Annotated in this window: 394 protein-coding genes, 5 pseudogenes and 1 riboswitch (1 of these 400 cut by a window edge); of the genes and pseudogenes, 168 read left to right on the top strand and 231 right to left on the bottom strand. The window is 72.2% G+C overall.

The window, feature by feature from the left end:
• Positions 1-2466 carry the 5' portion of a molybdopterin-dependent oxidoreductase gene (locus tag ACIP89_RS19425; RefSeq protein WP_402115880.1) on the bottom strand. Its footprint begins 1704 nt before the window's first position, so 2466 of the gene's 4170 nt are visible here — the first part of the coding sequence; its start codon is at positions 2464-2466; its stop codon lies off the left edge, out of view.
• Positions 2467-2682: 216 nt separating this feature from the next.
• Entirely contained in the window at positions 2683-4101 is a 1419-nt protein-coding gene (locus ACIP89_RS19420) for a phytoene desaturase family protein (protein ID WP_401929856.1), read from the bottom strand.
• 189 nt (positions 4102-4290) lie between these two features.
• Here ACIP89_RS19420 and ACIP89_RS19415 point away from each other — a divergent pair, with 189 nt between their 5' ends.
• Both ACIP89_RS19415 and ACIP89_RS19410 read left to right on the top strand, forming a co-directional pair.
• On the top strand, positions 4291-5097 hold the full coding sequence (locus tag ACIP89_RS19415) for a nucleotidyltransferase domain-containing protein (RefSeq protein WP_401934143.1): 807 nt from the start codon (positions 4291-4293) through the stop codon (positions 5095-5097).
• 254 nt (positions 5098-5351) lie between these two features.
• Entirely contained in the window at positions 5352-5528 is a 177-nt protein-coding gene (locus ACIP89_RS19410) for a hypothetical protein (RefSeq protein WP_401934097.1), read from the top strand.
• Positions 5529-5564: 36 nt separating this feature from the next.
• On the opposite strand, the gene ACIP89_RS19405 is transcribed toward ACIP89_RS19410, so the two are convergent.
• The 3 genes from ACIP89_RS19405 to ACIP89_RS19395 form a co-directional block, all read right to left on the bottom strand.
• Positions 5565-6392 carry an inositol monophosphatase family protein gene (locus tag ACIP89_RS19405; protein ID WP_402115853.1) on the bottom strand — a complete coding sequence of 276 codons (828 nt, stop codon included), beginning with the start codon at positions 6390-6392 and terminating at the stop codon, positions 5565-5567.
• 63 nt (positions 6393-6455) lie between these two features.
• On the bottom strand, positions 6456-8321 hold the full coding sequence (locus tag ACIP89_RS19400) for a gamma-glutamyltransferase family protein (protein WP_402115852.1): 1866 nt from the start codon (positions 8319-8321) through the stop codon (positions 6456-6458).
• Positions 8322-8480: 159 nt separating this feature from the next.
• The gene (locus ACIP89_RS19395) at positions 8481-10601 is read right to left on the bottom strand and encodes a phosphocholine-specific phospholipase C (RefSeq protein ID WP_402115850.1); all 2121 of its coding nucleotides are present in this window, start codon (positions 10599-10601) and stop codon (positions 8481-8483) included.
• Between the two features lie 260 nt (positions 10602-10861).
• Here ACIP89_RS19395 and ACIP89_RS19390 point away from each other — a divergent pair, with 260 nt between their 5' ends.
• Positions 10862-11365, top strand: coding sequence for a GNAT family N-acetyltransferase (locus ACIP89_RS19390; protein WP_401934085.1), 504 nt, complete (start codon positions 10862-10864; stop codon positions 11363-11365).
• Positions 11366-11467: 102 nt separating this feature from the next.
• Here the strand turns inward: ACIP89_RS19390 and ACIP89_RS19385 are convergent, their stop codons facing one another.
• The 4 genes from ACIP89_RS19385 to ACIP89_RS19370 form a co-directional block, all read right to left on the bottom strand.
• A complete protein-coding gene (locus ACIP89_RS19385; protein WP_401934082.1) occupies positions 11468-11842 on the bottom strand; it encodes a VOC family protein in 375 nt (124 codons plus the stop codon).
• Between the two features lie 119 nt (positions 11843-11961).
• Positions 11962-12459, bottom strand: a complete 498-nt coding sequence (locus tag ACIP89_RS19380; RefSeq protein WP_402115849.1) for a nucleoside deaminase — start codon at positions 12457-12459, stop codon at positions 11962-11964.
• Between the two features lie 48 nt (positions 12460-12507).
• Positions 12508-12978, bottom strand: a complete 471-nt coding sequence (gene cynS / locus ACIP89_RS19375) for a cyanase (RefSeq protein WP_401934076.1) — start codon at positions 12976-12978, stop codon at positions 12508-12510.
• Positions 12979-13150: 172 nt separating this feature from the next.
• Positions 13151-13744 (bottom strand): carbonic anhydrase, encoded by a 594-nt coding sequence (locus tag ACIP89_RS19370; protein ID WP_402115847.1) that lies wholly within the window; start codon positions 13742-13744, stop codon positions 13151-13153.
• Between the two features lie 123 nt (positions 13745-13867).
• Between ACIP89_RS19370 and cynR the strand changes: the two genes are divergently transcribed.
• Positions 13868-14782 (top strand): transcriptional regulator CynR, encoded by a 915-nt coding sequence (cynR, locus tag ACIP89_RS19365; protein WP_402115846.1) that lies wholly within the window; start codon positions 13868-13870, stop codon positions 14780-14782.
• Between the two features lie 38 nt (positions 14783-14820).
• On the opposite strand, the pseudogene ACIP89_RS19360 reads toward cynR, so the two are convergent.
• The 5 genes and pseudogenes from ACIP89_RS19360 to ACIP89_RS19340 all read right to left on the bottom strand — a co-directional run.
• A pseudogene (locus ACIP89_RS19360) lies at positions 14821-15681 on the bottom strand (ThuA domain-containing protein); the annotation flags it as partial.
• Positions 15682-15785: 104 nt separating this feature from the next.
• Positions 15786-18005: an RICIN domain-containing protein gene (locus tag ACIP89_RS19355; RefSeq protein WP_402115879.1), complete on the bottom strand. Its 2220-nt coding sequence runs from the start codon at positions 18003-18005 to the stop codon at positions 15786-15788.
• Between the two features lie 104 nt (positions 18006-18109).
• On the bottom strand, positions 18110-19510 hold the full coding sequence (locus ACIP89_RS19350) for a ricin-type beta-trefoil lectin domain protein (RefSeq protein ID WP_402115878.1): 1401 nt from the start codon (positions 19508-19510) through the stop codon (positions 18110-18112).
• Positions 19510-20784 carry a ricin-type beta-trefoil lectin domain protein gene (locus ACIP89_RS19345; RefSeq protein WP_402115844.1) on the bottom strand — a complete coding sequence of 425 codons (1275 nt, stop codon included), beginning with the start codon at positions 20782-20784 and terminating at the stop codon, positions 19510-19512. Before ACIP89_RS19345 ends, ACIP89_RS19350 begins: the two co-directional genes overlap by 1 nt.
• Before the next feature lie 459 nt (positions 20785-21243).
• Entirely contained in the window at positions 21244-21810 is a 567-nt protein-coding gene (locus tag ACIP89_RS19340; RefSeq protein WP_402115842.1) for a GNAT family N-acetyltransferase, read from the bottom strand.
• Positions 21811-22005: 195 nt separating this feature from the next.
• Here ACIP89_RS19340 and ACIP89_RS19335 point away from each other — a divergent pair, with 195 nt between their 5' ends.
• The 3 genes from ACIP89_RS19335 to argB all read left to right on the top strand — a co-directional run bounded on the left by ACIP89_RS19335 (position 22006) and on the right by argB (position 24429).
• Positions 22006-22722 carry a DUF2470 domain-containing protein gene (locus ACIP89_RS19335; RefSeq protein WP_401934062.1) on the top strand — a complete coding sequence of 239 codons (717 nt, stop codon included), beginning with the start codon at positions 22006-22008 and terminating at the stop codon, positions 22720-22722.
• Between the two features lie 98 nt (positions 22723-22820).
• Entirely contained in the window at positions 22821-23477 is a 657-nt protein-coding gene (locus ACIP89_RS19330) for an isochorismatase family protein (RefSeq protein WP_402115840.1), read from the top strand.
• Positions 23478-23658: 181 nt separating this feature from the next.
• Positions 23659-24429 carry an acetylglutamate kinase gene (argB, locus tag ACIP89_RS19325; protein ID WP_402115876.1) on the top strand — a complete coding sequence of 257 codons (771 nt, stop codon included), beginning with the start codon at positions 23659-23661 and terminating at the stop codon, positions 24427-24429.
• Between the two features lie 119 nt (positions 24430-24548).
• Here argB and ACIP89_RS19320 read toward each other — a convergent pair whose 3' ends face one another.
• The 4 genes from ACIP89_RS19320 to ACIP89_RS19305 all read right to left on the bottom strand — a co-directional run bounded on the left by ACIP89_RS19320 (position 24549) and on the right by ACIP89_RS19305 (position 28390).
• The gene (locus ACIP89_RS19320; RefSeq protein WP_401934059.1) at positions 24549-25085 is read right to left on the bottom strand and encodes a GNAT family N-acetyltransferase; all 537 of its coding nucleotides are present in this window, start codon (positions 25083-25085) and stop codon (positions 24549-24551) included.
• Positions 25086-25230: 145 nt separating this feature from the next.
• Positions 25231-26118: an ABC transporter ATP-binding protein gene (locus tag ACIP89_RS19315; protein ID WP_402115875.1), complete on the bottom strand. Its 888-nt coding sequence runs from the start codon at positions 26116-26118 to the stop codon at positions 25231-25233.
• A 107-nt stretch (positions 26119-26225) separates the two neighbouring features.
• Entirely contained in the window at positions 26226-27326 is a 1101-nt protein-coding gene (locus ACIP89_RS19310; protein WP_402115839.1) for a FecCD family ABC transporter permease, read from the bottom strand.
• Positions 27323-28390, bottom strand: a complete 1068-nt coding sequence (locus tag ACIP89_RS19305; RefSeq protein WP_401929887.1) for a FecCD family ABC transporter permease — start codon at positions 28388-28390, stop codon at positions 27323-27325. Before ACIP89_RS19305 ends, ACIP89_RS19310 begins: the two co-directional genes overlap by 4 nt.
• A 258-nt stretch (positions 28391-28648) precedes the next feature.
• On the opposite strand from ACIP89_RS19305, the gene ACIP89_RS19300 reads away from it, so the two are divergent.
• On the top strand, positions 28649-30346 hold the full coding sequence (locus ACIP89_RS19300; RefSeq protein ID WP_402115837.1) for an ABC transporter ATP-binding protein: 1698 nt from the start codon (positions 28649-28651) through the stop codon (positions 30344-30346).
• A gap of 92 nt (positions 30347-30438) precedes the next feature.
• Positions 30439-32223: an ABC transporter ATP-binding protein gene (locus tag ACIP89_RS19295; protein WP_401929891.1), complete on the top strand. Its 1785-nt coding sequence runs from the start codon at positions 30439-30441 to the stop codon at positions 32221-32223.
• 67 nt (positions 32224-32290) lie between these two features.
• On the opposite strand, the gene ACIP89_RS19290 is transcribed toward ACIP89_RS19295, so the two are convergent.
• The 5 genes from ACIP89_RS19290 to ACIP89_RS19270 form a co-directional block, all read right to left on the bottom strand.
• On the bottom strand, positions 32291-33523 hold the full coding sequence (locus ACIP89_RS19290) for an alpha/beta hydrolase family protein (protein WP_402115836.1): 1233 nt from the start codon (positions 33521-33523) through the stop codon (positions 32291-32293).
• Between the two features lie 224 nt (positions 33524-33747).
• On the bottom strand, positions 33748-33957 hold the full coding sequence (locus ACIP89_RS19285; RefSeq protein ID WP_401929895.1) for an MbtH family protein: 210 nt from the start codon (positions 33955-33957) through the stop codon (positions 33748-33750).
• On the bottom strand, positions 33954-48254 hold the full coding sequence (locus ACIP89_RS19280; RefSeq protein ID WP_402115834.1) for an amino acid adenylation domain-containing protein: 14301 nt from the start codon (positions 48252-48254) through the stop codon (positions 33954-33956). Before ACIP89_RS19280 ends, ACIP89_RS19285 begins: the two co-directional genes overlap by 4 nt.
• A 124-nt stretch (positions 48255-48378) precedes the next feature.
• A complete protein-coding gene (locus tag ACIP89_RS19275; RefSeq protein WP_401934045.1) occupies positions 48379-49422 on the bottom strand; it encodes an iron-siderophore ABC transporter substrate-binding protein in 1044 nt (347 codons plus the stop codon).
• Between the two features lie 119 nt (positions 49423-49541).
• Positions 49542-50891, bottom strand: coding sequence for a lysine N(6)-hydroxylase/L-ornithine N(5)-oxygenase family protein (locus ACIP89_RS19270; RefSeq protein WP_402115832.1), 1350 nt, complete (start codon positions 50889-50891; stop codon positions 49542-49544).
• Between the two features lie 249 nt (positions 50892-51140).
• On the opposite strand from ACIP89_RS19270, the gene ACIP89_RS19265 reads away from it, so the two are divergent.
• Positions 51141-52088, top strand: coding sequence for a methionyl-tRNA formyltransferase (locus tag ACIP89_RS19265; RefSeq protein WP_401934039.1), 948 nt, complete (start codon positions 51141-51143; stop codon positions 52086-52088).
• 617 nt (positions 52089-52705) lie between these two features.
• Here the strand turns inward: ACIP89_RS19265 and ACIP89_RS19260 are convergent.
• Positions 52706-53269 (bottom strand): GNAT family N-acetyltransferase, encoded by a 564-nt coding sequence (locus tag ACIP89_RS19260; RefSeq protein ID WP_402115873.1) that lies wholly within the window; start codon positions 53267-53269, stop codon positions 52706-52708.
• A gap of 123 nt (positions 53270-53392) precedes the next feature.
• A complete protein-coding gene (locus tag ACIP89_RS19255; protein ID WP_402115830.1) occupies positions 53393-54040 on the bottom strand; it encodes a TetR/AcrR family transcriptional regulator in 648 nt (215 codons plus the stop codon).
• Between the two features lie 151 nt (positions 54041-54191).
• Between ACIP89_RS19255 and ACIP89_RS19250 the strand changes: the two genes are divergently transcribed.
• Both ACIP89_RS19250 and ACIP89_RS19245 read left to right on the top strand, forming a co-directional pair.
• The gene (locus ACIP89_RS19250; RefSeq protein ID WP_402115829.1) at positions 54192-54950 is read left to right on the top strand and encodes an SDR family NAD(P)-dependent oxidoreductase; all 759 of its coding nucleotides are present in this window, start codon (positions 54192-54194) and stop codon (positions 54948-54950) included.
• A gap of 289 nt (positions 54951-55239) precedes the next feature.
• A complete protein-coding gene (locus ACIP89_RS19245; RefSeq protein ID WP_402115827.1) occupies positions 55240-56304 on the top strand; it encodes a biotin/lipoate A/B protein ligase family protein in 1065 nt (354 codons plus the stop codon).
• A 315-nt stretch (positions 56305-56619) separates the two neighbouring features.
• Here the strand turns inward: ACIP89_RS19245 and ACIP89_RS19240 are convergent, their stop codons facing one another.
• Positions 56620-58080 (bottom strand): amidase, encoded by a 1461-nt coding sequence (locus ACIP89_RS19240; RefSeq protein WP_402115826.1) that lies wholly within the window; start codon positions 58078-58080, stop codon positions 56620-56622.
• A 204-nt stretch (positions 58081-58284) separates the two neighbouring features.
• Positions 58285-58647: a hypothetical protein gene (locus ACIP89_RS19235; protein WP_401934027.1), complete on the bottom strand. Its 363-nt coding sequence runs from the start codon at positions 58645-58647 to the stop codon at positions 58285-58287.
• Positions 58648-58851: 204 nt separating this feature from the next.
• Between ACIP89_RS19235 and ACIP89_RS19230 the strand changes: the two genes are divergently transcribed.
• The 3 genes from ACIP89_RS19230 (at position 58852) to ACIP89_RS19220 (ending at position 61834) form a co-directional block, all read left to right on the top strand.
• Entirely contained in the window at positions 58852-59625 is a 774-nt protein-coding gene (locus ACIP89_RS19230; protein WP_401929915.1) for a hypothetical protein, read from the top strand.
• 273 nt (positions 59626-59898) lie between these two features.
• Positions 59899-60252: a PRC-barrel domain containing protein gene (locus tag ACIP89_RS19225; RefSeq protein ID WP_402115824.1), complete on the top strand. Its 354-nt coding sequence runs from the start codon at positions 59899-59901 to the stop codon at positions 60250-60252.
• 316 nt (positions 60253-60568) lie between these two features.
• The gene (locus tag ACIP89_RS19220) at positions 60569-61834 is read left to right on the top strand and encodes a cation:proton antiporter (RefSeq protein WP_402115871.1); all 1266 of its coding nucleotides are present in this window, start codon (positions 60569-60571) and stop codon (positions 61832-61834) included.
• A 93-nt stretch (positions 61835-61927) separates the two neighbouring features.
• Here ACIP89_RS19220 and ACIP89_RS19215 read toward each other — a convergent pair whose 3' ends face one another.
• The 4 genes from ACIP89_RS19215 to hydA form a co-directional block, all read right to left on the bottom strand.
• Complete coding sequence (locus tag ACIP89_RS19215) at positions 61928-63973, bottom strand: CocE/NonD family hydrolase (RefSeq protein ID WP_402115823.1); 2046 nt, start codon at positions 63971-63973, stop codon at positions 61928-61930.
• A 45-nt stretch (positions 63974-64018) separates the two neighbouring features.
• Positions 64019-65332 carry an acetyl-CoA carboxylase biotin carboxylase subunit family protein gene (locus ACIP89_RS19210; protein WP_402115822.1) on the bottom strand — a complete coding sequence of 438 codons (1314 nt, stop codon included), beginning with the start codon at positions 65330-65332 and terminating at the stop codon, positions 64019-64021.
• A gap of 74 nt (positions 65333-65406) precedes the next feature.
• Complete coding sequence (locus ACIP89_RS19205) at positions 65407-66408, bottom strand: TIGR03842 family LLM class F420-dependent oxidoreductase (RefSeq protein ID WP_402115821.1); 1002 nt, start codon at positions 66406-66408, stop codon at positions 65407-65409.
• Positions 66409-66420: 12 nt separating this feature from the next.
• The gene (gene hydA, locus ACIP89_RS19200; protein ID WP_401929925.1) at positions 66421-67821 is read right to left on the bottom strand and encodes a dihydropyrimidinase; all 1401 of its coding nucleotides are present in this window, start codon (positions 67819-67821) and stop codon (positions 66421-66423) included.
• Between the two features lie 269 nt (positions 67822-68090).
• Between hydA and ACIP89_RS19195 the strand changes: the two genes are divergently transcribed.
• Positions 68091-69038 (top strand): hypothetical protein, encoded by a 948-nt coding sequence (locus tag ACIP89_RS19195; protein ID WP_402115820.1) that lies wholly within the window; start codon positions 68091-68093, stop codon positions 69036-69038.
• Positions 69039-69096: 58 nt separating this feature from the next.
• Here ACIP89_RS19195 and ACIP89_RS19190 read toward each other — a convergent pair whose 3' ends face one another.
• From ACIP89_RS19190 to ACIP89_RS19170, 5 genes are all read right to left on the bottom strand, one after another.
• Complete coding sequence (locus ACIP89_RS19190) at positions 69097-70380, bottom strand: aspartate aminotransferase family protein (RefSeq protein WP_401929929.1); 1284 nt, start codon at positions 70378-70380, stop codon at positions 69097-69099.
• Positions 70377-71219: a nitrilase-related carbon-nitrogen hydrolase gene (locus ACIP89_RS19185; RefSeq protein WP_402115818.1), complete on the bottom strand. Its 843-nt coding sequence runs from the start codon at positions 71217-71219 to the stop codon at positions 70377-70379. The genes ACIP89_RS19190 and ACIP89_RS19185 overlap by 4 nt, the downstream gene beginning before the upstream one ends.
• Before the next feature lie 206 nt (positions 71220-71425).
• Entirely contained in the window at positions 71426-72811 is a 1386-nt protein-coding gene (locus tag ACIP89_RS19180) for a hypothetical protein (protein WP_402115816.1), read from the bottom strand.
• 171 nt (positions 72812-72982) lie between these two features.
• The gene (locus ACIP89_RS19175) at positions 72983-73363 is read right to left on the bottom strand and encodes a PPOX class F420-dependent oxidoreductase (RefSeq protein ID WP_401929935.1); all 381 of its coding nucleotides are present in this window, start codon (positions 73361-73363) and stop codon (positions 72983-72985) included.
• 80 nt (positions 73364-73443) lie between these two features.
• Positions 73444-73713 (bottom strand): helix-turn-helix domain-containing protein, encoded by a 270-nt coding sequence (locus ACIP89_RS19170; protein ID WP_401934005.1) that lies wholly within the window; start codon positions 73711-73713, stop codon positions 73444-73446.
• A 41-nt stretch (positions 73714-73754) separates the two neighbouring features.
• Between ACIP89_RS19170 and map the strand changes: the two genes are divergently transcribed.
• Positions 73755-74522: a type I methionyl aminopeptidase gene (gene map / locus ACIP89_RS19165; protein ID WP_401929939.1), complete on the top strand. Its 768-nt coding sequence runs from the start codon at positions 73755-73757 to the stop codon at positions 74520-74522.
• Between the two features lie 64 nt (positions 74523-74586).
• On the opposite strand, the gene ACIP89_RS19160 is transcribed toward map, so the two are convergent.
• Entirely contained in the window at positions 74587-75429 is an 843-nt protein-coding gene (locus tag ACIP89_RS19160) for a glycoside hydrolase family 75 protein (RefSeq protein ID WP_402115815.1), read from the bottom strand.
• Between the two features lie 151 nt (positions 75430-75580).
• Positions 75581-77389 carry a gamma-glutamyltransferase gene (gene ggt, locus ACIP89_RS19155; protein WP_401929943.1) on the bottom strand — a complete coding sequence of 603 codons (1809 nt, stop codon included), beginning with the start codon at positions 77387-77389 and terminating at the stop codon, positions 75581-75583.
• Between the two features lie 421 nt (positions 77390-77810).
• Between ggt and lanL the strand changes: the two genes are divergently transcribed.
• The 4 genes from lanL to ACIP89_RS19135 all read left to right on the top strand — a co-directional run bounded on the left by lanL (position 77811) and on the right by ACIP89_RS19135 (position 82795).
• Positions 77811-80495, top strand: coding sequence for a class IV lanthionine synthetase LanL (gene lanL / locus ACIP89_RS19150; protein WP_402115814.1), 2685 nt, complete (start codon positions 77811-77813; stop codon positions 80493-80495).
• 46 nt (positions 80496-80541) lie between these two features.
• Positions 80542-80697: a VenA family class IV lanthipeptide gene (locus ACIP89_RS19145; RefSeq protein WP_199884376.1), complete on the top strand. Its 156-nt coding sequence runs from the start codon at positions 80542-80544 to the stop codon at positions 80695-80697.
• 119 nt (positions 80698-80816) lie between these two features.
• Positions 80817-81941 (top strand): ATP-binding cassette domain-containing protein, encoded by a 1125-nt coding sequence (locus tag ACIP89_RS19140; RefSeq protein WP_402115812.1) that lies wholly within the window; start codon positions 80817-80819, stop codon positions 81939-81941.
• A complete protein-coding gene (locus ACIP89_RS19135; RefSeq protein ID WP_401929950.1) occupies positions 81938-82795 on the top strand; it encodes an ABC transporter permease in 858 nt (285 codons plus the stop codon). Before ACIP89_RS19140 ends, ACIP89_RS19135 begins: the two co-directional genes overlap by 4 nt.
• Before the next feature lie 67 nt (positions 82796-82862).
• Here ACIP89_RS19135 and murJ read toward each other — a convergent pair whose 3' ends face one another.
• The 6 genes from murJ to ACIP89_RS19105 all read right to left on the bottom strand — a co-directional run bounded on the left by murJ (position 82863) and on the right by ACIP89_RS19105 (position 88866).
• Positions 82863-84551: a murein biosynthesis integral membrane protein MurJ gene (gene murJ, locus ACIP89_RS19130; RefSeq protein ID WP_402115810.1), complete on the bottom strand. Its 1689-nt coding sequence runs from the start codon at positions 84549-84551 to the stop codon at positions 82863-82865.
• A 491-nt stretch (positions 84552-85042) separates the two neighbouring features.
• Positions 85043-85915, bottom strand: a complete 873-nt coding sequence (locus tag ACIP89_RS19125; RefSeq protein ID WP_401929954.1) for an amino acid ABC transporter permease — start codon at positions 85913-85915, stop codon at positions 85043-85045.
• Positions 85912-86556 (bottom strand): amino acid ABC transporter permease, encoded by a 645-nt coding sequence (locus ACIP89_RS19120; protein WP_401929955.1) that lies wholly within the window; start codon positions 86554-86556, stop codon positions 85912-85914. Before ACIP89_RS19120 ends, ACIP89_RS19125 begins: the two co-directional genes overlap by 4 nt.
• Before the next feature lie 16 nt (positions 86557-86572).
• Entirely contained in the window at positions 86573-87484 is a 912-nt protein-coding gene (locus tag ACIP89_RS19115; RefSeq protein ID WP_401930217.1) for a glutamate ABC transporter substrate-binding protein, read from the bottom strand.
• Positions 87485-87498: 14 nt separating this feature from the next.
• Positions 87499-88242 carry an amino acid ABC transporter ATP-binding protein gene (locus ACIP89_RS19110; RefSeq protein ID WP_401929957.1) on the bottom strand — a complete coding sequence of 248 codons (744 nt, stop codon included), beginning with the start codon at positions 88240-88242 and terminating at the stop codon, positions 87499-87501.
• Between the two features lie 183 nt (positions 88243-88425).
• The gene (locus ACIP89_RS19105) at positions 88426-88866 is read right to left on the bottom strand and encodes a DUF6278 family protein (RefSeq protein ID WP_024492443.1); all 441 of its coding nucleotides are present in this window, start codon (positions 88864-88866) and stop codon (positions 88426-88428) included.
• Between the two features lie 499 nt (positions 88867-89365).
• On the opposite strand from ACIP89_RS19105, the gene ACIP89_RS19100 reads away from it, so the two are divergent.
• Complete coding sequence (locus tag ACIP89_RS19100) at positions 89366-90553, top strand: Cmx/CmrA family chloramphenicol efflux MFS transporter (RefSeq protein WP_401933518.1); 1188 nt, start codon at positions 89366-89368, stop codon at positions 90551-90553.
• A 61-nt stretch (positions 90554-90614) separates the two neighbouring features.
• Here the strand turns inward: ACIP89_RS19100 and ACIP89_RS19095 are convergent, their stop codons facing one another.
• From ACIP89_RS19095 to ACIP89_RS19085, 3 genes are all read right to left on the bottom strand, one after another.
• Positions 90615-91394, bottom strand: a complete 780-nt coding sequence (locus tag ACIP89_RS19095; RefSeq protein ID WP_073735133.1) for an exodeoxyribonuclease III — start codon at positions 91392-91394, stop codon at positions 90615-90617.
• A 65-nt stretch (positions 91395-91459) separates the two neighbouring features.
• Positions 91460-92113 carry an MBL fold metallo-hydrolase gene (locus ACIP89_RS19090; RefSeq protein ID WP_401930219.1) on the bottom strand — a complete coding sequence of 218 codons (654 nt, stop codon included), beginning with the start codon at positions 92111-92113 and terminating at the stop codon, positions 91460-91462.
• Between the two features lie 22 nt (positions 92114-92135).
• Entirely contained in the window at positions 92136-93413 is a 1278-nt protein-coding gene (locus ACIP89_RS19085; protein ID WP_401929961.1) for an alpha/beta fold hydrolase, read from the bottom strand.
• Between the two features lie 178 nt (positions 93414-93591).
• On the opposite strand from ACIP89_RS19085, the gene ACIP89_RS19080 reads away from it, so the two are divergent.
• Positions 93592-93753, top strand: a complete 162-nt coding sequence (locus ACIP89_RS19080) for a universal stress protein (protein WP_401929963.1) — start codon at positions 93592-93594, stop codon at positions 93751-93753.
• Between the two features lie 283 nt (positions 93754-94036).
• Here ACIP89_RS19080 and ACIP89_RS19075 read toward each other — a convergent pair whose 3' ends face one another.
• From ACIP89_RS19075 to ACIP89_RS19055, 5 genes are all read right to left on the bottom strand, one after another.
• The gene (locus tag ACIP89_RS19075; protein WP_402115808.1) at positions 94037-94717 is read right to left on the bottom strand and encodes a helix-turn-helix domain-containing protein; all 681 of its coding nucleotides are present in this window, start codon (positions 94715-94717) and stop codon (positions 94037-94039) included.
• 261 nt (positions 94718-94978) lie between these two features.
• Entirely contained in the window at positions 94979-95209 is a 231-nt protein-coding gene (locus ACIP89_RS19070; protein WP_402115807.1) for a hypothetical protein, read from the bottom strand.
• Positions 95210-95331: 122 nt separating this feature from the next.
• Entirely contained in the window at positions 95332-95535 is a 204-nt protein-coding gene (locus ACIP89_RS19065; protein WP_402115806.1) for a hypothetical protein, read from the bottom strand.
• An 8-nt stretch (positions 95536-95543) separates the two neighbouring features.
• Positions 95544-96227 carry an ABC transporter ATP-binding protein gene (locus ACIP89_RS19060; RefSeq protein WP_402115804.1) on the bottom strand — a complete coding sequence of 228 codons (684 nt, stop codon included), beginning with the start codon at positions 96225-96227 and terminating at the stop codon, positions 95544-95546.
• Positions 96224-97345, bottom strand: coding sequence for an ABC transporter permease (locus tag ACIP89_RS19055; RefSeq protein WP_402115803.1), 1122 nt, complete (start codon positions 97343-97345; stop codon positions 96224-96226). Before ACIP89_RS19055 ends, ACIP89_RS19060 begins: the two co-directional genes overlap by 4 nt.
• Before the next feature lie 136 nt (positions 97346-97481).
• Here ACIP89_RS19055 and ACIP89_RS19050 point away from each other — a divergent pair, with 136 nt between their 5' ends.
• Positions 97482-98072 carry a TetR/AcrR family transcriptional regulator gene (locus ACIP89_RS19050; RefSeq protein WP_402115802.1) on the top strand — a complete coding sequence of 197 codons (591 nt, stop codon included), beginning with the start codon at positions 97482-97484 and terminating at the stop codon, positions 98070-98072.
• 173 nt (positions 98073-98245) lie between these two features.
• Here the strand turns inward: ACIP89_RS19050 and ACIP89_RS19045 are convergent.
• The 4 genes and pseudogenes from ACIP89_RS19045 to ACIP89_RS19030 all read right to left on the bottom strand — a co-directional run.
• Positions 98246-98344 (bottom strand): annotated as a pseudogene (locus ACIP89_RS19045) (3-oxoadipate enol-lactone hydrolase); the annotation flags it as partial.
• Between the two features lie 370 nt (positions 98345-98714).
• Positions 98715-99746: an ABC transporter substrate-binding protein gene (locus tag ACIP89_RS19040; RefSeq protein WP_401929975.1), complete on the bottom strand. Its 1032-nt coding sequence runs from the start codon at positions 99744-99746 to the stop codon at positions 98715-98717.
• A gap of 15 nt (positions 99747-99761) precedes the next feature.
• The gene (locus ACIP89_RS19035) at positions 99762-100544 is read right to left on the bottom strand and encodes an ABC transporter ATP-binding protein (RefSeq protein WP_401933492.1); all 783 of its coding nucleotides are present in this window, start codon (positions 100542-100544) and stop codon (positions 99762-99764) included.
• Positions 100544-101653 carry a FecCD family ABC transporter permease gene (locus tag ACIP89_RS19030; RefSeq protein WP_401929979.1) on the bottom strand — a complete coding sequence of 370 codons (1110 nt, stop codon included), beginning with the start codon at positions 101651-101653 and terminating at the stop codon, positions 100544-100546. Before ACIP89_RS19030 ends, ACIP89_RS19035 begins: the two co-directional genes overlap by 1 nt.
• Before the next feature lie 101 nt (positions 101654-101754).
• Positions 101755-101888, bottom strand: a riboswitch (cobalamin riboswitch).
• 300 nt (positions 101889-102188) lie between these two features.
• Here ACIP89_RS19030 and ACIP89_RS19025 point away from each other — a divergent pair.
• Both ACIP89_RS19025 and ACIP89_RS19020 read left to right on the top strand, forming a co-directional pair.
• Entirely contained in the window at positions 102189-103535 is a 1347-nt protein-coding gene (locus tag ACIP89_RS19025) for an MFS transporter (RefSeq protein ID WP_402115801.1), read from the top strand.
• Positions 103536-103591: 56 nt separating this feature from the next.
• The gene (locus ACIP89_RS19020) at positions 103592-104185 is read left to right on the top strand and encodes a TetR/AcrR family transcriptional regulator (RefSeq protein WP_402115799.1); all 594 of its coding nucleotides are present in this window, start codon (positions 103592-103594) and stop codon (positions 104183-104185) included.
• Positions 104186-104232: 47 nt separating this feature from the next.
• Here the strand turns inward: ACIP89_RS19020 and ACIP89_RS19015 are convergent, their stop codons facing one another.
• The 9 genes from ACIP89_RS19015 to ACIP89_RS18975 form a co-directional block, all read right to left on the bottom strand.
• Positions 104233-106143 carry a hypothetical protein gene (locus ACIP89_RS19015; RefSeq protein WP_402115798.1) on the bottom strand — a complete coding sequence of 637 codons (1911 nt, stop codon included), beginning with the start codon at positions 106141-106143 and terminating at the stop codon, positions 104233-104235.
• Complete coding sequence (locus ACIP89_RS19010; protein WP_402115796.1) at positions 106140-110048, bottom strand: DUF5682 family protein; 3909 nt, start codon at positions 110046-110048, stop codon at positions 106140-106142. The genes ACIP89_RS19015 and ACIP89_RS19010 overlap by 4 nt, the downstream gene beginning before the upstream one ends.
• Before the next feature lie 3 nt (positions 110049-110051).
• A complete protein-coding gene (locus tag ACIP89_RS19005) occupies positions 110052-111278 on the bottom strand; it encodes an AAA family ATPase (protein ID WP_401933474.1) in 1227 nt (408 codons plus the stop codon).
• Positions 111275-116479 (bottom strand): hypothetical protein, encoded by a 5205-nt coding sequence (locus ACIP89_RS19000; protein ID WP_402115794.1) that lies wholly within the window; start codon positions 116477-116479, stop codon positions 111275-111277. Before ACIP89_RS19000 ends, ACIP89_RS19005 begins: the two co-directional genes overlap by 4 nt.
• Complete coding sequence (locus ACIP89_RS18995; protein ID WP_402115793.1) at positions 116476-117336, bottom strand: DUF4132 domain-containing protein; 861 nt, start codon at positions 117334-117336, stop codon at positions 116476-116478. Before ACIP89_RS18995 ends, ACIP89_RS19000 begins: the two co-directional genes overlap by 4 nt.
• A gap of 137 nt (positions 117337-117473) precedes the next feature.
• Positions 117474-118106 (bottom strand): sugar O-acetyltransferase, encoded by a 633-nt coding sequence (locus tag ACIP89_RS18990; RefSeq protein WP_402115792.1) that lies wholly within the window; start codon positions 118104-118106, stop codon positions 117474-117476.
• Entirely contained in the window at positions 118103-119350 is a 1248-nt protein-coding gene (locus tag ACIP89_RS18985; protein WP_402115790.1) for an RNA polymerase sigma factor, read from the bottom strand. The genes ACIP89_RS18990 and ACIP89_RS18985 overlap by 4 nt, the downstream gene beginning before the upstream one ends.
• Positions 119347-120048 carry a YciI family protein gene (locus tag ACIP89_RS18980; protein WP_401933461.1) on the bottom strand — a complete coding sequence of 234 codons (702 nt, stop codon included), beginning with the start codon at positions 120046-120048 and terminating at the stop codon, positions 119347-119349. Before ACIP89_RS18980 ends, ACIP89_RS18985 begins: the two co-directional genes overlap by 4 nt.
• 83 nt (positions 120049-120131) lie before the next feature.
• A complete protein-coding gene (locus ACIP89_RS18975; protein ID WP_402115789.1) occupies positions 120132-120698 on the bottom strand; it encodes a TetR/AcrR family transcriptional regulator in 567 nt (188 codons plus the stop codon).
• Positions 120699-120825: 127 nt separating this feature from the next.
• Here ACIP89_RS18975 and ACIP89_RS18970 point away from each other — a divergent pair, with 127 nt between their 5' ends.
• A complete protein-coding gene (locus tag ACIP89_RS18970) occupies positions 120826-121785 on the top strand; it encodes an alpha/beta fold hydrolase (RefSeq protein ID WP_402115787.1) in 960 nt (319 codons plus the stop codon).
• A 30-nt stretch (positions 121786-121815) separates the two neighbouring features.
• Here ACIP89_RS18970 and ACIP89_RS18965 read toward each other — a convergent pair whose 3' ends face one another.
• Entirely contained in the window at positions 121816-122649 is an 834-nt protein-coding gene (locus ACIP89_RS18965; RefSeq protein WP_402115786.1) for a PIG-L family deacetylase, read from the bottom strand.
• 304 nt (positions 122650-122953) lie between these two features.
• On the opposite strand from ACIP89_RS18965, the gene ACIP89_RS18960 reads away from it, so the two are divergent.
• Positions 122954-123223 (top strand): GlsB/YeaQ/YmgE family stress response membrane protein, encoded by a 270-nt coding sequence (locus ACIP89_RS18960; protein ID WP_073735114.1) that lies wholly within the window; start codon positions 122954-122956, stop codon positions 123221-123223.
• A gap of 201 nt (positions 123224-123424) precedes the next feature.
• Here ACIP89_RS18960 and ACIP89_RS18955 read toward each other — a convergent pair whose 3' ends face one another.
• Entirely contained in the window at positions 123425-124639 is a 1215-nt protein-coding gene (locus ACIP89_RS18955; protein ID WP_402115785.1) for a beta-ketoacyl-[acyl-carrier-protein] synthase family protein, read from the bottom strand.
• 481 nt (positions 124640-125120) lie between these two features.
• On the opposite strand from ACIP89_RS18955, the gene ACIP89_RS18950 reads away from it, so the two are divergent.
• From ACIP89_RS18950 to ACIP89_RS18940, 3 genes are all read left to right on the top strand, one after another.
• A complete protein-coding gene (locus tag ACIP89_RS18950) occupies positions 125121-126533 on the top strand; it encodes a family 2B encapsulin nanocompartment shell protein (protein WP_401933452.1) in 1413 nt (470 codons plus the stop codon).
• Positions 126534-126644: 111 nt separating this feature from the next.
• Positions 126645-127976, top strand: coding sequence for a family 2 encapsulin nanocompartment cargo protein terpene cyclase (locus ACIP89_RS18945; protein ID WP_402115784.1), 1332 nt, complete (start codon positions 126645-126647; stop codon positions 127974-127976).
• 16 nt (positions 127977-127992) lie between these two features.
• Positions 127993-128892 (top strand): geranyl diphosphate 2-C-methyltransferase, encoded by a 900-nt coding sequence (locus tag ACIP89_RS18940; protein WP_402115782.1) that lies wholly within the window; start codon positions 127993-127995, stop codon positions 128890-128892.
• A gap of 93 nt (positions 128893-128985) precedes the next feature.
• Here the strand turns inward: ACIP89_RS18940 and ACIP89_RS18935 are convergent, their stop codons facing one another.
• The 5 genes from ACIP89_RS18935 to ACIP89_RS18915 all read right to left on the bottom strand — a co-directional run bounded on the left by ACIP89_RS18935 (position 128986) and on the right by ACIP89_RS18915 (position 133771).
• Positions 128986-129582 (bottom strand): hypothetical protein, encoded by a 597-nt coding sequence (locus tag ACIP89_RS18935; protein WP_073735105.1) that lies wholly within the window; start codon positions 129580-129582, stop codon positions 128986-128988.
• Positions 129583-129596: 14 nt separating this feature from the next.
• Positions 129597-130760, bottom strand: coding sequence for an ROK family glucokinase (locus ACIP89_RS18930; RefSeq protein ID WP_401930016.1), 1164 nt, complete (start codon positions 130758-130760; stop codon positions 129597-129599).
• 124 nt (positions 130761-130884) lie between these two features.
• On the bottom strand, positions 130885-131742 hold the full coding sequence (locus tag ACIP89_RS18925; protein WP_401930018.1) for an ATP-binding cassette domain-containing protein: 858 nt from the start codon (positions 131740-131742) through the stop codon (positions 130885-130887).
• Positions 131739-132791: an ABC transporter permease gene (locus ACIP89_RS18920; protein ID WP_402115780.1), complete on the bottom strand. Its 1053-nt coding sequence runs from the start codon at positions 132789-132791 to the stop codon at positions 131739-131741. The genes ACIP89_RS18925 and ACIP89_RS18920 overlap by 4 nt, the downstream gene beginning before the upstream one ends.
• The gene (locus ACIP89_RS18915; RefSeq protein WP_402115778.1) at positions 132788-133771 is read right to left on the bottom strand and encodes a sugar ABC transporter substrate-binding protein; all 984 of its coding nucleotides are present in this window, start codon (positions 133769-133771) and stop codon (positions 132788-132790) included. The genes ACIP89_RS18920 and ACIP89_RS18915 overlap by 4 nt, the downstream gene beginning before the upstream one ends.
• A gap of 388 nt (positions 133772-134159) precedes the next feature.
• Between ACIP89_RS18915 and ACIP89_RS18910 the strand changes: the two genes are divergently transcribed.
• A complete protein-coding gene (locus ACIP89_RS18910) occupies positions 134160-135164 on the top strand; it encodes a Gfo/Idh/MocA family oxidoreductase (RefSeq protein ID WP_402115777.1) in 1005 nt (334 codons plus the stop codon).
• Between the two features lie 148 nt (positions 135165-135312).
• On the opposite strand, the gene ACIP89_RS18905 is transcribed toward ACIP89_RS18910, so the two are convergent.
• The 5 genes from ACIP89_RS18905 to ACIP89_RS18885 form a co-directional block, all read right to left on the bottom strand.
• Positions 135313-136509, bottom strand: coding sequence for a cytochrome P450 (locus ACIP89_RS18905; RefSeq protein ID WP_402115775.1), 1197 nt, complete (start codon positions 136507-136509; stop codon positions 135313-135315).
• Positions 136510-136520: 11 nt separating this feature from the next.
• Complete coding sequence (locus tag ACIP89_RS18900; protein WP_402115773.1) at positions 136521-136940, bottom strand: PaaI family thioesterase; 420 nt, start codon at positions 136938-136940, stop codon at positions 136521-136523.
• Positions 136941-137058: 118 nt separating this feature from the next.
• Positions 137059-138237, bottom strand: a complete 1179-nt coding sequence (locus ACIP89_RS18895) for a cytochrome P450 (protein ID WP_401930028.1) — start codon at positions 138235-138237, stop codon at positions 137059-137061.
• Between the two features lie 86 nt (positions 138238-138323).
• The gene (locus ACIP89_RS18890; protein WP_401930030.1) at positions 138324-139043 is read right to left on the bottom strand and encodes a response regulator; all 720 of its coding nucleotides are present in this window, start codon (positions 139041-139043) and stop codon (positions 138324-138326) included.
• Entirely contained in the window at positions 139040-140257 is a 1218-nt protein-coding gene (locus ACIP89_RS18885) for a sensor histidine kinase (protein WP_402115772.1), read from the bottom strand. The genes ACIP89_RS18890 and ACIP89_RS18885 overlap by 4 nt, the downstream gene beginning before the upstream one ends.
• Positions 140258-140403: 146 nt before the next feature.
• Here ACIP89_RS18885 and ACIP89_RS18880 point away from each other — a divergent pair, with 146 nt between their 5' ends.
• Entirely contained in the window at positions 140404-140607 is a 204-nt protein-coding gene (locus ACIP89_RS18880) for a hypothetical protein (protein ID WP_401930034.1), read from the top strand.
• Here ACIP89_RS18880 and ACIP89_RS18875 read toward each other — a convergent pair.
• Positions 140597-141517: a DMT family transporter gene (locus tag ACIP89_RS18875; protein ID WP_401933530.1), complete on the bottom strand. Its 921-nt coding sequence runs from the start codon at positions 141515-141517 to the stop codon at positions 140597-140599. The genes ACIP89_RS18880 and ACIP89_RS18875 overlap by 11 nt on opposite strands.
• Positions 141518-141668: 151 nt before the next feature.
• Between ACIP89_RS18875 and ACIP89_RS18870 the strand changes: the two genes are divergently transcribed.
• The 3 genes and pseudogenes from ACIP89_RS18870 to ACIP89_RS18860 all read left to right on the top strand — a co-directional run.
• Complete coding sequence (locus ACIP89_RS18870) at positions 141669-142313, top strand: TetR/AcrR family transcriptional regulator (RefSeq protein ID WP_401933431.1); 645 nt, start codon at positions 141669-141671, stop codon at positions 142311-142313.
• 139 nt (positions 142314-142452) lie between these two features.
• Positions 142453-142887 (top strand): hypothetical protein, encoded by a 435-nt coding sequence (locus tag ACIP89_RS18865; RefSeq protein WP_402115770.1) that lies wholly within the window; start codon positions 142453-142455, stop codon positions 142885-142887.
• Between the two features lie 70 nt (positions 142888-142957).
• Positions 142958-143422 (top strand): annotated as a pseudogene (locus ACIP89_RS18860) (TIGR03086 family metal-binding protein); the annotation flags it as partial.
• A 210-nt stretch (positions 143423-143632) separates the two neighbouring features.
• Here the strand turns inward: ACIP89_RS18860 and ACIP89_RS18855 are convergent.
• Positions 143633-144256 carry a dihydrofolate reductase family protein gene (locus tag ACIP89_RS18855; protein WP_402115768.1) on the bottom strand — a complete coding sequence of 208 codons (624 nt, stop codon included), beginning with the start codon at positions 144254-144256 and terminating at the stop codon, positions 143633-143635.
• Between the two features lie 208 nt (positions 144257-144464).
• On the opposite strand from ACIP89_RS18855, the gene ACIP89_RS18850 reads away from it, so the two are divergent.
• The 3 genes from ACIP89_RS18850 (at position 144465) to ACIP89_RS18840 (ending at position 146424) form a co-directional block, all read left to right on the top strand.
• A complete protein-coding gene (locus ACIP89_RS18850; protein WP_402115767.1) occupies positions 144465-145223 on the top strand; it encodes an SDR family oxidoreductase in 759 nt (252 codons plus the stop codon).
• A gap of 63 nt (positions 145224-145286) precedes the next feature.
• The gene (locus ACIP89_RS18845; RefSeq protein ID WP_401930046.1) at positions 145287-145550 is read left to right on the top strand and encodes a hypothetical protein; all 264 of its coding nucleotides are present in this window, start codon (positions 145287-145289) and stop codon (positions 145548-145550) included.
• A gap of 43 nt (positions 145551-145593) precedes the next feature.
• The gene (locus ACIP89_RS18840; RefSeq protein WP_401933416.1) at positions 145594-146424 is read left to right on the top strand and encodes an aldo/keto reductase; all 831 of its coding nucleotides are present in this window, start codon (positions 145594-145596) and stop codon (positions 146422-146424) included.
• A 60-nt stretch (positions 146425-146484) separates the two neighbouring features.
• Here the strand turns inward: ACIP89_RS18840 and ACIP89_RS18835 are convergent, their stop codons facing one another.
• Both ACIP89_RS18835 and allB read right to left on the bottom strand, forming a co-directional pair.
• Positions 146485-146814: a putative quinol monooxygenase gene (locus ACIP89_RS18835; RefSeq protein WP_328695166.1), complete on the bottom strand. Its 330-nt coding sequence runs from the start codon at positions 146812-146814 to the stop codon at positions 146485-146487.
• A gap of 157 nt (positions 146815-146971) precedes the next feature.
• A complete protein-coding gene (gene allB / locus ACIP89_RS18830) occupies positions 146972-148315 on the bottom strand; it encodes an allantoinase AllB (RefSeq protein ID WP_402115765.1) in 1344 nt (447 codons plus the stop codon).
• 325 nt (positions 148316-148640) lie between these two features.
• Between allB and ACIP89_RS18825 the strand changes: the two genes are divergently transcribed.
• Complete coding sequence (locus ACIP89_RS18825) at positions 148641-149441, top strand: IclR family transcriptional regulator (RefSeq protein ID WP_402115763.1); 801 nt, start codon at positions 148641-148643, stop codon at positions 149439-149441.
• 48 nt (positions 149442-149489) lie between these two features.
• On the opposite strand, the gene ACIP89_RS18820 is transcribed toward ACIP89_RS18825, so the two are convergent.
• Together ACIP89_RS18820 and ACIP89_RS18815 are read right to left on the bottom strand one after the other, a co-directional pair.
• Positions 149490-150170, bottom strand: a complete 681-nt coding sequence (locus ACIP89_RS18820; protein ID WP_401933411.1) for an ABC transporter ATP-binding protein — start codon at positions 150168-150170, stop codon at positions 149490-149492.
• Positions 150167-151249, bottom strand: a complete 1083-nt coding sequence (locus ACIP89_RS18815; RefSeq protein WP_402115762.1) for an ABC transporter permease — start codon at positions 151247-151249, stop codon at positions 150167-150169. Before ACIP89_RS18815 ends, ACIP89_RS18820 begins: the two co-directional genes overlap by 4 nt.
• Before the next feature lie 110 nt (positions 151250-151359).
• Between ACIP89_RS18815 and ACIP89_RS18810 the strand changes: the two genes are divergently transcribed.
• Together ACIP89_RS18810 and ACIP89_RS18805 are read left to right on the top strand one after the other, a co-directional pair.
• The gene (locus ACIP89_RS18810) at positions 151360-152586 is read left to right on the top strand and encodes a sensor histidine kinase (RefSeq protein ID WP_401933405.1); all 1227 of its coding nucleotides are present in this window, start codon (positions 151360-151362) and stop codon (positions 152584-152586) included.
• Positions 152583-153215: a response regulator gene (locus tag ACIP89_RS18805; RefSeq protein WP_401930062.1), complete on the top strand. Its 633-nt coding sequence runs from the start codon at positions 152583-152585 to the stop codon at positions 153213-153215. Before ACIP89_RS18810 ends, ACIP89_RS18805 begins: the two co-directional genes overlap by 4 nt.
• A 156-nt stretch (positions 153216-153371) precedes the next feature.
• On the opposite strand, the gene ACIP89_RS18800 is transcribed toward ACIP89_RS18805, so the two are convergent.
• Positions 153372-153674 (bottom strand): DUF5955 family protein, encoded by a 303-nt coding sequence (locus ACIP89_RS18800; protein WP_306086253.1) that lies wholly within the window; start codon positions 153672-153674, stop codon positions 153372-153374.
• 218 nt (positions 153675-153892) lie between these two features.
• Between ACIP89_RS18800 and ACIP89_RS18795 the strand changes: the two genes are divergently transcribed.
• A complete protein-coding gene (locus ACIP89_RS18795; protein WP_402115761.1) occupies positions 153893-154516 on the top strand; it encodes an NTP transferase domain-containing protein in 624 nt (207 codons plus the stop codon).
• 234 nt (positions 154517-154750) lie between these two features.
• Positions 154751-156370 (top strand): malate synthase A, encoded by a 1620-nt coding sequence (gene aceB, locus ACIP89_RS18790; RefSeq protein ID WP_402115759.1) that lies wholly within the window; start codon positions 154751-154753, stop codon positions 156368-156370.
• Positions 156371-156460: 90 nt separating this feature from the next.
• Here the strand turns inward: aceB and ACIP89_RS18785 are convergent, their stop codons facing one another.
• From ACIP89_RS18785 to ACIP89_RS18755, 7 genes are all read right to left on the bottom strand, one after another.
• A complete protein-coding gene (locus tag ACIP89_RS18785; protein WP_402115757.1) occupies positions 156461-157375 on the bottom strand; it encodes a sucrase ferredoxin in 915 nt (304 codons plus the stop codon).
• Between the two features lie 18 nt (positions 157376-157393).
• Positions 157394-158602: a cupin domain-containing protein gene (locus tag ACIP89_RS18780; protein WP_401930070.1), complete on the bottom strand. Its 1209-nt coding sequence runs from the start codon at positions 158600-158602 to the stop codon at positions 157394-157396.
• Positions 158599-158898: a BatC protein gene (locus tag ACIP89_RS18775; protein ID WP_402115755.1), complete on the bottom strand. Its 300-nt coding sequence runs from the start codon at positions 158896-158898 to the stop codon at positions 158599-158601. The genes ACIP89_RS18780 and ACIP89_RS18775 overlap by 4 nt, the downstream gene beginning before the upstream one ends.
• A 205-nt stretch (positions 158899-159103) precedes the next feature.
• On the bottom strand, positions 159104-161392 hold the full coding sequence (locus ACIP89_RS18770; RefSeq protein ID WP_402115753.1) for a glycosyl hydrolase family 18 protein: 2289 nt from the start codon (positions 161390-161392) through the stop codon (positions 159104-159106).
• 235 nt (positions 161393-161627) lie between these two features.
• Complete coding sequence (locus ACIP89_RS18765; protein ID WP_402115752.1) at positions 161628-163157, bottom strand: YfcC family protein; 1530 nt, start codon at positions 163155-163157, stop codon at positions 161628-161630.
• Entirely contained in the window at positions 163154-164506 is a 1353-nt protein-coding gene (locus ACIP89_RS18760) for a M20/M25/M40 family metallo-hydrolase (RefSeq protein ID WP_402115750.1), read from the bottom strand. Before ACIP89_RS18760 ends, ACIP89_RS18765 begins: the two co-directional genes overlap by 4 nt.
• An 89-nt stretch (positions 164507-164595) precedes the next feature.
• Positions 164596-165573, bottom strand: a complete 978-nt coding sequence (locus ACIP89_RS18755) for a fibronectin type III domain-containing protein (RefSeq protein ID WP_402115748.1) — start codon at positions 165571-165573, stop codon at positions 164596-164598.
• Positions 165574-165745: 172 nt separating this feature from the next.
• On the opposite strand from ACIP89_RS18755, the gene ACIP89_RS18750 reads away from it, so the two are divergent.
• From ACIP89_RS18750 to ACIP89_RS18740, 3 genes are all read left to right on the top strand, one after another.
• Entirely contained in the window at positions 165746-166351 is a 606-nt protein-coding gene (locus tag ACIP89_RS18750; protein WP_402115747.1) for a TIGR03086 family metal-binding protein, read from the top strand.
• A gap of 103 nt (positions 166352-166454) precedes the next feature.
• On the top strand, positions 166455-167315 hold the full coding sequence (locus tag ACIP89_RS18745; protein ID WP_402115745.1) for a chitosanase: 861 nt from the start codon (positions 166455-166457) through the stop codon (positions 167313-167315).
• Positions 167316-167475: 160 nt separating this feature from the next.
• Complete coding sequence (locus ACIP89_RS18740) at positions 167476-168336, top strand: chitosanase (protein ID WP_401933376.1); 861 nt, start codon at positions 167476-167478, stop codon at positions 168334-168336.
• 79 nt (positions 168337-168415) lie between these two features.
• Here ACIP89_RS18740 and ACIP89_RS18735 read toward each other — a convergent pair whose 3' ends face one another.
• The 10 genes from ACIP89_RS18735 to ACIP89_RS18690 form a co-directional block, all read right to left on the bottom strand.
• Complete coding sequence (locus tag ACIP89_RS18735) at positions 168416-169807, bottom strand: nucleobase:cation symporter-2 family protein (RefSeq protein WP_401930223.1); 1392 nt, start codon at positions 169805-169807, stop codon at positions 168416-168418.
• 279 nt (positions 169808-170086) lie between these two features.
• The gene (locus tag ACIP89_RS18730; protein ID WP_401930087.1) at positions 170087-171484 is read right to left on the bottom strand and encodes an 8-oxoguanine deaminase; all 1398 of its coding nucleotides are present in this window, start codon (positions 171482-171484) and stop codon (positions 170087-170089) included.
• 42 nt (positions 171485-171526) lie between these two features.
• Positions 171527-172924, bottom strand: coding sequence for a nucleobase:cation symporter-2 family protein (locus tag ACIP89_RS18725; RefSeq protein WP_401930089.1), 1398 nt, complete (start codon positions 172922-172924; stop codon positions 171527-171529).
• Between the two features lie 67 nt (positions 172925-172991).
• Positions 172992-173915, bottom strand: a complete 924-nt coding sequence (gene pucL, locus ACIP89_RS18720) for a factor-independent urate hydroxylase (protein WP_371775376.1) — start codon at positions 173913-173915, stop codon at positions 172992-172994.
• 7 nt (positions 173916-173922) lie between these two features.
• Positions 173923-174315 carry a hydroxyisourate hydrolase gene (uraH, locus tag ACIP89_RS18715; protein WP_401933371.1) on the bottom strand — a complete coding sequence of 131 codons (393 nt, stop codon included), beginning with the start codon at positions 174313-174315 and terminating at the stop codon, positions 173923-173925.
• A gap of 28 nt (positions 174316-174343) precedes the next feature.
• Entirely contained in the window at positions 174344-174853 is a 510-nt protein-coding gene (gene uraD / locus ACIP89_RS18710; RefSeq protein ID WP_401930093.1) for a 2-oxo-4-hydroxy-4-carboxy-5-ureidoimidazoline decarboxylase, read from the bottom strand.
• 177 nt (positions 174854-175030) lie between these two features.
• Positions 175031-175408: a helix-turn-helix domain-containing protein gene (locus ACIP89_RS18705; protein WP_401930095.1), complete on the bottom strand. Its 378-nt coding sequence runs from the start codon at positions 175406-175408 to the stop codon at positions 175031-175033.
• Positions 175405-175656, bottom strand: a complete 252-nt coding sequence (locus ACIP89_RS18700; RefSeq protein ID WP_402115743.1) for a hypothetical protein — start codon at positions 175654-175656, stop codon at positions 175405-175407. The genes ACIP89_RS18705 and ACIP89_RS18700 overlap by 4 nt, the downstream gene beginning before the upstream one ends.
• A gap of 85 nt (positions 175657-175741) precedes the next feature.
• Positions 175742-176911, bottom strand: coding sequence for a lactonase family protein (locus ACIP89_RS18695; RefSeq protein WP_402115741.1), 1170 nt, complete (start codon positions 176909-176911; stop codon positions 175742-175744).
• Between the two features lie 123 nt (positions 176912-177034).
• Positions 177035-177874 (bottom strand): GntR family transcriptional regulator, encoded by an 840-nt coding sequence (locus tag ACIP89_RS18690; protein WP_401933363.1) that lies wholly within the window; start codon positions 177872-177874, stop codon positions 177035-177037.
• A 259-nt stretch (positions 177875-178133) separates the two neighbouring features.
• On the opposite strand from ACIP89_RS18690, the gene ACIP89_RS18685 reads away from it, so the two are divergent.
• From ACIP89_RS18685 to ACIP89_RS18650, 8 genes and pseudogenes are all read left to right on the top strand, one after another.
• Positions 178134-179402 (top strand): extracellular solute-binding protein, encoded by a 1269-nt coding sequence (locus ACIP89_RS18685; RefSeq protein WP_401930102.1) that lies wholly within the window; start codon positions 178134-178136, stop codon positions 179400-179402.
• 36 nt (positions 179403-179438) lie between these two features.
• Positions 179439-180410 (top strand): carbohydrate ABC transporter permease, encoded by a 972-nt coding sequence (locus tag ACIP89_RS18680; RefSeq protein ID WP_402115740.1) that lies wholly within the window; start codon positions 179439-179441, stop codon positions 180408-180410.
• Positions 180407-181246 carry a carbohydrate ABC transporter permease gene (locus ACIP89_RS18675; protein ID WP_402115738.1) on the top strand — a complete coding sequence of 280 codons (840 nt, stop codon included), beginning with the start codon at positions 180407-180409 and terminating at the stop codon, positions 181244-181246. The genes ACIP89_RS18680 and ACIP89_RS18675 overlap by 4 nt, the downstream gene beginning before the upstream one ends.
• A gap of 30 nt (positions 181247-181276) precedes the next feature.
• On the top strand, positions 181277-182866 hold the full coding sequence (locus ACIP89_RS18670) for a beta-N-acetylhexosaminidase (RefSeq protein ID WP_402115736.1): 1590 nt from the start codon (positions 181277-181279) through the stop codon (positions 182864-182866).
• A gap of 39 nt (positions 182867-182905) precedes the next feature.
• A pseudogene (locus ACIP89_RS18665) lies at positions 182906-184339 on the top strand (cellulose binding domain-containing protein).
• Between the two features lie 177 nt (positions 184340-184516).
• Positions 184517-185359 (top strand): TIM barrel protein, encoded by an 843-nt coding sequence (locus ACIP89_RS18660; RefSeq protein WP_401933350.1) that lies wholly within the window; start codon positions 184517-184519, stop codon positions 185357-185359.
• Between the two features lie 44 nt (positions 185360-185403).
• On the top strand, positions 185404-186303 hold the full coding sequence (locus ACIP89_RS18655; RefSeq protein WP_401930114.1) for a 2-hydroxy-3-oxopropionate reductase: 900 nt from the start codon (positions 185404-185406) through the stop codon (positions 186301-186303).
• 330 nt (positions 186304-186633) lie between these two features.
• Complete coding sequence (locus ACIP89_RS18650) at positions 186634-188091, top strand: catalase (RefSeq protein ID WP_401930116.1); 1458 nt, start codon at positions 186634-186636, stop codon at positions 188089-188091.
• A gap of 256 nt (positions 188092-188347) precedes the next feature.
• On the opposite strand, the gene ACIP89_RS18645 is transcribed toward ACIP89_RS18650, so the two are convergent.
• Positions 188348-188839 carry an arsenate reductase ArsC gene (locus tag ACIP89_RS18645; RefSeq protein ID WP_402115734.1) on the bottom strand — a complete coding sequence of 164 codons (492 nt, stop codon included), beginning with the start codon at positions 188837-188839 and terminating at the stop codon, positions 188348-188350.
• A 94-nt stretch (positions 188840-188933) separates the two neighbouring features.
• On the opposite strand from ACIP89_RS18645, the gene ACIP89_RS18640 reads away from it, so the two are divergent.
• The 3 genes from ACIP89_RS18640 to ACIP89_RS18630 all read left to right on the top strand — a co-directional run bounded on the left by ACIP89_RS18640 (position 188934) and on the right by ACIP89_RS18630 (position 191639).
• Entirely contained in the window at positions 188934-189242 is a 309-nt protein-coding gene (locus tag ACIP89_RS18640) for an ArsR/SmtB family transcription factor (protein ID WP_401930121.1), read from the top strand.
• Complete coding sequence (gene arsB, locus ACIP89_RS18635) at positions 189239-190360, top strand: ACR3 family arsenite efflux transporter (RefSeq protein WP_402115732.1); 1122 nt, start codon at positions 189239-189241, stop codon at positions 190358-190360. Before ACIP89_RS18640 ends, arsB begins: the two co-directional genes overlap by 4 nt.
• 214 nt (positions 190361-190574) lie before the next feature.
• On the top strand, positions 190575-191639 hold the full coding sequence (locus ACIP89_RS18630; RefSeq protein WP_402115731.1) for an ArsO family NAD(P)H-dependent flavin-containing monooxygenase: 1065 nt from the start codon (positions 190575-190577) through the stop codon (positions 191637-191639).
• A 198-nt stretch (positions 191640-191837) separates the two neighbouring features.
• Here the strand turns inward: ACIP89_RS18630 and ACIP89_RS18625 are convergent, their stop codons facing one another.
• On the bottom strand, positions 191838-192203 hold the full coding sequence (locus ACIP89_RS18625; protein WP_402115729.1) for an ArsR/SmtB family transcription factor: 366 nt from the start codon (positions 192201-192203) through the stop codon (positions 191838-191840).
• A 105-nt stretch (positions 192204-192308) separates the two neighbouring features.
• On the opposite strand from ACIP89_RS18625, the gene ACIP89_RS18620 reads away from it, so the two are divergent.
• Positions 192309-193700: an FAD-dependent oxidoreductase gene (locus tag ACIP89_RS18620; RefSeq protein ID WP_402115727.1), complete on the top strand. Its 1392-nt coding sequence runs from the start codon at positions 192309-192311 to the stop codon at positions 193698-193700.
• Positions 193701-193902: 202 nt separating this feature from the next.
• On the opposite strand, the gene gcl is transcribed toward ACIP89_RS18620, so the two are convergent.
• On the bottom strand, positions 193903-195678 hold the full coding sequence (gene gcl / locus ACIP89_RS18615; protein WP_402115726.1) for a glyoxylate carboligase: 1776 nt from the start codon (positions 195676-195678) through the stop codon (positions 193903-193905).
• Positions 195679-195966: 288 nt separating this feature from the next.
• Here gcl and ACIP89_RS18610 point away from each other — a divergent pair, with 288 nt between their 5' ends.
• The 3 genes from ACIP89_RS18610 to ACIP89_RS18600 all read left to right on the top strand — a co-directional run bounded on the left by ACIP89_RS18610 (position 195967) and on the right by ACIP89_RS18600 (position 197605).
• Complete coding sequence (locus ACIP89_RS18610) at positions 195967-196701, top strand: hypothetical protein (RefSeq protein ID WP_401933332.1); 735 nt, start codon at positions 195967-195969, stop codon at positions 196699-196701.
• Positions 196702-196749: 48 nt separating this feature from the next.
• A complete protein-coding gene (locus tag ACIP89_RS18605; protein ID WP_401930135.1) occupies positions 196750-197286 on the top strand; it encodes a GNAT family N-acetyltransferase in 537 nt (178 codons plus the stop codon).
• 76 nt (positions 197287-197362) lie between these two features.
• A complete protein-coding gene (locus tag ACIP89_RS18600) occupies positions 197363-197605 on the top strand; it encodes a hypothetical protein (RefSeq protein WP_402115723.1) in 243 nt (80 codons plus the stop codon).
• Positions 197606-197618: 13 nt separating this feature from the next.
• On the opposite strand, the gene ACIP89_RS18595 is transcribed toward ACIP89_RS18600, so the two are convergent.
• Positions 197619-199226, bottom strand: coding sequence for an AMP-binding protein (locus ACIP89_RS18595; protein WP_402115722.1), 1608 nt, complete (start codon positions 199224-199226; stop codon positions 197619-197621).
• A complete protein-coding gene (locus ACIP89_RS18590) occupies positions 199223-200899 on the bottom strand; it encodes an AMP-binding protein (RefSeq protein ID WP_401930141.1) in 1677 nt (558 codons plus the stop codon). The genes ACIP89_RS18595 and ACIP89_RS18590 overlap by 4 nt, the downstream gene beginning before the upstream one ends.
• Positions 200900-201038: 139 nt before the next feature.
• Between ACIP89_RS18590 and ACIP89_RS18585 the strand changes: the two genes are divergently transcribed.
• Positions 201039-201884 carry a response regulator transcription factor gene (locus tag ACIP89_RS18585; RefSeq protein WP_401930143.1) on the top strand — a complete coding sequence of 282 codons (846 nt, stop codon included), beginning with the start codon at positions 201039-201041 and terminating at the stop codon, positions 201882-201884.
• Positions 201885-202162: 278 nt separating this feature from the next.
• Here ACIP89_RS18585 and ACIP89_RS18580 read toward each other — a convergent pair whose 3' ends face one another.
• On the bottom strand, positions 202163-203317 hold the full coding sequence (locus ACIP89_RS18580) for a winged helix DNA-binding domain-containing protein (protein ID WP_401931099.1): 1155 nt from the start codon (positions 203315-203317) through the stop codon (positions 202163-202165).
• Between the two features lie 125 nt (positions 203318-203442).
• Between ACIP89_RS18580 and ACIP89_RS18575 the strand changes: the two genes are divergently transcribed.
• A complete protein-coding gene (locus ACIP89_RS18575; protein ID WP_401930147.1) occupies positions 203443-204324 on the top strand; it encodes a DMT family transporter in 882 nt (293 codons plus the stop codon).
• A gap of 63 nt (positions 204325-204387) precedes the next feature.
• On the opposite strand, the gene ACIP89_RS18570 is transcribed toward ACIP89_RS18575, so the two are convergent.
• Positions 204388-204972, bottom strand: a complete 585-nt coding sequence (locus ACIP89_RS18570) for a TerD family protein (RefSeq protein WP_371775396.1) — start codon at positions 204970-204972, stop codon at positions 204388-204390.
• A gap of 220 nt (positions 204973-205192) precedes the next feature.
• Positions 205193-205423, bottom strand: a complete 231-nt coding sequence (locus ACIP89_RS18565; RefSeq protein ID WP_401930149.1) for a DUF6296 family protein — start codon at positions 205421-205423, stop codon at positions 205193-205195.
• 272 nt (positions 205424-205695) lie between these two features.
• Here ACIP89_RS18565 and ACIP89_RS18560 point away from each other — a divergent pair, with 272 nt between their 5' ends.
• The 3 genes from ACIP89_RS18560 to ACIP89_RS18550 all read left to right on the top strand — a co-directional run bounded on the left by ACIP89_RS18560 (position 205696) and on the right by ACIP89_RS18550 (position 207116).
• Positions 205696-206148, top strand: a complete 453-nt coding sequence (locus tag ACIP89_RS18560) for a DUF5709 domain-containing protein (protein ID WP_401930151.1) — start codon at positions 205696-205698, stop codon at positions 206146-206148.
• Between the two features lie 261 nt (positions 206149-206409).
• Positions 206410-206622 carry an alpha/beta fold hydrolase gene (locus ACIP89_RS18555; protein ID WP_402115721.1) on the top strand — a complete coding sequence of 71 codons (213 nt, stop codon included), beginning with the start codon at positions 206410-206412 and terminating at the stop codon, positions 206620-206622.
• A gap of 128 nt (positions 206623-206750) precedes the next feature.
• Complete coding sequence (locus ACIP89_RS18550) at positions 206751-207116, top strand: nuclear transport factor 2 family protein (RefSeq protein ID WP_401930153.1); 366 nt, start codon at positions 206751-206753, stop codon at positions 207114-207116.
• Positions 207117-207195: 79 nt separating this feature from the next.
• Here the strand turns inward: ACIP89_RS18550 and ACIP89_RS18545 are convergent, their stop codons facing one another.
• The 6 genes from ACIP89_RS18545 to ACIP89_RS18520 all read right to left on the bottom strand — a co-directional run bounded on the left by ACIP89_RS18545 (position 207196) and on the right by ACIP89_RS18520 (position 213571).
• Positions 207196-208581, bottom strand: coding sequence for an LLM class flavin-dependent oxidoreductase (locus ACIP89_RS18545; protein ID WP_402115719.1), 1386 nt, complete (start codon positions 208579-208581; stop codon positions 207196-207198).
• Positions 208565-209359 (bottom strand): ABC transporter ATP-binding protein, encoded by a 795-nt coding sequence (locus ACIP89_RS18540; protein ID WP_402115718.1) that lies wholly within the window; start codon positions 209357-209359, stop codon positions 208565-208567. The genes ACIP89_RS18545 and ACIP89_RS18540 overlap by 17 nt, the downstream gene beginning before the upstream one ends.
• Positions 209335-210237, bottom strand: a complete 903-nt coding sequence (locus ACIP89_RS18535) for an ABC transporter permease (RefSeq protein WP_402115716.1) — start codon at positions 210235-210237, stop codon at positions 209335-209337. Before ACIP89_RS18535 ends, ACIP89_RS18540 begins: the two co-directional genes overlap by 25 nt.
• Complete coding sequence (locus ACIP89_RS18530) at positions 210234-211301, bottom strand: ABC transporter substrate-binding protein (RefSeq protein ID WP_402115714.1); 1068 nt, start codon at positions 211299-211301, stop codon at positions 210234-210236. The genes ACIP89_RS18535 and ACIP89_RS18530 overlap by 4 nt, the downstream gene beginning before the upstream one ends.
• A gap of 12 nt (positions 211302-211313) precedes the next feature.
• Positions 211314-211880, bottom strand: coding sequence for a flavin reductase family protein (locus ACIP89_RS18525; protein WP_401930163.1), 567 nt, complete (start codon positions 211878-211880; stop codon positions 211314-211316).
• Between the two features lie 416 nt (positions 211881-212296).
• The gene (locus ACIP89_RS18520) at positions 212297-213571 is read right to left on the bottom strand and encodes an ROK family protein (RefSeq protein WP_401930165.1); all 1275 of its coding nucleotides are present in this window, start codon (positions 213569-213571) and stop codon (positions 212297-212299) included.
• A 567-nt stretch (positions 213572-214138) separates the two neighbouring features.
• On the opposite strand from ACIP89_RS18520, the gene ACIP89_RS18515 reads away from it, so the two are divergent.
• A complete protein-coding gene (locus ACIP89_RS18515) occupies positions 214139-216589 on the top strand; it encodes an endonuclease/exonuclease/phosphatase family protein (protein ID WP_402115713.1) in 2451 nt (816 codons plus the stop codon).
• Positions 216590-216627: 38 nt separating this feature from the next.
• Here ACIP89_RS18515 and ACIP89_RS18510 read toward each other — a convergent pair whose 3' ends face one another.
• The 3 genes from ACIP89_RS18510 to ACIP89_RS18500 all read right to left on the bottom strand — a co-directional run bounded on the left by ACIP89_RS18510 (position 216628) and on the right by ACIP89_RS18500 (position 219285).
• A complete protein-coding gene (locus ACIP89_RS18510; protein ID WP_401930169.1) occupies positions 216628-217548 on the bottom strand; it encodes an alpha/beta fold hydrolase in 921 nt (306 codons plus the stop codon).
• A 259-nt stretch (positions 217549-217807) separates the two neighbouring features.
• The gene (locus tag ACIP89_RS18505) at positions 217808-219055 is read right to left on the bottom strand and encodes a beta-ketoacyl-[acyl-carrier-protein] synthase family protein (protein WP_402115712.1); all 1248 of its coding nucleotides are present in this window, start codon (positions 219053-219055) and stop codon (positions 217808-217810) included.
• Positions 219052-219285, bottom strand: a complete 234-nt coding sequence (locus ACIP89_RS18500) for an acyl carrier protein (RefSeq protein WP_401930173.1) — start codon at positions 219283-219285, stop codon at positions 219052-219054. Before ACIP89_RS18500 ends, ACIP89_RS18505 begins: the two co-directional genes overlap by 4 nt.
• 774 nt (positions 219286-220059) lie before the next feature.
• Here ACIP89_RS18500 and ACIP89_RS18495 point away from each other — a divergent pair.
• From ACIP89_RS18495 to ACIP89_RS18465, 7 genes are all read left to right on the top strand, one after another.
• Positions 220060-221499 carry an MFS transporter gene (locus tag ACIP89_RS18495; RefSeq protein WP_401930175.1) on the top strand — a complete coding sequence of 480 codons (1440 nt, stop codon included), beginning with the start codon at positions 220060-220062 and terminating at the stop codon, positions 221497-221499.
• Positions 221500-221579: 80 nt separating this feature from the next.
• Positions 221580-223133: an FGGY family carbohydrate kinase gene (locus ACIP89_RS18490; RefSeq protein ID WP_401930176.1), complete on the top strand. Its 1554-nt coding sequence runs from the start codon at positions 221580-221582 to the stop codon at positions 223131-223133.
• Between the two features lie 75 nt (positions 223134-223208).
• Positions 223209-224882 carry an FAD-dependent oxidoreductase gene (locus ACIP89_RS18485; protein ID WP_402115711.1) on the top strand — a complete coding sequence of 558 codons (1674 nt, stop codon included), beginning with the start codon at positions 223209-223211 and terminating at the stop codon, positions 224880-224882.
• Positions 224879-226432 carry an FAD-binding oxidoreductase gene (locus tag ACIP89_RS18480; RefSeq protein ID WP_401930180.1) on the top strand — a complete coding sequence of 518 codons (1554 nt, stop codon included), beginning with the start codon at positions 224879-224881 and terminating at the stop codon, positions 226430-226432. The genes ACIP89_RS18485 and ACIP89_RS18480 overlap by 4 nt, the downstream gene beginning before the upstream one ends.
• Positions 226433-226468: 36 nt before the next feature.
• The gene (locus ACIP89_RS18475) at positions 226469-227128 is read left to right on the top strand and encodes a glycerol-3-phosphate responsive antiterminator (RefSeq protein WP_401930182.1); all 660 of its coding nucleotides are present in this window, start codon (positions 226469-226471) and stop codon (positions 227126-227128) included.
• 5 nt (positions 227129-227133) lie between these two features.
• Positions 227134-227436 (top strand): putative quinol monooxygenase, encoded by a 303-nt coding sequence (locus ACIP89_RS18470; RefSeq protein ID WP_401930184.1) that lies wholly within the window; start codon positions 227134-227136, stop codon positions 227434-227436.
• On the top strand, positions 227433-228572 hold the full coding sequence (locus ACIP89_RS18465) for a zinc-binding dehydrogenase (protein ID WP_401931080.1): 1140 nt from the start codon (positions 227433-227435) through the stop codon (positions 228570-228572). Before ACIP89_RS18470 ends, ACIP89_RS18465 begins: the two co-directional genes overlap by 4 nt.
• A 141-nt stretch (positions 228573-228713) precedes the next feature.
• Here the strand turns inward: ACIP89_RS18465 and ACIP89_RS18460 are convergent, their stop codons facing one another.
• The gene (locus ACIP89_RS18460; RefSeq protein ID WP_402115869.1) at positions 228714-229292 is read right to left on the bottom strand and encodes a dihydrofolate reductase family protein; all 579 of its coding nucleotides are present in this window, start codon (positions 229290-229292) and stop codon (positions 228714-228716) included.
• Positions 229293-229499: 207 nt separating this feature from the next.
• Here ACIP89_RS18460 and ACIP89_RS18455 point away from each other — a divergent pair, with 207 nt between their 5' ends.
• Complete coding sequence (locus tag ACIP89_RS18455) at positions 229500-230537, top strand: hypothetical protein (protein ID WP_402115709.1); 1038 nt, start codon at positions 229500-229502, stop codon at positions 230535-230537.
• A gap of 178 nt (positions 230538-230715) precedes the next feature.
• Positions 230716-231984 carry an MFS transporter gene (locus ACIP89_RS18450; protein ID WP_402115707.1) on the top strand — a complete coding sequence of 423 codons (1269 nt, stop codon included), beginning with the start codon at positions 230716-230718 and terminating at the stop codon, positions 231982-231984.
• Here the strand turns inward: ACIP89_RS18450 and ACIP89_RS18445 are convergent.
• The 13 genes from ACIP89_RS18445 to ACIP89_RS18385 form a co-directional block, all read right to left on the bottom strand.
• Positions 231971-232714, bottom strand: a complete 744-nt coding sequence (locus ACIP89_RS18445; RefSeq protein ID WP_402115706.1) for an SDR family NAD(P)-dependent oxidoreductase — start codon at positions 232712-232714, stop codon at positions 231971-231973. The genes ACIP89_RS18450 and ACIP89_RS18445 overlap by 14 nt on opposite strands.
• A gap of 86 nt (positions 232715-232800) precedes the next feature.
• Complete coding sequence (locus tag ACIP89_RS18440; protein WP_401930194.1) at positions 232801-233517, bottom strand: urease accessory protein UreD; 717 nt, start codon at positions 233515-233517, stop codon at positions 232801-232803.
• The gene (gene ureG / locus ACIP89_RS18435) at positions 233514-234188 is read right to left on the bottom strand and encodes an urease accessory protein UreG (protein WP_401930227.1); all 675 of its coding nucleotides are present in this window, start codon (positions 234186-234188) and stop codon (positions 233514-233516) included. The genes ACIP89_RS18440 and ureG overlap by 4 nt, the downstream gene beginning before the upstream one ends.
• Positions 234189-234237: 49 nt before the next feature.
• Positions 234238-234903 (bottom strand): urease accessory protein UreF, encoded by a 666-nt coding sequence (locus ACIP89_RS18430; protein WP_401930195.1) that lies wholly within the window; start codon positions 234901-234903, stop codon positions 234238-234240.
• A 10-nt stretch (positions 234904-234913) separates the two neighbouring features.
• Positions 234914-236617, bottom strand: a complete 1704-nt coding sequence (locus ACIP89_RS18425; protein ID WP_402115704.1) for an urease subunit alpha — start codon at positions 236615-236617, stop codon at positions 234914-234916.
• Position 236618: 1 nt separating this feature from the next.
• On the bottom strand, positions 236619-236957 hold the full coding sequence (locus tag ACIP89_RS18420) for an urease subunit beta (RefSeq protein WP_401930198.1): 339 nt from the start codon (positions 236955-236957) through the stop codon (positions 236619-236621).
• On the bottom strand, positions 236954-237256 hold the full coding sequence (locus tag ACIP89_RS18415) for an urease subunit gamma (protein ID WP_401930200.1): 303 nt from the start codon (positions 237254-237256) through the stop codon (positions 236954-236956). The genes ACIP89_RS18420 and ACIP89_RS18415 overlap by 4 nt, the downstream gene beginning before the upstream one ends.
• Positions 237257-237498: 242 nt before the next feature.
• A complete protein-coding gene (locus ACIP89_RS18410; protein WP_402115703.1) occupies positions 237499-241254 on the bottom strand; it encodes a S8 family serine peptidase in 3756 nt (1251 codons plus the stop codon).
• Between the two features lie 106 nt (positions 241255-241360).
• Positions 241361-242512, bottom strand: coding sequence for an XdhC family protein (locus tag ACIP89_RS18405; protein ID WP_402115702.1), 1152 nt, complete (start codon positions 242510-242512; stop codon positions 241361-241363).
• Positions 242513-242547: 35 nt separating this feature from the next.
• Positions 242548-244005 carry an NCS2 family permease gene (locus tag ACIP89_RS18400; protein ID WP_401929046.1) on the bottom strand — a complete coding sequence of 486 codons (1458 nt, stop codon included), beginning with the start codon at positions 244003-244005 and terminating at the stop codon, positions 242548-242550.
• A gap of 268 nt (positions 244006-244273) precedes the next feature.
• Entirely contained in the window at positions 244274-246658 is a 2385-nt protein-coding gene (locus ACIP89_RS18395) for a xanthine dehydrogenase family protein molybdopterin-binding subunit (protein ID WP_402115700.1), read from the bottom strand.
• Positions 246659-246661: 3 nt separating this feature from the next.
• The gene (locus tag ACIP89_RS18390; protein ID WP_401929049.1) at positions 246662-247255 is read right to left on the bottom strand and encodes a (2Fe-2S)-binding protein; all 594 of its coding nucleotides are present in this window, start codon (positions 247253-247255) and stop codon (positions 246662-246664) included.
• Positions 247256-247257: 2 nt separating this feature from the next.
• Positions 247258-248148 (bottom strand): FAD binding domain-containing protein, encoded by an 891-nt coding sequence (locus ACIP89_RS18385; protein WP_401929051.1) that lies wholly within the window; start codon positions 248146-248148, stop codon positions 247258-247260.
• A gap of 256 nt (positions 248149-248404) precedes the next feature.
• Between ACIP89_RS18385 and ACIP89_RS18380 the strand changes: the two genes are divergently transcribed.
• Both ACIP89_RS18380 and ACIP89_RS18375 read left to right on the top strand, forming a co-directional pair.
• On the top strand, positions 248405-250156 hold the full coding sequence (locus ACIP89_RS18380) for a PucR family transcriptional regulator (protein WP_402115699.1): 1752 nt from the start codon (positions 248405-248407) through the stop codon (positions 250154-250156).
• Positions 250157-250384: 228 nt separating this feature from the next.
• Complete coding sequence (locus ACIP89_RS18375) at positions 250385-251170, top strand: hypothetical protein (protein ID WP_371775423.1); 786 nt, start codon at positions 250385-250387, stop codon at positions 251168-251170.
• Between the two features lie 35 nt (positions 251171-251205).
• Here the strand turns inward: ACIP89_RS18375 and ACIP89_RS18370 are convergent, their stop codons facing one another.
• Positions 251206-251958, bottom strand: a complete 753-nt coding sequence (locus ACIP89_RS18370; protein WP_401929054.1) for a GntR family transcriptional regulator — start codon at positions 251956-251958, stop codon at positions 251206-251208.
• 145 nt (positions 251959-252103) lie between these two features.
• On the opposite strand from ACIP89_RS18370, the gene ACIP89_RS18365 reads away from it, so the two are divergent.
• Positions 252104-252964 (top strand): (2Fe-2S)-binding protein, encoded by an 861-nt coding sequence (locus ACIP89_RS18365; RefSeq protein ID WP_402115698.1) that lies wholly within the window; start codon positions 252104-252106, stop codon positions 252962-252964.
• Between the two features lie 191 nt (positions 252965-253155).
• Positions 253156-254244, top strand: a complete 1089-nt coding sequence (locus ACIP89_RS18360; RefSeq protein ID WP_401929058.1) for a DUF2637 domain-containing protein — start codon at positions 253156-253158, stop codon at positions 254242-254244.
• Between the two features lie 93 nt (positions 254245-254337).
• Here ACIP89_RS18360 and ACIP89_RS18355 read toward each other — a convergent pair whose 3' ends face one another.
• On the bottom strand, positions 254338-254700 hold the full coding sequence (locus ACIP89_RS18355) for an ATP-binding protein (RefSeq protein WP_402115868.1): 363 nt from the start codon (positions 254698-254700) through the stop codon (positions 254338-254340).
• A gap of 268 nt (positions 254701-254968) precedes the next feature.
• Between ACIP89_RS18355 and ACIP89_RS18350 the strand changes: the two genes are divergently transcribed.
• Positions 254969-255361: a ribonuclease domain-containing protein gene (locus tag ACIP89_RS18350; RefSeq protein ID WP_401929062.1), complete on the top strand. Its 393-nt coding sequence runs from the start codon at positions 254969-254971 to the stop codon at positions 255359-255361.
• Positions 255362-255444: 83 nt separating this feature from the next.
• Here the strand turns inward: ACIP89_RS18350 and ACIP89_RS18345 are convergent, their stop codons facing one another.
• From ACIP89_RS18345 to ACIP89_RS18330, 4 genes are all read right to left on the bottom strand, one after another.
• Positions 255445-257832, bottom strand: coding sequence for a M9 family metallopeptidase (locus ACIP89_RS18345; RefSeq protein ID WP_402115696.1), 2388 nt, complete (start codon positions 257830-257832; stop codon positions 255445-255447).
• Positions 257833-258210: 378 nt separating this feature from the next.
• Positions 258211-258882, bottom strand: coding sequence for a GntR family transcriptional regulator (locus tag ACIP89_RS18340; protein ID WP_401929066.1), 672 nt, complete (start codon positions 258880-258882; stop codon positions 258211-258213).
• Positions 258883-258974: 92 nt separating this feature from the next.
• Positions 258975-260231, bottom strand: coding sequence for an MFS transporter (locus ACIP89_RS18335; protein WP_402115694.1), 1257 nt, complete (start codon positions 260229-260231; stop codon positions 258975-258977).
• A 504-nt stretch (positions 260232-260735) separates the two neighbouring features.
• Positions 260736-262988 carry a glycoside hydrolase family 3 N-terminal domain-containing protein gene (locus tag ACIP89_RS18330; RefSeq protein ID WP_402115692.1) on the bottom strand — a complete coding sequence of 751 codons (2253 nt, stop codon included), beginning with the start codon at positions 262986-262988 and terminating at the stop codon, positions 260736-260738.
• 332 nt (positions 262989-263320) lie between these two features.
• Between ACIP89_RS18330 and ACIP89_RS18325 the strand changes: the two genes are divergently transcribed.
• The gene (locus ACIP89_RS18325; protein ID WP_402115690.1) at positions 263321-263923 is read left to right on the top strand and encodes a TetR/AcrR family transcriptional regulator; all 603 of its coding nucleotides are present in this window, start codon (positions 263321-263323) and stop codon (positions 263921-263923) included.
• 4 nt (positions 263924-263927) lie between these two features.
• Here the strand turns inward: ACIP89_RS18325 and ACIP89_RS18320 are convergent, their stop codons facing one another.
• Positions 263928-264263 carry a hypothetical protein gene (locus ACIP89_RS18320; protein ID WP_401929073.1) on the bottom strand — a complete coding sequence of 112 codons (336 nt, stop codon included), beginning with the start codon at positions 264261-264263 and terminating at the stop codon, positions 263928-263930.
• 5 nt (positions 264264-264268) lie between these two features.
• Positions 264269-264463, bottom strand: coding sequence for a hypothetical protein (locus ACIP89_RS18315; RefSeq protein ID WP_402115688.1), 195 nt, complete (start codon positions 264461-264463; stop codon positions 264269-264271).
• Between the two features lie 162 nt (positions 264464-264625).
• Here ACIP89_RS18315 and ACIP89_RS18310 point away from each other — a divergent pair, with 162 nt between their 5' ends.
• A complete protein-coding gene (locus tag ACIP89_RS18310) occupies positions 264626-265462 on the top strand; it encodes a helix-turn-helix domain-containing protein (protein WP_401929077.1) in 837 nt (278 codons plus the stop codon).
• Positions 265459-265668 carry a DUF397 domain-containing protein gene (locus tag ACIP89_RS18305; protein WP_401931036.1) on the top strand — a complete coding sequence of 70 codons (210 nt, stop codon included), beginning with the start codon at positions 265459-265461 and terminating at the stop codon, positions 265666-265668. Before ACIP89_RS18310 ends, ACIP89_RS18305 begins: the two co-directional genes overlap by 4 nt.
• A gap of 63 nt (positions 265669-265731) precedes the next feature.
• Here the strand turns inward: ACIP89_RS18305 and ACIP89_RS18300 are convergent, their stop codons facing one another.
• The 6 genes from ACIP89_RS18300 to ACIP89_RS18275 all read right to left on the bottom strand — a co-directional run bounded on the left by ACIP89_RS18300 (position 265732) and on the right by ACIP89_RS18275 (position 271897).
• Positions 265732-266733 (bottom strand): proline racemase family protein, encoded by a 1002-nt coding sequence (locus tag ACIP89_RS18300; RefSeq protein ID WP_401931033.1) that lies wholly within the window; start codon positions 266731-266733, stop codon positions 265732-265734.
• Between the two features lie 94 nt (positions 266734-266827).
• The gene (locus ACIP89_RS18295) at positions 266828-267736 is read right to left on the bottom strand and encodes a dihydrodipicolinate synthase family protein (protein WP_402115686.1); all 909 of its coding nucleotides are present in this window, start codon (positions 267734-267736) and stop codon (positions 266828-266830) included.
• A 99-nt stretch (positions 267737-267835) separates the two neighbouring features.
• Positions 267836-269296, bottom strand: coding sequence for an FAD-dependent oxidoreductase (locus ACIP89_RS18290; RefSeq protein WP_402115684.1), 1461 nt, complete (start codon positions 269294-269296; stop codon positions 267836-267838).
• Entirely contained in the window at positions 269277-269615 is a 339-nt protein-coding gene (locus ACIP89_RS18285; protein WP_401931025.1) for a (2Fe-2S)-binding protein, read from the bottom strand. The genes ACIP89_RS18290 and ACIP89_RS18285 overlap by 20 nt, the downstream gene beginning before the upstream one ends.
• A complete protein-coding gene (locus tag ACIP89_RS18280) occupies positions 269612-270823 on the bottom strand; it encodes an NAD(P)/FAD-dependent oxidoreductase (RefSeq protein WP_402115683.1) in 1212 nt (403 codons plus the stop codon). Before ACIP89_RS18280 ends, ACIP89_RS18285 begins: the two co-directional genes overlap by 4 nt.
• Before the next feature lie 174 nt (positions 270824-270997).
• The gene (locus ACIP89_RS18275) at positions 270998-271897 is read right to left on the bottom strand and encodes an aminoglycoside phosphotransferase family protein (RefSeq protein WP_402115682.1); all 900 of its coding nucleotides are present in this window, start codon (positions 271895-271897) and stop codon (positions 270998-271000) included.
• A gap of 176 nt (positions 271898-272073) precedes the next feature.
• On the opposite strand from ACIP89_RS18275, the pseudogene ACIP89_RS18270 reads away from it, so the two are divergent.
• From ACIP89_RS18270 to ACIP89_RS18260, 3 genes and pseudogenes are all read left to right on the top strand, one after another.
• Positions 272074-272334, top strand: a pseudogene (locus tag ACIP89_RS18270) (serine hydrolase); the annotation flags it as partial.
• A 22-nt stretch (positions 272335-272356) separates the two neighbouring features.
• Positions 272357-272578: a hypothetical protein gene (locus ACIP89_RS18265; protein ID WP_401929091.1), complete on the top strand. Its 222-nt coding sequence runs from the start codon at positions 272357-272359 to the stop codon at positions 272576-272578.
• A 239-nt stretch (positions 272579-272817) separates the two neighbouring features.
• On the top strand, positions 272818-273423 hold the full coding sequence (locus ACIP89_RS18260) for an ALF repeat-containing protein (protein ID WP_402115680.1): 606 nt from the start codon (positions 272818-272820) through the stop codon (positions 273421-273423).
• Between the two features lie 84 nt (positions 273424-273507).
• Here the strand turns inward: ACIP89_RS18260 and ACIP89_RS18255 are convergent, their stop codons facing one another.
• The 3 genes from ACIP89_RS18255 to ACIP89_RS18245 form a co-directional block, all read right to left on the bottom strand.
• Positions 273508-275250: a pyruvate dehydrogenase gene (locus ACIP89_RS18255; RefSeq protein ID WP_402115679.1), complete on the bottom strand. Its 1743-nt coding sequence runs from the start codon at positions 275248-275250 to the stop codon at positions 273508-273510.
• A 113-nt stretch (positions 275251-275363) separates the two neighbouring features.
• Positions 275364-276977: a protein phosphatase 2C domain-containing protein gene (locus ACIP89_RS18250; protein ID WP_402115678.1), complete on the bottom strand. Its 1614-nt coding sequence runs from the start codon at positions 276975-276977 to the stop codon at positions 275364-275366.
• Between the two features lie 140 nt (positions 276978-277117).
• Positions 277118-280885, bottom strand: coding sequence for a S8 family peptidase (locus tag ACIP89_RS18245; RefSeq protein ID WP_402115677.1), 3768 nt, complete (start codon positions 280883-280885; stop codon positions 277118-277120).
• A gap of 211 nt (positions 280886-281096) precedes the next feature.
• Between ACIP89_RS18245 and ACIP89_RS18240 the strand changes: the two genes are divergently transcribed.
• The 3 genes from ACIP89_RS18240 (at position 281097) to ACIP89_RS18230 (ending at position 285244) form a co-directional block, all read left to right on the top strand.
• On the top strand, positions 281097-282086 hold the full coding sequence (locus tag ACIP89_RS18240) for a helix-turn-helix domain-containing protein (protein ID WP_401929099.1): 990 nt from the start codon (positions 281097-281099) through the stop codon (positions 282084-282086).
• 86 nt (positions 282087-282172) lie between these two features.
• Positions 282173-282655 (top strand): DUF456 domain-containing protein, encoded by a 483-nt coding sequence (locus tag ACIP89_RS18235; RefSeq protein WP_401929101.1) that lies wholly within the window; start codon positions 282173-282175, stop codon positions 282653-282655.
• Positions 282656-282862: 207 nt separating this feature from the next.
• Positions 282863-285244 (top strand): glycosyl hydrolase family 95 catalytic domain-containing protein, encoded by a 2382-nt coding sequence (locus ACIP89_RS18230; protein ID WP_401929102.1) that lies wholly within the window; start codon positions 282863-282865, stop codon positions 285242-285244.
• 3 nt (positions 285245-285247) lie between these two features.
• Here ACIP89_RS18230 and ACIP89_RS18225 read toward each other — a convergent pair whose 3' ends face one another.
• Together ACIP89_RS18225 and rsgA are read right to left on the bottom strand one after the other, a co-directional pair.
• Positions 285248-286615: a DNA-3-methyladenine glycosylase 2 family protein gene (locus ACIP89_RS18225; RefSeq protein WP_401931115.1), complete on the bottom strand. Its 1368-nt coding sequence runs from the start codon at positions 286613-286615 to the stop codon at positions 285248-285250.
• A gap of 69 nt (positions 286616-286684) precedes the next feature.
• Positions 286685-287848 (bottom strand): ribosome small subunit-dependent GTPase A, encoded by a 1164-nt coding sequence (gene rsgA, locus ACIP89_RS18220; protein WP_402115675.1) that lies wholly within the window; start codon positions 287846-287848, stop codon positions 286685-286687.
• Positions 287849-288233: 385 nt separating this feature from the next.
• On the opposite strand from rsgA, the gene ACIP89_RS18215 reads away from it, so the two are divergent.
• Positions 288234-288734 carry a DUF5949 family protein gene (locus tag ACIP89_RS18215; protein WP_401929105.1) on the top strand — a complete coding sequence of 167 codons (501 nt, stop codon included), beginning with the start codon at positions 288234-288236 and terminating at the stop codon, positions 288732-288734.
• A gap of 129 nt (positions 288735-288863) precedes the next feature.
• Here the strand turns inward: ACIP89_RS18215 and ACIP89_RS18210 are convergent, their stop codons facing one another.
• The 6 genes from ACIP89_RS18210 to ACIP89_RS18185 all read right to left on the bottom strand — a co-directional run bounded on the left by ACIP89_RS18210 (position 288864) and on the right by ACIP89_RS18185 (position 292002).
• The gene (locus tag ACIP89_RS18210; protein WP_401929107.1) at positions 288864-289271 is read right to left on the bottom strand and encodes a rodlin; all 408 of its coding nucleotides are present in this window, start codon (positions 289269-289271) and stop codon (positions 288864-288866) included.
• 119 nt (positions 289272-289390) lie between these two features.
• Entirely contained in the window at positions 289391-289579 is a 189-nt protein-coding gene (locus tag ACIP89_RS18205) for a hypothetical protein (protein ID WP_401929109.1), read from the bottom strand.
• A gap of 164 nt (positions 289580-289743) precedes the next feature.
• The gene (locus ACIP89_RS18200) at positions 289744-290154 is read right to left on the bottom strand and encodes a rodlin (protein ID WP_401930997.1); all 411 of its coding nucleotides are present in this window, start codon (positions 290152-290154) and stop codon (positions 289744-289746) included.
• A gap of 182 nt (positions 290155-290336) precedes the next feature.
• The gene (locus tag ACIP89_RS18195) at positions 290337-290627 is read right to left on the bottom strand and encodes a hypothetical protein (RefSeq protein ID WP_401929112.1); all 291 of its coding nucleotides are present in this window, start codon (positions 290625-290627) and stop codon (positions 290337-290339) included.
• A gap of 449 nt (positions 290628-291076) precedes the next feature.
• Positions 291077-291310, bottom strand: a complete 234-nt coding sequence (locus ACIP89_RS18190; protein WP_401929114.1) for a chaplin — start codon at positions 291308-291310, stop codon at positions 291077-291079.
• A 290-nt stretch (positions 291311-291600) separates the two neighbouring features.
• Positions 291601-292002, bottom strand: coding sequence for a rodlin (locus ACIP89_RS18185; RefSeq protein WP_311302463.1), 402 nt, complete (start codon positions 292000-292002; stop codon positions 291601-291603).
• 436 nt (positions 292003-292438) lie between these two features.
• Here ACIP89_RS18185 and ACIP89_RS18180 point away from each other — a divergent pair, with 436 nt between their 5' ends.
• On the top strand, positions 292439-293311 hold the full coding sequence (locus tag ACIP89_RS18180; protein WP_401930993.1) for a chaplin: 873 nt from the start codon (positions 292439-292441) through the stop codon (positions 293309-293311).
• A 100-nt stretch (positions 293312-293411) separates the two neighbouring features.
• On the opposite strand, the gene ACIP89_RS18175 is transcribed toward ACIP89_RS18180, so the two are convergent.
• The 5 genes from ACIP89_RS18175 to ACIP89_RS18155 all read right to left on the bottom strand — a co-directional run bounded on the left by ACIP89_RS18175 (position 293412) and on the right by ACIP89_RS18155 (position 300045).
• Positions 293412-294347, bottom strand: a complete 936-nt coding sequence (locus ACIP89_RS18175) for a dihydrodipicolinate synthase family protein (protein WP_402115672.1) — start codon at positions 294345-294347, stop codon at positions 293412-293414.
• Positions 294344-295351 (bottom strand): ABC transporter ATP-binding protein, encoded by a 1008-nt coding sequence (locus ACIP89_RS18170; protein ID WP_401929118.1) that lies wholly within the window; start codon positions 295349-295351, stop codon positions 294344-294346. The genes ACIP89_RS18175 and ACIP89_RS18170 overlap by 4 nt, the downstream gene beginning before the upstream one ends.
• Positions 295348-297318 (bottom strand): dipeptide/oligopeptide/nickel ABC transporter permease/ATP-binding protein, encoded by a 1971-nt coding sequence (locus ACIP89_RS18165; protein ID WP_402115670.1) that lies wholly within the window; start codon positions 297316-297318, stop codon positions 295348-295350. The genes ACIP89_RS18170 and ACIP89_RS18165 overlap by 4 nt, the downstream gene beginning before the upstream one ends.
• 1 nt (position 297319) lies before the next feature.
• Positions 297320-298270, bottom strand: a complete 951-nt coding sequence (locus ACIP89_RS18160) for an ABC transporter permease (protein ID WP_401929122.1) — start codon at positions 298268-298270, stop codon at positions 297320-297322.
• A gap of 179 nt (positions 298271-298449) precedes the next feature.
• Complete coding sequence (locus ACIP89_RS18155; protein ID WP_402115669.1) at positions 298450-300045, bottom strand: ABC transporter substrate-binding protein; 1596 nt, start codon at positions 300043-300045, stop codon at positions 298450-298452.
• A 170-nt stretch (positions 300046-300215) separates the two neighbouring features.
• Between ACIP89_RS18155 and ACIP89_RS18150 the strand changes: the two genes are divergently transcribed.
• The 4 genes from ACIP89_RS18150 to ACIP89_RS18135 all read left to right on the top strand — a co-directional run bounded on the left by ACIP89_RS18150 (position 300216) and on the right by ACIP89_RS18135 (position 304966).
• Complete coding sequence (locus ACIP89_RS18150) at positions 300216-300947, top strand: FadR/GntR family transcriptional regulator (protein ID WP_402115667.1); 732 nt, start codon at positions 300216-300218, stop codon at positions 300945-300947.
• A gap of 200 nt (positions 300948-301147) precedes the next feature.
• A complete protein-coding gene (locus ACIP89_RS18145) occupies positions 301148-302149 on the top strand; it encodes an acetylxylan esterase (protein WP_401930983.1) in 1002 nt (333 codons plus the stop codon).
• Positions 302150-302164: 15 nt separating this feature from the next.
• On the top strand, positions 302165-303460 hold the full coding sequence (locus ACIP89_RS18140) for a GDSL-type esterase/lipase family protein (RefSeq protein ID WP_402115665.1): 1296 nt from the start codon (positions 302165-302167) through the stop codon (positions 303458-303460).
• Between the two features lie 66 nt (positions 303461-303526).
• Entirely contained in the window at positions 303527-304966 is a 1440-nt protein-coding gene (locus ACIP89_RS18135) for an exo-alpha-sialidase (RefSeq protein WP_402115663.1), read from the top strand.
• A 66-nt stretch (positions 304967-305032) separates the two neighbouring features.
• On the opposite strand, the gene ACIP89_RS18130 is transcribed toward ACIP89_RS18135, so the two are convergent.
• Both ACIP89_RS18130 and ACIP89_RS18125 read right to left on the bottom strand, forming a co-directional pair.
• The gene (locus ACIP89_RS18130; protein ID WP_401929133.1) at positions 305033-305794 is read right to left on the bottom strand and encodes a hypothetical protein; all 762 of its coding nucleotides are present in this window, start codon (positions 305792-305794) and stop codon (positions 305033-305035) included.
• Positions 305795-306029: 235 nt separating this feature from the next.
• On the bottom strand, positions 306030-306719 hold the full coding sequence (locus tag ACIP89_RS18125) for a FadR/GntR family transcriptional regulator (RefSeq protein WP_402115661.1): 690 nt from the start codon (positions 306717-306719) through the stop codon (positions 306030-306032).
• A 149-nt stretch (positions 306720-306868) separates the two neighbouring features.
• Here ACIP89_RS18125 and ACIP89_RS18120 point away from each other — a divergent pair, with 149 nt between their 5' ends.
• The 4 genes from ACIP89_RS18120 (at position 306869) to ACIP89_RS18105 (ending at position 311015) form a co-directional block, all read left to right on the top strand.
• On the top strand, positions 306869-307828 hold the full coding sequence (locus ACIP89_RS18120) for a dihydrodipicolinate synthase family protein (protein WP_402115660.1): 960 nt from the start codon (positions 306869-306871) through the stop codon (positions 307826-307828).
• 2 nt (positions 307829-307830) lie between these two features.
• Positions 307831-308808 (top strand): ROK family protein, encoded by a 978-nt coding sequence (locus ACIP89_RS18115; protein ID WP_402115658.1) that lies wholly within the window; start codon positions 307831-307833, stop codon positions 308806-308808.
• Positions 308805-309500 carry an N-acetylmannosamine-6-phosphate 2-epimerase gene (locus tag ACIP89_RS18110; protein ID WP_402115657.1) on the top strand — a complete coding sequence of 232 codons (696 nt, stop codon included), beginning with the start codon at positions 308805-308807 and terminating at the stop codon, positions 309498-309500. The genes ACIP89_RS18115 and ACIP89_RS18110 overlap by 4 nt, the downstream gene beginning before the upstream one ends.
• Positions 309501-309563: 63 nt before the next feature.
• Positions 309564-311015, top strand: a complete 1452-nt coding sequence (locus tag ACIP89_RS18105) for a sialate:H+ symport family MFS transporter (protein WP_402115656.1) — start codon at positions 309564-309566, stop codon at positions 311013-311015.
• A 66-nt stretch (positions 311016-311081) separates the two neighbouring features.
• Here ACIP89_RS18105 and ACIP89_RS18100 read toward each other — a convergent pair whose 3' ends face one another.
• Positions 311082-312308, bottom strand: a complete 1227-nt coding sequence (locus ACIP89_RS18100; protein WP_401930961.1) for an acetyl-CoA C-acetyltransferase — start codon at positions 312306-312308, stop codon at positions 311082-311084.
• A 156-nt stretch (positions 312309-312464) separates the two neighbouring features.
• Positions 312465-313361, bottom strand: a complete 897-nt coding sequence (locus ACIP89_RS18095) for a LysR family transcriptional regulator (protein ID WP_401929144.1) — start codon at positions 313359-313361, stop codon at positions 312465-312467.
• 144 nt (positions 313362-313505) lie between these two features.
• Here ACIP89_RS18095 and ACIP89_RS18090 point away from each other — a divergent pair, with 144 nt between their 5' ends.
• From ACIP89_RS18090 to ACIP89_RS18075, 4 genes are all read left to right on the top strand, one after another.
• Entirely contained in the window at positions 313506-314423 is a 918-nt protein-coding gene (locus ACIP89_RS18090) for a CoA transferase subunit A (protein ID WP_402115866.1), read from the top strand.
• The gene (locus ACIP89_RS18085; protein ID WP_402115654.1) at positions 314420-315184 is read left to right on the top strand and encodes a CoA-transferase subunit beta; all 765 of its coding nucleotides are present in this window, start codon (positions 314420-314422) and stop codon (positions 315182-315184) included. Before ACIP89_RS18090 ends, ACIP89_RS18085 begins: the two co-directional genes overlap by 4 nt.
• Positions 315185-315273: 89 nt before the next feature.
• On the top strand, positions 315274-316845 hold the full coding sequence (locus ACIP89_RS18080; protein ID WP_402115652.1) for a 3-hydroxyacyl-CoA dehydrogenase: 1572 nt from the start codon (positions 315274-315276) through the stop codon (positions 316843-316845).
• A gap of 75 nt (positions 316846-316920) precedes the next feature.
• On the top strand, positions 316921-317316 hold the full coding sequence (locus ACIP89_RS18075) for a VOC family protein (protein ID WP_402115651.1): 396 nt from the start codon (positions 316921-316923) through the stop codon (positions 317314-317316).
• Here the strand turns inward: ACIP89_RS18075 and ACIP89_RS18070 are convergent.
• Positions 317313-318056, bottom strand: a complete 744-nt coding sequence (locus ACIP89_RS18070; protein WP_402115649.1) for a DUF6597 domain-containing transcriptional factor — start codon at positions 318054-318056, stop codon at positions 317313-317315. The two genes, ACIP89_RS18075 and ACIP89_RS18070, sit on opposite strands and share 4 nt — an antisense overlap.
• A gap of 65 nt (positions 318057-318121) precedes the next feature.
• On the opposite strand from ACIP89_RS18070, the gene ACIP89_RS18065 reads away from it, so the two are divergent.
• Positions 318122-318526, top strand: a complete 405-nt coding sequence (locus ACIP89_RS18065) for a CU044_2847 family protein (RefSeq protein WP_401929151.1) — start codon at positions 318122-318124, stop codon at positions 318524-318526.
• Between the two features lie 9 nt (positions 318527-318535).
• On the opposite strand, the gene ACIP89_RS18060 is transcribed toward ACIP89_RS18065, so the two are convergent.
• Positions 318536-319696: a YihY/virulence factor BrkB family protein gene (locus ACIP89_RS18060; protein WP_401929152.1), complete on the bottom strand. Its 1161-nt coding sequence runs from the start codon at positions 319694-319696 to the stop codon at positions 318536-318538.
• Between the two features lie 17 nt (positions 319697-319713).
• Between ACIP89_RS18060 and ACIP89_RS18055 the strand changes: the two genes are divergently transcribed.
• From ACIP89_RS18055 to ACIP89_RS17990, 14 genes are all read left to right on the top strand, one after another.
• The gene (locus tag ACIP89_RS18055; protein ID WP_401929154.1) at positions 319714-321351 is read left to right on the top strand and encodes an acyl-CoA dehydrogenase family protein; all 1638 of its coding nucleotides are present in this window, start codon (positions 319714-319716) and stop codon (positions 321349-321351) included.
• A 266-nt stretch (positions 321352-321617) separates the two neighbouring features.
• A complete protein-coding gene (locus ACIP89_RS18050; RefSeq protein WP_402115647.1) occupies positions 321618-322898 on the top strand; it encodes a GAF domain-containing protein in 1281 nt (426 codons plus the stop codon).
• Between the two features lie 113 nt (positions 322899-323011).
• On the top strand, positions 323012-323617 hold the full coding sequence (locus tag ACIP89_RS18045; protein WP_401930937.1) for a GNAT family N-acetyltransferase: 606 nt from the start codon (positions 323012-323014) through the stop codon (positions 323615-323617).
• A 162-nt stretch (positions 323618-323779) separates the two neighbouring features.
• Positions 323780-323863, top strand: a complete 84-nt coding sequence (locus ACIP89_RS18040) for a putative leader peptide (RefSeq protein WP_309486338.1) — start codon at positions 323780-323782, stop codon at positions 323861-323863.
• A 114-nt stretch (positions 323864-323977) separates the two neighbouring features.
• Positions 323978-325675, top strand: coding sequence for a nitrite/sulfite reductase (locus tag ACIP89_RS18035; protein WP_402115646.1), 1698 nt, complete (start codon positions 323978-323980; stop codon positions 325673-325675).
• Positions 325672-325851, top strand: coding sequence for a hypothetical protein (locus tag ACIP89_RS18030; protein ID WP_402115644.1), 180 nt, complete (start codon positions 325672-325674; stop codon positions 325849-325851). The genes ACIP89_RS18035 and ACIP89_RS18030 overlap by 4 nt, the downstream gene beginning before the upstream one ends.
• Positions 325848-326564 carry a phosphoadenylyl-sulfate reductase gene (locus tag ACIP89_RS18025; protein ID WP_401929164.1) on the top strand — a complete coding sequence of 239 codons (717 nt, stop codon included), beginning with the start codon at positions 325848-325850 and terminating at the stop codon, positions 326562-326564. Before ACIP89_RS18030 ends, ACIP89_RS18025 begins: the two co-directional genes overlap by 4 nt.
• 23 nt (positions 326565-326587) lie before the next feature.
• The gene (gene cysC, locus ACIP89_RS18020) at positions 326588-327133 is read left to right on the top strand and encodes an adenylyl-sulfate kinase (protein ID WP_401929166.1); all 546 of its coding nucleotides are present in this window, start codon (positions 326588-326590) and stop codon (positions 327131-327133) included.
• Entirely contained in the window at positions 327130-328065 is a 936-nt protein-coding gene (gene cysD, locus ACIP89_RS18015) for a sulfate adenylyltransferase subunit CysD (protein WP_401929168.1), read from the top strand. Before cysC ends, cysD begins: the two co-directional genes overlap by 4 nt.
• Position 328066: 1 nt before the next feature.
• Positions 328067-329410 (top strand): sulfate adenylyltransferase subunit 1, encoded by a 1344-nt coding sequence (locus ACIP89_RS18010; protein WP_402115642.1) that lies wholly within the window; start codon positions 328067-328069, stop codon positions 329408-329410.
• A gap of 243 nt (positions 329411-329653) precedes the next feature.
• Entirely contained in the window at positions 329654-330769 is a 1116-nt protein-coding gene (locus tag ACIP89_RS18005) for an aliphatic sulfonate ABC transporter substrate-binding protein (protein WP_401929171.1), read from the top strand.
• 38 nt (positions 330770-330807) lie between these two features.
• Positions 330808-331599: an ABC transporter ATP-binding protein gene (locus ACIP89_RS18000; protein ID WP_401929173.1), complete on the top strand. Its 792-nt coding sequence runs from the start codon at positions 330808-330810 to the stop codon at positions 331597-331599.
• Positions 331586-332506 carry an ABC transporter permease gene (locus tag ACIP89_RS17995; protein ID WP_401929175.1) on the top strand — a complete coding sequence of 307 codons (921 nt, stop codon included), beginning with the start codon at positions 331586-331588 and terminating at the stop codon, positions 332504-332506. Before ACIP89_RS18000 ends, ACIP89_RS17995 begins: the two co-directional genes overlap by 14 nt.
• Positions 332507-332514: 8 nt before the next feature.
• A complete protein-coding gene (locus tag ACIP89_RS17990; RefSeq protein ID WP_401929177.1) occupies positions 332515-333279 on the top strand; it encodes a sirohydrochlorin chelatase in 765 nt (254 codons plus the stop codon).
• A gap of 28 nt (positions 333280-333307) precedes the next feature.
• Here ACIP89_RS17990 and ACIP89_RS17985 read toward each other — a convergent pair whose 3' ends face one another.
• Entirely contained in the window at positions 333308-333964 is a 657-nt protein-coding gene (locus tag ACIP89_RS17985; RefSeq protein WP_402115641.1) for a DsbA family protein, read from the bottom strand.
• A gap of 68 nt (positions 333965-334032) precedes the next feature.
• Complete coding sequence (locus ACIP89_RS17980; protein ID WP_402115639.1) at positions 334033-334617, bottom strand: TIGR03086 family metal-binding protein; 585 nt, start codon at positions 334615-334617, stop codon at positions 334033-334035.
• Between the two features lie 74 nt (positions 334618-334691).
• Here ACIP89_RS17980 and ACIP89_RS17975 point away from each other — a divergent pair, with 74 nt between their 5' ends.
• On the top strand, positions 334692-335561 hold the full coding sequence (locus ACIP89_RS17975) for an aldo/keto reductase (RefSeq protein WP_402115637.1): 870 nt from the start codon (positions 334692-334694) through the stop codon (positions 335559-335561).
• A gap of 14 nt (positions 335562-335575) precedes the next feature.
• On the top strand, positions 335576-336412 hold the full coding sequence (locus tag ACIP89_RS17970) for an ABC transporter ATP-binding protein (protein ID WP_401929185.1): 837 nt from the start codon (positions 335576-335578) through the stop codon (positions 336410-336412).
• A 32-nt stretch (positions 336413-336444) separates the two neighbouring features.
• Here ACIP89_RS17970 and ACIP89_RS17965 read toward each other — a convergent pair whose 3' ends face one another.
• The 4 genes from ACIP89_RS17965 to ACIP89_RS17950 all read right to left on the bottom strand — a co-directional run bounded on the left by ACIP89_RS17965 (position 336445) and on the right by ACIP89_RS17950 (position 339878).
• Positions 336445-336831 carry a DUF4440 domain-containing protein gene (locus ACIP89_RS17965; RefSeq protein ID WP_401929187.1) on the bottom strand — a complete coding sequence of 129 codons (387 nt, stop codon included), beginning with the start codon at positions 336829-336831 and terminating at the stop codon, positions 336445-336447.
• Positions 336828-337370 carry a DUF1697 domain-containing protein gene (locus tag ACIP89_RS17960; RefSeq protein ID WP_402115636.1) on the bottom strand — a complete coding sequence of 181 codons (543 nt, stop codon included), beginning with the start codon at positions 337368-337370 and terminating at the stop codon, positions 336828-336830. Before ACIP89_RS17960 ends, ACIP89_RS17965 begins: the two co-directional genes overlap by 4 nt.
• A gap of 91 nt (positions 337371-337461) precedes the next feature.
• Positions 337462-338664 (bottom strand): S8 family peptidase, encoded by a 1203-nt coding sequence (locus ACIP89_RS17955; protein ID WP_402115634.1) that lies wholly within the window; start codon positions 338662-338664, stop codon positions 337462-337464.
• 218 nt (positions 338665-338882) lie between these two features.
• Positions 338883-339878: a helix-turn-helix transcriptional regulator gene (locus tag ACIP89_RS17950; protein ID WP_402115632.1), complete on the bottom strand. Its 996-nt coding sequence runs from the start codon at positions 339876-339878 to the stop codon at positions 338883-338885.
• Positions 339879-340040: 162 nt separating this feature from the next.
• Here ACIP89_RS17950 and ACIP89_RS17945 point away from each other — a divergent pair, with 162 nt between their 5' ends.
• Positions 340041-340463, top strand: coding sequence for a VOC family protein (locus ACIP89_RS17945; protein WP_401929194.1), 423 nt, complete (start codon positions 340041-340043; stop codon positions 340461-340463).
• Between the two features lie 58 nt (positions 340464-340521).
• On the opposite strand, the gene ACIP89_RS17940 is transcribed toward ACIP89_RS17945, so the two are convergent.
• From ACIP89_RS17940 to ACIP89_RS17930, 3 genes are read right to left on the bottom strand one after another with little or no spacing between them, the layout of a single operon-like run.
• Positions 340522-341814: an ABC transporter substrate-binding protein gene (locus tag ACIP89_RS17940; protein WP_402115630.1), complete on the bottom strand. Its 1293-nt coding sequence runs from the start codon at positions 341812-341814 to the stop codon at positions 340522-340524.
• The gene (locus ACIP89_RS17935) at positions 341814-342653 is read right to left on the bottom strand and encodes a carbohydrate ABC transporter permease (RefSeq protein ID WP_401929198.1); all 840 of its coding nucleotides are present in this window, start codon (positions 342651-342653) and stop codon (positions 341814-341816) included. The genes ACIP89_RS17940 and ACIP89_RS17935 overlap by 1 nt, the downstream gene beginning before the upstream one ends.
• Entirely contained in the window at positions 342650-343600 is a 951-nt protein-coding gene (locus ACIP89_RS17930) for a carbohydrate ABC transporter permease (RefSeq protein WP_401929200.1), read from the bottom strand. The genes ACIP89_RS17935 and ACIP89_RS17930 overlap by 4 nt, the downstream gene beginning before the upstream one ends.
• 126 nt (positions 343601-343726) lie before the next feature.
• Here ACIP89_RS17930 and ACIP89_RS17925 point away from each other — a divergent pair, with 126 nt between their 5' ends.
• Positions 343727-344593: a phosphotransferase enzyme family protein gene (locus ACIP89_RS17925; RefSeq protein WP_401929202.1), complete on the top strand. Its 867-nt coding sequence runs from the start codon at positions 343727-343729 to the stop codon at positions 344591-344593.
• Positions 344594-344604: 11 nt separating this feature from the next.
• Here ACIP89_RS17925 and ACIP89_RS17920 read toward each other — a convergent pair whose 3' ends face one another.
• Positions 344605-345348: a 3'-5' exonuclease gene (locus tag ACIP89_RS17920; protein WP_401929203.1), complete on the bottom strand. Its 744-nt coding sequence runs from the start codon at positions 345346-345348 to the stop codon at positions 344605-344607.
• Positions 345349-345431: 83 nt separating this feature from the next.
• Entirely contained in the window at positions 345432-346664 is a 1233-nt protein-coding gene (locus tag ACIP89_RS17915) for an SAV2148 family HEPN domain-containing protein (protein ID WP_401929205.1), read from the bottom strand.
• Between the two features lie 378 nt (positions 346665-347042).
• On the opposite strand from ACIP89_RS17915, the gene glgX reads away from it, so the two are divergent.
• Together glgX and treY are read left to right on the top strand one after the other, a co-directional pair.
• Positions 347043-349208 (top strand): glycogen debranching protein GlgX, encoded by a 2166-nt coding sequence (glgX, locus tag ACIP89_RS17910; protein WP_401929207.1) that lies wholly within the window; start codon positions 347043-347045, stop codon positions 349206-349208.
• Positions 349209-349463: 255 nt separating this feature from the next.
• Positions 349464-351857, top strand: coding sequence for a malto-oligosyltrehalose synthase (gene treY / locus ACIP89_RS17905; protein ID WP_402115628.1), 2394 nt, complete (start codon positions 349464-349466; stop codon positions 351855-351857).
• Here the strand turns inward: treY and ACIP89_RS17900 are convergent.
• Both ACIP89_RS17900 and ACIP89_RS17895 read right to left on the bottom strand, forming a co-directional pair.
• Complete coding sequence (locus ACIP89_RS17900) at positions 351817-352833, bottom strand: cytochrome P450 (protein ID WP_402115626.1); 1017 nt, start codon at positions 352831-352833, stop codon at positions 351817-351819. The two genes, treY and ACIP89_RS17900, sit on opposite strands and share 41 nt — an antisense overlap.
• Before the next feature lie 141 nt (positions 352834-352974).
• Positions 352975-353874, bottom strand: coding sequence for a LysR family transcriptional regulator (locus ACIP89_RS17895; RefSeq protein ID WP_402115624.1), 900 nt, complete (start codon positions 353872-353874; stop codon positions 352975-352977).
• A gap of 97 nt (positions 353875-353971) precedes the next feature.
• Here ACIP89_RS17895 and lpdA point away from each other — a divergent pair, with 97 nt between their 5' ends.
• A complete protein-coding gene (lpdA, locus tag ACIP89_RS17890; RefSeq protein ID WP_402115623.1) occupies positions 353972-355393 on the top strand; it encodes a dihydrolipoyl dehydrogenase in 1422 nt (473 codons plus the stop codon).
• Positions 355394-355408: 15 nt separating this feature from the next.
• Here the strand turns inward: lpdA and ACIP89_RS17885 are convergent, their stop codons facing one another.
• Entirely contained in the window at positions 355409-355975 is a 567-nt protein-coding gene (locus ACIP89_RS17885) for an FHA domain-containing protein (RefSeq protein ID WP_402115621.1), read from the bottom strand.
• A gap of 204 nt (positions 355976-356179) precedes the next feature.
• Between ACIP89_RS17885 and ACIP89_RS17880 the strand changes: the two genes are divergently transcribed.
• Together ACIP89_RS17880 and ACIP89_RS17875 are read left to right on the top strand one after the other, a co-directional pair.
• Positions 356180-357133, top strand: a complete 954-nt coding sequence (locus ACIP89_RS17880; protein WP_402115619.1) for a GNAT family N-acetyltransferase — start codon at positions 356180-356182, stop codon at positions 357131-357133.
• 58 nt (positions 357134-357191) lie between these two features.
• Positions 357192-358085: an aminoglycoside phosphotransferase family protein gene (locus ACIP89_RS17875; protein ID WP_402115618.1), complete on the top strand. Its 894-nt coding sequence runs from the start codon at positions 357192-357194 to the stop codon at positions 358083-358085.
• Positions 358086-358094: 9 nt separating this feature from the next.
• Here the strand turns inward: ACIP89_RS17875 and ACIP89_RS17870 are convergent, their stop codons facing one another.
• Positions 358095-359483 (bottom strand): GH1 family beta-glucosidase, encoded by a 1389-nt coding sequence (locus ACIP89_RS17870; protein ID WP_401929221.1) that lies wholly within the window; start codon positions 359481-359483, stop codon positions 358095-358097.
• 195 nt (positions 359484-359678) lie between these two features.
• Between ACIP89_RS17870 and treZ the strand changes: the two genes are divergently transcribed.
• Complete coding sequence (gene treZ, locus ACIP89_RS17865; protein ID WP_402115617.1) at positions 359679-361439, top strand: malto-oligosyltrehalose trehalohydrolase; 1761 nt, start codon at positions 359679-359681, stop codon at positions 361437-361439.
• A gap of 91 nt (positions 361440-361530) precedes the next feature.
• Complete coding sequence (locus ACIP89_RS17860) at positions 361531-362547, top strand: aldo/keto reductase (RefSeq protein ID WP_401930883.1); 1017 nt, start codon at positions 361531-361533, stop codon at positions 362545-362547.
• 18 nt (positions 362548-362565) lie between these two features.
• Here the strand turns inward: ACIP89_RS17860 and ACIP89_RS17855 are convergent, their stop codons facing one another.
• Together ACIP89_RS17855 and ACIP89_RS17850 are read right to left on the bottom strand one after the other, a co-directional pair.
• Positions 362566-363696 (bottom strand): M24 family metallopeptidase, encoded by a 1131-nt coding sequence (locus ACIP89_RS17855; protein WP_402115615.1) that lies wholly within the window; start codon positions 363694-363696, stop codon positions 362566-362568.
• 92 nt (positions 363697-363788) lie between these two features.
• On the bottom strand, positions 363789-364421 hold the full coding sequence (locus tag ACIP89_RS17850; RefSeq protein ID WP_402115613.1) for a nucleoside/nucleotide kinase family protein: 633 nt from the start codon (positions 364419-364421) through the stop codon (positions 363789-363791).
• Between the two features lie 68 nt (positions 364422-364489).
• Between ACIP89_RS17850 and ACIP89_RS17845 the strand changes: the two genes are divergently transcribed.
• Positions 364490-364876, top strand: a complete 387-nt coding sequence (locus ACIP89_RS17845) for a VOC family protein (protein ID WP_402115612.1) — start codon at positions 364490-364492, stop codon at positions 364874-364876.
• 15 nt (positions 364877-364891) lie between these two features.
• Here the strand turns inward: ACIP89_RS17845 and ACIP89_RS17840 are convergent, their stop codons facing one another.
• Together ACIP89_RS17840 and ACIP89_RS17835 are read right to left on the bottom strand one after the other, a co-directional pair.
• Complete coding sequence (locus tag ACIP89_RS17840; protein ID WP_402115611.1) at positions 364892-365551, bottom strand: LuxR C-terminal-related transcriptional regulator; 660 nt, start codon at positions 365549-365551, stop codon at positions 364892-364894.
• A complete protein-coding gene (locus tag ACIP89_RS17835) occupies positions 365539-366768 on the bottom strand; it encodes a sensor histidine kinase (RefSeq protein ID WP_402115610.1) in 1230 nt (409 codons plus the stop codon). Before ACIP89_RS17835 ends, ACIP89_RS17840 begins: the two co-directional genes overlap by 13 nt.
• A gap of 173 nt (positions 366769-366941) precedes the next feature.
• On the opposite strand from ACIP89_RS17835, the gene ACIP89_RS17830 reads away from it, so the two are divergent.
• Both ACIP89_RS17830 and ACIP89_RS17825 read left to right on the top strand, forming a co-directional pair.
• The gene (locus ACIP89_RS17830) at positions 366942-367652 is read left to right on the top strand and encodes an ABC transporter ATP-binding protein (RefSeq protein ID WP_402115609.1); all 711 of its coding nucleotides are present in this window, start codon (positions 366942-366944) and stop codon (positions 367650-367652) included.
• Positions 367649-370276 carry an ABC transporter permease gene (locus tag ACIP89_RS17825; RefSeq protein ID WP_402115608.1) on the top strand — a complete coding sequence of 876 codons (2628 nt, stop codon included), beginning with the start codon at positions 367649-367651 and terminating at the stop codon, positions 370274-370276. Before ACIP89_RS17830 ends, ACIP89_RS17825 begins: the two co-directional genes overlap by 4 nt.
• Before the next feature lie 189 nt (positions 370277-370465).
• Here the strand turns inward: ACIP89_RS17825 and ACIP89_RS17820 are convergent, their stop codons facing one another.
• The 6 genes from ACIP89_RS17820 to ACIP89_RS17795 all read right to left on the bottom strand — a co-directional run bounded on the left by ACIP89_RS17820 (position 370466) and on the right by ACIP89_RS17795 (position 379187).
• Positions 370466-371392, bottom strand: a complete 927-nt coding sequence (locus ACIP89_RS17820; protein ID WP_402115606.1) for a LysR family transcriptional regulator — start codon at positions 371390-371392, stop codon at positions 370466-370468.
• Between the two features lie 43 nt (positions 371393-371435).
• Complete coding sequence (locus tag ACIP89_RS17815) at positions 371436-372629, bottom strand: glycine C-acetyltransferase (protein ID WP_401929242.1); 1194 nt, start codon at positions 372627-372629, stop codon at positions 371436-371438.
• Between the two features lie 40 nt (positions 372630-372669).
• Positions 372670-373698 carry an L-threonine 3-dehydrogenase gene (tdh, locus tag ACIP89_RS17810; RefSeq protein ID WP_401929244.1) on the bottom strand — a complete coding sequence of 343 codons (1029 nt, stop codon included), beginning with the start codon at positions 373696-373698 and terminating at the stop codon, positions 372670-372672.
• Positions 373699-374097: 399 nt separating this feature from the next.
• Positions 374098-376209 (bottom strand): bifunctional serine/threonine-protein kinase/ABC transporter substrate-binding protein, encoded by a 2112-nt coding sequence (locus ACIP89_RS17805; RefSeq protein WP_402115605.1) that lies wholly within the window; start codon positions 376207-376209, stop codon positions 374098-374100.
• A 5-nt stretch (positions 376210-376214) separates the two neighbouring features.
• A complete protein-coding gene (locus ACIP89_RS17800; protein ID WP_402115603.1) occupies positions 376215-378359 on the bottom strand; it encodes a bifunctional serine/threonine-protein kinase/ABC transporter substrate-binding protein in 2145 nt (714 codons plus the stop codon).
• A gap of 48 nt (positions 378360-378407) precedes the next feature.
• Complete coding sequence (locus tag ACIP89_RS17795; protein ID WP_402115601.1) at positions 378408-379187, bottom strand: hypothetical protein; 780 nt, start codon at positions 379185-379187, stop codon at positions 378408-378410.
• Positions 379188-379528: 341 nt separating this feature from the next.
• On the opposite strand from ACIP89_RS17795, the gene ACIP89_RS17790 reads away from it, so the two are divergent.
• The 3 genes from ACIP89_RS17790 to ACIP89_RS17780 are packed head-to-tail and all read left to right on the top strand — an operon-like array spanning position 379529 to position 381142.
• Positions 379529-380131 (top strand): hypothetical protein, encoded by a 603-nt coding sequence (locus tag ACIP89_RS17790; RefSeq protein ID WP_402115599.1) that lies wholly within the window; start codon positions 379529-379531, stop codon positions 380129-380131.
• A 37-nt stretch (positions 380132-380168) separates the two neighbouring features.
• Positions 380169-380627, top strand: coding sequence for a cupredoxin domain-containing protein (locus tag ACIP89_RS17785; protein ID WP_402115597.1), 459 nt, complete (start codon positions 380169-380171; stop codon positions 380625-380627).
• Between the two features lie 44 nt (positions 380628-380671).
• Complete coding sequence (locus tag ACIP89_RS17780; protein WP_401929253.1) at positions 380672-381142, top strand: hypothetical protein; 471 nt, start codon at positions 380672-380674, stop codon at positions 381140-381142.
• Between the two features lie 11 nt (positions 381143-381153).
• Here ACIP89_RS17780 and ACIP89_RS17775 read toward each other — a convergent pair whose 3' ends face one another.
• The 3 genes from ACIP89_RS17775 to ACIP89_RS17765 all read right to left on the bottom strand — a co-directional run bounded on the left by ACIP89_RS17775 (position 381154) and on the right by ACIP89_RS17765 (position 383057).
• Positions 381154-381966: a hypothetical protein gene (locus ACIP89_RS17775; protein ID WP_402115595.1), complete on the bottom strand. Its 813-nt coding sequence runs from the start codon at positions 381964-381966 to the stop codon at positions 381154-381156.
• A 40-nt stretch (positions 381967-382006) separates the two neighbouring features.
• A complete protein-coding gene (locus ACIP89_RS17770; RefSeq protein WP_402115593.1) occupies positions 382007-382447 on the bottom strand; it encodes a hypothetical protein in 441 nt (146 codons plus the stop codon).
• Between the two features lie 157 nt (positions 382448-382604).
• Positions 382605-383057, bottom strand: coding sequence for a MarR family winged helix-turn-helix transcriptional regulator (locus ACIP89_RS17765; RefSeq protein ID WP_401929258.1), 453 nt, complete (start codon positions 383055-383057; stop codon positions 382605-382607).
• A gap of 192 nt (positions 383058-383249) precedes the next feature.
• On the opposite strand from ACIP89_RS17765, the gene ACIP89_RS17760 reads away from it, so the two are divergent.
• The gene (locus ACIP89_RS17760; RefSeq protein WP_311302547.1) at positions 383250-383870 is read left to right on the top strand and encodes an L-threonylcarbamoyladenylate synthase; all 621 of its coding nucleotides are present in this window, start codon (positions 383250-383252) and stop codon (positions 383868-383870) included.
• 37 nt (positions 383871-383907) lie between these two features.
• Here ACIP89_RS17760 and ACIP89_RS17755 read toward each other — a convergent pair whose 3' ends face one another.
• Entirely contained in the window at positions 383908-384369 is a 462-nt protein-coding gene (locus ACIP89_RS17755; protein WP_401929260.1) for an ATP-binding protein, read from the bottom strand.
• Between the two features lie 153 nt (positions 384370-384522).
• Here ACIP89_RS17755 and ACIP89_RS17750 point away from each other — a divergent pair, with 153 nt between their 5' ends.
• Positions 384523-385335, top strand: a complete 813-nt coding sequence (locus tag ACIP89_RS17750; RefSeq protein ID WP_402115592.1) for a helix-turn-helix domain-containing protein — start codon at positions 384523-384525, stop codon at positions 385333-385335.
• Entirely contained in the window at positions 385332-385580 is a 249-nt protein-coding gene (locus ACIP89_RS17745; protein ID WP_402115591.1) for a DUF397 domain-containing protein, read from the top strand. The genes ACIP89_RS17750 and ACIP89_RS17745 overlap by 4 nt, the downstream gene beginning before the upstream one ends.
• On the opposite strand, the gene ACIP89_RS17740 is transcribed toward ACIP89_RS17745, so the two are convergent.
• On the bottom strand, positions 385571-386125 hold the full coding sequence (locus ACIP89_RS17740; RefSeq protein WP_402115590.1) for a hypothetical protein: 555 nt from the start codon (positions 386123-386125) through the stop codon (positions 385571-385573). The genes ACIP89_RS17745 and ACIP89_RS17740 overlap by 10 nt on opposite strands.
• Before the next feature lie 222 nt (positions 386126-386347).
• Between ACIP89_RS17740 and ACIP89_RS17735 the strand changes: the two genes are divergently transcribed.
• From ACIP89_RS17735 to ACIP89_RS17725, 3 genes are all read left to right on the top strand, one after another.
• The gene (locus ACIP89_RS17735; protein WP_402115588.1) at positions 386348-388825 is read left to right on the top strand and encodes a GTPase-associated protein 1-related protein; all 2478 of its coding nucleotides are present in this window, start codon (positions 386348-386350) and stop codon (positions 388823-388825) included.
• 120 nt (positions 388826-388945) lie between these two features.
• Complete coding sequence (locus ACIP89_RS17730; protein ID WP_123527298.1) at positions 388946-389404, top strand: hypothetical protein; 459 nt, start codon at positions 388946-388948, stop codon at positions 389402-389404.
• A gap of 131 nt (positions 389405-389535) precedes the next feature.
• Positions 389536-391128, top strand: coding sequence for a serine/threonine-protein kinase (locus tag ACIP89_RS17725; RefSeq protein WP_402115587.1), 1593 nt, complete (start codon positions 389536-389538; stop codon positions 391126-391128).
• A 14-nt stretch (positions 391129-391142) separates the two neighbouring features.
• Here the strand turns inward: ACIP89_RS17725 and msrB are convergent, their stop codons facing one another.
• From msrB to ACIP89_RS17705, 4 genes are all read right to left on the bottom strand, one after another.
• On the bottom strand, positions 391143-391550 hold the full coding sequence (gene msrB, locus ACIP89_RS17720; protein ID WP_073734897.1) for a peptide-methionine (R)-S-oxide reductase MsrB: 408 nt from the start codon (positions 391548-391550) through the stop codon (positions 391143-391145).
• Between the two features lie 10 nt (positions 391551-391560).
• Positions 391561-392955, bottom strand: a complete 1395-nt coding sequence (gene murC / locus ACIP89_RS17715; RefSeq protein ID WP_401929271.1) for a UDP-N-acetylmuramate--L-alanine ligase — start codon at positions 392953-392955, stop codon at positions 391561-391563.
• A 41-nt stretch (positions 392956-392996) separates the two neighbouring features.
• Positions 392997-393449, bottom strand: coding sequence for an indole-3-glycerol phosphate synthase (locus ACIP89_RS17710; RefSeq protein WP_123527980.1), 453 nt, complete (start codon positions 393447-393449; stop codon positions 392997-392999).
• A 147-nt stretch (positions 393450-393596) separates the two neighbouring features.
• Positions 393597-394361: a pyrimidine reductase family protein gene (locus tag ACIP89_RS17705; protein ID WP_402115585.1), complete on the bottom strand. Its 765-nt coding sequence runs from the start codon at positions 394359-394361 to the stop codon at positions 393597-393599.
• A gap of 36 nt (positions 394362-394397) precedes the next feature.
• Between ACIP89_RS17705 and zapE the strand changes: the two genes are divergently transcribed.
• The 4 genes from zapE to ACIP89_RS17685 all read left to right on the top strand — a co-directional run bounded on the left by zapE (position 394398) and on the right by ACIP89_RS17685 (position 398524).
• Entirely contained in the window at positions 394398-395489 is a 1092-nt protein-coding gene (gene zapE, locus ACIP89_RS17700; RefSeq protein WP_401930837.1) for a cell division protein ZapE, read from the top strand.
• 83 nt (positions 395490-395572) lie between these two features.
• Positions 395573-395998, top strand: coding sequence for an OsmC family protein (locus tag ACIP89_RS17695; RefSeq protein WP_401929277.1), 426 nt, complete (start codon positions 395573-395575; stop codon positions 395996-395998).
• Positions 395999-396136: 138 nt separating this feature from the next.
• The gene (locus ACIP89_RS17690) at positions 396137-397516 is read left to right on the top strand and encodes an alkaline phosphatase PhoX (protein ID WP_402115584.1); all 1380 of its coding nucleotides are present in this window, start codon (positions 396137-396139) and stop codon (positions 397514-397516) included.
• A 132-nt stretch (positions 397517-397648) separates the two neighbouring features.
• The gene (locus ACIP89_RS17685; RefSeq protein WP_402115582.1) at positions 397649-398524 is read left to right on the top strand and encodes a polysaccharide deacetylase family protein; all 876 of its coding nucleotides are present in this window, start codon (positions 397649-397651) and stop codon (positions 398522-398524) included.
• Positions 398525-398544: 20 nt separating this feature from the next.
• On the opposite strand, the gene ACIP89_RS17680 is transcribed toward ACIP89_RS17685, so the two are convergent.
• Genes ACIP89_RS17680 through ACIP89_RS17665 form a run of 4 tightly spaced genes read right to left on the bottom strand, consistent with a single transcriptional unit; the run spans position 398545 to position 401045 of the window.
• Positions 398545-398724, bottom strand: coding sequence for a hypothetical protein (locus tag ACIP89_RS17680; RefSeq protein ID WP_402115581.1), 180 nt, complete (start codon positions 398722-398724; stop codon positions 398545-398547).
• A gap of 13 nt (positions 398725-398737) precedes the next feature.
• Positions 398738-399409: an ABC transporter gene (locus ACIP89_RS17675; protein WP_402115579.1), complete on the bottom strand. Its 672-nt coding sequence runs from the start codon at positions 399407-399409 to the stop codon at positions 398738-398740.
• A complete protein-coding gene (locus tag ACIP89_RS17670) occupies positions 399406-400356 on the bottom strand; it encodes an ATP-binding cassette domain-containing protein (protein ID WP_402115864.1) in 951 nt (316 codons plus the stop codon). The genes ACIP89_RS17675 and ACIP89_RS17670 overlap by 4 nt, the downstream gene beginning before the upstream one ends.
• An 11-nt stretch (positions 400357-400367) precedes the next feature.
• Positions 400368-401045, bottom strand: coding sequence for an AIM24 family protein (locus ACIP89_RS17665; protein ID WP_401930826.1), 678 nt, complete (start codon positions 401043-401045; stop codon positions 400368-400370).
• A gap of 71 nt (positions 401046-401116) precedes the next feature.
• On the opposite strand from ACIP89_RS17665, the gene ACIP89_RS17660 reads away from it, so the two are divergent.
• The 3 genes from ACIP89_RS17660 to ACIP89_RS17650 all read left to right on the top strand — a co-directional run bounded on the left by ACIP89_RS17660 (position 401117) and on the right by ACIP89_RS17650 (position 404424).
• Entirely contained in the window at positions 401117-401887 is a 771-nt protein-coding gene (locus ACIP89_RS17660; RefSeq protein WP_402115577.1) for a peptidyl-tRNA hydrolase, read from the top strand.
• Between the two features lie 196 nt (positions 401888-402083).
• Positions 402084-403400 carry a DUF692 domain-containing protein gene (locus ACIP89_RS17655; protein ID WP_402115575.1) on the top strand — a complete coding sequence of 439 codons (1317 nt, stop codon included), beginning with the start codon at positions 402084-402086 and terminating at the stop codon, positions 403398-403400.
• Position 403401: 1 nt separating this feature from the next.
• Positions 403402-404424 carry a TIGR04222 domain-containing membrane protein gene (locus tag ACIP89_RS17650; RefSeq protein WP_401929290.1) on the top strand — a complete coding sequence of 341 codons (1023 nt, stop codon included), beginning with the start codon at positions 403402-403404 and terminating at the stop codon, positions 404422-404424.
• A 161-nt stretch (positions 404425-404585) separates the two neighbouring features.
• Here ACIP89_RS17650 and hemQ read toward each other — a convergent pair whose 3' ends face one another.
• Positions 404586-405320, bottom strand: a complete 735-nt coding sequence (hemQ, locus tag ACIP89_RS17645; protein ID WP_401929292.1) for a hydrogen peroxide-dependent heme synthase — start codon at positions 405318-405320, stop codon at positions 404586-404588.
• Positions 405321-405324: 4 nt separating this feature from the next.
• Positions 405325-406836: a protoporphyrinogen oxidase gene (hemG, locus tag ACIP89_RS17640; protein WP_402115573.1), complete on the bottom strand. Its 1512-nt coding sequence runs from the start codon at positions 406834-406836 to the stop codon at positions 405325-405327.
• Positions 406837-407085: 249 nt separating this feature from the next.
• Here hemG and ACIP89_RS17635 point away from each other — a divergent pair, with 249 nt between their 5' ends.
• Positions 407086-407937, top strand: coding sequence for a DUF4349 domain-containing protein (locus ACIP89_RS17635; RefSeq protein ID WP_402115571.1), 852 nt, complete (start codon positions 407086-407088; stop codon positions 407935-407937).
• Positions 407938-408020: 83 nt separating this feature from the next.
• Complete coding sequence (locus tag ACIP89_RS17630) at positions 408021-409439, top strand: FAD-dependent oxidoreductase (protein WP_401930816.1); 1419 nt, start codon at positions 408021-408023, stop codon at positions 409437-409439.
• A 23-nt stretch (positions 409440-409462) separates the two neighbouring features.
• Here the strand turns inward: ACIP89_RS17630 and hemE are convergent, their stop codons facing one another.
• Positions 409463-410536, bottom strand: coding sequence for a uroporphyrinogen decarboxylase (gene hemE, locus ACIP89_RS17625; protein WP_401929299.1), 1074 nt, complete (start codon positions 410534-410536; stop codon positions 409463-409465).
• Between the two features lie 92 nt (positions 410537-410628).
• On the opposite strand from hemE, the gene ACIP89_RS17620 reads away from it, so the two are divergent.
• The 7 genes from ACIP89_RS17620 to ACIP89_RS17590 all read left to right on the top strand — a co-directional run bounded on the left by ACIP89_RS17620 (position 410629) and on the right by ACIP89_RS17590 (position 418739).
• On the top strand, positions 410629-411288 hold the full coding sequence (locus ACIP89_RS17620; protein WP_401929301.1) for a DUF3000 domain-containing protein: 660 nt from the start codon (positions 410629-410631) through the stop codon (positions 411286-411288).
• A 263-nt stretch (positions 411289-411551) separates the two neighbouring features.
• A complete protein-coding gene (locus ACIP89_RS17615; RefSeq protein ID WP_024488613.1) occupies positions 411552-412214 on the top strand; it encodes a response regulator transcription factor in 663 nt (220 codons plus the stop codon).
• Positions 412215-412329: 115 nt separating this feature from the next.
• On the top strand, positions 412330-413604 hold the full coding sequence (locus ACIP89_RS17610; RefSeq protein WP_401929302.1) for an HRDC domain-containing protein: 1275 nt from the start codon (positions 412330-412332) through the stop codon (positions 413602-413604).
• A 241-nt stretch (positions 413605-413845) separates the two neighbouring features.
• A complete protein-coding gene (locus ACIP89_RS17605) occupies positions 413846-415072 on the top strand; it encodes a thiolase family protein (RefSeq protein ID WP_401929304.1) in 1227 nt (408 codons plus the stop codon).
• Positions 415069-417198 (top strand): 3-hydroxyacyl-CoA dehydrogenase NAD-binding domain-containing protein, encoded by a 2130-nt coding sequence (locus ACIP89_RS17600; protein ID WP_402115569.1) that lies wholly within the window; start codon positions 415069-415071, stop codon positions 417196-417198. Before ACIP89_RS17605 ends, ACIP89_RS17600 begins: the two co-directional genes overlap by 4 nt.
• 151 nt (positions 417199-417349) lie before the next feature.
• Positions 417350-418186 (top strand): alpha/beta fold hydrolase, encoded by an 837-nt coding sequence (locus ACIP89_RS17595; protein WP_402115567.1) that lies wholly within the window; start codon positions 417350-417352, stop codon positions 418184-418186.
• Positions 418179-418739, top strand: a complete 561-nt coding sequence (locus ACIP89_RS17590) for a TetR/AcrR family transcriptional regulator (protein ID WP_401930809.1) — start codon at positions 418179-418181, stop codon at positions 418737-418739. Before ACIP89_RS17595 ends, ACIP89_RS17590 begins: the two co-directional genes overlap by 8 nt.
• Positions 418740-418822: 83 nt before the next feature.
• Here ACIP89_RS17590 and ACIP89_RS17585 read toward each other — a convergent pair whose 3' ends face one another.
• Positions 418823-419902, bottom strand: a complete 1080-nt coding sequence (locus ACIP89_RS17585) for a hypothetical protein (protein ID WP_401930807.1) — start codon at positions 419900-419902, stop codon at positions 418823-418825.
• Between the two features lie 206 nt (positions 419903-420108).
• Here ACIP89_RS17585 and ACIP89_RS17580 point away from each other — a divergent pair, with 206 nt between their 5' ends.
• Positions 420109-421200, top strand: a complete 1092-nt coding sequence (locus tag ACIP89_RS17580) for an LCP family protein (protein ID WP_402115565.1) — start codon at positions 420109-420111, stop codon at positions 421198-421200.
• Positions 421201-421228: 28 nt separating this feature from the next.
• Here the strand turns inward: ACIP89_RS17580 and ACIP89_RS17575 are convergent, their stop codons facing one another.
• From ACIP89_RS17575 to ngcE, 12 genes are all read right to left on the bottom strand, one after another.
• A complete protein-coding gene (locus ACIP89_RS17575; RefSeq protein WP_401930802.1) occupies positions 421229-421957 on the bottom strand; it encodes an SDR family oxidoreductase in 729 nt (242 codons plus the stop codon).
• The gene (locus ACIP89_RS17570; RefSeq protein ID WP_401929316.1) at positions 421954-423468 is read right to left on the bottom strand and encodes an amino acid permease; all 1515 of its coding nucleotides are present in this window, start codon (positions 423466-423468) and stop codon (positions 421954-421956) included. The genes ACIP89_RS17575 and ACIP89_RS17570 overlap by 4 nt, the downstream gene beginning before the upstream one ends.
• A 158-nt stretch (positions 423469-423626) precedes the next feature.
• Complete coding sequence (gene dxs, locus ACIP89_RS17565) at positions 423627-425606, bottom strand: 1-deoxy-D-xylulose-5-phosphate synthase (protein WP_401929318.1); 1980 nt, start codon at positions 425604-425606, stop codon at positions 423627-423629.
• 201 nt (positions 425607-425807) lie between these two features.
• A complete protein-coding gene (locus tag ACIP89_RS17560) occupies positions 425808-426764 on the bottom strand; it encodes an HAAS signaling domain-containing protein (protein WP_402115563.1) in 957 nt (318 codons plus the stop codon).
• Entirely contained in the window at positions 426761-427099 is a 339-nt protein-coding gene (locus ACIP89_RS17555) for a PadR family transcriptional regulator (protein WP_073734871.1), read from the bottom strand. Before ACIP89_RS17555 ends, ACIP89_RS17560 begins: the two co-directional genes overlap by 4 nt.
• A 127-nt stretch (positions 427100-427226) precedes the next feature.
• Entirely contained in the window at positions 427227-428543 is a 1317-nt protein-coding gene (locus ACIP89_RS17550) for a sugar ABC transporter permease (RefSeq protein ID WP_401929323.1), read from the bottom strand.
• Positions 428540-429334, bottom strand: a complete 795-nt coding sequence (locus ACIP89_RS17545; RefSeq protein ID WP_401929325.1) for an ATP-binding cassette domain-containing protein — start codon at positions 429332-429334, stop codon at positions 428540-428542. Before ACIP89_RS17545 ends, ACIP89_RS17550 begins: the two co-directional genes overlap by 4 nt.
• Before the next feature lie 223 nt (positions 429335-429557).
• Positions 429558-430655 (bottom strand): substrate-binding domain-containing protein, encoded by a 1098-nt coding sequence (locus ACIP89_RS17540; protein WP_401929327.1) that lies wholly within the window; start codon positions 430653-430655, stop codon positions 429558-429560.
• Between the two features lie 123 nt (positions 430656-430778).
• Positions 430779-431978, bottom strand: a complete 1200-nt coding sequence (locus ACIP89_RS17535) for an ROK family protein (protein WP_401929505.1) — start codon at positions 431976-431978, stop codon at positions 430779-430781.
• A gap of 213 nt (positions 431979-432191) precedes the next feature.
• Positions 432192-433109, bottom strand: coding sequence for a carbohydrate ABC transporter permease (locus ACIP89_RS17530; RefSeq protein WP_024488628.1), 918 nt, complete (start codon positions 433107-433109; stop codon positions 432192-432194).
• A 94-nt stretch (positions 433110-433203) separates the two neighbouring features.
• Positions 433204-434127, bottom strand: a complete 924-nt coding sequence (locus ACIP89_RS17525) for a sugar ABC transporter permease (protein ID WP_363224031.1) — start codon at positions 434125-434127, stop codon at positions 433204-433206.
• A gap of 50 nt (positions 434128-434177) precedes the next feature.
• Positions 434178-435620: an N-acetylglucosamine/diacetylchitobiose ABC transporter substrate-binding protein gene (gene ngcE, locus ACIP89_RS17520; RefSeq protein ID WP_401929330.1), complete on the bottom strand. Its 1443-nt coding sequence runs from the start codon at positions 435618-435620 to the stop codon at positions 434178-434180.
• 501 nt (positions 435621-436121) lie between these two features.
• Between ngcE and ACIP89_RS17515 the strand changes: the two genes are divergently transcribed.
• On the top strand, positions 436122-439967 hold the full coding sequence (locus ACIP89_RS17515; RefSeq protein ID WP_402115561.1) for a GH92 family glycosyl hydrolase: 3846 nt from the start codon (positions 436122-436124) through the stop codon (positions 439965-439967).
• 88 nt (positions 439968-440055) lie between these two features.
• On the opposite strand, the gene ACIP89_RS17510 is transcribed toward ACIP89_RS17515, so the two are convergent.
• The 3 genes from ACIP89_RS17510 to ACIP89_RS17500 all read right to left on the bottom strand — a co-directional run bounded on the left by ACIP89_RS17510 (position 440056) and on the right by ACIP89_RS17500 (position 444525).
• The gene (locus tag ACIP89_RS17510) at positions 440056-441123 is read right to left on the bottom strand and encodes a WxL protein peptidoglycan domain-containing protein (RefSeq protein WP_402115560.1); all 1068 of its coding nucleotides are present in this window, start codon (positions 441121-441123) and stop codon (positions 440056-440058) included.
• Positions 441124-441198: 75 nt separating this feature from the next.
• Entirely contained in the window at positions 441199-443175 is a 1977-nt protein-coding gene (locus ACIP89_RS17505) for a fibronectin type III domain-containing protein (RefSeq protein ID WP_401930786.1), read from the bottom strand.
• A 138-nt stretch (positions 443176-443313) separates the two neighbouring features.
• Positions 443314-444525: a HupE/UreJ family protein gene (locus ACIP89_RS17500; RefSeq protein WP_402115558.1), complete on the bottom strand. Its 1212-nt coding sequence runs from the start codon at positions 444523-444525 to the stop codon at positions 443314-443316.
• Between the two features lie 210 nt (positions 444526-444735).
• Here ACIP89_RS17500 and ACIP89_RS17495 point away from each other — a divergent pair, with 210 nt between their 5' ends.
• On the top strand, positions 444736-445404 hold the full coding sequence (locus ACIP89_RS17495; protein WP_401929339.1) for a hypothetical protein: 669 nt from the start codon (positions 444736-444738) through the stop codon (positions 445402-445404).
• Between the two features lie 661 nt (positions 445405-446065).
• Positions 446066-447592: a hypothetical protein gene (locus ACIP89_RS17490; RefSeq protein WP_402115556.1), complete on the top strand. Its 1527-nt coding sequence runs from the start codon at positions 446066-446068 to the stop codon at positions 447590-447592.
• A gap of 43 nt (positions 447593-447635) precedes the next feature.
• Here the strand turns inward: ACIP89_RS17490 and ACIP89_RS17485 are convergent, their stop codons facing one another.
• On the bottom strand, positions 447636-448277 hold the full coding sequence (locus ACIP89_RS17485; protein ID WP_401929342.1) for a histidine phosphatase family protein: 642 nt from the start codon (positions 448275-448277) through the stop codon (positions 447636-447638).
• 211 nt (positions 448278-448488) lie between these two features.
• Between ACIP89_RS17485 and ACIP89_RS17480 the strand changes: the two genes are divergently transcribed.
• A complete protein-coding gene (locus ACIP89_RS17480; protein ID WP_402115554.1) occupies positions 448489-448872 on the top strand; it encodes a VOC family protein in 384 nt (127 codons plus the stop codon).
• A gap of 51 nt (positions 448873-448923) precedes the next feature.
• Here ACIP89_RS17480 and ACIP89_RS17475 read toward each other — a convergent pair whose 3' ends face one another.
• Positions 448924-449628 (bottom strand): helix-turn-helix transcriptional regulator, encoded by a 705-nt coding sequence (locus tag ACIP89_RS17475; RefSeq protein WP_401930776.1) that lies wholly within the window; start codon positions 449626-449628, stop codon positions 448924-448926.
• Positions 449629-449747: 119 nt separating this feature from the next.
• On the opposite strand from ACIP89_RS17475, the gene ACIP89_RS17470 reads away from it, so the two are divergent.
• Positions 449748-450992: an MFS transporter gene (locus ACIP89_RS17470; protein ID WP_401929346.1), complete on the top strand. Its 1245-nt coding sequence runs from the start codon at positions 449748-449750 to the stop codon at positions 450990-450992.
• 58 nt (positions 450993-451050) lie between these two features.
• Here ACIP89_RS17470 and ACIP89_RS17465 read toward each other — a convergent pair whose 3' ends face one another.
• From ACIP89_RS17465 to ACIP89_RS17455, 3 genes are read right to left on the bottom strand one after another with little or no spacing between them, the layout of a single operon-like run.
• Positions 451051-451536, bottom strand: a complete 486-nt coding sequence (locus ACIP89_RS17465; RefSeq protein ID WP_401930771.1) for a hypothetical protein — start codon at positions 451534-451536, stop codon at positions 451051-451053.
• 42 nt (positions 451537-451578) lie between these two features.
• Positions 451579-452679, bottom strand: a complete 1101-nt coding sequence (locus ACIP89_RS17460; RefSeq protein WP_402115553.1) for an adenylate/guanylate cyclase domain-containing protein — start codon at positions 452677-452679, stop codon at positions 451579-451581.
• On the bottom strand, positions 452676-453125 hold the full coding sequence (locus ACIP89_RS17455) for a universal stress protein (protein WP_401929352.1): 450 nt from the start codon (positions 453123-453125) through the stop codon (positions 452676-452678). Before ACIP89_RS17455 ends, ACIP89_RS17460 begins: the two co-directional genes overlap by 4 nt.
• A 328-nt stretch (positions 453126-453453) precedes the next feature.
• Between ACIP89_RS17455 and ACIP89_RS17450 the strand changes: the two genes are divergently transcribed.
• Together ACIP89_RS17450 and ACIP89_RS17445 are read left to right on the top strand one after the other, a co-directional pair.
• Positions 453454-453789: a hypothetical protein gene (locus ACIP89_RS17450; RefSeq protein WP_402115552.1), complete on the top strand. Its 336-nt coding sequence runs from the start codon at positions 453454-453456 to the stop codon at positions 453787-453789.
• 130 nt (positions 453790-453919) lie between these two features.
• Entirely contained in the window at positions 453920-454888 is a 969-nt protein-coding gene (locus ACIP89_RS17445) for an SDR family NAD(P)-dependent oxidoreductase (RefSeq protein ID WP_401929356.1), read from the top strand.
• Positions 454889-454910: 22 nt separating this feature from the next.
• Here ACIP89_RS17445 and yicI read toward each other — a convergent pair whose 3' ends face one another.
• Complete coding sequence (gene yicI, locus ACIP89_RS17440) at positions 454911-457166, bottom strand: alpha-xylosidase (RefSeq protein WP_402115551.1); 2256 nt, start codon at positions 457164-457166, stop codon at positions 454911-454913.
• Positions 457167-457469: 303 nt separating this feature from the next.
• On the opposite strand from yicI, the gene ACIP89_RS17435 reads away from it, so the two are divergent.
• The coding region (locus ACIP89_RS17435; RefSeq protein WP_402115550.1) for a TIM barrel protein at positions 457470-458068 on the top strand (599 nt) is incomplete at its 3' end.

The raw sequence follows: 458068 nt of genomic DNA, 5'->3' as shown, positions 1-458068 counted from the left end.
GGTCTGCGAGGCCCACAGCACGACCACCTCGCGGCTGCCGGCGGGGTCCGCGGCGGCGGGTTCGTCCGTGTCCCGCGGAGCGCGGGAGTACGTCCCGGCGAGCACACCGTTCACCCATCGCGTGTGCTCCCCGGTGAACGGCGCGCCGGCCGGCAGCACCGGAACGCCGGGCGTGCCCGACGGCAGACCGGCGAGGAAGCCGACCAGGTACTGGCGTTCGTGCTCCGCGAGGACCGGCGGCGGTGTGTCCTCCAGCCCGAACACGGCCCCGGCACCGGCCCCGGGCCGCGCGGCGGCAGCCGGCGGCGGCGCCGGTTCACTGCCGCGGGAGCCGGGAGCCTCGGGGGCCGTGGTGGCGGCGCCCGGTGCCGGGGAGACACCCGGCACGGGGGCGACCTTCGCGAGCGTCACCGCGCACATCTTGAACTCCGGCTGGAAGGAGACCGGGTCGACCGCGTCGTTGGTCACCGCGTTGACGCAGCGGTACTCCCCGAACAGGTCGTTCCAGTGGAAGGGCGCGAAGCAGCAGCCCGGCCGCACCCGGTCCGTGACGACCGCCGGAAGCACGGCGCGGCCACGCCGGGACGCGACCTCGACGGAATCGCCCCCGGCGATCCCGAGGCGTCGCGCGTCCTCGGGGTGGAGTTCGACGAACGGGGCCGGGTCGAGCCGGTTGAGCTTGGCGACCTTCCCGGTCTTGGTGAGGGTGTGCCACTGGTGCTGAAGGCGACCGGTGTTGAGGACGAACGGGTAGTCGTCGTCCGGCATCTCCGCGGCAGGCACGTGTGGGCGCGCGAAGAAGACGGCGCGGCCGCTCGGAGTCGGGAACACCGGGCCGCCGTCCGGTCCGAGGTAGCGGACCGGGTTGCGGTCGGGGCCGTCGGCCGAGGGGGCGGGCCACTGCACGGGCGTGGTGCGCAGCCGCTCGTAGCTCACCCCGCGCAGGTCGTAGCCGGTGCGCGGGTTCGCGGCCCGCTTGATCTCCTCGAAGACCTCCTCGGCACTCGCGTAGCCGAAGGCGTCGGCGTATCCCATCTCGCAGGCGATCCGCGCGATGATCCGCCAGTCGGGCAGCGCCTCGCCGGGCGGGTCCACGGCCCGGCGGGCGAGGGTGAGGTTGCGCTCGCTGTTGACCAGTACGCCCTCGCTCTCGCTCCACAGCGCGGCGGGCAGCACGACATCGGCGTGGGCGTTGGTCTCGGTGTCGGCGAACGCGTCCTGGCTGATGACGAGTTCCGCGGTCTCCAGGGCCTCGATGACGGTCCGCCGGTTGGCGACGGAGGCGACGGGGTTGGTGCAGATGATCCAGCAGGCCTTGATCTCGCCCGCCGCCATCCGCCGGAACATGTCGACGGTGCCCTCGCCCGATCCGTCCTTGCGGACGGTGCCGGGTTCCAGGCCCCAGAGTCCGTCGGCGAAGGCGCGGTCCTCGTCCACCAGCACCGACCGCTGCCCCGGCAGACCGGGCCCCAGATAGCCCATCTCGCGGCCGCCCATGGCGTTGGGCTGACCGGTGAGCGAGAACGGTCCGCTGCCGGGGCGGCAGATCGCCCCGGTGGCCAGATGGAGGTTGATCAGCGCGTTGGTGTTCCAGGTGCCGTGCGTCGACTGGTTCAGCCCCATCGTCCAGCAGCTCATCCACTCCCCCGCGCCACCGATCCACTGCGCCGCCTGCCGGATGTCCGCCTCCGGGATGCCGGTGGTCTCCGCGACGGCGGCGGGCCGGTAGTCCGTCAGGAACTCCGGCATGGCCTCCCAGCCCTCGGTGCGCCGCGCGATGAACTCCGGGTCCGTGTGCCCGTTCTCGTGGAGGAGGTACAGCAGTCCGTTCAGGAGGGCGAGGTCGGTGCCGGGTCTGATCCGGAGGAAGAGGCCGGCCTTCTCCGCGGTGGCGGTGCGGCGGGGGTCGACGACGATCAGTCGGGCGCCCGCCTTCACCCGTTCCATCATGCGCAGGAAGAGGACCGGGTGGCAGTCGGCCATGTTGGAGCCGATGACGAGGAAGACGTCCGCGTGGTCGAAGTCCTGGTACGAACCGGGCGGGCCGTCGGCGCCCAGGGAGAGCTTGTAGCCACTGCTCGCACTCGCCATGCACAGCCGCGAGTTGGACTCGATGCGGTTGGTGCGGACGAAGCCCCTGGCCAGTTTGCTGGCGAGGTACTGGGCCTCCAGGCTCAGCTGCCCGGACACGTAGAAGGCGACGGCGTCGGGCCCGTGTTCGTCGATGACCGCCCGCAGCCGCCGGGCCGTGTCGGTGATCGTCTCGTCCACACCGGCCGGTACGGGCTCGGCGCCGCGCTCGGGCCGGATCAGCGCGGTGGTCAGCCGTCCGGGGGCGGCGAGCATGTCGGCGGTGGTCGCGCCCTTGGTGCAGAGCCGGCCGTGGTTGGCGGGGTGGGCCTTGTCGCCGGACGCCTTGAGGACCTTGCGGCGGCCGTCGGGGCCCGCGCCGACGTCGAGCACCATGCCGCAGCCCACCCCGCAGTACGAGCAGACCGTCCGTACCTGAGTGACGCCGGCCGACGAGCTCTCTGGGGGCACCGGGGGACCTTCCCGTGGTTCGGATCGTGGTCCCGACGGTACGAATGGCCCATTACACCGGTGTGACCCGGGCGGATCACGGGCGGTAACGCTCGCCGCACAGCCGCAGGCCCGGTGCGGTGAGACGCGGCGGACGGTGCGTCAGGGGCGGGACCGCAGCCGCCGCCATACCGCCTTCGCCGCGTGGTGCCCGGACATGCCGTGCACACCGGGTCCGGGCGGGGCCGCGGAGGAGCAGATGAAGACCGCCGGATGCGCCGTCGCGTACGGCACCCGGGCGAGCTTGGGGCGGATCACCGTCTGGAGTCCCGAGAACGCGCCGCAGGCGATGTCCCCGTCCACGTAGTTCGCGTTGCGCGCGGCGATCCCGGGCGGCCCCGCCACGCAACGGGCGAGCACCAGATCACGGAAGCCGGGGGCGAAGCGCTCCAGCTGGCGTTCGATGACCTCGGTGGCGTCGCCCTGCCAGCCCGCCGGTACGTGTCCGTACACCCAGAACACCTGCTTGCCCTCGGGGGCGCGGGACGGGTCGACGAGGCTGGGCTGGGCGGTGATCAGGAACGGCACGCTCGGGTCGCGGCCGGTGACAGCGGCGCGCAGGGCGGAATCGATCTCGCCGGCCGTGGGGCCGATGTGCACCGTGCCTGCCCGGCGGGCCTCCCGCGCGGTCCAGGGGACGGGGCCCGACAGGGCGTAGTCGATCTTGAAGCAGGAGGCGCCGTAGCGGTAGCCGCTGTAGGCGTTGCCCAGTCCGGCGATCCGGGCCAGCGCGGTCGGTGAGGTGTCGAAGACGTAGGCGCGGGCCGGCGGGAGCTCGTCCAGCCGCTTGACCTCCGTGCCGGTGTGGATGACGCCGTTCTGCTCCCGCAGGTAGGAGGCGAGGGCGTCGGCGATGGCCTGGGAGCCGCCGCGCGGCACCGGCCAGCCCCTCTCGTGCGCCGCCAGCGCGAAGAGCAGCGCGATTCCGCCGGTCGCGATCCCGCTGGTGGGGGCAATGGCATGGGCGGCGAGACCGGCGAAGAGGCCGCGCGCCTTCTCGCCGCCGAAGCGGCGCGACAGCAGGGTGGCGGGCTGGACGGCGTTCAGCCCGAACCGTGCCCAGCGGTACGGGTCGCGCGGCAGCCCGTCCCACGGGGTCCGCAGGAAGTCCTGGGCGAGGCTGTCCCAGTGGCCGAGGAAGGGTGCGACGAGCCTGCGGTACGCACCCGCGTCACGCGGCCCGAGGGACATGGCGCTCTCCCCCACCGAGTCGGCCAGCACCGCGGCGGAGCCGTCCGGGAACGGGTGGGCCAGGGCCAGCCGCGGCTGCAGCCACTCCAGTCCGTGCCGGGCGAGCGGCATCGCGTCGAAGGCGGGCGAGCCGATGCCCAGCGGGTGGACCGCGGAGCAGGGGTCGTGGCGGAAGCCGGGGAGCGTGAGCTCCTCGGTACGGGCTCCGCCGCCGACGGTCCGCCCGGCTTCGAAGACCTCCACGGCGTAGCCGCGGCGGGCCAGTTCGGCCGCGGCGGTCAGCCCGTTGGGGCCGGCCCCCACGACGACTGCGTCAAGCATCGACGGCACCTTCGGACTCCTTCGTCAGCCGATGGTCTGAGGCCCCAGGATATTCACAGGCGCGGGCGGTCCGGGCGCGGGTAGGGTTCCCCACCGATGACCACTCCGAACCCCGCGCGGCCGCCGCAGCCCGGCCCCCGCCCGGACACGCGCCCCGATCCGTCCGCCGCTCCCGGGACGGCCCCGGAGGATTCCGGGATGCGGCGGCGGATCGACGCCGTGGCCGAACGGCTCGTCGCCGTACCCGGGATCCACGCCGTCGTCCTGGGCGGCAGCCGGGCCCGGGGCACCCACCGCCCGGACTCCGACTGGGACCTGGGCCTCTACTACCGAGGCGTCCCGGACCTGGCCGCGCTGAGCGCGCTGGCCCGCGAGGTACAGGGTTCACCGGTCGAGGTGGCCGGGCCGGCCGGCTGGGGGCCGTGGGTCAACGGCGGGGCCTGGCTGCGGGTGGACGGCACGCCGGTGGACTGGATCCTGCGCGATCTGGACCGGGTCGAGGCGGTCTGGTCCGACTGCCGCCGGGGGCGCTACGAGGTCGGCGTCCAGCCCGGCCACCCGCTCGGCTTCTGGTCCCCCGCCTATCCGGGCGAGGTGGCCCTGGGCCACGTACTGGCGGATCCGAAGCAGGAGTTGGCGGGGCTCAAGGCCGAGGTCGGCACGTATCCGGAGCCGCTGCGCACGGCACTGGTCGAGGCGGCCTGGGAGGCGGAGTTCTCGGTGGCGTCGGCGCGCAAGTCGGCACCCTCGGGCGACACGCTCCACGTCTCGCTCTGCCTGTCCCGGGCGTTCGGCGTCCTCGCCCAGTCGCTGCACGCCCACCACCGCACCTGGTGCCTCAACGAGAAGGGCGCGCTGGCGGCGGCCGCCGCCCTGCCGGACACCCCGGCGGGCTTCGCGGACCGGGCCGGTGAGGCGCTGCGGGGGCTGGACGCCGAGGCGGTGGAGACGGCCGCCGAGGTGGTGAACGGCGTACGGGCGGTCCTGACCGGTACGTCCGCCTAGGATTCGGCCGTGCCCGCCGGACTGCGAGGCGTCGAAGGGCGCCCGTCCCGCCCGGTGACACAAGGCCCGAGCACGGCCTGAGGGCGGTTCGGTCCCGCTGAACGGCCGCGGCGCGGCGGCTGAGCAGAGCCCGGGGGCGTCCCGCTCCTGCGGGGTGAACGCGCCGGCGATGCGGCGTTCGGTCCGTACCGCCCGCTCGTCGGCCCGGCGCGGTGTTCCGGTACCGGCCTCCGTCAGCCGGGTCTCCAGCAGGAGTGCGGACTGACCCCCGAGGTCCCGTCGAGGAGGGCGTACGCCTCACCGATCCGGCGCCGGCCGGGGTCACCGGACGCGGCTTCGACCGCTTCTCCGAGACGGCCGCCCACGAGCGGGCCTACGATCCGCGCGCCGTCGAACGCCTCGCCGCACTGGCCCGCGGCCTCCTGGCCTGATCGGCCGTCGGGAGCGGCCGGTACCGGCCCGCCCGCTCAGGCCCCGGCGCGGAGCGCGGTGAGCACGGTGTCGGCCGTCGCCAGGTCGCGGGCGGCGGTGAAGGGCAGGTCGTTGCCCCCGGCGATCCGGAAGGGCGCCCCGGACAGCGTGGCCTGGGCGCCGCCGGACTCCGTGACCAGGAGGAGCCCCGCCGCGTGGTCCCAGGCGAACTCCCAGTTGAAGGCGACCGCCTCCAGCGCGCCGCGGGCGACGGCGAGGTATTCGAGGCCGGCCGATCCGCAGGGGCGGGCGTCGATGCCCTCGGTGCGCAGGCCCAGCAGGGCGCGCTTCTGGGCGTCGGTGGTGTAGTCGGGGTGCGACATCGCGACCCGCAGGACGTCGCCGGGCGCGGGCGAACCGGCCTTCAGGGGTACGCCGTTGAGCGTCGCTCCCCGGCCCCGTACGGCCACGGCCATCTCGTCGAGGGCGGCGGCGTACGTCCAGGAGGCCAGGGTCTCGCCGTGGTGCGCGAGCGCGACGAGGGTGCAGAAGCCGGCTTCGCCCCGGACGAACTGCCGGGTGCCGTCGACCGGGTCGACGATCCAGACGGGTGCGTCGCCGCTCAGCGCACCGTACACAGCCGGATCGGCGTGGACCGCCTCCTCGCCGACGACCACGGAGCCGGGCAGGAGCCGGCTCAGGGAGGCGGTGAGGTGCTCCTCGGCCAGCCGGTCCGCGGTGGTCACCAGGTCGTGCGGGCCGTTCTTCTCGACTATCTCGTGGGCGGCGAGCTGCCGGAAGCGCGGCACGATCTCGGCGGCGGCCGCTGCGCGGACCGCCGCCTCGACCTCGGTCAGGTCCCCGGCGAGGAAGTCATCGATCATGCCCCCAGCTAAGCACGGGCGGCCGGAGCGCCGACGACCCGGTCATGACGGGGAGGTGGCCGGTCAGCGTCCGACCGCGTACCCCTGCATTCCGCGCGGGTTGGCGGCCGCGGACAGTATCCCGGTGCGCGGGTCCCGGGCGACCGCGCACATCCGGCCCTCGGACCACGCGTCGCCCACCGTGACGTCATGGCCGCGCCGGCGCAGCCCGGCCACCACCTCCGGGTCCATGCCCGCCTCGACGGTGACGCTGCCCGGAAGCATCCCGCGTGGGAAGAAGGAGCCGGGGAAGCTGTCGTTGTGCCAGTTCGGGGCGTCGATGGCGCCCTGGAGGTCGAGGCCGCCGCGGACCTCGGCGCGCAGGGCGACGGCGAGGAAGAAGTGCAGCTGCCACTGGTCCTGCTGGTCGCCGCCCGGGGTGCCGAACGCCATGACGGGGACGCCGTCGCGCAGGGCGACGGTCGGGGTGAGGGTGGTCCGGGGGCGGCGGCCGGGGGTGAGGGAGTTCGGCAGGCCCTCGTCCAGCCAGGCCATCTGGAGGCGGGTGCCGAGCGGGAAACCGAGCTCGGGGACGACCGGGTTGGACTGGAGCCAGCCGCCGCTGGGCGTGGCCGAGACCATGTTGCCCCAGCGGTCGACGACGTCCACGTGGCAGGTGTCGCCGCGGGTGGCGCCGTCCGGGGCGACGGACGGCTCTCCGGTGCGGTCCGCGGTCGCCGTGGGCTCCCCGGCTCCCTCCTTCGCGACCGTCGGCTCTCCGACGCCCGCGGCCGGGACGCCCGCCGCCGCTGAGCCGGACCCGCCGGCGGCGACGGCACGGGCGTGCTCGCTCAGGGCCGGGGTGCGTCCCTCCGGGCTGCCCGGCCGCAGCTCGTGCGAGGCGCGCTCGGTGACCAGGGCGCGGCGGGCGGCGTTGTACGGCTCGGAGAGCAGGGCGGCGAGCGGCACCTCTTCGGAATCGCCGTACCAGGCCTCGCGATCGGCCATGGCGAGCTTGCAGCCCTCGATCAGCAGGTGGACGTACTCCTCGGAGCCGTAGCGGGGCAGTTCGGCGGGAAGCAGGGCCAGTTGCTGGAGGAAGGCGGGGCCCTGGCTCCAGCCGCCGGCCTTGGCGAGCGTCCAGCCGTTCCAGTCGTACGTGGCCGGCGCCTCGTACGGCGCGGACCAGCCGGCCAGGTCGGCGGCGGTGAGGGTGCCGGTGTGGCGGTCGCCGCTGGTGTCCATGGTGGGAACGGCGGACTGGCGGACCAGCGCCTCTGCGATGAACCCCTCGCGCCAGATCGCGCGGGCCGCCTCGATCTGCGCGGTGCGGTCCTCGCCGCCTGCCTCCTCCGCCTCGGCTGTCAGCCGGCGCCAGGTCGCGGCGAGGGCCGGGTTGCGGAAGAGCTCGCCGGGCCTCGGGGAGACACCGCCGGGCAGATAGACGGCGGCGGAGGACGGCCACTGCGTCTCGAAGAGCTCACGGACGCTCTCGACGGTCCGGCCGACCTGTTCCACGGGCGGGTGGCCGTCCTCGGCGTAACCGATGGCGTACCGCAGCACCTCGGCGACGGTTCGGGTGCCGTGGTCCCGCAGCAGCAGCATCCAGGCGTCGAAGGCGCCCGGCACGGCGGCGGCGAGCGGACCGGTGCCGGGGACCAGGCCGAGGCCGAGCGAGCGGTAGTGGGCGACGGTGGCCCCGGCGGGGGCCGGGCCCTGGCCGCAGAGCACCTGGACCTCGCCGTCCGCGGGCGCCAGGATCACCGGTACCTCGCCGGCCGGTCCGTTCAGGTGCGGCTCGACGACGTGCAGGACGAATCCGGCGGCGACGGCGGCGTCATAGGCGTTGCCGCCGTCCTCCAGGACCGCCATCGCGGACTGCGAGGCGAGCCAGTGGGTGGAGGACACCATGCCGAAGGTGCCCTGGAGGGTGGGCCGGGTGGTGAACATTCGGGCTCTCACCTCGCTGTCTACGTGCGCCGGACGGCCGGGACCGCGCTCGGGACCGAGCCTGCGGAGAAGCTGGGGGAGTCCGGACCGGAGCCCTCCTCCACCCGCTCCCCCAGCAGGCTACCGATGGCACTGCGCCGCCCGGCGTCCGGACCCGGGTCAGCCCGAGACGCTCGCCCGGCCGTTCTCGATGTGCCCCATCAGCCGGCGCCGGAAGGCATCGTCCCCGTCGACGGTGACGTCCAGGTCGTACCAGCCGTGCGCGTCGGCCGCCGAGTGCACCACCGTGCGGCTGCGCCCCGGCTTGACCCTGACGGTCCTGGTCCAGTCGCGCAGGTCCGCCTCGTCGACGTATCCCCGCGGCCGCACCCTGAAGGTGAGCGCCGTCCGTCCCGTGTTGCGCAGCGTGAGATGCAGATCGCGCTCCCGGGCGTCGACCCGCGACGCGACCTCGGCCGGGGCGCCGTCCTTCGCCGGCCCGGCGAACTCGCGGCGGAAGCCGTTCGGCCCCGTCACCGTGAACCGGTAGGCCGGACCGGTCACGGGCACCGTCCACTGCGCCGTGCCCCGCACGTCCCGGTGCTGCGGTACGGGGAACTCGCCCGCGTACGGGTACAGCGCGAAGTGCGCCGACGCGCGCCCCGTGTTGCTGAGTGCCACCCGCACCGCGCCGTCCACCACCTTCGCCTGCGCGTCCGGCTGGTAGGGCAGCGCACGGGCCGGGCGCGCACCCGGCTCCTGCACGGGCATGTGCTGCACGAGCGGCGGCCTCGGCGACCAGCGGCCGCTGAACGGCGGAATGGCGCCCGGCTGCCGCACCTCGGGGCGGCGACGTCCGCGCGAGAAGTCGAACGCGGAGGTCAGGTCGCCGGTGACGGTGCGCCGCCAGTCACCGATGTTCGGTTCCCTCACCCCGGTCCAGCGCTCCAGGAAGCGGATTACGGAGGTGTGGTCGAAGACCTCGGAGCAGACGTAGCCGCCGATGGTCCATGGCGACACGACGAGCATCGGCACGCGCATGCCGAGACCGGTGGGCTTGCCCTCCCACTGCTCCCCGGACACCTCGGGCGGGGCGACCGGCGGCGGCACGTGGTCGAAGAAGCCGTCGTTCTCGTCGTAGTTGATGATGACGGCGGTGTGCCGCCACACGTCGGGGTGCTTGCCCAGCGCGTCCAGGACCTTGTAGACGATCGTCGCGCTGTGGACCGGCGAGGAGACGCTGGGGTGCTCCGAGTCGACGGCGGAGGGCACCAGGTACGAGACCTCCGGCAGCGTGCCCGCCGCCACGTCCTTGGCGAACTCGTCGGCCAGCGTTCCGGTCTCCACCCGGCGCAACGCCCGCTCGAAGAGGCTGCGTTCGGCCTTGTCCAGGGTGGCGACGCCCTGCTCCAGCAGGACGAACAGCCGCTCCCGCCCGGCCGCGTCCGCGTCCCGCACGGCGGAGTAGAACGACTCCATGTACGTGTGCCCGCCGGTCTTCGCCAGCGCCTTGCGGGCGATGGCCTTGAAGGTGGCGAAGAACTCGATCTGGTTGTCGGTGAAGTTCTCCCACTCGGTGTACGTGCGCCAGCTGTGCCCGGCCTTCTCCAGCCGCTCCGCGTAGGTGCCCCAGTCGTATCCGGGGTGGGTGCCCTCGTCGTACGCGTCGTTGCCGACGGCCCGCTTGCCATTCGGCTCGTCGCCCGTCTTCCCGCTCCACAGGTGGTTGCGGTTGGGGCTGGTCGAGGAGTGGATGGAGGAGTGGTAGGCGTCGCAGACCGTGAACGTGTCGGCCAGCTCGTAGTGCAGCGGGATGTCACGGCGGTCGTAGTACGCCATGGTGGCGGCCGTCTTCGCGGTCACCCAGCCGTTCATCCACCCGCCGGCCCACGCCTTGCCGCCGCCGCTCCAGGAGTGGTCGAGCGCACCGATGTACTGGAGGTCCTTCTTCTGCGTCTCGGCGGCGCCGCGCACCGGGAACGGCAGCACGCCGGTGCCCAGCGGGCCCGGCTGCTCGAAGACGGGCTTGCCGGAAGGCAGCTCGACGGCGTTGCGGTCGCCGAAGCCGCGTACGCCCCGGAGCGTCCCGAAGTAGTGGTCGAAGGAACGGTTCTCCTGCATCAGGATCACCACGTGCTTGATCGCTCCGAGCCCGTCACGGCCCCCGGACCCCGCCGAATGGGCCGGCTGCGCGGCTATCGCGGCCTGCAACGAAGGCGGCAGCAGCGACCCCGCCGCCGCGGCCCCGAGTGCTCCGCCGCCGAGCGCGAAGAGCCGTCGCCGTGAAATGTCCGTGGTCAAGTCGAGCCTCCCGAGGTCTGTCGTACAGCCGGGAAGCTAATCAAGCCGGGTGGCGCGGGGAAGGATTTCGTACGGCTTCGCGGTGAACCTCCAACAGGTCGGACGGGAAAGTCCAACCGCCCGGCTACGGACCTCGCCGGCCATCCGAAGCGGAGGGACCACTCCGCCGCCGGTCCGCCCGGGTCGCAAGGAGTCCCCAGCCGCGGGTACGGGGAATATCCAGGGGAGCGGGCGGCCGTGCGCTGCTACGGTCGGGCGCTATGAGCTGGCTCCCCGATGACTTCGTCCATCCCGTCCTGGTGCCGCTGCCGGGCGGTGGTCATCATCTGCGTCCGATCCGGGAGTCGGACGCCCCGCTCGACTATCCGGCTGTGATGGGTTCGCGCGAGCGGCTGTGGACCGTCTTCGGCCCGGCCTGGGGCTGGCCCGCGGCCACCATGACGTACGAGGCCGACCGGGCCGACCTGTTGCGGCACGAGAAGGAGATCGCCGCACACCAGTCCTTCAACTACGCGCTGTTCGACAAGGCGGAGACAGCTCTGCTCGGCTGCGTCTACATCGACCCGCCGGAGAGGGCGGGCGCGGACGGCGAGATCTCCTGGTGGGTGGTGGACGAGCTGGTGGGCGGCAAGGTCGAGCAGGCCCTCGACGAGCTGGTGCCGCGGTGGATCTCCGTCGATTGGCCGTTCGAGCAGCCGCGCTTCCTCGGCCGCGAGATCTCCTGGTCGCACTGGCTCGCGCTGCCGGAGCACCCCGACGCCTGAGGAGCCGGCGCTCCGGGGACCTGGTGCTCGAACGGCCGCCCCGACCGGGTGATCGGCGAGCGTCCCTTCGCGCACCTGACGGGGTCGGGTCGTGAACACGGGTCACGCTCCCGGCAGGAAGAGGCAGAACAGGTGACCGTGGGGGTCGCGGAGGACCCGCACGTCGTCCTCCGGCTGGTGTTCCTCCACCGTCGCGCCCAGGGCGCAGGCCCGCCCCGTCTCCACGTCCAGGTCGTCGACCTGGATGTCCAGGTGTGCCTGCATCTGCTGGGTACCGGGCCGTGGCGGCCATACGGGAGCGGTGTGGCCGGCCTCCAGCTGGAAGCTCAGGCTCGGCCGCTCCTGTTCGAGGGACCGCAGCCGGACCCACTCCGCATCCCGCTCGGCCTCCTCCCAGCCCAGCAGGGCGCGGTAGAAGTCGGCGAGCGCGGGCGGGTCCGGAGTGCCGAGGACAAATGCACCGAGCGAAGCAGTCATGTCCTTCGCCTTCCCCGGAACGCGCCGTACCGCACGCACCCATCGGTGTGCCGTCGGGCCGGCGGACGGCCACGGGGGACGGGCCCGCGCCTGTCGCGTCCCCCTCGGCCGCCGGCCGGTCAGGCGGTGGGGACGCCCGGCACCCGGCGCTCGCCGCCGTTGCCCTCCTGCCAGAGCCGGTAGACCTCGGTCGCCCCCTCGTGGGGCGCGTGGCTCATCGGGAGCCGCCGCTCGTCCCAGTTCTTGGCGAACTCACCGTAGAAGGAGTCGAGTTCGAAGTACTTGCGGTCGTCCACGTAGTACGGCTCGTAGGCATCCCGGGTGGTGAGGAAGACGACCTCGTCCGGCGAGCAGTAGTACAGGGAGCCCAGGCACATCGGGCAGGGGTGGGCGAGTACGTAGATGGTGGTGCCGGTCAGGTGCTCGGTGCCCAGCTTCGTGCAGGCCTCGCGGATGGCGAGGATCTCCGCGTGCGCGGTCGGGTCGTTCGTCTGGGCGACCCGGTTCGGGCTCTCGGCCAGGATCTCGCCGTCCTTGACGATGACGGTGGCGAAGGGGCGGCCGCCCTCCGCGACGTTGCGGCGGGCGATGTCGATGGTGCGCTGTGCGAAGTCCATGGGGTCCTCGGGGTGGTGCGGTGTGCGGGTGGGGGGATGCGGCGACGATCAGAACGGCTTGGTCGGCAGGTACTTGCCGTCCAGGGTGATGACGGCGCGCTCGCCGCCCTCGGGGTCGGCGACCTTCTTCACGTCCAGCCTGAAGTTGATCGCCGAGATGATGCCGTCGCCGAACTGCTCGTGGACCAGGGCCTTCAGGGTGGTGCCGTAGACCTGGAGCATCTCGTGGAACCGGTAGATGGTCGGGTCGGTGGGGATGCCGCCCGGGATGGAGCCGCGGGTCGGGATGGTCTGGAGCAGCGTCACCGCGTCCTCGTCCAGGCCGAGGAGTTCCGCGACCGCTTCGGCGGACGCCTTGGGCAGCGCGTGCTGGCCGAGCACGGCGGCGGTGACGAAGGCGACGGAGAAGCCCGCCGCGTCGGCGATCTGCTGCCAGGACAGGTCCTTGCGCGTCTTGGCCTCGACGGCCGTGACGGCGAGCTGCTGGCGGGCGGTGTTGTCGAGCTGGGCGTGCACCATGACGGTGGGGTCCTTTCGTGGGGTGCCGCTCCGGGCGGGAGCGGCGGGCTTGTGGGCGTCCGGGGACGGGGTGGCCGGGCGGTCGGGGCGGTTTGGGGCGGTCCGGGGTCAGGAGACCGGGGCGAGGGCGGGGCAGTCCGGGGTCAGGACTCCCCCGCCCGTGTGTCTCGGGTCAGGACACCCCGGCCGGTTCCGGGGTGTCGGAGGCGTCGAGTCGGGTGACCGCTCCGGTGGGGATGTCGTAGACCCAGCCGTGCAGCGTCACCTTCCGCGCCGCCAGCGCTCTGGCCACCGAGGGATGGGTGGCCAGGCCGGCGAGCTGCGCGAGGACGTTGGCCCGGACCAGCGCGTCCACCCCGGCCTCCGCGGCGCGGGCCACGGACGCGTCCGCGTGGCGCAGCCAACCGGCGACGGTCGGCAGGGCGCTCAGGTCGTGGCCCTCGGCCAGGGCCGTCATGGCGCCGCAGGCGGAGTGCCCGCACACGACGATGTCCGTGACGCCCAGGACCGCCACCGCGTACTCGATGCTCGCCGCCACCCCGTCGGCGCCGGGGGCGTAGGCCGGGACGAGGTTGCCGGCGGTCCGGATCACGAACAGCTCACCCGGCTCGCTGCCGGTGATCAGCTCCGGCACCACTCGGGCGTCGGAGCAGCTGATGAACAGTGCCGTCGGCGTGTGCGTGCCCGCCAGGTGGGCGAAGAGCTGCGCCTTGGCCGGGAAGACATCCCGGCGGAAACGCGCGACGCCTGCTGCGAGGTCGTGCACGGTGACTCCCTTCGGTGGCTGTCGGCCCGTCGGGCTGACGAGATCCACCATGCATGAGCTGTATCTATAGTGTCCAAGACGCGATATCCATAACCTCCATAGATGTGATCTATTGTTTGAGGTATGGCCCCGGAACTACGTCATCTCCGCTATCTGCTCGCCGTCGCGGAACACGCCAACTTCACCCGCGCGGCCGAGGAGCTGCACATCTCCCAGCCCACCCTGTCCCAGCAGGTCAAACAGCTGGAGCGGACGGTGGGTGTCCAGTTGCTCGACCGCTCCGGCCGCGCGGTCCGGCTGACCGACGCGGGCGAGTCGTACGCGCACTACGCCCGCCGCGCCCTCCAGGACCTCGCCGCCGCGGAACGCGCCGTGCTCGATGTGCGGGACCTCTCCCGCGGCGCCCTGCGGCTGGCCATGACGCCGACGTTCACGGCGTACCTCATCGGCCCGCTGGCCGAGCTGCTCCACACCCGGCATCCGGGAATCACGCTGGATGTCCGGGAGCTGCCCCAGGACCGCATCGAATCGGCGCTGCTGGCCGACGAACTCGATCTCGGCATCGCCTTTCACGGCCCGCATCTGCCCGGCATCAGCGCCACCGACCTGTTCACCGAGACCCTGAGTCTCGTCGTCGGCCCCCGTCACTCCCGCGCGGGGAGCACCCGCGCGCTACCCGTGACGAGCCTCTCCGGGCAGCCGCTCGCCCTGCTCAGCGGCGACTTCGCCACCCGCGGCCACATCGACGCCTACTTCACCCGGCACCGCACGACGCCGTCGGTCGCGGTGCAGGCCAACTCCATCAGCGCGCTCACCGAGATCGTCCGGCGCACCCCGCTGGCCACGGTCCTGCCCGACGCGCTCACCCGCGGCCACCCCCACCTCAGCCCCGTCCCCCTCGCCCCGGCCCTCCCCTCGCGCACGGTCACGCTGCTGCGCCGCGAAGCCGCGTATCAGAGCTCCGCGGCGCAGGAGTTCACCCGGCTCACGCGTGACTGGGTCCGGACCCTCGGCACCGTCGGCACTCTCGATGCCTGACGGCCGGGCCGGGGCGGTGATCAGGGCCGGGCGCCGCCGGCGGCGGACGCGCCGCCGAGCCACTTCAGCCCGTCCACGACAAACCGGTTCTGGGTCTCACTCGCGAAGGTCGAGGACAGGGTCGTGCCGGAGCCGTAGTCCATGGCGTTGTGGCCGAAGTTGGCGTACAGCATCCGGTAGCCGGTGTTGGTCCACAGGATCGGGTAATCCCCGCTGTACCAGGACTGGTTCGGGTCCGTGCCCAGCGGGAAGCTGACCGGGTCGACGGATGCGAGGACCTTGATGTCCGGGTTGTTCCGCAGGTTGTTCGACCAGGAGTACCACTCGCTGACCGACGAGGTGAAGGTGGCGGGCAGGCGCGTGGTGGAGGGGTGTCCGCGGTCCTCGGTGCGCAGCACGGAGGTGGTCGGGCCCCAGGTGTTGGACCTGAAGTCGCCGCTGCCCAGGAACTGGTTGTAGTACCAGGGCCAGTTCTGGGCCTCCGTGGTGAACGCGGAGACGTGGAAGCCCATCCAGGCGCCGCCGGAGCGCATGTACCGCTCGAATCCGGAGCGCTGGGACGCGGTCTGCGGGGCGTCGTCGAGGAACAGGACGACCTGGTACTGGTCCCGGGTGATGCTGTTCAGCCGGGACCAGTCGTTGGTGGAGGTGTACGAGAAGTTGTTGGCCGCCGCCGTGGTGGGGAACCAGCGGTTGGCCTCCTGGACGAAGCTGATGTGCGCCGCGTCCCAGGTGCCGTTGTAGAAGGCGATCACCTTGAAGGCGGGGGCCTTCGCCGCCGAGTGCGCGGGAACGGCGGTGAGTCCGAGCAGGAGCGCCGGCAGCAGGAGCAGCCGCAGGAGCAGCCTGCCGATGCCGCCGCGGGACCGGGCCTTCGGCCGGGTGGTGTGGGTGTTCATTCGAATCGTCCTTTCCGAACCGGTGGGGGGCCGGGCCGGATCCGGTGGTGTCCGGATCCCGCCCGGTGTGTCATGAGGACGTCGCGCGGAACTGCCGGGGCGGGTCAGGGCTGGCTGACGAGGTTCGCCACGTTGGAGGAGGAGTTGGAGGGGCCGCCCCGCCCGTTGATGACGTGGCGGATGGTCCCGGTGCCGCCGAGCGAGACGGTCACCATGCTCTGGAACCGGACGTTCGGGTTGTTCGGCACCTCGAAGGCGTGCTCTGCGGTCACTCCCGGGTTCGAGCTGAAGAAGCAGTAGCTGCCGAGCCCGTACGCCTGGTGGCTGGTGACCGAGTCCGCGACCTTGTACGCGGCGTAGCCCTGGGTGGAGCCGTTCATCCAGGACGCCTGGTCGGGCACGTCGTACGGCATCTCGTTCTGGTAGAAGTACGTGCGCCCGCCGTTGCCGTTCCAGATCGTCTGGTGCTTCTGGTAGTGCTCGACGAAGAGTCCGTACATCGTCACGTCGTCACCGTTGACGACGAGGCCGGTGTCCGCCTTGTTGCTGTTCCAGCCGATGCCGCTGCCGTGGTCGCCGCGCCAGATCCACATGTGGTCGCCGATGACGTGGTCGCTGTTGACCACCAGGCTGGTGGTCGCCCGGCCCACGGCGGCGCCGCCGACCCGGAAGAAGACGTCGTGCAGCGAGGTGGGGTTCGCCGCGTGCGAGGCCGAGGAGCCGGCCGGGCCGACCTCCATCAGGGTCGGGGAGTTCGTCGTACCGGCGTCGAAGAGGATGCCGGCGACCTTGACCCCGTCGACGTCGGCCACCGTCATCGCGGTGACCCCGTTGTCCGGGATGAACGTGGCGAGGCCGAGCCCGAGCACGACGGTGTCGGGCCTGGTCACCTTCAGGGTCTGGTCGAGGTGATAGACGCCCGGGGTGACGAGCAGGTTCTTCCCCTCGGCCAGCGCGGCGTTGATCTGCGCGGCGGTGGCTCCCGCCTTCACGACGAAGAACTTGTCCATGCCGATCGAGGTGCCCGCGGCGTTGCCGCCCGCCCAGGTGGTGCCGGAGGCGTTGTTCCGGACGGCCGGTACGAACACCTGGTAGGCGCCGTTGCCGTCCACGTAGAGGAAGGGCTTCTCACGGACGACGGGGGCCTGGTTCACCGTGGTGTAGGGCGGGTTGGGGAAGCTGGTGGCCGGAACGCCCTGGCTGCCGACGAAGACCATGTTCCAGTTGGAGCCGGTCCAGCTGCCGAGTGTGGAGTTGCGGGTGATCCACTGCTGCTGCGTACCGGACCGCACCTGGCCGTCGATCTTGGTGTCGGCCATGAAGCCGCCGCTGGCCCAGCCGCCGTCGTCCAGGGCCAGATTGCCGCGCACGTGCATCCGCCGGTACGGGGCGGCCTGGGAGACGGCCCAGCGGTCGGTGCCGCCCGACGGGTTCACCGAGAGGTTCTCCGCGCCGCGCCAGAAGTTCTGGGTGGCGTTGTTCGGCGGGAACCAGTCCGCCTCCGCGTGGACGGCGCCGTTGATCGTCACCGAGTCGGGTGACTGCCCGAGCCCGAGGACCTGGGTGTAGAAGCCCACGTTGACGTCGTTGCTGTACGTACCCGGCTTGAACATCACCGCGTAGCGCTGGTTGCCGAACTGGTTGGTCTCCTGCTGCCGGAAGATCGAGTCGAGCCGGCTCTGGATGGTGGCGGCGGGCATCGACGGATCGAAGACCACCACGTTGGGGCCCAGGTCCACATCGCCCGGCGCGGTGCTCACCGGGGTGACCTGGAAGCGCTGGGCGGCGGAGTTGTTGCAGGTGTACTGGACGAGCTGGACGCTGTCGGCCGTCGAGGCGGCGGGCACGTCCAGGCACTTGCCGCTGTTGCGGTTGACGAAGTGGTAGGCGCCGCCGCCCTCGTCGACCGGCTGCCACTGCTGGTTGGCGCCGTTGCCGTACGTCCAGAGCTGGACGGCGGCGCTGTCGGCGGTGGACACGTCGGTGACGTCCACCGCCTGGTTGGCGTCGTTGCGGTTGTTGATGCGCACGTAGCCGCCGCTGGTCGCGGTCAGGCTCCACTGCTGGGCGGCGGAGCTGTTGCAGGTGTACTGCTGGACGGCGGTTCCGTTGGCGGTCGCGGCGGCGCGGGCGTCCAGGCACTTGCCGCTGCCGCTGTTGACGACGGTGGCCCAGCCGGTCGGCAGCGCGGCGGCGGCCGGGACGGGGGCGGCCCGGACCGCGGCCGGGGCCGGGGTGGCCGCCAGGACGGAGCCGGCCAGCGCACCGGCCACCAGCACCGAGGTCAGCGCCCGCGTGCGGCGGGTCGGCGAGGGGCGGGACAGGTTGCCGGCGGGCCTGCTCGGCCTGGCGGGTGTTCTTCGGACGGATCTGAGCACGGGTTCTCCTGTGCGGGTGGGAGGGCGCGGTAAGGGGACGGTCCTGACGGTCAGCCCGCGTACTGGGCGAACACCTTCGTGAAGTCCCAGGGCTGCTGGGAGACGCCCGAGCAGGTGTCGGCGCCGCCTCCGGTGCACGGGCGGTCCCGGTTGACCGACCAGAAGGTGAGCCGGGCGAGATGGCGCTGCCGGGCGTAGGCCAGGATGGTGCGGAAGTCCGCGACCGTCACCGTCTCGTTGTCGTCGGTGATGCCGTTCATCGAGGAGATCCCGGTGTGCCGGTACGCCTGGTCGTCCGTGTACCCGTAGGCGCTCTTGACCACGTTCTTCAGGCCTTCGGCGGCGCTGACGGTGAGGTTGCCCATGTTCTGGCCCGCCCCGCCGAAGTCGAACGGCATGATCGTCCAGCTGTCCACGGTCAGCCCGGAGGCCGATGCCTTGCGGACCATGCTGTCGTCGGGCCCGCTCTGGCCGGTGCCGAAGGTGACGTACACCTTGATGCCCGGATTGTTGGCCTTCACGGTCTTCAGCGCGTCCACCGTGCGCTGCTGCACCGTGGCGCTGGCGTACGCGTCGGCCTCGATGTCGATGTCGATGGCCTTGAGCCCGTAGGCGTTGATCACCTTCTGGTACGCAGCCGCCAGCTCACCGGCGCTGGAGCAGGAGCTCTCCAGCTTGTTGCCGCTCCAGCCGCCGAAGGACGGGATGACGTCGCCGCCCGCCGCCCGGACGGTGTTCACCGTCTGCTGGTCGACACCGCCGGTCAGCGGCCTCCCGCCGTCCCACTGCGGGTTGCAGTAGCCGTTGCTGAGGACGAACGCGAGCGTGAACCACTTGACGCCCGTGGCGTTCATGACGGTGGTCGGACTGGGCGGACTGCCCCAGCCGTTGTAGAGGTACGGTGCGACCGCCATCGCTCCGGGGGAGGCCGGATCCTCGCCGCCTCCGCCGGCCGCGGGCGCGGTCCACTTCTGGTTCGTCGCCCCGGTGCAGGTCCAGATCTGGAGCCGGGTGCCGTTGGCCGAGCTGTTCCCCGTCGCGTCCAGGCACTTGTCGGCCTGCGGGTTCACGAGGTCGCGCGCACCGCTGACGCTCCAGCGCTGGGCGGCCGAGCCGTTGCAGTCCCACAGCTGGACGAGGGACCCGTTCGCCGTACCACCTGACGCGACGTCGAGACACTTGCCCAGCGCCTTGACCGTGCCGTCACTGCCCAGATTCCACTGCTGGGCGGCGGAGCCGTTGCAGTCGTAGAGCTGTACGGGGGTGCCGTTGGCGGTGGCCCCCGCGGCGACGTCGACGCACTTTCCGCCGACGCCGGTGATCTGTCCGGTGGCCGCGGCCGCGCCCAGGGCGGGCGAGCCGGTGAGCCCGGCGAGGAGTGCCGCGGCGGCCACGACTCCCAGCGCGCTCCGTACGGCGGGGGCGTGCCCGCGCAGCAGGTCTCGGCGCATCAGCTGTTCACCGTCCACTTCTGGTTGGTCGCTCCGGTGCAGGTCCAGATCTGGAGCCGGGCACCATTGGCCGAACTGTTTCCCGTGACGTCCAGGCACTTGTCGGCCTGCGGATTCACGATGTCGCGCGCACCGCTGACGCTCCAGCGCTGGGCGGCCGAGCCGTTGCAGTCCCACAGCTGGACGAGGGACCCGTTCGCCGTACCGCCCGACGCGACGTCAAGACACTTGCCCAGCGCGCGGATCGTCCCGTCGCCGCCGACACTCCACTTCTGGGCGGCGGAGCCGTTGCAGTCGTAGAGCTGCACGGGGGTGCCGTTGGCGTTGCTCGCCGCGGCCACGTCGACGCACTTGCCGGCCAGGCCGGTGATGGTTCCCGAACCCGCCGGGGGCTGGGTGTCGTTGGTGGTGACGCGGACGTGGTCGACGACGAGTTGCTGGGGGAAGGCGGTGTTGTTGTCGGGGTCGCCGGGCCAGTAGCCGCCGACGGCGAGGTTGAGGATGAGGAAGAAGGGCTTGTTGAAGGCCCACGTCCTGCCGCTGGTGTCGGCGGGGGTGCGGTGCTGGTAGGCGTTGCCGTCGACGGACCAGGTGATGGAGTCCGGGGCCCAGTCGATGGCGAAGGTGTGGAAGTCGTCGGCGAAGGCCCGCCCGCCGGGGAGGGTGTATCCGGCGCCGATGCCGGCGGAGCCGGAGTAGCCGGGTCCGTGCAGGGTGCCGTGGACGGTGCCGGGTTCGAAGCCGACGTTCTCCATGATGTCGATCTCGCCGGAGTTGGGCCAGCCGACCTGTCCGATGTCGTCGCCGAGCATCCAGAAGGCGGGCCACATGCCCTGGCCGCGCGGGATCTTCATCCGGGCCTCGACATGGCCGTAGGCCTGGGTGAACCTGCCCGAGGTGTTCAGCCGCGCCGAGGTGTACTGACACGTCCCGTACCAGCACTGGTAGTTCTTCGGGTTCTCCTTGCGCGCGGTGATGACCAGATGGCCCTGGCCGTCCAGTGCCGCGTTGCTGTTGCCGGCGGTGTAGTACTGCCGCTCGTGGTTGTTGACGTTGTCGCCGGTCTCGATCTGCCATCTGGCGCCGTTGACCGCCGAACCGGCAGAACCGTCGAACTCCTCGTCGAACGTCATGGTGGCCGAGGCCGCCGTGTCGGAGAGGGCGGGTGACCGCTCATGGCCGCCACCGCCCACGAGGGCGGTCGTGACCAGGGCAAGGGTCAGGGCCGAGAGTGCGGAGCGCAGCAGACGCCGCGACAGGCGTGGGGAGTCCATGACTCTCCCTTCCGGTGCGTGAGGGGGAAGGAGGCCTGTCGCGTCATCCGTATGACATGACAGGCGCGGGCGCGTTGGGGCATGCCGAAGCTGCGCCGACCGGGGCGGGGTGCCGTTCAGGGGGTGGGGCGAATCACGGGTGCGGGTGGGGGCGGCAGGCACGTGCTGTGGAACTGAGGGGGCACTGTGGGGCTGCTGTGCACGGGGCTTAATTCACTACGTGATTTAAGAAGTGAACCAATGGACTGTCAAGACCCTGGTCTGTACCAGTGCACGTCCGCGCGCCCACCCCGTCCGGCTTGGGCGGACATGACGCAGGTGTCCTTGCCGTCACGCACGGCGATGCGCCGAAGGGTGCCGCGCGAACAAGAGTCAAAGGCGGCAGGCCCGGTCCGGGGCCGCGAGCGTCGGCCTCATGACGCCGGAACCGTCACGGCCCGTCACACCCGGCGCCCGGGATCAGGCCGGACCGCGGGCCTGCCTGACATGCAGATGGCCGGGCCCGGGGAAGAAGGGCGGCTGGGCCGGGAGCATCCGGCGGAACCCGTAACGCGCCTTCTCCGCGACCCGGCACGAGGCCGGATTGTCCACCTGGTGCAGCAGGTTGACGCTCTCCAGGCCCTCGGCCGCGAAGGTCTCGAAGGCCCAGCGGGTGACGGCCTCCAGAGCGCCCGGGGCCACTCCGCGGCCCCGGGCGTGCGCCGCCGTCCAGTAACCGGCCTCCGCGGGCTCCTGGCCGAAAGCGCCTCTCCTGATGACCACGCTGCCCGCCAACCGCCCCTCCCCGGGGCCCGGACAGTCCTCGACCACGGCGAAGGCGAGCCGCTCCCCGGTGATCCAGCCGCGCCCCTGGAACTCCAGCCACGCCCGTACGTCCTCGGCGCTCTCCATGGAACCGCTCGCCCCGCGGCGCAGCGCGGGGTCCCGGAACGCCTCGACCAGCGGCCCGATGTCCGCCTCGCCCCAGGGGCGCAGCAGGAGCGCGGGGGCGGACGGCGTCGCGTCCACCCGCAAGGTGATGTTCATCGGAGCCCTCCCCGGACCGTTCACCCGATCGTCCCTCATCCGGCGAACGGTAGTGCGGAGGACCACTCGGTCGCGAGGGCCGGCCGCGGCCGGCCCGGCAGAACACCGGGCCCGCCCGCACGATCCGAACCACCCCCACCTTCGCAAGATTAGGTTAGGCTTACCTAACTTGAATCCGTTTCACCGGGAGTCCCCTTGAACACCGACGCCGACACAGACACCGTCCCGGCCGGGCCGACCGACGCGGAGCGGGTCCGCACCGTGCTGTCCCGCGCGGCCTCGCTCTCCCTCACCACGACTGGACAGGCCTACGACCTGATCGGGCTCCACTCGGTCAGCACCGCCGGGCAGGTCACCCTCCACCCCGGCCCCGGCAGCCCCTTGGCGCGGGAGGCCGCGGACGCCCCCATGGGCAGCCTCGCCGCCCTGCTGCAGTTCACCGACATCGCCCCCGCCCCGCTGCGCGACCGGGTCCGCGCGAGGGTGACGGTGTCCGGCTGGCTGGCACCGGAGACCGGTGGGGCGCTCCGGCTGGATTCGGCGCGGGTCTCGCTGTGGACCCCGGCGGGGGCGACGGACGTCGGGCTGGACGAGATCGCGCTCGCCGAGCCCGACCCGCTGGCCGCGGAGGAGGCCGACATGCTGACCCACCTGGCCGACTCCCACGAGGAGTTGATGGCCGATCTGCTCGGGCTCGCGGGCTCCCGGCTGCCGCACGGCATGGTCCGATCACTCCCCCTCGCCCTGGACCGGCACGGCATCACGCTGCGCTGCGAGTACGAATCCGGCCACTGCGACCTCCAGTTGCTCTTCCCGGCACTCGCCCGCGACGCCACTGACGCCGGGGAGCAGATCCGGCGGCTCCTCACCGCCCCCCGGAGCTGCGCGCACCAGCACCACTCGCACCCCTGACACCCTCCACTGCAAGGAACTTAGGTTAGGCTTCACTAAGTCACAGTGCATCCTCACGTCACGGCCGGATCGCCGGATCATCAGGGGAGGGGCCGGTCATGAGCCTGCCAATCATCGAGTCCTACGACATGCCCGACGGCACGGCCCTCCCCCGCTCCTGGCCCTCCTGGACCATCGACCCCGGCCGGGCCGCACTCCTCGTCCACGACATGCAGAACCACTTCGTCCGGGCCTTCCCGCCGGGGTGCTCCCCGGTCGTCCAACTGGTCGAGAACATCGCCGCGTTGCGGGAACTCGCCGGAACGCTCGGCATCCCGGTCGTCTTCAGCGCCGAACCGGCCGCGCAGTCACCGGGCAGGCGGGGGCTCGTCGCGGACGTCTGGGGTCCGGGCGTCGGTGACGGGCCCGGCGACTCCTCGATCATCGAGACCCTGGCGCCCCGGCCGGGTGAGCACGTACTGCCCAATGTGCGCCCCAACGCCTTTCTGCACAGCCACCTCGGCCGGCTGCTGCGCTCGACGGGGCGCGACCAGCTGATCGTGTGCGGTGTGCACGCCCACCTGGGCGTGCTGCTGACCGCCGCCGACGCCTTCATGAACGATATTCAGCCCTTTGTCGTCGCCGACGCCGTGGCCGACTTCACCGCCGAGGAGCACGCGATGGCGCTGCGCTGGGCGGCGCGCAGCGCGGTGGTCCGTACGACGGACGGACTGCTGCGCGATCTGCTGCTCGGCCGGGTCCGCCACGGCGTGTGACGGCACCCCACCTCAGGAGAGACGGAAGAAGATGACCGTACGGGTCGCACCGGCCGGAGCCGGCGTCCATGAGCAGTCACCGCAGCACCGGAGACGGATACGGCCGGAGTCCCGATCCGGTCCGGCCCTGCCCACGGAGAGCCGGGGCCGGGTGGTGGTGGTCAAGTTCGGCGGCAACGCCATGGTGGACGCATCCCTCCAGGAGATGTTCGCACGCGATGTGGTGGAGCTGTGGCACTCCGGCTTCCACCCGGTGGTGGTCCACGGCGGGGGTCCGCAGATCAGCGCGATGCTCGACCGACTCGGCCTGGAGGTGCGCTTCGAGGCGGGTCTGCGGGTGACCACGGAGGAGACCCTCGACGTGGTGCGGATGGTCCTGACCGGGCGGGTCCAGCGGGAACTGGTCGGCGCGATCAACGCACACGGTCCGTTCGCCGTGGGCCTGTCGGGCGAGGACGCCCACACCATGACGGCCGTGCGCCGGTCCGGCCGGGTGAACGGGATGCCGGTGGACATCGGCCTGGTCGGCGACATCGTGAACGTCGCCCCGGACACCGTCCGTTCACTGCTGGAGCTGGGCCGCATCCCGGTGGTGTCGCCCCTGGCGCGCGGCACGGAGGGGGAGGTCTACAACGTCAACGCCGATCTCGCGGCCTCGGCCCTGGCGGTCGCCCTCGGCGCGGAGCGGCTGGTGGTGCTGACCGATGTCGAGGGGCTGTACGGGGACTGGCCGCGCAGCACGGAGGTCATCGAGCGCCTGACGGCCGCCGAACTGGCCGGCCTCCTTCCGGGGCTGGCGAGCGGGATGCTGCCGAAGATGGAGGGCTGTCTGCGGGCGGTCCGGGACGGGGTGGGGCGGGCGCAGGTGCTGGACGGCCGGGTTCCGCACGCCGTGCTGCGCGGCGTACTCGACGAGCGGAGCCCGGGGACCACGGTGCTCCCGGACGCATGAGACCTGAGCCATGACGCATGGGGCGCGACGCGTCAGGCACGACGCGCGGACCATGAGCGAGGCATCTGGCATGCGGCATGAGCGGTGGCGCGCCCGGCGTCCGGGACACGCCACCGCCGTCAGAGCGCGCGGGCCAGAACGCGCGCACCCCTGTGGGGATCCAGCGTGCGCGCCCAGGCGCGCGGCGCGAGCCCCGGCGGGACCGGCGCGAATCCGTGCCGGAGGAAGAGCCGCCCGCTGCCGGTCGTCGCCGTGAACAGGGCCGCCAGCCGCTGGGCCCGCGCCCCGGCGAGTGCCGCGCCCAGCAGCCGTGCGCCCAGGCCGCCGCCCTGCCGCTGGCGGGCGACGCAGAAGTTGTAGAGGACGCCCGCGCCCTCGGCCGTCGTGCCGGGTTCCGCGTCGGGATGGACCCGCAGCGCGAGGCAGCCGTGCAGGGCTCCGCCGGGCTCCTCGGCCACCAGGAAGTCGTCCGCTCGGGCGGCGTAGACGTCGAAGGGCCGGCGGCGCAGCGCTCCCGAGCGGACGAACGGCTCGGAGAGTGCGACGAGGGCGGCGGCGTCCCTGGAGTGCGCCCGGCGTACCCGGAGCGCGTCGGGGAGGGCGGTGTCCTGGGTGTACGTCGACGCGGCTGGGGGGCGCGGTGTGGCCGTGATCAAGGCGTTCCTTCCCTCGGGTTGCACCGTGCGCGAGGAGCGGCCGGATCGCCGCGTGCCTCGGTGAACCATCGTGAGTTAGGTTAGCCTTACCTAACATCAATGGCCAAGTCGGCACCCCGAGGGCGGTGTTGCTCCGGCCCGGGACTCAGCGCAGACGCCCGCCGGTCTCGGCCATCACGGGGCCGCCGGACTCCGCACCGGCCGGGGCGTCCTCCGGCACGTGACGCCGGGGCGCGGCCGGCACCATCAGGGGCGTGCCGGTCTCCGGGTCGGAGATGATCCGGCAGGGCAGTCCGAACACGTCCTCGACCAGTTCGGCGGTCATCACGGTGGCCGGATCGCCCTCGGCCGCGATCGTGCCGCCGGGTCGCATGACGATGAGGTGGGTGGCGTAACGGCACGCCTGGTTGAGGTCGTGCAGCACCGCCACGACGGTGTGCCCCTTGCGGGCGTGCAGGCCGGCGCAGAGGTCGAGCACTTCGACCTGATGGGCGATGTCGAGGAAGGTGGTGGGCTCGTCCAGGAGCAGGATCGAGGTCTGCTGAGCCAGCACCATGGAGAGCCAGACCCGCTGGCGCTGGCCGCCGGAGAGGTCGTCAACCGGGCGGTCGGCGAGATCCAGCACCCCGGTCTGCCGCATGGCGTCCAGCACGGCCGTCTCGTCGTCGGCGGACCACTGCTTCAGCATTCCCTGGTGCGGATAGCGGCCCCGCGCCACCAGGTCCCCCACGGTGATGCCGCCGGGCGCGGTCGAGGACTGCGGGAGCAGGCCCAGCCGCCGGGCGACCTCGCGCGAGCGGTACGTGGCGATGCCCGCGCCGTCCAGATACACCTGTCCCGAACGGGGTTTGAGCATCCGGGCGAGCGCCTTCAGGAGGGTGGACTTCCCGCAGGCGTTCGGCCCGATGATCACGGTGAAGGAGCGGTCGGGAATCTCGACGCCGAGCGAACTGACCACGGTGCGCTGCTCGTAGGAGAGCGTCAGGTCCGCGGCCCGCAGTCGCGCGGCGGGCGCCGGGTGCGTCCCGTTCATGTGAGTCCCCTCCGCCGTCGCGGAGTCCGCGTCCGGGCCGGTCGAATCGGACGTACGGGCCGGGTCCGTCGTGCGTGACGTGCCCGTCGTGCGTGTCGTCTTTCGGGTCATGCGCGGCTCTTTCGCGACTCGGTGATCAGCAGCCAGATGAGGTACAGCCCGCCGATGGTCCCCGTCGCCGTGCCCACCGGGAGCAGCGAGGGGGCGAACAGGCGTTGTGCCAGCAGGTCGCTGGCGGCGAGCAGCAGGGCGCCCATGAGCGCGGCGGGTACCAGTGCGGGGCCCGGGGCCCGGGTCAGCCGCCGGGCGAGCTGGGGCGCCGCCAGCGCGATGAACCAGATGGGGCCGGTGACCGCCGTGGCGAAGGCCGCAAGGGCGACGCTGATGACGAGCAGCAGCGCCCGGGTACGGGCCACGTCGACGCCGAGCGCCATGGCGGTGACGTCGCCCATCTCCACCATGGAGAGCCGGCGGGCGAGGAAGAACGCGGGCGGCAGCAGGACGAGGACGGCGATGCCGATGGTGTTGGCCTGCTGCCAGCCCCGGTTGGTCAGGCTGCCGATCAGCCAGGCCTGCGCCTCCAGCGCCTCCTGCCAGGTCGCCCTGGTGATCAGGTAGGAGTTGACGGCGAGCAGCAGCGCGGCGACCCCGATGCCGACGACGACCAGCCGGAAGCCCTGAAGTCCCCTGCCCAGCATGAGGAGGTACATCGCGGCGGCGGTGGCGAGGCCGCCGATCAGCGCGCCCACCGCGATCTGGGTCATGCTGCCGTGCAGCACGATGATGACGAGGAGCGCCCCGACGGCCGAGCCGTTGGTGAAGCCGATGATGTCCGGACTGCCGAGGGAGTTGCCGGTCAGGCTCTGCAGGATGGCCCCGCTGACCGCGAGGGCCGCTCCCACGCACATCGCGGTCAGCAGGCGCGGCAAGCGCAGGGTGTTGACGATGAAGTCGGCGCCGCCCGAGCCGTGGCCCACTACGGCCCGCAGGACCTCGCCGACGGAGAGTTCGAAGTCGCCGGTGGTGAGGGTGACGAGCGCGACCGCGACGAGCGCGACGAGCATCACGGCCGTGACCGCCAGGACGCGCCCCTGGACCCGTACGGACAGCCCGCCGGGCCGGGTGCGCAGGACCAGCCCGCTGACGACCCGCGGCCGCCCGGTCTCCGTACCGGCCCCGGCGGGGCCCTTCTCCCATACGGCGCTCACAGCATGACCAGCTTTCGACGGCGGCACAGGGCGATGAACAGCGGCGCTCCGAGGAACGCGGTGATGATCCCCACCTGGACCTCGCCCGGCGACCCGAGCACCCGCCCGAGGACGTCCGCGCCGATCAGCAGGACCGGGGCGAGCAGCATCGAGTACGTCAGCACCCAGCGCTGGTCGGGGCCGACGACGAACCTGGCGACGTGCGGCACCGCGAGGCCGACGAAGCCGATCGGTCCGGCGGCGGCGGTGGCGGCGCCGCACAGCAGCATGACGGCGACGGCGCCCAGCACCCGGGTGCGGCCGACGTTCAGGCCGAGGGCGCGGCCGAGCTGGTCGCCCATCGCGAGGGCGTTGAGCGAGGGTGCGAGGCCGAGGGCGATCAGGAGGCCCACCGCGATGAACGGCAGGATGACGTAGATGACGTCGTAGTACCGGCCGGACAGCGATCCCACCGTCCAGAAGCGGTACTGGTCGAAGGCGCGCGGATTGAGCAGCAGCACCGCCGAGTTGAAGGCGTACAGCACCGCGGTCATCGCCGCCCCGGCCACGACGAGCCGGTCGGGTGTGGCCAGGGTGCGGCCCGATGAGCCCAGGAGGTACACGGCGACGGAGGCGACGGCCGCGCCGATGAAGGCGAACCACACATAGCCGAGGACCGAGCCCACCCCGAGGAAGGCGATGGCCACGACGACCCCCGCGGAGGCGCCCAGGCTGATGCCGAGGATCCCCGGGTCGGCGAGCGGGTTGCGGGTGAGGGCCTGCATCAGCGCGCCGGACAGGCCGAGCGCCATGCCCACGAGCAGCCCGAGGAGCGTCCTGGGGATGCGGTAGTCATGGATGATGATCGAGGTCTCGGAGCCGTCCGGGTGCCAGAGCGCGCTCCAGGTGGCGGTGAACGGGATGCCTCGGGTGCCCACCCACACGCTGAGCAGTCCGACCAGGACGAGGGCGGCCAGCGCCGCGATCAGGCCCAGGGCCCGCAGGGTGTTCGCGGTCCGGGCGGGCGGCGCGGCTTCGGGTGCGACGGCCCGGTCCTCGGGAGCCGTCCGGGTTTCGACCGACAACGACAACTCCCCCTGACGGCGGTTCGGGTGCACCGCGAGCGATAGGGCGCCGGAACGTGACGCAGGACCCGGATAGAACTTAGGTGAGGCTAACCGAACAGCTTCGGATGGTCAACGCGCGCCCCCCGCAGGCGAAATGACGTCCACCGCCGTGACCGGGGACATTGCGGACGGCGTACCACCCCGGCCACCCATTTAGAGTAGCCTTACCTAACTTTTAGCCTTACTCACCTTCCCAGACTCTTCGCGGAGGCCCGCATGCCAGCTGGAGGACCGACCGGGGGGCACGTCCTCCGCAGGGCGATCAGGGGGCAGCGGCGGCGCGTCGTCACCGCCTCGCTGCTCGGCACGGTGCACCAGGGGTGTGAGGCCCTGGTGCCCGTCGTCATCGGCGCGGCCATCGACACGGCGGTGGCCACCGGCTCCTCCTCGTCGCTGCTGCGCTGGCTCCTGGTGCTCGCGGGGCTGTTCCTGGTGCTGTCGAACTGCTACCGGACCAGCGCCCGGCTCGCCGAAGGGGCCGGGGAGCGCGCCGCGCACCGGCTCCGGATGGAGCTCGGCGCCCGGGTGCTCGACCCGCGCGGCGGCGCCGACACCAACCGGCTGCCCGGTGCGCTCACCAGCATCGCCACCAACGACGCCCGCCGGGTGGGTTCGGTGGCGACGGTCCTGGCGTACGGGGTCGCGGCGACCTCCGCGCTGGTGATCAGCGCGGTGGCCCTGCTCAGGATCTCCGTCCCGCTCGGACTCCTCGTCCTGCTGGGCATTCCTCCGCTGCTGTGGCTGGGACACCGCATCAGCCGGCCGCTCGAACGCCGCAGCGAGACCGAACAGGAACGGGCCGCGCACGCCTCCGGCGTCGCCGCCGACCTGGTCGCCGGTCTCCGGGTCCTCAAGGGCATGGGCGCCGAGTCGGCGGCCGTCGCCCGCTACCGCACCACCAGTCAGGACTCGCTCGCCGCTGCGCTGCGGGCGGCCCGCAGCCGGGCCGGTCACGAGGGCGCCGTGCTCTCCCTCACCGGCGTCTTCATCGCGGTCATCGGCATCGTGGGCGCCTACCTCGCCATGCGCGGCAGCATCAGCATCGGTGACCTGGTGGCGGCGGTGGGCCTGGCGCAGTTCCTCCTCGGCCCGTTCCAGCTGCTCACCTACGTCAACGCCGAGTTCGCCCAGGGCCGCGCCTCCGCCCGCCGGATCGCCGAGGTGCTGGACTCGCCTGCGGCCGTCGAGGGCGGCGAGTCCCCGGTGTCCGACGGTGCGGCGGGACGGCTGCGTCTGAGCGGGGTCCGGCTCGGCTCGCTGCGCGGGGTCGATCTGGACATCCGGCCCGGCGAGCTGATCGGAGTGGTCACCGGCGATCCGGCCGCCGCGGCCGACCTGCTGCTCTGCCTGGCCAGGGAGCGGGACCCGGCCGACGGGCTGGTCGAGCTCGACGGCGTGCCGCTGACCGAACTCGCCCCGGACGCCCTGCGCCGCGCCGTCCTGGTCGCCCACCACGACGCCGACCTGTTCGAGACCAGCCTGCTGGACAACGTACGGGCGGGAGCCCGCGACGACGCGGCCCCGGTCGACGAGGCGCTCGCCGCCTCGGCGGCGGACGAGGTCGCCCGGCTGCTGCCGGACGGCGGCGACACCGTGCTCGCCGAACGCGGCCGCTCCCTCTCCGGCGGCCAGCGGCAGCGCGTCGCACTCGCCAGGGCGCTGGCCGCCGACAGCCCGGTACTGGTGCTGCACGACCCGACCACCGCCGTGGACACCGTCACCGAGTCCCGGATCGCGGCCCGGCTGCGGGAGGTCCGCGACGGACGCACCACCGTACTGATCACGACCAGCCCGGCCCTCCTCGCGGTCACCGACCGGGTCGTCGTCCTCGACGACGGCACCGTCGGCGCGACGGGCCACCACACCGAACTCGTCGCCGGTGACGAGCGCTACCGGGCGGCGGTGCTCGCGTGACGTCCACGTACGAGGAGAGCGCGGAGGAGACGGACGCCCGCACCGAGAACTCCCGCACAGGAGAAGCCCGCACGGGGAAAGGGGAAACGGCCATGAGCACAACCGGCGCGGACCGCGCGCTGCTGCCGACCGCGAGCGGCGCGGAGAGCCTGGCGGCGCTGCGCACCATGCTGCGCGGCCACCGGCGGCTGACCGCGGCCGCCGTCACGGTGCTGGTCGCCGGGACCGCGATCGGACTGCTGACCGCTCCCCTGCTCGGCCACATCGTGGACCTGGTGGTGGAGCGGCGGGGTTCGCGGGCACTGACGGTGCCGCTGGTACTGCTCATCGTGGTGGCCCTGGTGCGCGGTGCCGCGGCAGCGGTCGGCAGCACGCTGGTCGCCCGGCTCGGCGAGACCGTACTCGCCGCCGTGCGCGAGCAGTTCATCGAGCGGGCGCTGCGGCTGCCGCTGGAGCGCGTCGAGGCGGCCGGTTCGGGAGATCTGGTCTCCCGGGTCACCAGCGATGTCTCCATGATCGCGAAGTCGGTGCGCCAGGCGCTGCCCGAGTTCACCCGCTCCGCGCTGACCATCGTGCTGACCTTCGTCGGACTCGCCGTGCTGGACTGGCGGTTCCTGGTGGCGGCGCTGCTGGCGATGCCGGTACAGGTGCTGTCGGTGCGCTGGTACCTGCGCCGGGCGGCTCCGGTGTACGCCGAGCACCGCGTCGCGACCGGTGCGCTCCAGCACCAGCTGCTCGACAGCGTCGGCGGGGTGCGCACCGTACGGGCCTTCCGGCTGAACCGTGCGCACACGGACCTGCTGGAGCAGCGGTCCGCGTCGGCGCGGGACCTCGCGCTGGGCGGCATCCACATCGTCACCGGCTTCTTCTCCCGGCTGAACCTGGCCGAGTACATCGGTCTGGCCGCCGTGCTCGGCGCGGGCTTCGTGCTGGTGGACAGCGGTTCGGTGAGCATCGGTACGGCCACCGCCGCCGCGCTCTACTTCCACAGCCTCTTCAACCCGGTCAACGCCACGCTGTTCCTCATCGACGACGCGCAGTCCGCGGGTGCCAGCTTCGCCCGGCTGGTCGGGCTGTCCAAGCTGCCGGCCGAGCAGACCGCTCCGGGCGGACGTGCTCCGGCGGACGGTTCGGTCGGGGTGAGCGCGGTCAGCTACGCCTACGGCACCGGGGCGCCCGTGCTGCGGAAGGTCGATCTGGAGGTGCGCAGCGGGGAGCGGGTGGCGCTGGTGGGCGCCAGCGGCGCCGGCAAGACGACGCTGGCCAAGGTCATCGCGGGCGTCCACGAACCGCACGGCGGGACCGTCTCGCTGGGCGGGGTCGACGCGGCCGAGCTGGGCGCCGCCGGGGTACGCCGCGCGGTGACGCTGATCAGCCAGGAGGTGCACGTGTTCGCGGGTCCGCTGTACGAGGACCTGCGCCTCGCCCGTCCGGACGCCACCGACGAGGAGGTGCGCGCGGCCCTGGACCGGGTCGGCGCCCTGGAGTGGGCGCAGGCGCTGCCGGACGGACTGGACACGGTCGTGGGCGAGGGCGGTCACCGGCTGACGGTGACCCAGGCGCAGCATCTCGCGCTGGCCCGGCTGGTCCTGGCGGACCCGCCGGTCGCGATCCTCGACGAGGCGACCGCCGACGCGGGCAGCGCGGGCGCGCGGGTCCTGGAGGAGGCGGCTTCTCGGGCGCTGGAGGGGCGTACGGGTCTGGTGGTCGCTCACCGGCTCCCCCAGGCGGCGACCGCCGACCGCGTCGTCGTCCTCGACGAGGGCCGGATCGTGGAGACCGGCAGCCATGACGAGCTCGTCGCGGCGGGCGGCCGGTACGCGGCGCTCTGGGAGGCGTGGTCCGACAGCCGCCGGGAGCCGGCGGACGTTCGGTAGGCAGCCGCGCGGCGGACCGGGCGCGGTGTGCGGGGCGTACCGCGTGCCCCGCGGAGAGCCCACCTCGTCAGGGGATGAACGCGATCTCGGGGAAGCGGGGGGACGGCCCGGACAGCAGGCCACCGCCCCTGCCGAGCAGGTGCAGGTCGAAGAAGGCGCGCAGACAGGCGCGTTGGGCGGCGACGGCCCGGTCGGCGTCGATCGTTCCGACAGCCCCGGTGAGGGCCGCGACCGCTTCCGGCGGAAGCGGGAGCGCCCTCTCCAGCTGCTGTGCCAGCGGCGACATGTCCGTATAGGTGTGGTGTGCCGAGTCGCGCAGCCGCAGTTCGAGCCGCCAGCCGCGCAGATGCGACCAGAACACCTCCCAGGACGGGTCGTTGTGGCGTCCGTGGGTGGCGTTGCCCATCAGCAGGAACGGACGGTCCAGGCCGGTGTACTTGACCGTCCCGTTGACGCTGCCGTCCAGATCGGCGCCGGCCAGGAGGCGGCGGTCCCGCGCCATCGTCCCGGCGGCCGTGTCGCCGCCGATCGAGTGCCCGAACATGCCGGTCCTGGACAGGTCGAGGGAGCCGCGCAGGCGGCGGGGCAGCCGTCGGCCGTCGGCGTCGGGGTTCCTTCCGGAGTCCAGCCGCTCCAGTTCGTCCAGGACGAACCGGGTGTCGTCCTGGCGGACCCGCAACGCCTCCACCGGGTCCAGGTCCCGGCCCAGCTCCACCCGGCCGCCGGGGAACTCCACGATCGAGGCCTCATGGGTGTGGTCGATGGTCACCACCAGGTACCCGTGGGAGGCGAGGTCCTCGACCAGTGCGGTGCCCATGGCGCGCATCGTGTGGAGGCCCGGGGAGAAGAGCACCACGGGATGGCCGTGGCGCCGCACCTCGACGGGGGCGTCCTGCCGGGCATGTGTCACCGGGAATTCGACGTCGTCCATCGGTGTGCGCAGGTCCCGGGCGACCTGCCGCCGGTACAGGGCCGCCGCGGCCGGCGGGAGCCAGGGGGCGCGGCGGTGGCCGTGGGTGTGCGACGCCGGGTACCACAGGCTGACCATGAGTTCGCGGGGCCGGGCGGGTGGGGCCCCGGGGTCCCGGCGCGAGCGGTCCACCAGACGCAGCGACGTGGTGCCGGTCCGCCGCGTGCCGGTCGGCGCCGGCAGGGTGAGCCGCACCCGGCCGCTGCCGGGCCGCTCGGCCGGAGCGGGGCCGGGCGCGCGGCCGCCCGCCCGCGCCGTCCCCGCGGTGGCGAGCACCACCCCCGCCGTCCCGGCCGCGGCCAGCACCGACCGACGCGATATGTCCCTCATCCGGATCCCTCACCTGCGCTCGACGACCGTTGGACCGTCCACCGAGGCTGGCACCCCCGCGGCGGCGGTGACAGGCCGGGAGCGCGAAGTCAGGGTAGGCACCGGGTCATCCCCGACCCGGCCTCCGGGCAGGGCCACAGCACCGGGCCCAGGAGCACCGGGGCACCCGGACGCCGCCGCCCCCGGTGAGAAGGTCTCACCGGGGGCGGCGGCGTCCGGACGGATCAGCCCTGGAGGGCGACGAGACTCGCCGGCCGCAGGTCCGTCCAGTTCGCCTCCACGTAGGCGAGGCACGCCTCCCGGGTGTCCGCGCCGAAGACGGTCCGCCAGCCGGCCGGCACCTCGGCGAAGGCGGGCCACAGCGAGTGCTGGTTCTCCTCGTTGACCAGGACCAGGAAGGTGCCCTGCGGGTCCTCGAACGGGTTGGTCGTCATGCGTTGTCACTCCTCTTGGACGGTGCGGTGAACAGCTCGGACAGCGGCTGTTCCGGATGGGCTGTCGCACGGTGCAGCAGCTCCAGGTAAGCGGCGGCCAGTTGCCGGGCCTTGGCGGTGCCCAGCAGGCCGGTGGCGTGGATCAGCGCGCAGTGCACCGGGCCGTCGCCCCGCGGCTCGTAGAAACTGAGGGTCAGGTCTGCCCGGGTGACGCCGGTCGGTACGGCCGCGAGCGAGCCGATGCCGCCCTCCAGCTGTTCCGCGTCGGCCTGTTCGTGGTGGATCACCATCACCTGCGGTCCCCGGGGCGGGAGCCCGGCGGCCCGGACGACGGCGTCGAACGGGACGTCCTGCCGGTCGAGGGCGCTCAGCGTCGTCTCCCGTACCCGGGTCAGCAGCTCCGTGAAGCTCGGGTCGCCCGCGGTGCCGGTGCGCAGCACCACCGTGTTGAAGAAGCAGCCGACCAGATCGCCGAGCTGCTCGTCGGTGCGTCCCGCGACCATCGTGCCGATCGGCAGATCGGTGCCCGCGCCGTGCCCGGTGAGCAGCGCGGCGAGCGCCGAGTGGAGCACCATGAACATGCTGGTGCCGGTGGCCCGCGCGAGCCGGTCCACGGCTGCGTGCAGTTCCTCGTCGAGGACGAACCCGATGTGGGATCCGGGCCGCACGGAGGTGTCCGGTCCGGCCCGGTGCGGGCCGTCGGCCGGCAGCGCGATCCGGTCCGGGAGTCCGTCGAGCGTCCGGCGCCAGTAGGCGAGCTGCTGCCCGCCCCGGCTGTCCGGGTCCGCGAGGTCGCCGAGGACCTCGCGGGCCCAGTGGGCGTAGTCGGCGTAGCCGACCGGCAGCGGCTCCCAGCCGGGTGCGAGGCCCTGGGAACGGGCCGTGTGGGCCGTGACCAGGTCGCGGAAGAGCGGGACCACCGACCACTCGTCGACGGCGAGGTAGTGCATGGTCAGCAGCAGTGCCTGGCCACCGTCCGGCGCGGTGAGCAGATGCGCCCTGAGAGGTGCCTCCACGGCCGGATCGGGGGCGAGTGCGGCGAGTTCGGCCAGCCGGGCGTCCAGCTCCGCGCACCGTTCCACGGTCAGCACGGGGGCCGGTGCGGGCCGCTGGTACAGCACGCCGTCCCGTTCGGTGAAGGCGGTGCGCAGCGGCTCGTGCCGGGCCGCCACGTCCGCGAGGGCGGCGGCCAGGACCTCGGCGTCGAGCCCGCCCGTGGAGCGCAGGGTCAGTGCGTGGTCGACGCCCCGTGCCTCGCGGCCGGACTGCCACTGCCAGTCCTGGACGGGCGCGGCACGCAGCTCCGCAACGCCCTTCCGCCCGGCCGGGCGCAGTGCGGGCAGGGCCGCGGCCGCGCCCCGGGCGGCTGTTCCCGCGCTCTCCAGCGCACCGGCGATACCGGCGACGGTGAGCGCGTCGAAGACGTCCCTGATGCTGAGTTCGACGCCGAACTCCGCCCGGATGCGGCCGAGGAGCCGCATCGAGGCCATGGAGTGGCCGCCGAGCGCGAAGAAGCTGTCGTGCACCCCGACGTCGTCCAGCTTGAGGATCTCGCAGAACAGCGCGGCGACCCTGCTCTGGAACGGGGTGGCCGGGCGGGCGTCGCCCGTCATCGCGGACCAGTCGGGCGCGGGCAGCGCGGCGCGGTCCAGCTTTCCGTTGGGGGTGAGCGGCAGCGGGCCGTCCAGCGGTACGACCAGGGCCGGAACCATGTACTCGGGGAGCAGCCCGGCCATGTGGGCGCGCAGCTCCCGCGGGTCGGGTTCGCCGGACTCGGGCACCGCGTAGGCGATCAGCCGGACGATGTCGCCGTCCCGGTCCGGGACCACCGCGGCCTGGGCGACGCCGGGGTGTGCGGCGAGTGCCGCCTCGATCTCGCCCAGCTCGATGCGGAAGCCCCGCACCTTCACCTGGGTGTCGGCCCGGCCGAGGAAGTCGAGGTTTCCGTCACGGCGCCGGCGGGCCCGGTCGCCGGTGCGGTACATCCGGCTGCCGGGCGTTCCGAAGGGGTCGGCGACGAACCGCTCGGAGGTGAGTGCCTCCTTGCCGAGGTAGCCGCGGGCGAGCCCGCGCCCGGCGACGTACAGCTCGCCCACCACGCCCACCGGTACGGGCCGCAGCCGCTCGTCGAGCACGTAGGCGCGGGTGTTGGGGTCGGGCCGGCCGATGGGCACCCGGCCGGCCGGGCTGCCGCCGTGCTCGCGGGCGCGCCACAGCGTCGAGTTGACCGTCGCCTCGGTGAGGCCGTAGGCGCAGATCAGGTCGGCGGTGGCGCCGAAGCGGTCGAAGAGGTCCGGCGGCACCGTCTCGGTGCCGACCAGCACGGTCGATCCCTCGGGCAGTTCGCAGCCGGGCGGGAGCGCGGAGACCAGGGACGGCGGAAGGATCATGTGGGTGATCCGCCGGTCGGCGAGGAAGTCGGTCAGGGCCGGCCCCGCGACGCGTGCCTCATCGGTGATCAGTACGAGGCTGCCGCCGTGGCACAGCGCCATGGAGAGCTCGAACACGAAGACGTCGAAGCCGGTGGAGGCGAACTGGAGCACCCGGCTGTCGCGGCGCAGGCTCATCCGGTCGACGGCGGTGGCGACGAGGGACGCGATCCCCTCGTGGGGCACGATCACGCCCTTGGGGCGGCCGGTCGAACCGGAGGTGTAGATCACGTACGCGGCCTGGTCCAGGCCGGCGGGCCCGTCAGGTACGGCGGCCGGGGGCGGTTCCTCCAGTGCCCCGGCGGTGCCGGGGGCGTCCAGCAGGACGACCGGGACGCCCGCCACGTCCGGGATCTTCCCCGCGACGGTCTCGGTGCCGACGACCAGGGCCGCCCCCGAGTCCTCGATCATGTAGCCGAGCCGGTCGCCGGGGTGGATCAGGTCGAGCGGCAGGAACGCGGCGCCCAGCCTCATCGCGGCGAGCACGGTGGCGATCATGTCCACGGACCGGGGAACGGCCACCCCGACCACGCTCTCGGCGCCCACCCCGTGCGCGGCGAGCAGCCCGGCGATGCGGCGGGCCCGGTCGTCGAGCTGGGCGTACGTCACCGAGCGGTCCCGGTCCACCACGGCGACGGCGTCGGGCCGTTCGGTGAGCCTGCGGGCGAACAGGGCGGGCAGCGTCTCCTCCTCGACCTCGCGGGCCGTGTCGTCGAAGCCCTCCAGGACGGTCCGCCGCTCCTGGCCGGAGAGGATCTCGGCCCTGGACAGCGGCTGTCCGGGCGCCGCGACGAGCGCGGCGACCAGGGTCCGCAGCCGCTCACCGATCGCCTCCGCGGTCTCCCGGTCGAACAGTTCGGTGGCGAACTCCAGCCGGCAGCCGAGCGAACCGGGGCCGCCGTCCGGCGCGGTGTGCTCGGTGAAGCTGAACACCAGGTCGAACTTGGCGGAGCGGATCCGGAACGGTACGAACTCGACGCTCAGGCCGGGCAGCTGGATCTCGTCGCCGGTCCGGGCGTGATAGCCGACCATCACCTGGAAGAGCGGGTTGCGGGAGAGCGAGCGGGTCGGGTTGAGTGCCTCCACGACCGACTCGAAGGGCACGTCGGCGTGGGAGAACGCCGCCAGGTCGGTGTCGCGGACCCGGGCGAGGAGTTCGGTGAAGCTGGGGTCGCCGCCGAGGTCCGTGCGCAGCACCAAGGTGTTGACGAAGAAGCCGACCAGTTCGTCCAGAGCCTCGTCGCCGCGCCCCGCGATGGGCGAGCCGAGCGGGATGTCCGTCCCGGCGCCCATCCGGTGGAGCAGCGCGGCCACGGCCGCGTGCACCACCATGAACATGCTGGCGCCGGTCTCCCGGGCGAGCCGCTTCAGTCCGGCGTGCACCGGGGCGTCGAAGGCGATGTCGAGTTCGGCTCCGGAGAACGCCGGGCGGGCGGGCCTGGGCCGGTCGGTGGGCAGTTCGAGCTCTTCCGGGGCGCCGGCCAGGGCCGTGCGCCAGTGGTCCAGCTGCCGGGCGGCCAGGCTGGTCGGGTCCGCGGGGTCGCCCAGCAGCCGCTCCTGCCAGAGGGCGTAGTCGGCGTACTGGACGGGCAGCGGCTCCCAGTCGGGGGCCGTGCCGCAGCGGCGGGCCGCGTAGGCGGTGGCCAGGTCGCGCAGGAACGGCCGGTCGGACCATTCGTCGGTGGTGATGTGGTGCAGCAGCAGCACGACGGCGTGGTCCTCCGGCGACAGCTCCACGACGGTGGCGCGCAGCAGCAGTTCGGCGCCGAGGTCGAACGGCCGGTTGACGACCGTGTCGATGATGCCGGGCAGCTCGCCCTCCGTGGCCCGGAGTTGCTCCACGACCGGGTGCGCCTGCTCGGCGGGCAGCACCCGCTGGAACACCTGGCCGTCGGCGGCGGTGGAGAAGACGGTGCGCAGGGCCTCGTGGCGGGCGGTCACGTCGGCCAGCGCGGTGCGCAAGGCGCCCGGGTCGAGCGGGCCGCGCAGCCGCATGGCCAGTGAGAAGTTGTACGCGGCCGAGGTGCACTCGATCTGCTGGATGACCCACAGCCGCTGCTGGGCGTGGGACAGCGGAAGCCGGTCAGGCCGCTCGCCCGCGGTCAGCGCCGGACGGGCGGCGCCGTCGGTGCGGGCGGCGCGGGCCACCAGTTCCGCGACGGTCGGTGCCTCGAAGAGGTCCCGGATCGCCAGTTCGGCGTCGAGCGCGGTACGGGCCCGGCTGACCAGCCGGGTGGCCAGCAGTGAGTGCCCGCCCAGATCGAAGAAGTCGCTGTCGATGTCCACGCTGCCGGCGGGCAGTCCGAGCACCTCCGCGAACAGGGCGCAGAGCGTCTCCTCGCGCGGGTCGCGCGGGGCGCGGCCGGTGCCCGCGGCGGCGAGGTCGGGTGCGGGCAGCGCCCTGACGTCCAGCTTGCCGTTGACGGTCAGGGGCAGCGTGTCGAGGGTGACCAGCGCTGCGGGGACCATGTAGTCCGGCAGCCGGGTCTTCAGGTGGTCGCGCAGCCGCCGGGTCAGCGCCTCACCGGTCCCGGCGCCCTCCTCGGGCACCACGTAGCCGACCAGGCGCTTGCCGCCCGCCCGCTCGGAGACGACGACCGCCGCGTGCGCGACCTCGGAGTGTGTGGACAGGGCCGTGGAGATCTCGCCCAGCTCGATGCGGTAGCCGCGGATCTTCACCTGGTCGTCGGTGCGGCCGAGGAAGTCGATGAGGCCGTCGGGGCGCTGGCGTACCAGGTCGCCGGTGCGGTACATGCGCTCGCCGGGTTCGCCGAAGGGGTCGGCGACGAACCGCTCGGCCGTCAGCGCGGTCCGGTCGTGGTAGCCCCGGGCGAGGCCGGTACCGGCGATGTACAGCTCGCCGGGGCTGCCGGGCGGGACGGGGCGCAGCATCGGATCGAGGACGTGGGCGCGGGTGCCCCGGATCGGTACCCCGACCGTGGAGGTCGCGCTGTCCGCGGTGGAGGCGCCGAGTGTGTTGATCGTGTACTCGGTCGGCCCGTAGAGGTTGTAGCCGTAGGTGCCCTCGGTGCGGCGCAGCCGGGTCCAGACCGTGTCGGGGACGGCCTCGCCGCCGAGCAGGACGAGTGCGGGACGGTGTTTCCCGGCGGCCTCGTCCTGGTCCAGGAGGCCCTCCTCGATGAGGAGCTGGGCGTAGGTGGGCGTCACGTTGACCACGTCGATGCGGTGGCTGTCGCAGTACGCCACCAGTGCCTCCGCGTCGCGGCGCAGTTCCTCGTCGCAGACGTGGACCTCATGGCCCTCGACGAGCCAGAGCAGCTCCTCCCAGGACATGTCGAAGGCGAAGGACACGGTGTGCGCGATGCGCAGCCGCCGTCCGCCCGCCGAGGCGATGGCCGGGTCGAAGATCTCCTTCTGGTGGTTGTACTGCATGTTCGTCAGCCCCCGGTACGGGGTGACGACGCCCTTGGGGCGGCCGGTCGAGCCCGAGGTGTAGATGACGTACGCGGGGTGGTCGAGGCGGCCCGGCACCCCGTGCGCGAACGCGGGGCGCTCTGCGTCGGTGATCTCGTCGCCCGGCAGCGCGGCGAGTTCGGCGGCCACGGCGGCGTCGTCCAGCAGGAGTTCGGGCGCGACGGGGCCGTCCGCGTCGCGCAGGGAGGGGGCGACGGAGGTGGTGGACACCAGGCACAGCGGTCCGGAGTCGCGGGCCATCAGGCGCAGCCGGTCCGCGGGGTGGTCCAGGTCGAGCGGCAGGTAGGCGGCTCCGGTGCGCAGTACGGCGAAGAGCGCGGCCACCATCTCGATGGAGCGCGGCAGCGCGAGCGCCACGACCTTCTCCGGACCGGCCCCCCTGGCCAGCAGCAGCCTGGCGAGCCGGTTGACGCGGGCGTCCAGCTCCGCGTAGCTGAGGGCCCGGTCGCCGAAGACGAGCGCCACGGCGTCCGGGGTGCGGGCGACCTGGGCGGCGAGCAGGTCGGCGACGGTCTCGTCGGGCACCGGTTCGCGGCCGGTGCGCCGGGCGGCGGCCGTGGCGGTCCGCTCCGCGGGGAGCAGCAGATCGAGACCGGCGGTCAGCGCCCCGGCCGGGCCCGTGGTGTCGCCGTCGAGGTGCTCGGCCAGCCGGCCGAGTACCGCGGTGAAGCGGTCGAGGATCGTGGTCGCGGCCTCGGCGTCGAACAGGTCGGGCCTGGCCGCCAGGGTGATCCGCAGCCGGCTGCCGGGGGTGACGATCAGGGTGAGCGGGAAGTGGGTGCCGTCCACGTTGGACATGGCGGTGATGCCGTGCCGCCGGCGCAGTTCGGCCGCGCGGTCCTCGCCGTCGGCCGAGCGCAGCACGAACAGGGTGTCGAAGAGCCTGCGGTGTCCCGTCTCCTGCTGGAGTGCGCCGAGTCCGACGTACTCGTACGGCATCACGGCGGCGCGCTCGGACTGCGTCCGGCGCAGCAGGGCGAGGAGCGGCTCGTCCGGGGCGAACGCGACGCGGGCGGGGATGGTGTTGAGGAACATCCCGATGATTCCGGCCGCGTCCGGGACGTCGGCGGGCCGTCCGGCGACGGCGGTGCCGAAGGCGACGTCGGCCCGGCCGGTCATCGCGGAGAGCACCAGGGCCCAGGCCGCGTTCAGGACGGTGTTCAGGGTGAGCCCGTGGCGGCGGGCCGTGGCCCGCAGCAGCTCACTGGTCTCCGGGCCGAGCACGGTGTCGTGGTCCGCCGGGATGACCGGCCCCGTGTCGCGCCCGGAGGGGGCGAGCAGGGTCGGCTCGTCGAATCCGGAGAGCGCCCGGCGCCAGGCCGTGAGCGCGGCGCCGGTGTCCTGCCCGTCCAGCCAGCCGAGGTAGTCGCGGTACGAGCCGGGGGCCGGAAGCCCGGTGGCGTCGCCGGCCCGCTCGTACAGCGTGAACAGCTCCTCCAGGAACAGCCACGCGGACCAGCCGTCCCACAGGATGAGGTGATGGGTGATCACGAGCCGGTCCCGGCCGTCCGCGAGCCGGATGAGCAGCAGCCGGCAGAGCGGCGGCGCGGACAGGTCGAAGCGCTGTCGCCGGTCGGCGGCCAGCAGTTCCCGGGTCCGGCTGTGCTGCTGCGCCACGGGCAGTCCGGAGAGGTCCTCCTCGACCAGCGGGATCTCGGCGCCGTCCACGATGAACTGGACGGGGCGGGGCAGTCCGTCGGCGGTGAATCCGGCCCGCAGGCCGGTGTTGCGGGCCAGCAGCGTCCGGCAGGCGGCGCGCAGCCGGTCCGCGTCGACGCGGTGGTCGAAGTCCAGGGTCTCCTGGGAGAGGTAGACGTCGAGCGCCTCGCCCGCGTCATAGGTGGCGTGGAAGTACATGCCCTCCTGGAGCGGGGAGAGCGGCCAGATGTCGTCGACCGGGAGCCCGGCGGTGGCGGTGACGCGGCCGGTCTCCTCCGCCGAGAGCACCAGGCCGCCGAGCGGGGCGGGCTGCTCCGCCTCCGGCTCCGGCGACGGCCCGGTGCCCGTGGCGGAGGTCAGCTGGGCGAGCAGGGCGCGCAGGGCGGGGTCCACGTCGGCGCCGGACTGCTCCTGGAGGGCCAGCACGGCCTGGAGGGCGGCGGCCGCCGGTCCGGCCTCCGCGGCGGTCACGGTCACGGCGTCGGCGGGGGCAGCGGCCGGCTCGGGGGGTGCGGCGGCGGGGGTGGCCGGCTGTGCGGCGGCGGCCAGGGCGGCCGGGGTCCGGTGCTCGAACACGTCGCGGGGGCCGATCACCAGCCCGTGGGCGCGGGCCCGGGTGGCGACGGTGATCGAGCTGAGGCTGTCGCCGCCGAGGACGAAGAAGTCGTCGTCCACACCGGTCCCGGGTACGCCGAGCACTTCCGCGAAGATCTCGCACAGGGCGCTCTCGCGCTCGTCGCGCGGGGCCCGGCCGCCGGTCAGGGGGGCGGGTGCCGGGGACGGCAGGGCGTTCTGGTCGAGCTTGCCGCTGGGCGTCAGCGGCAGGGTGTCCAGGGCCAGGACGGTGCCCGGCACCATGGGCGCGGGCAGCGCCTCGGCCAGCGCCGCGCGCAGGGCCGCGGCGTCCAGGACCGTGCCGGGCTCGGGCACGGCGTAGCCCGCCAGCGCGCCGTCACGGACGATCACCGCCCCTCGGGCGACGCCCGGCAGGGCGGCCAGGGCGGCCTCGACCTCCCCGAGTTCGATGCGGTTGCCCCGGATCTTGACCTGCCGGTCGGTGCGGCCGAGGTACTCGACGGCGCCGTCGGCGCGGCGCCGCACCAGGTCACCGGTGCGGTACATGCGCTCGCCCGGTCCGCCGAAGGGGTCGGCCACGAAGCGTTCCGCGGTGGTGCCCGGCCGCTCGTGGTAGCCCCGCGCCAGCTGCACCCCGGCGAGGTAGAGCTCCCCCGGCACCCCGTCGGGGACCTGGCGCAGGTACGGGTCCAGTACGTGCAGCCGGGTGTTCCAGACCGGGCGACCGATGGGCACGGCCGGCCCGGCGTCACCGTCGTGGACGTAGGCGAAGGAGGTCACGTCCACCGCGGCCTCGGTGGGCCCGTAGAGGTTGTGCAGCGGGACGGGGGCCCGTCCGGAACCGGAGGTCAGTTCCGACCAGTCGGCGGCCTGGGCCCCGGTGAGGGCCTCGCCGCTGCAGAACACCCGCCGCAGGCTCGCCGGCCAGTCCGGGTGCTCGGTGCCGGGCTCCAGGGCCTGGGTGAACGCGGCCAGCATGGACGGTACGAAGTGCAGCGTGGTGATCCGCCGTGCCCGGATCAGCCCGGCCAGGTAGCCCGGGTCGCGGTGGCCGCCGGGGCGGGCGAGGACGACGGCCGCGCCCTCCACCAGGGGCCAGAAGAACTCCCACACGGAGACGTCGAAGGCGGCCGGGGTCTTCTGCAGGACCCGGTCGTCCGCGCCGAGCCCGTACTCCCCCTGCATCCACCCGAGCCGGTTGACGACGGCCCGGTGGGTGACGGTGACGCCCTTGGGGCGGCCGGTGGAGCCGGAGGTGTAGATCAGGTAGGCCGGGTGGTCCGGACCGGCGTGCCGCACTGGGGCGTCGGGGACGGCCTGGTCCCGGTCGTCCGGCTCGTCGCGGTCGACGAGGAGCAGGCCGGTGCCGGGGACGCCGGGCAGCCGCCCGGCCGCCTCCGCCGTGGTGACGACGGTACGGGTGCCGGAGTCACCGAGCACGAGGGCGACCCGCTCGGCGGGGTAGTCGAGGTCGACCGGCAGATAGGCGGCGCCGGTCTTCAGGACGCCCAGCAGCGCGACCATCAGTTCGGCGGAGCGGGGCACGGCCACCGCGATGTACTGCTCCGGGCCCGCCCCGCGTGACCTCAGCCGCCGGGCCAGCGCCTCCGCGCGCCGGTCGAGTTCGGCGTAGGTCAGCGTGGTGTCCTCGAAGACCACGGCCGGGGCGTCGGGGGTACGGGCCGCCTGCGCGGCGAACAGCGAGGCGAGCGTGGCCTCGGGGACGGGCCGTGCGGTGGCGTTCAGCCCGGCCAGGTGCGCGTGTTCGCGCTCGGACAGCAGGCCGGTCCCGGCGACGGTGCGGCCCGGCTCGGCCACCAGGGTGCGCAGCAGCGCGGTGAACCGGTTGGCGAGGACGGCCACGGTCACCTGGTCGAAGCGGGCCGCGTCGTGCTTGAGGCGCAGCAGCAGCCCGTCGCCGCCGGGCTCGACGACGAGCGCGAGGGGGTAGTGGACGGCGTCGGTGACGTCGTTGCCGGTGATGCGCAGCGCGTCCGGGCCGTGGTCCGCGGGCGTCCGCGGGGCCGGGTGGTTCTCGAACACCACGAGGGTGTCGAAGAGTTCGCCGCCGCCCGCGATCCGCTGGATGTCGGCCAGTCCGAGGTGCTGGTGGTCCAGGAGCGCCGTGTGCTCGTCCTGGACGCGGCGCAGCAGTCCGGTGAGCGACTCCCCGGGCCGCAGGACCACCCGGGCCGGGACGGTGTTGATGAACAGGCCCACCGCGGAGTCCAGGCCCGCGACCTCGGTGGTGCGGCCGGAGACGGTGGTGCCGAACACGATGTCGTCGCTGCCGGTGAGCGCGCCGAGCAGCAGCGCCCACGCGCCGTGCATGACGGTGCTCAGGGTGAGGCCGTGGGTGCGCGCGTACGTGGTGAGGGCGTTGGTCAGCTCTTCGGGCAGCCGGGTGTCCACCTGCTCCGGCCTGGCCGGAGTCCGCGCCCCGTCCGCCGCCGCGGCGGGCGGGGCGAGCCGGGTCGGCCCCTCCAGCCCGGACAGCGCCTGCCGCCACGCCTGCCGTGCGCTGTCGCGGTCCCGGGTGGCCAGCCACGCCAGGTACGGGTGGGGGGCGGCCGGTGCGGGGAGTTCCTCGCCCCGGTAGGCGGCGGTGAGTTCGCGCAGCAGTACGGAGACCGACCAGCCGTCCGCGACGATGTGGTGCAGGGTGAGCAGCAGCCGGTGCCGGTGGCCGTCCCGTACGAGGGTGGCGCGCAGCAGCGGTGGCCGGGCCAGGTCGAAGGGCTGGGCGCGGTCGGTCCTGAGCACGTCGTCGAGGGTGGTCTGCGCGGTGTCGGCCTCCTGCCACGGCAGGGTGACGTGGCCGGCGAGGCGCTGGACGACCTCTCCGCCGGGCAGCTGGCGGAATGAGGCACGCAGCAACGGGTGCCGGTCCAGAAGCAGTTGGAGTGCCCGGCGCAGCCGGTCCGGGTCGACGAGCCCGTCGAGTTCCAGGAGTTCCTGGACGAGGTAGAGGTCGGCGGTGCCCGAGTCGAACGCGGCGTGGAAGAAGAAGCCCTCCTGGAGCGGGGAGACGGGCAGCGCGTCCTCGTCCAGCCCGTGCGCGGGGGCCGGCGGGGCGGTTGCCGTCCCCGCGGCGCGGGCCAGGGCCTCGACGGTGCGGAGCCGGAAGACCTCGCGCGGGGTGATCGCGAGACCGGCGTCGCGGGCCCGGTTCACCAGCTGGATGGCGACGATGCTGTCGCCGCCGAGCTCGAAGAAGCTGCTCCGGACGCCCACGGCGGGCAGGTCGAGCAGTTCCGCGAACAGCGCGGCGAGCGCGGTCTCGGCCGGGCCGGTGGGCGCGTCGGTCCCGCTGACCGCCGTCCACCGGGGCTCGGGCAGGGCGCGGGTGTCGAGCTTGCCGTTGGGCGTGAGCGGGAGGGGCCCGTCCAGGACCACGACGGCGGTCGGCACCATGTGGTCCGGCAGGGCGCCGGCCACCTGGGCGCGTGCGGCGGTGACGGCGGCCTCGGTGGCGGCGGCGTCGCCGTCCCCGGCCAGGTAGGCGACGAGGCGCTTGACGCCCCGGTGGTCGTCGCGGACCAGGACGGCGGCCTGGGCGATCCCGGGGGCGGCCATGAAGGCGCTCTCGATCTCGCCCGGCTCGATACGGTGCCCGCGGATCTTGATCTGGCCGTCGGCCCGGCCCAGGAACTCCAGATTGCCGTCGGCCCCCCAGCGGACCCGGTCGCCGGTGCGGTACATCCGGCTGCCGGGCTCGCCGTACGGGTCGGCGACGAAGCGTTCCGAGGTCAGGGCGGACCGGCCCAGGTAGCCGCGGGCGAGGCCGCGACCGGCGACGTACAGCTCGCCCTCGACGCCCACCGGGACCGGCCGCAGTGCGGCGTCCAGGACGTAGGTGCGGGTGTTGGGGTCGGGCCGGCCGATGGGTGTGGGACCCGGCCGGCCGGAACGGGCCATCCACAGCGTGGAGTTGACGCTGGCCTCGGTCAGCCCGTACGCGACGACGACCCGGAGCCGTCCGGACCAGCGGGCGATCAGCTCGCCCGGCACCGCTTCGGTACCGACGACGAGGACGGCGCCCTCGGGCAGTTCGCACTCCGGCGGCAGCGCGGAGACGAGCGACGGGGGCAGGATCATGTGGGTGGCGCGGTGGCGGGCGATGTAGTCGGTGAGGGCGGGCCCGGCGACCCTCCGCTCGGCGGGGACGACGATGATCCGGCCGCCGACGCACAGCGACATGATCAGGTCCCAGACCGTCACGTCGAATCCGACGGAGGCGAACTGCACGACGCGGCTTTCCGAGGTGACGCCGATCCGCTCTGTGGCCGTGGCGATGAGGCTGCCGACGCCGTCGTGGGTGACGATCACGCCCTTGGGGCGGCCGGTGGAGCCGGAGGTGTAGATGACGTAGGCGGCCTGGTCGAGGACGACCGGGGTGCCCGGGTCTGTGCTGTCCTGGGCGGCGAGGGCGGCGGCGGTCTCCGGGTCGTCGAGCAGCAGGAGGCCGGCGTCCGACGCCGGGAGGTGGGGCGCGAGGTCCCGGACGGTGAGCACGGTGGTGGCCCCCGCGTCGGACAGCATGTAGGCGGTCCGGTCCCGGGGGTGGTCGGCGTCCAGCGGGAGGTAGGCGGCTCCGGCCTTCATCACGGCGAGCAGTGCCACCACGAGTTCCGGGGAGCGCGGGAGGGCCACGGCGACGACGTCGGCGGCGCCCACACCTCGGGAGGCCAGCAGCCGGGCGAGCCGGTTGGCGGCGGCGTTGAGCCCGGCGTAGCCGATCTCCCGGTCCTCGCAGACGAGCGCCACGGCCTCCGGGGTGCGGCGGACCTGTGCCTCGAAGGCGGCCGGCCAGGACAGTTCGGCCACGTCGCACGGGGAGACGGCCAACTCGCCGATCAGCCGGTCTCGTTCGGTGCCGGAGGTCAGCTCGATCCGGCCCACGGGCAGGTCCGGGTGGCCGGTGAGGGCGCGCAGCACGGCGCGGAAGCGGAGTTCGTGGTCGCGGAGGGTCCTGGCGTCGCAGAGGTCCGCGTCGGCGTCGAGGTGGACGGTGACGGCGTGGCCGTCGCGGCTCTCGGAGAAGGCGAAGGCCAGGTCGCTGACCGGGCCGAGCCACTCGGGGCGGAGTTCGGTCCGCAGCCCGTCGAAGCCCAGCTCCTCGCCCCTGGGCAGGATGTTGACGGTGGGGCCGACGAGCTCCCGGACGCCGTCGACCAGTCCGAGGTCCCTGGCCAGGTGCTCGGCGCGGTGGCGTCCGTGCGCGGCCGCATCCGAGATCCCCCGGCGCACGTCCGCGACGAGGTCCGCGCCCGTGGTGCCGGGGCGGACGGTCAGCCGCAGCGGGACGATGTTGGACACCATGCCCGGGACGACGGCGGATACGGGGTCCTGGCGGGCGGCGACCGGCAGTCCGAGGACCAGGTCCTGTTCGCCGGTGGCCCGGTGCAGGTATGCGGCGACGGCCGCGACCAGCAGCCGGGACGGCCGGACCCCGGCGTTCCCGGCGGCGGTGTGCAGCCGCTCGGCGTCCTGGCCGGTGAGTTCGACGGTGCGCCGCAGCCGCCGGGCCGTCAGGGAGTGGCCGCGCTCGACGAGGCGGACCGGCTCGGGGCGGGCGGCCAGGTGCTCCAGCCACCAGGCGCGGTCCGCCCCGTGCTGCGCGGAGCCGCGGTACGCCCGGTCGGCGTCCGCCAGCCGGGCGGGGGCCCAGTCGGGCCGGGCGGGGGCCCGGGTGCCCAGGGTGTAGAGCTCACCGGCCCGGCGGGTGACCAGCGTCACGCCCATGCCGTCGAGCACGATGTGGTGGTAGCGCTGGTACCAGCGGACATGGCCGTCCGCGAGCCGCAGCAGCGCCTGGGCGAAGAGCGGTGCCCGGTCCAGGGGGGCGGGACGTTCGCGTTCGGCGGCGGCCCAGTCGGCGGCGGCCGCCTCGGGGTCCGGGGCGTCGCGCAGATCCACGACGGATACGTCGAAGGGGACGGCGGCGGGGTTCTGGCGCGGGCCGCCGTCGCCGTCACCGGGAGTGAACTCGACGTGCAGGCAGCCGGCTTCCGTGACGGCCTGCCGGACGGCGGCGGCGAGCCGGCTGAGATCGGTGGAGCCGTGCAGGTCCAGGGCGAAGACGATGTTGTAGGCAGAGCTGTCCGGCTCGGTCTGCTGGGCCGGCCAGATCCCGGCCTGCCCGCCGGTCATGGGGATTCCGGTAGCGGAGGTGCGGTCCGACTCGGCGTCAAACATCGTACGAAATGGCCTTTCCCTGATGATGTACGGCAAGGAGAGGACGTCCCTTCCGATGGCGTGCCGGGCCGGCACGCCATCGGAAGGGCACCCCTGTGCGGTCCTGCTGAGGTGGGGCGGTGCGCTACTTGACGGCGGTCAGCAGCGGCACGATCTCGTCGATCGCGTAGGGAATCGAGAGGACGGTGTTGAAGGAGAACGCGGCGCCGATGTCCGGGTCCTGGTAGGGCACGAACAGATCGCGCTTGTCCTTGCTCACCTTGAGGTTCTTGTAGAGCGGCTCGGCCTTGATCCGGTCGTTGGCGTCGGTGCTGGAGGTCACCCAGACCAGGCGGTCGACGTCGAGCACGTTCAGCTTCTCGGAGCTGAGTTCGGCGGCGTTCCAGCCCGGCTTGGCCAGCTTGTCGATCTCCGGCTTCAGCTTGAAGCCCAGCTCGGAGAAGAAGATGGACTTGGGGTCCGTCTTCGTGAACGCGGAGTACTTCCCCGCCTCGAAGCTGTCGGCCACGGCGAGGGTCTTCGCGGCGAACTCGGGGTGCTCGTCGCGGACCTTCTTGAAGTCGGCGTCGATGCCGGTGATCAGCTTCTCGGCCTGCGCCTTCTTGCCGAGCGACGCACCGATCTGCCGGGTCATCACCTGCCAGGAGGCGCCGTAGTCGGGCAGGTCCTTGGGCTGGGCGACGACCTTGGTGAACTTGGAGAGCGTCTCGTACTGCTCCTTCTTCATCCCCGAGTACTGGGCGATGACCAGATCGGGCTTGAGTGCCGCGATCTTCTCCATGTTGTACTCGTCGCGCTCACCGACGATGTCCGGTGTGTCCGACCCCCACTTGGCCTTGGTCCAGGGCCACTTGCCGTACGGCTTCTCCTTGAACCAGTCCACGGAGCCGACGGGCTTGATGCCGAGTGCGAGGACCGCGTCCTGGTCCGAGAGGCCCAGGGTGACGATCCGCTTGGGCTCCGACTCGATCGTCGTGCTGCCGTACTTGTGCTGGACCGTCACCGGGAAGGCACCGGACTTGGCGCCCGCCTCCGCCGAGGCGCTGGACGACGCCTTGTCGTCGCCGCCCCCACAGGCGGCCAGAGCGACGGCGGCGACGGCCGCGACTGCCACTCGGGGGGCGAATCTGACGAGCCGCGTCAGTGCGGGGCGTGTACCAGTGGACACGGATGTTCCTTTCAAGGGGTCTTCACTGTGCGTGCCGGGCCCGCCGTGTACTTCCGTACGAGCGGCGGGCAGGCGAAATGTGGGGGGGCGGACCGATGGCGGGCCGGGAACGGGGGCGGTCAGGGCGCGGCGACGCCGCCGGCGAGCGGGCGGGGTCCGTCCGAGACGCCCTTCAGGCCGCGCTCGACGATCGAGTCGAGGATCTCGCCGACCCTGATCGCGGTGTTGGACAGCAGCGAGGAGGTGATGCCGTGGGTGTGCTCGGTGCCGCCCTGGAGGTAGATGCCGCAGCGCAGTTCCTCGTCCGTCGCGATGCGGTAGTCGCGCTCGACCCGGACCCGGCCCTCCTCGTCGCGGTGGCAGTGCCGTGCGACGTCACCGAGGAGGCTCAGGGGCTCGACGGGGCTGTAGCCGGTGGCGAGGACCACGACATCGGCCTCCAGCGTGCTCTCCTCGCCGCTGACCAGGGAGGTGACGGTGGCCCTGACCTTGTCCCCGGCCTCCTCGACTCCGGTCAGCCGGGAGATGTTGATGAAGCGGAGCCGCTCGGTACCGAGCACCTTCTCCTGGTACGCCTGGCGGTACAGGTCGTCGATCAGGTCGATGTCCACCACGGAGTAGTTGGTGTTGCCGTGGTAGTCCATCAGCTTGCGCTTGACGTCGTCCGGGGCGGTGAAGTACTCGTCGACCGCCTCCGGGTCGAAGATGCGGTTGGCGAAGCTGCTGTCGTCGGCCGGGCTGTAGCCGTAGCGGGAGAAGACCGCGCAGACCTCGGCGCGCGGGAAGCGGCGGTGCAGGTAGGCGACGTTCTCGGCGGCGCTCTGTCCGGCGCCGACCACGACGAACCGGGCGGGCTCCGTGCCCTCCAGGGCGTCGACCTTGGCCAGCAGGTCGGAGTTGTGCCAGACCCGGTCGGTGCGCTCGACACCCTCCGGCATCAGCGGGCGCAGCCCGGTGCCGACGACGAGGTTGCGGGCGCGGTGGACCACCGTCTCGGTGCCGGAGCGGGCCGTCACATCGACGTACTCCACCACTCCGTCACGCAGGACGGGCTCTACGGAGATCACGTCGTGGCCGTAACTGACCATGTCGTCGACCTTCGCGGCGGCCCACTCGAAGTAGTCGTGGAACTCCACGCGGAGCGGGAAGAGGTTCTTGCCGTTGACGAAGTCGATCAGCCGGCCCCTGCTCTGCAGGTAGCGCAGGAAGGTGTATTCGCTGGACGGGTCCCGCAGCGTCACCAGATCCTTGAGGAACGACACCTGCATCGTCGCGTCGTCGATCAGCATGCCGCGGTGCCAGCCGAAGGCGGGCTGGCGCTCGAAGAAGTGTGCCGTGACCGCCTCCTGCCTGCCCACTCGCGCGTTGTGCTCGCTGAGCGCGATCGCCAGGGCCACATTGGACGGCCCGAAGCCGATCCCTATGAGGTCGTGAATCAGAGGTGCGTCGCCAGGATCAACCTGTGACATGTCACTCCCATCGTGCGGGACAGCCGCCTGTCAGGCGTGGACGAAAAGAACGGGACGCGGGCACACCGAGAGCGGCGGCCAGTCGAACTTAGGTAAAGCTAACCTGACTTCAACGACTCTGTCGACCAGACAAAACCGGACCAATTACCAAGTGCCCTACCTAACGCACCAGAAATCAGGGCCCGTTGCGCCATTAGGTAAGGCTTGCTTTACTTGGCGTCGATCAGTCGCTCACCTGAGGAGGAACCCATGCGGGTCGCCATGTTCGGTTACCAGACCTGGGGCCACCGCACCCTGCGAGCCCTCCTGGAGTCCGAGCACGACGTGGTGACAGTCGTGACGCATCCCAAGAGCGAGCACGCGTACGAGAAGATCTGGAGCGATTCCGTAGCGGACCTGGCCGAGGAGCACGGCGTCCCGGTGATCATCCGCAACAGGCCCGACGACGAGGAGCTGTTCCGGCTGCTCCAGGAGGCCGCTCCCGACATCATCGTCGCCAACAACTGGCGCACCTGGATCCCGCCGCGCATCTACGACCTGCCCCCGCACGGCACGCTCAACGTCCACGACTCGCTGCTGCCGAAGTACGCCGGGTTCTCGCCGCTGATCTGGGCGCTCATCAACGGCGAGACCGAAGTCGGCGTCACCGCCCACATGATGGACGAGGTGCTCGACGCCGGCGACATCGTGGACCAGCGCGCGGTGAAGGTCGAGCCCGGTGACACCTCCGTGGACCTGTTCCACAAGACCGTCGACCTGATCGCCCCGGTCACCATCGGCGCGCTGGACCTGATCGCCTCCGGGCAGACGGAGTTCACCCGGCAGGACCGCTCGCAGGCGACGTTCTTCCACAAGCGCGCGGAGGAGGACATCCGCATCAACTGGGACTGGCCCGCCGAGGTGCTGGAGCGGCTGGTCCGCGCCCAGACGTCGCCCTACCCCAACGCCTTCACCTTCCACCGCGGCAAGCGGCTGGAGGTCATGTCCGCCGTCGTGTCGGAGGGCCGGTACGGCGGCACGCCCGGCCGCGTCTTCTACCGCGAGGGCGAGGGGGTCGTGATCGTCGCCGGCGCCGACGCGCGCACGGGCCTCAACCACGGTCTCGCCATCACCCGGGTGCGCACGGAGGACGGCCGGGAGCTGCCCGCGACCGAGTACTTCACCTCCATGGGCGGGTACCTCACCAGCCGCCCCTGAGCACCACGGAGCCCGGCCGCCCGACACCGCGGACCGGCCGGGCTCCCGCGCGCTCCGGCGTACCCCCCGCCGCGCCGCCATGCCTCCGCGCCTCCGAGGACGGCCGGCGCGGGATGGCTCGGGCGGAGGAGAGCGCGTACGCCGGCGGCCGGTCCGTGAAGAGCAACCGGCTCACCACCGCTGCGGCGGTGACCACGGTGCTGCGCGGGGGCGCCGGCATCACAGCGCAGGGAATCGGTGACCTGCTGCGGGCTGTCCAGCCGGTGGGGTGGGGCAACCCGTGGGCGTCCTCGGCCGAGCCCGCGATCGAGGACGTCCCGGATCCGGCCCAGAAGGTGTTTCCCCTGGACGGCGGCGGGATGAGCACCCTCCCCGACGGCCCTGTTCACGACACGGAAGCCGCGTGGGATGGCGGTGGTCCTCCGACTGCTCGGCGATGCAGCGGTCACGGGTGGGCACCAGGGTGCCGTCCACGATCGTCCGCAGCCGGCCTCGAAGACTCCGACAGCGGCGTGAGTTGACGCAAAATCAGGTCCGCACGCCAGTAGCCGCGACCAGCAGTGCCCGGCCCTCCACTGGCAGGCCCCGGCGCCGCCGGGCCCGGTGCGTGGCGACGGTCAGCTTCGCCGGCGGAAGTCCAGCATGCAGAAGACCTTGTCGTAGCGGTGTTCGCCGACCGCGACGAAGCCGGGGAGACGGCCGTATTCGGTGAAGCCCAGTGACCGGTAGAGGTGCAGGGCACTGGCGTTGTCGCCACGGGCATCCAGGGTGAGGACCTCGATCCCCGTCTCCCGTGCGTCAGCGATCAGGGCGGCGGTCAGTGCCCTGCCGACGCCACGCCCATGGGCAGCAGCGTCTACCGCGATCTTCTCCAGATCGGCGTGAGGCCGGTGGGTCGGTCGGGTGTATCGCAGCCAGTACCCCAACCCGACAAGGCGACCGTCGAGGTAAGCGGCACGCAGGGCCGCGTCCCCGGCCTGCACCGCGGAGACGACGTGGCCGAGAAGCTCCACCACGTCTTCCCGCGAGGGTGGTTCGATCCAGCCCAGCGCGGCACCTCCCCCGACCAGGTCCGCCAGGATCCGGTGGGCCGACTCCGTGAACCGGGCCTCCAGCTCCGGATCGGATGTCAGCTCCTCGGCGTCAAGGATGACGGGCTCAGTGGTCATACCGCTGGTCATGGCCGGATTCATGACCAGCAGCCTAGCCAGCCCGGGGCCCGCCGGGACCCCGTGCTCCAGCTGGTCCGCGACTGAACCGCGTTCCTGGCCGGCGCCACGGTGTCCGCGGCGGCGCCGGAGCCCTCAGGAGTGCTGCGGGCCGCCGGCGCCGGGCGCGTAGCGGGCGAGCATCGTCGAGACCGCCTCCTCGACGGCGTGGCCGACGTCGGCAGGTGCGGGGCTCCAGTCGGCGAGCAGCATCCGCGGCCACAGGACGTAGTTGGCGATCATTCCGAGGAACTGGTTGGTGGCGCTCTCCGCGTCGGGTACCACCGCGGTGCCCGCGGCGTGCTCCGCCTCCAGGTAGTGCTGGACGGAGATGAAGTAGGGCAGCTTGCCCAGCTCGAACTGAGCCCGTCCCAATTCCGGGAATCGCGGCAGTTCGGCGATGACGATGCGGAAGAGGGCCGCCATCGCGGGCCGGCCGATCAGGTCGGCGTACTGGCGGCCGATCGCGCTCAGGCCGGCGCGCAGGTCCCCGGGCTGTGTCGCGGGCGCCGCCGGGTCCGGCCCGCCCTTCCAGTACTCGGTGACGATCGCCTCGAAGAGCGCCGCCTTGGTGGGGAACTGCTTGAACAGCGTGGACTTCGAGACGACCGCTTCCTGCGCGATCTTCGCCAGCGAGGTCCCGTCGTAGCCCCGCTCCAGGAACAGCTTCGTGGCCGCTGCGGTGATCGCCTCGCGCTTGCGCTGAGCGAGTCGTTGATGGTGCGCGGAGAGTCCTGCGGTCATGGCCCCAGTATGCCCCATCGCGAGGCGAGTCACTTGACTCGCCACTACGCAGGTGCTTACGTGGACAGGGGGAGGCGAGTCGGTCGACTCGCCTCCGGTCGCGGGAGTCCTTCCCGTCGGCGTCGTTTAGTTCCCGCGAGGAGAAGCACTCATGGAGTCAGGCAGGATCGCAGTGGTGACCGGCGGCAATCGCGGGCTGGGCCGGGCCACGGCACAGGCGCTGGCCCGGCACGGGCTGCGCGTCATCGTCACCCACCGCGGCGACGCGCAGGGGGCCGAGGAGACGGTGAACAGCGTCCGGGAATCCGGCGCCACAGCTGCCGCGCTGCGGCTGGACATCAGTGACGTCGCCTCCTTTCCCGCCTTCGTCTCCCACCTGGCCGCGCAACTGGAGCGCTGGGACGCGACCCGGCTGGACGTCCTGGTCAACAATGCCGGGATCGGGCTGTTCGGACCGCTGGAAGCGGTCACGGTCGACGACTACGACGCGGTGATGGGCACCAACGTGCGCGGCACGTTCTTCCTCATCCAGGCGCTTGCGCCCGTGCTGGCCGACGGGGGGCGGATCATCAACGTCTCCTCTTCCCTCAGCCGCCACACCAGCGCCGGCACCTCGGTCTACTCGGCCTCCAAGGCGGCGGTCGAGGTCCTCAGCCGGACCTTGGCCGTGGAGCTGGGGGCGCGCGGGATCCGCGTCAACTCCATCGCGCCGGGGCCGACCGCCACCGACTTCAACGGCGGCGCCATGCGGGACGACGCACAGATGCGCGAGGGCTTGAGCGCGCAGACCGCGCTCGGCCGCGTCGGCGAACCACAGGAGATCGGCGACGCCATCGCCGCGCTCGCCTCGGAGGACCTGCGATGGGTCACCGCCCAGCGGCTCGAAGTGTCCGGCGGCGCCCTGCTGTAGGGGCTCGCGTTGATACCGCGAGAGTCCCCGCAGAGCCACCCGGCCAAGGATCCGGGACGAGCCAGAACCTCGCCGTCACCGGACCCGCACCCACCGACCGGCCGACCCATGGCGACCCGCCGGGGGCTCCGTCCGGGTGACCGGCGAAGAGCGCAGGTGCCGGAGCTGATACTGCGGACCGAACCGTCGCTCCACGGCTCCGCGGCCACCCGTCACGAGCAGGCATTAGAGTGCGATGAGAGGTATGTGCGCGTCTATCCCCTGCCGCGCACGGAAAGGGATGGAAGCCGTGCATGGAGAGTACAAGGTGCCCGGCGGCAAGCTCGTCGTAGTGGATCTGGACGTCGAGGGCGGCGCGCTGCGCGACGTACGGGTGGCCGGGGACTTCTTCCTGGAACCGGACGAGGCGATCCAGGCCATCGACACGGCGCTGGAGGGGGCCCCGGCCAACACCGGCACCGCGGACCTCACCGCCCGGATCGACGCGGCGCTCCCCGCCTCGACCGTGATGTTCGGCCTCACCTCCGAGGGCATCGCCGTCGCCGTACGCCGGGCACTGGCCCACGCCACCGAGTGGAGCGACTACGACTGGCAGTTCATCCACGAGCAGCCGCAGTCCCCCGCCCTGCACATGGCCCTCGACGAGGTCATCACCGCGGAGGTCGCGGCCGGACGGCGTCCGCCGACGCTCCGGGTCTGGGAGTGGGACTCGCCCGCCGTGATCATCGGCAGCTTCCAGTCACTGCGCAACGAGGTCGACCCCGAGGCCGCCGCCCGGCACGGGGTGAGTGTCGTGCGCCGGGTCTCGGGCGGCGGGGCGATGTTCGTGGAGCCGGGCAACACCATCACCTACTCCCTCTCCGTCCCCGACGCCCTCGTCTCGGGGCTCTCCTTCGCCGACAGCTACGCCTACCTCGACGACTGGGTGCTCGAAGCCCTCGGCGACATGGGCATCAAGGCCTGGTACCAGCCGCTGAACGACATCGCCACCGAAGCCGGAAAGATCGCCGGCGCGGCTCAGAAGCGGATCGTCGGCTCTGACGGCGGCCCTGGAGCCGTCCTGCATCACGTGACGATGTCGTATGACATCGACGCGGACAAGATGCTGGAGGTCCTGCGGATCGGCAAGGAGAAGATGTCCGACAAGGGCACCAGGAGCGCCAAGAAGCGCGTCGACCCGCTCCGCCGCCAGACGGGCCTCGCCCGGGAGCAGGTGATCGAGAACATGATCACCTCCTTCCGCAACCGCCACGGACTGACCGCCGGCGGAGTCACAGCGGAAGAGATGGCACAGGCGGAGAAGCTGGTGCGGACGAAGTTCGCCACCGAGGAGTGGACCGCCCGGGTGCCGTAGGGCCGTTCACCGGGAGCAGTCAGCGCCTCCGGTTCACCGGACGTGACCAGCCCCGGCTCCGGGACGAACACGGGGAGTCGGGCGCGGTCCCGGGCACCCCCTTGCCGGAAGGACGCCCCCGGCGCGGTGGACTTCTCCGTCCCGTGCGCACCCGGCCGCACGGCCCCCGACGCGGCACGTGCGGCGAGGGCCCACGCCCCGCTCCCGCACGGGACGCCCTCCGGTGCACCGGACGCGTGCGAGCGCGCACGGCGCGAGCGGCTCCGGTCAGCAAGCGCCGGACCCGCTGATCACGGGCGTTGCCCACCCGCGTGTTCAGCACACCCGCGGCACGGCCGGCGGACGGTGTTCGTACCAGCGCCGGTCGGCCTCCAGCTGGGCGGCCAGCGAGATCAGCCGCTCCTCGCTGCGGGAGGGGCCGAGCAGCTGGGCACCGACCGGGAGGCCGTCGGAGGTGAACCCCGCGGGGACGTTGATCCCCGGCCAGCCCAGCACGTTCCAGGGCCAGGCGTATGGGCAGGCCTCCGCGATCGCCACGTCGGTCCGCCAGGCGCTCAGCCCGTCGAAGCTGCCGATGCGGGGCGGCGGGAGGGCGGTGGTCGGAGTGAGCAGCACGTCGAATCCCGATCCGGCCCGCCCGCGCGGGGGGTGGAACAGCGCCCCGATCCGCCGGTGCTGGCGCAGCTCGCGCTCCCTGGCCGCCCGCACCACCCGGCCGCCGAGCCGGGTGCCGGTACGCAGGGCGCTCCGGGTGCGCGCGTCCAGGAGCGCGGGGTCGGGATGGCGTGCGGCGAGTTCCGCGATCCCCGCGGTGGCTCGGGGCACGAAGCCGAGGCCGATCAGCCCGTAGCGGGGGCGGGCCTCCTCGACGTGGTGGCCGAGCGCGGCCAGCGCCTCCGCGAGGGCGGCGACGGCGCGCCGTACCTCCGGGTGGGGCGCGGTCCTGGTCAGGGTGAGCGGCGGCCGCCAGGCGACGGCGATGCGCAGCCGGCCCGGGTCGCGGCGGGCGGCGGCGCGGGCCTCGACGGGCGGCGGGCGGTGCGGGTCGTCGGGGTGCGCCCCCGCGACGGCGTCCAGGAGGAGGGCGGCGTCCTCGACGGTCCTGGCCAGCGGCCCGTTGACGGTGAGGCCCTGGAAGGCGTCGCTGTGCGGGTGGACGGAGATCCGGCCGCGCTGCGGTTTGATGCCGACGAGATGGGTCCAGGCGGCCGGGATGCGGACGGACCCGGCGCCGTCGGAGCCGAGCGCTGCGGGCACGAGACCGGCCGCGACGGCGGCCGCGGATCCGCCGGAGGAGCCGCCGGGGGTGTGGCCGGTGTTCCAGGGGTTGCGGGTGACGCCGAAAGCCGGCCCCTCGGTGAACGGCCACTGGCCCAGTTCGCAGGAGTTGGTCTTCCCGACGATCACCGCCCCGGCGGCGCGCAGTCTGCGTACGGCCTCGCTGTCGGCGGTGGCGGCGGGCAGCTCCCCGGCGCAGCCGAAGTAGGTGGGCATCCCGGCGACATCGGTGTCGTCCTTGACCGCGACGGGCACTCCGAGGAGCGGCAGCCGTTCGCCGGCCGCCAGCCGGCGGTCCGCCTCGGCCGCCTCGGTGAGTGCGGCCGCTGCCCGCAGGTGCCGGAAGGCGTTCAGGGTGCCCTGGCTCGCCTCGATCCGGCCGAGGGCCTCGGAGACCAGCCGGGTGGCGGTGGTGCGCCCGTCCGCCAGGGCCCGTGCGCTGTCGGCCAGCCCGGCCGGGACCGCCGCGTCCGTCTCGATGGACTCCGCTGAGGACATGTGCTGCCCGCCTCCCTCGTACCGTCAGGTGCGCGCACCCGTCCGCCCGGTCGCTACTGGAGGGTAACGAGTCGGGGCGGTGCGCTCAACCGTCCGGCGGGAGTGTCGGATACCGCTTGCCGGAGCCGCGGTACGGCCGGCTCCCGGGCCCGGGGTGCGGGGCCGGCACGCGCCGGCTCCCCCACCCCCACGGCCGCTACGGAGCTACGGCTGCACCGTGATCTCACCGATTCCGGTGCCGAGCCCGGCGCAGTGCGCGGTCGACTGACCGGACTGGCCCGGGTTGAGCGTGACGTGTTCGCCGTCCACGTCCGGGGACCAGCCGCAGACCAGGTGCACCCAGAAGGTCTGCGTCGCGCCACCGTTGTTCCGGCACAGCGCGTAACCGGTGTAGTCGTCGACGGCGTGCTTGCCCGTCTCGCAGGACAGCCCCGGGGGCGTCGCCGCCGGGGCCGCCGCCGTCGCCGTGGTGGCCAGGCCGGCGGAGGCCGCGAGCACCGCGGTCAGGCCCGCGACGGCGGTGCTCCGCAGCATGGCCGCGGACAGATTCCGCATGGTCTTCCTCATGGTTCCCTCTCGGTCGTGACGAACCGGCTGTCCTCGCAGCCGCCCTCACCCCGATAACCGAATCCGCTCCGGGACGTCACGCCGGGCACCCGTCCGGGTGCCGGTTTCTCCGTCGGGCGGCCGTCCCTGCCCCGGCGTACGCTCGGAAGACCGGACCGCGGACCTCACCCGCGCAGCCCCGCCACGACCCTTCGAGGAGGCGACGTGACCGGTCCACATCTCGGCACACGCCCGGCCGCATGGACCGCGGCGATCGTGCTCTCCGTCACCGGCGGCGGTCTCGTCGGCGGCGGCGTGGCACACGCGGACGACATCGACACCCTCACCGCCCAGCAGGTCGCGGACCGTGCCCGCGACGCCCTGCTCGGCGCGCACTCCATGCACCTGAGCACCCGCGGGGACCTCGGCGGGGGCAGTACACCGATGTCCCTGGAACTCACCCTGGACCGGAGCGGCAACTGCGACGGCTCGGTGGACCTCGGCAACAGCCAGGGCTCGGTTCAGATCGTCAAGCGCGGCAACGACGTCTGGGTCAAACCGGACACGGACTTCTGGAAGAACCAGGTCCCGGACGGCGGCCAGGCCTTCGCCGCGATCCTGAACGGCCGCTACATGAGGGCCTCGGCCACCGACTCCCGGCTGCTCCCGCTGACGAAGGCCTGTGATCTGGACACCTTCCAGAAGCTGGTCAGCGACAACGCGGACAACGAGACCGGCACGCTCAACAAGGGTGCGAAGACCACCCTCGGCACGGCGCCGGTCGTACCGCTGACCAGGATGCGGGACAACAGGACGCTGGTCCTGTACGTGGCGGCCACCGGAAAGCCGTACCCGCTGCGGCTCACCCTCCGGGGCGACGGGGCGGACGCGACCGTGGACTTCTCCGCCTTCGACAAGCCGGTGCCCACGTCAACCCCGCCACCGGATCAGACCTTCGACATCAACGCACTGCTGGGCCGCTCGACGGGGACCGCGTGACGCGCGGGCTCCCCTCCCCCGGCAGGGTACGTAGCCCCTGAGGTAGCGGGTGCCATGAATCCGGGCCGCGACGCACCGTCGTCGCGGCCCGGATTCATGGCGTCGCGCTCCCGTGAAATCAACGCGGCAAAACATCCGCCGAATAGGTGTGTGCCATCCAGGATGCAGGGCACCCGAACTTCTGAGAGCGCGTCACCGACTATTTCGGAGACGCCGGACGACTCCACAGTTCTGGTGGTGGAGCAGCGAAGAATCTCAATGAGGGAGCAATTTATGAGTGACAACATCTGGGGCTACCAGCCGACCACGGGCCACACGGCGGGCACTGACCTGATCGGTTACAAGGTCGAGGCCACCGACGGAAGCATCGGCAAGGTCGACAAGCACTCGGACAATGTCAACTCCTCGTACATCGTGGTCGATACAGGTGTCTGGATCTTCGGCAAGCACGTCATGCTGCCCGCCGGTACGGTACGCACCGTCGACCAGGCCGAGCGCAAGATATTCGTCGACCTGACGAAGGACCAGATCAAGGACTCCCCCGAGTTCGACAAGGACAAGCACGTCGGTGACGCCGGATACCACGAGCAGGTCGGCGGCTACTACGACAGCTACCGCCGCCCCTGACCGCGCGGCACCACCCTCCCGCCAGGGCCGGCCAGCAGATTCTGGCCGGCCCTGGCGTGCGCGTACAACGGCCCCGGCGTGTGCGTACCCACGGCGCCGGCCGGCTCCGCAGCGGGAATACCGCTCCTCACCGGAGTGCCGGCGTCCATGACGGTCTGCTTTTCCTCCACCTCGGCCTTCACCCCATACCCGGGGTCATTCCATTGAAGCGGGATACCCATTCCTTGACCGCCCCAGAAATCGCGAGGATCCCGCTCCGACGGAATTCGTTCCGTCGGCCTCACGTGCGGCCAACCGAAAGGAGCGGCCGGACGTGATAACCGCCACCGGTGCGGTCTACGCGTGTCTCGGCATCGGCGTCCTGCTCGCCGCGGTGCTGCCCCGACTGCTTTTCCGCCTGCCGGTCTCCGTTCCGATGGTGTTCCTGGCAGCGGGTACCGCAACGTACTTGCTGCCGCTGCCTCTTCCCTCGGTGGACCCCTTCACGGACCGGATCTGGGTGGAGCATCTCACCGAGCTGTGCGTCATCATTTCGCTGATGGGCGCGGGGCTGGCCATCAACCGTCCCTTCGGGTGGCGGCAGTGGTCCACTACCTGGCGGCTGCTCGGGCTGGCCATGCCCCTGACGATCGGTGCCACCGCGCTCGCGGCCTGGTGGCTGCTCGACTGGCCGCTGTCCGTCGCACTCCTGCTGGCGGCCGTGCTGGCACCGACGGACCCGGTACTCGCCTCCGAGGTGAGGGTCGGCGAACCGACGGACGCCGAGTACGACGAGGACGAGGTGCGCTTCGCGCTGACGAGCGAGGCCGGCCTCAATGACGGGCTCGCCTTCCCCTTCGTCCTGGCCGCCGTCGCATTGGCGGCGGCCGGCGACGGCTGGTCCACGGACTGGGTCTCGCACTGGGCCCTGAACGACGTCCTCCTCAGGATCGGCGTCGGCCTGGCAGTCGGCGTGGGCGCCGGCCTGCTGCTCGGGCGGATGGTCTTCCGCTCCGACACGCGGTCCTTCCGGCTCTCCGAGAACGGCGGAGGCTTTGTGGCGCTGGGAGCGACGTTCGCCTCCTACGGCATCACCGAGTCCCTGCACGGTTACGGCTTTCTCGCGGTGTTCGTGACTGCCTGCACCGTGCGCAGGTTCGAGCACGGCCACGGCTATCACAAGGTCCTGCACGAGTTCACCGACCAGATCGAAAGGCTGCTGATGGCCGTCCTGCTCTTCGGAGTGGGCGCCTTCGTGGCCACGGGGGCCCTGAGCCACCTCACCTGGCGGGGCGCCGTCGTGGGCCTGCTCCTCCATCTGCTGATACGGCCGGTATCGGGGTGGTTCGCACAGTTCGGCGGGCTGGGCGGCCGGAAGGAGCGCCTGGTCACCGCGTTCTTCGGGATCCGCGGAATCGGGTCCCTCTTCTATCTCGCCTACGCCTGCGGCAAGGGCGACTTCGGCGCGTACCAGAACGAGATGTGGTCGGTGGTGGTCTTCACCATCCTGGTGTCGGTCCTCCTCCACGGCGCCTCCGCGCCTCCGGTGATCGCCCACCTCGACAGGCTGGGCGACAACGCGCCGCGGAGCCGGACCGGGTGACGCGCCATCGGCTCCCGGCAACCGCCCGGACGCCCCTCCACCCCGGGCCCGGGGGCCGTCACCGGCCCCCGGGCCTTCAGCCGCGTCGCGGGCTCAGACGTTGTCCCTCGGAACGCTCTCGTTCCAGGTGCGGGAGAAGACCCTGCGGCCGTCCTCGTAGCCGTCCAGCGTGGCATCGACGTGGAAGGCGTTCTCGTCCGATGTCAGGAGGGTGCGCGTCTCCACCCGGACATCCCAGGCGGGGCGCCTGAACCGCATCGTCCAGGCGGACTCCCCGCTCACCGATCCGAAGTCGTCCGCGACGGAGGTGTACCGCTCGACGGCCCGCAGTCCGACCTCGATCCCGTTCTCCTCGTACCGCTGCAGTCCGCGGTCCTTGATGATGTCGAGCGAGGAGTGGTAGTCGACCAGGTTCCTCGACACGGTCCAGGCCTGTTCGGGCTCGGTCAGCTGGGTCACGTCCGGCGGTGCGCAGCCCTCGGGCTCGCCGAAGGGCTGCGGGGAGTCGTCGATCGGGGTGTCCGTGGGGCGGATCGGCAGGGTGAGGGAACTGCCGTCCTCGTGGACGCTCAGGAGGGCGGGCTCGGGCGCCGGCCAGACCAGCGGCCAGTACGAGGTGGAGAGCGAGAGCCGGATGCGGTGCCCGGCCGGGAAGACCTGAGCGACTCCGTTGAGGGGGATGCGCACCCGGTAGGTCCGGCCCGGCTCCAGTGGTCCGGGGCTGTCGCCCTCCCGGTGCGCGAGGTTGAGCACCCCGTAGGTCACCCTGGTCGCCCGGCCGTCGGCCGCCACGTCGGACAGCCGGACGGCGATCTGCGCCGCCTCCTTGGCCGAGGACACCACGAGTTCGACGGCGGGCGCGCCGAGGATCTCGACGCGTTCGGCCAGCGGCCGGGTCTCGAAGACGAGTGAGCCGCCGTCCTCCTCGCGCTGGTCGTACGGCAGATCCGGCGGGGCGTTGTACGAGGCCCACTTTCCGGCGAACTGCCCGACCGAGAGCGGCGACCGCACCGTGTGGACACGGCCCGCGGATCCGCCCTCCCGTGCGGAGTCGGGCTCCTCTCCGGCGCGCACGATGGTGCGGTCGCGCAGAGGGTGCGACACCTCCTGGATGTGCGGCGAGGGCCAGCTCGGCTCCCCCACCCAGCGGCCCGGACGCTCCTCGTAGGAGGTGGACGGCGGCACGCTTTCCTGCATCCAGGCGCGGATCATGGGTCCGTCCATCGCGCCGTTGTCCACGCCCTTGAGCCAGTGGTCCCACCATCGGACCACCTCCTGGAGGTAGCCGATGGCCGGCCCCGGCTCGCCGAGGTGGGGCATCTTGTGCGACCAGGGGCCGATCAGCCCCTTGCGCGGCACCTGGACCCGGCTCAGCAGCCGGGTGACGGCGTTGGAGTACCCGTCCGCCCAGCCGCTGGAGGCCAGCACGGGGCAGCGCAGGGCCTGATAGTCCTCACTGAGCGACGCGTGGCGCCAGTACGCGTCCCGGTGCTGGTGGCGCAGCCATTCGAGGACCCAGGGGCGCGCGGAGTCCAGCCGTTCCCGCCACATGTCCCGCCAGCGCCCGCCGACCACCGCCGGATCGGGAGGGCAGGTGGCGTAGGCGAACATGGTCCCGGCCTCGGCCAGGTTGTCGGAGAGCATCGCACCGCCGAGATAGTGCATGTCGTCCGCGTACCTGTCGTCCGTGAAGGACGCGATGACGATGGCGCCCAGACTCGGCGGCTGCCGGGCGGCGACCTGGAGGGCGGCGAACGCTCCCCAGGAGATGCCCATCATTCCGGTGGTTCCGTCGCACCAGGGCTGCTCGGCGAGCCAGGCGAGCAGTTCTTCGAGGTCGCGCTGCTCCCGTTCCAGGTACTCGTCCAGCAGGACACCCTCCGATTCGCCGGTGCCGCGCAGGTCGACGCGTACGCAGGCGTAGCCGTGCCCGGCGATATAGGGGTGGTGGATCGCGTCGCGGGTGGAGGTCAGATCGTTCTTCCGGTACGGAATGGCCTCCAGGATCGCCGGGACCGGCTCCCGGCCGGAGGTGACCGGACGCCAGATCCTCGCTGACAGCCGGACCCCGTCCGACATCCTGATGGTGACGTGGTCCTCCCGCTCGACCGCTTGGGGAAGCCGGTCGACGTATCGCATACCGATGGTGTGCTCCTTTCCGCTCGGGGCCGTTTCAGGACGTCTTCAGGACGTCTTCTCGTCACGGCCGCCCGGTGCGGTGTCGTCGAAGGTGAGGCCCAGGGCCGCGACGCACTGGTCGAACTTGCGTCGCAGGCCCTCCTCGTCGTCCGCCCCGGTGAAGATGTGGGCGATCTCGTAGCTGTAGCTGTCCTGCTGGGACACCGAGGAGAGCTTCTGACCCTCGGCGGGCACGACATCGATCCGCACCCCGGGTATCCTCCGCTCGATCTCGGCGAGCTCGTCGGGCGTGGGCACCTGATGCACCGTCCCCTCCCCGAACCACCTGTAGTACCACTTGGCGGCCACGCCGTACGGGCCCTTCCCGCTGGGCAGGGCGGGGTCCTTCCCGAGGGCGAGACTGATCATCCGGTGGTGGTTGGGGGCGCCGTCGACGTAGTCGAACAGCTCCGCGTGGGACTGGGAGTGCCGTGGGTTGATCTCCAGCAGGCTGATGTCACCGGTCTTGGGGTCGTAGAAGTACTCGATGCTGAAGGTGGCGGAGTCCATGCCTATCTGTCGCATGGTCCGCTCGCTCACGTCGTGCAGTTTCCGGATCACCGAGGACGGCAGCGCGCTCGGGTACTGGTGGCGCAGGAAGCAGGAGGAACCGGAGTAGTTGATCGAGTCGAGCACTCCGTAGACGGTCACCTCCCCGTCGTTCACATATCCCTCGACCGCCACCTGGATGCCGGTCATCGCTTCCTCGGCCAGACAGACCTGGCCTCCCACCCCCGCCATTTCCGGCGGAAGGTCCAGGAGTTCCAGTACCGCGTTGAACGGCCTTCCGACCCGGTCGATGCCCTCACGGATCTTGTTCACGGCCGCCCGGAACTCCGTCATGTCCGAGACGCCGTATGCCAGTTCGGACGAGTAGGCAAGGGCGGGCTTGAGCCACATGGGGAAGCTCACGCCATCGGGCGGCTGAGGATCCGCGCTGCTCAGGTCCACCCGTCCGAATTTCGGGTACGCGTCGATCACCTTCTGCTGTTCCAGCCGGCTCCAGTACTTGTGCTCGCATTTGACGACGGACTCAAGGCTCGTGGTGCGTGTGCCGTACTCGCTGCCGAGCATCGGTACGAGCGTGCTCACGGGGAAGTCCCAGTAGCCGACGATCGCGTCGATGCTGCCCTCGTGCGCGTCCAGGATCTCGCGGGCCCGGCTCATCAGATCGGCCACCGAGACCTCGCCCTCCTGCAGCTCGCCGATGCTCAGCAGGGGATGGAAGCGGTACGTATCGGATTCGGGGACGGATTCCAGAGTCGGCAGATTCGACTCGTCCAGGCCGACTATGAAGATGTTCTTCCGCTGTACGGGCACGGTGTGGTCCTCTCATGGGGTCCACGGCGCGTACCCGCCACACAGGCTTCAAACCGAACCGCCGGTGGCGCCGGTCAGTCGGAGAGGGCGGGGATGATCTCGGCGCCGTAGGCGTCGATGGTGGCCTCGCGGGCGTCGTGCATGTTGTAGACGGCGAACTGGTCGACGCCCAGATCACGCAGGGCCCGGAGCTTCTCGATGTGCGCCGCCGGTGGTCCCAGCAGGCAGAACCGGTCGACGATCTCGTCCGGCACGAAGGTCGTGTCGGGGTTTCCGGCCCGGCCGTGGTGGCTGTAGTCGTACCCCGCGCGTCCCGCGATGTACGCGGTCAGCGCCTCGGGGACGAGACCGGAGTGCTCGCCGTACCGGGTGACCAGGTCGGCCACGTGGTTGCCGACCATCCCGCCGAACCAGCGGCACTGCTCGCGGGCGTGGTCGAGATCGTCGCCCACATAGGCGGGTGCGGCGACGCAGATGGTGACGGAACCGGGGTCACGGCCCGCCTCCGCGGCCGCCTCCCGGACCGCTTTGATCATCCATTCGGTGAGGAAGGGGTCCGCGAGCTGGAGGATGAAGCCGTCAGCCTTCTGCCCGGCCAGCGCGAGCGCCCTGGGCCCGTACGCGCCCATCCAGACGGGCAGCCGGCCGTCCTTGACCCAGGGGATCCGGATCGGCTGCCCGTCGACCACGGCCTCGCGCCCCTCCGCGAGGTCGCGGATGGCGTCCATCGCCTCGCCCAGCCTGGCCAGCGTGTTGGGGCTGCGGCCCGCCACCCGCATCGCGGAGTCGCCGCGGCCGATGCCGCAGACCGTCCGGTTGCCGTACATGTCGTTGAGGGTGGCGAAGGTGGAGGCGGTTACCTCCCAGGTGCGGGTGGAGGGGTTGGTGACCATGGGCCCGACCACGAGGCGCTCGGTGTGTTCGAGGATGCGGCTGTAGATGACGAAGGGCTCCTGCCAGAGCACCGCCGAGTCGAACGTCCAGCCGTAGCGGAAGCCGTTGCGTTCGGCGCGGCGCATCAGGCCGACGACGGCCGAGGCGGGCGGGTCGGTCTGCAGGACGAGTCCGAAGTCCATGCCGGGGTACTCCTAGTCCAGGTACTGACAGGTGGCTCGGGGGGTGTACATGCCGTGGCCGGCGCGGCCGGTGAAGGTGCGGCGGTCGATGACGACCTCACCGCGCGAGAGCACGGTCTCCACCTGTCCGGTGAGCCGCTTCCCCTCGTACGCCGAGTAGTCGACGTTCATGTGGTGGGTCTCGGCGGAGACGGTCTGTTCGGCGGCCGGGTCGTAGATGACGATGTCGGCGTCGGCCCCGGGGGCGATGGTGCCCTTCTTGGGATAGAGGCCGAACATCCGGGCCGGCGAGGCGCAGGCGATCTCGATCCAGCGGCGGCGCGAGATGTGGCCGTCCACGACCGCCTGGTGCAGGAGGTCCATCCGGTTCTCGACACCCGGCATGCCGTTGGGGATCTTCGAGAAGTCGCCGCGTCCCATCTCCTTCTGCCCGGAGAAGCAGAAGGGGCAGTGGTCGGTGGAGACGACCTGGAGTTCGTTGTTCCGCAGGCCCCGCCAGAGCGCCTCCTGGTGCTCCCTGGGCCGCAGCGGCGTGGAGCAGACGTACTTGGCGCCCTCGAAGTCCGGCTCCGCGAGGTTGTCGGTGGAGAGGAAGAGGTACTGCGGGCAGGTCTCCCCGAAGACGGGCAGCCCCTTGTGGCGGGCGGCCGCGACCTCGGCAACGGCCTCGTCGGCGGAGACGTGCACGATGTACAGCGGGGCCCCGGCGACGCGGGCGAGCTGGATGGCGCGGTGGGTGGCCTCCGCCTCCAGCGCCACCTTGCGCACGTCTCCGTGGTGGCGCGGATCGGTGCGGCCCTCGGCGAGCGCCTGCTCGACCAGGACGTCGATGGCGATGCCGTTCTCCGCGTGCATCATGATCAGGCCGCCGTTGGACTCGGCCCGCTGCATGGCGCGCAGGATCTGGCCGTCGTCGCTGTAGAAGACCCCGGGGTAGGCCATGAACAGCTTGAAGGAGGTGACGCCCTCCGCCACCAGCAGGTCCATCTCCTTGAGCGAGGAGGCGTTCACGTCGGCGAGGATCATGTGGAACGCGTAGTCGATGGCGCAGTTGCCGTCCGCCTTCGCGTACCAGGCGTCGAGCCCTTCGCGCAGGGAGCGCCCCACCGACTGGATGGCGAAGTCGACGATGGTGGTGGTGCCGCCCCAGGCGGCCGCCCGGGTGCCGGTCTCGAAGGTGTCCGCGGCGTAGGTGCCGCCGAACGGCATCTCCATGTGGGTGTGCGCGTCGACGCCGCCCGGGATGACGTATCTGCCGGTGGCGTCGATGGTCCGCTCTGCGGTCCAGCTCGCCGCGGCTTCGGTGCCGTGCGCGGCGAGTGCGGCGACGCGGCCGCCCTCGACGAGTACGTCTGCGTGGATCTCGTCGGACGCGGTGACGACGAGGCCGCCGTGGATGACGGTGCGGCTCATGTACCCCTCCTCACTGTGGCGGAATGGGTCTACGCACGTAGACCGGTGCGTGGTGAAGAACGTAGAAGTGGGTTGCCCACTGTGGCAATACCGCTGCGGTCAACCGCTGAAGACGTTTCCGTTTCAGCCGTCCGGCACTCCACCGGCCCAGCGCGGCGCCCCGCGCCCGGCACCGGACGGGCGAGTGGAGCGAGTCCGTGCGGGGGAACCCTCCGGACGGCGGCGGCAGTTCGGCCCGGACCCGGAGAGCGGTCGCCTAGCTTCGCCCCATGATCAGAAACGCAGTCATCGCCTCCGCCGCCCTCTGCGCCTTCCTGGCCGGCGCTCCCCCGGCCGCCGGGGCCCCCGTCCCGTCCGACGACTGGCAGCGGATCGGCTCCGGCGTCCTGGGCGGGGTGAGCGGTATGGCGCTCGTCGAGGGCGCGCCGGTGGGCGAGGGCCTGGCCGACGCGGTCGCCGTACGGGACAACAGCGGGGACCACGAGAGCAGGGTGGCGGCGCTGCGGCTGCGGCCCGGCCGGGCGCCGGCCGTCACCGAACTCCCCTGGCTCGGCGTGCTCCCCGCGGACCTGGAGGCGCTCGACGCGGTGCCCGGCCGCGCCGGCCACTACATCGCTGTGACCGGCGGGGGCGACGCGTACCACATCGTCGTGGCGGACGGCTGGGTCACGGTCAGGGGCGGACCCGTCGCGCTGCCGGGCCGGCACGACGAGGACGGCTACGGGAGCTTCGCGCTGCACCGCGACGGTTCGGGCCGGACCTTCGCCGTGTGGGCGACGCGGGGCAGCGGCCCCCGCGAGGCCGTCGTGAGCGCCTCCTCGGTACGCGTCGGTACCCGCGGCCCGGAATTCGGCACGGTCACGGCCCGGCAGGTGTTCTCCGTACCGTTCCCGAACGAGGACGAGGTCCGGCACGTCAGCGATCTGAAGGTCCTGGCCGACGGCACCGTCATGGCGTCGTCGGCCTCGGATCCCGGTGCGGACGGCGGGCCGTTCGCCTCCGCCGTCTACGACGCCGGCCGGCTCACCGTGAACGCGGCCCATGACGCGGTGCTGCGTGTGAAGCCGAGGAACGACCTCGTACCGTTCGCCCTGTTCACCAAGCGGGACAACCGGAGGATCGAGGCCATCGCCTTCGCGCCGGGCAGACAGGCCGTGTGGGGCACCGACGACGAGAACGACGGAGGCTCCGTGAAGTTCGACGCCGTCGGGCGGTAACCGGCGGTCCGAGGACAGGCCCCGGGGGGCGCCGGACCGGCGGCGCCCCCTCACGGGATCACTCCGCCGCCCGCAGCGCTTCGGCGAGGATCGCCGCCCCCTCCTCCGCCTCCGGGATGGAGAGCGAGAGCGGCGGGGCGATCCGCAGCACGCTGGTGTTGTGGCCGCCGCCCTTCCCGATGAGCAGGCCGCCCGCGCGGGCCGCCTCCAGCACGGCCGTGGCCGCTTCGGGGTTCGCCTCGTCCGTGCCGGGCCTCACCAGCTCGACGCCGATCATCAGCCCCCGGCCGCGTACCTCCCGGACACACTCCGACCCCGCCGCGATCGCCCGCAGCCGCTCGATGAGCAGCCCGCCGACCCGGCGGGCGTTGCCCTGGAGATCGTGTTCGAGGAGGTACGAGAGGTTGGCGAGCCCGGCGGCCATGGTGACCGGTGAACCGCCGAACGTCGAGATGGAGTTGGCGTCCAGGCAGTTCATGACGTCGGCGCGGGCGATGACCCCTCCGATCGACATGCCGTTCCCGATGCCCTTGGCGAACGTGACGATGTCGGGCGGACCGTTCTCCGCGTGGGCCTGCCAGCCCCAGAAGTGCTCCCCGGTGCGCCCCCAGCCGGTCTGCACCTCGTCGGAGATCCACAGGATGCCGTGCCGGTCGAGGACTTCGCGGAACGCCGCGTACAGGCCGTCGGGCGGTGAGGTGAACCCGCCCACGCCTTGGATGGGCTCCGCGATCAGTGCGGCGGCGTCCCTGGTGTGGCCGAGCAGGTCCTCCAGGTCCGCCACGCAGGCCGCGATGAACTCCTCGTCGCTCAGGTGCGCGTACGGTCCGCGGCCGCGGACGCCCCCGTGCACGTACAGCGTCTGGAGCGGGGACAGGGCGGTGGGCGACCATGCGTGGTTGCCGGTGATGGAGACGGCGGAGAAGGACCGGCCGTGGTAGCTGTTGCGCATCGCGAGGATCTGGTTGGACCTGCGGTACGCGGTGGCCAGCAGCAGCGCCGTGTCATTGGCCTCGGTGCCCGAGGTGGTGAAGAAGACCCGGGCGTCCGGGATGCCGGAGAGGCTGACCACACGCTCGGCGAGCTCCACCATCGGCCGGTTCAGGTAGAGCGTGGAGGAGTGGATGATCCGCCCGGCCTGCTCGGTGACCGCCTTGGTGACCTCGGGCAGCGCGTGGGCGGTCATGGTCGTGAGGATGCCGCCGAAGAAGTCGAGGTAGCGGTTGCCGTCCGCGTCCCAGACGTGGCGGCCCTCGCCGTGGGTGATCTCCAGCGGATGCCGGTAGTAGAGAGCCAGCCACTCCGGGCTGACGGCGAGATGGCGGTGGTGCAGGCTGCTCACAGCTCGACCAGTCCCTCGTACGCGTCGGGGCGGCGGTCCCGGTAGAACGCCCACTGCCGGCGGACCTCGTCGATCAGCCCGAAGTCGAGGTCACGGACGAGCAGTTCCTCTTCCTTGTCGCTGGCCACGTCACCGACGAACTGACCCCGGGGGTCGACGAAGTAGCTCGTGCCGTAGAAGTCGTTGTCGCCGTACTCCTCCTGGCCGACGCGGTTGATCGCGGCGATGAAGTACTCGTTGGCGACGGCGGACGCCGGCTGCTCCAGCTGCCAGAGATAGCCGGACAGGCCGCGCGAGGTCGCGGACGGGTTGTACACCAGCTGGGCACCGTTCAGGCCGAGTTGGCGCCAGCCCTCGGGGAAGTGCCGGTCGTAGCAGATGTAGACGCCGACCTTGCCGACCGCGGTGTCGAAGACCGGCCAGCCGGCGTTGCCCGGCTTGAAGTAGTACTTCTCCCAGAACCCCTTGACCTGCGGGATGTGGTGCTTGCGGTACTTGCCGAGATACGAGCCGTCGGCGTCGATCACGGCGGCGGTGTTGTAGTAGAAACCGGACTGCTCGACCTCGAAGACCGGGACCACGATCACCATGCCGGTCTCCCTGGCCAGCTCCCGCATCCGCTGTACGGTCGGGCCCTCGGGCACCGCCTCGGCCCAGCGGTAGTGCTCGGGTTCCTGCACCTGGCAGAAGTAGGGGGCGTTGAACACCTCCTGGAAGCCGATGATCTTCGCGCCCTGCCGGGCTGCCTCGCGGGCATGTTCCTCATGTTTGGCGATCATGGATTCGGTGTCGCCGGTCCAGGTCGCCTGGACGAGTGCGGCGCGTACGACGTGGGACATGAGCTGCTCCTTCGACGCGGCGTCAGAGAGCCTCTTGGCAGTTTCTACGCCCGTAGACACAGGCGTAGAGGAGAACGTAAGCCCCGTCACACAGCGGGGCAAGACCATCGCCGTGAACCAGCGGAGTCGATCATGTTTCGCACCCGTGCGGTCCAGCCCGGGGGCGCGGGGCCCGGCACGGGTCGTGCGCACGGGCCGGACAGCCCTCAGCCGATCCCCGCGACCCGCAGCGCGTGGACGACGTCCCGCTCGCGCGCCTCCGACACCCCCCGGGCCGCCGCCAGCAGTCGCGGCACGAGGCGGCGCGGATCGCCCTCCGCGACCCTGGCCGCGTCCTGCGGGGTCCGGACCCGGACGAAGGCACCGAGCAGCGCCTGCGCCTGGGGGCCCCGGCCGGCCCGGTCGAGGGCGGTCACGGCGTCGGCGATCTCGGCGGCGGGCCGCGCCACGCCCTGGCGCAGCAGCCGGCCGCAGTCCTCGGACCTCCCCGCCTCCGACAGCGCGGCGGCCGCTGCCGCCAGTGCGGCCGGAGGCAGCGAGGAGACCTCCCACAGCAGGGTGGCCCAGTCCGCGTCGAGCCCCGCCCGCTGGAGCTCGGCCGCGAGCACCGGCAACCGGTCCGCCGGCCGGCCGGCCGCTTCGCAGAGCACCCCGTGTGCCTCCCCGCTGCGGCCCTGGGTCCGCAGCCGGAGCAGCGCCGCGACGGTGTCCCGGGCCGCCTTCCGCGCCTCGGGGTCCACAACGGCCTCGGCGGGGCCCTTCCGCACGCCGGGCGCGCCGCCGAACCGGGCGCCGCGCGGCACGGCGGCCGCCATCGGCGGCACGGGCAGAACGGGCACCACGGAGCCGGTGCTCTCCTCGTCCGCGTCCAGACCGGCGAACCGGGCACCGCGAGGCCTTCTGCGCACAGGCGCGGCGGGGGCGGGGCGGGAAGCGGGAGCGGGGACGGCAGCGGGAGCGGCCGGAGCGGCCAGCCCGGACGCGGGCACGTGGTCCCGAGCGGGTGCGGACGGAGCGGCCGGCCCGGACGCGGGGCCGGCGGGAGCGGACCGGTCGGCCGCAGCGGGGGCCGGGGCGGGCGGCGGCGGCTGGGTCTCGGGGGCGTCGTCCGCTACCGCCGCCAGCCGTCGGCGCAGCTCCGCACAACGGGCGGAGGCGCGTTCGTGGTCGTCGCGGGCCCAGGCCGACGCCTGGGCGTCCAGCTCGCCCGCCACCCCGCTCCCGTGGGCCGCACGCAGCCGCTGGGCGGCATGCGCCTGCTCCCGCAGCATCAGCTCCAGCCGCTCCACGAGCTGCTGCCGCCCGCCGGGGCGCCGGTCGTGGGCGGCGGCGGAGGTGGCGTGGAGCTCGGCAGCCCGCGCCGACTCCCGTCCGGCGAACACGTCGCCGCGTACCGTCGCGAGATCCACCAGGAGCGAATCCACCACATCCCAGGGCGGGATCTCGGCGCCCTCCAGACAGGCCCGCATCCCTTCCGGGTCACGTTCACGAAAGACGCCGTACCAGCCCCGGGCGGGGTCGAGCAGCCGCGTCAGATACCGCAGGTAGTGCGCGAACTCGCCCAGGGACACCGCATGTTGATGCACTGTCATTTCCGCCTTCGGCCGCCGTCGGCTGGAACCTTCCAGTCCGCAGGCATTCGACCGCAGGCGTGTTACGGGACGGCTACGCGCTCTTTTCGGAACCGGTGCGGACGCCGCGCGGCCCCGGCCGCGCGTGCCCCGCGAGTACGCCGGTACGCGCGGGCGCACGCGTCCGGTGTGTCAGAAGGTGATGGCGATCCCGGTGTGCGGCCGCTTGCCGAGCCGGAAGACCAGCGCCGGGTAGTCGAGCAGCCAGTACTTCCAGGTGTACTTGCGGCCGATGGCCTTGCGCACCGCGCTCATCTCCTCGGCGTCGACCAGCCGGCCGGTCCCCTCGGCACTCGGGGCGCCCTCCGCGATCCGGCCGCGTACGTCACAGACCGTGACGAGGACGCGGGGGTTCTTGCGCAGCCGCTTGACCTTCCACGAATCGGCCTTGGTCCAGATGAGCAGCTCGTCCCCGGCGACGGCCGCCCAGACCGGGGTGGCTACGGGAGTGCCGTCCTTCCGGTACGTGGTGAGGCTGACGTACTCACTGCGCGCGAAATCCTGGAGACTCATGGCGCAACCTTACGCACCTCGCGCCCCGGTCCGCCGCACGGCACGAAATCCCCAACAGCCCCCGGCCGCAGCCGGTTCGGCTAGCTCGCCAGCGGGACGACGGCCGGCTCGGGCGCGCAGCGCAGGAGCAGTTCGTCCATCGAGAGGCCGAGCGCCCCGGCCAGCGCGGCGACGGTGAAGAAGGCGGGGGTGGGGGCGCGGCCGGTCTCGATCTTGCGGAGCGTCTCGGCCGAGATTCCGGCGCTGCGGGCGATGTCGACCATGCTGCGGTGGCCGCGCGCCTCGCGGATCAGGCGGCCGAGCCGCTCGCCGCGCAGGTGCTCTTCCGGGGTCAGGGGTGTTCGAACCATGCCGTCATTCTAATACCGCCTGCACCGGTATAGTAATTGGAATGGTGCAACTCAAGACAGACACGTCCATCGAAGCCATGCGCGAGGCCGGCCGGGTCGTGGCACAGGTGCTGGCAGCCACCCGGGACGCGGCGGCGCCCGGCGTCTCCCTGCGCGAACTCGACGAGGTGGCCCGCGGCGTCCTGCGCGGGGCGGGAGCCGGCTCCCCCTTCCTGAACTACCGGCCGGACTTCGCCCCGGTCCCGTTCCCCGGCGTGATCTGCACGTCCGTCAACGACGCGGTCGTGCACGGGATCCCGACGGACCTGCGGCTGCGCGAGGGCGACCTGCTGAGCGTCGACGCGGGCGCGACGCTCGACGGCTGGGTCGGGGACTCGGCGATCAGCTTCACCGTCGGCCGCGCCCGGCCCGCGGACGCCCGGCTGATCGAGACGGCGTTCGCGGCGCTGGACGCGGGCATCGCGGCGGCCGTCGTCGGCAACCGGATCGGGGACATCGCGCACGCGATCGGCCGGGTCTGCCGCACGGCCGGCTACGGCATCCTGGAGGGGTTCGGCGGCCACGGCGTGGGCCGGTCCATGCACGAGGACCCGGGCGTCCCCAACGAGGGACGACCGGGCCGCGGGATGCCGTTGCGGCACGGCATGGTGCTGGCCATCGAACCGATGCTGCTCGGCGGCGGCCGGGACACCTTCCGCACCGACCCGGACGGCTGGACGCTGCGCACGTCCGACGGCAGCAGGGCCGCCCACGCCGAGCACACGGTGGCGATCACGGACGACGGCCCCAGGATCCTGACCGCGCCGTGAGGAACACCGAGGGATCGCCGCCGGGGGGGGGCGACCACCGGACGGCGTCCCGGTTGCCGGTGGCCTAGTTGTTCTGCAGGAACTCCTTCGCGAGCGCGTCCCCGGCGGTCACGGCGGCGCCATGGCTCTCGATCGGTGACACCTTCGAGTTCTTGAACAGGATGTACGTGACGCCGGACTCGGCACCGCCGGTCTCCGGATCGGGGTCGATTCCGAGGGCCTTCGCCGTGGCGTACGAGGCCTCACCGATGATCTTGTCGGGGCCGGTGTCACCGACGACGGCGTACTCCACCTTGCCGCCGTAGATGACGGCGACGACGCCACCGCCCTTGATCCCGGCACTGCTGTAGTTCCAGATGGAACTGCTGCTCGGCACGACGACGTACGGCAGCTTCTCTGCGCTCAGCGGCTTGTCGCCGGAGGTGTGGAACGCGGTGTCGTCCTGGAACCAGGGGTCGGTGTCCTCATTGCAGGCCGTGGTCACCTGCCCGTCGCAGTCGATGTCCATGTCGGCCTTCCAGAACACCGCGCCGTTCGCGCCGCAGACCGGCACTGTGGCCGAAGTCTCCTCGTCCGTGCGGTACTTGCCGTTCGAGATCTGCGAACAGGACGAGACCTTGGCCAGCAGGTCGGCCGCGCTGACGGAGCCCTCCTTGATGCCGGCGGGCGGCTTCTCCCCGGCCGGGGAGGCGCCGTCCGCGGTGGCCCCGGCAGCGTCGGAGCGGCCGTCGTGGGACAGCCGGGCGGTGTGGGCGACGGGCGCCAGGCGCACCGCGCCCGGGTGCGCGTTCCGCGCCGCCGCGGGCGCGGCGGAGGGGGTGGAGGAGGCGCCGGAGGCGGCCGGTGTCAGCGATCCGGCCGCGAGGAGAGCGGCGCCGGAGGCTGCGGCGAGGGCAAGCGTGTGCATACGCATGGTGGGGTGCCCTTCTATTAGGAAAGTTTCCTTACCGAGATGCCAAGATGCTCCTCCAGTCATGTCCACGTCAATACCCTGAAGGCCGGCCGCCGCGGCTCTCCCGCGGCCGGCCGGCCCCCTCCGGATGGTTGTTGACGAACCTTCAGTGCCGTCCGGCGGGCCTCACCACCATCGCGGAACCGCCGCCCCGGCGCTCCGTCTCCGCCGCCGCGAGCCAGCGCCCGTCCGGCAGCCGCTGCACGCCCGTCGCCGCTCCGATCTCCGGATTCGGCGTGAAGACGTGCCCGAGCGCTTCGAGCCGCGCCCGCACCGGACTGTTCCACAGCCCCGGTTCGAGCTCGGTCTTCGCGGCGTTGCGCTGACTGGCGCGGGGCGCCGCGATGGCGTCCACCAGGGGGAGCCCCCGGTCGACCTTGCCGATCAGCGACTGCAGCACGGTCGTGATGATCGTGGCGCCGCCCGGCGAGCCCAGAGCCAGCACGGGCTGTCCGTGCTTGAGCACGATGGTCGGGGAGATCGACGACCGGGGCCGCTTGCCCGGACCCGGCAGGTTCGGGTCGTGGACGGCCGGGTCGGCGGGCGCGAACGAGAAGTCCGTCAGCTCGTTGTTGAGCAGGAACCCGCGCCCCGGCACCGTCATCCCGCTGCCACCGGTCTGCTCGATCGTCAGGGTGTACGCGACGACGTTGCCCCACTTGTCGGCGGTCGTCAGGTGGGTGGTGTTCTCCCCCTCGTACGTCGTCGGCGCGGCCTTCCCGCCGGTGGCGCAGTCGGCCGGATGACGGGGGTCGCCCGGCGCGAGCGGGCTGGTCAGCACCGCGTCGTCCTTGATCAGGCACTCCCGCGAGTCGGCGAACCGCTGGCTCAGCAGCTCCTTCGCCGGCACGTCCTCGAACTTCGGGTCGCCCACCCAGCGCCCCCGGTCGGCGAACGCGATCCGGCTCGCCTCGATGTAGCGGTGCAGGTACTGCGCCTCGCTCGCCTTCGAGAGGTCGGTCGACTCAAGGATGTTCAGCGCCTCGCCCACCGTCGTACCACCGGAGGAGGACGGCGCCATGCCGTACACGTCGAGCCCCCGGTAGCCGGTCTTCGTCGGCGCCTGGCGCAGCGCCCGGTAGGAGCGCAGGTCCTTGGTGGTCAGATCGCCCGGCCGCACCACCCGGGACGAGCCGGGGTCGACGGGCGGATTGCGTACCGTCCGCACGACGTCCTCGGCCAGCTTGCCCCGGTAGATCTCGTCGAGCCCCTTGCGGCCGACCTCGTCATAGGTGCGGGCCAGGTCCGGGTTCTTGAACACCGAACCGACTACCGGCAGTTGGCCACCGGGCAGGAAGAGCTTCCGGGTCGCCGGGAAGTCCGCGAACCTGGCCTGATTGCCCTCCGTCTGGGACCGGAACGTGCTGTCCACGACGAAGCCGTCCCGGGCGAGGCGCTCGGCCGGCTTCAGCACCTGCCGGAGCGACTTGCTGCCCCAGGTGTCGAGGGCGGTCTCCCAGGTGGCCGGGGTGCCGGGCGTGCCGACGCCGAGTCCGCTGGTGACGGCGTCGGCGAAGGCGAGCGGCTTCCCGTTCTCCAGGAACAGCGAGGAGTCCGCGCTGCGCGGTGCGGTCTCCCGGCCGTCGATGGTCTGCACGGTCCGGGTCCTGGCGTCGTAGCGGACGAAGTAGCCGCCACCGCCCAGCCCCGCGGAGTAGGGCTCTGTCACCCCCAGCGCCGCCGCGGTCGCCACCGCCGCGTCCACCGCGTTGCCGCCCTTGCGGAGCACCTCGATACCGGCGGCGGTCGCGTCGGCGTCGACGCTGGAGACCGCTCCCCCGTATCCCACCGCGACGGGGGACTTGGCTGTCGGCGCGGCCGGTGGCGCGGATGAGGACGGCGCGGCCGCCCCGACCGACACCACTGCGGCGAGTACACCTAACAACGACACATTCCGCGCGACGGAACGTCGCATGCGCACCTCCAGTGCAGGATCGTCCGCGCAGGGTAGCGCTGCCCCGGCCGCCCCGTCAGGACCGCCTCGAACTTGAGGCCGAATGCCCGCCGACATGCCCGCCCCTGACTGACGGCTTACCCGGCCCGGCGCCGGGCGTGATAGCCCTCGGCCCCGTCGCCGCACCGACGCCGCCCCCGGCCCGCCCGGCGACCGCGTGCCGGCCCGGACCGCACCGGGAGCGGCCTCCCCGCGCCGTACCGCGCACTCGTGCCGCACTGGGTGCGGGGGTCCGTGCGCTGTTCCGCGCCGAGCGGCGCCCTCCCGTCGAAACGCACGCCGCGCGCTCGCTCGGTCAAGTGAATACGCAGGCCAGCGAGTTGCAGCTCATGTGACGTGGGCACATTCCAATCAGCGGTTCCCACCGTTGAGAGGGAGAGTGATGACGAGCAACGCAACCGAGGTCGGGCTGGCAAGCCTCCTCCGCGAAGCCCTTCACGCGACTGACACCATGGCACGCTGGACGGCCGACACGGACGAGATGTGGTGCCGTGTCGTGCCGTGGTCGGGGAGCCGGCGCGCCCAGGGCTGGAAGCTCCATGTGTCGGCGACGGTCGCCTCCGCGCCCGCCGTTCTCGCGAAGTCGCTGGACGTGCTGCTGCGCGAGGAGTCGGCGTTCAAGTTCGCCCGGTCGCTCGACCAGGTCAGTGCGCTCAACTCCCGTTCCACGCCGCGCGGAAGCTCGGGGAAGTTCATCACCGTCTACCCGCGTTCCGATGGCGACGCGGTCCGGCTCGCCCAGGAGTTGCACCGGGTCACGGCAGGGCTGACCGGGCCGCGCATCCTGTCGGACCGGCCGTACGTCGCGGAAAGCCTGGTCCACTACCGCTACGGCGCCTTCGCCGGCCGGCAGCGGCTGTCGGAGTCGGGGCTGCTGGTGTGGTGCATCGAGGACCCCGACGGAAACCCCGTGGAGGACGAGCGCACCGGCCACTATTCTCCCCCCTCCTGGGCGGCCTGCCCCTTCCCCGCCTCGGTGCCCGAGGCACCGCGCACGGCGGAAGCGGCGGGCAGACCGGTACTGCTCGGCGGCCGTTTCGCGGTACGCGAGGCGATCCGGCAGACCAACAAGGGCGGCGTCTACCGGGGGACCGATGCCGCCACCGGCGCCGCCGTGGTGATCAAGGAGACCCGGCCGCACGTCGAGGCCGACGCCTCCGGCCGCGATGTCCGCGACTGGCTGCGCGCCGAGGCCCGTGCGCTGGAGAGGCTCACGGGCACCGGGCTGGCGCCGGAGGCCCTGGCACTCTTCGAGCACGGCCGGCATCTGTTCCTGGCCCAGAGCGAAATCCCGGGGGTCCCCCTGCGTGTCTGGGTCGCCGAACACTTCCGTGATGCCGGGAGCGAGCGCTACCGCGTCGATGCCCTGGCCCAGGTGGCACGCCTGGTGGAGCTGGTCGAAGCGGCTCACGCCCACGGCTGCGTGCTGCGGGACTTCACCCCCGGCAACGTCATGGTCCGGCCCGACGGTGAGTTGCGCCTGATCGACCTCGAACTCGCCGTCGTCGCGGACGGTTCCCCGCTGCCCACCCGGGTCGGAACCCCCGGTTTCAGCGCTCCCGAACGCCTGGCCGACGCCCCCGTCTCCACGACGGCCGACTACTACAGCCTCGGGGCCACCATCTGCTTCGTCCTGGCCGGGAAGGTGCCGAACCTGCTGCCGGAGGAGCCTGCCGCCAGACCCGACCAGGAGCGGCTCGCCGGATGGCTGACCGCCTGCGCCGAATCCCTTCAACTGCCCGACTGCCTGGTGGACATGGTCCTCGGCCTGATGCGGGACGTGCCCGCCGAACGCTGGAATCCGGCCCTGGCGCGCGAGGCACTCCAGCAGGCCGGCGCCCCGGCCCGCCCCGGGCCCCACGCGGCGGCCCGCACGACGCGTACCGCGCTCAACCCCCTCACCGACTCCCCGCAGGACACGGTGACCGGGCTCGTGGACCACCTCGTCGACTCGATGACCGCGGCGGACGAACGGCGGCTCTGGCCGGTGTCCACCAAGGCCGGGGAGACCGACCCCTGCACCGTTCAGCAGGGCGCGGCCGGTGTCCTGGCCGTCCTGACCCGGTACTGCGAACACGTCAACGACCCCCGTATCCCCCCGCTGCTCGCCACCGCGGGCCGCTGGATCGCGGACCGCACCGACACCCGCTCCACCCGCCCCGGCCTGCACTTCGGCGGCCGTGGCACCGCCTGGGCGCTGTACGACGCCGGACGGGCCATTGACGACCAGGCCCTCGTCGACCACGCGCTGGCCATGGCGCTGGCCCCGCAGGAGTCCACACTCCACCACGACATCACCCATGGCACCGCGGGCAGTGGCATGGCCGCCCTCCACTTCTGGCACCGCAGCGGGGACCCGCGCTTCGCCGAGATGGCCGTGGACGCGGCCGACCGGCTGGTCCGCGCGGCACGACGCGAGCCGTCCGGGGTGAGCTGGGCGATCCCTGCCGAGGCCCTCTCCGGAGAGGGCGGCAAGCGCTATCTCGGCTTCGCCCACGGCTCGGCCGGCATCGGCTGCTTCCTCCTCTCCGCCGCGCTCGTCTCCCGGCGCCCCGAGCACATGGACCTGGCCGTGGAGGTCGGTGAGCACCTGGCGGCCAACGCCGTCCTCGTCGGCCGGGCGGCCCAGTGGCCCGCCCAGGCCGAGGACCTGCCCACGGCCCCGTACTGGTGCCACGGCGCGGCGGGCATCGGTGCCTTCCTCGTCCGCCTGTGGCAGGTCACCGGGGACCAGAGGTTCGGTGACCTCGCCCGGCGCAGCGCCTGGTCCGTGATGGAACGCGCCTCCCGCGCGCCTCTCAGCCAGTGCCACGGGCTGGCGGGCAACGGTGACTTCCTGCTCGACATGGCCGTCGCCACGGGCGACCCCGACTACCGCGCGAAGGCCGAGGAGCTGGCCCGCCTGATCGCCGCGGAGGGAGCCCGTCGCCAGGGCCACGTGGTCTTCCCCAACGAGTACGGGGACGTCTCGACCAGTTGGAGCGACGGATCCGCCGGGACCCTGGCGTTCCTCCTGCGGATCCACCACACAGACCTCCGGCACTGGATGGTCCAGTTGCCGGACTGAGCGGCAGGAAGTCTGCCGCGACCCCTCAGAGAAGAAGGAGAATCCCATGGACATCCAGGACCTCGAACTGCTGGCCCACCTCCACGCCCTTCCCGAGACGGACCCGGTCGGCGTCGACGGAGCGTCGTTCTCCGGGACGTGTGAGTGCGTCGGTCTGCTGACCGTGCTGAACACGGTGTGTATCGGCATCAGCTGCGCCTAGGCGTGGTAGCACCACCCGGCCGGCGGCTGTCCCGGGACAGCCGCCGGCCGGATCAGCGTCTGGATCATGCCGGGTTCGCGGGGGTCGAGACGGAAAGCCCTAGAGGAGGACCGGACCACATGCAGCTTCACGCCGGTGACGACGACCTCTCCCGAGCAGCCCGCATGACGACCGCCCGCACCGGTCCGGAGGTCAGGCACCTCACTCCGGTACCGGGCCCCGGGCGCGGGTATGCGATCAGGACGCGCGGTCTGGCCAAGAGCTACCCCGGCCCGGACGGCACCACCACCCACGCCGTGCGCGCACTGGACCTGGATGTGGAGGAAGGGGAGACCTTCGCCTTCCTCGGTCCCAACGGCGCCGGGAAGTCCACCACGATCGCCATGCTGTGCGCCCTGACCCGTCCCACCGCCGGTGATGCCACGGTGGCCGGCGCCGATGTGCGAACCCAGGCCCATGAGCTACGGCGACAGGTCGGCATGCTCTTCCAGCACAGCGCTCTGGACCCCGACCTGACGGCCGAGCAGAACCTGCGCATCCACGCACGGCTCTACGGGCTGAGACGCGATGTCGCCCGCCGCCGCGTCACCGACGTACTCGCGACGGCCGGACTGGCCGACCGGCGCCGCTCCCCCGTGAGCACCCTGTCCGGCGGTATGCGGCGTCGGCTGGAGATCTCCCGTCAACTGCTGCACGCACCCGCCGTGCTGTTCCTGGACGAGCCGACCACCGGGCTCGACCCGCACGCCCGTGCGCAGATCTGGGAGCATCTGCTCGCCCTGCGGGAGCGGCACGGCAGCACGCTCTTCGTCACCACGCACTACCTCGAAGAGGCGGAGAACTGCGATCGCATCGCCATCATCGACCACGGCGAACTGGTGGCGCAGGGCTCTCCGCTCGCGCTGAAGGTCGCGATCGGGGACGACCGGGTCGTGCTGCGCACCAGTGCGGACTCCACGGCGCACCGGATCGTCCGCCGGAGCGCGCCGCCGGGACACTCCGTCACACTGGACGCGGACGGCGTCTGCCTCCGGGTCCCCGAGGGCAGCTCCTGGATTCCCCGGCTGTGCGCGGAGTTGGCGGGCCACGGCATCTCCGTGCACGCCGCGTCGGCGACCCCGCCCACGCTCGACGACGTCTTCTTCCACCACACCGGCCGCAGCATCCACACCACGAGCCCCGGCCAGGCGTCCGGCGTTCCCGGCCCGTCCGGAGCGGCGGCGGAATCCGGCGGTGGCCGATGACCACGCTCCCGCTCCGCCCCTCCGCGGCCGCCCCGGTCAGCGAACGGGCGAGCCGCTCTCGGCACGAACTCCGCGCGGTCCACGGCCTGGTCTACCGCGATCTGCTCCGGCTGACCGGCCAGCGCGCCCACGTCGCGCTGATGCTGCTCCACCCGGTGCTGTACCTCCTCGTCCTCGGAGGCGGGCTGAACACCCTCATCCCCACCACGTCCCTGGGCGTCGGCTATCAGACCTACCTCTTCCCCGGCATGCTGATGATGACGGTGCAGACACCGGCCATCATGGTCGGCATCCGCCTGATCATGGACCGCCAGAGCGGCTACCTCCGCGAACTCCTGATGGCCCCGGTCCGCCGCTCGACCCTGCTCCTGGGCAACTGTGCGGGTGGGACGCTGGTCGCCACGGTCCAGGGAGCCGTACTGCTCGGGCTGGCCGGCCTGGTCGGCCTGCCCTACGACCCGCTCCTGCTGGTGCTGCTCCTCAGCGGCATGGTCCTGATCTCGTTCACCATCACCTCGCTCGCCCTGGCCATGGCCGTGAGCCTGCGCAGGGCCGAGACGTTCCACACGCTGCTCGGAGTGGTGATGACGCCGCTCCTGTTCCTGTCCGGCGGATTCTTCCCGCTCCAGACCCTGCCCTCGTGGGCCCACACCCTGGCCGCCGCCAATCCGCTGGCCTACGGAGTGGACCTGCTCCGCCGCTGCATCGCCCTGCGGGCGCCGGACCGGGCAGCCGTCGGAGGGATCGACTGGGCCGGCCGGCAGCCCTCTCTCCTGCTCGAAGCCGTCCTGCTGCTGGCCTGCGGTGCGGGGGCTCTGCTGTGGGCCGGCCGCCGCTTCAACCGCCTGGAGTAGCCCCGTGGTCCCGGATCGGCCCCGGCCGCGGCCACCTCGCCCGCACCCACCGGGCCGGTGGCGGGACTCAGCCCCGGCGCAGCCGGCTCCGGGCGGCCGCCAGCGCGGCACTGACCTCGGTCAGCCGCAGCGGACGCGCCAGCAGCGCCACCACCAGGAGGAGCACAGCCATCCCGGTGCCCGCCGCGCCGAAGTCCCCGAGCCCGGACCCTGCCGTGTCCACGGTGCGGGCCGCCGCGTACGCCAGCAGCCCCGTCGGCACGCAGGCGGCCACCAGCCGCGCGTGCGCCCGCACTCCGGGCGAGCGCCAGAGCGAGGGCCGCTCCGCTCCGCTTCCGGAGACCCTGCGGTGCAGTACGTACGCCGTGACGGCGAAACCGGCGAACAGCGCGACGGAGTACGCCCCGGCCATCCCGGTGACCGCCCAGCGCGCGGGGAGCAGCAGGTAGGCGGCGACCGCGAGGCCGGCGTTGAGCGCCGCGACGACCAGGTTCAGGAGGAACGGGGTCCGGGTGTCGCTCATCGCGTAGAAGCCGCGGGAGAGCACGTACTGCCCGGAGTAGGCGATGAGCCCCGGTGCGAAGGCCGCCATCATGCCCGCCATCACGGTGATGTCGGCCGGGCCCGTCTGTCCGTAGCCGAACACCGCCCCCATCACCCACGGCGCGAGCGCGAGGAGCGCGGCGGCGGCCGGGACCACCACGGCGGCCGAGGTCCGCAGCGCGTACGAGACGTCCCGCCGCACTCCGGCCAGATCTCCCCCGGCCGCCGCCCGGCTCATCCTCGGCATCAGCGCCGTGACGAGACTGACGGTCACGATGCCCTGCGGCACCACCCAGAGCTGGAAGGCGTAGCTGTACGCGGTGTACCCCGCCCCGCCGGCCACGCCCTGGTCCGCCGCGTGCTGGCCGGTCGCGGTGGAGAGCCGGGTCACCACCCAATAGGCGGCCTGGTTGGTCAGTACCAGCATGACGAGCCAGCCCGCCGCGCGCAGCGGCCGGGTGAGACCGCTGCCGCGCCAGTCGAACCGCGGCCGCCAGCGGAACCGCGCGGCGCGCAGGGCGGGAACGAGTGCCACGGTCTGCACGGCGATCCCGGCCGTGGTCCCCCAGCCGAGCAGCTGGGCCTGCGCGGAGGTGAGGCTGCCGTCCGAGTCCGCCGCGGTCCAGAGGTAGAGCCCGAACACGGCGATGATCACGACGTTGTTGAGTACCGGGGTCCACATCATCGCCCCGAACCTGTCGCGGGCGTTGAGCACCTGTCCCAGGAGGGTGAAGAGCCCGTAGAAGAGGATCTGGGGCAGGCAGTACCGGGCCAGCGCGATGGTGAGTTCGGCCTGGTCTCCGTCGTAGGTGGGCGCGTACAGGGAGATGATCAGCGGGGCGCCGGCGACGGTGAGCGCGGTGAGGGCGAGGAGCCCGGCCGTGCAGAGCGTGAGGAGCCGGTCGGTGTAGGCGGCCCCGCCGTCGCTGTGCTCCTTGGCGACGCGGACGAGTTCGGGGACGAAGACGGCGTTCAGGGCGCCGCCGATCAGCAGCATGTAGAGGATGTTGGGCAGGGTGTTGGCGACCGTGTAGCCGTCGGCCCGCAGTCCGGTGCCGAGCGCGGCGACGACGACCGCCGAGCGTATGAATCCGGTGGCCCGTGAGACGACGGAGCCGGCGGCCATGACGGCGCCGCTGCGCAGCACCGTGCGGGATTCCGGCTGCTCGGGCTCCACCGCGACGGCCCCGGTGGTCGGGTCCGCGGCCGTCACCGGCGCACCGGGCGGGCCCGGTCCCTCCGGGACGGGGTGGTGTTGCCGTCTGCTCCGCGCACCGATGTCTCCCACTCTCCGAGGGTCTCCACGGCCTCCTCGCCGGTGCCGGCTCGCGGCGCGGCGGAGCGAGGGGGCGGTCGTCGGGATCGAAGGGGGGACGATACCGGACGCGGAGAGGGCGTTCTCACGGCGGTGTGCGCCGGGGTGCCGTGGGCCGCCGGGGGCGTCACGGCGGACGCCGGGCCGGCCGTTCCCCGTGGGCCCGGAGTGGTTCTCCGGCTCCCACGGCGACCCGGCCGGTCACCGACGTGCCCCGATGGCCGACACCGTCGGCCCGTTGCGCACCGAGCACAACCCGGCCGGCTCACAGCTGACCTTCCCCTCGCCGGTGCGGACCGTCATGCGGTCCGTGCCGTTGCACGAGAAGTGATCACCGGCTGCTACCGGGCGGGCACCGCTCCCGGGCACCGCCTCACGGCAGTTCCCGGCTACTGCGCTCCCGGCTGGAGCGTTCCTGGTTGGGCGGGTGCGACGTCCACCGCCTCCGTCTTCGGATTGCGCCGCTGCCGCTTCGCCACCCAGGTCGCGAACCAGGAGAGCAGCATGCACATCCCGATGTAGATCGGCGAGATCACCATCACCACGGGGATGAAGGGAAGATCGTAGTCGAGGTTGGAGGCGATGAGCTTCCCGGCATGCAGGAATTCCTCGTAAGTGATCAGATAGCCGAGCGAGGTGTCCTTCAGTGCCACCACCAGCTGGCTGATGATGGTGGGCAGCATCGCGCGCACCGCCTGCGGGGCCAGCACGAAGGTCGTGACCTGGGTCTTGCGCATGCCCAGCGCGAACGCCGCCTCGTGCTGGCCGCGTTCCACCGAGTTGATGCCGGAGCGGAACACCTCGGCGAGCACCGAGCCGTTGTACAGGGTCAGCCCGGCGACCAGTGCCGGCAGCGGCTGTACCTTCAGCGCGACGAAGATGAAGAAGATCATCACCAGTACGGGCATGGCGCGGAAGAACTCGACGAGGACGGTGGCCACCCAGCGCACCGGCCGGTGGTCGGAGAGCCGCCCGACGGCCAGGACGGCCCCGAGGGCCAGCGAGAGCACCGCGGCGTACGCGAACGCCTTGAGGGTGTTGCCGAGGCCGCGCAGCAGCAGCTCCTGGATGCCCTTGTACTCGAAGGGCGACCACTTGGCGCTGGTGAACTGGTCGGTGTCGAAGAGCAGATAGACGACCCAGCCGACGAGGGCGAGGATCAGCACCGTCGAGACGACTCCGTAGACGAGGTGCCGTCGGCGGGTCAGCGGTCCGGGGATGTCGTAGAGCGCGGTGGCGGAGGGCGCGGAGTGGCTGGTCATCGGGCGACTCCCCAGCGCTTCTCCATCACGTTGAAGACCGCGCTGATGGACAACGTGATGATCAGGTAGCCGACGGCGATCCAGACGAAGGTCCAGATGATGCTGTATCCCAGTTCGTTGAGGGTCTTGTAGGTGCCGAGCAGCTCGGTGACGCTGAACGCCCCGGCGATCGCGGAGTTCTTGGCCAGTGCGATGAGGGTCGAGCCGATCGGCGGGATCACCGAGCGGAACGCCTGCGGGAGCACCACGGTGCCGAGTGTCTGCCCGAATGTCATGCCGAGGCTGCGCGCGGCCTCGCCCTGGCCCGTGGGCACGGTGTTGATGCCGGAGCGCAGCACCTCGCAGATGAAGGCGGAGGTGTAGCAGCCGAGGGCGATGACCGCGAAGACCTTGAACGGCAGTACCAGGCCGAAGCGTGGCAGGCCGAGCAGTACGGCGAAGAAGAGCAGGGTGAGCGGGGTGTTGCGCAGCACCGCGACCCAGACCGTGCCGATCACCCGGAACGAGCCGACCGGTGCCACCCGGCAGGAGGCCATCACGAAGCCGAGGACCATCGCCAGGACCGAGGCGTAGACGGTGAGTTCGAGGGTTCCGAGGAAGCCCTTGCCGTAGAGCGAGAAGTTCTCGGTGAGTACGTCCATGGTTCTGGTCGTCCTCTCAGGTCGCCGGGTAGCGGTCGATGGGCGGCGGCTTCGGCGCGGGCGCCCCGGAGAGACCGAGCGTGGCCTCGTAGGCCTTCTTCCAGTTGCCGTTCTTCTCGTTGGCCTCCAGCGCGTTGTTCAGCGCGGCCCGCAGGGCGTTGTCGCCGCGCGGAACGCCGATGCCGTACGGCTCCTTGGAGAAGGGCTTGCCGACGACCTTCATCTCGTCGGGCGCCTTGGCGGCGAAGCCGAGCAGGATCGCGTCATCGGTGGTGACGACGTCGACCTGGTAGGTCAGCAGGTTGTCGACGCAGATGGAGTACGTGTCGTACGAGACCAGGTCGGCCTTCGGGTAGTCGGCGGCGATGCGCTGGTACGGGGTCGAACCCGCCGCGGAGCAGACCGTCTTGCCCGCCAGGTCCTGCGGGCCGTGGATGTCGTTCTCGTCCGTACGGACCAGCAGCCCCTGTCCGGCCATGTAGTAGGGGCCTGCGAATCCGACGAGCTTCTTGCGCATGTCGTTGATCGTGTAGGTGCCGACGTAGTAGTCGATCTGCCCGTTCTGCAGGGCCGTCTCGCGGTTGGCGGAGGCGATCGTCTTGAACCGGATGGTCTTCGGGTCGAAGCCGAGCGAGGCCGCCATCATCCGGGCGATCTCGATGTCGAAGCCGGAGTAGGCCCCGGTGGCGGGGTCCTTCTCGCCCAGGTAGGGCTGGTCCTCCTTGGCGCCCACCCGCAGGTATCCGCGTTTCTTCGCCTGCGTCCAGGTCCTGGATTCGGGCAGCCGGAAGCCGGTGTCGACCCGGTACACGGGCAGCGCCCCGGCCTTCGGCCCCTTCACCGGCGGGCTGCCGTCCTTGCCGCAGCCGGCCGCGAAGAGGGCCAGCAGCAGGACGGCACAGACGGCCAGTACTTTTCTCGTACGCAACACAGGGCCTCCCGTCAGTGCTTGAGGATCTTGGACAGGAAGTCCTTGGCGCGGTCGCTCTCGGGTGCGGTGAAGAAGTCCTCGGGGACCCGGTCCTCGACGATGCGGCCGTCGGCCATGAAGACGACCCGGTTGGCGGCGGACCGGGCGAACCCCATCTCGTGCGTGACGACGACCATCGTCATGCCCTCCCGGGCGAGCTGCTGCATCACTTCCAGCACCTCGTTGATCATCTCCGGGTCGAGCGCCGAGGTGGGCTCGTCGAAGAGGAGCGCCTTCGGGTCCATGGCGAGGGCGCGGGCGATGGCCACCCGCTGCTGCTGGCCGCCGGAGAGCTGGGCCGGGAACTTGTCGGCCTGCGAGGCGAGCCCCACCCGGTCCAGCAGTTCCCGGGAGCGCTGGTCGGCCTCGTCCTTCTTCCGCTTGCGGACCTTGAGCTGGGCGAGCGAGACGTTCGCCAGTACGGTCTTGTGTGCGAACAGGTTGAACGACTGGAAGACCATTCCGACTTCGGCCCTCAGCTCGGCAAGCCCCCTGCCTTCCTCCGGAAGGGGTCTGCCGTCGAGCGTGATGTGGCCCGACTCGATCGTTTCGAGCCGGTTGATCGTCCGGCAGAGCGTTGACTTGCCGGAGCCCGAGGGGCCGATGACCACCACCACCTCTCCGCGGCCGACGGTGAGATTGATGTCCCGCAGTACGTGCAACTTTCCGTAGAACTTATTGACGTCACGCAGCTCGATCAACGGATCGACGGCCATACGCTGCCCTACCCACTTGTCGCTTGGTCCAGGTCAGCGCAAACTATCCATCGCGGCAAGGGACTTCATGCCCGACACGCGTAAATGGGGCATAAGGCTTTTTATCTAGCCGGGCAGCGGAACGGTCCGGGAACCGGCTCGGGGAACGGCTCGGGAAGCGTTCCGATCCGGAGGCCGGACGCCTCAGCCCTCTGCCGACTCCGAGTAGATCTGGGACAGCTCAGGGCTGCCGGACATCGCCCAGCCCAGACCGGCCTCGACCACGTCGATCTCACGCCCGGACGCGAGCCGCACCACGGGCTGACCGCTCGGCCAGATGTGCCAGTGCGCGCCCGGAACGTTGCGCACCAGCACCGTGCCGAGGTAGAGCCCCGCGTCGTTGCCCAGCCAGGGCAGCTCCTCCGGATCGTCGCGCCAGCGCGGCGGAAGCTGGTCCAGCGCCGCCAACGAGACCGGGCTGTCGTCGAGTTCGAGCCCGCGCTCCCCCGCCCGGACGCGGAGCAGGTCACATTCGGCGAGCAGCTGGGCCACGCCTTCCGGATCGGCGTCGACGGCGGCGGCGAGCCCCGCCTCCGGCGTACCGTCGTGACGCTTACGCCAGTTGTCCAAGAAAGGGATGTTCATACCGCTCAGGGTCGCATCCCGGCCCGCGTCCGCACCACAGGACGCGCAGCCTGCCGTTCGAGCGCTGACCACCTGATGTACCTCGTGATTTCACCCGGACACACCGCGGGACGCCGGGAGACCCCGTCCAGGCCGTGGTCCGTTCCCCCGCGTCCGGCCCGGTGAAAGCGGTGGCGACGGCTCACCCCCGACTGGTACTTTCGCCCCATGCGCAGCCCCGAGTCCGACAGAACCTAGCCACCGGTCCGCGGTGGCCTCCGGACCGGACCTGTGGGTTTCCGGTCGCATACGGCTGCCGTCCCGGACCCATGCGGTTGCGGGCCGCCTCTCTGCCTGAGCACCGGGGTGCTGATCCCCCGGCAGCCACGGCTCCGCCGACGTGCCGTTCCACGGCCACGATCGCGCCGACCGTTCCGCCGTGTCGCCTCACGTCGATTCGAGCGGGTGCGGCCCGCATCCCCGACCGGTTCTGTCCATCAGCCGTCCATGGGGTTCCTTCATGCCATTTTCCGTATACGCGCTCGGGCTCGCCGTCTTCGCACAGGGCACGTCCGAGTTCATGCTGTCCGGCCTGCTGTCGGGCATCTCCGCCGAACTCCACGTCTCCATCCCCGCCGCAGCCCTGCTGACCTCGGCCTTTGCCGTCGGGCTCGTGATCGGGGCGCCACTGATGGCGCTGCTGGGGCGCAACTGGCCGCGCCGCCGGGCCCTGTTGTTCTTCCTCTGCGTCTTCGCGGCCGCCCATGTCATCGGCGCGGTCACCTCCAGTTACGGTCTGCTGCTCGCGACGCGGGTCGCCGGCGCGCTGGCGAACGCCGGTTTCTGGGCGGTCGCCCTGGTGACCGCGGTCGCCCTGGCCGGGCCGGGGGCCCGTGCCCGTGCCACCTCCGTAGTGGTCGGCGGCGTCACCGTCGCCTGTGTGGCGGGGGTGCCCGCCGGGGCGTGGCTGGGCGGGCAGTGGGGGTGGCGGGCGGCGTTCTGGGCCGTCGCCCTCGTCTCGCTGCCGGCGATCGCCGTGATCGCGGCGGCGATTCCGGCGGGCCGGCCCCCGGCAGCCCTGCCGAGCGCCCGCGCCGAACTGCGCAGCCTGTCCGGGCGCGGGCTGCGGCTGGCCCTGCTGACGAGCGCGCTCGTCCAGGGCGCGACCTTCTGCGCGTTCTCGTACCTCGAACCGATCGTCACGCGGGTCACCGGGTTCGGCTCCGCGTGGGTGCCGGTCCTGCTCGCCCTGTTCGGGACCGGCTCGTTCATCGGGGTCACCGTCTGCGGCCGGGTCATCGACTCCCGGCCCCTCGCGCTGACCGCGGCCGGCCTGGTGGCACTGGCCCTCGGCTGGGCCCTCTTCGCGTGTGCCGCGGGCAGCCCCGCGGCGGTGGTGGTACTCGTCCCCGTCCAGGGGATGCTGGCTTTCGGCACCGGCACCGCGCTGATCTCGCACGTGTTCCGCCTGGCGCCCGGCGCGCCGACGCTGGCCGGGTCGTTCGCCACCGCGGCGTTCAACGTGGGCGGCGCGCTCGGGCCCTGGCTCGGCGGGCTCGCGATCGGCGCGGGGTACGGCTTCCGGGCACCGCTCTGGGTGAGCGCGCTGCTGATGGTCCTCGCGATCGGTGGAGCCGGAGCCGCCTGGGCCTGCCGCCCGGCGCCGGAGGCGGCAGCGGTGCCGGGCGGGGCACCGGGCTCCGGCTGAGGTGCGAGCCGGGGCGTCCGGCGCGACCCCGAGGCCGCGCCGGACGCCCGCGCCCCCGCGCTCAGAGGTCGAGGTCGACGACCACCGGGGCGTGGTCGGACGCGCCCTTGCCCTTGCGCTCCTCCCGGTCCACGTAGCTGTCCTTGACGGCGGCGGTGAACGGGGCGTTGCCGTAGACGAGGTCGATGCGCATGCCCTTGTTCTTCGGGAAGCGCAGCTCGCGGTAGTCCCAGAAGGTGTAGGGACGGTCGTACTTCAGGGGGCGCGGCACGACGTCGGAGAGGCCCTCCTCGCGCAGCGCCGCGAGGGCGGCCCGCTCCGCGGGCGTGACATGGGTGGCGCCTTCGAAGAGGGCCGGGTCCCAGACGTCCTCGTCGGTCGGGGCGACGTTGAAGTCACCGATGACCGCGAACGGCAGCGCGCCGGCGGCGTCCGCGGCGACCGCCGTCCGCAGCGCCTCGAACCAGCGCAGCTTGTACGCGTAGTGCTCGTGCTCGACCTCGCGGCCGTTGGGGACGTACACCGACCAGAGGCGCAGCGGTCCGCAGGTCGCGCTGATCGCGCGGGGCTCCTGCACGGCGTCGTACGCGGGGCCGTCCGGCAGCCCCGTCACGACGTCGGACAGGCCGGCCCGGGAGACGATCGCCACCCCGTTCCACCGGCCGGTGGCGTTGACCGCGGATTCGTAGCCGAGCTCGCGGAGCGCCTCGGTGGGGAACTGCTCCGCGGTGCACTTGGTCTCCTGGATGCACAGCACGTCCGTGCCGGTGCTCTCCAGCCAGGCGAGCAGCCGGGGCAGGCGGGCGGTGATCGAGTTGACGTTCCAGGTGGCGATGCGCATGTACGTAAACCTAGCGGCTCCCACTGACATCGATACGCGCGGCGGCCGACGGGGCGCCGGCCGCCTCACACCCCCGTCGAGTCCCCCGGTGCCAGCCGGCCGTGGTCGGTACCGCCGAGGCCGCCGATCTGGGCGTCGTAGACGGGGCGGGCCAGATCGGTGAGCAGCGCGTCGTGGATGTCGATGGCGCGGCGCGGCTTCACCTCGCGGACGTAGTCGATGACCTCGGAGATCTTGTTCCACGGAGCCATCACCGGAAGCATCAGCGTGTCGACCGGCCGGCCGGGCACCGTGAGCGCGTCACCGGGGTGGAAGAGCGAGTCGTCGACCAGGAAGCCGATGTTGGTGATCCGCGGGATGTCCGGGTGGATCACCGCGTGGAGCTCGCCGTGCACCTGGACGTCGAACCCGGCGGCGGTGAAGGTGTCACCGTGCCCGACGGTGTGGACGCGCCCCGGGAACGCCGCGCTCAGCTGCCCGGCCACGCTGCGCAGGGTCCAGATCTCGGCGGCCGGGTTGGCCTCCAGACCGGCCCGCAGCCGCTCCTCGTTGAAGTGGTCGGGGTGTTCGTGCGTGACCAGGATCGCCTCCGCGCCGATCGCGGCGTCCTCCTCGGAGAAGCCGCCCGGGTCGATGACGAGCGTGCGCCCGGCCTTCTCCAGACGGATACAGGAGTGGGACTTCTTGGTCAGCGTGAGCGCGAACGGCTCGGGGTTCACAGCGTTCATGGGCCCCATCCTGCTACGCGGGCGGTGTCGTTTCGGCCTGAATCACCGACTGCGCGACCTTGAAGGCGGCACTCGCGGCCGGAATGCCGCAGTAGACGGCCGTCTGCAGCAGTACCTCCCGGATCTCGACCGGGGTGAGGCCGTTGCGCAGGGCCGCGCTGACGTGTGCGGCGAGGCTCTCCAGGTGTCCGGAGGCGACCAGCGCGGTGAGGGTGACGGTGCTGCGTGTGCGCCGGTCCAGCCCCTCCCTGCCCCACACCTCGCCCCAGGCGTAGCGGGTGACGAGCTCCTGGAAGTCGTCCGTGAAGCCGTCGGAGGCGGCCGTGACCGCGTCCACATGGGCGTCCCCGAGCACCTCGCGGCGGATCCGCATGCCCCTCGGGTACGGATCGGCCCGCCCCTGCGAGGGTTCCGCGGGCCGCGCGGTGGCCGCGGTGATCTCCGCGACGGGCAGTACGGGGGCGGAGAGCCGGGGTGCGAAGGAGGGCGCGGGGATGGCCGCCTGAGTGTCCTGCCAGGCGGCGGAGAAGTGGGTGAGCAGGAGATCGGTGACGGCTCCGGGCTGCTCGACCGGGGCCAGGTGCGAGGCGCCGGGGACCAGGGCCAGCCGGGCGTCGGGTATGCCCGCGACCAGGGTGCGGGCGTCGCCGGGTCCGGTGACCCGGTCCTCCGCCCCGACCAGGACGAGCGTGGGGACACCGATCCGGCCCAGTTCGCCACGGATGTCGAAGGCGGCGAGGGCCTCGCAGGCGGCTATGTAGCACCCGGGGTCGGTGGTCCGGACCATCTGGACGGCCCACTCGACGATGGCCGGCTGCGCGGCGGCGAACCCCGAGGTGAACCACCGCTCCGGCGCGGCGCGGGCCATCGGCTCCAGCCCGTTGGTGCGGACGATCACCCCGCGCTGACGGAACTCGTCGGCGCTGCCGAACCGCGCGGAGGCGGCCACCAGGGCCAGCGACGCCACCCGGTGCGGGTGGCGCAGCGCGAGCTCGGCCCCGATCGCGCCGCCGATGGAGCAGCCCGCGTATCCGAAGCGCTGGACGCCGAGGCCGTCGAGGGTGGCGAGCAGTCGGTCGGCGAGTTCACCGACGGCGGTGGCCGGGTGGGCGGGCGCGCCGCCGTGGCCCGGGAGGTCGAAGCGGAGGACTCTCCAGTGCTGGATGAGGTCGGCTATCTGCCGGTCCCACATGTGCCATGTGGTACCGAGGCTTGGTCCGAGCACCAACACAGGTGCGTCCTCTGGCCCGTCTACCTGGTATTTCAACGTTTTGTTGTCTGTCTGGCTCACAGTCCTACGCTCCCACGTCTCACAGCCGTCTCACACCCCCCTCCTGAGCACTCTGAAGACCGCCCCGTGTCATAGCGGCTCCACGGAGATCCTCTATGTCCGGCTTCACGTACCAACGCTTGGTGGTCCTGACGTTGGTGTGCCCCGCCCATCGTGCCAGCAAGTGATCCGGCACCCCATGACTCGTCACGTCGCCGCCGGAGCGGACGGCTCCGCCGAGAGCGTCGCGGCAGTCGGCTGGGCAGCCCAGGAGGCGATGCTCCGGGCCGTTCCCCTGCTCCTGGTCCACGTGGAAGAGACGCCCGCCGCGGGATGGCGCAGAACCGCCACGACAGCGTGAAACACCCGGCGACGCCGGCTCGGGCATCGGCCTCGGACTCGAGCAGCGTGTGGCCGAAGGCCTGGCCGGTGTGATTCGGCCCTGGCGGTCCAGATTCACAGAGGTCAACGTGACGGAGAGGACCGTGAACGGACCGGCAGCCGCTGAACTGATCCACGCTTCGGAGGGTGGCGCCCTTCTTGTCGTCGGACGCCGCAGCGGGGGCGCGTCCTCGGGACACCGCCCCGCACACGAGTGAGCGCGCTCGGACAAACGCTGGGCATCGAGGTGCGCTCCCCCGGGCTCAGCCGTCGTCCCCCGGAGCACCGCGCACGATGATCCTGCGACCTGTGACGCGCCGGGGCGAGAGCACCATGACGTGCTCGCGCCCCTCCCCCGCCCACGGTGCCGAGTAGGCCGACTCCCTGAGCCGACGAGCGGCTTCCTCGTCCGCCACCACATGAACGGGCCCGACGAGCAGCACACTCCACCCTCTGCTGAAGGCGTCGTCGATGTGATCGGCCTCGAAGGCGATCTCTGTGCCGTCGGCGGCGGCGAGCGGGGAGTGCTCACCAGTGCTGAACATGACCCCGCCGTCCAGCACCTGGTAGTTGAGCGGCAGCATGACCGGCCCGTCTCCGCCGGCCAGCGCCACCCTTCCCACGCCGTGATCGCCGAGCAGGGCCCAGGAATCCGCTTCGTCGAGTTCCACCGTTCGGGCTTGCTCGGCCGCTTTGGCAAGCCCCGTCGGCAGATCCCCGGTCGCGCCTGTCAGCTCCTCGACGGTTGTTTCGAGGGCGTTGGCCAGCCGGAGCAGAATACCGATGCCGGGCGCCGCCGAGGAGTGCTCCTCGACGTACTCGATGTAGCTGGGCGCCGCGGCTGCGCGCAACGCGAGGTCCTGCCTGGACAGGCCCAGCTGCCTGCGGCGCGTGGCGACACGCCGACCGATGTCACCTCTCGCCGCATACGGTTGTGAGGACATCGTCGGGGCTCCCTGTTCATCGACACGTCGTACGTGCCAACGCTAGTCAGACTCGGGGCCAGGCGCAGGGTGGGACCGCCCCGTGCTGCCACGGGGCGCGGGCGGTGGCTGGACGGCAGGAGAGCTGCGGGAGCCGAGAACGACGACGCTGCCCTCGGTCTCGCTCGCGTCGGTGGCTCCAGGGGCGAAGGCGAGGATGGCGAGTGCGGCGCCGTCATCGCCGCGATCATGATCGACCCGGCGAGTGCCGCACCCCGTGCTTCAGGCGCTGCGGACACGGAAGCCGACCCGAGCCGGGGACGACAGCGCACCCGTGCCGAGCCCGATCAGCAGAAGAGGGATGGTGACGATTTCCGCACTGGCATCCGCGTCGAGCGCGGCCACGAGGACCAGCGCATCGGCGAACGACGCGGTCCCGAGCCGCACCACCCACCGCGGTGAGACGTCCGGGAAGAAGTCGGGGACCAGGATGGCTGCCGCCGGCAGCGTCACGGAGAGCGGCAGAATGCGGGCGCCGGATTGAGCGCGGACAGCCCGGCACCGACAGGACCAATGCGAGGACGCTCACCGACCGGCACATCCGCGAGACGGCCGGCGAGCGCCCAGGATGCCGATCACCACCACGCGACGCCACCGGTCAGCGCCGGAGTCCGTTCGGCCATCGCGGACTCCAGGCCCGGCAGCGGGGAGTCCGCGATGAAGGCGACCTCCCTGCGGTGGGCGGCGATGGTCCCTGCCGGAGTGTCGGCGTAGAGCCGGACCACGCTGGACGGCGCCGGCAGGTACCTGCGTGGCCATTCCAGCGGGAGTGACGCCAAGGGAGGATTCAGCGGCCGGCCGGTGCCCCGCCGGATGTGAGTGCGGCCATGTCCACGACCCGGTCTGCGGCCTCCGCCACGGCCGGGTCGTGCGTCGCCACGACCGTGACGCAGCTGTCCTGGTGGGCCCGCTCGGCGAGGAGCGCGGCCAGGTCACCGGCCTGGGAACGGTCGACAGCCGCCGTCGGCTCGTCGATCAGCAGCAACTTCGGTGAGAGGAAGAGCGCACGGGCCAGAGCCACACGCTGGCGTTCGCCGCCGGAGAGCTGTTCGGGCCGGTGACGCAGGCGATGGCTCAGCCCCACCCGGGTCAGGGCCTCCTCGGCGCGGGAGCGGTGTGCGCGGGGGCGTTCGCCGCTGATGTACACCGCGGCGAGCAGCTGGTCGGTGGCCGTGAGGCCGGAGAGCAGGTTGCCGCTCTGGAACATGTAGCCGATCCGTTCCCGGCGGACTTTGGCTCGCTGGGCATCGGAGAGCCCGGCGAGGTCCTCGCCGTCCAGCAGGACTTGCCCCTCGGTGGGCCGCAGCAGCGCGCCCGCGAGGGCGAGCAGCGTGGACTTTCCGGAGCCCGACGGACCGACGAGAGCCGTCATGCGGCCGGGTTCGAAGGTGACGTCGAGGCCGTCGAAGACGGTGGTACGGGCGTCGGCGCGGCCGAACGTGACGGATATGCCGGTCAGTTCGAGGCTCATCGGTTGGCTCCCAGCATGGTCAACGGGTCGGCTCGGGTGACCCGGCGCAGGGTCAGGGCGGTGCCCGCGAGGCCCACGGCCGCGACGGTGCACATGGTGGCGGCGAGGGTCGCGGCGGGCAGGCTGAACGGCACCTGCTCGCCGACCAGTAGCCCGACCGCTCCGGCGAGCACGGCGCCCGCCGCGGTACCCAGGACGACGACCAGGGCCGCCTGAAGGACGGTGTGGGCGAGGAGCCGCCTGCGAGAGGCGCCCATGGCCCGCAGCAGGGCGAGTTCTGGTTGTCGCTGCACGGTCCACACGGCGAAGAACGCGCCGACCACGAGCGGGGCGATCAGATAGAGGAAGACCTGGATCGAGTTCATGGTGACACGCTCCCCGGTATAGCCGGGGGCCGCCTCGTATGCCTTCTCCTTGGTGAGCGTGGTGGTGGAGTAGCGCGCGTCAAGGGCAGCGGTGGAGGCCCCGTCGGGCGGGGTGCGCAGGGCGAGGGCGCTGAACTGGCCGGGGATCGCGGCTGTCGCGGACGCCGGGGCGCCCGGGGTGCTGAAGCGGATGCGCTGCCAGGTCTTCAACGGGACGTAGGCAACGGGGACATGGCCGTAGCTGGAGCGCTCGGTCGCTCCGACGACCCGCAGTTCGATGCCGAGACGGTCGATGACGAGGGTGTCACCGACGCGCACGCCCTCATCGGCGAGCTTGGCGGACATCACCATGCTGTCCGCCGTGCCCGCGAGGCTGTCTCCCTCGGTGACGGAGGGGGCGAGGAAGGAGCCGGGTTCGACGCCGAAGGCGGCGAGATCGACCTCGGCGCCACGATTCGTGGTGCCGCGGGTGATGGACACCCCCAGCGGAGTCGTCTCGGTGTCCGCGTCCTTGCTCCACGCGTCGGCGGTCTTCGCGTCGAGGAGACTGCGGGCGAACTGATCGGACCGGGCGTCCGAGGAGAAGACCAGCTGTGCGGCAGGCAGGCGGCGCAGCGCGGAGATGGTGTCGTCGCCCAGGCCGGTCGTGAAGCCGGAGACGATGCCGATGAGTGCGGCGACGAGCACCACGACGGATCCCATGAGCAGGAAGCGCCCTCGGGCGGCGCGCAACTCCAGCAATGCGAGGAACACGGCGGTTCCCTTCGATGGATCGATGTTAGGGACAGTGCGTCGCTAACATAGATGATGGAGACGCGGCGTCCCTAAGTGGGGTCGGCCTGGCGCGCTACGGGGCCTGGCGCATTACGGGGGCTTCTAGACTGGACCGGTGCCCAGGATCAGAGCCGCCACGGTTGCCGAGCACCACGCCCAGCAGCGACTGGCGCTGGTGCGGGCGGCACGCGAACTGCTGGAGAGCGGCGACGCCGATGCCGTGACCTTCACCGCGATCGCCAAGGCCACGGGCCTCGCCCGCAACAGCGTGTACAAGTACTTCCCAGGCCGCCCCGAGCTGCTTGCCGCAGTCGTCGAGGACGCGATGCCACGCTGGACGGACGCCATCCGGGCCGGCATGTCGGCGGCCGGTACGCCCGAGGAGAAGATCACCGCCTACGTGTCGTCGCAGCTGGCCCTGGTGCGCGGCGGGGAGCACCGGATCGCCCAGGCGCTGGCCGGGGTCCGGGATGCGGCGGTGGTGCGGGAGAGCGCGGTGCGGGCCCACCGGGAGCTGCTCACTCCGCTGATCGGCGCGCTGACGGAGCTGGGCGAGGAGGATCCGCGGCGCACGGCGCTGCTCCTCCAGGGAATCGTCAACGCGGCCACGACGGCCATCGAGAACGGCGACGACGCGGCAGCCGTGACGGACCGGGCGGTACGCATGGCCGTCACAGCGATCACCGGAACGCACCCGGGCCAGTGAGAGCCCCAGTCAGTGCCGGGCACGACACCCGTGGCCACGGGACCGGGGAGATCTCCACCGCCTGAGGCGCCGCCGCAACAACCCACGCCAGGATCCGCTGCCTCGGCGAGCAGGCACGGTCCCGGACCGCCCAACTCGCCGGTGGCTGCCCCGGCGCTCCACAGTCCGGGACTGTGCCAGCTGGCACCGAGGGAGGGGCCGATCACAAGGACCGGTGCGTCTTCTGGCCCGTCAAAGCGGTGCTGGAGGGTCTGCTGCGGCGTCTCGCCCATCCGACTCACGCCCTCACCTCCCACGACCCGTTCTCCTCCCAGCCCGAGCGGTGAGCACCTGGTGCGAGGAGCCGTCGCTCGCCGGCCAGCACGGCGTCGCTGGTCTCGCGGGTCTGGAACCATCCACCCAGCCCGACCGGGATCCACTACGTCTACGTGCACGGCTGGCAGACCGCACCGGCCGTCGCGCAGCGGCGCGCGACGGCCCCGCTCACCCGGGCCCGGGAGCTGGCCGCCGCGCATCCGGACCGGTTCCGCAACCGGTCCGGGGGTTCCCGGTCGGCGGCGGCAGGAGTAGCCGCCGGTCCACCGTGATCAGTTTCGTCGGGAGATCCCTACCCACTCGGCGCACGCCCTGTACAGCCGCAGGTCAGCTCCGGGCCTCCCGCAGATCTGCCGCGAGCGAGACGATGGCCGCGGGATTGCGCGGGCTCTCGACGAGGTCCACGTAGTCGAGGACGACGATGCGGTCGTTCTTGATCGCCGACACATTGGCCAGCGGCGGATAGGACTTCAGGAACTTCCGCTTCTGCTCCGCGCTGGTGTCCCCGTAGTTGTTGATGACGATCACCTCGGGGTCCCGCTCGACGACGGTCTCCCATCCCACCGTCGTCCAGGTGTCCTTGAGGTCCTTCATGACGTGGTCGCCGCCGGCCCTGGTGATGATGTCGTGCGGTCCGGCGTAGGCGCCCGAGGTCAGCGGCTTGTCCCGGCCGTCGTCGTAGAGGAACACCCTCGGCCGGTCGGTGCCCTTCAGGGCGGTCGCCTGCGCCTGGGCCACCTCTTTCCGGAAGCGCGTGATCAGGGATTCGGCGCGCTTCTCGACGTCGAAGATCTTCCCCAGGTTCCGGAGGTCGGTGTAGAGCGCGTCGAGTGGCGCCATCACTCCCCGCGCCTTCCCCCGCCCGTTGCGGCACGACTCACTCAGCAGGTAGGAGTCGATGCCCACCTTCTTCAGGGCCGCCGGGGTGAATCCGTCCCCCTCGTTGAACCCGTAGCTCCAGCCCGCGAAGACCAGATCGGCGCGTGCGTCGAGGACGAGTTCCTTGTTGATCGTCTCCTTGGACAGCCAGGCGGTCTTCTTGTAACCGCCCTTCCAGGGCACGGACGTCAGATCCCCCTTGTCGTCGGGCATCACATAGCCCGCCATGTGGTCTTCGAGTTCCAGCGCGAACATGATCTCGGTGATGCCGACGTCGTTGGTGACCACGCGCCGCGGGGCCTTGTCGTAGGTCTTCTTCTCCCCGCAGTTCTCGACGGTCACCGGGTAGTGGCCCCCGGCCGCGGGAGTGCTCTTGTCGTTGCTCCCGTCCTGCGGGGTGATCTCGGCGCCGCAGCCGCTGAGGGCCATGACAGCGGTGAGGGCGAGGCCGAGTGCGGCAGGACGTATCGGGCTGGGCATGGTGGCAGTGCTTCCTTAAGAGGGGACGACGGGGAGGAGGCGGTCGAAGATCAGCTGTACGGCGCCGGTCTCCGGGTGCGGTACTCGATGCGCCCGGACGCCGAAGACCTCGGCCAGCAGCTCGGGGGTGAGTACGTCGTGCGGGGCGCCCGATGCGACGATCCGGCCCCCGTCGATGACATGGAGGACGTCGCAGTGGAGTGCGGCGAGATTGAGGTCGTGCAACGCCGTGAGCACGGTCAGTCCGCTGGCCCGCACCAGGGCCAGTACCTCCAGCTGCTGGGCGATGTCCAGGTGGTTGGTGGGCTCGTCGAGCACCAGCGCCCGTGGCTGCTGCGCCATGGCGCGGGCGATCAGGACCCGCTGCTTCTCGCCTCCGGACAGGGTCAGGAAGCCCCGGTCGGCCAGGTGGCCGGCCCCGACCTCCGCCAGCGCCGCCTCGCACGTGCGCCGGTCCTCCTCGGACGCTCGGGCCGTCGCTCCCTGGTGCGGCATCCTCCCCATCGCCACGATCTCGGCGACGGTGAAGTCGAACTCGTGACTCGACTCCTGGGGAAGCGCGGCCAGTCGGCGCGCGCTCTCCCGCGGACTCAGGGCGTACAGGTCCTCGCCACCGATCCGGACGGTTCCGGCGGAGGGGCTCAGCGCCCGGTAGACGCAGCGCAACAGCGTTGACTTCCCGCTGCCGTTGGGCCCCACCAGGCCGACGAGCTGAGCTTCGCCCGCTCGCAGGGTGATGTCCTCCACCAGCCGCGCGCCGGCGATCTCCACGGTCAGTGCGTCGATATCGATCCGCATCACGCGCCTCCGAAGGTGTAGGAGCGGCGGCGCATGAGCAGGATGAAGCACGGCACGCCGATCATCGCGGTCAGCACGCCGACCGGCAGTTCGGCCGGGGCGAGCAGCACGCGCGAGAGGATGTCCACCCAGATCAGCAGGACGGCCCCCGCGAGCGGTGCGACGGCCAGCAGGCGGCGGTGATCCGCGCCGACCAGCATCCGTGCGGCGTGCGGGACCATCAGCCCGACGAAACCGATCGCGCCACTCACCGCGACCAGTGCCCCGGTGACCGCGGCGGAGACCAGGAACAGCTCCTTGCGCAGCCTGCCGGCGTCCACTCCCAGGGTGGCGGCGGTCTCGTCGCCCATCGCCAGGGCGTTGAGCCGGCGCGCCGACCACCCGAGGTGGACCAGGCCACCGATCGTCGCGCCCGCGGCAATCGGCACGGAGGACCAGGTGGCGCCCCCGAGGCTGCCGAGCATCCACATCATCGCGGAGCGGGCGGCATCGCCCCGCTCCGCGGCGAACACCATGAACGTGGTGATGGCCGAGAAGCCGTAGTACATGGCCGTGCCCGTCAGGACCAGGCGCAGCGGGGTCAGTCCGCGTGCGGTGCGGGCGACCGCGTAGACGAGCACCATCGCGAGGAGCGCGGCGAGGAAGGCCGCCGTGGACAGCGCCCAGACGCCGAATGCGCCGAAGACCCCGAAGATGAGTACGGCGTTCGCACCGACGGCCGCGCCGGAGGAGATACCGAGGACGAACGGGTCGGCCAGGGCGTTGCGGACCATGGCCTGCACCGCGACGCCGATCGCGGCCAGGCCGGCTCCGACGACCGCGGCCAGCACGGCTCGTGGAAAGCGCAGCTCCCACACGATGGTGTACCCGGGGACGTCGCCGGGACCGATCCGCTGCCCCGTCAGGCCGGCCCACAGGTAGTGCGACACCTCTGCCCAGGAGATCCCCGAGGCGCCGATTCCCGCTCCGCAGACCAGGGAGAGCGGCAGCAGGGCGCACAGAGTGGTCACCAGCAGGGACAGGGGTACGCGCCGGGGAGGAGCGGGCCCGCCGCCGGCCCGCGCGGCGCGCGAGGGCGGGGCAGGTATGCGTTCGAGGGGAGTGACCACGGTCGGATCGCTTTCACCTCAGGCCGTGCACCTGCACGATCGAAGGAGCGGCCCGGACGCGAGGCGCCCTGTGCAGCACCTCTCGCAGTCCACGGCGAATTGACAGGAGCCTTCACCGCCGCGGGTAATCGGGCTCGCGGAGCCATCAGGAGGGCTCCGCCTACCGTTGCGGGTCAGCGCCGGAATTCGACCGGACTTCCCCCGCGGGGCGTGAGCAGCTTACGGGTAGGGCACGCCGCCCTCCTTTTCGCCCCTGCGTCCCGAGCCGCCCCCGATCACCTTGAGCAGTCCCTGAGCGGTCCCCCGGGCCACGGGCATGCCCTCGCGATCACCTTGGAGCCGGGCACCCCGGCCGCCGGACGGCCGGCCCTGCCGAGCCGCAGCGCGACGCCGCCCGGTGGCCCCCACCGCTCCCGACCGGCCTGGGTCCTCTCCTGCTTGAGTCCCCTCCCGTTTGACTGAGTAGACCTGTCTGTCTAATCTAGCTCAACAGCCTAGACAGACAGGTCTACTCATACTCTGGACGGGAATGGTCATGACGAATCCCCCGGTCGTCCCGATGTCCGAACCGGCCCGCGTCCCGGACGCGGCGCCCACCGACCCCGGGCCCGACACCGGGTCCGACACCGGATCCCGATCTACCGCCGTCCCCGCCGCCATATCCGCCCGGGGCCGACGGCTGCCGCCGAACGTGGCGCTGTACGTACTCGCCTCGGTCACCATCTCGTTCCTGGCGGCCTCCAGCGCACCGACCCCGCTCTACGCGGTCTACCAGGCGGAATGGGGCTTCGACCCGATCACCACCACCGTGGTCTTCGGCGTCTACGCGGTGGCCGTGCTGCTCGGGCTGCTCACCATGGGCAAGCTCTCCGACCACGTCGGCAGGCGGCCGGTGCTGCTCGGCGCGCTGGCGGCCCAGGCCCTCTCGATGGTCGTGTTCGCCACCGCCGACGGCGTACCGGCACTGCTGGTCGCCCGGATCGTCCAGGGCCTGTCGACCGGCGCGGCGCTCGGTGCGGTCGGTGCGGGGATGATGGACATCGACCGGCCGCGCGGCACCCTCACCAACGCGGTCGCCCCGGGCATCGGCACGGCGACCGGCGCGCTGGTCTCCGGCCTCGTCGTCCAGTTCCTGCCCGCCCCCACACATCTGGTCTACCTCGGGCTGCTGGCGGTCTTCGTCCTCCAGGCGGTCGCCGTCGCCCTGATGACGGAGACGGTGACCCGCAAGCCGGGGGCGCTGGCGAGCCTGGCGCCGGAGATCAGGCTGCCGCGCGCCGTACGCCGCCCGATGCTGGTGGCCGCGCCGGTGCTGTTCGCCGTCTGGGCGCTGGCCGGACTGTACGGGTCGCTGGGCCCCTCCCTGGCACGCCGGCTGACCGGTTCCGGCTCCGAAGTGCTCGGCGGGCTGAGCCTGTTCGTGCTCGCCGGGGTGGCCGCCGTCTCCGTACTGGTCCTGCGCGAGGCGGCGACCCGGACGGTGATGCTCACCGGCATCCTCGCGCTGATCGCCGGGGTGGCCCTCACCCTCGCCTCGATCCGCGACCCCTCCCCCGCCGGCTTCTTCGCCGGTACCGCCCTCGCGGGCGTCGGCTTCGGCAGCGGGTTCCAGGGCGGCATCCGTACGGTCATGCCGCTGGCCCGGCCGCACGAGAGTTCCGGGGTGCTGTCGCTGCTCTTCGTCGTCTCCTATCTGGGCATGGGAGTGCCCACCGTGATCGCCGGGTTCCTCGTCGTCCACGCGGGCGGGCTGGCCGCCACCGCACAGGAGTACGGCGTCGCCGTGATCGTCCTCGCGGCGTTCGCGCTGCTCGGGCTGGTGCGCGGGGGCCGGGACGGGGCGGCGGTCCTGCCGGGCGAGCGGATCGGCGGCGACGCCTGAGGGTGGCCGCCGGCCGGGGCATAATGTAGACAGATCTGTCTGAAGGAGTGACCGTCATGGCGAGTGTCCGGAGCACCGCGAAGCCGTCGGCGCGTGAGCGCCTGCTCGCCGCCGCCGACGAGCTGTTCTACGCCGAGGGCGTGCAGAGCGTCGGGATCGACCGGATCATCGAGCACGCGGGCGTGGCCAAGGCGTCGCTGTACAACACCTTCGGCGGCAAGGAACAGCTCGTCCGGGCCTATCTCGACACCCGGCACGCGGGCACCGCCGACCGGATCACCCGGGCCGTCGCGGAGCACGACACGCCCCGCGAGCAGATGCTCGCGGTCTTCGAGTCCCAGGGACGGCAGTTCGACCGGCCCGACTTCCACGGCTGCGCCTTCGTCCGCGCCGGCGCCGAGGCCAGCCCCGGCGGACTGGTCCAGGAAGCGGCGGACAGCTTCCGCGGCTGGATGCGCGGACTCTTCGCCCGCCTCGCCGCCGAGGCCGGCGCCGCCGACCCCGACGCCCTGGGCCACCAGCTCCAGATCCTCTACGACGGCACAGGCATCTCCGCCCTGATGGACCACGACTCCGACGTGGCCGCGACCTCCCGCGCCGCGGCGGTCGCCCTGATCGCGGCGGCCACGGGCGTACCCGCCGGGGCATGAGCGGCACCCGCGCCACCCGCGGACCCCGGCCGCGAGCGTGACGGCGTTCAGCCGGCGAGCCGTGGGGCTTCCCAGGCTGCCGCACACAGGGACTCGGACACGGCAGCCGTGTAACGGGCGGCGGTGAGCCAGTACATGGCGAAGCCGTCGGTGTCGGCAGGCAGGAGGCGGCCGAAGTGGTCCCGGTCGCGTTGAGCCGCAGAGGCGCACAGCGCGGTCAGCAGCCCGGCGGCCGTGTGGAGGCCCGCGCGGCTGATGCGGCGGGTCTCGGCGGTGACGTCACCGAGCAGGCCGAGGGCGGCCCGGCCCGCCGGGACCGTCTGCTCGACCCGGCGCTCCAGGAGGTACAGGGGCGACTGCGCGCCGGAGTCTCCGGACTGGTGCGGGGCGAGGTGGACGGAGGCGACCGGGTCCGGGAGGTCGGCGCGGCGCAGGCGGTCGAGGCCGAGGTCGACCGTCCCCTCGCCGGTGGGGTGCGAGCAGGCGAGCAGGGTGAGCCGGGGGTGAGGAGCGGGCACCAGGCGGCCGATGATCCGCAGCCGGGCCCCCGGCGCCGCGGCCAGCAGCGTCAGGTTGTCGCGGTGGGCCAGCGCGGGATCGTCGTCGGCGGCGGTGAGCCGGACGGGTATGCCTCCTTCGCACAGCGCGAGCAGGCAGGTGCCGCCGGACTCCCTCACGGCGCCCAGGAGTTCGACGTCCAGGAAGAGCAGATCGCTGCCGCCGCCGTCCGGGTCCGCGTAGCGGGAGGTGGACCGCAGGGCGCGGGCGGCCTGCTCGGAGGCCGACGGCTCCCACAGGGCGGCGAGCGGCAGCTCCGTCCACGCCGCGCCCCGAGCGGTCACCGCCTTGACCCCCTTCCCGGCGCCCAGTCTGCCGTCCGGTGAGACCGTGGCCCCCGAAACCGCCAGTCCGGCCCGGCCCAGCTCCCGATGGGTGAGCGCGCTGTCCCCCAGCCGCACCGCCCGGTCGGCCACGCCCAGAGCGCGCCCTACGCCGCCGGGCGCCACGTCGCCGACCGTGCAGAGGCGGCCGTCGGATCCGGCGACCCAGGTGCGGACGCCGCCGTGCCCCGAGTCCGTGACCACGGGTTCGGTGAACAAGCCGTACAGGCGCAGCGCGCCGTCCGGGCTGTACGGACGCCGGGCCCGGCCTCTGACAGCGGCCAGCTCCGCCCCGGACGTCCTCCCCACCCGGTGCGCGGTGCCCAGGAGTTCGGCCAGCGCGGTGACGAGCTCCGCGGTGCGGTAGGACGGGTCCCCGGCGCGGGCCGCGCGCAGCAGCGTGACGACGGACAGCGCGGCGCCCGCGGCACGCGGCAGTTGCCGGAGCCGGGCGGTGTGCGCGGCGCGCAGGAGGGCCGCCTGGGTGACGGCACCGGCCCCGTCGACACCGGCCTCCAGCACGGCGGCGCCCGCCGACCACAGCGCGTCGGCCGCTCCACGCTGGGCGGGACTCGCCACCTCGGGCGAGGCGGCGGAGTCGGGGGTGACGGACGAGGAGGGGACGGAGGCCGGGGTGGCAGTGGAGGTGGAGGCGGAGACGGGGGTGCCGGTGGAGGTGGGGACAGAGGCGGCGGCCGGGGTGGGGTCGGCGGTCGGGGCGGAGTCCGTCCCGGGTGCCGGTTCGGGGGCCGGTTCTGCGGGACGGTCGGCGGGCTCCGGCGCCGGGTCCGCCATGGGAGCGGCGCAGGCGGCGGCCGCGCGGTGGACGCATGCGGGGGCGAGGAGGCAGCCGCAGGTGATGGCGTCCGCGGTCGCCACCACACCGCCCGGCGCGTGCAGGCGCAACTCGCTCTCGTCGTCGACCGCGATCGTCACCGTGTCTCCGTCGCGGTGTGCCGGGCGGGCGCCGAGTTTGGTGACCGCCGCATCCAGCCGCTTGCGCAGCCGGGGCGAGAGGTCCTCCACCAGCGTGGCCGTGACCTCCGGTGCGACGGGTGGCAACTGAACGGCGGTCATGCGGTCTTCTCCCCTATCCAGCGGGCCAGTTCGAGTGGGCTGAGGGCCGCCACGGGCATGCCGGCGGCCACGAGCTGCCCGGCGACGCCCGTCGAGTAGCGGGGCCGGCCGGTGTCGTCGAGGCTGGCGCACCCGAGGACGTGGCAGCCGGTGGTCACCAGGGCCCGCACCTCGGCCAGCAGTCCGCCGAGCGGCGCGCCCTCCTCGAAGTCGCTGATCACGACGACGAGGGTGCGGCTGGGCACTTCGATCAGGCTGCGCGCGTGCCGCAGCCCGGCGGCGATGTGTGTGCCCCCGCCCACGCTCACCTCCAGCAGGAGGGAGAGCGGGTCGTGCACATGGCCGGTGAGGTCGACGACCTCCGTGGAGAAGGCCAGGAAGTGGGTGCTCAGGGTCGGCACCCCGGCGAGCACGGAGGCGGTCAGCGCGGACCAGATCGTGGAGGCCTCCATGGATCCGGAGACGTCGGTGACCAGGATCAGGCGCCAGTCGGCCGACCGGCGGGCGCGGCTGCGGAACACCGGCTTCTCCGGGATCACCCGGACCGTTCCGTCGGCCGTCCGGCGGGCGGTGGCCAGATTGGCGCGCAGCGTGCGCGGCAGGTCCAGCCTGCCACCGGGGCGGCGGGTGGGCCGGGCCGTCATCGCACCGGTGAGGGCGGGGCGCAGCCGGGTGGCGAGCTGCCGGGTCAGTTCGTCGACCAGGCGGCGGACCAAGGGGCGGAGCGCCGCGAGGCGGGCCTCGGGGAGGCCGCCCGCGTAACGAAGGATCGTCCTGAGCAGTTCCACGGAGGGGGTGGCGGCCGCCGGGTCGAGTGCAGCGAGGACGTCCTGCCGGCCTGTCCCGGCCGCGGCGGCGAGGACCTCCTCGCGGATGCCGGGGCCGAACAGCGCGGCCAGTTCCTCGGACCACTCGCGGACACCGGGGAACGACGGTTCCCGGCCGCCGCGCGAGCCGCCCCCTTGGCCGGGACCGGGCAGGCCGCCGCGGGACCCCTCGCCGCGTCCCGCGCCGTAGAGCTCGTCCAGAGCGGTCGCCAGTCGGGCGGCCCCGGACGGCAGCCGCTCCGAGCGGCGGCCTAGCACGAGCCGCCACCGGTCGGCGGGCGCGAGGGTCCGTGCGGGGGCTGTCCCGGAGGCGGGGGCGAGGACTGCCTCGGTAGCGCGCCCTGGGGCGGGCACGGGAGCTGCCTCGGTAGCGGGCGCTGGGGCTGTCTCGGTGGCGGCTCCGGTGGTGGGGCGCGTTGCGGTGGGGCGGCCGACGGACCGCGGTGGGAGGCCGTCGTCGTGCGCGGGTGGCGGGACGGGCAGGCCGAGGCCGGTCAGGAGCTCGCGGGCCGCGAGGTCGGCGGCCGTCCGGCGGGCCAGCTCGGCCGGGTCGTCCGCGTCGAGGTCGTCCACCCGTTCGCCCAGCCGCTCCTCGACGGTGTCCAGCAGCCGGTCCCGGGCGGCCGGGCTCAGCGTGTCGAAGCCACCGCGCAGGGCCGGCAGCCGGGCCAGGAACGCGGTGTCGTCCAGCTCGACCACCCGGTGCAGCAACGGGTCCAGGGCACCGACGCCGACGGTCAGGAGCGGGCCCGCCACCGTCAGGACGCCGGTGAGGCGGGCGGTGAGCGCGGCCCGGGACGCGCCGTCCACGGCTCCGTCCACCCAGGAGGCGACGCGCCCTCCGAAGCTCTCGGCCTCTTCGTGGCCCGTGAGCACCCTGACCGCTCCGGCGGCCGCGGCGATCAACGGCGTTCCGTCGGCGGCCAGCCGGGCGAGGGCGGCGGTGAGCCGGATGCCGCCCACCCGGTCGGCCCGCTGGGACAGTTCGAGCAGCGCCCGCGCGTCCTCGGGCTCCTCCGAGCCGGTCAGGCCGTCGACCTGGCGGACCGCGGCCGAGGTCAGGAGTTCGGCCGCGTGCGCGGTGCGGGCCGCACGGGCGGCGGTGGTGTCCGGAGCCGAGTGGTCGTCGGACCCGGTCAGGCCCGGCAGATGGCCGGCTTCGATGCGGTCCAGCAGGTCGAGCCCGCCGAGGAGTTCGGGAAGGGTGCCGCTCGCGGGGAGTACGGCCGCCAGTTCCGTCAGCCGTTCGCCGGCCAGCGCGGGAAGCCCGCACCCGGCGGCCTCCGTGAGGCCCCGGACGACCTGCGCGGCCGTCGGACCGTCCACCGCGCGCTCCGCCGCGTGCCGCTGCCGCAGCACACCCTCGGCCGCCTGGGCCGGGGTGACGCCACGGACCCCTGCCGCGGTGAGCATCGCGGCCGTCGCCGGGGTCCACCGCACCTGCCAGCGCGTCGTGAGTCCTTCGGTGCCCGCCGCGCCGGTCACCTCCTGCTCCTGCGCGTACGGGATGCCGCACACCGTCAGCCTGCGCAGCAGCAGTTCGCGGCGCCGGTCGAGGGTGGAGCGCGCCGGGTCGAGCCGGAGGTCGCGCGCTGTCCTCTCGTGCGCGTCCTCGGGGCCGGGGAGGGCGAGCGCAGCGGTCTCCGCCTCGACCGCGGGGCCCAGGCCGCTGCGCGGGGCGGCGGGCGCGGGGCGTCCGGTGCGGGCTCCGACGAGTACGCGTTCGAGGGCCAGGGCGACGGCGCGGCCCGTGCCGTAGGTCTCGCCGCGCCCCAGCACCGTCTGCACGGCTTCCAGGAGTTCGCCGCGGCCGGGGGCGGGCAGCTCGCGCAGCCGGGCCAGGTCACCGGCGACCCGGACGATCTCCCGGCCGTCCGCCGGGCCGTAGGGGTGGCCCTGCACGCGGAGTTCGGCGCAGATCCGGACCGCGGCGCGGATCAGCGCCTCGTGCAGCGCGGCCGGGTCCCCGGCGGCGTCCAGGACGGTGTGCTGCCACTCCGGGTCCCGGATGCCGGCCGGGTAGCCGGACCGTGAGTCGAGCAGCGGGTACGTGTACGGGATCAGGGAGACCGTGCAGGCCGACGTCCCCGCGGCGGCGTCCGCATGGCCGTTCGCATGGCCGTCCACGCCGGGACCGGACGAGCCGGACGCGTCCGGCTCGGACCGCGGTACGGGATTTCCGGTGACCCCGGTGGCGGACGGCAGCAGCGCCGGGGCGTGGAAGGCCCCCACCACCACGGCGGGCCGTTGCCCGTCCGCCAGGGCCCGCGCGACATGTCCGCGCATCCATGCCTCGCGCGCCAGGTCGGTGCGGTGCGCCCCGCCGCGCGCCTCGGACTCGTGGCGCAGCGCCCAGCCGGTGAGCAGGGCGGCACGGCGGAGCGCCTCGGGTGTCGAGCCGGGCGCGAGGGCCTCTACCAGCCGGTCCCACAGGTCGTCCCCGTCCCGGCCGGTGAGCCGGGTCCGGAGCGCGTCGGACAGCCCGAGCCCCTCCCCGGGTGTGGGTACGGAGTCGGCGCCCGGGACCGGGGCGGCGGTGTCCGGGCCGTCCGCCGCCCACGCCCGGTCGGCCAGCGGCAGATCGCAGGCCACCGCGGGGACGCCGTTTCTCGCCGCCCAGCGCAGCGCAGCCAGTTCGGGCGAGAAGTCCGCGAACGGGTAGAAGGCGGGCCCCCGTTCGCCTGCCGTCCCTGCTTCCTGCCCGTCGGCGGGCACGGCGGCCAGCGCCACCGGAGCCTCGGTCTCCTCGTGGGCGAGCCAGCCCAGCCAGGGCTGGAACTCGGCGGGCAGTTCGACGAGGAGGACATCGGGGGCCGCCGCGTCCAGCAGGGCCGGGAGGGCGGCCGCCAGCGAGGGCGCGTGGTGGCGCACCCCGATCAGGAACGGCAACCCGGGCCCGGCCGCCGCGAGGGCCGCCACCGCCTCCTCCGGGGTGGCGGGCGGCACCTCCGCGGTGGGCCGCGCCTCCGTGGCGGACCGCTTCTCGGCGCCGGCCGACGCCTCCGCGGCGCACTGCTTCTCGATGCCGGGCGACGCCTCCGCGGCGGACCGCGTCCCGGGGTTGGTCGACTCGCTCATCCGTCAGTTCTCCAGCACCGCGCGCAGGTCCCACAGGGCACGCCAGGTGGCCGCTCCCTGCTCCGCGCGTCTGCGCACCGGCCCGTCCCAGTACCCCAGCAGCCGGGCCGCGTCGGCGGGGTCGTCCTTCCGGACGACACCGAGCAGATGGCCGGGCAGGAGGGAGAGCACGTCCCGGTCGCCGGGGAAGTAGGCGGCGGCCAGGCCCAGGGCACCCGCCACGGAGACCGCCTCCGCCGTGCTCATCACCGTGGAGGGACGCTCGACCTCCCAGCCCTCCACGGAGCGGCCCTCGCGCAGGTCCCGGAAGGCGGTGACGAGGGCTTCGAGGACCGCGTCGTCCACCTGGAACGCGGCGCCCACGCGTTCGACGGCCGCCCTCGACTGGCGCCGGACGAGCGCGGTCTCGGCGTCCACGTCCCCGATGGGGCCCACGGTCTCGAAGTTGAAGCGCCGCTTCAGCGCGGCGGACATCTCGGAGACGCCCTTGTCCCGCAGGTTGGCGGTGGCGATGAGGGTGAACCCGGGGGCGGCGTGCACCTGGGAGCCCTCACCGCCCGCGAGTTCGGGGACCGCGATCCGCCGCTCGGAGAGCAGGGAGACCAGGGCGTCCTGGACCTCCGGCAGGCAGCGGGTGACCTCCTCGACCCGGGCGACGGCCCCCCGGGTCATCGCGGCGAGTACCGGGGAGGGCACCAGGGCCTGCTGGGTGGGGCCCTGGGCGAGCAGCAGCGCGTAGTTCCAGCCGTACTTGAGCTGGTCCTCCGTGGTGCCCGCGGTGCCCTGCACGGTGAGCGCGCTGGTCCCGCAGACGGCCGCCGACAGCAGCTCGGAGAGCATGGACTTGGCGGTGCCGGGTTCCCCCACGAGGAGGAGTCCGCGCTCTCCGGCGAGGGTGACCACGCACCGTTCGACCAGGGCGCGCTCGCCGACGAACTTCTGCTCGATCACCAGTCGGCGGGGCACCCCGGCGCCCGCTTTCGCGCCCTTCGGCAGGCTCAGTGCCTCGCCCGCGCTGCCCATCACGAAGGCGACGACGGCGCGCGGGGTGAGCAGCCAGCCGGGTGGGCGGGGCCCGGAGTCGTGGGCCGCGAGGAAGGCCAGCTCGGTGGCGTACCGGTCCTCGGGCGGCGTGACCTGGCGGTGTTCCCGGCCGGGCGCCGTCGCCCGGTCCGGGGCGCCGCTCGTCGTGGTGCTGTCCACGGTGGTGGTCGTGGTGTCGTTCGTCATCGGCGGCGGCCCTTCCGGGGTGCGCGGGTGTCCAGTTCCTCGAAGGCCGGGGCGTCGCCGCCGCGGACCCGTTCCCAGGCGGCTGCGAACAGCGCGGGCACGGGGAGGTGGGGCAGGGTCCGGGTGGCCCCTGCCACGGGGTACAGGCGTTCCTTCCAGGTCTCCAGCGGCAGTCCGGGGGCTCCGCGTTCGAGCCAGCCGCAGGGGAGGAACAGGGTGCGGCCGGCCCGGGAGCGCTTCGCCTCCACGACGAGGCCGGTGGCGGCGAGTTCCGTGCGGGCCTTCTTGACCCGGGCCGGCTTCCACCCGGTCCAGCGGACGCAGTTGCGGTCCGTCGGGTCGGGCAGGGCGAGGAGCATCAGGTAGAGGGCGGCCGCGTCCGCGCTCAGGCCGAGGGTCTCGGCCGTCTCGGCCACCAGGTCCGGCACCGCACGCGTCGGGTCCTGGGCCGGGTGGTGCGGGGAGCCGTCGGGGGCGCCCGCGGACGCCAACGCGTCGGCCTCCCCGCCCAGCAGCGCGCGCAGGGCGAGCAGATCGCCGGTGCCGTGTTCGCCGACGGTGCCCTCGACGAGGCCGAACGCCGGATCGTCGGGACCGGCCAGTCCGGCCGGGCGGATCAGCACCTTCTCGCTGTCGCCGTGGCCGGGGGCCAGGAGCAGCGCGTTGCCGGCCCTGACCAGCCCGTCCGGGCCGGCGCCGCCGGATTCGGGGAGGCCATGAGCGGCGCGGATCACGGGGCCGACCGAGTGCCCCGACTCGGTCCAGTCCAGGCCGAGGTCCAGCACCAGGCCCGGGTCGGCTAGCCGGCCGCGCAGGGCCGCGAGCCCGGTGGGCAGGTGCGCCCGCAACGGGTGTCCGTACGGCAGCGTGTAGGCGAGGGCGCGCAGGGCGGTGAGGGCCGTGGAGACCGCACCGCGTGCGCCCACCCGGCGCAGGGCCGGGCGGCCGGTGCCGTCCTCCACATCGGTGCCGTGGGCGAGCCAGGCCCGGGAGCCCGCGTTGAGGATCAGCTCGACGGCGCCCGGGGTGGTGCCCGAGAGGTCCAGGTCCAGTTCCTCGGGGACGCGGACGAGGGAGGCGAGGCGCTCCTGCCAGACCTCGGTGGCGGCCGGGACGTCGGGGCCCGTGGACCACAGCTCGGCGGGGTCCGCGGGCAGCAGTGCCCGGAGCAGGGCGTGCCGGTCGTCGCGGGGCAGCGCGTCCAGCCTGTCCTGGGCCGCTTCAAAGGCACGTGTCTTCGCCCCGAGCAGCGTGAGCGCCTCCGCGCCGGGCTCCCCGATGGCCGCGGAGAGCAGGGCGAGGGACTGGAGCGCGCCGATTCCGGTGGCCGTGTGGAACGCCTCCGCGGCCTCCGGACGCCAGGGTGCCGGGCCCTGCTCCCGCACCAGGGCGATGAGCCGGGTGAGCCGGTCCCGGGCGATGCCGTGCCGGTATACGTGTTCGTGGTCCAGGGTGAAGCCGGGCACCGGACCGAAGGCGCCGGTCGGGTCGTGGTCCAGCGCGAGCCAGCGTTCCGCGTCGCTCCGGTAGTTCCGGCCGCGGTGGGCGAGGACGACGACGGTGCGGGTGCCCCTGCGCAGCACCTGGCCGAGGCGGTGCACGGCCTCGGGGCGTCCCGGCGCGGATGTCCCCGCGCCGAACGGCTCGACGAGCTCCACCTGCCGGACCGTGCCCGCCGGGTCTGCCAGCGGGCCTGCGGCCAGGGTCTCCAGGAAGACGAGGAGCGCGGTGCGGTGCTCGGGGGAGGTGGTCGCGGAGGCGGCCCGGTAGGCCAGTTCGGGCAGGTTGTCGAGGAGGGAGGTCCAGGTCAGGGATTCGCTGGGCACGGTGTACTCGTCCCGCTGCCAGCCGTCCACCGGGGTGAAGGGGACCTTGGACGTGATGGCCGGGCCGAACGCCGGCTCGCCGCCGAAAACGTGGTTGACGGCGAGGACCTGCCGGATCACGGTCCACCGCCTGCCGGCTCCCCACCAGCCGCCGCGCATCCGCTCCGAGTTCCAGGCGGAGGCGGTCTGCAGGGTCGTGTCGTCGCCGTGCTCGGGCTCGTGTTCGAAGAACATGCCCTGGACGCGTGCGGTGTCCCGGGGCGTGGCCGGCTGCGCGGGCTCGGGCGGTTCCAGGTACCGGGCGGCCGCTACGGCGCGGTCCACCGCGGCCCGGACGACGGCGGTGACGCCCGCGAGGAGCCGTACGTCGGACACCTCGGGCAGCACCCGGGCGATGGCCTCCTCGCTCAGCTCCCGCGACGAGGGCCCGGTGTACTCCTCGGCGGCCCGGAACGCCTCCAGGTGCCGGGCGACCGCGGCGGCGACCTCCTCGAAGAGCTCCTCCGCCCGGGAGTCCGTCAGGTTCCGCAGGGCGGTGGAGCCCCGCTCGTCCCTCGGGCGCAGCGCGTGCCAGTAGGCGACGGGAGGCACATAGGGGGTGCCCGCCGCGTCGTTCCCGCCGGAGGAGCCGGTGGTGACGGACCACAGGCTGCCGCCGGCGCCGTCCGTGTCCGCCGGGTGCGCCGCGACCGAGCGGTGGTACAGGGCCATGAGGGGCCGTGACCCGCCGGGCAGGGTGAGTGCGCCGAGCGGCACCGGGAATCCGCCGTCCGGCAGCGGGTGCGGCAGGGTGACCGTGTGGCCGTCGGGGGTGCCCGCGACGATCCGGTGCCCGTCGGCGGGGGCCGCCGTGCCGGGCTCGGTGGCCGTGCTGCGGACCCAGCGGCCGAGGACCGTGCCGTCCGTGCCGAACGGGGTGTTCTCCAGACCGGGCTGGAGGGGCAGCACCTGGCAGTGCTCGGCGAGCAGCCGGCTGCCGTCCCGTACTCCGGAGCGGAGGAAGGCGGGCAGGGACGCCCGGCCGTGCGTGCCGGCGGCCGGGTCGTATTCCAGCCACACCCGTTGCGTGCCCTGGTGGCCTTCCCGCCAGTGTCCGGTGCCGTCGGAGATGACGGCGCGCTGGGGCGGCAGTGAGGTGTCGCCCGCGTGCAGGGCCTTGCCTCCGGTGGCGCGGCCGCCGCCGGGCAGGGGCAGGCAGACCTCGTCCGAGGGGCCGGAGCCGCCCCAGCGGGGTATCTGTTCGCCGCCGACGGTGAACAGTTCGGCGGGGCGGTTCGACCAGTAGCCGCGCTGCTTGCCGTCCTCCCACCAGATGACCAGCAATTCGCCGTCGACGTAACGGAAGGCGAGCGACCGCCAGTGGTCGACGGTGGCGGGCAGCCGCAGGGTGTGCCGCAGCAGTACGCCTTCCGGGCCGACGACGACGGCCCGTTCGAGCGTGTTCAGGATCAGCGCGGGCCAGGCGCCGGTGACGCCGACACTCTCCGACCGGTGGCCGCGCCGGGGCACGGCGGCGGATTCGGCGGCCAGTTCGGCGTAGACCGCGTCGAGCGCGGGCCAGCCCAGTTCGTCGAGGACGCCGGTACGCAGGGTGGCCGCGAGCAGCGGCACGACATCGTGGCCCCTGAGGAGGCGCGCGGCCTCCGGGGCGACGTCCGCGACGACGGTGCGGAACAACGAGAGCTTGTTGAGGGCGGCTTGCAGCCCGGGGAGCCCGCGTGCGGCCGTGTACTCCTCGGCGCAGGCGGTCAGCCACTCCCGCAGGATGCCGGAGAGCACGGGGTGCGCCGCCAGCTTCGCCAGGGTTGCGTCGCTCAGCCGCTGACCGTGCCCCTGGCCGAGGGCGCCGACGGTCCGGCGCAGAAGGGCGCGGAAGGCCGGGTGTCCGGGGACGGCGGTGAGGTCCCGCGCGCCGGGCGCGGTGTCGGTGAGCCAGGAGCCGAGCGGGATGCCGGGGCCCTGCCTGGTGCCCGCGTCCTGCTCGTCCGGTTCGGCGACGGGGATGCCGGAGGCCAGGCAGAGGTCGAGGAGGTCCAGGTCGGCGTTGCGCTGCCAGCGGCCCTGGAACAGTTCGACGGGGCGCCCGTCGGCGCGCAGCCGGTCCGCCATCCGGGCGGCCAGGCCGAGGGTCTGCGGGCTGCGGCCCGCGGTGGCCCGGTTACGCCTGCGGTGTGCCTCCCAGCGGGCGAGCCAGTCCGCCGGGGAGACGGCGGAGACGGACACGGCGGAGTCGGCGGAGTCGGCGGAGTCGGCGGAGTCGGAAGCAGCGTGGCCCGCTGTGTCCGGGAGACCGGTCAGCAGGTCCTCGGCGCCGGACTCGGCCAGCAGGGCCAGCCAGTCGGATTCGCCGGCCTTCTCCCGGCCGTTCTCGCTGAAGGTCTCCGGGAAGAAGCCGAGGAGCCGGGACCGCAGGGACTCGTCCCGTCGGGCGAGGCCGACGATCGCGGAGCGGTAGGCCGCCCAGAACGAGGCGGGGGCGCGGACGACTCCCGGGGCGGCGATCAGGTCGGCCACCAGCTCGCGTTCGGCGGCCTCCCGGTCCAGGCCGGCGGCCTTGACCAGCGCGCGCACGTCCTGCGGCAGCGCCGCGTACGGAGGCACGCCGGCCGCGCAGCGCTCGACCAGCAGCCGGCGGAACTGCGCCCAGGCGTCCGCCGGTTCCAGCCGGGCCACCAGGTCCCGTACGTACTGCCGCAGCGCCTTGACGGTGAGCGCGCCGGCGAAGGCGAACTCCAGGAAGACGGCCCGCTGCCGGTCCTCGTCCACGACCAGCCCGTGCACCCGCTCGGCCTCGCGGGCCTTGCCGAAGAAGGAGGCGGCGTAGGTGGTGTTCTCGGCCTGGAGGAAGAGGCGCGCGACCTGCTCGTAGTAGGTGGGGAGGAAGTGGGGTACGGCCCGGCCGAGCCGGGTGCCGAGTGCGTCGAAGCCCTCCTTGGCCGCTCCGGCGCGGGTCCTGGCCTGCCGGCCCAGCCGCTCGATGTCCTTGACCAGGGCCAGGGCGTGGTGTCCGTTGGCCGGGTCGTTGACCAGCGCCCAGGCGGGGAAGCCCAGCGCCTCGCGGCGCACCTGGCCCACGACGGGGGCCTGCGCCGACCGGGCCAGCCCGAGGAACTCCAGGGCCAGGTCCTCGGCTTCGCCGAGGGTGCCGGGCACGAGGCGGACCACGGGGCGGTCGCCGAGGGCGGTGTGCGTGTAGGTGCGGGCGGTCAGCGCGTCGGCGTCGTCCCGTTCCGTGGTGCCGGCCGGGAGGATCGCGCCCGCGTCCAGCAGGGCCGCGGCGCGGGCCCCGGCCGCGGGGCCCCGGGTCCGGGCGGGGAGGGACGCCTCCTGCGCTGCCGTCGTGTCCGTGTGGGTGTTCGTCGTCGTGGTGCTCATGCCGCTCGCTCCTCGTCCGCCACGTCGCGTCCGGCGTAGAGCGCCGCCGCCATGCGCAGGCCCTCGGACCACGCGACGGGGCCGACCTCGGCGGCCGTCAGCGCGCGTCCTGCGGGGTCCGTCCAGCCCAGGGGGCCCGTCTCGGTGCCGTACTCGTCGTATCCGTCGTGCTCACCGATCCAGATGCGCGCCTCGGTGGTGGCGCCGTCCTCGACGACCGGGCAGACCGCGTATCCGCCGCGCGAGCGGTACCCGAGCTGGGTGACGCGGCCGTGCAGGAAGCGCAGTTCCTTGAACACGCCGCCTGCGTAGGTGTCCACGGACGTGGTGTCCGGGGCGAGACCGGGCGGGCGGCGCCACACCTCGCGGAACAACTGGTCCACGTTCTGGCGCACCTCCAGCTCGACCGCGAACTCCCGCAGCTCGTCGAGGTCGTCGAGGAGGACGGGGTGGGGCACGCTGACGACGTCCGGAGTGATCCGGACCGTGTCGCCGTCCAGGTCGACGAGGCCGAGGCCGCGATCGGGGTCGACATCCCGCAGGAATCCGGCGACTCCGCCGTCCACGCCGGTGACCACCACGTCCCGCAGGGCCGCCTGCCACGCCGGGTCGGGCCAGACCCGGGCGAGCACGGCAGTGGGGACGGGAAGCGAACGCACCATCCACTGCTCGACGTCGGTCAGGCACTGGTGCGCGTGCTGCTCCAGCCACTCGGTCAACTGCCGGAGTCCGACGACCGCCGGATCATCCTTCAACCTGGCCGGGACGGACTTCAGCCGCCGGCCCTTCCCATTGCGGCAGACCACCGTGCCCGCCTCCAGGGCGACTTCGTAGTCGCCCGCCGGAACCCACCCCATGCGCTGTTCTCCCCATTGCTCCGGACGGCCGCCGAACCGGCGGCACGCCGATGAAACCCGTCAGGGGCAACGCACCGTGACGAGTGGGAGAGACTCTAAGCGCCGCCTGTGACAACGGGCCCGGCACCTCCGCCCGATCAGCCGGGCTCCCGGTAGGGCAGGGGGCGCCGGCGGCCGGCGAGGCGGGTGGTGAGGTCCTCGTCGGTGATCTCGCGGACCACCCGGCAGGGTGTCCCGAGAGCGACCGTCATCGGGGGGATGTCCCGGCTGACGACACTGCCGGCGCCGATGACCGACCCGTATCCGATGCGCACACCCGGCAGGACCACCGCGTTGCTGCCGATCCACACCTTGTCCTCGATGACGATCGGTTCGGAGAACCGCGCGAAGTCGACCCGGCGGGCAGGATGCACCGGGTGTCCCGTCGTGGCCAGCGTCACGCCGGGCGCGATCATGACGCCGTCGCCTATGCGGATGTCCACGTCGTCGACGAACGTCAGGTTCACGTTCCCGAAGAAGTCGTCCCCGATGTGGACGTTGCTGCCGAACGCCGCGTGGAACGGCGGCAGCAGCACCGTACGTTCCCCGACCGAGCCGAGGATCTCGACGAGCAGCGACCGGCGTCTCTCCTCCTCGCGCGGGGGTGTGTGGTTGTAGTCGAAGATCTGCTCCGCCCGGCGCTCGGAGTTCAGCGAAGCCGCTTCCGACTCGGTGTAGACGAGCCCTTCGGCGATCCGGGCGAGCACTTCGTCCTCATGCGCTTGCGTCACAGCGGGACGTTCCCTTCATCCATCTGTTCCAGTACTTCGGCCTGCTTGGCGTACTCCCGGGCGATCGCGGCGTTCGGGGCGATCGACTCCGCCGTCCGGTATACCCCGGCCGCCTCGCGCGTGCGGCCGAGCCGGCGCAGCGCGTCCGCGCGGACCGCGGGCACGGCGTGGTTCCCGGCCAGCTTCTTGGACGCGCCGAGAGCGTCCACGGTATCCAGCTGTGCCTGCGGGCCCTGGTGCATCCCGACCGCGACAGCGCGGTTGAGCTCGACCACCGGGTTCGCGCGCAGGGCGAGGAGCCGGTCGTACCACGTCACGATCGCCGCCCAGTCGGTCGCGGCCGCGGTCGGGGCGAGGGCGTGCTGCGCGGCGATGGCCGCCTGGAGGCCGTAGGGGCCGCCCGCTCCGACGGCCTCGCGGGCGAGGGCCGCGCCCTCCGCGATGAGGGCGTGGTCCCACCGCGTGCGGTCCTGGCGGTCCAGCGTGACCGGCCCGCCGTCGGCGTCGAACCGGGCGGCGCGCCTCGAATGCTGGAGCAGCAGCAGCGCGAGCAGCCCCCGCGCCTCCGGCTCGTCCGGTGCCTCGGCGGCGACGAGCCGGGCGAGCCGGACGGCCTCCTCCGCGAGGCTGTCGCGTTGCGAGTTGCCGTCACTCGGCGCGTAACCCTCGGTGAACATGAGGTAGATGACGGCGAGTACCCCGTCCAGCCGTTCGGCGCGTGCGCCGGGCGGCGGCACCCGGTACGGGATGCCTGCCGCCGCGATCTTGCGTTTCGCCCGCAGGATCCGTTGCGACACGGTGTCCTCTGCCACCAGGAAGGCACGGGCGATCTCGCGGGTGGTCAGGCCGCTGACCGCCCGCAGGGTCAGCGCGACCCTGGATTCCAGGGGGAGCGCCGGGTGGCAGCAGGTGAACACCAGCCGTAGCCGCTCGTCCCCGGGCGGCTGCGGCTCGGGGTCCGCCTTGAGCGCGGCGGCTTCGGCCAGCTTGCCGCGCTCGGTCGTCCCGCGACGCAGTACGTCGAAGGCGCGGTGCCGCGCCGCGGTCACCAGCCATGCGCCCGGCCTCCGCGGGACCCCTTCGCGCTCCCAGGCCGGCAGGGCGCGGGCGAACGCCTCCTGTGCGCAGTCCTCGGCCAGTTCCCAGTCGCCGGTCAGACGCACGATCGTGCCGAACACGGCGCCCCACTCGCCCCGGTACACCTCCGCCAGCACCGCCCGCACCTCCGCCGGCCCGGTGCTCACGGGACGTCGCGCCAGAACTCACGCAGTTCGACGCTCCCGGACCGCGCCATGGGGCAGCGGGCGAGGTAGCGGATCGCCTCTTCCCATTCGCCGTCCACGAACACGATCCCGGACACCCGTTCCGGCCCGTCCGTGTACGCGCCGTCGGTGATCAGCAACTCCCCTTCGCGGCGGCGTACGAGGGTGGCGTCCTGGACGGGACGCAGGTGCTCACCGCCCAGGTAGCGGCCGGAGGCAAGGCCGTCGCGGACCCACTCGGCCACCTCGGCGGGTCCGGGGGTGAAGGCCGGCGCGTCCGGGTCCGTCCGCAGGATCGCGAGGAAGCGGGAGGCGGGCGCGTCGCCCTCGTGCGGGACGTTCTCGGTGCCGGGTCCGAGACCGGGCGGTTCGACCGGCCGGACCTCGATGCGCCCGGCGGTGGCCATCGGGTGCGAGGCGGCGGCCTCGATCGCCTCGTCGAGGTCGGCGGCCTCCAGGAGGTCGTACCCGGCGATCCACTCGGCCGTCTCGGCGAAGGGGCCGTCGGTGACCAGAACCCGGTCCCCGCGCACGCGGACCGTTCTGGTCTCGTCGGCCGGCTTGAGCGGCATTCCCTCCACCCGGACACCTCGGCCGTTCCACTTCTCGACCCATGCCCGCACGTTCTCGTCGGCCGGCTCCCCCGCGGGGTCCGTGGCGATGAACAACACGTACTTCATGACCGTTCTCCTTCCGGACGCTTCATCAGGACGACGAACGGCCCCCGCGGAATCCGACAACCCCGGCGCGGATTCTTCCCGGCTCAGCCCTGCTCCCCCGCCAGGGCCTTGATGGCCGGTCGGAGCAGGGCCGCGATGCGTTCGGCCGGGGCGTCCCGCAGCGGGGCCAGTCCGAGGAACTGGTGGCCGATGGTGATTCCGAGCAGGGTGGTGACGATCAGCGCGGCGCGCAGCTCGGGATCCTCCGCGGCGGGCAGGGCCGCGGCGATGCCGTCCAACTGACCGCCGAGGGCGACGCGTACGTGATCGGCCGCTGCCGGGTCGGTGAGCATGGACCGCATCATCGCCAGCGTGCCCTCGGGAAGGCCACCGAGTTTCAGTCCGAGCGTGGCCAGCAGCTGATCGACGAGCGCATCGGCGTCAACGGTGCCCGACGGTACCGGGATCGCCTGCACGGCCTGGGTGAACAGGCCGCGCTTCGAGCCGAAGTACTGCATGACCAGAGCCGGGTCGACGCCCGCGGCGGCCGCCACGGCGCGAATGGTGGTGCGCTCGAATCCCCTGCCGGCGAACAGCTCACGGGCGGCGGTGAGGATGCGCGCCTCCGTGGACCGGCGGCGGTCGGCGCGGGACCGGTGAGGAGTGGACACCGGTTCACTCTACAATCGTTGATCGAATTCCCGCCCGGCGGTGCGAGGGAACTCCACAAGCGTGGAGCGAATCAGCTCGCTCCGGCGCGAGCGATGAGTCCGGGCAGTGGACCGAGTCTGCCCCGGTATGACTCGCATCAGCGTCGGCACCTCCGCCTCCGGCTCCCCGGACGGCTCCGACCCGCCCGACGACTCCGTCACAGGGCGGCCCGACCGGCCTGCCGGCACCCGCACGCCTGGGATCACCCTGGGCATCGAGTCGTTCGGTGACGACGACGCGCCACTCGTCCTGCTCGTGGGCGGGACGACCATGCTCTCCTGGCCCGACGCACTGTGCGAGCGCCTCGCCGGGGGCGGGCGCCGTGTGGTGCGCTACGACCTGCGCGACAGCGGGGAGTCGACGACGGCGGACCCCCGGGCGCCCGCCTACACCCTGCGCGACCTCGCCGCCGACGCGGCGGGCCTCGCCGGCGCGCTCGGCGGTCGGCCCGCGCACCTCGCGGGGATCGGCGTCGGCGGAATGGTCGCCCAGGTGGCCGTGCTGGACCACCCCGGCACGTTCTCGGCCCTCACCCTGGCCGGCACCCGCCCGGTCGCCCCGGGACCGCCCGACGAGGACCTCCCCGACCATGACCGGGCGACGATGAGCCGGCTGTTCGCGCGGCCGATGCCCGACTGGACCGATCGCGAGGCGGTGGCGGAGTTCGCCGCGGACGGCGCGGAGATCCGCGGCGACGACCCCGTCGCCGCGCGCGCGGTCGCCGGGCGGGTCTGGGACCGCACTCCCGGCTCCGCGCCACCGGTCCACCTGGCCAATCAGCTGGGCACGGTGTTCTCCAGGCTCGACTGCACACCCCGTTGGCGCGAGCGTCTGTCCGGGGTCACGGTCCCCGCACTCGTCGTCCACGGCCGCCGAGACCCGTTCTTCCCCGTCGGCAACGGCGAGGCGATCGCACGCGGGATCCCCGGGGCACGGCTGCTCGTCCTCGAAGAGGCGGCCACCGCGATCCCCGACGCGGCGGTCGACGAGGTCGCGGAGGCGATGCTCACGCTCGGACAGGCCGAACAGACCGGACAGGCCGGGTAGCGGAGGGCGGTCGCCGCGGACAGCCGGAGGTCAGCGCAGTCCGGCGAAGAGATCGTTCTCGGGTACGGCAGCCCCGGTGGCGTCCTTGACCCGCACGAAGGTCTCCAGGCCCATGAACTCGGCGAACCTCTCCTTGCCCATCTTGAGGAAGAAGATGTTCTCGCCCTGGCTGGCGTGCGCGGCCAGCGCATCGAACTTCTGACCGCTGAACGCGGTGGTGTCCACCCACGTGGTGATCTCGTCGTCGGGGAGGCCGATCTCGGCCATCGCGGCGGCTTCCGCGGGGTCCGGCTCCGGCATGTCCTCGTGGAACTCGCGCATGGTCTCCCCGAACCGCTGCATCATCGAGCGGGGCATCGTCGTCCAGTACACCTTCGGGGTCAGCGAGGCCATCTCGACCGCCGCCATCGTGATGCGGTGGGCCTGAATGTGGTCGGGGTGGCCGTAGAAGCCGTTCTCGTCGTACGTGACGACCACATCGGGCCGGTAGTGCCGCATGAGTTCCGCGAGCCGGGCGGCAGCCCCCTCCACGGGGGTCCGCCAGAAGGATCCGGGGGCTTCGTTGCTCGGCCAGCCCATCATCCCGGAGTCCGCGTAGTCCAGCATCTCCAGGTCACTGATCTTCAGTACCTCGCAGCTCGCCTCCAGCTCCTTGCGGCGCATCGAGGCGACGGCAGCCGGGTCGTGCCCGGGGCCGCCCGGCTTGACGCCCCCCGGTCCGTCGCCGCAACCGCCGTCGGTACAGGTCACGAGAACCGTGCGGATGCCTTCCGCCGCGTAGCGCGCGAGGATTCCGCCGGTTCCGGTGGCCTCGTCATCGGGGTGGGCGTGCACTGCCATGAGGGTCAACGGCCGGTCAGTCATGAAAAAGTCCTCCTGCGGAAATGCTTCTCGGTACGAGTGCGCGGCGGGCGTACCGCGATCCAGGGGGCCGTCACCAGGCGGGGCGGTCGACACTGCGGTCACCGCGAATCCCGCCCGTGCGGCGCCGGTCCCCCGGTTCATGCAACCGCACCGGCCGGACCGTCTGTTCCCGGCGGCGGCTCTCCGCCTCGGACACCGGACCGCTCAGCGGCGCCGCGTAACCGTCTGATCAACGTTTGAAATCACCGACGCGGTAAAGACGGTTCTTGACAGCGACTTTATATGACTGGGTAGGAGAGGCATTATGGGCATCATTGCTTGGATCATCATTGGCTTGCTCGCGGGCCTCATCGCCAAGGCCCTGATGCCGGGCAAGGACCCGGGCGGCATCATCATCACGATGCTCATCGGTATCGCGGGCGGTCTGCTCGGCGGCTGGCTCGGCAAGGTGATCTTCGGCGTCGACTCCATCGACGGCTTCTTCGACCTCTCCACCTGGATCGCGGCCATCGTCGGCTCGCTGATCCTCCTGGTGCTGTACCGCGTCTTCACCGGCAACCGCCGCCACGCCTGACCCCGTACGAACGTCACCGCGAATTGGCCCCGCCCTCCCCGGGCGGGGCCAATTCGCGTTCACGGCGACGGTGGACGCGCCCGTCTCCCGTAGGCCCGTCTCCCGTAGCGGGAGGGACGGGCCGGCATGACCCGCTCCCCGGTCCCCCACCCGCCCGAGGCCCTTCAGGAACCGAGCGGGGCGCGGCCGCGGGCCTTGTCGTCACGTGGTGAAGACGAGACTGACGTTGTGTCCGCCGAACCCGAACGAGTTGGCCAGCGCGGCGGACCACCGACCGGTGCGCCGCTCACCGCGCACCACGTCCAGTTCCACGCGCGGGTCGGGTTCGTCGAGGTTGCGCGTGGCCGGCACCGTGCCGTCCCTGAGCGCGAACAGCGCGGCCATGGCACCCACCGTCCCGGACGCGCCGATCATGTGGCCGGTCATCGACTTCGTCGCCGTCACCGCGGCGTGGCCGCCGATCACCAGGTTGATCGCCTCGGCCTCCGCCAGATCGCCGGACTCCGTCGAGGTGGCGTGGGCGTGCACGACTCCGATGTCCGCCGGGGCCAGGCCGGCGTCGCGCAGCGCCAGTCCCATGGCGGAGGCCTGGCCTGCCGCGTCCGACGCCGTGATGTGACCCGCGCTCGACCCCACGGCACTGCCGGCCAGTGTGCCGTAGGCGCGTGCTCCACGGGCGCGGGCGGACCCGGCGCGTTCGAGCACCATCATCCCCGCGCCCTCGGCCATGACGAACCCGGACCGCTTGGCGTCGAAGGGGCGGGAGACGGTCTCCGGGTCCATGGACCACGTCGACAGGGCCTTCATCTGGGCGAACGCCGCGATGGTGAAGGGGTGCAGGCATGCCTCCACCCCACCTGCGACGACCACGTCGGCCCGGCCGCCGCGGATCAGGTCCTGACCGAGGGCCAGGGCCTCGGCCCCGGACGCGCAGGCACTCACCGGAGTTCTGGCGCCCCCCTTCGCGCCCAGGTCCATGCTCACCCACGCGGCCGGCCCGTTGGGCATCAGCATGGGGACCGCGAACGGCGACAGCCTGCGGATTCCGGCGCGTTCGAAGACGTCGTCCTGCCCCAGCGTGCTGAGGACACCACCGGTCCCGGTCCCGATGACGACGGCGAACCGTTCCGGCTCGACCTGCGGAGCCCCCGCGTCCTGCCAGGCTTCGCGCGCACTGAGGAGGGCGATCTGCTCACCCCGGTCCAGCTTCCTGGCCTCGGCCCTCGGAAGCAGGGAGGCAGGGTCCACCGTGAGCCCGGCCGCCACGTGCACGGGCAGGTCCGCGGCCCATTCCTCGGCCAGGAGACGCACCCCCGACTTACCGGCCAGCATCCCCGACCAGGTCGACGGCGCGTCGGCTCCCAGCGGCGTCATCGCACCGACACCCGTCACCAGCACACGACTGTCATGGGTCATACGAGCCTCCTCGAACTGTATGAATGCTACAGAGCACCTGACTTGCTCTCATGGCGATCATTCCAGCGTTGAGAAGGGAAAACAGGGCAGGAGCCGACCGATCCAAAAGCGAGAAATTGTGCTGTCTCAACAACTCGGTCCGCACCCGCCGGGATACCGGAAGCGGCTTCGCGGAGTGAGCCCACTCGCCAACTGCGCCGAACTGCCGCACTACGCGGGGGAACTTGCGCCCGCACTCCGGCACCTCGGGTCCGCTCCGCCAGGACACGGCCAGATCCCACCCGGAAGCAGATAAACATCTCGCGGCCGCGATCATCGCATCGAGTTAATATCGGCGGATTTTCTTGGTCCGGGCGGCGGAACGGCCATTACTGTTCCCCTGGATCTGGACGGATTCAACTTTATATCCACTGTTTTCGTCCAGTTGTTCGGTCTGTTCGTATATGTCCGTCGACTGCCCTGACCAAGGAGAGCCTCCCCGATGACTGTTGACTCCAACTCGGAAGCACGGCTGGAACTGCCCAAGCAGTCCAGTCTCGGGACGGCGGCTGCCCGCAACCTCGCCACCACGACCAAGTCCGCCCCGCAGATGCAGGAGATCACCTCCCGCTGGCTGCTGCGGATGCTCCCCTGGGTGGAGACCAAGGGCGGTGCCTACCGGGTGAACCGGCGCCTCGCCTACACCGTCGGGGACGGCAAGGTGGACTTCGTCCAGGACGGCGCCGAGGTCCGGGTGATCCCCCAGGAGCTGGGCGAACTGGCCCTGCTGCGCGGCTTCGACGACCTCGACGCGCTCACCGCCCTCGCCGGCCGGTGCGTCCAGCGCGACTTCCGGGCGGGCGAGACGCTGGTCGAGCGGGGAGCGGCGGCGGACCGGATCCACCTCATCGCGCACGGCCGCGTCAGCCAGACCTCCGTGGGCAGTTACGGCGACGAGGTCGCCCTGGACGTTCTCGCGGACGGCGACCGGTTCGGGGACGACGCGCTGCTGGACGAGGACGCCCGCTGGGAGCAGACCGCTGTCGCCGAGACCTCGGGCACCCTGCTCACCCTGTCCCGTGCCGACTTCATGTCCGTGGCCGCTTCCGCCCCCGGCCTCCGCGACCACATCGAACAGTTCACCTCGCGTTCCCGCCAGGCGCAGAACCACCGCGGCGAGGCGGAGATCGCGATGTCGGCCGGCCACACCGGCGAGCACGCGCTGCCCGGCGCCTTCGCGGACTACGAGCTGAACCCGCGCGAGTACGAACTCTCGGTGGCCCAGACCATCCTGCGGATCCACACCAGGGTCGCGGACCTCTACAACGGGCCGATGAACCAGACCGAGGAACAGCTCAGGCTCACCATCGAGGCGCTGCGCGAGCGCCAGGAGCACGAGCTGATCAACAACCGGGAGTTCGGGCTGCTGCACAACGCCGACTTCAAGCAGCGCATCCAGCCGCACTCCGGCGCGCCGACCCCGGACGACCTGGACGAACTGCTCTGCCGCCGCCGCGGTTCCAAGTTCTTCCTCGCGCACCCCCGGACGATCGCGGCGATCGGGCGGGAGTTCAACTCGCGCGGACTCTACCCGGACCATGTCGACCTCGGCGGCCAGCAGGTCCCGGCCTGGCGCGGGGTTCCGATCCTCCCCTGCAACAAGATCCCCGTCACGCCGGAGCGGACGAGTTCGATCCTCGTCATGCGTACCGGCGAGGAGAACCAGGGCGTGATCGGCCTGCACCAGACGGGTCTGCCGGACGAGTACGAGCCGGGTCTGTCGGTCCGCTTCATGGGGCTCGACGAGAAGGCGATCACGTCCTACCTCGTCACCACCTACTATTCCGCGGCCATCCTCGTGCCGGACGCGGTCGGCGTGCTGGAGAACGTGCAGATCGCCAACTGGCCCAAGTAGCCGGCCCGTCCCGCGCGGTGCGGCGCCCCGGATCCGGCGGGCCGATCGCGCTCGCCGGGCGCCCCTCGCCCGAAGCCTCCTGACAACCGCCCACCCACCAAGGAGCCATGGATGCCCGCACCCGAGCCGCCACCTCCGCAGCCGAGCCTGCCGGAGGCCGCTGCCCGATTCGGGGCTCACGTACTCACAGAGGCCGCGTCGCGCGCCCGCGACATCGGCGCCGCCGCCGGGGGCCTGCCCCGCCCGCCGGTGCTTTCCGGGGCGGCCCCGCCCGTCCCGACGGCGCCGGCTGTGCACCCGGCCCCGTCGGCCGGAGTGCCCGCGCCCTCGTCGCCGGCACCGGGCACCCGGCTCGGGCGGGTCCTGGGAGGGCCCACCGGACTGGGCACCGCGAGCCTGCGCATGCTGCGGCGGGACGCGCCCCCGGCAGCCACGACGGGGACCGGTCCGAAGGCAGATGTCCAGGGAAAGGTGATCCCGGGCCTCTACCACCACCCGATTCCCGAGCCCGACCCGGTGCGGGTCGAGGAGGTCAGCCGGCGGATCAAGGCCTGGGCCCTGGACGAGGTCTCGCTGTATCCCGACGACTGGGAGGAGGAGTTCGACGGCTTCTCCGTGGGCCGCTACATGGTCGGCTGCCATCCGGACGCGCCCACCATCGACCATCTGATGCTCGCCACCCGGCTGATGGTGGCCGAGAACGCGGTGGACGACTGCTACTGCGAGGATCACGGCGGGTCACCCGACGGCCTGGGCGAGCGGCTGCTGCTGGCCCACACCGCCCTCGACTCCCTGCACACCACCGCGGAGTACCGGCCGCAGTGGGCGAAGTCGCTCCACGCGGACGCGCCCCGGCGTGCCTACCGCTCCGCCATGGAGTACTTCGTCCGGGCCGCCGGCCCCTCCCAGGCGGACCGGCTCCGGCACGACATGGCCCGGCTGCACATGGGCTATCTCGCGGAAGCCGCCTGGGCGCAGCTGGACCACGTCCCCGAGGTGTGGGAGTACCTGGCGATGCGCCAGTTCAACAACTTCCGCCCCTGCCCCACCATCACCGACACCGTCGGCGGCTACGAGCTCCCGGCGGACCTGCACGCGCAGCCGGCCATGCAGGAGGTCATCGCCCTGGCGGGAAACGCGACGACCATCGTGAACGACCTGTACTCGTACACCAAGGAGCTCAAAGCGCCGGGCCGGCACCTGAACCTGCCCGTCGTGATCTCCGAACGCGAGGGCGTCTCCGACCGCGACGCCTATCTGAAGTCGGTCGAGATCCACAACGAGCTCATGCACGACTTCGAAACCGCCGCGGCGTCCCTGGCCGCGGAATCCCCCGTGCCGAGTGTGCAGCGCTTCCTGCGCGGCGTGGCCGCCTGGGTCGACGGCAACCACCACTGGCATCAGTCGAACACCTACCGCTACAGCTTGCCGGACTTCTGGTAAGAGAATGGATTCATCCGTGACCAGCGCCGAACTCACCGCCAGCTCCACCCGCGCGTCCGCCTCCGCCCCGGTGCGCGTCCCCAGCCCCGCGACCCCGTACCAGGGAGACATCGCGCGCTACTGGGACGGCGAGGCCAGACCCGTGAACCTGAGGCTGGGCGATGTCGACGGGCTCTACCACCACCACTACGGCATCGGTGAGATCGACACCTCCGCACTCGGTGACGCCGGGGACGGCGCGGGCGAGAAGGCGCTGATCTCCGAACTGCACCGGCTGGAGTCGGCACAGGCCGAATGTCTGCTGGGGCACCTGGGTGACATCGGGCGGGAGGACACCCTGCTGGACGCCGGCTGCGGCCGGGGCGGCTCGATGGTGATGGCGCACCAGCGCTTCGGCTGCAAGGTCGAAGGGGTCACGCTCTCCACCAAGCAGGCCGAATTCGCCAACGGCCGGGCCCGCGAGCTCGGCCTTCAGGACCACGTCCGGGCACGGGTCTGCAACATGCTCGCCACCCCGTTCGAGACCGGGTCTGCGGCGGCCTCGTGGAACAACGAGTCGAGCATGTACGTCGATCTTCACGACCTGTTCGCGGAGCACTCCCGCGTTCTGGAGGTCGGCGGCCGCTATGTGACCATCACCGGCTGCTGGAACCCCCGGTACGGCCAGCCCTCGAAGTGGGTCTCGCAGATCAACGCGCACTTCGAGTGCAACATCCACTCGCGCCGGGAGTACCTGCGCGCCATGGCCGACAACCGCCTGGTGCCGCAGACCATCATCGACCTCACCCCCGACACCCTGCCCTACTGGGAGCTGCGGGCCACGTCCTCGCTGGTGACGGGGATCGAGGACGCGTTCATCAACTCGTACAAGGACGGGTCCTTCCAGTACCTCCTCATCGCGGCGGACCGCGTCTGACCCCGCCCGGCCACCCGCGCACCCCCGTCGGCACCGGCCGGCGGGGGTGTGCCGCGTTCCGCGCCGGGCCGGACCGGCGCCGGCCCGCGAGTGTCAGGGGGTGGCCGCGGACACGACGTACACGACAGGGGCCATCGGGTCGGTCATGTCGACGGTGATGTCCTGGGTGGGGCGCGGGTCCTTGTTGGTGTGCGTGGTTCCCGCCCACGCGACACCCTTGCCGAAGTACCAGCCCGCGACCTTCGTGTCGCGGGCGCCGACGGTGATCCTGCCCTCGGTCAGGGCCGCGCGGCCGGTACCGACGTTGGTCAGGAACCGGTCGAGGCCGTTGGACGACGTGCGGAACTGCACGTACATCCGGCTGGCCTTCCAGTTGTTCGTCTCGTAGTACTCGACGTCCTGCGCGTCCCAGGGGATGGGCACCTCGAAGATCCGGCGCAGCATCCGGGACGGCCAGCCCTCGCGGAGGCCCTGCGCCGCGGCCTCCGCGGCCTTGTCCTGGCCGGAGCGGCGGCTCTGGCTCGCGGAGATCAGCAGGTATCCGGCCGGGACGCCGATGAGCAGCACGATGATGGTCGCCGTGATCAGGCGCCGGCGGATCGTTCTGCGCCGGTCCTCCGGCAGCCGCCCGTCGCCCTGTTCGGGCGGCGGGGACTGACGCGGCACGACGGGGTGCTCGGCTGCGTTCATGGCTCTGGGAGTCCCTAGGAAGTGCGGGTGTTGCGGGTATTGCGGATGGTGCTCGCCGCCTGGTCGTAGATCTGCGCGTACCGCTCGTACCGCTCGACGCGGCGGCGGTTGGTACGGCGGAACCTGCGGGCCACCAGTCTGGCGAGGTCGGCGGCGCCGACCATACCCGCCTCCGGGCCGAGCTGCGCTTTCGCGATCCGCGCCTCGGGGCGGTAGCCGCGGCCGGTGAGGTGGCGTTTGAAGGCGTCCCTGGCCGGTCCGATCAGCAGGTCGTCGGCGGCGCTGACGCCGCCTCCGATGACGAAGCAGGAGGGGTCGAGCGCGGCGGCCAGGTTGGCGATGCCGACGCCGAGCCACTGGCCGATGTCCTGGAGGAGTTCGATGCACATCGCATCGCCCTCGCGGGCCAGTTCGGTGATGAGCGGTCCGGTGATGTCGGGGACGCTGCCCTTGACCCGTTCGATGAGTCCGTGGGCCACCGGGGAGTCCGCCGCGGCCAGTTCCCTGGCCTCCCGGACGAGTGCGTTGCCGGAGCTGTACTGCTCCCAGCAGCCGCGGTTGCCGCAGGGGCAGCGGTGGCCTCCGGGCACCACCTGCATGTGGCCGAACTCACCCGCTACGCCGTATTTGCCGCGCTTGACCTGACCGTCCTCCAGGATCGCGCCGCCGATGCCGGTGCCGAGCGTGATCATGACGAGGTGGTCCTCGCCGCGGCCCGCGCCGAAGCGCCATTCGGCCCAGGCGGCGGTGTTGGCGTCGTTGTCGACCATGACCGGGACGACCAGCCGGGAGGCGATGGCGTCGCGCAGGGGTTCGTCCCGCCAGGCGAGGTGCGGGGCGAACAGCACCTTGGACCGGTCCGCGTCGACCCAGCCGGCCGCGCCGATGCCCACCGCGTGCACGTCGTGCCGGTCGGAGAGGTCCAGGACCAGCTCGACAATGGTGTCCTCGACGACCTTGGGGCTCTTGGACTTGTCCGGAGTCTCGGTGCGCAGGGTCTCCAGGATGTTGCCGTCGGCGTCGACGACGCCGGCCATCACCTTCGTCCCCCCGATGTCGATGCCGACGGTGGGGACCCGGGGCGCGGTGAGGTGCGAGCGCCGCTCCCGGGTGCCGACGGTCCGCAGGACAGTGGCGCGGGCGGAGCCGCGGTGCGTGAAGTCGCGGTACGTGCTCATCGTCCCTGGGGGGTCGGGGTGGCCGGGCTGGTACTGATCCCGGCGGCGGGCGGCGCCCGTCGGCCCCGATTCTGCCACTGCCGGAGGAACGGGGCTGCCGGACGGGCTCCGCCGCCCGGCCGGACTACGGGGTGTCGTGCTTCGCCGCCGGGCCGCCCGACAGGTCCGGTCCGGGGGTCCGCTCCAGCTCGTGGCTGAGCTCCTCCAGCTCGCTGCCGCCCGCCATCTGGCGGGTGAGCTCGTCCAGCGTGATGCTGCCCCGGCTGTGGCTGCCGGCCATCGCGCCGCGCTTGAGCAGCACGAAGCGGTCACCGACGAGGTACGCGTGGTGCGGGTTGTGCGTGATGAGGACCACGCCCAGTCCGGCGTCCCTGGCCGCCGCGACGTACTTCAGGACGACGCCGGACTGCTTGACGCCGAGCGCCGCGGTCGGCTCGTCCAGGACGAGCACCTTGGCGCCGAAGTGGACGGCCCGTGCGATGGCCACGCACTGGCGCTCGCCGCCGGACAGGGTGCCGATGGGCTGGTCGACGTCGCGCAGGTCGATGCCCATCCGGAGCAGCGCGGAGCGGGTCGTCTCGCGCATCAGCCGGACGTCGAGGCGCTTGAAGGGGCCCACGCCGGTCGTCGGCTCGGAGCCGAGGAAGAAGTTCCGCCAGACCGGCATCAGCGGGACGACGGCGAGGTCCTGGTAGACCGTGGCGATGCCCCGGTCCAGGGCGTCGCGCGGGTTGGCGAGGGTGGTCTCCTCGCCGTCCACGAGGAAGCTTCCGGCATCGTGCCGGTGCAGCCCCGCGATGATCTTGATGAGGGTGGACTTGCCGGCGCCGTTGTCGCCGAGGACGCAGGAGATCTCGCCCGCGTGCACCTCCAGCGAGACGTCCTCCAGCGCCTTGATGTTGCCGTAGTACTTGCTGACGTGGTCGAGCTCGACCAGCGCCCGCGGCGCGGTGTCCACGTCCGGTGCCTTGGGGGCCGTCATTTCGTCGCCTCCGCGCGCTTGCGTACCCATGCGTTGAGCAGGGTGGCCAGGAGCAGCATCGCTCCGAGGAAGAACTTGAACCAGTCCGGGTTCCACTCCGCGTACACGATGCCCTTGCTGGTCATGCCGAAGATGAAGGCGCCGACCGCCGAGCCGATCGCGGAGCCGTAGCCGCCGGTGATCAGGCAGCCGCCGATGACCGCCGCGATGATGTAGATCAGCTCGTTGCCGACCCCCTCGCCGGACTGCACCACGTCGTAGCTGAACAGCAGGTGCTGCCCGGAGACCCAGGCGGCGAAGGCGACTCCGAGGTAGAGGCCGATCTTCGTCCGGATCACCGGGACGCCGACCGCGCGGGCCGCGTCGGCGCCGCCGCCGACCGCGTAGATCCAGTTCCCGAAGCGGGTGCGGAGCAGGATCCAGGTGGCGACGGCGACGAGGACCGCCCACCACAGGATGGTCACCTTCAGCTCGACGCCGCCGACGGTCCAGTAGGAGGCGAAGAGCTTGCGGGCGGAGGGGAAGCCCTCCATGTTGCCGATGGTCTTCGTCGAGACGGTGCCGCTGATCAGCTTGGTGAAGCCGAGGTTCAGGCCGGTCAGCATCAGGAAGGTACCGAGCGTGATGATGAAGCTCGGCAGTTTGGTGCGGGTCAGCATGAAGCCGTTGAACGCGCCGATGGCGAGCGTGACCAGCAGCGACACGAAGACGCCGACCCAGACGTTCGCCGTCATCTGGTAGCTGAACATCGACGAGATCAGCGCGGAGCTGGTGACCATCACCCCCGCCGAGAGGTCGAACTCACCGCCGATCATCAGCAGCGCCACCGGCGCGGCCATGATCCCGATGGTGGAGGCCGCGTACAGCACCGTGCCGAAGCTGGTGGCGCGCAGGAAGCTGTCGGCGGCGACCGCGAAGAAGAGGAAGACGGCCAGCGCGCCGACGACCGAGCCGAGCTCGGGCCGGCCGAGCAGCTTGCGCAGCGGTGAGGTGCGCAGCAGCCGCTCGTCCGTCTCGGCGGGGGACGAGGATCCGGAGGCCGCGGTCATCGGGTTCCCCGGTCCGCGTACTCGGCGAGCTGGGCGGCGTCGGCGGAGGTGATGACCTGGGGGCCGGTGAGGACCGGGCGGCCGCCGCCGAGCACGTTGCGGTTGTAGCGGTAGAGCCAGAGCAGGTCGACGGCCTCGTACCCCTGGAGGTAGGGCTGCTGGTCGACGGCGAAGCCGAGGGTCTTGGCCTTCAGCTCCGCGGCGACCTTGGCGTTCAGGTCGAAGGTGTCGATCTCGGCCTTGCTGCCCGCGGTCTGCTTCGCCTTGACGGCGGCGTCCGCGAAGGGCGCGCCGAGGGTGACGACCGCGTCGATGTCCTTGTCGGCCTGGAGCTTCGCCTCGATGGAGGCCTGGACGTCCGGCATGTTGGTGCCCTCGACGTACAGGTTCTGGATTTGGCCGTCGAAGGCCTTCTTCGCTCCGGCGCAGCGCTGCTCGTGGCCCACGTTGCCCTGCTCGTGCAGGATGCAGAGGGCCTTCTTGCGGCCGCGCTTGTTGAGCTCCTCACCGACGGCCTCGCCGGCGATGGACTCGTCCTGGCCGATGTGGGTGAGCGCGCCGAACCGCTTGGACTCCGCGACGCCCGAGTTGACCGTGATCACCGGGATGCCGGCCTTGGTGGCCTTGGCGACGACGTCCTTCATGGCGTCGGGCTTGGCGAGCGTGACGATCAGCCCGTCGACCTTCTTGTCGATGGCGGCCTGGACCAGCTGGGCCTGCTGCTGCGCCTCGTCGTTGTGCGAGTACAGGAAGTTGATGTTGTCCTTGCCCGCCGCCATCTTGGCGCCCTTCTGGACGATGTCCCAGAAGGTGTCGCCGTCGCCCGAGTGGGTGACCATGGCGAAGGTCCAGCGGGGCGTGTTCACCGCGGACCGGCCCTCGGCGGCGGACTGTGCCGATCGCTCCTCCGCCCGCTTGCCGCCGGTGCTGCTGCATCCCATGAGGGAAGCCCCGAGCACCGCCGCAAGCACGGCGCCCATCGCACGTACCCCTGTCCGAACCCTTGCCACGACTCCGTGCCCTTCTCGTGCTGCTCGTTGTGCTGCTGGTGGAGCCGGGGCCCGTACGGTCCCGGTCCGGCTGGGCAAGTATCCCCGAGCCGCCGCCGCCGTCACCCGGCAGGGCGCGGCGCGTGTGTCGGGACGGGGCGCGTGCGCCGCCGGGTGCGGCCGGTTGCCGCCCCCGGCGCCGTACGAGAAGCCGGGAAGCCTCCGACACCGTACGGAAGTCGCGGAGCGCTGTCACCGTACGGGGCGGCGGGAATCGAAGGAGTGAGGCGCGGGCGGGCGGGGGCGGCGCTCCGGCAGTCGGCCGACTTTGTCAGGACATACAGTTGACAGCGTTGCCGGTGACCGGCACGTTGGGTCCATGCGCATCGGACTCATCGGCACCGGCCGGATCGGCTCCTTCCACGCGGGCGTGCTGTCCCGCCACCCCTCGGTGGACGCCCTGGTGGTGACGGACACGGACCCGGCCCGTGCCGCGGAGGTCGCGCGCCGGACCGGAGCGGTCGCCGCCGGCTCCGCCGCGGAGGTGTTCGGCGCGGGCGTGGACGCCGTGGTGATCGCCTCGGCCACGGCGGCGCACGCCGAGCTGATCGGCCGGGCCGCCCGCGCCGGGGTGCCCGCGTTCTGCGAGAAGCCCGTCGCCGTCGACCTGGCGGGCACGCTGGCCGCGCTGCGCGAGACGCGGGAGGCCGGGAGCGTCCTCCAACTCGGGTTCATGCGACGGTTCGACGCGGGCTACGCGGCGGCGCGCTCGGCGGTGCGCGGCGGGGAGCTCGGCCGGCTGCACACCGTGCGGACGGTGACCTCCGACCCGGCACCGCCGCCCGCGGCCTATCTGCCGCTCTCCGGCGGGCTGTACCGGGACTGCCTGATCCATGACTTCGACATGGTGCGCTGGGTGACGGGCCGTGAGGTGGCCCGGGTGTACGCCACCGGCTCGGACGCCGGACCCGCGATGTTCCGCGAGGCCGGCGACGTGGACACCGCGGCGGCGCTGCTGACCCTCGACAACGGCACCCTCGTCACGGCGACGGCGACCCGCTGCAACGGCGCCGGGTACGACGTGCGGATGGAGCTCGCCGGAGAGCTGGACCAGTTGGCGGTCGGCCTGGACGACCGCACCCCGCTGACCTCGGCCGAGCCGCTGGGACCTGCCGCCCCAGCCAAGCCCTGGCCGGGGTTCCTGGAACGCTTCGCCCCGGCCTACGAGGCCGAGCTGGACGCCTTCGTCCGGCTGGTGCGGGGCGAGGCGGCCAATCCCTGCGACGGGCAGGAGGCCCTGCAGGCGCTGCGGGTCGCGGAGGCGTGCGAGGTCTCGCGCCGGGAGCACCGGCCGGTGGAGCTGGCGGAGATCCCGGGGACCTGAGCCCGGTCGGTCCGGGGCCTGAGGGCGGTCGATCCCGGGGACCTGAGCCCGGTCGGTCCGGAGCCTGAGGGCGGTCGATCCGGGGGCCTGCGAGCGGCCGCGCGAAGGGGTGCGGTGCGAGCGGGCGTCCGAAGGGCTGCGGCCGCCCTCACCACCGGACCGGCAGAGCCTCCGGCCCCCGGATGAGCATCCCCGTCCGCCAGGTCAGCGTGTCCGGATCGGCGTCCAGCGCCAGCTCCGGGCAGCGCGCCAGCAGCGATCCGACCGCCACCGCCGCCTCGATACGGGCCAGCGGCGCGCCCAGGCAGTAGTGGATCCCGTGGCCGAAGGCGACGTGCCCCCGGGCATCCCTGGTGATGTCGAACCGGTCCGGCTCCGGGTAGCGGTCCGGGTCGCGGTTGGCGTCGGCCATCGCGATCAGGACCAGCTCGCCGCCGCCCGGGACGACCGTGCCGCCGATGTCGAGCGGGCAGGTCGTGAAGCGGTAGGTGGGGGTCTCGACCGGGCCCGCGTAACGCAGCATCTCCTCCACCGCGTTGTCGATCAGGCCGGGATCCGCCCGCAGCGCTTCGAGCTGTTCCGGGTGGGTGAGCAGGGCGAGCACCCCGTTGGAGATGAGGCTCACCGTGGTCTCGTGCCCGGCCACCAGCAACAGCCAGGCCATGCCCATCAGTTCATCCGCGGAGAGCCGGTCGCCGTCCTCGTCGGCCGTGTGGATCAGCGCGCTCATCAGGTCGTCGCCGGGCTGTTCGCGCTTGTCGTCGAGGAGCCCGGCCAGATAGCGGGACGTGTCGGCGGTCGCCGCGCTCCGCGCCGCCGCGTCGATGGAGGACACCGCGGCGTTGGACCACGCCCGGAAGGCCTGGCGGTCCAGGAAGGGGACACCGAGCAGTTCACAGATGACGGACATCGGCAGCGGGAAGGCCAGCGACTCGACGAGGTCGGTGCGGCGGCCGGGCAGCGCCAGCATCGTGTCGAGCAGTTCGTCGGTCATCCGCCGCACGCGCGGCAGGAGTCGCTGCATGCGGCGGGGCGTGAACTCCCGGGTGACCAGCTTGCGCAGCCGGGTGTGGACGGGCGCGTCCGTGCTCAGCATGGACGTCCCGGAGGAGACCTTGCTCAGGCCGAGGGCGGGCGAGGCCAGGGCCCACTGCTTGGAGAGCCGCTGGTCCGCGAGCGCGGCCCGGCCCTCCTCGTACCCGACGACGAGCCAGGCGTTCGCGCCCTCCGGGATGCGGACCCGGTGGACGGGGCCGCGGGCCCGCAGCTCCGCGTACACGCTGTACGGGTCGCGGGTGAAGCTGTCCCCCATCGCCCCGAGGTCGACTGCCTCTTCCGTGGTCAAGCCGGGCTCCTTCAGGATGATGCGGCATTCAGCACGGTGCCCTGGGCGACCGCGCACAGGGTTTCTGCCCCGCTCCCGTCCACGGTGAACAGATCGCAGCGCGCCACCGCCTGCCGGCGGCCGGAGTGGACGACGAAGGCGCGGGCGACGAGTCGGCCGCCGGTGGCGGGCCGCAGGTACTGGATCGAGAACCCGCCGGTCAGCACGGCCGCGCCCAGCGTCGTTCCGGCGGCGAAGGTGAGCGCGTTGTCGGCGGCGTACGCGAGCACCCCGCCGTGCAGGAACCCGTTCTGCTGCTGGAGTTCCTCGCGGCCGTCGATCTCCAGCGTGGCCCCGCCGTCCCCGAACGCGGTGATCCGCGCGCCGACCAGCCCGCTGAACGGCTGGCTGTCGAGCACCTTCCGGGCCATCTCCAGGTCGAGTCCGGTCATGACGGTTCCTCTCTGTCCGCCGCCCCCGCGGCGGACCTGCTGTCCTGCCGCGGGTCTGCTGTCCTTCCGCAAGCCCGCCACTCCGCCGCGAGGTCCGCCGTCCCGCCGCGGGTCCTCCTCACCAGCGCACGGGCAGCTTCCGCGTCCCCCGGATCAGCATGCCGGGCAGCCAGTCCGGTTCCCCGGCGTCCGGATCGAGCTCAAGTCCTGGGCACCGCTCCAGCAGCGCCCGGACCGCGATGCGGCCCTCCATCCGGGCCAGCGGCGCGCCCAGGCAGAAGTGCGTCCCGTGCCCGAAGGCCAGGTGGCCCTGCGCGTCGCGGCGGATGTCGAAGCGGTCGGGCTCCGGGTAGCGGCCGGGGTCGCGGTCGGCGCCCGCGAGGGCGACCAGGACCGAATCGCCCTTCGCGATGGTGGCGGAGCCGATCGGTACGGACTCGCGGGCGAACCGGAAGGTGGCGGCCTCCACCGGCCCGTCATAGCGGAGCATCTCCTCGACCGCCCCGTCGATGAGTCCGAAGTCGGCTCGCAGAGCGGCCAGTTGCTCGGGGTGTTCGAGCAGCGCCCGCACCCCGTTGGAGATCAGGTTGACGGTCGTCTCATGGCCTGCGACGAGCAGCAGGAAGGCCATGCCGACCAGTTCGTCGGGCGACAGCGCGTCCTCGTCCTCGTACCGGGCGGCGATCAGCGCACTCAGCAGGTCCTCGCCCGGCGAGCGGCGCTTGTTCTCGATCAGTTCGGCGAGGTAGCCGCCCATGGCGCGGACCGCGTCGCCTTCCTCCGTCGCGCCCGCAGGGGAGACCACGCCGTTGGACAGCAGCCGGAAGGCGTCCCGGTCCAGGTCGGGCACGCCGATGAGTTCGCAGATGACGGTGATGGGCAGCGGGAAGGCGAAGGCGTCGACGAGATCCGCCCGGCCGGCCGGCACCATCGCGTCGAGCAGTCCGTCGGTGATCTGCCGCACGCGGGGCCGCAGCGCCTCGATCCGGCGGGCGGTGAACTCCCGCGCGACCAGCTTGCGCAGCCGGGTGTGGTCGGGTGCGTCCATCTCCAGCATGTTGGCGTTGATCGGGTCGCCCATGCCCGTCTGGCCGGGGAGCGTCCGCCAGTCCTTGCCGAACCGCTGGTCGGCCAGGACCGACCGCCCCTCGTCGTACCCGACGACGAGCCACACCCGGTCGAACTCGTCCGTCCGGACGGAGTGCACCGGGCCCGCAGCGCGCATCTTCTCGTAGTACGGGTACGGATTAGCGGTGAAGTCCGCGACCCCGCGCAGATCTACGTCGACATCGGACATGGGCCCACCCTCCCGGTCTGATCGGTCCGGCCGCCAGGGACCGGCCGGTTCAGCGTATGCCGCCGGGTCCGGGACGGACGGAGAGTTCAGGACAGCCCCGGGCCGTCGCCGTCGTCGAGCAGGCCCGCATCGTGGACCAGCAGGGCGATCTGGACCCGGTTGTTGAAGTCGAACTTGGCCAGAATCCGTGACACCTGGGTCTTCACGGTGGCCACGCTCAGATAGAGCGCCGCGGCGATCTCGGCGTTGGAACGGCCGTGCCCGACGGCGATGGCCACCTCGCGTTCCCGTTCGGCGAGCGAGGCGAGCCGTCGGCGGGCCCCTTGCGCCCGGTCCGCCTTCTCCTCCCCGCCGGGGCCGGCGGCGCGGGCCATGAGCTGCCGGGTCACCGCGGGCGACAGGACCGGGTCACCGGCCGCCACGCGGCGCACCGAGTCGACGATCTGTCCGGGCGGGGTGTCCTTGAGCACGAAGCCGGCCGCGCCGGCACGGATCGCGCGCAGCACCTGTTCGTCGGCGTGGAAGGTGGTCAGGACGATGACCTCGGGTGCGTCCGGGCGGCCGCGCAGCACCTCGGTGGCGGTCAGCCCGTCCATGACCGGCATCCGGATGTCCATCAGGACGACGTCCGGGCGGAGCTGTTCGACCAGTCCGGGCGCCTCGCTGCCGTCGGCACCCTCCCCCACGATGTCGATGTCGTCGGCGCCGCCGAGCATCAGGGTGAGCCCGGCCCGTACGAGCGGGTCGTCGTCGACGATGAGGAGCCGGACGGGGCGGCCGGCGGGGGCGGAGGTCGGGGTGGTCATGACGGCCACGGTAGCCAAGCCCGGACCCCGAACCCGCCGCCAGGTTCCGGTCCGTGGTCGAGGCGGCCGCCGGCGAGGGTGGCCCGCTCGGTCAGCCCGATGAGCCCCTGCCCGGACCCGGGCACCTGCTCGAAGGGCTCGGTGGGGGCCGGGTTGCGCACCTCTACGGTGATGCCCCGGCCGGGGCCGCCGCTGACCCTGACGGTGACCTCGGTGCCCGGTGCGTGCTTGCGGGCGTTGGTCAGGCCCTCCTGGGCGATGCGGTAGACGGTGCGGCCGGTGGCGGCGGGCGCCGCCTCCGGGTCCGCCAGGTCGTTGTCGAGGGCCACCTTCATCCCGGCCAGCCGGGACTCGGCGACCAGCGCGTCGAGCGTGGCGAGGGTGGGCTGCGGCCGGTCGCCCTCGCTGTCCCGGGGGCTGCGCAGCACTCCGATGATCTCGCGGAGGTCCTGGAGCGCCTCGTGCGCGCTGTCCCGGATGACGCCGGCGGCGCGGGCCACCTCCGCCGGGGGTGCGTCCGGCCGGAACTCCAGGGCCCCGGCGTGGACGCTGAGCAGGGTCAGCCGGTGGGCGAGGACGTCGTGCATCTCGCGGGCGATGTCCTCGCGGGCCAGCCGCTGGGCCTGTTCGGCGCGCAGTCCGGCCTCGGTCTCGGCGCGCCGGGCGCGCTCGCGCAGGGTGACGACGAGCTGGCGTCTGGAACGTACGACCATGCCCCAGCTGAGCACCAGCAGGATCAGCAGGATGCCGATGACCGTGGACGCGATGAACGAGGTGGTCGGGTCGGGGCGCACGTAGGGCTGGATCGGGGCGACGGCCAGGGCTCCCGCGCCGACGAAGGCGACGGGGCGGAACGGCCGGTGCACGGCCAGGCTGAACAGCGCCACCAGCAGCGCTCCGGCCGCGACGGGCTCCACGATGGAGAGCACCGTCATCGCCACCGCCAGGCCGACCGGCCACCGCCGCCGGAACCACAGCGTGCAGCAGGCCGCGGCACCGATCAGCGAGTCCACGAAGACGACGCCGTCGGGCGTGGTGGGGTCCGCCTCGATGGTCGCGATGGTCGCCAGCCCGATGCCCGCCGCGCAGAGGAACGCCGTGATGTCGACGGCCCAGTCGCGCACGGTGCGGCGGGAGCGGGCGCCTCTGTCACCGGGCAGCTCGGGGTCGGCCATCGCCGAGGGCAGCAGCCAGGGGTACTCCGTGCGGGTCATATCGACAAAGCTACGCAGTGGGATCGCGGCTTCCGGCGGTTCGGGGCCGGGAGGCGACCAAAGTCGCGGAAGGGAAGACTTTCGGACGAGCGGCCCGGACCACCGGCCGATGCGGCGGCGGTGCCCGGCGCGCCAGGCTCACTCCCATGAAGAGACTCTGCGAGACGGTCGGCTTCCTGGTGTTCGCCCAGGGGGCCGCGGGGCTGCTCCACGAATGGTTCGACTGGTTCCACTTCTTCGGTCTGGTGCGACGGCTGCCGTTCGTCGGCGACTACTCGTTGTTCGTCAGCATCGTGCTGGTGGTGGCGGGGATCGCCGTCATGATCGCGTCGGACTCGGTCAAGGAGTAGCCGGGGCGCCGCGACGCCCCCAGGCCGTACCCGCGAGCACCAGGACCGCGCCCGCCGCTCCCAGGACGCCGAGGCGTTCGCCGCCGACCGCGATGCCGACGGCGGCGGCCCACAGCGGTTCCGTACCGAGCAGCAGGCTGACCCGGGACGGCGAGGTGCGGCGTACGGACCACATCTGCACGAAGAACGCGAAGAGCGTGCAGAAGACCGACAGGAAGAGCAGCCCGCCCCACTCGCGGACACCGAATCCGGCGGCGACCGTCCACGGCGGCTCGCCGGTGCCGGGAACGGCGGCCAGAACTGCGAAGACGGCGACCGCGCTGCCGAGCTGGACGGTGGTCAGCGACAGCGAGTCCGCGGAGCGGACGGACCTGATGCGCGCCATGAGCAGTACGTGGAGGGTGCGGGCCAGGGCGGCGACGAGCATCAGCAGATCGCCCGCGGAGGGGCTGGTGAATCCGCTGCCCTGGGTCAGCAGCACCACACCGGCCACGGAGAGCGCGGCCGCGGCGAGGAAGCTCCCGGCCGGCCGTACTCGGGTCACCGCGGCCTCCGCGAGCGGGGTGAAGACCATGGTGAGGCTGATGATGAGCCCGGCGTTGGTCGCCGAGGTGTGCACGATGCCGTACGTCTCCACCAGGAAGATCCCGCTGAGCACCAGGCCCAGCAGCCCCGCGCCCCGCCACTGCGCCGCTGTCAGCGCCGACAGCCCGCGCCGTCCGGCGACCACCAGGACGGGCAGCACGACGGCGAATCTCAGCACCAGGACGGCGATGACCGTCTGGGCCGTGGTGATGCCCTTGGCCGCCAGGTAGCTGGAGCCCCAGACGACCGCGACCAGCAGGACGGGGAGATCGGTGAGCCACGCCCGGCGTTGCGGGGCGAGGGCGGGAGCGGCGATCGAGGACACCCGGATCTCCTGGTTCTCCACAGCAGGATGCGGAGACCTCACTGGCTCGCACGCGGAACGATCACCGTACCGCTCGCCCTCCTACAATGGCGAGCCCCGGGACCGGTCCGACGTCGGCCGCTCCGCACCCCACCGAGCACGGAGTCGCCAGATGGCGGGAGCACGCCAGGACGGAAGGGTCGAACGGGGCAACCGCACCCGGCAGCTGGTGCTCGCGCACGCTGCCGCGGTCGCGTCGGTGGAAGGCCTGGAAGGCCTCTCGCTCGGCCGGCTCGCCACCGAGCTCCGGCTGAGCAAGAGCGGCGTGTTCGCCCTCTTCGGCTCCAAGGAGGAGCTCCAGCTGGCCACCGTGCGAGCCGCCGCCGCGGTGTACGACGAGCATGTCGTCCGGCCGGTACGGGCCGTTCCGGCCGGACTGGGGCGCGTCCGGGAGCTCTACGAGCGCTGGATCGCGTACTCGGAGCGGCGGGTGTTCCCCGGGGGCTGCTTCTTCTACGCGGCCATCGCGGAGTTCGACGCACGCGAGGGCCCGGTGCACGACGCGATCGTGGCCGCGCAGTCCGGCTGGGTCGCCTTCGTGGAGCGGCGGATCGAGGAGGCGCGGGTGCTGGGCGAGATCAGGGCGGACTGCGATGCCGCCCAGCTCGCCTTCGAGATCATCGCGTTCCTGGAGCTGGCCAACGGCGACTCGGTGCTCCGGAGGAGCTCCGAGGGCTATACGAGGGCGGCGCACGCGATCCTGGCGCGGCTGCGGGCGGTGGCGACGGACGCCTCTTCGCTGCCCGGCCCCGGGTAGCACCGGCGCACCCGCTGCCTGTCCGGCGGTGGCCCGCTCGAAACTAATAGCACGATCGTTCGTTCAACTGTATGGTCTCGGTTACCGTCGCGGAGCCGCGCGACGGCCCGGCCGGACCACGCAGAGGGAAGGACAGCCCGTGCCGCACATCCTCTGGAGCACGCACTGGCGGGGCGGCCCGGCCGCCAGGACCGTGGAACCGGGGACCGAGGTGGCCGTCGGCGTCACCGAGTTCGTCACGCGCCGCCCCTGGAGCACGCCGTCCGTCGGGACCGCGGGGATGCGACTGCGCCGCACCTGGCCGGCAACCCCGGGCGCGGTCGGCATGTGGCTGTGGGTGGATGTGGGCCCCCGGATGAACCGTTCCGGGTCCATCACCGTCTGGACCGCCCACGAACACCTGACGGGCTTCGTCGCCCGCCCCGACCACCGGCGGATCGTCCGCGCGCACCGGGATCGCGGCACTCTGCGTTCCGCCACCTGGACGGCCCCGTTCACCTCCCCCGCCGCGCTCCGCGCATCCGCCTGGCGGCTGGTGTCCGGAACGGCACCGTGGCCGACGCCGCCGGACTGACCTGCCCCGCCGCCACAACCGCCTGAACCGCCCGAACCGTCCGAACCACCCGACGAAGGGAACCCCGACCGTGGACATCGTGCAGCTCGACCGGGCCGCAGTGCTGGAATCCGTGCGCGTCGTGCGCAGCGCGGGCCCCGGCGACTGGGACCGCCCCTCCCCCTGCTCCGGCTGGACGCTGCGCCGTCTGGTCGAGCACATGGGCGCCCAGCACCTCGGGTTCGCCGCCGCCGCGCGGGGTCAGGGGGCCGGTGCGGCGGCCTGGCGGACCCGCTCGTACGGGGGCGATCCGGCCGCCCGGTACCGCGAGGCGGCCGATGCGGTGCTGGACGCGTTCGCCGGACCGGACGTGCTGGAGCGGCGGTTCGTGCTTCCGGAGATCGACGCCGGCACGACGTTCGCCGCGTCCACCGCGATCGGGTTCCACTTCATCGACTACGTCGTGCACTCCTGGGACGCGGCGGCCTCCCTCGGGCTGCGGACCGCCTTCCCCGCGGACGTCGTCGATGCCGCGCTGCCCATCGCCCTGCGCGTCCCCGGCGGCGAGGCGCGGGTGGGGCCGGGTGCGGCCTTCCGGCCCGCCCTGCCGGCCGGCGGGGCGGCGGGGCGGCGGCGTCCGGCAGCGCGGAGACCCTCCGGCTCGTGCTCTCGGCGCTCGGCCGTTCGCCGGACTGGAGCCCGCCGCACGGCGGCTGACCGCGCGGGCCGTCCGTACCGGTCGCCATACGCCGATCGTGCCGGTCGTTCACGTGCCGTTGGGAATGGAGCCGAACTCGGCCCGCCCGGTGGGCCGGTAGGTGTTGATCGTGATGCCGTTGGGGGTCGTGCGGGCGCCGGTCAGCTCGAAGGCCGTCGGCGGTCCGCCGTCCGTGAACAGCCGCTTGCCGGCGCCGAGCACGACCGGGTGGACCAGCAGGTTGTACTCGTCGATCAGGCCGTGCGCCATCAGGGACCGGGCGAGCTCACCGCTCCCCCAGATCTGCACCTCGCCCCCTTGCGTGCGCTCCTTGATCCGGGCGATCTCCGCGGCGACATCGGTGGAGATCACGGTGGTGTTCTCCCAGTCCGCCCTCTCCAGCGTGGTCGAGACGACGTACTTGGGGTACCGGTTGAGCCGGGAGGCGATCGGATTGTCCGGGTCGGTGATCCCCGGCCAGTACCCCGCGAAGATGTCGTAGGTACGCCTGCCCAGCAGGAAGGCCGCCGAGCGGTCGAACAGCTCCGCGACGAACCGCCCGCTGTCCTCGTCGATGACCGGGGCCTGCCAGCCGCCGTACTCGAATCCTCCGCTCGGATCCTCCTCCGGCGCGCCGGGGGCCTGCATGACGCCGTCGAGCGTCAGGAAGGTGATGAGGGTCAGCTTCGCCATGGTCCTGCTCCTTCGGGACTCGGGAACGGCCGCGGATTTCCGCTTCCATCTGTTCCGACCCCCGCGCGGGCCGAAACTCATCGGCCGGCCCGGCCGGCGTGGCGGAGTGAGGGTCCGTTTACCGCCGGACTCCGGTCCGCGGAGGAACTCTCCTTGTCCTTGTCAGCCAACCGGCGACACCAGCACCGGCAACCGGACAGGACCCCTGATGAACACCACGAGCACCAGCAGCACCGGCTCCGGCCGCGTCGCACTCGTCACCGGCGGCAGCCGCGGCATCGGCGCCGCGACCGCCCTGCGGCTCGCCCAGGACGGCGCCGATGTGGCGCTGACCTACGCCGTCGACGAGGCCGCCGCCCAGGAGACCGTGCGGAGGATCGAGGCGTGCGGCCGCCGCGCGGTCGCCATGCGCGCCGATGCGGCCGATCCGGAGGCCGCCCCCATGGCGGTGCACCGGACGGCGGAGACGTTCGGCCGGCTCGACATCCTGGTCAACAACGCGGGCATCGGCGTCCTCGGCCCCATCGGCACCCTCAGCACCGCCGACATGGACCGGGTACTCGCGGTCAACGTGCGGGCCGTCTTCCTGGCCTGCCGGGCGGCGGCCGGTGTGATGGAGCGCGGCGGACGCGTCATCACCCTGGGTACGGCCCTGAGCCGGTTCGCGGGCGGACCGGGCGGCACGCTCTACGCGATGAGCAAGTCGGCGCTGTCCGGCCTCACCAAGCCGCTCGCCCGCGAGCTCGGCCCGCGCGGGATCACCGTCAACCTGGTCCAGCCCGGACCGGTGGACACCGATCTCAACCCGGCCGACGGCCCGTTCGCCGCCGGGCAGCGGGCGGCGACCGCGCTGGACCGGTTCGGCACGGCCGGTGAAGTGGCCTCGCTCATCGCCTACCTGGCCGGTGAAGAGGCCGCGTACATCACCGGCACCGAGGTCGTGGTGGACGGGGGCCACGCCGCCTGAATTCCGTGGCAGGGTGGGCGGACGTTTTCCGTCCGTCCGCCCATCCGTCCGGAGGAGGCACCCATGTTCTGGTCACGCGGTTCACGCGGGTCACAGGGGTCGAGCAACGCGTCAGAGTTCGCGCTGTACGAGGAGTTCGGTTTCACCATCGCCCGGCGCGGATACGACCGCGACCAGGTCGCCGCCTACATCGCCCGGCTCCGCGGCGGCACCCCGCCGGCCGAGGCCGCGGCCTTCGAGCTCGTCCGCCGGGGCTACGAGCCGAGCCGGGTGGACGAGGTCATCGCGCGGCTGCACCGCGAGGCCCGCCGGGGGAAGAGACCCTAGGCTGGCCAGGCAGGCAGCCAGCCGTCCGGCGAGAGGAACGCCCATGCCAGAGACCCCGTCGCACCAGCTGAACGACGGCCGGTCCGTGCCCTCGGTCGGGCTCGGCACCTGGCCGCTGGACGACGACGCGGCCGAGGAAGCCGTAGCCGGAGCCCTGGGCCTCGGCTACCGGCTCGTCGACACCGCGCTGAACTACGGCAACGAGACAGGCACCGGGCGCGGGATCGCCCGCAGCGGGGTGGACCGCGAGGACGTCTTCGTCACCACCAAGGTGCCGGGCCGCCACCAGGGGTACGAGAAGACGCTGGCCTCGTTCGAGGAGTCCCGGCGCAACCTCGGCCTCTCCTATGTGGACCTCTATCTCATCCACTGGCCGCTGCCCCGCGTCGACCTGTACGTGGACACCTGGCGGGCGATGATCCGGCTCCGCGAGGAGGGACTCGTACGGTCCATCGGGGTCTCCAACTTCACCGCGGACCACTTGGACCGGCTGGAGCGGGAGACGGGGGTGCTGCCCGCCGTCAACCAGATCGAGATGCACCCCCGGCTGCCGCAGGAGGAACTGCGGGCCGTGCACGCCGCCAAGGGCATCGTCACGGAGAGCTGGAGCCCGCTGGGGCGGGGCCGCGATCTGCTGGACGATCCCGGACTCGTCGCAGTGGCGCGGGCGCACGGGGTGACGCCGGGACAGGCGGTGCTGCGCTGGCACACCCAGCTCGGGGCCGTCCCGATCCCGAAGAGCGCCGATCCGGGACGGCAGCGCGAGAACCTGGACCTCTTCGGCTTCGAGCTGACGGCCGGGGAGCTGGAGCGCATCGCGGCCGGGCCCAGGCAGCGGTTCGGCGGGGACCCGGAGACCCACGAGGAGTTCTGAGCGGCCGGGCGGGCCCGGCGTGCGGGCCCGCCCTCGCGCGGACCGGCCTGCCGGCCCGGTTCAGCTCGTACGCGGCTGGAGCTCGGCCATCCGGGACCAGCCCTCGCCGGGTACCTCGACGTTGATGATCTCGGGTGTCTCCGCCACCAGGTCCGCCATCCGGTCCATGGCCGCGGCGAAGTGCTCGGACTGCACATGGGCCGCACCCGCCTCGGCGGAGGCGAACGCCTCCAGCAGTACGAACTGGTCCGGGTTCTCGACACTGGACGACCAGTCGAAGAACACGTTGCCCGGCTCCTGGCGGGTGGCGACGGTGAAGTCCTCGACGGCCGGGAGCCAGTTGTCGCGCTCGGTGCTGCGGACGGTGAACCTGACTGCGATGAAGATCATGACGACTCCTGCTCGGGACGTGCGGCAACCTGACCAGGTCGCCGCATCACCACCGTATCCGCCGAATACGGACAGCCACCTGCGGGCCCCGGCCGTCACCCGGCAGACGGGACCGCGTGCGCGCCGCCGGCCGGGCGCGCCCCGTTCGCCGCCGTGCTCAGCGGTTCCGTTCGAGGAGACGGCCGGTGGGAGCCTCCAGCACGCCGTCCGACGCGATCCGTACGCCGCGCAGCCAGGTGGACCTGACGACACCGTGCAGGGTCCGGCCGGCGTACGCGGTGACCTGGTTGCGGTGGAACAGCCCGGCCGGGTCGACGGTGAAGGTCGCGTCGGGGGCGAGGACCGCGAAGTCGGCGTCCCGGCCGGCCTCGATCGCGCCCTTGTCGCGCAGCCCGGCCAGCTCGGCGGGGGCCGCCGACATCCAGCGGGCGACGTCGTCGAGCGAGTGGCCGCGCCTGCGGGCCTCGGTCCAGATGGCGGGCAGACCGAGCTGGAGGGAGGAGATCCCGCCCCACGCGGAGGCGAAGTCCGGCGTCTTGAGGTCCGTGGTGCAGGGCGAGTGGTCGGAGACGATGCAGTCGATGGTGCCGTCCGCGAGCCCCTCCCACAGCGCGTCCTGGTTGGCCGCCTCGCGGATGGGCGGGCAGCACTTGAACTCGGTCGCGCCGTCCGGGACCTCCTCCGCGGTGAGGGTGAGGAAGTGCGGGCAGGACTCGACCGTGACCCGCACGCCCTCGCGCTTGGCCGCGGCGATCAGCGGCAGCGCGTCGCTGGAGGACAGATGCAGTACGTGGACGCGGGCGTCCAGTCGCTTGGCGTGGGCGATCAGCCCTTCGATCGCGGTGTTCTCGGCGTCGCGCGGCCGGGAGGCGAGGAAGTCCGCGTAGGCGGGGCCGCCGCGCTGCGGCGCGGCCGCCAGGTGGTGCGGGTCCTCGGCGTGCACGATCAGGAGCCCGCCGAACCCGGCGATCTCCGCCATCGAGCGGGCCAGCTGCTCCTGGTCCAGCTCGGGGAACTCCTCGACGCCGGAGGGCGACAGGAAGCACTTGAAGCCGAAGACCCCGGCCTCGTACAACGGGCGCAGGTCCTTCACGTTGGACGGGACCGCACCGCCCCAGAAGCCGGTGTCGATGTGTGCCTTGGGGGCGGCCACCCGCTGCTTGACGCGCAGGTGCTCGACGGTGGTGGTCGGCGGGAGGGAGTTGAGCGGCATGTCGAGCAGGGTGGTGATCCCGCCGGCCGCGGCGGCGCGGGTGGCGGTGTGGAAGCCCTCCCACTCGGTGCGGCCGGGGTCGTTCACATGGACGTGGGTGTCCACCAGTCCGGGCAGCAGGACGTCGTCGCCGAAGTCCTCCAGCCGGGCACCCTCGGGCACCTCCGCGTCGTACGCCAGGACGGCGTCGATCTTCCCGTCGGTGACGGCGACCGTCGCGGGCCGCGTCCCCCCGGGAGTGACGACGCGCGTCGAGCGCAGTACCAGCTTCACGTCCGTAGCGGACACCCGTGCTCCCCACTTCAAGAATTCAACGAACTGTTGAAGGAGTCTTCACGCGCGAAAGCGGCCCGTCAAGACCCTCATTCCCGGTGTCGGCCACTCAGCGGACCATCCGGGATGCCGACTGGAGATTTCCACAAAGTAAAAGACTGATTTCGTAGAGCGGAATGTAGAATAAGCCGGAGCCTCTGTCCCGGATCCGTCCGGCTGCCGGTGGACACCCGGACAAACGGGCCCTGACCGGCCAGGACGCCGCTCTGGAACAGTGGGCCGATCGGGGAGCGCCCGGTAGGCTGCTGCCTTGCTCTTCCGCTTCGAAAGGACCGTTGACGTGCCGTCGCCCCACGCCAGCACATCCGACTCCAAGCCCGCCGGACCCAGCGGTGGTGTGCAGTCCCTTGAGCGCGCCTTCGATCTGCTGGAGCGGATGGCCGACGCGGGGGGCGAGGTCGGTCTGAGTGAGCTCTCCGCGAGTAGCGGACTGCCGCTGCCCACCATTCACCGGCTGATGCGCACGCTCGTGGTCTGCGGATACGTCCGCCAGCAGCCCAACCGGCGCTACGCGCTCGGCCCGCGCCTGATCCGGCTCGGCGAGTCCGCCGCACGACTGCTCGGCACCTGGGCCCGCCCGTACCTCGCGCGGCTGGTCGAGGAGACCGGCGAGACCGCGAACATGGCGCTGCTCGACGGCGACGAGATCGTGTACGTGGCGCAGGTGCCGTCCAAGCACTCGATGCGCATGTTCACCGAGGTGGGCCGCCGGGTGCTGCCGCACTCCACCGGTGTCGGCAAGGCGCTGCTCGCGCACACCTCGCCGGACGAGGTGCGGGCGCTGCTGGCACGCACCGGGATGCCGGCCGCCACCGAGAAGACGATCACCACCCCCGAGGGCTTCCTGGACGCGCTGGAGCAGGTCCGCAGGGCGGGCTACGCGGTGGACGACAACGAGCAGGAGGTAGGGGTCCGCTGCCTCGCGGTCTCGGTACCCAACTCACCGACCTCGGCCGCGATCTCCATCTCGGGTCCGGCGGGCCGGGTGACGGAGGCGGCTACCGAACGGATCGTGCCGATCCTCCAGCAGGCCGCCAAGGAGCTCTCCGAGGTGCTGGCCAGCAGCGGGACGTCCGGCTGACCGGTTCGACGCCGGACGGGGACGCACACCGACGACGCGGGGGCGCCGTCAGGTCAGTGCCGGGGCGGTCAGCCGGCCGTCCCGCATCGTGACCGTCACGTCCATCCGGTCCAGATGGGTCCGGTCGTGGGTGACCATGACGGTCGCCGTGGACCGCTCGCGGGTCAGCGTGACGAGCAGGTCCAGCACGGCCGCCCCCCGTTCGTGGTCCAGCGCGCTGGTCGGCTCGTCGACGAGCAGGACCGCCGGGTCGTTCATCAGGGCCCGCGCGATGTTGATCCGCTGGCGCTGGCCGCCGGAGAGCTGGTGCGGTCTGCGGTCGGCCTTGTCGGCCAGGCCGACCGCGTCGAGCAGTTCCAGCGCCCGGGTCCGGGCGGCCCGGGGCGCGCCGCCCGAGAGATGGGCCATGACCTGGAGCTGCTCCGCGGCGGTCAGCGACGCCAGCAGGTTGGGCTGCTGGAAGACGATGCCGATCCGTTCGCGGCGCAGCGCCGCCTTGTCCGCGCGGCTGAGCCCCACCGTCTCGGTCCCCGCGACGAGGACGGCACCCTCGTCCGGGGTGACCAGGGTGGCGGCCACGGCCAGCAGGCTGGACTTGCCCGAGCCGGAGGGGCCGACGACCGCGGTGAGGGTGCCGGCGGGCACATCGAGGCAGACCCGGTCCAGGGCGGTGAGCCGGCCGTCGCCGTCGGGGTAGGTGAGCGTGACGTCGGTGAGGGTGAGGGTCATCGGGCACTCCCGAGTGCGGTGAGCGGGTCGACGGCGGTGATCCGCCGGATGGACAGGGCCGCCCCGACGGCGCCGAGGGCGATCATGACGGCTGCCGGGACGAGGACGGTCGACGCCTCCAGGACGAAGGGCACGGCGCCGCCGCTGACCAGGGCGCCGATGCCGGAGGCGAGGGCGGTGCCGATCCCGGTACCGACGGCGAGCATCACCACCGCCTGCCCGAGTGCGTCCCGGAGCAGATAGGGCGTGGAGGCACCGAGTGCCTTGAGGACGGCGACGTCGCCGCTGCGCTGGATCGTCCACACGGTGAAGAAGGCGCCGATGACGAGGGCGGAGATGGCGAAGAGGAATCCGCGCATCAGCTGGAGCGAGCCGTTCTCGGCCTGGTAGGAACCGATGGCGGTGAGCGAACCGTCCAGGGTGAGCGTGCTGGTGCCGGCCGCGCGGTCGCCCGCCGCCAGGTCCGCGCCGTCGGTGGTGGTCAGGGCGATCACGGTGGCGCGGGCCGCGCCGTCGGCCCCGAGCCGCTGCCAGTCGGCCAGCGCGGTCCACACGACCGGCGTGTGGCTGTACGAGGCGTCGCCCGCGACGGCCGCGACGGTGACCTCGGTGCCGCCGAGCCGCAGCCGGTCACCCGTCCGGGCCGAGAGGTCCTCCGCGGCCTGCGCGGAGAGCACCACCTTTCCCGGTCCCACCGGGGTGCCGGAGGGCGCCAGGCCGCTGTCCGGTTCGACGCCGAACGCCGAGACGGCCGCCGTCCGCTCCCCCGCCACCGCGGCGGCGTCGACCGTGCGGATGCCGAGCGGCTGGGCCTTCTCGACGCCGGGCCGCCCGGCCCAGCTCCGCCAGGCGCTCTCCTCGACGGTGGAATTGGTGAAGGACACCGACTGGCCGTCGGGCGGGGCGGCGAACGCCAGGTGGTCGGCGCTCAGCCCCGTGACGGCCGAGGTGTTCTCCCGGGCCAGTCCGGCCGTGAGCCCGGACAGCAGTCCCACGAGCAGCGTGATCAGCACCACGACCGAGCCCATGAGCGCGAACCGGCCCCTGGCGAACCGAAGATCTCTCCATGCGACGAACATGACTCCAGCGTCGGTCCGGGCGGTCCGGGAAACATCGGCCGCGGGCTGGGCCCGACATCAACCTTTCGATTGACCGGCCTCCGGCACCGCCCGCCTACGCTGGACGAATCATGGAATCACGTGTTCATCCGCCGGTCGCCGCCGCGCTGCGGCTGTGTCTGCACGCCCTGCTGCTGGGACTGCTGGCGCTGGCGGCGGTCAAGGCGGTGAGCGCCGGGGACCCGCACGCCGCCGGCGTCGTCGTGGTGTCCTGCGTGCTGGCCGCGGTGTACGCGGCCGGTGCGCTGGCTCCTGTCGTGCAGCCGGGGACCCGGGCCGGGGCGTGCTGGCTCGCCGTGCTGGGAGCGCTCTGGCTGGTGCTGCTAGCACTGTCTCCGGACGGGCTGTGGGTGGCGTTCCCGCTGTACTTCCTCCAGCTGCACCTGCTGCCGGTGCGCTGGGGGCTGCCCGCCGTCGCGGTGACCGCGGCCGCCGCCATCACCAGCTTCCTGGTGCACGGGCAGCCGGTCACGCCCGGCACCTTCATCGGCCCGGTGCTCGGCGCCGCGGTGGCCGTCGCGACGGTGCTCGGGTACGACGCGCTGTTCCGGGAGAGCGAGCGGCGCCGCGAACTCATCGAGGAGCTCGTCTCGACCCGGGCGGAGCTGGCGGCGGCCGAACGCACCGCCGGCACGCTCGCGGAACGCGAACGGCTGGCGCGGGAGATCCACGACACCCTCGCGCAGGGCCTCTCCAGCATTCAGCTGCTCCTGCGTGCGGCCGAACGCACCCTGGAACCGGACGCGCCCGCCACCCCCCATGTCCGCCGGGCCCGCGAGGCCGCCCAGGACAACCTCGCCGAGGCCCGCCGCTTCGTCCGCGCGCTGACCCCGCCCGACCTGGAGAACGGCTCCCTCGCGGCCGCCCTGGAACGGCTCTCGGAGCGCGGCACGGACGCCGCCCTCACCGTGCAGTTCGCCGTCAGCGGCACCCCGGTGGAGCTGCCCACCCCGTACGAGGTGGCGCTGCTGCGTACCGCGCAGTCGGCGCTGGCCAACACCGCGCGGCACGCCGGGGCGCGGCGGGCCGAGATCACTCTGAGCTTCATGGACACCTCGGTGTCGCTGGACGTGGTCGACGACGGCCGCGGCTTCTCGCCGGACACCGTCCCGGCCGGCGGCACCGGGACCAGTGGCTTCGGGCTGCCCGCCATGCGGTCGCGGGCCCGTTCCCTGGGCGGCACGCTGAGCGTCGAGTCGGCGCCCGGCCAGGGCACGGCCGTCGCCCTCACCCTGCCGCTCCCCGCCGGTACGCACCTGCCGCTCCCCGCCGGCCCGAACGGACAGGACCCCGCATGACCACGCCGATCAGGCTGCTGCTCGCCGACGACCACCCGGTGGTCCGGGCGGGACTGCGGGCCGTACTGGACACCGAGCCGGACTTCCACGTCGCCGCGGAGGCCGCCACCGCGGAGCAGGCCGTGGCGCTGGCCGCGGCCGGCGGGTTCGACGTCGTCCTGATGGACCTGCAGTTCGGCCCCGGCCTGCACGGCTCCGAGGCCACCGCCGCGATCACCGCGGTGCCGGACGCGCCCCGGGTGCTGATCCTGACCACCTACGACACGGACGCCGACATCCTCGCCGCGGTCGAGGCGGGCGCCGCCGGCTATCTGCTGAAGGACGCCCCGCCGGAGGAGCTGGCCGCCGCGGTCCGTACGGCGGCGGCCGGCCGGTCCGCGCTCGCCCCGGCCGTGGCGCACCGGCTGATGGACCGGATGAGGACCCCGGCGGAGGCCCTCACCAAGCGCGAGCTGGAAGTTCTGCAACTGGTCGGCGAGGGGCTGTCGAACCTGCGGATCAGCAAGAAGCTGTTCCTGAGCCAGGCGACGGTGAAGTCCCATCTGGTGCACATCTACGCCAAGCTGGGCGTCGACTCACGCACGGCGGCGGTCGCCGCGGCGACGGCCCGCAGACTCATCCGCCGCTGAACCGGAGCCGCCGCCCCTCCCCGGACGTCCGGGAAGGGGCGGCGGCTCAGCGGCGCGGCGGCTCCGGTTCACCCGAGCAGCTGCTCGGGTTCAGCGGCGCGGCTGCTCGGGTTCAGCGGCGCGGCTGCTCGGGTTCAGCGGCGCGGCTGCTCGGGTTCAGCGGCGCGGCGGCTCCCCGAAGAGGTCCACGGCGACCCGTACGTCCCTGAGTGCCGACGCCAGCGCGCTGACCGAGCCGATCGCCCCCGCGATCAGCAGCAGCGAGCGGCGGAGCCGGGGAATCTCGGGCGCACCGCTGACCGCCATCGCGTCCAGCGCCGCCAGCTCGTCCTCCGCGACCGCGCGGTCCGGGAACTCCGCGGGATGTCCGGCCAGCTCCCGCCGGAGCCGGGAGACGGCCGTACGCAGCTCCGTCACCCTCGGGTCCTCGTTGCTGCTGGTCACCCGCGCCTGCCCCACGCTTTTCAACAAAGCACTCCCCCTCACACATCCTTGTGCCGGTGTTCCTACCGGGTCCCGGACCGTGGTCAAGTGTCCGGGGATGCGGGCAAGTTAACGCCATGAAAGGTGCCGTGCGCCACTCCACGGGCGCAACCCGGTGTGTCCCGAGCGATCACAGCCGGTTGCAGAAACGGTCCGTCTGTGCGGGAGCCCGGCTTGTGAGGTATCCAGGCCGCATGACAAGCAATCCGCTCCATTCGTCCCCCTCCGTCAACCCGGGCGTCGCCGGGCTGCTCCTCGCCGCGGGCGGCGGGCGCCGGCTGGGCGGCCGCCCCAAGGCGCTCCTGGAACACCGCGGCGGCCTCCTCGTCGACCACGCGGTACGCGTCCTGCGGGACGGCGGCTGCGGCCCGGTCCACGTGGTGCTCGGCGCGGCGGCCGACGAGGTGCGCGCCGGGGCGGAGCTGTCCGGCTGCGCGGTGACCGTCAACCCGGAGTGGACCGAGGGCATGGGTTCCTCGCTGCGGGCCGGGCTCGCCGCCCTCGCCGGGACGGACGCGGACGCCGTCGTCGTCCTGCTGGTCGACCAGCCCGGCATCGGCGCCGGGGCGGTGGCGCGGGTGCGGTCGGCGTACCGCTCCCGCACGAGCCTGGCGGCGGCCTCGTACGCGGGTGAACGCGGCCATCCGGTGATGTTCGGGGCCGATCTGTGGGCAGACATCTCGGCGGGGGCGGTGGGCGATCAGGGGGCGCGCGCCTATCTGCGGGAGCACCGCGACGCGATCACACTCGTCGAGTGTTCCGATGTGGCTCAGGCGTACGACATCGACACGGCGGAGGACCTGTCCCACCTTGAGTGAACGCGCTGGCACGCTGCGCCAGCGAGGACCCACTTCTGTCGACCCGGAGAATCTCGACATCAACAAACCATTGAACTTCCACCATGAGGAAACTACTATCCACTGGTCAGAAGCCCTCTGCACCCCAGACGGCGGTCACGGCCGTATCCCGGAGCCATGGCACGCCGTGCCATCTCAGGCGACCCGGCGGCCGTGAGACGCCGTCCGCACCGCCCGCTGAAGGAGTGACAGCTCATGTCCGCACCAGCGCCGTCCTCGCTGGCCATCGTCGATGCCGAGCCCCTGCCCCGGCAGGACGAGGTCCTCACCCCCGCGGCTCTCGCGTTCGTGGCCGAGCTGCACCGCCGGTTCACGCCGCGCCGTGACGAGCTCCTCGCCCGCCGCGGCGAGCGCCGCGCCGAGATCGCCCGCACCTCCACGCTGGACTTTCTGCCGGAGACCGCGGCGATCCGTGCGGACGACTCCTGGAAGGTCGCACCGGCCCCCGCGGCCCTGAACGACCGCCGGGTGGAGATCACCGGTCCCACCGACCGCAAGATGACCATCAACGCCCTGAACTCGGGCGCCAAGGTCTGGCTCGCCGACTTCGAGGACGCGTCCGCCCCCACCTGGGAGAACGTCGTCCTCGGCCAGCTCAACCTGATCGACGCCTACAACCGCGCCATCGACTTCACCGACCCGAAGTCCGGCAAGTCCTACGCCCTGAAGCCCGCGGACGAGCTCGCGACCGTCGTCACCCGCCCGCGCGGCTGGCACCTGGACGAACGCCACCTCCAGCTCGACGGCACCCCGGTGCCCGGCGCGCTGGTCGACTTCGGCCTCTACTTCTTCCACAACGCCCAGCGCCTCATCGACCTCGGCAAGGGCCCGTACTTCTACCTGCCGAAGACGGAGTCGCACCTGGAGGCCCGCCTCTGGAACGACATCTTCGTCTTCGCCCAGGACGAGCTGTCCATCCCGCAGGGCACCGTCCGCGCCACGGTCCTGATCGAGACGATCACCGCCGCCTACGAGATGGAGGAGATCCTCTACGAGCTCCGCGACCACGCCTCCGGGCTGAACGCGGGCCGCTGGGACTACCTCTTCTCCATCGTCAAGAACTTCCGCGACGGCGGCGCCAAGTTCGTCCTGCCGGACCGCAACGCCGTGACGATGACCGCCCCGTTCATGCGGGCGTACACCGAACTCCTGGTCCGCACCTGCCACAAGCGCGGCGCCCACGCGATCGGCGGCATGGCGGCCTTCATCCCGTCCCGCCGTGACGCCGAGGTCAACAAGGTCGCCTTCGAGAAGGTCAAGGCCGACAAGGACCGCGAGGCCGGCGACGGCTTCGACGGCTCCTGGGTCGCCCACCCCGACCTGGTCCCGATCGCGATGGCCTCCTTCGACGCGGTGCTCGGCGAGAGGCCGAACCAGAAGGAACGCCTGCGCGAGGACGTCTCGGTGGCCGCCGGCGATCTGATCGCCATCGACACCCTGCACGCCAAGCCCACCTACGACGGTCTGCGCAACGCCGTCGCGGTCGGCATCCGCTACATCGAGGCCTGGCTGCGCGGCATGGGCGCGGTCGCCATCTTCAACCTGATGGAGGACGCGGCCACCGCCGAGATCTCGCGCTCGCAGATCTGGCAGTGGATCAACGCGGACGTGGTCTTCGAGAACGGCGAACACGCCACGGCGGACCTGGCCCGCAAGGTCGCGGCCGAGGAACTGGCCGCGATCCGCGCCGAGACCGGCGACGAGGCCTTCGCCGCCGGCAGGTGGCAGCAGGCCCACGACCTGCTGCTCCAGGTCTCCCTGGACCAGGACTACGCGGACTTCCTGACGCTGCCCGCGTACGAGCAGCTGCGCTGACGCCTCCCGCGTGAGCCCCGGCTCCCGGTACCGCACGGCACCGGGAGCTGAGGCGTGCCGGGCGGGCCGGGCTTCCCCGTGGCGTGCGCTTCAGACGAGGCGGATCGACGTGACCTCGTGGACGGCCGCGGAGCTCGTCGCCGGGCCGTGGCAGGTCAGCCGGTGCGGCGGGGCGCGGTGGACCCGTACCTCGACGTCGTAGGCCGTCGGGCGGGGCCGGTGACCGATGACCCGGATCAGCCAGTGGGCACCGGCGCGGGAGGTCCCGGCGACCGTGTAGTCGTGCCGGCCGGCCGGGCCGAAGCGCCCGAGCAGGGCTGCCACAGCCGTCTGCTGGGGCGGAGGGAGGTCCGTGTATCCGCGCAGGTGTTCCGCGTGGATGCGTCCGGCCAGGTGTTCGCCCACCACTTCGACGGATGAGCCGGCGTCCAGACCCCCGTAGTAGACGCCGTCGGGTGCGACGACGACATTGGCGGCGAACCGGTCACCACCGACATGCGTGCACTCCCACACCAGGTCGGGCCAGCGCTCGTGCAGAGCGCGGCCCACGGGCCGTCCGCGCACCGCACAGCAGGTGTCGTGCTGGCCGTGGGTGCAGACGAGCACGACGGGAGGGAGTCCGGTCTCTCCCGGAGCGCCGGGCTCTCCCGGGGTGCCGAGCGCTCTGGCGACCTCCGCCAGGTCCTCGTCCCGGCTCCACGTGCCCCACTGCTGGCGATGGGCGCCGGAGCCTTCGTAGCGCAGCACCGCCCAGCACTTCGGGCCCTCGCGCCTGCGGCGTCCGTGGCGCCTGATCAGAAGGACGCGCGCCCGCGCCGCCTGGGCGGAGGCGAACAGGAGCCCTTTGACCCCGGGCGGCAGATCGAGGCCGTCGAAGCCGTTGACCGGCCATCCGCCCCGGTACTCGATGAGGACCCAGACACGGCCGTACGGGGCCGTGCCCACGATGGAGTCGCCGCGGTCCCGGGCGGCGTCGGCGCAGAAGAAACGCTCCGTCTCCCTCACTCGGTCACCGCGGCGGCGTCATGGCCCGGCGGGCACGAGCACGCCCGCGTGCAGCAATCTCCCGGCGAGCTCGACACCGAGATCCCCGGCCGTGCGGACCTCACCGTCGAGCAGCCGGGCCAGCGACGGCAGATCCTTCTCCGGCACGTCGAGCAGGCCCACGCGGGTGGTCAGGCGTCCGCCCTCCAGCCGTGCTTCCAGTGCCTCCCGGAGCCGGACCGGGGTCCGGGGACCGAGGCCCTCGACGGCCGCGAGCTGGGCCAGTGGCCCCAGCGGCGCCGGCCGTCCCCGTGCCCGCCGCTCGTGGTGGAACAGCGGCGTGGCGTCGGACTCCGTGACCGCCGCGACCAGGCGTTCGCGCACCAGGTCCATCTCGCCGGCCGGCCCGTCCACGCCCAGGGGCAGGGAACCCCGCATGCCCGGGTCGTCGCGCAGCGCCGCGAGTGCGGCCTGGGCGAGCTGTTCCGCCAGCTCGTACCGGGTCCAGCTGTGGATCCCGAGCGTCAGGTGGATCGAGACCTCGCCCTGCGCCTCGGCGGCGTGCAGCCAGCCGCGGGGCAGGTAGAGGACGTCACCCGGTGCGAGCACGGTGTCGATGTGGGGCTCGCCCCCGGCGGCCTCCGCGACGGCGGAGCGATGGGCGGTCCAGGGCTGGTCGCGCAGTGGGTCGGGGTGGACGGGCCGGTGGACGATCCAGCGTTTGGTGCCCTCGATCTGGAGGACGAAGACGTCGTGGACGTCGTAGTGGTCGTCGAACCCCCGGTTCTGGGGCGGGGTGATGTAGGCGTTGGCCTGTACGGGGTGTCCCAGTTCCCCGCTCAGCCCGGTGCTGAAGTCGGCGACCGGGCCCCATGTGCGCTGCAGGGCTTGCAGGACGAGGGTGGCGCCGTCGGCGAACTGCCGCCACAGAGCGGTGTCGTCGAGCTGGTCGGAGATGGTGGCTCCCACGCCCGCGGAGGAGGTGAACGAGGACGCGGGAAGCGTGGCGCCGTTCCTGGCCACGCGGAGGAAGGGGGTGCGCAGTCCGCGCCGCGAGATGAGTTCGTCCACGGCGTCGGCGGAGAACAGGTCCGAGAAGTCGTCGGCGCGGCGGGTGAGCAGCGCGGTGCGCGCCCAGACGTCACGGGCGAACTCCTCCCGGCGGAGGCGGGTCAGGCGCGTCTCCAGGACCCCGGCGCCCGCCGTCGCGGCACCGGGGTCCTGGAGCTCGGTCCGGGACGCGCTCAAGAACCGTTGCCGGACCGGTTCGCACCGCCGTCCGCACCGCCGTCGTGGACGCCGGGCGTACCCGCCGCACCACCGTCCGCCGGACCCTCCGCGCCGCCGTCCGCACCGCCGTCCGCGCCGCCGTCGGCACCCCCGTCCGCGCCGCCGTCGTGGACGCCGGGCGTACCGGCGGCACCACCGTCCGCCGGACCCTCCGCGCCCCCGTCGGCACCGCCGTCGTGGACGCCGGGCGTACCCGCCGCACCACCGTCGGCCGGACCTTCTTGCTGGTTCGGGTCCTGCTCGGGGTTGGTCATGGTTCCTCCCGCGCATCGATAGGGCTGGGGCCGGGCCCCCGTCCCGGGGACCCGCGTGTCGGGCAGGGTGACCCCTCATGGGCACCGCGATCAGCGTACCGCTATGAGCGGAAAGTATCGCTTTGGGATGATTCGTCCCGATGAATTCTGGCCGGCTCGCGGAGCCCCGCAAGGCTCCGCGAGCCGGTACGCGTCCTCCCGGCCGCTACTTCAGCCCGGAATCGAGTGCGCCCAGCAGGGTGCCCTGCGGGGTGTCGCCCGACATCTCCCAGACCATGACGCCCAGCAGGCCCTTGTTCTTCACGTAGGCCGTCTTCTTGCCGATGGACCAGGTGTCGTCGAAGGACCACCACTGGTTGCCGGTGTAGCCGTACGTGGAGACGGACTGCTCGTCGTGATGGACCGTCATCGTCGGGTAGGCGCCGATGAGGTTGGAGTAGCCGCGGGTGCCGGCCTCCTCGGCGAACTGGCCGGGAGCGGCTCCGCCCGCGGACTGCCATTCGCCCGCGGCTCCGCCGTCGGTGACGTTCTGCCAGCCCCGGCCGTAGAACGGGATGCCCAGGGTCAGCTTGCGGGGTTCGACGCCCGCGTCCGTGTACGCCTTGATCGCGGCGTCCGCACTGAAGTGGAAGCCGTACGGGTCCTGGTCGTCGGCGTAGAGGTTGGCCTGGTGGCCGGTGCGGTTCGGTTCCCAGGAGTTGTCGCTGCCGGAGCCGTGGAAGTCGTAGCCCTGGACGTTGGCCACGTCGAGGGAGTCGAAGACCTTGCCCAGGTCCCAGCCGTCACCGATCTTCTGCGGGTCGGCGGGGGTGAAGGCGGTGAGCAGGCGGTGGCCGCCGCCCAGCGCGTCCAGTTGCCTGCGGAACTCGGCGAGCAGCAGGGTGAGGTTGTTCCTGTCGTTCGGCGAGTAGTGGTTTCCGGGGTGTCCGGTGCCGGTGCCCGGCCACTCCCAGTCGATGTCGAAGCCGTCGAAGATACCGGCCGCCGTGCCGGGGCCGCCCGCGCCGCCGTACTCGGGCAGGTTGCCCTTGATGTACATGTCGATGCAGGAGGAGACGAACTTCTTGCGGGCCGCGTCGCTGGCCGCCACGTCGGAGAAGTACTTCGAGTACGTCCAGCCGCCGAGCGAGACCACGATCTTGAGGTTCGGGTGGAGCTTCTTCAGCTTCTTCAACTGGTTGAAGTTGCCGCGGAGTTTGCCCCAGCCGTCGTCCGCGACACCGTCGACCGACTGGGCGGCGCTGAACGGGCGGGTGTAGTCGGCGTCCGCATCGCCGGCGCCGGTGCCCTGCTCGGGGTCCTCCGGGTCGGCGGTGGTGCCCTTGGTGACGCCGTTCAGGCAGGTGAGGTTGTTGGGGTCGATGTTGGCGAAGGCGTAGTTGACGATGTCGAGCTTGCCGGCGGCCCCGGAGTCGTGGAGGTTCTTCACGAAGTACTGGCGGCCGTAGATGCCCCACTGGACGAAGTAGCCGACCTTGGCGTAGTTGCCGGCGCCGACGATGTCGTCGGTCTTGACCGTGAGCGTGTTGCTCGCCGCCGAGGCGTTGTCCGCGGGGTCGCGGGCCTTGACCGTGAAGGTGTACGGGGTCGAGGGCGACAGGCCGCCGATGGTGGCGGTGGTCGTCGTGCCGGAGACCGTGGTGGCCAGGGCGCCGCCCCTGTAGATGTCGTACGCGGCGACCCGCTGGTTGTCCGTGGCGGCGGTCCAGGCCAGCGTGACGGACGAGGAGTCGGTGGCGGTGGAGTGCAGCGCGCCGGGGGCCGTGGGCGGGGAGGTGTCGGTGGCCGGATCGACGGTGGTGACGGTCAGCGGGGCGCTCGCGGCGGAGGTGTTGCCCCGGGTGTCCTTGGCCCGGACGGTGAAGGAGTAGGCGGTGGCGGGCGTCAGGCCGGTGACCGTGGCGGAGGTCGCGGCGGTGGCCGAGCCCATCACCTTGCCGCCCGCCAGGATGTCGTACGAGGCCACGGGGAAGTCCCCGGCCAGGGCGGCCGTCCAGGACAGCGACGCGGTGCGGGCGGTGACATCGGTCTGCTTCAGTCCGGCGGGCGCGCCGGGCGGGGCGTCCGCGGAGCCGTCGCACTTGTCGCCGTTGATCCGGCAGCCGGTGGGCGCGGTGATCGGTCCGGTGGCGACGAACCAGAAGCTGTACGGCTCGGTGGTGCTGTGCGCCGCGACCGTGCCGTTGTAGTGGGCGTTGACCGCGGTGATGTGGCTGCCCTGGGTGGTGACGGTGCCGTTGTAGGAGCTGCTGATCGCGACCCCGGCGGGCAGGTCGAATTCCAGGCTCCAGCCGGTGACGGCCGCGTCGGTGTCGTTGTGCAGGATGTACGTCCCCTTCCACCAGGGACCGTTGTCGGCCGAGGTGAAGGTGGCCGTCAGCTTGCCCGCCGCGTGCGCGGGCGTGGCCTGGAGGGACAGCAGGGCGAGTAGGAGGGCGAGTGCGGCGACCAGCGCGGTCGCCGTTCTCCGTCTGAGAGGTATGCGCTCGAACATGGTTCTCCCTTGTGGCAGGGACCCGTGAGGAGGTCCTGAGGGGGGAGCTGGTGTCCTTCGTTCCATGGAGCACAGGGGAAACTAATTGGTCTGGACCACCACGTCAATAGGTACAGACCAATAGGTGCAGACCTCTTGTCCCTCACCGGCCGTCGCACCCGCGGGCCCTGCCCTCACGCCACTCTCACGCCTCCCTTGCGCCACTCCCCCGCACCCCGCACGCCCTCGCGCCCCCTCACGTCCCTACCGCTCCCAGCGCCACGAACACGCAGATCAGGACCGCCAGGACGGCGAGCAGCGGCCAGACGAAGCGCAGGTACTTGTCGTAGCCCACCTTGGCCAGCGCCACCCCGCCGATCGTCACCGCCGTCGTGGGCACCCACAGGTTCATCCAGCCGCTGGCCGCCTGCCAGGCCGTGACGACTACGGCGCGCGAGACGCCCGCGAAGTCGGCCAGCGGGGCGAGGATCGGCATGGCCAGGGTCGCGTGACCCGAGGTCGACGGGATGAGGAAGGCCAAAGGCAGGTTGACGACGAACACGACGACCGCGAACACCGCGGAGGAGGTGCCGGAGACCAGGCCCTCGATGGAGTGCAGGACGGTGTCGGTGACCCGGGAGTTGTTCATGATGACCGTGACCCCGCGGGCCAGCACGATGACCAGCGCGGGCGAGATGAAGTCGGCGGCGCCCTGGACGACGGTGGCGCTGATCTTCTGCTCCCCGAACCGGGCGACGATGCCGACGAGGACGGCCGCGACCAGGAAGAGCGCGGCGAGCTGCGGGAAGGACCAGCCCAGCTCGAAGCCGTACGGGGTGGCGTCCGCGTCCCCCGTCAGGGCGCTGGACCACGGGACCACGGAGAAGATCATGAAGGCGAAGGTCAGACCGACCAGGACCAGGACGAGGCGGTGGAGCGGGGTGAGCTCGGGCGGTTCGTCCGTGTCGGCCGCCGCGTGGTCGCGGTCGCCGGGCAGGAAGCCGGACAGCGAGCGGTCCGGGTCCTCGCGCACGCGGTTGGCGTACCGGATCACGTAGCCGATCGTCACCGCCGTCAGGACGACCCACATCACCGCGCGCAGCACGATCCCGTCGCCCAGCGAGATGTCGGCGGCGGCGGAGGCGACCCCGGTGGCGAACGGGTTGACCGTGGAGCAGAGCACGCCGACGCCCGCGCCGAGGATGATCGTGCCGGTGGCGACCATCCGGTCGTAGCCGAGGGCGAGCATCAGCGGGACGATCAGCCCGTAGAAGCCGAGGGTCTCCTCCGCGAAGCCCTCGACCGTGCCGAGCAGCGAGAAGACCAGCATCACGCCCGCGATGAGCAGGGCGCCGCGCTCGCGCAGCCGGTGGGCGAGGCGGCCGATCCCCAGGTCGAGCGCGCCGGTGGCGAAGACGACGGTGATGAAGGCGCCGATCGCGATGACGAAGAGGAACACGCCCGCGCTGCCGTACAGCTCACCGGCCAGATCCGGGCCGACCTGCCCGGTTCTCGCGTCCTGCACTCCGTACAGGCCGTTGACCGGGGAGAGGAAGAGGTCGTTCAGCCGGTCGACGATGCTCTGGCCGGAGGGGACGCGGTGGTACGTGCCCTGGATCGGCGCACCGGACTTGGTGCGGTCGTACGCGCCGGACGGGATCAGGAAGGCCAGCGCCCAGACGGCGAGCGTGACGACGACCAGCACGGTCAGGGCGCTGGGGAAGACGAACTTCCGCCCCTCCGGCGGCTTCTCCTCCGCCGGGGTTCCGGTGTCCAGGGTGCTCACGCGGTGCTCCCGTCGCGGTGCGCGGCGGCGTACTCCCGCAGGAACGCGGCCTCCGCGATGACGGCGGAGCGGAGCTCGGAGAAGAGGACCCGCTCGTTGGGGGCGTGCAGATTGCACATGCTGTCCTGGGCCCCGAAGAGCAGGATCTCGGCGCCGGGGACGGCCCTGGCCAGGCCGTTGACGAGCGGGATCGAGCCGCCGCTCGCGACGAACGCCGGTTCCGTGCCCCAGCCCTCGCGCAGGGCCGTCCACGCGGCCCGGTAGGCGGGTCCGCCGGTCGCGGGCTCGAACCCGGGGCCGGTGTCGCCGGGGGTGACGGTGAGCGGGATTCCGAACGGGCGCAGAGCCTCCAAGTGGGTGACGAGCAGCCCCAGCGCCTCCTCCGGGTCCTGCTCAGGGTGGAAGCGCAGGTTCAGCTTGGCGCGGGCGTACGGGACGACGGCGGAGGCGGCGTGGTCCACGGACGGGGCGTCGATGCCGATGACCGTGACGGCGGGACCGCTCCACAGCCGCTCGCCGAGGCTGCCGGACCCGATCAGCGGCATCCCGTCGCGGACCCCGGCCAGCGCGCGGAACTCCTCCTGCGTGTACGTCGTGCCGGTCCACTCCTCACGGCGCAGGCCCTCGACGGCGACGTCCCCGTGCACGTCGTGCAGGGTGGCCAGCGCCTTGAGCAGGGCGAGCAGCGCGTCCGGGGCGGCGCCGCCGAACTCGCCGCTGTGGCGGGGCTCGTCCAGGGTCCGCACCTCGACCACCAGCTCGGCGGCGCCGCGCAGGCCCGTGGTGAGCGTGGGGCTGCCGGGGCGGAGGTTACCCATGTCCGCGATGACCATCGCATCGCAGACGAAGCGGGCCGGGTCCGTGGGCGGGTAGTCGTCGAAGGCGCTGCCGTACTCCTCCTGGCCCTCCAGGACGATTCGGAGGCCGGTGGGCGGCCTGCCCCCGTAGGCCCTCAGCACGCCGAGGTGCACGATCAGGTTCGACTTGTCGTCCGCGATGCCGCGGGCGCGCAGCCCGCCCGCCACCGGGGTGGGTTCGAACGGCGGTGAGAGCCACAGGCTCTCGTCGCCGGGGGGCTGTACGTCGTAGTGGCCGTAGAGCAGCACGGTCGGGGCGTCCGGCGTCGGGGGCGGGACCTCGGCGACGATGACCGGTGCGGTGCCGGGCAGGTCGAGCCGTTCGATCCGTTCGACGCCCGCGCCGCGCAGCAGGTCCACGAGCAGGTCGTGGGCCTGCCGCACGGGTTCGGCGGGGAAGCCGGGGAACGCGACGGACGGGATGGCCGTCAGCCGTTCCAGGTCCGCGGTGAGCCCGTCCATCAGTGTGTCGACGCGGGAGCCCAGGTCCATCGCATCCCCTGTTCCTCGTGGAGTCCGTCAATGAGGTTCTGGGGTCAAATGGATCATATGGGGCGTCCGCCCGCACGGCTGAGGGCCGGTCAGCCGCCCAGCACCACCGTGCGCGAGGCGGAGAAGTCCCCCCATGTGCCGTCCGGGAGCTTGGCGCGGATCTTCATCGCGTAGCGGGTGCCGCGCGGGTCGCTGACGGTCAGCCGGTAGCTCGCCCGGCCCGCGGGCGGCTCGCCTCCCCAGACGATCGTGGTCGTCAGCCGGCCGTCCAGGTAGAGCTGGTAGGCCGGGATCTCGCCGCCGGTCCTCGGTTGCTTCCAGTCCAGATCGACGGCGTACTCCTTGCCCTGGGCGGTGCTGGTGACCTTCAGGTCCGTGGGGGCCGTGGAGGCGGGCGCGCCGGGGGCGGACGCGGTGGTGAGGTCGAAGGCGTTGCTGTCCTTCGACGAGGTGTCGGCGGCGTCCCGGGCGCGGACGGTGAAGGTGTAGACCGTGCCGGGCCGCAGTCCGGTCAGCCGGGCCGTGGTCTGCGTGCCGGGCACGGTGTGGATGCGCGAGCCCTCCTGGTAGATGTCGTACGAGGTGACGCCGACGTCGTCCGTGGAGCCGCCCCAGGACAGCGTCGCCGCCCGGCCGCCGTCGGCCTTGCCGCGCAGCCGCACCGGCCGGGTGGGGGCCTCGTGGTCGGCCGGGGTGGGGGCCGGTGTGGTGACGGAGACGGCGGCGCTCGGCGCGGAGAGGTTCCCGGCGGCGTCGCGGGCGCGGACGGTGAAGCTGTAGGCGGTCGAGGCCGTCAGCCCGTCGATGTCGATCATCACCCTGGCGGCCGGGACGGTCTTGACCTTCTTGCCCTTGCGGTAGATCTCGTAGGCGGTGACGGCCTTGTCGTCGGTGGCCGCCTCCCACATCACGTGCGCCGAGGTGGCGCTGCCTGCCTGCACCGTCACCCCGCGCGGCGCCGTGGGACTGCTGGTGTCGGTCTCGGCGTCGGAGCCGCAGGCGGTGAGGGTGGCGAGGAGCAGGGCGGCTGAGCAGGCCAACGCGGCGGTTGCGTGGGGGCGTTGCACGGTCTTGCCTTCCGTCCGGCAGCAATGGTCCAGACCTGTATCGCACGGTGCGGGGGTCCCCGACAAGGGGACGGAGCGGAACCTTCCGCAATATGCCGGTGTGCACCGCGCCCCCACCGCCCCGGCGGGTCGCCGGGCGATGAGTTCTGGGCGCCCGGGGAGTCCGCACTGTATGGACAACGAGACGAAGACCGCTCCCCCGCAGGACCTGGCACCGGCGGCCAGGCAGCTCGCCGGGCTGCTCGACGCGGTGGACGGGCCCCGGCTGTCGGCGCCGACCCCCTGTCCCGGTGTGCCGGTGAGCGCCCTGCTCGCCCACATCGGCGGGCTTGCCGTGGCCTTCCGCGACGCCGCGCACAAGGAGCTGGGGGCGACGACCGACACGGCGCCCTCGGTGGAGGGGATGGTGCTCGCGGAGGGCTGGCGCGACACGCTGCCGCGGGCGCTCGACGCGATGGCCACCGCGTGGCGCTCCCCGGAAGCCTGGCAGGGCATGACGCGGGCGGGCAGTGTGGATCTGCCGGGCCAGGTGGCGGGCATGGTCGCGCTCAACGAGCTGGTGCTGCACGGCTGGGATCTGGCGAGGGCGACCGGGCAGCCGTTCCGGGCGGAGGAGGCGCATCTGGAGTCCACGCTGGTGCTGCTGGCCGAACCGGGCGACAGCCCGCCGGCCGGCTCGCCCTTCGGACCGCCGGTCCCGGTGCCGGACGACGCACCGCTGCTGGACCGGGCCGTCGCCCGCAGCGGCCGGCGCCCCGACTGGCGGCCGGGCGGCTGACACCACCCCTGGTCAGGTGGGCGCGCGGCCGCGCGCCCACCTGACCAGCTGAAGGCTGCCGCGAACGGGGCGTGCCGCGCCCCCGGCCTGGCAGGCTGGAGCGGTGAAGCTCGGCACACGTCCCCTGATCGCCTCGGCCGCCGCTTTCGCCCTGGCCGCGGCGGCACTCTCCGGCTGCTCCGGGACCGGTCCGGACGCCGCGTACGGCAAGGGGTCCCCGGCGGCCGGACTGGACGATCCGGCGGATCCGGCGGATCCGGCGAAGAAGGACATCGCCATGCGGCTGGTCTCCAGCGCGGAGAACTCCACCCTGGACTGGACGTCCCAGTACGGGTACATCGAGGACATCGGCGACGGCCGCGGCTACACCGCGGGCATCATCGGCTTCTGCTCCGGCACCGGCGACATGCGCCGGGTCGTCGAGCGCTACGCGAGGGCCCGGCCCGGAAATCCGCTGGAGCGGTTCGGGCCGGCGCTGCGGCGGGCCGAGGGCAGCGACGCGCACGCCGGGCTCGGCCGCCGCTTCACCGGGGCCTGGGCGGACGCGGCCGGTGACGCCGCCTTCCGGTCGGCGCAGGACGCGGAGCGGGACGCGTCGTACTTCGGCCCCGCGGTCGCGCGGGCCAAGGCGGACGGGCTCGGCGCGCTGGGCCAGTTCATCTACTACGACGCCTACGTGATGCACGGGTCGGGCGACGCGGAGGGCACGGTCGGCTTCCGCACCATGCGCCGCCGCGCGCTCGCCGAGGCCGCTCCCCCCGCGCGGGGCGGTGACGAGAGGGCGTATCTCGGCGCGTTCCTGGACGTCCGGGTCGCGGCGATGCGCGAGGAGGAGCCCTCGCACACCGACACCAGCCGGGTCGAGACGGCCCAGCGGGTCTTCCTGAAGAAGGGCGACCTGAATCTCGACCCGCCGCTCGACTGGAAGGTGTACGGCGACAGCTACCGGATCGACGGCCCGTAGCCGGCCGGGCCCGTCGGCGCGTCCGGCCGGAGCGGCCCGCGGCCCGATTTCCGACCGCACCCAACTCGTATGCGTCACAGGGGTGTACGGCACTCCTCGGAGTCTGATAGGAAAGGTTCCTAACAGAAGAATCGGAACGACGAACTCCCTTGGAGGACTGGTGAACGCTCCCCACAAGCGCACCGCACGTCGCAACACCCGCACGCTGCGCGTCGCGCTCGTCGCGCTCGGGCTGACGCTCACGGCTGTTCCCGTCACCGCATTCGCCGGCACCCCCGCCCCGCCGGCCGCTCACCACCAGGAGGCCGCCGCGACCGGACTGGACGATCCGGCGAAGAAGGACATCGCCATGCAGCTGGTCTCCAGCGCGGAGAACTCCTCGCTGGACTGGAAGTCCCAGTACAAGTACATCGAGGACATCGACGACGGCCGCGGCTACACCGCGGGCATCATCGGCTTCTGCTCCGGCACCGGCGACATGCTGGACCTGGTGGAGCTGTACACGAAGCGCAAGCCGGGCAACCCGCTCGCCCAGTACCTGCCGGCCCTGCGCGAGGTGGACGGCAGCGACTCCCACGAAGGGCTGGACCCGGGCTTCCAGGCCGCCTGGAAGAAGGCCGCGGCCGACTCGGCGTTCCAGCAGGCGCAGAACGACGAGCGCGACCGGGTGTACTTCAACCCGGCGGTCAGCCGGGGCAAGAGCGACGGACTGGGCACGCTCGGCCAGTTCGCGTACTACGACGCCATCGTCATGCACGGCGACGGCGGCGACAGCACGAGCTTCAGCAGCATCCGCAAGCGCGCCCTCGCGAAGGCGAAGCCGCCGGCCCAGGGCGGCAACGAGGTCAGCTACCTCAACGCCTTCCTGGACGCGCGGGTCTGGGCCATGCAGCAGGAGGAGGCCCACTCGGACACCAGCCGGGTGGACACCGCCCAGCGGGTCTTCCTGAAGAAGGGCAATCTGAACCTGAACCCGCCGCTCGACTGGAAGGTGTACGGCGACAGCTTCCACATCGGCTGACGGTTCCGGGCACGGCTGCGGCGCGTACGGCTCCCCCTGGCGGGCGGGGCCGTACGCGCCGCAGCGCTGTGACGATACGTCAGGGCACGTGCAACGGAGCAGCGTTGGCCAGCTCCTCACTCACCGTCTCGGCATCCTCCTCCTCGTCCGGCTTGCGGCCCAGGTGGTTGAAGGCCAGGTTGAGGACGATCGCCACGACGCATCCGGTGGATATCCCGGAGTCCAGCACGACGAGCAGGTCCTTGGGGAACGCGTGGTAGAAGTCCGGCGCGGCGATCGGGATCAGCCCTATGCCGACGGCCGCGGCCACGATCAGCGCGTTCTCACCCTTCTCCAGAGCGGCGGTCGCCAGGGTCTGGATGCCGCTCGCGGCGACCGAGCCGAAGAGCACGATGCCCGCGCCGCCGAGCACCGGCAGCGGGACGAGCGCGATGACGGACGCGGCCACCGGGACCAGGCCGAGCACGATGAGGATGCCACCGCCCACGGCCACCACGAAGCGGCTGCGGACCTTGGTCATCGCCACCAGCCCGATGTTCTGGGCGAAGGCGCTGCACATGAAGCCGTTGAACAGCGGGCTGACGGCACTGCCCAGGGTGTCGGCGCGCAGGCCGCCCTCGATGGTCCGCTCGTCGGCCGGACGGTCGACGATCTTGCCGAGGGCCAGCATGTCCGCGGTCGACTCGGTCATGCAGACCAGCATGACGATGCACATCGAGACGATCGCGGCGATCTCGAACTGCGGCGCCCCGAAGTGGAACGGGGTGGGGAAGCCGATGGCGTCGGCCTCCTTGATGGCGCCGAAGTCGGTGATGCCGACCGGGATCGCGATGAGCGTGCCGATGATGAGTCCGAGCAGGATCGCGATCTGCTGGAGGAAGCCGCGCAGCAGCTTCCTCAGCGCGAGGACGATCACCAGGGTGACCGCCGCCATGATGATGTTGGTGGTGGAGCCGTAGTCGTCGGCCGTGGCGTTGCCGCCCTGGGACCAGTTGAAGGCGACCGGGAGCAGCGAGACTCCGATCAGGGTGATGACCGTGCCGGTGACGACGGGCGGGAAGAAGCGGACCAGCTTGCAGAAGTAGGGCGCGAGGACGAAACCGAGGAGGCTGGCGACGATGATCGCGCCGAAGATGACGGTGATCCCTTCGTGCCCCCGGTCCTTGCCGATCGCCACCATGGGTGTGACCCCGGCGAACGAGACGCCGTTGACGAACGGCAGCCGGGCGCCGATGCGCCAGAAGCCGAGGGTCTGGAGCAGGGTGGCGATGCCCGCGGTGAACAGGCTCGCCGCCACCAGGAAGGCGGTCTCCTTCGGGCTGAGCCCCACGGCGGGGCCCACCACCATGGGCGGGGCCACCACACCCGCGTACATCGCGGCCACGTGCTGGAGGCCGCTGGTGAACATCTTCAGTGGGGGAAGGGTCTCGTCGACCGGATGAGTGCGGTCGGACTGGGCCGGCTCCGATATGTCGGGGTCGGATGCTGCGTCTGCGTCATTGCGAAACCTGGGCGTAGCTGCCACGGCGGTTCCTCCGGTCGGGTACACGTCTGCGGCGACGTGGGTATCAGGGAGGTGGAGCGTTGGTGCAGGTCGGCAGCTGGTGCGGGCAGCTGGGGTTCAGCGGTACGGGGGGCGCGTACGTATGGGTACGCGCCCCCCGTACCGGTTGCCGTGGGCCCCGCTCGGGTCCACGGCGGCCGGTCGAGGGCCGTCCCCCTCGGCCGGCCTGTCGGGGGGCGCCGGGCGTCAGGCTCCGGCGGCGATCTGGGCGAGGCGGCGGGCCTCGTCGCGGGTGGCGCGGGCGATGGTGTCCTCGTCCACGGTGGTCAGGTGGTTGCCCTCGACGACCGGCTTGCCGTCGACGAGCGAGAGCGTGACGGGGGCCGCGGCGCCGAACACCAGGGCGGTCACCGGGTCGGCGATGGACGCGTGGGCGATGGTGTCCAGCTTCCACAGGACCAGGTCCGCGAGCTTGCCGGGCTCCAGGGAGCCGATCTGGTCGGCACGGCCGAGGACCTGGGCTCCGCCGTACGTGCCCAGGCGCAGCGCCTGACGGGCGTTCAGGGCCCGTTCGCGGTGCGGGCCGAGGCGGTTGATGAGGAGGGCGTTGCGCAGCTCGGTGTGGAGCTCGCCGGACTCGTTGGACGCGGTGCCGTCGACGCCGAGGCCGACCGGGACGCCGGCGGCGAGCATGTCCGGGACCCGGGCGATGCCCGCGGCGAGCCGGGCGTTGGAGGACGGGCAGTGCGCGACGCCGGTGCCGGTGCGGGCGAAGGCGGCGATGTCGGAGTCGTTCATGTGGACGCAGTGCGCCATCCACACGTCGTCGCCGAGCCAGCCGGTCGACTCGAAGTAGTCGGTCGGGCCCATGCCGAACAGCTCGTGGCAGAACTTCTCCTCCTCCACCGTCTCCGAGCCGTGGGTGTGCAGCCGCACTCCGCGGCGGCGGGCCAACTCAGCTCCCTGCCGCATCAGTTCGGTGGACACGGAGAACGGGGAGCAGGGCGCGACGGCGATCTGGGTCATCGCGTCGAAGGAGGCGTCGTGGTGCGCGTCGATGGTGGCCTCGGTGGCGGCGAGCGCGCCGTCGAGGGTCTCCACGGCGAAGTCCGGCGGCAGCCCGCCGTCCTTCTCGCTGCGGTCCATCGAGCCGCGGGCGAGGGTGAACCGCAGGCCCGTCTCGCGGGCGGCGCCGATGATCGCGCCGGACAGGTCGCCGGAGTCCCGGGGGAACACGTAGTGGTGGTCCATCGCGGTGGTGACACCGCCGCGGGCCAGCATGGCGAGCGAGCCCTGCGCGGCGGCGCGGGCCATCGGCTCGTCGATGCGCGCCCAGGTCGGGTAGAGGGCGACCAGCCACTCGAAGAGGTTGTGGTCGGTCGCCAGGCCGCGGGTGATCCACTGGTAGAAGTGGTGGTGCGTGTTGATCAGACCGGGCGTCACGAGATGGCCGGTGCCGTCGATCCGGCGTACGACGTTGTCCAGGCCCTCCGGCGCCCGGCCGGCGCCGACCGACTCGATCCGGTTGCCGGCGACGACGACATGGCCCGAGGCGTACTCGGTGTCGTCGGCGTCGACGGTGGCGATCGAACAGTTCTCGATGACGATGCGTTCCACGCGCTCGGTCGCTGCCTGTGCTGCCATGGTGCTTCCTTCTCTCATCAGCGATGTGGGCACGGCAGGACCCTAGGAGGATTTGAGTGCCACGGCCGAGCGGCTGTGGGTGCCGAGATGGTGGAAGAAGAGGTTGAGCAGGACCGCGACGAGCGCTCCGGCGCTGATGCCGGAGCCCAGTACGGTCTGCGCCCAGGACGGGAATCCCGCGTAGAAGCCGGGCGCGGCGAGCGGGATGATGCCCGCGCCGAGCGCCACGGCGACCAGGATGATGTTGGAGCTGTCGTCGAGCCCGGCCTCGGAGAGCGTACGGATGCCGCTCACCGCGATCGAGCCGAACAGGACGATGCCGGCGCCGCCGAGCACGGGCATCGGGACGAGCGAGACGACCGCGCCGAGCACCGGGAAGACGCCGAGGACCAGCAGGGCGCCGCCGGCGGTCGCGACGACGTACCGGCTCCGTACCTTCGTGAGGGAGACCACGCCGACGTTCTGGGCGAAGGCGCTCGTCGGGAAGCCGCCGAAGACCGGTCCGACGAGGGTGGCGATGCCGTCGGTGCGCAGTCCTCTGGTGATGGTCCGGCCGTCGGTGGGCCGGTCGCAGATCTCACCGAGAGCCAGCATTCCGGCGGACGACTCCGTCATCAGGACGAGCATCACGATGCAGAGGGAGAGGATCGCGGCGGGCTGGAACTCCGGTGCGCCGAAGGCGAAGGGGGTGGGCAGCGCGGCGAGCGGAGCGGAGCGCAGGGCGGAGAAGTCCGCGAGGCCGAACGGGATGGCGGCCAAGGTACCGATCAACAGCCCCATCAGCAAGGCGACTTGCTTGAGAAAGCCGCGGCCGAACCGCTGGATGACCAGGATGACGGCCAGCGTGAAGGCGGCCAGCGCGAGGTACTTCATCGCGCCGAAGTCGGCGGCGGTCCGGTCGCCGCCCTGCGCCCAGGAGACCGGGACCGGCATCAGCGTGACGCCGATGAGCGTGATGACGACGCCGGTGACGAGCGGCGGGAAGAACCGGAGCAGCCTTCCGAAGAACGGGCCGACGAGCAGGCAGAACACGCCTGCGACGAGCACCGCCCCGTAGATCGCCGGGAGTTGACGGCCCGGCGCGCTGGTCTCTGCGATGGCGAGCATCGGCGCGATCCCGGCGGAGGAGGCCGCGTTGACGAACGGCAGCCGGTTGCCGGCGAAGCCGCCGAGGCCGAGGGTCTGCAGGATGGTGGCGCAGCCGGCGATGAGGAGGCTGGCCGCGATCAGCCGGGTCAGGCCCGCCGTGTCGAGGCCGACGGCCTGTCCGATGATGAGCGGAGGGGTGACGACGCCCGCGTACATGGCGGCGATGTGCTGGAGCGCGGCGGGCAGGAGCCGCGACGGGGCGAGCTTTTCGTCCACCGGATGGATCGGGCCGTCCGGCTGGGTGGTACATGGATCTATCGCTGATTCAGGCCCAAGTGCAGGCTGTGCCATGGGGTTTCCCTCCGGCCCGGCCGCTCCCCGTCCGCTGTGGACGGACGGGGAGCGGCGCGGCGCCGCGTCAGAGGTTGGTCATGTCGACCGGGATCTGCGGCTCGACGCCGTCCCGCAGCACGGTGGCTTCGATGAGCCCGTACGGACGGTCGGCCGCGAAGTAGACCTCATTGTCGTTCTTGAGGCCGAACGGCTCCAGGTCCACCAGGAAGTGATGGTTGTTCGGCAGCGAGAACCGGATCTCGTCGATCTCGCTGCGGCTGTTGATGACCCGCGAACCCATCTGGTAGAGGGTCTGCTGGAGCGAGAGCGAGTACGTCTCGGCGAAGGCTTGCAGCATGTGCTTCTTGGCCTGCTCGTACGACTTCTCCCAGTTGGGCATCCGGTCGTCGTCGCTGGTCCAGTTGTAGCGCCAGGCGGCGGCGACGTCGGTGCACAGGATGCGGTCGTACGCCTCCTTGAGCGTCGTGTACTTGTCCTTGACGTAGCCCCAGAACTCCGAGTTGGTGGAGTTCATGACCGTGAGGTCCTTCAGGCCGGAGATGATCTCCCACTTCTCGCCGTCGTAGGTGACCTGCGTGGTGCGCAGTTCCTGGCCCTTGCGGGCGAAGGAGTGGTTGACCTCGTCCGATCCGATGAACCTGGAGCTGTTGTCCGAGGTCGCGATGCGCTCCCAGGAGTACTCCTGGATGCGGATGCGGGCGACCTTGATCGGCTCCTGCGTCGTCACGAAGTGGCGGGCGAGGTGGATGCCGAACTGTTCCGCCGACTCGATGCCGTACTCCTTGGCGAACGCGAACACCGTGTTCTTGGTGGTGTCGGTCGGCAGGACGTTCGCGTTGGAGCCGGAGTAGTGGACGTCGTCCATGTCGCCGGAGAGGGCGACCGAGACGTTGAGGTCCTTGATGTGGTGGGTGTCGCCGTCCCGCGTGATCTTGACGACGCGGTTCTCTGCTTTGCCGTACTGGTTCTGGCCGAGAATCGTGGGCATGTGTCTGCTAGCTCCCTCGGTATACGGAGTAGCCGAACGGGTTGAGCAGCAGCGGTACGTGGTAGTGCTCGCCCGGGGTGACGGCGAACGTGATCGCCACCTCGGGGAAGAACGCACCGCTGTCCCTTACGCGGGGGGCGTCCTGCTGCGCCTCGGCTTGCTTCTTGCTGGCGAAGTACGGCTCTGTCTCGAAGTCGAGCCGTACGTGGGTGGTGCCCTCCGGCAGGGCCGGCAGGTCCTTGCAGCGCCCGTCCGCATCGGTCGCGGAGCCGCCGAGGGTCACCCACTGCGCGTCGCCGCCCGTGCGGGCCGCGAGCGAGATGGTGACGTCCGCGGCGGGGCGGCCGATGCTGGTGTCCAGGATGTGCGTGGACACCGATGCGGTGGCGAAGGTGCTCAAGACCTTCACTCTCCTTCGATTGCGAGTCTTACGCGTCTTCCGTGACGAGACGGGTCAGCCTGATGCGGTTGATCTTGCCCAGCTCGGTGCGCACGTGTCCGCGCTCCTCCTCGGGCGAGTTCCCGGACCGGGTCCTCAGCGCGTCGCGCATCTGCTCACCGGTGGCCCCGGTGGCGCAGATCAGGAAGACGTGTCCGAACCGCTCCTGGTAGGCCAGGTTGAGTTCGAGCATTTCGGTCTTGAGCTCCTCGGTGGCGCCGGCCATCCCCCGCTGTTCGCGGGAGGAGGTCGGGTCCCCGGGCTTCGGACGGCCGATCGGCGGGTGGCCCGCCATGGCTTCGGCCAGGTCCTGCGCGTCGAGGGCCGCCGTGGCGGTGTCGCTCGCGCGGAACAGGGCTTCGGCTGTGGCGTAGGGGCGCCCGGAGAGGATCGCTCTCCCCCAGGCAGCACTGGCACAGACCTCGTGCAGTGCTGCGGCCGCCTCGCGGTCCGCCAGGGTGTTGAACCGGGCCAGGCCCGGTATGGAGCTCGAAGTCACGGGAGCCTCCGTGGCTGTTTTTCGCTGTGCGTCGGTCGGGCTGCGGATAGCTAACGCCCTCCACAACACCACGTCAACACTTTGTTGAAATTACGTTCATGTAAAAGGCCGTCGCCCGATGATCCGGACGACGGCCTTCCGTGACGCTGCGCGGACCGGAACCGGCCGCGGACCCAACTACTCGCTCTTCGGGCCGATATCCCTGTTCAGGTAGTTGTAGACGGTGAACCGGCTGACCCCCAGGGCCCCCGCGACCGTCTCCACGCCGTGCCGCACGGAGAAGGCACCGCGTGCCTCCAGGGTCCGGACGACCGCCTGCTTGGTCCTGCGGTCCAGCTCGGCGAGCGGCATGCCGTGCCGGCGCTCCATGGCGGCCAGAATGTGATCCAGCGAGTCCGAGAGCTGCGGCAGCCGGACCGCGATGACGTCCAGGCCTTCCCAGGCCAGCACGACGTCGTCGGGGAGCGCCTCCTCCGGACCGAGCAGCTCGGCGCCCATGGCGTCGACGAGCGGTTTGACCGCGGCGACGAGGGGGTGGTCCGCGGGCTCCGTCACTGGGAGTCCTCCCCGATCACGTTGACCTGGAGGGAGACCCGGGTGGCACCCGATGCCAGGGCCTTGCGCAGGAGGGAGTCCACCGCGGTGAGCACCTGGTCGGCGCCGCCCTCGGCCGTGTTGCCGAACGGGCCGACGTCCACGGCGTCCAGATCGGCGGTCTGGACGACCTCGCGGGCGACGACGGCGTGCGCCGGCGCCTCGTCGAGATCGAAGGGCTCGGTGGTGAACTCCACTCTCAAGCGCACGGTGCCTCCATGGTGCGGGTCGCCGCGGCGGGGAACCCCCGCAGCTCGGGCACGACCCTAACGGACGGGCGCCGCCGCACCCGCCTCAGAGCGGCAGCACGCACACCGCCGCCGGCGCGGCGAAGGGCGCCCCCACGGACTCCAGCGCGCCGCTCTCCGCGTCGACCCGGAAGACCGTCACCGTGCCGGACTTCTGGTTGGCGGCCAGGAGCAGCGACCCGTCCGGCGAGAAGGCGATGTGCCGGGGGAAGTCGCCGTTCACCGGCACGGTGTCCAGCAGCCGCAGCGTGGCCCCGTCGTCCTCGACGGCGTACCTGGTGAGGCTGTTGTGCCCCCGGTTGGCCAGGTAGGCGAAGCGGCCGTCCCCGGTGACCAGCAGCTGGGCCGGGTAGCTGGTGCCGCCGCCCGTCCCGGTGGGCTGCGGGGTGCCCGGGGTCAGCACGCCGGTGGCGGGGTCGTAGCCGCAGACCACGACCGTGTTGTCGACCTCGCAGGCCAGGTAGGCGTACCGGCCGCCGGGGTGGAAGGTGAGGGCGCGCGGTCCGGCGCCGGGGCGCAGCGCGGCGTACGAGAGCTGCTCCAGGGAGCCGCGGTCCTCGTCGAGCCGGTAGGTGTAGACCGTGTCGTTGCCCAGGTCGACGGCGAGGATGTGGGCCCCGTCCGGCGCGGTGATGATCTGGTGGGCGTGCGGCCCGTCCTGGCCCGGCCCCGGCGCGGGTGCGGTGTGGGCGACCAGGTCGGTGCGCTCCCCCGGTGTGCCGTCGGCGGCCAGGGGGTGCACGGCGACGCTGCCGGAGGTGTAGTTGGCGCTGAACAGCCACTTCCCGCCGGGGTGGACGGAGAGATGGGCGGGCCCGGCACCGCCGGTGTCGCGCGTTCCCAGCACCCGGAAGGTCCCGTCGGCGGCGAGCGCCACCGCGGTGACGCCGCCCCGCTGCTGCTCGTCGACGGCGTAGAGCGTGGAGCCGGTGGGGTGCAGCGCGAGGTACGAGGGGTTCTCGACGCCGGTGACGACGGTGCGGTCGGTGATGGTGCCGGCGGCCGGGTCGTACGAGGCCACGCCGATTCCGGTGCCTCCCGGCGTCGTCGAGGTGTAGGTGCCGAGGAAGAGCGTCGCGGTCCTGCGCGCCCCCTCCCCGGTGGCGCGCGGCGCCCGCCCCGGATGTCCGGAGCGGGGCAGCGAGGGGGCGGCGGCGAGCGCGCCGCCCGCCAGGAGTGCTCCGAGAAGGGTGCGGCGGCTTGTGGGGGTGGTCATGCGAGGCACCTCGTGGGGTCGGCTGCGTCGGATGTGTCAGCCACAGTGGCCTGCCCCGGTGACCGGCGCAAGACTCGCACCGGCCGTTGCGCAGGACGCAACGCGCATACGTGCCGCACGGCATCAGCCGCCGGACTGGATGTCACCGCGGGTGGACGAGGTGATCGGGTCTCCCTGGGCGAAGTCGCCCGGCGGGATCCCCGGATGGTGTCCGCCCTCCACGGGCCGCACGGCCGCGGCGGGGCCGAGGGCCAGCCGGGAGACGATCCGGTAGCGGTCGCCCCGGTAGAGCGAGTGCACGTACTCCACGGGGCAGCCAGTGGTGTCCGAGGTCAGCCGCTCGAAGAGCAGGGCGGGGGAGAGCTCGGGCACGTCGAGCAGCCGGGCCTCCGCGCGGGTCACCACGGTCGGCTCGATCGCCTGGACCGCTTCGTGGACGTGCACGTCGTGGCGCTCGCGCAGGTGCTCGTAGAGATCGCCGTCCTCCAGCTCCTGGGCGGACAGCCCCGGCACCAGCCCGGCCCTGATGTGCAGGTGCTCGATCGCCATCGGGGCACCGTCGACCAGCCGCAGCCGGGCGACGTACACGATCTCGGCGGCCGGCGACATGCGCAGCTTGCGGCCGACCCGCGCACCGGCCTGGAGGGTGGTGAACTCCAGCAGCCGGCTCGACCAGGCCCCGGCCGCCTGCGGGACGGACAGGGCCAGGTCGGCGGAGATCAGCTCCTGGGTGATCTTCGCGGGCGCGACGAACATCCCCCGGCCGTGTTCGCGCACGAGCAGCCCGGCGGCCACCAGCTCGTCGACCGCGGCCCGCAGGGTGGGCCGGGAGACGCCGAGGGTGGCGCAGAGGGACCGCTCCGAGGGGATGGCGTCACCCGGCCGGCGCGACTCGATCAGCTCCAGTACGGCGTCGCGGGCCCGTTCCCGTTTGAGCACCGTCCCCGGTGCGTCGGCGTCCATGCGATGCCCCTCCTGACACATTTCTCATTTGACCAGTTGAGCAACCAGTCGAGTCAATCGCCCTACTGGTCAAGTGGATTGTAGCCGCTGTCACGCCAATACCGATGGACCGATTTGCCGGTAGATCGCCAGAACCCTTTGACACCAAGGGACTTGACGACCTCATTGGTCCATGCCACCTTCATCCACCATCAAGAGGTGAGCTGTCCAGTGGGCTTCACTGGTCAGGTGGTCAGGTCCTGTTCTCCAGAGGTGAACCGTGAAGTACCGCTTGCTTGCCGGTGGGTCCGCGCTCGTGATGGCCGCCGTTCTGAGTGCGTGCAGCTCCTCGTCCGGCTCCGCCGGGAAGTCCGGAGACGGGCCGACGGACATCGACGTGTGGCTGATGCGCGACAGCGTCTCCGCCGAGTTCCAGAAGAAGTTCGTGAAGGGCTTCGAGGCCGCACACCCCACGATCAGGGTCCGGGTGCAGATCCAGGAGTGGGACGGCATCGGCGAGAAGATCACCGCCGCGCTGGCCAGCAACGACGCGCCGGACGTCATAGAGAGCGGCAACACCCAGGTCGCGCAGTTCGCCCAGAGCGGCGGGCTGCTCGACCTCAGCGACAGGACCGACGAGCTGAACGGCAAGGACTGGCTCAAGGGGCTGGCCGAGCCGGGAGCGTACGAGGGCAGGCAGTACGGCATCCCGTACTACGCGGCCAACCGCGTCGTCATCTACCGCACCGACCTGTTCGAGAAGGCCGGCATCGACGCCTCCGCGATCAGGACGCGCGAGCAGTGGCTCGCCGCCACCGCGAAGCTCAACAAGGGCGGCACACAGGGGATCTACCTGCCAGGTCAGCTCTGGTACGCGCTGGCCGGGTTCATCTGGGACGAGGGCGGCGACCTCGCCACCGAGTCCGGCGGGAAGTGGAAGGGCGCCCTGGACACGCCGGAGGCGCTGCGCGGCATGGAGTTCTACGGGCGGCTCCAGGCCCTGGGCAAGGGCCCGAGGGACTCCGACGAGGACGATCCGCCCCAGGCCGACGTCATGGCCAAGGGGCAGGTGGCCCAGGTGATCTCCACCCCGGGCGGTGCCAACGTGGTCGTGGAGAAGAACGCGGCCCTCAAGGGGAAGCTCGGCTTCTTCCCGGTCCCGGGCAGGACCGCGGACACCCCGGGGGCCGTCTTCACCGGCGGCTCCGACCTGGTGATCCCCACGGCCTCCGGTCATCAGGAGGCGGCGCTCACCTTCGTCAAGGAGCTCACCGGCGACGCCTGGCAGAAGAAGCTGGCCGTCGCCATGAGCTACGTCCCGAACCGGACGACCCTGGCCTCCGCGGTGGCGGACGACCCGGGTGCGGCGGCGATGGCGGCCGGCGCGGCGAACGGCCACGCGACGCCGAACACGCCCGGCTGGGCGGCCGTCGAGGCAGAGAACCCGATCAAGGACTACATGGCCGCCGTCCTCACGGGCGGTGACCCGGCGAAGGAGGCCGCCAAGGCCTCCGGTGACATCACCCGGGCCATGAACACCGCCTCCTGACCCGCTGCCCGTCCCACCACCGAGAGGAGCCGCGCCGTGCCGGTCATCCGGGAACGGACCGCATCCCCCAGACCCCGGCTCCGGCCGGCACCGCCCGCCCGCCGGCGGCGGTCCGGGGAGCCGCGCGGCCCCTGGCCGTACGTGCTGATCGCACCCGCCGTCGGCGGCATGCTCTACCTGCTCCTCTACCCGCTGCTGCGGGCCGTGCTCATCTCGCTCCAGGACTTCAGGCTGCGCCAGCTGATCATGGGCGACGCGGAGTTCGTCGGTCTGCGCAACTACCGCACCCTGCTGTCCGATCCCCGGTTCTGGGAGGCCGTCCGGCGCACCTTCCTGTTCATGGCGGTCAACGTCGCCCTGATCATGGTCATCGCGACGCTGGTCGCCCTGATGACCGAACGGCTCGGCCGGTTCGGACGGGGGGTGGTCCTCAGCTCCCTGGTGCTGGCCTGGGCCATGCCGGTGATCGCGGCCACCACGGTCTTCCAGTGGCTGTTCCACTCCGAGTTCGGCATCGTCAACCGGCTGCTGACCGGGGCGGGCTTCACCTCCTTCGACCGCTACCCGTGGTTCGCGCACGGCACCGCCGCCTTCTCGATCCTGGTCCTGCTGATCGTCTGGCAGTCGGTGCCGTTCGCGGCGGTCACCCTCTACTCGGCGCTCACCACCGTGCCGGCCGAGCTGTACGAATCGGCCTGGCTGGACGGGGCGACGGCCACCCGGATCTTCCGCTCGGTCACCTTCCCGGTACTCCGGCCGATCTTCCTGCTGGTCTTCTCCCTCGAAGTGATCTGGACGTTCAAGGCGTTCGTCCAGATCTGGGTGATGACGCGCGGCGGTCCCGGTGACGCCACCACGATCCTGCCCGTCTACGCGGTACAGACCGCACTCGCCGGACAGCGGTACGACCTGGGCTCGGCCGCCTCCATGGTCACCGTGGTCCTGATGTCCGGGGTGCTCGTCCTCTACTTCCGCCAGATGCTCCGCCAGGAGGACGAATCCCGATGAGCCTGCCGCGTCCGAGGCCCCGGCGGATCCCGCTGAACGCCGCCGCCGTACTGACCGTCCTGGTCTGCCTGTTCCCCGTCTACTGGATGATCGCGACCGCGTTCAAACCGTCCCGCGACATCCAGTCCACCGATCCGGACCTCTTCCCGCACACCTGGACGCTCGACCACTTCCGCACGGCCGTACAGGCCGACGGCTTCGGGATGTTCTGGCGCAACAGCTTTCTGGTGACGCTCAGTTCGATCCTGCTGGCCCTGCTGGTCGCCATCGGCTCCGCCTACGCGGTTGCCCGGATGCGCTGGAAGGGGCGGCGGCAGTTCATGCTCATGGTCTTCATCGCCCAGATGGCGCCCTGGGAGTCGCTGATCATCCCGGTCTACATCATCTCCCGCGACACGGACATGCTGGACCGGCTGCCGACGCTCACGCTCGTGTACTTCATGGTCACGCTGCCGTTCTCGATCGTGGTGCTGCGCGGCTTCATCGCCACCGTCCCGCCGGAGCTGGAGGAGGCCGCGCAGGTCGACGGGTGCACCAGGACCGGGGCGTTCCGGCGGGTGGCACTGCCGCTGCTCGCGCCGGGGCTGATGGCCACCTCGCTGTTCGGCTTCATCACCGCGTGGAACGAGTTCGCCTACGCCAACTTCCTGATCATCAAGCACCAGGACAGCCGCACGCTGCCGGTCTGGCTGTCGTCGTTCCAGAACACGTTCGGCACCGACTGGGGCGCCACGATGGCCGCCTCGACCCTGTTCGCCCTGCCCGCGCTGGTGGTCTTCCTGCTGCTCCAGCGCCATGTCACCTCCGGCTTCGCGGCCGGCGCCGTCAAGGGCTGACAGCCCGAGTTCAGAACCCGGAGGCATTCCGTGCCCGCACCACGCCCCGAACACACGCTCGTCCCCCGGCCCAGCAAGGTGTCGCCCCGCCCCGGCCGGTTCATCCTCGACCGGGAGACCACGGTCCGGGCCTTCCCCGGGGCGGAGGGCGCCGCCGGCCTGCTGCGCACCCTGCTGGCCCCCGCCACCGGGCTGCCGCTGGCGCCCTCCGCCACCGGCCGGGTCGTGCTGGCGCTCGACCCGCAGCTGGGCGGCCTCGGCGAGGAGGGCTACGGGCTCACCATCGGCCCGGACGCCCTGCTGCTGCGGGCGGCACACCTTCCCGGCCTGCTGCGGGGCGTCCAGACGGTCCGTCAACTGCTGCCTCCCGAGGCCCTGTCGGACGTGGCGCAGCGGGAGGAGCGGTGGCCGCTGCCCTGCGTCGAGATCAGCGATGTGCCCGCGCACCCGTGGCGCGGCACGATGCTCGACGTCGCCCGGCACTTCCAGCCCGTCTCGTACCTGCGCCGGTACGTGGACCTGATGGCGCTGCACAAGCTCAACACCCTCCACCTCCACCTCACCGACGACCAGGGCTGGCGGATGCCCGTCGCCGCCTACCCCCGGCTGACCGGCATCGGCGGCCACCGCACGCAGTCGGCGTCCGGACCGCCGGGCGACTCCCCCGAGGCGTACGACGGGATTCCGCACTCGGGGGCGTACACCCGGCGGGAGCTGCGGGAGCTGGTGCGCTACGCGGCGGGCCTCGGGGTGCGCGTGGTTCCGGAGATCGAGATGCCCGGCCATGTGCGCGCGGCCCTCGCCGCCTACCCCGAGCTGGGCAACGATCCCTCGCGGCGGCTGGGCGTGTGGACGCGCTGGGGCGTCTGCGACACCGTGTTCGGCGTCCACGAGGAGGTCTTCGACTTCTGCCGGACGGTACTGCAGGAGGTCATGGACGTCTTCCCGTCCCCGTACATCCACGTCGGCGGCGAGGAGTGCCCGACCACGGAATGGGAAAACAGCCCGGCCGCCCGGGAGCGGGCCGCCGCCGAGGGGCTGCCCGACGCCCGCGCCCTGCACGGCTGGTTCGTGGGCCGGATCGGGGCGTTCCTGGCCGAGCAGGGCAGGCGGCCCGTCGGCTGGGCGGAGACCGGCGCCGAACTCCCGTTGGAGTTCACGGTGATGACCTGGCGCTCCCCGGCCCACGCACGCGCCGCCGCCCGCCGGGGCCACCAGGTGATCGCCGCACACCACCGGGCCACCTACCTCGACTACGCCCAGTCCCCCGACCCCGGCGAACCGGCGACACAGCCGGGCCCGCCGGTCGACCTCAGGGCGGTGCACGGCCACCGGCCGCTGACGGACGACTGGGACGCGGCCGAGACCAGCAGACTCCTGGGCACCCAGGCCCAGTTGTGGACCGAGTACGCGAGCACGCCGGACCGGATCGAGTACCAGACCTATCCGCGGCTGTGCGCCCTCGCGGACCGGGCCTGGTCCGGCGGTGGCGACGACTGGCCCGGGTTCCTGTCACGCCTCGGCGGGCACACGGCACGGCTCGACGCGCTCGGCGTCCGCTACCGCCCCCTCGGGGGCCCCTTCCCGGCCCCCTCCCCAGGAACAGTGCCGACCCCGTAGGAACCACTCCCCCACGACCGTTCCGGAAAGGAACAGCTCATGAAGTCACTCGCGAAGACCCGGATCCGTGCGGTGGCCGCAGCCGCCGCCACCGTGGCCCTGGGCTGTACGGCGCTCGCCGCCGTCCCGTCGACGGCGAGCGCCGCCGACGGCTCGCTCGCCGTGCAGTACCGCACCGGCGCCGCGGGGGCGACGGCCGACCAGAGCGAGCCCTGGCTGAAGGTGCGCAACACCGGCAGCGGGGCCGTACAGCTCAGCGACGTCAAGATCCGCTACTACTTCAAGGGCGAGGCGGCCGCCGACGCCTACCGGTTCGCCTGCTCCTGGGCGGTGCGGGGCTGCGCGAACATCACCGGGACGTTCGGCACACTCGCCTCCCCGACCGCCACCGCCGACCGCTACCTGGAGATCGGTTTCACCGCGGGCGCGGGCTCGCTGGCACCGGGTGCCGACACGGGCGATCTGCAACTGCGCTTCTACCGGTCGAACTGGCAGCCGCTGGTGCAGAGCGACGACTACTCCTTCGGCGCGGGCTCGGCCGCGTACGGCGACTGGACGAAGGTGACGGCGCGGCTCGGCGGGGCCCAGGTCTGGGGCGACGCCCCGGAGGGCAACGGTCCGACCGATCCCACCGACCCCACCGACCCGACCGACCCGCCGGAGGACGGGCCGACGCTCTTCGACGACTTCAACTACAGCGGCCACACCGACGCGCGGATCGCCGCCCACGGCTGGAGCGTCCGCTCGAACTCCGGCGGCCCCGGTGTGCCGGGGGCCACCTGGGCGCCGGAGAACGTCACGTTCGCCAACCAGGGCGGCAACTCCGTCATGAACCTGGAGACGTCGACGGCGGGCAGCGGTGAGTCGACGAGGCAGACCGAGATCCTGACCCGGTCGATGAAGTTCCGCGACGGCACCTACGCGGCGCGGGTGAAGTTCAACGACGCGCCGGTCTCGGGCCCCGACGGCGACCACCTCGTCCAGACGTTCTTCACCATCAACGACCTGAAGGCTCCGATGGCGGACGACTACGCGGAGTACGACTTCGAGTAGCTGCCCAACGGCGGCTGGGGCGAGAGCGGCAACATCCTCTACACGACCTCGTGGGAGACCTACCGGCCCGACCCCTGGGAGGCGGTCAACGCGCACACCGAGTCCCGGCAGAGCTACGCGGGCTGGCACGACCTGGTCGTGACCATCGACGACAGCGCGATCACCTACTACATCGACGGGCAGCTGTTCGGCACGCACGGGGCGGCCTACCTGCCGGAGCGCGGGATGTCGATCAACTTCAACCAGTGGCTGATCGACCTGGCCGGACAGACGAGCACGACGCCCCGCTCGTACGACCAGCAGGTGGACTACGTCCTGCACGTGAAGGACCAGGTCCTCACCCCGGCACAGGTGAACGCCCGGGTGAGCGCCTACCGCGCGGCGGGGACCACGTTCCAGGACACCGTTCCGGCCGGCTGAGCCGGTAGCGCGGGCAGCGGGCAGGGCGGACGGGCCGACGGGCCTCCGCCCCGCCTTCCGTATGTCCGCGACAGGCCCGAATTCCGGGCACCCCCTTGACAGCCCGCCCACCCTCCGGGCAATCTTCCGTTAAGCAGAAACTAACTTCCGCAATACGGAAGGAGCGCCGAAACCCTCATGGGCTACCCGGACCAGCGCTTCGATGTAAACCTTTCGATCCTCTTCACGGAACTCCCGCTCCTGGAGCGTCCCGCGGCAGCCGCCGCGGCGGGCTTCACGGCGGTCGAGCTGTGGTGGCCGTGGATCGAGACCCCCACCCCTCCGCAGGCCGAACTCGACGCCCTCAAGAAGGCGCTCGACGAAGCGGGCACCGAGCTGGTGGGGCTGAACTTCTACGCCGGACAGCTGCCCGGCCCCGACCGCGGCGCGCTCTCCGTGCCCGGCACGGAGTCGGACCGCTTCCGCGCCAACATCGAGGTGGCGGCCGACTTCGCCGCCTCGGTCGGCTGCAAGGCGCTCAACGCGCTCTACGGCAACCGGATCGACGGCGTGGACCCCGGCGTCCAGGACGAACTCGCCCTGGAGAACCTGGTCCTCGCCGCCCGCGCGGCGGACCGGATCGGGGCGGTCCTGCTGATCGAGACCCTGAACGCGCCGGAGTCCCCGCGCTACCCGCTGGTCAGCGCACCGGCCGGGATCGAGGTCGTCGACCGGATCAACGCGGCGACGGGCCTCGGCAACGCGAAGTTCCTGATGGACCTGTACCACCTGTCGATGAACGGCGAGGACCTCAGCGAGGTCATCACCGCGTACGCCGGCAAGACCGGTCACGTCCAGATCGCGGACAACCCGGGGCGCGGCGCGCCCGGCACCGGCTCGCTCCCGCTGGAGCAGCTCCTGGACGAGCTGACGAAGGCCGGTTACGACGGCTGGGTCGGCCTGGAGTACAAGCCGGGCGACCGGCCGAGCGCCGCGTCCGTCGAGTGGCTTCCGGCCACCGCGAGGCCCGCCCGCCGGTAGCGGCGGACCGTCACTCGTACACACGCTTATCGGAAGGCACCCTCATGAGCAACAACCTCCCCAAGGTTGCGTGGATCGGGCTCGGCATCATGGGTTCGCCCATGTCCGAGAACCTGATCAAGGCCGGTTACGACGTCACCGGATACACCCTGGAGCAGGACAAGGTCGACCGGCTGGCCGCGGCCGGCGGCACCGGCGCCTCCTCGATCGCGGAGGCGGTCAAGGACGCGGACGTGGTCATCACGATGGTGCCCGCCTCCCCGCAGGTCGAGGCCATCGCGTACGGCCCCGACGGCATCCTGGAGAACGCCAGGCGCGGGGCGCTGCTGATCGACATGTCCTCGATCACCCCGCAGACCTCCGTGGACCTCGCGAAGAACGCCGGGGACAAGGGCATCCGCGTACTGGACGCCCCGGTCTCCGGCGGCGAGGCCGGCGCGATCGAGGCCGTGCTGTCCATCATGGTGGGCGGCGAGCAGGCCGACTTCGACAGCGCGAAGCCGCTGCTGGACGCGCTGGGCAAGACCATCGTGCTGTGCGGCCCGCACGGCTCCGGCCAGACGGTGAAGGCGGCCAACCAGCTGATCGTCGCGGTCAACATCCAGGCCTGCGCCGAGGCCGTCGTCTTCCTGGAGAAGTCCGGGGTCGACCTCAACGCCGCGCTCGACGTCCTCAACGGCGGACTGGCCGGATCGACCGTGCTGACCCGCAAGAAGGCCAACTTCCTGAACCGGGACTTCGCCCCCGGCTTCCGGATCGACCTGCACCACAAGGACATGGGCATCGTCACGGACGCCGCCCGCAACGTGGGTGCCGCGCTGCCGGTCGGCGGAGTCGTCGCCCAGCTCGTCGCCTCGCTGCGCGCGCAGGGCGACGGCGGCCTGGACCACTCGGCGCTGCTGCGCTCGGTCGAGCGGCTCTCCGGTCAGCCCGTCCAGGACTGACCCGCGGTCATGCGGCCGGGCCCCGCGCGGGCCCGGCCGGCACCACCCCGCCGGGTGACCTTCTCCCCGGCCCACAGACTTCCGGGCGGCGTCGGCGCTGACACCTGTCCTGTCGCGCCCAGGCGTCGGCGCCGTCCGGAACACCTCTTCACCATGAATTTCAACAAACTGTTGACGCCGGGATCGGGGCGTACTTACGCTCCGGGGGCGAGTCCGCAAAGTGTCGCCGTCCGCCCGGAGGGCCGCCGGCCAGACGAGACTTCGCGGACGCGCCCCCGCCCCAGGACGTCGCAGTTCAGCAGCTCCCGTACGGAAGGTCGCCCCGACACCATGACGCAGCGTGTGCTTACGACCGAGTCAGGCGCCCCGGTCGCCGACAACCAGAACTCCGCCACCGCCGGCGTCGGTGGCCCGATCCTCCTCCAGGACGGTCACCTCCTGGAGAAGCTCGCCCGCTTCAACCGGGAGCGCATCCCGGAGCGCGTGGTGCACGCCCGCGGCTCCGGCGCGTACGGCTACTTCGAGGTGACCGACGACGTCACCGGCTTCACCCGCGCGGACTTCCTCTCCGAGGTGGGCAGGCGCACCGAGACGTTCATCCGCTTCTCCACCGTCGCCGACTCGCTCGGCGGCGCGGACGCGGTACGCGACCCGCGCGGATTCGCGCTCAAGTTCTATACGGACGAAGGCAATTACGACCTGGTCGGCAACAACACCCCGGTGTTCTTCATCAAGGACCCGATCAAGTTCCCCGACTTCATCCACTCGCAGAAGCGCGACCCGTTCACGGGCCGTCAGGAGCCGGACAACGTCTGGGACTTCTGGGCGCACGCCCCCGAGGCGACGCACCAGGTGACCTGGCTGATGGGCGACCGGGGCATCCCGGCCTCGTACCGCCACATGAACGGCTACGGCTCGCACACCTACCAGTGGACGAACGCGGCGGGCGAGGCCTTCTTCGTCAAGTACCACTTCAAGACCAACCAGGGCGTGCGTTCGCTCTCCGCGGACCAGGCCGCCGAGCTCGTCGGCAAGGACGCCTCCTCGCACCAGACGGACCTGCTCCAGGCCATCGAGCGCGGCATGAACCCGTCCTGGACCCTGCACGTGCAGGTGATGCCGGCCGCCGACGCCGCGGACTACCGGTTCAACCCGTTCGACCTGACCAAGGTGTGGCCGCACAGTGACTACCCGCTCCAGCGGGTGGGCCGACTGGTGCTGGACCGCAACCCGGACAACGTCTTCGCGGAGGTCGAGCAGGCCGCGTTCTCCCCGAACAACTTCGTGCCCGGCATCGGTCCTTCCCCGGACAAGATGCTCCAGGGCCGGCTGTTCGCCTACGCGGACGCGCACCGCTACCGCCTCGGCGTCAACCACACCCAGCTGCCGGTGAACGCCCCGCGCACCGCCGTCGTCGACAACTACGGCCGCGACGGTCTGCACGCCACCCGATACGGCGCGCGGCACGACAAGAACTACGAGCCCAACTCCTACGCGGGCCCGGCCCAGACGGACTCCGCGTTCTCCGCGCCGATGGCCGTCCAGGGCTGGACCGGCACGCACGAGGCGCCGGCCCACAACAAGGACGACGACTTCTTCCAGGCGGGCGAGCTGTACCGGCTGATGTCGGCCGACGAGAAGGACCGGCTGATCGCCAACATCGCGGGCGGCCTGTCCCAGGTCACCCGGGACGACGTGATCGAGAAGAACCTCGCCCACTTCCACGCCGCGGACGCCGACTACGGCAAGCGCGTGGAGGAGGCCGTCCGCGCCCTGCGCGAGGACTGAGCCCTCCGGTTGGGCCCCCGAGCCCTGCTCGCGTCGTCGCGCCCGCCCGGATGAGGGGTTGCGCGGGGGCGCGGGCAGGACGAGGCCGCGGCGGATGTGCGACGCCAGTGCGGTGGTGCGGGTGGGGGTCCCGTCTCCTGACCTGAAGGAGCCGGGACCTCCCGCCCCCGTCACACACCCGCCGCGGCCCCTGTCACTCCCCGAACCAGGGCGTGGAGTACGGATTACGGTCCCGTACTCCACGCCCTTCTCGGGTTCACGGAAGGGCCGGCCTCGTGGCCGCCGGCGGTACGGCGGTGCTCGCCCCGGGGCCGTGGTCCGCGGCGCGTGTCTGATGGGGCGGGGCGATCTCCCTGATCAGCCCCTCGACCAGGGCCTTGATCTCGTCGCGGACGGTGCGGACGGCCTCCACGCCCCGGCCGGCCGGGTCGTCCGGCTTCCAGTCGAGGTAGCGCTTGCCGGGGAAGACGGGGCAGCTGTCGCCGCAGCCCATCGTGATGCACACGTCCGACTCGCGGACCGCGTCGGCCGTGAGGATCTTCGGGGTCTCGGCGGAGATGTCGATGCCGACCTCGGCCATCGCCTCGACGGCGGCCGGGTTGACGGCATCCCCCGGGTCCGAGCCGGCGGAGCGGACCTCGACACGGTCCCCGGCCAGGTGGGTCAGCCAGGCGGCTGCCATCTGGGAGCGGCCCGCGTTGTGGACGCAGACGAACAGGACGGACGGCTTGCCGGAGGACTCGGCCATGACGATCGCTCTCTTTCGTCGCCCAGCGGGATCAGTCGTCAATGACTTCAGTCCGCACTGGCATCAGCGGGCAATGATGTGAGAATATCAGTGCATGCTGACTTCAGTCGATCCTGATCTGATCCGGGTGCTGGGCGATCCGCTCCGCCTCCGGATCGTGACCCTGCTGGCCCGCGAGACGCTCTGCACGACGCACCTGGTCGAGGAGACCGGGGCGAAGCAGACCAACCTGTCCAACCACATGAAGGTCCTGCGCGACGCGGGCGTGGTGGAGACCGAGCCCTGCGGCCGCTTCACCTACTACAAGCTCAAGCCCGAGGTCCTGGCCGGGCTCTCCGAGCAGTTCGCCGCACTGGCCGACTCCGCCCGGACCGCTTCCGGGAACAAGAGGGCCTGTCCGTGACCTCCGCCGGGCCCACCGCCTCCCCCGCTCCGGCCGGCGGTGGGGACGCCTCGATCGTCAAGAAGCTCTCCACCCTCGACCGCTTTCTCGCGGTGTGGATCCTGCTCGCCATGGCCGTCGGCCTGGGGCTGGGGCGGCTGATCCCCGGGATGAACGACGCGCTGGCGAAGACCGAGGCCGGCGGCATCTCGCTGCCGATCGCGCTCGGCCTGCTGGTCATGATGTATCCGGTCCTCGCCAAGGTCCGCTACGACAGGCTCGACACCGTCACCGGCGATCGCAGGCTGATGGTGTCCTCACTGGTCATCAACTGGCTCGTCGGGCCCGCCGTCATGTTCGCCCTGGCGTGGATCTTCCTGCCGGACCTGCCCGAGTACCGCACCGGCCTGATCATCGTCGGCCTCGCCCGCTGCATCGCCATGGTCATCATCTGGAACGACCTCGCCTGCGGCGACCGTGAGGCCGCCGCCGTCCTCGTCGCCCTCAACTCGGTCTTCCAGGTGCTGGTCTTCGGCGTGCTGGGCTGGTTCTACCTCGACCTGCTTCCGCGGTGGCTGGGCCTCGGCGACGGCCAGGGCCTCGACGTCCCCGTATGGCACATCGCCCTCAACGTCATCGTCTTCCTCGGCGTCCCGCTGCTCGCCGGCTTCCTCACCCGCCGCATCGGCGAGAAGAGGATGGGCCGCCAGTCCTACGAGGCGAAGTTCCTGCCGAGGCTCGGCCCCTGGGCGCTGTACGGGCTGCTGTTCACGATCATCATCCTGTTCGCCCTGCAGGGGAAGACGATCACCTCGCAGCCGCTGGACGTCGTACGGATCGCACTGCCCCTGCTGGTGTACTTCGCGGTCATGTTCTTCGGCTCCTTCCTGCTCGGCAAGGCACTCGGACTCGCCTACGACCGCACGGCGACACTGGCTTTCACGGCGGCGGGCAACAACTTCGAGCTGGCCATCGCCGTCGCCATCGCCACCTTCGGCGTCACCTCCGGCCAGGCGCTCTCCGGTGTCGTCGGCCCGCTCATCGAGGTCCCCGTCCTGATCGGGCTGGTGTACGTGGCACTGGCCTGGCGCGGGAAGTTCGCCCACGCGGCACTCTCCACCCCGGAAGGGAATGCCTGATGCACTGCCTCGACTGCCGCACCGGGGGAACGAACAGCCCCACCGTCGGCATCTGCCGGGCCTGCGGAGCGGGGGTCCGCGCGGCACACGCCCGCATCGCGCCCCGAACCGTGCGCCGGGGCAGCCCCCTGGGAGCCCCCGGCGAGGCCGGGGCGCGCAGGGTGCCGTGCCCATGCGCCGTGGCCGAGGCACCGGGCGCGGCGGTACTGGCGCCGTGACCGGGCAGCCGGACGTGCTGGTGATCGGCGGCGGGCAGGCCGGGCTCGCCATCGGGTACCACCTGCGCCGCAGGAGGCTGGACCTCGCGATCCTGGACGCGCAGGACGCGCCCGGCGGGGCCTGGCGGCACACCTGGGACTCGCTGCACCTGTTCTCCCCGGCGGCGTACTCGTCACTGCCCGGCCGGCTCATGCCGACCCAGCCGGGCCGGGAGTACCCGGACGCCGGGCACGTCGTGGAGTACCTGAACGACTACGAACAGCGCTACGAACTGCCCGTTCACCGCCCGGTCCGGGTCCGGCGGGTACACCGGGACGGCGATCGGCTGCGGGTCGAGACGGACAAGGGCATCTGGTCCGCGCGGGCGGTCGTCTCGGCGACCGGCACCTGGTGGCGTCCCTTCCTGCCCGCCACCCCCGGCCGGCACGTCTTCGCCGGGCGCCAGCTGCACACCACCGGCTACCGGCGGCCGTCCGACTTCGCCGGGCAGCGGGTCGTCGTGGTAGGCGGCGGGAACTCCGGCGCGCAGATCGCCGCCGACCTCGCCACCCACGACGGCGTCGACCTGACCTGGGTCACCCGGCGCCCACCACGCTTCCTCGCCGACGACATCGACGGCCGAGCCCTGTTCGACGCCGCGACCGCCCGGCGCCGCGCCCTGGACGAAGGACGCACCGACACCGGCGGCGTCACCTCCCTGGGAGACATCGTCGCCGTCCCGCCCGTCCGCGGGGCACGGGACACCGGACTGCTCAAAGCCTCCCCGATGTTCACCCGGCTCACCGCCGGCGGCATCGAGTGGGCGGACGGCACACGGGCCGCGGCCGACGCCGTGATCTGGTGCACCGGCTTCCGGCCGGCCCTGTCCCACCTCGCCCCGCTGGGACTTCGCGGATCACGCGGCCACATCCCCACGCACGGCACGCGGGCGACCGGGGAACCCCGCCTGCACCTGCTCGGCTACGGCGACTGGACCGGCCCCGCCTCCGCCACCCTGATCGGCGTCGGCCGCCCGGCCCGCGACGCGGCCGCAGAGATCGCCGGACTCCTCAGCCGCTGAGGGCGGCCGGCAGTCGGGCAGGGGCTTGGAGGAGAAGCCGTGCCGGAGCCCCGTCCCGGCGGACCGGAGCCCCGGCACGGCGGTGGCGATGCCGCCACGATGCCCCCAGCGCGTCTCCGCGTCTCCGCGCTCCAGGCATACCTGGCGCGCTGCCGCCCTCCCGTCCGCGCGGGCCGGCCCGCAGACGCGAGACGGAGGTCAGGTGCGCAGGTCGAGCATGGCGGACATGGCCGCCACGACGGGCGGGGCGACCTTGTAGTAGACCCAGGTCCCGCGCCGCTCCGAGGTCAGCAGGCCGGCCTCGCGCAGCTTCTTGAGGTGGTGGGAGACGGTCGGCTGGGAGACGCCGACGTCGGAGATGTCGCACACGCACGCCTCGCCACCCGCATGCGAGGCGACCTTGGAGAACAGGCGCAACCGCACCGGGTCGGACAGCGCCTTGAACATCACGGCCATCTTCTCCGATTCGGCCTGCGACAGCTCGCCCGCGGTGATCGGCGGGCAGCACGGCGCCACCGTTCCGGCGTCCAGTGGCGGCAGCTCCACCATCCCTGAATTCGACATGTGTCTATGTTGACACTCGTCGATACCCAGTGGCAAGCTCCGAATATCGACAGCAATCGAAACAGCGGCCCGGAACGGTCGCCCGTCCCGGAGGACATCACCGCCATGAGCACCACAGCAGACCTTCCGGTCGTCGTCATCGGCGCCGGCCCCGCCGGGCTGGCGGCCGCCGCCCATCTCGTCGAGCGCGGGATCGAGCCCCTGGTCCTGGAGGCCGGGCCCACCGCCGCCACCGCGGTGCGCGGCTGGTCGCACGTGCGGCTGTTCTCGACCTGGAGCGAGCTCGTCGACCCGGCCGCCGAGAGGCTCCTGGCGCCGACCGGCTGGGCCAGGCCCGATGCGGACACCTTCCCCACCGGCGGGGAGTGGGCGAAGCGGTACCTCCAGCCGCTCGCCGATGCGCTCGGGGAGAAGGTCCGCTACGGCGCCACCGTCACCGGCCTCTCACGCCTCGGCCGGGACCGGATCGTCGACGCCGACCGCGAGCGGCAGCCCTTCACCATCCGGGTCACGCGCGCCGGCGGCGCCGAGGAGCGGATCCTGGGCCGGGCCGTGATCGACGCCTCCGGCACCTGGTCCACCCCCGCCCCGATCAGCGCCGACGGGCTGCCCGCCCTCGGCGAACACGCCGCCTCCGCCCGCGTCTCCTACCGCATCCCCGACCTCAAGGACCCGGCCGTCCGCGCCCGTTACGCCGGGAAGCGCACGGCGGTCATCGGTTCCGGGGCCTCCGCGTTCACCACCCTGGCCGCCCTCGCCGACGTGGCGAAGGACGAGCCCGGCACCCACGCGGTGTGGATCCTGCGCCGCGCCCTCAGCGGCTCCACCTTCGGTGGCGGCTCGGCCGACAAGCTCCCCGCACGTGGCGCCCTGGGGCTGGCCGCCAAGGCCGCCGTCGACGACGGATACGCCGAAGCCGTCACCGGCTTCCGCACCGAGGCCGTCGAGCCCGCCGACGGCCGACTGGTGCTGGCCGGCGAGGACGGACGGCGCCTCGAACCGGTGGACGAAGTCATCGTCCTGACGGGCCTGCGCCCCGACCTGTCGTTCCTGTCCGAGCTCCGGCTCGCCCTGGACGAGCGCCTGCAGGCACCGGTGGCGCTTGCCCCGCTCATCGACCCGAACCAGCACTCCTGCGGCACCGTCTACCCGCACGGCCACCGCGAGCTGTCCCACCCCGAACAGGGCGTCTACCTCGTCGGCATGAAGTCCTACGGCCGCGCCCCCACCTTCCTCGCCATGACCGGCTACGAGCAGGCCCGCTCCGTCACCGCGGCCCTCGCCGGCGACACCGAGGCCGCCGACCGCGTCGAACTCACCCTTCCCGAGACCGGGGTCTGCGGCGGGGCCGGACTCTTCGACGAACCGGCCGCGCCCCAGGGCGACGAAGGGGGCTGCCGCACGCCGGCCCCCGCCCTTGTACGGACCGGCCCCGGCGCCTCCCGGCCGGTGGCGGTCACCGAGGACACCGGGTCCGGCGGCTGCTGCGGATCCTGAACCCCGGCCGGCACTGCCGACACTGCCGGCACCGGGGTCCACCGGCACAACGGCAGCGCGTCCGCGCACGGACCGCGCGGCGCCATGACCGCCGGCTCCCCGAGGGGGCGCCGCGGATTCAATTCCCGCCGGGCGCAGGCGGCAAGAGCACCTACGGATCTCCGTAGGTGCTCTTCGGGAACGGGACGCGGGCCCGGCCGACTCAGCCCGTCACGTACTGCCGGATCGCCGTCGGCGCGTGGCCGGGCTCCGACGCGATGTCCTCGAACTCGTTCACCGACGCGATGTCCGTACCGCTCATCGAGATGTTCGTGATCCGCTCCAGGATCGCCTCGACGACCACCGGCACCCGGAACTCCGCCGCCAGCTTCTTCGCCTCCTCGAAGGCCGGCAGCAGCTGGTCCGGCTCGGTGACCCGGATCGCCTTGCAGCCCAGCCCCTCGACGACCTTGACGTGGTCCACGCCATAGGCGCCCAGCTCGGGCGAGTTGATGTTCTCGAACTCCAGGTTGACCTGGAAGTCGATGTCGAAGTTGCGCTGCGCCTGGCGGATCAGCCCCAGGTAGGAGTTGTTCACCAGGACGTGCACGTAGGGGATGTTGTGCTGCGCGCCGACCGCGAGCTCCTCCAGCATGAACTGGAAGTCGTAGTCGCCGGAGAGCGCCACGACGGAGCCCTCGGGGTCGGCCGTCGCGACGCCCAGCGCGGCCGGGATGGTCCAGCCGAGCGGCCCCGCCTGGCCGCAGTTGATCCAGTGGCGCGGCCGGTAGACGTGCAGCATCTGCGCGCCCGCGATCTGGGAGAGGCCGATGGTGGTGACGTACCGGGTCTCGGGGCCGAACGCCCGGTTCATCTCCTCGTACACCCGCTGCGGCTTCAGCGGCACGTTGTCGAAGTGCGTACGGCGTTGCAGGGTCGCGCGCCGCTCCTGGGTGGACGCGGCCCACTGCGAGCGGTCCTTCAGCTTGCCGGCCGCCTTCAGCTCGCGGGCCACCTCGACGAACAGCTCCAGCGCCGCCCTGGCGTCGGAGGCGATGCCGAGGTCCGGGGCGAAGATCTTGCCCAGCTGGGTGGGTTCGATGTCGACGTGGACGAACGTACGGCCCTCGGTGTAGACGTCCAGCTTGCCGGTGTGGCGGTTGGCCCAGCGGTTGCCGACGCCGAGGACGAAGTCGGACTCCAGGAACGTCGCGTTGCCGTAGCGGTGCGAGGTCTGGAGGCCGACCATGCCGGCGTTCAGCTCGTGGTCGTCGGGGAGGATGCCCCAGCCCATCAGGGTCGGGACGACCGGGACGCCGGTCAGCTCGGCGAACTCCACCAGCAGTCCGGACGCGTCGGCGTTGATGATGCCGCCGCCCGCGACGAGCAGCGGGCGCTCGGATTCGTTCAGCATCTCCAGCGCACGCTCGATCTGCTTGCGGCTCGCGGCGGGCTTGTGCACCGGCAGCGGCTCGTAGAGGTCGGGGTCGAACTCGATCTCGGTGAGCTGCACGTCGATCGGCAGGTCGATGAGGACCGGACCGGGCCGCCCGGTCCGCATCAGGTGGAAGGCCTGCTGGAAGACGCCGGGGACCTGCGCGGCCTCCAGGACGGTGGTGGCCGCCTTGGTGACCGGCCTGGCGATCGAAGCGATGTCGACGGCCTGGAAGTCCTCCTTGTGGAGGACGGCGGTCGGGGCCTGGCCGGTGATGCACAGGATCGGGATCGAGTCGGCGATGGCGGAGTAGAGGCCGGTGATCATGTCGGTGCCGGCGGGTCCCGACGTACCGATGCAGACGCCGATGTTCCCCGGGCGGGCGCGGGTGTAGCCCTCCGCCATGTGGGAGGCGCCCTCGACGTGGCGGGCGAGCGTGTGATGAACCCCGCCGGAGGCCTTGAGGGCCGCGTAGAAGGGGTTGATCGCCGCGCCCGGCACACCGAACGCGTTGCTGACGCCTTCGCGCTTGAGGATCTCAACTGCCGCTCGGGCAGCGGTCATTCGAGGCATTGAGTGCTCCTGCTCGGACCTGGGCGGAGTCGGGCTCTGTCGCGCCACCTGAGAGCACCAATTCCGTATTACGGAAGTTTGATTCTGCTATACGGAAGCAAATCTAAAGTGCCCCCGGACGGCCGTCAAGGGAGGCGGCCCGCGCGGGCCGGCCGGAGTGTTTGCCCGAAGTGGCTCAACTCCCTCCCCCGGACCTCGCTCTTGGTGGAGCATGGGGGTACGGAGCGGAGCCGGACCGGGATCCCGGCCGCCGCGGCCCGTGGGGCGAGGGAGGCCATCGTGGAGTCAGTGCCGTTACGGTGCCCGGCCTGCCGCCGCGACCACGTGTACGTCACGGCCGCCTACCCCTGCCCGTGCGGCGCCCCGACCGCCCCGCCGCTGCTGCGCGGCGCCCCCGTCACGGCGATCACCCATCGCACCTGGAACGACGACTGGGTGACGGTGCGCTGCCGCGCCTGCGGCCGGCACGACCAGTGGCCGCAGCCCGAGCTGTGCTGCCCGTGCGGTGCGGTGCTCCGGATACCGGTCCGCCCGGTGGCGTCCCCGGGCCGCGGGCCGGACGACCGCCCCCAGCGGGCGGACCGGCCGGTGCGGCCGTCCCACATCCCGCTGCCGCGTACGGCCTCCGCGCCCAGACCGGCGTTCCGGCCGCTGACGATCCGGACCGCCCGCGACGCGGTCGGCGCCGCCGCGCTGTACCTGAAGTGGCTCGGCTACCGCGAGGTCGTCCAGCCCGCCGAGCGCCCCTCGTCCCGGATCGACCTGCGGGCGACGGGGCTGATCGCGCAGGTCGACTCCACCACCAGGACGACCGCGCTGCGCGATGTCGAATGCCTGTGGCTCAACGCGCTGAACACCTCGGTCTCCGCGGTGTTCTTCTCGCTCGCCGGATACGCGCCGGACGCCCGGGAGCGCGCGGACGGGCTGGCCATCCCGCTCTTCGTCATGGACCTCACCGGGACCCCGCAGCCGGTGAACAGCCCGGCGGACGAACTCGTCAGCACGGGCGCCTGAGCCCCCTCCCCATACCGCCCGGCGGGCCGCTCGCCCCATACTTGGGTGATGCGCATCCGCCCCGCCCGCCGCCCGGATCTCCCGCTGCTCCAGGACATCGAGCGCGCCGCCGGAGAGCCCTTCCGCACCGTCGGCATGTCCGGCGTGGCCGACGACGAGCCGCCGTCCCTGGACGTCCTGGACGAGTACCGCCGGGCCGGCCGGGCCTGGGTGACCGTCGGGGCCGACGACCGGCCGCTGGGCTACCTCGTCGCGGATCCGGTCGACGGCGCCGCCCATATCGAGCAGGTCTCGGTCCACCCGGCGGCCGCCCGGCGCGGACTGGGCGGCGGGCTCATCGGCCACACGGAACGCTGGGCGGCGGCCGAGGGCCTGGCCGCGCTCACCCTCACCACGTTCTCCCACGTCCCGTGGAACGCGCCGTACTACGCGCGACTCGGCTTCCGCGTGCTGACGGGTGCCGAACTCACCGACGGGCTGCGCAAGATCCGGGCCGAGGAGGCGGAGCACGGACTGGACCGGTGGCCGCGGGTCTGCATGCGCCGCGACGTGCCGCACCTCACAGAAACCAACCGGCCACAGTGAGTGCTATCGGTCACGTTCGGGCCAGGGGCCACAGATGTTCGGTCGGTTGTCGGTGGCGGGCCTTACAGTGGTGCGCATGGCCTTAACTCCACGACGTTCCCAACCCAATGCGCCGGCGCACGCCCCGCGGCCCGCAGCCCTCGCCCAGCCGAACCACCCCGCCGCCGTCGAGGCGAACGAGGCGATCCGCGCGCTCGTCGACGCCCGCGCCGGGCAGGACTGGTCATCCGTGGAGTCCGCCGCGTACGAGGTACTCCTGATCGAGTGGGCGGCCGCCACCCGGACCACCGCCACGGGCGACATCATCGAAGCCGCGTGACGGCGCCCGGTCCCTACCGGCCGTAGTTCTCCCGCAGTTCGATCTTCCGGACCTTCCCACTGACCGTCATCGGGAAGGCTTCGAGGATCTCCAGCAGGCGCGGCACCTTGTAGTGCGCCAGCTGTCCGCGGCAGAACGCCGCCACGTCCTCCAGGGCCGGCGGGTCCGCCGGGTCCACGGGAATGACGCAGGCCAGGATCTCCTCGCCGTACCGCTCGTCCGGCACCCCCACGACCTGCACATCCGCGATCTTCGGGTGTCCGTAGAGGAATTCCTCGATCTCGCGCGGATAGACGTTCTCCCCGCCGCGGATGATCATGTCCTTGATCCGGCCGACGATCTGTACGTAGCCGTCCTCACGCATCACCGCCAGGTCCCCGGTGTGCATCCAGCGCCCCGCGTCGATCACTTCGGCGGTCCGCTCGGGCTGGTCCCAGTAGCCGAGCATCACGCTGTAGCCGCGGGTGCAGAGTTCGCCCGAGACACCGCGCTCCAGCGTCACGCCCGTCGCCGGGTCGATGACCTTGACCTCGATGTGGGGCATCACGCGGCCGACGGTGCCGGTGCGGCGCTCCAGGTCGTCGTCGCGGCGGGTCTGGAGGGAGACCGGCGAGGTCTCCGTCATCCCGTAGCAGATGGACACCTCGTCCATGTGCATCTCCGCGACGACCCGCTTCATCACCTCGACCGGGCAGGGTGATCCGGCCATGATGCCGGTGCGCAGCGAGGAGAGGTCGTACGAGGCGAAGCCGGGGAGGTTGAGCTCCGCGATGAACATCGTGGGGACGCCGTAGAGCGAGGTGCAGCGCTCCTGCTGGACCGCGGCGAGCACGGCGGCGGGCTCGAAGGCGGGGGCCGGGATCACGATGCAGGCGCCGTGCGAGGTGGCGCCGAGGTTGCCCATGACCATGCCGAAGCAGTGGTAGAAGGGCACCGGCAGGCAGACCCGGTCCTGTTCGGTGTAGGCGACCAGCTCCCCCACGAAGTAGCCGTTGTTGAGGATGTTGTGGTGGGAGAGGGTGGCCCCCTTGGGGAAGCCCGTGGTGCCGGAGGTGTACTGGATGTTGATCGGGTCGTCACAGGACAACTCCGCTTCGCGTGCCGCGAGTTGTCCGGGCGTCACCGATCCGGCGGCCGACATCAGCTCGTCCCAGCTGGGGTCCCCGATGTAGTGCACGGCGCGCAGCGCGGGGCAGTTCGGGCGGACCTCCTCGACCAGCGCGCGGTAGTCGCTGGTGCGGTGCGCGAGTGTGGCGGCCAGCAGCGAGATGCCGGCCTGTTTCAGCACGTACTCCAGCTCGTGCGCCCGGTACGCGGGGTTGATGTTGACCATGACGGCGCCGATGCGGGCGGTGGCGTACTGGACGAGCACCCACTCGGGGCAGTTGAGCGCCCAGATGCCGACCCGGTCGCCCTTGGCCACCCCCGACGCCATCAGGGCGCGGGCCAGCTCCTCGACGTCCCTGCCGAATTCGGCGTACGTCCAGCGCCGCCCGGAGGCCACGTCGACCAGCGCCTCACGCTCGCCGTACGCGTCGATCGTCCGGTCGAGGCCGCGTCCGATGGTGTCGCCCAGCAGGGCGGTGGCGCCGGTGCCGTGCGCGTAGGACAGTCCGGTCATGCCAGGTCCCCCTCGGCGTACTCGGCGCCGGTGCCCCGGGCCGTGGCCTCACGCAGCTCGATCCGGCGGATCTTGCCGGAGACGGTCTTGGGCAGCTCGGCGAACTCCAGCCGGCGGATCCGCTTGTACGGGGCGAGGACGGCGCGCGAGTGGGCGAAGAGCACCTTGGCCGTGTCGGGTCCGGGCTCCCAGCCCTCGGCGAGTACGACGTACGCCTTCGGAACGGCGAGCCGGAGCGGGTCGGGGGCAGGTACGACCGCCGCCTCCGCGACGGCCTCGTGCTCCAGCAGGGCGCTCTCCAGCTCGAACGGCGAGATCTTGTAGTCGGAGGCCTTGAAGACGTCGTCCGCGCGGCCGACGTAGGTGATGTAGCCGTCCTCGTCGCGGGAGCCGATGTCCCCGGTCCGGTAGTAGCCGCCCGCCATGGCCTCCGCGGTGCGGTCCGGGTCGCCGTGGTAGCCGGTCATCAGGCCGACCGGGTGGGCCGACAGATCGAGGGAGATCTCGCCCTCGACGGCGCCGGGCTCCCCGCTGACCGGGTCCAGCAGCACCACCTCGAAGCCGGGGCTCGGGCGCCCCATCGAGCCGGCCTTCAGCTTCTGGCCGGGGGTGTTGGCGACCTGGACGGCCGTCTCCGTCTGCCCGAACCCGTCCCGGATGGTGACGCCCCACGCGCGCCGGACCGACTCGATGACCTCGGGGTTGAGCGGTTCGCCCGCCGCGACGACCTCGCGGGGCGGGGTCTTCAGCTGGGAGAGGTCGGCCTGGATGAGCATCCGCCAGACGGTGGGCGGCGCGCAGAAGCTGGTGATCCCCGAGCGGTCCATCTCGGCCATCAGCCGGGCCGCGTCGAAGCGGGTGTAGTTGAAGATGAAGACGGTCGCCTCGGCGGTCCACGGCGCGAAGAGGTTGGACCAGGCGTGCTTGGCCCAGCCGGGCGAGGAGATGTTGAGGTGGACGTCGCCTGGCTTGAGCCCGATCCAGTACATCGTCGAGAGGTGGCCCACGGGGTAGGACACATGGGTGTGCTCGACGAGCTTCGGGCTGGCGGTCGTGCCCGAGGTGAAGTAGAGCATCAGCGGTTCGTCGGCGTCGGTCTCCCGGTCCGCCGTGAAGGTCTCCGGCTGCTGGTCGGCCCCGGTGTAGGAGAGCCAGCCCTCGGTGTCCGCGCCGACGACGATCCGGCTGTAGCGGCCGGGCACCTCGTCGAACTTGGCGGTGTCGGCGTCCCGGACCAGCACATGGCGGACCCGTCCGCGCTCGACCCGGTCACGCAGGTCGGCCGGGCCCAGCAGCGGGGTCGCGGGGATGACGACGGCGCGCAGCTTCATGGCGGCCAGCGCGGTCTCCCACAGCTCCACCTGGTTGCCGAGCATCACGAGGATGCGGTCGCCCTCCCGGACGCCCTGGGCGCGCAGCCAGTTCGCGGCCTGGTTGGAGCGGGCGGACATCCTGGCGAAGGACATCTCGGTGCGCCCGCCGTCCTCCTCCACGATGTGCAGGGCGGTGCGGTCGTTGTCCTGGGCGATGACGTCGAACCAGTCCAGCGCCCAGTTGAAGTGGTCGCTGCGCGGCCAGCGGAAGCCCTCGTAGGCCGCGCTGTAGTCCTCGCGGTGTCGCAGCAGGAAGTCCCGGGCGGCCCGGAACGTCTCCGTCGCGCTGGTTGCCGACATGTGCCCTCCTCATTGCGGACCGGACCGGTCACTTAACATCATGTAAACAGTGACCCAGGTCTCACCACCCCCGAACGGGGGTACGGGGGCGCGGAAGGACGATGCCGCGTCCCCCGGAGCCGGGCAGAGAGGCGGCATCGTGCCGGAATCCGTCGATGCGGTGGAGATGCAGGCCGCGCTGTTGCGGCTGCGCCGGACGAGCGGGTTGCCCGTGGCCTTCGGCGGGCTGCTCTCCGACACCCGTCATGCCAGGATCGCCGAGCTGAACGGGGCGCACACCGCGGCGCTGCGCGGGCTGGTGATCTCGGCCGGCAGCGGTCTGGGCGGCAAGGCGATCGCCCTGTCCCGGCCCTGCGCGGTGACCGACTACCACTCCTCGCGCCACATCAGCCACGAGTACGACGTGGCCGTGGCGGCGGAGGGCCTGCGCTCGGTCGTCGCGGTGCCCGTCGTGGTACGGCGCAAGGTGCGCGGGGTGCTGTACGGGGCGCTGCGCGAGCCCCTCACCCTCGGGGACCGCACGTTCGACGCGGCGGTGGCGGCGGCGCGCGACGTGGAGCAGGCGCTGGCCGTCCGGGACGAGGTGCAGCAGCTGCTCGCCGTCACCCGCGAGGAGGTGACCGATCCGCGGGCCGCGCCGGAGGCCTGGGAGGACGTCAGATCGGCACACCGGGAACTGCGCGCCCTGGTACCGAAGGTGCTCGACCCGGCGCTGCGGGACGAGCTGATCGCGGTGTGCGGGCGGCTCGCCTCCGCGGCCGGTGCGCGGGTGCCGAAGGCCGCCCCGGAGGTGCAGCTGGCGCCCCGAGAGCTCGACGTCCTGGCCTGCGTCGCGGCGGGTGCGACGAACGCGGTGGCGGCGGGCCGGCTCGGGCTGCGCCCGGAGACGGTGAAGGGGTATCTGCGCTCCGCGATGCGCAAGCTCGGTGCGCACACCCGGCTGGAGGCGGTCGTCGCGGCCCGGCGTGCGGGGCTGCTGCCGTAACCGGCCCGCGCCCGCACGCGCGGGTGCCGCGTGGCTGTTCTGGAACTGGAAGACGAGCGCGATGGCCCGCGCCCGCACGCGCGGGTGCCGCACATCGGACAGCGGCCGGGGGGCAACCCCGACTGGCCCGCGGCCGAACGCGCCGGTGCCGCGTTGGTCAGCGGTGACGCTGCCCCCGTCACCCGGGCCCGCGCCCGCACGCGCCCCCCGCACTCGCACATCGCTGAGGCGCCGGCCGCTACGCTCGCCGCCGCCCGCACGCGCCCGTCGCGCTCGCCTCATTCACCGAAGTCGATGAACCGGGCGAACCTGATGTCGTAGCCGCTGCCGTCCGTGGTCGCCTCCGTCATCACGGAGAGCAGCGCGACCGCCTCCTCGGCGACGGCTTCGCGCCCCGCCGCACCGAGCGGGCGCAGCTCCTGCACGGTGATGGTGGCCGGTGCGCCGCCCCGGCCGGTGTCCAGCCGCCACAGGGCCGCGAGGAAGCCGTCGGACAGCACGCTCCCGTAGCTCTGGTTCCCCACCCCGTTGCGCCCCTTGAACCGGGGCGGGACGATCCGGGTGCGGTCCGCGTGGCCGAGCAGCACGTTGTCGAACTCGGGCAGGAAGCGCGGCGGGGCGGGGGTGTCCTCGGCGGGGCGCGGGGCGTCGGGCAGGTCGAACAGCTCGACGCCGTTCTCGTCCCGGAAGGTGACCAGCCGGGGACGGAGCCGGTCGAAGACCTCCGCCAGCCGGGTCAGCCCGGCCCAGGACTGCATGTCCCGCACCGACGCCGGGCCGAACGCGCCGAGGTAGCGGAGCACGGTGGCATCGGGCGCCGGGGCCGGCTCCGCGGGCCGGGCGAGCCAGTGCTCGACGGTGGTCAGCGCCACCCGGCCGCTCCTGCCCCACACCCCGCGCGGGGTCACCTGGACCAGCGGCAGCAGACAGCGGGCCGCCGTGCTCAGGGCCTGCGGATCGGCGTCCGGCCATTCGGTGAGCAGCCGCCCGCGGATCTCCTTCGGGGTGCGGGGCGCCTCCTCGACGTACTCCCGGCTGATGTCCCGGAGCCGGTCCAGGTCCACGCCCACGAGCCGGTTCCGGAAGATCCGCAGCTCCCGGTCGCGGGCCTCCTGGACGAGGGGGCGCAGGGTGAGGGCGTCATCCGCGGTGTGGGTGTGGATGGTGGAGCGCAGGGTGACGATGCGGACGACCTCGCGGGACTCCATCAGCGCGGCGAGTCCGGCCGGGTCGAAGCCCTTCAGCCGGGCCAACAGCTGGTAGTAGGGCGGCCCGGGGTTCTGCGCCTGGAGACCGACCAGGTGCCGGATCGCTTCCCCGGCCGTCATCTCGGCGCGGCGGAGCAGCAGTTGGCGTTCCAGCGTCGCGCGCCCCAGTGCCCGCGGCGAGAGCACCGCGGGGGCCGGGGCGGAGGTCTTCTTCTTCTCGGCCATGGCGGCACGGTACGCGGCCATGGGGACGGACTCGCGTCCCGGTGGCCGCACCCTCTCGCGGCCCTTCGCGCGTCCGCCGGGCGCGGGTCCCGGGTACGGGCGCCGTCCGGCCGCATCATGGACCGGTGATCAGTGTCCTCTTCGCCGTCCTGACCGCGCTCAGCAACGGGGCCGCCTCCGTCCTCCAGCGCCGCGCCGCCCTCAATGTGCCCGACCGGGCGGCGATGCGAGTGTCGCTGATCGGCCATCTGCTGCGGCAGAAGGTGTGGCTCGCGGGGATCGCTCTGGTGATCGTCGCGGCCGTCTGCCAGGCCGTCGCGCTGGCGACCGGGCCGATCGCCGTGGTCCAGCCGATCTTCGTGATCGAGCTGCCGGCGACCCTGCTGCTCGCGGGGTTCGTGATGCGGGTGCGGGTGCCCCGGCCGGTCTGGCTCGGGGCGGCCGCCGTGACGGCGGGTCTGGCCCTCGGCATGGCGTCGGCCGCTCCGGGAGGCGGGAGCGAGACGGTGCGCGGGGCGGCGTGGGTTCCGGCGCTGATCCTCACCGGCCTCTTCGAGGCGGCGCTGATCGCGGGGGCGCGGGCCACCCGGGGCAACTCCCGGGCCGCGCTGCTCGGCCTGGCCGCCGCCTGCGGGTACGCGCTCACCGCAGCCCTGATGAAGGACGCCATGGCGCGGCTCAGTGAGGGCGACGGGGTGGTGGTGCTCCTTGAGTCCTGGCAGCTCTACGCCACGGCCGCGGCGGGCGTCGGAGCCCTGTTCCTGCTCCAGAACGCGCTCCAGGCGGGCACCCTGGTCGCGGTGCAGCCATGCCTGACGCTGGGCGACGCCCTGATCAGCGTCCTGTACGGGGTGACGCTGTTCGGCGAGGAGCTGCACACCGGCTGGTGGGTGCTCCCGGAGCTGCTGGCCCTGGTCCTGATCACGGCGGGCTGTGTCGAACTGGCGCGGTCACCGCTGGCGGCGGGAAACGCGGCGTCCCCGTCCCGCGTGCGCCGGGTGGACTGAACACCACCGCGCATGCGGGACGGGGACGCCGTCCTCCAGGAACACGCCCCGGCTGCCCGCCGGTTACTTGCTCACGGCGAAACGCATCAGGGCCTGCTCGGTGCCCTGCTTGATCTTCCCCGTCTCGTTGATCACCTCAAGCTTCCAGCTCCCGCCGACGCGCATCGCCTTGGCCACGGCGCAGCCGTTGTCGTTGCTGAGCAGGCTCGGCCAGATGTCGGCGACCTGCTGGCTGCTGCCGCCCGTCGCGTCGTACACCTTGAAGCTGATGTTGCGCGCGTTCTGGAAGGAGCTGCCCTTCTTGTACGCGGCGGCGATGAAGACGATGGACGTGATGTTCGTCGGCACCCGGGCGAAGTCGACGGTCACCGTCTCGTCGTCACCGTCGCCCTTTCCGGTCTGGTTGTCACCGCTGTGCACCAGCGAGCCGTTGCCCAGCGGGTCCAGGGAGTCCAGACCGGCCAGCCGGACCGGGTCCGCGCCCTGCATCGCGATGGCGATGAGGTCGAGGTCGGTGCCCTTCTTCTGGCGAAGCTTCCCCATCAGCCCGCCACTGCTGCCCACAGTGGGGTCCCAGGACACTCCGATGGACAGGTGGGTCACCCCGTCCAGATCCGCCGGGCCGTCTTCCTTGTTCAACGTGATCATGCGTGATCCTCTTCGTGGCGAGATTCCTACAGGTCGAGTGTGCCTGGTGTCTCCCCCGCGCATCCCACCAGGGGCAAAATTTCGACCAAGTGTTTGACGCCTGAAGGCGGATTGTCCTGCGTCGGCAGGATGTCACCGGACATGAGCACGTGATAGGGGTCCGCGAACTCTGTTCCTTTTCCGGCCGCCGCGACGGCCCGAAGGTCCCGCCGGCCCCGTCTCATGGGGCAGGTTCGCGCACCACCAGTGGCGTCCCGAGGACCTGGTGCCCGCCGCTGGCGAGCATGCGCACCTCTCCGCGCTCACTGATCTCCGCCCGGACGATCCCGGTCTCGTCCTCGTAGACCGGGTTTCCGCCGGCCCCGGACTGCGCGGTCCGCCGGACGGTCACCGCGTCGTCCTCCACCGCGGACGACTGAAACACCAGTTGGTAGCTCTCGGGGTAATCCATGACGGCCTTTCCGTGGCTGCGTCTGCGGACGGCCTCTCCACGTGGCTCCGGGCGCCGTTTCCGCACCTTCGAGGCGCTCCGGCCCCGCACCCTCCATCGTCTCTCACCCCTGCCGTCGCCGCCCGCCCGAGGCCGCGGGCTGCGGGTCCGGCGCCGGTCCCCCTATCCTGAGGAGGTACCGGACATTCGAAGGCGAGCGGGCCGCGGTTCCCCCTTCTCCCGCGTCGTACGGTGGCATGACCGGGATCCCCGACATCGGGAAGGGACTCATCATGAAGGATGCCGACCTGGGCGACGAGGTCTACCAGCCCCAGCAGCCGGAGGCCTCCGACCCCGCCGATCTGCTCGACGTGGAAGACACCCTGGACGACCGCGACCTCACTGACGTGCTCGACGAGGGATACTCCCCGCCCGAGCGGCCGTGGGCCGTGGAGGACCGGGGCACCACCGCGTCCGAGCAGCACAGCGGCGAGGCGCTGGAGGGCCGGCTGGCCCGGGAGCTGCCCGAGGTCGCCGACGGGCCCGGGGACGGCGTGGGCGACGTGCCGGACGGGGACGGCGAGCCCTGGGACGACGAGGTGGGCGACGTCCGCGCGGGGCGCCTCACCCGGGAGCTGGACCACGACGACCCGGACACCATGGCGGGCGAGGACGTCGGAATCGACGGCGCGGCGGCGTCCGCCGAGGAAGCCGCCATGCACGTCGTCCCGGACGGCCCGGCGTAGGCGCGGAGCCGCCGCGTCTCCGCGTGCGAGGGCGTCCCGAGGGAGAGCCGACATGCCGTACATCACGGTCGGCCAGGAGAACAGCGTCGGCCCGTCGTTCTTCGGCAGGTCGCGCCGGAAGTCCACCGGCCAGGTCGGCACGCACGCCGGCGTGGCGTAGGGCGAGGCGTCCGCCCCCACGATCCGCTGCGTCCGCAGGGCCTGCTCGCTGATCCGGGTGCCGGCGAGCTCGTCGGTGTTGTTGGCCCATCAAGGAACTCGGTGAGACAGGCGGGCCGGTCCGCGACGATGGCGATCGTGCCGGGCGACGAGGACCGCGTCCTGCCCATCGGCTCCACCGGGCGGCGGCTGCCGGACCTCATCCATGACAGCCGCCTCGTGGAGATTCCGGGCGGTCCGCACCACATCGGCTGGCCCCATGCGGAGGAGCTCGACACCGTGCTGACGGGCTTCCTGGGCGAGCACCGGCGCTGACCGGCCCCGCGTCCGCCCCGGCCCCTTACCCCGGAGGTAATCGACCCGTTCCGCACGGTCGGACATCGTGTTCCTCACCAGCACAACGCACCCGGCCCACCCGCCGGGGCCGACGAGAGGACCCCGCGATGACCTCCTACGACGACGCCGTCGAGCGCTACTTCGCCGCCTGGAACGCCGCCGCCCCCGAGGAGTTGGCGAAGGCCGTCGCCGCGGCCTTCACCGAGGACGCCGGCTACACCGACCCGCTGGCCGACGTTCGGGGGCACGAGGAGCTGGCGGCCGCCATCAGCGGTGCCCAGCAGCAGTTCCCGGGCTTCGTCTTCCGGCAGACCGGGACGGCGGACGGGCACCACTCGCTCGTCCGTTTCAGCTGGGAGCTGGTCGCGGCGGACGGCTCCGCGCCGGTCGCCGGTTCGGACGTGGCCGTTCTCGCGGCCGACGGGCGGATCAGCTCGGTGACCGGTTTCCTGGACCGGGTACCGGCCGTCTGACTCCGGCAGCCGGTGCGGCGCGCGAGCGGCCGGAGGCGCCACCCGGGCCGCTCGCGCCCGCCGCGTTCCAGGCGGTCCGTCACAGAGCCCGCGCCAGCGCGATACCGAAGTGGCCCTCGGCGCTGTCGACGGTCTCGAAGAGCCGGTTGGCGGGCCGGGGCAGCCCGTAGTGTCCGCGCAGGGTGCTCGCGGTGTACTCGGTGCGGAACAGGCCCCGCTGCTGGAGGATCGGCACCACCCGGTCGACGAAGACCTCAAGGCCGGAGGGGAGGACGGCGGGCATGATGTTGAACCCGTCGGCGGCCCCGCTGTCGTACCAGTGCCCGATGGTGTCCGCGACCTGCTCGGCCGTGCCGGCGAAGGTCCGGTGGCCGCGTCCGCCGCCGAGCCGGCCGATCAGCTGACGCACGGTCAGACGTTCGCGCCTGGCCAGCTCCACGATGAGCGTGTAGCGGCTCTTGGCACCCTCGATCTCGTCCTCGGTGGGAATGTCCTCGGGGAGCTCCGCGTCCAGGTCCAGTTCGTCCGGGGCGATCCTCAGCCGCTGGGCGAGCTGCCGCTTGGCGTAGTCCGGGACGATGAGCTCCTCCAGTTCGGCGTCGAGTGCCAGGGCCTCGGCCTCGGTGTCGCCGATGACGGGCACGATGCCGGGGAGGATCTTGATGCCTTCCGGGTTCCGGCCGGCGGTCTCGGCACGCCGCTTCACGTCCTTGTAGAACGCGATGCCCTCCTCCAGCGTCTGCTGGGCGGTGAACACCGCCTCCGCGTACCGGGCGGCGAAGTCCTTGCCGTCCTCGCTGGACCCGGCCTGCACGAGCAACGGATAGCCCTGCGGTGGGCGTTGTACGTTCAGTGGGCCGTCGACCCGGAAGAACTCACCGCTGTGCCCGATCTTCCGCACCCGCTCCGCCAGGGCGTGGACACCGCGCTCCTTGTCCGCGATCACGGCGTCGTCGGCCCAGCTGTCCCACAGCTTGGTGGAGACCTCGACGAACTCACCGGCGCGCCGGTAGCGGTCGTGGTGCAGCGGGGTGTCGTCGAGACCGAAGTTGCGGGCCGCGTCGGCGCCCGCCGTCGTGACGATGTTCCAGCCGGCCCGGCCGCCCGAGACGTGGTCGAGCGAGGCGAACCGGCGGGCCAGGTTGTACGGCTCGTTGTAGCTGGTCGACGCGGTGGCGATGAGGCCGATGTGCCGGGTGGCGCCGGCCAGCGCGGTCAGCAGGACGGTGGGCTCCAGCTTGGCGGACGGCCGCCGTCCCGGATCGCCCATCAGGACGGGGCTGTCGGCGAGGAACAGTGAGTCCAGTCTGCCGCGTTCGGCGATCCGGGCCAGGTTCTTGTAGTGCTCGATGTCGGCATTGGCCCCCGCCGGGCTCTCCGGCAGCCGCCAGGACGCCTCGTGGTGACCGGTGGACATGAGGAATGCGTTGAGGTGCAGCTGCTTGCGGTCAGTCGTGCGGGCCATGGGATTCCTTCACATCGGTACGGGGCCGGGGCTGCGCGACACCGAGGGCGGTGAGCAGGGTGTCGCGGTACTCCTGGAACCGGGCGTCGCGCCGGGAGCGCGGGGTGGGCAGGTCGACGGCGAGGTCCACGGCGATCCGGCCGTCCTCCAGGACGAGTACCCGGTCGGCCAGTTCGACGGCCTCGTCCACGTCATGGGTGACCAGCAGCACCGCCGGGCGGTGGCGCTCGTACAGCTCGCGCAGCAGTCCGTGCATCCTGATCCGGGTGAGGGCGTCCAGGGCGCCGAACGGCTCGTCGGCGAGCAGCAGTTCGGGCTCGCGGACCAGGGCGCGGGCCAGCGCGGCGCGCTGCTGTTCGCCGCCGGACAGCTCGTGCGGCCAGGACCGGCCACGGCCCTCAAGACCGACCTCTGCCAGTGCGGTGAGGCCGCGCTCGCGGGCCCCGGGTCCGCGCAGTCCGAGGACGACGTTGTCGATCACCCGGAGCCAGGGCAGCAGCCGGGAGTCCTGGAAGGAGAGCGAGACCCGGTCCGGGACGGTGAGTTCGCCGGAGCCCTCGACGGTGTGGTCGAGCCGGGCGACGGCCCGCAGCAGGGTGGACTTGCCCGAACCGCTGCGGCCGAGCAGCGCGGTGAACTCCCCCGCCGCGACGGTGAGGTCGAGCTCCTTGAGGACGTCCCGGTTGCCGAACCGGCGGACCAGGCCACGGGTGCGTATCGCGGGAACCTCCACCGCCGCGCCGGGGGCGGCGGTCAGCTCGCCAGGGTGCGTCGCCACGACAGGACCCTCCTCTCGACGGCGCGTACCGCCGCGTCCGACGCGAAGCCGAAGACCCCGTAGGCCACCAGGCCCACGATGATCACGTCGGACTGGGCGTACTGCTGGGCCTGGAACATCATGTAGCCGATGCCGCTGGTGGCGTTGATCTGCTCGACGACGATCAGGCCGAGCCAGGACGCGGTGACGCCGAGGCGCAGTCCGACGAAGAAGCCGGGCAGCGAGCCGGGGACGACGACCTTGCGGACGAACTGCGCGCGGCTCAGGTCGAGTCCCTCCGCCAGCTCGACGTACCGGCTGTCGATGCCGGTCAGCGAGGCGTACGTGTTGATGTACATGCTCACCGCGACGCCGAGGGCGATCACGGTGACCTTCATCTGCTCACCGATGCCGAGCCAGAGGATCAGCAGCGGGAGCATGGCGAGGGACGGGATGGCGCGCTTGATCTGGAGCGGGCCGTCCAGCAGGTATTCGCCGGTGCGGCTCAGCCCGGCCGCGACGGCGAGCACGATCCCCGCGGCCACCCCGAAGAGGAGCCCGAGCCCGGCGCGTTGCAGCGAGATGAGGACGTTGTCCTGGAGCCGCCCGCTGGAGACGAGGTCCGACGCGGTGGAGAGCACCGTGCCGGGCCCGGACAGGATCCGGGGATCGAGGTAGCCGACGGCGGAGGCGAACCACCACACCGCGACGACCAGCACCGGTCCGATCAGCCGGCCGAAGGGCACGGCCCGGCCGGGACCCAGCCGTCTGCGGGTGGCGCGGGGGGCGGTGGACGGGGGGACGGACGGGCCGGCGACCGCCGGCTTCGCGCTCTTCCCGGACCCGGCGGCCGTGTTCACCCGGCCTGCCGTGCGGGCGTTCGTCAGCAGCTCGGTCATGACGTCTCCCGGTAACGGGCCGGAACGGCTCGGGCCGCCAGCCCCTCGAAGCGGCGGTCGAACAGGCCGGCGACGTCCTGCTCCGGCACGAACCCGCCGTCGGCCATCAGGTCGGCGGTCTCCTGCTCCCACGCGATGGCCTTGTCCCAGCTCACCGGGAACCGGGGCTGCCGCAGGGAGGCGACGATGCGTCTGCCGTCCTCCCGGGTGACGCCCTGGTCCTTGACGTAGTACGTGTCGATCCAGGTGTCGGTGTTCTCCCAGGCCCACGCCACTCCGCGGGCCCACAGCGGGACGAAGGAGCGGACGGCGGCGGCCTTGGCCCTGTCCTTGAGCACCTCGTCGGGTGCCCAGAGGACCGTGAGCAGGTCCACCACGTCGGTCTTGATCCCGCGCGCCCCGTCCTTGCCGTACTGGGACAGGTACTTGGTGAGGGTCGGCTCGCCCAGCGGTGCCACATCGACCTGCCCGGACTGCAGGGCGGTGAGGAACTGGGTGCTGGGCAGGGCGACCAGCTCGACGTCCTTGTTGGCGAGGCCGGCCCGCTTCAGCGCGCGCAGTACGACGACGCCCTGTGCCTGGCCCTGCGAGAAGCCGATCTTCCGGCCGCGGAAGTCGGCCGCGCTCCTGATGTCGGAGCCGGGCGCGGTCGCGAAGACGTAAGTGGGGCTGTCGCGTACCTGCACCGCGACGATCTTCGCGCCGACGCCGATCGCCCGGGCCTGGATCGGCGGGATTCCCGCGTTGACCGCGAGGTCGATGGAATGGGCGCGGAATCCCTGGATGATGTCGGGGCCCGCGTTCAGATTGGGCCAGTCGGAGACGGTGAACGGCAGCTCGTCCTCCAGTCCGGCCGGGCCCAGCTGGAGCTGGGTGGTGCGGACGGCTATGGAGAGTTTCGTGCCGGGTGGCGGCGCTCCGGAGGGAAGTCTTCCTGCGGGTTCGGCGCTCGCCACCGTTTCGGCCCGCGGAGAGCAGGCGGCGAGAGCGCCGATGGCCGTCGCACCGGTGAGTGCGAGAAATGATCTGCGGCCGACGGTCCGGTGTGTTTCGTCGAATGGCACGGGAATCCCTGGTCAGTGGCCGGTGGTGGGCGCGGACGCCGGGAGGGTGAGATAGGCGCCGTCGTGGAAGAGGAGCGGGCCGCGCCCCTCGTCGAGCCGGGCGTCCACCACCCGGGCGATGACGATGCGGTGATCACCGGCCGGGACGAGCTGTTCGATCTCCAGCCGCAGCCAGCCGGCCACCCCGTCGAGCACCGGTTCCCCCTCCGGCAGCCGCTGCCAGCGGGTGGGGGCGGCGAAGCGGTCGATGCCGCTGGTGGCGAACGTGGTGGCCAGGCCCTGCTGTTCGGCGCCGAGGAAGTTCACGACCGCCGTGCGGGCCCGCTCGATGTGCGGCCAGGACGAGGTGGTGGTGCCGATGCCGAAGGACACCAGCGGCGGGTCCAGCGAGAGCGAGCTGAGCGACGTCGCGGTGAAACCTATGGGGCCGTGGCCCGCGTCTGCGGTGATGACGACGACTCCGGCGGGATAGCGGCGGAATGCCTGCCGGAATCGGCGCGGGTCGATACCGGGCGTGGTCGGTGCGGTCGCTTCGGCCGTCACGGCCGGTGCGGAATATGAGGACACGGTGACGGTCAACGTCTCTCCCGAGTTGATGGGTCAGCAGGATGCGGGGAAAAGCCGCGGGCATACGTGAGGACGCGAACAGCGGGAATGCGCCGCCGGGCACGGGGGCCGTGACGGGGATTTCGAGCGTGCGGTCCCAGCTGCGGAATTAAGGCGGAGGCAGTACCGCGCAGGCACTACGGCACGGGCAGCGCGGCGGACGCGGCAGGATTTACCGGAGGCCCGGACAGGGGCGACAACAAAGGAACCGGACGGCGGCGAACGCCGTCACGGGCAGGCGGAACACGCGCATCACGAAGGACGCGTTCCCTGTATTCCGCCGCCGGCTGGTCATGAATCCATCATCCCGTCCGCATTCGTACCCGGTCAACAATGCAACTGCCTGAATTAAGTCGGCCGAGGAAACGGCCGCCGGAATTGGCGGACCGTCAGGAGACGGCGGGCAGCGCGGGCCAGGGGCCGAGCGGATCGGTGTACAGCGCGCCGAGCGCCACCGCGCCGCCGGCCGTGGCCAGCACCGTGCCGGTGAAGCTGGTCGGCACCACAGCCCGCTCCGGGTCCTCGCAGACCCAGGAGCGCTTCGCCACCTCGGCCCGCAGACCGGCCAGGCACTCGGGCATCCGGCCCACCCCCGGCTCGACCACGACGAGCACCTCGGGGTCGAACATGTCCAGCAGGAGCGCCGCGGCCCGGCCCACCAGTCGCGCCCGGCGGCGGAAGAGCGCCACGGCCCGCGGCTCACCGGCCAGTGCCAGATCCAGCAGTTCCAGGAACGAGTCCACGGCCAGCCCCTGACCGGCCGCGCGTCGCACCATGGCGCGCTCCGACACCTCCGACTGGAGGCAGTCGGTCCGCCCGCACGAACAACGGCCGGCACCGCCCGCCCCGTCGGCGTCGCCGCCCGGCTCCGCGGTGCCGAGCGGCAGATGCGCCACGCTGCCCGCTCCCGAGCGCGGCCCCCGGTGCATGGCGCCCTCCGTCGCGAAGGCGGCGTCCACGACCGCGCCGACGAAGAGCAGCACCGTACTGGTCCGGGTCGACTCCTCGCCGAACAGCTGCTCCGCCCGCGCCAGTGCGCGGGAGTGGCTGTCCACATGGACCGGGAGCCCGGTCGCGGCGGCGAGGATGTCGCGTGCCGGGACGTCGCGCCAGCCGAGGTGCGGATGCTCCACGATCACCCCGGCGGCGGGATCGACCCGGTGCCCGGTGGCGAGGCCCAGGGCGAGCACGGTGCGGCCGCCGGCGTGTGCCGCCACCAGCCGGGGCAGCCGGGCCGCGAGTTCGCCGAGCATCCGGTGCGGGTCCGTGGTGCGGTGGGGCTGCCGGTCCTCCGCCACGATCCGGCCGCGCAGGTCCATCAGTGAGACCGTCGAGTGGGCGACGGCTATGTGCGCCCCGGCCACCAGGTAGCGGCCGGTGTCGATCTCGACGGGGATGTGCGGGCGGCCGAGCCCCCGGGGGCCCGCGGTCTCCGCGCTCTCCCTGACCAGCCCGCGCGCCAGCAGCTGGGCGACATGGCCGGTGACCGAGGCGGGCGAGAGGCCGGTGAGCCGGGCGATGGTGGAGCGGGCCACCGGCCCGTGGTCGAGGATCGCCGCGAACGCCGGGCCGGGGCCCGCAAGCCGGCGGGCGGGCGGTGCGGCGGGTATGTCGGAGCGGCGCGGCGGACTGGGGCGACGGCCGGGTGCGGACAGACTCTTCACAGTGTCTTCCAGGTCCTCGATGTCAGCGGGTGACGCGGTGTGTGCTCCGGTACGGAGCTCCGGCAGTCCGCCACCGGCCCGGAGCAAGGGCGGGAGGCGCTGCGCTGCGGTGGAGAGACACCCTGCGGGGACCGGGCGGGGGCGGCTGGAGCGCTCCTGCGGACGGGATCGCGCGGGCGTGGTGCTCTCAGACCCGGTGACACACGGCGGAGCACACACGCTTCAGGTCGATATGACCTCGCGTCGTCAGGTGTGCGGATCGCTGCATGCCACGCAACGTAACCGGACCGGCGCAACCCGGTCAAACCATTGCCGCATCCTGGACACCCGTTCCCCTGCCGGGTGTTGCCCCGCGTTCCGGTGGTGTGACGGGCGTCCTGCGGGGGCGTGAACAGTGGCGCGCGGGGCGGGTCCGGAGCCCGGCCGGAGGCAGGTCCGGAGCCCGGTGGGCGGCCGGTGTGGGCCGGATGGCGGAACGATTCCCGGAATTAACCTCTGATGCCTTGTCATGGCCGGTTCTACGCGCATAGCTTGTGCTCCCTCATCACACTCTGAGGGGCAGTTTCCGTGCGCATATCCAGACCTCGCTCCGTCCTGCTGGCCGGCGCGGTCGCCGTGACCCTCTCGGCCACCGCGCTGCCCGCCGCCTTCGCGGCCCCGTCCGCGTCCGCCGTGATCTCCGAGGTGTACGGGGGCGGCGGGAACTCGGGCGCGAAGCTCACCCGCGACTTCGTCGAACTGGCCAACGCCGGCTCCGCCGCGTACGACCTGTCCGGGTTCAGCGTCCAGTACCTGCCCGGCGCGCCGTCCGCCGGCTCGCAGTGGCAGGTGTCCCCGCTCACCGGCACCGTGGCGCCCGGCGGCCGCTATCTGGTCGCGGAGGCCGCGGGCACCGGGGGTACCGTCGCCCTGCCCGCCCCGGACGCCACCGGCACCGTAGCGATGTCCGCCGCGAGCGGCACGGTCGCGCTGGTCTCCGGCACCACGGCGCTGACCTGCAAGACGGCGGCCGACTGCGCCTCCGACACCCGGGTCGTGGACCTGGTGGGCTACGGATCCGCGGTCGTCCGGGAAGGCAGCGGACCGGCGACCGGCGCCTCCGCCACCGCCTCCGTGGCGCGTGCGGCCTCCCTCGCGGACACCGACGACAACGCCGCCGACCTTCTCCCCGGCGCGCCCACCCCGGTGAACGCGGCCGGTGAGACCTCCGGCGGCGGCGAGGACCCCGGCGACCCGGGCAACCCCACCGAGCCCGGCACCGTGCGCGTGCACGACATCCAGGGCGCCACCCGGGTCTCCCCGCTGGACGGCAAGGCGGTGACCGGGGTCCCCGGCATCGTCACCGCGGTCCGCACCACCGGTTCGCGCGGATTCTGGATCCAGGACCCCTCGCCGGACGCGGACCCCCGCACCTCCGAGGGCGTCCTGGTCTACACCGGCTCCGCCGCCCCGGCGGTCTCGGTGGGCGACTCGGTCCTGGTCAGCGGCACGGTGGACGAGTACTACCCGTCGGCCACCACCCAGTCCGTCACCGAGATCACCGCGCCCAGGACCACGGTGCTCTCCGCCGGCAACGCGCTGCCCGCGCCGGTGGTGCTCGACGCGGCCTCGGTGCCCGGCGGATACGCCCCCTCGGCGGACGGCGGCTCGATCGACGCGCTGCCCCTCGAACCGGCGAAGTACGCCCTCGATCTCTACGAGTCCCTTGAGGGCACCCGGGTCGAGACCGCCGACACCCGGGTCACCGGCGCCACGAGCTCGTACGGCGAGGTCTGGGTGACGGTCGAGCCGAAGCAGAACCCGACCCGGCGCGGCGGCACCCTGTACTCCTCGTACACCGACCAGAACACCGGCCGGATCAAGGTGATGTCGCTCGACGCCACCCGGCCCGTCCCGGTCGCGAACGTGGGCGACGTACTGTCCGGCACCACCACCGGAGTGCTGGACTACGACTCCTTCGGCGGCTACAGCCTCCAGGCCACCCGGCTCGGCACGCTCACCGACCGGCATCTGAAGCGAGAGGTCACCAGGAAGCAGAAGCGCGACGAACTCGCCGTCTCCACCTACAACGTGGAGAACCTCGACGCGCTCGACGACCAGGGCAAGTTCGACACCCTCGCCAAGGGCGTCGCGGTCAACCTGGCCTCCCCCGACATCGTGTCGCTGGAGGAGATCCAGGACGACAACGGCGCGGTCAACGACGGCACGGTCGGCTCGGAGGCGACGCTGAAGCGGTTCACCGACGCGATCGTCGCGGCGGGAGGTCCGCGCTACTCGTGGCGCTATGTCGCCCCGCAGGACGGCAAGGACGGCGGCGAGCCCGGCGGCAACATCCGTAACGTCTTCCTCTTCAACCCCGCCCGGGTCTCCTTCGTGGACCGCTCCGGCGGCGACGCGACCACCGCGGTGCAGGCCGTCAAGACCAGGCACGGCGTCACCCTGTCGGCCTCGCCCGGCCGGATCAGCCCGCTGGACGAGTCGTGGTCCGACAGCCGCAAGCCGCTGGTCGGTGAGTTCCGCTTCCGCGGCGAGCCGGTGTTCGTGATCGGCAACCACTTCACCTCCAAGGGCGGCGACCAGCCGCTGCACGGCCGCTACCAGCCGCCCGTGCGCAGCTCGGAGACGAAGCGGGTCAGGCAGGCGGCGCAGGTCAACACCTTCGTCAAGTCCCTGCTGGCGGCCGACAAGTCGGCGCGCGTCATCACCCTCGGCGACCTGAACGACTTCGCGTTCTCGCCGACGATGTCCGCGCTCACCGCCGGGAAGGCGCTCAAGCCGCTGATCAACACGCTGCCGGCGAACGAGCGGTACAGCTACGTCTACGAGGGCAACTCGCAGACGCTGGACCACATCCTGACGAGCCCGGGTGTCCGGCGCCTCGACTACGACGTGGTGCACATCAACGCGGAGTTCGCGGACCAGGCGAGCGACCACGACCCGCAGATCGTACGGGTACGGGCCGAGGCGTCCGGCCACGGCGACCACGGGCATCACGGCGGCCACCACGGCCACCGCTGATCCCGCGCGGGCGGGCGGCGGGGCGGTCCGGCGGACGCTCAGCCGCCCGCCCGCGGCAGTGCCGCCCCCGCCGCCCGCACACGCGGACGCGGCAGCGAGGCGAGGGGCCACAGCGCGGGCGCCGGTTCCAGGGGAAGGTCGCTGAAGAAGCGGGCGGCCAGGTCCGCGACGTCGTCGGGGCGCTCCAGCACGACCCAGTGGTCCGAGTCCCCGATGGTCAGGAAGCGGCTGCCCTCGATCGTCGCCGCGAAGGCCCGCTGCCGTTCGGGCGAGGTGACCGTGTCGTGCTCACCCGCGAAGACGAGCGCCGGCACACCGCTGAGCCCGCCGGAGAAGTCCGGCCGGTGGCCCAGCGCCCGGCGCAGCGACTGCGCGGCGTGCGGGGAGTGGCTGAGCGCGTGCAGGAAGGAGCGCCGGACGTAGCGCCGGGCGAGCTCCCTGCGGTGCACGTTGCGGGCCGGGTCCAGGCACAGCAGCGCCTCCGCGGTCAGGCTGGCGAGCCCCTCCATGTCACCGGAGCCCAGCCGGTCGACCGCCCGGCCCCACTGGGTCCGCTGGGCGTCGCTGATGTGGGCCGGGACGCCGCCGAGCACCAGCCGGGCGACGCGGCGGGGGTTCTGCCGGGCGCAGCCGAACGCGATCGACGTGCCGTAGGAGAAGCCGAAGAGGTTGACCCGGGGTACGCCCAGGTCGTCGATGATGCCGGTGACGGCCTCGTACAGGATGTCGTCGCCGGTGCCCGGCGGCAGCGGGTCGGCGCCGCCCATGCCGGGCAGGTCGGCGGTGACGACGTGGGCCCTCGGCCCCAGGTGCTCGTCCATCTGCGGCCAGCCGTACATGCCCTGGAGCGCGCCGCCGAGGACGATGACCGGTTCGGTGCGGGGCGCGGGCTGGGGCAGGATCCGGTAGCTGTAGCGCAGCCCGCGCACCGACAGGTTCCGGATGATCTCGTCGGGCATGGTGGCCATCCTTGGAGGCTGTCGGGTGGCCTCCGGCCGGAATGCGGACGCGGTCCGGGCGTGCGATTCCAAGGCGGAGGAGTGAGTCAACGCGAAGGGGGTCCCCCATGTCTTCAGCTGTGGGGGAGTTGGTGGCCGACGACGACGCCGGAGCGGGCCCCTCCCTGCTGGAGCGAGGCCGAGAGCCTGGGAGAGTGCGTGCCGGGGCGTGGCCGCACGGACGGAGGCCACCCGACAGCCTCGGGGAGGGGCCGCACGGTCAGGCCCTGGTGAGGACGAGTGCGGCGTTGTGGCCGCCGAAGCCGAGCGAGGTCTTGACGGCCGCGTCGAACACGCCGGGCCGGGCCTCCTTGCTCACCACTTCGAGCGGGATCTCCGGGTCCGGGGCGTCCAGGTTGACCGTGGGCGGCACGAGCTGGTGCTGGAGGGCCAGCACGGTCAGCGCGGTCTCGATGCCGCCCGCGGCGCCGAGGGCGTGCCCGGTCATCGCCTTCGTGGACGTGACGAGGGGGTGCGTGCCCAGCACCCGGCGCAGCATCACCGCCTCGATCAGGTCGTTCGCGACGGTCGAGGTGCCGTGCGCGTTGACGTGTCCGATGTCCGTGGCGCCGATTCCGGCGTCCGCGAGGGCGGCGCGCAGGGCCCGTTCGATGCCGAGGCCCTCGGGGTCGGGCGCGACGGCGGAGTACGCGTCGCTGGACGCGCCGTAGCCGGCGATGTGCGCGCGGACGGTGGCGCCGCGGGCGCGGGCGTGCTCGGGGCGCTCCATGACGAGGAGTCCGGCGCCCTCACCGATGACGAAGCCGTCTCGGTGGGTGTCGAAGGGGCGGCAGGCGGACTCGGGGTCGTCCCGGCGGGTGGAGACGGCCTTCAGCTGGCAGGCGCTGGCGATCAGCAGCCGGGAGCAGACCGATTCGGCGCCGCCCGCGACGACGATGTCGCAGGCCCCGGTGCGCAGCATCTGGTGTGCGGTGCCGATGGCGACGGTGCCGGACGAGCAGGCGGTGGAGACGGCCTGGCTGGGTCCGTGCGCGCCGAGGTCGGTCGCGACGCTGCTGGCGGCGCCGTTGACGACGGTGAGCGGGGCGAGTTTGGGCGAGACCCGGCGGGCGCCGCGCTCGGTGAGGGCGGTGTGCTGCTGGTCGTAGAAGGGCAGTCCGCCGTGGGCGGAGCCGATGACGACGGCGACGCGGGAACTGTCCCAGACCGAGGGGTCGAGTCCGGCGTCGGCCACGGCCTCACGGGCGGCGATGACGGCGAGTTGCGAGAAGCGGTCCATCAGCCGCTGGCTCGCCACCCCGAGGATGGCCCGCGTATCGAGGTCCGTGATGGTGTACATGAAGTCGCAGGGCAGGTCCTGGAGTTCGGGCCGGTGCGGGACCGAGGGCGTGGCAGTGGCCTCCGACACCCCGCGCCAGGTGGCGTCGGTGCCGACGCCCGCGGCGGTGACGAGGCCGATCCCGGTGACGGCGGCGGCGAACGGCTCGGGGCGGTACCGGCCGTTCACGCGGCGGCCTTGGCGCGCACCGCGTCGACCAGTTGGCCGACGGTGTCGCGCGAGGTGAGCTGGACGTCGTCCAGGTCGACGCCCATCCGGTCCTCGATGAGGAGCCGCAGTTCTTCCAGGGCCAGTGAATCCAGCCTGAGCTGACGGAGCGACACTTCGGGGCGGATCGCCGCGGGGTCGGTTCCGAAGTTCGCCACCAGCAAGGTGCTGATCTCGTCTGCCGTGCTCATGGGCACTCCTCCGCTGTCGTACGCGGTGACGCCTTGCCGCGTGAGAGGTCACTGCCATCGGGGGACGCCGGCCGGTCCGGAGGGACCCTTTATACGCCCTGCGGGAGGCGGTTCCGGTCCGCGTTCCCCCGTGCGGTGGGGGGTATGGGCAGGTGTACGAATCCCCCGGCACCCGGACCGGGACCGGCCGGTGCCGGGCTCCGGACGCATGCGCCGATATCCGCGCGTCAACTCCATTGAGGTGAGAGCGAGTTCGACACGGAGTGCGCCGATTGTCATGTCCTGGGTGCTGGATAAGCGGTGGATCATCCGAGCGGGCTCCGCGGCCCCCGGCCCCGGGCCCGGGGGACCGTTCCTCTCCCCTCGTCCTCACCCCCGCCGCACCGGCCTCCGGAGCGGGCCGCCGCCCGCCACGCCGCCCATGGTCCGCACCTTCCCGGCGGACGGGCGCGACGCCTCCCCCGGCGGGCCGGGCTTCGCCGCCTACGCGGCGGCGCTGCGGGCGGGGCGCCGACGGACCCGGTCGTAGGCGGGGCCCGCCTCTCGCCCATGACGTGCGGAAACACCCCGACGTCACGTTTGGGTAACCCGCCGGAAACCCTTGACGTTTCTCCCGGCGCCTTCCTACGCTCCTCGTGTAGTCGCACTTCACGTGCTGCGGCGCTTTCCGCAGTGTTTTGACAGGCACAGACATAGACCACCTGTCGGTGGTTTCGTCATGCCTGTTTTTTGTGCTCCCCGTGCCGCCGATGGGTCTTCCTCGAAGGCGGATTCATGGCACAACGTCCGAGCGTCAAAGGCGTCGCCGACGTCGTTGCGCTCATCGATGGGCTGGGAAAGATCACCGGCCGGGCGCAAGTCATCTGGTTTCTCGTATTCGGCGGGCTGTTCCTCGACGCCTACTCGAACGCCGCGCTGAGCGCCGGTCTGGGACCGATGACGTCCCAGATGGAGCTCACCAGCACGCAGGTCTCGATCCTCACGGCCACCGCTCCGGCCCTGGCGATCATCTTCAACCCCATCGGCGGCTGGCTCGCCACCCGGATCGGCCGGGTCCCCCCGCTGCTCATCGCCAAGGTGTTCGCCATCGCGGGCGCCCTGCTCGCCGCGTTCGCCGGTGACTTCACGGTGGTCTGGCTCGGCCGGGTCCTGGTCGGCATCGCGTACGGCATCGACTTCGCCGTCGCCATGGCGCTCCTCGCCGAATACACCCCCGCCAAGCTCGGCGGCCGGCTCAACCTGTGGCAGGCCGTCTGGTACGTCGCCACCACCAGCAACCTCGCGCTCGCCCTGCTCTTCTTCAACCTGGACGTCGGCGCGGACATCTGGCGCTGGTCGGTGGGGTCCGCCGCGGTCGTGGCCCTCGCTCTGCTCGCGGGCCAGTGGCTGATGCTCAGGGAGAGCCCGACCTGGCTGGCCAGCAAGGGCCGGCTCGACGAAGCCGTCCTCAACCTGGACCGGATCTACCGGATCAAGGCCGTCGCCGGGAAGCCGGACGCGGCCACCCGCGCCGCGACCGAGGCCCCCGCCATCGGCTTCCGCCAGGCCGGGCTGCTGTTCAGGGGCGAGTACCTGCCGCGCACCATCCTGTCCTCGGTGATCTCGCTCGGGCAGTCCATGCAGTACTTCGCGGTCGGCTGGTACCTCCCGCTGATCAGCCTGACGATCTTCGGCGAGAGCTTCGAGAAGGCCACGATCGGATCGATGGTCTTCAACGCCTTCGGGATCGCGGGCGGGCTGCTGTCCGCGTACTTCGGCCGCCGGCTCGGGCTGCGGCTCAGCTCCGCCGCCGGTTTCGCCGGGGTGTTCGTCGCCCTGATCGCGATGGGCCTCACCTTCGAGAAGGTCCCGACGGCGGTCGCGTTCCTGCTGCCCGTCCTGTTCATCCTGTGCCACTCCGCCGGCCCCGGCGCCAACGGCAAGTCCATCGCGGCGCTCTCGTACAGCAGTGACGTGCGGGCGCTCGGTACCGGTGTCACCGGGATGGTCGGCAGCTTCGGCAGTGTCGCCGGGCTGTACCTCTTCCCGCAGATCAAGGAGTCGCTCGGGCTGGCCGACACCTTCCTGGTCCTCTCCGTCGTACCGCTGCTCGGCATGATCACCTGCCTGGCCATCAAGTGGGACCCGATGAGGGCCGCGTCGCCCGACGAGGCGGCGGCGACCGGCGCCGCCCCCGCAGACGAACGGGAATCAGCGGGCTCCACCGCGCGCTGACCGTCCGCCGCGCCTGCCGCACCACACGATGGTCGCTCCCCCTCCGTACAGCTCGCGATGCTCGCAATGAAAGGGCTGCAATGACGCAGACGCTCCCCGGCGCCGCCCCACGGCGCGGTGTGCTGGCCATCGACGAGGGCACCACCGGCACCAGGGCCGGAGTCGTCCTCGACTCCGGCGCCGCCCACGAGGTGTTCTACCGGTCGATCAAGGTCAGCCATCCGGACGACCTCTCGGTCGAGCAGGACCCGATGGAGATCTGGACCGCCACCCTGGAGGTGGCGCGCCGGGCCATCGGCGCCGCACGGGCGGAGGGCATCGCGGTCACCGCGGTCGCGCTCTCCACCCAGCGGGCCACCGCGATGCTCTGGGACCGGGTCACCGGGCGGCCGCTGCTGCCCGCCGTGGTGTGGCAGGACCGGCGGTACGCCGCCGAGCTCACCGCGCACGAGGCGGAGTGGGACACCCTCCTCACCGCCCGCCAGGGCCGGCCGGTCGGCGCCCGCGCGCCGTTCCTCTGGGCCGCCCGGCAGATCGCCGAGCACCCGGAGGCGGCCGCCGCCCACCGCGAGGGCCGGCTGCTCTTCGGCACCGTCGACACCTGGCTGATCTGGCGGCTGACCGGTGGCGCCGTGCACGCCACCACCCCGACCAACGCCGCCTCCAGCGGTGGCTATCTGCTGGAGCGGCACGCCTGGGACGAGGAGTGGATCGGCCACCTGGGCTTCCCCCTCGACCTGCTTCCGGAACTCCGCTCGGACGACGCCGGATTCGGCACCACCGACCCGGCCGCCCTCGGCATCGCCGTCCCGCTGGCCGCCTCCATGGGCGACCAGCACGCCGCACTGATCGCGCTCGGCGGCCTGGCCGCCGGTCAGGGCATGTGCATGTACGGGACCGGCGCTTTCGTCGACGCGGCGACCGGCACCACGCCCGCCCTGCCCCGGCCGGACATCTCCGGGGTGCTCGCCCAGCCCGGCCGGCGGCAGGGCGACATCAGCCACTTCAGCCTGGAGGCCTACACCTCCACGGCGGGTTCGGCGCTGCGCTGGCTCTGTGACGACCTGGGTCTGTTCGCCTCGCCGAAGGAGCTCGGTGAGGAGGCCGGCCGGGTCCCCACCCGGCCGGGCCGCACCCCGCGTTTCGTCCCGGCCCTCGCCGGGGTCCGTACGCCGGTATGGCATCCGGAGGCCACCGCCGCCCTCACCGGGCTCACCCTCGCCACCACCCGGGCCGATCTGGCCCGTGCCGTCCTGGACGGCATCGCGCACTCGGTGTGCGACCTCATCGACGGGGTCGCCGCCACGATGGACGCGCCGTTCACCCGGCTCCGGGTCGGCGGCGGGGTCGCGGGCAGCGATCCGCTGCTGCGGATCCAGGCCGACCTGACCGGCCTGCCGCTGGAGCGGGTCGCCGACTCGGCCACCGCGAGCCTGCGCGGCACCGCCTATCTGGCCGGGGTCGCCCAGGGCCTGTGGGGCTCGCTCGAAGAGGTCGTCGAGGCGCAGCCGCACGGCCGGATCTTCGAGCCGTCACTCGGCGCGGCCGAACGGACCGCCCAGCGGGCCGCCTGGCGCGACGTGCTGATCGCCCACCTGAAGGACCCCGCGCTCACCCCTCTCACCCCCCACTGACGGCCCCTCACCGTCAGCCGGCGGCCGGTTACCCGACCACGCGGCCGCCGCACCGAAACACCAGGAGTTGATGTTGTGATCACCATGCCCGCCCGGAAGCCGCGGCGCAGTGCCGCGGCCACCCGCCGGACACCCCTGCTGCTGGACCGCGCGGCGGCCAAGCGCAGGCTGGCCGACGACACGTACGACGTGCTCGTCATCGGCGGCGGCATCACCGGCGCGTACGCCGTGCTCGACGCGGCCTCGCGCGGGTTGCGCGCGGCGCTGGTCGAGAAGGACGACTTCGCCTCCGGCACCTCGTCGAAGTCCTCCAAGATGGTGCACGGAGGGCTGCGCTACATCGAGCAGGGCAACGTCAACCTCGTGCGCCACTCGCTGCTGGAGCGGCACCGCTTCCGCAAGAACGCCCCGCACCTGGTGCACCGGCTGCCGTTCCTCTTCCCGATCCTGGAGAAGGAGGGCATCTTCGACGCCCGCCTCGCCAAGGGTTTCGAGGGACTTCTGTGGACGTACGACCTGGTCGGCGGCTGGCGGATCGGCAAGCTCCACCAGCGGCTCACCGTGCCGGAGGTCCTCGCGCAGGCGCCGACGCTGCGCGCGGAGAACCTCCAGGGCGGGCTGATGTACTTCGACGCCCGCACCGACGACGCCCGGCTCGTCCTGACCATCGTGCGGACCGCCGCCGCGCTGGGGGCGACCGTCCTCAACGGGGCGAAGGCCGAGGGCCTGCTGATGCAGGCCGGCAAGGTCGCCGGGGCCCGGGTCGAGGTGGACGGCGACAGCGTCGACATCCGGGCACGGGCCGTCGTCAACGCCACCGGGGTGTGGACGGACGAGCTGGACGCCAAGGCCGTGGACGGCCACCGGCCGCAGGTCCGCCCCGCCAAGGGCGTGCACATCGTGGTGCCGTGGGACAAGGTACGGATCAACTGCACGGTCACCGTGCCGATCCCGGGCCGCGCCCGCCGCGCGACCTGCACCCGCTGGGGCAACAGCGTCGTGCTGGGCACCACGGACGAGGACTACCAGGGCTCCCCCGACGATGTGCACTGCACGCGTCAGGAGATGGACTTCCTGCTGGAGGGCGCCAACACCGCCTTCGAGGGGAAGCTCACCCCGGACGACGTGGTGGGGTCCATCGGCGGGCTGCGTCCGCTGGTCGGCGGCAAGGAGGGCGCGACCCTCGACATGCGCCGCGACCACCACATCAGCATCGGCCGCACCGGCATGGTGACGGTGACCGGCGGCAAGCTCACCACCAGCCGGCACATGGGCGAGCTCGTCATCGACAAGGTGATGACGGTCCTCGGCCGCAAGGGGAAGAGCCGCACCACGGACCTTCCGCTGCTCGGCGGCGCGGGTTACGACGCCGAGGCCGTGGCCGCCTCCGGCGGCATAGCCGCCCACCTGGGCGAGCGCTTCGGCACCGAGGCCCGCTTCGTCGGCGACCTGATCCAGGAGGACCCGACGCTGGCCCGGCCCATCGTCGACGGCCTCCCCTACACCAGGGCGGAGGTCGTGTACGCGGCCCGCGCCGAGCTGGCCCGCTCGGTCGACGACGTCCTCTCCCGCCGCACCCGCGCCCGGCTGTTCGCCCGGGACGCCTCCGCCGAGGCGGCGGGCGAGGTCGGCGCGATCCTCGGCCGGGAACTGAACCTCACGGAGGCCGAGGTGGACCGCTCGGTCTCCGAGTACCTCGCGGCCGTCCGTCACGAAAAGTCCGTACTCCTCGAAGGGGCAGCAGCATGATCAGCCGTCAGACCATCACCCATCCGTTCAACCGGGGCGACTACACGGTCGGTGCCCCGAGCCTCGCCAAGTGGGCCCGGAACACCCCGGTCGGGGACGGCGAGGCCGCGCTCCAGGTCGATCCCGTCCAGGTCCCGGACAGCGTGGTCGAGGCGCTGCGCGAGGTCGCGCACGCCGTGCACGTGGAGCGCGAGGAGGTCGTCACCCGGACCCGCGACTGGTGGGCCGGCTCGATGATCGGTGAGACGGAGGGCCGTCCCGCGACGCCGGACGCCGTGGTCGTCGAGGCCGCCGACGCGGAGCAGATCGCGGCCGTGCTGCGGATCTGCCACCGGGCGGGCATCCCGGTCACCCCGTCCGCGGGCCGCTCGAACGTCACGGGCGCGGCGCTGCCCGTCTTCGGCGGTGTGGTGCTGGACGTGTGCGCGCTGAACCGGATCACCGGCTTCGACGCCGTCTCGAACGTCGTGGACGTCGAGGCCGGCATGTTCGGTGACCTCTTCGAGAAGCAGCTCCAGGAGGAGTACGGGGTCACGACCGGCCACTGGCCCTCCGCGTTCGCCGTCTCCACGGTCGGCGGCTGGATCGCCTGCCGCGGCGCCGGCCAGCTCTCCACCCGCTACGGCAAGATCGAGGACATGGTCGTCGGGGTGGACGTGATCCACGCGGACGGCACCCGCGCCACCTACGGCGACTACGCCCGCGCGGCGGTCGGCCCCGACCTGCGCCAGCTGTTCGTCGGCTCGGAGGGCACCCTCGGGGTCATCGTCTCGGCGCGGCTGCGCGTCCACCCGCTGCCGGAGTACGCGAACGCGGTCGCGTTCGGCTTCGGGACGTTCGCGGAGGGACTGGACGCCTGCCGCGAGATCATGCAGCGCGGCGCGACGCCGGCCGTGCTGCGGCTGTACGACGCCCTGGAGTCGGGCACGCACTTCGGCCACCCGGAGACCAACCTCCTGCTGATCGCGGACGAGGGCGACCCGGCGGTCGTGGACGCCTCGATCAAGGTGGCGGCCGAGGTCTGCTCCGCCTACGGGCCCGAGCTGGACTCCAGGGCGGTCTTCGAGCGCTGGCTGGACGAGCGGATGCTCGTCGGCAAGTCGGCGGACGGCTTCACACCGGGGCCGGGCTTCGTCGCGGACACCCTGGAGATGGCCGCGTCCTGGGCCGACCTGCCGGTGATCTACGACGAGGTGGTCGCCGCGATCCAGTCGGTGCCCGGCACCCTGGCCGCCTCCGCACACCAGTCGCACGCCTACACCGACGGCGCCTGCGTCTACTTCTCGCTGCGCGGCGACGTGGCGCCCGAGTCGCGGCGCGACTGGTACCGCTCGGTGTGGGACGCCGCCAACGCCGTCCTCGTCCGCCACGCGGCGGCGCTCAGCCACCACCACGGCTGCGGGCTGCTGCGCGGCCCCTACCTGGCGGAATCCCTCGGCGCGGGCTTCGCCACGTTCGTCGCGGTGAAGGCGGCCCTGGACCCGGCGGGCATTCTCAACCCTGGCAAACTGGGTCTTCCCAGCCGATTCGGTACGCCTCCGCTCAACTGACCGGAAACCGCGAACCCTCTTCCAGTCAGGCTTGCCATGACCTCTTCCCCGTCCCGGTCCGGCGCACGGCTCGACCCCCGGCTCACCGCGGCGTTCGCCGAGGTGCCGGTCGTCGCGTCGGTCGTCGGTGCCCAGCCGCTGCGGCAGTTCCTCACCGCGCCGGCCAAGGTGTGCATCCTCGCCTCGTTCGCCGTGGGGCAGCTGCCCCAGGTCGTACCGGCGCTGGGCCGGGCGGGGAAGACCGTGTTCGTGAACGTCGACAGCAGCCCCGGTCTGGCCCAGGACCGGGGGGCGCTGGAGTTCATCAAGAACATGGGCGCGCACGGCGTCGTCAGCACCCGGCTCTCACTCATAGAGAAGGGCCGCCCGCTCGGCCTGCTGACGATGATGAAGGTGTTCGTCACCGACCGGTCCAACCTGCGCCGCTCCACCGACGCGATCGCGCGCGGGGCGCCGGACCTGGTCGAGATCATGCCCGCCCCGATCGTCGCCCGGATGACCGCGCAGGCCCAGCGCGCGATGTCCCCTTCGGTGGCCGCGGGCTTCGTGGAATCCCCCGCGGACGTGGCGCTCGCGCTGGCCCTCGGCTCGGCCGCGGCCGCCACCTCCGACCCCCGCCTCTGGCACCTGCGCCGCGACCAGCTGCCGCCGGTACCGCCCGCGGCCCTCAAGAGGCCCGCACCACCCCAGGAGTAACCCCCGTGACGTACGTAGTAGTGGCCAGGTACCGCACCAGGCCCGGCGAGCAGGACACCGTCCTCCCGCTCCTCGACACCATGGCCGCCGCCTCCCGCCGGGAGCCCGGGAACCTCGGCTACCGGGTCCACCAGGGCACGGAGGACCCGCGGGCGATCGTGCTCTACGAGGAGTACGCCACCGAGGCCGACTTCACCGCGCACTGCGCGACCCCGCACTTCCAGGAGATCGTCCTCTCCAAGGTCGTCCCGCTCCTGGAGAGCCGCGACGTGCTGCGCTGCGCCCCCCGTGACGAGGTGGACGCGTGAAGACCCGGGCCGTCGTGCTGCGCGGAATATCGACGTCCCGCCCCTACACGGAGTCCCGTCCGGTCGAGGTGGAGGAACTGGACCTCGGCGCCCCGCGCGAGGGCGAGGTGCTGGTCCGCGTCGCCGCCGCGTCCCTGTGCCACTCGGACCTCTCGGTCGTGAACGGCGACCGGGTCCGGCCGCTGCCGATGGCCCTCGGGCACGAGGCGGTCGGGGTGGTCGAGGAGACCGGTCCGGGCGTGCGCCGGATCGCCCCCGGTGACCACGTCGCCCTGGTCTTCGTGCCGAGCTGCGGCTTCTGCGCCGACTGCGCGGCCGGCCGGCCGGCGCTGTGTGCGCAGGCCGCGGCGGCGAACGGCTCGGGCGCCCTGCTGCACGGCCCCTCCCTGCTGACGGACTCCTCCGGCGCGACGGTCCACCACCAGCTGGGCGTCTCCGCGTTCTCCGGTCACGCGGTGGTCGCCCAGGAGTCGGTGGTGCCGATCGACCGGGACATCCCGTTCACGGTGGCCTCGATGTTCGGCTGCGCGGTCCTGACGGGCGCCGGCGCGGTCATCAACACGGCGGCCCTGCGCCCCGGCCAGTCGGCGGTGGTCTACGGGCTGGGCGGCGTCGGCCTGTCGGCGGTGCTGGGCGCGCGGGCGGCGGGCGGCTATCCGGTCGTCGCCGTGGACCCGGTGGCGGAGAAGCGGGAACTGGCCCTGCGCCTCGGCGCGAGCCACGCGTACGCCCCCGAGGAGGCGATCGGCGCGATCCGCGAACTGACCTCCGGCGGCGCCGAGGTCGCGGTGGAGGCGGTGGGCAGCCCGAAGGTGATGGCCGAGTGCCTCGCCGCCGTGGCCCGCGGCGGCAAGGTGGTCTCGGTGGGCCTGCCCGCCCCCGGCCGGATGCTGGAGGTCCCGGCCCTGGCCTTCGCGGGCGAGGGCAAGTCCCTGCTCGGCTCGTACATGGGTGACGCGGTGCCCCGCCGCGACATCCCGCGCTTCCTGGACCTCTGGCGGGCCGGGCTGATGCCGGTGGAGCGGATGCACACCGGCACCCTCGCGCTGGACGACGTCAACCACGCGATGGAGGAGCTGGCCTCGGGGCGGGCGATCCGCCAGGTGCTGGATACGTCGGGGCTGCTGAAGGGCTGAGCTTCACCCGGAGGCGCCCGCTTGTCCGGCGGGCGCCTCACCAGGCGGGAAGGGGCCTGGGCCGGGCGCCTCACCAGGCGCGGAGCGGGCTCCGCCGGGTGACGGTCTCGCGGTGGGAGATGCGCCGTACCCGCGTGGCGGTCAGCCCTCCGGGGGCTTTTCCACCCGCTCGTACCGCAGTTCAACGACCCCGTTGCCGAAGGCCTCGGTGCTCGTGAGCCGCAGGAAGGTCCTGGTGTCCGTCAGCGGGAACATGGGCTTTCCCCGGCCGATCAGGACCGGGTGGACGTAGACCCAGTACTCGTCGATCAGATCCAGCGCCGCGAAGGACGCGGCCAGACCGGCGCCACCGAGCGCCAGGTCGCCGCCGGGCTGCTCCTTCAGCGCCAGCACCTCTTCCGGGACGACCTCACGGACCACGGTGGTGTTCCAGTCCGACCGCTGAAGCGTCCGGGAGTAGACGTACTTCGGCATGTTCCGCCAGATGACGGCGAACTCCGCCGTCGGCCCGGCGGCGGCCGGGTCCTGGTCGGCGGTGGGCCAGAAATCCGCCATCAGCTCGTGGACGACCCGGCCGTGCAGGAATCCGCCCATCGCGGCGAGCCGCTCGTTGAGGGCGTGGTGCAGGTCGTCGTCGACCTGGTGCCAGTCGATGCCCTTGTCCGGCCCCTCGATATAGCCGTCGAGGGACATCGACATGAAATAGATGACCTTGCGCATCGCGGACCTCACCGGTCGAAAGCATCGGAATCGGGGACGGAGCGGAGGAACGAATCAGACAATACCGGTCGAACATCCATGAAGGGGCGGGAGGAGACCGCGACCGCTTGACGGCCACGGGTGCGCCGCGTAGATCTTCCGGGAAGGGGCGGATCACGAAGGGCCGCGCGGTCCGCCCGGCCCAGAGCGGTCGCGAGGAGTCCCGTGGTGACAGTCGGAGCGGCACGCGCCGCCGCGGTCCGCTGGGTGGCCGCACACGCCCGGCCCGCTCCCGGCTACCAGGGGGCGTACTTCAGCGGGTCGACCGTGGGGAAGCCGGACGACGCCGAGCTGGCGCCCTCCTCCGACGTCGATGTCATGGTCGTCACGGCGCAGGACGAGCCGCCCGCCAAGCCGGGCAAACTCCGTTACGAGGGCGTCCTGCTGGAGATCTCCTGCGTACCCTGGGCCGAGCTGCGCGACCCGGCGGCGGTGCTCTCCTCGTACCATCTGGCCGGCGGCTTCCGCACGGACACGGTCATCGACGATCCCACCGGCCGGCTGCGCGCGCTGTACGCGGAGGTCGCGCCCCGGTTCGCGGGGCGGGACTGGGTGCGCCGCCGGTGCCTGGACGCCCGGCACCGGGTCGAGAGCCGCCTTGCCGCGTTCGACGCCGCCGCACCCTTCCACGAGCAGGTGACGGCCTGGATGTTCCCCACCGGGGTCACCACGCACGTCCTGCTGGTCGCCGCCCTGCGCAACCCCACCGTCCGGCTGCGCTACCCGGCCGTGCGCGACGTCCTGAACGCGTACGGGCGGCCGGAGCTCTATCCGGAGCTGCTGGGACTGCTCGGCTGCGCGGACGTCGCCGAGGGGCGGGTGCGGCACCATGCGGCCGAGCTGGCCAGGACGTTCGACGCCACGGTCCCGGTCGCGCGCACGCCGTTCTTCTTCAGCAGCGACCTCTCCGCGCAGGCGCGTCCCATCGCCGTGGACGGCAGCCTGGAACTCCTGGACCGGGGCGACCACCGCGAAGCGGTCTTCTGGATCGTCGCGACCCTCGCCCGCTGCCACACGGTGCTGGCCGTGGACGCCCCCGCCCTGCACGCCGCGCGGCTGCCCGCGTTCGAGGAGGCCGTCGCCGAGCTCACCGGCATCACCGGCACCACGGACATCCTGGCCCGCCGCGAGGAGGTCGTCCGGTACCTGCCCCGGCTGTGGGCGGCCGCCGAGGACATCATGGCGGCCGGCCACACCTCGACGTGACCGGGCAGACCGGAGGCCCCCTGCCGGAGCGCCGCCCGCTCTGCTAGCTTGCCCGCATGACTCCTCCGCGCGTATAGGTCCCCGCACTGACCGCACCCGTCAACCCGGGTGCGGCACTCCGGTGTCCCGCATGCCCGCAGCGCCGTGTCTCCGCGCTGCCCTCACGAGGAATGTCAACGTGCTCGCCTCTTCTTCTTCCGCGCCCTCGCGCACGCCTTCGTACGCCACCGTCCTGCGCACCCCCCGTGCCGCACGCGCCTTCGGTGCCGCGCTGCTCGGGCGGCTCTCGTACGGGATGGTCCCGCTGGCCATGCTGCTGGCCGTCAAGGACGCCACCGGTTCCTACTCCGCGGCCGGCGCCGCCACCGCCCTGTTCGGGGCCGCCAGCGTCTTCCTCTCCCCCGCCCGCGCCGCGCTGATCGACCGGTTCGGGCCGCGCCGGGTCCTGCCACCGATGACGGGGCTCTACGCGGCGGTGCTCGCCGTGCTCGCCCTGGCCACCTGGCGGCCCGGCGCTCCGCCCTTCGCCCTGGGGGTACTCGCCGTGGCGGCGGGTGTCGTCACTCCGCCGCTGGGTCCGGTGATGCGGACGCTGTGGAGCGCTCTCGTACCGGACCGGGAGCTGTTGCGCCGCGCGTACAGCCTGGACGGGGTCGCCGAGGAACTGCTCTACGTCACGGGCCCGTTGCTGGTGGGCCTGATCGTGCAGGCGGGCCGGCCGGCGGCCGCCGTGCTGGCCGGCGCCCTGCTGGTGTTCACGGGAACGCTGGCGCTGGTCTCGTCCCCGGCGGTGCCGCGTGAGCACGCGAGGCCCGGACCGGCCCCGGCCGACGCCCCCGCCGCCCACCGGCTGCGTCTGCACGGCATCCCGGAGCTGCGCCGGACGGTGCTGGTGACGGCCGCCGTCGGGATCTGCCTCGGGGCGCTCGATCTGCTGGTGGTGGCGTTCACCGAGCAGCGCGGCCAGGCGGCGGCGGTGTCCTGGGTGCTGGCCGCCCTCTCGGCCGGGAGCGCCGTCGGCGGTCTGGCGTACGGGGCGGTCCGGTGGAAGTCGACGAACCGGACGCGGCTGGTGGCGGCGGCCGCGGGGATGAGCGCGGCGCTGACGGTCGCGGGGCTCTCGCCCCGGCTGTACGTACTGGTCGCGGTCGTCGCGGTCGCCGGTCTGTTCGTCGCCCCGGTCCTCACCACCGCGTATCTGATCGCGGACGAGTCCGTGGACCCCGCCCGGCGCACCCAGGCGGGCGCCTGGGTCAACACCGCGTTCAACGCCGGGGCCTCCGGTGGCACCGCGGCGGTCGGGCTGCTCGTCGGGCGGCTGCCGCTCGCGCTGTGCTTCGCCCTGGCGGCGGCGCCCGCGCTGCTGTGCGCGGCGGCGTCGGCGCGCCCCCGCTCCCGGCGCACGGAAGCGGGGGTCCGGGGCCGAGGCCGGGTCAGCGGAGCTTGATCGCTCCGCCGTCGGCCATCAGGGTCTGACCGGTGATGTAACGGGCGTCGTCGCTCGCCAGGAACGCGATGACGGGGGCGACGTCCGTGCGCGGGTCACCGAAGCGGCCGAGCGGGACCTTGGCGGCGGAGCCGGCGTACTGCTCGGGGTTGGCCTCGGCCCAGGCGGCGACGCCCGCGGTCATCGCCATCGGCGAGACGACGTTGACCCGGATCTGGTCGGCGGCCCACTCGTTGGCGACGACCCGGCTCAGTCCGCGGATCGCCTCCTTGGCGGCTGCGTACGACGCCTGGTTCGGCTGGCCGTCGATGCCCGCGCCGGAGCCGAAGTTGATCACCGCGCCCCGGCTCTTCCGGAGCTCGGGGTACGCGGCGAGCATGAAGTTGCGGGTGGCGAAGAGACCGGTGTCCAGGGCGAGCTTCCAGTCGTCCTCGGTCTGCTCGGTGAAGGGCCGTACCCGGGAGGCGCTGGCGTTGTTCACCAGGATGTCCAGGGCGCCGAAGCGCTCGACGGCCGTGGCCACCGCCAGGTCGGCGACCGCCCGGTCCGAGACGTCGCCCCGGACGAACGCCACCGCTTCGCCGAGGTCCGCCACGACGGCGTCCCCTGCCTCCTGCTGGAGATCGACGACCACGACCCGCGCGCCCCGCTCGGCGAAGACCCGGGTGACGGCCTCGCCGATGCCCGATGCGCCTCCGGTGACGACGGCGACCTTGTTCTCCAGTGTCATTGCGCTGTTCCTCCGACTCGCTGTGTCGGGCGCGCCCCGCCCCGCACCCTCACTATGCACCATACACCTCGTGTGCATGATGCATATCAACTGGTGAGCCAGGACTCCCAGACCTCCGTCAGCTCCGCCTCGACGGCCGGGGCCACCGTGTCCAGCAGCCGCACCTGCGCACCGGGCCCGGCCAGATCCATCCGGTAGGGGTGCGGCGGTCCGGGCGGTGTCGCGCCGAGTACGGCGACCGAGCCGATGACGCGGTTCGGGCCGAGGAGTCCGGGGAGTTCGCGCACGTCGGGGTCCGTGAGGTCGAGGTCCTCGACCAGCAGCTCCCGGCCCTCGTACGTCACCCGGGTCGTGGCCCTGATCCGCCCGCCGCGCTCCCCGGAGCGGCCCAGGACCAGCGTGTCGCGCCACAGCATCCGGGCCCCGGCGGCCAGCCTGGCATCCATCGCGCGGACGACGTCCGCTCCGTCGGACACCACGAACGGCAGGCCGTGCCAGGTGAGTTCGCCGCCCTCCGCGATGTCGATCCGGGCCCGCCACCGGGCGGAGCCGCCCCGGTGGTCGTAGGCGACGAGTCCGGCCGGCTCGACCAGCTCCAGGTGCGCGCCCGGACCGACCGAGATGTCCAGGGTCAGCTCGTCGCCCGCCAGGAGTCCGGCCCGGATGCCGGCCAGGGCGATCCGGATCCGGCCGGAGCACGGCAGCAGCGGCCGGGGGGCGAGGAAGGCGCCGTCGCGCAGTTCGCGGGCGAGGTGGCGTCCGTCGCCGTCGCGCTCCACGGCGACGACGGTGGGTTCCGTCACGGGTGCTCGTGGCTGTGCGGCGCCATCGGGCCGGGGTCGGTGGGGATGTGGGTGCCCGAGCGGTGACGGACCAGCAGGGACCGCACCCAGTCCGCGAGTTCGGCGACGGAGGCCGGGTCCTTCTTGGACAGGGCCAGGACGGGCAGCCCGCCCCTGGCCTCCTCTGCGTCGGCGACCATGGCGGGCACGTCCACCTCCACATAGGAGGCCAGGTCGGTCTTGTTGACGATCAGGAGGTCGGCGCCGGTGATGCCGGGGCCGCCCTTGCGCGCGACGTCGCCGCCGCCCGCGACGTCGATGCAGAAGAGCTGTGCGTCGGCCAGGGCGGGGCTGAAGGTCGCCGTGAGGTTGTCGCCGCCGCTCTCGATGAGCACCAGGTCCAGTGGACCGTACGCCTCCTCCAGGTCCTCGACCGCGTCGAGGTTGGCGCTGACGTCGTCGCGGATCGCGGTGTGCGGGCAGGCGCCGGTCTCGACGGCGCGGATGCGTTCGGTGGGCAGTACGCCCGCCGAGCGCAGGAAGCGGGCGTCCTCGTCGGTGTAGATGTCGTTGGTGACCACCGCCATGGAGAGTTCACCGGCGAGCTCCCGGCACAGGGTGGCCAGGATCGAGCTCTTTCCGGTGCCGACCGGTCCCGCGACGCCCAGGCGCAGGGCCCGGGGCTGGTTCAGCGGCTCGTGGAAGTGGGGGTTGGGCTGCTGCCCGGTGGTGGTCTCGTTCTCAGGCAAGGAAGAGTCTCCGTTCGCGTCGTGCGTGTTCGAGCGCCCACTGTTCGGTGAGCGCGGCGGTTCGGGCGGGCAGTTGGTCCGGGGTCCGGACGGCGAGGGCCGCGGCCGCCGCCGCTGCCGCCTCGGGTTCCGCGGCGAGGATCCAGGACACCGAGTCGAGCGGGTCGCCGGGCAGGAGTTTCAGCGCGGCGGACGCGACGGTCTGGAGCTCGTCGTAGACGACCGCGTGCGCCAGCTCCTGCTCCGAGACGTTCAGTACGGCTCCCAGGGCGCCGAGCGCGACCGGCCGCATCGGGCGGGGGCGCATGGCGGTCAGCGCGGTGACCGCCGGATGACCGGGGGCCAGGCGCCGGGCGAGCCGGTGCACGCCCCGGCCGAGCGTCACGGAGGTCTCGCGCTGAGGGGCGGCCGGGGTCCGTGCCGCCAGCGCCCGCTGCACGGGGCCGTAGTCGACCGGGTCGCCCAGCGCGGCCCGCAGGGCGAGGACGGCGGCGGCCGCCTCGGTGCGGGCGGTGGTGTGCAGCCGGGCCTTCAGCAGTGCGGGGACGCGGTCGCGGGTGAGGCCCGCGACGACGGCGGGTTCGAGGCCGGCGCTGTAGGTGTACGCGCCGACCGGGAGCCGTCCGTCGCCGAGCAGCAGGGGTGCCAGTGCGCCCATCAGTACCCCATCAGAACATGGAGTACCGCTGGGACAGCGGCAGTTCGGTGGCGGGTGACGGTTCGACGAGCTCTCCGTCGATGTGGATGGCGAAGGTCTCCGGGTCCACCCGGATGTCCGGGAGCGCGGTGTTGTTCGGCAGGTCCGCCTTGGTGAGGTGGCGGGTGGGGCGTACGGCGACCAGTTCGCGCTCCAGGCCGAGGCGTTCGGCGAGCCCGTCGGCCAGGGCGGCCGGGGCGACGAAGCTGACCGAGAGGTGCGGGGCGGCCCCGGCGGCGGCGGTGGGGCGCAGCAGGACGGGCTGGGTGGTGGGGATCGCGGCGTTGGCGTCGCCCAGCGGGGCGTACACCACCATGCCGCCCTTGATCACGGCGGCGGGACGGGTGCCGAAGAACGCGGGGTCCCAGAGCACCAGGTCGGCCAGCTTGCCCGGTTCGACCGAGCCGATGACGTGGTCGATGCCGTGGGCGACGGCCGGGCAGATCGTGTACTTGGCGACGTAGCGGCGGGCCCGTTCGTTGTCGGCGGGCAGTTCGCTGCCCCGGTCGCCGAAGCGCTGCTTCATCACGTGGGCGACCTGCCAGGTGCGGCAGATGACCTCACCGATGCGGCCCATGGCCTGGGCGTCGGAGGAGGTGATGGAGAGGGCCCCTATGTCGTGCAGGATGTCCTCGGCCGCGATGGTGCTCGCCCGGATGCGGGACTCCGCGAAGGCGAGGTCCTCGGGGACGCGCGGGTTGAGGTGGTGGCAGACCATCAGCATGTCGAGGTGTTCGTCGACGGTGTTGACGGTGTGCGGGAGCGTCGGATTGGTGGACGCCGGGAGGATGTTGGGGTGCGAGGCGACGGTGATGATGTCGGGCGCGTGGCCGCCGCCCGCGCCCTCGGCGTGGAAGACGTGGATACCGCGTCCGGCGATGGCGTCGAGCGTCCCCTCGACGTAGCCGGCCTCGTTGAGGCTGTCGCCGTGCAGGGCGACCTGGAGGCCGTAGGCGTCGGCGGCCTTCAGCGCGGCGTCGATGGCGGCGGGGGTGGCGCCCCAGTCCTCGTGGACCTTGTAGCCGCCCGCGCCGCCGAGCGCGGCCTCGCGCAGGGCCTCCGCGCCGACGGTGGAGCCCTTCCCGAACAGCATGATGTTGAGCGGAACGCGGTCCAGGGACCGGTGCATCATCGCGAGGTTCCAGGCGCCGGGGGTGACCGTGGTGGCCTTGGAGCCCTCGGTGGCTCCGGTGCCGCCGCCGATGACGGTGGTGGTGCCGGTGGCCAGGGCCTCGTGGAGGGTCTCCGGCATCAGGAAGTGGACGTGGGTGTCCACGGCTCCGGCGGTCAGGATGCGGCCCTCGCCGGAGACGACGTCGGTGCCGGGGCCGATCACCAGCTCGGGGTGGACGCCGTCGCCGGTGTCGGGGTTGCCGGAGCGGCCGAGGGCGACGATGCGGCCGGCCCGGATGCCGATGTCCGTCTTGACGATGCCCCAGTGGTCCAGGACCACGACGTTGGTGATGACGAGGTCGAGGGCGCCGTCGGCGCGCGGGGTGGTGGCCTGGCCCATCGATTCGCGGATGGACTTGCCGCCGCCGAAGACCGCCTCGTCGCCGCCGAAGCAGCGGTCCTCCTCGACCTCGATCCAGAGGTCGGTGTCGGCCAGCCGGATGCGGTCGCCGGTGGTGGGGCCGTAGAACGCCGCGTAGGCGGCACGGGTCAGCTGTGCCATGTCACACGCCCTCCGTCGCGGTGTCCTGCGCGCCCCTGGACCAGGGCGCGGTGCGGACGACGATGCCGGGCACCGTCGCGCGTCCGCCGATTTCGACGAGGGTGATCTCCGCGCCGACGCCGGGCTCGAAACGCAGCGAGGTGCCGGACGGGATATCGAGCCGGAATCCCTCGGTCTGCGGCCGGTCGAAGGAAAGGGCCGGATTCACGTCGAAGAAATGGAAATGCGATCCGATCTGAATGGGGCGGTCCCCGTCGTTCACCACGGTGAGCCGCAATGCGCGCCGTTCTGAATTCAGGTGGACCACGCCGGGCCCGGTGCGGATCTCGCCGGGGATCACGGGATCGGTGAGGTGATCGTGACGAGCTTGCGCCCGTCCGGGAAGGTCGCCTCGACCTGGACGTCGCGCAGCATCTCGGGAACGCCTTCCAGCACGTCAGCGCGGGTGAGGACGGACCGGCCCATGGTCATGAGGTCCACGACGCGGGCCCCTTCCCTGGCACGTTCCATCGCCCAGCAGGCGAGCAGGGCGACGGCCTCCGGGTAGTTCAGACGTACGCCGCGCTCCCGCCGGTCGCGGGCAACCATTCCGGCGACGCTCAGCAGCAATTTCTCCGTGTCGGACGGAGTGAGAAACATGGGAAACCTCCATGGCGGCAGTCCCCGGAATTCCCGGAATCGCCTTGGCCACGTTCCTCTTATAAACCTCCGGATGGCGCCGTGGCAACTCGCACCGCACCGCAAAAAGTCCCTTTCTTGCATCATGACCCACTATATACGGGCAAAGCAGACAAATTTTGGTCATCATCCGACCATGCGAAAGGCGGCCGCGCACCCCGGGTCCGGGGTGCGCGGCCGCCTCAAGAGCGGAGCTCAGCAGGTCACTTCAGGCCGAAGGCCCGGATGATCTCCTGGTCCACGGAGAAGCCGCTGCCGGCCTCCGCGTGCGCCTTCAGCGAAACCGCGGTGGCGCCCTTCTTCGGGGTCTTGAACCGGGCGGTCCAGGAACCGGCCGCGTCCTTCTTCAGCTGCACCGCGCTCCAGGTCTTCCCGTCGTCGTAGCTGACCGACAGCGAGGCCTTCGTCGCCTTCACGGGACCGTCCAGCCACTCCTGCGTGGTGGACGAGAGACCGATCTCGGTCGTCTTCCCGGCCTTCACGTCACCGGCCAGGTCGGTCTTGACGTCGTAGTCCAGCTGGAGCAGCGGGATATCGGCCTGGGACGGCCCGGACGGGTCGAGCGCGCCCGAGAGGAAGTTCCACTCGGTGTGCGTGCGGACCGAGGTCTTCCAGGTCCCCTCGTCGCGCGAGGCGTCGAGCGCCAGCCGGTAGGGGAGCTTCTCCGGCGAGAGGTCCCAGGCGTAGCCCGCGCGCCCGGCCGACTTGCTGAGCTGCTTGTCGCCCTGGAAGAAGGCGATGGTGCCGCTGTCGTACTCCTTGTCGGGCATCGAGCCGGAGTGGCCCGTGCCGGAGTCCGTCCACGGCGTGATGTTGAACTGGATGTCGTTGTAGGAGGAGCGGAACGGACCCCAGTAGCCGGTGCCCAGCCTCGGGCGGCTGACCGGTGCGAACCACTCGTCCCGGTAGCTGCGGCCGGCCCGGTAGTCCAGGGTTCCGCTGCGCTCCTCCAGCGCGGTGTCGGTGTTCTCGTCGTTGAGGACCGAGTGGTTCTCGTACCAGAACGAGCCACCGGACAGCGGGGTGGCCCACTCCGTGCGGGTGCCGGGGAACTTCTCGTACTCGTCGAAGCCGATGCCCGGACCGTAGTCCGGGATGTCGTAGCGGAAGCCGACGCCGACGATGTCGCGGCTGCCGTAGAAGGTGTTCTCCACCTTCGCCAGCTGACGGGCGGACGGGGCGTAGGCCAGCGAGCGGTTGGGGATCGTGCCGTCGTGGCGGTCCACCAGGTCGTACACGTAGCGCGCGAACTTCCGCTGCTCGACGGTCACCTTCTTGCCGCGCTGGGCGGTCCTGACGAGCGTGTCGCCGGCCAGGCGCCGCACCGTGGCGACCGGAATGGCCACCGGGGTGCCGTCCTCGGTGTAGGACTCCATCAGCACGCCGTCGCCGTCGTTGACGACGAAGAGCGCCTTGGCGCCCGCGGCGACCGCGTTGGCGATCCGGTCGGCGGGGGCCACCGCGTCGCTGCGGCGCACCACGACCGCCTTGCCCTTGGCCTTGAGGCCCCGGTAGTCCGCGGTGGCACCGTTGCCCGCGAAGACGGTCTCGAACTTCTTGCGGCTGTCCTCGTCGACGGGCGAACCGAGCTGGCCGGTGACCGGAACGTCCTTGCCGTCCGCCGTGAGGTCGAACTGCCGCTCGCCCTGCCGCCACCGGGTCAGGAAGGAGAAGCTGCCCTGGGTGACCTTCTTGGTCGGGCTCGCCCACAGCTGGTCGTACGTCAGCGGGATCTGGTACGCGTCGCGCTGGACGGTGCCGTCCGGTGCGGTGCGCGCCATGTCGTAGCGCAGCTGGCGGTTCTCGGTCTCCTTGGGCGTCTTCACGCTGACCTTGTGGGCCTTGGAGGCGTCGAGGGTGACCTTCGTCGGCTTGTCGAGGATGATCTCGGGGGCCGCCAGGAAGGCGAGGGCCTGCGAGTCGGCGGTGTCGCCCTTGACGTCGGCGGCGGTCCAGGCGGTGTAGTTGCCCGGGGGCAGGCGCAGCGTGGTGTCACCGGAGACGGCGACGACGCTGAGGTTCTCGTCGCCCAGGGCGGCGATGACGACCTGTCCGTCCATCGGCTTGCCCGCGCGGTCGCGCAGCTGGAGCGTCAGGTCGTAGAGCTCCTGCTCCTTGTTGAGCGCGAAGCCGGTGTGCGCGACGGTGGCGCCCGAGGCGTCCTTCGCGACGACCTGCCCGGAGAAGGTGGTGTTGTTCGCGACCTTCTTCGGGTCGAGCGAGAGGACGGCCTGCGCGGTCGAACCGGCCGGGACGGTCAGCCGCTTCACCGACAGCGTGTAGGCGTCGGCGTCCGTGTCGGTCGCCAGGTCCAGCGTGACGTCCTTGGCACCGGTGTTGCGGTAGGTGATGGTGCGCTCGGTGACCGGGTCCGAGTCGGAGTGCGGCCAGGCGTAGGAGGCGACCGCGACGGAGCCGGTGGCCTCGATCGTGGTGTCGATCGCCGCCTTCACGTCGAGCCGGCCGGTGCCCTGCTCGTACGGTGTGTAGTCCGGCAGTTCCTTCGACGAGGTCATCAGCGCGTCCTTGACGCGCTGGCCGGACCAGTCGGGGTGACGCTGCTTGACGATGGCCGCGGCGCCCGCGACGTGGGGCGTCGCCATCGACGTACCGGACATCGACTGGTACATGCCCTCGATGCCGGGGACCGACTGCGAGGCGGCGGCGTTGATGTCGACGCCGGGCGCGGAGAGGTCGGGCTTCAGGCCGTAGCTGCGGGTCAGCGGGCCCATGGAGGAGAAGTCCGCGCGGTTGTCCTGCTTGTCGACGGCGGCGATGGTGAGCGCCTTGTCCGCGGAGCCCGGCGAGCCGATGGTGCCCGCGCCGTAGGCGTTGCCCGCCGCGATCACGAAGAGCGGTCCGCCGTCGGCCGAGAGGGAGTTCACGGCCTGGGACATCGGGTCGGAGCCGTCGTCGGGAACGCTGGAGCCCAGGCTCATGGAGACGACGTCGGCGCCTTCCGCCTTGGCCCACTCCATCGCCTCGATGATGCCGGAGTCCGCTCCGGAGCCCTCGTCGCTCAGCACTTTGCCGACGATCAGGTCCGCGCCGGGCGCGACGCCCTTGTTGAGGCCGTCGGAGGCGGCACCGGAGCCCGCGATGGTGGAGGCGACGTGCGTGCCGTGGCCGTTCTTGTCGTCGACCTCCTCGCCGGGCACGAAGCTCTTCGACTCCAGGACGCGGTCCTTGACGTCCGGGTGGTCGGCGTCGATGCCGGTGTCCAGGACGGCGACCTTGGAGCCCTTGCCGTCGTAGCCGGCGGCCCACGCCTGCGGGGCGTTGACCTGCGGGACGGAGTCCTTCAGCGCGGCCTCGACCCGGCCGTCGAGCCAGAGCTTCGCGATGCCGTTGTCCAGCGAGCGGGCCCCGGGCGTGGTCGCGATGTCGTCCCAGAAGGCGCGGGTGGTGGCCTTGGCCGCCTTCAGCGCGGCTCCGTGGATGCTCTCCAGCCGGCGGACCGTCTTGCTGCCCCGGGGCGCGGCGGGCAGCGAGCGGGCCTTGCTCGCCGGGTAGGTGGCGATCAGCGGGATGCCGCCCGACTTCTCGTCGTCGTAGCCCATCTTGGCCAGCGCGGTGACGTTGAAGAGCCGGCGGTCCAGCTTGCCGGCGGCGATCAGGGCCGCCGCCTCGTCGGGCAGTACGTAGGTGTCGTCGCCCGCCTGCTGGACGTGCACGCCGCCCGCCGCGCCGTCGGGGCGGTCCACGGTGACGGTGTCCTGCTTGCCGGCGCCGTCGGCGTAGTGCACGACGTCACCGGTGAGCAGGGTGATGTCGTACTGCTTGACCGGGGCGGCCGGGTGGCCGGTGGACGGGGACCGACCGGCGGCCGCGGCGGCGGCGCCCGTGGCGGGGAGCAGTGCGCCGCTCACCAGGGCGACGGAGGTCGCTATGAGGAGGGCTCTGCGCCCCGCACGAGCGGGTCTCGCCCTGCCGGAGACAGTGGAGGGGGTGAATGTCATGCAGCTGATCTAAAGGTAAATCACGGGCTGCGGTGAGGTTCACCCCTGGCGTGAATGTGCCGTGGCGGCAACCCGCCGGTCGGCTCGGGCGTCCGAGAGGGCCTGATCAGGCCACTGATGCCATCCGCCCGGCGGGCGGCGCGGTCGCGTTGTGGTGGATCGGGGTGTGCGCGCCGGTCAGCGGGACGCCGGTGCCGCCGCGCCGGTCGGCGACGATCTCGGCGGCGATGGACAGGGCGGTCTCCTCCGGGGTCCGGGCGCCCAGGTCGAGCCCGATCGGCGACCGCAGCCGGGCCAGTTCGAGTTCGGTGACCCCGGCCTCGCGCAGCCGTTCGTTGCGCTCCAGATGGGTGCGGCGCGAGCCCATCGCGCCGACGTAGGCGGCCGGCAGCTTCAACGCGGCCTCCAGCAGCGGGACATCGAACTTGGCGTCATGGGTGAGCACGCACAGGACGGTGCGGGCGTCCACGACGGTCCTGGCCAGGTAGCGGTGCGGCCACTCGATGACCAGCTCGTCCGCCTCCGGGAACCGTGCCTTCGTGGCGAAGACGGGCCGGGCGTCGCACACCGTGACGTGGTAGCCGAGGAACTTCCCGGCCCGCACCAGCGCGGCGGCGAAGTCTATGGCCCCGAACACGATCATCCGGGGCGGCGGGACGCTGGACTCGACGAGCAGCGTGAGGGGCTGCCCGCAGAGCGAGCCGTCGGCGCCGAGGGTGACGGAGCCGGTGCGGCCCGCGTCCAGCATCGCGCGGGCCTCGGCCGCGACGGTGCGGTCGAGCTCGGGGTGTCCCCCGAGCCCGCCCTCGTGGGCGCCGTCCGGGCGGACCAGCAGGGGCCGGCCGAGGAGTTCGGCGGGCCCCTCGGTGACCCGGGCGACCGCGGCCGCCTCCCCCCGGGCGGCCGTGGCGAGGGCTTCGGCGTACACCGGGCGGGCCGGGTCGTCCGCCCGGACCGGTGTCACCAGGATGTCGATGACGCCGCCGCAGGTCAGGCCGACCGCGAAGGCGTCCTCGTCGCTGTAGCCGAACCGCTCCCGGACGGTGATGCCGTCTTCGAGGGCCTGTTGGCACAGTTCGTACACCGCGCCCTCCACACATCCGCCGGAGACGGAGCCGATCACCGTGCCGTCGCGGTCGACGGCCAGTGCGGCGCCCGGCTGCCTCGGCGCGCTGCCCCCGACGGCCACCACGGTGGCCACCGCGAAATCGCGTCCCTGCCCGGCCCATCGGTCGAGCTCCTCGGCGATGTCCAGCATCTCGGTCTCCTTGACGGATGTGTGAAGGGAGGGCGTCAGCTGACGCCCAGCCAGCTTTCGAGCGGATGGAGCGCGAAGTAGACGATGAAGATCACCGTCAGCCCCCACATGAAGGCCCCGACCTCGCGGGCCCGGCCCTGGGCGACCTTGATCGCGACCCAGGAGATGACGCCTGCCGCCACACCGGTGGTGATGGTGTAGGTGAACGGCATCAGGACCACGGTCAGGAAGACCGGGATGGCGACGGCGCGGTCGCTCCAGTCCACGTGGCGGGCGTTCTGCATCATCATGGCGCCGATCACGACCAGGGCGGCGGAGGCCACCTCGGCCGGCACGATCGCCGTGAGCGGGGTGAAGAAGAGGCAGGCCGCGAAGAAGAGGCCGGTGACGACGGAGGCGAGCCCGGTGCGGGCACCTTCCCCGACCCCGGTCGCGGACTCCACGAAGACCGTCTGCCCGGAGCCGCCGGCGACGCCGCCGATCGCACCGCCCGCGCCGTCGATGAACAGCGCCTTGGACAGGCCCGGCATGCGGCCCTTGTCGTCGGCCAGCTTGGCCTCCGTACCGACGCCGATGATGGTGGCCATCGCGTCGAAGAAGCCTGCCAGCACGAGGGTGAAGACGATGAATCCGACGGTCATCGCGCCGACATCGCCCCAGCCGCCGAACTGGACGTCCCCGAAGAGCGAGAAGTCCGGATTGGAGACCGCGGAGCCCTTGAGCTCGGGCGGGCCGCTGCTCCAGATCTTCGGGTCGACATCGGCGAGCTTGTTGATCACGACGGCGACCACGGTGCCGACGACGATGCCGATGAGGATCGCGCCGGGGATGTTGCGGGCCTGGAGCATGAAGATGAGGAGCAGCGTCACCGCGAAGATGAGGACGGGCCAGCCGGCGAGTTCACCGGCCGGGCCGAGGGTGACCGGGGTGCCGGTGCCCTTGCCCACGAAGCCGGCCTTGTAGAGGCCGATGAGCGCGATGAACAGGCCGATTCCCATGGTGATGCCGTGCTTCAGCGCGAGCGGGATCGCGTTCATGATCAGCTCACGCAGACCGGTGACCACCAGGAGGCAGATCACCAGTCCGTACATCACGCACATGCCCATGGCCTGTGGCCAGGACATGGCGGGGGCGACCTGCGAGGACAGGACGCCGGAGACGCTGAGCCCGGCGGCGAGCGCGAGGGGGACCTTGCCGACGAAACCCATCAGCAGGGTGGTCGCCGCCGCCGCGAGCGCGGTCGCGGTGATCAGTCCCGGCTGGCTGAGGATGTTGCCGTCCACGTCCTTGCCGCCGAGGATGAGTGGATTGAGCAGCAGGATGTATGCCATGGCCATGAAGGTCGTGACTCCGCCGCGCACTTCGCGTGCGACGGTCGATCCGCGCTCGGATATGTGAAAGTACCGGTCGAGCCACGATCTGCCGGCGGGGACGTGCGAGCCGGGGCCCGCTTCCTCCGCGGTGGTCGTGGGCTCCACTGACTGCTGGGTCATGATGCCTGACTCCCAAGGTTCACAGGGGCACCCGCGATGGAGATTCGAAATGCGGGATTTGGGATGACTGCGCGGGCGGCACGACCCGGGGGACGGCCCGAGACGAACTGTTCATGCAGAGTGGATGTACGGGTACTGCTGTCTTCCGGTGGTTCCGGTCAAGAGCCGCGAGCGGTGCGGAGCTCGGTTTCTCCGGGCGGTGCGGGCGGAGGAAGTGTGACGTTCCCTGGAGGCGCGCACCGCCCGGAGAGCTGTGGAGGAGCCCGGGTCAGCTGCCGGTGAGGTGCTCGGGGCGCACCGGCGTCCGGTTGAGCTCCAGTCCGGTCGCGTTCCGGATCGCCGCGAGGACGGCCGGGGTGGACGACAGGGTGGGGGCCTCGCCGATGCCACGGAGCCCGTACGGGGCGTGGTCGTCGGCGAGTTCGAGCACGTCGACCGGGATGGTCGGGGTGTCGAGGATGGTGGGCAGGAGGTAGTCCGTGAAGGAGGGGTTGCGCACCTTCGCGGTCTTCGGGTCGACGATGATCTCCTCCATGACGGCGATGCCCATGCCCTGGAGGGTGCCGCCCTGGATCTGTCCGAGGACGGAGAGCGGGTTGAGCGCCTTGCCGACGTCCTGGGCGCAGGCCAGTTCGATGACCTTGACCAGGCCGAGCTCGGTGTCGACCTCGACGACCGCGCGGTGCGCCGCGAAGGAGTACTGGACGTGGCCGTTGCCCTGTCCGGTACGGAGGTCGAAGGCCTCGGTGGGGCGGTGGCGCCACTCCAGCTCGACGTCGACCGCCTCGTCCTCCAGTACGTCGGACAGGTCGGCCAGCACCTCGCCGCCGTCGGTGACGACCTTGCCGCCCTCCAGGAGGAGTTCGGCGGTGGCCCAGGCGGGGTGGTACGTGCCGAACTTGCGGCGGCCGATCTCCAGGACCTGTTCCCGGACGGCCTCGCAGGAGTTCTTCACGGCGCCGCCGGTGACGTAGGTCTGCCGGGAGGCGGAGGTGGAGCCTGCCGAGCCGACCCGGGTGTCGGCCGGGTGGATGGTGACCTGCGAGACGCCCAGTTCGGTACGGGCGATCTGGGCGTGCACGGTGACACCGCCCTGACCGACCTCCGCCATGGCGGTGTGCACGGTCGCCACGGGTTCGCCGCCGATGACCTCCATGCGGACCCGGGCGGTGGAGTAGTCGTCGAAGCCCTCGGAGAAGCCGACGTTCTTCAGGCCGACCGCGTAGCCGACGCCGCGTACGACGCCTTCGCCGTGGGTGGTGTTGGAGAGTCCGCCGGGCAGTGCGCGGATGTCGGCCTGCTCGCCGGCGCTCTCCCACTGGCGCTCCGGCGGCAGCGGCCTGGCCTTGACCCGGCGCAGCAGTTCGGCGACCGGGGCGGGCGAGTCGACCACCTGGCCGGTCGGCAGCAGGGTGCCCTGCTCCATGGCGTTGAGCTGCCTGAACTCGACCGGGTCCATGCCCAGTTCGGCGGCGACCTTGTCCATCTGCGCCTCGTAGGCGAAGCAGGCCTGGACGGCGCCGAAGCCGCGCATCGCGCCACAGGGCGGGTTGTTGGTGTAGAGCGCGACCGCCTCGATGTCGACGTCGTCGATGACGTACGGGCCGACGGCCAGCGAGGAGGCGTTGCCGACGACGGCCGGGGAGGCGGAGGCGTAGGCGCCGCCGTCCAGCACGATGCGGCACTTCAAGTGGGTGAGCTTGCCGTCACGGGTCGCGCCGTGCTCGTACCAGAGCTTGGCGGGATGGCGGTGGACGTGTCCGAAGAAGGACTCGAAGCGGTTGTAGACGATCTTGACCGGCTTGCCGGTGCGCAGCGCCAGCAGGCAGGCGTGGATCTGCATCGAGAGGTCCTCGCGGCCGCCGAAGGCGCCGCCGACGCCGGAGAGCGTCATGCGGACCTTGTCCTCGGGCAGTCCGAGGACGGGGGCGATCTGGCGGAGGTCGGAGTGCAGCCACTGGGTGGCGACGTACAGGTCGACGCCGCCGTCCTCGGACGGCACGGCGAGACCGGACTCGGGGCCGAGGAAGGCCTGGTCCTGCATGCCGAAGACGTACTCGCCGCTGACCACCACGTCGGCGCGGGCCTTCGCCGCCTCCGCGTCGCCCCGGACGATCGGCTGGCGGTGGACGATGTTGGGGTGCGGTACGTGCCCGATGTGGTGGTCGTCGCGGTTCTCGTGGAGGAGCGGGGCGCCCTCGGCGGTCGCGGAGGCCTCGTCGGTGACGACGGGCAGTTCGCGGTAGTCGATCTTGATCTTGGCGGCGGCTCGGCGGGCCGTCTCCGGGTGGTCGGCGGCGACGAGCGCGACGGGCTCGCCGTGGTGGCGGACCCGGCCGTGGGCGAGGACGGGGGTGTCCTGGATCTCCAGGCCGTAGTTCTTCACCTCGGTCGGCAGGTCGTCGTAGGTGAGCACGGAGTAGACGCCGGAGGTGGCGAGCGCCTCGGAGACGTCGATCGAGACGATCTCGGCGTGCGCGACGGTGGAGCGCAGGGTGTGGCCCCAGAGCATGTCCTCGTGCCACATGTCGGAGGAGTACGCGAACTCGCCGGTGACCTTCAGGATGCCGTCGGGGCGCAGCGTGGACTCGCCGACGCCGCCCTTGGTCCGGGTGCCCTGGTTGATGTTGGTGGGGGAACCGGTAACGCCCATCGTCTAGACCGTCCCTTCCGCGCGGGCGGCCGCCAGGCGGACCGCGTCGAGGATCTTCTCGTAGCCGGTGCAACGGCAGAGGTTGCCGGAGAGCGCCTCGCGGATGTCCGCGTCGGAGGGCTCCGGGGTGCGCTCCAGCAGTTCGTCGGCGGCGACCAGCAGACCGGGGGTGCAGAAGCCGCACTGGACGGCTCCGGCGTCGATGAACGCCTGCTGGATCGGGGAGAGCTCCCCGGTGTCGCGGGTCTCCTCACCGGTCGGCTTGGCCTTCCAGCGCTGCGCCTGGTCGACCGTGGTGCCGCAGGCGCCGGAGGCGCAGCCGGTGCCGGGGTGGGCCTCGGAGCGGTGGGCGGCGAAGTCGGCGAGGCCTTCTACGGTGACGACCTCGCGGCCCTCGACCTGGCCGGCGGCGACCAGACAGGAGCAGACCGGGACCCCGTCGAGGCGGACGGTGCAGGAACCGCACTCGCCCTGCTCGCAGGCGTTCTTGGAACCGGGCAGGCCCATCCGCTCACGCAGCACGTAGAGGAGGGACTCGCCCTCCCAGACGTCGTCGGCCTCGTGCCTGCGGCCGTTGACCGTGAAATTGACGCGCATGATCAGGCAGCTCCTTCGGTGCCGCGGCCGTTGCCGCGGTACGACTCCCAGGTCCAGCCGAGGGTCCGGCGGGCCATGATCCCGACCGCGTGCCTGCGATAGCTCGCGGTGCCGCGCACGTCGTCGATCGGGTTGCAGGCGGCCGCGGCGAGCGTGGCGAACTGCTTGGCGACGGACGGCGTGATGATCGTGCGGCTCTCCCAGAACCCGCCCTCCTCAAGGGCGGCGTTCAGGAATTCCTCGGCCTCCTTGGCCCGTACGGGTGTCGGAGCGGCGGAGCCGATGCCGGTGCGGACCGTGCGGGTCTCGGGGTGCAGGGCCAGGCCGAAGGCGCAGACGGCGATGACCATCGCGTTGCGGGTGCCGACCTTGGAGTACTGCTGGGGCCCGTCGGCCTTCTTGATGTGCACGGCCCGGATCAGCTCGTCCGGTTCGAGTGCGTTGCGCTTGACGCCGGTGTAGAAGGCGTCGATGGGGATCAGCCGGGTGCCTCGGACGGACTCGGCCTCCACCTCCGCGCCCGCGGCGAGCAGCGCGGGGTGCGCGTCCCCGGCGGGCGAGGCGGTGCCCAGGTTGCCGCCGACGCCGCCGCGGTTGCGGATCTGCGGCGAGGCGACGGTGTGCGAGGCGAGCGCCAGTCCCGGCAGCTCGGCCCGCAGGTGCTCCATGATGGCGCTGTACGGGACCGAGGCACCGAGCCGTACGCTCTCCTGGCCCACCTCCCACTCGGACAGCTCACCGATGCGGTTCAGGTCCAGGAGGTACTCGGGCCGCCGGTGGTCGAAGTTGATCTCGACCATCACATCGGTGCCGCCCGCGATGGGCACAGCCGTGGGGTGCTCGGCCTTGGCGGCGAGCGCCTCCTCCCAGCTGGCGGGGCGAAGGAAGTCCATGAGTGGCTCTCTTCTTCTCAATCGGTCGTTCGCTGGGGGCTGGGGACGGCCGGCCCTCGACTTGTTCATGTCTTGTTAACGCGGTGTGTGGCCCAGTACACAAGCCCTGCTCCACCTGGTGCAGTCACCGAAACCATGAAGGAGTTGGCTGGTCCTCGTCCTCGTCTTGTAGATTCGAACGAATGACGGGTCTCTGTGACCTCACCGCAACACCCAGTTTTCACCCGCACCAACGAATGAGATCGGCGGCGACGAGATGCGGCTGCGCGCACTGCTGGACACCGACGCGCTGGGCCTGCGGCTGCTCGGCGGCGACGACGAGCTGGACCGTTCGGTCCGGGGCGTGATGACCACCGACCTGCGGGACCCCAGCCGCTACCTGACGGGCGGCGAGCTGGTGCTGACGGGCCTGGCCTGGCGCCGGGGCGCGGCGGACTCCGAACCCTTCGTACGGATCCTGGCGGGCGCCGGGGTCGCCGGACTCGCGGCGGGCGAGGCGGAGCTCGGTGACATCCCGGACGATCTGGTCGAGGCCTGCCGGCGGCACCGGCTGCCGCTCTTCGCCGTCAACGAGACCGTCGCGTTCGCAACGATCACCGAGTACGTGGTCCGCCAGGTGTCCGGTGAGCGGGCCGGGGACCTGGCGGCGGTCGTCGACCGGCACCGGCGGCTGATGACCTCGGGACCGGCGGGCGGCGGCCCCGAGGTGGTCCTCGATCTGCTCGGCTCCGACCTCGACCTCCAGGCCTGGGTGCTCTCGCCCACCGGCCGGCAGATCGCGGGCGCCGGTGCGCCGCTGCCCGGCCCGGCCGGCGCGGAGCTGGCCGGCCTCCACCTGGCCGCCGTCCGCACCGGCCGCCGCGCCCCCTACCGGGCCGCGATCGGCGGGGTGGCGTATTCGCTCTTCCCGATCCGGAACAACGGCCGGGGTGCCGGTCCGGCCTCCCGCGATGTGCGCGAATCGGTGCTCTCCGACTGGCTGCTCGCCGTCGAGGCCGACGCGAGCGACTGGCCGGCCGCCCGGCTCGACCTGCTCCAGGGCGTCACCCAGCTGATCGCCGTGGAGCGGGACCGGCGGGACGCGGCCCGTACGGTGCGCCGCCGGCTCGCCCAGGAGGTCCTCGAACTGGTCCAGGCCGGTGCCCCGCCCGCCGAGATCGCGGCCAGGCTGCGGGTGGCCGCTCCGGTCCTGCTGCCCGGCCTCGGCGCCGCGCCGCACTGGCAGGTGGTGGTGGCCCGGGTCGACTGGGACGAGCAGGGCGCGCCCGGCTCCACCGGGTCCGGTGTGGCGGGCGGCCCGGTCGCCCAGGCCCTGCTGGAGGAGATCCTCGTCGACCCGGCCGTGACCGGGCCCGACTCCGCGGACCGGATCGCGGTCGCGCACTCCGGCGACGAGGCCGTCGCGCTGGTCCCGCTGCCCGCCGTCGCGCCGCCGGACGCGGGCGAGACGGAGGACGGAGGCAACGCGGATACGGCCAGCGCCTCCCCGGCCTCCGGCTCCGCGGAGGACCCCGCGCTGCACGCCGACGTCCTGCTCGCCGCCGTCCGCGCACCGCTCGCCGCGGGGCTGGCCGACGACGGCCGGCTGACCCTGGGCGTCAGCGCCTCCGTGCACTCGCCCGAGGGGCTGCGCGGCGCGCTGGAGGAGGCCAGGCACGCCCGCCGGGTGGCGGCGGCCCGGCCGGGACGGGTCTGCGCGGCCGGCCACCACGAGCTGGCCTCGCACGTGCTGCTGCTGCCGTTCGTCCCGGACGACGTGCGCCGCGCGTTCACCGCACGGCTGCTCGACCCGTTGCGGGACTACGACCGGCGGCACCGCGCGGAGCTGATCCCGACCCTGGAGTCGTTCCTGGACTGCGACGGTTCCTGGACCCGCTGCGCGGCCCGGCTGCATCTGCACGTCAACACACTGCGCTACCGGATCGGGCGAATCGAGCAGTTGACGGGGCGTGATCTCTCGCGCCTGGAGGACAAGCTCGATTTCTTCCTCGCCCTGCGTATGAGCTGATTCCCCGGTGCTCCCGCGCTCCCCGGCGGCTTCCTGCGGCTTCCGCCGATTGTGAAAAGTTTCACCTGACATTGTCTCGACCTCTTGGCCCGGCGTGCCTTTCCGTGCTGTGATGCGGCCAGACTCAGAGCATCCGGCCCTTGGGGGGTGCGACGCCGCCCCCCAATGGCCGGACGTTCTCCACAGCTCAATGGCGCGCTCGGGGAGGGCAACGTGGCGTATACCGCCATGTCTGGTTCCGGAACGACAGCAGATGACGATCCGCCGCTCCAGACAGCCGTATGGCGGTTGCGGTCACGCGCCTGTTGGACGGACGCCGCGGCACTGCTCGAACACGACGCCGCCACCGATCCGGCCGCGGCGCTCCAGCGGACGGCCCTGCTGACCGAGCGGTGCCTGTACGCGGGACAGGGCTGGACCGAGGCCGAGGACGCGCTGCGCACCGCCGAGGCCCTGGCCCACGACGACGCCGAACGCGGGGCCGCCGCCTGCGAGCGCGGGCACCTCGCCTACGCCTCGACGCTGCTCGGCGTGCGGGACCGGGCCGACGAGGCCCGGGTGGCGCTGAGCCGGGCCGCGGCGCTGCTGTCCCCGGCCGCCGCGGGCCGCCCGCTGCTGGACTTCCGGCGGGGCCTGATCGCCCAGAACATCGCCGACTCCCCGCAGGCCGCCCGCGCCGCGTACCGCAGGGCCCACGCCGGTGCCACCGCGCAGGGCGACGAGCTGCTCCTCTCCTCCACCTGGCGCCATCTCGCCCTGATCGCGCTGCGCGAGGGAGAGCTGGCGGAGGCCAGGCACGGCTTCGCGGAGTCCCTGCGGATAAGGGAGGAGCTGGGCTACCTCGTCGGTACGGCCCCGGCCCTCATCGCGATGGCGGACGCCGAACCGGAGCCGGAGGCGGCGACCCGGCTGCGCGCGGAGGCGGGCAGGCTCTTCCGGCTGCTCGGCGGCGTACCGACCTGGCTGGCCCCGCACATCGACCCGCCGGGACCGGAGGCCGCGGAGGCGAACTGAGGCCGTGCCCGGGGGCCCGGCGGCGGCCGCCGGACTCAGCCCCCGGAACCGGCGAAGTGTTCGCGCACCAGCGACTGCACGACCACCGTGTCCTGGGCGATCAGCGCGTCCAGGAGCGCGGTGTGCTCGGAGGCGTCCGCCAGCAGGTCGGCTCGGCGGGTGACGGGGTTGGTCTCCAGGGGCCACTGGGAGCGGCGGTGCAGCTCGTCGGCCACCGCGACGAGCTGGGCGTTGCCGGAGAGGGCGAGCACCGCACCGTGGAAGGCCCGGTCGGCCTCCGCGTAACTGGCGCGGTCGCCGACGGCCGCCGCCGCCACGGTGGCGTCGGCCAGCGGGCGCAGTGCGCACCAGCCCGCCGGCGGCACGCTGCGGGCGAGCCGCAGCATGACGGGGACCTCGATCAGCGCGCGCACCTCCGCCAGTTCGGCCAGCTCGCGCGGGCCGCGCTCGGAGACCCGGAAGCCCCTGTTGGGCACCACCTCTACGGCCCCTTCGCCGGCCAGCTGCTGCATCGCCTCGCGTACCGGGGTGGCGGAGACCCCGAAGCGGGCGCCGAGGGCCGGGGCGGAGTAGACCTGCCCGGGGATCAGTTCGCCGTCGACGAGGGCGGCGCGCAGGGCGTCCAGGATCTGGCCGCGCACGGAGTGCCGCCGCACCACGGACCGGGGCGGGGGCGGCTCGCCGTGGGTGTGCTCGCCGCGGGCCTGCTCGGGGACCCGGACGGACGAGTGGACGGTCACGGACGCGTACGGCGGCCGCACCTCCTCGCACCCTCTGCCCTGCTCCACGGCTGCCTCCTCGGACCTGCCGGACACGGCTCGCCCGTGCGGTGTCCTTTGTGCACGATAGGCGGAGGAGGCCGCAGTTCAAACATCGATCAGGTCGGGTAAGGTAAGGCTTACCTCTAAACGATCGCGATACGGTGGTCCGCGCATGCCCCTCCCCGCCCTGCTCCCCGCCCCGCTCCCCGCAACGGCGTCCTCGGCCGTGACCGAGGCATACGCGCGTCTGGCCGAGGTCTTCCCGGGGCTCCGCGCCGAGGTGCTCGCGGACGGCCAGTCCGCCCCGGGCGGCGTCGGCTGGGTGGGCGCGCACGAGCTGGCGGCCGGTGGCGGCGCGCTGGACACCTTCCTCGCCTGGGACAACGCGCAGGTCCTGCGGGACTACGGGCAGCAGGCCCGGCCCGACGTGGTCGCCAGCTTCGGACTGCACCGCTACGCCTGGCCGGCCTGTCTGCTGGTGACCGTGCCGTGGTTCCTGCACCGGCGGGTGCCGCGGATCCCGGTCGAGGACGTCGCCTTCCAGCGGGCTTCGGGCCATCTGACCCTCCGGGTGCGGGAGTTCGCCTGCCTGCCCGACGACCCGGCGGCGGCGCTGCCGGGCGCCCGGGTGGTGGCGGACGAGGCCGCGCTGCGCGCCGAGGTCCTCGCCTCCGTGGCCGGACACCTCGGGCCGGTGCTCGACGGGTTCGGGCCGAGGATGCGGCGCGGAAAGCGGGCCCTGTGGGGCATGGCGACGGACGAGGTCGTCGAGGGCCTCTGGTACATCGCCCATCTCCTGGGCGAGGAGCGGCGCGCCATGGCCGAGCTGGAGGCCCTCCTGCCGGGCACCACGAAGCCGTACGTCGGCACGGCGGGCTTCCGTGAACTGACCGGCCCGGACGGCGAGTCACTGCCCACCCGGGACCGGGCGAGCTGCTGCCTCTTCTACACGCTGCGGCCCGAGGACACCTGCGTCACCTGCCCGCGCACCTGCGATGCCGACCGAATCCGGAAGCTGACACCCGCTCCCTGATCCACACCGCCCGCAGGGGTGATGTGAATCGAACGCAACCGCCCTTGCACTGGGGGGCGTTCGACCAGATCGCGGAAATCCACCGGCTCAGCCACCCCATTGGCGTTCACTTGCCCCGAAACGGCCAGGACTTGAGGGAATCTCCGCCACGATGGCGCCCGAAACGCCCTACGTGACGCAAGGGACCGCGCATGAGACTGACCGACATATCGCTCGACTGGCTGCTTCCGGGCGCCGTGCTGCTCGCGGGGGTCATGGCGGCGGTGGCGGTGGCGGTGGTCGCACGCGGCAAACGCGCCGCCGACACGTCCGCGGCCGACGACACCTGGGAACGCAGCGAGGACCGCCGCAGACGCAAGGAAGCGCTCTACGCCACGGCTTCGTACGTTCTGCTGTTCTGCTGCGCGGCGGTCGCCGCCGCGCTCTCCTTCCACGGGCTCGTCGGCTTCGGCCGGCAGAACCTCGGCCTCGCCGGGGGCTGGGAGTACCTGGTTCCCTTCGGCCTGGACGGGGCCGCGATGTTCTGCTCCGTGCTCGCCGTGCGGGAGGCCAGCCACGGCGACGCGGCGCTCGGCTCCCGGCTGCTGGTGTGGACCTTCGCGGGCGCTGCCGCCTGGTTCAACTGGGTGCACGCGCCGCGCGGCCTGGACCACGCGGGTGCCCCGCACTTCTTCGCCGGGATGTCGCTCTCGGCGGCCGTGCTCTTCGACCGGGCGCTGAAGCAGACCCGCGTCGCCGCGCTGCGCGAGCAGGGCCTGGTGCCCCGCCCGCTGCCGCAGATCCGGATCGTACGGTGGCTGCGCGCGCCCCGGGAGACCTTCGGCGCCTGGTCGCTGATGCTCCTCGAAGGCGTACGCACCCTGGACGAGGCGGTCGACGAGGTACGCGAGGACCGCAGGGAGAAAGAGCAGAACCGTCTCCGCAGAAAGGACCAGGAGAAGCTGGACCGGGCCCAGATCAAGGCCCTGAACCGGCAGAACCGGGCCTGGGGCCGGGTGGGCCGGGGCAGCGCCCAGGTGGAGGTCCAGGCCCTCACCGCCGCGACGGGCTCCGCACAGTCCGTCGCGGAGCCCGCCATATCCGAGCCGGGTCAGCTGCCCCTGCGACCCCGGCCATCCCTGCAAGCCGTCACCGGCTCCAGCTCCAGGAACGCCCCGGATCCGAGCACGGCTGATCCGAGAGCGGTCGACCTCACAGCGGAGGACGACGACACCCAGGCCCTGCCCCGGCTCGATACGCTGGAGCAGAAACTGAAGGACCTGGAGCAGCAGTTCGGCTGACCCGCCCGGGTCCACCGGCAGTCCGGCGCCCGGTCGCGGCCGGCGGCTCCCGGCACAGCCGGCGATGAACGGCCCTGACGATCCGACCGATGGTCAGGGCCGTTCGCCGTCCAGCTCGAACCAGACCACCTTCCCGAGCGCCTTCGGACTGATTCCCCAGGCGTCCGCGAGGCTCTCCACCAGGATCAGCCCCCTGCCGTGCGTACCGTCGTCGGCGTTCGGTACGTGCGACACGGGCATCCCCGGTACGAAGTCCCTCACCTCCACCCGCAGTTTCCGCGGCGCGACGCTGACGGCGACGACCGCGCCCTCGTCCGTGTGGACCAGTGCGTTGGTCACCAGTTCACTAAGCAGCAGCTCGGCGACCCGCGTGGGCTCCTCCTTCCAGCGGTACCTCAGTAATTCCCTTACGGCACACCGCACTTCGGATACCGCTGCCAGATCGGCGCTGCACAGTCTGCGATGCAGCCGGCCCAGTTCCGCACGCTCCATCGTCTCCCCCGCCCGCACAGTGAATCGCCCCCTTCTCATCGAATGCGCTTCACGCAATGCATGCCCCGCCCACGGGCTGTCACGCTTTCCCGGACGTCAATGAGTGCGGAACCACGGAGTCCGGGGGACTCGGTGACGAGGCGTGGATCTTCCGCCGTTCAGGTTAACTTCCGAAAAATTCACGTGAGTTGGCGTTGACGGAACAGCATCTACGCGCGTCATCATGGTGGGTATGCGAATCCCCCCACGGATCACCACGCTCGGCGGCGTCGCCGCCCTCCTGTCCGTCCTCTTCGTCGGCGGCCCCGTCGCGGCGACCGCCACCGCGGCCCCCGACTCGGTCGGCAGCATCTGCTACTCCGCCCTTCCCTCCCAGGCGCACGACACCCTCGATCTCATCGACGCGGGCGGCCCGTTCCCGTACTCCCAGGACGGTGTCGTCTTCCAGAACCGCGAAGGCGTCCTGCCCGGCCAGAGCACCGGTTACTACCACGAGTACACCGTGATCACCCCTGGCTCCCCCACCCGTGGAGCACGCCGGATCGTCACGGGTGAGGAAGCCCAGGAGGACTACTACACCTCCGACCACTACGCGACGTTCGACCTGGTCGACTTCGCCTGCTGAACCATCTCCGACCGGATCCGCGCCGCAGTCCCCCACCTGCGGCGCGGATCACTTCGTCCGGCTCGGTGCAGCCCGGAGACCACTCAGTACCGGGCGGAGACCTTCACTCCGCCGAAGTCCCGCACGGCGTACAGGCTGATGTAGTGGGCGCCCTCCGCCGGACGGTCGACGGTCAGGGTGTGGGCGTTCCCGCTGCCGGTCGCCCGGGTGGTGTAGGCGCCCGTGGTGGCCCAGCCGCGGGCGTTGTAATAGAGGTCGGCGTCCCCCGTGCCTCCGCTCGTGGTGATCGTCAGCCGGGCGGTACCGGCGGGCACGTAGAGGTAGAGGTAGGAGTAGTTGCCCTTGGTGGCCTGCTGCCCGCTGCGGACGCAGTTCTGGCCGAGTTCACGGCTGTCGGAGGCGGCGCACTCGGTGCCCGGCTCCGTGGGCGGGTTGGTGGTGGTGCCGCAGTTGCCGGCCGCGCAGGATGTCAGCCAGCTGTTCCAGTCGGCGTCGTAGCGGCTGCCGATGGTGGAGGTGAGCAGGGTGCGGGCGCCGTTCCAGTCGCCCGCACGGTAGAGGCCCAGCAGCTTGTCCACGTCGGCACGGTGCGACTGGAGCATGTAGCGGACGGCCAGGTAGCCCCAGTTGTAGACGCGGGTCTGGTCGGCGTTCTCGTACGTCGAGTCGAACAGGGTGCGCAGGGTGTAGGTGTGGGCCGCGGCCTGCGTGATGGCGTCGTCGTAGGTGACGTCGCGGTAGCTGTAGGAGATGTACTCCGCGAAGCCCTCGACCCACCAGATGGTCGGCGTGGTGATGCCGGCCTCGAAGTCACCGGCCATGTCGAACCGGCCGTCGAGGTAGTGCGTGTACTCGTGGTTGAGGTTCCAGATCTGGAACTCGGGCCGGACCCACTCGGCCTCGTAGGCGATGAACCTCGGCTGGTTGCCGGCCGCGGCCGGGTCGCCTTCGAGGTACATGCCGCCGTTGTCGGTGTCGATGCCGTAGATGGCCCCCGCGTAGGTCTGGTAGTCCGCGCTCGAATCAAAGACCACCACCTCGATGGTGCTGTTCCGGTCGTTGGCGACGGGTCCCTTGTCGCGCACCACGTCGTGGAAGTAGGCGTCCTGGTTGCGCAGGCTGGTGCAGGCGGTCGCGAGATCGCCCGAGGACATCTGCTGGGCCAGGATGCGAATGCTGTCGCTGCACGTGTAGTTGACCGGCAGGACGGCGCTCTTGAGGCGGGCCGACAGGTCGCAGGTGCCGTAGGCGGAGCAGTTGGCCGCGTCGTAGTAGTCGGTCATCTCCGCCAGCCCGACCCAGAGCGGGGCGGTGGTGCCGGTCATCGAGGTGCGGCCGAGCAGGTCGGTGACCAGCGGGCGGGCCTTGGGCCGCAGCGACTCCTCCTGGAGGAAGCGCGCCAGCTCGCGGCCCGCGTTGGAGGTCAGGTACGACTTGTCCGTGCCGAGCAGGTTCAGGTGGTCACGGGCGAAGCCGGCGAGCGAGTCGAGCAGGCTCGGATCGGCCTCCACGGCGCGGACGAACTCGGGCACCTGGTGGCCGCGGAAGGTCACGGTGTAGACGTTGTTGACCGCGTTGAGCATGTACCAGGAGCTGTCGTACGAGGAGTCGTAGTCGGCGAGCAGCCGCTTGACGACGTACAGGTAGCGGGCGTTCTGCTCCGCGCTGTCGATGAGGGTGACGGCCTCTGCCAGGGTCTCGCCGTTGGCGTCCGTGACATCACCGGCGTGCGCGGAGGCGAAGAAGCCGTCCAGCGCGCCCTGGATGGCGGTGCGCAGCGGGGCGCCGTAGCTGCCGACGGTGCCGGGGTCGTAGTACTGGACGTAGTAGCCGGCCCGCAGGAAGAGGACCAGTTGCGGCATGCCGGTGCTGCTGTCCCCGGGGTAGGCGGCCGATCCGTCGCGCATCGCGTCGGCGACGCTGACCATCTGGGCCTCGCGGAAGGCGAGGTAGCCGTCGTTGCCCTTGACGTTGAACAGGGTGTTGACGCAGTCGGTCGTCGATGACTTGATCTGCTGGACCAGGGCGCTGCCGGTGCGGCTGGTGAAGTCCGCGACGGAGCAGGCGGCGGCCGCGCCGGTGCCTGCCGACCTGGCGGCGGCGCGGGCCTTCGCCTTCATCGAGGGGGCGGGGTGGCTCGGGGCGGAGGTGTCCGGGGCGTCGTAGTCGCGCCGCAGCGCGTCCTTGGAAGCGGTCGTGGGCGGTCTGTCCGCGGGCTTGAGCGCCTTGTCGGCTATGTGGCCGGCGTCCTGGACGGGCGCGGTCAGGGCCTGAGCGGCGGGGCCGCCCGGCTCCGGCGCGGCCGGGTCCGCGGCCTTCTGTGCGGCGGCCTTCGCGCTCGCGGTCGCCGCGGCGGAGGGGCGGACCTCTGCGGCCCGGCTCGGTGCCGCGAGCATGCCGACGCCCAGGCAGGCCGCCAGGGCCACGGTGGACAGTCCGGTGAATCTCTGACGAACCGTTCGGTTCTTCACGTGCCGCCTCCCAGCGGAGTGGTGGCCGCGCGACATCGCGCGGCCGTGGGGGATGGTGCGCGGCCGGGGTCGGGGGGAAGGCCGGACAGGGATGACTTCTGGCATGAACACGACCTCAATCGCGACCGCCTGTACAATGGCACATGTCACATGTCCTTAGGAAGCAGTTGGGCGCGAATTCGTGCGTGTGCCAACTCCTGCTCGCAGAGAGCGACTTGCTACGGATCACCGCATCCGGGTCCGGACATGGCGACGGACCCGGACGGGATTACCGCGTCCGGGTCAGGCGCTCGTCAGGGAGCGGTGGGAGGTCAGGCGCTCGTCAGGGCGCGGTGGGGGGCAGGCGCTCGTCAGGGGGCAGTGGGGGGTCAGGCGGTGTCAGGCCTTCGTGCCGTCGGCCCACAGGGACCGGACATGGGACATGTGGGCGAGCATGCAGGCCTCGGCGCCGGGGGCGTCCCCGGCGATGACCAGATCGAGCAGTTGTACGTGCTCCTCCGCGGAGGCCGTCAGCTGTCCCGACTCGGAAAGCCTGTTGAGCCCGTACAGGCGGGAGCGCTTGCGCAGTTCACCGACCTCCTCGACCAGCCGGCGGTTCCCGGCCAGCCCGAGCAGGGCGAGGTGGAAGCGGCGGTCCGCCTCCAGGTAGCCCAGGATGTCGTGCCGCCGCGCGGCCTCGACGATCTCCTTCGCGACGGGGCGCAGCGCCTCCAGCTCCGCCGTCAGCCCCATCCGCGCGATCCGGCCGACGGTGGGCACCTCGATCATGGCCCGGAGTTCGGTGAAGTCGTCGAGGTCCTGGTCGGTCAGCTCGGTGATCCGGAAGCCCTTGTTGCGGACGGCCTCGACGAGCCCCTCCCGGGCCAGATCGAGCATCGCCTCGCGGACGGGCGTCGCGGAGACGCCGAACTCGGAGGCGAGCGCCGGGGCCGAGTAGATCGTGCCCGGCCTCAGCTCACCGGCGATGAGCGCCGCCCGCAGCGCGTGCGCCACCTGGTCGCGCAGATGTTCCTGCGCCGAGATCGCGTTGAGCGACGTGAGGCGAGCCATGTCTGTCCTCCAGCACCGTGCGGGGAGCCAGAATACAATGTGACGTTGTCACAGCGCCGCCTGCGGAGATCAACGTGGATCGGCCCGGGACGTCAGCGGACGCCGCGGATCGGGAGGATGCTGACGGCACCGAGGATCACCAGGACGACCGCGGTGGCGAACAGCGAGCGGTAGCCGCCGAGCAGGGCGATGACGGCGGCGGCGACGGCGGGCGCGAGGGCCTGCGGAAGGGCGTTGGCGATGTTGAGGACGCCCATGTCCTTGGCGGCGTCGTCGGGCCGGGGCAGCACCTGGGTCATCAGGGCGGTGTCGACGGCCATGTACATCCCGAACGCGGCGCCGGTGAGGATCGCGTACCCGAACATCGAGGCCTCGCTGTGCAGCACCAGCGGGAGGAACAGCGAGACGGCCATGCCGAGGCCGGCGGCGATCACGAAGGGCTTGCGCCGGCCGACCCGGTCCGACCAGGGGCCGGAGACGACGATCATCGCGATCATGCCGGGCAGCATCGCGAGGCTGAGCAGCGGCATCAGGTCGTTGGCCCGGTCGCGGGTGAGCCCGATGTAGTCGTCGAGGACGTACAGCTGGTACGAGGAGACCGCGTAGTAGCCGAGAATCAGCAGGAAGCGGCCGAGGAAGGCCCAGGCGAAGTCGGGGTGGGCGCGGGGGCTGATCCAGAAGCCGCGCAGGAAGTCCTTCCGGCGGAACGGTTCGTGGCGCACCCCGACGGTGGACGGTTCGCGGTTGAGCAGCACGAAGACCGCGGTGCCCGCGATGACCAGGACGCCGAAGACCGCGAAGCCGAGGCCGAGGGCGTTGGCGAAGGCGGCGGCCACGGCGGTGCCGACGACGGCCCCGAGCATCTGGGCGAGCCCGGCGGCGGAGGAGAACAGTCCGCGCCGCTCCTCGGGGACGCGGTCGGGGATGACGGCGGTGAGCGGGGCCTGGAGGCCGTTGAGGAAGATCTGGGCGAGCGTCCAGGCGACGGCGACCCAGAGGAGGTTGTTGCCGACGCCGACGGCGATCAGGGAGAGGCCGCCGAGCAGCGCGCCGCCGGCCATCCAGGGGGCGCGGCGACCGTAACGGCTGCGGGTGCGGTCGGAGAGGGCCCCGGAGATGGGGTTGGCGAGCATCGCGCCGACCGCTCCGACGGCGCTGATCACACCGAGCGAGGTGGACTTGGATTCGGGGGCGATGTCCGCGACCAGGTTGGCGAGGAGCACGGCGGGCACCGCGCCGTAGATCGCGTACAGGGTGACGCTGTTGGCCATCAGGCCGGTCAGCAGTCTTCGCTGTCCGGGCAGTCTGCGCTCTGCCGGGACGGTGGCCCGGATAGGGGTGGTAGTCATGACGACCTCGTTGTCGTGGTGGGGTGCGGGAGCCGGGGCCGTGGGGAGGTCGGCGCGGTTGTGGTGGGCCTGGAGGAACTGCCGGGCCGGGTTCGGCGGCGTCGGTCCCGTGAGAGTCCGACCCCTCTGCCCGAAGGCAGTGGTGCTGCCGGGCCGGGAGTGTCCGGTGGCGGGCGCAAGGTAGGGCCGACGCCGCGGCCACCGCGGCGTGCGGAGCGGCCGCCGGCCTTGTCGACGTGGGTGGTGGTGGTCTCGTCGAGGCCGGGTGGCGACGTGGGTGGTGGTGGCCGGGTCTTGCCGGCAGGGGGCGTGCCGGGACCGGGCAGCGGATGCGGATGCGGATGCGGTGGGGCTGTAGTCCGGTGGAGCCGGCCGCCGCCTCTGCAGGGGTTCGCCGGGTCGGCGGGACGGGGCCGGCTCCACCGGACTACAGCTCTTGGGTGACGGGGGTCCCGTCGGTGGTCGGGGCGCCTGTCCGCAGGCGCCCCGCGATGGGGGGCGCGGTCAGGCCTGGAGCCGGGCCAGCTGCTCTTCCAGGTCGGCCGTGGTGACCGCGCCGCCGGCGAAGCTGACCAGGCGGCGGACGGGGATGGAGGCCATCATCCGGGCCATGTCGATGCCGAGGGCGTCGCCGTCGCCGGTGTCCTGGGGGAAGGGCAGCAGGGCGGCGAGTGTCTCGGCGGCGCCGGGCAGGGACATGACTTCCCCGAGCGTGGAGTCCAGGGTCAGCGGCAGCTGCAGCTCGTCCCCGACGATGTCGGTGCTCGCGGTCGCACGCGGGTCGCGGCTGGACGCGGCGGCCAGCACCTCGTACGTTCCGCCCTCGACGACCCAGCGCTCCGCCCGGGTGTGCCAGTACGCCAGGCCGGTGCGCGGGAGCAGCGCGGTGACGCGCTCGCTCGCCCCGGCGGCCAGGGTGACGGTGGCGTGGCCCTTCAGCTCGCGCAGCGGGCGGACGACGGCGGAGCCGGGCCTGGAGACGTAGAACTGGACGACCTCGCGGCCGGACCGGGTGCCGGTGTTGGTGACCGTGACGGAGGCGCTGATGCCCAGCTCGTCGGCGCTCAGCTCCAGGTCGCTGTAGGCAAACTCGGTGTAGGAGAGTCCGTGACCGAACGGGAAGGCGACCTCGATGTCCCGGGCGTCGTACCAGCGGTAGCCGACGAACAGGCCCTCGCCGTACGCGACGTGGCTGTGCTCGCCGGGGAAGTCCAGGTAGGCGGGGGTGTCCTGGAGCCGGACAGGGGCGGTCTCGGTGAGCCTGCCGGACGGGTTGACCCGGCCGAACAGCACGTCGGCGAGGGCGCCGCCGGCGGCCTGGCCGAGCAGCGCGCCGTCCAGCAGGGCGGGTGCCGCGGTCACGGGGGCCAGCCGCAGGACGCCGCCGTGGCTGAGGACGACCGCGGTGCGCGGCTGGACGCGGACCACCTCGGCCAGCAGCTCCAGCTGCTCGCGGGGAAGCTCGATGTCCTCGCGGTCGAAGCCCTCGGACTCCTGGTGGGCGGCCAGGCCGAGGAAGACCACGGCGGTCTCCGCGGCGGCGGCCAGCGCGACGGCCTCGGCGCGCAGCGCGGCGGCGTCGCCCGAGCCGTCGGTGGTGAAGCCGGGAGCGTGGGTGACCTCGGCGTTGCCGGCCAGGGCGCGGATCTCGTCCAGCGGGACGTCGACCCGCGTCGGGTTCACGTGCGAGCTGCCGCCGCCCTGGTAGCGCGGGGCGGCGGCGAACGCGCCGAGGACGGCGAGCGGGCGCCCCTCGGTGAGCGGCAGCACGGGCGCGCCCTCGACGGGGTCGTTCTTGAGCAGCACGACGGAGTTCGCGGCGGCCCGGCGGGCCAGCGCGTGGTGCGCGGCCGGGTCGAACGGGGCGACCGGCAGGCTGCGCCCCGCCAGACCGCGGGCGGCCAGCGCGGCCGTCCGGGTGGCGGCAAGATCGACCGAGGCGGCGTCGAGCTCACCGGCCTCGACGGCCGCGACGACCTGCGCGTCGGTGGTGCCGCCCGTGCCGGGCATCTCCAGGTCGAGCCCGGCGGCGACGGAGGCGACGCGGTCCTGGACGGCGCCCCAGTCGCTCACGACCACCCCGTCGAAGCCCCACTCGCCGCGCAGCACGTCGGTGAGCAGCCAGCGGTTCTCGGAGGCGTAGGTGCCGTTGATCCGGTTGTACGAGCACATCACCGTCCACGGCTGCGCCTGCTGGACGACCTGCTGGAAGGCCCGCAGGTAGATCTCGCGCAGCGGGCGGGCGGCGACATCGGAGCTGGAGCGCATCCGGTCGTGCTCGGTGTTGTTGGCCGCGAAGTGCTTGAGGGAGGCGCCGACGCCGGTGCTCTGCAACCCGCGCACCCAGGCGGTGGCGAGGGCGCCGGTGAGCTGCGGGTCCTCGGAGAAGTACTCGAAATTGCGGCCGCAGCGCGGATCCCGCTTGATGTTCACACCCGGGCCGAGCAGTACGTCCACACCCAGTGCCCGGCTCTCCACGCCCAGCGCCCGGCCGACCTCGGCGACCAGCTCGGTGTCCCAGCTCTGGCCGAGGCCGACGGCGGGCGGGAAGCACGTGGCGGGCCGGCTGGCCGAGATGCCCAGGTGGTCGGCGTCCTCCGCCTGGAGCCGGACGCCGTGCGGCCCGTCGGTCATGGTCAGGGCCGGGACGGGGCCGACGGCCTTGGTGGTCCAGAAGTCTGCTCCGCTGCCGAGCGCGGCGCGCTCCGCGAGTGAGAGCTCCGGCGTCGCGGAGTCGGTGGGGTCGGGAGTGGTCACGGGGTCTCCTCGGGGAGTGCGGGGTTCATGGGCGGACATGGCGTGCGGCGTGACGTGACACGTCGCGCTCGGATGTCCGCCGAAGTGCGGGGTCCGGCCGGGAGCGGGTGCCCGGCCGGGTGGACCAGGACCCGCCGTTCCGGGGCCCGACGCGTCCCCCGTCAGGTGGGGCACGTCGGAGGAGGGCGGCCCGGCACTGCCGGAGCTCGGTCACCCTGCCGAATGCAAAAACAGTACGTCACTCTGTTTTGGCGCCACAAGGGCTGCGACCAGGTAACTTCCCGTGGCAGCCGGTGGCAGTCGGTGGCGGGAGGTGGCATAGGGTCGTCGTCATGGCTCGAACACGTGGCTCCTACGCGAAAGGCATCGCCAAGCGCGAGGAGATTCTCGACACCGCGCTGGAGATCGTCGCCAGGGTCGGCTACAGCCGCGCCACCGTGCGCGAACTGGCCCAGGCCGTCGGCCTCAGCCAGACCGGCCTGCTGCACTACTTCGGCAGCAAGGAACAGCTCTTCATCGAGATCCTGCGCCGCCGCGACGCCGTCGACCTGCTCACGGTCGGCGGCCGCGAGGACGGCGAGGGCACGGCCGCCTTCCCGCCCGACCTCGCACGGGCGCTCGCCGACCTCCAGCGCCACAACGCCGAGGTCCCCGGCCTGGTCCAGCTCTTCTCCCGCCTCTCCGCCGAGGCCGTCGAACCCGACCACCCCGGGCACGCGTACTTCCGCGACCGCTACCGCTTCGCACGGGCCGGCGGTGCCGACGCGATCCGCGCCCAGCAGGCCACCGGCCGGCTACCGGAGGACATCGACGCCGACCGCCTCGCCACCCTGGTCTTCGCGCTGATCGACGGGTTGCAGATGCAGTGGCAGTACGACCCCGAGATCGACATGGCCGAGCAGCTGTCCTACTTCTGGGAACTGCTGCGCCGGTGACCCCCTACCGCTCGTGCGGAAGGTCCTCGAACTCCCAGGAGTGGCCCGGCTCGTGGCCGGTGAACAGCCAGCACGCCTGTTGCAGCCGGGGCGCGAGGGCGGGGTCCACCTGTTCGCACGGTTCGGCGCAGACAAAAGTGCGGGCGTCGCCGCTCCAGCGCAGCCATACGTCGAAGGTGCCGCGCCCCATGGTGTCCAGGCAGTCGCCGTGCTCACCGGCATGGCCCTTGCCGAGTTCACAGACGAGCCAGTCGGGAAGCTCCGGGCCCCCGGCCCACGGGTACGCCCGTGCCGTCCGGAACCAGGGCGGGCGGACCGGTTCGCCGCATTGCGTCACCATGGCCCTCACAGCACCTCGCCCCGACTCCGCGCGTTGCACCGTGCGTTCTCGGCCCGCAGCCGCTCTACGGCATCCGCCGGGCGCACATGCTCGGGCTCGGCCTCCCACTCGGTCCCGCCGCAGACCGGCCGGAGCGACCAGTACGGGCCGGCGACTCCCCTGAACTCACCCACCTGGCCTTGCCGGGCGGTATCCGCCATGAGCGCGCCGGGGGCGGGGTGGGATCGCCCGTTCGACGGACCGTCTGATGCGCACACGATCGTGCCTCTCCGTAGCCATTCCACTACCAAGACGGCTCAGCGTGGCCTACGGTCGAGGCCTAATCAACGTGGCCTGCCGGCCAGCCAAGTTGGGGGTAGCGGATGAACCGCAAGGAGTTGGACCCTGGAAGCAGTCCGCGAGCCGCGTTCGGCGCGCGGTTACGCAGCTCACGCGAGGCGCTCGGCTGGAAGCAGGACGAACTCTCCGCACGGATGGGCGTTTCCAGCGGGCACATTTCAGGCGTCGAAACCAGTCGCAAGATGCCATCTTTACGCTTCGCGAAAGCTGCTGACGTGGCCTTGGATATTGCGGGCACAGGCGACACCTTCGAGCGCTTGTGGCGCGAGATGCAGCACGGCAGCCTGCTGGAGGGCTTTCCCGAGTACCTGGGATACGAAGGACGATCCGTCGAAATCCGCGTGTTCGAGGTCGGGATCATTCCCGGACTGCTACAGACGCCTGAGTACGCGCAAGTATTGGCAAACAGCGCTGTCAGGCGCGGGGTGATCACGCCCGCCCAGGCTGACGAGCGGGTGTCGCTCCTGATAGAGCGTCAAGCCGCACTCGTGCGGGCTCGTCCGCCCATGGTCATCGTGATCATGGATGAGAGCTGTATCTGCCGTCCGGTCGGGGGCGAGAGCGTCATGAACGCTCAGCTCGACTGGTTGGTCGAATTCGCTGCCCAACCACACACCATGGTTCAAGTCGCCCCGTTCGCAATGGGAGAACTCCGGACCTTCAACCGTCCCGTGAACCTACTGACCCTTTCCGACCGATCAGTGGTCTCGTATGTGGAATCCCAGACCCAGGGACACCTGGACCGCGAGCCCACATCCGTGGTGCCGCTGCTCACGGACTACCATCAACTACAGGCTGAATCGCCCTCGCAGGCGGCATCCGTGGCCATGATCAAGCAGCGTCGAAAGGGCACCCCATGACGACCGAATCCCTCTTGTGGGTCAAGTCCAGCTACAGCGACAACGGTGGCACATGCGTCGAATGGGCCCCTTCGAACGCGCGCTCCACCGGCACAGTCCCCGTACGCGACTCCAAGCGCCCGAGCGGCCCCGTACTGACCGTCCCCGCCCACGCGTTCGCGTCCTTCGTCTCGGGCGTGAAGACCGGAGGGTTCGGCACCGTCTGAACGGCAACCGCCCCGCTCCGCACCCGAGTCGGGAGCCGAGCGGGGCGTCTGGCGTTCAGCGGTTCACAGCAGGAACCCTTCGGGGAACGGGTCGGACGGGTCCAGGAAGTACTGCGCGGTTCCGGTGATCCAGGCGCGGCCCGTGACCGTGGGGACGACGGCGGGGAGCGTGCCGACGGTGGTCTCCTCGACCAGCCGGCCGGTGAACGTGGTGCCGATGAAGGACTCGTTCACGAAGTCCGTGTCCAGCGGGAGTTCGCCCCGCGCGTGCAGCTGGGCCATCCGCGCGGAGGTCCCGGTGCCGCACGGTGACCGGTCGAACCAGCCGGGGTGGATGGCCATCGCGTGCCGGGAGTGGGCGGCGTCGGAGCCGGGTGCGATCAGCTGCACGTGCTTGAGCCCGTTGATGCCGGGGTCGAGTGGATGGACCGGGCGGTCCGTCTCGTTGACCGCGTCCATCAGGGCGAGCCCCGCCTCAAGCAGCTCGTCCTTGCGCGAGCGGTCGAACGGCAGCCCGAGATCGGCCAGTTGAACCATCGCGTAGAAGTTCCCGCCGTAGGCCAGGTCGTAGGTGACGGTGCCGAGGCCGGGCACCTTCGCCGTGAGCCCGAGCCCGGCGGAGAAGGCGGGGACGTTGGTCAGGGTGACGGAGGTGGCGGCGCCGTCCTCGACGCGGACATCGACGGAGACCAGCCCGGCCGGGGTGTCCAGCCGTACGGTGGTGACGGGTTCCGTGACCTCCACCATGCCGGTCTCGACCAGCACGGTGGCCACCCCGATCGTGCCGTGTCCGCACATCGGCAGACAGCCCGAGACCTCCATGAACAGGACACCGAAGTCGGCGTCGGGGCGGGTCGGCGGCTGGAGGACGGCTCCGCTCATGGCGGCATGGCCGCGCGGCTCGTACATCAGCAGGGTGCGCACCGCGTCGCGGTGCGCCATGAAGTAGTCGCGTCGCTCGGCCATGGTGGCGCCGGGAACGGTGCCGATCCCGCCGGTGATCACGCGGGTGGGCATGCCCTCGGTGTGCGAGTCGACGGCGTGGAATACGTGACGCGTGCGCAAGTCTCTCCCTCGGTCGTGCTGCCGGTCGTGCTGCCGGACCGCCGCGGCAGACGCTGTGCGCCGGGCGGGACGTGTGGATTCCGCGGGGCCGCCGTCAGTCCAGCCCCTCGGCCAGCGCCTTCTCCGTGGCGGCACGCACGGCGGCGGCGGACTCCGCGTCCAGGGGCAGCCGGGGCGGCCGGGTGGGGCCGCCATGGCGCCCGACGATGTCCATCGACGCCTTGATCGCCTGGACGAACTCCGGCTTGGAGTCCCACCGCAGCAGCGGATGGAGCCGCCGGTAGAGCGGCAGGGCGGTCTCCAGGTCCCCGGACACGGCGGCGCGGTACAGCGCTACGCAGCCGGCGGGCAGCATGTTGGGGCAGCCCGCGATCCAGCCGACCGCACCGGCCAGGGCTAGTTCCAGCAGTACGTCGTCGGCCCCCACCAGCAGGTCGAGTCCGGGGGCCTCCTCCGCGATCTCGTACGCCCTGCGCACGTCCCCGCTGAACTCCTTGACGGCCACGATGGAACCGTCCGTGTGGAGCTGCGCGAGCAGCCCCGGGGTCAGGTCGACCTTGGTGTCGTACGGGTTGTTGTACGCGACGACCGGCAGACCCGCCCCGGCGACCTCCGCGTAGTGCGCGCGGACCGCGGCGTCCTCGCACGGGTAGCCGTTGGGCGGCAGCAGCAGGACCGAGCCGGCGCCCGCCTCCGCCGCCCGGTCGGCGAGGCGGCGCGACTGGGCGCTGTCGTAGGCGGAGACCCCGGGCATCACCCTCTCCCCGCCCCCGGCGGCTTCGACCGCGACGCGCACCACCTGATCGCGCTCCTGCTCCGTGAGGGTCTGGTACTCCCCCAAAGAGCCGTTCGGCACCACGCCGTCGCAGCCGGCGGCCACCAGGTCGCGGACGTGGGCCGCGTAGGCGTCGAAGTCGATGGACCGGTCTTCGCGCAGCGTGAGCGGCGTGGCGACCATGACGCCGCGCCAAGGACTGTTGCGGGCAGTGGAGTTCGACGACATCTGGGCTCCCTCAGAGGTGTGGCATGACATGGACCGGCGAAGGGGACGGGGAAGGCCGCGCTCCCGGCGGCGCCCGGGAGGCGTGTGTGCCCCGGAAGGTCATTCGTCCTCGGGGCGGGCCGCGCGGGCGAGCGTGGCGAGCGGCACCGGGCAGGCCAGCGGACGGCGGTCCGGGGCTCCGGATTCGGCCTCGCAGCCCGCGAGTTCCCGGACCGGGAATCCGCAGGTCCGGCCCTGGCACCAGCCCATCCCGGCCCGGGTGAGGAGTTTGACCGTACGGCTGTCCCCGGCGCCGAGGTCGTCGACCGCCGCACGGATCGCGCCCGCGGTGACCTCCTCGCAGCGGCAGACCTCCGTGTCGGCGGCGAGCCACTCGGTCCAGCCGGGGCCGGGCCGGTGCACGGCGCCCATCAGCTCGGCGAACGCGCGCATCCGCCGCCGGGACCGGCGCAGCACGCTCATCCGGCGCGCGTCCCGGCCCCGGGTACCGCCCCTGGCATCCGCGGTCACCGCGAGGGCAGCCAACTCCCCCTCGGCCAGCGCCACGTGCACGCCGCCGATGCCGCCGGACTCGCCCGCGGCCCAGACGCCGGGCACGGTGGTGCACAGGTTCTCGTCGAGCACCAGGGCGGCCGACCCGTCGGCGCCGCACCGGGTCCCGCAGCCCAGGCCGACGGCCAGGTCGAGCTGGGGAACCAGTCCGTGACCCACGGCAAGGGTGTCGCAGTCGATCCGGCGCCCGGTCCCGGGGAGCGGGCGCCAGTCGCGGTCCAGGCGGCTGACGGTGACGCCCTCCACCCGGTCCGTTCCGTGCACGGCGGTGACCGCGTGGTGGGCCAGTACCCGAACCCGGTGGCCCGCCAGGGCCGCTGAATGCCGTATCCCCTCCCGGAGCCGGCCGGGGTCCGCGGCCAGCACGCGGGGAGCGCGTCCGTACGCCCCGTATCCGGCGGCCTCCACCAGTGCGGGCACCCGGGCGCCGGCCCGCGCCAGTGATACCGCGACGGCCTGGAGCAGCGGTCCGCTGCCCGCGACGACGACGCGCTGTCCCGGCAGCACCAGACCAGACTTGAGCATGGCCTGTGCCCCGGCCGCGCCGACGACTCCGGGCAGGGTCCAGCCGGGGAAGGGTAGTTGGCGCTCGTGGGAGCCGGTCGCGATGAGCAGCCGGCGGGCCCGGAGCGTGGCGGATCCCTCGCCGTCGGGGCCGGTGACGGCGTGCAGGGTCCAGTCCGCCCCGGTCCGCTCGACGGCCCACACCTGATGTCCAGCGAGGTGGCGGACGCGGCCCGTGTCCCGGTGCCGTCCGAGCCGGGCGGTCAGCCCGGCGAACCGCGCCCAGCCGTGGTGCAGCGCCTCGGGCCGGGTGGCGCGCAGGCCGGGGGCCGGGGAGCGGTAGTACTGGCCGCCGGGCGCGTCGGCCGCGTCGAGGAGGACCACGTCGAGTCCGCCGTCGGCGGCGGTGACCGCGGCCGCCAGTCCGGCCGGACCGGCGCCCACCACGGCGAGTCCGGCGAAGTGCGGTACGGGGGACGAGGGTTCAGCGGCGGAGTCCGGCATGGCCGTCCCCTTCCTGGGTCGTGACCACGTCGCCGGGGCGGGCGGGCTGCAGACAGGCCCGCCTGCCGGGTACCCCGTTCACGGTGACCAGGCAGTCGAAGCAGGAGCCGATGCCGCAGAAGGCCCCCCGCGGCCGTCCGTTCACCCTGGTGGTGCGCCAGGTGAGGACGGAGTCCGCCCAGAGGACGGCAGCGATGCTCCGGCCGGGCAGGGCGTGGACCGGGCGGCCGTCGAAGGTGATCTCGAACCCCGGCCCCGGCTCTGCACCGACCGCGTCGGCCGGGGTACTGGCGGCGGTGCGTTTGCGGATACGTATCACCAGGGCTCCTGTCTCGGTGACCGGGCGGCCGGGCGGCCCTCGTGCGCGGTGTCGAAGGGGGTGCCGAACCGGTCGGGCCGGAACGGTTCGGGGTCGATGGCGGGCTCCTCGCCACGGATCGCCGCGACGACCAGTGCGGCCGTCGCGGGAGCCAGCCCGATCCCCGCGCCCTCGTGACCGCAGGCGTGGAAGAGGCCCGGCACCCGGCGGTCGGGGCCGATCGCCGGGAGGTGGTCCGGCAGATAGGGGCGGAAGCCGTGGTAGGCGCGCAGTACCCGGGCCTGCCCGAGCACCGGGAAGAGGGCGGCGGCCGCGGCGGCCAGCCGGCTGATCACCGGCACGGACAACGTGCGGTCGAAGCCGACCCGTTCACGGCTCGCGCCGATCAGTACGGGACCCGACGGGGTCCCCTCCACGACGGGTGAGGTCTGCAACGCGGCCGACCCGCTGGACACGTCGGAGACGTACTCCGCCGCGTACACCTTGTGCCTGATCAGCCGGGGCAGCGGCTCGGTCACCAGGACGAAGCCGCGTCTGGGCAGCATGGGCAGCTCGACCCCCGCCAGGGCGGCCAGTTCGCCGCCGCGGACGCCGGTGGCGTTGACCACCGCCGGGGCCGGCAGCTCGCCCCGGCCCGTCCGTACGCCGCGCACCGCGCCGGCCGGCCCGGTGAGCACGGCGGTGACCGCCTCCCCCAGCCGGACACGGGCCCCGGCCTCGCGCGCCGCACGCAGCAGGTGCGCGGCCGCCAGGGCCGGCTGGACCTGGGCGTCCTGCGGGTAGAGGACCCCGCCCGCGAGGCCGGGCGCGAGGTGCGGCTCCAGTCCGGGCAGCTCGTGCGGAGCGACGGCGTGGGTCCGTACCCCCGCCTCCGCCTGTCCGGCCGCTGTCGCGGTCAGGGTCGCCAGCGATGCTTCGTCCGCCGCGACCACCAGTCCGCCCTTCTGCTCGAACTCGATGGCGGGCGGCAGCACTTGGGCGAGTCCGCGCCAGAGGGAGGCGGAGTGCAGGGCGAGGGTCAGCTCGGGGCCCGGCGGCTTGTCGGAGACCAGGAGGTTCCCCTCCCCCGCCCCGGTGGTGCCACCGGCGACGGGTCCGCTGTCCACCACCGCGACCGCGAGTCCGGACCGGGCCGCGTAATAGGCACAGGCGGCGCCGACCACTCCGGCACCGACAACGACGACATCCAAGGGCTGTCTCGTGAACACGTCAGTAATATGTCACATTGCTTAAGGGGTGCCAAGAGGTCGTCACCGCCTTCGGGAAGGCCCTGCGGGGTTCGCCGAACGGCTCCGGCGCAGGCGCCCGGAAGCTCCTCGGATCCGAACCCGGAATGGGCCCAGGGCGTTCTCCATGGACCCACATGTCCTGGGGCCGTCGGATCAGCCGGTCAGAGCCTCGGTGATCTGGCGGCTGGTCTGCGCGGCGACCCGGGGACTGACGGCGGCGTAGGAGGTGTAGGCGTTCAGGCCGGTGGCCAGGGCCCAGCCGCGGCCCCGGGTCCAGGTGGCGTCGTCGGCGCCGAGCGTGGCACGGAAGACGGCCCGGCTCCCGGCGGACATCAGGGTGAAGGCGATAGTCAGGTCGCGGGCCGGGTCGCCGATGCCGAGCTCGCCGAAGTCGATGACCGCGCTGAGGCGGCCGGCGACGGTCAGCAGGTTGCCGGTGTGGAGGTCGCCGTGGAACCAGACCGGCGGACCGTCCCATCCGGGGGCGCTCAGCGCCGCATCCCACAACTCGGTCATGGCCGCGGCGTCGAACACACCGTCGACCTCCGCGATAGCGGCTCGCGTCGCGCGGTCCCGGTCGGTCAGCGGCCGGCCGGTGAGGTCCTCGCGAACGCCCTCGGCCGGGAAGTCCTCGGGAACGAATGCCTGAAGGGCGGCGAGGAACTCCGCCAGTTGGACGGCAGCCAGGGACGAGTCGGACAATCCCTCGGCGGTCGCCACATCGCCGTCCAGCCAGCGGGACACCGCCCACGGCCACGGATAGCCGAAGTCCGGCTCACCCACCCCCGCCGGTACCGGGACGGCCAACGGCAGGTGCGGGGCGAGCCTGGGGAGCCACTCGGACTCCTTCATGGCCTGTCCGATGGCACCCGCGTGGCGGGGCAGCCGGACGGACAGGCCCTCGCCCAGCCGGTAGATCACATGGTCCGAACCGGCCGGGTCGAGCAGCGTGAGAGGCAGCTCGGCCCACTGCGGGAACTGCGTATCGACCAGGCGCCTGGCCAGTGCGGCATCGATCGCGGGCCGGGGGTCCGCTGCTTTCCCGGCTGCCAAGAGCAACTCCCGTGTGGTGGGGCCCGCTCCGCGCGGCGGGCAGTCGGAGCCATCACAGTGCCTCGTGCACCCGCCTGTCGATCGGTTTCCCCGGCGGCGGCCGCGCCAACGAAGTCCGGCACGGCGTCCCGCTCGCAGTCGAACCCGGATCCGTGAGGACGTGCTGGAAAGCCGCAATGCCGTCCCAGCGCACCCTGCTTCCCCGTGCGGCGCCCGCCGCCTCGGGGATATCGTCCTGTTCGATCTCCGCGATGCCGGACAGGCTCGAAGCGCGATCGGGCGAGAGCCACTCCCCCATTGTCGTGCACCGCGGTCACGTCGTGGCCGAAGGCTGGTGGGCGCCGTACGCGGCCGACCGCCCGCACCTCCTCTACTCGCTGACCAAGTCGTTCACGTCGATCGCCGTGGGGCTCGCGATCGGCGACGGGCTGCTCTCGCCGGACGACCGCGGGCCGGGACGTGCTGCCCGACAGCCTCGCCGAAGCGTGGGAGAGCGCCCCGCTCGGCCGGCCGGTCGTCGCGGCCGGCGCCCGGCGGGGCAGCACCTACGTCGCCGATCTCTACGTCATCACCACCCCGCACCGCGTCCGGCCGGCCGTCGACGGCGACCTGGAGCACCCTGCCCCTGACCGGCCCCAGCCTGGAACTGCACGTGCGCTCGCCGCTGATGACACGCCCTGACGTTGCGCAGGACGGCGCTCCAGGATCTCCTCGACGCAGCGGACGGACGAGCGGATACAGACAGGACAGGTGCGGGTCTACGCGATGCCTGCGCATAGCAGCGTGGGGAGGACGACAACTGCCGGAATCCGGAAGTGACTCCGGCGGGCGTCGCGGGCGATCATGCACATCACCGGCGGTTGCGCACGCGCTCGCCGGTGCTCCGATCATCACTGCGTTCCGAAGGCAGGTCCACCCGTATGAGACTGACCCGTGCCGCTCTGGCCGTAGCGGCCACCGCCCTGACGCCGGCCCTCCTGCTGACCACTCCGGCCTTCGCCGCCGGTGCCTCCTCAGCGCCCGCCACCGTGACGGCGTCGGCAGCCACGGACGACCCCGGCACGCCCGTGGACGACATGTCCGAGGAAGAGCTCCGTATCGCGATCCTCCGCATCATGGCGGACGAGGACAGCGGCAAGGGGGTCGACCGGGAGGCGAACAAGGCCCTCAACGGCACGGTGGAGGACATGCGCGCCTTCCTGAAGACCGGCTACCGCCTCGCCCAGGCGGAAGACGACCGGGTCGCCATCGTCCGCCTCCTCGCCAACCCCGACAGCGGAAAGCGCGTCATCCGCGAAGTCAACGAACTCCTCAACAGCGACCCCACCCCGGAACAGCTCCGCGCCTGGCTCGAAACCGGCTACCGCCTCGCCCAGGCAGAGGACGACCGGGTCGCCGTCGCCCGCATACTCGCCGACCCGGACAGCAGCAGCGCGCTCCGGGCGGCGGCCGAGGCGGTCATCGACGGCACTCCGGAAGAGCTGCGGTACTTCCTGAAGTACGGCCAGTACGAGGTGGACGCGTAGGACACGGCCGGAGTGGCCGGAGCCCCGCGGGGCTCCGGCCACTTCGGCCACTCCGTGCGGACGGGGCGCGCCGGGCCGGAGGGCTCAGGGGCGGGGCACGTTGCGGAGGTTGGAGCGGGCCATCTGGACCATCCTGCCCACCCCGCCGTCCAGCACGATCTTGCTCGCCGAGAGCGCGAACCCGGTCACCATGTCCGCGCTGATCTTCGGCGGGATGGAGAGCGCGTTGGGGTCGGTGACGATGTCGACGAGCGCCGGGCCCTTGTGCTTGAACGCGTCCTTGAGGGCCCCTTCGAGCTGCTTGGGCTTCTCCACCCGTACGCCGTACGCGCCCGAGGCGCGCGCGATGGCCGCGAAGTCCGGGTTCTTGTTGGTCGTACCGAACGACGGCAGCCCCGCCACCAGCATCTCCAGTTCGACCATGCCCAGCGCGGAGTTGTTGAACAGTACGAGCTTCACCGGCAGGTCGTACTGGACGAGCGTCAGGAAGTCCCCCATCAGCATGGAGAATCCGCCGTCCCCGGACATCGAGACGACCTGGCGGTTCCGGTCCGTGAACTGGGCGCCGATGGCCTGCGGCAGCGCGTTGGCCATCGAGCCGTGGCTGAACGAACCGATCACCCTGCGCTTGCCGTTCGGTGTCAGATACCGGGCCGCCCAGACGTTGCACATACCGGTGTCGACGGTGAACACCGCGTCGTCGTCCGCGAGTTCGTCGAGAACCGAGGCCACGTACTCGGGATGGATCGGGACGTGCTTCTCGACCTTGCGGGTGTAGGCGCTGATCACGCCCTCCAGCGCGTCGGCGTGCTTCTTGAGCATCCGGTCGAGGAACTTGCGGTCCGACTTCGCCTTCACCCGCGGGGTCAGACAGCGCAGCGTCTCGCGGACGTCCCCCCAGACCGCCAGGTCGAGCTTGGAGCGGCGGCCCAGGTGCTCGGGGCGGACATCGACCTGGACGATCTTCACATCGGTGGGCAGGAAGGCGTTGTACGGGAAGTCCGTGCCGAGCAGGATCAGCAGATCGCACTCGTTGGTGGCCTCGTAGGCGGCGCCGTAGCCGAGCAGGCCGCTCATGCCGACGTCGAAGGGGTTGTCGTACTGGATCCACTCCTTGCCGCGCAGCGCGTGCCCGACGGGGGCCTTCACCCGTTCCGCGAACTCCATCACCTCCGCGTGCGCGCCCGCCGTGCCGCTGCCGCAGAACAGCGTCACCCGTTTGGCCTCGTCGACCATCCGGCAGAGCTTCTCGATCTCCGCGTCGCCGGGCCGCACGCTGGGCCGCGAGGTGACCAGGGCGTGCTCGATGGTCTTCTCCGGCGCGGCCTGCGAGGCGATGTCGCCCGGCATCGAGACGACGCTGACGCCGCCCTGGCCGATCGCGTGCTGGATGGCCGTCTGGAGCAGCCGCGGCATCTGCTGCGGATTGGAGATCATCTCGTTGTAGTGGCTGCACTCCTGGAAGAGCAGCTCCGGATGGGTCTCCTGGAAGTAGCCGAGTCCGATCTCGCTCGACGGGATGTGCGAGGCGAGCGCGAGCACGGGCGCCATGGAGCGGTGGGCGTCGTAGAGGCCGTTGATGAGGTGCAGGTTTCCCGGTCCGCACGAGCCTGCGCAGGCCGCCAGGGTGCCGGTGATCTGCGCCTCCGCGCCGGCGGCGAACGCGGCCGTCTCCTCGTGCCTGACCTGGATCCAGTCCATGTCCGCGTGCCGGCGGATGGCGTCGACGACCGGGTTGAGGCTGTCACCGACCACCCCGTAGAGGCGCTTGACCCCCGCGCGGGAGAGGACATCGACGAACTGCTCCGCCACGTTCTGCTTGGCCATGGGTGTGTGCTCCCTCTGCCTGTGCTCCGTGCACGTTCGGCTGTCCGGGACCCGGGGCGTGAAACCCCGGCCGGACGGGTTCTCCGGAGTCCATCAACCCATGGCCCGCGCGGTTACGCCTCCCAGACGCCGACGGCCGTGCGGTCGTCGGCGTATCCCTTGACCCTGAGCTGGGTGTCCGCGAGGAAGTCCGTCAGACCCGGCGCGGGGCCCGGTGCCCAGCGTCCGGCCAGTTCGGCGGCGAGCTCCGGCTCGTCGCGCAGCGGATCGGCCAGTCCGTTGCTGCACAGCAGCAGGGTGTCGCCCGGCCGGGCGACCGAGGCCCGGAACCGGAACGGCTCCGCGGGCGGCGGGACCGGGCTCTCGATGTACGGGGCCGGACCGGTGGCGATCCCCAGGTCCATGGTCAGCCGTTCACCGTCGGGCCCGCTTTCGGGCACGCTCTCGGGTGGCGTCGAGCCGAAGCCGACCACGCCCTCTCCGGTGAGTTCGCCGGAGTGCGGGACCACCGGTTCGAGGTCCTGCCAGCTGCCGTCGCGCAGCCGGAAGAGCCCGCCGCCGCCGATGCCGAAGAAGACCCGGGTGCGGCAGCCGGGGTCCGCGGAGAGCAGGAGGCAGCGCAGGCCCGCGGTGTACTCGTGCGGTTCGAGACCGAGTTCGGCGGCGCGGGCCCGGAGCCTGCCGTAGGTGCGGTCCGCCAGCCGGTGCAGGCCGGATTTCAGCTCGCCCCTGCGGCCCTCCCTTATGTCCTCAGAGAGCCGGGCATGGCTGCGGCCGACGGCCTCCGCTATCCAGCGGCAGGCGTCGGCGGCGGCCGGATGCGCGCCCTCTGCCGTGCGCGCGCCGCCCGCGACGGCGACCAGGACGAGGGCGTTCTCCGCGGTGCCGAAGCGCGCCGTGACCAGCGCGTCGCGCCGGGGCTCGCCCCGGAACCGTGCGGAGTCGCCGCGCACGGAGGCGGCCCGCAGGGTGTACGTGCCGTAGCGGGCGCCGTCGAGCACGGTGTCGGCGACGAGCGCGTGGATCTCGTGCGGGTCCGTGGCGGGCAGCGCGGTGGGCTCCGGGTCGTACGTGGGCGGCCTGGCGCCCACGTACGAGACGGGCCGGTGCGCCCCCGGCTCCTGCGGGTCCCGCGCCCCGGCGTCGGGGGCGGCCGGGGCCGGAACCGGGGCTGGGGCCTCCGCGTCCGCCGCCGGCCGTTCGTCCTCGTTGTTCCGCTCGACGACCGTCCGCCTGGGCAGCGGGGGCATCTCGTCGGCGGACGGCACCTCGGTGTCCCGGCCGGACGGCAGGCTCTGGGCGAGGCGGGGATCGGCGGCGGAGGACGGGGACTGCGGCGGCGGGAGCGGGAGCGACGCGACGACCGGCGGCGGAATCGGAGCCGCCGGTTCCGGTATGGGTGCCGGTTCCGGCACCGGTTCCGGCACCGGAACCGCGAACGTACGGGGCCCGGAGACTCCGGCCGGAGACTCCCAAGGAGCGCGCGGAGGCTGCTCCAGGGGTGGTGGCGGTGGCGGAACGGGCGGCGCGATACGCGGCTCGGGTATCGCGGCGGCAGCCACGTACGCCCCCCGGCCGTCAGGTCCCACGGCGTCCGACGCCGAGTCGAAGCGGTCGTCGAGACTGTCGGCCGCCTGGCTCGCCCCGGTGTCCGGGGCGGATTCGTCATACAGCCTGCGCCACCAGTCGTCCTCCTGGGCGGCGGGCCTCTCCCCCTGCTGACTCATGCCCATATTGTCCACCGCGGGGGCCCCGGCAAAACGGGTCAACCCGAAAATCTGCCCCGCGGCCCCCGGGAAAGAGGTCCGCCGGGCGGCCCCACCCCCCACGGGAAGGACGCCCGGCGGACCGGTCGGGTGATCCGGCGTCAGCGCACGGCGTAGGCGTCGGTCACGGTCTGCACGACGGAGTTGCCCTTGGCGTCCGTCAGTTCGGTCCGCAGGGTGACCGGCCTGCCGGCCGCGTCCGCGTGGTTCACGGTCGCGGTCCAGTGCCCGCCCCGCTGTGCGGTGGTGGCCCCGGTCCAGGTCTCGCCGCCGTCGTACGAGTACGAGACCTTGGCCGCGGTGACCTTGCCGGGTGTGTAGCCGGCATGGCCCGTGACGCTCAGTCCGATCTTCTGACCGTCCTTCGCCGCGAGGGTCTTCATCCCGTCCGCGGGCAGGTCATAGCCCGGGAAGAGCAGGGGGATGCCCTGCGAGTACACCTTCTCGTCCCGGTGCGAACGGAACTTCCAGGTGGTCTCGGTCGAGGTGGAGCGCTTCCACACGGCGGCGGGCTGCCCCGACTTCGCGGTCCGCATGGTGAGTTCGTACGCGGCGTCCTCCGCCGGGACGGTGAACACCCCGGACGGCCAGCCGGACTCACCGATCACCTTGCCACCGCTGCTGAGCCGCATATTGCCCATGTCACCGAAGGAGCCCTGGAGACCGCTGTGTTCGGTGTCGCTCCAGAAGCCCGGGGCGACGCCGATCAGGTTGTCCTGGCGTTCGGCGGCGAGCTGCTCCGCGCCCTGGCCGTCGCGGGGCGCGGACGGCACGACGACGCCCCGGTACCAGTCGGAGGAACGCTTCGAACCGGCCTGGTAGGACCGGAACCTGTCCATCATGAACTCGCCCCAGGGGAAGCTGGAGGAGAGTGCCTGCTGCCAGGTGGTGTCGCCGGTCGTGTAGTACTCGGTGCGCTTGCCCGGTGCGGCGACGGTGTCGAACGCGCCGACGGAGTAGCTCGCGCCGTAGGGCCGGGAGACGACCAGTGTGTCGACGAAGTCGGTCTTGACCCCCATCGATTCATAGGTGGACTCGACCGCGCCGAGCGACTTGTCCTTGACCTGGTAGGTGCGGTCCGAGGTGAGGTCGCCCGTCTCGGAGAAGGCCAGGTTGTAGACGAAGGGACTGACGGCGGTGGCCTTCCAGCTCAGCTTCACCGGTCCGGCGGCCAGCGCCTCGGTCAGGGCCTTCGCCTCGTCGGCCTGGATGCCGAGCGAGGGCAGGGGCGCCGAGCCGTATCCGACGGAGGGCCGCCAGGGGCCTGCTGACGGGCGGTGCGTGATGATCGCCACGGCACCGGCGGCCTTGGCGTAGCGCGCCTGGGTGAGGACGGTGCCTCCGTCCGGAACACCCACCAGGGCGATCTTGCCGGAGACTCCGGCGGCCTTCAGCTCCTCCGGGGTGCCGCTGCCGGCGTCGACGAGCGCGGCCCGGCCGGTGCCGTCGAGGTTGACGGAGCCGTCGGACGCGGTCGTGGGGTGGAGGGTGGCGCCGCCCACCACCGAGAGCTTCTCGATCTGCGGGGCGTACGCGCGCCAGAAGCTGTCGAACTCGAAGTCGCCGTCGGTGGCCTTGCCCCGGATGTCGGCCCGGTAGTCCTTGATGACGCTGCCGCCGGCGATGGATCCGGCGTGCAGCCAGGTGTCGTCCCAGCTGCGGCCGAAGGCGAGGGTGCCGCTGCGGGCCTCGCTGGCCCGGTCCCGGGTCTTCACCTGGACGCGGTGCGCCTTGCGGGCGTCGAGCACCAGGGTGGTGTCCTTGGTGACGTTCAGCTGCGGCCGGGCGAGGTAGCCGACGGACTTGGCGAGGGTGCCGGTGGCGTCCTCGGGGTCGGCGGAGACGATGAAGCTGGAGACGAAGTAGGCGCCGGGGCGCACCTGGTACACCTGGTCGGTGGAGCCGTCGTTGAACCGGCGCTCACCGCTCGCGGTGTCGGTCCCGATGACATCGAGGGACGACGAGCCGCCGGCGGCCTCGCCGTTGGTGTCGATCAGCTTGACGCGCAGGGTGACGGTCTCGGCGCCGACGTACAGCGAGAACGGGGTGGAGACCTTCACCCCGCCGGTGGCGGTGGCCAGGACCCGGCCGGTGACGTCGCCGTACTGGCTGTCCTGGAGTTTCGCGGTCGGGTCGAGCTTGAGCGGGACCTGGACCGTGGCCCCGGCCGGCACGGTGACGCTCTTCGCGCCGAGTGCGGCGACGGAGGACCCGACGGCGGAACCGTCGTTGCCGGTGACGCTCTGGAGCTTCAGTGCCAGCTTGACCGGCTTGCTGCCCGAGTTGGTGTACGGGATCTGGACGGTGCTGCGGTCGCTCTTGTCCTGGGGCCAGTTGAAGGTGCCGCCCTGGACGGCGGACGCGCCGGTCACGGTCGTGTCGATGGCCGCCTTGACGTCGAGCCGGCCTCCGCCGGTCTCGCGTACGTCACCGGGGATGCCGCTCTTCGCGGACGACACGAGTGCCGCCTTGACCTGCTGTGCCGTCCACTCCGGGTGGCGTTCCCCGACGATGGCGGCGGCGCCCGCGACATGCGGGGTGGCCATCGAGGTACCGGACATCGACTGGTAGGCGTAGATCCCCCGGCCGCCCGCCGCGGCCGCCGAGATCCCGACACCCGGAGCGGCGATCTCGGGCTTGAGGGTGTGCGCTCCGATGGCGGGGCCGCGGCTGGAGAACTGCGCGGTGGAGTCGTCCCGGTCGACCGCGCCGACGGTCAGCACGCTCGGCGCGCAGCCGGGTGAGGAGACGGTGTTGAGGGCGGGGCCCGCGTTGCCGGCCGCGATGACGAACAGGGTGTCCTTGCTCTTGCCGAGCTCCTCGGCGGCCATGCTCATCGGGTCGGTGCAGTCGGTCGGTGTCGCGCTGCCCAGGCTCATGGAGACGACGTCGGCCTTCTGGTCGACGGCCCACTGCATGCCCGCGATGATCCAGGAGGAGTCGCCGGAGCCGCTGTCGTTGAGGACCTTGCCGACGAGCAGGTCCGCGCCGGGGGCGACGCCCTTCTGCTTGCCGTCGCTGGCCGCGCCCGAGCCGCCGACGGTGGAGAGGGTGTGGGTGCCGTGGCCCTGGCGGTCGTCCGTGGTGTCGGAGTCGGTGAAGTTCTCCGAGGCGGTGATCCGGCCCTTGAGGTCCGGGTGTCCGGCGTCGGCGCCGGTGTCCAGGACGGCGACCTTGGTGCCCTTGCCGTCGTATCCGGCGGCCCAGGCGAGGTCGGCGCGGATCTGCTTGGTGGACCGGTCGAGGCTGGCCTCGACCTTGCGGTCCAGCCAGAGCTTCTTCAGTCCGGCGGCGGAACGGGACCGGGCTCCGGTGACGTCGGCCCAGAACCCGGCCGCCTTCTCCTTGTCCGCCTTGAGCGCCACGCCGTCGATGACCGGGAGGGCGATGCCGCGTGCGGCGCCGCGCGGGGTGGCGGGGGCGCTGCGGGCGGTGTCCCCCGTGTAGGTGGCGATGAGCGGTACGGAGTCCGTGTGCGCGTCGTCGTAGCCCTGCCGGATCAGCCCGGTGACGTTGAAGAGTTCCTCGTCCACCGTGCCGGCGGCGAGCGCCTTGGCCGCGCTGTCCGGGTAGACGTAGAGGTCCTTGCCGGAGCGGCGGGTCTGCACGAGGGGGACGGTGCCGTCCGCGCGGGCCGCTGCGGTGGCCGTGGCGTTTCCCGAACTGTCCGTGCTCACCAGCACCTTGTCGCCGGTGACCAGGGTGACGGTGACCGGCTTGTCCGCCTGGGCGGCTGCCGCCGCGCTGCCGGTGAGTGGTCTCTTCGTGGCCGCGTCGTCCTGTGGCGCTGCCACGGACGGCGCGATCACCGTGACGGCCAGGACGGCGGCGGTGGCCGCCCCCAGTGCCGTACGCGATATCGGACGCATCGCTCTCCCCAAGTGATACCGGAACAGGCAGCACAAAGCGCCCTATTCCGGAAGTTGTTGGTGCTGCGGTGGCGCCACATTGGCAGAGGGGCGGGCGGTACAGGGATGATGTGACGAGGCGGGTTTACGCCGTGGCCGCTTTCCGCCAAGGCCGGTCGCCCGCGAAGCACGACATGACACGGAAGTACTGCGTCCGGGGAGGGGTCCGGGGATGCTGGGAGCCATAGGACTCGACGAGATACAGGAGTCGGCCTACCGCGCGCTGGTGGCGCTGGGGGCCGCGGAGGTCCCCGATCTCGCGCACCGGCTGGCCCTTCCGGAACCGGAGACCGAGCGGGCGCTGCGCCGGCTGGAGCAGCACGGCCTGGCCGCCCAGTCCTCCGCGCGTACCGGGCGGTGGGTGGCGGCGCCGCCGGGCGTCGCGCTGGGTGCGCTGCTGACGCAGCAGCGCCATGAGCTGGAGCAGGCGGAACTGGCGGCGGCGCTGCTGGCGGAGGAGTACCGGGCGGACGCCGCCGAACCCGCCGTCCACGACCTGGTGGAGGTGGTCACGGGCGCGAGCGCGGTGGCGCACCGGTTCCATCAGCTCCAGCTGGGGGCGACGAGCGAGGTGTGCGCCCTGGTCACCGGGAAGCCGATCGCGGTCAGCGGTCTCGACAACGAGTCGGAGGAACGCGCCGTCACCCGGGGGGTGACGTTCCGGGTGGTCGTCGAGCGCGAGGTGCTCGCACTGCCGTCGGGCATCCTGGAACTGTCGGCGGCGCTGAGCCGTGACGAGCACTGCCGGGTGGTGGACCGGGTGCCGACGAAACTGGTCGTCGCCGACGGCGCTCTGGCGATGGTGCCGCTGACCGGTCGCGGCGCGGAGCCGGCGGCCCTGGTCGTGCACGCCTCCGGGCTGCTGGAGTCACTGATGGGGCTGTTCGAGGCGGTGTGGCGCGAGGCGATGCCGCTGCGGCTCGGTGAGAGCGGTCTGCTGCGGGAGGAGACGACCGGGCCGGATCCGACGGATCTGGAGGTCCTGTCGCTGCTGCTGGCCGGGCTGACCGACGCCAGTGTCGCGAAACAGCTGGAGCTGGGGCTGCGGACCGTGCAGCGCCGGGTCAAGGGACTGATGGAGCTCACCGGGGTGTCGACCCGGCTGCAGCTGGGCTGGCACGCCTACGAGCGGGGCTGGGTCTCCCGCGAGCCGCGCCCCTGACCCCACCGTCCGCCGAGCCGCGCCGACGGGGCCCGCGCCGGGACCGACGACGGGCGGGAGCGGCCGGACTCCGGCAGGCTGGTCAGATGAGTGTGTGGCAGCTCGTCGCCGTCGGCCTGGTCATGCTGCTCGGCCTGATCGGTGTACTGCTGCCCGGTGTGCCCGGCCAGGCGATCGTCTGGGCCGCGGTGCTGTGGTGGGCGCTGGCGGACAACACCCCGGCGGCGCTGGGTGTGCTGATCGGCGCCACCGCCCTCCTCCTGCTGAACCAGGCGCTGAAGCCGCTGCTGCCGCCACGCCGCCCGCGAGAGTCGGGGGCGCCGCGCAGGACGCTGCTGCTGGGCGGGATCGGCGCCATCGCCGGGTTCTTCGTCGTCCCGGTGGTGGGCGCGATCGCCGGGTACGTGGGCGTGATCTACGGGGCGGAGCGGATGCGGCTGGGCAGCCGGGGAGCGGGCTGGGCCTCGGTCCGCTCGGTGATGCGGGCCACCGGCTACTCCGTACTGGTCGAGCTTTTCGCCTGTCTGCTGGTGACCGGGGCGTGGCTCGGCGTACTGATCCGGCACTGACGTGACCCGGTAGGTGCCCGAGTCTTCGGCATCACGCCTTCCGCATCACGCCTCTGCATCACGTATTCGGCGCCCGATCACATGGATAGAAACACATCGGATCTCTCGCACCCTATTGACGCTCCGATGGCTCAAGTCTACCTTCCGTGAGGACATAGCTCGGATGAATTACTGCGCCCGCCTGCGTACGAATCGCCAGGAGATGCCTTGCCCACAGCACCGGACCCCGCCGCCCCCACCCGCACCGGTTCCCCGTCGCCCGCGCCCTCCCGCAGAACCGTTCTCGCCACCGGGACCGCGCTCGGCGGCGCCCTCGTGGTGGGCGGCGCGGCCGTCCCCGCCCAGGCCGCCGCCCCGGCAGCGGAAGCCGCCGTCCCGGTCGCGGTGCACTCCCCCGCCGACAGCTGGAACACCGTCCTGGACGACGCGGACCTGCACTGGCGGAAGCTGCCGAAGACCTGGTACGAGGGCCCCTACCTGGGCAACGGCCGGCTCGGCTCCGGCATCTACGCGGAGCCCGGCGCCGAGACCACCGCGATCCGGTTCAACGTCCAGCACTCCGAGGTCCAGGACCACCGCCCCGAGTACGGCTCGCTGTTCGGCCTCGCCCGGCTCCCGATCGGCCACTTCACCCTGGAACCGGCCGGCACCATCACCGGGATCGACTGGCGGATGCGGCTGCGCACGGCCGAACTCCAGGGCACCGTCACCACCACCGCCGGCACCCTCGCGCTCCGCGCCTTCGTCCAGTCCACCGGTGACGTCCTGGCCGTCGAGGTGACCCCGAGCGCCGGCGAGAAGGACTTCCGCTGGGTCTTCCACCCGGCCGAGGCGATCAGCCCCCGGGCCGCGTTCAAGCCGCTGCCCGACGGCTACACGGGCAACCCCCCGGCCGTCGTCGAGAAGCACGGCGCCGCCTCCGCGGCCGTGCAGTCGCTGCTGAGCGGCGGGCAGCACGTCACCGCGTGGCGCGAGCGGACCCGGGGCAAGGCCCGCACGCTGTACGCGACCGTCGCGCACTCCTACCCGAAGAACACCGCCCGCGACCGCGCGCTGCGCACCCTCACGGTCGCCTCGGCCCTCCCGTACACCCTGCTGTCGGTGCCGCACCGCGTCTGGTGGGACCGCTTCTACCGGCAGAGCTTCCTGTCGCTGCCCGACGCCCGGCTCCAGCGGTTCTACTGGATCCAGCTCTACAAGACGGCCTCGGCCGCCCGCAAGGACGCGCCCGTGATGGCCACCTCCGGCCCCTGGCTGGAGCCGACACCCTGGCCCAACACCTGGTGGAACCTCAACGTCCAGCTGGAGTACTGGCTGATCCACGGCTCCAACCACCTGGAGCTGGACGCCGTCACCCGGGCCCTGAGCGAGTTCCGCGACCAGCTCTCCCGCGAGGTCGCCGCCCCCTACCGGGCCGATTCGGCGGGCATCCCCCGCACCACCGACCCGCAACTGGTCAACGGCGCGGCCGTGGCCGACGGCGGGTACGGCGTCGGCATCCCCGGCCAGGACCCGCCCACCCCCGAGGTCGGCAACCTGACCTGGGCCCTGCACAACGTCTGGCTCTCCTACCGGCACACCATGGACCGCTCGATCCTGCGGGACACCCTGTTCCCGCTGCTGCGCAAGGCGGTCAACTACTACCTGCACTTCCTCGCCCCGGGCCCGGACGGCAAGCTGCACCTGCCGGCGACCTTCTCCCCGGAGTACGGCGTCAACGCACCCGACTGCAACTACGACCTGATGCTGCTGCGCTGGGGCTGCCGCACCCTGCTCGACTCGGCCCGGGAACTGGGCGTCCGCGACCCGCTCAGCGCCCGCTGGGAAGAGGTCCTGGCCCGGCTCGCCCCGTACCCGGTGGACGAGAACGGCTTCATGATCGGCGCCGGGGTGCCCTTCGCGATGTCCCACCGCCACTACTCGCACATGCTCGCCGTCTACCCGCTGTACGAGATCGACGGCTCCACCGACGCCGAGCGCGCCCTGATCGAGAAGTCCCTCGCCCACTGGGTCGGCTTCGAGGGCGCGCTGCAGGGCTACACCTTCACCGGCGCGGCCTCCATGTCGGCGCTGCTCGGCAAGGGCGAGGACGCCCTGAAGTACCTGGGCGAGCTGATGAGCCGGTTCATCCAGGCCAACACCATGTACAAGGAGTCGGGACCGGTCATCGAGACCCCGCTGTCGGCCGCCCAGTCGCTGCACGACATGGTCTGCCAGTCCTGGGGCGACACGATCAGGGTCTTCCCCGCCCTGCCCGCCGCCTGGCAGGAGCTGACCGTGCACGACTTCCGTACCCAGGGCGCCTTCCTGCTCAGCGCGGTACGGGAAGGGGGCCGGACCCGCTGGGTGCGCCTCACGAGCGAGGCGGGCGCGCCCTGCGTCGTACGGCACGGCATCGAGGGCCCGGTCGAGGTCCGCGACGGACGCGGGCACCGGCTGGAGTACGAGCGGCTGGCCGACGGATCGGTCCGCATCCCGCTCCGCAAGGGCGATTCGGCGCTGATCACCGCGGCGGGTGACCGGCCGGACCTCACCGTCCGGCCGGTCACCGCGAACGCACCGGCACCCAGCTGGGGCCTGCCCGCCTGAGGCTCAGCCGGACACCCGGCCCGTGGACCGCGCGTGGCGCACCCCGTAGGAACGCCACGGCCGCCACCGCTCCGAGCCGGGTGTCCCGTACGGGTCGACGTCCGGGTCTCCCAGCGCGCGCATCCGGATCAGGGCCGCGGTCGCCGGTCCGACGCCCGGCAGCCGCGAAAGGGCCTGCTCGGCCTCGTCCCGGTCGGCGCCCGCGTCCAGCCGTACGCCGCCGTCGGCCAGCGCCGCGGCCAGCGCCCGCAGCTCAGGACCGGGCGCCGAACCGGCCAGCACGCCCGGTTCGGGGAACACATGGGTGAGCCCGCCGCAGGGCACGTCCAGCCGCTTCCCGTACGTCTCCACGAGCTCCGCCGCGGCCGCGGGACCGACCAGGGCCCGCACGGCGAACTCCTCGGGGTCCGCCGCGCCCGGCGAGCGCAGACCGGGGCGGGCGGCGACCTTCGGGGCGAGCAGCGGATCGGCCGCGAGCAGTTCGTCCACGGCGTACGGATCGGCGTCCAGGTCGAACAGCCGGCGCAGCCGCTGCACCGCCGTGGTCAGGTCGCGCAGGTCGGTGAGGTGGATGCGGGCATCCAGCCAGCTCCCGGCGGACCGCTCGTCCACGGCGGCGATGCCGGTGCCGTAGGGAAGGCGCAGGGTGCGGCGGTAGGTGCGGCCGCCGGGCTCGCCGCTGACCTCCTCGATCCGGGCGACCGTCCCGTCGGCGAGCAGGTCGAAGACCTCTCGGGCGGCGTAGGGCCCCCGGTGCGCGAGCCGGAGCGGGATTCCGGTGGTGCGCGCCTCCCTGACCGAGGCGCCCAGTCCGGTGCCCGCCTCCGCGCGCAGTTCGCTGGGGGTGCGGGCGTAGATCTGCCGGATCGTGTCGTTGAACTGTCGCACGCTCGCGAAACCGGCGGCGAAGACGATCTCGGTGACGGGCAGGGCCGTGGTCTGGAGCAGCACCCTGGCCGTGTGCGCGCGCTGGGCGCGCGCCAGGGCCACCGGACCGGCGCCCAGCTCCGCGTTGAGCTGCCGCTGCACCTGGCGCGAGCTGTAGCCGAGCCGGCCGGCCAGACCGGGGACGCCCTCCCGGTCCACCACGCCGTCGCCGATCATCCGCATGGCGCGGCCGACCACATCGGCCCGGACGTTCCAGTCGGCGGAGCCCGGAACGGCGTCCGGGCGGCAGCGCCTGCACGCCCGGAAGCCGTTGCCCTGGGCGGCGGCCGCGGTCGGGTAGAAGCGGACGTTCTTCCGCTTGGGGGTGACGGCGGGGCAGCTCGGCCGGCAGTAGATGCCGGTCGTCTCGACGGCGAAGAAGAACTCCCCGTCGAAACGCGCGTCGCGGCTGCTCACCGCCTCGTACCTGGTCTCTTCGTCCATCACACCGTCCAGTGTGCGGCACCGCGCACCGCCGCACTCGCGGTTTTCGGACGTCGACCAGGCCCCCGGCTACCGGACCAGGCCGCGCTTCGCCGCCATGGCGGCCCGGCCCTCCGCGCCCTTGCGCTTCCAGTCGCGCCGGATCTCGTTGCGGACCCGGGCGTCGGTCTTGGCGACGATGCGCTGGTTCTCGCGCAGCAGCTTGCGGTAGCTGTCCATGCGCCGCTCGGGCAGCGATCCGTCCGCGAGCGCCGCCAGCACCGCACAGCCCGGTTCGGCCTCGTGGGCGCAGTCGTGGAACCGGCACCGCTCGGCCAGCGCCTCGATCTCGGAGAAGACCTGGCCGACACCGCTCTCCGCGTCCCACAGGCCGACCCCGCGCAGCCCGGGGGTGTCGATGAGCACACCGCCGGAGGGCAGCACCAGGAGGTTGCGGGTCGTGGTGGTGTGCCGGCCCTTGCCGTCGATGTCGCGGGTGGCCCGCACCTCCATCTCGTCGTGCCCGAGCAGGGTGTTGGCGAGGGTGGACTTGCCCGCGCCGGAGGCCCCGAGCAGCACGCTCGTACCGCCGGAGACGATCGCGGCGAACACGTCGACGCCCTCGCCGGTGGCGGAGCTGACGGGCAGCACCTGAACCCCCGGGGCGAGGCGCTCGACGTCCTGGACGAGGTGGGACAGCGTGGCGGCGTCCGGGACCAGGTCGGCCTTGGTGAGGACGACGACGGTCTCGGCCGTCCTCTCGCCGGCGGCTGCCCCGTCACGCAGCAGCGCGTCGCCGGCGGTGCTGGACATGGCGAGGGCCAGGAACCGTTCGACCCGCCCCAGGTCGAGCTCCACCGCCAGTGAGACGCAGATGGCGATGTGGTCGACGTTGGTGGCGAGCACCTGTCCCTCGGAGCGCTTGGACGAGGTGGAACGGACGAACGCCGTGCGCCGGGGCAGCAGCGTACGGACGAACTGCGGGTCGCCCTCGGGGTCGACTGCGGCCCAGTCACCCGTGCAGACGATCCGCATCGGGTCGCGGGGCACGACGAACGCGGTGTCGGCGCGGACGGTGCCCAGGGTGGTGACGATGTCGCACTGCCCTCGGTCCACCCGCACCACGCGGCCGGGCAGCAGCCCCTGTGCCGCGTAGGGGGCGAACTCGGCCGCCCAGTCGTCGTCCCAGCCGTAGGCGGTCAGCGGGTGCGAGGGAGAGGAGGAGAAGGAAGAAGAGGAGATCGGGAGAGACAAGGGAAACCCTTCACAGGGTGGCCCCGGCACTGCGCACGGCGGCGCAGAAGTCGAAGAAGGTCAGCCGGCGGCCACGGGGGTGGGACAGATGCACTTCGGCTTGTGGGCAGCGCCCACCGCAATGACAGTCATCAATGTCCTCACCTCCTGGTTCACGCACGGTCCTGGACCTGCGGTCTCGCCCGCCGTCCGTAACACCGTGAACGATAGCGCGGGGCGGTCGGGGGACGTCAACCGAATTAGCGTGGCGTTCCGTCCCGGCGTTCGGCACCGGGCACTCCGGAGCGACGTGGTCCGGGCCCGGGAGCACCGATATCCTCAACTATCCCTCGATCGAGTGATACGCATGGGGATCGACCGGTCACAGCCGGTTAGGGTGCCGGACATGACCTCCCCCCAGACAGCCACCGGCACCTTCACCCAGGCCCAGTTGGGCACCCTCACCCTGATCGGCTGGAGCGGCGAACATCCCCACAACGGACGGGAAGTCGCCTTCCTGCTCGGGTACTCGCTCGGCGACGGATCGGACGGCCCGGCGGCCGGCGAGAGCGCCATGCGCATCGCGCTGGAGCGCAGCGGACTGCACATCGGCGGCGCCCCGGTGCGCGCCGACGAGACACCCGGGCTCCCGGTAAAGCTCCTCGTCCAGGCGGGGCAGGCCGTTCTGACACTGCCTCACTTCACCGCCCAGTACCCGGCCCGGCCGGAGTGGCTGGCGGCCGCCCAGGAACAGGGCGAGGTACAGGCGATGTTCGCCACCCGCCCCTGGCCGCAGGGTGCGCCGGGCAACCCGGTGACCGAGGACTCGCTGCGGTCCTTCGCCGGGGACCCGGAGGTCATCGCCACCTCCGCGCACTGCGTGCTGCCGGTACGCAGCCTGGGCTGACCTCCCCGGACACGAGGGATGCCCACCACCCCACGGAGGGTGGTGGGCATCCCGCGTTCCAGGTGTCCCGCCGACGCGTCACGGGCGGCCCGGGACTCCCCGGACCTCCCGTGGCACGTGTGTCCGGCGTCAGCGGTTGGCGGCGCCGTTCCCGGAGAGGACCGGGATGCCGTTCACCAGGTGCGACAGGGGCTCGTCGCCCTTGGCCTGGACGGAGTTGTCGGCGCACTGCTGGTTCTGCGGGTTGGACAGGACCTGGACGTCCTGGACCGCGATCGGCACGAGGCCGATCAGCGAACCGACGTTGGCCTTGATCGGCGCGCCGACGCACAGGTCGTTCAGCGTGCCCTGGATGAGCTGGGCCTGCGGGCTGCCGTCGCCCCGGGTCACGCTGTTGCCGTAGGAGGACTTTGCGCCGTTGCCGTTGACCGACGTCGTGCCCTGGTCGTTACCGATCGCCATGGCCGCGGGGGCCATCGCGGCGGACAGGCCGACCATGGACACGGCTACGGCCGCGCCGGCCATCATCTTCTTCATCACACTTCACCTTTCGGAACGCCCCGTTCTGGGACGTACTGATCAACCGCGTACAGCCCCGACAGTTGCGCAGTACCACTCAAATGGGTTCGATCCCGCGTAAGTTCGACACCTGCTCGTCAACCCGGGAAGTCCTCGCCCGAGGTGCGCGCCGCAGGCACCAGCCCTGCGGTGCGGGGCGAATCGGGCTTCACGGGCTCCGGATCACCTCGGGTCGCCTGCCATTCGGCGAGGAGACGGTCGTAGATCGGTGTGACGCCTTCCGCGGGGCGGCGGTCCTGGGGGCTCCTGCTGTCGTACTGGTCCATGAGGGGGCCATACCCGGTACGACGGAAAGCGCCCGCTGCCACTACGGCAACCGGCCCAGCGGACCCGCCCTTCCGGGGCCGTCGCGGGGCGCGTCCCGGAGGAAACGCCATGGGGCCGACGCGTCCGTGTGGACGGGCCGGCCCCATGGGTACGACGGGTGGGACTAGTTGTTGCCGGCACCGTTGCCGGACAGGATCGGGATGCTGTCCAGGATGTGCGACAGCGCCTCGTCGCCCTTCGCCTGGGTGGAGTTCTCGGTGCACTGCTGGTTCTGCGGCGAGGACAGGACGTTGAGGTCCTGGACCGAGATCGGTACGACGCCGAGCAGCGAACCGGCGTTGACCTTGGCGGGCAGCGCGATGCAGGGCTTGTTGAGCGAGCCCTGGATGAGCGCGAACTGCGGGCTCCAGTCGCCGTGCGTGGCGGAGTTGCCGTACGACTGCATGGCACCGTTGCCGTTGACCGAGGTGGTGCCCTGGTCGTTGCCGATCGCCATGGCCGAGGGGGCCACCGCGGCGGAGACGCCGACGATGGAGGCGGCGACGGCCGCCGAGGCCATAATCTTCTTGATCATTGACTAGCCCTTCTGGGTTTTTCTGTTGCCCGCTGACCTGAGCGCTCTGATCAACTCGCGGCCGCGGGAATGGTTGTGGGACTTCACTCGAACGGTGCTTCCGCCCTCCGTCCGTTCACGGGAGGCAGGGCACCGGAGTGGTGTGGAACGCTTCGGATCGGCAACCGCCGCCCCGGCAGTGGTCAGCCGCCGAGCGGGAGACCACCGATGAGCGGGGCGGCACCCTTGGCCGCACCGGTGGCCTGGCCGGCGAGCTTTGTGACGGTGCCGTCCTTCTGGAGCTTGCTGGTGGCACCGTCGACGGTGTCGACGATCGGGTCGACGGCCTGCGGGGCCGCGGCCACCACCTGGTTGATCCCGCCGTCGAGGCTGAAGTTCGGAGCCGTCGCGGTGGTAACGGCGAAGGCGGGAGCAGCCGTTCCGAGAGCGACCACGGAGCCGGCAACGAACGCGGCGGTCTTCGCGTACTTCACTTTCAGGTTCCCTTCTGCAGCGGCAGCTGTTTCGGTCGCGTCCCCGCGCCGCACCAGCCCTCTTTAGCTGTGACTTCTGCCGCTTTCCCCATGGCTAACGACCCGACCGCGAGCGGGCAACTGGCGGTTTTCGGCTTTTCTCGGATCGAGTCGCCGGGCCACTCGATCGATTGCATGACTATTCACTGAATCGAGTGTGACCGCGGGACAGCGGAGGCATTTCGATGGTCAACTGTCGGTGCTCCGTCCCGCGCGCCCGCCCGGATGTAAGCCCCCAGCCGCCGGCGCACCGCGCCCCGGGCCGGTGGAAACGGCGCAGGCCTTTTCACCGTGTCCGGGCAGGGCCGCGAACTCCCGGGACGGAGAGTGCGGGAAAGAGGAAAGCCCCGGATCGCAGGAGATGCGATCCGGGGCAGACCGGTGCCGAGACCGGCTCAGCGGTACAACGATCAGGCGTTGACGCAGGTGTTGCCGAAGGACGGGTTCAGCAGACCGATGACGTTCACGGTGTTGCCGCACAGGTTGATCGGCACGTGAACCGGGATCTGAACGACGTTGCCCGACAGAACGCCCGGGGAGCCCACGGCCGCACCCTCGGCGCCCGAGTCGGCGAAGGCCGGGGTGGCCGCACCGATCGCCATGAGGGTTCCGGCGGCAACGGCGGCAATCTTGGTGTACTTCACTTTCAACCCTTTCTTTGACGGAGTCCGGAGCGGCAACGAATTTCGTGCCGCACGAGCGCGGGTTCTGGCCACTCGTAACTCCGCCGCTGTAATTCGTAACGATTTAAGACGGTAAGCGAAACTCTTCTGGCCGAAGATTCCTCAAAGTCCGCCCGAATGACGCAGTTCCGGTCACGCGACATCGCTGTCGCGGTCAGTGGACCGCTCACGGACGAGCTCCTGGAGGGCAGCAGCAGGCCCCGGGCCGCACGGGGAGGACGCCGGCGGCCCGGGGCCTGTGCACAGCTGGATCAGCGGTTGCCGGCACCGTTGCCGGAGAGCACCGGGATGTCGTCCAGGATGTGCGACAGCGCCTCGTCGCCCTTGGCCTGGGTGGAGTTCTCGGTGCACTGCTGGTTCTGCGGCGACGACAGGACGTTGACGTCCTGGACCGCGATCGGGACGAGGCCGATCAGCGAACCGACGTTCGCCTTGAGCGGCAGGCCGACGCAGGGCTTGTTCAGCGAGCCCTGGACCAGGCCGAACTGGGGGCTGCCGTCGCCGTGGGTCTCGGCGTTGCCGAACGACTGCGAGGCGCCGTTCCCGTTGACCGACGTGGTGCCGCCGTCGTTGCCGATGGCCATCGCCTGCGCGGCGCCGAGACCGAGGATGGAGGCGGCAACGGCACCCGTAGCCAGAACCTTCTTGATCACGATGAACCCTTCTCGTACTGGATACCCCGTACCGGAGCGCACTGACCAACTCGCTTCCGGACGTTTGGTTATGTCCATTCACTCGAATGCCGGGGATCAGCGGACATCCGTACGAATGAGGCTGGTGAATCCGCCGCACATTCGGTAATCGCACGTTTCGATTCAAGTATCAACTTCCTTTGCGCCGAACGGCGTGCAGTGCGGTCCGATGACTCGAATCCAGAAAGCGAACACCCATCCGTAGGCCGTCCGGGTGGTCACATTATTCTCACGGATTCCACGTTTCCCGATCACCCGTGCGTCGTTATGGGTGGAGTCAAGCCCGCCCGACGGGACGCTCACCCAGCAGTACTGGCATACCCGAGGGTTGCTGCACCGGCTGATGAATGAACTGCGGGCACTGCGCCCGCGCGAAATGTCCTAAGAGAGGGCACCCATGCGAAAAGCCTTGAGTAAAAGCGTGCTCGTCATGGCGGCGGCGTCAGGCATCCTGACCGCGTCCGGCGGCTACGCGTTCGCGGACGCCTCGGCCGATGGCGCCGCCATCGGTTCACCCGGCGTCGGTTCGGGCAACACCGTGCAGGTCCCGGTGCACGTGCCCGTCAACGTCTGCGGCAACACGGTCGACGTGGTCGGCCTGCTGAACCCGGCGTTCGGCAACCACTGCGAGAACAAGGGCGGCGGATCGGGCAGCGGCCACGCCCAGGGCGCGAGCGCCGACGGCGTCGCGGCCAACTCCCCCGGCGTGCTGTCGGGCAACCTGATCCAGGCCCCGGTCGACGTCCCGGTCAACGCCTGCGGCAACACGGTCGACGTGGTCGGCCTGCTGAACCCGGCGTTCGGCAACCACTGCGAGAACGACGAGGGCGGGCGGGAGACCCCGAAGCCTCCGACGCACCCCAAGCCCCCGACCCACCACAAGCCGCCGACGCACCACCAGCCGCCGAAGCCCCCGACCACGGGCCACCACCACCATCACCACCACGGCGACTGCCCTCCCGGCCACCACCACAACCCGCCGGCCCCGCCCACGCACAACCCGCCGCACCACCCCCCGCACCACAACCCGCCCACGCACAACCCGCCGCACCACAACCCCCCGACCCACAACCCGCCCACCCACAACCCGCCGACGCACAACCCGCCGACGCACACCTGGCACCCCCACAAGCCGACGCACCACCACAAGCCGCCGCAGATGGCGCACACCGGTGCGAACAGCAACCTGGGTATCGCCGGTGGCGCCAGCGCCGCGATGGTGCTCGGTGGCGGGCTGCTGATGCGCCGCAGCCGCAAGTCGCAGGGCTGAGCCGAGCCTGCCGCTGAGCGATAGCGACAGCCCTGGAGGCCCGGTCGGACAGCGTGCGCTGTCCGACCGGGCCTCCGACGTGTGCCCGACGGCACGGACCTCAGACGGTGGAGAGCCCCGCGCGCTCCAGGTATCCGGCGATCGTCGCCGTCTCCTGCGCGTCCAGCGGGCGCATCGGCGGGCTCATCACGTTGGTGGTGATGATCCCGCGCAGCATGAGCGCCGTCTTGAAGGCGCCGAGTCCGGCGGCGGTGGCGGAGGCGGTTCCCGGGCGGGCGGCGCGGGTGATGTCGAAGAGCCCGACGAGGCGGTCCTGTTCGGCGGTCGCCGCGGCCCAGTCACCGCGTACGGCCGCTTCGTGGAGCCGTACGTAACCGTGCGGGTCGACGTTGCCGAGTCCGGGCACGGAGCCGTCGGCGCCGCCGAGCATCATCGCGTCGACGACCAGTTCGTGGCCGGTGAGCACGGAGAAGCCGGCCAGTTCCCGGGCGCCGATGACCAGCCGGCGGAACGAGCCGTCGTCGCCGCTGGAGTCCTTGACCCCCGCCAGTACCCCGTCGGCCGCCAGTGGCAGCAGCAGCTCCGGATCGAGCTTGCTGTGCACGCAGACCGGTACGTCGTACGCGAGGAGCGGTACGTCCACGGCGGCCGCGACCTGCCTGAAGTGGCGGTCGATCTCGGCGTCGTGGGTGCGGGTGTAGAAGGGCGCGGTGACGACGACGGCGTCCGCGCCGAGCTCGGCGGCGCGGTTGGCGCGCTCGATGGCCCGGTTCGTGGTCGTCTCGATCGCTCCGACGAGGACCGGGACCCGGCCCGCGGCGGCCCCCGTGATGACCTCGATGACCTGGTCCTGCTGTCCGGGCGTCAGATAGGCGGTCTCACCGGAGCTGCCGAGGGCGAACAGCCCGCTGACACCACCGTCGAGGAGATGCCCCACGACCCGCTCCAGGGAGGGGCGGTCGAGCTCGCCGTCCGCGGTGAGCGGGGTGACGACGGGCGGGATCACTCCCGAGTAGCGGGGGGTTCGGGCGGTCATGCGGTACTCCTTGCGGACGGTACGGGGGTCGGGTCCCCGGAGGGGGACGCGGGGGTCTGGGGGTGGACGCAGTGCCAGCGGTGTCCGTCCGGGCCTTCGGCACGGACCGGGAAGACCGTGGCGCACGCCTCGTCGGCCTTCCAGCAGCGGGTGCGGAACGGGCAGCCGCTCGGCGGGTTGGTCGCGGAGGGGACCGGTCCGGTGAGCACGATGCGCTCGGTGCTCTCCAGCAGGCTGGGGGTCGCGGAGAGCAGTGCCTCGGTGTACGGGTGTGAGGGGGCGCCCGCGACATCGGCCGCGCGCCCCTCCTCGACGATGCGGCCGAGGTAGAGGACGGCGATGCGGTCGGCCAGGTAGCGCACGGTCTGAATGTCGTGCGAGATGAACACCATGCCGAGGCCCAGCCGGTCCCGCAGGTCCACCAGGAGGTTGAGGACCTGGGCGCGGACCGAGACGTCGAGCGCGGACGTCGGCTCGTCCGCCACGATCAGTTCCGGTTCGAGCGCGAGCGCGCGGGCGATGGCCACGCGCTGGCGCTGACCTCCGGAGAGCTGTCCGGGCAGCGCGGCCAGGGTGTGGCCGGGGAGGCCGACCAGGTCGAGGAGTTCCCCGACGCGTGCCCGGCGCTCCTCGCGGGTGCCCCGGCGGTGCACGTCGAGCGGGTCGCGCAGGATCTGCTCGACCGTGAGCCGGGGGTTGAGTGCGGTCGAGGGGTCCTGGAAGACGACGCCGACGGCGGAGCCGAAGTCGTCGCGCCGCTGGGCCCCGGGCATCTCCCACAGGTCCTTGCCGTGGAAGGTGACCGTGCCCTCCGTGGGCTTCTGAAGTCCGGTCAGCACCCGGGCCATCGTCGACTTGCCGCAGCCGGACTCCCCGACCAGGCCGACGATCTCGCCGCGCTTCACCTCCAGGCTCGCGTCGGTGAGGGCGTGCACGGCGTCGCGGCGGAACACGCCTCCGCTGCGCGCCTTGTGGCGTACGTGGACGCCGTCGAGCCTGATCACAGGGTGCTCCCTTCCAGCTGTGCGGCCTTCGCCGGGTGGTGGCAGGCGAAGCCGTGGTCGTGCGCGCCGGTGCGCGTGGTGAGTGCGGGGGTGGTGGTGCGGCACAGCTCGGTGGCGGCGCCGCAGCGCGAGGCGAACCGGCAGCCCGTACCGAAGCCCTGGGGCGCGGGGACGACGCCGCGGATCTGGTGGAGCCGTTGGGCGCCCGCCTCCAGCGAGACGACAGAGCCGAGCAGGCCGCGGCTGTAGTGGTGGGTGGGGGCGGTGAGCACGGACCGGGTGTCCCCGATCTCGGCCAGCCGGCCCGCGTACATCACCGCGACGCGGTGCGACAGGTCACCGACGAGCGCGAGGTCGTGGCTGACGAGCACCATGGCGAAGCCGAGTTCGTCGCGCAGCCGGACCAGGAGTTCGACGACCTGGGCCTGCACGGTGACGTCCAGGGCGGTGGTCGGCTCGTCCGCGATGAGCAGGCGGGGGCTGCGGGAGAGCGCCATGGCGATCAGGACGCGCTGGCGCTGGCCGCCGGAGAGCTCGTGCGGGTAGCTGCGCAGGGTGCGTTCGGGTGCGAGGCCGACCAGGTCGAGGAGTTCGGCCGGGGTCTTCGTGCCACCGCGCGAGGTGAGCTGCTTCAGCTGGGTGCCGACGAGCACGGACGGGTTGAGGGAGGAGAGCGCGTCCTGGTAGACCATCGCGATCTCGGGGCCCATCAGGGCGCGGCGTTCCTTGGGCGGGAGCTTCAGCAGGTCCCGGCCCCGGTAGAGGATCTCGCCGCTGACCTCGGCGTTGCGGGCGAGGAGGCCCATGACGGCGAGGCTGGTGATGGATTTGCCGCAGCCGGACTCGCCGACCAGGCCGAGGGTTTCGCCCTCGTGGACGGTGAAGTCGAGGGCGTCGACGACCGGGACGGTGCCGTACCGGTCGGGGAAGCGGATGGCGAGGTCCCGTACGACCAGGAGTTCGGCGGCGTCCTGCGGTACCGGGGTGAGGGCCGGGCCGTTGGCGTGGACGCGCTCCGCGAGCTTGGCGAGGGCGGCGTCGATGTCCACGGTGGAGCGGGCCTCCACCGGGTCCGGCGCCGTGACGGTGTGGGCGGGTTCCGCTCCCGCGCGGGGCTTCTTCGGGGCCGCGGAGGCGTCGGTGAGGCCCTCGGAGAGGATGTTCAGCGCGAGCACGGTGACCAGCAGGGCGAGGCCGGGGAAGAAGGTGGCCCACCAGCCGCCCGCGAGGAGGATCTGCCGGCCGTAGGCCAGCACGCTGCCCCAGCTGGGGTCGGGGTCCTGCACACCGGCGCCGATGAAGGAGAGGCTCGCCTCGAAGATGATCGCCTCCGCGACCATCACGGTGGCGAAGACCATGACCGGGGCCATGCAGTTGACGGCGACGTGCCGCAGCACGATGTAGCCGCGCCGGGCGCCGATGACCTTCTCGGCCGCGACGTAGTCCTCGCCGTACTGGGAGAGGACGTTGGCGCGGACCACCCGGGCCAGTGACGGGGTGTAGACGAAGGCGATGGTGAAGATGATGACCGGGACGCTGGTGCCGAAGACCGCGACGAGCACGGCGGCCAGGGCGATCGGCGGGAACGACATCACCACGTCGAGGGTGCGCATCACGGACTCGTCGACGAGCTTGCGCGAGGTGGCGGCGAGTGCGCCGAGCAGGGCGCCGGCGATCAGGGCCAGGGCGGTCGAGCCGAGTCCGATGATCAGCGAGTAGCGCGAGCCGTGCACGACGCGGGCGAAGACGTCGCGGCCGGCCCGGTCGGTGCCGAACCAGTGGCCGCCGCCCGGGGCCTGGACCGGGGTGCCGGTGGTGAGCGGGTCCTGGGTGAGGAGCGGGGCGAATACGGCGCCGAGGATGACGACGAGCAGCACGCAGAGCGCGACGCGGGAGGTGACCGGGAGGGCGCGGAACGCGATGCCCGGTCGGGAGAGCCTATTGGCCAGACGGCCCGTGGCGAACATGTCACACCGTCCTGATGCGCGGGTTGACCAGCAGATAGAGCAGGTCGACGATGACGTTGACCACCAGGAACGCGATGGCGATGGTCAGTACGGTGCCCTGGACCAGGGCGACATCGCCGCCGGTGACACCTTCGAGGATGAGCTTGCCCATGCCGGGCAGGTCGAAGATCGCTTCGATGACGACGGCGCCGCTGAGCAGGTAGCCGACCTTGACGCCGAGCACGGTGAGCGGGGTGACGAGCGCGTTGCGCAGCACCGAGCGGATCACCAGGAACACCGGCAGGCCGTTCCCGCGTGCGGTGCGGACGTAGTCGCGGTCGAGCTCGGCGACCATCGAGGTGCGGACGAGCCGGGCGAGCGAGGCCGCGACGGGCACGGCGAGTGAGAAGGCGGGCAGGGCCATGGTGCGGAGCCAGCCGCTCAAGGAGTCGGCGGGGTTGGTGTAGCCGCCGGTCGGGAAGATCCGGGTGTTGAGTGCGAACTGCTGGATGAGCAGGACACCGAGCCAGAAGGACGGGACGGCTACCCCGGCCATGGAGAGCACCCGGAACAGCTGGTCGGGCCAGCGGTCGCGGTACATCGCGCCGAGGACGCCGGAGACGACCGCGAGGACGATCGCGAGGACCAGGCCGAGGACCGTCAGCTGGAGGGTGAGCGGGAAGGCGGCGGTGATCCGGTCGACGACGGGCTGGCTCGGCGGGACGGTCATCCCGAGGTCGAAGTGGAGCAGCTGGCCGAGGAAGTGGAAGTAGCGTACGGGCAACGGGTCGTTGAGTCCGTTGGCGTCGGCGAAGGCCGCACGGGCTTCGGGCGTGGCGCTCTCCCCGAGCGCGTTGAAGGCCGGGTCGGCCGGCGAGAACTGCAGCACCACGAAGACGAGCAGCGCGATGCCGAGGATCATCACCGGCATCATCGCGACGCGGCGCAGCGCGAGCCGGAGAAAAGCAACCATCGTCGGGTTCCTTGCGGTTGGGCGGGCCGGTCCGGGACAGCGGGGTCTGGTGTCCCGGACCGGGCGATCTGGCGCCGGACGAGCGGCGCCGGCTGGGAGGCGGCCCGGGGGCCGGCTGGGGCTTCCGGGCCGCCCGGTCACCGGGCCGGTGGCGGGCCCGGTGACCCGGTCGGGGGCGGTCAGGCGCGGCTGACGTCCAGGAAGGACAGGCCGGTGGTGGGCAGCGGCTTGAAGCCGGGCAGCGCCTTCTCGGTCCAGGCGGTGGGGAGTTTGCGGTGCAGGACCGGGTAGAGCGCGGCCTCGTCCGCGACGAGGTCGGTGACCTGGCCCCACAGCTCCTTGCGCTTCGCGTCGTCGCCCGCCTGGGCGGCCTTGTCGAGGGTCTGCTTGACCTTCTTGTACGCGGCGGACTTGCCCCAGCCGTAGCGGCTCTCGGGCCAGAAGCCGTAGTAGAACCAGCGCAGCAGCAGGTCGGCGTCGTTGCCGAAGACGGACGGGTCGCCGGGGGCGACGAGGACCTCGAAGTCCCCCTTGTCGACCTTGGCGTACTGCGCCGGGGACTGGGCGATGCTGAGGGTGACCTTGACGCCCGCCTGCTCCCAGCTCTCCTTCAGCAGCGGGGCGATGTCCTTGACCCAGCCGGTGTCGGTGGTCAGGACGGTGAACGCGAGGTTCTTCACGCCCGCGTCCGCGAGCAGTTGCTTCGCCTTGGCGACGTCGTGCGTGTAGACGGTCGCGGCCTTGTGGTAGTCGGGGTGGGTCGAGGGCACGTAGCCGGTGGCCGGTGCGGCGTTGCCGACCATCGCGGTGGAGATGATCTTCTCGGTGTCCAGGGCGTAGTGCAGCGCCTGGCGCACCCGCTTGTCCGCGAACCGCTTGTCGGCGGTGTTGAACATCAGGAAGAGCAGCCCGAAGGACTGCACGGACTCCGTCTTCGCGTTGCCCGAGAGCCGCTTGACGTCGATGTACGGGACGTCCTCGATGGCCTGGACGCGGCCCGACTCCATGGCGCTGACGCGGGCCGACTGGTCGGACATCAGGCGCCAGACCATCTTCTTGGCCTTGGCGGGGTGGGCGCCGTTGTACTTGTCGTACGCCTCGAAGACGATCTTGTCCTCGCGGGTGGCCGAGACGAACCGGTACGGCCCCGAGCCGACCGGCTTGGCGTCGAAGGCCTTGGGGTCGGGCGCCACGATCTTCTTCGGGACGATCCGGGCCACGGCTATCCGGGACGGGAAGAGCGCGAAGGGGTACTTGAGCTTGAACTCGACCGTGCCCGCGTCGACGGCCTCGACCGTGTCGATGAAGGGCACGAACTGCGCCATCAGCGAGGCGTTCTTCGGGTCCAGGATGCGTTCGAAGCTGAACACCACGTCCTCCGCGGTGACGGCGGAGCCGTCGTGGAAGGTCGCCCCCTTGCGCAGCGTCGCCCGGTAGGTGGTGGCGTTGATCTTCTTCGGCATCTCGGTGGCGAGCGCGGGACGTGCCACGAGTGTTGCCGGATCGAGATCCACCAGACCCTCGAAGATGTGCATATTGGCGGCGTACGGGGTCGCGCCCGAGGTGATCATCGGGTCGAAGCCGGTCGACAGCGGGTAGGACAGGCCGGCCTCGATGAGGTCGCTGCCGCTGCCCTTGTCCATCGATCCGTCGGCGGTCGAGGACGGTCCGCCGCAGGCGGCGAGGCTCGCCGTGATGGCGGCCGCGGCACCGACCGCACTGGTGTAACGCAGGAAGGTGCGGCGCTCGACACCGGCTGCTCTCAGCTCGGGCACGGGTCCTCCAGGGACTTTGAGGTGGGGCGTCAGGGGTGAAGACGGGCGGTGGATCGGTGGTTCACGGGGACCGCGGAACCTGAAGCATCAGACGTCAGATGTCTGATGCCTTGATAGCGTGGGAACGTAGCTTGACAATCGAGAGGGGTCAAGAGGTGGGGAGTTCACATATGTCCGGAACGAGGCCCGGCCGGCAGTTGCTCCGGCAGGAAGTCGTCGACGGCATCAAGCGGTACATCCTCGAAGAACGGCTCCGCCCCGGGGACCCGCTGCCCACCGAGCCCGCCCTGTGCGAGGCCCTCGGCGCCAGCCGCTCCAGCGTCCGCGAGGCCGTCAAGATCCTCAACGCGCTCGACATCGTCGAGGTCCGCCACGGACACGGCACCTACGTCGGCAGGCTGAGCCTGTCGGCACTGGTGGAGAGCCTGACCTTCCGCGGACTGCTCTCCCCCGACGACGACTTCCAGGTGATGGCCGACCTGGTCGACGTGCGCGAGCTCTTCGAGCGCGGCATGGCCGACCGCATCGTCACGCTGCTCACGCCGGAGCAGCTCGACGCGCTGGACGGCCTGGTGGCCACCATGCGCGAGACCGGCGCGCAGGAGGGGCACGGCTTCGTGGACGCCGACCGGGCGTTCCACGCGCTGCTCGTCGCCCCGCTGGGCAACGAACTGATCGGCCAGCTCTCGATGGCCTTCTGGGACGTGTACACGATCGTCGCGCCGCATCTCGACGGATTCACCCACGCCGACGAGACGGCGACGATCGTGGCCCACCAGAACATCGTGGACGCCGCGCGGGCCAAGGACACTCCCGGTTTCATGCAGGCGCTCGGCGAGCACTACGCCCCGGTCAGGCGCCGGATCTCGGAGGCGCGGTCCCGCGGCGGCGCCAAGGGCTGAACCCGCTTGCCGGCGCGCCGGCAAGCCGAGTGCGGGAGGGCCGCCGCCTTCCCGGGCGCGGCTTGGCGCACCCTTGACGGGTACCGCGGCAGCTGCCTAGGGTCCGTGTGCCGACAGGACATCTGACGTCATCCGTCTGATGACCCGTGGTTCACCTCCCACCCCGGCACCTCCCGCCGCGCCCCCAGGAGGGCACCTCCATGCCGTTGACGGATCTCTCGCTCGCGGACTGCCGCGACTACCGGCCGCCGCTCCCCGTTCCGGCGGACTTCGACGCCTTCTGGTCCCGGACCCTGGCCGGGACCGGGGACGACCCGGCGTGGAAGCCGGTGTTCGCCGAGGTGGACACGGGGCTCACCCAGATCCGTACCTACGACGTGACGGTGCCCGGCTTCGCCGGCCAACCGGTGCGCGGCTGGCTGCGGATGCCGGCCGGCTCGCGCGAACCCCTCGGCTGCGTCGTGGAGTTCCTGGGGTACGGCCGGGGCCGGGGCCTCGCGCACGAGAACCTGCTCTGGGCCGCGGCCGGTCACGCCCACCTGGTCATGGACACCCGCGGCCAGGGCTGGTCGGCGGCGGGCGGTGACACCGCGGACCCGGACGCCGGAGCGGCCGGGGCCGTCCCCGGTTTCCTCACCCGTGGCATCGAGAGCCCGGAGACGTACTACTACCGGCGGCTGTTCACCGACGCGGTGCGCTGCGTCGAGGCGGTGCGCGGCCACCCCGGGATCGATCCCGACCGGATCGTCGTCACCGGGGTGAGCCAGGGCGGCGGTATCGCGCTGGCCGTGTCCGGGCTGGTGCCGGGGCTGGCCGGGGTGATGCCGGACGTGCCGTTCCTCTGCGACTTCCCCCGCGCGACGGAGATTTCGGGGCGCCCGCCGTTCACCGAGATCGCCGAGTACCTGAGGCTCCACCGCGACCGGACCGAAGCCGTCTTCAGCACGCTGTCGTACTTCGACGCGGCGCTGCACGCCACCCGCGCCACCGCTCCCGCACTGTTCTCGGTCGCCATGATGGACGAGATCTGCCCGCCCTCCACCTGCTTCGCCGCCTACAACGGCTACGCCGGGCCCAAGGACGTACGGGTCTACGCGTTCAACGGGCACGAGGGCGGCGCGGAGTACCAGCAGCGGGAGCAACTGGCCTGGGTGCGCGACCTGTTCGCCGGTCCGCCGTCGGGGCGGGCCGGACACTCCTGAGCGGAGGCACCTTCCGTGCGCAGACGATCCATGCTCCTCGCCGCAGGCGCGGCGGCCCTGAGCACCCAGCTGGGCGGCCGCGCCTCCGCCGCCGCGGGCAGCGGCCCGGTCCTGGACCACGACACCCCCGTGGACCTGGACGGCAGCGAGTACGTAGACCTGTCGAACCAGGTCGGCGTACTCGCCCCGCTGACCACGGGAACCATCGTCGTCACCTTCCGCACCACCAGCCGCAACGAGGCGATGACGCTGTTCAGCGCCTCCGACCCCACCGCGCCGTCCTCCAACGTGACCCTGAACCTGAGCGGCGGCGCACTCCAGTTCTCCGTACGCGAGAAGGGATCGGTGCTGATCAATGTCATGACCCGGACACGGTACGACGACGGGCTGCGCCACACCGTCGCCGTCACCGTCAACGCCTCCGGCACCGAGCTGCACGCCGGCGGACGCGTGGTGTACGCGACCGCGCGGCAGGCCTTCTTCGGCAGCGTCTCCAGGCTCACCGCGCTCGCCCTGGGCCGCAACACCGACAGCGACCACCCGGGCGGCGAGTGGTTCTGCACCGGCACCGTCGAGCGGGCCGCGGTCTGGGACCGGGTACTGACCGGGACCGAACTGGTCGCGCAGTGCCCGCGTCCCGACCTGGCGGACCTGGGCCGGATCTCCACGATCCTGAACAGCGACACCCCGGCCACCTGGGTCCTCACCGGGGACAGCATCACCCACGGCGCCCTGCACACCAACGGCTGGCGCAGCTATCCGGAGCACTGGACGGAGCGCGTCCGCTGGGAGCTGGGCAAGCCGAAGAACCGCGACTTCGTGATCGATTCCGGGGTGAGCGGCGCCACCAGCGCCGAACTCGTCGCGCGGTTCGGCGAGCGGGTCACCGCCTTCTCGCCGCAGGTCGTCTCGATCATGATCGGGACCAACGACATCGCGACGTCCGGACTCGGCCCCGAGACCTACCGGGCCAACCTCGTCTCACTGGTGCGCTCGGTGCGTGCGCTGCCCGGCTCCCCGGTGCCGGTCCTCCAGGCGCCCAACCCGGTCGATCCGGCGAAGTGGCCGGGCCGGGTGGGGCTTGCGCGGTACGCCCAGGTCATGGGCGAGGTGGCGGTACAGCAGGACGCCGTCTTCGTCGATCACTACAAGGACTGGCTGGACGGCAACGGCGGCCAGGTCCCGTTGTCCCTGCTCGGTGACGGGCTCCACCCAAACGAGCGGGGCCATCACCGGGTCGTACTGAAAATGATCAAGGATCTGCGGATCTTCGACGCGGGCAGCCGGGTCTGCTCCCTGCACGTTCCCTAGCCCCGGCGCACCCCCCAGTCTCCCACCCTCCGAGAAGCACCACCCTTCCGAGAAGAGAGATCGTCCATGCAGCGAACTGTCCCTGTCGCCCTGCTGAGCGCCGCCCTGCTGGTGGTCGCCGTGACCGGCACCGCGCAGGCCGCGGCGCCCGCCCCCGGCGCCCTCACGTCCCAGGACCTGACCGTCGACGGCGTGGGCTCCCCCCACTACCGCATCCCGGCCCTGACCACCTCGGTCAAGGGCACCCTGCTGGCGGCGTACGACGCCCGTCCGACCCTCGCGGACCTGCCCTCCAACATCGGCGTCGTGCTGCGCCGCAGCACCGACGGCGGTACGACCTGGCAGCCTCAGCAGGTGGTCCGCAAGGACGCCGCGCCCAAGGGCTACGGGGACCCCAGCCTGCTGGTCGACCGGACCACCGGCCGGATCTTCCTGTTCTACGCGGCCGGCGTGAACCAGGGCTTCGGGGGCTCGGCCACCGGCAACGACGAGAGCGACCCCGACGTCCTCCAGGCCGACTACAGCTACTCGGACGACGACGGACTGACCTGGACCCACCGCCGGATCACCAAGCAGATCAAGGACCCGGCCTGGGCCGGGATGTTCGCGGCGTCCGGCGAGGGCATCCAGCTGCGCAACGGCGCGCACAGGGGCCGGCTGATCCAGCAGTACGCCGTCCGCGTCAACGGCGCCAACTACGCGGCGAGCGCGTACAGCGACGACCACGGCGCCAGCTGGAAGATGGGCAAGCCGGTCGGCCCCGGCGGGGACGAGAACAAGACCGTCGAGCTGAACGACGGCACGGTGATGCTCAACAACCGCTCCGCGCCCTACCGGACGATCGCGTACTCCACGGACGGCGGCGCCACCTACACCCCGTTCGTCCGGGACACGGCGCTTCCCGATCCGGCGAACAACGCCTCGGTGATCCGGTACGCCCCGGACGCCCCGGCCTCGGACCCGCAGTCCTCCTGGCTGCTGTTCAGCAACACTGCGGACACCGGGTCACGGCGCAACCTCACCGTCAAGATGTCCTGCGACAACGGGAAGACCTGGCCGATCCGGAAGGTCGTCGACCCCGGCGCCGCGGCCTACTCGACCCTGACCCGGCTGCCGGACGGCAGGGTGGGGCTGCTGTACGAGCGCGGCGACTACGAGCACATCACGTACGACTCGTTCGATCTGAAGTGGCTGGGCGGCACCTGCGCCGACGTCACCATCACCCCGCCCGCCACGCTGAAGGCGGGGACCGGCGCCGAGATCACCGTCCGGGTGGTGAACCGGATGGACGTGACCCGCGGCGCGGGCACGGTCGATCTGACCGTGCCGAGCGGCTGGACGGCCCGGCAGACCGCGATCCCGGCGCTGAAGCCCGGCCAGGGCGCCAACATCAGGATCCCGGTCACCGTGCCGGCCGGCGCCTCGGGCGACGCGACGCTGACCGCGACGTTCCGGTCCGACGGGAAGGCGGCGTCGGGCAGCGGGACGGTGACGGTCACCCCGTGACCGGGCCGGCCGGGTCCGTCCGCCGCCGGGGCGGCGGGCGGACCCGAGCCGTTCGGGCGGCTGCGCTCAGGAGACGAAGCCGCGGGTGATGTGGGTGCCCGTCCCGGCCGGCTCCGCGGCGTAGCCGGACTCGCCGACGCAGTCGCTGTACTCGTAGTTGGCCGTGGACGTGCCGCTCAGGCCTCCGGCGTCCGTGCTGGTCGGGCCGCCGAACACGGCGTCCGCCCTGGGCATTTCGGCGCAGCTGGGGATGCCCGCGTAGTACTCGACGAAGCCGCCCTGCGAGCCCTGGAGGTTTCCGCTCCCCGCCGGCAGCGTGTAGGTGCCGAGGTGGGTGGCGGCGCCCGTCTGTGTGTCGGTGGCCGTACCGGACCAGGTGTTCGTGCCCGTGCGCTCGACCAGGATGTCGTAGCGGTGGCCGTACACGGCGTCGAAGTCCACGGCGCAGGTGACGCCCGCCCCGCCGTCGGCTCCGTCGTGGCAGAGCGGGTCGCTGGTGGTGGCGCCCGCGGTGAAGGTGGAGAAGCGGGCGGACAGCCGCTCGTGCCCGCCGCTGTCCGGACGCGGCTGAAGCCCGGTGTAGCCCATGGCGTCGGCGAAGCTGTACTGCTGGGCGAAGTAGATCCCGTCCAGGTGCGCGGTGGCGGGGTTGACGGTGATGGGGAAGGTGATGTTGGTGAGCCCGGCGGACGGCGTGCCACCGATCGACCATCCGACCGAGACATTGCCGCCGCCGACCGCGGCGACCGCCGTCGGGTCCATCGCCACGAGCAGGCCTGCTGTCGCCGCGGGCACGGCGCAGCGGCGTAACGCGCTGATGAATGACATGTGATCCCTCTCTGGTGCGCGCGGGCCGGGGGCACCGGCCCCTGTGCACGGAGGCCCGTGCCCCGGCCGCGGGTTGCTGTCACGCCGGACGAGCCGTCGTGACCGGCCGGAACCATCCGATGTCCCGCGCCGAGGGTGCACCCGCCGGGGCCACGTCTCTATGGACTTACGCGTCCCGGCCCTTGGACTCCTCTGCGCCGTCCGGTCATCGGGCGGGCAGGAGCCGGGTGTCCGGTCATCGGGCGGGCAGGAGCCGGGTGCGGATGCCGTCGAAGTGGGTGCGCATCGCCCGTACCGCGCGCAGGCCGTCGGCCGCCGCCACCGCCTCGACGATCTCGTGGTGCTGGGCACAGGTGACCCACGGGTCCTGATGGCCGTCGTCGAGATCCTCGCGGACCCGGTCCATCGCCGCCCAGAAGGCGTCGAGCACCTCGCTGAGCAGGTGGTTGTCGAGCGAGGCGTACAGCGCGAGGTGGAAGGCCCGGTCGGTGGCGCGGGCGACCCGGCCGCCGTCCGCCTCCTCCTCCATCTTCGCCACGAGCGCCCGCAGGACGCCGAGGTCCTCGCCCGGGATACCGGCCGCGACGGCGCCCACCAGCCCCGCCTCCAGGGCCTCGCGCACCTTCATCAGCTCGGCGAGGCCCGGCTCGCCCTGGCGGTGGCGGACCGCGGCGCGGAAGGCGAGCCCCTCGGCGAACGGTGACAGCGAGAGCGAGCCGACGAAGGTGCCGAATCCGCGCCGGATCTCGACGACGTTGACCGCCTGGAGCGATTTGAGCGCCTCGCGCACCGAGACCCGCCCGGCGCCGAAGAGCTCCATCAGCTCGGCCTCCGTGGGCAGCGCGTCGCCCGGCGCCAGCCGGCGTTCCAGGATCAGTTCCTTGATCCTTCGCTCGATGTCCTGAGCCATGGTGGGCCGCGCCACAACATCCTCCTGAGGTGCCGTTGCCCCTTGACCGGTCACAGGAGCATCTGTTTAAGGTGAAGCCAGACATAGGACATCTTACGTCTCACGTCTCGATCCGCGTAGCCCGACAGCCCGGATCGGCATCCCGATCAGCTGGAGCCTCCACCATGTCTCTGACCGCACCGCTGCAGGGCGTAGTCCCGCCGGTCTGCACCCCGCTCGACCCCCACGGGGAGGTGGACACCGCGTCCCTGGCCCGGCTCGTCGAGCACCTCGTCGGCGGGGGCGTGCACGGACTCTTCGCGCTCGGGTCCACCAGCGAGGTCGCCTACCTCACCGACGAGCAGCGCGCCACCGTCCTGGAGACCGTGGTCAACGCGACCGACGGCAGGGTCCCCGTGCTGGCCGGGGTCATCGACACCACCACGGCCCGGGTCGTCGAGCACGCCAGGTCCGCCGCCCGGCTCGGCGCAGACGCCCTGGTCGCGACCGCGCCGTTCTACACCCGCACCCACGGCAAGGAGATCGCCGGGCACTTCCGCCGGCTGCGCGCCGAGGTGGACCTGCCGCTGTTCGCCTACGACATCCCGGTCGCCGTGCACAGCAAGCTGTCCGCCGCGCTGGTCCGCGAACTCGCCGAGGACGGCACCCTGGCCGGGCTCAAGGACAGCAGCGGCGACGAGGGCGGGCTGCGCCGGCTCATCGTCGAACTCGGTGGCCGCGAGGGCCGCGCGCACGGCCCGGTGCCCGGCTTCAGCATCCTCACCGGCTCCGAACTGACCGTGGACGCGGCGCTGCTGGCCGGCGCCGACGGCGTCGTCCCCGGCATCGGCAACGTGGACCCGGCCGGCTACGTACGGCTCTACGAGGCCGCGCGGGCCGGGAACTGGGCGCTGGCCGCCGAGGAGCAGGAGCGGCTGATCGCGCTGTTCGCCATGGTGGACGCCGGACCGGAGGCGGACATGGGCCGAAGCTCCTCCGCGCTCGGCTCGTTCAAGTCGGCGCTCCGGCTGCTGGGCGTCATCGACTGCGGCGACACCGCGTTCCCGCAGATCCAGCTGTCCGCCGAATCCGTCGCGCTGGTCTCCGGACTGCTGCGCGCCGCCGGTCTGCCGCCGGTCCGATGACCATGACGGCACCGGTGGCCCCGACCGTGAGGACAGCGCCGGAGGGACGCCCCGTCGTCGGCCTCGACCTCGGCGGTACGAAGATCGCCGCCGCGCTCCTCGGCGCCGACGGCACGGTCCTGGCCCGGCACAGCCGCCCCACCCCGGCCCGTGCCGGCGCGGCGGCGGTGCTCGACGCGCTCGCCGCTGCGGCGGCCGAGGCCGACCCGGGCAGGGCCGCCGCGGTCCTGGGCATCGCGGCGGCCGGGGTGGTCGATCCCCGCACCGGCATGGTCACCAGCGCCACCGACTCCATCCTCGGCTGGGCCGGCACCGCGCTGGGCGCCGGCCTCGCGGACCGCACCGGGTACGCGGTGGCCTGCGACAACGACGTACGCGCCACGGCCGGCCCGGAGCTCGCCGCGCTCAACGCGGAACAGCAGGGCCGCGGCTCGCTGCTCTTCGCCGCCATCGGCACCGGGGTCGGCGGCGCGATCGCCGTCGACGGGCGGATGCTGCACGGCGCGTCCGGCATCGCCGGGCACCTCGGCCATCTGCCCAGCCCGGAGGCGGCCGGGCTGCCCTGCACCTGCGGGTCCACCGGCCACCTGGAGGTCATCGCCTCCGGCCCCGGTATCGCCGCCCACTACGAGCGGCTGACCGGTGCACCGGTGGACCGGCTGGAGACCGTCGCCGTACGGGCCGCGCAGGGCGACCCGGCCGCGGTGTCCGCGATCACCACGGGCGCGGCCGCCGCGGGCCATGTGCTCGGCGGACTCGCCAACGCCTTCGGCCCCGACCGGGTCGTCGTCGGCGGCGGCGTCCCGAGGATCGGCCCGCTGTACGAGGACGCCCTGCGCGCCGCGTTCGTCTCGGAGCTGATGGAACCGCTGCGCGGGCTCGTCCCCCGGGCGCCGCTCCTCGGCCACGACGCGGCCGTGCTCGGAGCGGCCGCCCTGACCACCACCCTTCCCCTCCACCACCCGGGAGCCCACCGATGACCGCTCAGAACCCGGCCGCGCGGGACCTCGCCGCAGCACTTCAGGGCAGGCTGATCGTGTCCTGCCAGGCCCCGCCCGGCGACCCGATGCGGGAGACCGCGACCCTGGTGCGCCTGGCGCTCTCGGCCGTCGCCGGTGGCGGCGCGGCGATCCGCGCCAACGAGCCGGCGGTCGTCGCCGCGATCGTGGAGGCCGTCGGCCTGCCGGTCATCGGCCTGTGGAAGGACGGCGACACCGGCGTCTACATCACGCCGACCGTCCGGCACGCCCTGGCGGTGGCCGAGGCCGGTGCGGCCGTCGTCGCGGCGGACGCCACCGACCGGCCGCGCCCCGACGGCTCGGCGTTCGCGGACCTCGTCGAGTCGGTCCACGCGGCCGGCGCGCTGGTGATGGCCGACGTCTCCACGCTCGAAGAGGGCGTCACGGCGGCCGCGCGGGGAGCCGACTTCGTCTCCACGACCCTCTCCGGCTACGTGCCCGGCACGCCTGAGCAGACCGGACCCGATCTCGGCCTGGTCGCCGCGCTGTCCGCCGCGATCGACGTCCCGGTCGTGGCCGAAGGCCGGATCAACACCCCGGAGGAGGCGGCCGAGGCCCTGCGGCTCGGGGCGCACAGTGTCGTCGTGGGCACCGCCATCACCGCCCCGACGGCCCTGACCGCCCGTTTCGTCGCGGGCATCGCCCGGCCCTGACCCTCCCCCACCACGCGGGACGGCTGTTCGAGGACGAGCGCCGTCCCGCATCCTGGAGTCACCGTGCAGACCACATCACCCCCCACGCTCCCCTGGTACCGCCAGGTCAGCCGCACCCAGTGGAAGTCGTTTCTCGCCGCCTGGATCGGCTATGTCCTGGACGGCTTCGACTTCGTGCTGATCACCCTCGTGCTGACGGAGATCAGTGACGAGTTCGGCCTGAGCACGGTGCAGGCGGCCAGCCTGATCTCCGGCGCGTTCATCACCCGCTGGCTGGGCGGGGCGGTCCTCGGCGCCATCGGTGACCGGTACGGCCGCAAGCTCTCCATGGTGCTGAGCATCCTGCTGTACTCGGTGGGAACGTTCGCCTGCGGGTTCGCCTGGAACTACCACAGCCTGTTCGCCGCCCGGCTGGCCATCGGCATGGGCATGGCCGGTGAGTACAGCGCCAGCTCCACGTACGTCATGGAGAGCTGGCCCGCCGGGATGCGCAGCCGGGCCAGCGGCTTCCTGATCTCCGGTTTCTCGGTCGGCTCGGTGCTCGCCGCCCAGGTCTACGACTGGGTGGTCCCCTCGCTCGGCTGGCGCTGGATGTTCTACCTGGGTCTCGTCCCGATCGCCATCGCGCTGTGGATGCGCCGTTCGCTGCCGGAGGCGGAGGAGTGGACGGAGTCCGTCGCGGAGAAGGGCGCCAGGCCCAATCCGTTCGCGCCGCTGTTCGCCACCCGCGCCCGGTCCGCCGCCAACACGGTGCTGGTCGTCGTCGCCACGGTCGCGCTGTTCCTCGTCTTCACACCGGGCGGCGCCGGAATGGTCCCGGCGCTCGCGGTGGTCGCCGGTCTCTCGCTCGCCGCGTTCGCCGTACAGCTGGGCGGGAAGCGGAGCTGGGTGCTGTACCTGTCGATGATCGTCACGCTGTTCTTCGCGTTCCTGTACTCGTGGCCGATCCAGGCGCTGCTGCCGACGTATCTGAAGACCGAGCTGGGCTACACCACGGACCAGGTCACCGACGTCCTGTACTTCGCGGGCTTCGGCACCATGGTGGGCTGCTGGGTGGCGGGCTTCCTGGGTGACCGGATCGGGACGAAGAAGGCGTACGCGCTGACCCTGCTGGCCTCGCTCGCCTTCGTCTATCCGGTGTTCGCCGTGCACGACAACCTGCTGCTGCTCGGCATGCTGCTCTTCCTCCTCCAGGCGACGAGCTTCGGCATCTCCGGACTGCTGCCGCGCTACATCGGCGGCCACTTCCCGACGGCGAGCCGGGGCGCCGCACTGGGCTTCACGTACAACGTGGGCGCCCTCGGCGGAGCCGTCGCCCCGGTCCTGGGCGCACACCTCGCCTCCGGGATGGACCTGGGCCGGGCACTGGCGGTGCTGACCTTCGCGGGCACGGTGATCGTCGTGCTGCTGGTCGGCCTCGACGTACCGGCCCGGCTGAACCGGCTGACGGACCCGGACTCCGCGCCGGACCACCTGGCGCCGCCGCCCCGCGACAGTGTGCGGGCGAGCCGCTAGGGCCTGTCGTCAAACTGCCGTCGTCGCCCGAAGGGCGGCCGCGGGAGCGTCCGGAAACGGCGGGGGTCAGGCCGCGATGCGCTCGAAGACCGCCGCCAGCCCCTGGCCGCCGCCGATGCACATGGTCTCCAGCCCGTACCGGCCCTCGCGGCGGTGCAGTTCCCGCGTCAGCGTGGCGAGGACGCGGGCGCCGGTGGCGCCGACCGGGTGGCCGAGCGAGATGCCGGAGCCGTTCACGTTGATCCGCTCCTCGTGGTCCTTCTCGCCGAGCCCCAGTTCGCGGGTGCAGGCCAGCACCTGGGCGGCGAAGGCCTCGTTGAGCTCGATCAGGTCCAGATCGGCGAGGGTGAGCCCGGCGCGGGCGAGCGCCGTGCGGGTGGCGGGGACGGGGCCGATGCCCATGGTCGCCGCCGGCACTCCGGCGCGGGCGAAGGAGACCAGCCGGACGAGCGGGGTGAGGCCGAGCCGTTCCGCCGTGGCGGCGCTGGTCACCAGGCAGGCGGCGGCCGCGTCGTTCTGGCCGCTGGCGTTGCCCGCCGTGACGGTGGCCGCCGGGTCGGACTTGCCCATGATCGGGCGGAGCGCGGCGAGTTGCCCGGCGGTGGTGTCGGGGCGCGGGTGCTCGTCGGCGGTGACCACCGTCTCGCCCTTGCGGTTCCGCACGGTGACGGGGACGGTCTCCGCCGCGTACCGGCCCTCGGCCGCGGCGCGGGCCGCCCGCTGCTGCGAGCGCAGGGCGAGGGCGTCCTGGTCGGCGCGGCTGATGCCGTACTCCCGGCGGAGGTTCTCGGCGGTCTCGATCATGCCGCCGGGGACCGGGTGGTGGACGCCGCCCGCGGTGACCCGGCCCCGGGCGAGCGAGTCGTGCAGCTGGAGGCCGGGGCCCTTGATGCCCCAGCGGCCGTCGTGCGTGTAGTAGGGGGCCGCGCTCATGACGTCGACGCCGCCCGCGATCACCACCTCGCTGAAGCCGGCCCCGATCTGCATCGCGGCGTCGAGGACCGCCTGCAGCCCGGAGCCGCAACGGCGGTCGATCTGCGTGCCGGTGACGGACTGCGGGAGCCCGGCGTCGAGCGCGGCCACCCGGCCGATGGCGGGGGCCTCCGCGGACGGGTAGGCGCTCCCGAGGATCACCTCGTCGACCCGGTCCGGGTCGATCCCGGTGCGGGCGACGACCTCGGCGATGACGAGCGCGGCGAGGGAGGCCGGCGCCTGCCCCGCGAGCGCTCCGCCGAAGCGGCCGATGGGGGTTCGCAGCGGTTCGCAGATCACGACATCGTTCGGGTCTGGCACGGCGGGGCCTTTCGGGGCGGAGGAACGGGGGCGGGCATCGGCCGGAGGTGGGGGCGGCCGGGGGTGTGGTGCGACCCTCGCACCCGGCCGCCGAGCCGGTCCAATATCCAGTTGCCCCTGGTTCAGGACGCGGCGCGTCTCAATGGGGGCGGCCGGTCAACTGGACGGTGTGGGCAGGGCGTCCTCCGCGACGGCGAGCACCGCGCGCAGGGCGGCGGACGGGTTGTCGGCCCGCCAGGCCAGGGCGGCCTGGCGCCGGACGGGCGGACCGGCGAGCGGGCGGTAGACGAGGCCGTTCTGCTGGATGTGCTGGACGGAGGTGACGGTGAGGGTCACCCCGACGCCCGCGGCGACCAGCGCCATGATGGTGTACGAGTCGGGGGCCTCCTGCACCACCCTCGGGTTGAACCCGGCGGCCTCGCAGGCCCCGACCATCGCGTCGCGGACGGTCGAGCCGGTGTTGGCGGGGAACGAGACGAACGGCTCCCCGGCCAGGGCCTCGATGGAGACGCTGTCCCGGGCGGCGAGCGGATGGTCGGACGGGAGCGCGCAGACCAGCTCCTCCTCGTCGATCACCCGGTGGGCGACGCCCGGCTGGGTCACCGGAAGCCGTACGAACCCCAGGTCCAGTGAGCCGTCGGCGACCCGCGCCAGGGCGACGTTGGCGTAGGTCTGGCCCGTCATCACCAGCTCGATGCCGGGGTGGGCGGCGCGCACCGCCCGGGTCAGCCGGGGCAGCGTCTCGTGGCTGGAGGCGCCCGCGAAGCCGATGCCGACCCGGCCGTACTCGCCGCGGCCCGCCGCCTTCGCGGCCCGTACCGCGACGCCGAGGTCGTCGAACACGGTCCGTACCGGCTGGAGGAACGACTCCCCCGCGCTGGTGAGCCGGACCGAGCGGGTGTTGCGCTCGAAGAGCTGGACACCCAGCTCCTTCTCCAGCTGCCGGATCTGCTGGCTCAGCGGCGGCTGGGCCATCTGGAGCCGCTTGGCGGCCCGGCCGAAGTGCAGTTCCTCGGCCACGGCGACGAACGCGGACAGATGGCGCAGTTCCATATCCCCCCTTGCCGCAAGCGGCCATTGATCAATGAGCCGTCTCGATCCGACCTTAATTTGGTATTGGACACCGATCAATGGCCGCTGACACGGTGGAGCGACGCACTGCAGCGGAGGAGCACCGTGGCCACGAAGGACAAGACGATGCCGATGAGGGAGGCAATCGCCGGCTTCGTCCACGACGGCGACACCGTCTGCCTCGAAGGCTTCACGCATCTCATCCCGACCGCCGCGGGTCACGAGATCATCCGGCAGGGCCGCCGGGACCTGACCGTCGTGCGGATGACTGCGGACATCGTGGTGGACCAGATGCTCGCCGCGGGGTGCGTGACCCGGCTGGTCTCCTCGTTCGTGGGCAATTCCTCGGCCGGTTCGCTCGGTGAGCTGCGCCGCCGCGTCGAGAGCGCCGATCCCGCGCCGCTCGCCTTCGAGGAGTACAGCCACTACGGGATGGTCTGCCGTTACCTCGCCGGTTCCCAGCGGCTGCCGTTCTATCCGCTGCGCTCCTACGGGGGCAGCGATCTGCCGTCCGTCAACAGCGGTCTGCGCAAGGTCACCTCGCCCTATCCGGGCCCGGACGGCGAACCCGAGCAGATCTACGTCGTACCGCCCGTCAACCCGGATGTGACGATCATCCACGCGCAGCGCGCCGACCGCGGCGGCAACACCCAGATGTGGGGGCTGACCGGCGTCCAGGCCGAGGCGGTGTACGCGGCGGGGAAGGCGGTCGTGGTGGTGGAGGAGATCGTGGACGACTCGGTGATCCGCTCCGACCCGAACCGGACCCTGGTCCCCGCCCACGCGGTCGATGCCGTCGTCTGCTGCCCGCGCGGCGCGCACCCGTCCTTCGCGCAGGGGTACTACGACCGGGACAACGCCTTCTACCGGGCCTGGTCGCACATCAGCAAGGACCCGCGGCGGCTCCAGGACTGGCTGGACGAGTGGGTGCGCGGAACGGCCGACCACACCGAGTACGTCGAGAAGCTCGGCGCGGAGTACTGGGCCGGGCTCGCCGTCGGGGAGGCGCTCAGCGCGCCGGTGGACTACGGGCGGCGGCTGTGAGCACCCCCCTCACCTCCTCCGAGCTGCTGTCCGTCGTCGCCTCCCGCGAACTCGCCTCGCGCCGGACGGTGTTCGCCGGGATCGGGCTGCCGACGCTCGCCACCGAGCTGGCCCGTCTGACGGTCGCCCCGGACATCGAGGTGGTGTACGAGTCGGGGGTCTGCGGCGCCCACCCCTCGCGGCTGCCGGAGACCATCGCCGACGCCGTGCTGGTCACGGACGCGGAGGCGGTGATCCCGATGCCCGTGCTCTTCGGCTGTGTCCTCCAGGGCGGCCATATCGACGTCGGCTTCCTCGGCGCCGCGCAGATCGACCGCTGGGGCAGCCTCAACACCTCGGTGATCGGGGACTGGGACAGCCCCTCGGTCCGGCTGCCCGGTTCCGGGGGCGGCGTCGAGGTGATGGCCAACTCGCGCGAGGTCTTCGTGGTGATGCGCCGTCACCACCTCCGTTCGTTCGCCGCGGAGCTGGACTTCTGCACCACGCCGGGACCGGACCGGGCGCTGGCCGAGGGCATCCGGCCGCTGGGCGCCGGAGTCACCCGGGTCGTCACTGAACTGGGCATCCTGGCCCGCGAGGGGGTGGGCGAGGAGCTGCGGCTCGTCGCCGTCCACCCGGGCGTCACGGTCGACCGGGTCAGGGCGGCCACCGGCTGGGACCTCCGGGTCGCCGGCACGGTCGAAGAGGTACCGCCCCCGACGCGGGACGAACTGCGGCTGCTGCGCGAGGATGTCGACCCGGACCGGGTGTACCTGCGCTGAGCGGCCGGACGCGCCACGGGCCCCGCGAAGATCCGCGGGGGCCACCGGACCGATCCACCTGCCCCCACCCCGAGAGGACCGTAACCGCCATGCGTATCAGGATCGTCGGAGCCGGAGCCATGGGCCGCGGCATCGCCCAGTGGGCAGCCGTGGCCGGACACACCGTCGAGCTGGGCGACGTACGGACGGAGGCGGTGACGGAGGCGGCCGGCTTCGTGCGCTCCATGCTGGAGCGGGCCGTGCAGAAGGGCCGGACGACCGCCGACGAAGCGGCGGCCGCCGTGGCACGTCTCGTCCCGCTGGAGGACCCGTGGGCAGCGGGCCCGGAGGTCGAGCTGGTCATCGAGGCCGTGCGGGAGGACCTCGCCACCAAGGCGGAGGTCTTCGGCCGGCTGGAGCGGGCGCTGCCCGGCTCCGCCGTCTTCGCGACCAACACCTCCTCGCTGTCCGTGACCCGGATCGCCGCCACGCTGGCGGACCCGACGCGCCTGGCCGGGCTGCACTTCTTCAACCCCGTGCCGCTGATGCGGATCGTCGAGGTCGTGCCCGGCGCGGCCACCGGGCCCGGCATCCCGGCGCTGCTCACGGAGTTCGTGGAGAGCTGCGGCCACCGCGCGGTCACGGTCGCCGACACCCCCGGCTTCCTCATCAACCACGCCGGGCGCGGACTCGTGACGGAGGCGCTCGCGCTGCTGGAGGAGAACGTCAGCGACCCGGCGGGCATCGACCGGATCGCGCGGGACGTACTCGGCCTGCGGATGGGCCCGTTCGAGCTGATGGACCTCACCGGACTCGATGTGACCGCCGCCGTCATCGACTCGATCTGGGCGGGCTTCCGCCACGAGGACCGGCTGCGCCCCTCCTACCTCACCCCGAACCGGGTGACCGCCGGACTGCTCGGCCGCAAGACCGGACGCGGCTGGTTCGCGTACGGCTCCGAGGCGCCCGCCCCGGCCGCGGAGGCGCCGGTCACCGGCGACCCGGACCGCCCGGTGCACGTCTTCGCCGCCGCACCCGATGACCGGGACGCCGCCGCGCTGCGCGAGGCACTGAGCGCTGCGGGCGCCACGGTCGAAGCGGAGCCGCAGCCGTCGGCCGGGGCGCTGGTGCTGGTCCCGGTCTGGGGCACCACGGTCGCCTCCGCGGTCGCCGCGCACCGGCTGCCCGCCGGGCGCACCTTCGGCGTGGACCCGCTGCCCGCCGCCGGACGCCGCCGGGTACTCGCGGTGACACCCGCCGCTGAACCGGCGGCCGCGCGGGACGCCCGCGCGGTGCTGGCACGGGCGGCGCACGGGGTCGGGCCGTTCGCGGTCTCCGTGGTCCGGGACACGGCGGGCACGGTCGCGCAGCGGCTGCTCGCCTCCATCGTGTCGGTCTCGGCGTCCATCGCGGAGCGCGGTCTGGCGGCCCCCGCCGATATCGATCCGGCCGTCACCACCGGTCTGGGCTACCCGGCCGGGCCGCTCGCCTGGGGTGACCGGATCGGCGCGGCCCGGATGCTGGAGCTGCACCGGGCCCTGTACGCGACGACCGGCGACCCGCGCCACCGCCCGACCCGCTGGGTCACCGAACGCGCCGCCCTCGGCCTGGCCCTGACGGACCCGGGCACCTCCCCGGAGCACTGCCTCGCGAACCCGCAGGACGCGCCCGGGAAGGTATGACGGGGCCGGGCCGGGGCGGCGGGCAGGACCGATTCGTACAAGACCGCCGGCGGGCGCCCGGCCTACCGTCGGACCATGACTCCACGACTCGACGCGGTCGCCATCACCACCGCGGATCTGCCCGCATCGCTCGCCTTCTACCGCCGGCTCGGCCTCGGCATCCCCGCGGACGCGGAATCCGCGCCCCATGTCGAAGTGGCACTCCCGGGCGGACAGCGCCTGCTGTGGGACACCGAGGACGTCGTCCGCTCCTTCGATCCCGAGTGGTCGGGGCCGAAGGGCGGTGAGCGCCTCGGTCTCGCCTTCCGCTGCGACAGTCCGGCGGAGGTCGACGCCGTCTACGCGGAACTCACGGACGCGGGGTACCGGGGCCATCTGAAGCCGTGGGACGCCGTGTGGGGGCAGCGGTACGCCGTCGTCCTCGACCCGGACGGCTGCGCGGTGTCGCTGTTCGCCGCCACCGCGTCCTAGGAGGCGGCTTCCCCGGAGACCGCTTCCTGGGAGACCGCTTCCTGGGAGGCGGCGAGGTATCCGGTCAGGGTGGTGCCGGCCAGTTCACGCACCTCCCGGGCGAGATGCGCCTGGTCGGCGCAGCCCGCCGCGAGCGCGGCATCGGCGTACGGCTTTCCGGCCCGTACGAGGGCCAGCGCGCGCTGGAGCCGCAGGACCCGGGCGAGTGTCTTGGGGCCGTATCCGAAGGCCGCCAGGGAGCGGCGGTGCAGCTGGCGGGCGCCGAGGCCGGCCGCCCGTGCCGTGTCCGCGACGGACCGGCCGCGGTCCAGCTGCGCGGCGGCATACGTCATCACCGGGTCCGGGGGCGCGGTGGCGGCCGCCCTGCGCAGGGCGATCTCCTCCAGGGCGGCGGCCGGATCCGCGGCCTCCGCGACCCGTTCGGCGAGCTCGCGGACCTCCGCGTCCGGCCACAGCCCGGCCAGCGCGATCCGGCGGTCGCGCAGTTCGTGCGCCGGTACGCCGAGCAGGGCGGGAGCCGTGCCGGGGGCGAAGCGGATGCCCGCGAAGCTGCCCCCGTCGCTCACGGACGCGGGTTCGGCACGCGTGTCGGGGCCCGCGACGAGCAGCCTGCCGCCGATCCAGAGCAGGTCCATGCAGCCGTCCGGCAGCACCGGGTGGGCCGAGCCCGGCTCCACGGTCAGCGTCCACACCTTCGCGCCGTCGAGTCTCGACGCGCGCTCTTCGTACCGGTCGCCCATGCCACTATTCTCGTCGAAGGACAGGCACACGGAAAACGGGCGGAATCGGCATCCCGGGGGCGGTCATGGCGGCACTGATGGAGTTCACCACCGACAGCGGCGCGACGGTGACGGTCGAGGTCGACCGGCATGCTCCGGGTGCGCAGCTGGTCTCGCGGGACGGCAACGCCCTGGCCCGCTCCGGGCGCACCTTCGACCACGCGCTCCAGGGAATCCGGGCGGCGGCCGAATCGGCGCTCGCGGTGTTCCGGGACGGCACGCTGAAACCGGACGGGGTGGAGATCGAGTTCGGCGTGAAGATCACCACCGAGGCCGGGGCCGTGATCGCGAAGAGCGCGGTGGAGGGCCATCTGACGGTCAAGCTGTCGTGGTCGCCCGGTTCCGCACCGGCGCCGCAGCCCGTACTGCCGGCCCAGGCCGCTCGGCCACCGCAGGCCCCGCCGCAGCCGCCCGGCGCTGCCACCGGCTGACGCCCGCCCTTATTCGCTGGGCCGGTACGGCTTGTCCGGGTCCTTCTCGCGGCCCGGCTGGAGCCTGGACTTCACGTCGTCGGGCGGCAGGAACCGGGACCACCGCTCCGGGAACTCGGACGGCATGTAGGGGCTGTCCCCCTCGTCCTCGTCGTCGTCCACGTCGTCGTGCCGGCCCCCGGCCTGGGTGCGGGCCACGAACTCCGCCGCCTGGACCGCGCGCACCCGGTCGTTGGCCGCACGTGCCGCGGCCGTCGCGACCGAGGGCCACACCCGGTCGATGGCGGCGTTGACGGCGGCGCCCACCAGCACCGCGAACGCGGAGACGCCGATCCACAGCAGTACGGCGATGGGTGCGGCGAGCGATCCGTAGATCGTCGGGCCCTCGACCGTACTCGTGAGGTAGATCCGCAGCAGGAAGCTGCCCAGCACCCAGATCGCGAGCGCCATCAGCGCCCCCGGGGTGTCCTCGATCCAGGGCGAGCGGACCGGGACGGACACGTGGTAGAGCGTTGTCAGGAAGGCGATGGACAGCAATATGACCAGGGGCCAGTACATGACGCTTATCAGCTCGGTGCCCCAGGGGATGTACTCCACGACCCGGTCGGGGCCGACCACCAGGAGCGGCAGCACGATCGCGCCGAGCAGCAGCGCCACCACGTACAGCAGGAAGGCGAGCATCCGGGTCTTGACGATGCCGCGCTGGCCGTCGAGCCCGTACATCACGGTGATGGTGTCGATGAAGACGTTGACCGCGCGGGAGCCGGACCAGAGCGCGATCGCGAAACCGATCGAGATGACGTCGGGCCGGGCCCCGGTGGTGACGTCCGCAAGGAGCGGTTTGGCGAAGTCGTTGACCCCGCGCTGGGAGAGCACGGTCTGCGCCGCGCTGAGGATGTTGTTCTCGATGGAGGCGACCGTGGTGGTGCTGGTCCACTCGTCGACGTAGCCGAGCAGGCCGATCAGCCCCAGCAGCAGCGGCGGCAGGGAGAGCAGGGTGAAGAACGCCGCCTCGGCCGCGAGTCCCAGAATGCGGTACTCCATGCACGAGTTGACGGTGTCCTTGAGCAATTGCCAGGCCATCTGCCGCTTGGAGACGTTGCGGTAGAGGACTCGCGCCCGGTGGAGCCGGCCCGGTGGCCGCTCGGGTGTTTCATTTGCTGCCTGCACGTCCATACCGTATCGGCATGGCAGCCACCACCCACACAGTGTCCAACCAACCCCCTCCCCTGCTCGGCTACGACGTCTACTCCGCGGACCTCGCGCTCACCGAGGCCGTGGACCGGCACCTCCCGCCCGAGCTGCTCGACGAGGCGCGGGCCGGCCTGGTCCGGCTCGGCCGGGCCGCCGGTTCCGCGCAGGCGCGGCGGTGGGGTGAGCAGGCGAACGAGAATCCGCCCCGGCTCCGTACCCATGACCGGTACGGGAACCGCGTCGACGAGGTGGAGTTCCATCCGGCCTGGCACCGGCTGCTCGGACACGCGGTCTCCGCGGGTCTGACCGACGCCTGGGACCGGCCGGGCGGGCATGTGCGCCGGGCGGCCGGTTTCCTGGTCTGGACGCAGGCCGAGGCGGGCCACGGCTGCCCGCTCTCGATGACGCACGCGGCGGTGCCCGCGCTGCGCGCCGACCCGGCGGCGGCAGCCGGCTGGGAGCCGCTGCTGACCTCGCACGTGTACGAGGAGGGGCTGCGGCCGGCTGGGGAGAAGGCCGGGGCGCTCCTCGGGATGGGCATGACGGAGAAGCAGGGCGGCACGGACGTCCGGTCGAACACGACGCGCGCCGAGCCGCTGTCGGCCGAGGGCGAGTATCTGCTCACCGGGCACAAGTGGTTCTGCTCCGCGCCGATGTCCGACGGGTTCCTGGTGCTGGCGCAGGCGCCCGGCGGCCTGACGTGCTTCCTGCTGCCCCGGGTGCTGCCGGACGGCACCCGCAACGCCTTCGCGATCCAGCGGCTCAAGGACAAGCTGGGCAACCGGTCCAACGCCTCGGCCGAGGTCGAGTTCGACGGTACGTGGGCCCGCCGGATCGGTGAGGAGGGGCGCGGGGTGCGCACGATCATCGAGATGGTGGCGGCGACCCGGCTGGACTGTGTGACCGGCTCCGCCGCGCTGATGCGGCAGGCGGTGGCGCAGGCGGTGCACCACGCCACGTACCGGAGCGCGTTCGGCGGGGTGCTGGTGGACAAGCCGCTGATGCGCAATGTGCTGGCCGATCTGGCGCTGGAGTCGGAGGCGGCGACGGTGCTGGCGCTGCGGCTGGCCGCCGCGTACGACGCCGGGACCCAGAGCGAGGCGGCGTTCTTGCGGATCGCGGTGCCGGCGGCCAAGTACTGGGTGACGAAGCGCTGCACGCCGATGGTGGGCGAGGCGCTCGAATGCCTGGGCGGCAACGGCTATGCGGAAGAGTCGGGCATGCCCCGGCTGCTGCGTGAGGCGCCGCTCAACTCGATCTGGGAGGGCTCGGGGAACGTACAGGCGCTGGATGTGCTGCGGGCGCTGCAGCGCGAGCCGCTGGCGCTGAACGCCTTCCTCTCGGAGGTCGGCCTGGCGCGGGGCGCCGATCACCGGCTGGACCGGGCGATCAAGGACCTGCTGACCGAGCTGGCGGATCTGGCCGGGATCGAGGCGCGGGGCAGGCGGCTGGTGGAGCGGATGGCCCTGGTGCTGCAGGGCTCGCTGCTGGTGCGCTGGGCGCCGCCGGAGGTCGCCGACGCGTTCTGCGCCTCACGGCTGGGCGGGGACTGGGGCTCGGCGTTCGGGACGCTGCCGCACACCCTGGATCTGGCGTCGGTCGTGGCACGGGCCCGGCCCGTGGAGGGCTGATACCGGTCCTCGGGGCGCGCGGGGGCAGCAACGGGGGGTGGTGCTGCGCCGACACGGCACCACCCCCCATGCTGTACACACCGGGCTTCGGGGCCGAGGCCGCGCCGTCCGGTGTACCGCCACTCTTGTACGGACCGGGGAGCATCGCCAGAGTTGCAGGGGGTTGCAACCATTGTGCGGAGTTGCGGCATCGGGACCCCGGCAGCGGCAGGATGGGGCTCCGCGTCCTTGGCACGGGTATCAAGAGGCTCCAGGGGGGATCCGGCATGGAGGCAAGTCCTGTCGACGTGATGCGGCTGGCGGTCCGGGAGTCGGACCGGGCCGCGCGCCTGATCCACCGTGCCCGCGAGGCGCGGCTGGCCGGTGACCGCATGCCGCTCGCGCCGCGGACCGAGATCGGCGACTCGTGGGACCGGGTGCTGCGCAGCGGGATCGATCCGGAGAAGTCCACGCACAGCGTGCTGCTGGAGCCGGACGAGATCGAGCACCGGCGCAGGAGCTCCGCGCTGGGCGAGGTGATGCCGCTGCTCGGTGACGCCCTGACGGCCATCGCGGACGCCTCGCAGCAGATCATGGTGGTCACCGATGTGGAGGGCCGGGTGCTGTGGCGCCAGGGCAACACGGGGGTGCTGCGGCGGGCCGACGACATCTGCCTGGCCGAGGGCGCCGCCTGGTCGGAGGAGAGCACCGGCACCAATGCGATCGGCACGGCGATCGCGGCGCGCGCCCCGGTACAGGTCCACTCCGCGGAGCACTTCGTGCGCAGTCTGCACGGGTGGACGTGCGCGGCGGCCCCGGTGCGCGATCCGCGGGACGGCCGGCTGATGGGGATCGTCGACATCAGCGGCCCCGCGTCCACCTTCCATCCGACGACGCTCGCCCTGGTCGGTTCGGTGGCCCGGCTGGCGGAGAGCGAGATCAGGACCCGGCATCTGGAGTCCATCGACCGGCTGCGCTCGGTGGCGGCGCCGATGCTGTGCCGGCTGGGCGGCCGGGCGCTGGCCGTGGACGGCCACGGCTGGCTGGCGGCGGTCACCGGGATGCCGCCGGTGGACCGGCTGCCGCTGCCGAAGTCCCTGCGGCCGGGCCGGGTGTGGCTGCCCTCGCTCGGGATGTGCCGGGTGGAGCCGCTGCCGGGGGGCTGGCTGGTGCAGGTGGCCGACGGCGCGATGGACAGCCCGCCGCGCCGGGTCGTGCTCGACCTGAGCCGGCCGCGCAGCCTCGCGGTGAACGTGGTGAGTCCGGTGGGCACCTGGACGCAGCGGCTGTCCCCGCGCCACGCCGAGCTGCTGTTCGCGCTGGCGCTGCACCGCGAGGGACGTACCGCCTCCGAGCTGGCGCAGGACATCTTCGGTGATCCGACCAGGACGGTGACGGTGCGCGCCGAGATCTCCCGGCTGCGGCGCCATCTCGCGGAGGTGCTCGCGCACCGCCCGTACCGCTTCGGTGACGGGGTCGAGGTGGAGGTGGTCCATCCGGAGCACCCGGGCGATCTGCTGCCGCGCTCGAAGGCCCCGGTGGTGACGGCGGCGCGCAGCGTGCCTTGAACGGGTACGCGCGGGCCCGTGGGGACCGTTGAACGGTGTCCGCGCAGGTCGCGGCCGTCCGGCTGCCGGGACCGGCTTGGGCCGGGGCCGGGGGGCATGGTTTTCTGGCAGTCATGAGCAACCCCGAGCGCCCCGCAGAACCGACCGCAGAGGTGACCGTCTGGTCGCTGGAGCAGACCTCTCCCGATGATCTGCGGCCCTCCGCCGCACCGGAGGGGGACGTCCGGATCGTCCGGTCCGGGATACCGCTGCCCGAGTTCAGCCGCTTCCTGTATACGGCGGTCGGCGGCGACGTCCGGTGGACCGACCGGCTGTCGATGACGTACGCGCAGTGGCAGGAGGCGCTGGACCGGCCCGGCGCGGAGACGTGGGTGGCCTACGCGGACGGGACGCCGGCCGGTTACATCGAGCTGGACCCGCAGGACGACGGCGTGGTCGAGATCATGTACTTCGGTCTCATACCGGCGTTCCGGGGGCGCCGGATCGGCGGCCATCTCCTCTCGTACGGAGTGGCCCGCGCCTGGGACCTGGCGGAGCGCTGGCAGGAGCGGCCGGCGACGAAGCGGGTCTGGCTGCACACCTGCTCGAAGGACGGTCCGCACGCGATGGACAACTACCTGCGCCGGGGCTTCCGGCTCTTCGACACCAGGACCGAGAGGGAGCCCGACGTGGCAACTCCGGGTCCGTGGCCGGGTTCCGGCCGGGAGCTGCTTCCGTAGCCGGGGGCTCGTGGGAAATGCGCACGGTTGTCCGGTTATCCGGACGGCCCGGCGCCCGCCCCCTCAGTGACGGGCGCCACAGCGTCTCACCTGACGGGACAGTCTCGTCCACATCATGGATAGTGGTGGACTGGTCCGAGATTCGCGTGACACGCTTCCGTCATGTCTGGAACTGGAATTGCCTTGGTGAGTCGACGCCACGTCGACCTCGGCCGCATGTCCAGCGCCATCTGTCCGGCAAGCTGAGAGTTTCCAGCACCGCCGCGATCCCTTTCCTCTGCAAACCCTGCGCACCGCCGCGCCCAGACGCGAGTGTGCAGTTCAGAGCCGCCCTCCCGCAGTCCAGAAGGACGTACCGTCATGGCCGCTACCCCGGAACAGCCTGCGCCCGCCGCACCTCGCCGCAAGGCGGGACGCCACCGCGGCGAAGGCCAGTGGGCCCTGGGGCACTACACCCCCCTCAACGGCAATGAGCAGTTCAAGAAGGACGATGACAGTCTCAACGTGCGGACACGCATTGAGACGATCTACGCCAAGCGCGGGTTCGACTCGATCGACCCGAACGACCTTCGTGGACGCATGCGCTGGTGGGGCCTGTACACGCAGCGCAAGCCCGGGATCGACGGCGGCAAGACCGCGGTCCTGGAGCCGGAGGAGCTGGACGACCGGTACTTCATGCTCCGGGTGCGCATCGACGGCGGCCGGCTGACGGCGGCGCAGCTGCGGGCGATCGGCGAGGTCTCGCAGGAGTACGCGCGGGGCACCGCCGATGTCACCGACCGGCAGAACATCCAGCTGCACTGGATCCGCATCGAGGACGTCCCGGCCATCTGGCAGAAGCTGGAGGCCGTCGGCCTGTCCACGACGGAGGCCTGCGGCGACTGCCCGCGGGTGATCATCGGCTCCCCGGTGGCGGGGATCGCCGCCGACGAGATCATCGACGGGACCCCGGCGGTCGACGAGATCCACGACCGCTACATCGGCAGCAAGGAGTTCTCGAACCTGCCGCGCAAGTTCAAGACCGCGATCTCCGGCTCGCCCGTGCAGGACGTGGTTCATGAGATCAACGACATCGCCTTCGTCGGCGTCGTCCACCCCGAACACGGACCCGGCTTCGACCTCTGGGTCGGCGGCGGCCTCTCTACCAACCCCCGGCTCGCCGAACGCCTCGGCTCCTGGGTGCCGTTGGCCGAGGTCCCCGACGTCTGGGCCGGAGTCGTCGGGATCTTCCGGGACTACGGGTACCGGCGGCTGCGCACCCGCGCCCGGCTGAAGTTCCTGATGGCCGACTGGGGCCCCGTCAAGTTCCGCCAGGTACTGGAGGACGAGTACCTCAAGCGGCCACTGCTCGACGGCCCCGCCCCCGAGCAGCCCAGCAGCCGCTGGCGCGACCACGTGGGCGTCCACGAGCAGCAGGACGGCCGCCTCTACGTCGGCTTCGCGCCCCGGGTCGGCCGGGTCGACGGTCCCACCCTCACCAAGATCGCCGATCTGGCCGCCGCGCACGGCTCCGACCGGCTGCGCACCACCGTCGAGCAGAAGATGCTGATCCTCGACGTGGCGCCGGACCGGGTCGACTCCCTGGTGGCCGGGCTTGAGGAGCTCGGCTTCCAGGTGAAGCCGTCGCCGTTCCGACGCGGCACGATGGCCTGCACCGGCATCGAGTACTGCAAGCTGGCGATCGTCGAGACCAAGGCGCGCGGCGCCTCGCTCATCGACGAACTGGAGCGCCGCATGCCGGAGTTCGACGAGCCGCTCACCATCAACATCAACGGCTGCCCCAACGCCTGCGCCCGCATCCAGACAGCGGACATCGGCCTCAAGGGCCAGCTCATGCTGGACGGCGAGGGCAATCAGGTGGAGGGCTACCAGGTGCACCTGGGCGGCGCGCTGGGCCTGGAGGCCGGCTTCGGCCGCAAGGTCCGCGGCCTGAAGGTCACGTCCGACGAACTGCCCGACTACGTCGAGCGGGTCCTCGGCAACTTCCAGAAGGAGCGCGAGGGCGACGAGCGCTTCGCGACCTGGGCGGCGCGGGCCAGCGCGGAGTCGCTGTCATGAGCGAGCGCGCCGCACCGTTCCACTGCCCCTACTGCGGTGACGAGGACCTGCGCCCGCACGAGGCGGGACACGGGGCCTGGGAATGCGCCTCCTGCAACCGGGCGTTCCAACTGAAGTTCCTGGGCCTGCTGTCCCGGGGGCCGGTGCGCAACGACGTTGGAGGGGACGGGATATGACGGGCACTCTGCACGTCGAGGAGCTCACGTCGCGGGAGCTCAGGGAGCTGGCCGAGCGGGCCGGACGCGAGCTGGAGGACGCCTCCGCGACGGAGATCCTCAGCTGGGCGACCCGTGTCTTCGGGCCGCGCTTCTGCGTCACCTCCTCGATGGAGGACGCGGTCGTCGCGCACCTCGCCTCCCGGGCCCTGCCGGGCGTGGACGTGGTCTTCCTCGACACCGGGTACCACTTCCCCGAGACGATCGGCACCCGCGACGCGGTGGAGGCGGTGATGGATGTCAACGTCATCACCCTGACCCCGCGGCAGACCGTCGCCGAGCAGGACGCCGAGTACGGGCCGAGGCTGCACGACCGCGACCCGGACCTCTGCTGCAAGCTGCGCAAGGTCAAGCCCCTTGAGGAGGGGCTGACTTCGTATACTGCCTGGGCGACCGGGCTGCGCCGCGACGAGTCCCCCAGCCGGGCGGACACCCCGGTGGTCGGCTGGGACGATAGGCGGCAGAAGGTCAAGGTCTCACCGATCGCCCGCTGGACCCAGGAGGACGTCGACGCGTACGTCGCGGAGCACGGGGTTCTCACCAACCCGCTGCTGATGGACGGTTATGCCTCGGTGGGCTGCGCGCCCTGCACCCGCCGGGTGCTGGAGGGCGAGGACGCACGCGCCGGCCGCTGGGCCGGCAGCGCCAAGACCGAGTGCGGGCTGCACGGCTGATGACGACTGATCAGGAGACTTCGATGAGCGTGACGGAGACGGGAGCCACCGTCTGGCTGACCGGTCTGCCGAGCGCGGGCAAGACCACCATCGCCCGCGAACTCGCCGAGCGGCTGCGCGGCGAGGGCCACCGGGTGGAGGTGCTCGACGGCGACGAGATCCGGGAGTTCCTCTCCGCGGGCCTGGGCTTCTCCCGCGAGGACCGGCACACCAACGTCCAGCGGATCGGCTTCGTCGCCGGACTGCTGGCGGCCAACGGAGTGAAGGTGCTGGTCCCCGTCATCGCGCCGTACGCGGACAGCCGGGAGGCGGTCCGCAAGCGCCACCGAGCCGGGGGCACCGCGTATCTGGAGGTGCACGTCGCCACTCCGGTCGAGGTGTGCTCGGTGCGCGACGTGAAGGGGCTCTACGCCAAGCAGGCGGCGGGCGAGATCAGCGGGCTGACCGGGGTGGACGACCCCTACGAGGCACCCGAATCGCCCGATCTGCGGATCGAGTCGCACCAGCAGACCGTGCAGGAGTCCGCGGCGGAGCTGTACGCGCTGCTGAGCGAGAGGGGTGCAGCGTGACGACCGTCGCGACTGTGTCGGAAGGCACCGCCAATCCGTACGCACTCAGCCACCTGGACTCCCTGGAGTCCGAGGCGGTGCACATCTTCCGTGAGGTGGCCGGGGAGTTCGAGCGGCCGGTGATCCTGTTCTCCGGCGGCAAGGACTCGATCCTGATGCTGCACCTGGCGCTCAAGGCGTTCGCGCCCGCGCCGGTACCGTTCACACTGCTGCACGTGGACACCGGGCACAACTTCCCCGAGGTCCTGGAGTACCGCGACCGCACGGTCGCCGAACACGGGCTGCGGCTGCACGTCGCCTCCGTCCAGGAGTACATCGACGCCGGGAAGCTCCGCGAACGCCCGGACGGCACCCGCAACCCGCTCCAGACCGTGCCGCTGACCGAGGCGATCCAGCAGCACCGCTTCGACGCGGTGTTCGGCGGCGGCCGCCGCGACGAGGAGAAGGCCCGCGCCAAGGAGCGGGTCTTCTCACTGCGCGACGAGTTCTCCCAGTGGGACCCCCGCCGCCAGCGCCCCGAGCTGTGGCAGCTGTACAACGGCCGGCACGCACCCGGCGAGCACGTCCGGGTCTTCCCGATCTCCAACTGGACCGAGCTGGACGTGTGGCAGTACATCGAGCGCGAGGGCATCGAGCTCCCGGAGATCTACTTCGCCCATGAGCGCGAGGTCTTCAGCCGCTCCGGCATGTGGCTGACCGCGGGCGACTGGGGCGGCCCCAAGGAGCACGAGCGGACCGAGACCCGCCAGGTGCGCTACCGCACGGTCGGCGACATGTCCTGCACCGGCGCGGTCGACTCCGACGCCACCACGCTGGCCGCCGTGATCACCGAGATCGCCGCCTCCCGGCTCACCGAGCGGGGCGCGACCCGCGCCGACGACAAGATGTCAGAGGCCGCGATGGAAGACCGCAAGCGCGAGGGGTACTTCTAACATGACCACACCCATCCAGCTGGCCGAGCAGCTGTCGACCACCACGCTGCTGCGGTTCGCCACCGCGGGGTCCGTGGACGACGGCAAGTCCACCCTCGTGGGACGGCTGCTGCACGACTCCAAGTCGGTCCTCACCGACCAGCTGGAGGCGGTCGAGGACGCGTCCCGCAAGCGCGGCCAGGAGGCGCCCGACCTCGCGCTGCTGACCGACGGACTGCGCGCCGAGCGCGAGCAGGGCATCACCATCGACGTCGCCTACCGCTACTTCGCCACCACCCGGCGCCGGTTCATCCTGGCCGACACCCCGGGCCATGTGCAGTACACCCGCAACATGGTCACCGGCGCCTCCACCGCCGAGCTGGCCGTCGTGCTGGTGGACGCCCGCAACGGGGTCGTCGAGCAGACCCGCCGGCACGCCGCCGTCGCGGCACTGCTCCGGGTCCCGCACGTGGTCCTGGCCGTGAACAAGATGGACCTGGTCGACTACGCGGAGCCGGTGTTCGCCGCCATCGCCGAGGAGTTCACCGCCTACGCGGCCTCGCTCGGCGTCCCGGAGATCACCGCGATCCCGATCTCCGCGCTGGCCGGCGACAACGTCGTGGAGCCGTCCTCCAACATGGACTGGTACGGCGGGCCGACCGTTCTGGAGCACCTGGAGACCGTCCCGGTCAGCCACGACCTCACCGGCTGCCACGCCCGCTTCCCGGTCCAGTACGTGATCCGTCCGCAGACCCCGGAGCACCGCGACTACCGGGGCTACGCGGGTCAGATAGCCGCCGGGGTGTTCCGGGTCGGCGAGCCCGTCACCGTACTGCCCTCGGGCCGCACGTCGACGATCGCCGGGATCGATCTGCTCGGCGACAGCGTGGACATCGCCTGGGCCCCGCAGTCGGTGACGGTCCGGCTGGCCGATGACGTCGACGTCTCACGCGGTGACCTGATCGCTCCGTCGGACGACGCCCCGGCGGTCACCCAGGACGTCGAGGCGACCGTCTGCCATGTCGCGGACCGGCCGCTCACCGTGGGCCAGCGGGTGCTGATCAAGCACACCACCCGCACGGTCAAGGCAATAGTCAAGGACATCCCGTCCCGCCTCACCCTGGACGACCTCTCCCAGCACCCGGCCCCGGGACAGCTCGTCGCCAACGACATCGGCCGGGTCGTGGTGCGCACCGCGGAGCCGCTCGCGCTCGACGCGTACGCGGACTCGCGCCGCACCGGTTCCTTCCTGCTGATCGACCCGGCGGACGGCACCACCCTGTCGGCCGGCATGGCGGGCGCCTCCTTCGCCGCCGTGGTGCGGGCGGCGGCCCCGGCGGACGACGAAGCGGAGTGGGACTTCTGATGAGCAGGGACATCTTCTCGACCTTCGCGAAGGAGGGCGGCCGCGTCGGCAGCGGCGCCCTCGGCAGCGGCCAGGGCGGGGTCGCACGATGTGCGCGATGACGTACGCGCACTGCCTGCGCGCCCGGCAGCACCACCCGCACCGCCCGCAAAGCCAGTTCAGACGAAGACCTGCCGACCGCCCGGCCGCGTTCCCCGCCTTACCGGGGGCGTGAGCACCGGGCCTCCGAGAGGAAACCCTCCCGTGTCTGCCCCACGTACCACGCTGCGCCGCAGCATCGCCGCCGCCGCTGCCCTGCCGCTGCTCGCCGTGGCGCTCACCGCCTGCGGCTACGGCTCCGACTCGAAGGACGACGACGCCAAGAAGACCAACGTCTCCGACGGCGGGAAGAAGCTCTCCGCGGGCACCGTGAAGATCGGGTACTTCCCGAACCTCACGCACGCCACCGCCCTGGTCGGCATCCAGGAAGGCATCATCGCCAAGGAGCTCGGCTCCACCGAGGTCAAGCCCTCGACGTTCAACGCGGGCCCGTCCGAGATAGAGGCGCTCAACGCCGGTTCGATCGACATCGGCTTCATCGGCCCCTCCCCCGCCATCAACGGCTTCACCAAGTCCAAGGGCAAGAGCCTGCGCATCATCGGCGGTTCGGCCTCCGGCGGGGTGAAGCTGGTCGTCAATCCGAAGAAGATCAAGACCCTGGACGACCTCAAGGGCAAGAAGATCGCCACCCCGCAGCTCGGCAACACCCAGGACGTGGCGTTGCTCAACTGGATATCCGAGAAGGGCTGGAAGGTCGACGCCCAGAGCGGCAAGGGCGACGTCTCCGTGGTCCGTACCGACAACAAGGTGACCCCGGACGCCTACAAGTCCGGTTCCATCGACGGCGCCTGGGTGCCAGAGCCGACCGCGTCCAAGCTGGTCGAGCAGGGTGCGAAGGTGCTCCTCGACGAGCGGAAGCTCTGGCCGGACGACAAGTTCGTGATCACGAACATCATCGTGTCGCAGAAGTTCCTCGACCAGCACCCGGACGTCGTGGAGGCGGTGCTGCGCGGCTCGGTCAACACCAACGCGTGGATCAACGCCAACCCGGACAAGGCGAAGGCCTCCGCCAACACCGCGCTCAAGACGCTGTCCGGCAAGGAGCTTCCGGCCGACGTCATCGACCCGGCCTGGAAGTCCATCGAGTTCACCGACGACCCGCTGGCCGCCACGCTCGACGCCGAGGCCAAGCACGCGGTGAAGGCCGGTCTGCTGGACGAGCCGGACCTGAAGGGCATCTACGACCTGAGGCCGCTGAACAAGGTCCTCAAGGCCGCGGGCAAGCCCGGGGTCGCCGACGCCGGTCTCTCGGTCAAGTAGCACCGACCCGTTCCAGGATCTCCCAGGAGGTGACGACCATGGCCACGACCACGCTCACCACGGCCGAGGACCGCACGGCGGTCGGGCACGCCGCCCGTCTCGACCACGTCTCGAAGTCCTTCGGCGGACCGCAGGGGCAGCAGCTCGTCCTGGACGACATCACGCTCGATGTCGCTCCCGGCGAGTTCGTCACCCTCCTGGGAGCCTCCGGGTGCGGCAAATCGACGCTGCTCAATCTGGTGGCGGGGCTCGACCGCCCGTCCGAGGGGTCCATCGAGACCCCCGGCGGGCGGCCGGCCCTGATGTTCCAGGAGCACGCGCTCTTCCCTTGGCTGACCGCGGGCAAGAACATCGAACTGGCGCTGCGGCTGCGCGGCGTACCGAAGGCGGAGCGCCGCACCGAGGCGGAGCGGCTGCTCGAACTCGTCCGGCTGGGCGGGGCGTACGGCAAGCGGGTGCACGAGCTCTCCGGCGGTATGCGGCAGCGGGTGGCGATGGCCCGCGCGCTCGCCCAGGACAGCCGGCTGCTGCTGATGGACGAGCCGTTCGCCGCGCTCGACGCGATCACCCGCGATGTGCTGCACGACGAGCTGACCCGGATCTGGCGCGAGACGAACGTCTCGGTCCTCTTCGTCACGCACAACGTGCGCGAGGCGGTCCGGCTCGCCGAGCGGGTCGTGCTGCTCTCCTCGCGGCCGGGCCGGATCGCCCGGGAGTGGACGGTCGACATCGAGCAGCCGCGCCGTATCGAGGACACCGCCGTGGCGGAGCTCTCCGTCGAGATCACCGAACAACTGCGTGGGGAGATCCGCCGACATGGCCAGCACTGAGACCACCGCCGGGAGCGGCACCGCCGGGGCCGGAGCCCCGAAGGACGCCGCCCAGGACATGGCCGGCCTCGAAGCGGGGCTCGACGCTCTCGACGCGGTACGGATCAGCCGGACCCCGGTGCGCCAGGTAGTGACGCAGAAGGTGCTGCCTCCGGTGGTGGCCGTCGCACTGGTGCTCATCGTCTGGCAGATCCTGATCTGGGCGAAGGTCACCGACGACTACAAGCTGCCCTCGCCGTCCCAGGTCTGGGGCGAGGTGTCCGACGCCTGGGCCCAGGGCACCCTGCTCGGCTACATCTGGACCAGCGTCTCGCGCGGTCTGCTCGGCTTCCTCCTCGCGCTCGTCATCGGCACCCCGCTCGGGCTGCTGGTCTCCCGGGTGAAGCTGGTGCGCGCGGCGATCGGCCCGGTGCTCTCCGGGCTGCAGTCGCTGCCCTCGGTGGCCTGGGTGCCGCCCGCGGTCATCTGGCTGGGCCTGGACGACACGATGATGTACGCGGTGATCCTGCTCGGCGCCGTCCCGTCGATCGCCAACGGGCTCGTGGCCGGTGTCGACCAGATCCCGCCACTGCACCTGCGGGCCGGCAAGACGCTGGGCGCCACCGGACTGCGGGGCACCTGGCACATCGTGCTGCCGGCCTCGCTGCCCGGCTACCTGGCCGGCCTGAAGCAGGGCTGGGCCTTCTCCTGGCGCTCGCTGATGGCCGCGGAGATCATCGCCTCCTCGCCCGACCTGGGCGTGGGCCTGGGTCAGTTGCTGGAGCAGGGCCGCGAGACCAGCAGCATGTCGATGGTCTTCCTCGCCATCTTCCTGATCCTGATCGTCGGCATCGCCATCGACCTGCTCATCTTCAGCCCGCTGGAGCGGTGGGTCCTGCGCAGCCGCGGTCTCCTCGTCAAGAACTGAGCTTCGACATGACTTCTCCGGTCCTCCTCGTCATCGCCCACGGCAGCCGCGATCCCCGGCACGCCGCGACCGTGCACGCGCTCACCGCGCGGGCGGCGGCGCTGCGGCCGGGGCTGCGGGTGGAGACCGGTTTCCTGGACTTCAACGCGCCGTCGGTGCCACGGGTCCTGGAGCGGCTGGACGGGCAGGGCGTGAGTGAGGTGGTGGCGCTTCCGCTGCTGCTCACCCGGGCCTTCCACGCCAAGTCGGACATCCCGGCGGTACTGCGGGAGGCGCGCGGCAGGCTGCCGCGGCTGCGCGTGCGGCAGGCCGAGGTGCTCGGCCCCTCGCCGCTGCTGAACTCCGCCCTGGAACGGCGGCTGCGGGAGGCCGGGGTCCGCCCCGGCGACAGAGGCTCGACCGGGCTCGTCCTGGCCTCGGCGGGCTCCACCGACCCGGAGGCGATCGCAGTGATCGCTGAAATCGCGCGGGAGCTGCGGCACACCGGTTGGTGTTCCGTGCGGCCTGCGTTCGCCTCCGCTGTATCCGCCGGCGGCTACCCCGATACCGGGGACGCGGTACGGGCCCTGCGGGCGGAGGGCGTGCGCAGGGTCGCGGTGGCGCCCTACGTGATCGCGCCGGGCCGCCTCCCTGACCGCATCGCGGCGGGCGCGGCCGGTGCGGATGTGCTGGCCGGGGTGCTGGGCCCGTCGCCGGAGCTGGCGCGGCTGCTGCTGGACCGGTACGACGAGGCCGGGGTGCCGGCCGCCGGGATGGCGTCGCTCAGCGCGTAGCCGGGGCCGCGGCGGTCCGTGGCCCCGCTCAGCCGACGTCGAGGCTGCCGGTGCGGGCCCGCTTGAGCTCGAAGAAGTCGTCGTGGCCGGCGAGCACCCGGAAGCTGTCGAACAGTCGCGCGGCCTCCTCGCCGCGCGGCACCGCGCGCAGGACCGGGCCGAACCAGACGGTCCCGTCGACGTGCAGGGTGGGCGTACCCACATACGCGTCCGCCTCGGGGTCCTTGCCCGCGTCGTGGCTGCGCCGCAGCGCCTCGTCGTACGTGTCCGCGTGGGCGGCGGCGGCCAGTGCGGCGGGCAGGCCCAGCTCGTCGAGGGACTGGACGATCACCTCGTCGAAGTCCTCGTTCCTGCCCTGGTGGATCCGGGTGCCGTAGGCGGTGTACAGATCCCGCAGGACCGCCTCGCCGTGCTGCTCCGCCGCGGCCGCGGCCACCCGCACCGGTCCGATCGACTTGTCGACCAGGGCGCGGTACCAGTCGGGGAGTTCGTTGCCGGTGTTGTGCAGGTAGAGGCTCATCACGTGGAAGCGGAGCTCGATGTCGCGCCGCTGCTCCACCTCCAGCATCCAGCGGGAGGTGATCCAGGCGAACGGGCAGGCCGGGTCGAACCAGAAGTCGACGACGGGCCTGCCCGCTTCCCGGCTGCCGTCCGGGGTGTTCTCCGCGCTGCGGTGAGTGGTCATGGAGTGAGCCTAGCCAGCCGGTGGCGCAGCCGGCCGGGCCATTCAGCGGCTGCCCGGCTGGGCCACTTTCAGGCGGCGGTCCACTGCGGATCGCGACCGCTCAGGGCCAGGGCCCGCTCGAAGCGGGACACCGGGTTCCCGACGGTGATCTCGGGGGCGAAGCCCTCGTACCGTCGGTAGAGCCCGGCCGTCTTCTCCACGGTCTTCAGTACGCAGTCGGCCGTGTCCTCGGAGAGCCGGAACTCCTGTCCGGTGGCCCGCGCGACGTCCCAGCCGTGCAGCGCCGTCTCCATGATGAGCATCTCGGCGGTGTCCGCGGCCGGGGACGCCGATTCGCCCCGGCCGATGGTGCCCTCCCAGGCGGCCGGGTCCGACCAGGCGGCGACGGCGCGGTCCAGCTGGGCCGCGTACCGCTCGGCCCAGTCGGCGTCCGCCGTGAAGTCGCGCGTGGTGAGCTCCTCGGGGATCTCGGTGCGCAGGGCGCGGTGCTCCATACCGTGCGAGGTGTAGAGCACCCAGTGGTTGACGAGCCCCCGGACGTCCCAGCCCTCGCAGGGGGTGGCGGAGCTGTCGAGTTGTGCGGGACGGACGGCGCGGGCGACCCGGGCCGCCTCTGCGGCGCATTCGGTCATAGGGGCGTGCTCGGTCTTCATGCAGGCCAGGCTAGGACCGGCGGCTGTCCCGGGTATTGAAGAAAAGCGACAGTCGGCGGGGATACTGTTTCTCCATGTCCAACGAGCTCAGATCCCCGGGTGACACCTTCCTCCTCGCCGGCGAGCTGCCCGTGCGCCGTCTCGGCTACGGCACCGCGCAGCTGACCGGCCCCGGGTACTGGGGGCCTCCCGCGGACCGCCAGAAGTCTCTGGCCGTGCTCAGGGCGGCGGTCGACCGAGGCGTGACCCTGATCGACACCGCGGAGAACTACGGCCCCGGGGTCGCCGAGGAGCTGGTGGCCGAGGCGCTGCACCCGTACCGCGACGATCTGGTGATCGCGACCAAGGGCGGTGTGGTGCGCACCAGTGACAGCAGCTGGCACATCGCGGGGCGGCCCGAGGACCTGCGGGCGATGTGCGAGTCCAGTCTGCGCCGGCTGCGGACCGACCGGATCGACCTCTACCAGCTGCACCGGCTGGATCCGCGGGTGCCGATGGCCGAGCAGCTGGGCGCTCTGGATGAGCTGCGGCAGGAGGGTAAGATCCGGTACATCGGTCTGGACACCCTTACCGCCGACCAGCTGGAGCAGGCGCTCTCCCTGACCGGGATCGCCTCGGTGCAGAACCGGTTCAATCTCCTGGACCGTTCGTCGGACGCGGTACTGAAGGTGTGCGAGGCCCACGGCCTGGCCTTCCTGCCCTGGTTCCCGCTGGCGAACGGCGCGCTGACCGGCGAGGACGCCGCTGCGCTCGCCGGGATCGCCGAACGCCACGGCGCCACCCGTGGGCAGATCGCCCTCGCCTGGCTGCTGCACCACTCCCCCGTCCTGTGCCCGACTCCGGGCACCGGTTCGCCCGTTCATCTCGCGGAGAACCTCCGGGCCGGGGAGATCTCGCTGTCGACCGACGACATGAGCCTCCTGGAGGCGCTGGCATCCGCATGAAGGAGTAACCGCACGTGACCACCACCGCACCCCTCGCCCCTTCCTCGCCCACGGCCCCGGTTCCGGTGATCAGGGCCGACGGCGTCACGTTCGTACGGGACGGCAAGGTCCTGCTCGACTCGATCTCGATGACCGTGCGCAGCGGGGAGCACTGGGCGCTGCTCGGCGCCAACGGTGCGGGCAAGAGCACCCTGCTGGGGCTCCTCGGCGCGCTCAGGCACCCCACCCGGGGCACCGTGGAGGTGCTGGGCCGCACCCTGGGGCGGGTCGACCTGCGGGAGCTGCGGACGCTGCTGGGGCACGTCGATCCGCGCCATCCGCTGCGCTCGCCGCTCTCGGTGAAGGACGTGGTGCTGACGGGGCTGACCAACTCGATCGAGCCGGTGCCGCGCTGGTCGGCCGGTCCGGAGCAGCGGGAGCGGGCGGAGCGGCTGCTGAAGATGCTGGGCATGGGCGGCAAGGAGGGGGCGCGCTGGCCCGCGCTGTCGCAGGGCGAGCGGGGCCGTACGCTCATCGCCCGCGCCCTGATGCCGCAGCCCCGGCTGCTGCTGCTCGACGAGCCGGCCACCGGTCTCGACCTGGCCGCCCGGGAACAGTTGCTGGACAGTCTGGACGCGCTGCGCGAGGAGCACCCGGAGCTGGCGACGGTGCTGGTCACCCATCATCTGGAGGAGCTGCCCGCCTCCACCAGCCACGCGATGCTGCTGCGCGGCGGGCGTTGTCTGGCCTCGGGTGCGGCGGACGAGGTGCTGACCACGGAGCAGGTCAGCGACTGCTTCGGTCATCCGGTGGGGATCTCCCGTACGGACGGCCGGTGGGCGGCGCGGGCCCGGCGGGCGCCGCGTTCCTGACCGGTTGCCGCCGAAGGTGCCGCCGTCGCCGCTCAGCGCCTGTCGGTCTCCGGGCCCGCGACGAAGGGGGTGGCCTGGTGGTAGTAGAGCAGCCAGCCGGCGGCGGTGAGCCGCCACAGTGAACTGCGGTGGGCGCGCATCCCTTTGGCCTCGGTGTCGAAGGTGACGTGGACGAGTCCGTCCGCGAGCTGGACCCCGCGCATGCGGGATGCGGTGAGCTGCCCGGGGCGTGCGGCGGTGCCGGTGATGAGCGAGGTGATGACCGTGTCCCGGTCCCGGTGCCGGCCGGTGGTGTCGACCTCGCGGAAGTCGGGGTGCAGGACCTGGACCAGGAGTTCGCTGGAGGCCCGCACCAGCGGGTCGAGGAGGCGGAGTTCGCCCTCCACCGCCGCGGTCACGCCGGGCGTCGGCTCGCTCACGCCCCGCCTCCGGTCATCTCGACGAGTCTGGCGACGGTGTTCCAGTTGCGCGAGGTACCGGTGAGGCCCTTGTTGAGGGACGGCCGGGAGAGGGCGGCGGCGAGCTTGGAGCGGCCCAGCCCGTCGGGGGCGTAGAGGTAGAGGGCGCGGTCGCCGAGCCGGAATTCCTCGGGGAGGAAGGCGGCGGCGTCCAGCGGGGCGTAGCGGGCGGCGCCGACGGGCCGGTCGAAGTACGTGACGTGCAGTTGCCTGCCCTGAAGCGCGACGGCCGGGAACGGACAGGCGGCGGCGAGGTAGGCGGCGTCCCTCACCAGGCACTCCACCGGGAAGCCGAACTGCGCCTCGATGGCCCGCTCCAGCTCCGCCGCCAGGGTGTTCTCGTCGCCGGATCCGCTGCTGAAGACCGCGTTGCCGCTCTGCAGGTACGTCGCGACGTCGCCGTGGCCCAGCCCGGTGAGCAGGGTGCGGAGTCCGGCCATCGGGACCTTGCGCCGGCCGCTCACGTTGATCCCGCGCAGCAGCGCCGCGTACATCGTCATGGGCACACCATAGGACGATCAGCCCGAGCCGTGCGGCCGCCGCGCCCCGTGGGGGAGGGCGCGGTGGCCGCCGGTTCGGGGAGCGGTGCTGCTACTCGACGACCTTCAGCAGCTTGTTCGCGGTGCCCGCGGTGGCGTTGCCGATGGCGTCCGGGGTGGCTCCGTCGGTCAGTGCCGTGGCGACGTCCGCCGGGGTGGCGTCGGGGTGTCCCGCCAGGTAGAGGGCGGCGGCACCGACGACGTGCGGAGTGGCCATGGACGTACCGGAGATGGTGTCGGACCCGGTGTCGCTGTCGTTCCAGGCCGAGGTGATGTCCGAGCCCGGGGCGTAGAGGTCCACCAGCGAGCCGTAGTTGGAGAACGACGACTGCTCGTCGTCCACCGTGGAGGAGGCGACCGTGATGGCCTCCGGGACGCGTGCCGGGGAGTTCTCGCTCGCGTCGCCCGAATCGTTGCCGGCGGCCACTCCGTAGGTGACTCCGGAGGCGATGGACTTCTGGACCGCCGCGTCGAGCGCCTCGTCCGCGCCGCCGCCGAGGCTCATGTTGGCGACGGACGGGCCCTGGTGGTTCGCGGTGACCCAGTCGATGCCGGCGACGACCTGCTCGGTGGTGCCGGAGCCCGAGTCGTCGAGGACCCGGACGGCCACGATCTTGGCCTTCTTGGCGACGCCGTACGTCGCACCGGCGATGGTTCCGGCCACATGGGTGCCGTGGCCGTAGCCGTCGTCGGCGTTGTCGTCGTCGTCCACGGCGTCGTAGCCGTAGCTGGCCCGGCCCTCGAACTCCTCGTGGGTGATGCGGACCCCGGTGTCGATGACGTACGCGGTCACGCCCTCGCCCGCGCCGTCCGGGTAGGTGTACGCGTTGTCGCCCGTGGTCCCTGTCTGGTCGATGCGGTCCAGACCCCAGGACGGCGGGTTCTCCTGGGTGGCGTCGACGTGGAACTTCTTGTTCTGGACGACCTTGGAGACCGACGGGTCGGCGGCGAGCCGCTTGGCCTCGGTCTGCGAAAGGCCGCTGGCGGAGAAGCCGTTGATGGCGGAGCTGTAGTTGCGCTTCAGCTTGCCGCCGTACTCCTTGGCGAGCTTCGACTTGTCGGCCTTGTGGTCCAGCATGACTATGTAGCTGCCGGATACGGCGGTTGCCGCGTCGGCACCGTAGATCTTGCCCATGGCGGGGGCGGGTGCCGCACCGGCCATGGGGCTGCCCAGCAGGGTGATGCCGGCCGCGGCGGCCACGGCGGTGATCGCGGCAGTGAGCTTGATCCGGTGGGTGCGCTTGTGAAGTGCCATGAAGAGGGGTCTCCTCGTCATTCTTTGTGGGGGGATTGGCCCTCGGCCGGAAGATCTCCGGGGGCTGGCTCGAAACCCTCGCTTATTGACGCGCTCAGATCAAGACCTTCATCCACCTGTAACTTACTCAACAAAGTTTCGTAATAAGAATCCGGCCATCCGTGTCCAGGCCGGACCAGCTTCCCTACCGCTGCCGTCAGTTGACGTGTTCGCCCTGCTCAGCGGGGCTCCTCGGCCGTGGAGGACGGGCGGGCGGCGCGGGCGTAGCGGGCGGCGAGGTCCCCGAACGCGGCGGCCAGCGGGGGCGGGCCGACGACTTCGATCTCGGCGTCGAAGCGGCCGAGGGCGGCGGCGAGACCGGTCCACGACCAGGAGCCGAGGACGAGCCGGCAGTGGCTCGGGCCGAGTTCCACGACGATGCCGTCCCGGACGAAGGGCGCCACGTCGGCGGCCGGCAGCCGGAGGATGACTTCGCCCCGGCAGGGCCAGTCGGTGGTGCTGCCGTCGTTGCCGCGGAACCGGCTGGTGACGAAGGCGGAGACGCTGCCGCCGGGCAGCTCGCGCGGGGCGAAGCGGGGGCCGGTGGGGGTACGGGGCCGGATCCGGTCGACGCGGAAGGTGCGCCAGTCCTCGCGGTGGAGGTCCCAGGCGACCAGGTACCAGCGCTGCTGCCGGGTGACCAGGTGGTGGGGTTCGACCCGGCGGACGTCATCGGCCGGGGTACCCGGGCCCCGGGCGTAGTCGAAGCGCAGCTCCTCGTGGGCGCGGATGGCGCGGCTCAGGTCCAGCAGCACCTGGGCGTCGGGCCGCGGGGTGTCTTCGGCCGCCGGCGGCCGGACCGCGGTGAGGCGCAACAGGTCGATGCGGTGGCGCAGCCGGGGCGGCATGAGCTGTCCGAGGGTGGCCAGTGCGCGGGAAGCGCCTTCGGCGACGGTGGCGTCGGCGGCCGCGGTCCGCAGCGCCACGGCGAGGGCGACGGCCTGCTCGTCGTCGAACAGCATGGGCGGCAGATGGGTGCCGGCCTCCAGCCGGTAGCCGCCGGCCGGTCCTCTGGCGGTCGTGATCGGGTAGTCGAGTTCGCGCAGGCGGTCGATGTCACGGCGCACGGTGCGCGAGGTGATGCCGAGCCGCTCGGCGAGATCCTCCCCGGACCAGTCACGGGGCGTCTGGAGGAGCGAGAGCAGCGCGAGCAGCCGGGCCGATGTCCTGTGCATGATGCCGATGCTCCCAGGAGTAGCGGACACACCCTGTCCGCTACTCCTGCCATCGTGGCGCACGAGCCGCCCGGAGACATGGACTCCGGTCCCGGCCGCAGCCGCCGTCCGGCATCGACGGCCGACGGCGCACAGGTGTCACATCGAGGCAAGGAGCAGGCCATGTCCGTCACGACCACCACCCATCTGAACTTCCGGGGCGCCGCACGTGAGGCGCTGGACTTCTACCGGTCCGTCTTCGGCGGACGCACCGTCGCGGTCACCTACAAGGACGCGGGTGCCGTACGGAACGAGAGCGAGGCGGACTGGGTGATGTGGGGCGAGGTGACCGGCGCCGACGGCTTCCACGTCATGGCCTACGACGTGCCCTCGCACCTGCCCTGGAGCCAGGGCGACAACCCGTTCTTCGTCTCCGTGCGGGGTGACGGCGCCGAGGAGATCAGGGCCCTGTGGGGCAGGCTCGCCGAGGGCTCCGCCATCGTGAGCCCGCTGGAGCCCGCGCAGTGGGCGCCGCTGTACGGCATGCTCACCGACCGCTTCGGCGTCACCTGGGTCCTGGACGTCGCCGCCCCGTACCACGGCTGACACGGCAGGGCCCTCCCCGCGGGCCGGCCTGCGCCGGGCCGCGGGGAGGGGGCGCGGCTCAGCGCTGGTAGCGGGCCAGCACCCGGTTCCCGTCCTCGACCAGACGCTTCCTCAGTTCGGCCGCGTCGATCGCACCGCTGTAGTACTCCTGGTACGCGGGGGTGGCGACCTTGTCCTTCCACTCGGGGTAGCCGCGCACGGACTGGGCGGGCGCGGAACGCAGTCCGCCCGCGAGGGCGACGCCGGTCGCCCAGCCCCGGTCCGGGGTGTGCAGCGAGGGGTCCGCCAGCGCCTCCTTGCCGGTGGGCAGCATCCAGTCCCCCTTGGCGAGGCGCACCATGTTCGCCGGCCGGAGCAGGAAGTCGATGAACTCCACGGCCTCCTTCTTGTGCGGGCTGTCCTCGGCGACAGACAGGGTCTGCGGGCTCACGCCCTGGGCCGGGCCGGCGCTCCCGGCCGGGGCGGGCAGCACCGTCCACTCGAAGCCCTCCGGGGCCTGCTCGACCACCTGCTGACGGTAGGAGAACCCCAGCGGCACCATGGCGTACTTGCCGCCGAAGAGACCGGGGAGGGCGTCGCCGCCCCCCATGCCGAGCGCGGTGCGGGCGGCGCTGTGGTCGGTGTTGACCTGGTCGTGGATGGTCCGGGGGACGACGAGATCGCCGTCGTCCATGGCGAGCGTGACCTTCCCGTCGGCGCCTCGGTGGAACAGCTCACCGCCGGCCGAGAGGCCGAGGTTGAGCGTGACGGAGACCGGTTCCTTGAGCGGCCAGGCGACTCCGTAACGGCCCTTGCCGGTGAGCTTCTTGGTGACCCGTCCGAACTCCGGCCAGCTCCAGGGCTTCTCCGGGGTCGGGACGCGGACCCCGGAGGCCTTGAGGATCTTGGTGTTGGCGATCAGGACGCGGGGTTCCTGGAGGAAGGGCACGCCGTAGACGCCGCCGTCGAAGGTGCTGGTGCGCCAGCTCTGCCGCGGGATGTCGGCGGTGAGCCGGCCCGGCAGCAGGGTGCGCAGATCGGCGAGGTAGCCGCCGTAGGCGAAGTCCGCGAGGTCGTCGGACGCGTCATGGATGACGTCGGGTGCCTCGTCCCCCTCGAACGAGGTGAGGAGCTGGTCGTGGACGCTGTCCCAGCTGCCCTGGACGTACTGCACCCGGACATCGGGATGGCTCGCGTTCCACTCCTTCACCAGCTGCTTGTTGGCGTCGACGGACTCCTTCTGCCAGGCCAGCGACTGGAAGCGGAGCGTGATCCTGCCATCCGTCTGCCCGCCACCGCCCCCGCCGCACCCGGTCAGCAGCAGGGCCAGCGCGGTGGCCGCCGCGGCTGCCGTGCGTGCCACTGCGCGCATCAGCTCTTCACCGCCCCGGCCAGCATGCCGCCCGTGATCCGCCGCTGGATGACCGCGAAGAGGACGAGCGAGGGGAGGGTGGCGAGGAACGCGGCGGCGGCGAGCGGCCCCAGGTCGCTCGCGCCCTCCGCGCCGAGGAAGTGGGTCAGTACGACCGGCAAGGTCTGCTTCTCCGGTGTCTTGAGCAGGACGAGCGCGAAGAAGAACTCGTTCCAGGCGGTGATGAAGGCGAAGAGCGCGGTGGCGACGATCCCGGGGGCCAGCAGCGGTGCGGTGACCGAGACGAGCGTCCGCAGCCGGCTCGCGCCGTCGACCGCCGCCGCCTCCTCCAGTTCGGGCGGCACCGCCCGTACGTAGCCGACCAGCATCCACAGCGCGAACGGCAGCGACCAGACGACGTACACCATGATCAGCCCCCACAGCGTGTTGATCAGATGCAGGTACTTGAGCACCAGGAAGAGCGGAATGATCAGCAGGACGAACGGGAACGCCTGGCTGACCACGACCCAGCCGGTGGCGGCGGCGGAGAGCCGCGAGCGGTGGCGGGCCATCACATAGGCCATCGGGGTGGCGATGACGACCGCGATGAGCCCGGCCGAGACGGCGGCGATCAGCGAGTTGGCGGCGGCCCGCAGCAGCGGCTGCTCGTCGAAGGCGGCCCGGAAGTTGTCGAGCGTCGGGTGGTGCGGGATCCAGGTGGGGTGCAGGGAGCCCAGCTCGGGGGCCGGTTTGAAGGCGGTGGAGATCAGCCAGAGGAACGGGAACGCCAGGAAGACCAGGTAGCACAGCAGCGCGAGGTACTGTCCGGCCCGCACGGACCTGCGGGTAGGCATGCTCATCGGTCCTCGCCTCCCCCGAGCCGTCCCACGAGGTACACGGCGAGGATCACCGAGATCACCGCGACCATCACACAGCCCATCGCCGCGGCATAGCCGAACTGCCCGTACCGGAAGGCCTCTTCGTACGCGAAGAGCATCGGCAGCCGGGTCCGGCCGCCCGGACCGCCGTTGGTCAGTACGTAGACCAGGGCGAAGGAGTTGAAGTTCCAGATGAAGTTGAGCGCGGTGATGGACAGGGCGACCGGCCTGAGCGCCGGCCAGGTGACGGTACGGAAGCGGCGCCAGGCGCCCGCGCCGTCCAGGGCCGCGGCCTCGTGGAGTTCGTGCGGGGTGTTCTGCAGACCGGCCAGCAGGGCGACCGTGGTCTGCGGCATGCCGGCCCAGACCCCGACCAGGATCACCGCGGGCAGCGCGGTGGCGAGGCCGGTCAGCCAGTCCCGGCCGTCGCCGAGGCCGAGATCGCGGATGGTCTCGTTGAGGATTCCGGCGTCCGGGTTGTAGACCAGCCGCCACATGATGCCGACGACCACCTCCGGCATCGCCCACGGGATGATCGCCAGGGCCCGCGCCAGCCACCGCATCCGCAGGTTCTGGTTGAGCAGCAGCGCGAGGCCCAGGGCCAGCACGAACTGCGGGACGGTGACGCCGACCGCCCACACCAGGCCGATCCGGAACGAGTCCCAGAACAGTCCGTCGTGCAGCAGGTCCCGGAAGTTCAGCACCCCGGTCCACTGGGTGGACCGGGTCCGCCCGGACTGGGCGTCGGTGAACGCGAGCGCGATGCCGTAGAGCAGCGGGCCGACGCTGAGGACCAGGATCGGGATGAGGGCGGGCAGTACCAGGAACCAGGTACCGGCGTTCCGGTTGATCCGCGCGGGGTCCTTGCCGTGCGGGCCGTCCGGCGGTCCGTGCCGCCCGGACTGCACGGTTGCACTCGCCAATGTCATGAATGAGCCCCCTTTGCGTCATTCGACCGGCTTGATACCGTTCCGGCCGCTCAGGTGGCCTCCGCAATCGTGCTGAGGCGCCGCCGGTTCGTCAAGGCAACCTGCACAGATGCGAAAATCGGATCCATGAACGAGATGCGAGCGCGCGAGGTACTGACCGCTGCCGGGCACCCCGGCGGCGCGGAACTGCTCGCGCTGGGCGAGAACGCGGTGTTCGCCGTGGGCGACCTGGTGGTCAAGATCGGCCGGGACGCCGTGCGCAGTCCCGAGCTGCGCGAGCGGGCCGAGCGCGAGGTGGCCGTCGCGCGCTGGCTCGCCGCGTCCGGTGTCCCCGCGGTGCGGAGCGCGGAGCCCGCGGCCCGGCTCGTCGAGGGCCACCCGGTGACCGTGTGGCACCGGCTGCCCGAGCCGGTGCGGCCGGCCGAGCCGCGGGATCTGGCGCCGCTGCTCGCCGCGGTGCACGCGCTGCCGGCCCCGGAGGGCCTCACCCTGCCCCGGCGGGAGCTGCTCGGCGGGGTCGAGCGCTGGCTGACCCTGGCGGGCGACGCGATCGACCCGGCCGACGCCGCGTATCTGCGCGAGCGCCGCGACGGCTTCGCGACGGCCGCCGACGCACTGGTGCCCCGGCTGGCCCCGGGCCCGATCCACGGCGACGCGCTCCCGCGCAATGTCCATGTCGGCCCGGACGGGCCGGTCCTGGTGGACCTGGAGACCTTCTCCACGGATCTGCGCGAGCACGACCTCGTGGTGCTCGCCCTGTCCCGCGACCGGTACGGGCTGCCGGCCGAGGCCTATGACGCGTTCACCTCGGCGTACGGCTGGGACGTCCGCGAGTGGGACGGCTGCGCGGTGCTGCGCGGGGCGCGGGAGACGGCGAGCTGCGCGTGGGTCGCGCAGCACGCGCCGGCCAACCCGAAGGCGCTCGTGGAGTTCCGCAGGCGCGTGGCGTCGCTGCGCGACGGGGACACGGCGGTGCGGTGGTACCCCTTCTGAGCGTTCTGTCCTCAATCGCCGGACGGGCTTGATTTTTCGAGCACCGGCTCCCGTACCGGCCAGCGGCCGTCGATCACCGCGTCCGCCGTGCCCTTGCGGCGCAGGAACTGCTGGAAGTCGGCGGCCCACTCCGCGTACCACGCGATCTGCCGCTCGTGGAGCTCGGCCGCGGACAACGCGGCCACCGAGCCGTGCCGGGCGGCTATCGCGTACGCCACCCGCACCGCGGCCAGCGCGTCCGCCCCCGCGTCGTGGGCGCCGCCGTGGACCACGCCGTACTCGACGCAGACCGCCTCCAGATTCCGCTTGCCCTTGCGGTAGCGGTCCACCGCCCGGTCGATGGTGTACGGGTCGACGACCGGGCCGATCCCCGCCCCGCCGAGGCGCTCGCTCAGCGAGGGGAGTCCGTGCCGGTGCAACTCCGCGGTCAGCAGCGTCAGGTCGAAGGCGGCGTTGTACGCGACGACCGGCACGCCCTGGCGCCAGTAGTCCGTCAGGGTGTCGGCGATCTCGTCGGCCACCTCGCGCACCGGCCGGCCCTCCGCCGCCGCCCGCTCGCTGCTGATGCCGTGGATCGCGGAGGCCTGCGCGGGGATCCGGATGCCCGGATCCGCCAGCCAGGTGCGCTGCCGCTCCGGCTCCGCGTCGCCGTCTCGGAGACCGACGACCGCGGCCGTCACGATCCGGGCCTCCAGCGGCTCCGTACCCGTCGTCTCCAGGTCGAAGCCGACCAGCGCGTGCTGATGCCAGCTCATCCCTTACCTCCTTCGTGGTGCTTCCCCCAGGTGACGACCACCCTCGCACGGGCCACTGACAGCACCCCCCTGAGGTCCGCCCGTCAGGAGACCGGCCGGGAGTCTGTCCACACGGACTCGAACTCCTCGCGGTACGTCTCGAACAGCCCGTGCTCGCTGTCCTGCCCGGCCCGCACCACCGCCCGGCCACCGCCCCTGAGCACCAGCACGGGCGCCTCCATGCCCCGGGCCCGGCGCAGATACGTCTGGACGACGCCCACCGCGTCGGCGCCGTCGCCGTCCACCAGGTAGGCGGTGAAGCGCGGGGTCTCGTCGAAGACATGGATCTCGAAGGCGCCCGGGTCGCGGAGCTTGGAGCGGACCCGGCGCATGTGGAGGATGTTCATCTCCACCGTCCGGCTCAGCTCCCCCTTCTTGAGGCCCAGCTCCCGCTCCCGGCGCTTGACCGCGCTGCTGGCCGGGTTGATGAAGAGCAGCCGGACCCGGCAGCCCGACTCGGCCAGCCGGATCAGCCGGCGGCCGGAGAAGTTCTGCACCAGCAGATTGAGCCCTATGCCGATCGCGTCCAGCCGGCGCGCCCCGCCGAAGAGGTCCTCCGCGGGCAGCTGGCGCTGGAGCCGCACCCGGTCGGAGTGGACGGAGACCACGTCCGCGTACCGGTCGCCCACCAGCTCCTCGACGGCGTCGACGGGGAGCCGGTCGGCGGACGGCACCGAGGCGCCGCTGCCGAGGATCTCCAGCAGCCGCGCGGAGGCGCGCTCGGCCTGGGCGAGGACCGCCTCGTTGAGCGCGCGGTTGCGGGAGACCACGTTGCGCGCGACCTCCAGCTCGTCCAGGGCCAGCTCCACATCGCGGCGGTCGTCGAAGTAGGGCTCGAAGCACGGCCAGTGCTGGACCATCAGCTCACGCAGCTGGGGCAGCGTGAGGAAGCTCAGTACGTTGTCGTCGGCCGGGTCCAGCAGATAGCCCTTGCGGCGGGAGACCTCGCGCACGGCGACGGCGCGCTGCACCCACTCCTGCCCGGCGGGTCCCGCCGCGGCCACCACCCAGTCCTCGCCGTGGACCGGCTCGTAGATGGGCTGGAGCACCGCGGCCACCACCGCGCGCAGCCGCTGCTCCACGAGATTCAGCCAGATATAGGCGCGCCCGGCCCGCTGCGCGCGGGTGCGCACCTCGCTCCAGGCGTCCGCTCCCCAGTCCAGCTCCGCGCCGATCTCCAGGGGCCGGGCGAGCGAGACCGCGCCGGGCGGCACATCGGTGGCGTCCCCCTCGTGACCAGCGTCACCTGGGGGCAGCTCGAAGCCTCCCGAGCTCACCCGCACACCGCCTTCCACTCCCCCCACCAACGATCAAGGAAGGGTACTCCGGGAGCGGGAGCCGGTGCAGCCGGATGCGCAGGCTCCTTCTTCAACTCCCCTACGGATCATGCCTGTTCTCTGGGACGAGATCTGCCGTAGTGAGCGGATTCATAGTGATTAAACACCCCAGGGCAGGCCGCATACCGGGCAGCGGGCCGACCGGGCCCGCCGGATTCGGGTTCCGGGCGACAGGAAGAGGCCCGATGTTGACCGGACTCCGCGACGCCGTCCCCCGATTGCCGGTCGGTCCTAGGTAAGGGCCGCCCTTTCGGGGAAGATCTGGCAGGGAGCCCGCATTCCCCAGGCAACCGCATCAGAGTGGAAGAGTCGAAACCTATGCAGGTCTGGCCGGGACAGGCGTACCCCCTCGGTGCCACGTACGACGGCGCCGGGACCAACTTCGCGGTCTTCTCGGAGGCCGCCAACCGAATCGAGTTGTGCCTGCTGCACGACGACGGCTCCGAGACGGCGGTGGAGCTGCGGGAGACCGACGCGTTCGTCCGGCACGCCTACCTGCCCGGGGTGATGCCGGGTCAGCGGTACGGGTTCCGGGTGCACGGGCCGTACGAGCCGCAGCACGGCGCCCGCTGCAACTCCGCGAAACTGCTCCTGGACCCGTACGCGCGGGCGGTCGCCGGGCAGATCCAGTGGGGCGAGGCGGTGTACGGCTATCCGTTCGGCCGGCCCGACGCGCGCAACGACCTCGACTCGGCGCCGCACACCATGACGTCCGTCGTGGTCAATCCGTACTTCGACTGGGGCGACGACCGGCGTCCCCGTACGGACTACCACCGCACGGTGATCTACGAGGCCCATGTGAAGGGCCTGACGATGCTTCATCCGGGACTGCCGAAGGAGCTGCGCGGTACGTACGCCGGACTGGCGCACCCGGAGGTCATCGCGCATCTGACGGAGCTCGGGGTCACGGCGATCGAGTTGATGCCGGTGCACCAGTTCGTGCAGGACCACCGGCTGGCGGACGCGGGGCTCGCCAACTACTGGGGCTACAACACCATCGGCTTCTTCGCCCCGCACAACGCCTATGCCTCCTGGGGCGACCGGGGCGAGCAGGTGCTCGAATTCAAGCAGGCCGTACGGGCACTGCACCAGGCGGGTATCGAGGTGATCCTCGACGTGGTGTACAACCACACGGCGGAGGGCAACCACCTGGGCCCGACACTCTCCTTCCGGGGCCTGGACAATGCCTCGTACTACCGTCTGACCGACGACCAGCGCTACTACATGGACACCACGGGGACCGGGAACTCCCTGCTGATGCGCTCCCCGCACGTGCTCCAGATGATCATGGACTCGCTGCGGTACTGGGTGACCGAGATGCATGTGGACGGCTTCCGCTTCGATCTGGCCGCCACCCTGGCCCGCCAGTTCCACGAGGTGGACCGGCTGTCGTCGTTCTTCGACCTGGTGCAGCAGGACCCGGTGGTCAGCCAGGTGAAGCTGATCGCGGAGCCGTGGGACGTGGGCGAGGGCGGCTACCAGGTGGGGAACTTCCCGCCGCTGTGGACCGAGTGGAACGGGAAGTACCGGGACACGGTGCGGGATCTGTGGCGCGGTGAGCCGCGGACCCTGGCCGAGTTCGCCGGGCGGCTGACCGGCTCCTCCGACCTGTACCAGGACGACGGCCGCCGGCCGCTCGCCTCGATCAACTTCGCCACCTGCCACGACGGGTTCACCCTGCACGACCTGGTCTCGTACAACGAGAAGCACAACGACGCCAACGGTGAGGGCAACCGGGACGGTGAGAGCCACAACCGGTCCTGGAACTGCGGGGTGGAGGGCGAGACGGACCGGCCTGAGGTACTGGAGCTGCGCGAGCGGCAGATGCGCAACTTCATCGCCACCCTCATGCTGTCGCAGGGCGTGCCGATGCTGAGCCACGGCGACGAGTTCGGCCGCACCCAGCAGGGCAACAACAACGGCTACTGCCAGGACAGCGAGCTGTCCTGGGTGCACTGGCCGGACCCGGCCCGGACGGCGGCCGACGACGACGGCGAGGACTCGGCGGAGCCGGGCGGCGGGCTCTCCCGCAGCCTGCTGGAGTTCACCCGGGCGATGGTGTGGCTGCGCCGCGACCATCCGGTCTTCCGGCGGCGCCGGTTCTTCCACGGACGGCCGGTGGAGGGCACGCACGACGAGCTCTCGGACATCGCCTGGTTCACGCCGGAGGGCCAGGAGATGACCCAGCGGGACTGGCAGGCGGCGCACGCCAAGGCCCTGACGGTCTTTCTGAACGGGCACGCCATCTCGGAGCCGGGGCCCCGCGGCGAGCGGATCTCCGACGACTCCTTCCTGCTGATGTTCAACGCGGGCGCCGAGACGCTGGAGTTCGCCGTCCCGGTGAACCACGGCCGGCAGTGGCATGTGGTCGTCGACACGGCGCGCCCGGCCGGCGTGCTGACCGGCGCCGGACCGAAGGTGGCGGCGGGCGACCGGGTGACGCTGGTGGGCCGGAGCATGGTGGTGCTCCAGCGGCCCGCGTAGCGGGAAGGCGCGCGGGGTGCGGGGCCGCCGGCCGGCCCCTGGGGTCTGTCCGGCGGATCAGGCCTGGGTCACGGTGCCTGGTACGGCACCTCGCCGCGCCGCCGAAACGCCCGAATCGCTCTGCGACGAGGACGCTCCCGCGCCTTGCGACGCACCGCACCGGACACCGCGCCCCTTCCGACCCCGATCCGCCGGACAGACCCTTGTCCGCGGCGGGGTGACACAGGCGGCCCGGATCTGGGTACGAACGTCTTCATGACGCCTTCCGCCACGTACCGGCTCCAGCTCCAGCCGGACTTCCCGTTCTCGGCCGCCGAGGACGCCGTGCCGTACCTCGCCACGCTCGGCGTCTCCCATCTGCACCTGTCGCCGGTCCTCGAAGCGGTGCCCGGCTCCACGCACGGCTACGACGTCGTCGACCACGGCCGGGTGCGCGCGGAGCTGGGCGGCGAGGAGGGGCTGCGGAGGCTCTCCCGCACCGCCCGGCGCCACGGGCTCGGGCTGGTCCTGGACATCGTGCCGAACCACATGGCCGCCGACCCGCGGCACAACCACGCGCTGCGCGAGGTCCTGCGCGAGGGGCCCGGCTCCCCGTACGCCCGCTGGTTCGACATCGACTGGGCGGCGGGTGACGGGAAGATCCTGCTGCCCGTGCTCGGCGGCCGGCTCGGCGACGAGATGGAAGGGTTCCGGGTCGACGGGGAGGTGCTGCGCCACGGCGGGCAGGAGTTCCCGCTCCGGGCCGGCACCTCCGGCCTCCCGCTGCCCGGACTGCTGGACGCCCAGCACTACCGGCTCTGCTGGTGGCGGCTGGCCCGCACCGAGCTGAACTACCGGCGGTTCTTCACCGTCTCGGAGCTGATCGGGGTGCGGGTGGAGGACCCGGAGGTCTTCGCCGCCACCCACGCCAAGATCCTCGGACTGGTCCGGGACGGGACCGTCGAGGGGCTGCGGATCGACCACCCCGACGGCCTCGCCGACCCGGCCGGCTATCTGGAACGGCTCTCCGCGGCGAGCGGCGGCGCGTGGACCGTGGTGGAGAAGATCCTCACCGGCCCGGAGCCGCTGCCGGCCGGCTGGGCGGTGGCCGGGACGACCGGTTACGACGCCCTGCACCGGATCGACGGTCTCTTCGTCGACCCGGTGGGCGCGGCGGAACTGCTGGGCCACTACCGGGAGTCCGCCTCCCCGGCGGTCGACCGGGGAGGCCACTGGCAGGCGACCGTGCGCCGGGCCGCCTACCGCGTCGTCACCCATGAGCTGGCCGCGGAGACCGCGCTGCTGACCCGGCTGGCCTCGCGCGTCTGCGCCGCGGACCCCGCACTGCGCGACCACGCCCCGTGGGCGCTGCGCACCGCGGTGCGTGAACTGCTGGTCCGGGTGCCGGTCTACCGCCCGTACGTGACGGCCGGCGGGCCCTGTACGGAGTCGGCCGCGGCGGCGCTGGACGCGACGGCGGTGAGCGACGCCAAGGCGGTGTTCGCGGTGCGGGAGGAGGCGGCGGCCGTCGATGTGGTGCGGGAGCTGGCGCTGGGCCGGCTCGGTCCCGGCGGCGACCGGGCGGCGTTCTGCGACCGGTTCGCGCAGACGGCGTCCGCGCTGCGGGCCAAGTCGGTCGAGGACACCGCGTACTACCGGTACGTGCCGCTGATCTCGGCCAACGAGGTGGGCGGCGATCCGGGCGCGCCGGCGGTGGCGCCGGAGGACTTCCACGCCTTCTGCGCCCGGCTCGCCCGGGACTGGCCGGCCACCGGCACCGCGCTGACCACGCACGACACCAAGCGCAGCGCCGATGTCCGGGCCGCTGTGGCGGTGCTCTCCGAGTGTCCCGGGCGGTGGTCGCGGTTGGTGGCGGAGCTGGCCCGGACGGCCCCGGCGGCCCCCGATCCGCAGCTGGCGTGGCAGGCGTGGCAGACCGCGTTCGGCTGTGTGGGGTTCCCGGCCGGTGAGCAGGCGGCGCGGCTGGTGCCGGCGCTGCTCAAGGCGGTGCGTGAGTCGGGTCTCTTCACCAGCTGGACCGAGCCCGATCCTGGGTACGAGCGGGCGATGACCGACTTCGTGGCCGCCGGTCCCGCCGCCGCGACCGGCCCGGCGCGGGAGCTGCTGGCGGAGTTCGCGGCCACGCTCGCCCCGCATGTCCGGGCCAATGTGCTCGGCGCTGCGCTGGTGCAGCTGACGATGCCGGGGGTGCCGGACCTCTACCAGGGCACCGAGCGCGAGTACCTGGCGCTGGTCGACCCGGACAACCGGCGGCCGTTCTCGCCGCCCTCCCCCGGCTCGCCCGCGTCCGGGAAGGAGGCGCTGACGGCGGCGGCGCTGCGGCTGCGGCGCGAGCGGCCCGGGGTGTTCGGGGAGTCGGGGACGTACGTCCCGCTGGCGGCCTCCGGACCGGCGGCCGGGCACCTGCTGGCCTTCTGCCGCTCGGGCGAGGTCGTCACCGCGGTGACCCGGCTGTCGCTCCGGCTGGCGGAGGCGGGCGGCTGGCGCGGGACGGAGCTGGCGCTGCCGGACGACGGGGTGTGGCGGGATCTGCTGGCGCCCGGCCGAAAGTTCTCCGGCGGCGGGGTCGCGGTGGCCGAGCTGTTCGACCGGGGGCCGGTGGCGCTCCTCAGCAGGGCCGCACCAGCAGGGACCTCGGACCCCGGGTGAGCAGGCCGGTGGCGGACGGCCTGAATCCGTCCGCCCAGCGGAGCCCCGGCATGGCGTCCAGCAGGGCGCGTGCCCCCTGCTCGGCCTCCAGCCGTCCGAGCACCACGGCCGGGCAGCCCGCCGGTCCGCCGGTGGTGCGGCCCTGGTCGCGGCGGAAGGGGTCGAACAGGTCCGGTTCGGCGAACCGTTCCGGATCGCGTCCCGCCGCGCCGATCAGGCAGGCGACGGGGGCCCGCGCCGGGAGGGTGCCGCCGCTGAGGGTGACCTCGGTGAGGGTGCGCCGCAGGACGACCTGGACGGGCGGGTCCCGCCGCATCGTCTCCGTCCAGGCGCGGCCGGCGAGCGCGGGTTCGACGCGCAGGGCGGCCAGCAGGTCGGGGTCGTCCAGCAGGTTGGCCAGGAACGAGGCGAGAGCCGTCTCACGCAGTCCGGTGTGCCGGGTACAGGGCCCGTCGCCCAGGTGGGCGGGGTCGCCGTTACGGGTCCGGAAGGGACCGCTGCCCGCGGGCAGCCAGCGGCAGAACTCCTCGACGAGATCGGCCTGCCGCCGCCCGGCGATGCGCCGGGCCAGCACGAACGCGGTCCGTTCGACGCGCTCCGCGAGGTGCCGGGGCACGGTGCCGGTGACGACCGTGTACCGCTCGCGGGGCAGGCAGCGGGCGCTGCCGTGGCAGAGGCCGAGCGGGGCGGGGCCGCCGCGCGGCGCCCCGTCGTGCGGGAAGCCGGTGAACCGTGGGCCGGTGAGCGCGGCGATCACGTCGTCGTACCGGCTGACCAGCCAGGCGCCCAGCGGGGCGTCGTAGCAGAGCGGATGGTCCTCACGCAGCACCCGGTAGAGCCGGTACGGGTCGCGGGCGGCGCCGGGGGCGAGGAGGCTCGGGCCGGCTCCCGGACGGGCGGAGCGGGACGGTCCGGCGGGGCGGTGGTCGGGCGAGGGCGTCGGGGCGGGTATGCCTCCTGGGGCGTCGGCCTGCATCCGTACCCCCGGGCGGTCGGTGCGCCGGTGTGCGGCGCGGTCCCCCTCAGGGGATCACCCGGACGGGCCCGCCGCAGTCGGCGCGCGGCCGTCCGGGTGACGGGGCGGGCCGTGCGGCGGCGGGGGCAGTCCGGACAGACGTCAGGGGGCGGGCCGGGCGCCCGGTGGCCGGGACGCGGCGAGCAGTCCGGCGAACGCGGCGGCGGCGCCGGTCAGTTCGACGCGGGAGAAGACCGCGAGCGGGCGGGACCACGGCGGGTCCACAGTGAGCACCGCGCAGTCCTCCCCGACGGCTCCGCGCACGACATGCGCGGGGGCGGTCGCGATTCCGACCCCGGCGGCGGCCATCCGTACCGCGGTCGAGGTGTGCTCCGTCCGCACCGCTGTACGCGGTACGAAGCCGGCTTCGGCGCAGACCCAGTCCAGGAACGGCCGGCCGTGCACGACGGCCTCCATCGCGCACCGCACCCAGGGGCGGTCCGCGAGCTCCTGGAGACGGACGGAGGCGCGTCCGGCGAGCCGGTCGTCGAACGGCACGACCAGCACGATGCTCTCCTCACCGATCGGGACGAGGGGGCCCGGCCAGTCGGCGGGCGGCGGGCCGACGGCGAGGTCGGCGGTGCCGCGCTCGATCTGTTCCTCCAGGGCCTCCGTGGTGGCGTACTCGTGGAGTACGAGGCCGACGCCGGGGTGGCCGGCGCGCCAGCGGGCGAAGACCTCGGGGAGGATGCCGACGGCGATCGCGTGCACGGTGGCGATGTGCAGTTCGCCGCCCTCCGCGCCGGCCGCCGCCCGTGCCGCGCGCCGGGCCTGGGCCGCGCTGCGCACGGACCGTTCGGCGTGCGGCAGGAAGGCGCGGCCCATCGGGGTCAGCCGCACGCCGCGCGGCAGCCGTTCGAGCAGGGCGCCGCCGACGGTCCGCTCCAGGGCCTTGATCTGGTGGGACAGCGCGGGCTGGGTGACGTGGAGCAGCTCGGCGGCCCGGGTGAAGGAGGTCTCCTCGACCACCGTGAGGAAGTACTCCATCTGCCGCAGGCTCATCGATCCGTTCCCCGCCCTCTGCCATAGACGTTCTGCATCGGTCCCACACAAACATTGCCTTGGACTCATGACAACGGTGCGGCGGAGGGTGGGAGCCATGACACAGACGGAAAAGGTGACCGAGACCGATGTGCTGGTGATCGGCGGGGGGACGGGCGGCTACTCGACCGCGCTGCGGTCCGCGGCGCTCGGGCTGCGGGTGGTGCTCGTGGAGCGCGACAAGGTGGGCGGCACGTGTCTGCACCGGGGCTGCGTCCCCAGCAAGGCGATGCTGCACGCGGCGGAGTTGGTGGACGGCATCGCGGAGGCGCGTGAGCGGTGGGGGGTGAAGGCGACCCTGGAGTCGGTGGACTGGTCCGCGCTCGTCGCGACCCGGGACGACATCGTGGACCGCAACCACCGCGGAGTGACCGGCCATCTCGCGCGCGCCGGGGTGGACGTGGTGTACGGAAGCGCGGAGTTGACGGGTCCGCGCGGTGTCCGGATCGGCGGGTACGGGGAGGTCGCCGTCCGGCGTGGCATCGTGCTGGCCACCGGGTCACGGCCGCGCACCCTGCCGGGTCTCACGGCCGACGGGCGGCGGGTGGTCACCAGCGACGACGCGCTGTTCGCCGCCGGTCTGCCGGAGTCGGTGCTGGTGCTGGGCGGCGGGGCGATCGGCGTCGAATACGCCTCCCTGCACCGCTCGATGGGCGCCCGGGTCACCCTGGTGGAGGCCGCGGACCGGCTGGTGCCGCTGGAGGACGCCGATGTGTCCCGGCATCTGGCACGCGGGCTGAAGCGGCGCGGGATCGATGTACGCACGGGTGCGCGGCTGCTGGAGGCGACCGTGCTGGAGGACGGGGTGCGGGCCGCTGTCCGGACCCCGCGCGGCGAGACCCGCACGGTGGAGGCGGAGCGGCTGCTGGTGGCGGTGGGCCGGGTCCCGGTGACGGACGGGCTGGGGCTGGCGGCGGCCGGACTGTCCACCGATGAGCGGGGGCATGTGGTCCCGGCGGACTGGGACCGGCTGGAGACCTCGGTGCCGGGCATCCACGTGGTGGGCGACCTGCTGCCGCCGCCGTCCCCGGGGCTGGCCCACGCCTCCTTCGCGGAGGGCCTGTTGGTGGCCGAGACGCTGGCCGGGCTGCGTCCGGCACCGGTGGACTACGCGGCGGTGCCCCGGGTGACGTACTCCGCCCCGCAGACCGCCGCCGTGGGGCTCTCCGAGGCCGGGGCCCGTGACGCCGGGCACGATGTGGTGGTCGGCACGATGCCGCTGACGGCGGTCGCCAAGGGCATGGTGCACGGGCAGGGCGGGATGGTGAAGGTGGTCGCGGAGCGGGACGGCCGGGTCCTGGGTGTCCATCTCGTCGGGCCGCACGTCTCGGAGATGATCGCGGAGAGCCAGCTGATCGTCGGCTGGGACGCCGAGCCGTCCGACGTCGCCCACCATGTGCACCCGCACCCGACGCTCTCGGAGGCGGTCGGTGAAACCTTCCTGACCCTGGCGGGCCGGGGGCTGCACCAGCAGGCGTGAGGTGCTCCCAGAGCCCTACGCGGGCGGCCGGAGCGCGGGGGCGGAGAGCCGGAACATCATCGTGCCGAAGCTCACCTGGTCCCCCTCGCGCACCGAGACCGTCCCCGTGACGCGCTGGCCGTTGACGCAGGTGCCGTTGGTCGAGCCCAGGTCGCGCAGCAGCCAGCGGCCGCCGTGCACGGTGAGTTCGGCGTGCGTCCGGGAGACGGTCTCGTGGCTCAAGCGCAGCCCGTTGCCCGGGTCCCGGCCGATGAGCAGGGGGTAGGGGCTCGGCGCCGGCAGCAGCAGCTTGGGCAGCCGCTCCGCCCACCAGGCCCTGCGCACCCGGCCGGGGAAGCCGGAGACCCCGCTGACGACCCGGATCAGCTGCCGGGACAGCCGCCCCCCGGTGTCCAGATCGGCGGTGAGTGCCGCCAGCTCCTCCGAGCGGTTGGCGGTCAGGGCCAGTTCCATGCGCCGTACGAAGGTGTCGTGGGAGAGCTTTCCCTGCGCCGCGCCTTCTCTGAGCACGCCGAGAACACGGTCGCGCTGGGCATCGGGCACCCGCGCGGGATACGTGTGGAACTCGAAGGAGGACGTCACAGGGACAAGTGTCGGGCCGATGGCCCCAACGTGTCCAGAACGGCCGCCCCTTCCTCGCTCCTGACCTGCGCGGCGGCGGGCCGGGCGGAGGCCCGCACAGCCTCCGCCCGGATATTCACGGGCGCCCGGAACGGGACGTTGCTACCGTCTGCCGCCGTGCCGCCCGACGACCGTCGGGGCGCCCCCGTAGTTCCTGGAGACTCTGTGCCCGCCGCACCGATCGAACTGACCATCCGTCCGCTCGCCGGCCCGCGGGAGCTGGATCTCTTCCGCCGGCTGCCGTACGTCCTGAACCACGAACTGGCGGAAGACCTCGGCTCCGGCCGGCGCCGCCCGGAGTGGATGTGGGTGGCGCTGCGGGGCGAGCGGGTGGTCGCGCGGATCGCGTGGTGGAGCCGGGACGGCGGTGCGCCGCTCCTTCTCGACATCTTCGACCTCGACGACACCCTGCCCGAGCCGGAGCGGGGCGAGTTGGGCCTGCGGCTGCTGGAGACGGCGAGCGCGGCGGTGCTGCCCGCCGGCGGGCCGCGTCCCGAGTACGGGCGCTTCGTCCCGCCCGACTGGCGCGAGGACCCGGTGGTCCGTGATGTCGTCGAGGCCCGGATCCGGGTGATGGAGCGCGCGGGCGCCCGGATGCTGGTCGAGCGGCTGCGCCTGGAGTGGCGCGCGGGCACCCCGGTGCCCGCCGACAGCGGCCGGCTGCGGTTCCGCCCGGTCGCCGGGCGCGAGGACCTCCTCGCGCTGATGGCGCCGGTGATGGAGGGCACCCTCGACGCGCACGGCCGGCAGGACCTGGCCTCCGGATTGTCGCCGCTCGCGGCCGCCGAGAAGCACTACGACGAGGAGCTGGCCCGCTACACCACGCCGCGCGAGTGGTGGCGCGTCGCGGAGCTGCCGGACGGCGAACCGGTGGGCTTCGTGATCCCGGCCCGCAACGACTACAACCCGATCATCGCGTACATCGGTGTGCTGCCGGCCCGGCGCGGCCACGGCTACATCGACGACCTCCTCACCGAGGGGACCCGGGTACTCGCCGGGCAGGACGGGGTGGAGCGGATCCGGGCCGCGACGGACCTCGGCAACGTACCGATGGCGAAGTCCTTCGAGCGGCTGGGGTACGTCAACTTCGAGCGCGCCTTCGACATGGTGTGGGACTGACGGACCGGGTGCTCCGGCGGACAGACCCTAGGCTGGGCGTGATCGTCTGGAGGAGTACATGGAACGTGACAGCGTCGACGAGGGCTTCGTCCGCACCCTGGTCCGGGACCGCTACCCGGACCTGGCCGGTCTGGAGATCCGGCGGGTCGACTCCGGCTGGGACAACCAGCTCTGGCGGCTCGGGGAAGAGCTGGTCGTCCGGCTGCCGATGACCGAACGCGCTCCTGAGCTGCTGCGCAAGGAGTTCCGGTGGCTCCCGGAGCTCGCCGGGCAGCTGCCGCTGCCCGTGCCGACGCCCCGGTTCCTGAACGAGCCGGACGCGCTCTTCCCCCGGCCGTGGTCCCTGGTGAGCTGGGTTCCGGGCGAACCGGCGGACGGCGTCGAGGTCACCGACGCCGCCCGCTCTGTGGCGAACCTCGCGGGGTTCCTCCGCGCCCTGCACCGGCCGGCGCCGGCGGACGCCCCCACCGATCCGGGGCGTGGCGGCTCCCTCGCGACGGTCACGGACGACTTCGAGGGCCTGCTCGCCGGGGTGGCGGAGGCGGTCGACGTGGCGCGCGTGCGCCGGGTGTGGGACCGGGCGGTCGCGGCGCCGCCGTGGACCGGCCCCGCGGTCTGGCTGCACGCCGATCTGCACCCCGCCAACGTCGTCGTCGCGGACGGCGCGATCTCCGGCGTCGTCGACTTCGGTGATCTCTGCGCCGGTGATCCGGCCGTCGACCTCGCCGCCGCGTGGAAGCTGCTGCCGCTGGGTTCGGACGGCGACTTCTTCGACGCGTACGGCGGGACGGACGAGGCGACCGTGCGACGGGCCCAGGGCCGGGCCGTGCTGAAGGCCCTCGTGCTGGTCTCGGTGGGCCGGGCGTGGGACCGGGGCCTTCCCGGCGGGCAGCCGACCTGGGGCCGGGCCGGCCGTCAGGTCCTGGAGCGGGTCTTCGCCTCCGCCTGCTGAGGGCGGCCGTCAGCCCCGGTCGGCGCCGGTCCGGCCGCCCGGACCGGCGCTCCGCCGCTTCTGTTCCCTGATCATGTCGCGGTACCAGGCGTAGGAGTCCTTGGGTGTGCGGCGCAGCGTCTCGTAGTCGATGTGGACCAGACCGAACCGCTTGCCCGCCCCCTCGATCCACTCGATGTTGTCGGTGAGCGACCAGGTGAAGTAGCCGCGTACGTCGACGCCCGCGTCGATGGCCGCCCGCAGCGAGTTCAGATGGGCGTCGAGGAAGGCTATCCGGCGGGTGTCCTCGACGGGTTCGTCGATGGCGCAGCCGTTCTCGGTGATGTAGAGCGGCGGGAGCCGGTCGCCGTAGCGTTCGTTGAGCTTGACGAGGGTGTCGCGCAGTCCGTCGGGGACGACGGGCCAGCCGAAGTCGGTCGTCTCGTACCCCTCGATCTGCCGTATCCCGAAGGGCAGTTCTGCGGGCATGTCGAACCCGGCGAAGGTGTCGAGGGCGGCGGCCGCGGGAGCGCCGACGAGGGTGGGGTTGTAGTAGTTGACCCCGTACCAGTCGAGCGGGGTGGAGATGGTCCGCAGGTCGTCCTCGACCGGGCCGGGCATCAGCGCGGCGAAGTTCTCGTCGGGGTAGCGGCCGGTGAGCAGCGGGTCGGAGAACAGCCGGTTGGTGAGGGTGTCGTACAGGTCGGCGCCGAAGCGGTCCTCCTCGCTCTCGCCCGCGGTCCAGACCGGGGAGTGCGAGACGGCGATGCCGATGTTCCCGGCGCCCGCGGCCCGCAGCGCCCGGACGGCCAGTCCGTGGGCGAGGAGCTGGTGGTGGGCGGCGGGCAGGGCGTCGAAGAGGAGGGTGCGGCCGGGCGCGTGCTCACCGAGTGCGTAGCCGAGCAGGGTCACTTCGGCCGGTTCGTTGATGGTGATCCACATGGGTACGCGGTCCGCGAGGCGTTCGGCGACGATGCCGGCGTACTCGGCGAAGCGGTGGGCCGTGTCCCGGTTGAGCCAGCCGCCCGCCTCGTCCAGCGGGAGCGGGGTGTCCCAGTGGTAGAGGGTGGGGGCCGGGGTGATGCCGTGGGCGCAGAGTTCGTCGACGAGGCGGTCGTAGAAGTCGAGCCCGCGGGCGTTGACCGGCCCGGTGCCGCCGGGGATCACGCGCGGCCAGCTCACCGAGAAGCGGAAGGCGTCGGCGCCGAGACCGGCCAGCAGGGCGACGTCCTCCCGGTAGTGCCGGTGGAAGCCGGTGCCCCGGGTGGTGTCGGTACCGTCCTTGATCCGTCCGGGCTGCGCGGCGAAGGCGTCCCAGCCGGAGGGCCCCTTGCCGTCGGTCCCGGCGGCCCCCTCGGTCTGGAACGCCGAGGCGGAGGCGCCCCAGAGGAAACCGGGCGGGAACGTCGGAACGGTCATCTCGGCCTCCACAGCCGTTGGCAGGACCACCGGCAATCGGGGGCGGTCCAAGAGGGAGTGCGTATGGCAGAAGTCGGCAGGGCAGTGATCAGAACCAGACCTTAATCGCCAGTAACGGGCTCGATCCAGTGTCGTCGGTCGGTGATCGCGGCTTCTGCCGACCGTGGGCCGGAACGAGGAGACGAGGAGCGTCGCATGCTGTTCGACGTCTGGGCACCGGATGCGGAGTCGGCCGCTCTGCGGCTGGCCGGTGAGCTGCGGTCCATGGAGCGCGATCCCGTACGGGCGGGCTGGTGGACGGTGCGGGCGGCGGCAGGGGACGGCGACCGCTACGGCTTCGTCCTCGACGGCGGGCCGGTGCGCCCCGACCCCCGCTCGCGCCGCCAGCCGGACGGGCCGGACGGTGAGAGCGCGGTCGTGGACCACTCCGCGTACGCGTGGCGCTCCGACTGGGCCGGGCGCGGGCTGCCGGGCGCGGTCCTGTACGAGCTGCACGTCGGTACGTACACCGCGGAGGGCACCTTCGACGCGGCGGCCGCGCGGCTCGGGCATCTGGCCGAGCTGGGCATCACCCATGTTTCCCTGATGCCGGTCTGCCCCTTTCCCGGTGTCCACGGCTGGGGGTACGAGGGGGTCTCGCTGTGGGCCGTGCACGAGCCGTACGGCGGTCCGGAGGGGCTGAAGCGCTTTGTCGACACGGCGCACGGCCTGGGGCTCGCCGTCGTCCTGGACGTGGTCCACAACCACCTGGGCCCCTCCGGCAACTATCTCCCTTCCTTCGGCCCGTACTTCACCGAGACGCACCACACCCCGTGGGGCGCGGCGGTCAATCTGGACGCCCCCGGCTCCGACGAGGTGCGGGCGTTCCTGCTGGGCAGCGCGCTCGCCTGGCTGCGCGACTACCGGCTGGACGGCCTGCGGCTCGACGCGGTCCACGCGCTGGCCGACAACCGGGCGCTGACGTTCCTGGAGGAGCTGTCGGCGGCCACCGACGCGCTCTCCGCCGAACTGGGCCGCCCGCTCTCGCTGATCGCGGAGTCCGACCTCTGCGACCCGCGCACGACGACGCCCCGGGAGTCGGGCGGCACCGGTCTGCACGCGCAGTGGAACGACGACTTCCACCACTGTCTGCACACCGCCCTCACCGGCGAGGCCCAGGGCTACTACGCGGACTTCGCCGTCGCCCCGCTGGCCGCGCTGGCGAAGACCGTGTCGGGCGCCTTCTTCCACAACGGCACCTACTCCGGCTTCAGGGGCCGTACGCACGGCCGCCCCGTCGACGTCACCCGCACCGCCGCCCACCGCTTCCTCGGCTACGCCCAGACCCACGACCAGATCGGCAACCGGGCGCTCGGGGACCGGCTCGCCGCCTCCCTCTCCCCCGGCCTGCTGGCCTGCGCGGCAACGCTCGTGCTCACCGGTCCGTTCACGCCGATGCTCTTCATGGGCGAGGAGTGGGGCGCCCGTACGCCCTGGCAGTTCTTCACCGACCACACCGATCCGGAGCTGGCCGAGGCGGTGCGCAACGGCAGACGGCGGGAGTTCGGCGCGCACGGCTGGGCAGAGGAGGACATCCCGGACCCGCAGGACCCGGCCACCCGGAACCGCTCCTGCCTGGACTGGGACGAACCCGGCCGGGAGCCGCACGCCCGGCTGCACGCCTGGTACCGCGAGCTGATCGCGCTGCGCCGCGCCATGCCCGACCTCTGCGACCCGGACCTGGCGACGGTGAAACCGGCGTACGACGACGAGGCCCGCTGGTTCGCCTTCCGCAGGGGCGATCTGCGGATCGCGGTCAACCTGGACGAGAAGCCCGCCGCGATCCCGCTCGGCGGCGGCCGGCACCGCAGCGGCGGTGGCAGGGTGCTGGCCGCCTGGCAGCCGGCCGGGCCACCCGGTGCGGACGGTCTGCTGCACCTCCCCGCGGAGTCGTGCGTGGTGCTGGCCCACGGCTGAGCGCGAGGAGCGGCGCGCGCCCGTAATCCGCTTGCCCTGAAGCGCACTTCAACTCGTAGCCTGCTGCCGTCAGACCAACGGGAGGACCCTTATGCAGCAGCGATTCCTCGGCCGGTCCGGGTTGCGCGTCAGCGAACTGTGCCTGGGCACCATGACCTTCGGCCAGGACACGGACGAGGCGGGCGCACACCGGGTGCTCGATGCCTTCACGGAGGCCGGCGGCACCTTCATCGACACGGCGGACGTGTACCAGCAGGGCGTCTCCGAGGAGATCGTGGGCCGCTGGCTGAAGGGCCGCAGACGCGATGACCTGGTCGTCGCCACCAAGGTGTTCGGAACGACGGGCGAGGCGCCCAACGCGGGCGGGCTCAGCCGCAAGCACATCGTCGCGGCGGTCGAGGCGAGCCTGCGGCGGCTCGGCACGGACCACATCGACCTCTACCAGACGCACGTGTGGGACGCGACGACACCGGTCGAGGAGACCCTGTCCACGCTCGACACCCTGGTGAGGTCGGGGAAGGTGCGCTACCTCGGCGCGAGCAACCTCTCCGCCTCGCAGCTCCAGCGCGCCCAGGACCTGGCCGCCCGCAACGGCTGGGAGCGCTACATCAGCCTCCAGCCGCTCTACAACCTCCTGGCGCGCGAGGTGGAGTGGGAGCTGGCGCCGGTGAGCCGGGCAGAGGGCGTCGGCATCATCCCGTGGAGCCCGCTCCAGGGCGGCTGGCTGACCGGGAAGTACCGGCGCGGCATGAGCGAGGCCGCACCGGACACCCGGGAGGCGCGCTACCAGCGGGAGCTGGGGCGCGAGGCCTGGCGGGAGCGGGACAACGAGGAGACCTGGCGGGTCGTCGAGGCCGTCGTCGCCGTCGCGGAGGAGACCGGGCGCACCCCGGCGCAGGTCTCGCTGCGCTGGCTGCTCGGCCGGCCCGCCGTGGCCGCGCCCATCGTCGGGGTGCGGACGGTCGAGCAGCTCACCGACAACCTGGGCGCGGTGGGCTGGGAACTGACGCCGGAGCAGACGGCGCGGCTGGACGAGGCGAGCGCCCGTCCGCTGCCGTACCCGTACGACGTGCTGCACCGGTTCCGCGACCGCGAGCCGCAGGGCTGACCCGCGGGCCGTTCGCCGCTACTCGACGATCGCCATGTCGCGGGCGGTGGCGTTGAGGCGGCGGCCGCCGTCCTGCGTGACCGTGACGATGTCCTCGATCCGGACACCGAAGCGGCCCGGCAGATAGACGCCGGGCTCCACGGAGAAGCACATGCCGGGGACGAGCTGCTGCTCCTCGCCCTCGATCATGTACGGGGGTTCGTGGGTGGTGACGCCGATGCCGTGGCCCGTGCGGTGGATGAAGCGGTCGCCGTAGCCGAACTCGGTGATGACGGCGCGGGCGGCCCGGTCGATGTCCTGGCAGGCGGCGCCGGGCCGGACCGCGTCGCAGCCGGCCTGCTGCGCCTCCCGCACGATGTCGTGGACCCGCTGCTCCTGCGCGGTGGGTTCACCGACGTGGACGGTACGGGAGGTGTCGGAGCCGTAGCCGTGCTTGAGGCCGCCGAAGTCGAGCACCACCATGTCGCCGCGCTCGATGGTGCGGTCCCCCGCCTCGTGGTGCGGATTGGCGCCGTTGGGCCCGGAGCCGACCACGGTGAAGTCGACCTGGGAGTGCCCGTACTCGGTGAGCAGCCGGGCCAGATCGGCGGCGACCTCGGTCTCCCTGCGGCCGGAGAAGCGGACCTTGAGGATCTCCTCGTACGTGGCGTCGGCGGCGGCCCCGGCGGCGGCCATCCGGTCCAGCTCGGCGGCGTCCTTCACGGCGCGCAGCATCGGCAGCGCCTCGGTGAGGGAGGCGTACGAGGTGCCGGGCAGCAGCCGCTGGAGGCCGAGCAGGTGCATCGCCCAGGCGTTGTCGCTGATCCCGAACCGCCCCTTGGCGTCGAGCAGCGGCGCCGTGACGGCGTACGGGTCCTTGCCGTCGGTCCAGTCCCGCAGGGTCAGGGCGGGGGCGCCGGCGCACTTCTCCGCGTCGGGCGCCTCCAGTGTCGGTACGACCAGGACGGGGTCCTGTCCGGCGGCGAGGACGAGGAGGGTGAGGCGCTCGGTGTCCGCGGTGGGCCGGTATCCCGTCAGGTGGACCATGTCGGGTCCAGGTGCGACCAGGACGCCGGCGAGTCCGGCGGCGGCCGCGCTCGCGGCGGCCCGCTCCATCCGGGCCCGGTAGTCGTCGGCGGTGAACGGCGCGGGCTGGTTCGGGCTGGACATGCGGACCTCCTGGCGGCACGAAACGGCTCCCCGCATCCTGCCGGGTGCGGGGCGCCCGCGCGAGCGGTCAGGGGCGGTGCCGGTGCGGTTCCTCACCTGCTCCCGAGCCGCACGACGAGGTCGGCCCGGTCCCGTCCCCCGGCGACGAGCCGGGCGTTCGCCTCGTCGGAGCCGGCGACCCAGCGCTCCGCGTACGGGCGCGGCTTCCCGAACCGCACGTGCCGGTCGACGAGCCGGCGGACCCGTACGTCCTGGTCGAGCTCCAGGTACCACGCCTCGTCGAGCAGCCCGCGCACCGGCGCCCAGCCGCCCTCCGTGTGCAGCAGGTAGTTCCCCTCCGTGATGACGAGGGGGATGTCCGGGCCGACCGGGACGGAACCGGCGACCGGCTCCTCCAGGGCCCGGTCGAAGGCCGGGGCGTACACGACGGTGCCCGGTTCCGGCGCCCGCAACCGGTGGAGCAGGGCGGCGTACCCGGCGGCGTCGAAGGTGTCGGGCGCGCCCTTGCGGTCCGCCCGGCCCAGCCGTTCCAGTTCGGCCTGGGCGAGGTGGAAACCGTCCATGGGCACGAGCACGGCGAGCGGCCCGAGGCTGTCGGCCAGTTCTGCGGCCAGGGTGGACTTCCCGGCTCCCGGCGGACCCGCCAGGCCGAGGACCCGGCGCTTCCCGGTCAGGGCGAGCCGACGCGCGCGGGCCGTCAGCCCGGTGAGGTCACTGGTCTCCATGGCGGATATTGTCCCGCTACGGGCCCGGCGGCCGCCCCTTCCGTCCCGCGAGGAATCCGAGGAACCCCATGTCCCACATCGCCCTGGTCACCCTGGTCGTCCGCGACTACGACGAGGCCCTCGCCTTCTACACCGACGCCCTCGGCTTCGAGCTGGCCGAGGACACGGAGCGGGGCGACGGCTCCCGCTGGGTGGTGGTGCGTCCGCGTGGCGGTCAGGGCTCGGGGCTGCTGCTGGCCCGCGCGAAGGACGAGGAGCAGGGGGCGAGCGTCGGGGCGCAGGCCGGTGGCCGGGTCGGCTTCTTCCTGCACACGGAGGACTTCGCCGCAGACCACGCGCGCATGCTGGCGGCCGGGGTCCGCTTCCTGGAGGAGCCCCGGCACGAGGTCTACGGCTCGGTCGCGGTCTTCGAGGACCTGTACGGCAACCGCTGGGATCTGCTCCAGCCCGCCTGACGCGCCGGACGCGGCTCAGCGCGTCCCGTTGCCCTCCAGGTAGGCGAGCACGGCGAGGACCCGGCGGTGGACCGTTCCGTCGTCCGGTCCGAGGCCGAGCTTGGCGAAGATCGAGCCGATGTGCTTGCTCACCGCCCGCTCCGTGACGACGAGTTCGGCGGCGATGGTGCCGTTCGCCTTGCCCTGGGCCATCAGTTCCAGGACCTCCCGCTCGCGCGGTGTGAGGCTCAGCAGCGGTTTCGCGGACGCCTTGCGGGTCATCAGCTGGCTCACCACCTCCGGGTCGAGCGCGGTGCCGCCGTCCACCACCCGGTCGAGGGCCTGGAGGAACTGGTCGACCCGGCCCACCCGGTCCTTGAGCAGATAGCCGATGCCCTGGGCCCCCTGGGCGAGCAGCTCGGCGGCGTAGGTCTCCTCGACGTACTGCGAGAGGACCAGGATCGGCAGGCCGGGGAGTTCCCCGCGGGCGGCGACGGCGGCGCGCAGCCCCTCGTCGCGGAAGGTGGGCGGCAGCCGGACATCGAGCACGGCGGCGTCCGGGCGGTGCGCCAGCAGGGCGGGCAGCACCTCGGGCCCGGCCGCGACATCGGCCACCACCTCGTGCCCCGAGCTGGTGAGCAGCAGGATCAGGCCCTCCCGCAACAGGGCGTTGTCCTCCGCGATCACGATCCGCACGGCAGCTCCACTTCGATGTCGGTCGGCCCTCCGATGGGGCTGCTGATGCGGGTGGTGCCGTCCAGTGCGGCGATCCGCCGCCTGATCCCGACCAGCCCGCTGCCGGCGCCCTCGTCCGCGCCGCCTCGGCCATCGTCCCCGATGGACACGAGCAGTACGCCGGGGGCCCGGTCGATCCGTACGGACGCGGCCGTCGCGGCGCTGTGCTTGCTGATGTTGGTGAGCGCCTCCGCCACCACGAAGTAGGCGGCGGCCTCGATCGCCGCGGGCAGCCGCCGTCCGTCCTCGACGCCGTCCAGTACGACCGTGACGGGGATACCCGCCCCGGCCGCCAACGCCCTTACGGCGCCGTCCAGTCCGCGGTCCGTCAGTACCGGCGGATGGATGCCGCGCACGACGTGCCGCAGTTCGGCCAGCGCCGCGTCGGCGCCGTCCTGGGCCTCCTCCAGGCGCAGGCGCGCGGCGGCCGGGTCCCGGTCCAGGAGCTGCTTGGCCAGGCCGACCCGCATCGACAGGGCGACGATCCTGGCCTGGGCGCCGTCGTGCAGGTCCCGTTCGATGCGGCGGAGTTCGGCGCCGTGCGCCTCGACCGCACCGGCCCGGCTCTCCGTCAGCTCGTCGATGCGCTCGGCCAGTTCCGCGGACGGCGAGGCCGTGAGCAGGGACCGGGTCCAGCTCGCGGAGAGGTCCGCCAGTACGGGGTGCCAGCGCAGTACCCAGCCGCGCCGCACGGGCGGCGGTGTGCCGTACTCGTCGGCGGTGCGCCGGTCCAGCAGGTGTACGGCGGAGAGTCCGATCCCGTCCACCAGCATCCCGACCGGCCAGAGCACCATCGTGAGGTAGCCGATCCCGTTGCCGAGGAGGGCCTGGACCGGCAGCCAGAGGGCCTCGCGCCGGTTCGTGGGGTCGCTGAGCACCCGCCTGACCCGCTCGGAGAGTTCGCCCCGGTCCAGCGGCAGGTAGCGCGTCGGACGGAACGGCACACCGAGGTACGCGGCCGCCCTGCGCCGCTCGGACTCCGCGAACCGGTGCAGCACCTTGGCCGCCTCCGGCAGGGCGGGCAGCCCGATGAGCACGGCGCCGAACAACAGGACCGCCACCACCAGGAACGCCCCGACATAGGCGACCAGCGCGACCGGGATGCCGATGAGGAGGTACTGGGAGGCATGCCACGAACGCCGGACGGCGGCCGTCAGCGGAGTGGGCGTACTGCTCATGCCGCACCACATTACGGGGGCGGGTCCGCCATCGGAGTGGGGTGACCCCCACGGTCGGTGGTGGAGCTGGCTGCACCATCGTCCGGGAGCCCGCGCCCTGGTCCCCCCAGCCCCCGGTTCATAGCGTTTACGCAGGTCAGGACGGATGACCGGCAGAAGCGAAGGGACCCAGGGTGGACACATTCACGGCGGTGCGGACGGCGGCGCTGGAGCTGGAGTCGGTGAGCCGGCGCCACGGGCGGCGCGGCAGCGGCCGGGAGGTGGTCGCCCTGGACGACGTGAGCTGTGCGGTCCCGGCCGGGAGCTTCACCGCCGTGGTCGGTCCCTCCGGTTCGGGCAAGAGCACGTTCCTGCAGTGCGCGGCCGGCCTGGACCGTCCGTCGTCGGGGACGGTACGGATCGGCCGGACCGATCTCGGCGGGCTCTCCGAGGCGGCGCTGACCAGGCTGCGGCGGGACCGGATCGGCTTCGTCTTCCAGTCGCACGCCCTGAACCTGGTGCCCTCGCTCAGCATCGAGGAGAACGTCGTGCTGCCGCTGGTACTGGCCGGTGCCGACCCCGGGGCCGCCCGGGTACTGGAGCGCGGACGACGGCTGCTGGACCGGGTCGGGCTGTCCGGGCGCGGCGGTGGCGGACCGACGGCCCTGTCGGGCGGTGAGCAGCAACGGGTGGCGGTGGCAAGGGCATTGGTGACCGAACCCGAGGTGGTGTTCGCGGACGAGCCGACCGCGTCCCTCGATCCGGAGTCGGCGGAACTGGTGCTGGGGCTGCTCCGGGACGCGGTACGGCGCGACGGCCGCACGGTCGTGATGGTCACCCATGATCCGGTGGCGGCGGGCTGGGCCGACACGGTGTTGACGATGGACGGCGGCCGGCTGCGATGAGCGGGACGAAGACGCGTGACAGGAAGCCCCGCACCGGGGCGGTCGCGGGCGCGCAGGCGCGGGCCGGGATGCGGCGGGCCTCGGCGTTCCTGGCCCGGCGCTCGCTGGACACCCATCGGCGCGCCTGGGTGGCGGTGTTCGCGGCGACGGCGGCCGCGACGGCGCTGCTCGGGGCGTTCGCACTGGTGCTCGGCTCGCTGCTGCTGGCGGTGCCGCCGGTGGAGCGGTACGCCGGGGCCGACGCGGTTGTGGTGGCCGACCAGCGGGTCACGTACACCGCGAAGCCGTGGGGCGGCGAACCGCAGACGGCCACCGCGTACCTGCCGGAACGGGTGCGGCTGGACCGCTCGGTGCTGGCGCGGGCGGCAGCGGCCGAGGGCGTGGCGCGGGCGGTCGCGGACGACTCGGTCCCGGTGGTGGCGGGCCGCGGGACATCGGCCGTGGGGCGCTCCTGGCCGGCCGCCGCGCTGACCCGGTACGAGCTGACCGGGGGCCGCGCGCCGAGGTCCGCGTCCGAGGTGGTCGTGGACTCCGCGCTCGCGGCCGGGAGCGGCGGGCCCGGTGGCCGGGTGACGCTCCAGGTCGACGGGGCGGCCAGGCAGTACACGGTCAGCGGGGTGGCCCGTACCGGTCACCGGCGCGGCGCGCCCGCCGTCTTCTTCACCGAGGCCCGGCTCACCCGGCTGGCCGGGCATCCCGGCACGGTGGACGCGATCGGCGTGCTGGCCGAGCGGGGCGTCTCCGGGGACGCGCTGCGGGCGGCCCTGGACGGGGCGGTGGCCGGGCCCGGCGGGAAGGGGCACGGCGGTGGCGAACGCGGACCGCGCGTACTGACGGGTGCCGGTCGCGGTGAGGCCGAGCAGCTCGACGCCCTCGGCGCCCGGGGCGATCTGCTGACCATGCTCGCGTCGATCGCCGCGACCGTGGTCATGGTCGCCCTGCTCGTGATCGCCACCACGCTCGCCCAGGCCGTCCACCAGCGGTCCGGTGAACTGGCGCTGCTCCGGGCGGTCGGGGCGACTCCCCGGCAGCTCCGCTCCGCCGTCGGGCGCGAGGCCGGCCGGGTGGCGGGCGCCGCCGCGCTGCCGGGAGCGGTCCTCGCCGTGCCGCTGGGGCTGCTGATGCGGTCGCTGCTGACCACGGAACCGCTGCCGCTGCCGGTCCCGTGGTGGCTGCCGCTCGCGGCGGGCGCGGCGGGCGCGCTGGTCGTCGCGCTCGCGGCCCGGCCGGTGGCGGTGCTGGCGGCCCGCTCCATCACCCGGCTGCGGCCCGCGGTGGCCCTGGGCGCGGCGCGGGCGCCGGAGCCCGGCGAGCCGGGGCGGGCGCGTACCGCCGCCGGGGTGCTGCTGGCGGTCGCGGGGCTGGGTTCGGCCGGTGCGGCGACCGCGCAGGGCGGTCAGGCGGCGGCGCTCGCCGCCTCGGCCGCCGCGACCTCGCTGATCATCGCGGTGGCGCTGCTCGGCCCGTGGGTCGCGCGGATCTCGATGCGCGTCCTCGGCGCGCCGGTCCGGTGGGCGGGCGGGGCCGCCGGATTCCTGGCTGCCCGCTCCGCCGCCGCGCACCACCGGCGGCTGGGGGCGGCGCTCACCCCGGTGGTGCTGGTCGTGGCGTTCGTCTGCGTGCAGCTGGCGGCGGGCAGCACGCTGGAGCGGGCCGCCGGCCGCCAGGCCTCGGACGCCCTGCGGGCGGACCTGGTGGTGACGGGGCCCGCCGCCGGCATCCCGTCCGGCGTGGCCGACGCGGTGCGCGGGGCCCCCGGGGTCTCCGCCGCGATGGGCCTGCTCCGGTCGTCCGTGGTCCTCGCCCACCGCCAGACCGGCGATCCGGAACTGGACCGCTACCCGGTCCTGGGCGTCACGGCGGACCAGCTGTCCGGCACCCTCGACGCCCGGGTCACGGCGGGCGATCCGGCCCGGCTCACCGGCCGGGGCACCGTCGCGGTCGGCAGGGACCGGGCCGACGAACTCGGCGCGGGCGTCGGTGACACGGTGCGGCTGCGCCTGGGCGACGGTGCGAAGGTCCGGCTCCGGGTGGTGGCGGTCTACGAACGCTCCCTGGGCCTGGGCGAGTTCATGCTCCCGCGCGAGGCCCTCGCCGCGCACGTCTCGGCGCCGCGCGACCGGCAGGTCCTGGTGCGCTCGAAGGACGGGGACGCGGCTTCGGCCGTACGGCGGGCGCTGGCACCGTACCCGGGGGTCGATGTCCGTCCGGCGAGGGCGGACGACGTACGGATCAGCCCCTCTACCTCTGACCAGGACGACGCCCTGATCGTCATCGGTGTCGGCGTGATCGGCGGCTTCGCGCTGCTGGCGGTGGTCAGCACCCTGACCCTGATCACGGTCGGCCGCCGCCCCGAGTTCCGCCTGCTCCGGCTGGTCGGCGCGGGACGCGGCCAGCTGCTGCGGATGCGGGCCCTGGAGACGGCCCTGGTCACGGTGGCGGGCCTGGCCGTCGGAACCGCGGTCGCGGCGGTCCCCCTGCTCGCGTTCGCGCTGACCGCCACGGGCTCGCTGCCGTACCTCCCGCCGGTCCGGTACGGCGTGCTGGCGCTGGCCGTGACCCTGGCCGCGGCGGCGGGCACGCTGCTGCCGGGGGCGGGGAGCGGTGCGGGCCGGACCGGTTAGGGCGTGTCACGTCCACCGGCCCCGCTCCTACGATGCGAGGGTCTTGGCCCAGTCCTCGACCGCGATGACGTCCCCCAGCGCGGGAACACGTTCTCCGTCAGGTCCCGGTGCGGTTCGGGGCCGGTGTCGTGGCAGGCGTCCACCAGGACGGTGAGGCCGAGGTCCCGGTCGACGGCGGACCCCGGCGCCTCAGCCCGTCCCGCGCCCGAGCCCGACCCCGCCCGCCGCCCCCGCCAGCGCGTCCAGCACCGGGGCGATCAGCGGATGCGCCTCCGCGCCGCGGCGTACCGCCGCGAACACCCGGCGCGTCGGGGCGCTGCCGTGCACCGGGCGGACCACCACGCCGGTCAGGGCCATGCCGCGCAGGGCGGATCTGGGCACCAGGGCCACCCCGGCATCCGCGCCGGCCAGCGCGACCACGGCGTGGAAGTCGTCGGAGGAGTGTTCGAGGGCGGGCTCGAAGCCCGCGTACTCGCAGGCCAGGACCACCACGTCATGGCACGGGTTGCCCGGGTAGGGGCCGATCCAGGTGTCCTTCGCCAGCTCGGCGATCGCCACCTGCTCCTGGTCCGCCAGCCGGTGCCGGACCGGAAGCACCGCGTCGAACGGCTCCGAGTACAGCGGCACCCGGATCAGCCGGCGGTCGTCCTCGCCCGGTGCGCCCCGGTACTCGACGGCGACGGCCACATCGGCCTGCCGGTCCAGCACCATCGGGACGCTCGCGTCGCCCTCCGCGTCCTGGACCCGGACCCGGATGCCGGGTGCGGACTCGCTGAGGGCGGCGATCGCGGGGGCGAGGACCAGACCGATGCCGGTGGCGAACGCGGCGACCGTGACCGTCCCGGCGTCGCCCGCGCCGTAGGCGGCCAGCTCCGCCTCGGCCCGCTCCAGCTGGGCCAGCACCGCGTTGGTGTGGGTCAGCAGGATCTCCCCGGCCGAGGTGAGCCTGGCGCCCCTGGCGTTGCGCTCGACCAGCCGGTGCCCGGTCTCCTGCTCCAGCGCGGCCAGCTGCTGGGAGACGGCGGAGGGGGTCAGGTAGAGCGCGGCGGCCGCGGCGGTCACCGTGCGGTGGTCCGCCACCGCACGCAGAATACGCAGCCGCCGTGCATCGATCATGTGCCCTATTGTCCCAGGTCGCGAGGGATGCCCCCGCCGGGCCTCACTCCCCCAGCGCCGCCCGCGCGTCGACGAAGGCGTCGACCGCGCGATTCACGTCCGCCGTGGAGTGCGCGGCGGACAGCTGGACGCGGATACGGGCCGCGCCCTGCGGGACGACCGGGTAGGAGAACCCGATCACGTACACACCGCGCTCCAGGAGAAGCTCCGCCATCCGGCCTGCCTTCGCCGCGTCCCCGATCATCACGGGGGCGATGGCGTGGTCGCCGGGCAGGACGTCGAAGCCTTCCGCTGTCATCCGGGTACGGAAGAGCGCGGTGTTGGCGTTGAGCTGCTCGCGCAGGTCGCCCGCGGACTCCAGCAGGTCGATGACCTTCAGGGAGGCCGCCGCGATGACCGGGGCCAGCGAGTTGGAGAAGAGGTACGGGCGCGAGCGCTGGCGCAGCAGGGCGACGATCTCGGCGCGGGCGGCCACGTAGCCGCCGGAGGCACCGCCGAGCGCCTTTCCGAGGGTGCCCGTGATGATGTCGACGCGGTCCATCACGTCGTGCAGCTCGGGCGTGCCGCGCCCGCCGGGGCCGACGAAGCCGACGGCGTGCGAGTCGTCGACCATGACCATGGCGTCGTAGCGCTCGGCCAGGTCGCAGATCTCGCGCAGCGGTGCGACGTAGCCGTCCATCGAGAAGACGCCGTCGGTGACGATCAGTCGGCGCCGGGCCCCGGACGCCTCCTTGAGCCGCTGCTCCAGGTCGGCCATGTCGCGGTTGGCGTAGCGGAAGCGCTTGGCCTTGCACAGCCGGATGCCGTCGATGATCGAGGCGTGGTTGAGGGCGTCGGAGATGACCGCGTCCTCCGGGCCGAGGACGGTCTCGAAGACGCCGCCGTTGGCGTCGAAGCAGGAGGAGTAGAGGATCGTGTCCTCCTGGCCCAGGAAGGAGGAGAGCCGCTGCTCCAGCTCCTTGTGGACCTCCTGGGTGCCGCAGATGAAGCGGACGGAGGCCATGCCGTAGCCCCAGCGGTCCAGTGCCTGGTGCGCGGCGGCGATCACGTCGGGGTGGTCCGCGAGGCCCAGGTAGTTGTTGGCGCAGAAGTTGAGCACCTCACCGGGGCGGCCACCGGAGGTGACGGCGACGGTGGCGGACTGCGGGGTGCCGATCACGCGCTCGGGCTTGTGCAGCCCGGCGGCCTCGATCTCTTCGAGGGTGGTGCGCATGTCGTCGCGTACGGAGTCGAACATGAGGGGTGTCTCCCGGCTCGGTAGCTGGATACGGGGGTGGTCAGACGGTCCAGTCGAGGATGACCTTGCCGCCGCGTCCGCTCGCCGCGTCGTCGAAGGCCGCCTCGAAGTCGCGGTAGCCGTAGCGGCCGGTGATCACGGGGGCGAGGTCGAGGCCGCCCTCCAGCAGCACGGACATGGCGTACCAGGTCTCGTACATCTCGCGGCCGTAGATGCCCTTGACCGTGATCATGGAGGTGACGATCCGGGCCCAGTCGACGGCGAACTCCTCCGACGGCAGTCCGAGCATGGCGATGCGGCCGCCGTGCGTCATGTTCGCGATCATGTCGCGCATCGCCTCGGGGCGGCCGGACATCTCCAGGCCGATGTCGAAGCCCTCGCGCAGTCCCAGCTCCCGCTGGCCGTCCGCGATGGTCTGCTCGCCGACGTTGAGCGCGAGGCTGACGCCGACCTTGCGGGCCAGGTCGAGACGGGCCTCGCTGACGTCGGTGATCATGACGTTGCGGGCTCCGGCGTGCTTGGCCACGGCCGCGGCCATGATGCCGATCGGGCCGGCCCCGGTGATCAGGACGTCCTCACCGACGAGCGGGAACGACAGCGCGGTGTGCACGGCGTTGCCGAACGGGTCGAAGATCGCCGCGACGTCGAGGTCGACGGGGACCCGGTGCACCCACACGTTGGACGCGGGCAGCGCGACGTACTCCGCGAAGGCCCCGTCGCGTCCGACGCCGAGCCCGACCGTGGAGCGGCAGAGGTGGCGGCGGCCGGCCAGGCAGTTGCGGCACTTGCCGCAGACCAGGTGGCCCTCGCCGCTGACCAGGTCGCCCACCGCGATGTCCACGACGTCCGGACCGATCGCGGCGACCTCTCCGACGAACTCGTGGCCGAGGACGAGCGGCGTCTTCACCGCCTGCTGCGCCCAGCCGTCGTAGTTGCGGATGTGCAGGTCGGTACCGCAGATGCCGGTACGGAGCACCTTGATGAGCACGTCCGAGGGACCGGTCTCCGGCTCGGGAACGTCCATCAGCCAGAGTCCCGGCTCGGCCTTCTGCTTCACGAGTGCCTTCACGGCTGCGGCTCCCTGTACCTGGTACGGCGTTGAGCTCCCCGGGCAGGGGGCATGCCTGAGGAAGCCTGCGGCCCGGGGAGGAATGAGGGGACGGCGTGGCAGCGCGCTGGTACCGGCTGCCGCGCACCATCCTCCGCCGTCACGGAGAAATCTGCCGTACCGCGCGCCCCAGGTCCATCGAGGTTTTCTTAAGCGCGGCCGCAGCTCCGCTTCACGCCCAGGTCGCGCGGGCGTCGCCCGGCCTACCTGGCGACCCCGTGCAGCAGGACGGGCACCGGACCGTCGCCGCCCGGTGTTGTCGTACTCCACCGACCCGGCGGAGAGCTCCAGCACACCTGCGGAAAGCCCGGGTCCGGCCATCCGGCACCCCTTCCACGTTCCGCGGCCGGCTGCGCACGGTCACCGTACCGATCCGTACAGGCCGAGGAAGCGGGCCCGTCCGTCGTCGATCCGGTAGAGGAAGATGCCCTCCTTGCGCGGGACCAGGTGGCTGCTGTCGAAGGCCAGCCGTCGGGTGATGCCCCGGTACCGGGTACGGAAGACCCGCTGGGCGATTCCGCCGCGCAGGGCGTCGGTGGCGCTGGTGGTACCGGCGGCCCGCGCGATCAGGCCGACCGCGTCGTAGGCCTCTGCGGCCCAGGTGGCGGGCGGCGCGCCGAACCGCTTGCGGTGCGCGGCGGTGAAGGCCTCGGCGGCGGGCAGGGCCGTGGGGTCGGTGTACGCCTCCGCGAAGACCCAGCCCTCCGCGGCCCTGCCCGCCCCCCGCAGGAAGCCGGGTGCCAGGACGGGGCCGCTGGACAGGGCCGTTCCGGTGAACCCGGCGGCGGCCAGCGCGGTGGCGCAGCGGGCGCCGCGGGCGGGGGACGTGCCCGCGTAGACGACCGCTCCGGCCCCGGCGCCGACCACGGCGCGGGCGGCCGGGGCGAAACCGCCGGCGTCCGCCGCGACGGTGTGCGTGGTGACGGTGACGCGGCCCGTCTTCGCGTCCCGGAACGGGTTGGCGGCCCTCCAGCTGCCCTGCGGATCGGCCCGGTCCTCGATGACCACGGCTTTCGTGACGTGTCGGTCCCGCGCCATGTGGCTGATCAGTCCGGAGGCGAGCGAGGAGTCGTAGGGGCGCAGTACGCACAGCTGCTCGGAGTCCGCCGAGTCGGTCACGTACCGCGCGGCGACGAGCACCTGGCCGAGGCGGGCCTTCGCGTAGCGGCTGACCACCGCCGCGGCGGGGACGTCCGTGGTCGGTCCGATGACCGCGAGCACCGCGGGGTCGGCCGCCAGCCGGTCCGCGACGGCGAGGGCGCGGGTGGCGTCCCCCGCGTCGTTCTCGACGCGCAGGCCGAGCCGGAACGTCTTGTCCGTACGGGAGTTGTGGTCGTCGACGGCGAGCCGGGCGCCTCGTTCATGGGCGAGGCCGACCGCCTTGCCCGGTCCTGTGGTGTCCGTGTGCAGTCCGATCGTGTACGTGGGGAGCGTGCGGGGCGTCGCTCCGGTGCCGCCGCCCCGCCGGGCGGCCAGCCAGGCGGTGGTTCCGCCGCCGGTGAGCAGGACCGCTCCGGCGGCCCCTGCGGTGAGGACGCGCCGGCGGCTCGGGCGGTCCGGGGCCGGGGTCCGGTCCTCTGCGGGGTGCGGGGGTTCCGGGTCCGGCAGGGCGAGGGCGGCGGCGGAGCGTTCGGCGACCGCGGCGGACAGGCCCGGGACCTCCCAGCCGGTGCCGTCGCCGGTGAGCAGCCGCTCGGCCTCCGCCGCCGTCGGGCGGTCCGCCGGGTCCTTCGCGAGGCAGGCCGTCACCGCCGGGAGCAGCACGGACGGCAGCCCCGCCAGGTCCGGCCGGCCGTGGACGGTGCGGAAGAGCACTCCGGCGGCCGCGCCGTACCCGAACGGGCGCTGCCCGGTCGCCGCGTACGCCAGGACGCAGCCCAGCGAGAACACGTCGCAGGCCGGTCCGAGCGGCCCCGCGGAGGCCTGTTCGGGCGCCAGGTAGCCGGGCGTGCCCATCACCGCGCCGGTCGCGGTGAGCGCGGTGGCGCCCTCGTGGCGGGCGATGCCGAAGTCGATGAGCCGGGGCCCGTCGAGGGCGAGGAGCACGTTGCCGGGTTTCACGTCGCGGTGCAGGAGACCCGCCTCGTGGACCGCGACGAGGGCTCCGGCGAGGCGGGCGCCGAGGGCCAGGACCGTGGCCTCCGGCAGGGGGCCCCGCTCCCCGACGGCCTCGCCCAGCGAGGGGCCGGGGACGAACGCGGTGGCCAGCCAGGGCTCACGGGCCTCGGTGTCGGCCCCGGTGACCGGGACCACCCAGGGGCCGGTGATCCGGGCGGCGGACTCGGCCTCGCGGCGGAACCGGGCGCGGTATCCGGGGTCGGCGGCGTGCTCGGCGCGGATCACCTTCACGGCGGCGAGCGCCCCGCCCGCGGAGCGGGCCAGGTAGACCACGCCCATGCCGCCCGCCCCGAGCCGGGCCAGGGTGCGGTACTCGCCGATGGTGCGCGGGTCGTCCGAGGTGAGAGGGCGCATTCGGCTCAGGTCTTCTCGGCCTTCGGCGCGGCGCCGAGGTGGACGAAGCGCCCGTCCCGCACCCCGTAGAGGTAGGCGTCCGCCCCCTTGAGCCGGTGCAGTTCGTCGAAGGCGTAGGTCCGGGAGACGCCCTTGTACGAGGACCCGGCGATCTTCGCGACCAGGGCGGTCCGGGCCGGCCGCACCGGCTTGGCCCCGCTTCCGGCGAGGGCGGTGACGGCGGCGGTCACGAGCCCGGCCGCGTCGTACGCCTCCGCGGCCCAGTGCGCGGGGGCGGAGCCGTACGCCGAGCGGTGGGCCGCGGCGAACTCCTCGGCGCCGGGGGCCGTGGCGTCGGTGTAGGGCGCGGTGAACTCCCAGCCCTCCGCGGCCTGTCCGGCGTCCTTGAGGAAGCGTGGCTGCATGGCCGTGTGCATGGCCATCCGGGGGCCCTTGAAGGGGGTGCCGCCGAGCGCGCGTGCGGTGCGGGCGGCTCCGGCCGCGTCGCCCGCGTAGAAGAAGGCGTCGCTGTCGTGCTGGAGCATGTCCTCGATGACCGGGGCCAGGTCCTTGGTCCCGGCGGGCACCACGCGCGGATAGGCGGTGCCGGTGGTGATCACGCCGGTCTGCATGTTGGTGAGGTAGCCGACCTGGTAGGCGGACTGGCCGCCGACCCGGTCGAGCAGCACCCCGAGCCGTTCGACGTCCGGCCGGAGCACCAGCCTGCGGATGACGGGCGCGCACAGCACGCCGTCGGAGGGGACCGCCTGGAAGAACGACTTCTTGGAGCCGGCCGCGTAGGAGAGCAGCATCGAGGAGACGGTGACGAGCGGCAGCATCGCCTCGTCGTAGGTGGTGAGGACCGCCTGCGTGGTGTGGTCTCCGGTGGGGCCGACCACGGCGAGCACGTCGCGGTCGCGGGTGAACCGCGCGGCGGCCCGGACCGCGCGCTTGACGTCACCGCCGTCGTCGATCGCCTTGACGGTCAGCGTGAAGGGCTTGTCCTCGCGGGAGTTGAACTGTTCGACGGCCAGCCGCACCCCGCGCTCCTGGGCCCGTCCGGCGGCGCTCTGCGGGCCGGACAGGTCCGCCTGTACGCCGATGGCCCAGGCCCGTTCGCCGGTCCTGGCCGCGCCGGAGTCGTCGCGCGGCCATTCCCTTACGGCGAATCCGCCGCCTGCCGCGATGACGGCCCCGGCGCCCGCGAGCAGCAGTCTCCGCCGGCCGGGACGGGCCTCGGGCGGCGGCGTTCCCCGGTCGGCGACGGTGGGTTCGATGCCGGGCAGGTCGAGCATGGCGGCGGACCGGGCAGCGATCAGCGCCACGACGTCGTCCGGCAGCCAGTCGATGGAGCCGTTCGGCGCGTCCTCGGTGATCCGGGTGTCGAGTTCAGCCGCGGCGGGCCGGTCGGCCGGCTCCTTGGCCAGCAGCGCGCCGAGCAGTTCGCGGAGTCCGGGGTCCTGGACCCCTTCGAGGTCGGGTTCGTCGTGCACGGTCCGGTAGAGCAGCGCGTCGACGGCTCCGCTGCCGAACGGCGGCCGTCCGGTCGCGGCGTACGCCAGGAGGCAGCCGAGGGAGAAGACGTCGCTCGCGGGTCCGGCCGCCGTGCCGTCGCCGGAGGCCTGTTCGGGCGAGAGGAAGCCGGGGGTGCCGACCACGAGGCCGGCGGCGGTGAGCGCGGTGGCGTCGGTGGCCCGCGCGATCCCGAAGTCGATCAGGCGCGGCCCGTCCACCGTGAGCAGCACGTTGCCCGGCTTGACGTCCCGGTGGACGAGGCCCGCCGCGTGCACGGCGGTCAGGGCGCGGGAGAGCAGCCTGCCGAGCACCCGGACGCTGCGGGCGGGCAGCGGCCCGCACCGTGCGACGGCCTCCGACAGCGCGGGACCCGGCACGAACGCCGTGGCGAGCCAGGGGCGCGTCCCCTCCGTCTCGGCACCGGTGACCGCGACCGCCCAGGGGGTCTCCACCCGGCGGGCGGCCTCGACCTCGCGGCGGAACCGGGCCCGGAACTCCTCGTTCTCGGCGAACTCCGGGAGGATCACCTTGATCGCGGTCAGGGCTCCGCCGTCCGTGCGGCCGAGGTAGACGACGCCCATGCCTCCGGCGCCGAGCCGTCCGAGCAGCCGGTGTCCGCCGATCGTCGAGGGGTCTGCGGGACGCAGCCGTTCCATCACGCTCTCCGCTCTCTCAGCACTAGGCTTTCTCAGCTCCGAGCTCTCTCAGCTCTGCTTCTCGACGGCCGACTTGAGCCGCAGCAGCATGGCTGCCTGGGCCTGGTTCGTCAGCTCGTCGAGTTCCTCCTCGGTCCGCCCCTTGGCCCCTTTTCCGGTCACCGCCACGGTGAACTGGAGGGTCTGGGCCTGCTGCCAGACGTACGGGAAGGGGCCGCCGAGCGTGGAGCTCTTGTACTGCCCGATCTCGGTCAGCGCGTCCGCGGAGTTCACCTGGCCGCCTTCGCCATGCGGCAGTGCGGCGGCGACCAGCGAGCCGATCAGTTCGCCCTTCTGGAGCTGCTGCGTGGGGCAGCGCATCGTCTCCTCCACCGATTCCGCCATCTCCCACCGCGCGCCCTCGCGGCTGCGGTGCACGGTGACGACGGCGGAGAGCCGTACCGGCCCCTTGCCGCCGGCGGCGGGCACCTCGAAGGAGCGGCCGCGGGTGGCCAGCACGCTCGACAACGGCTTCTGCTGCTGCCAGACGCAGTCGGTGCCGAGGACCGGCCAGGTGGCCGGGTCGCTCTCGTACGGGCTCCGCCTGATCACGTCGGGCCCGAAGCTGGCGGGGTCCGCGATGACCAGGTCGATGAAGGCCAGGGCCTCGTCGCGAGACGTGGGCAGCCTGGCCGGGTCCGCCTCGATGTCGCCGGTGTCCTCGATGCCCGAGGTGATGTCCGGGGCCGGTTCGGAGGTGGCGACGCCGGTGGCCCGGGTGCTCCTGCCCTCCCCGCCCGGACTCCCGCCGCCGCTGGAGCACGCCACCAGCACCAGTGGAGCCAGCACCAGCACTCCGTACCTGTGTACCGGCCCGCCGTAGCCCACGATCCGCCACCCCGTCTCCCCGAAGACCACCCTGATCCTATGAGCGCGGGACCGTGCGGGACGGCTGTCCGCGAAACTGTTGCACCATCAAGACGGCTTCGGTGTAGGGCACTTACCGTTTCGCACGGCTCACTGATGGCGGCGAACCCGCACGCTCCGCCGATCGGGTGATGCCCCGGTGGGCGGCCGCCCGGCCCGCTACCCGAACAGCTCCGCCCCGATGGCCCGCCCTCCGGGCCTGCGGTCCACTGGGGCCGACCCCGCCCCACTCGTGCGGGCGGCAGGACGACCGAGGAGCCCCGATGAAACGCCACACCAGGACGGCCGCGGTACTGGCCTCCACAGCTCTCCTGGCCGCCGCGGCGGCGGGATGCTCCGGGAGCGGATCCGACAGCGGCGGCTCCGGCGGTACGGACACGGGCGGCCTGAACAGCGCACGCCAGGCCGACGTGCCCGCCGCCGCTGCCACGTCCCCCAGCCCGTCCCCGTCCCCCGCCCCGACGGTCTCCGTCAGGAAGGGCACGTACGGCAGGACCCTGGTGAACGAGAAGAAGATGACGCTCTACGTGTTCGACAAGGACACCGAGAACAAGTCCGCGTGCACCGGGGACTGCGCCAAGGCATGGCCTCCGCTGCTCGACAAGAAGACGCCGACCGCGGGCACCGGAGTCAGCTCGAAGCTGCTGAGGACGACGACCCGCGGCGACGGCAAGAAGCAGGTGACCTATAACGGCCACCCGCTGTACCTCTTCGACGAGGACAAGAAGCCCGGCGACGCGAAGGGCCAGGGCGTCGACGCGTTCGGCGCCAAGTGGTACGTCGTCAACGCCAAGGGCAAGCAGGTCACCACCGCCACAGCCACGCCGACCAGCAGTAGCAGCAGTGGCACCGGCAACGGGTACTGACCCCGGCCGGCCCGGCCCCCGCGCCCCCGGAGACGCCATGCCGTTCCCGTTCCGTACCGGCCGGACGCGGTTCGCCGCCTCCGCCGCCGCCCTCGCCCTCTCGCTGACGGCCCTGGCCGGCTGCTCGGACAGCGGCGGCGGAGGCGGCGGCAGCTCGTCGGCCCCCGCCACGCCACCCTCGCTGGTCCCGGCCACGACGGCGCCGCCCTCGGCGTCCGCTTCGTCCCGGCCGCCCGCCGGCGGTGCGGTGAAGGTGAGCATCAAGGACTTCACGTTCCGGCCCGCCAGGCAGACCGTCGCGCCCGGTACGCGGATCACCGTGACGAACGACGACACCACCACGCACACGATGACGGCGACCAAGGGCAAGGCGTTCGACACCGGCGACATCGCCCCGGGCAAGTCGGCCACCTTCACCGCCCCGTCGAAGGCCGGCGCGTACCCGTACGACTGCACGATCCACCCCTTCATGACGGGGACCCTCACCGTCAAGTGAGCCCCGGACGCCGCCCGACGGCCACCGGCGCGAATGGAGCCGCAATGTCCGCAGAACTCCCCGTCACACCGGACGGCCGCTCGCACGGGGGCGGCTCCGGCCGCTTTGTGCGCGGTGCGGCCCGGGTGCTCGCCGCGGCCGGTCTCGCGGTGGACGCCTATGTGCACGCGCACCTGGCCGGGCGGTACGACGCCGTCATGGCCGACATCAGCCAGGGCACGCTGTTCCGCATCGAGGCGGCCATGGCGGCACTGGCCGCGCTGCTCGTGCTGGTCTGGCGCCGGTGGCCGGCCGATCTGTTCGCCTGGTCGGTCGCGACCGGCGGACTCGCGCTCCTGCTGATCTACCGGTACGCGGACATCGGCGCCTGGGGGCCGTTCCCGAGCATGTACGAACCGGTCTGGTTCACCGAGAAGCGGGTCACCGTCGTGGCCCAGGCGGTCGCGATGGTCGCCACGGTGTACCTGCTGCTCTTCCGGCCGGGGCCCCGGACCCGCGACGTCCGCCACCCCTGAGCGCCCGCACTTCACACGTCCGAGGACACCGTGATGAGGATCAGGCCCGAGAGCCCCGTCACCGCCCGCACCGAGTCCGCGAACACCTCGGTCGCCCAGGCGGCCACATCCGTCGACCACTCGCGCGCCTCGCAGCGGTAGGCGAGCGCCCGCCGCAGCCCCTCTGCCTGCACCACTCCGGCGAGGGGCTGTGCCAGCCCCGGGGTCTGCACCGTGACGGGCTTGAGAGGCTCGACCCCCAGGTGCCCATAGGTGCGTTCGAGCGCGGCGTCGCGGATCTCGGCGGCCCGCGCGCCGAGATCCGCCGAGGGCAGGGCGGACACGGTGACGGTCAGCGAGGCCGCGCCGGAGGGGTCCGCGAGGGCGAACCAGTCGGCGACCTCCGCGAGTTCGACGCGGGCGTCCCCGGCACGGTGCAGCGGTACGAGGGCGTGCGTGCCGGTGAGGCGTACGGTGCCGACGCGGCGCAGCGCGTCCGAGAGGACGGTGATGACGGGGAGCACCGGGAGGCGGCGGGTGCGCTGCCGCCTCCCCGGAATGTTCAGGGGCCGGGGAAGCGACGACTGGAGCCAGGCCAGCTGACGGACCTGCCCGTCCTGCGTCCAGTCGCCGTCGGCGTCGTTGTGGTCCCAGAGGTTGTCGGCGGCGGGCTTGTCCGTCAGGACGGTGGAGCTCCAGGCGTAGGCGGACGCCCGCTTCACGGCGAGGCTGAAGACGTCCTCCTCAAGGTCGGACTCGGCGCTCACCCGGTCGATCCAGGGGTGCCGGTCCAGTACCCCGTGGAGCCCCACGATGAGGGTGGCGCCCGGACCGGTGTCACTCATGGTCGTACTCCTGGATCGAGCGGGTGTTGGCACCAGGGAATCAGACGCCGCACTTGACGGTGACCGGCTTCGTGTAGGCCTTCTCCGGTGAGTCGGCCACCCCGATGAGGTCGACGTCGATCTTGGTGCGCCACTGGCGCTTGTTGCGGTTCGCGCACTTCTTGCGCGCGACGACCCGGCGGGCGCTGCCGCCGTTGCCGGACTTGAGGTTCTTCGCGTTTCTGGCGACCGAGTGCCACTTCTTGCCCGACTTCATCTGGAGCCAGATGGTGACCTTGGCCTTGGTACCGGGGCCACTCACATGGGTCCACCAGGCGTGGGCCGACGCCGTGCGTGGCGGGGTGCTCGAAATGTGGACGCGGTCGCCATTGGTGACGAAGACGCCGGGTCCCTTCGCGGTGGCCGGTGCGGCCGTCGCGGGAACTACGGAACCGGCGAGCAGCACGGTGGTCAGAGCAGCCGACGTCAATAAGGTACGCATGCGCATAGGTGTGGCCCTCCCCGTTTCCCGTGTGCGGCCGACAGGAACAGCGCCGTCCGCGCACCTATCACGCTAGGGCGGGACAACGCAGGGAAGCAATCACATCATTGATGGCTAATCAGCGACTTTTCGTACGAGCCTCAGAAGGGTCATCGGATCAGGACTTGTCGCGCGGCCAGGGCCGTCCGTCGAGGCGTTCGATGTCGCGGTTGAGCCGGGCCAGGCTGTCCGCGAGCTGGGCGGCCTCCTCGGGCGTCCAGTCGGCCAGCAGCCTCCCGAGGCCGTCCAGGTTCTCCGACCGGTCCCGGTCCAGGCGCCGCGTCCCCTCCTCGGTGATGACGAACTTCCGGGCGATGCCGCCCTCCGGGTCGGGGATGCGCTCGACGACACCGGCCCGCAGCATGGCGGCGGTCTGCCGGTTCAGCGTGGAGGCGTCCAGGCCGAAGGCATCGCGCAGGTCACCGATGGACATCGGGCCCTCCACCTGGATGCGGCTGAGGAGGATGTAGGCACTCCGGTCCAGTCGCCCGCCGCCACGGGAGGCGAGCAGGTTCATATGGCGGCCGAGAAGCATGGTCTCGAACTCGATCCGGTCCACAGGCATGTCCACGCGAGGCTTCCTTCGACTGCGATTGCGGGCCCGCCTCCTGCCGGGAAGGCCGCCTCTCTGTGCAGATATACCATAGATTGTATGCATGTTGCATTCGTTGTGCATGAGCCACTAGAAATGCATAGTACACATTGATTGCATGATGCATCTCGCCTACGGGCCGGACCCCGGCCACGGCCGTAGACTCGCCGAATGGCGAAGTATTTCGATGTACACCCCGAAAACCCGCAGCGGCGCACCATCAGCAACGTGGCCGACAGCATCCGCTCGGGCGCGCTCGTCGCGTATCCGACGGACTCCTGCTACGCACTGGGATGCCAGCTCGGCAGCCGTGACGGCATCACCCGCATCCGCGCGATCCGCAACCTCGACGACCGCCATCACTTCACGCTCATGTGCCAGAACTTCGCCCAGCTCGGGCAGTTCGTGCACATCGACAACGACGTGTTCCGCACGATCAAGGCGGCGACGCCCGGCCAGTACACCTTCATCCTTCCGGCGACGAAGGAGGTGCCGCGCCAGCTGCTGCACCCGAAGAAGAAGACCGTGGGCGTCCGCATCCCCGACCACGCCGTCGTCCAGGCCCTGTTGGGCGAGCTGGGGGAGCCGCTGCTCTCCAGCACCCTGCTCCTCCCCGACGAGGAGGAGCCGATGACCCAGGGCTGGGAGATCAAGGAGCGGCTCGACCACGAGGTGGACGTCGTGGTCGACTCCGGCGACTGCGGCACGGAGCCGACCACCGTCATCGACTTCTCCAGCGGCGAGCTGGAGATCGTACGGCGGGGAGCGGGCGACACGTCCCGCTTCGAGTAGCCGGGAGAGCGTGACCGGGCGTGAGCGGGGGCCCGGTTCAGTACACCAGGTCCAGTTCCACGCCGACCGTCTTCCCCGGCACGCGATCCAGCACCGCCCACCGGTCCGCCAACGCCTCGACAAGCACCAGCCCGTATCCGCCGCCCGACCCGGGCGGCGGCTTCACGACCTTCCCCGGGCCGGGCGGGCGGCGCTCACCCCGGGTGTCGGACACCTCGATCCTGAGCCTGCCGAGCACCTCCGGGCATCCGGCGATCATGCCGAGCAGCAGCTCGAAGTCCCTTCCCGGTACGCGGCCGTGCGTCGCCGCGTTGGCCGCCAGCTCGGCCACCAGCAGCGCGGCCGTACCGGACACGTCGGAGCGGTACGGGATGCCCCAGACGTTCAGCTGGTGAACGGCGAGTCTGCGGGCGAGCCGCGCGCCTCGGGGTGTGGAGCTGAACCGCTGCACGAAGAGCCGCTCGGTGCGCGGCGAGTGGGGGGTGACGCGTGGTTCCATGCGGCTCAGCCTGCGCGGCGGGGCCCCCGGCGACCAGCTACGGAACCCGTACGCTCGGTCAGCGTACGGGTACGGAGCGTGGACAGTATGGGTCACGATGCGTGACCATGAGCGGGTTGCGGATCGGGGACAGCACGCGAAAGGCGGCCGCGCATGACCGACGAACCCGAGTACTCGGAGAGCCTCAAGTCGTTCGGGGAGGTACTCAAAGTCCTGCGCAAACGGGCCGGGCTCACCCAGGAGCAGTTCGCCCCGATGGTGCGGTACTCCGTGCCGACGGTCGCCTCGATCGAGCAGGGCCGCAGGTTTCCGCCGCCGCTCTTCGTGGAGCGGTCCGAGTCGGTGCTCGACGGCCTGGGGGTGCTGAAGGCGGCGGCGAAGCATCTGTCGCGGCGGCCGGGGCTGGCGAACTGGTTCCGCCAGTGGGCGCAGCTGGAGCAGGAGGCCATCGCCCTCTACACGTACGAGTGCCGGTTGATTCCGGGCTTGTTGCAGACGGAGGCGTACGCTCGGACGCTGTTCACCGAGAAGTTGCCGCTCCTGAGCGACGAGAAGATCGAGACGCAGCTGGCAGCCCGGCTGGAGCGCCAGGAGCTTTTGCAACGGCCCAACACCGCCTACAGCTTCATCCTGGAGGAGCATCTGCTGCTGCGCGGGCTCGGTGGCCCGGACGTCACCGCCGAGCTGATCGACCACCTCCTGGAGCTCGCCTCGCAGCGGAACATCGAGATCCAGATCATCCCGGTGAAGCGGGAGCGGCACGCGGGGCTGGACGGGTCGATGCAGCTTCTGGAGACCCCGGAGAACCGCTGGTTCGGCTACTGCGAGGGCCAGGAAAGCGGCCAGTTCATCTCCGATCCCAAAGTGGTGAGCACGCTCCAAATGCGATATGCCAGGATGCGTTCGCAGGCTCTCTCCCCAGAGGACTCCTTGAGCCTGCTGCGGCAGATGCGAGGAGCGTTATGAGCAGCACCACCGAACTGGCCTGGTTCAAGAGCAGCTACAGCGGCGGCGACGGCGACAGCTGCGTCGAAGTCGCCCTGTCCTGGCACAAGTCCAGCTACAGCGGCAGCTCCGGCGACTCCTGCGTTGAGGTCGCCACCTGCCCCACCACCGTCCACATTCGCGACTCCAAGGTGCACGAGGGCCCGCAGCTCGCCCTCGCACCCACCGCCTGGACCCGGTTCGTCGGCTACGCCGTTCAGGACTGAGGGTCCGCCCGCCACTTCTCGAACTCCCAGGCGGGATAGCTGGTACCGAGGTACGGCAGGTGCTCGTCCCAGTCGGCGGCGGTGAGAGCCGCCGCCGGCCGGACGGGGATATTTCCCTCGGCGTCGATGCCGAAGCCCCAGGAGAAGCCGGTCAGGGGTATCACGCACCGCTGTTCGCGATCCAGCGGCGTGTACGCCAGGAAGCTGTGCGCGAGCCAGGCCATCGGCCGTCGTTCGGCCCGTGACGGGGCGTCGAACAGGGTGGGGTTGATGCCGAAGAAGCAGTACGGGGAGGGCGCGTCCTCGAACAGGATGAACGGGTCCATGTCGAAGTCGGCACCGCCGGACGCGTTGTCCGTCGAGCGGACGAACTGGACCCAGCCGAACATGGCCCGGTACCCCCTGCCCGGATACGCCACGGTGGACGTGCAGCACGGATAGCCCCGCATGGCGGGATGCTTGCCGATCGTCCGAGGATCGTCGACCTGCTCAACGTCTATGGTCACGCTGCCGGTCTCACCGTCGTGGGTGAAGGGAAGGATCATTTTTCCAGCCTGGCGAGGGCCTGCCATCGGGCACAAGGCCGCCACGCCCGCCCCCGCCCCGGCTTCTCGCCGCAAGCGCACGCGGGTACTTGATAGCGTCGCCCCAGCGACTGCGGAACTCTCCCCGCCGGGGTCGTCGCTCTGCCGGGTCGGCGCTGCCACCACGGACGGCGGGTGCGGGTGGCAGGGGACCTTCATGGCAGGAACGAAGAGAGCCGACGCATGAGCCTCGCGCAGTTGCACTACACCTCCGCAACGGCCGGGGACGGACCCGAGAGCGGCGAGGACGCGGAGATACCCGCCCGTTTCACGGCGGCTGACGCGGCGATACCCGCGGCGGCGCTCACCGAGGCCGGACCGCTCCTGGCGTACGAGCCGCCGACCGGCACCGCCCGCCAGGTCACCGAGAACGCGCTGCGCGCGCTGCCCGAGTCGCTCAGTTTCAGCGCGCTGTCCGACGGCAGCCATCTGCTGGCCCGGACCGTGCCGGTACGCACCGCGCAGCTGTCCTCGCTGCGCTTCCACGCCCACGCGGTCCACCTCCCCGCCGGTACCCGCCTGCCGGGCGGGATGCTCCCGATCACCGTTTGCCGCTCCGCCCGCTGGGCCGCCGCGACCCCGGACCGGATGCCCGCCGTCGATCCGGTCACCGCCCTGTCCGTCGCGACGGGCAGCGCCGCCGACCGTGAGGGCCTCAACGACTTCGCCGTCTCGCGCGGCCCCTGGCTCGCGGGTGTGCTGGCCGATCTGCGCCGGGTGAGCGAGCCCGCCGACTCCGGCGAGTCCGTGCAGGTCGTGCTCGTCGAGCGGCAGAGCGCGGACGTGGCCCGGTGGATCGCGCTGGCCGCCGCCGTCCTGCCGCCCTCCAGCGCCGAGCTGCTGACCTTCACCACGTACACCCGCCACCCGGAGCGCGCCCCGCAGCGCGTCGTGGGCGTGCTGCCGCAGGACGCGCACGAGCTGTCCGGGCCCGGGTTCCGGGTGCACACCTGCACCGGTCCTCGCCCGGAGGGGACGGTGGACGACGCCTGGGCCGAGACCGCGGCCCGGATCTGGCGGAGCCGCACCCCGGAGCTGTTCCGGGAGGCGGCCGAGCTGCCCGGCGAGCCGTTCGCCGCCGGGCCTGTCGCGGTGACGGCCCTGTGCGCGGGCATCGCGCTGGGGCCGTGCGGGCGGGCCGCGGCCGCCGCCTGGGCCGCCGAGCGCCCGTACGCGCTGGACGCGAAGCGCACCCGGCAGCTCGTCGAGGCACTGACCGCTGCGGGCGTCGACGACCGCAGCGGGGCCGAGTTCGACGCGGCGGGGCGGCTGTTCGCCGCGCTGGACGGCCGCTCCCCCGCGACGACCACCGCCCCGCTGGCCGCGATGCTGGTGACGGAGGCGGTGCGGGGCGGGAACGGCTCGGTGGAGCTGCCCGGCCGGACCGCCTTCAGCGGCCCGGAGGGCGAGGCCGTCGCCGCGGTGCTCGGCCCGGAGATCGTCACCGAGCTGAGCGGCCCGGGGACCGGTCTTGACGTGGCCCGCACCGTGCAGCTGCTCCGGGTGGCCCGGCTGCTCGGGGTGGACTGCGCGGAGCTGCTGCCCGGTGTCGTGCGGCGGCTGGCGTCCGGTCTCCTCGCGGACACCCGGGACTCCGCGGCGCCGGACTCCCCCGGCTGGGCGCCCGCGCTGCTGGAGCTGATGGACGAACAGTTCGACGTGCGCACGGCGCTGCTCGGCGCGCTGGACCGGATCGCGCCGGAGGACCCGGCCGGGGCGGAGCGGCTGCTGGGCCGGGTGGCGCTGCCGTTCACCGGTACGCAGCTGCTGCCGCACCTGCGGATGTGCGCGGAGGCGCCCGAGGCCAAGGCGGCCTGCGGCGACGACCGGGTGGGCGCGGTGCAGCGGGTGCTGCGGGCCGCCGGGATGTCGCCGTTCGCGGAACCGCTGGTGCTGCGGACGGCGGTGGGCCTGGTCTGGGAGGAGGACGCTCCGACGGTGGCCGAGGCCCGGCTGCTGCTGGAGACCGCGACCTCTGACGCCCACCGGACGGCCGGCACCTGGTCGCACCTGGTCGCCGCCGCGCTGAACGCCCCCGCCGAAGAGGAGGCGGCGCCCCAGCTCGCCCACGACCTGCTGCGCGGCTTCCCGCAGGAGATCGCGGGCCGGGAGCGCGGGGCCCTGCTGCTGCTGGACTTCGCCCGCGAGCTGCGCTCCGGGGAGGGCGAGCCGGAGTGGGCACAGCGGGTCCGCGCACTGCGGCCGGGCGCGGAGCCGGTGGAGCCGGGGGTGCTCGGCCACGCTTACGGCGCCCTGGCCGCCCGGCTGCTCGCCCCGGACGGGCCGGAGGCCGAGCTGTACGCCCTGGCGCACAGCGCCGACGCGGATCTCATCGCCGCGTACGACCGGGCCGCGCACGGCCCCGGCGTCCGGGCCAGGCTGGCGGCGGACCCCGGCTACGCGGCCGGCTGCTTCGCCGTCTGGACGGCCCACCCGCACGCCGGGGCCGACTGGAGCCGGACCACCGCCGCCCTGCTGGAGGAGGTGCTGCGCCCCGCCGTGCGCGCGCTGTCCGCCGACGGGGTCGCGGCCGTGGAGGAGGCCGTCGGGCGCTCCGGCAGCAGCGGCCGGGCGGAGGCCTTCCGGGACTGGAACCGCCGGAGCCAGGGCACCCTGGGCCGGCTGGGCAGGCGGCTCGCGGGCCGGGTCCGCCGGGGCTGACGTCCGCCGGGCGCGGGCGGGCCCCGGATTGTCGCGGGCGCCTCACCGCGCCCGGTAACCTGGGGCCTACCGATCTCGTGGGCCACCTGGCGGGCTGCGTGACACCCCCAGGAGGAACAGATGACGACGAACCGCGGGCGCAAGGACGTGATCCGGGACCGGATGGCCGCGACCGGTGAGTCGTACAACGTGGCTGCCCGCAACCTCAAGGCGATGAAGGACATGGGCGCCACCCGTGAGGCGGTCCTGACCCAGCGGTGGCGCCCGGCCGAGTCCTTCGACGTGCCGTGCCCGTGCGGCGGCACCTGCGAGCCGGGCGAGACGTGCGAGCGGTGCCACGCCCGGCACCGGCACGTGGCGCGGTACCCGGGAAGCGCCACCGAGGTGGAGACCTGGGTCGACCGCTACGAGTGCACCGGCTGCCCCGCCTCGTACACGCTGCTCGTCGAGCTGCCGGGCCGGCCCTGGGGTGTGGCGGAGACGGTGATCCAGGGCGGTTCGGCCGAGGAGGTCGTGCGGGCCCGGGTCTTCCCCGGCGTGGTGCACCCGCTGCTGAAGCCGGAGACCGACGAGGCCTGAGCCCCGCGCACGGGGGGATCTCCGGCCCGGCGGGTTTCCGCGCCGGTCGCTGCGTAGGATCCTGCCCCGGGAGCCGTGGGGGCGCCGCCGGGTCGCAACGCCCCGGACACGACGATCGAAGGGGGCGCTCGGTGCACGGAGAGGTGCTCGAAAGCCGCTACCGGCTGGTGGAGATGCTCGGGGCCGGCGGTATGGGCCAGGTGTGGCGGGCGGTCGACTCACGGCTCGACCGTGACGTGGCCGTCAAGGTCATCACCCAGAGCCCTCTCGCGACCAGCCAGTCGGCGGCACGGTTCCGCCAGGAGGCACGGGCCACCGCGCGGCTGACCCACCCGCGCATCGTGACCATCCACGACCACGGCGAGGCCGCCGTCGCGGGACACCAGGTGCTCTTCCTGGTCATGGAGCTGGTCCCCGGCCGCTCCATGGCCTCCTTCACCGCCACGGACCGGCGGAGCGTCGAGTCGGTGGTGGCCTGGGGGCTCCAGATCTGCGCCGGCCTCGCCGCCGCCCACCGGGCGGGCGTCGTCCACCGGGACATCAAACCGGCGAACGTCATGGTGTACGGGGACGGCGAACACGACCTGAAAATCTGCGACTTCGGCATCGCCCGGCTGGTCGAGGAGTCCGGGACCGGGCTCACCGGCACCGGGGCGACGATCGGCACGCCCGCCTACATGTCACCGGAGCAGGTGCGCGGCGACCGGACTCTCGACGGGCGCAGCGACCTCTACTCGCTGGGCTGCCTGCTGTACGAACTCCTCGCGGGCAGACCGCCCTTCGAGGGGGCCGGGTGGTCGGTACTGGCCCAGCACCTCAACGGGACGCCGGAACCGGTGAGGAGTCTGCGTCCCGGTGTTCCGGCCGCTCTCGACCACTTGGTCATCTCCCTGCTGCGCAAGGACCCGGACCATCGGCCCGCCACGGCCGACGAGGTGTCCGAGCGTCTGCGCGGAGTGCTGGACGGCCCTGGGGACGGGCCTCCGGGCATCCCCGGGATACGGGAGCTCGCCGCTGCCCCGACGGTCGACGCGCCTCGCGCACCGGTGGCCGGGCCCCCGCGCGGACCGGCACCGGCACCTGCTGCGGCTCCGGTGCCGCAGCCCGCCCCGGCCACCGAGCCGGACGCGGCCCCCACGCCCGCCGTCGCCCGGACGATCCCCGGGGCCGGGCGGGAGTCGTCGTGGATCGCGCTGCTCACCACCGGCGCCCTCTGGTCCCAGTTCGCGCTGCTGACAGGCTGGGCCCCGGTCTGGACCGTGTCCCTGTGCCTGCCGGTCTTCCTGGTCGCCATGGCGGCGGCCTACATGGGGGCTCCGACCGTCGCACCGGACGACAAGACGGCCGCGGACACCGGTCTGCTGCTCATGGCGATGCTCTGCACCGTGCTCGCCGTCGTGTTCCTGCTCGTCTGGCCGCCGTCGCCCTGGTGGACAGCGCTGCTGTCGGGCGTGCTCGGCGTCCCCGCGCTGTTCTTCGCCGGCCTGGGGCTGCGCAGGGCGGTCGGGACGGTGGTCCGCAGGGCACCGTGGCACACGGCGGCCGGCACGGCCAGCGGTCTGCTCAACGGCGTCGTGCTGGCCGGCCTGCTGGCTGCCGGGGGCGATGTCTCCGCGGGTCTCGCGCTCGCGGCCGGTGCGGGGGCGTGGGCGGCCGTCTCGCTCGTGGCCACCCTGCTGATGCCCCGTGCCGGGGCATCAGCGGTGGCTCGGGCGCAGGTCTGACCCCGCGCCTCGGCTCAGCTTCCGTCCGGCGTGAGCCGCAGCGAGATCGAGTTGATGCAGTACCGCTGGTCCGTGGGGGTCGGGTAGCCCTCGCCCTCGAAGACGTGGCCCAGGTGCGAGCCGCAGCGGGCGCAGCGGACCTCGGTGCGGACCATGCCGTGGGTGCGGTCCTGGATCAGTTCGACCGCGTCGCTGTCCTTCGGGTCGTAGAAGGACGGCCAGCCGCAGTGCGACTCGAATTTGGTGTCGGAGCGGAACAGCTCCGCGTCACAGGCGCGGCAGGAGTAGACGCCCGTCGTCTTGGTGTCGGTGTACTCGCCGACGAAGGCGGGCTCGGTACCGGCCTGGCGCAGTACCGCGTACTCGGCGGGGGACAGCTCCGCCCGCCACTCCTCGTCGGGCTTGTCGATGTCGTACGGCACAGTGGCTCCCTCAGCTCGACAGGTGGTCCAGGATCTGCGGGCCGAGGTCCGTGACGTCGCCCGCTCCCATGGTGAGAACGAGATCGCCGGGCTTCGCCATTCCCGCGACGGCCTCGGGGACCGCGGCCTTGTCGTGGACGGCGGTGACGTCGGCACCAGCCGCCCGTGCGGCGTCGATGATCAGGGTGCTGGTGATGCCGGGGATCGGGTCCTCGCGGGCCGGGTAGATGTCCAGCACCACGGAGGCGTCGGCCAGCGCGAGGGCCTGGCCCATCTCGGTGCCGAGCTCCTGGGTGCGGGAGAAGAGGTGGGGCTGGAAGACGACCAGGAGGCGGGCGTCGGAGGCGGCGCCGCGCATCGCTTCGAGGTCGGCGGTCATCTCGGTGGGGTGGTGCGCGTAGCTGTCGATGACCTGGACGCCGGCCGCCTCGCCCTTGAGCTGGAGGCGGCGCTTGACGCCGGTGTACTTGCCGAGGGCCGAGGCCAGGTTGTGCGCCGGGATGCCGAGGGCGACGCCGGCGGCGAGGGCGGCCACGGCGTTGAGCGCGTAGTGGCGGCCGGGGACGGAGACGGTGAAGGTGAGGTACTTCCCGTTCAGGACGACGGTGACCTCGCTGGTCAGGCCGCGCTGGTTGATCTTCTGGACGCGTACGTCGGCGGTCGCGGCCTCGCCGTAGGTGACGACCTTGAGCGCCGACTGGTCGCGCACCCGGCGGGTCAGCTCGACGGCGCCGGCCTGGTCGGCGGAGATCACCAGGGTGCCGTCGGGGACGATCTTGCCGACGAAGGTCTCGAAGGAGTCGTAGATCTCGTCCATCGAGGCGTAGTTCGCGTGGTGGTCCAGCTCGACGTTGAGGACGATCGCGACCTCGGGGTCGTACTTCTGGAAGCTGCGGTCGCTCTCGTCGGCCTCGGCGACGAAGATCTCGCCCTCGCCGTGCGTGGCGTTGGTGCCGGGTCCGGCGAGGTCGCCGCCGATCGCGTACGAGGGGTCGAGGCCCAGCTCGGTCAGGGCGACGGCCAGCATCGATGTGGTGGTCGTCTTGCCGTGGGTGCCCGCGACGGCGATGGCGCGCACTCCCTCCATCAGCGAGGCGAGCGCGTCGGAGCGGTGCACGACGGGGATCGAGAGCTCCCCGGCGCGCACCAGCTCCGGATTGTCGGCGCGGATGGCGCTGGAGACGACCACGCAGCTGGCGTCGTCCGCCAGGTGCCCGGCGGCGTGCCCGATGTGGACGGTCGCCCCCAGCGCGCGCAGCGCCCCGGCGGTGGGCGACTCCTTGGAGTCGCTGCCCGCGACCTTCGCGCCGCGACTGGTGAGGATCTTCGCGATGCCCGACATTCCGGCGCCGCCGATGCCGATGAAGTGCGGCCGTTCCATGGCGGCAGGAATACCGGGTGCCATGCGTGTGTCTCCCAGGGTCGGTACGGGTGGGGCCTCCCAGCCTATTCGCTGTGCGCGAAGAGCTTGAGCACCGGTACGCCGACCTTGTGCCGGGCGCGGGACGCCCAGTCGCGGTGGAAGAACTCCTCGACGTAGTGCGGCGCGGTCAGCACGATGACCTCGTCGGCCTCCGACTCCTCGACCACGGAGGTGAGCTTCTCCAGGGGGTGGGTCTCGATCACCTGTCCGACGGCTTCCGAGCCCGACTGGCGCAGTGCCTCCAGCGACACTTCGAGCGCGAGTTCGGCGGACTCCCTGGCGTTTCTGCCCTCCGGTTCCTCGCTCTCCCGGGCCGCTTCCTTCAGTTCGCCCATCGCCAGGTCGTCGATGGCCCGCAACAGCACATCCGCCTGGTCGCCTCGTGGCTGCATCAGCACGACGAAGGAGATCTGCTCCTCCCCGTGCAGGGTGGTGACGAACTCGACGTCCTCGGAAGTGAGGGGCTTCTCGATCATCAAAACGCTGGTGAACACCACAGGCGCCCTTCTGCTTCAGTGACCGTCGCCGGCCACTGCTGAAACCATCCTTCCCCGTGCTCGCACGGGGTCCGCGTTCCATTCTGCCCACCGAACGCTAACCGGAACGGTATATTCCGCTGATTGTCAGATCCGACGGTACCGAGAGAAGAGGAACCCGGCCTCTTCCAGTACCGACGCCAGGGCGAATCGTTCCGGCACGGCCACCGACGGGCCGCCCGCGATCCGCTGGGCGTCCCCGGCGGTCAGCATCGGTGCCAGCGTCAGACACATCTCGTCCAGCGCGCCCGCCGCCACGAACTGACCGAGCAGCCTGGGCCCGCCCTCCGTCAGCAGCCGCCGGTGGCCCAGCCGGGCCAGCTCCCGCACCGCCCTGGCGGGGTCCACCCGGGCCCCCTCCCCCGCGACGACCACCTCCGCGCCCGCCTCCCGGGCCGCCGCGATCCGGTCCGGCGGCGCGTCCGCACCGGTCAGCACCAGCGTCGGGACCAGCGGCGAGACGAAGAGCGGGAGCGAGAAGTCCAGGTCGAGGCTGCCGCTCACCACGGCCACGGCCGGTGCTGGCCCCTGACCGGCCGCCTTCCGCCGGGCCGCGAAGGCCTCCCGGGCGCGGGCGGGCCGGTACCCCTCCAGCCGTACCGTCTCCGCGCCCGCGATCACCACGTCCGCGAGCCCCCGCAGGGTGCCGAAGATCCGCATGTCGCTCGCGCAGGAGATCGGCTGGGAGCGGCCGTCGTGCTGGGCGGCCCCGTCGAGCGTCGACACCATGTTGGCGCGCAGCCAGGGGCCGTCCGTGTCGGGGTAGGCGTAGGCGTCGGCGAGGGCGTCCAGGCTCCACTCGCCCCGGTCCTCAGCCGCTGTCAGGTCCGTCACAGGGAACAGGCGTCGCATGTCAGGCAGTCTGGCACGCCCGTAAGGTAGACAGTTGTGTCGTCCTCCCACGCCGTGCCGGGGCCCAGCCCCATAGCCGAAACGGCCCCGCTGTCCCTGTGCGCCCTCGAACCGCGTGTCCCCGCCGACCGGCTGGTCGCGGAGATGGTGCCGCCGCCGCGCTTCGATTCGGTGCGCTTCGATACGTACGTCCCGGACCCGAACCAGCCGAGCCAGACCGAGGCGGTCGAGGTCCTGAGCGACTTCGCCGCCGGGCTCGGCGGGTCACACGCCTCGGGTGAAGGCAGGCGCAAGTGGTTCGGGAAGAAGCCGACGGCGCCCAGCGCACCGCGCGGGGTCTACCTGGACGGCGGCTACGGCGTCGGCAAGACCCATCTGCTCGCCTCGCTCTGGCACGCCACGCCCGCAGCACCCTCCCTGAAGGCCTTCGGCACCTTCGTCGAGCTGACCAACCTGGTCGGCGCGCTCGGTTTCCAGCAGACCGTGCAGACGCTGAGCGGGCACCGGCTGCTGTGCATCGACGAGTTCGAGCTCGACGACCCGGGCGACACGGTGCTGGTCTCCTCGCTGCTGAGCCGGCTGGTCGAGGCGGGGGTGGCGCTGGCCGCGACCTCCAACACGCTGCCGGGCAAGCTCGGTGAGGGCCGGTTCGCCGCCGCCGACTTCCTGCGCGAGATCCAGGGGCTCTCCGCGCACTTCCGCCCGCTGCGCATCGACGGCGAGGACTACCGGCACCGGGGTCTGCCCGACGCCCCGCCGCCGTTCTCCGAGGAGCAGGTCACCCGGGCCGCGTACGCGACCGAGGGCGCCAGCCTGGACGACTTCCCCGCGCTGCTCGACCACCTGGCCCGCGTCCACCCGAGCCGGTACGGCGCGCTGACGGACGGTCTGCGGGCGGTGTGCCTCACCGAGGTGCAGCCGGTGCCCGACCAGTCGACCGCGCTGCGGCTCGTGGTGCTCGCGGACCGGCTGTACGACCGGGAGGTCCCGGTCCTCGCCGCCGGGCTGCCGTTCGACCGGCTGTTCAGCGAGGAGATGCTGAACGGCGGGTACCGGAAGAAGTACTTCCGGGCAATCTCCAGGCTGACGGCACTGGCGCGCGACGCAGAGGGACTGGTGGCGCAGTAGGTTCGGGGGCGTAACACCGGCGGGACACGACGAAGTGGCCCGCCGCACCGCACCACCGCGTATTCCGTTTGAAGGGAACCAGCATGGCTACCACGCGTCAGGCGCACACGGTCTGGGAAGGCAACCTGCTCCAGGGCAGCGGTGTCGTCACCTTCGACTCCTCCGGGATCGGGGACTACCCGGTCTCCTGGCCGTCCCGCGCGGAGCAGGCGAACGGCAAGACCAGCCCGGAGGAGCTCATCGCCGCAGCGCACTCCAGCTGCTTCTCGATGGCGCTCTCCAACGGGCTGGCCTCGGCCGAGACCCCTGCGACCCGGCTGAACACCCAGGCCGCGGTCACCTTCGTGCCCGGCACCGGCATCACGGGCATCCACCTCACCGTCGTGGGCGAGGTGCCCGGTCTCGACGAGGCGGGCTTCGTCAAGGCGGCCGAGGACGCGAAGGCCAACTGCCCGGTGAGCCAGGCGCTGACGGGCACGACGATCACGCTCAGCGCGTCGCTCGCCTGAGTGACGTTTCGGGCCGTCCGCGGCCCGGGACACTGATCGGACACAGCTGAGGCCGGTGGCCCGCATGGTTCCCGCGCGGTGTTACGCGTGGTACACACGTGCGGGTCACTGCTCCTGTCCCCCACAGGAAGTTGCCTCATGTCATCCGCAGCAGCACCACAGTCCGCGACACGACGTCAGGTCCTGGCAGGCACCGGCGCCGCGGTCGCCACGGTCGCCTTCGCCGGGGTGTTCACCGAACTCTTCGCGGGTACCGCCGCCGCCCACGGCCACGCCGGCTACGGCCCGCTGGTGCCCGACCCCGACGGACTGCTCGACCTGCCGAAGGGTTTCCGCTACCGGGTGCTCTCCCGCGAGGGCGATCCGCTCCGTTCCGGCGAGGGCCCGGTCCCCAGCCACTGCGACGGCATGGCGGCGTTCGCCGGCCGGCGCGGACACGTCCGGCTGGTGCGCAACCACGAGAACCGGGCCGACGCGGCGATCGCCGTACCGGCCGTCGATGGCCTCACGTACGACCCGATGGGCAAGGGCGGCTGCACGGCCCTGGAGCTCGACGGCGACAACCGGGTGCTCGGCGAACGGGTCGCCATCGCCGGCACGGCGGTCAACTGCGCGGGCGGGCGCACCCCTTGGAACACCTGGCTGACCTGCGAGGAGACCGAGGACAAGGCCGGTACCAACGGCTACACCAAGGATCACGGCTACATCTTCGAGGTGGACGGCGCCGACCCGCACCGCACCGGAGCCGTGCCGCTGACCGCGATGGGCCGCTTCCAGCACGAAGCGGTCGCGATCGATCCGCGGAGCGGTGTCGTGTACGAGACCGAGGACGCGTTCGACAAGCCGTTCGGGCTGTTCTACCGCTTCCTGCCGGAGAAACCGCTGGGCGGCACGGGCTCGCTCCGGGCCGGCGGCCGGCTGGAGGCCATGCGGGTGCCGGGCGTCCCCGACCTCTCTGCGGTGCGGGAGACCGGGACGGCCTTCGAGGGCATCGAGTGGGTCCCCGTACCGGATCCACTGGCCGCACAGACGCCCGTCCGGTTCCAGGACTTCGGGCCGAAGGGGATCACCCACGGCCAGAAGCTGGAGGGGTGCTACTGGGGCGGGTCGTCCGTCTACTTCGTCTCCAGCTTCGCCCACAGCTCGGAGGGATCGGCCGCCGACCACTTCGGACAGGTGTGGCGGTACGAGCCGCAGCGGCGCCGGCTGACCCTGGTCATCGCCTTCGGTCCGGGTACGGACATCCAGCTGCCCGGCGAGTCCCCGGACAACATCTGCCTGGCCTCCGACGGCGGGCTGATGGTGTGCGAGGACGGCGGTGGTGCCCAGCACGTGTTCGGCCTGACCAGGCGCGGCGAGGTGTACGCGATGGCGCGCGGCCGGCAGAACATCGGAACGCCCGGGAAGCCGGAGTGGGGCGAGTTCGCCGGGGTCACGTTCTCCCCCGACCACCGGACGATGTTCATGAACTGCTACACCCCCGGAACGACGTTCGCCGTGACGGGGCCGTGGCACTGACCCACTGAGCCCCCGGACGGCGGCGGCCCGGCCCGCCGCCGTCCGGGGGCCTCTTCGCGGCACGGGGCACCACGGGCGAGCCGGTGACGGTTGATCAGTTATTTTCCGATAATGACATCTTCTATGCGAAGAATGACCGCCGTGACCGTTCTGGGCGTGGTGCTCGGAAGCGCCCTGGCAGGCTGCGCGAGCACCTCGGGGCACGCCCCGGGCGACCGGCCCGCAGCCGCCCTGGCCGCTCCTCCGGACGCCGCCTCGGGAGCCCCGTCGAAGGCCCCCTCAAGCGCTCCCCCCGCCGCCGCGAAGCCGCCGCCCACCCTGGCGCCGGGTCCGGAGGGCCTGGCCCGCGTCCTGAAGCGGGGCCCGAAGAGCGCCGCCAAAGTCGTCGCGCTCACCTTCGACGCCGACATGACGGCCGACGAGGGCCCTCGCGCGGCCGGCGGCGAGCACTTCGACAACCCGGAGCTGATCGCCCTGCTGCGGCGGCTGAAGGTCCCGGCGACGGTCTTCATGACCGGCCGCTGGGCCGAGGAGTACCCCTCGCAGGCCCGCTCCATCGGCACGGACCCGCTCTTCGAGATCGCCAACCACTCCTACAGCCACTACGCCTTCACGTCGCCCTGCTACGGGCTGCCGGCCATGGGGTCCGACGAGATCGGCGGCGAGGTGCAGCGGGCCTTCGGCGCGATCCGGAAGACCGGGGCCCGCAATGTGGTGCCGTACTTCCGCTTCCCCGGCGGCTGCTACGACGATGCCTCGCTGCGCGCGCTCGCGGCGGAGAAGGTGACGGCGGTGCAGTGGGACGTCGTCAGCGGCGACGCCTTCGCGACGGACGCGGACGCCGTGGCGGAGCAGGTGCTGGACGGGGTGAGGCCCGGTTCGCTGGTGGTCATGCACTGCACCCGCAGCGCGGCGCCGGTCACCGGCCAGGCGGTCGGCCAGGTGGTGCCGGAGCTGCGGAAGCGCGGATACCGCTTCGTCAAGGTGTCCGAGCTGACGCGCGGCTGAGCATCGCCCCGGCCGGCGCGTCAGCCCGAGCAGGCCGTGCGCTGGGCCTCCTGCCATTCACAGACCGGGCAGAGGGTGATGCCCCTGACCGACTCGGCGTACTCGGTCGGCTTCCGGCACAGCACGCACTCCGCGAACGGCGGCCCGCCGTCCGGCTCGTCCACGCTCTCGTCCGCCTCGTCACGCGCGCTCCGGTCCATGGCAGGAGCCTACTCAGCCGCGGACGGAAGTGAGCTTGGAGGCGAGGGCGAGCGCCGCCGCCGCGACGGCCGCGGCACCGGCGAAGGGGAGGACCGGCAGGTGGACGGTGCCGGTGAGCGAGCCGGTGACCAGCCCCGTCACCGCGTACTTCGCGGGCGATCCGCCGGTCACCAGGGCCAGCAGCGCGGCGAGCACGGTCGCGGCGACGGACCAGCCGCGCCGGTGCAGCAGCGGACGGGTGCACAGCGCCCCGACCGCCGCCCCCAGCAGGACGCAGCAGCCGGCCGCGAGCAGCCCGGCGAGCCCGGCGGACGGCAGCGGGACCCGGACGGTGTGGCGGGCGTCGGCCGGGTCGCTGATCAGCAGCACGGCCGCGGTCGCCGCCGCGCCGAGCAGCCCGGCGCACCCCAGCGCCGCGAGGAGCGCCGCCAGGTGGGCCCTCGGCTGCCCGCCGGCCGCCGCGGCGACGACGGTCCGGGCGGCGGGCGGTTCCTGGCCGGCGCAGATCCGCACGAGCCACGCGGTGACGGGCAGCAGCCCGGCCGCGGCGTAGCCGAGCGAATCCAGCACGGGCTGCCCCGAGCGGATGCCGATGCCGAGGAAGGCCAGGTACAGGAGTACCGGCGCGAGCCAGCTCTGCGAGCGGAGCAGCAGAGCGGCCTGGTAGCGGACGAGCGCGGTCATGGCGCCTCGCCGGGGGCGGTGGAGGGGGCCGGGGCCGGAGCGGTGGAGGTGGTGGCGGCAGCGGAGGCCGGGGCAGCGTCGGCGTCGGCCTCCGCGGGTGACGGGGGCGCTTCGGGCACCGGTGCGAGCCGGCGGATGTGCCAGGGCGGGCGGGCCGCGAGCAGCGCGCTCAGCAGCGCGTCGGAGTGCGCGGCGCTCACCGTCAGCCGCAGCACGCCGTCCGCACGCCGCGCCTGTTCGGGGTCTCCGGGCAGTCCGGCGGGGGCCGTGCCGCCCGGCGGACCCACGGCGTCGATCCGTACCCGGGGGCCGGGGTCCGTCCCGGCCGGTGCGCGGGGCACCCCGACCAGCCGCTGCCCCTCGACGCGGAACGTGTGGCCGGCGGCGCCCGCGAGCCGGCGCGGGTCGTGGTCGACGAAGACGACGGTGGCCCCCGCGGCGACCCGCTCGGCGACGGCCCGGTCCAGTTCCTGGCGGGCCGCGGCGTCCAGGCCGGTCCAGGCCTCGTCCAGCACCAGCAGCTCCGGCTCCGCCAGCAGCGCCTGCGCGACGGCGACCTTCTGGCTGGTGCCCTTGGACAGCTCCGCCAGCCGGGTACGGGCGTGGCCGGCCGCGCCGAAGCGGGTCAGCCACGCGTCCGCGCGGGCCGCCGCCTCCGCCGTGCGCAGCCCGTGGACGCGGCCGAGGTGGACGAGGTATCCGGCGGCGGTGAAGGGCAGCGCCGCCGGGAACCGCTCGGGGACGTACGCCGTGCGCGGCCGGCCGCCGGAGATCCGGCCCTCGGTGGGGGCGTCGACGCGGGCGAGAAGCCGCAGCAGGGTGGACTTGCCGGTGCCGTTGGCCCCCTCGATCCGGACCAGGGCGCGTGCGGGCAGGGCGAGATCGACCCCGCGCAGCACCCAGGGGCCCGCCAGTCCGTACCGGCGGCCCACTCCCCGCAGCCGCAGGATGTCCGCACTCAGTTGGCGGACGCCTTCTCCGGCTTGGCCTCGCTGGGCCGTACGATCACGAATCCCTCGCCGTCGAGGCGCAGTTGGACGGCTTCGCCGGAACCGCCGCGCAGCATCGAGCCGACGCTCTGCGAGCGGTGCAGCGAGGTGGTCAGGTGGGCGCTCCAGCCGACGACCGCGTCCGTGTCGACGCACACCGGCTGCTGCGGCGTGACGGGGATCACGATGGGGTTGCCCTCGCACATCAGGCCGAGCTTTCCGTACCCGGTGAAGACGCTGTTGAAGAGACCGCCGCCGGTCATCCCGGCGCCCTTCACCGTCTTGATCTCGTAGCCGAGCGTGGAGTCGAAGCACAGGACGTTGCGGCCGTTGATGGTGAGGACGTCGCCCTGCTCCATCTCCACGATGAAGCAGTTGGCCGCCTCGTGCGCGAACCACGCCTCGCCCTGGCCGCGCACGGCCATCAGCGGCAGTCCCTCGCCCGTGACGGCACGCTTGAGCATGCCGCCGAGGCCCTGACCCTTGCGTTCGAACTGGAGGTCGCCGCGGAAGGCGATCATCGCCCCCTGGCGTGCGTGCATCTCGCCGCTCACCGCGTACTTGATCGATTTGGCGTTCTGCAGGGTCATTCCGGGGGCGGTTGCCTGCTCCGCCATGTGCTCGCTGGAGAATAGATCGCTCTTCATGCGGTGCATCCTCACCCGGAGGGATTCATTCCGCCAAGAGCCGGGCTCCGGGCGACTGGCAGACTGGACGGGTGAGCAGCAACGACACCCCCGCAGCCCCGTCCGAGACCGCCGGCCTGCCCGCGGACAGCCCCTTCCGCCCCGAGCGGACGAACCGGGACGAAGCGCAGCAGTACGTACTCCCGCTGGTCGTCCATATCGAGAAGGCGGCTCCCCCGGCCCGCACCGACGCCCTGCGCACGGCGGCCCGCGCGGTGCTGGTGATGCTCTCCGACGAGCGCTCCGTGGGCGAGGGCGAGTGGGCACAGGCGATGCGGGACTGGCAGGACGCCCGGATCCGCAAGGTGGTGCGGCGGGCGCGCGGCGCGGAGTGGCGCAAGGCCTGCGCGCTGCCCGGGATCACCGTCACCGGCGAGAGCGCCGAGGTGCGGGTGTTCCCACCGGTGCCGCTGGACGGCTGGCCCAAGGAGCTCGCCAAGCTCCAGGTCTCCGGGACGGAGCTGGACGACCCGGAGCCGCCCGCCGCACCCGACCCCGCCGCCGGGCCGGTCCTCTGGCTGAACCCGGAGCTCGACATGTCGGCGGGCAAGGAGATGGCGCAGGTCGGGCACGGGGCGCAGCTCGCCTGGTGGGATCTCTCCGAGCAGGAGCGCACGGCCTGGCGCGAGGCGGGCTTCCCGCTGTCGGTCGCCACGGCGGCCGCGGACCGCTGGCGGGAGCTCGCGGTGAGCGGACTGCCGGTGGTGGAGGACGCCGGATTCACCGAGATCGCCCCCGGGAAGACCGTGGTGGCCGAGGGCGCCCACCGCGTCGGCTCCCTTCCGGCGTCGCCGCGGCGGTAGGCGCCGAGGCGACGGCGGGCGCTGCCCGGGGCAGCAGGCGCCGCGCGGGTTCCGGAGGCCGGGGAGCGCCGGGCGCCCGCAGAGCCTCGCGGGATTCGGGAACCTCAAATCAAGCTCTGAACGTCCCTCTCCTCGGATTCAGCGCCGTGTGCCGGGGCCATGACACCTGCACGGAGTGGAGCAGTGGGGGGACACCATGAAGCTGGGTATCGGGATTGGCTGGCGGCCGGAGATCGCCGACGAGGTGGAGGCGCTGCCGGGGATCGACTGGGTGGAGGCGGTCGCGGAGAACCTCTGCGGCGACCATCTGCCCGCCTCCCTGGCGCGGTTGCGGGAGCGCGGTGTCACCGTGGTGCCGCACGGGGTCTCGCTCGGGCTGGGCGGGGCAGAGCGCCCGGAGCCCGGCCGGCTCACCGCCCTCGCGGAGCGGGCCGCGCTGCTGGGCGCGCCGCTGGTGACCGAGCACATCGCGTTCGTACGGGCGGGCGGACCGCGCACCGCGTCCCCCGTGCTGGAGGCGGGGCACCTGCTGCCCGTGCCGCGCACCTGGGCCGCGCTGGACGTGCTGTGCGAGAACGTGCGGATCGCGCAGGACTCGCTGCCGGTGCCGCTGGCCCTGGAGAACATCGCGGCGCTGATCTGCTGGCCGGACGAGGAGCTGACCGAGGGCCAGTTCCTGGCCGAGCTGGTCGAGCGCACGGGGGTCGGGCTGCTCATCGACGTGGCCAACCTGCACACCAACCACGTCAACCGGGGCGAGGACCCGGCCACGGCCCTGGACGAGCTGCCGGTGGAGGCCATCGCGTACGTGCATGTGGCGGGCGGCGTCGAGAAGGACGGCGTCTGGCACGACACGCACGCCCACCCGGTCACCGCACCGGTCCTCGACGTCCTGGCCGAGCTGCGCTCCCGGGTCAGCCCGCCCGGGGTACTGCTGGAGCGCGACGACGACTTCCCGCCGGCCGGCGAGCTGGCGGGCGAGCTGGACGCGATCCGGGCCACGCTCGACGCGGGCCCGTCCGGGGTGCCCCGGACCCGGCCCGCCGGTCCGTCACCCGCCCCTGCCCCGGCCCCGGCCCCGGTGCGCGGGGCCGCCGGTCCGGACGCCGCCCGGGACCGGGTCGCGGTGGCGCAGGCCTCGCTGCTCTCCGCCCTGGTCGCCGGCGCCCCCGTACCGGAGGGCTTCGACCACCGGCGGCTCGGGGTGCAGAGCCGGGCGCTGGCCGCCAAGCGCGCCGATGTCGTCGCGAAGGTGGCACCCGAACTCCCGGAGATCCTGGGGCAGGGCTACCGGGACGCGTTCCTCGGCTACGCCAAGGCCCGCCCGATGTCCGCCGGTTACCGGCGCGACGCGCTGGACTTCGCGGAGCAGCTGCTCGTCGCGGGCCGCCCCGAGGACGGCGCCGCCCGCCGCCGGCTGACGTACTGGTGGCAGGACCGGGCCGCACCACGCCCGCCCCGCCGCACCACCCGGCTGGCGCGGGCCGCCCGATCCGTACTCGCGGGGCGATGACATGGCCGCAACGAGCATCGCCGCCCTGGTCATGGTGATCGCCATCGCGGTCTCCTCGACGCTGCTGATCAGAACGGGCCGCCGCGCGGGGCGCGGGCCCGGCGGTCCCGTCCATGACCTCTTCGAGGTGGCCTTCCTGAACGGCGGCCCCGCCCGGGTCGTGGACACCGCGCTCGCCGCCATGCACGCGGACGGCCGGCTGGCCGTCGGCGGGCCCGGCATCGTCGCGGTCCACCGGCACCTCGCGCACGACCCGGTGGAACGGGCCGTGCTCCAGGAGCACACCGCGGCCCTGAGCGGTGCGCTGTGGAACCTGCGGGTCGCGACGATGCGCCATCCCGCGGTGCAGGAGATCGGCGACGGGCTGGCGGCGCGCGGGCTGCTGAGCACGCCCGCGGACAGCCGGTCCCGGGGCCGGTGGGGTGTGGCGCAGGGGGTGCTCTGCCTGCTCGCCATCCCGGCCTCGATCGCGGTGACCATCCAGGAGTTCACCTCGTCGGAGTCCGTCGGCGGACCGGACTTCCCGTTCCTCGCGAAGGTGTTCCTGCCGCTCGTCGCCGGAGCCGTCATCGGCTTCGTCTGCGCGGCCGCCTCCCGGTACCGGATCACCAAAGCGGGCCGCAGGGCCGTCTCCGCGTACCTGGCGGCCAACGGGTACCGGACCGATCCGGCCCATCTGGTGGCGGTCGCGGGACCTCGGGCCGTACCCGATCCCGAGCTTCGGGCGCAGCTGCTCGCCGCGTCCCGGGTCAGGTCGGCCCATACGTCCACGCCTTCGCCCCACCTCTCGGATTCCTCCGGCGCCCCGTTCGCCGCGGCGGCGTGGTGCGCCGGTACGACGCCGGGCGGTGGCGGGTGCGGGGGCTCCTCCGGGCACGGACACGGCCATGGCGGCGGGGGTGGCGGCTGCGGTTCCGGCTCGGGGTCCAGCTGCGGAGGCGGGTCCAGCTGCGGCGGAGGATCGAGCTGCGGAGGCGGGTCCAGTTGCGGAGGCGGCGGGTCGAGCTGCGGCAGCAGCTCGTGACCGGCCGGGTGGCCGAGGGGCCGTAAAACGACGCCGGTGCGGCGCGCAGGCTGCGCGCCGCACCAGGAGCCGAACCCGGTGTCGCTGGAACGGCGGGCGGCACACGGTGCCGCGGTGCCCGCCGTCTGATCTTCCGGGTTGGGGTGGTCGGAACCCGCTCGCTACGCGAGCCCGGCCACCAGGTCCGCGACCGACTTGCGCCGGCCGGTGTAGAAGGGGACCTCCTCGCGGACGTGCATCCGCGCCTCGGAGGCCCGCAGATGACGCATCAGGTCGACGATGCGGTGCAGCTCGTCGGCCTCGAAGGCCAGCACCCACTCGTAGTCGCCCAGCGAGAAGGAGGCGACGGTGTTGGCGCGCACGTCCGGGAAGCCGCGGGCCATCTTGCCGTGGTCGGCGAGCATGCGGCGGCGGTCCTCGTCGGGCAGCAGGTACCAGTCGTAGGAGCGCACGAAGGGGTACACGCTGATGTAGTCGCGCGGCGTCTCGTCGGCGAGGAACGCCGGGATGTGCGACTTGTTGAACTCGGCGGGGCGGTGCAGCGCCATGTTCGACCAGACCGGCGTGAGGCTCCGGCCCAGCCGGGTGCGCCGGAAGAGGTTGTACGCCTCCTGAAGCGCCTCCGCCGTCTCGGAGTGCCACCAGATCATGACGTCGGCGTCGGCACGGAGTCCGGAGACGTCGTAGGTGCCGCGAACGGTGACGTCCTTGGCGGCGAGCTGGTCGAACAGCTCCTGCACCTCGCCGGAGTACGCGGCGCGGTCCGCGTCCGCGGGCAGCACGTCACGGAGCTTGAAGACGGACCACAGGGTGTAGCGGACGACGTCGTTGAGGTCCTTCGCCTTCTTGCCGGCGTTCGGGCCCTTGCTTGATGTCACAGTCTCGGGAGCACTCATACGGCTATTGTCCCGCCTCGCTCCCTGTGCCCTGAACCAGGGTGGGCGTGGCGATGATCTCCCCGGTGCTCTCCCCCGCGATCCTCCCCGTGCCCGCTCCCGTGATCTCGTCCGTGATCTCGTCCGCGGCCCGGTGGGCGCTCGCGATGCACGCCGGGATGCCGACCCCGTCGTAGACCGCGCCGCAGACCCGCAGCGCGGGGAGCTTGGCGACCTCCTCCCGGATGCGGGCGACCCGGCCGAGGTGGCCGACGGGGTACTGGGGCAGTCCGCCGATCCACCGGGTGACCTCGGTGGCCACGGGCAGGGCGGCCAGTCCGGTCGCCGCCGCGAGATCGCTCCGCGACACGTCGACGATCTCCGCGTCCTCGCGGTGCAGGTGGTCCTCCTCGCCGTACCGGCCGACCGAGGTGCGCAGGAGGAACAGGTCGGGGGACGCGTCGTCGACCCACTGCCACTTCCGGCTGGAGAAGGTGGCGGCCTTGATGGTGCGGCCCTCGACCGGCGGCACCAGGAATCCGGAGCGCCCGTCGAGCGTTCCGGCGGCCGTCACGTCCGAGCGGCGGAAGGCCATGGTGACCAGGGCCATCGACGCGTACTCGACGCCCGCGAGTTCGGCGGAGGCGGCCGGTGACTCGGCGGCGAGCAGGGTGGAGGCGGACCAGGCGGGGGCGGCGAGGACGATGCCGTCGGCGGGGATCACCCGGGTGTCGGTGCGGACGTCCCAGCCGCTCGCGGTACGGGTCAGCCCGAGCACCGGGGTCTCGGTGAGGATCTCGCCGCCCCCCGCGCGTACGGCGGCGGCGACCGCGTCCGGGAGGGTGCCGATCCCGCCGGCGATGCCCTGGAAGACCGGCCCGGTCTGCTGCCGGGCCGCGGCCCGCTCCTGGACGCGGGTGACCCCGTCGAGCAGCGAGCCGCCCCGCCGGGCGATCTCGAAGAGCTGGGGTACGGCCGCGCGCATCGAGATCCGGTAGGCGTCGCCCGCGTAGACCCCGCCGAGCAGCGGCTCCACCAGCCGGTCGACGACCTCGCGGCCCAGCCGGTCGGCCACGTACGCGCCGACCGCGACATCGTCCCCGACCTCGGTCGGGGTGAGGTCCCGCTCCTGCGCGATCCGGGCGAGACCCTCGGGCGAGAGCACCTCGCCGAGCGCCGCCGGGTCGCCCGGCACGCCCATCACATGGCCCTTGGGCATGGGGCGCAGCGCGTCGCGGGTCCACAGCGAGGCGGTGGCCGTGGCGGGCGGCTGGAGCCGGTTGGCGAGGCCGACGGCCCGTGCCAGGCCGACCGCCTCCGGACGGCGGGCCAGCATCGATTCGGCGCCGAGATCGACCTGGACGCCCGCCACCTCGCCGGTCCTGAGTTTGCCGCCGAGCCGGTCGGTCGCCTCCAGGAGGGTGACCCGCAGCCCGGTGCCGAGGAGCCGTTGGGCGGCCGCGAGTCCGGCGATGCCGCCGCCGATGACGACGACGTGTCCCGTGGCCCTGTCCGTGCCGTTTGCTGAAGCCTGCATACCCCCACTCTCTCAAACCGCTTCCGAGTCCTGAACGTGACCGCTTCGAAACCCGTATCGGCAAACCCGACCGGCCCCTCGTGCGTCGAAGCTGTATCAGCAACAACTCGTCCTGGGGGGACACTTATGCACGCAGCACCAGCCATTCACGCGAACAGACATCCAGACCGTCGGGGGCGCCGGGATCGTCCGGGCCGTCCGGGTGCCCGCCGCAGGCAGACCGCTCTCGCCGCCGGACTGCTCACCGCCGTGCTGGCGTTGAGCGGCTGCGGCGCGGCCGGTGACGACGACACCGCGAAGGGCGCGGACCGCCGGGCCGCCGCCCCGGCGCAGCAGGACGGCGTGGCCCCGGGCAGCGAAGGCGCGGAAAAGGGCGCGGGCGGTTCGGCGGCGAAGAAGCCGAATCCGTCGGCCGCCGCCCATGTCATCCGTACCGCCTCGCTGTCCGTGGAGGTGAGGAGCGCGCCGGAGGCGGCGGCGGCCGCGCGGGTGACGGCGGAGGCCGCCGGCGGTCTGGTGGCCGACGAGAAGACCGAGCAGGTCGACGCCGTCCGGGCCTCCTCGCATGTGGTGCTGCGGGTTCCGCAGGGCGAGTACGACAGCGTGCTGCGGGAGCTCTCGGGCACGGGCAAGCTGCTGTCGCGCACGTCGACCGCGAAGGACGTGACCGACCAGGTCGTCGACGTGGACAGCCGGATCGCCAGCCAGCGCACGAGTGTGGCGCGGGTGCGCAAGCTGATGGAGCGGGCCGACGAGCTGTCCGATGTGGTGTCGCTCGAAGGTGAGCTGAGCAGTCGTCAGGCCGCGCTCGAATCGATGCTGGCCGAGCAGGCCTCGCTGAAGGACCGCACCACGATGGCCACGATCACGCTCAACCTCTCGGAGCCGAAGCCGCACGCGAAGGCGGTGGCCGACGACGAGGACGGTCCGGGGTTCCTGGACGCCCTGAGCGGTGGCTGGCACGTGTTCGTGACGGTGATCAAGTGGCTCGCGATGGCGCTGGGCGCGGCGGCCCCGTTCCTGGCCGTGGCCGCCGTCGTGGTGGTCCTGTGGCAGCGGCTGGGCCGCCGGGGCCGGAAGGCGGGCCCGGAGGGCGAGTGAGCGCCTCCCGGGGGCGCCCCTGACGCTCCTGGGGCCGTGGCGCCGTAGCGTGGGCCTTCGGACGGGGTATCGAAGGGACTGGCATGACGGCGGAACGACTGGTGGTCATCGGCGGTGACGCGGCGGGAATGTCCGCCGCGTCCCAGGCACGCCGGCTCAAGGGCCCGGACGAGTTGAGCATCACCGCCTTCGAGCGGGGCCACTTCACCTCGTACTCCGCCTGCGGCATCCCGTACTGGGTCGGCGGTGACGTGGAGCGGCGGGACGAGCTGATCGCCCGCACCCCCGAGGAGCACCGGGCCCGGGACATCGATCTGCGGATGCGCACCGAGGTGACGGAGATCGATGTCGCGGGGCAGCGGGTGCGCTCCCTGGACCGGGAGTCCGGCGAGACGGCCTGGACCGGTTTCGACAAGCTGGTGATCGCGACGGGCGCCAGGCCGGTGCGGCCGTCGCTGCCCGGTATGGACGCGCCCGGGGTGCACGGGGTGCAGACCCTGGACGACGGCCAGGCGCTGCTGGACTCCCTGGACCGGGTCGGGGCGGTCCGTGCGGACCGGGCCGGACCAGGGAGCGGGGTCCGGCGCGCGGTCGTCGTGGGCGCGGGCTACATCGGGGTCGAGATGGCCGAGGCGATGCTGAAGCGCGGTTTCGAGGTGACCGTGCTCAACCGGGGCGAGCAGCCGATGGCGACGCTCGACCCCGACATGGGGCGTCTGGTGCACGACGCGATGGACGCCCTGGGGATCACCACGGTGAACCGGGCCGAGGTCACCGCGATCCGCACCGGCCCAGAGGGCCGGGTGAGCGCGGTGGAGACGGCGGACTCCTCCTACCCGGCGGATGTGGTGGTGCTCGGCATCGGCGTCGAGCCGGAGACGGCGCTGGCCCGCGCGGTGGGGCTGCCGGTCGGCCCGCACGGCGGGCTGCTCACCGATCTGTCGATGCGGGTCGCCGGCCACGAGAACATCTGGGCGGGCGGCGACTGCGTGGAGGTCCTCGACCTGGTGGCGGGCCGCACCCGGCACATCGCGCTGGGCACGCACGCCAACAAGCACGGCCAGATCATCGGGTCCAATGTCGCCGGCGGCTACGGGACGTTCCCGGGGGTGGTCGGCACGGCGGTCAGCAAGGTGTGCGACCTGGAGATCGCCCGTACCGGGCTGCGCGAGAAGGACGCCCGCGCGGTGGGCCTGCGGTTCGTCACGGCGACGATCGAGTCGACGGGCCGGGCGGGCTACTACCCGGGAGCGCGGCCGATGACGGTGAAGATGCTCGCGGAGTACCGCACCGGACGGCTGCTGGGCGTGCAGATCGTGGGCCGGGACGGGGCGGCGAAGCGGGTGGACATCGCGGCGGTGGCGCTCACCGCCGGGATGACGGTGGAGCGGATGACGTCCCTGGACCTCGGTTACGCCCCGCCGTTCTCCCCGGTCTGGGACCCGGTGCTGGTGGCCGCCCGCAAGGCGGTGACGGCCGTACGCGAGGCGGGCACCGCCTGAGCGCGGCGCCCGGCCCCGGTGGTTCAGCGGACGGTGCTCGTGTGGACGTACTCGACGAGCCGCGACAGCGCGTCCGGGTCCATGTTCGGCGTCACGCCGTGGCCCAGGTTGAAGATGTGGCCCTCCAGACCGGCGGCCGCGTCCAGCACCTCCCGGGTCTTGGCCTCCACCGCCTCGGTCGGCGCGAAGAGCACGGAGGGGTCGAGGTTGCCCTGGAGCGCCTTGCCGGGGCCGACGCGGCGCGCGGCCTCGTCCAGCGGGACCCGCCAGTCGACGCCGACGACGTCCGCGCCGGCCTCGCCCATGAGGCCGAGCAGTTCACCGGTGCCGACGCCGAAGTGGATGCGCGGCACGCCGTACGGGGCGACGGCGTCGAGGACCTTCGCGGAGGCGGGCAGCACCGAGCGGCGGTAGTCGGCGGGGGCCAGCGCGCCCACCCAGGAGTCGAAGAGCTGCACGGCGGAGGCGCCGGCCTCGATCTGGACCTTGAGGAAGGCTCCGGTGATCTCGGCGAGGCGGTCGAGCAGATCGGCCCAGAGCTCCGGGTCCCCGTACATCAGGGCCTTGGTGTGCTCGTGGTTGCGGGACGGGCCGCCCTCCACGAGGTAGCTGGCGAGGGTGAAGGGGGCGCCCGCGAAGCCGATCAGCGGGGTGGCCCCCAGCTCCGCGGTGAGCAGGCCGATGGCCTCGGTGACGTACCAGACGTCCTCGGGGGTGAGATCGCGCAGCCGGGCCAGGTCGGCCCGCGAACGGATCGGCTCGGCGATCACCGGTCCGACGCCGGGCTTGATGTCGAGGTCGATGCCGATCGCCTTGAGGGGGACGACGATGTCGCTGAAGTAGACCGCGGCGTCGACCTTGTGGCGGCGGACGGGCTGCATCGTGATCTCGGCGGCGAGCTCCGGCATCGTGCAGGAGTCGAGCATCGGGATGCCTTCGCGCACCTTCAGGTACTCGGGCAGCGACCGTCCCGCCTGGCGCATGAACCAGACCGGCGTGTGCGGTACGGGCTCGCGGCGGCACGCCTTGAGGAACGCCGACTCGTGGGCGGCGGAGGTCTTCGTCTGCTGGCCCGAAGGGCGATCGTTGGCACTCACGCACAGAATCTTCGCACGCATGCGGAAGGAGCCCGGCCCCGCATGGGTGTCCCTCCCTGCGCGAGGCTCCGGTTCCGCCTACTCTTCCCCGCATGGCTCCGGCTCAGGGACACTTCTCCGGTCAATCCGACGGCACTGACAGCAAGGACAGTGCGGAGGGTGGTTCCGTCCCGCCCGCGTTCCGCTCGGCGGTGGACGCGCTGCGCTCCGCGCGGCTCCGCCCGGAACTGGAGGTGGAGCCGACGCGGCCGCCGAAGCGGCTGGCTCCGCACGCGTACGCGCTGGAGGCGGCCGTCGTCGACGGCGAGGACGATCTCGCGGACGGCCGGCTCGTCCTGCTCCACGATCCGGCCGGGCACGAGGCCTGGCAGGGCAGCTTCCGGCTGGTGACGCTGGTGCGCGCGGAGCTGGAGCCGGAGATGGCCTCCGATCCGCTGTTGCCGGAGGTGTGCTGGTCGTGGCTGACCGGGGCGCTGGAGGCGCGCGGCCTCAGCTACGGGGAGGCGGGCGGCACGGTCACCCGGGCGAGTTCGCACTACTTCGGCGCTCTGGGGGCGCGGCGTCCCGCGACGCAGATCGAGATCCGGGCGTCCTGGACGCCCCGGGAGGGGCGCGGCGGGGTGCCGGACACAGCGGCGCACCTGATGGCGTGGGGCGACCTGCTGTGCCAGATCGCCGGCCTGCCGCCGTCGGGACCGGCCGACGCGGCGGTGGTGACGCTGCCGCAGCGGCGCGGGCCGCAGGTCTCGTAGGACGGGCAGGCAGACGGCCGGACCCGGCCCGGGGCGCCGTCTCCGCAGTCCGTGACACTGCGTCATAAACCTCGCACAGGCACCGGCTCTCTTTTCGTACAATCGATCGCATGTCCTATTTGCCCGAATTGTTACTCACCAAATCGTGATCTTCCTCTAAAGGAGCGGGCCTCCGGTGCCGAAGAGGTCAATGACCCTTCAAGCACGGTTCGCCCCGGCTTCATCCCCGAGCCGCCCCGTACCGCCACTCCCCAGGAGGCCTGGTGTCCGTTCTCCTAGAGCAGCCCGCAAGCCTGGTCGCCTACCGCCCGAACAAGCCGACGGCCATGGTCGTCGTGGCCGACCCGCGCGTCCGTTCCACCGTCACCCGCCATCTGTGGGCACTCGGAGTACGTGACGTCATCGAGGCGTCGTCCATCGCGGAGGCCCGCCCCCGCGTCGGCAACCCGCGCGACATCTGCGTAGCCGACGTCCACCTGCCCGACGGTTCCGGGCTGACCCTGCTGTCCGAAACCCGAGCCGCCGGCTGGCCGAACGGCCTCGCCCTCTCCGCCGCCGATGACATCGGCGCGGTGCGCAACGCCCTCGCGGGCGGCGTCAAGGGGTACGTCGTCACCGGCACCCGTACCAACATCGGCCACCCCACCCGTCCCGGCGTCGCCCCCATCGGCGCCAATGCCGCCCGCATGCACCGCCGGCCCCCCGGCACCCCGAGCCACCCGGGCGGCTACCGCGAACTGTCCGGTCGCGAGGTGGAGGTCCTCCGGCTCGTCGCCGAGGGGCAGTCCAACAAGGCGATCGGCGTCTCCATGGGCCTGTCCGCCCTGACCGTCAAGAGCCACCTCGCCCGAATCGCCCGCAAGCTCGGCACCGGAGACCGCGCAGGAATGGTCGCCGTGGCCCTGCGGACGGGCATCATCCACTGAATCGACACCCCCGCCGGTGTGCAGAGATGCGGATCCGGCTGGTTTACGTGCATCGGCGTCCGCCGACGGAACGTTCCGTCGGCGGGCGCCGTGCATACACAGATACCCTTGACACGTGACCGACGCCCAAGAGACCGCAGCAGACACTTCACTGCGAACCACCGGGGGCGCCCCCCCGGACGACGTCGCCCCGGCGCCGATCCCCTTGCTCGAACCTCGCGAGGGCATTCCACCGGTGGTGGCCTCCGACGACGCCCTGGCCGGGGTGATCGCCGCCTTCGCCGCGGGCTCCGGTCCGGTGGCCGTCGACGCCGAGCGCGCCTCCGGTTACCGCTACGGGCAGCGCGCCTATCTCGTACAGCTGCGCCGCGAGGGCGCGGGCAGCGCGCTCGTCGACCCGGTCGGCTGCCCCGACCTGTCCGGGCTGGGCGAGGCGCTGCACGGGGCGGAATGGATCCTGCACGCGGCGACCCAGGACCTGCCCTGTCTGCGCGAGATAGGGATGACGCCGACCGGTCTCTTCGACACCGAGCTGGCCGGGCGGCTCGCGGGCTTCCCGCGCGTCGGCCTCGGCGCGATGGTCGAGAACGTGCTCGGCTACTCGCTGGAGAAGGGCCACTCCGCCGTCGACTGGTCCACCCGCCCGCTGCCCGACCCCTGGCTGCGCTACGCGGCGCTCGACGTCGAGCTGCTGATCGATCTGCGCGACGCCCTGGAGGAGGAGCTCGACCGGCAGGGCAAGCTGGAGTGGGCCCAGGAGGAGTTCGCCGCCATCGCCGCGGCCCCGCCCGCTCCCCCGCGCCAGGACCCGTGGCGCCGCACCTCCGGCATGCACAAGGTCCGCCGCCGCCGCCAGATGGCGGTGGTCCGGGAGCTGTGGAACACCCGTGACCAGGTCGCCCGGCGCCGCGACATCTCCCCCGGCAAGGTGCTCGGGGACGCCGCGATCATCGAGGCCGCACTGGCGGTCCCGGCCAACGTCCAGGCGCTCACCGCACTGCCCGGCTTCGGCCACCGGATGGGGCGGCGGCAGCTGGAGCAGTGGCAGGCCGCCGTCGAGCGGGCCAAGGAGCTGCACGAGACGGAGCTCCCGCAGCCCGGCCAGCCGCTGACGGGCCCGCCGCCGCCGCGCGCCTGGGCGGACAAGGACCCGGCCGCGGCCGCACGCCTGCACGCCGCGCGGGCCGCGGTGTCCGAGCTGGCGGAGCGGCTGCACATGCCCCAGGAGAACCTGATCACGCCGGACACGGTGCGCCGGGTGTGCTGGGAGCCGCCGAAGAATCCGACCCCGGACGCGGTGGAGAACGCACTCGCGGGGTACGGCGCACGGCACTGGCAGATCGAACAAGTCGCCCCGCTGCTGTTCAGCGCGCTGACTCCGGAGGCCTGAGAGGCATCGGACAGGGGCGTATTCACGCCAGGTTGCGCGGCCTTCGGCCGCTCACTCCGTGCCCCATGGCCCGGACGACCCGATTTGAGGGGCCGTCCGGGCCATTTCGCGTGTGTGACCTTCGCCGCTCCCGGCACCAGGGCTGGGCAGTCTGGTTACCCGCAAGTAGCATGAGCGGTGGCGGCGCGCCTCCGGGCGTGCCCCGCAGCAGTGCCATCCCGCACCCTGGAGGAGAGCCACCGTGCCTCGTACCATCCGGGACGTCGTCTTCGTCGACGGCGTCCGCACCCCGTTCGGCAAAGCGGGCCCGAAGGGCATCTACCACGAGACCCGCGCCGACGATCTCGTCGTGAAGGCCATCCGGGAGCTGCTGCGCCGCAACCCGGACCTGGACCCGGCCAAGATCGACGAGGTCGCCATCGCCGCGACCACGCAGATCGGCGACCAGGGCCTCACGCTCGGCCGCACCGCCGGAATCCTGGCCGGTCTGCCGCAGTCCGTCCCCGGTTACTCCATCGACCGCATGTGTGCGGGCGCCCTCACCGCTGTCACCTCGACGGCCGGCTCCATCGCCTTCGGCGCGTACGACGTCGTCGTCGCCGGCGGCGTCGAGCACATGGGCCGCCACCCGATGGGCGAGGGCGTGGACCCCAACCCGCGCTTCGTCTCGGAGAAGCTGGTCGACGAGTCCGCCCTGTTCATGGGGATGACCGCGGAGAACCTGCACGACCGCTACCCCACCATCACCAAGCAGCGCGCCGACGAGTACGCGGTGCGCTCGCAGGAGAAGGCCGCCAAGGCGTACGCCAACGGCAGCATCCAGCAGGACCTGGTGCCGGTCTCCGTGCGCCGCACCAACGCCGAGGCCGGTGAGACGGGCTGGGGCCTGGTCACCGCCGACGAGCCGATGCGTCCGGGCACCACGATGGAGTCCCTGGCCGGCCTGAAGACCCCGTTCCGTCCCCACGGCCGCGTGACGGCCGGTAACGCCGCGGGGCTCAACGACGGCGCCACCGCCTCGCTGCTCGCCGCCGAGGACGTCGCCCGCGAGCTGGGCCTCCCGGTGAAGATGCGGCTGGTCTCCTACGCCTTCGCGGGCGTCGAACCGGAGGTCATGGGCTACGGCCCGATCCCGGCCACGGAGAAGGCCCTCGCCAAGGCGGGCCTGTCCATCTCGGACATCGGTCTCTTCGAGATCAACGAGGCGTTCGCCGTACAGGTGCTCGCCTTCCTGGAGCACTACGGCATCGCCGACGACGACGCCCGCGTCAACCAGTACGGCGGCGCCATCGCCTACGGCCACCCGCTGGCCTCCTCCGGTGTCCGGCTGATGACCCAGCTGGCCCGCCAGTTCGAGGAGCAGCCGGAGGTCCGCTACGGCCTGACCACCATGTGCGTCGGCTTCGGCATGGGCGCCACGGTCGTCTGGGAGAACCCGCACTTCGACGCAGCCGGAGGCAGCAAGTGAGTTCCACCACCGAGCTTCTGAAGGGTGCGGCCGAGCTGTTCCCCGGCGAGGTCGTCACCCAGGCGCACGTACGCCACCTGGACCTCCCGGGCGGTGCGGGCAACTTCGCCCTCATCACCCTGGACAACGGCCTGGACCACACCAAGCCGACCACCTTCGGACCGCAGTCGCTGGCGAACCTGAACGCCGCGATCGACCAGGTCGAGAAGGAGGCCGCCGAGGGCACGGTCACCGGCATCGGCATCACCGGCAAGCCGTTCATCTTCGCGGTCGGCGCCGACCTCAAGGGCGTTGAGCTGCTGAAGGAGCACCACGACGCGCTCGCCATCGGCAAGGGCGGCCACGACGTCTTCCGCCGGCTCTCCGGGCTCGCGGTCCCGACGTTCGCGTACTACAACGGCGCGGCCATGGGCGGCGGTGTCGAGGTCGGGCTGCACTGCTCGTACCGCACCGTCTCCAAGGCGCTGCCCGCGTTCTCGCTGCCCGAGGTCTTCCTCGGTCTGGTCCCCGGCTGGGGCGGCTGCGCACTGCTCCCCAACCTGATCGGCGCGGACCGCGCGGTCTCGGTGATCATCGAGAACTCGCTCAACCAGAACCGTCAGCTCAAGGGCAAGCAGGTCTTCGAGCTCGGGATCGCGGACGCGCTCTTCGAGGGCGCCGACTTCCTGGAGCAGTCGCTGCTCTGGACGGCGGAGGTGCTGAACGGCACGGTCGCGGTGGAGCGCCCCGAGATCGACCGCGGGGACGCCTGGGACCAGGCCGTCGCACGCGGCAAGGCCATCGCCGACTCCAAGGTGCACGGCGCCGCCCCGGCCGCGTACCGCGCGCTGGAGATCATCGCCGCGGCCAAGGACGGCGACCTGTCCGCCGGCTTCGACCGCGAGGACCAGGCCCTCGCGGACCTGATCATGGGCGGCGAGCTGCGCTCCGGCATCTACTCGTTCAACCTGGTCCAGAAGCGCGCCAAGCGCCCGGCCGGTGCCCCGGACAAGAACCTGGCCCGTCCGGTCACCAAGGTCGGCGTGGTGGGCGCGGGCCTGATGGCCTCCCAGCTCGCCCTGCTGTTCCTGCGCCGGCTGGAGGTGCCGGTCGTGCTGACCGACATCGACCAGGCGCGCGTCGACAAGGGGGTGGGCTACGTCCACGCCGAGATCGAGAAGCTGCTCGGCAAGGGCCGCATCAACCAGGACAAGGCCAACCGCCTCAAGGCCCTGGTCTCCGGTGTGCTGGACAAGGCGGAGGGCTTCTCCGACGCCGACTTCATCATCGAGGCGGTCTTCGAGGAGATCGGCGTCAAGCAGCAGGTGTTCGCGGAGGTCGAGGCGGTCGCCCCGGCGCACGCGATCCTCGCCACCAACACCTCCTCCCTCTCGGTCACCGAGATGGCGTCGAAGCTGAAGAACCCCGAGCGGGTCGTCGGCTTCCACTTCTTCAACCCGGTCGCGGTCCTGCCGCTGCTGGAGATCGTCCGCGGTGAGCAGACCGACGACGCCTCGCTGGCCACGGCCTTCGGTGTGGCGCGCAAGCTGAAGAAGACCGCGGTCCTGGTGAAGGACGCCCCGGCGTTCGTCGTCAACCGCATCCTCACCCGCTTCATGGGCGAGATCCAGAACGTCATCGACGAGGGCACCCCGGTCGAGGTCGCGGAGAAGGCCATCGAGCCGCTCGGCCTGCCGATGTCCCCGCTGGTGCTCCTGGAGCTGGTCGGCCCGGCGATCGGGCTGCACGTCTCCGAGACGCTGAACCGCGCCTTCCCGGAGCGCTTCACCGTCTCGCGGAACCTCGCGGCGGTCGTGAAGGCCGGCAAGCGCGGCTTCTACGTCTACGATTCCGGCGCGCCGGTCCTCGACCCCGAGGTCGCCGCCCTCCTCACGCAGGGCGACACCGTCCTGTCCGAGGAGCAGGTCCGCGACCGCGTCCTGGACGCGGTGGCACAGGAGATCGGCCTGATGCTGGACGAGGGCGTCGTCGCCGAGGCCCAGGACATCGACCTCTGCCTGATCACCGGCGCGGGCTGGCCCTTCCACCTGGGCGGCATCACGCCGTACCTGGACCGCGAGGGCGTCTCCGAGCGGGTCAACGGGAAGAAGTTCCTGGCGCGGGGCGTGGCGAGCGTACCGGCGTAGTTCACCCGGCCGGGCCTCACGAGGGGCCGGCCGCAGCAGCGGAAGGGCCGTACGGGACATCTCCCGTACGGCCCTTCCGCGTGCGGCCGGTTGACACCTCAGGCTAATGATATTAGCTTCATGGCTAACGACATTAACAACGGGAGTGGGCATGACCGAGTTCCTGGACATCGACGGCGGCCGGCTCGCGTACGAGGTGACCGGTGAGGGCGCGCTGATCGTGCTCGCCCACGGCATGGGTGACAACAGAGGCGCCTACCGCGAGCTGGCGGCCCTGCTGGCGGCGGCCGGCTTCCGGGTCGCCGCCATGGACCAGCGCGGGCACGGCGAGTCCACTGCCGGCTGGAGCTCCTACACCCGCACCGACGCGGCGGCGGACCTGCTGGCCCTGATCCGGCATCTGGGCGGCCCCGCCGTCATCGTGGGCCACTCCTTCGCGGGCGGCGCCGCCACCATCGCGGCGGCCGACGAGCCGGACCTCGTCGGCGCGGTCGTCGAGCTCGGCCCGTTCACCCGCGCGCAGAAGGCCGACCTGGGCGCGCTGCTGTCCAACGCCCGCTACCGCAAGGGCATGTCACTGCTCATGGCGACGGGCCTGCTGCGCAGCGTCGGGATGTGGAAGCGCTACCTGGACCACGCCTGCCCCGGCACCAGGCCCGAGGGGTACGCGGCCCACATCGCCGCCCTGGAGGCGGACCTGCGCAGGCCGGGCCGGATGGCGGTGGTCAGCAAGATGGGCATGTCCGCGCCCACCGACGCGGACGCCAAGCTGGCCGGAGTGCGCTGCCCCGTCCTGGTCGTCGAGGGCACGCTGGACCCCGACTGGCCGGACCCCAGGGCCGAGGGCGAGGGCGTCGTGGCCGGCCTGCCCGCGGGGCTCGGGCGGCTGGAGATGATCGAGGGAGTGGGCCACTACCCCCAAGTCCAGGCCCCCGCCGAGGTCGCCACCGCGGTGCTGGCCTTCCTCAAGGAGACCGCGCGTGCCTAGGGCGGCCCTGTCCGCGGACGCGGTCGTCGCCCTCGCACTGGAGACGGTGGACGAGAAGGGCGCCGCCGCCCTCACCCTGTCGGCGGTGGCGGGCCGGGCGGGCGTCGCCACCCCTTCCCTCTACAAGCACGTACGCGGACTCGCCGAACTCCGCGTCCTCGTCTCGACGCGGATCATGAACGACATGGCGGACGCCGCGGGACAGGCCGTGCTCGGCCGCTCGGCCGACGAGGCGATCCGCGCGTTCATGGATGCCTGGCGCGGCTACGCGCGCCGCCACCCGCACCGCTACGCGGCGATGCTCCAGACCCCGGAGCCGGGTTCGGCCGAAGCCGGGGAGCGGCTGCTCGGCATCATCCTCGCCGCGCTGCGCTCGTACGGCCTGACGGATTCGGCGGCGATCCACATGACCCGCTGTCTGCGCGCGGCCGTCCACGGCTTCGCGGTGCTGGAAACCGGTGGCGCGTTCGGGCTGCCGGAGAGCCTGGACGAGAGCTACGAGCTGCTCGTCCGCATCGTGATCGCCGGGGCGCGCTCCGCCCCGCCGGCCTGAGCCGGGGACGCCGACGCCCCCGCCCGGCACGCTGGTCCGGCGTGCGGCCGGCCGCGCCGTCCTCCGGTGTCACCGGACGGCGTTCACAGCGCACGCCATTCGTCGAAGCCGAGCCCCGGTCCCTCCGTCTGACGTGCCACCCGCGGCGCCCCGTCCGTGCCGACGGCCGCCATGACCACCCGGCCGAGCGCGTCGTGCGTCAGGGCCGGAGTGCCCAGGCAGGCCGCGCCGGTGTCCGACCACCACACGCCGCCGTCCTCGTTCTCGGTGACCCCGACCCCGACGGCCACCGCGCCGTTCGCCCCGCGGTGGGCCAGCACCGTGCAGTCGAGCCCGTCCAGCTCCGTGCGGATCACGGCGTGCCCCCCGTCGCCGGGCGTGCCGCCGAGCTCCATCGGCGCGCCGTCGGCCCGGTAGGCGACGACGCCGCCCGAGGGGTCGGTCCAGAAGTACGTCGCGCGGCCGGGCGCCGTCTCCAGCACCGCGAGCGACCCCGGGCTGACCGCGAGGGCCGAACGCTCGACCTCGCCCCAGCCGCCGCCGGGCTTCTCCTGCCGCCAGTGGAGCGTCTCCTTGCCGGTCGAGGCGAAGATCTCCAGACAGCCGGAATCGAGCGCCACCACCGCGGGGACCTCCTTGATGCGCGTGCAGCGCAGGTCCTCCCAGCCGCGCCACTTCCCGTCGGCGCGCTCCCGGCGCACCATCATGCCGCCGCGCCCGTTGCGGGCGGCGACGTGCACCTCACCGGAGGCCTTCACCACGACGACGGGCGCGCCGAACCTGCTGCCCACGTCGGCTTCCTTGTGCGGGTTGCCCAGCGAGTTCCAGGACGAGACCGGGCGTCCCGTCTGGTACTGGATCGCGTGCACGATGTCCACGGTGACGCCGCCCGAGGCGGCGGGCCGTTCGCGGCGGCCGGCGAAGTGCACGTAGCCCTGGGAGTTCTGCGCCACGGACAGATGCGTCAGTCTCGGCAGCCGCACCACATCCGGGGCGTCCCACTGCGGGCCGCCCGGACGCGTCTCCGACCAGCGGCGCAGACCGCCGTCACCGGCGACGTACGCGGTGAGCCTGCCGTCCTTGCCGCGGGTGAGCCAGATGCCGCGTAGCGCTGGGGCCCCGGGAGCAACCTTCGAGGTCGCGCGGGCATCCTGTCCGAGCATGATTCTGCGTTTACCTTTCCAGAACTGACATCCGACAACTCGCGCCCATATTCGAATCTGTTACATCCTAAACCCCGGTAAGCAGGGGTATTCCGGGGCTCACCAGCGTACGATTCGCGGCCGGAACAGGCCCCGGTACGTGCCAGGGGCCGTCACAATCCCGCTGTGGGCCCCGTGCGCACACCAGTTGTGAGGACTCATTCAGAATGAGCCAGGACGCCAGCACACCTGACAGCCCGGGTTCCCCGGAGAATCGCCGTCGCGGGCGCGAGCGGACGCGCGGCCGGCGAATACGCCGGGCGCTCCTGCTGTCGGTCCTGGTGATCGTCATCGCCGCGGGCGGGACAGCGTACTGGCTCTACAGCCGGCTCGACGGGAACATCAAGGGCGTCGACATCGACAGGGCGCTCGGGGACGACCGCCCCGAGAGGCTCCCCACCAGCGGGCAGAATCTGCTGGTGCTCGGCTCCGACTCGCGCGCCGGGGCGGAGAACAAGGCGCTGGGCGGCGGGGGCGGCGTCAGCGGCGCGCGCTCCGACACCGCGATGGTCGTGCACATCCCCGAGGGCCGCAGCAGGGCCGTCGCCGTGTCCATCCCGCGCGACACCCTGGTGACCCGGCCCGAGTGCGTCAGGTCCGACGGCTCGACCATGGACTCCGCGAACCGCGTGATGTTCAACTCCGTCTACTCCCAGGTCGGTCCGGCCTGCGTGGTCAAGACCGTGGAGAAGATGTCCGGGGTCCGCATCGACCACTATCTGGAGATCAACTTCGCCGGATTCAAGGACCTCGTCGACGCCATAGGCGGCGTCACCGTCGATGTTCCCCAGGATATCCACGACAAGGCCTCCGGACTCGACCTCACCGCCGGGTCACACAAGCTCAACGGAACCGAGTCCCTCTCCTACGTCCGCACCCGCCACGGCATCGGTGACGGCAGCGACCTCGGCCGCATCGGACTCCAGCAGCAGTTCCTGCTCGCCCTGCTCAGCGAGGTCAAGTCGCAGAACCTGCTGGGCAGTCCGGCCGGCACCTACCGGATCGCCGACTCCGCCACCAAGTCCCTCACCACCGACGAGGGTCTCGCCTCGCTCAAGTCGCTGATGACGTTCGCCCGTTCGATGAAAGGCGTCGACCCGGGCTCGATGGAGACGATCATGCTGCCGGTGGCGTACGACAGGATCGACCCCAACCGCGTGGTGGCGGCTCAGCCGCAGGCCAGGACGGTCTGGAAGGCGCTGCGCGAGGACTCCGCCATCCCCGCGTCCGCCAGGAAGTCGCCCGCCACCGGCGGCTGATCACCCGTCATCGCGCGGGCGCGATACGTCAGGAGAGCCAGTCGGCGTAGCGGGTCGGCGCGAGGTGCGCGCCCGGGTCTGTGAGGGCGTCTCCCTGGACGGCGGCGAACATGCCTGCGGTGGGGTCGGTCACGACCCTGCGGTTGTCGCCCCGGCCGGACAGCGTCCGGCGGCCCAGCTCGTCCAGGGTGAAGACCTCGGGTCCCGCGATGGTGTGGATGCCGTTCAGCGGCGCGCCCTCGGCGATCCGGGTGACCGCCTCCGCCACGTCGGCGGCGGCGATCGGCTGGATCGGCGTGGCCGGCAGCCGTACCGTGTCGCCGTCGGTGGTCCAGGACAGCACGGCGTCGATGAACTCCATGAACTGCGTGGCCCGGACGATCGAGTACGGGACCGGTCCCGCCGCCAGGAGCTCCTCCTGGAGCACCTTGGCCCGGTAGTAGTCGAGTTCGGGCACCTTGTCCACGCCGACGATCGAGAGGACGACGACGTGGCCGGCGCCGGCCTTCCGGGCCGCGGCCAGCAGGTTGCCCGTCGACGTGCGGAAGAACTCCGGTGCGGCTTCGTCGAACGTCGGCGAGTTCGTCAGGTCGATGACGACGTCGGCCCCCGCCGTCGCCGCGTCGAGTCCCTCGCCGCTGATGACGTCGACACCGGTGGACTTCGAGTGCGGGAGCGCCTCGTATCCGGCGTCGTTCAGGTTCCTGACGACCTGTGCCCCGATGAGCCCGGTACCTCCGAGGACCGCGAACTTCATGACATTCCCTTCGTGGTGCGGTGGACCCGGCTGTGCTTGCGGCCGTAGGTGAGGTAGATGACGACGCCGATGACCATCCAGATGCCGAACCGCAGCCAGGTCTCGGCCGGCAGGTTGAGCATCAGCCAGACGGACGCGGCCACCGAGAGCACCGGGATCAGCGGGACCCACGGGGTGCGGAAGGCGCGGTGCAGCCCGGGGCGGGTGCGGCGCAGGACCAGGACGCCCAGGGCGACGACCACGAAGGCGAAGAGCGTCCCGATGTTCACCAGTGTGGCGAGCTCGTCGATGCTGGTGAATCCGGCGACGATCGCGATGATCACGCCGAGCAGGATGGTCGGGCGGTACGGGGTGTGGAAGCGCGGGTGGGTCTTCGAGAAGAAGCGCGGGAGGAGGCCGTCACGGCTCATCGCGAAGAACACCCGGGTCTGGCCGAGCAGCAGGATCATGCAGACCACGGTGAGGCCGACGGCGGCGCCGAAGCTGATGATCCCGGCGTAGACGGGGTGCCCGACTGCCTTGAAGGCGTCGGCCAGCGGGGCGTCCACGGAGAGTTCGGTGTAGTGCTCCATTCCGGTGACCACGACCGATACGGCGACGTAGAGCGTGGTGCAGATGAGGAGGGAGGCCATGATGCCGCGCGGCATGTCTCGCTGCGGGACCTTGGTCTCCTCGGCGGCCGTGGCCACCACGTCGAAGCCGATGAAGGCGAAGAAGACGACGGAGGCCGCGGTGAAGATGCCCATGACGCCGAAGTTGGTGGGCGCGTACCCGAAGATCAGCTGGACGAGCGGCGCCTGCAGGCCCGAGCCGGCGGACTGCGGCTGGGCCTCGGGGATGAACGGCGAGTAGTTCGCGGTGTCGATGAAGAAGAGGCCCGCGATGATCACGATCAGTACGACGGCCACCTTGATCGCCACCACGACGGTGGTGACCCGGGCGGAGAGCTTCATGCCCAGCACCAGGATGACGGTGAGGATCAGGACCAGGACGAACGCGAGGATGTCGAAGCCGAATCCTTTCGTCGCGTCGGTCCCGGAGAGCGCGTTCGGCAGCGACCAGCCGATGTTGTCCAGCAGTGAGCGGACGTAACCGGACCAGCCGACCGCCACCACCGCCGTGCCCAGCGCGAACTCCAGCACCAGGTCCCAGCCGATGATCCAGGCGACCAGCTCCCCGAGCGAGGCGTAGGAGAAGGTGTACGCGGACCCGGCCACCGGGACGGTGGAGGCGAATTCCGCGTAGCAGAGGGCGGCCAGGGCGCAGACGACGCCCGCGACCACGAACGCGATGGCGGTGGCCGGACCGGCCGTCTCCTTGGCCACCTTGCCGGTGAGGACGAAGATCCCGGTGCCGATGATGACGCCCACCCCGAAGACCGTGAGGTCCAGGGCGGAGAGGGACTTCTTGAGGGCGTGCTCCGGCTCCTCGGTGTCGCGGATGGACTGTTCGATCGTCTTGGTCCTGAACAGCCCGTCCCGGCTGGGGGGCAGGTCCTGCTGCGTGCTCACCGGCGTACCTCCACGCACTCGTCGTGGGTGCCATGATTCGGAGATTCGGACCGGCCCGCCTCCGGCACGCCCCGCAGGGCGGGATTTCACGCGAATGGGCCGGTCGGGCCACCCGTGGAGGGTGGGCGACCGGCCCATTGGCGGTGTGGCCTTGCGGATCAGTCCCGGACGGGCTCCGCCACGGAGCGGCTCTCCGCGTCCGTCTCGTAGCGGCCGTCGAGCTTGGCGACCAGACCGGTGACCTGCCGGGCGATGTCCGGTGCGGTCAGCCCGATCTCGGCCATGACCTCCTTGCGGGAGGCGTGGTCGAGGAAGACCGGCGGGATGCCGAAGTCGCGCAGCGGTACGTCGACGTCCGCGTCGCGCAGCGCCTGGGCGACGGCCGAGCCGACGCCGCCGGCCCGGCTGTTGTCCTCGACGGTGACGACGACGCGGTGCCGCGCGGCGAGCGGCGCCATGGCCTCGTCCACGGGCTTCACCCAGCGCGGGTCGACGACCGTGGTCGAGATGCCCTGGGCGTCGAGCAGGTCCGCGATCTCCAGGCACATCGGGGCGAGCGCGCCGATGGAGACGAGCAGGACGTCGGGCCGGGAGGTGCCGGGCTCGCGGAGCACGTCCATGCCGCCGGCCGTGGAGACCGCCTTGACCGACGGGCCGACCGCGCCCTTGGAGAAGCGGACGACCGTCGGGGCGTCGTCGACCGCGACGGCCTCGCGCAGCTGGGCGCGGACCTGGTCGGCGTCGCGCGGGGCGGCGATCCGGAGGGTCGGCACGCACTGCAGGATCGACATGTCCCACATGCCGTTGTGCGAGGCGCCGTCCGTGCCGGTGACCCCGGCCCGGTCCAGGACGAAGGTCACGCCGCACTTGTGCAGGGCGACGTCCATCAGGACCTGGTCGAAGGCGCGGTTGAGGAAGGTGGCGTAGACCGCGAAGACCGGGTGCAGTCCGCCGGTGGCGAGGCCGGCCGCGGAGACCGCGCCGTGCTGCTCGGCGATGCCGACGTCGTAGATCCGGTCCGGGAAGGCCTTCTCGAACTTGGTCAGGCCGACCGGCTGGAGCATGGCCGCGGTGATCGCGACGATGTCCTCGCGCTCGTGGCCGAGCTTGACCATCTCCTCGCCGAACACGGAGGTCCAGTCGAGGCCGGAGGTGGCGACGGGCAGCCCGGTGTCGGGGTGGATCTTGCCGACGGCGTGGAAGCGGTCGGCCTCGTCCAGCAGCGCCGGGGTGTAGCCGCGGCCCTTCTCGGTGAGGCAGTGGACGATGACCGGGCCGCCGAAGCGCTTGGCGCGCTGGAGCGCGGACTCCAGTGCCTCCAGGTCGTGTCCGTCGATCGGGCCGACGTACTTCAGCCCGAGGTCCTCGAACATGCCCTGCGGGGCGATGAAGTCCTTGAGGCCCTTCTTGGCGCCGTGCAGCGTCTCGTACAGCGGCCTGCCGACGACGGGGGTGCGCTCCAGGAGGTCCTTGCCGCGGGCCAGGAAGCGTTCGTAGCCGTCGGTGGTGCGCAGGGTCGCCAGGTGGTTGGCGAGGCCGCCGATCGTCGGCGCGTAGGAGCGCTCGTTGTCGTTGACGACGATGACGAGCGGGCGGTCCTTGGCGGCGGCGATGTTGTTCAGCGCCTCCCAGGCCATGCCGCCGGTGAGCGCCCCGTCACCGATGACCGCGACGACGTGGTCGGGACGGCTCAGCACCTCGTTGGCCTTGGCGAGGCCGTCGGCCCAGCCGAGCACCGTGGAGGCGTGGCTGTTCTCGATGACGTCGTGCTCGGACTCGGCGCGCGAGGGGTAGCCGGAGAGGCCGCCCTTGCTCTTGAGCTTCGTGAAGTCCTGGCGGCCGGTGAGGAGCTTGTGTACGTAGCTCTGGTGGCCGGTGTCGAAGAGGACCTTGTCCTTCGGGGAGTCGAAGACCCGGTGCAGGGCGATGGTCAGCTCGACCACGCCCAGGTTGGGTCCGAGGTGTCCGCCGGTCTTGGAGACGGCGTCGACGAGGAAGGTCCGGATCTCTTCGGCGAGCTGCTCCAGCTGCTCGGGGGTGAGCCGGTCCAGGTCACGCGGTCCGCCGATGCTGGCCAGCAGATCCCATCCGTCGCCCACCACCGCCCGTGCATGACGCGCTTCGCGCGGCTGTGTCACCGTGCCTCCTTGCGATTGTGCTGGTCGAGCATGCCGATCCGATGAGTCTAATGTTCCGTTCGCCGCCACGGACATCGGGCGGGCGTGTGCCGACCCACCGGCCCCGCCCGCCGAGGCCGGGCGCACCGGCCCCACCTGTGCGTTCGGGGCGCCGCGCGAATGGTTCCGGGCAGGCACTGTGACGGGAACGACGCCGCGGATTCAGGCCCGCGCCTCCGCGAGCCGCCGCATCACCCCGCGCACGCCCGCCACCAGGACCAGCAGGACCGCGACGGTGTAGAAGGAGTCCGGGGTGTGCCGGCCGCCGTTGGCGTCCGCCAGGAAGGCCGGGTCGAAGAACTCCCGCCGGTACAGGATCCACGCGAGCGGCAGCGTGAACGCCGCCTCCGCGGCGATGTGCCACAGGGCGAGGGCCCGCGTCGGAGCGCGCACCGCCCGGATCGCGTCGAGCGCCACGAGTCCGGCGAGCCCGGCCAGGACCGGCCAGATCCAGCCCGACCACAGGCCCGGGTCGAGCACGTCGAGGTGCACGCCCTCGTCGGTCCGGTACGGCCGCGCGGTGTGCTGCCACACGATCAGGGCGATCAGCAGCGCGTGCCAGGCGGTCCCGGCGTAGGCCACCGAGCCGCGGCTGCCCGGCGCACGGGACTCCGGCAGTTCGTCGGGCGTCCAGACCGCCCTGCCGGGTGCGCCGGGTCGCTTGCCGGACCGCTCGGCCAGCGCGAAGACCACGGTGAGCCAGGCGGTCATCTGGGCGCCGAGGGAGAGCACCGTCCCGGCGGCCCCGCCGATCACCGAGGCGGCTCCCCGTCCGTCCAGGACGTCGAGGACCGCGCCCAGCGCGGTGACGGCCGGCAGCACGGCGAGCAGCAGCACCGTGAGGAGCCGCACGTACGCCGGGTAGAGCTCGGGCCCGATCAGGGTGAGCGGCCGGTCCGCGTAGCCGGCGGCGAGCCGGATCGGGTCGCCCATCTCGGTGAGTACCTCGCGTTCGGCGGCCGCCGGGTCGTCCGGATCCCGGGCCTCGACGGCGTCGGCGATGGTGGCGGACAGCTCCTCGGCCACGTCGCCGCGGCGGCCGGCCGGGATGCGCCGGACGACCTCCGCCACATAGCGGTCGGTCAGCGTGCCGGTGCCGGGCGCACTCAGCGTTCTCATCGGTCCCCCTTGGTCAGCCGTGCTATCGAGGCGTCCAGGGCCTGCCACTCGCGCAGCAGCCCGGTGCGGACCCGCGCCCCCTCGGCGCTGATCCGGTAGAACTTCCGCGGCCGGGACTGCTCGGTGTTCCACTCGCTGACGAGCAGCCCCTGCTTCTCCAGGCGGCGCAGCAGCGGGTAGAGCGTGTTGCCGTCGACCGCGATCCCGGCGTCCCCGAGCGTCTCCAGGAGCGCGTAGCCGTACTGCGGTTCCTCCAGGAGCGCCAGGCAGGCCAGCACGACCGTGCCGCGGCGCAGCTCCTGGGCCTGGCTGAGGATCAGTTCATCGGTGCCCACGCGTGACACGATACTGTGCACCGCACACTAATGTCACCGTGAGGGCGGCCGTCCCGTGCCGGAACGCGACCGTGCCCGGCGCCCCCCGAAGGGGCGCCGGGCACGGTCGGCGGTGCGGGCTGCGGTACTAGGCGCGGCCCGCGGTCTTCTGCGTGCGGCGGGAGACCGAGTCGATGACCACGGCGGCGAGGAGAACCGCGCCGGTGATCATGTACTGCACGGCGTTGGCCATGCCGATCATGTTCAGGCCCTGCTGGATCGACTGGATGACGACCATGCCGAGGAGCGCGGACCAGACCTTGCCCCGGCCACCGAAGAGGCTGGTGCCGCCGATGACCGCGGCCGCGATCACCAGCATCAGGGTGTTGCCGCCGCCGACGCTCTTGGTGGCGCCGCCGGAGAGGCTGGCGATGAAGAGCCCGCCGAAGGCGCCGAGCGTGCCGGAGAGCGCGAAGACGATGATGCGGATGCGGTCCACGCTGATACCGGCGCGGCGCGCGGCCTCCGCGTTGCCGCCGACCGCGAAGACCTGGCGGCCGAAGGTGGTCCGGCGGGCCACGAAGTCCGCGATCACCAGGACGGCGAGGAAGAGCACCAGGGCCAGCGGCAGACCGCGGGCGCCCTCCGGCTCGTTCAGGACGTACGCGACGACGAAGCACAGGACGGCGACGACGGCGGTGCGGAGCACGATCTCGGTGACCGGACGGGCGGGCAGGTTCGCCGCCTTGCGGCGCTTGCTGTCCACCAGGAGGGACGCGGCGTACGCGATCACGGCGACCAGGGCGAGGCCGTAGCCGACGCCCTTGTCCTCGAAGAAGTAGTTGGTGAGGTCCTCGACGACACTGCCGGACGGCGTGTTGATCGAGCCCTCGCCACCCATCATCCAGTCCTGCAGACCGCTCCAGCCGAGGAAGCCGGCCAGGGTGACGACGAAGGCCGGCACCCCGATCTTCGCGAAGAAGAAGCCGTGCAGGGCGCCCAGCGCGGTCCCGGCGAGGACGGCGGTGAGGATCGCCAGCCACTCCGGCCAGCCGTGGTTGACGTTGAGCACGGCCCAGGTGGCCGCACCGACACCGGCCACGGAGCCGACCGAGAGGTCGATCTCGCCGAGCAGCAGCACGAACACGATGCCGACCGCCATGATGCCGAGGCCGGAGCTGTACACAGCGATGTTGGCGACGGAGCTGGCGGAGAGGAAGTTGCTGTTCTGGAACTGGAAGACGATCGCGATGACGATCAGCCCGACGAAGACCGGCAGCGAGCCGAGCTCACCGCCGCGCACCTTGCGGGTGAACTCCGACCAGTAGCCCTTGAAGCCCTCCTCGCGGATGAGCAGGCGCGGGTCCACCGCGGGGACGGTCGCCTGGGCCGGCACCGCGGCGCCCGGCCCGGCCTTCTCGGTCTTCTCGGCGGAAGGCCCGGGGGTCTTGGCGAGGTCGCTCACTTTGCGTCCTCCTTCGTGACTGTGCGTGCCTGGCGGCGCGTGACGGCATTGTCCGTGGCGCCGGTGATGGCGGCGATGACCTCTTCGTGGGACGTGGTCGCGACGTCGAAGACGCCGTTGTTGCGGCCCAGCCGGAGCACCGCGACCCGGTCCGCGACGGCGTTCACGTCGGCCATGTTGTGGCTGATGAGGATGACGCCGTGGCCTCGCTCGCGCAGCCGCTCGACGAGGTCGAGGACCTGGGCGGTCTGCTCGACGCCGAGTGCGGCGGTCGGCTCGTCCAGGATGACGACCTTGGGGTCGCCGATCAGGGCGCGGGCGATGGCCACGACCTGGCGCTGGCCACCGGAGAGCGAGGCGACCGGGATGCGGACGCTGGGTATCCGGATGGACAGGGTGTCCAGGAGTTCCTTGGCGCGCTTCTCCATCCCGATCTCGTCGAGGACGGAGACGCTGCGCAGCTCGTTGCCGAGGAAGAGGTTGGCGACGACATCGAGGTTGTCGCAGAGGGCCAAGTCCTGGTAGACGGTGGCGATTCCGAGGTCCTGGGCGTCGTTCGGCCGGTTGATCCGGACCGTCCCGCCCTCCCACTCGATGGCGCCTTCGTCGATCGGGTGGACACCCGAGATGGTCTTGACAAGGGTTGACTTGCCGGCGCCGTTGTCGCCGACCAGGGCAACCACTTCGCCGGGGTGAATCTCCAGGTTCACATCGGTGAGCGCCTGAACGGCGCCGAACCGCTTGGAGATTCCGCGCAACGCCAGCACGGGCGTAGCGGACACGTGAATCATCTCCTTCGCCGCCTGACCGGCGGGGATGGTGCTGCATTGCACAGGGGGGTGCCGGTTCGGGCCGTCGGACCACCGTCGTCGCCTGGTGGCCGTGGGGCCTGGGGCGGCGGCAGTCCGACGACCGGATCCGGTGGGAGAGTCCGGCCCCGCCCCCGCTTTGCGGGGCGTTGACGGGGCGGGGGCCGGACTGGCAAGGGGCGCCCCGAGGGCTTGCCCGCCGGTGCTACTTGATGCCGGCGGCGTCGCACGCCTTCTTGTACTCGGGGGTGCAGATGTCGGAGGCCTTGTAGACCTTGTCCGCGACGATCGTGGAGCCGATGTTCTCCTTGGTCACGACCGTGGCGTCGTACAGCCGCGACGGGATGCCCTTGAACTCGCCCGAGAGGCTGTCGACCTTGGTGTTGACCAGGTCGTCGAACTTCTCGCCCTTGAGGAGCTTCACCGCGATACCGGCGGTGGTGTCGGCCTGCGGCTTGATCTGCTTGTAGATCGAGAAGGACTGCTCACCCGTGAGGATGCGCTGCAGACCGGCGAGCTCGGAGTCCTGGCCGCCGACCGGGACCTTCACACCCTGCTTCTTGAGGGCGGTGATGATGCCGCCGGCCATGCCGTCGTTCGCCGAGTAGACGCCCTGGAAGCCGTTCTTGCCGAGCGAGTCGAGGGCGGCACCCATCTTCTTGTTCGCCTCGTCCGGCGACCAGTCCGGGATGTCCTGCTCGTAGACGACCTTCTTGACCTGGGTGTCCAGGACGCTGTGCGCGCCCTTCTTGAAGAAGGGGGCGTTCGGGTCGAGCGGCGAGCCGTTGATCATGACGACGTTGCTGCTCTTCGCCTTGTCGCCCAGCGCCTTGACGAGCGCCTCGCCCTGGAGGCGGCCGATCTTCTCGTTGTCGTAGCTGATGTACGCGGAGATCGGGCCCTCGGCGAGACGGTCGTACGCGACGACCTTCACGCCCTTCTTCTCGGCCTGCTGGACCCAGGACTTCACGGCCTTGTAGTCGACCGTGTCCAGGATGATGACCTTGACGCCCTGGGTGACCAGCGAGTCGAACTGCTTCTTCTGCGTCTCGGCGTCGCCGCCGGCGTTGTTGTACTTGACGTCGCAGTCCGAGCAGAGCGCCTTGATCTTCGCCTCGATCATCGGGCGGTCGAAGGTCTCGTAGCGCGTGGTCTTGTTCTCCGGCAGCAGCAGGCCGATGGTCTTGCTGTCACCACCGCTGCCGCTGTCCTTGTCGTCGCCCGCCTTGCCACAGGCTGCGAGGGAGACGGCCATGGAAACCGCGGCCGTGCCTATGACGATGCGTCGCGTCATTGCGTTCATTACGGGTGTGCCTCCCTGACGAGGCCGCAGCGTTGCGGCCGAGGTGGCTGGAAGTCAACTCGGCCGCGAGGCCAGCGTCAAGGAGTAAATCCTTAACGAGATGACAACGGTGCCATTCGTTATCTAAGTGAAGGCAGGAGTCGCCGCGGGGAGGGTGCTCTCCAAAAGGGTTGAATCCCCCATCTCGCTCAGGACGAGGGCGAGCGCGCCCAGTACTTCGGCCCGGCCGCCGAGCGCCCCGGGGAGCACCGACAGCTGCCGCGCCGCGCTGGGGATGGAGTAGCGCGCGACCGAGTCGCGGATCGGCCCGAGGACCAGCTCGCCGGCCTCCGCGAGCGAGCCGCCGAGCACCACCCGGCTGGGGTTCAGCAGGTTGCAGAGGTTCGCCACCCCGCTGCCGATGTGCCGCCCCACGTCACCGATCACCCGGCGGCACCCCGGATCGCCCTCACGGGCCAGCTGGACCACCCGCTCCATGGTGAGATCGGGACCGTGGCTGGGCTGGAGCAGCGGCAGCACGTACCGGGCGGCCGTGAACGTCTCCAGGCATCCCCGGTTGCCGCAGCGGCAGACCGGGCCCGATTCGTCGAGGGTGATGTGGCCGATCTCGCCGGCCGTGCCGCCGGGTCCCCGGTAGATGTGCCCGTCGATCACCAGACCGGCGCCGACACCGCTGGCGACCTTGATGTACGCGAGGTCGCTGACCCCCCGGCCGCTCCCCCAGACCAGCTCCCCCAGCGCCCCGAGGTTGGCGTCGTTGTCGACGTAGACCGGCACCCCGAGGCGTCCGGCCAGCTCTTCCCTGGGGTTGATGCCCGTCCAGCCCGGCAGGATCGACGTGGAGCCCAGTGTGCCGGACTCGACGTCGATCGGGCCGGGTACACCGAGGCCGACCCCGATCACCTTGCCGGGGCTGATCCCGGTCGTCTCGATCAGCCGGTTGACCAGCTGTTCCGCCCGCCCGAAGCCCTCGGCGGAGGAGGCGTCCACGTCCAGCGGCTCGGACTCCTCCGCCAGCACCTGGTGGGCCAGGTTGCCGACCGCCACCCGCAGGTGCGTATGGCCGAAGTCGACGCCGATGACGATGCCCGCGTCACCGCTGAGGGAGACGCTGCGGGCGCGGCGGCCGCCCGCAGAGGTGGGGGTCACCTCGACCGTGCCGCCCTCTTTCAGTTCGCGAACGATATTGGAGACGGTGGCCGCGGAGAGGCCCGTGCTCCTGGCGATCTCCGCCTGGGTGAGTGACCCCGCCATACGTACGGCGCGCACGACCCGCTCAAGGTTGGCGCGATGCAGAGATGTCTGCGACCCCGGAGTCTCCATCGACTCTCTCACTCCTGCCATTTTCTCCAACATGTGAACTCTAAGCTGAGCGTTTTGGGGTACTCCCCGTCAAGACCTTGAGCAGTCGAAGCCTCCGATGAGCACCGGACCCTCGCACGTCGACCCCTGCTAACTCCCCCGTAAACAGACGAACCGCCCGCCGGCGAGGATGCCGGCGGGCGGTTCGGTCGTTCGGTGCGAGCGTTCGAGGAGTTACTTCACCGCTCCCGCGGTGAGGCCCGCCACCACCTGGCGCTGGAAGATGATGTAGGCCGCGAGGACCGGCAGCATCGCCATCACCAGTCCGGCGAAGAGCCCGGACCAGTCGCCCTTGTAGCCCTGCCCGTTGGCGAGTTCGACCAGGCCCTGGGAGAGCACCCGGTACTTCGGATCGGTGTTCAGCACGGTGGGCAGCAGGTACTGGTTCCACTGGCCGAGGAAGTTGAAGATACCGACGCTGATCAGGCCGGGCTTCGCCATCGGCAGCATCACCTGGAAGAACGTCCGGGTGTGCGAAGCACCGTCGAGCATCGCCGCCTCCGCCACCGAACTCGGCAACGAGCGGAAGAACGAGGTGAGGAAGAAGACGGTGAACGGCAGCGAGTACGCGATGTAGACCATGATCAGCCCGTGCCGCGTGTTCAGCAGGCCCATGTTGTTCATGACGAAGAACAGCGGGACCAGCGCCAGGATGATCGGGAAGCTCATCCCGCCGATGAACATGTAGTAGATGAAGCGGTTGCCGGGAAACTCGAACCGCGCCAGTACGTACGCCGCCATCGAGCCGAGCAGCAGGGTCCCGATGAGCGAACCGCCCACCACCAGAATGGTGTTCAGGAAGTAATCGCTCATGTGCGCTTGACCCCAGGCACGCGACCAGTTCTCGAAGTGAAGCTTGTCCGGCAGCGCCCATGGCGTCGACAGGATCGAGTCATCCGTCTTGAACGAGGCCATGATCGCCCAGAGCAGCGGCATGACCACCAGGATCGCCCAGATGACCAGCACGCCGTGCGAGAAGACGTTGAGGACCTTGCCCTCGCTGCTCTTCGCCTTGCCGGCCGGTGCGGGCGCCTTGGACACGGGGGCCGGTTCCGTCACCTTATCCACGGGAGGGGTGTCAGTGGCCTTCACGTGTGCTCACCTCGTACTACTGTCGAGCCGGCCGCCGCGGCCGGGCTGTCTTGCCTGCTGGGGGTCCGGGCACCGCGCCCCGGGGAGCGCGGCATCAGAACTCCAGCCGCTCGCGCCGGCCCAGTCGCATCACGATGGCGGCGAACGCCATGGTGATGATGAGCAGTCCGACGCCGATCGTCGTCGCGTATCCGGCCTGGCCGTCACGGAACGCCGTCTGGTAGACGTACAGCGGCAGGACGGTGGTCGAGTAGTCGGGGCCGCCGGGGCCCACGGTCATGACCTGTACGGCTGTGAACGCCTCGACCCCGAGGGCCAGGATGCCCATGTAGACCCAGCCCGACTGCACGGTGTCCCAGAGCAGCGGCAGGGTGATCCGGAAGAACGTCGTGACGCGGCTGGCCCCGTCCAGGAGCGCCGCCTCGTAGAAGTCCTTCGGAATGGACGCCATTCCGGCGGAGAAGAGGACGACGAAGAATCCGACCGTCGACCAGATCAGCACCGACATGACGCAGATGAGCGCCAGGCTCGGGTCACCCAGCCAGTCCGGCTGAATGGACCCGAGCCCGACTCCCTTGAGCGCCGAATTCAGCATTCCACTGCGCGGGTTGAACGCGAACTGGAACAGCAGGGCGACGATGACGATCGACAGCACCTGCGGGAAGAAGTAGGCGATCTTGTAGAAACCCGAACCCCGCACGCCGGAGACCGCGGCGTTCTTGCGCCGCCGGCCTCCGACATTGAGCATGAAGGCGAAGAAGAGCGCGAGGCCCAGCGTCACCAGCGGCAGCAGCAGCACGAGCAGGAGGCTGTGCTGCAAGGACTTCCAGAAGATGTCGTCCTTCAGCATCCTGGTGTAGTTGTCGAAGCCGACCATCTTGAAGTCGGGGCTCAGACCGGTCCAGTCCGTGAACGAATAGTAGATGGCCTGGATGAACGGCCAGATGACGAAGACCGCGTACAACACCAGTGGGACTACCAGGAACCCCACAATGAAGCGGTACTTGCCGTGCTGCATCGTTTACCGACCCCGATCTTTCCGCGGGTGCCGCCGCTGGTGACGGTTACTCACTGGTGCTTGTAGTGCTTGATGGACTGGTCCTTGGCCGCGGCGTCCGCGTAGGCCTGGATCTTCTTGATGGCTTCGGCGGGCGTCAGACGCCCGGCCATCATCTCGCCGAGGCCCGCACCGATCTGCTCCTTCTGGAGCTTCACGTACCAGTCCTGCATACGCGGGTTCACCACGTTGTCGCCGGCCTTCTTCAGCGCGTCGACGCCGGACTGCATGGCCGTGGACAGGGTCAGTCCGTCGGTGCCGCCGTTGAAGGCGCTCAGCGACTTGACCTGCTTGGTGAAGTTCTTCGAGGACGCCTCGGAGAGCATGATGCGCAGCTGCTCCATGCCGCCCTCGGGGTTCTTCGCCTTCGCCGGGATGATGAACGGCTCGCCGCCGGACGCCCAGATGGTGCCAAAGGGCAGCTTGTCGGACGAGTCCAGTCCGGACGGCGCCGCGACCATCATCTTGAAGTCCTTCGGCGTGGTCGGCGCCGCCTCGTTCTCCACCCACGAACCGTTCGGGAGGAAGAGCGCCCTGCCCTTGGTCCACTCGGTCTGCGACTGGATGTGGGTCAGGCCCGCGGTGCCCTTGAGGATGTACCCCTTCTGCTGCAGCTCGTAGTACGCCTCGAACGCGGCCTTGACGGCCGGGTCCTTCCAGGCGTTCGGCTCCAGGTTGTCGATCTTGTCGAGAACCTCCCGGCCGCCGATCTTGGCGATGAACGGGTAGAGCGAGAACGGGAGGTAGTAGGGGTACTTACCGGCGTACGTCCAGCCGGCGATGCCCTTCTTCTTCGCCTTCGCGCACAGGGCGAGCATGTCGTCCCAGTTCTCGGGGTACTGGGCATCCAGACCCTCGAGCGCGGTCTGCGAGTACCAGACGCCGTACACGGTGTACGCGTAATACATGATCCAGACCGGATCGCCGTCGAACTGGCCCATCTCCAGCACGCCCGGCCGCAGGGTGTCGCGGACCTTCTTGCTCGGGTCGTCGAAGGACGGCGCGTCCATCAGCGGCGTCAGGTCGAGCAGCTGCTTCTTGCCGACGAGGACACCCATGTCCATCTGCTCGGCGCCCGAGTTGTCGATCAGGTCCGGCGGGGTGCCGCCGTTGAAGCGCGGCTGCAGCTGCGACTGGATCTTCTGCGTCGCGGTGTGCTTGACCTTCGCCTTGGGGAACGCCTTGGTGTACTCCTTCTCGGCGTCGATGGCGTACTGCTCGCCGAAGCCGCCGTTGAAGATGACCACGTCGAGACCGGCCGTGTCATTGACGCCCAGCGGGTTCTTCGCGCTGGTCTTGCCCTTCTTGACCGTGTCGTCGTCGCTGCTGTCGCTACTCGCACACGCCGACAGGAAGCTCATTGTCGGAACGGTGATCAGACCGAGTGCGGCAGACCGCTTGATCACGTCGCGACGGCCAAGGCCCTCATTCTTGCGGGCGGAGGTGGATGCCATGCTCAAGTCCTCGCCTTCTCCAGGACTCAGGCGGTGTTGTACCGGTCGCCCATCGATATTCGCCTCAGGCGAAGGGCCCCGCCACCGCGGTCAGTTGCGCTTGGGTGTTGCAGTTGCAGGCTAGCCATTGCAGTGGGGGGTGTAGGGGGAGGGGCCAGCCGACGCACCTGTGGCGCGTCGAGTTGCCCGGACCCCGTTGTCCCCCTTGTCGCACAGATGAAAAATTCCTGTGCAGACGCCGACAGGTATAGTCCACTTGCGCCCAACTGAGCAAGATCGAATGCAGGTTTGAGCGGCAGTCTTTCCCGAGTTGAGACCTCGCGGACACCTCGGCACCGCACGGCCTCCTCCAGATGTAACGATTTCCGCAATACGGTTGATTCGACACCGGGCTTCCAACCAACACCCTTGACACCACCAGGCACTTCACTTCCTACTGGTTCTTGCGCACGCTTCTGACAACGTTGTCCAAGCGCACTTCCTCGGGAGGAATGGCTCGGCATGCAGCCCCGACACGGTTCTCGCAAGAGACAAAACAGTACGGTCGCGCTGATCGCGGCTTCACTGGTCCTGGTCGTGACAGCCCCCACCGCGGCCGCCGCTCAGTCGGCCGGGTCAGGAGAAAAGGGTCATAAGCCTGCGGGCGACCGGACTTTCAGTTCTTCCTTCGAGGAGGACGAGAAGCAGCCGGACTGGCGCAATACCGTCGAAGAAGGCCCGGACGGAAAGAAGCGGACATCGGGCGTCGATGGCGGCTTCTCCGCCGGAATACCGGGCAATGTCACCGACAAGGTCACAGACGTCCGCGCGAGCGACGAGAACACCGGCGGCGGTGAGGTGAAGGAGAACCTCGTCGACGGTGAATCCGGTACGAAGTGGCTGTCGTTCAAGCCCACCGCCTGGGCGGAGTTCGATCTGTCCGAGCCGGTCAAGGTCGTCACCTACGCGCTGACCTCGGCCGACGACCACGCCGAACGGGACCCGAAGGACTGGACGCTCCAGGGCTCACAGGACGGCAAGAGCTGGACGGACCTGGACTCCCGCACCGGCCAGGCCTTCTCCGAACGCTTCCAGACCAAGTCCTACGACTTCACGACGGACAAGGCCTACCAGCACTTCCGTCTGGACATCACGAAGAACAACGGCGCCGCCGACGCGACCCAGCTCGCCGACGTCCAGTTCTCCGACGGGGACACCTCCGCCCCGGCCCCCGACGACATGCGCAGCCAGATCGACCGCGGCCCCTCCGGCTCCCCCACCGCCAAGGCCGGCGCGGGCTTCACCGGAAAGAAGGCGCTGCGTTACGCGGGCACCCACAAGGCGGACGGCCGGGCCTACTCGTACAACAAGGTCTTCGACGTCAACACCGCCGTCACCCGGGACACCGAACTCTCCTACCTGGTCTACCCCCAGATGGGTGAGACGGACCTGTCCTACCCGGCCACACACGTCGCGGTGGACCTGGCGTTCACCGACGGCACGTACCTGAGCGAGCTGCGCGCCACCGACTCCAACGGCGGTCTGCTGACCCCGCAGGGCCAGGCCGACGCCAAGCGGCTGTACGTCAACCAGTGGAACAAGGTCGACGCGCGCATCGGCACGGTCGCGGCGGGCAAGACCGTCGACCGGATCCTCGTCGCGTACGACTCCCCCAAGGGGCCGTCGAAGTTCCAGGGCTGGATCGACGACGTCAAGATCGCCCCGAAGGCGCCGGAGAAGCGCAAGGCGCACCTCTCCGACTACGCCTCCACCGTCCGCGGCACCAACTCCAGCGGCAGCTTCTCGCGGGGCAACAACTTCCCCGCCACCGCCGTCCCCAACGGTTTCAACTTCTGGACCCCGGTGACCAACGCCGGCTCCACGAGCTGGCTGTACGACTACGCCTCGGGCAACAACGCGGACAACCTGCCCACCATGCAGGCCCTCAGCGCGAGTCATGAGCCGAGCCCCTGGATGGGCGACCGGCAGACCTTCCAGCTGATGCCCTCGGCGGCCTCCGGCACCCCGGACGCCTCACGCGAGGCACGGGCGCTGCCGTTCAGGCACGAGAACGAGACGGCGAGGCCCCACTACTACGGGGTCACGTTCGAGAACGGCCTCAAGGCCGAGATGACGCCGACCGACCACGCGGCGCGGATGCGGTTCACGTATCCGGGCAAGGACGCGAGCATGGTCTTCGACAACGTCTCCAACGACGGCGGGCTCACCCTCGACCCGGAGACCAGCTCCTTCACCGGGTTCTCCGACGTGAAGAGCGGCGGCTCGACGGGTGCCACCCGGCTCTTCGTGTACGGCGTCTTCGACGCCCCCGTCACCGGCAGCGGCAAGCTGTCCGGCGGCGGCGGTGACGATGTGACCGGCTACCTGCGCTTCGACGCGGGCCGGGACCGCACGGTCAACCTGCGCCTCGCCACCTCGCTGATCAGCGTCGACCAGGCGAAGCAGAACCTGGCCGCGGAGATCCCCGCCTCGCGCTCCTTCGACCGGGTCGAGGACAGGGCCCAGGACACCTGGGACGAACTGCTGGGCAAGGTCGAGGTGGAGGGCGCGACCGCCGACCAGCTGACCACGCTGTACTCCAGCATGTACCGGCTCTACCTCTACCCGAACTCGGGCTTCGAGAAGGTCGGCGGCAAGGACAAGTACGCCTCGCCGTTCTCGCCGCAGGTCGGCTCGGACACCCCGACCCACACCGGCGCCAAGATCGTCGACGGCAAGGTGTACGTCAACAACGGCTTCTGGGACACCTACCGGACGACCTGGCCGGCGTACTCCTTCCTCACCCCGAAGAAGGCCGGCGAGATGGTGGACGGCTTCGTCCAGCAGTACAAGGACGGCGGCTGGATCTCCCGCTGGTCCTCGCCCGGCTACTCGGACCTGATGACCGGCACCTCCTCGGACGTCGCGTTCGCGGACGCCTACGTCAAGGGCGTGAAGTTCGACGCCGAGGCGGCGTACGACGCGGCCCTGAAGAACGCCACGGTGGTCCCGCCCTCCTCCGGCGTCGGCCGCAAGGGCATGGAGACGTCCCCGTTCGTCGGGTACGCCGACACCACGACCCACGAGGGCATGTCCTGGTCGATGGAGGGTTACGTCAACGACTACGGCATCGCGCAGATGGGCCAGGCGCTCTACAGGAAGACGCACAAGCAGCGCTACAAGGACGAGTCCGAGTACTTCATGAACCGGGCCCGCAACTACGTCGAGCTCTTCGACGACAAGGCCGGCTTCTTCCAGGGCAAGGACGCCAAGGGCGACTGGCGGCTGCCGTCCGACCAGTACGACCCGCGGGTGTGGGGCTACGACTACACGGAGACCAACGGCTGGGGCTACGCCTTCACCGCCCCGCAGGACAGCAAGGGCCTGGCGAACCTGTACGGCGGCCGGAACGCCCTGGGCAAGAAGCTGGACACCTACTTCGCCACCCCGGAGACGGCGGGCCCGGAGTTCGTCGGCAGTTACGGCGGCGTCATCCACGAGATGACGGAGGCCCGTGACGTGCGGATGGGCCAGTACGGCCACAGCAACCAGGTCGCGCACCACGTCACGTACATGTACGACGCGGCCTCCGAGCCGTACAAGACGCAGGAGAAGGTCCGCGAGGTCCTCGGCCGCCTGTACACGGGCAGCGAGATCGGCCAGGGCTACCACGGCGACGAGGACAACGGCGAGCAGTCGGCCTGGTACCTCTTCTCCTCGCTCGGCTTCTACCCGCTGGTCATGGGCAGCGGCGAGTACGCGATCGGCTCCCCGCTGTTCACCAAGACGACCGTGCACCTGGAGAACGGCCGCGACCTGGTCGTCAGGGCGCCGAAGAACAGCGCGAAGAACATCTACGTCCAGGGCCTGAAGGTCAACGGCAAGAAGTGGACCTCCACCTCGCTGCCGCACGAACTGCTGGCCAGGGGCGGCGTGCTGGACTTCGACATGGGCCCGAAGCCGTCGGCCTGGGGCACCGGCAAGAACGCCGCCCCGGTCTCCATCACCAAGGACGACAAGGTGCCCGCCCCGAAGAAGGACGTCCTGAAGGGCGCGGGCGCCCTCTTCGACGACACCTCGGCGACCTCCGCCCAGGCCGGGTCGGTGGAGCTGCCGGCCCCCGCCGGCACGAAGCCGGTCCAGTACACGCTGACCTCGGACGCGGCGGCGAAGGCCCCCTCGGGCTGGGTTCTGCAGGGATCGGCGGACGGCACCACCTGGAAGGACCTCGACAAGCGGTCCGGCCAGACCTTCGCCTGGGACAAGCAGACCCGGGTGTTCTCGGTGCGGGCTCCGAAGTCGTACGCGAAGTACCGGCTGGTGAGCACGGCGGCGGCGACGCTGGCGGAGATCGAGCTGATCTCCTGAGTCACCCGCACAGCGCATGAGGACGGGCCGCCCGCACACCGGGCGGCCCGTTCGCGTGTGTGCGGCCGGTCCGCCGGGCCGCCGGCTCTCAGGAGCGCTGTTCCGCCTTGTCCCGCAGGGCCTGCTCGACCGCCTCACGCACCCGCTCCTCCTCGCGCCGGGCACGCCGGGCGCGCGACCGGCGGACGAGCACGACAGCGGCGACGGCCGCGCCCAGGACGAGGACCAGGAGCAGCAGGAGCGTCCAGGGGACGGCCCAGCCGTGGGCCGTGGTCCGGACGGGGTCGAGGGCGGTGGTGGAGCCGGCCGCGTCGGTGATGAGCGGGGTGACCGCGACGGTGGCCGTGAGCCGGACGGCCGGGGTGACGCCGTGGACGGGGACGGTGACCTTCCAGCGCTCGCCGGGCAGCAGTTCGGGCGGTGCGGCGATGGCGCCGGCCTCGGTGCCCAGCGTCCCGAAGGGGCCGTTGAGGGTGACCTTCTGGGTTCCGGAGAGCAGGGCGTTGCCGGTGTTGTGGAGGCTGTAGGTCACCGTGGCGTCGCCCTGGCCGAAGGGGTTGGCGGTCCCCCGGTAGCCGATGTGCAGGTCCTCTACGGCGAGCGCGGGCTTCAGGGCGCCGCTGACGCGCAGCTTGATCCGGATGCCGAGGCGCCGGTCGACGGCGATACCCTCGGCGTCGTCGGACTGCTTGAGCGACGTCAGGATGCCGCCCACGTAGTCGCCGGGGGGCGCGTTGCGCGGGACCTTGACGGTGAAGGGGATCCCGGCGCTCTTGCCGGGGGCGATCCGCACGCTCGCGCGGTCCGGCTTCACCCAGGCGCCGATGGAGCGGGACTTCTTCCCCTCGGTGAGCAGGTCGAGCTGGCCCTTGTCCGTGGTGAAGCCGTCGGCGGCGTAGACGGCGAGGTCCAAGGGGTCGGTGCCGTGGTTGGCCACGACGAGGGCATCCTCGGCCGCACCGCCGGGGTTGACGGTGTAGCCGAAGCTCGACCGGTCCTCCCCGTAGTCGTTGGCGGCGGTCCTGACCGTCCAGGTGACGTCGCCCCCGGCCGCCCGCGCCGGGCCGGTGGAGGTGCCGAACACCAGGGCCGCGAGGAGGAAGAGGAGGACGGTGCGGACGGCGGCGGTGCGGCGAGGTGGTGCCACTGCGTGCATGGGGTCTCTCTCGGGAACGGCGGCGTGGCAGGCTGCGGCGTACCGGAGCCTGCCACGCCGGTGGAGCGGGGAGGGTCAGCTGCTCAGCGCGGTGAGGGTGAGGGTGGCGCGGTAGCCGCCCTTCTGGACGGAGTCCGGGATCTTCAGATCGAGATCGGCGCCCAGCCTGGCCGTACCGCGGGCGTGTCCCTGGGCTGCGGAGCCGAGGCCCCGGGAGAGGGCCAGGCCCTCGCCCTTGCCGCCGTAGCCGGAGGGGACGGCGGCACCGGCCTTGGCTCCGGCGCCCTGGTCGAGGACGTAGGGCGACCAGCCGAGGTAGGAGCCCTCGAACGTCTTGTCCGCGTCCTTGAACCGGCTCACGCCCGCCGAGACCGCCCACGGGGAGAGCGACCGGCGGGTGTCGGAGACGAGGATCGGGTTGATCTTGCCGGAGGCGGTGAAGTGGTCACCGTTCTCCTCCTTGGCGGTGCCGAGGTCCACCAGGCCGTTGTAGCCGTCGATGGTCCAGCCGAACTCGCCCGGAGCCGGCTTCGGCACGTTCACCTGGAGGGACTGGCCGTCACCGTTGTACGGGTGGACGCTCACCTTGTCGACGACCGAGCCGACCGGCTGGGCGGCGGTGGTGTTCTTGCACCAGTCGCCCTTGGATACCTGGGAGTTGGGAGCGGCGCAGCTGCCGCTGCGGATGTTCTCCACGACGAGCTTCTCGTCCCGCACCTGGACCTTGACGTAGCTGCGGACGTGCTCCTGGTTCTGGACGGAGTTGTACCAGTAGCTGTCCGGGTTCAGCGGGTCGGCGCCGTTGCCCGCGCCGCTGGTGCCGCTGGAGTCGGGCGGGGTGATGTCGTAGTACTTCGAGCCGGAGGCCGAGTTGGCCGTGACGTAGAGGACGCCGCCGGGACCGGGGTAGACATCGGCCGCGCCGGGCTGCTCCGCGGGGTCGGCCTTCGCACCGTTCTTGATGAGGTAGCTGCGGGAGTAGCTGTGGTCGTGGCCCTGGAGGACCATGTCGACGCCCAGCTTGGAGAAGGTCGTCGGGAAGTCGACCCGGCGGGCCTTGTTGTCCTTGTCCTTGGCGTGCGAGGCCGGTGAGTAGATCGAGTGGTGGTAGACGAGCACCTTCCACTTGGCCTCTGAGCCGTGCTCGTTGATGACGTCGGTGACGTACTTGGTGTGCGCCTCGTCGCCCCCGCCGCCCTGGGAGGTGGCGTAGCTGTTGCTGTTGAGGTCGATGAACAGTACGTCCTTGTAGATGTACCAGTAGTTGCCGCCGGACGTGTCGGACGCCGGGTTGCCGTTGGCGTACAGCGCACCGGAGTTGTCCGTGTTCGGCGTCGAGAAGTGCTGCTCGTACGCCTTGCCGCCGACGTCGTGGTTGCCGATGGTGGCGGCCCACGGGTACTGGCGGAGCTGGTCGGGCGCCAGGAAGGAGTTCCACTGGGACTCGTTGTTGGCGCTCTCGACCTGGTCGCCGCCGGAGACCAGGATCTCGGCCTTCGGGTTGGCCTTGGTGGCCACGTCCAGGGTGTCCTGCCAGCCGGCCTGGTCCTGCGCCAGGTCCCCGGAGGAGCCGATCTGCGGGTCGCCGAGGAAGAGGAAGTCGTATTCGCCCTCGAAGTCCTGGGTCGTGAAGGAGTACGCCTTGGACCAGTTGCCCTCGGTTCCGACGCGGTAGGAGTAAGCGGTGTTCTCCTTGAGGCCGGTGAGCGTGGCGCGCCGGTTGTAGCCGCCGCTGGCGGCGATGTTCTTGGCGCCCAGGGCGTCGAAGACGGCGGAGTCGGCGGGGAACTCGCCACCGGTGAGCTTCGCGGTGGGGGCGAGCTGGACCTTCTGGGCGGTGTCGGCGGAGGAGTACCAGCTGACGGTGCGCTGGGTCTCGTTGGCGCCGACGCCCAGGACGATCCCGGAGAGCGTGGCGGATTCCGCCGCGGCCGCGGGTGCGGCCTGTCCGCCCGTGAAGGCCACGGCCAAGCCCAGGAGGGCGGCGGTGGCTCCGCTGGCCAACCGATACCGCACAGGCCCACGGGCCCGCTGGGAAGCGTTCGTTCTCATGAAGTATCGATTCTTTTGTGTTCAAACGGTGTGCGTGAAGTGCACACACGAAGGAGGACACCAAGTTCTCCGCACCGGGTGAACAGCGTGCGACGGTGATCGGGGCAGTGGCTGAACATCACCGCTGACCTGGGGTTTCTACGAGCCGGTCAGGCGCTGCACGAACCAGGCGAGGCCCATGGCGGCCACTCCCGCCGACAGCGCTCCGGTGACCCACCGGGCGGCCCGAGGCGAGCGGCGGCCGAGGAGCAGCAGGAGCGGGAACAGCACCGCGATGAAGCCGAGCTGGACGGCCTCGATGCCGATGTTGAACACCAGCAGGGACCACAGCAGGGTCCATGACCACGAGGCCTCGATGCCGAGCGCGCCCGCGAAGCCGAGACCGTGCACGAGGCCGAAGCAGAACACGACGCCGAGCCGGGCCCACCCGGCACGGTCCAGGGCGAACCGGCTCCCGCCTGGCGCCCGGACTTCCACGGCCCGGGCGCCGCCCCCTCGCAGACGCCACAGGTGCCAGCCCGCCACCACGGCGATGGACAGTGCGATGACCGGCTCCACCAGCCCCGCGGGGACGTCGACCAGCCCCAGGGCGGCCAGCAGGAACGTCACCGAGTGGGCGAGGGTGAACGCGGTCGCGGCGAGCACGACCTCGCGGGGCCGCCGGGACCCGGCGATGAGGGCGAGCAGGAACAGGATGTGGTCGGTGCCCGTGAGCAGGTGCTCGGCGCCGAGCCGGAAGAACTCCCAGAAGCGCTCCGGCCAGGACTGGCTGATCGGGAAGGACGGGTGCCCGCTGTCGAGGGCGGCGCTGCCGGTACGGCCGTCGACGTCGTAGGTGACGATGGTCTTGGTCCCCTTGACGTAGCCCTCCGGGTCGGCGAAGAGGGTGCTGCGGATCTCGTGGTCACCGGTGCCGTGTCCGGCACAGGTCCAGTCGAGTGTGAGCAGCGCGTAGGGGACGCCCTCCTCCGTGCCCATCCGGAACCCGCCGACGGGGGCCGGCTCACAGCCGGTGCCGCCCGTGGCGACCGAGAAGCGCCGGGTGACGTAGTCGACGACGGTCTCGCGGTGGGAGTCGAGGGCCGCGGCGCGGGCGCGGTCGTCCCCGTTCTCGAACGCTTCGGTTCCGGTACGGAAGAGAGGGTCGTCGGAGCCCGCGTCGGCGGCGGAGACGACGAGCAGGTCGTACTCCAGCTTCAGTTCGGTCCGCGGCGGGCCGTCACCGTCGGCGGTGACGTGCGCGTACACGACGGAGGTGAAGCCATGGGCGGCGGCGGGCCCGACGAGGCCGGAGAAGAGGAAGGCCGCCGCGGCGAAGACGAGCAGCAGGCGGCGGACACGGTGCGACATGGGTCTCCTTGAGGGTTGCCCGTGCACCGTGCTGGTCGTGGATGAACCGGGGCCGACCGGTCAGCAAACCATGAGAAAACAAATGTTCGATGCGGGTCGGAACGGTGGAGATCGTGTGGAACGGCCGCGCAGGATGAGGGAAATACCGCACCGGTTCCGTCCCGCTCCCCGCCGGTCGGCCGCCACGTTTCCTCCCGGAGGACGATCGCCTTGCACCGCCCGCCCCTTGCCGCCGTACTGGTGGTGGCCGCCGCCCTGCTCACCGGATGCGCTTCGGGTGACGACTGGTCACAGCGGCGCCCCACCCCCTCCGCCGTCGGCGCGCTGGGTGCGGGCTTCACCGGCCCCGGCAGGTCACCCGCACCGGAGTCGACCGTCACGCCGAGCCCGGGTTCGTGGTCCGGGGTCCGGCCCTCTCCCGGCTTCCGCGTCGTCCTGCTCGGCGCGGGCGGGGACCGGCCGGCGAAGACCCTGGCGAAGGCGGTGAGGGAGTGGGCGAAGGAGACGGACGTGGACCTGCGCACCGTGACCGCGTCCGGCGCCGCCGACCTCCTGCCCGCCGTCACCCGGGCGTTGGAGCTGCACCCGGATCTCATCGTCAGCGTGGGCAACGACCTCATCGATCCCCTGACGACGGTCAGTCCGAGCCATCTCGCCCAGCAGTTCCTGGTCGTCGGTGCGGAACTCGCCGAGCCCACCCAGAACGTGACGGCGGTCGAGTGGCCGGGAGCCTCGTTCCGCGGCGAGGGACTCGGCACGTCCTCGGCGTACGACCCCGCCTCGTTCACCGATGCCCGCTGCGCGGCAGCCGTCCGGGCCGGCGCCGCGGCGGTGCTGACGGGTCACACCGGAATCGTGGTCCGGCTGGACGAGTTCTAGGGACACGTCTCCTTCGTCCGGCATCGGCCCGCCCCTTACTGCCCCGCCATGGGCTCAAAAGGTGCGCCATGAGGCCGTCCGCGCTGCGCGTCGCCGCCGCGGCGCTGCTCACGCTGTCCGCCGCGGGCTGCTCCGGGAGCCCTCCGGAGGCGGCTGCGGCGGTGGCGCCGACGCACGCACCGGTGCGGGTGGAGGCCGGACCGCTGGGGGCGAATCGACCGCGGCCGTTCGGCACTTCCTCGGTGTGCCGTGCGCCAGTCCGCCGGCCGGCGGACTGCGCTGGGCGCCGCCGCACCCCGCGGCCCCGTGGCCTCCGCACGACCTTCGGGGACGACGCCGGCCTGGTGGCAGCCAGATATCCGCTGTCCCGGTACGCGTCGCCGCCGCCGGCCTGGTCCACGGTCATCACCGACGCGTCGTGGGCCTGCCGGACGGCGGCCGCCGAGCACCAGTGCCCGTTCTGGGCAACCGTCCGGCAGGCCACCCCGACGCGCGCACGGGCGGCCGGTATCTCCCCACGAGACGCCGGCCGCCCGTGTCCTCACCCCACCGTGCAGGCGAGCGCGGTGACGGGATCAGGGTCACCGCCGACCCGTGCTTGGGAGCGCTCCCAAGCACTGGTCCGGGGAGGTTAGCGCGACGGTGCGGGACTGTAAACGCTTTGGCTGGAACTCTCCCGAACGCGCCGCGCGTCATGAAGACCGTGATGGACACGGACGACACGGACGACGCGGCGCTCGACGAACTCAGCGAGATCTGGGAGGACATACGGGAGAACTATCAGGAGTCGGGCAACAGCGACTACGACCGGACGGTGCTGGACTGCGCCGCCCGGCTCGCCGCCGACCCCGGCGGCGAATCGGCCCACGTGTGGACGATCGGGCTGACGATGATGGCCCCCTACCTCACCTGGCTGCCCGGTGAAGGGGTCGTCCGGCAGGCCGTGGCGGCCCTGGAGACCGCCGACCGGACCCTGCGCGAGCACCACTGCGCCCATGACTCGCATCCGTACCGGAGCCATGACGAGGCAGAGGACGAGCACCTCGTCGAGTTGCTTCCCGCGCTCGACGACGAGACGGCCGCGTGGGTGGAGGAGCGTCCCCGCGACGAGTGGCGGTGCCCGCTCAACGCGGCCGGATTCGCGCGGATAGCCCTGGACATCGTCCACCCCGGTTCCGTCCCCGATGTGCCGCCGCGGCTGCCGGCGGAGGCCAAGGAAGCGATCGATACGCTCTCCGCGCTGCTGCACGGATACCCGAAGCCGTGGACCGACATCGACGGGGAGATCAGCAGCCACGCCTCCGAACTGTCCGGTGCGGCGCCGGCGGACCGCGCCGGACGGCTGATGGTGGTCAGGGCGGTGACCTGGTACGCGGTCTCCGGCATGGTGCGTACGAAGTCCGTGCTCGACGACCTGATCGCGGCGGTGGAGGAGACGCTGCCGCACCTCGCGGACGCCGTCTGCGGCCACGACGGGCACCCGTCCCTGCCGGACAGCGGACCGGGCGCCGCGGAGCTCGGCATCGAGCTGAGCAGTGCCGGCGGACGGAACGTCTACGAACAGTCCCGCATCAGGTCGGGCCGCAACCCCCCGCTGGAACAAGTGGTGTGCCCGGTCCTCATGGCGGAGATCGCGGACGAGACGCTCTCGCTGCTGCGCGAGCGCCACGACGAGATCTTCGGGGAGCGCGACACCTCCCACGCCGACGCCGTATACCTGCGGGCGGACGGCCGGCTGGACATCGAGAAGCTGGTGGAGCGGACGGATCACAAGAGCTGGAACGAGCAGTACGCCGATGATCTGGCCCTGTGGGCCGCCCGTCGACACGCGCAGTCCGACGAGCGGGATCGCGCCGTGCTGCTGCTGGTGGCCCGCCAGGCGGTGTCCAACTCCTACCCGGCCCCTCCGCTCGCCGTCGTGCGGGGCGTCCTGAGCACCATGCGCCCCGTCGCCGCCGCGCCCCTGCCCGCCGGGTGTTCGCACCCGGACGAGCACCCGACGCTGCGGTACGCCAGGTTCCGCGAGGGGATGGCGCACTTCTGGGACCCGGAGGCGTTTCCCCCGGGCGCGGAGACCCGCAGCCCGGAGTCCTGGACGTGTCCGCGGTTCGCCGCGTCGGTCGCAGAGGGCTGCGTCGCCGAACTGAGGGGCCTGTACAAGGACGAAGAACCGTCCGACGCGGGCTGACCGCCCGGCCTCCCGGCCCGGCCAGGGCCGTCTCAGGGCCGTCTCAGGGCTGGGAGGCGTCCGGAACGGCGGTGGGGTACAGGCTCTCCGGCAGGGACACGTTCCACGCGGTGATCACCGGGTTGCCGTGTTCCCTGCCCAGCCGGGAGACCGCGCCCGTGGCGAGCTGGAAGAGCGTGCCCTCCGCGGGCGACAGGCCCAGGTAGCGGGCGGTCAGGACGCGCAGGAAGTGCGAGTGGGCCACCAGCACGATGTCCTCGTCCCGGGCGCGTCCGGCCGCCTCCCCGACCATCGCGAGCACCCGGTCGGCCCGCTCGCCCACCTCCACGGGGGTCTCGCCGGGGTGCGCCTCCGGGCCGGCGGCGACGCCGTCCGTCCAGAGGTTCCAGTCGGGGCGGGTGAGGCGGATCTCGTCCGTGGTGATGCCCTCGTAGCCGCCGTAGTCCCATTCGCGCAGCTCGGGGGTGATCCGGGGGGCGCCGAGCCCGGCGAGTTCGGCGGTGCGCCTGGCCCGTACCGAGGGGCTGACCAGGGTGAGGGCGATGTCGCGGTCCGCGAGCAGCGGTGCGAGGGCGCGGGCCTGGCGTTCACCGAGGGGGGTCAGGGGGAGATCGGTGTGGCTCGTGTGCTGCCCGTTGCGGGACCACTCGGTCTCGCCGTGCCGGATCAGGATCAACTCGCCCATGTGAAGGCCATCCGCTCTCGGTGCTGTTACCGCTCATGTGCTGTCGATGGTGCGAACCCGCTGGTCCACGATCCCATTCCGGCCGTGGCGGGTCGGGTGGGCGCGCCCACCCGGTTTCCGTCCGGAAACACCGACAGGGGGCTGTCGCCGGAGGCACCGAGAGTGGGCAGGGCCGGGACGAGCCCGGCGGAACACGTAAGGGATGTACGTCATGGCTCAGTTCAACGCGGTCGCCTGGTTCGAGATCGGCACCGCCCGTCCGGCGGAGGCCGAGCGGTTCTACGGGGACGTGTTCGGGTGGACGGTCGCGCACGACGACACCAGGAGCACCGACCAGGCGTACCGGATCATCGCCACGGGGGACGGCGAGGGAATGAGCGGCGGGCTGTTCGCCACCGAGGGCAGGATGCCGGACTACGCGGTCTTCACCGTGCTCGTGGAGGACGTCGAGGCGACCTGCCGCCGGGTCGAGGAGGCGGGCGGCAGCGTCCGGCGCGCGCCGCAGGTCAATCCGGTCGGGGTGACCTTCGCGCACCTGCTCGACCCGGCCGGCAACCACTTCGCCGTGTTCAGGCCGCCGTTCGTCCGGGCCTGACCCGGTCCGCCGGCCGGGCCGGCGGCTGCCCGTCCGCTCAGCCCCGTCGGCTCAGCTCAGCGAGAGCTGGTGCACGACGCCGTACGGGATGTCGAGGTCCTCGCGACGCAGTTCCCTCGGCTCCGGCACCTCGGCCGTGACGTGGACGGAGACGATCCGGTCGGTGCGGAAGGCACGCAGGGCGTCCCGCGTCCGGCACCAGGCGAGCAGGTACCAGTGACCCGTCTTGCCGATGTAGCCGAGCGGCTCGATGTCGCGCGTCGTCGCGGCGCCTTCGCGGTCGCCGTACTCGATGCGCAGGACGCGGCCGGTGGACAGCGCGTCCGTCACTCCTCGCGGCCCCCGCGCGGGCGCGGGCGCGTCCACCGGTCCGAGCAGGTGGACGCGTCCGGCCATGTCGTGCGCGGCGGCCGCGTCGTCCTCCCCCATGGCGGCGACCAGCTTCCGCAGCGCCGCCGCGGCGGTCGTCCGGAACGGTGTCCCCTCCATCCCGCGCAGCGCCACCGCCATCGCGACCGCCTCGCCGGGGGTGAGGTTGACCGGCGGGAGCGTCCGGCTCCGGTCGAGGCAGTAGCCGCCGGTGCGGCCGGGCTCGGCCCAGATCGGCACACCGGTCTGCTGCAGGGCGCCGATGTCGCGCTCGATGGTGCGCGAGCTGACCTCGAAGCGGTCGGCCAGCCAGCGCGCGCTGCGCGGACGGGGTGACACGGCGCGCAACTCCTCGACCAGGGCGTAGAGGCGATCTGTCCGGTTCACCCGGCCCAGTCTAGGACTCTCCGCACACCCGGTTGACCGGCAGCGGTCAAGGCGTGAGAGGGTCGCCCCGGGCGCAGTCAACGGCATACAGGGGATGGTTCGCGGTGGTCGGCTCGGACGTGACCCGAGACCTACGAGTCGAGGAGGCCCCGCCCGACCCGGCACTGTGGACGGCGGACTTCCGGCGGTTCTTCACCGCCCGCACCACTTCCCTGCTGGGCGACGCGATGCTCCCCGTCGCGATCACGGCCGCCGTGATCCGCGCGGGGTACGGGGCGAGCGGTGTGGGTTACGCGCTCGCCGCACTCGTGGCTCCGTTCGCGGCGCTGATCATCTTCGGCGGCGTGCTGTCCGACCGCCTGGGTGCCCGGCGGCTGATGATCGTCTCCGACGCGGCCCGGCTGTGCTCCCAGGGACTGCTCGCGCTGCTGTTCCTGCTCGGCACGCCCCGGCTGTGGCAGATCCTGGTGCTGCTGGCCCTGATCGGGGCGGGCAGCGCGCTCTTCCAGCCGGGAGTCGCCAGCATCACGCCGCGCATCTCCCGGGACGTGCAGAGGGCCATCGCCACCCTTCGCGTCTCGGAGTCCGTCACCGTCGTCATCGGACCGTCCCTGGCGGGCCTGCTGCTGGCGGTGTCCTCGCCCGCCTCTGTGGTCGCCCTCGACGCGCTGACCTATGCGGCCAGCGGGGCGTTCCTGCTCCGGATCCGGTCGGTCCCGATGGGACCGGCCGGGCGGGAGGGCGAAACCTCGTTCCGCGCCGATCTGGTGGAGGGATGGCGGGAGTTCAGGTCCAGGACCTGGCTGTGGAGTGTCATCGTCGTCTTCATGCTCTGGCAGCTGGCCGGAGCCGGCCCCACCACGACCCTGGGCAACAGCACGCTCGTCACCGACTACGGGGCGTCCGTGTTCGGGCTGGTCATGTCGTCCCTGGGGGCGGGAAGCGTGCTGGGCGGGCTCGTCGCGATCAAGCTCCGCCCGCGGTACCCGCTCAGGGCCGGGGCCCTCTCGATGATGCTCTGGGTGCCGATGCCGTTGAGCATCGCTCTCGGCCTTCCCGCGCCGCTCATCGCCGGGTGCTACGGGGTGAGCGGCATCGGCATGGCGTTCTGGGTCGTCATGTTCCACACGAGTGTGCAGACCCACGTCCCGCAGAACGTCCTCGGCCGGGTGCACGCGTACGACGCGGCCGGCTCGCTGGTGATGAAGCCGGTCGGGCAGGCGGCGGCCGGGCCGCTCGCGCTCGCCGTGGGGGCCGGGCCGCTGCTCTACGTGGCCGGGTCCATGGCGCTCGTCGCCTGCGTTCTGCTGCTGGCGATCCCGGCCGTGCGCGGCCTGAAGCGCGTGGAGCGCCAGGCGTTCTGACCCGCGGGGCCGTGGAGGCGCCTGACGGGTGGGCGACGGCGGCCGGGGACGCGGAGGGTCAAGCGGACGCCGGTCCGCTGTCCGGGAGCGGGAGCGGCTCGGCCTCGTACCGGCCGGCCGCCGCCCTCGCCTCGGCCAGTACGGCCCGGTCGGTGAGGCGGCCGGCCCGGACGACGACGTCGACGCCGGCCGGGGTGAGCAGCGACCGGGTGAAGGCGATGACGGCCCACGCGTCGTCCTCGCCCGTCTCCGTCACCTCCCACACGCTCGTCAGCACCGCCAGGAGACCCCTGCCCCGCCAGCGGTAGACCGTGCCGGGGCGGGAGCTCAGCCGGGTGTCCGTACCCCGGATGCGGCGCGTTCGGCCTCGCACCCGGTACGCGACCTCGTCCCGCATCCGGGGCGCGCCCGGACTCCGGCCCGGCAGCGGGGTGTAGGTGAACGTGGCGTCGGTGCGCCTGCCGCCTCGCCACATGGGGAACGACGAGCACACGATGTGCCATGTTCCGGCCAGCCGTTCGGGGTTCGCGTCCAGGTGAGCCATGGGCGGGAGCCTACGGCCACTTCCGGGCGGGCCGGCGCGCCGTCATCCGGCCCGCCTGCCGCCGCGGGGCAGCCTGCCGGGACGGGCCGGCCGGAGCAGCACCGGGCGCAGCCTGCTGTAGCCGCGCACCGACACCGGTCGGAGCGTTCTGAGTTCGTATCCGGCCAGGCCCTCCAGTTCTCCGGCGAAGGCCGTGTCGGCCAGCACGGCGTCGGGGCGGGCCACCGCCGTGAGCCGGGCGGCGATGTTGACCGCTGCCCCGTAGACGTCACCGAAGCGGCTGAGGACGGCGCCGTACGCCAGCCCCGTCCGCAGCTGCGGCAGCTCCTGGTCCGTCTCCGCTCGGGCGGTGAGTTCCAGGGCGATGTCGGCTGCCGAGGATGCCGCCTCGCACACGAAGAACACCTCGTCCCCGATGGTCTTCACCACCCGGCCCCGGCCCTCGGCGACCACATCGCCGGTCAGCCTCTCGAACCGGTCGAGCACCCGGACGAGTTCGTTGCTGCCCAGTCCACGGGTCATGCGGGTGTAGCCGACCATGTCGGTGAAGCCGACGGCCCGGTCACGGACGTCCGCGCCCTCGCCGGACGGTACCGGCCCGTCTTCCGGGACGCCTCCCGGCTCTGCGGGCACGTCCTCCTCGGCCTCGGCGAGCACCCGTGCGGTGCAGGCCGCGAGGTGCCGCCGCCACACGTGCCGCTGCAGCAGTTCCAACTCCGGCAGCAGCGCCGCGGCACGGCCGGCCGGCTCCCGCCCCTCCGAAGGGCTGTGCGACGCGTGGTTCATCCAGGCCCAGAGGGTGTGCGCCTGCCACTCGGCGAGCCGGGACAGATGGTGGCCCAGGGCGCGCGCCATCATGGTCTCGCTCTCCTCCGTGATGAGCCCGGCCTCGATGAGCCGCTCCCCCACCCGCAGCGCGTCCACATCGGCGTCGGTGAACGCCCGTACGTCGTCGCCGACCGCCGGGAACCCGAGCGCACGCCAGATCTGCACGGTGCGCTCCGGCCCCACCCCGGACCGTTCGGCGATGTCCCGCCTCGTCCAGGTGCGGGCGCCTCCCAGGAGCACCTCCTCGACGGCCCGGCCCTGTTCGGCGGCCCCGGTCGCGGGCGGCTGTTCCGCCGAGGGTTCGGCCGCACTCATGTGGTGTGCACGATGAGCACGTCGAGTCCGGCCTTTCTGGCGACGTCCGCGGGTACGGACCCGAGGATGCGCCCGGCCAGCGAGCGCAGCCCCCGGTTCCCCACGACCAGGAGGTCGGCCGAGCATTCCCGGGCGATCCGCACGAGTGCGGCGACCGGTTCGTCCTGCACCGCGACGGACCGCATCTTCACCGCACCCTGCACCCGGGCCCGGTCCTTGGCGGTGCGCAGGGTGTCCTCGGCGGGGGCCGAACCCACCACCTGGTACGCCTCGGCTCCCAGCTGGTCCTGCGCCACGGCGAGTTCGGGCCCGCGCATCGGTACGTACGCGCAGGCGATCACGAGTTCGGCCCCGCAGGCGGCGGCGAGCCGGGCCGCTCCCTCGACGGCTGCCAGCGACGACTCCGAGCCGTCCGTGCCGACCACGACAGTCCGGTAGGCGACCAAGGCCAACTCCTTACCCCAGAGTAAACTTACTTTTGAGTAAGGTAGAGCGCGGTCAGCCCGCCGGGCAAGAGGCAGGACAGCCGCCACGCGCACGGTCCGGTCGAGCAGGGCCGCCGCGACGGCCCGGCCCCGCGCCCGGCGGGTCGTCCGGACGTCCGCCCCCTGCGCCGCCGTACGGTGCGCGGGCCTCGGACACCCGGGGCTCGTCCCTCGTGCCGGACCGTCCGACACGGCGGACATCGCCCGGATGGCACCCACGCCTGGTTGCGAGCCGAGAATGGGGGAAGCCGCACAAGACGCCCCTCACACAACGGAAGCAGGAACCGTCGTGACCACCTTCGTCATCACCGTCCCCGGAACTTTCGTCAACGGGATCTCCGACACCTCCCGCGCGTCGCTGAAGGAGACGCTGGCCAAGCGGCACACGGACTTGAGCAGAAGCGAGGGGCTCGACCTGCTGACGCTCAACGACGACGGCACCTTCTCCATCCGCCTGGAGGTCGAGGCCACGGACCGGTACGAAGCCGAGCTCGAAGCGGCAGGACTGGTGTCCACGGCACTCCGGGAGACGGGGCTCGCGGAGCAGGACGCGCCGCTCGGAAGCCCGGTCGTCACCGGAATCGACAGCGACCTCGACAGCTGGCGGACATCCTCCGGCGACTGAGCCCGGCCCGTTCGCCGGCGGGGCTGTCGGTGATCCGTCGGCCGTATGTCGGTGGCGGCTGACACCTTGATGCCGAGGGTGTCCCGCGGAACAGCCGCGGCCGCCCCCGATCGCGAGGAGCCGCACCGCCATGCCGTCGTCCACGTCCTCCACGCCGCCCTGGGATGTCCTGCGGCCACCGCGCGCCGACGGGCGCGTGTTCCTGGTGACCGGCGGCAATGCCGGTATCGGGTACTTCACAGCGGAGCAGCTGTCCGCGACCGGTGCCACCGTCGTGCTGGCCGGCCGGAGCCCAGCGAAGACGGAAGCCGCCTGTGCCTCGGTCCGCTCGCGGGTGCCCGGCGCCCAGGTGCGGGCCGTCCGGCTGGATCTCGCCGACCTCGCCTCGCTCCGGCCGGCGGTGGAGTCCCTGGAGGTGGAACGCCTCGACGCCGTGGTCCACAACGCCGGCGTCGCCCTCGACGACCCGCCGCGCCAGGAGACCCCGGCCGGCCACGAGCTGATGTTCGGCACCAACCATCTGGGGCACTTCGCGCTGACCCGGTGGCTGATGCCGCTGCTGTCGGCCGCACCGGCGGCCCGCGTCGTGACCGTGGGCAGCTTCGCGGCCAAGTCCGAGCAGCTCGACCTGGACGATCTGCACTCCCTCCAGGACTACCGGCCCAAGCGCGCCTACGGCCGCTCCAAACTGGCCCAGATGCACTTCGCCCTCGAACTCGACCGCAGGCTGCGCGCCGCCCGGAGCACGGTGGCGAGCATCGTGGTCCATCCCGGCGGGGCGCTCGACTCGCTCACCCCGTCGCGGCCGCCCGTCCACGTGCGGACCACGGGTGCCCGGCTCGGTGGCGCGCCGGCCGGCCTCCTCCTGCAGGGCAAGCACGCCGGCGCGTGGCCCGCGGTCCGGGCCGTGCTCGACCCCGCCGTGCTCGGCGGAGAGCTGTGGGGGCCGCGCGTCTTCGGGCTGCGCGGCAGGCCCCGGCGCGAACCGGTGTGGGACCACCTCACCGACACCCGCGGCGCGGAGCGGTTGTGGAACGCCGGCTGCGAGGCGACCGGCATCGACTTCGCCCCCTTCGTCACGGCGCCCCCCGCGCCGTGACGGCTCGGCCCTCCGTACCGGCTCAGCCCAGGACGACGTCCAGCGACGTACCGCCGACGACCACGACCTCGTACGGCCGGTCCGTGTCCGCCGTGACCCGGAGCGTGCCGCCCGAACGGACCAGCGCGTACGTGGCGGCCGGTGCGCCCGTGAGGTCGGGGACCGTCACCGTGCGGCTGAAGTCGCCGGTGCCTTGGGGGGCGTACACGCGCAGCTCCAGGTCCCGCGTCCAGTCGCCGTCGGGGCGCGAGGAGTCCGCGCCGAGCGGCAGCACCGCGCCGGGGCGGACCAGGAGCGGGAGGCTGTCGAACCCGTACGTGCCGCGGTGCCAGCCGGGTCCCGTCACGGTCTCGCCGGTCAGGAGGTGGGTCCAGGTGCCCTCGGGGACGTAGTACTCGACCTGCCCGTCCTCGCTGAAGACCGGCGCGACGAGGAGGTCGGGGCCGAGCAGGTACTGCCGGTCCACCGTGCGGGTGGCCGGGTCGTCGGGGAACTCCAGCAGCAGCGGCCGCATGGTCGGGACACCGGTGCGGTGGGCCTCGACCGCGGCACCGTACAGGTACGGCATCAGGCGGTGCTTCAGCTCGGTGAACCGCCTGGCGACCGCGACCGCCTCGTCCCCGAACTCCCACGGCACCCGGTAGGACGAGGAGCCGTGCAGCCGGCTGTGCGAGGAGAGCAGGCCGAAGGCGAGCCAGCGCTTGAAGACCGCCGGGTCCGGGGTGCCCTCGAAGCCGCCGATGTCATGGCTCCAGAAGCCGAAGCCGGACAGCGAGAGGGACAGGCCGCCGCGCAGGGACTCGGCCATCGCGCCGAAGGAGGACCAGCAGTCGCCGCCCCAGTGGACGGGGAACTGCTGGCCGCCCGCGGTGGCGGAGCGGGCGAACAGGACCGCCTCGCCCTGGCCGCGCTCCTTCTCCAGGAGTTCGAAGACGGCCTTGTTGTACAGGTGCGTGTAGTAGTTGTGCATCCGCTCCTGGTCGGAGCCGTCGTGCCAGACGACGTCGGTCGGGATGCGCTCGCCGAAGTCCGTCTTGAAGCCGTCGACGCCCTGGTCCAGGAGGGTCTTCAGCTTGCCCTGGAACCAGGCGGTGGCCTCGGGGTCGGTGAAGTCGACCAGCGCCATGCCGGCCTGCCACTTGTCCCACTGCCAGATGTCGCCCTCCGGGGTGCGGACGAAGTAGCCCTTCTCCGCGCCCTCCGCGTACAGGGCGCTCTTCTGCGCGATGTACGGGTTGATCCAGACGCAGATCCGCAGCCCCTTCTCCTTGAGCCGGGCGAGCATGCCGGCCGGGTCCGGGAAGGTCTCCGGGTCCCATTCGAAGTCGCACCACTGGTACTCGCGCATCCAGAAGCAGTCGAAGTGGAAGACGGAGAGCGGGATGCCGCGCTCGGCCATGCCGTCCACGAACGAGGTGACGGTCGCCTCGTCGTAGTCGGTGGTGAACGAGGTGGTGAGCCAGAGCCCGAAGGACCAGGCCGGGGGCAGGGCGGGGCGGCCGGTGAGCGCGGTGTAGCGGGTGAGGACGTCCTTGGGCGTGGGGCCCGCGACGACGAAGTACTCCAGGACCTGGTCCTCGACGCTGAACTGGACCTGGCCGACGGCCTCCGAGCCGACCTCGAAGGAGACCTTGCCCGGGTGGTTGACGAAGACGCCGTAACCGCGCGAGGACAGGTAGAACGGAACGTTCTTGTAGGCCTGTTCGCTGTTGGTGCCGCCGTCGGCCTGCCACATGTCGACGACCTGGCCGTTCTTGACGTACGGGGTGAACCGCTCGCCCAGGCCGTGGATCGTCTCACCGACGCCGAGCGCGAGCTGGGCGAGCATGTGGTGCCCGCCGTCCGCCACCGTGGCGAAGGCGGTGCCCTTGCGGCCGGCGGCGGTCAGCAGGCGGCCGTCCGCGTCGAGGAACTCCAGGCCGAAGCCGCCCTCTGTGGGCAGCCGCAGGGTGAGGGGGCCGCTGGTGAGTTCGGCGGCCGGGCCGTCGCCGCGGGTGGTGGCCGTGGCGTCCCCGGTGGCGCCGGGCAGCGCGAACTCCGGGCCGGGGCGGCGTCTGCCCGCGAGATGGGTGACGCGGACACCGATGACACCTTCGGCGGGGGCGAACGCCTCCACCGTGATCAGCGGCGCGTTGAGCGTGTCGCCGCGCCGCGTCACGCGCTTGACGGCGGCGTGGGCGGTGAGTCGGTCGGCGTCGAGCCGAAGATCGCGGAGTTCGGTGGCGTACGAGGCGTCCACACCGTCTCGCATCTGCCAGAAGCCGTCGGTGAACTTCATGGGGTCTTCCTTAGCCGGTGCGGGGGTACGGGCGGGTTCGGGGGTGCGCCGCCAGCCAGGTTTTGATCGTACACAAAACAAATATTTTTCGAAGCGCTTCGACGATGCGCAAACACACACCTCAGCCCTACCCCCAACCGGGACTCAACGTCGCAAGATCCACCCTCACGTTGCCTCTGCGTGACGGGCACGTCACAGGGATGGCCTAGAAACCCGCGCCAGGATGGCGTATTAGTACTGCCAGCAAACAAATCGCTCGTACGGCAGCGCGGCCGTCCGGGCATGTCGACAAGAGGCAGCAGAATGTCGAACCGCTTCAACCCCACCCCCGCCGACAGGTTCACCTTCGGACTCTGGACCGTCGGCTGGCGCGGCAACGACCCCTTCGGTGACGCCACCCGCCCCGCCCTGGACCCGGTCGAGTCCGTCGAGCGGCTCGCGGAGCTCGGCGCGCACGGTGTGACGTTCCACGACGACGACCTGATCCCGTTCGGCTCGACGGACTCCGAGCGCGCCGCGATCGTCACGCGCTTCAAGGACGCCCTCGACCGCACCGGTCTCAAGGTCCCGATGGCGACGACGAACCTGTTCACGCATCCGGTGTTCAAGGACGGCGGGTTCACGTCCAACGACCGTGATGTGCGCCGGTTCGCGCTGCGCAAGGTCGTCCGCAACATCGATCTGGCCGTCGAGCTGGGCGCCGGGACGTATGTGGCGTGGGGCGGCCGGGAGGGTGCGGAGTCCGGGGGTGCGAAGGACATCCGTCTCGCTTTGGACCGGATGAAGGAGGCGTTCGACCTGCTCGGAGAGTACGTCGTCGGGCAGGGCTACGACCTGAGGTTCGCCATCGAGCCCAAGCCGAACGAGCCGCGCGGCGACATCCTGCTCCCGACCGTCGGCCA

Source organism: Streptomyces sp. NPDC088730 (assembly GCF_044751215.1).
GTDB lineage: Bacteria > Actinomycetota > Actinomycetes > Streptomycetales > Streptomycetaceae > Streptomyces.
The sequence above is the reverse complement of the archived record's forward strand: the minus strand, read 5'-3'. Positions and strand labels throughout refer to the sequence as shown.

Excerpts from the sequence above, each read along its gene's own strand:
- ACIP89_RS19415 (WP_401934143.1), top strand. The coding sequence starts at position 4,291 with ATGCGGCGGCGGATCGACGCCGTGGCCGAACGGCTCGTCGCCGTACCC.
- ACIP89_RS19405 (WP_402115853.1), bottom strand. The coding sequence starts at position 6,392 with ATGATCGATGACTTCCTCGCCGGGGACCTGACCGAGGTCGAGGCGGCG.
- ACIP89_RS19400 (WP_402115852.1), bottom strand. The coding sequence starts at position 8,321 with ATGTTCACCACCCGGCCCACCCTCCAGGGCACCTTCGGCATGGTGTCC.
- ACIP89_RS19390 (WP_401934085.1), top strand. The coding sequence starts at position 10,862 with ATGAGCTGGCTCCCCGATGACTTCGTCCATCCCGTCCTGGTGCCGCTG.
- ACIP89_RS19385 (WP_401934082.1), bottom strand. The coding sequence starts at position 11,842 with ATGACTGCTTCGCTCGGTGCATTTGTCCTCGGCACTCCGGACCCGCCC.
- ACIP89_RS19380 (WP_402115849.1), bottom strand. The coding sequence starts at position 12,459 with ATGGACTTCGCACAGCGCACCATCGACATCGCCCGCCGCAACGTCGCG.
- cynS (WP_401934076.1), bottom strand. The coding sequence starts at position 12,978 with ATGGTGCACGCCCAGCTCGACAACACCGCCCGCCAGCAGCTCGCCGTC.
- cynR (WP_402115846.1), top strand. The coding sequence starts at position 13,868 with ATGGCCCCGGAACTACGTCATCTCCGCTATCTGCTCGCCGTCGCGGAA.
- ACIP89_RS19350 (WP_402115878.1), bottom strand. The coding sequence starts at position 19,510 with ATGCGCCGAGACCTGCTGCGCGGGCACGCCCCCGCCGTACGGAGCGCG.
- ACIP89_RS19345 (WP_402115844.1), bottom strand. The coding sequence starts at position 20,784 with ATGGACTCCCCACGCCTGTCGCGGCGTCTGCTGCGCTCCGCACTCTCG.
- ACIP89_RS19340 (WP_402115842.1), bottom strand. The coding sequence starts at position 21,810 with ATGAACATCACCTTGCGGGTGGACGCGACGCCGTCCGCCCCCGCGCTC.
- ACIP89_RS19330 (WP_402115840.1), top strand. The coding sequence starts at position 22,821 with ATGAGCCTGCCAATCATCGAGTCCTACGACATGCCCGACGGCACGGCC.
- argB (WP_402115876.1), top strand. The coding sequence starts at position 23,659 with ATGGTGGACGCATCCCTCCAGGAGATGTTCGCACGCGATGTGGTGGAG.
- ACIP89_RS19315 (WP_402115875.1), bottom strand. The coding sequence starts at position 26,118 with ATGAACGGGACGCACCCGGCGCCCGCCGCGCGACTGCGGGCCGCGGAC.
- ACIP89_RS19300 (WP_402115837.1), top strand. The coding sequence starts at position 28,649 with ATGCCAGCTGGAGGACCGACCGGGGGGCACGTCCTCCGCAGGGCGATC.
- ACIP89_RS19295 (WP_401929891.1), top strand. The coding sequence starts at position 30,439 with ATGAGCACAACCGGCGCGGACCGCGCGCTGCTGCCGACCGCGAGCGGC.
- ACIP89_RS19290 (WP_402115836.1), bottom strand. The coding sequence starts at position 33,523 with ATGAGGGACATATCGCGTCGGTCGGTGCTGGCCGCGGCCGGGACGGCG.
- ACIP89_RS19285 (WP_401929895.1), bottom strand. The coding sequence starts at position 33,957 with ATGACGACCAACCCGTTCGAGGACCCGCAGGGCACCTTCCTGGTCCTG.
- ACIP89_RS19280 (WP_402115834.1), bottom strand. The coding sequence starts at position 48,254 with ATGTTTGACGCCGAGTCGGACCGCACCTCCGCTACCGGAATCCCCATG.
- ACIP89_RS19270 (WP_402115832.1), bottom strand. The coding sequence starts at position 50,891 with ATGTCACAGGTTGATCCTGGCGACGCACCTCTGATTCACGACCTCATA.
- ACIP89_RS19265 (WP_401934039.1), top strand. The coding sequence starts at position 51,141 with ATGCGGGTCGCCATGTTCGGTTACCAGACCTGGGGCCACCGCACCCTG.
- ACIP89_RS19260 (WP_402115873.1), bottom strand. The coding sequence starts at position 53,269 with ATGACCAGCGGTATGACCACTGAGCCCGTCATCCTTGACGCCGAGGAG.
- ACIP89_RS19255 (WP_402115830.1), bottom strand. The coding sequence starts at position 54,040 with ATGACCGCAGGACTCTCCGCGCACCATCAACGACTCGCTCAGCGCAAG.
- ACIP89_RS19250 (WP_402115829.1), top strand. The coding sequence starts at position 54,192 with ATGGAGTCAGGCAGGATCGCAGTGGTGACCGGCGGCAATCGCGGGCTG.
- ACIP89_RS19240 (WP_402115826.1), bottom strand. The coding sequence starts at position 58,080 with ATGTCCTCAGCGGAGTCCATCGAGACGGACGCGGCGGTCCCGGCCGGG.
- ACIP89_RS19235 (WP_401934027.1), bottom strand. The coding sequence starts at position 58,647 with ATGAGGAAGACCATGCGGAATCTGTCCGCGGCCATGCTGCGGAGCACC.
- ACIP89_RS19225 (WP_402115824.1), top strand. The coding sequence starts at position 59,899 with ATGAGTGACAACATCTGGGGCTACCAGCCGACCACGGGCCACACGGCG.
- ACIP89_RS19215 (WP_402115823.1), bottom strand. The coding sequence starts at position 63,973 with ATGCGATACGTCGACCGGCTTCCCCAAGCGGTCGAGCGGGAGGACCAC.
- ACIP89_RS19205 (WP_402115821.1), bottom strand. The coding sequence starts at position 66,408 with ATGGACTTCGGACTCGTCCTGCAGACCGACCCGCCCGCCTCGGCCGTC.
- hydA (WP_401929925.1), bottom strand. The coding sequence starts at position 67,821 with ATGAGCCGCACCGTCATCCACGGCGGCCTCGTCGTCACCGCGTCCGAC.
- ACIP89_RS19195 (WP_402115820.1), top strand. The coding sequence starts at position 68,091 with ATGATCAGAAACGCAGTCATCGCCTCCGCCGCCCTCTGCGCCTTCCTG.
- ACIP89_RS19185 (WP_402115818.1), bottom strand. The coding sequence starts at position 71,219 with ATGTCCCACGTCGTACGCGCCGCACTCGTCCAGGCGACCTGGACCGGC.
- ACIP89_RS19180 (WP_402115816.1), bottom strand. The coding sequence starts at position 72,811 with ATGACAGTGCATCAACATGCGGTGTCCCTGGGCGAGTTCGCGCACTAC.
- ACIP89_RS19175 (WP_401929935.1), bottom strand. The coding sequence starts at position 73,363 with ATGAGTCTCCAGGATTTCGCGCGCAGTGAGTACGTCAGCCTCACCACG.
- ACIP89_RS19170 (WP_401934005.1), bottom strand. The coding sequence starts at position 73,713 with ATGGTTCGAACACCCCTGACCCCGGAAGAGCACCTGCGCGGCGAGCGG.
- map (WP_401929939.1), top strand. The coding sequence starts at position 73,755 with ATGGTGCAACTCAAGACAGACACGTCCATCGAAGCCATGCGCGAGGCC.
- ACIP89_RS19160 (WP_402115815.1), bottom strand. The coding sequence starts at position 75,429 with ATGCACACGCTTGCCCTCGCCGCAGCCTCCGGCGCCGCTCTCCTCGCG.
- ggt (WP_401929943.1), bottom strand. The coding sequence starts at position 77,389 with ATGCGACGTTCCGTCGCGCGGAATGTGTCGTTGTTAGGTGTACTCGCC.
- lanL (WP_402115814.1), top strand. The coding sequence starts at position 77,811 with ATGACGAGCAACGCAACCGAGGTCGGGCTGGCAAGCCTCCTCCGCGAA.
- ACIP89_RS19145 (WP_199884376.1), top strand. The coding sequence starts at position 80,542 with ATGGACATCCAGGACCTCGAACTGCTGGCCCACCTCCACGCCCTTCCC.
- ACIP89_RS19140 (WP_402115812.1), top strand. The coding sequence starts at position 80,817 with ATGCAGCTTCACGCCGGTGACGACGACCTCTCCCGAGCAGCCCGCATG.
- ACIP89_RS19135 (WP_401929950.1), top strand. The coding sequence starts at position 81,938 with ATGACCACGCTCCCGCTCCGCCCCTCCGCGGCCGCCCCGGTCAGCGAA.
- ACIP89_RS19125 (WP_401929954.1), bottom strand. The coding sequence starts at position 85,915 with ATGACCAGCCACTCCGCGCCCTCCGCCACCGCGCTCTACGACATCCCC.
- ACIP89_RS19120 (WP_401929955.1), bottom strand. The coding sequence starts at position 86,556 with ATGGACGTACTCACCGAGAACTTCTCGCTCTACGGCAAGGGCTTCCTC.
- ACIP89_RS19110 (WP_401929957.1), bottom strand. The coding sequence starts at position 88,242 with ATGGCCGTCGATCCGTTGATCGAGCTGCGTGACGTCAATAAGTTCTAC.
- ACIP89_RS19105 (WP_024492443.1), bottom strand. The coding sequence starts at position 88,866 with ATGAACATCCCTTTCTTGGACAACTGGCGTAAGCGTCACGACGGTACG.
- ACIP89_RS19100 (WP_401933518.1), top strand. The coding sequence starts at position 89,366 with ATGCCATTTTCCGTATACGCGCTCGGGCTCGCCGTCTTCGCACAGGGC.
- ACIP89_RS19095 (WP_073735133.1), bottom strand. The coding sequence starts at position 91,394 with ATGCGCATCGCCACCTGGAACGTCAACTCGATCACCGCCCGCCTGCCC.
- ACIP89_RS19080 (WP_401929963.1), top strand. The coding sequence starts at position 93,592 with ATGACTCGTCACGTCGCCGCCGGAGCGGACGGCTCCGCCGAGAGCGTC.
- ACIP89_RS19075 (WP_402115808.1), bottom strand. The coding sequence starts at position 94,717 with ATGTCCTCACAACCGTATGCGGCGAGAGGTGACATCGGTCGGCGTGTC.
- ACIP89_RS19060 (WP_402115804.1), bottom strand. The coding sequence starts at position 96,227 with ATGAGCCTCGAACTGACCGGCATATCCGTCACGTTCGGCCGCGCCGAC.
- ACIP89_RS19040 (WP_401929975.1), bottom strand. The coding sequence starts at position 99,746 with ATGCCCAGCCCGATACGTCCTGCCGCACTCGGCCTCGCCCTCACCGCT.
- ACIP89_RS19035 (WP_401933492.1), bottom strand. The coding sequence starts at position 100,544 with ATGCGGATCGATATCGACGCACTGACCGTGGAGATCGCCGGCGCGCGG.
- ACIP89_RS19025 (WP_402115801.1), top strand. The coding sequence starts at position 102,189 with ATGACGAATCCCCCGGTCGTCCCGATGTCCGAACCGGCCCGCGTCCCG.
- ACIP89_RS19020 (WP_402115799.1), top strand. The coding sequence starts at position 103,592 with ATGGCGAGTGTCCGGAGCACCGCGAAGCCGTCGGCGCGTGAGCGCCTG.
- ACIP89_RS19015 (WP_402115798.1), bottom strand. The coding sequence starts at position 106,143 with ATGACCGCCGTTCAGTTGCCACCCGTCGCACCGGAGGTCACGGCCACG.
- ACIP89_RS19010 (WP_402115796.1), bottom strand. The coding sequence starts at position 110,048 with ATGAGCGAGTCGACCAACCCCGGGACGCGGTCCGCCGCGGAGGCGTCG.
- ACIP89_RS19005 (WP_401933474.1), bottom strand. The coding sequence starts at position 111,278 with ATGACGAACGACACCACGACCACCACCGTGGACAGCACCACGACGAGC.
- ACIP89_RS19000 (WP_402115794.1), bottom strand. The coding sequence starts at position 116,479 with ATGAGCACCACGACGACGAACACCCACACGGACACGACGGCAGCGCAG.
- ACIP89_RS18995 (WP_402115793.1), bottom strand. The coding sequence starts at position 117,336 with ATGGGGTGGGTTCCGGCGGGCGACTACGAAGTCGCCCTGGAGGCGGGC.
- ACIP89_RS18980 (WP_401933461.1), bottom strand. The coding sequence starts at position 120,048 with ATGAAGTACGTGTTGTTCATCGCCACGGACCCCGCGGGGGAGCCGGCC.
- ACIP89_RS18970 (WP_402115787.1), top strand. The coding sequence starts at position 120,826 with ATGACTCGCATCAGCGTCGGCACCTCCGCCTCCGGCTCCCCGGACGGC.
- ACIP89_RS18965 (WP_402115786.1), bottom strand. The coding sequence starts at position 122,649 with ATGACTGACCGGCCGTTGACCCTCATGGCAGTGCACGCCCACCCCGAT.
- ACIP89_RS18960 (WP_073735114.1), top strand. The coding sequence starts at position 122,954 with ATGGGCATCATTGCTTGGATCATCATTGGCTTGCTCGCGGGCCTCATC.
- ACIP89_RS18955 (WP_402115785.1), bottom strand. The coding sequence starts at position 124,639 with ATGACCCATGACAGTCGTGTGCTGGTGACGGGTGTCGGTGCGATGACG.
- ACIP89_RS18950 (WP_401933452.1), top strand. The coding sequence starts at position 125,121 with ATGACTGTTGACTCCAACTCGGAAGCACGGCTGGAACTGCCCAAGCAG.
- ACIP89_RS18945 (WP_402115784.1), top strand. The coding sequence starts at position 126,645 with ATGCCCGCACCCGAGCCGCCACCTCCGCAGCCGAGCCTGCCGGAGGCC.
- ACIP89_RS18935 (WP_073735105.1), bottom strand. The coding sequence starts at position 129,582 with ATGAACGCAGCCGAGCACCCCGTCGTGCCGCGTCAGTCCCCGCCGCCC.
- ACIP89_RS18930 (WP_401930016.1), bottom strand. The coding sequence starts at position 130,760 with ATGAGCACGTACCGCGACTTCACGCACCGCGGCTCCGCCCGCGCCACT.
- ACIP89_RS18925 (WP_401930018.1), bottom strand. The coding sequence starts at position 131,742 with ATGACGGCCCCCAAGGCACCGGACGTGGACACCGCGCCGCGGGCGCTG.
- ACIP89_RS18920 (WP_402115780.1), bottom strand. The coding sequence starts at position 132,791 with ATGACCGCGGCCTCCGGATCCTCGTCCCCCGCCGAGACGGACGAGCGG.
- ACIP89_RS18915 (WP_402115778.1), bottom strand. The coding sequence starts at position 133,771 with ATGGGCGCCGTGCTTGCGGCGGTGCTCGGGGCTTCCCTCATGGGATGC.
- ACIP89_RS18910 (WP_402115777.1), top strand. The coding sequence starts at position 134,160 with ATGCGCATCGGACTCATCGGCACCGGCCGGATCGGCTCCTTCCACGCG.
- ACIP89_RS18900 (WP_402115773.1), bottom strand. The coding sequence starts at position 136,940 with ATGACCGGACTCGACCTGGAGATGGCCCGGAAGGTGCTCGACAGCCAG.
- ACIP89_RS18895 (WP_401930028.1), bottom strand. The coding sequence starts at position 138,237 with ATGTCCGATGTCGACGTAGATCTGCGCGGGGTCGCGGACTTCACCGCT.
- ACIP89_RS18890 (WP_401930030.1), bottom strand. The coding sequence starts at position 139,043 with ATGACCACCCCGACCTCCGCCCCCGCCGGCCGCCCCGTCCGGCTCCTC.
- ACIP89_RS18885 (WP_402115772.1), bottom strand. The coding sequence starts at position 140,257 with ATGACCCGCACGGAGTACCCCTGGCTGCTGCCCTCGGCGATGGCCGAC.
- ACIP89_RS18880 (WP_401930034.1), top strand. The coding sequence starts at position 140,404 with ATGAAGAGACTCTGCGAGACGGTCGGCTTCCTGGTGTTCGCCCAGGGG.
- ACIP89_RS18870 (WP_401933431.1), top strand. The coding sequence starts at position 141,669 with ATGGCGGGAGCACGCCAGGACGGAAGGGTCGAACGGGGCAACCGCACC.
- ACIP89_RS18855 (WP_402115768.1), bottom strand. The coding sequence starts at position 144,256 with ATGGCGAAGCTGACCCTCATCACCTTCCTGACGCTCGACGGCGTCATG.
- ACIP89_RS18850 (WP_402115767.1), top strand. The coding sequence starts at position 144,465 with ATGAACACCACGAGCACCAGCAGCACCGGCTCCGGCCGCGTCGCACTC.
- ACIP89_RS18845 (WP_401930046.1), top strand. The coding sequence starts at position 145,287 with ATGTTCTGGTCACGCGGTTCACGCGGGTCACAGGGGTCGAGCAACGCG.
- ACIP89_RS18840 (WP_401933416.1), top strand. The coding sequence starts at position 145,594 with ATGCCAGAGACCCCGTCGCACCAGCTGAACGACGGCCGGTCCGTGCCC.
- ACIP89_RS18835 (WP_328695166.1), bottom strand. The coding sequence starts at position 146,814 with ATGATCTTCATCGCAGTCAGGTTCACCGTCCGCAGCACCGAGCGCGAC.
- ACIP89_RS18820 (WP_401933411.1), bottom strand. The coding sequence starts at position 150,170 with ATGACCCTCACCCTCACCGACGTCACGCTCACCTACCCCGACGGCGAC.
- ACIP89_RS18815 (WP_402115762.1), bottom strand. The coding sequence starts at position 151,249 with ATGTTCGTCGCATGGAGAGATCTTCGGTTCGCCAGGGGCCGGTTCGCG.
- ACIP89_RS18810 (WP_401933405.1), top strand. The coding sequence starts at position 151,360 with ATGGAATCACGTGTTCATCCGCCGGTCGCCGCCGCGCTGCGGCTGTGT.
- ACIP89_RS18805 (WP_401930062.1), top strand. The coding sequence starts at position 152,583 with ATGACCACGCCGATCAGGCTGCTGCTCGCCGACGACCACCCGGTGGTC.
- ACIP89_RS18795 (WP_402115761.1), top strand. The coding sequence starts at position 153,893 with ATGACAAGCAATCCGCTCCATTCGTCCCCCTCCGTCAACCCGGGCGTC.
- aceB (WP_402115759.1), top strand. The coding sequence starts at position 154,751 with ATGTCCGCACCAGCGCCGTCCTCGCTGGCCATCGTCGATGCCGAGCCC.
- ACIP89_RS18775 (WP_402115755.1), bottom strand. The coding sequence starts at position 158,898 with ATGACCAACCCCGAGCAGGACCCGAACCAGCAAGAAGGTCCGGCCGAC.
- ACIP89_RS18770 (WP_402115753.1), bottom strand. The coding sequence starts at position 161,392 with ATGTTCGAGCGCATACCTCTCAGACGGAGAACGGCGACCGCGCTGGTC.
- ACIP89_RS18760 (WP_402115750.1), bottom strand. The coding sequence starts at position 164,506 with ATGGACCTGGGCTCCCGCGTCGACACACTGATGGACGGGCTCACCGCG.
- ACIP89_RS18750 (WP_402115747.1), top strand. The coding sequence starts at position 165,746 with ATGGACAACGAGACGAAGACCGCTCCCCCGCAGGACCTGGCACCGGCG.
- ACIP89_RS18730 (WP_401930087.1), bottom strand. The coding sequence starts at position 171,484 with ATGGCAGCACAGGCAGCGACCGAGCGCGTGGAACGCATCGTCATCGAG.
- ACIP89_RS18725 (WP_401930089.1), bottom strand. The coding sequence starts at position 172,924 with ATGGCACAGCCTGCACTTGGGCCTGAATCAGCGATAGATCCATGTACC.
- pucL (WP_371775376.1), bottom strand. The coding sequence starts at position 173,915 with ATGCCCACGATTCTCGGCCAGAACCAGTACGGCAAAGCAGAGAACCGC.
- ACIP89_RS18695 (WP_402115741.1), bottom strand. The coding sequence starts at position 176,911 with ATGACCACCCCCACAAGCCGCCGCACCCTTCTCGGAGCACTCCTGGCG.
- ACIP89_RS18690 (WP_401933363.1), bottom strand. The coding sequence starts at position 177,874 with ATGGACGCCGACGCACCGGGGACGGTGCTCAAACGGGAACGGGCCCGC.
- ACIP89_RS18675 (WP_402115738.1), top strand. The coding sequence starts at position 180,407 with ATGAGCCTGCCGCGTCCGAGGCCCCGGCGGATCCCGCTGAACGCCGCC.
- ACIP89_RS18660 (WP_401933350.1), top strand. The coding sequence starts at position 184,517 with ATGGGCTACCCGGACCAGCGCTTCGATGTAAACCTTTCGATCCTCTTC.
- ACIP89_RS18655 (WP_401930114.1), top strand. The coding sequence starts at position 185,404 with ATGAGCAACAACCTCCCCAAGGTTGCGTGGATCGGGCTCGGCATCATG.
- ACIP89_RS18650 (WP_401930116.1), top strand. The coding sequence starts at position 186,634 with ATGACGCAGCGTGTGCTTACGACCGAGTCAGGCGCCCCGGTCGCCGAC.
- ACIP89_RS18645 (WP_402115734.1), bottom strand. The coding sequence starts at position 188,839 with ATGGCCGAGTCCTCCGGCAAGCCGTCCGTCCTGTTCGTCTGCGTCCAC.
- ACIP89_RS18640 (WP_401930121.1), top strand. The coding sequence starts at position 188,934 with ATGCTGACTTCAGTCGATCCTGATCTGATCCGGGTGCTGGGCGATCCG.
- ACIP89_RS18625 (WP_402115729.1), bottom strand. The coding sequence starts at position 192,203 with ATGTCGAATTCAGGGATGGTGGAGCTGCCGCCACTGGACGCCGGAACG.
- ACIP89_RS18620 (WP_402115727.1), top strand. The coding sequence starts at position 192,309 with ATGAGCACCACAGCAGACCTTCCGGTCGTCGTCATCGGCGCCGGCCCC.
- gcl (WP_402115726.1), bottom strand. The coding sequence starts at position 195,678 with ATGACCGCTGCCCGAGCGGCAGTTGAGATCCTCAAGCGCGAAGGCGTC.
- ACIP89_RS18605 (WP_401930135.1), top strand. The coding sequence starts at position 196,750 with ATGCGCATCCGCCCCGCCCGCCGCCCGGATCTCCCGCTGCTCCAGGAC.
- ACIP89_RS18600 (WP_402115723.1), top strand. The coding sequence starts at position 197,363 with ATGGCCTTAACTCCACGACGTTCCCAACCCAATGCGCCGGCGCACGCC.
- ACIP89_RS18595 (WP_402115722.1), bottom strand. The coding sequence starts at position 199,226 with ATGACCGGACTGTCCTACGCGCACGGCACCGGCGCCACCGCCCTGCTG.
- ACIP89_RS18590 (WP_401930141.1), bottom strand. The coding sequence starts at position 200,899 with ATGTCGGCAACCAGCGCGACGGAGACGTTCCGGGCCGCCCGGGACTTC.
- ACIP89_RS18580 (WP_401931099.1), bottom strand. The coding sequence starts at position 203,317 with ATGGCCGAGAAGAAGAAGACCTCCGCCCCGGCCCCCGCGGTGCTCTCG.
- ACIP89_RS18570 (WP_371775396.1), bottom strand. The coding sequence starts at position 204,972 with ATGATCACGTTGAACAAGGAAGACGGCCCGGCGGATCTGGACGGGGTG.
- ACIP89_RS18565 (WP_401930149.1), bottom strand. The coding sequence starts at position 205,423 with ATGGATTACCCCGAGAGCTACCAACTGGTGTTTCAGTCGTCCGCGGTG.
- ACIP89_RS18560 (WP_401930151.1), top strand. The coding sequence starts at position 205,696 with ATGAAGGATGCCGACCTGGGCGACGAGGTCTACCAGCCCCAGCAGCCG.
- ACIP89_RS18550 (WP_401930153.1), top strand. The coding sequence starts at position 206,751 with ATGACCTCCTACGACGACGCCGTCGAGCGCTACTTCGCCGCCTGGAAC.
- ACIP89_RS18545 (WP_402115719.1), bottom strand. The coding sequence starts at position 208,581 with ATGGCCCGCACGACTGACCGCAAGCAGCTGCACCTCAACGCATTCCTC.
- ACIP89_RS18535 (WP_402115716.1), bottom strand. The coding sequence starts at position 210,237 with ATGACCGAGCTGCTGACGAACGCCCGCACGGCAGGCCGGGTGAACACG.
- ACIP89_RS18510 (WP_401930169.1), bottom strand. The coding sequence starts at position 217,548 with ATGCCCGACGAGATCATCCGGAACCTGTCGGTGCGCGGGCTGCGCTAC.
- ACIP89_RS18500 (WP_401930173.1), bottom strand. The coding sequence starts at position 219,285 with ATGAGCACGGCAGACGAGATCAGCACCTTGCTGGTGGCGAACTTCGGA.
- ACIP89_RS18495 (WP_401930175.1), top strand. The coding sequence starts at position 220,060 with ATGGCACAACGTCCGAGCGTCAAAGGCGTCGCCGACGTCGTTGCGCTC.
- ACIP89_RS18490 (WP_401930176.1), top strand. The coding sequence starts at position 221,580 with ATGACGCAGACGCTCCCCGGCGCCGCCCCACGGCGCGGTGTGCTGGCC.
- ACIP89_RS18480 (WP_401930180.1), top strand. The coding sequence starts at position 224,879 with ATGATCAGCCGTCAGACCATCACCCATCCGTTCAACCGGGGCGACTAC.
- ACIP89_RS18475 (WP_401930182.1), top strand. The coding sequence starts at position 226,469 with ATGACCTCTTCCCCGTCCCGGTCCGGCGCACGGCTCGACCCCCGGCTC.
- ACIP89_RS18460 (WP_402115869.1), bottom strand. The coding sequence starts at position 229,292 with ATGCGCAAGGTCATCTATTTCATGTCGATGTCCCTCGACGGCTATATC.
- ACIP89_RS18445 (WP_402115706.1), bottom strand. The coding sequence starts at position 232,714 with ATGACACTGGAGAACAAGGTCGCCGTCGTCACCGGAGGCGCATCGGGC.
- ACIP89_RS18430 (WP_401930195.1), bottom strand. The coding sequence starts at position 234,903 with ATGGGCGCACTGGCACCCCTGCTGCTCGGCGACGGACGGCTCCCGGTC.
- ACIP89_RS18425 (WP_402115704.1), bottom strand. The coding sequence starts at position 236,617 with ATGGCACAGCTGACCCGTGCCGCCTACGCGGCGTTCTACGGCCCCACC.
- ACIP89_RS18415 (WP_401930200.1), bottom strand. The coding sequence starts at position 237,256 with ATGTTTCTCACTCCGTCCGACACGGAGAAATTGCTGCTGAGCGTCGCC.
- ACIP89_RS18410 (WP_402115703.1), bottom strand. The coding sequence starts at position 241,254 with ATGACATTCACCCCCTCCACTGTCTCCGGCAGGGCGAGACCCGCTCGT.
- ACIP89_RS18405 (WP_402115702.1), bottom strand. The coding sequence starts at position 242,512 with ATGCTGGACATCGCCGAGGAGCTCGACCGATGGGCCGGGCAGGGACGC.
- ACIP89_RS18400 (WP_401929046.1), bottom strand. The coding sequence starts at position 244,005 with ATGACCCAGCAGTCAGTGGAGCCCACGACCACCGCGGAGGAAGCGGGC.
- ACIP89_RS18395 (WP_402115700.1), bottom strand. The coding sequence starts at position 246,658 with ATGGGCGTTACCGGTTCCCCCACCAACATCAACCAGGGCACCCGGACC.
- ACIP89_RS18390 (WP_401929049.1), bottom strand. The coding sequence starts at position 247,255 with ATGCGCGTCAATTTCACGGTCAACGGCCGCAGGCACGAGGCCGACGAC.
- ACIP89_RS18385 (WP_401929051.1), bottom strand. The coding sequence starts at position 248,148 with ATGGACTTCCTTCGCCCCGCCAGCTGGGAGGAGGCGCTCGCCGCCAAG.
- ACIP89_RS18380 (WP_402115699.1), top strand. The coding sequence starts at position 248,405 with ATGCGGCTGCGCGCACTGCTGGACACCGACGCGCTGGGCCTGCGGCTG.
- ACIP89_RS18375 (WP_371775423.1), top strand. The coding sequence starts at position 250,385 with ATGTCTGGTTCCGGAACGACAGCAGATGACGATCCGCCGCTCCAGACA.
- ACIP89_RS18365 (WP_402115698.1), top strand. The coding sequence starts at position 252,104 with ATGCCCCTCCCCGCCCTGCTCCCCGCCCCGCTCCCCGCAACGGCGTCC.
- ACIP89_RS18360 (WP_401929058.1), top strand. The coding sequence starts at position 253,156 with ATGAGACTGACCGACATATCGCTCGACTGGCTGCTTCCGGGCGCCGTG.
- ACIP89_RS18350 (WP_401929062.1), top strand. The coding sequence starts at position 254,969 with ATGCGAATCCCCCCACGGATCACCACGCTCGGCGGCGTCGCCGCCCTC.
- ACIP89_RS18340 (WP_401929066.1), bottom strand. The coding sequence starts at position 258,882 with ATGGCTCGCCTCACGTCGCTCAACGCGATCTCGGCGCAGGAACATCTG.
- ACIP89_RS18335 (WP_402115694.1), bottom strand. The coding sequence starts at position 260,231 with ATGACTACCACCCCTATCCGGGCCACCGTCCCGGCAGAGCGCAGACTG.
- ACIP89_RS18325 (WP_402115690.1), top strand. The coding sequence starts at position 263,321 with ATGGCTCGAACACGTGGCTCCTACGCGAAAGGCATCGCCAAGCGCGAG.
- ACIP89_RS18320 (WP_401929073.1), bottom strand. The coding sequence starts at position 264,263 with ATGGTGACGCAATGCGGCGAACCGGTCCGCCCGCCCTGGTTCCGGACG.
- ACIP89_RS18315 (WP_402115688.1), bottom strand. The coding sequence starts at position 264,463 with ATGGCGGATACCGCCCGGCAAGGCCAGGTGGGTGAGTTCAGGGGAGTC.
- ACIP89_RS18310 (WP_401929077.1), top strand. The coding sequence starts at position 264,626 with ATGAACCGCAAGGAGTTGGACCCTGGAAGCAGTCCGCGAGCCGCGTTC.
- ACIP89_RS18305 (WP_401931036.1), top strand. The coding sequence starts at position 265,459 with ATGACGACCGAATCCCTCTTGTGGGTCAAGTCCAGCTACAGCGACAAC.
- ACIP89_RS18295 (WP_402115686.1), bottom strand. The coding sequence starts at position 267,736 with ATGTCGTCGAACTCCACTGCCCGCAACAGTCCTTGGCGCGGCGTCATG.
- ACIP89_RS18290 (WP_402115684.1), bottom strand. The coding sequence starts at position 269,296 with ATGCCGGACTCCGCCGCTGAACCCTCGTCCCCCGTACCGCACTTCGCC.
- ACIP89_RS18260 (WP_402115680.1), top strand. The coding sequence starts at position 272,818 with ATGAGACTGACCCGTGCCGCTCTGGCCGTAGCGGCCACCGCCCTGACG.
- ACIP89_RS18255 (WP_402115679.1), bottom strand. The coding sequence starts at position 275,250 with ATGGCCAAGCAGAACGTGGCGGAGCAGTTCGTCGATGTCCTCTCCCGC.
- ACIP89_RS18250 (WP_402115678.1), bottom strand. The coding sequence starts at position 276,977 with ATGAGTCAGCAGGGGGAGAGGCCCGCCGCCCAGGAGGACGACTGGTGG.
- ACIP89_RS18245 (WP_402115677.1), bottom strand. The coding sequence starts at position 280,885 with ATGCGTCCGATATCGCGTACGGCACTGGGGGCGGCCACCGCCGCCGTC.
- ACIP89_RS18240 (WP_401929099.1), top strand. The coding sequence starts at position 281,097 with ATGCTGGGAGCCATAGGACTCGACGAGATACAGGAGTCGGCCTACCGC.
- ACIP89_RS18235 (WP_401929101.1), top strand. The coding sequence starts at position 282,173 with ATGAGTGTGTGGCAGCTCGTCGCCGTCGGCCTGGTCATGCTGCTCGGC.
- ACIP89_RS18225 (WP_401931115.1), bottom strand. The coding sequence starts at position 286,615 with ATGGACGAAGAGACCAGGTACGAGGCGGTGAGCAGCCGCGACGCGCGT.
- ACIP89_RS18215 (WP_401929105.1), top strand. The coding sequence starts at position 288,234 with ATGACCTCCCCCCAGACAGCCACCGGCACCTTCACCCAGGCCCAGTTG.
- ACIP89_RS18210 (WP_401929107.1), bottom strand. The coding sequence starts at position 289,271 with ATGAAGAAGATGATGGCCGGCGCGGCCGTAGCCGTGTCCATGGTCGGC.
- ACIP89_RS18205 (WP_401929109.1), bottom strand. The coding sequence starts at position 289,579 with ATGGACCAGTACGACAGCAGGAGCCCCCAGGACCGCCGCCCCGCGGAA.
- ACIP89_RS18200 (WP_401930997.1), bottom strand. The coding sequence starts at position 290,154 with ATGATCAAGAAGATTATGGCCTCGGCGGCCGTCGCCGCCTCCATCGTC.
- ACIP89_RS18180 (WP_401930993.1), top strand. The coding sequence starts at position 292,439 with ATGCGAAAAGCCTTGAGTAAAAGCGTGCTCGTCATGGCGGCGGCGTCA.
- ACIP89_RS18175 (WP_402115672.1), bottom strand. The coding sequence starts at position 294,347 with ATGACCGCCCGAACCCCCCGCTACTCGGGAGTGATCCCGCCCGTCGTC.
- ACIP89_RS18165 (WP_402115670.1), bottom strand. The coding sequence starts at position 297,318 with ATGTTCGCCACGGGCCGTCTGGCCAATAGGCTCTCCCGACCGGGCATC.
- ACIP89_RS18160 (WP_401929122.1), bottom strand. The coding sequence starts at position 298,270 with ATGGTTGCTTTTCTCCGGCTCGCGCTGCGCCGCGTCGCGATGATGCCG.
- ACIP89_RS18150 (WP_402115667.1), top strand. The coding sequence starts at position 300,216 with ATGTCCGGAACGAGGCCCGGCCGGCAGTTGCTCCGGCAGGAAGTCGTC.
- ACIP89_RS18145 (WP_401930983.1), top strand. The coding sequence starts at position 301,148 with ATGCCGTTGACGGATCTCTCGCTCGCGGACTGCCGCGACTACCGGCCG.
- ACIP89_RS18135 (WP_402115663.1), top strand. The coding sequence starts at position 303,527 with ATGCAGCGAACTGTCCCTGTCGCCCTGCTGAGCGCCGCCCTGCTGGTG.
- ACIP89_RS18130 (WP_401929133.1), bottom strand. The coding sequence starts at position 305,794 with ATGTCATTCATCAGCGCGTTACGCCGCTGCGCCGTGCCCGCGGCGACA.
- ACIP89_RS18120 (WP_402115660.1), top strand. The coding sequence starts at position 306,869 with ATGTCTCTGACCGCACCGCTGCAGGGCGTAGTCCCGCCGGTCTGCACC.
- ACIP89_RS18115 (WP_402115658.1), top strand. The coding sequence starts at position 307,831 with ATGACGGCACCGGTGGCCCCGACCGTGAGGACAGCGCCGGAGGGACGC.
- ACIP89_RS18110 (WP_402115657.1), top strand. The coding sequence starts at position 308,805 with ATGACCGCTCAGAACCCGGCCGCGCGGGACCTCGCCGCAGCACTTCAG.
- ACIP89_RS18095 (WP_401929144.1), bottom strand. The coding sequence starts at position 313,361 with ATGGAACTGCGCCATCTGTCCGCGTTCGTCGCCGTGGCCGAGGAACTG.
- ACIP89_RS18090 (WP_402115866.1), top strand. The coding sequence starts at position 313,506 with ATGCCGATGAGGGAGGCAATCGCCGGCTTCGTCCACGACGGCGACACC.
- ACIP89_RS18080 (WP_402115652.1), top strand. The coding sequence starts at position 315,274 with ATGCGTATCAGGATCGTCGGAGCCGGAGCCATGGGCCGCGGCATCGCC.
- ACIP89_RS18075 (WP_402115651.1), top strand. The coding sequence starts at position 316,921 with ATGACTCCACGACTCGACGCGGTCGCCATCACCACCGCGGATCTGCCC.
- ACIP89_RS18070 (WP_402115649.1), bottom strand. The coding sequence starts at position 318,056 with ATGGGCGACCGGTACGAAGAGCGCGCGTCGAGACTCGACGGCGCGAAG.
- ACIP89_RS18065 (WP_401929151.1), top strand. The coding sequence starts at position 318,122 with ATGGCGGCACTGATGGAGTTCACCACCGACAGCGGCGCGACGGTGACG.
- ACIP89_RS18055 (WP_401929154.1), top strand. The coding sequence starts at position 319,714 with ATGGCAGCCACCACCCACACAGTGTCCAACCAACCCCCTCCCCTGCTC.
- ACIP89_RS18050 (WP_402115647.1), top strand. The coding sequence starts at position 321,618 with ATGGAGGCAAGTCCTGTCGACGTGATGCGGCTGGCGGTCCGGGAGTCG.
- ACIP89_RS18045 (WP_401930937.1), top strand. The coding sequence starts at position 323,012 with ATGAGCAACCCCGAGCGCCCCGCAGAACCGACCGCAGAGGTGACCGTC.
- ACIP89_RS18040 (WP_309486338.1), top strand. The coding sequence starts at position 323,780 with ATGTCTGGAACTGGAATTGCCTTGGTGAGTCGACGCCACGTCGACCTC.
- ACIP89_RS18035 (WP_402115646.1), top strand. The coding sequence starts at position 323,978 with ATGGCCGCTACCCCGGAACAGCCTGCGCCCGCCGCACCTCGCCGCAAG.
- ACIP89_RS18030 (WP_402115644.1), top strand. The coding sequence starts at position 325,672 with ATGAGCGAGCGCGCCGCACCGTTCCACTGCCCCTACTGCGGTGACGAG.
- ACIP89_RS18025 (WP_401929164.1), top strand. The coding sequence starts at position 325,848 with ATGACGGGCACTCTGCACGTCGAGGAGCTCACGTCGCGGGAGCTCAGG.
- cysC (WP_401929166.1), top strand. The coding sequence starts at position 326,588 with ATGAGCGTGACGGAGACGGGAGCCACCGTCTGGCTGACCGGTCTGCCG.
- ACIP89_RS18010 (WP_402115642.1), top strand. The coding sequence starts at position 328,067 with ATGACCACACCCATCCAGCTGGCCGAGCAGCTGTCGACCACCACGCTG.
- ACIP89_RS18000 (WP_401929173.1), top strand. The coding sequence starts at position 330,808 with ATGGCCACGACCACGCTCACCACGGCCGAGGACCGCACGGCGGTCGGG.
- ACIP89_RS17995 (WP_401929175.1), top strand. The coding sequence starts at position 331,586 with ATGGCCAGCACTGAGACCACCGCCGGGAGCGGCACCGCCGGGGCCGGA.
- ACIP89_RS17990 (WP_401929177.1), top strand. The coding sequence starts at position 332,515 with ATGACTTCTCCGGTCCTCCTCGTCATCGCCCACGGCAGCCGCGATCCC.
- ACIP89_RS17985 (WP_402115641.1), bottom strand. The coding sequence starts at position 333,964 with ATGACCACTCACCGCAGCGCGGAGAACACCCCGGACGGCAGCCGGGAA.
- ACIP89_RS17980 (WP_402115639.1), bottom strand. The coding sequence starts at position 334,617 with ATGAAGACCGAGCACGCCCCTATGACCGAATGCGCCGCAGAGGCGGCC.
- ACIP89_RS17975 (WP_402115637.1), top strand. The coding sequence starts at position 334,692 with ATGTCCAACGAGCTCAGATCCCCGGGTGACACCTTCCTCCTCGCCGGC.
- ACIP89_RS17960 (WP_402115636.1), bottom strand. The coding sequence starts at position 337,370 with ATGACGATGTACGCGGCGCTGCTGCGCGGGATCAACGTGAGCGGCCGG.
- ACIP89_RS17955 (WP_402115634.1), bottom strand. The coding sequence starts at position 338,664 with ATGGCACTTCACAAGCGCACCCACCGGATCAAGCTCACTGCCGCGATC.
- ACIP89_RS17950 (WP_402115632.1), bottom strand. The coding sequence starts at position 339,878 with ATGCACAGGACATCGGCCCGGCTGCTCGCGCTGCTCTCGCTCCTCCAG.
- ACIP89_RS17945 (WP_401929194.1), top strand. The coding sequence starts at position 340,041 with ATGTCCGTCACGACCACCACCCATCTGAACTTCCGGGGCGCCGCACGT.
- ACIP89_RS17940 (WP_402115630.1), bottom strand. The coding sequence starts at position 341,814 with ATGCGCGCAGTGGCACGCACGGCAGCCGCGGCGGCCACCGCGCTGGCC.
- ACIP89_RS17935 (WP_401929198.1), bottom strand. The coding sequence starts at position 342,653 with ATGAGCATGCCTACCCGCAGGTCCGTGCGGGCCGGACAGTACCTCGCG.
- ACIP89_RS17930 (WP_401929200.1), bottom strand. The coding sequence starts at position 343,600 with ATGACATTGGCGAGTGCAACCGTGCAGTCCGGGCGGCACGGACCGCCG.
- ACIP89_RS17925 (WP_401929202.1), top strand. The coding sequence starts at position 343,727 with ATGAACGAGATGCGAGCGCGCGAGGTACTGACCGCTGCCGGGCACCCC.
- ACIP89_RS17920 (WP_401929203.1), bottom strand. The coding sequence starts at position 345,348 with ATGAGCTGGCATCAGCACGCGCTGGTCGGCTTCGACCTGGAGACGACG.
- glgX (WP_401929207.1), top strand. The coding sequence starts at position 347,043 with ATGCAGGTCTGGCCGGGACAGGCGTACCCCCTCGGTGCCACGTACGAC.
- treY (WP_402115628.1), top strand. The coding sequence starts at position 349,464 with ATGACGCCTTCCGCCACGTACCGGCTCCAGCTCCAGCCGGACTTCCCG.
- ACIP89_RS17900 (WP_402115626.1), bottom strand. The coding sequence starts at position 352,833 with ATGCAGGCCGACGCCCCAGGAGGCATACCCGCCCCGACGCCCTCGCCC.
- ACIP89_RS17895 (WP_402115624.1), bottom strand. The coding sequence starts at position 353,874 with ATGAGCCTGCGGCAGATGGAGTACTTCCTCACGGTGGTCGAGGAGACC.
- lpdA (WP_402115623.1), top strand. The coding sequence starts at position 353,972 with ATGACACAGACGGAAAAGGTGACCGAGACCGATGTGCTGGTGATCGGC.
- ACIP89_RS17875 (WP_402115618.1), top strand. The coding sequence starts at position 357,192 with ATGGAACGTGACAGCGTCGACGAGGGCTTCGTCCGCACCCTGGTCCGG.
- ACIP89_RS17870 (WP_401929221.1), bottom strand. The coding sequence starts at position 359,483 with ATGACCGTTCCGACGTTCCCGCCCGGTTTCCTCTGGGGCGCCTCCGCC.
- treZ (WP_402115617.1), top strand. The coding sequence starts at position 359,679 with ATGCTGTTCGACGTCTGGGCACCGGATGCGGAGTCGGCCGCTCTGCGG.
- ACIP89_RS17860 (WP_401930883.1), top strand. The coding sequence starts at position 361,531 with ATGCAGCAGCGATTCCTCGGCCGGTCCGGGTTGCGCGTCAGCGAACTG.
- ACIP89_RS17855 (WP_402115615.1), bottom strand. The coding sequence starts at position 363,696 with ATGTCCAGCCCGAACCAGCCCGCGCCGTTCACCGCCGACGACTACCGG.
- ACIP89_RS17850 (WP_402115613.1), bottom strand. The coding sequence starts at position 364,421 with ATGGAGACCAGTGACCTCACCGGGCTGACGGCCCGCGCGCGTCGGCTC.
- ACIP89_RS17845 (WP_402115612.1), top strand. The coding sequence starts at position 364,490 with ATGTCCCACATCGCCCTGGTCACCCTGGTCGTCCGCGACTACGACGAG.
- ACIP89_RS17835 (WP_402115610.1), bottom strand. The coding sequence starts at position 366,768 with ATGAGCAGTACGCCCACTCCGCTGACGGCCGCCGTCCGGCGTTCGTGG.
- ACIP89_RS17825 (WP_402115608.1), top strand. The coding sequence starts at position 367,649 with ATGAGCGGGACGAAGACGCGTGACAGGAAGCCCCGCACCGGGGCGGTC.
- ACIP89_RS17820 (WP_402115606.1), bottom strand. The coding sequence starts at position 371,392 with ATGATCGATGCACGGCGGCTGCGTATTCTGCGTGCGGTGGCGGACCAC.
- ACIP89_RS17815 (WP_401929242.1), bottom strand. The coding sequence starts at position 372,629 with ATGTTCGACTCCGTACGCGACGACATGCGCACCACCCTCGAAGAGATC.
- ACIP89_RS17805 (WP_402115605.1), bottom strand. The coding sequence starts at position 376,209 with ATGCGCCCTCTCACCTCGGACGACCCGCGCACCATCGGCGAGTACCGC.
- ACIP89_RS17800 (WP_402115603.1), bottom strand. The coding sequence starts at position 378,359 with ATGGAACGGCTGCGTCCCGCAGACCCCTCGACGATCGGCGGACACCGG.
- ACIP89_RS17790 (WP_402115599.1), top strand. The coding sequence starts at position 379,529 with ATGAAACGCCACACCAGGACGGCCGCGGTACTGGCCTCCACAGCTCTC.
- ACIP89_RS17785 (WP_402115597.1), top strand. The coding sequence starts at position 380,169 with ATGCCGTTCCCGTTCCGTACCGGCCGGACGCGGTTCGCCGCCTCCGCC.
- ACIP89_RS17780 (WP_401929253.1), top strand. The coding sequence starts at position 380,672 with ATGTCCGCAGAACTCCCCGTCACACCGGACGGCCGCTCGCACGGGGGC.
- ACIP89_RS17775 (WP_402115595.1), bottom strand. The coding sequence starts at position 381,966 with ATGAGTGACACCGGTCCGGGCGCCACCCTCATCGTGGGGCTCCACGGG.
- ACIP89_RS17770 (WP_402115593.1), bottom strand. The coding sequence starts at position 382,447 with ATGCGTACCTTATTGACGTCGGCTGCTCTGACCACCGTGCTGCTCGCC.
- ACIP89_RS17760 (WP_311302547.1), top strand. The coding sequence starts at position 383,250 with ATGGCGAAGTATTTCGATGTACACCCCGAAAACCCGCAGCGGCGCACC.
- ACIP89_RS17755 (WP_401929260.1), bottom strand. The coding sequence starts at position 384,369 with ATGGAACCACGCGTCACCCCCCACTCGCCGCGCACCGAGCGGCTCTTC.
- ACIP89_RS17750 (WP_402115592.1), top strand. The coding sequence starts at position 384,523 with ATGACCGACGAACCCGAGTACTCGGAGAGCCTCAAGTCGTTCGGGGAG.
- ACIP89_RS17745 (WP_402115591.1), top strand. The coding sequence starts at position 385,332 with ATGAGCAGCACCACCGAACTGGCCTGGTTCAAGAGCAGCTACAGCGGC.
- ACIP89_RS17740 (WP_402115590.1), bottom strand. The coding sequence starts at position 386,125 with ATGATCCTTCCCTTCACCCACGACGGTGAGACCGGCAGCGTGACCATA.
- ACIP89_RS17735 (WP_402115588.1), top strand. The coding sequence starts at position 386,348 with ATGAGCCTCGCGCAGTTGCACTACACCTCCGCAACGGCCGGGGACGGA.
- ACIP89_RS17730 (WP_123527298.1), top strand. The coding sequence starts at position 388,946 with ATGACGACGAACCGCGGGCGCAAGGACGTGATCCGGGACCGGATGGCC.
- murC (WP_401929271.1), bottom strand. The coding sequence starts at position 392,955 with ATGGCACCCGGTATTCCTGCCGCCATGGAACGGCCGCACTTCATCGGC.
- ACIP89_RS17710 (WP_123527980.1), bottom strand. The coding sequence starts at position 393,449 with ATGATCGAGAAGCCCCTCACTTCCGAGGACGTCGAGTTCGTCACCACC.
- ACIP89_RS17705 (WP_402115585.1), bottom strand. The coding sequence starts at position 394,361 with ATGCGACGCCTGTTCCCTGTGACGGACCTGACAGCGGCTGAGGACCGG.
- ACIP89_RS17695 (WP_401929277.1), top strand. The coding sequence starts at position 395,573 with ATGGCTACCACGCGTCAGGCGCACACGGTCTGGGAAGGCAACCTGCTC.
- ACIP89_RS17690 (WP_402115584.1), top strand. The coding sequence starts at position 396,137 with ATGTCATCCGCAGCAGCACCACAGTCCGCGACACGACGTCAGGTCCTG.
- ACIP89_RS17685 (WP_402115582.1), top strand. The coding sequence starts at position 397,649 with ATGACCGCCGTGACCGTTCTGGGCGTGGTGCTCGGAAGCGCCCTGGCA.
- ACIP89_RS17680 (WP_402115581.1), bottom strand. The coding sequence starts at position 398,724 with ATGGACCGGAGCGCGCGTGACGAGGCGGACGAGAGCGTGGACGAGCCG.
- ACIP89_RS17675 (WP_402115579.1), bottom strand. The coding sequence starts at position 399,409 with ATGACCGCGCTCGTCCGCTACCAGGCCGCTCTGCTGCTCCGCTCGCAG.
- ACIP89_RS17665 (WP_401930826.1), bottom strand. The coding sequence starts at position 401,045 with ATGAAGAGCGATCTATTCTCCAGCGAGCACATGGCGGAGCAGGCAACC.
- ACIP89_RS17655 (WP_402115575.1), top strand. The coding sequence starts at position 402,084 with ATGAAGCTGGGTATCGGGATTGGCTGGCGGCCGGAGATCGCCGACGAG.
- ACIP89_RS17650 (WP_401929290.1), top strand. The coding sequence starts at position 403,402 with ATGGCCGCAACGAGCATCGCCGCCCTGGTCATGGTGATCGCCATCGCG.
- hemQ (WP_401929292.1), bottom strand. The coding sequence starts at position 405,320 with ATGAGTGCTCCCGAGACTGTGACATCAAGCAAGGGCCCGAACGCCGGC.
- hemG (WP_402115573.1), bottom strand. The coding sequence starts at position 406,836 with ATGCAGGCTTCAGCAAACGGCACGGACAGGGCCACGGGACACGTCGTC.
- ACIP89_RS17630 (WP_401930816.1), top strand. The coding sequence starts at position 408,021 with ATGACGGCGGAACGACTGGTGGTCATCGGCGGTGACGCGGCGGGAATG.
- ACIP89_RS17620 (WP_401929301.1), top strand. The coding sequence starts at position 410,629 with ATGGCTCCGGCTCAGGGACACTTCTCCGGTCAATCCGACGGCACTGAC.
- ACIP89_RS17595 (WP_402115567.1), top strand. The coding sequence starts at position 417,350 with ATGACCGAGTTCCTGGACATCGACGGCGGCCGGCTCGCGTACGAGGTG.
- ACIP89_RS17585 (WP_401930807.1), bottom strand. The coding sequence starts at position 419,902 with ATGCTCGGACAGGATGCCCGCGCGACCTCGAAGGTTGCTCCCGGGGCC.
- ACIP89_RS17580 (WP_402115565.1), top strand. The coding sequence starts at position 420,109 with ATGAGCCAGGACGCCAGCACACCTGACAGCCCGGGTTCCCCGGAGAAT.
- ACIP89_RS17575 (WP_401930802.1), bottom strand. The coding sequence starts at position 421,957 with ATGAAGTTCGCGGTCCTCGGAGGTACCGGGCTCATCGGGGCACAGGTC.
- ACIP89_RS17560 (WP_402115563.1), bottom strand. The coding sequence starts at position 426,764 with ATGAGAACGCTGAGTGCGCCCGGCACCGGCACGCTGACCGACCGCTAT.
- ACIP89_RS17545 (WP_401929325.1), bottom strand. The coding sequence starts at position 429,334 with ATGATTCACGTGTCCGCTACGCCCGTGCTGGCGTTGCGCGGAATCTCC.
- ACIP89_RS17540 (WP_401929327.1), bottom strand. The coding sequence starts at position 430,655 with ATGAACGCAATGACGCGACGCATCGTCATAGGCACGGCCGCGGTTTCC.
- ACIP89_RS17535 (WP_401929505.1), bottom strand. The coding sequence starts at position 431,978 with ATGGAGACTCCGGGGTCGCAGACATCTCTGCATCGCGCCAACCTTGAG.
- ACIP89_RS17525 (WP_363224031.1), bottom strand. The coding sequence starts at position 434,127 with ATGCAGCACGGCAAGTACCGCTTCATTGTGGGGTTCCTGGTAGTCCCA.
- ngcE (WP_401929330.1), bottom strand. The coding sequence starts at position 435,620 with ATGGCATCCACCTCCGCCCGCAAGAATGAGGGCCTTGGCCGTCGCGAC.
- ACIP89_RS17515 (WP_402115561.1), top strand. The coding sequence starts at position 436,122 with ATGCAGCCCCGACACGGTTCTCGCAAGAGACAAAACAGTACGGTCGCG.
- ACIP89_RS17510 (WP_402115560.1), bottom strand. The coding sequence starts at position 441,123 with ATGCACGCAGTGGCACCACCTCGCCGCACCGCCGCCGTCCGCACCGTC.
- ACIP89_RS17505 (WP_401930786.1), bottom strand. The coding sequence starts at position 443,175 with ATGAGAACGAACGCTTCCCAGCGGGCCCGTGGGCCTGTGCGGTATCGG.
- ACIP89_RS17500 (WP_402115558.1), bottom strand. The coding sequence starts at position 444,525 with ATGTCGCACCGTGTCCGCCGCCTGCTGCTCGTCTTCGCCGCGGCGGCC.
- ACIP89_RS17485 (WP_401929342.1), bottom strand. The coding sequence starts at position 448,277 with ATGGGCGAGTTGATCCTGATCCGGCACGGCGAGACCGAGTGGTCCCGC.
- ACIP89_RS17480 (WP_402115554.1), top strand. The coding sequence starts at position 448,489 with ATGGCTCAGTTCAACGCGGTCGCCTGGTTCGAGATCGGCACCGCCCGT.
- ACIP89_RS17465 (WP_401930771.1), bottom strand. The coding sequence starts at position 451,536 with ATGGCTCACCTGGACGCGAACCCCGAACGGCTGGCCGGAACATGGCAC.
- ACIP89_RS17460 (WP_402115553.1), bottom strand. The coding sequence starts at position 452,679 with ATGAGTGCGGCCGAACCCTCGGCGGAACAGCCGCCCGCGACCGGGGCC.
- ACIP89_RS17445 (WP_401929356.1), top strand. The coding sequence starts at position 453,920 with ATGCCGTCGTCCACGTCCTCCACGCCGCCCTGGGATGTCCTGCGGCCA.
- yicI (WP_402115551.1), bottom strand. The coding sequence starts at position 457,166 with ATGAAGTTCACCGACGGCTTCTGGCAGATGCGAGACGGTGTGGACGCC.